Here is a 452,425-nt window from a genome sequence, read left to right as displayed (position 1 = left end):
GGGCGGGCCCGGGGCCGGTGCGGACCGGCCCGTAGCCAGATCAGGCCCCGGAAGCGAGCGCCAGGTAAACGGCGGCGAAATCCGTGACGGCGATCAGTTCCGCGAGGGTCTCCAGTTCGCCGCCCTCCTCGGGTTCCAGTTCGCTGATCGGCGTGTCGTGGCTGAGGGCCAGGTCACGGGCGGTGGGGGCGGCGGAGAGGCCACCGCTCGGGCGGTCGCGCAGCAGCACCACGCGCGCGTGCAGCGCGGGCGCGTCCTCCACGCGGTCGCGGAAGAAGTCGTCCGGGTCGGCGCTCGCGGCGAGGGGGCCGGCCAGCAGGGCGCCGTGCGCGGCGAGCGCCTCGGGGAGTTCGGCGACGACGGCGGGGCGGCCGGCGAGTTCGGCGAGAGCGGCGGCGAAGCGGCGTCCGGCGGGGCCCGCGGAGGCGCCCTCGGTCCACACCACCGGGAGCACGTCGGCGAGTTCGGCGGCGACGGTCTTGGCGGGGTTGCTGTAGGCCACGATGGCGGGGCCGCAACGCTCGGCGATCCGGTCGAGGCGGTCGGCGACCTTCTCCAGGGCCTCGGGCGGTGCGGTGAGCAGGCCGATCCGGTCCAGGAGGGCGAGCAGCGGGGTCAGCAGGGCCCAGAAGACGCCGGGCGAGGACGCGGCGAGCGGTTCCTCATGGTCGTAGGGCGCCGTCGCCATCGGTACGAACAGTGCGTGGCTGGCACCGGCGGCCTCGGCGAGCGGGGTGCCGGCCGGGGCGACGGCGACGACGGTGACGCCGCGGCGGTACGCCTGGTCGGCGAGGAGCGCGAGGCTGGGTTCGGTGCCGTCCGGGGTGGTGATCAGGAGGAGGTCGACCGAGCCGGCCCAGCCGGGGAGTTCCCAGCGCAGGGCGCCCGCGGCGGGGGCGACACCGGACGGGGCGAGGCGGACCACGGGGCTGCCGGGCCCCGCCAGGGTGCCGAGGAGGTCGGCGGTGTGGGTGGCGGCGGCGCCGGGTCCCGCGATCAGTACGGCGCGGGGGCGGCCGTCGGGTTTGAGGTTGCCGACGCCGGCCTCGGCGGCGTGCCGGGCGGCGGTGCGGACGCGGGCGCCGGCCTCGGCGGCACCGCGCAGCAGGCCCCGGCGGTCGGCCTCGGCGAGGCCCTCCGGGCTGTCGAGCAGCGATTCGTCCAACATGGGCGGCAGCCTCCGATGGCCGGGGAGTGGCTACGACTACGACGCTACGGGGTGCGGGGGCCTTCGGCGGTACGGCGGTGTCCTCGCCGGTACGACGGGCCCGGCCGCGTCACTCGGGGCGGCGGGCCTCGTCGACCAGGAGGACCGGGATGCCGTCGCGGACCGGGTAGGCGAGACCGCAGTCCTGGCCGGTGCAGATCAGCTCGGTGTCCTGCTCCTTGAGGGGGGCGTGGCAGGCCGGGCAGGCGAGGATCTCCAGGAGGCCGGCTTCGAGCGGCATGGGGTGTGTCCCTTCGAGGGCGGGGTTTGTCGGACCGCTGGTCAGCGTACCGCTGCGGGGAGGGTGGGGCGGGGGCCGCGGTACGGCGTCACCGGCCCCGCCCGCCATAGCCGCCCGGGGTCAGGCCCTGATGATGGCCAGGGCCTCGTCACGGACCCTGGTCATGGTCGGCTCGTCCTTCGCCTCGGCGTTCAGGCGCAGGAGGGGCTCGGTGTTGGAGGGCCGGACGTTGAACCACCAGTCGGGGGCGGAGACGGTGAGGCCGTCGAGGTCGTCCAGGGTGACATCGGCGCGGCCCTCGTAGGCCGCGCGGATCGCGGCGAGGCGGGCGGACTGGTCGGCGACGGTGGAGTTGATCTCGCCGGAGCCCGTGTAGCGGTCGTACTGGGCGACGAGCGAGGACAGCGGGCCCTCCTGGCCGCCGAGGGCGGCGAGGACGTGCAGGGCGGCCAGCATGCCGGTGTCGGCGTTCCAGAAGTCCTTGAAGTAGTAGTGCGCGGAGTGCTCGCCGCCGAAGATCGCGCCGGTGCGGGCCATCTCGGCCTTGATGAAGGAGTGGCCGACCCGGGTGCGGACCGGGGTGCCGCCGTTCTCGCGGACGACCTCGGGGACCGTGCGGGAGGTGATCAGGTTGTGGATGACCATGCCTTCGCCGCCGTTGCGGGCCAGTTCGCGCGCGGCGACCAGGGCGGTGATCGCGGACGGGGAGACCGGGTCGCCGTTCTCGTCGACGACGAAGCAGCGGTCGGCGTCGCCGTCGAAGGCGATGCCGAGGTCGGCGCCCTCCGCCGGGACCCGCTTCTGGAGGTCCACGAGGTTGGCCGGGTCGAGCGGGTTGGCCTCGTGGTTCGGGAAGGTGCCGTCCAGTTCGAAGTACATCGGCACGAGCGTCAGGGGCAGACCGGCGAAGACCGTGGGCACCGTGTGGCCGCCCATGCCGTTGCCCGCGTCGACCACGACCTTCAGGGGGCGGATCGCGCGCAGGTCGACCAGCGCGCGCAGGTGTGCCGCGTAGTCCTTAAGCGTCTCGCGCGCGGTGAGGGTGCCCGGCTCGGCGGCCGGCTCGGGGGCGCCCGACTCCAGCCACTTCTCGACCAGTTCGCGGATCTGCGTGAGACCGGTGTCCTGGCCGACCGGGGCGGCGCCGGCGCGGCACAGCTTGATGCCGTTGTACTGGGCCGGGTTGTGCGAGGCGGTGAACATCGCGCCGGGCAGGTCCAGCGCTCCCGAGGCGTAGTAGAGCTGGTCGGTGGAGCACAGCCCGATCTCGGTCACGTCCACGCCGCGGTCCGCCGCGCCGCGCGCGAAGGCGCGGGACAGGCCGGGGGACGAGGGCCGCATGTCGTGGCCGACGACGATCGCCGACGCGCCCGTCACCTGCGCGAAGGCGGCACCGAAGAGGGCGGCCAGGGTTTCGTCCCACTGGTCCGGTACCACTCCGCGTACGTCGTACGCCTTCACGATCTGCGACAGATCAGCAGTCACGGCCAGCCCTCCTGAAGTTCTCTGGACCCCCACAAACTACCCGTCCGCGGTAAGGGGGAGGTGTGCGGACACCGGCGGGGCGCGCGCTCGTCACCGGGAGAGGTGGCGGGAGGGCGGACATCCCGGCGGGGGTCTGTCCGTCATCCCCCTACGGGCCGCCGTCAGTTGTCGGGGGAGCGCAGGACCCGCAGATGACCGCGGCGGGCCACCTCCATGGGGTCCGCGGTGCGGGCTCCGCCGCCGGCCTCGGCCGCGCGCTCCTGGGGGCGGGCGGCCTCGCGCACGGCGTTGGCGAGCGCCTCCAGGTCGTCACCGCTGGGGCGGGCGGGGGCGGAACCGTCGAGGAGACGGACGACCTCCCAGCCGCGCGGCGCGGTGAGGCGCTCGGAGTGCTCGGCGCACAGGTCGTAGCAGTGGGGTTCGGCGTAGGTGGCGAGCGGGCCGAGGACCGCGGTCGAGTCGGCGTAGACGTACGTCAGCGTCGCGACGGCGGGTCGGCCGCAGGCGGTGCGCGAACAGCGACGTACAGGGCTCACGACGTTGGACGGTACCGCACTCTTGAGCGGGCCGCGACGACTCTCCACCTGGTCACTCCCCCGTGTCGTGCTGTGAGACGCCCCACATACCCCTGCTAACAAGCCCTGTTGAGCTGCGCGGAGAGGGATGTGCGGGCGGACGGAAGGGACTGTTTCCGGTCATGAGTCGGCACAAAAACGGTCAATTGCCTTGAGTTCTGGGGAGTTGAGGGGTTCGGGAACAGTTGCCGAAATGAGCCGGTCCTTGGCTGGAACGCGCGCGCCGCGACAGGAATTCGCCGATGGCCGGTTGGCGCGTACGGCCGGGCGGGCGGGGTGGCCGAGGACTACGCTTCAGCAGTGATGGACAACCGTGTACCGCCCCGAGCCGCAGGCCCCGGGCCCCGTCGCCGTGATCGCCACGGGCGGGGCATGCGGGGGCCGATCGCACCCCCGCAGGTGCCGCTGGCGGCGAGCAGGGCGGAGATGTTCGCGGATCTCGTGCGGGACTCCGTGGAACGGCTGGAGCGGCGGTGGCCGCAGCTCGCCGAGGTGGAGTTCGCGGTGCTGGAGGTGCCTCACCCGGAGGGGCAGGACCCGGACGCCCTGTGGGGGACGAGGCCGTGCCCCTCGGCGGGGTCGCGCCGGCGCGGGAGGGGCGGCGGGCGCGGGTGGTGGTGTACCGGCGACCGGTGGAGATCCGGTCGAAGGGGCGGGACGAGCGCGCGGCGCTCGTCCACGAGGTGGTCGTGGAGCAGGTCGCGGAGCTGCTCGGGCTGACGCCGGAGACGGTGGATCCGCGGTACGGGGAGGACTAGGGCCTGTCTGGCAGTTCCTGCGGCAGACGGGAATTGCCGGAGAGACCCCAGGGCCTGTCGTTTGGATCACGCCGGGTTCGCGCCTTCCCCGTGAGGGGCGCGTCTAGCGGGCGCTGCCCAGGTCGCGGTCCGCGCTGGAGCCCTGGAGCATCAGGGTGGTCTCCTCGATGCGGGTGAACCGGCCGTCGGCCGCCAGGTCGGCGAAGACGTAGACCTCCATCCGCACGCTCGTGCCGTCCTTCTTCGTGATGTGCGCGGTGTGCCGGTCGGCGTACCGGCTGCCGTCGTACAGCTCCTCGTGAACCTCGACGTGTCCGTCGGCGACGAGGGTGCGCAGGTGGGCGATGTGGTCGAGGAACTCGGCGCGGTCCGCCCACTCCCCGTCCGTGCGCTGGCGGTACTCCGGGGCGAAGTGGCGGTCGGCGGCCTCCTGGAGGGTCAGCTCGCCGTTGAAGAGCAGGTCGGTCAGGGCGGCCTCGATACCGGTACGGGTCATGACAGGTCCTCTCCGAAGAATCCGAGATGCGTGCGCCGCGCACGCTTCGCCCTGACTGTAGCACCGGATGCGTGCGTCGCGCACGCTATTCTTCGGGCATGGAGTCATCGCGTACGGAAAACGAAGTCGGGCAGGAGATCGCGGACGCCCTGGGTGTGCTGCTGCGGCGCACCACCCGCGCACGGCTGCACCAGAAGCTGACCGAGGGCATGGGCGAGGCGGTGGACGAACTGACCTACCCGGTGCTCAGCGCCCTCGCCCGGATCGGCCCGTGCAGCGCGGCCGACCTGGCGCCCGAGGTGGGCCTCGACCGCTCCGGCGTCACGCGCCGGGCCTCCCGGCTCCAGGACGCCGGTCTCGTACGGCGTGAGCCGGACCCCGCCGACCAGCGGGCCCAGCTGCTGGTCCTCACCGAGCCGGGCCGGCGGGCCGTGGCGGAGCTGCGCGCGCGGCTGGCCGCCCACATCATGGCGAGCCTGTCGGCGTGGCCCCCGGGCGAGGCCGAGATCTTCGCCAGGGGGCTGCACCGCTTCACGCTGGAGGGCCCGTTCGCCTGAGGGGCGGGCCAGGGTCGACCAGGCCAGGCCAGGCCAGGGCAGGGCAGGGGGCTCAGGAGCCGACGGGGACCGGGCGCCCCCTGCCTCTGGAGGCGGGTGCCCCCTACTTCTGGAGGATCGACAGATCCTCGCTCGTCCTCGGGACCGAGACCAGGCCCTTGTCGCTCGGCAGGGTCTGGATCGTGAACCCGGAGGGGTCGGTGGAGGTCAGGGTGCGGGAGGCGTAGAGGGGGCTGGTGGTGAGGGGTTCGATCGTCAGGGCGTAGGTGCCCTTGCCGCCGGAGGGGACCGGGGCGTCGATGTTCTCGGTGGTGCCCGCCTTGATCGTGTAGGTCTTGCTGACCGCCGTACCGCCGTCGCCGCCCGCCGAGGCGGTGACCTTGACCTTGGCCGTGGCGGTGGGCGCCGTCAGGGCGAGGGTGGTGCCCTTGGCGCTGTTGTCGGCCGCGGTGGCGCGCGCGCCGACGGGGGCGGTGGCCGGGATGAACGCGGTCTCCTGGCTGCCGCCCTTGCCCCGGACCACGCGCAGCGCGGCGACGACCGGCACCGACTGGTCGGTGGGGGTCAGCACCAGGGAACCGGCCTCGCCGCGGGTGACGGGGCCGAGGTCGACCGAGGTGGTCATGCCGGACTTGACGTGCAGTTCCTCGTTGCCCGCCGGGGTGATCAGGCCGTCGGGCGAGGCGAGGCGGAGCTTGAGGTCGGCGTCGTCGTCACCGGGTGTGAAGGCGATCAGGCGGACGTCGGTGGCGTCCTTGGGGATGCCGGGCAGCACCAGGCTGCCGGCCGGGTCGGCGGCCGCGGCCAGCCAGTCGCCGCCCGCCTTGTCGTCCAGCGCCTGCACCGTCGCGCCGACCCGCCCACTGCGCACGCTGACGTGCACGGTCAGGTCGTCCTGCCGCTCGTCGGTCAGCGTGGACAGCAGGACCGGCTCGCTGCTGTGCGGCTTGACCGTGAGGTTCTCCCCCAGCGGCGACTTGATCGCGCCGTTCTTGCCGTACAGCTCGACGTCCACGACGGCGGCGGAGTCGTCCGGGTTGGTCAGATGGACGTAGTCGGTGCGGCTCGCGGCGGTGCTGGCGCCCGGGAACCAGAACTCGGTGTCCGCGGGCGTGCAGGTGACGCCCTGGAGGCCGCGGCCGGTGCCGGCGGCGATCTCGGTGGTCTCCTGCACGGTCCAGCCGGGCGCCAGCTTCCCGTCCGCGGTGCCGATCAGCGCGGGTGTGTCGGCGCCGGAGGTGTCGCCGGCGACCGGGGTGCCGGGCGCCTTCGGGGTGAGCGCCGGCAGGTCGGCGGTCGACTTCTTCCCGCTCTTGCCCTTGCCTTTGCCCTTGTTCGGCTGGGTGTCGCCGGTGCCGTCCGCCGACTGCTCGGGGGCGGCCTGGAATTGGGCCTTGCCGCTGCTCGGCGCGCCCTGGGTGACGGGCGTGAACGAGGTGTACGTCGTGTCCGCGATGTCCGACACGCTGGGCGCCGGGCACAGCAACCCGGTGCGCTGCACGGGCAGTTGGGCGGCGGCGCCGGGCGCGGGCGCGCCGGACGCGGACGGGGTGGCCAGCGCGGCGACCGCGGTGACGGCGGCCAGCGCGGTGGTGCCGGCGATCAAGGACAGGGTGGTGCGGTTCACTGCTGGCTCCCGTCGGGGCGCTCACTGCCGGTGCCGTGGGGCGGCTGGGCGGGGTCGTAGCCCTGCTGGGCGGGGTCGTACTCCGGGTCGTAGCCCTGCTGCTGGTACGCCGCCGGGTCGTACGGCTGCTGGTGCTGCTCGGCGGTGCCGCCGTAGGCGTACGGGTCGTACGGCGCCGTGCCGTAGGGGTCGGTCTGGTACGCCTGCGGGTCGTAGCCGCCCTGCTGGTAGGCGTCGTCGCCGTAACCGGGGTACGGGGTGTTCGCGTAGGGGGTGGCGTACGACTCGTCGTAGGAGGGGTCGTACGGCTGCTGGTGCGGGATCTGGGGCTCGGCCGGGGCGGGGGGCGCCTGAGGGGCCGCCGGGGCCTCCCCTACGGGCATCTCCCCCATGGGCGTCTCCCCCATGGGCGTCTCCCCCATGGGCGTCTCCCCCATGGGCGTCTCCCCTACGGGCGCTCCCCCCGCGGCCTCCTCCTCGGCCTGGGCGCGCAGCCGGCGGGCGCGGCGGCCCTCGCCCGTGGGGGCCTGCGCGGGCGGCGGCTCCTCCTCGGGGAGGTCGTCGTCCACGTCGCGGCGGCGGCCCGGCAGGGCGAGGACGACCAGCACGATCGCGAGCGCGCCCTGGGCCCACAGCCAGGCGGTGTGGGTGAGGGGCGCGTCGTAGGTGACGTCCAGCCGGCCGCCGGCGGCCGGGAGCCGGAAGCCCTGGGCCCAGCCGTCGACGGTGGTGCGGGTGAGCGGCTTGCCGTCGAGGGTGGCGGTCCAGCCGGGGGCGGCGCTGTCGGCGAGGCGCAGGACACGGCCGTCGGAGCCGGCGGGCACGGTGGTGTGGATGTCCACCGGTCCGGCCTCGACCGGTCGGCTGCTGCCGGAGTCGACGGAGTCCGAGGTACCGGCGGGCAGGATGACCGCGCGGGAGACCTCTTGGTCGACGCGCCACAGGGCGTTGCCGTTCTGCTGGCTGAGCCGGGCCAGGCCGGGGGTGGCGTCCAGGACGCGGGTGATGTCGCGGGGCGCGCCCTTGTGGACGAGGACGTAGCGCACGGCGAAGCCGCCGAGTTCGTCGGCCTGGTCGGCGCCGGAGCCGGCGACCAGGTTGGCGACGACCTTGTCCAGGCGGGCGTTCTGGCCGTCGGCGGCCGCGAATTCGGCGTCTCCCATGCGGGCGCCGGCGCCGCGCACCAGGGTGTAGCCGACGTGCGCGGTGGAGTCGCTGTCCAGGACGAGGGTGCGGGCCCGGTCGCCGGTGGTGGAGTCCTCGGCGACGAACGCGGGCACCTGGGCCGGGTCGCGGCGCTGCACGGGGCCGTCGGCGCCGCGGACCATCCAGGCGGCGGCGAGCAGCAGCGGGCCCACGGCGGCGGCGAGCGCGATCAGGGCGGCCACCGGCTGGCGCCAGCCGAAGCTCTGCTCGGCCACCCGCGCGCGGGCGCCGTCGGCGCCGAGGACGGCGGCGGCCAGCAGGGCGATGCCGTAGACGAGGGTGGCCGGGCCCGCCCAGGCGGACCGGTTGGCGAGGACCGCGAGGACGAGGCCGATCAGGGCGACCACCCAGGCGGTGCGGATGCCCAGCTGCCGCTCGGAGCGCAGCAGCGCGGCGAGGGCGGCGAGCACGACGCCGAGCAGCAGCAGGCCGCTCATGGTGCCGGGGCCGCCGGGGCTGGCGCCGAGCAGGTCGAGCGCGGAGGCGGACGAGGCGCCGTACGCCAGACCCGCCTCCTCGAAGAAGCCGGTCGGCAGCAGGGTCAGCGACCAGGGGGCGAGGAGCAGCAGCGGGGTGCCGAGCTGGACGAGCAGGCGCAGGCCGTGGGCGATCAGGTCGGCGCGGCGCAGCACGAGCACACCGAGGCCGAGGATCAGCGCGACGGGCCACACGATCGGGGTGAAGGCGGTGGTGATGGTCAGCAGCAGTGCGTACGCCCAGGTGGCGCGCCAGCTGCCGCGGGCGCCGGTGCGGCTGGTGAGGCCGCTCGCGGCGATGCCCGCGCGGGCGATCAGCGGCAGCAGTACGGCGAGTACGGCGGCGCCGACGCGGCCGCCGGCCAGGGCGCCGGTGGTGGCGGGCAGGAAGGCGTAGGCGACGGCCGCCCAGGCACGCAGCAGCCGGGAGGTGACCAGGGGCCGGGAGGCGAAGTAGGCGGTGCACCCGGCGAGCGGCACCGAGCAGACCAGCAGCACGGTGACCGCGACTCCGGCGGAGCCGAACAGCAGGGTGGCCAGGGTGGCGACGAGGGCGAGGTACGGCGGTGCGGCGGGGGTGCCGCCGGTGCCGACCGGGTGCCAGGCGTCCGCGAAGCGGGACCACAGTTCGCCGGCGCTCGCCGGGGCGGGCAGCAGGGCGCCGCCGCCGAGCGCGCCGCCGGTGAGCAGGGCGCGGCAGGCGACCAGGGAGATGACCAGCAGGGCGAGGAAGAGCACCGGGCCGGGCCTGCGGGCGATCCGCTTGAGGCGGACGAACTGCTCGACCTCCAGGAAGTCGGCGTCGTCGCCGCCGGGGCCGGACTCCACGGCGCCGCCGTGCCGGCCGGCCGTGGTGTCGGTGTCGGAGGTGCCGGTGAAGTTGCCCGCGAACTGCTCCACGGTGGCGCGGATGGTGGCGCCGGGCGGTGGGAACAGGGCGCGCAGTTCGTCCTTGCCGATCCGCGGGGTGCCGCGGCTGCGCCGGGCGGCGATGATCCGCTCGGGGCGCAGCAGGGTGCCCAGCAGGCCGCGGATCTCGTCGACGGCCTGGCCCGGGACCTTGCCGACCAGGTAGGCGACGGTGCGCAGCAGGGTGCCGAGGACGATCCGCAGCATCACCCAGGGCAGCGCGGCGGTACGGGTGTTGGCGAGCAGGGTGTGGACGGCGCCGGCCTTGTCGACCTTGTGCGGGGAGGCGGCGGTGCGGCCCACGCAGTCCACGACGCGGCGCTCGCGGGAGGCGGCCTCGGCGTGTCGTACGACGGCGTCGGGGGCGATCAGGACGCGGTGGCCGGCGAGATGGGCGCGCCAGCACAGGTCCACGTCGTCGCGCATCAGGGGCAGCCGGCGGTCGAAGCCGCCGAGCTGTTCGAAGACGTCGCGGCGGATCAGCATGCCGGCGGTGGAGACGGACAGGACGGTGCGGACGTGGTCGTGCTGGCCCTGGTCCTGTTCGCGGCGGTCCAGACCGGTCCAGCGGCGGCCGGAGTCGGCGATGGAGACGCCGACCTCCAGCAGCTGCCTGCGGTCGTACCAGCCGCGGAGTTTGGGGCCGACGATCGCCACGTCGTCGCGGCCCAGTTCGAGTTCGTTCTCGACGACCTTCAGCAGCTGGGCGAGGGCGTCGGGTTCGGGGGCGCAGTCGTCGTGCAGCAGCCAGAGCCACTGGACCGGTTCGCCGTAGGGCAGTTCGGGCAGGTCGTAGGCGTCGTCGCGCCAGGTGCGGGTGACCGGGTCCCAGCCGCTGGGGCGCTTGAGGTACGGCAGCTCGTCCGGGGTGAGCACGGGGACGGTGCGGCTCGCCTCCTCGACGGCCTGGCCGAAGCCGGTGCGGCGGGCGAGGTGCAGCACGCCCGCGTCGCCGAGGGCTTCGCCGAGCAGCTGGGCGGAGTTGTCCGCGCTGCCGGTGTCGGCGGCCACCGCGTGCTGGACGGGGCGTTCCTGGCCGAGCAGCCCGGCGATCGCGTCGGGCAGCCAGCGCGCGCCGTCGTGGGAGACGAGGACGGCGGTGACGACGTGACGCGGAAACTCGGGGGGGCGGGCCGGATCGAACGCCGCCTGGTGGGCCGGGTCGTACGGCGCCTGGCGGGCTGGGTCGAACGCTGCTGCGGCGGCCGGGTCTTGGGCTGCCGTATGGCTGTGCACGGACATCGAGGTACGGGCCCCGGTTCGCTGGACTGCGGTGGACACCTGCGGTCCCCCGGCCTCGATGGGCTCGCGGGGACAGCGGGTCGTCTCGGACGAGCGACCACACTATCGGCTGCCCACGACGACGGCCCGCCCCCTGTGGACAACCCACGGGCCACGGGCCGTTCGTGATGTTTTCTCGCGTATGGCGCGGGTATGTACCGGGTGCCCGCGGCGCTGGTGCGCGGTCAGACGGCGGCCTTCTTCAGGCGGCGGCGCTCCCGCTCGGACAGGCCGCCCCAGATGCCGAAGCGCTCGTCGTTGGCGAGGGCGTACTCGAGGCATTCGGAGCGGACCTCGCAGGCGAGGCAGACCTTCTTCGCCTCTCTGGTGGAGCCGCCCTTCTCGGGAAAGAAGGACTCGGGGTCGGTCTGGGCGCACAGCGCGCGCTCCTGCCAGCCGAGTTCCTCGTCCGCGTCGTCGACCAGCAGTTGCTGCACCAGCTCGGTCATGTGCGCCCCTCGTCTGTCTTTCACGTCCCCGTGCGTACGCCGTTACCGATTTCGGCTGAACGACACGAGTGAAATTACAAGTGTGCTGCTCCGGGCGAGTCAAGCCGAGATCTGCTATTGAGCCCGTTATTCACTCTGCGGAACCAAGGCCATGCGGAAAGTGTTCAAATCGCCATAAACTACGACACACGACCGGGCCGCCGCCGGACGCGCGACCGGGGTCCGCCGGACCGCCGCGCTCCGCCGGGGCCTGCACGGCCCCTTGACGCAGAGAAAGACGTTCTGGCGTTCGATCGCGTTGCATGGCCCGACGAGCGCTCGGATGTGCCCCATGTGTCCCGGTGCCCCGAAGAGCAAACCTCATGCACGCCAGATGACCCGGATGGGGTGAAATGTGTCCCACATGGCGGTCATCGAGTTGACAGCACTGGTGTGAACCGTTGTCCTAGTGGGCATGCTCGCGAACTCGGTACCCACCTCGACCCGCACCGCCGGGTCCCACGGTGCTGCCCGGGCCCGCTGTAGCTGTTGTCGCTGTTCCAGCTGTTGAGCCGGCCTCTTCTTCGCTTTTCGCAGGTCTTCGCTCCGGCTGTGGCCGACGCCTCGCCTCCGTGCGGCTCGGTCGTTCTTCCTTCGCAGCCCCTCCTGACGGGCTTTCACTCTTCTCCGCCGAGGAACCAGCACACCCCCATGAACAGCGACAACGACCTCCAGATCGCCGGTGACCTGCTCGAGGTCCCGCACCTGCTCCAGCCGCCGCGCGAGCACCCGGCCACCGTCGCCGAGTTCGCCGGCCTGGCCCGCGCCATCGCCGCCGACCGCGCCCAGTGGGCGGACCTCGTGCGCTACGACGCCACGACCCGCTGGTACCACCGGCTGCGCACCGGCCCCGGTTACGAGGTCTGGCTGCTGTCCTGGGTGCCGGGTCAGGGCACCGGGCGGCACGACCACGGCCGCTCCTCCGGTGTCCTCACCGTCCTGGAGGGCACGCTCACCGAGCACACCCGGCGCGGTGCCAGGACGCTCACGCCCGGCGCACAACACGTGTTCGCGCCGGGGTACGCGCACGAGGTCGTCAACGACGCGCTGGAACCGGCGGTCAGCCTGCACATCTACTACCCGGGTCTTACCGAGATGCCCATGCACCCCGCGGCGCACGCCGGGGCGCACGCCTCCCCCTCCTGCGCAGCGCGTCCGGTGACTGCCTGACGCGTTGTCGGACGCTCCTGCAAGACTGGTTCCCATGCGCATTGTGGTTCTGGCAGGCGGTATCGGTGGTGCACGGTTCCTGCGGGGTCTCCAGCAGGCGGCGCCGGACGCGGACGTCACGGTGATCGGCAACACCGGCGACGACATCCACCTCTTCGGGCTGAAGGTCTGCCCGGACCTCGACACGGTGATGTACACGCTCGGCGGCGGCATCAACGAGGAGCAGGGCTGGGGACGGTCCGAGGAGACCTTCCATCTCAAGGAGGAACTGGCGGCCTACGGGGTGGGCCCCGAGTGGTTCGGGCTCGGCGACCGGGACTTCGCCACGCACATCGTGCGGACGCAGATGCTCGGCGCCGGCTATCCGCTGAGCGCGGTCACCGCGGCACTGTGCGACCGGTGGAAGCCGGGCGTGAAGCTGATCCCGATGACCGACGACCGCGTGGAGACGCATGTGGCCGTCGAGGTCGACGGGGAGCGCAAGGCGGTGCACTTCCAGGAGTACTGGGTGCGGATGCGGGCCGGGGTGCCCGCGCAGGCCGTCGTCCCGGTCGGCGCCGAGCACTCCAAGCCGGCCCCCGGCGTCCTGGAGGCGATCGCCGAGGCGGACGTCATCCTCTTCCCGCCGTCCAACCCGGTCGTGTCCATCGGCACGATCCTCGCGGTCCCCGGCATCAGGGAGGCCATCGCGGACGCGGGCGTGCCCGTGGTCGGCCTGTCCCCCATCGTCGGTGACGCGCCGGTGCGCGGGATGGCGGACAAGGTGCTCGCCGCGGTCGGCGTGGAGTCCACGGCCGCCGCGGTCGCCGAGCACTACGGCTCAGGGCTGCTGGACGGCTGGCTGGTCGACACCGTGGACGCCGCCGTGGTCGAGCGCGTGGAGGCCGACGGCATCCGCTGCCGTGCCGTACCGCTGATGATGACCGATCTGGCCGCGACCGCGCAGATGGCGCGGGAGGCGCTGACGCTGGCCGAGGAGGTGCGGGGCGCGTGAGCGTGGACCGCGCGGAGCGTCCCGCGTTCCAGGTCTGGGCGCCGGCCGGGCTGCCCGAGGTGCAGCGGGGCGACGACCTCGCCAAGCTGATCGCCGTCGCCGAGCCCGGCCTGGCCGACGGGGACGTGGTGGTCGTCACCTCCAAGATCGTGTCCAAGGCGGAGGGCCGGATCGTCCGGGCCACCGACCGGGAGGCCGCGATCGACGCGGAGACCGTGCGGGTGGTGGCCCGCCGGGGTGCCCTGCGGATCGTGGAGAACCGGCAGGGCCTGGTCATGGCCGCGGCCGGGGTCGACGCCTCCAACACCCCCGCCGGGACCGTGCTGTTGCTGCCCGAGGACCCGGACGCGTCCGCCCGGGCGATCCGCGAGGGCCTGCGCGATGCCCTCGGGGTCGAGGTCGGGGTGATCGTCAGCGACACCTTCGGGCGGCCCTGGCGCGCGGGGCTCACGGACGTGGCGATCGGCGCCGCCGGGGTGCGGGTGCTGGACGATCTGCGCGGGGGCACGGACGCGTACGGCAATCCGCTCAGCGCCACCGTGGTGGCCACGGCGGACGAGCTGGCCGCCGCCGGTGACCTGGTGAAGGGCAAGGCCGGGGGACGGCCGGTCGCCGTGGTGCGCGGCCTGTCCCAGGTGGTGGAGCGGGACGGCGAGGCGGACACGGGCGCGCGGGCGCTGGTGCGGGCCGCGGCCGACGACATGTTCCGGCTCGGCACCTCCGAGGCGGTCCGCGAGGCCGTGACCCTCAGGCGCACCGTCAGGGCGTTCACCGAGGAGCCGGTGGACCCGGGTTCGGTACGGCGGGCGGTGGCGGCGGCCGTGACGGCGCCCGCGCCGCACCACACCACGCCCTGGCGGTTCGTGCTGCTGGAGTCGGCCGCGTCGCGGAACCGGCTGCTGGACGCGATGCGGGACGCCTGGATCGCCGACCTGCGCCGGGACGGCAGGAGCGAGGAGTCCGTCGCCAAGCGCGTCCGGCGCGGCGAGGTGCTGCGCGACGCGCCGTACCTCGTGGTGCCGTGCCTCGTCATGGACGGCTCGCACCACTACGGGGACGCGCGGCGCGACGGTGCCGAGCGGGAGATGTTCGTCGTCGCCATGGGCGCGGGCGTGCAGAACTTCCTGGTGGCGCTGGCCGGGGAGCGCCTCGGCTCGGCCTGGGTGTCGTCCACGATGTTCTGCCGGGACGTGGTGCGCGAGACGCTCGGGCTGCCCCCGGAGTGGGACCCGATGGGCGCGGTGGCGATCGGGCATCCGGCCCAGGCGCCGGGCCCGCGAGCGGACCGGGACGCGGGGGCGTTCATCGAGGTGCGGTGAATCGAGGCGCGGTGAGTGGAGGGCCGGGGGCCGGGGGCGGCCCGGGGGCCTGGTCTCGCCTAGTCTCGAAGGGCGGCACCGGCGGCATTCGGCCCCACCGGCCCCACCGGCCCCACCGGCCCCACCGGCAATCGAGGATCTGATCCGTGGCAGGACGTTTCGTTCAGCGGCCCACGCGTACGGCTGTGCGCGGTGGGCAGGCCGGCGTGTCCGCGGACGGTACGGGTCCTACGGCCGGCGCGGGCGGGATACCGCGGCAGGCCGCGGTGCCCGCGCGGGTGCGGCGGTGGGTGCCCGAGGGGCCGCTCGATCTGGGCCTGGTGCTCGGGCCGCTGCGGCGCGGGGCCGGCGATCCGACGTTCCGGGCCACGGCGGACGGGTCCGTGTGGCGGGCGTGCCGCACCCCGGCCGGCCCCGGCACGCTGCGGGTACGGGCGTGCGGCGGTGAGGTGCTCGGCGAGGCGTGGGGGCCGGGGGCACAGTGGCTGCTCGACGGTCTGCCCGCGCTGCTCGGGGCGGCCGACGAGCCGGAGGCGTTCGTGCCCCGGCACCGGGCGGTGGCGCTGGCCCGGCACCGGCGGCCGGGGCTGCGGCTCACGCGGACCGGGCTGGTGCTGGAGTCGTTGATCCCGTCGGTGCTGGAGCAGAAGGTCACGACGGACGAGGCGTACCGGGCGTGGCGGTTGCTGGTACGGCGGTTCGGGGAGCCCGCGCCGGGACCGGCGGGGCTCGGTGAGCGGCCGATGTCCGTCATGCCCGCGGCACGGACCTGGGCGTTGATTCCCTCCTGGGAGTGGCATCGGGCCGGGGTCGACGACAAGCGCGCGTCCACGATCCTGCGGGCGGTCCGGTTGGCCGCGCGGCTGGAGCAGACGGTGGAGATGCCCCCGGGTGAGGCCCGGGCGCGGCTGGAGGTCGTGCCGGGGGTGGGGGTGTGGACGTCGGCGGAGGTGGTGCAGCGCAGCCATGGGGCGGCGGACGAGGTGACGGTCGGGGACCTGCATCTGCCGGGGATCGTGGGGTGGGCGCTGGCCGGTGACCGGCACGCGGACGACTCCGAGATGCTGCGTCTGCTGGAGCCGTACGCCGGGCAGCGGCACCGGGCGGCCCGGCTGATCCTCCTGAGCGGCCTCACCCCGGCCCGGCGCGTCCCGAAGATGCCTCGCGTGGACATCGGACTGCTCTGAGCCGGGTCCCCGACCGTCCCGAAGGGGCGCGGGGAACTGCGCGACCAGCCACCGCGCGGCCGCGCCCGGCGATCCGCCTGCCCCCATCCCCGAGGGAGCCGGGGCACCGCCCCGCACTCACCCCGTCAGGGGCCGGGCCCCCCCCGTGGCCGCACCGGCTCACCGGACTACTGGTCGGAAGAGAACCGCACCGCGCCCGCCGGGATACGCGCGTCGCACCACACCCGCGCCCCCTCGCACAGCTCGTTGTCGGGGCCGATGACCGCGCCGTCGCCGATGACCGTGCCGGTGAGGACCGAGCGGGTGCCGACGCGGGCGCGGGTGCCGATCAGGGAGTCCGTGATGACCGCGCCGGGCTCGATGACCGCGCCCGGCAGGATCGTCGAGCCGAAGACCCGCGCGCCTTCCGCGACGAACGCGCCCTCCCCCACCACCGTGCCCCCGGTCAGCTTCGCGTCCGGCGCCACCTGGGCCGTCGGCAGCACCAGCTGGTCACCGCAGCGCCCCGGCACCGCGGGCGACGGCGCGCGCCCGAGCACCAGGTCGGCCGAGCCGCGCACGAACGCGGCCGGGGTGCCGAGGTCCAGCCAGTACGTCGAGTCGACCATGCCCTGAAGATGCGCCCCGGCCGCGAGCAGCTGGGGGAACGTCTCGCGCTCCACCGACACCGGCCGGCCCGCCGGGATCGCGTCGATGACCGAGCGCCGGAAGACGTACGCCCCCGCGTTGATCTGGTCGGTGACGATCTCCTCGGGCGTCTGCGGCTTCTCCAGGAACGCCAGCACCCGGCCCGTCTCGTCGGTCGGCACCAGGCCGTAGGCGCGCGGGTCGGACACCTTCGTCAGATGCAGCGAGACGTCCGCGCCCGTCGACTCGTGGGTGTCGACGAGGGCCCGGATGTCCAGGCCCGTCAGGATGTCGCCGTTGAAGATCAGCACCGGCTCGTCGGGTCCCGAGCGCAGCCGCGAGGCCACGTTGCGGATCGCCCCGCCGGTGCCGAGGGGCTCCTCCTCGGTGACGTACTCGAGGTGGAGGCCCAGCGCCGAGCCGTCGCCGAAGTACGGCTCGAAGACCTCGGCCAGATAGCTGGTGGCAAGGACGATGTGCTCGACGCCCGCCGCTCTCGCCCTCGCCAGCTGGTGGGTGAGGAACGGCACGCCCGCGGCCCTGACCATGGGCTTGGGCGTGTGCACGGTGAGCGGGCGCAACCGGGTGCCTTTGCCGCCGACCAGGAGGATCGCTTCTGTCACCTGTCGTCTCTGCTTCCTGCCGGGACCGGCCGAACTGACTCGTTCTACTCGTATCGGCCGGTCAGTGTATGCAGACCGTAGCGATGGAGGCCGTGACGGCCACGCGGTTTGCCGTGAGACGGGTGTGAGATCAGTGAGAGACGCGCCCCCGCCGCGCGCCCCCGCGCGCGTACGCTGTGGCGGGTGAACGCCACCGATCGCACCCCCGCCGACCTGCTGACTTCCGCCCTCGCCGCGGATCCCGGCCGCCCGCTGGTGACCTTCTACGACGATGCCACGGGCGAACGCGTCGAACTCTCGGTCGCCACCTTCGCCAACTGGGTGGCCAAGACCGCGAACCTCCTCGAGGGCGACCTCTCCGTGGAACCCGGCGACCGGGTCGCGCTGCTGCTGCCCGCGCACTGGCAGACGGCGGTGTGGCTGCTGGCCTGCGCCTCGGTGGGCGCGGTCGCCGACATGGCCGGGGACCCGGCGGCGGCCGATGTCGTCGTCAGCGGGCCGGACGCGCTGGAGGCGGCGCGGGCCTGCCGGGGCGAGCGGGTCGCGCTGGCCCTGCGGCCGCTCGGCGGACGGTTCCCGCAGCCGCCGCAGGGGTTCCTCGACTACGCCGTGGAGGTGCCGGGCCAGGGCGACCGGTTCACCCCGCGGTACGGCGGGGAGTCGGCGCTGATCGTGGCCGGCGCGGAGTTCAGCGGGGCCGAGGTCGTGCAGAAGGCCCTCGCCGACTCGGCCGGGCTGGACCTGGTGGGGCCCGGTTCGCGGCTGCTGTCCGGGTTGTCGTACGACACCTGGGAAGGGCTCAGCGCGGGCTTGTTCGCGCCGCTGGCCAGTGGGGGGTCCGTGGTGCTCTGCCGGAATCTGGAGCGCCTGGACGAGGGGGCGCTGGCGAAGCGGATCGAGAGCGAGAGGGCGACGGCGGTACGGCGGTGACAGCGGTACGGCGGTGACGGCGGCCGGTTGCCGGGTCCGGGTCCGTCGTGGCTGGTCGCGCGGTTCCCCGCGCCCCTCGGACCGGGAGCCGTACCCCTCGCTGGAGTAGTACAGGGTGCTTCCTCGCCCCGGCCGCCTCATCGTCGTAGGAGTACCACCCCGGAGTACCACCCCTCCCTCACCTCGGGGGCCGACGCCGTGACCCACTCCCCTCCTCCCGCCGACGGTTCGTCCGCGTCCGGGGCCGGGCTCGCGCGGCGGCGCCGGCGGCGGTGGGCCAAGGGGGCGGGGCTCGGGGCGGCGGTCCTGGTGGCGGCGGCCGTCGGGGCGGGGTGGGCGGCGTACGCCCGGCTCAGTGCCAATATCCGGCCCGACGACGCGGCGGCCGCCGAACTCGGCCGGTACGCGCGCGAGCGGCCCGCGGTCGTGGCGCCGGGGGCGCAGAACATCCTGCTGATCGGGTCCGACAGCCGGGCCGGGAGCGGCAACGCCCGCTACGGGCGGGACCTGGGCAGCCGGCGCTCGGACACCACGATCCTGCTGCACCTGGCGGCGGACCGGCGCAGCGCCACCGCCGTGTCCGTCCCCCGGGACCTGATGGTGGACGTCCCCGGCTGCCTGCGGGCCGACGGCACCCGGGGCGAGCCGGTGTTCGCGATGGTCAACCACGCCTTCGAGCTGGGCGGTTCGGCGTGCACGGTCCGAACGGTCGAGAAGCTGACGGACCTCCGCGTCGACCACCACATGGTCGTGGACTTCAGCGGGTTCAAGGACATGGTGGACGCCGTCGACGGGGTGCGGGTCTGCCTGAAGGCGCCCATCGACGACAAGGCGGCGAAGCTCCGGCTGCCCGCGGGCGAGGTCACGCTCGACGGGGAGCGGGCCCTCGGCTACGTACGGGCCCGCGAGTCGCTGGGCGACGGCAGCGACACCGAGCGGATGCGGCGCCAGCAGCGGTTCCTCGGCGCGCTGGCCACCCGGGTGCGCGGCAACGACGTACTGCTGAACCCCTTGCGGCTGTACGCCGTACTGGACGCGGCGACGTCCTCGCTCACCACCGATCCGGGACTGGCGAATCTGGGTGATCTGTACCGGCTGGTGCGGACGCTGCACGGCATTCCCGCCCGGCATATGCAGTTCCTGACGGTGCCGCGGGAGCAGTACGTCTACGACGCCGATCGCGACCAACTCGTGGAGCCCGAGGCCGAGAAGCTCTTCGAGCGGCTGCGCGCGGACCGGCCGGTGGCGGTCACCGGGCAGGCACCACAGAAGCCGACGGCACCGCAAAAGGGCACAAACGGCGGCCCTTCCCCCGCGCCCACCTACACCGGGAACACGGCCGCCGAGCACGGCTGCGCGTAAGGCGTTCGCCGGCGCCGCCGATTTCCGTCCAGAAAATGAGGCGGATTGCCCAGTTGTAGGGACGACGGATTTGTCACGGGCGTCCCTAGACGCTGAACTGGGCGGATAGTGTGAGCGATCCGGTGCACGTGGCCACGAGGTCCGACCTGGGGTCGTGCACTGTTTCACCGAGACCCGAGCGCCTTTGAGGGGGAAGGCGCCGCGTGGCCCCGACGGAGGATTCGGACAACCGTGGACGCGCAAGGCCGTGGGCGGGCGGACAACATCGATCCCGCAGACCAGTGGGTGCTCAATCCGAACACCGGCGAATACGAACTGCGACTGCCTCCTTCCGGAACGCAATCGGTTCCCGGTCCGCGCAAGCCGTCCGCCGAGGACGGCGGCGGTGCCCGGCGCCGCCGGCGCAACGACATGGCGCCCGGTGAGACCCGTGAGATGAGCAAGGTGCCCGCGCAGGACGGCGGGCCCGAGGGGGGCGGCACACGCACCCAGGACGGGACGCGCACCCAGGACGGGGCCCGTACCCGGGACGGCTCCCGCGCCGGGGACAAGGCGCGCGCCGGAGACGTGCCGCCGCCGAGGGCCTCCCGGCGCCGGGGCACCGAGCCCGAGGGCGCGCCGGGGCGGCGTGGCCGCCGGCCGGTGAAGAAGAAGTCGAAGGCGAAGAAGGTGCTGGCGTGGACCGCCGGCGGCACCGCCTTCGCGCTGGTCGCGGCCGGCGCCGCCGGGTATCTGTACCTCAAGCACCTTGAGGGCAACATCAGTTCGACCGATGTCGGGGACGCGGGCTCCAAGGGCTTCAGCAAGGACGAGGCGTTCAACCTGCTGATCATCGGTACCGACAAGCGCACCGGCAAGGGCAACGAGGGCTACGGCGACTCCGGCAGCGTGGGGCACGCGGACACCAACATCCTGCTGCACGTCTCGAAGGACCGGACCAACGCGACCGCGCTGAGCATCCCGCGCGACCTGATCGTCGACGTGCCGGACTGCCCGACCAAGCAGCCGGACGGCACGACCAAGGTGGTCCAGGGCACCGACAGCGTGCGCTTCAACACCAGCCTCGGCCAGGACGGCCGCGACCCGGGCTGCACCATGCGCACCGTCGAAGAGGTCACCGGCATACACGTCGACCACTTCATGATGGCCGACTTCAACGCGGTGAAGACGCTGACCAGCGCGGTCGGCGGGGTCGACGTGTGTGTCGCGCACCCGGTGGACGACAAGGAGTCCCACCTCAAGCTGCCGGCGGGCAAGTCGACGGTGGAGGGCGAACAGGCCCTCGCCTTCGTGCGCACCCGGCACAGCTTCGGCAACCAGGGCGACCTGGACCGCATCAAGGTGCAGCAGCAGTTCCTGGGCTCGCTGATGCGCAAGATGTCCTCCAGCGACACCCTCACCGACCCCTCGAAGCTGATGGACCTCGCGGAGGCGGCCACCAAGGCGCTGACCGTCGACACCGGCATAAAGAGCATCAACACGCTGAAGGACATGGCGCTGGAGCTCAAGAAGGTGCCGCCGAAGAACATCACCTTCACCACGGTGCCGGTGGTGGACAACCCCGCCGAGAAGGTCCACGCGACGGTGGTCCTCAACCAGTCGGCGGCGCCGGCGGTGTTCCAGGCGATACAGAACGACGTCTCCTTCACCGACGTCAAGCGCAAGCAGAAGGCCGCCAAGGACGCGCAGGCCGCCCGGCTGAAGGGCAGCAGGTCGGCGCCCGGCGACGTGCGCGTGCGCATCCTCAACAGCGAGGCGGCACCCGGCAGCGCGCAGGCGGTGCTCGACTGGCTCCAGAACACCGAGGGCGTGCTGAAGTCGGAGAACGCGGGCAACGCCTCGCACGGACTCGAGAAGACCACCCTGGAGTACGCGCCGGACCAGGCCGCGCAGGCCCGGGAGCTGGCCGCGCTGATGGGGCTGCCCGGCTCGGCGCTCAAGCCGGGTTCGAGCGTCGTCAACTCCCAGGGGCTGCCCGCGATGACCCTGACCCTGGGCAAGGACTTCAAGGCCGCGGGCACGCCGATCGCGGGCCCGGACACGGCGCCGAAGGTCGACAAGTCCACGGCCGGCGAGGTTAAGTGCGCCTCATAGGTAACCCTCCGGGCCCGTCGTGCGTCTAACTACTCGGCGCGGGACGGGCCCGTCGCATGGCGCAAAAGGGCGGGGAGGGCAGGGAGAGTGGCGCAGAGCGATGTGCGGGGTGACGCGGCCGGAGTGGAGGACACGATGGCGCTCAACCCGCGGACGGCGGACCCGGAGGCCGGGGCCGGACGGCACGGCGGCGGGCGGCGCAAGGGGGGCTCGGGCACGGGGGGCCCGGACGGTCCCGGGGGCTCCACGACCAAGCGGCGGCGCCGGCGCGCGCTGCGCTGGTCGGCGACGGTCCTCGCGGTGGTCATACTCGGCACGGCGGGCGCCGGTTACCTCTATTACGAGCATCTGAACGCCAACATACGCAAGGGCGAGCGCAGCAGCGGTGACGCCAAGGCGCGGAAGACCGCCCCGAACGCGGCCGGACAGACCCCGCTGAACATCCTGCTGGTCGGCTCGGACAGCCGTAATTCGGCGGAGAACCTGAAGCTCGGCGGCAGCAAGAGCAGTGTCGGCGATCCCCCGCTCGGGGACGTGCAGATGCTCATCCACATCTCCGCCGACCGCAAGAGCGCCGCGATGGTGAGCATCCCGCGCGACACCCGTGTCGACATCCCCAAGTGCACGGATCCGGACACCGGCAAGGTCTATCCGGCGACCAACGACATCATCAACACCACCCTCGGCCGGGGCGGCGCCGGCTGCACGCTGGCCACCTGGGAGAACCTCACCGGGGTCTACATCGACCACTGGATGACGATCGACTTCGCGGGCGTGGTGAAGATGGCGGACGCCATCGGCGGCGTCGACGTCTGTGTGAAGCAGAACGTCTGGGACCGCCCGACCGCGGCCCAGCGCGGCGGCTCCGGGCTGAAGCTGACGGCCGGGACGCACAAGATCAAGGGCGTGCAGGCGCTCCAGTGGCTGCGCACCCGGCACGCCTGGGGCAGCGACCCGTTGCGGGCCCGCGCCCAGCACATGTACCTCAACTCCATGCTGCGCACGCTCAAGTCGCAGGACGTGTTCACCGACACCGGGCGCCTGATGGACCTGGCCGACTCGGCCACCAAGTCCCTCAAGGTCTCCGAGGAGATCGGCACGGTCAAGAAGCTCTACGACCTCGGCATGGAGATGAAGTCCGTGCCGTCGGACCGCATCACGAGCGTGACGATGCCCAACCTCCCGGACCCGCGGGACCCCGACAACCACGTCGTCCCGAACACGGGCGACGCCGGCAAGCTCTGGGAGATGCTCCGGGACGACATCCCGCTCGACAAGAACGGCGGGGCCGGGGACTCCAAGCAGGCCGGGGACAAGCCGCGGCCGGCGAAGTCGCCCTCCACCGATCCGTCCCGGCTCGGCGTCCTCGTCCAGAACGGCACCGGCTCCGCCTCCGAGGCGGCGGTGCCCGGCCGGGCCCGCACCATCGCCGAGGCGCTGGTGGGCCGGGGCTACGGCAGGGCGGCGGCGGACACCGCGCCCCCGCCGCCGCAGGACAAGACGGTCGTCGAGTACCCGAGCGCCGATCTCCAGGGCGACGCCCAGGGCGTGGCCAAGGCGCTGGGCCTGCCGGCCACCGCGGTGAAGCAGACCACCTCGGTCTCCGGCGTCACCCTGCTGCTCGGCGCCGACTGGCGCACCGGCACGACCTTCCCGAAGCAGTCCAAGCCGAAGGCCGGCGACGTCCCGTCCAACGCCGACGCCATCAACGGCGCGGACAAGGGCGGCTGCATGGATGTGTACAAGCCGTACCAGTGGTGAACGCCGTACCGGTACCGGACGAGGCGGGGCCCCTCCTTCCCGGAGGGGCCCCGCCTCGTTCCTCGGTCCGGACGCCCGGGTCCGTCAGGCGCTTGGCACCGCCGGCCGGCGCGACGCGATGACGCGCTTCGCCAGGGACTTCGGGCTGGTCAGGAAGCCCCAGCCCCAGGACATGTGCATGGTGGCGAGGGCCACCGGGATCTGGAGGCGCGCCTTGAGGGGCAGGCCCTTGCCGGCGGGCAGGGAGCCGGCGGCGATCGCGGCGAGGTAGCCGCCGGGGATCACCAGGGCCCAGGGGGTCAGGGCCGCGCCGGCCACCAGGCCCGCGGCTATCGCGCACACCGCCGTCGGCGGGGCGAGGTAGCGCAGGTTGATGGAGCCGGAGTGGTAGCGGGCCACGACATGGCGCCAGCGGCCGTAGTCCTTGTACTGCTTGGCGAGCGCCCGCACCGAGGGCCGGGGGCGGTACGACACCTTCAGCTCCGGCGAGAACCAGATCAGGCCGCCCGCCTCGCGGATGCGGAAGTTCAGCTCCCAGTCCTGGGCGCGGATGAACTCCTCGTTGTAGCCGCCCTGTTGCTCCAGCGCCTCGCGGCGGAAGACACCGAGGTAGACCGTCTCGGCGGGAGCCGCGGCGCCGCCCGTGTGGAAGGCCGCGTTGCCGACACCGATCTTGGAGGTCATCGCGGCGGCGACCGCGTGCTCCCAGTCGTTCTCGCCCTCGGCGTGCATGATGCCGCCGACGTTCTGCGCGCCGGTCTCCGCGAGGAGCCGTACGGCGGTCTCGATGTAGTTCGGCGAGAGGATGCCGTGGCCGTCGACACGGACCACGATCGGATGCCGGGACGCCTTGATCGCCGCGTTCAGCGCGGCGGGGGTGCGGCCGGTCGGGTTCGGGACGGTGTGGACGCGGGGGTCTTCGGCCACGAGCTCGGCGGCGATCTCGTCCGTGCGGTCCGTGGACGGACCGAGGGCGATCACGACCTCCATGTCGCCGCCGTACTCCTGCGCGAGGATCGCTTGGACGGCCCCGCGCAGATGCCGTTCCTCGTTGAGGACGGGCATGATCACGGATACAGCGGGGAACCGCACGTCGGGCTTGGCGTTCATAGGGGCCTCACGTTACCGCGAACGGGGGACACCGGTGCGCGCCGCCGGGGCTCCGACGCGGGATGGAGATCGTATCGGCCTACTGTGCTCATGGATCCCACGTACGGCCTCGTCCGGAGGTGTCCCTTGGCCAGCCCGCCCCGGTCCCCGGCGCGACCCCAGCGCCGCCCGCAGCCGCCCCGCCGGCTGCCGCCCCCGCCCGAGCGCCCGGCACGGCCCGGGCGCCGACGACGGCCGCGCTGGGCCATGCGGGCGATGACCACGCTGTCGGTGGTGGTGCTCGCCTCCGCGGGCATCGGGCACGCGGTGGTCACCAGCCTGGACGCGGGGATCTCCCGGGTCGACGCCTTCAAGGACATGAAGAACCGGCCGCGGGCGGGCCACGGGATGAACATCCTGCTGGTCGGCACCGACGGCCGGGACAAGATCACCGAGAGCCAGCGGCGCGCCTTCCACCTGGGCGGACAGCCCTGCCACTGCACCGACACGATGATGATCGTGCACATCTCGGAGGACCGGGAGCGGGCCACCGTGGTGAGCCTGCCGCGCGACTCCTTCGCCGAGGTCCCCGCCCGCCGGGACCCGGCCACCGGCCGGCAGTACGGCGCGCATCCGCTCAGGCTGAACGCGGCCTACGCCGAGGGCGGCCCGCAGCTGACCGTGCGCACGGTCGAGAGCATGACCCGGGTGAAGATCGACCACTATCTGGAGGTCGACTTCACCAGCTTCATGAAGACCGTGGACGTCCTCGGCGGGGTCCGGATCTGTACGGCGACGCCGCTGAAGGACACCTACAGCGGGCTCGACCTCGCCCCCGGCACGCACACCCTGCTGGGCGGGCAGGCCCTCCAGTACGTGCGCTCGCGGCACCTGGACGGCGCCAGCGACCTGGGCCGGATGAAGCGGCAGCAGCGCTTCCTGGCCGCGCTGATCGAGAAGGCGACGTCCTCGGGCGTGCTGCTGAACCCGATGCGCTTTCGCGATGTGACCCGGGCGGTGCTCGGCTCGGTGCGCGCCGACATCGGCTTCGGCACCGACGAGCTGCTCGACCTCGGGCGCGCGATGCGGAACTTCTCGCCCTCGTCCTCCGAGTTCACGACCGTCCCCATCGGGCGGATGGACTACCCGGTCAAGGGCGTGGGCTCGACCCTGAAATGGGACGCGGCCCGCTCCGCCCAGCTGTTCCAGGCGCTGCGCGACGACAAGCCGCTCAGCGCGGCCCGCCCGCACCGCGGACCCGCCGCGACGCCCGTGGACACGGACCCGCGGAGCATCCGGGTCCAGGTGGCGAACGGCACCGGCGCGGCCGGGCTGGCCAAGCGGATCGACACCGAACTCGCGGCGACCGGCTTCGCCACCACCCATGAGCCGGTGACCGCGCCCGCGCAGCTGCCGACCACCGTCATCACGTACGACCCCCGCTGGGACCGCTCAGCCCGCACCCTGGCCGCGGCCCTGCCGGGCAGCGAGCTGCGCGCGGCGCCGGGCCAGGGGCCGGTGCTGAAGGTGACCGCGGGCGCCGGCTTCAAGAGCGTGCGGGCCGTGCGCTTCGAGGACCCGGGGCGTCAGGATCAGGGCGCCGCGAGCGTGGTGCGCGGCAACGAGGTGGTGTGCGCGGGGGACGCGTGAGCATCCCGCCGGCCCTCGGGCCTCCCGGCTCTCGGTCCGCCGGTCCTCGGTCCGCCGGTCCTCAGTCCGCCAGGCCGTCGGCCGCCCGCTGCTCGCGCAGCTCGCGGATGGCGCGGCGGCGGGCCAGCCGGTGGGTGCGGCGGATCTGCGCCTCCTGGTAGCGGCGGCGGTCCCGGTCGGTCTCCGGCATCACCGGGGGCACCTGGCGGGGCTTGCCGTCGGCGTCCACGGCCGCGAAGACCAGATAGGCCGAGCCGACCTGGGTGGGCGGGTTGGACTCGTTCCAGCGCTCGGCGAGGACCCGTACGCCGACCTCCATGGAGGTCCGGCCGGTCCAGTTGACCTGCGCCTTCACATGGACCAGGTCACCGACGCGGACCGGTTCGAGGAAGGCCATCTCGTCCATGGAGGCGGTGACGGCGGGGCCGCCGGAGTGCCGGCCGGCCACGGCGCCCGCCGCGTCGTCCACCAGCTTCATGATCACCCCGCCGTGCACCGTACCCAGCAGGTTGGTGTCGCTGTGGGTCATGATGTGGCTGAGCGTGGTGCGCGAGGCGGAGGTGGGCTTGCCCGGAATGTCCGATTCCACTGCTTCCGGCTCCGTGGCCTGATCTGTCATGCCCTCTACCTTATGCCGAAGCCGCATTCGCGGAATTTGTGTCAGCTTCGCAACAGCGCCGCCCTGATTTTCCGACAGGTCTTGTAAGCCATACGGCCGCGCCCTGCACACTGGTCCGCATGAATGACTGGCCCGAGGCATGGTCCGACGACAACCGCGGCCCCCGCTATGGACGCGGCAGTGGCGGCGCACAGCCCGAAGGCGCCCGCGCGATGCGCCAGGTACGGCGCGACCCCGCGGCACCGCAGTACGGGGCCGGCGTTCCGCAGCAGCCGTCGTACGCGAACGGCGGCTACGACGACGCGTACGACAGCGGTTACAACACCGGCCAGGTCTACGGGAACCCCGGCGGCCACGGCCCCGGTGGCGCGCCGCCCGGACAGAGACCCGCGCCGAACTGGCGGCGGCGGATCAAGTGGACCGCCATCACGCTGGTGACCGTGATGATCGTCACCTCGGTCGCCACCTACTTCTGGGCCGACTCCAAGCTGCGCCGCGAGGTCGATCTCGCCCAGGTGATCGACCGGCCGCAGTCGGGGTCCGGCACCAACTACCTGATCGTCGGTTCGGACAGCCGCGAGGGCATGTCCAAGGCGGACGAGAAGAAGCTGCACACCGGCGCCGCCGAGGGCAAGCGCACGGACTCGATGATGATCCTGCACGTGGGCGACAACGGCGACACGCTCATCTCGCTGCCGCGTGACTCGAACGTGGAGATCCCCTCGTACAAGGGCTCGACGTCCGGGAAGGTCTACCCCGCCACGGGCCGCCAGGAGAAGCTGAACGCGGCCTACGCCGAGGACGGCCCGACGCTGCTGGTGCGCACCATCGAGTACAACACCGGGCTGCACATCGACCACTACGTGGAGATCGGCTTCCAGGGCTTCGCGAACATCGTGGACGCGGTCGGCGGGGTCCAGATCGACATCGACAAGGGCTTCACGGACAAATGGTCCGGCGCCGACTTCAAGGCCGGCAAGCAGACACTGAACGGCCGGCAGGCGCTCGCCTTCGTGCGCACCCGGCACGCCTTCGCCGCGTCCGACCTCCAGCGGACCAAGAATCAGCAGAAGTTCCTGGCGGCGCTGGCCCACGAGGTGGCGACGCCCTCGACCGTGCTGAACCCCTTCAAGTTCTACCCGACCATGGGCGCGGGCCTGGACTCGCTGATCGTGGACAAGGACATGTCCCTGTGGAACCTGGCCTCGATGTTCTGGGCCATGAAGGGCGTCAACGGTGGTGACGGCACCTCCCTGAACATGCCCATCTCCGGCTCCACCGGCGGCAACCTGGTCTGGGACAAGGCGAAGGTCAAGACCCTGGTGAACGAGCTGAACAACGACCAGAAGGTCACGGTCGCCGGCAGCTGACCGGGGCGGCACGGCAGGGGCGGCCGGACCGCCGCACGGGCGAGCGGCGCCCTGTGCGGCAGGACCGGCCGCCCTTCGCCGTCCGGGAACGGAGGTTGCGACGTGCGGGCGCTCAGGTCACATCCGGGCGCCCGCCATCGCGCGGCACATCTCGGCGCACCTGCGACACGCGTCCGCGCAGCGCATCAGCTGCTGGTCGTCCGGCATGGACATACACGCCTCGGCGGCCATGTCGCACGCCTTGGCGCACATCGCGCACATCTCGCCCGACATGGGCGAGCGGCGCATCATCATGTCGGCGCACATCCGGGTCGTCTCGGAGCAGTCCATGAGCGCGCGCATGATCTGCATCTGCGCCTGCCCGCCCTGCTGCATGCAGGAGCTCATGGTCTCCTCGCAGACGCTGTGGCAGTTCATGCACGCCTCGATGCAGTCCTGCATCTGCTGGGTCATGGCGGGCATCGTCGTTCCGGGCTGGGCCATGGCTCCTCCTCGGAGCAGGGGGACCCGGGATCGGGTCCCGTGTGCTTCCGTCCTACGTCGCCCGGGCCGCCCCCGCATGTGACCGACCGGTCGTAAGGCCCCCGGACGCACGGAAGGCGCCCCGGCGGGCGCCTTCCGGTACCGCGTGCGGGGGTTACGGCAGGTTGCGCGCCATCACGATGCGCTGGACCTGGTTGGTGCCCTCGTAGATCTGGGTGATCTTGGCGTCGCGCATCATGCGCTCGACCGGGTAGTCGCGGGTGTAGCCGTAGCCGCCGAGGAGCTGGACGGCGTCGGTGGTGACCTCCATGGCGACGTCCGAGGCGAAGCACTTGGCGGCGGCGCCCAGGTAGGTCAGGTCGGCGTCGCCGCGCTCGGAGGCGGCGGCGGCCTGGTAGGTGAGGGCGCGGGCGGCGGAGATCTTCATCGCCATGTCCGCGAGCATGAACTGGATGCCCTGGAAGTCGGCGATCGCCTTGCCGAACTGCTTGCGCTCCTGGACGTAGCCCTTGGCGTAGTCGAGGGCGCCCTGCGCGACACCGAGCGCCTGGGCGGCGATGGTGATGCGGGTGTGGTCGAGGGTCTTCATGGCGGTCATGAAGCCCGTGCCCTCCTCGCCGATCATGCGGTCGGCGGGGATGCGGACGTTGTCGAAGTAGACCTCGCGGGTCGGGGAGCCCTTGATGCCGAGCTTCTTCTCGGGGGCGCCGAAGGAGACGCCCTCGTCCGACTTCTCCACCACGAAGGCGGAGATGCCCTTGGAGCGCTTGGCCGGGTCGGTGACGGCCATGACCGTGTAGTACTCGGAGACGCCCGCGTTGGTGATCCAGCGCTTGACGCCGTTGAGGATCCAGTGGTCGCCGTCGCGGACCGCCTTGGTCTTCATGCCGGCCGCGTCCGAGCCCGCGTCCGGCTCGGAGAGGCAGTACGAGAACATCGCGTCGCCCTTGGCCAGCGGGCCCAGGTACTTCTTCTTCAGCTCCTCGGAGCCGGAGAGGATCACCGGGAGGGAGCCCAGCTTGTTCACCGCGGGGATCAGGGAGGAGGAGACGCAGGCGCGGGCCACCTCCTCGATCACGATGACCGTGGCGAGCGCGTCGGCGCCGGCGCCGCCGTACTCCTCGGGGACGTGCACGGCGTGCATGTCGTTGGCCACCAGCGCGTCGAGGGCCTCCTGCGGGAAGCGGGCCTCCTCGTCCACCGCGGCGGCGTACGGCGCGATCTTCGCCTCGACCAGGGAGCGGACGGCGTCGCGGAGCATGTCGTGCTCCTCGGACGGGCGGTACAGGTCGAAGTCAGCCGATCCGGCCAAGGTCTCTCACGCTCCAAAGACGCAGTGATGGTGACGCATCACGGACAGAACAAACGCTAATTACCGTTAAGTAACTCAAATTTTAGAGCCCTGGCCCCCGCTCGCCTACGTGAGGTTGGCGACAGCGGGAAAGTTGCCCCCCGACCGGCCCGGCTATGCTCGGGCCCGCACGAGAGAATCCCCTAGCAGGAGCGCGTCCATGAGCCTGAAGATCACCGTGATCGGCACCGGGTATCTCGGCGCCACCCACGCCGCGGCCATGGCCGAGCTGGGATTCGAGGTGCTGGGCCTGGATGTCGTACCCGAGAAGATCGCCATGCTGGAGCGCGGCGAGACCCCGATGTACGAGCCGGGGCTCGAGGAGCTGCTGCGCCGGCACGTGGCCGGGATCGAGGGGTCGACCGGGCGGCTGCGCTTCACCACCGACTGGGCCGAGATCGGCGCCTTCGGCGATGTGCACTTCGTGTGTGTGAACACCCCGCAGAAGCACGGCGAGTACGCCTGCGACATGTCGTACGTCGACTCCGCGATCGCCTCCCTCGCCCCGCATCTGCGCGGCCCGGCCCTGGTGGTCGGCAAGTCCACGGTGCCGGTGGGCTCGGCCGACCGGCTGGCCGCCTATCTCGCCGAGCACTCCCCCGCGGGCGGCGACGCCGAGCTGGCCTGGAACCCGGAGTTCCTGCGCGAGGGCTTCGCCGTCGAGGACACCCTGCACCCGGACCGGATCGTGGTCGGAGTGCGCGGCGACCGGGCCGAGAAGCTGCTGCGCGAGGTGTACGCGACGCCGGTCGGCGAGGGCACCCCCTTCGTCGTCACCGACTTCCCGACCGCCGAGCTGGTGAAGACCGCCGCCAACTCCTTCCTCGCCACCAAGATCTCCTTCATCAACGCGATGGCGGAGGTCTGCGAGGCCGGCGGCGGTGACGTGGCCAAGCTGGCGGAGGCGATCGGGCACGACGACCGGATCGGCAGCAAGTTCCTGCGCGCCGGGATCGGTTTCGGCGGCGGCTGCCTGCCCAAGGACATCCGCGCGTTCATGGCCCGCGCCGGCGAGCTGGGCGCGGACCAGGCGCTGACCTTCCTGCGGGAGATCGACTCCATCAACATGCGCCGGCGCGGCCAGATGGTGGAGATGGCCCGCGAGGCGCTGGGCGGCGGCTCCTTCCTCGGCAAGCGGGTCGCGGTGCTCGGCGCCACCTTCAAGCCCGACTCGGACGACGTCCGCGACTCGCCCGCGCTGAACGTGGCGGGCCAGATACACCTCCAGGGCGGCCAGGTGACCGTGTACGACCCGAAGGGCATGGACAACGCCCGACGGGTCTTCCCGACGCTCGGATACGCCGACACGGCCCTCGACGCGGTGCGCGGCGCGGACGTCGTGCTGCATCTGACCGAGTGGCGCGAGTTCCGCGAGCTGGACCCGGAGCGGCTGGGCGCGGTCGCGGCGGCCCGGGTGCTGCTCGACGGGCGCAACACCCTCGACCCGGAGCTGTGGCGACGGGCGGGCTGGACGTACCGGGCGATGGGGCGGCCGACCGCCTGACGGGCGGATGCCCGGCGGACGCAGGAAACGGCGCTGGTTCGGCCGAGGCTCAGTCGGCCGAACCGGCGCCGTCTCGCATTTTGCCCCAGCACCCCGCGCCCCCGGGGCCCGGCTTCCCGCGCTTTACGCCCCCTTGGCCCGGTAGCGCCGCATCTTCTCGCGCGCCCCGCAGACCCGCATGGAGCACCAGCGGCCGCGTCCGGCGGGGCTGCGGTCGTAGTACGCCCAGTGGCAGGTGGCGGCCTCGCACGCCTTGAGCCGCATCCAGGTGCCCGCCGCCAGCGCCTCGGCGACGGCGGCGGCGACCCGGGAGAGCAGGGAGGCGTCCGGGGCGGGGGCCAGGGCCGCCGAGCCGTCCCCCTCGTCCACGGTGACGTACAGCGGCGCGCGGGCCAGCAGTTCGCCGAGCGGGGTGACCGCGCGGTGCGGCGGATGCCCGGCGTGCGCGAGCAGGGCGGCCCGCAGCGACTCCCGCAGCTCCCGCGCCCCGGCCAGCTCCTCTTCGGTGATCCCGAGGCGCCCGCGCCCCTCCCCGGTGTCCAGCGAGTCGGCGCCGTCCGCCAGGTCCACGGTGTTGACCAGGGACTCCACCAGGGCCAGAGCCCCGGGAGCGGCCGATCTCTCAGTCATGGTTGCGACGTTACCCCTTGTCCGGGAGTATGAGGTCACCGTTACCGGTTACTCGCCTCTATGGGTAACAGAAGGAGGTCGTCATGGCTCTCGCCGAGCTCGGTGTGGTGGTCCTGGACTGTCCCGATCCCGACGCGCTGGCCGGTTTCTATGCCGAGGTGCTCGGCGGCACGGTGACCCGCGACGAGAGGGGCGACTGGGTGGATCTGGCGCTCCCCGGCGGACAGGCGCTGGCCTTCCAGCGGGCTAAGGGGCACACTGCGCCGCGGTGGCCGCGCGCCGAGAGCGACGGCCAGCAGTTCCACCTGGACCTGACCGTGCCGGACCTGGACGCGGCGCAGGAGGGCGTGCTGAAGCTGGGGGCGAGGCTCCTGGACGCCGGGGAACCCGCCCGCACCTGGCGGGTGTACGCCGACCCGGCCGGGCACCCGTTCTGCCTCTGCGCCTGCTGAGACCGTCCCCCGAGGAGGAAGTACATGGCGTCCGTCGCCCATTTCCGCACCATCGTGCTCGACTGCCCTGACCCGCACGCCCTGGCCGCCTTCTACGCGGCGGTGGGCGGGGGCACGCCGGTGGCCGAGGACGACACCTGGGTCGTGCTCCAGATCCCGGGCGGTCCCCGGATGGCCTTCCAGCGGGCCGCGGGGCACACCCCGCCCGAGTGGCCGCGCGCGGACCACAACGGCCAGCAGCTCCATCTGGACTTCGACGCGGGCAGCACCTGGGCGGAGCTGGACACGGCGCACGAGCGGGTCCTGGCGCTCGGCGCCCGCCCGCTGGACGTGGAGGACCGCGAGAAGAAGGACTTCGTGGTGTACGCCGACCCGGCCGGGCATCCGTTCTGCCTGTGCCGGATCGAGTCCGCGTAGGGGCGCCCGCGGGTACGGCGAAGGGGCGGGACGGCCGGTCGGCCGTCCCGCCCCTTCTCAGGTCACCGCGCGTCAGCCGTCCAGCGACTCGATCGTCGCGTTGGACGGCGCCTGCTTCGCCCGCAGGTCGCGGGCCACGTCCTCCGCCGCGCCCAGCACCCGGACCGAGTTCTGCCAGGTGAGCTTGGCGAGGTCGGCCTTGGACCAGCCGCGGTCCAGCAGCTCCGCGAGGAGGTTCGGGTAACCGGAGACGTCGCCCAGGCCGTCCGGGGTGAAGGCCGTGCCGTCGTAGTCGCCGCCGATGCCGAGGTGGTCGATGCCGGCGACCTCGCGCATGTGGTCCAGGTGGTCGGCGATCACCGGCACCGTGGCGATCGGGCGCGGGGTGCGCTCCTCGAAGGCGCGGTGCACCTTCATCGCCTCGGCGGTGGTGTCCAGGTGGTGCAGGCCGTGGGCGCGCATGTTCTCGTCGGCCTCGGCCGTCCAGTCAACGGCCGCCTGAAGCACGAACTTCGGTACGAACGTCACCATCGCGACGCCGCCGTTGGCGGGCAGCCGCTCCAGGACGTCGTCCGGGATGTTGCGGGGGTGGTCGCAGACCGCGCGGGCCGAGGAGTGCGAGAAGACCACCGGGGCGGTGCTCGCGTCCAGCGCGTCGCGCATCGTGGACGGCGCCACGTGCGAGAGGTCGACCAGCATGCCGAGCCGGTTCATCTCCCGGACCACCTCGCGGCCGAAGGCGGTGAGGCCGTTCGCCCGGGGGATGTCGGTCGCCGAGTCCGCCCAGTCAACGTTCGAGTTGTGGGTGAGCGTCATGTAGCGCACGCCGAGCGCGTACAGACCGCGCAGGGTGCCCAGCGAGTTGGCGATGGAGTGGCCGCCCTCGGCGCCCATCAGGGAGGCGATACGGCCCTCACCGCGGGCCGCCTCCATGTCGGCGGCGGTCAGCGCGGGCGCCAGGTCCGCCTGGTAGCGGTCGAGGAGCTGCCGTACGCAGTCGATCTGCTCCAGCGTCGCGGCGACCGGGTCGGGCTGCTCGGCCGGCACGTACACCGACCAGTACTGGGCGCCGACGCCGCCCGCGCGCAGCCGGGGGATGTCGGTGTGCAGGTGCTCGTGCTGGTGGCCCGCGATGTCCAGGCGGTCCAGGTCGTAGCCCGCCTTCTCGCGCAGCGCCCAGGGCAGGTCGTTGTGGCCGTCGACCACGGGGAACTCGCGCAGCAGGGCGCGGGCCTCGTCCAGATGCGTCACGGCGCTCACTTCCCGAAGCCGAAGCCGCCGGCGCCCTCGACCTTGGAGCGCAGCCGCTTGCCCTTCTCGGTGGCCTGCTCGTTCAGTTCGTGCTGGAAGTCACGCATCCGGTGCAGCAGGTCCTCGTCGTGCGTGGCGAGGATGCGGGCCGCGAGCAGCCCGGCGTTGCGGGCACCGGCGACGGAGACGGTGGCGACGGGGACACCGGCCGGCATCTGCACGATCGACAGCAGGGAGTCCATGCCGTCGAGGTACTTCAGCGGCACCGGCACGCCGATGACCGGCAGCGGGGTGACGGAGGCGAGCATGCCCGGCAGATGGGCGGCGCCGCCCGCGCCGGCGATGATCACCTTGAGCCCGCGGTCGGCGGCCTGCTCGCCGTACGTGATCATCTCGCGGGGCATCCGGTGCGCGGAGACGACGTCGACCTCGTAGGCGATCTCGAACTCGTCCAGGGCCTTGGCGGCGGCTTCCATGACGGGCCAGTCGGAGTCCGACCCCATGACGATGCCAACAACGGGGCTCATTCGGTGATGGTGCCTCTCAGGTAGCCGGCTGCGTGACGGGCGCGCTCCAGCACGTCGTCCAGGTCGTCGCCGTAGGTGTTGACGTGTCCCACCTTGCGGCCGGGCTTCACGTCCTTGCCGTACATGTGGATCTTGAGCTTGGGGTCGCGGGCCATGCAGTGCAGGTACGCGGAGTACATGTCCGGGTAGTCGCCGCCCAGCACATTGACCATCACGGTCCACTTCGCGCGCGGGCGCGGGTCGCCGAGAGGCAGGTCGAGGACCGCGCGGACGTGGTTGGCGAACTGCGAGGTGATCGCGCCGTCCTGGGTCCAGTGGCCGGAGTTGTGCGGGCGCATCGCCAGTTCGTTGACGAGGACGCGGCCGTCGCGGGTCTGGAACAGCTCGACGGCGAGGTGCCCGACGACGTCCAGTTCCTTGGCGATGGTGAGGGCGAGCCGCTCGGCGCCGAGCGCCAGCTCCTCGTCCAGGTCGGGGGCGGGGGCTATGACCGTGTCGCACACGCCGTTCACCTGCCGGGACTCCACCACCGGGTAGGCGACGGCCTGGCCGTGCGGGGAGCGTACGACGTTGGCGGCGAGCTCGCGGACGTAGTCGACCTTCTCCTCGGCGAGGACCGGCACGCCCGCCCGGAACGGCTCGGCGGCCTCCTCGGCGGAGTCGACGACCCACACGCCCTTGCCGTCGTAGCCGCCGCGGACGGTCTTCAGGACGACGGGGAAACCGTCGCCCTCGTCCGCGAACCGCACCACGTCGTCGGGATCGGCGACGATCCGGTGCCGGGGGCACGGGACGCCGATCGCGTCGAGCCGCGCCCGCATCACGCCCTTGTCCTGGGCGTGCACGAGCGCGTCGGGGCCCGGGCGGACGGGGATGCCGTCCGCTTCGAGGGCCCTGAGGTGCTCGGTGGGGACGTGCTCGTGATCGAAGGTGATCACGTCACAACCGCGCGCGAACTCGCGCAGCGTGTCCAGATCGCGATAGTCGCCGATGACGACATCGCTCACGACCTGCGCCGCGGAATCCTGAGGGGTGTCACTGAGGAGCTTGAACCTGATGCCCAGCGGGATGCCCGCCTCGTGCGTCATACGCGCGAGCTGACCACCGCCGACCATGCCGACTACCGGGAACGTCACACCTACAGCGTATCGGCCATCGCGGACCGGCCGGATCGCGTCCCTCCGCACGGGCCCCCCGTACGTCCGTTCCCGGCTCTTACCCACCGCTTTCCGGCCTCTTTCCGACCTGTTTCCCCGCACTGGCCTGGTCCTCAGGCATCGGGCCCCGCGCGCCGCTAGCATGGCCCAGTTGACCAAAACCTACCGACGGGAGCTGCAACGCCATGGAACAGCGTTCCTCGGGGCTGCAACGGCTCGTGGGCGAGATGGCCAAGTTCGGTGCCGTCGGCGGCGCCGGTGTCCTGGTGAATCTGGGCGTGTTCAACCTGGTCCGGCACGTTTCGACGCTGCCGGTGGTGCGCGCCAGCATCATCGCGACCGTGGTCGCCATCGCCTTCAACTACGTCGGCTTCCGTTACTGGACGTACCGGGACCGTGACCGCAGTGGCCGCACCAAGGAACTCACGCTGTTCCTGTTCTTCAGCGCGATCGGCCTGGTGATCGAGAACGGCGTGCTCTTCCTGGCCACCTACGGCCTCGGCTGGGACAGCCCGCTGGAGAGCAACGTCTTCAAGTTCCTCGGCATCGGGATCGCGACCCTGTTCCGCTTCTGGTCGTACCGCACCTGGGTGTTCCGCGCGATGCCCGCGCAGGAGGCCGAGGAGATCCTGGCGGCGGAGTCGCGCCGCTCCCCTAGCGAGCCCGAGCCGAGGACGCAGCGGGTGCCCTGACCGCTGCCCGGCTCAGCGGACCGCAGACAGACCGCACGAGGGCCTGGCGGCCGTACCGCTCAGCGGACGGTCGGCAGGTCCTCGTCCGTCTTGCGGGCCGGGGGCGTGCGGGAGAGGAACAGGCCGAAGACCGGGGGCTGGGCCTGGAGCAGTTCCAGGCGGCCGCCGTCGGCCTCGGCGAGGTCCCGGGCGACGGCGAGGCCGATGCCCGTGGAGTTGCGGCCGCTGATGGTCCGCTCGAAGATCCGCGCCCCGAGGTCGGCCGGCACCCCCGGCCCCTCGTCCGTGACCTCGACCACGGCCTGGTTGCCGGTGACCCGGGTGCGCAGCGCGACGGTGCCGCCGCCGTGCATCAGCGAGTTCTCGATCAGCGCGGCCAGCACCTGGGCGACCGCGCCCGGGGTGCCCACGGCCTGGAGGTGCCGCTTGCCCGAGCTGACGATGGCCCGGCCCACGCCGCGGTAGGCGGGCCGCCACTCGGCGAGCTGCTGCTGGATGACCTCGTCCAGGTCGAAGGTGACGGCGGAGCCGGTGCGCGGGTCGCGGGAGTTCGTCAGCAGCCGCTCGACCACGTCGGTGAGCCGCTCGACCTGCGTCAGCGCGACGTTCGCCTCCTCCTTCACGATGTCCGGATCGTCGGTGAGGGTGATCTCCTCCAGCCGCATGGACAGCGCGGTGAGCGGGGTGCGCAGCTGGTGGGAGGCGTCGGCGGCGAGCCGCCGCTCGGCGGTCAGCATCCGCGCGATCTTCTCGGCGGAGGAGTCCAGCACATCGGCGACCCGGTCCAGCTCGGGGACGCCGTACCGCTTGTGCCGCGGGCGCGGGTCGCCCGAGCCGAGGCGTTCCGCGGTGGAGGCGAGGTCGGTCAGCGGGGAGGCGAGCCGGTTGGCCTGGCGCACCGCGAGCAGCACGGCCGCGACCACCGCGAGCAGCGCCACCAGGCCGATGATCAGCAGGGTGCGGCCGACCTCGCGGGTGACCGCGGAGCGCGGCTCCTGCACGGTGACGGTCTCGCCCTCCTCGCCGTGCTGGGTGGCGTGGATGACGTCGCCGACGGGCCGGGTGCCGATCTCGATCGGCGGCCGGCCGGGCATCTCGATCACCGCGTACTGCTCTTTGCTGACCGGGTTGCGCAGCGCGTCGCCGTTGACGTTCTCCGCGGCCAGGATGCGGCTGTCCACGATGCTGGCCAGCCGCACCGCCTCGGACTCCACCCGCTCCTGGGCACTGTTGGTGATCGTCCGGGTCTCGACGATCACCAGGGAGACGCCGAAGACGGCGATCACCACGAGGACGACGGCGAGGGTGGATTGAATGAGACGTCGACGCATGTTCCGTTACCTGAGGTGACCGCCGGGCCCCGGTGCGGGGCTCAGCTCTTCTCGAAGCGGAAGCCCACGCCCCGGACCGTGGCGATGTAGCGGGGGTTGGCCGCGTCGTCGCCGAGCTTCTTGCGCAGCCAGGAGATGTGCATGTCGAGGGTCTTGGTCGACGACCACCAGGTGGTGTCCCAGACCTCGCGCATCAGCTGGTCGCGCGTCACCACGCGGCCGGCGTCGCGCACCAGCACCCGCAGCAGGTCGAACTCCTTGGCGGTGAGCTGGAGTTCCTCGTCGCCCATCCACGCGCGGTGCGACTCCACGTCGATGCGCACACCATGGGTGGCCGGGGGCTGCTGCGGCTCGGCCGCGCCGCGGCGCAGCAGGGCCCGTACGCGGGCGAGGAGTTCGGCGAGGCGGAAGGGCTTGGTGACGTAGTCGTCGGCGCCCGCGTCCAGGCCGACGACGGTGTCCACCTCGTCGGCCCGCGCGGTCAGGATGAGGATCGGCACGGTGTGGCCGTCGGCGCGCAGCCGGCGGGCGACCTCCAGGCCGTCCATGCCGGGCAGGCCGAGGTCCAGTACGACCAGATCGACGCCCCCCTGCATTCCGGCGTCGAGCGCGGTGGGTCCGTCCTCGCGCACCTCGACCTCGTAACCTTCCCGGCGCAGGGCGCGGGCCAGCGGTTCCGAGATGGACGCGTCGTCCTCGGCGAGCAGTACACGGGTCATGAGGTGATGGTAGACCGCCCGCGTGCGGTGCCGTGGTGTGATCGGTTCCCGGGATTCTTACCCGGGGTGCCCGGCGGTACGAACCATCACCTGTGGGATGCGATCGTAGAAGGGGCCTTCGAATTCCGTCGCGCGGTTCCCTCGACACCTGTGATCCGCGTCTCAAGTCCTTCCATACCGGGCGGTGTCCTGACGTACAGTGACGTGAACGCCTGTAGTACACCCGGGGACCTTTGGCGGGCATTGACGCTGAAGGTCCTTCTTGTGTGCGGGCCGGTCGGGTCCGACCGGCCTTGAAAGGAATGACCTCTGGCCGGGCTCCGGACGCATCGTCGCGTCACGGAGCGTGGATCCCGGTGGTCGCCGTCCACCGTTTCGTGATCCGGAGCGGACTCCCCCGGGCGTTGGGGGCGGACGGCCGACCCCGCCGGTGCCGGCCGCCACCCCCACCGGGCGCGCAACGCTCCACCGCGCGTCCCGACCAGCAAGGAACGACCATGGCGTCCAGCCTGACGAAGGACTCGGTCCACCCGGGCACCCCCGGCACCGAGAAGACCTTCTTCGGCCACCCCCGCGGCCTGGCCACTCTGTTCATGACCGAGATGTGGGAGCGGTTCTCCTACTACGGCATGCGGGCCCTGCTCCCCCTGTACCTGGTGGCCCCGGGCGGCCTGCACATGAGCGCGGGCACGGCGACGGCGATCTACTCCGTCTACCTCTCGCTCGTGTACCTGCTCGCCCTGCCCGGCGGCTGGGTCGCCGACCGGCTCCTCGGCCCCCGTAAGACGGTCGCGGTCGCGGGTCTGATCATCATGCTGGGCCATCTCTGCCTGGCGCTGCCGGTCGCCGCGAGCTTCTTCGTCGGCCTGGTCCTGGTCGCCATCGGTTCCGGTCTGCTGAAGGCCAACATCTCCACGATGGTCGGCCACCTGTACGACGGTCCGAAGGACGCGCGCCGCGACGGTGGCTTCACGCTCTTCTACATCGGCATCAACCTGGGCGCGTTCATCGCTCCGCTGGTCATCGGCACCATCGGTGAGAACGTCAACTGGCACTTCGGCTTCGCGCTGGCCGCGCTCGGCATGGCGCTGGGCCTGGTCCAGTACCTGCTGGGCGGCCGCCACCTGAGCGAGCAGAGCAAGGTCGTCCCGACGCCGATGACGGCCCAGGAGAAGGCCACCACCCTGCGCAAGGGCCTGATCTGGCTGGCCATCGCCGTGATCTTCTACGGCATCGTCGGCTTCACCGGTCACTTCACCCTCAACTGGGCGCTGATCCCGCTGACCCTCATCGGCCTCATCGTGCCGATCCTGGTCATCGGCCGGATCCTGCGCGACAAGGACCTCGACGGCGAGGAGCGCTCGAAGGTCCGCGCCTACATCTGGTTCTTCGTGGCCGCCGCGGTCTTCTGGATGATCTACGACCAGGGCGGTTCGACCCTGTCGCTGTTCGCCGACGCCTCCGCCAAGAACACCATCTTCGGCTGGAACTTCCCGGTCTCCTGGTACCAGTCGGTCAACCCGGTCATGATCATGGCCCTCGCGCCGGTCTTCGCCTGGCTGTGGCTGTGGCTGAACCGGCGCGGCAAGGAGCCGAGCACGATCGTGAAGTTCTCCTCCGGTCTGGTGCTGGTCGGCGCTTCCTTCTTCGTGTTCCTCGCCCCGCTGTCCATCGCGCAGGACGGCCACAAGGCCGCGGCGATGTGGCTGGTCGGCATCTACTTCCTGCAGACCGTCGGTGAGCTGACGCTGTCGCCGGTGGGTCTGTCGGTGACGACGAAGATGGCGCCGAAGAAGTACGCCTCGCAGATGATGGGCGTCTGGTTCCTCGCGGTCACCGCGGGCGACTCCATCACCGCGCTGCTGTCGAACCCGGCGGTCGGCGGGGTGAACCTCGACAAGATGGGCTTCGTGATGCTGGAGGCCGTCCTCGCGGTGCTCGCCGGTGTGGCGGTGTGGATGTACCGCAGCAAGGTGAACAAGCTGATGGGCGACGTGCGCTAGTCGCTGGGACGTGGCCGACGAGGGCCGTCGCACCCCGGGTGGGTGGGGCGGCCCTCGTCGTTTTTGCGCCTCGGCGCCGTGGGGGGCCTTGTGCGTGGGCGGGTGCGGGTGCGTGGTGGTTGTCCGCGCGGTTCCCCGCGCCCCCGGCCACAGACAGGCCGGCTAGCGTCGGCGGGGCCGGGGCATGAAGGTGAAGACCGCGGCGCCCAGGAGGATCGCCGTGCCGGCCACCAGGCCCAGGGCCTTCAGGGTTCCGTGGTCGCTCGCGCCCGTGTCGGCCAGGCCGCCGGAGCCGCTGGTACCGCCGGTGCCGCCGGCTCCGCCCGTCGAGCCGCCGGAGGTGGACGTCCCTCCCGAGGTGCCGCCCGGCCGGCCGCTCGTGTCCAGGGTGAGCGAGACCTGCGTCCTGACCGGGGTGCAGGTGGTCGTCGTGCCCAGGGCGTTGATGGTCAGGACGCCCGGGGAGAGGGTCGAGGAGCCCGTCGCGCCGGGTTTGTAGGTGCCGGTGAGGTCGGGGATCGCGATGGGGTCGCCGGACTTGATGGGGGCGGCGTTGGCGGGGCCCGCCACGGGGACCGTGCCCTTGTCGGCGCCGCCGACGGCCACCTCCATGGACGGCTTCACGGAGCCCGCGGGGATGTCGGCGGGGCTGTCCATCACCGACTTCCCGAACCGCACCGTGAGGGCGTAGTCCCCGCCGCTCTTCTTCGCGTCGATCCGCACCGGCGAGGTGGCGCTCTTGTCGCCGATCGGGGTCTTGCACGCGTAGGGGATCTGTACCTCCTTGCCGGTGAAGTCGGTCTGCCCGGTGCCGCCCGACGTGGACGGCGTGGGGGTGGGGGTGGCGGTGGGGGTCGGCGTCGGGGTTGGTGTCGGGGTCGGAGTCGAAGTGCCGCCCGCCGCCGTGACCTTGATCGTCGCCGACCGCTGAACCGTCTCCTTCGGTGTGCACTTCGTGTCCGTCGACATCGCGTTCACCGTGTACGCGTCCGGCGTCAGTGTCACCTCCCCCGGCGCCGTCAGCTTCACGCTGCCCTTCATGTCGGACAGCACCATCTGGGCGCCCTTGGGGATCGCGGGGTTCTGCCGCGGCCCCCGCATCGCGATGTCGGCGGTCTGCGCGCCCGCCGCCTTCAGCACGCCCGAGGGCTGCACCGAGTTCGCGGGCAGGTCGATGATGTCGGGGTTCTTGGAGGCGGCCTGGACGAACTTCCATCCGACGTCCACCGTGTCGCCCACCTTCGCCGTCGCGGGCGCGGTGATCTCGACCTGCGTCGTGCCGTCGACGGGACTGATGCCCGCGGGCGGCACACAGTGCGTGGCGTACGCCACGGTCGCCGCCTGCGCGGGCGTCGCGGCCAGGCCCAGCAGGGCGCCCGCGCCGCTCAGCACCAGCGCGGCGCCCACCGCCGTACCTCTCCTTCGCATGCTCACGTGGGTCCCTTTCCGGTGGGGGTCGTACCGGGGGTGGTACGACTCGTCGGGCTGTCGTCGTGCGGTGCGGAGCGCGGGCCCGGCGCCGTGCCCGGGGCGAACCACGGGAGGGCGGTGGCCGGGGGCCCGGGGGCGGTGAGGTCCTCGCGCGAGGGGCGGGGTGCGGGAGGCGGAGGCGCGGGGAACGGTGGCGCGGGGAAGAGGGGCGCGGGGTGCGGGGCCCGGCCGGGCGGCGGGGGCGTACCCGGTCCACCACGGCCATCCCGGCGCGGAACAGGGCCGCCGGTACGACCAGGCAGAGCAGGACCCAGAAGAGGGTCACGCCCCAGGGCCGGCCCACGCCCCAGGGCTGTTCGGCGAGGAGCTTGCCGTCGTGCTTCAGGGAGACGGTGTAGTCGCCGTGCGCCCCGGCGGACAGTTCCACCGGCAGCTCGATCTGCGCCTTCTTTCCGGGCGCGAGGGTGCCGTGCCACTGCCGGTCGTCCCACTCGGGGGCGAACACGCCGTGCGCGGTGCCGACTTGGAAGACCGGGTCCTTGACGGGCGTGGTGCCGAGGTTGCCCGCGGTGAAGACCAGGGTGCGGCCCGGCGGGGCGCCGAACCAGGTCAGCGGGGAGCCGGAGCCGGTCAGCCGGGTGTCGGACAGGATCGACAGGGCCCCGCCGGAGGGCTCAGCGGGCAGCGGGGCGACGGGGTGTCCGGCGACGTCGAGGACGGCGTCCGCCTGGGCCGGGGTGCCGGTGACCGTGGCCACGTGCACCACGCAGGGGCAGGGCACGGGTGGCTCGGCGACCGGCAGCTTCTTGGCGAAGGCGCCCCGCGCGTCGGTGGTGACGGCGCGGCCGTCGGCGTTGGCGCAGGAGTTGGTGCCGCCGATGACGCCCCGGGACGGCGTGGCCCGGCCGCAGACCAGCAGCATCAGCAGGGTGCGCGGGCGCCATCCGGTGCCGTGGACGGTGACCGAGCCGCCGGTGCCGGCCTGTGCCGCGGACAGCCGTACGGCCGGTCCGTCCGCCGCCGCCGGATGCGCGAGCGGCAGCAGGAGCAGCGCCGCGAGGACCAGGACCACGAGCCGCCTCACGTTGCCGCTCCCGTCAACTCGGTCTCACGGGAGGGGGTTTCGCTCTCGCCGGTACGACGGCCTCGGCGCCGGACGAGATACGTGGCCGTCGCCGCCGTCGCCGCGGCCCCGGCGAGGGCGCCGAGCGTGCCCCACGGGACGAACGTGGCCGCCGTGTCCGCCGTGGCGTGCGCACCGCCCGGCGCCGTCACCGTCAGCCGTACATCGACGCGGTCCAGGAGCGGGCGGCCGTGCCACGGCTCGGTGAGGGTGCGCCGGATGCCCGGGGCCAGCCGGACGGGCAGGGTGCGCGGGGCCCGGTCGAGGACGCGTCCGAGGACGCCGTCGGCGCGCACCGCGAGGGTCGGTACGAGCACGGTCGTACCCCGGTTGACCAGCTGGTACGTGATGCCGTCCGGGTGGACGGCCACCTGCTCGACGGTCAGCGCGGCGAGCCGGGGCCCGGCGATCCGCAGCCGTACCGGGACGCTCGCCGTACGGCCCGTGCCGTCGCGCGCCTCGATCGCGCCGGAGCGGTCGCCGGGCGCGGAGCCGGACGGCACGGTCACGGTGAAGGGGACCTCGGCGCGGGTGCGGGCCGGGACGGTGAGCGCGGACCTGGCGAGGACCACCGGCAGACCGGTGCCGCGCAGCCGTACCGTCACCGGGGTGCGGGCCGGGTTGGTCACGGCGATGGTGTCCTGGAGGGCGGTGCCGGGGTCACCCTCGGCGTAGAAGGACGGGCGGGGGCCGCCGGCGGGCGCGAGGGACCAGCCGGCCGGGCGTGCGGCGGCGGCGGCGGGTGACGCGGTGCCCAGCAGCGCCAGCGTCATCAGCAGGGGCGGTCCGAGGGCGCGTACGGCGGACGGCATGGGCGGCTCCAGCGCTGGTGACCGGGTTTCGGCGGCGGACGTCGGCGAACGGCGGTGTGCGGCGGCGGAGTCAGCGACGTACGGCGGGGCCGCGCCGGGTCAGCCAGAGGATGCCCGCGGCGCCGGCGAGGAGCACGGTGCCGCCGAGGGTGCCGAGGGCGAGGGCGGAGTCGTCGGGGCCGGTCTGCGGGAGGGTGCCGCCGGGCGCGGAGCCGGAGGAGGAGCCGGTGCCGGAGGAGGAGCCGCCGGTGCTGGAGGAGCCGCCGGTCGAACCGTCGCCCGCCGCGGTCACGTTCAGCGTCAGGGAGGGGCCCGGGTTGTTGGTGGGAGTACAGGTCGTCGTCGTACCGAGCGCCTTGATGGTGAGCGTGCCCGCGGTGAAGGTGACCTTGCCGGACTTCCTGGGCGTGTAGGTGCCGCTCAAGTCGCTGATCTTGATGGGGGTGTTGGCGGGGATCGCGGCGGCGTTGGGCGGCCCGCTCACCGGGAGCGTGCCGCTGTCGGCGCCGCCGAGCCTGATGGTGGCGCTCGGGCTCATCGCGCCCTTGCCCAGTTCGACGGGGCTGGAGGAGACGCCCTTCTGCCAGGACATCGTGACCTTGTAACCCGCGCCGCTCCGGACGCCCTTGATGTCGATCGGCGAGACGGCGCTCTTGACGCCGATCGGCGTCTCACACTTGTAGTTGACGTCGACCACGTCGGCCTGCGCGGCCGGCGCGGTCAGCACCACGGCCGCCCCGGCCAGCGCCGCGGCGGACGCGAACGCGGCGGTTCGTTTCGGGTACGACACGATCGGTCCACCCCAATTCGTTCCCGGCAGTTTCCTGACGGAGCATCAGGTCAGCCGTCAAGGTACGCCCGGGACCCCGAGGAAGGAAGACACGTACCGGCGGGGTTGTGTGGGGGGTGAGGGGTGAAGCGGTGCGGGCGGACGGGGCGACGGGGGTGGTGCGCGGGCGCTCGGGGCGCGAGGGCCCATCAGGAGGAAGGCCGCGCTCCAGACCTCCCGTGAGCCGACCGAAGCGGCGGGCGAGGCGACCGGGGGCGCGCACGAGCGCCCGAAGCGACCGCCAGGCACACGGGAGCCCCGACGAACCACCAGAGCGAAGGCAGCACTGGAAACGCGAGACTCTCCCGGGACGACGACCGCCCGGCCCCGCCGGACACAGGGGCCCACCCCGGGCCGGGAGCAGGCCAGGCCCCAGAACATCACGCGAGCCGACCGAAGCGGCGGACGCGGCGAGCGGGGGCGTCTACGGGCGTCCGGGACGACCGTCGGGCGCGCGGGATCTTTCGGCGTGACGGTCGTGCGCGCGGGCGCGCGAACCGAGAGCGGCAACCGGGCGCCCGCGCATCGCACGGGCCGGCCGACGCAGCGGCCGGGATCACGCAGACCGGTCAGAGCGGCAGGCCGGGATCACGCAGACCGGTCAGAGCGGCAGGCCGGGATCACGCGGGACCGGTCAGAGCAGCACACCGGGATCACGCGGGACCGGCCAAAGCAGCACACCGGGATCACGCGGGCCGGGCGGCGGCCCCTGGGTCGGGGCCGCCTGGTGGGCCGGGCGGCGTCGTCAGGCCGGGGCGGCGCCCAGTTCCGCCCACACCGTCTTGCCGGGGCGGTCCTGGGCGCGCACCACGCCCCAGTCCAGGCACAGGCGCTGGACGATGAACATGCCGTGGCCGCCGGGGCGGCCTGCGCGATGCGGGGTGCGGGGGGTCGGCTGGCCGGCGCCGCGGTCGGTGACCTCCAGGCGGATCACCTTGTTGTCGCAGGCGAGGGCCAGCTCGTCGGGGCCCTCGGCGTGCAGGCAGGCGTTGGTGACGAGCTCGGAGACGACGAGCAGCACGTCCTCCGCCGCGGCCCGCTGGTCCGCGCCCGCGGCGGGCAGCCAGCCCCAGTCGTACAGCGCCTGCCGGGTGAAGTCGCGGGCCATCGGGACGACGCCACTGGCCCCTTCGAGGCCGAGTCTGCGGACCTGCCGGCCCCGCGCCGTCTCCATGCCGCCGGTGTCCGCCAGGGACGGCGGCGCGGCCGAGGCGGCCGCGCCCGTCACGGACGCCATCGCAGCGCCGGCCGGCGCGTCCTCCCCGGAGGACCCGGACACCCCGGAAGCGCCGCTGGGCTCATGGCCGCGGTCGCCCGGCGGGTAGGGCCGGGTGGTGCTCATCAGCGCTTCACCTCACCGAATCACCAAGTTCACGATTAAACAGTCCGGTGCTCCCCAGCACCGGCCGGTCCGTCCTCCGGCGGCAGCACCGCCCCGTCGTACGTCCCGTCATCCACACATCAGCCCCCGTCCGCCCGTCGCGTGACGCCTCGCACTCCTGTTCGCGGCTGTCCCGTCCGGGCAGGTTCCTGCCCGTTCGAGCCTGTCGCACACCCACGGGTATGTCACACCCGGAGTGCGGCGACGCCGCCTTGACGGTGGAGGTTCGTCAGCATCTCTCCTGCCCGACCCGGGCGCCGGAACACCCCCCGTCTTCCGTGGGATGCACGGGACCCCCGGGATCCCCCGAGACTTCGGGGGCCATGAGGGCAGGAGCGAGGGAGCCGTCCCGCACCCGGCCGCGCACGATCGCGGGCTCAGCCGGTGCCGCCGTCCTCCCCGGCCAGCGCGTCCGCGACGGAGCCGTGGACGGTGAAGACCGCCTCGGCTCCGGTGATCTCGAACACGCGAGCGACTACCGGCTGCATTCCCGCCAGATGGACGCCGCCACCGGCGGCCTCCGCCTTCAAGCGGGCTCCGAGCAGGACGTTCAGCCCCGTGGAGTCGCAGAACTCCAGGCGCGAGCAGTCCACCACGAGCCGCGAGAATCCCTTGCCAAGGAGGTCGTCGAGGGGTTCGCGCAGCAGATCGGCGGTGTGGTGGTCAAGCTCACCCGCCGGTGTGACAACCGCGCTGGCGCCCGCTTCACGCACCTCCACCAGAAGCCGGCCCGACTGTGCGCTGCCGACCATCCCGTGGTCCATGCCGTCTCTCTCCCGAGGTCGTGGCTTGCTGATGCCCTCGAACATTACGCCTTCCTGGCGCGGTCTGGCACCCGAACAACCTCACATAATCGGACATACCTGAACAGAACGCACTTGCGATCGCTCATGCAAAGCCGATAGGGCTAGTACGACACGTACTTCTACACGCCGGCTTTGGAGGCGCCGCACTCCGTAGTGCACCTGATGGCTTCGGCAGCCGTATGCCGAGAACGATGGAGGACACCCATGTCAGCCCGGCTCGACGCCTCGCCTACCCCGATCGCGACGTCGACACCCCCACCGGTACCACTGGATCATCCCATCGATCTCCATGACCCCTTCGAGGGACTCCCGGAGATCCCCCCGTACGACGAGGTCGGCCCCGTCGACGCGCGGGCCCTGTCCAAGACCCTCTTCGGGCGCCTGCAGACGCTGGAGGAGGGGACGCACGAGTACGCGTACGTGCGCAACACCCTCGTCGAGCTGAACCTCGCGCTCGTCAAGTTCGCCGCCTCCCGCTTCCGCTCCCGCAGTGAGCCGATGGAGGACATCATCCAGGTCGGCACCATCGGCCTGATCAAGGCGATCGACCGCTTCGAGCTGTCTCGCGGTGTCGAGTTCCCCACTTTCGCGATGCCGACCATCATCGGCGAGATCAAGCGGTTCTTCCGCGACACCTCGTGGTCCGTGCGCGTCCCGCGCCGGCTCCAGGAGCTGCGTCTGGACCTGGCGAAGGCCGGGGACGAGCTGGCCCAGAAGCTGGACCGCTCGCCGACCGTGGCGGAGCTGGCCGAGCGCCTGGGCATCTCGAAGGACGAGGTCGTCGAGGGCATGGCCGCCTCGAACGCGTACACCGCCTCGTCGCTGGACGCCCAGCCCGAGGAGGACGAGACCGAGGGCGCGCTCGCGGACCGCATCGGGTACGAGGACCACGGGATCGAGGGCATCGAGTACATCGAGTCGCTCAAGCCCCTGATCGCCGGGCTGCCCCAGCGCGACCGGCAGATCCTCTCCCTGCGGTTCGTGGCCAACATGACCCAGTCGGAGATCGGCGAGGAGCTGGGCATCTCCCAGATGCACGTGTCCCGTCTCCTGTCCCGCACGCTGGTACGGCTGCGCAAGGGACTCACGGTGGAGGAGTGACCCCGGGGACGACGGTCTCCGGCCGTCCCCCCTCCCCCCGCACCCGCCGAAGCGGCCCGGACTCCCCGTCCGGGCCGCTTCGGCGTGCCTGGGGCCTCACACCACCCGTACGCCGCTCCGCCACACCCCGCTGACCAGGGGCACGCCCGGCCGGTAGGCGAGGTGCACATGGCTGGGGGCGTCGAGCAGGGTCAGGTCGGCGCGGGCGCCGGGGGCGAGGCGGCCGATGTCGGTGCGGCGCAGGGCCGCCGCGCCGCCCGCCGTGGCGGACCAGACCGCCTCGTCGGGGGTCATGCCCATGTCGCGCACGGCCAGGGCGATGCAGAAGGGCACGGAGGAGGTGAACGACGAGCCCGGGTTGCAGTCCGTGGACAGGGCGACGGTGACTCCCGCGTCCAGCAGCCGGCGGGCGTCGGGCCACTCGGCGCGGGTGGAGAACTCGGCGCCGGGCAGCAGCGTGGCGACCGTGGCCCCGCTCGCCAGGGCGTCGACGTCCGCGTCCGTGAGGTGGGTGCAGTGGTCGGCGCTGGCCGCGTCCAGTTCGACGGCCAGCTGCACGCCGGGGCCGTAGGAGAGCTGGTTGGCGTGGATGCGCGGGTGCAGGCCCTTCGCCTTGCCCGCGGTGAGGATCGCGCGGGCCTGGTCGCCGTCGAAGGCGCCCTTCTCGCAGAACACGTCGATCCAGCGGGCGTGCGGCGCGCAGGCGTCCAGCATCTCGCCGGTGACCAGGGCGACGTAGCCGGCCGGGTCGTCGGCGTAGTCCGGGGAGACGATGTGCGCGCCGAGGTACGTCACCTCGTCGGTGTGCTCGGCGGCGATGCGCAGGGCGCGGGCCTCGTCCTCGACGGTCAGGCCGTAGCCCGACTTGGTCTCGAAGGTGGTGGTGCCCTGCCGCAGCGCCTCGGCCAGGTAGCGGGTCAGGTTGGCCGCGAGGTCCGCGTCGCTCGCGGCGCGGGTGGCGGCGACGGTGGTGCGGATGCCGCCCGCCGAGTAGGCGCGGCCGGACATCCGGGCGTTGAACTCCTGGGTGCGGTCCCCCGCGAAGACCAGGTGGGAGTGGGAGTCCACGAACCCCGGCAGCACCGCCCGGCCGCCCGCGTCGACCCGATTGTCAGTGGCGGGTGCTTTGCTTGCCTCACCGGTCCACGTGACGCGGTCGCCCTCGATGACGACGGCCGCGTCCTGGATCAGACCGAGGGGGGAGTTGTCACCGAGGGAGGGATCGTTGGTGACCAGTGCGGCGATGTTGGTGATGACGGTGCTGCTGCTCATGGTGGCGTCCTCGTGGGGGCGATGGGGGTCGGCGCGGTCAGCGCAGGGCTTCGACGGCGTCGGCCAGCGCGCGGGGCACATCCGGTACGAGCGTGTGCGCGCCGTCGCGCACGACCTGCCGGCCGCCCACGACCGTATGCCGTACATCGGCCGCGCCCGCCGCGAATACGGCCGTCTCGGCGCCCAGCCGGGGCTCGGGGCCCGCGGTCCTGACCGAGTCCAGGGCGATCGTCGTCAGGTCGGCGAGCGCGCCCGGTTCGATCCGGCCGGCCTCGTCCCAGCCGAGGGCGGCGTGCCCGTCGGCGGTGGCGGCCCGCAGCAGGGCGGCGGCCGTCCAGTGGCCCCGGGTGCGGCTGCGCAGCCGCTCGTTCAGCTCCATGGCACGCGCCTCTTCGAGCAGGTCGACGACGGCGTGGCTGTCGGAGCCGAGGGAGAGCGGGGAGCCGGCCCGCTGGAGGGCGACGGCCGGGCCGATGCCGTCGGCGAGGTCCCGTTCGGTGGTCGGGCACATGCAGGTGCCGGTGCGCGAGCCGCCGAGCAGGGCGATGTCCTCGTCGGTGAGGTGGGTGTTGTGCACCCCGGTGGTGCGCGGCCCGAGGACGCCGTGGTCGGCGAGCAGCCGGGTGGGGGTGCGGCCGTGCGCGGCGAGGCAGGCGTCGTTCTCGGCGGTCTGCTCCGAGAGGTGGACGTGCAGCGGGGCCCGCCGCTCCTCGGCCCAGCGGGCCACGGTCGCCAGCTGGGCGGCGGGCACGGCCCGTACGGAGTGGATCGCCGCCCCGATCCGTGCGTGATCCCGTTCCTTGAGAACTGCACAGCGTTCGGCCCATGCCTCCGCGCTGCCGTCGGAGAAGCGGACCTGGTGGGCGTTGGGCGCCTGGTCGAAACCGGCCGCGAGATAGCAGGTGTCCAGGAGGGTGATCCGGATGCCCGCCTCGGCGGCGGCCGCGATCAGCGCCTCGCCCATGGCGTTGGGGTCGGCGTAGGGGGTGCCGCCGCGGGCGTGGTGCACGTAGTGGAACTCGCCGACGCAGGTGATGCCGGCCAGCGCCATCTCGGCGTACACCGCGCGGGCGAGCGCGTGGTAGGTGTCCGGGGTCAGCCGGTCGGCGACGGAGTACATCACCTCGCGCCAGGTCCAGAAGGTGCCGGAGCCGACCTGGACGGTGCCGCGCAGGGCCCGGTGGAAGGCGTGGCTGTGGGCGTTCGCCAGCCCCGGGAGGGTGAGTCCGCGCAGTGCCTCGGCACCCGGCGGCGGGACGGGCACCTGGGTGCGCACGGCACCGATCCGCCCGTCCGCGGTCTCGACCAGCACCCCCGGCTCGACACGGTCGCCGAGCCAGGCGTGCTCCAGCCAGTACGTCGCCCTGGTCAACAGGCCAGCCCTTCCAGTACGTCGGCGAGCGCCGCCACCCCGGCCACGCAGTCGTCCTCGGCCGCGGACTCGGCCGGGGAGTGCGAGACGCCGGTGGGGTTGCGCACGAACAGCATGGCGGTGGGGATGCTCCCCGAGAGGATTCCGGCGTCGTGTCCGGCGCCGGTGCCGAGGACGGGCACGGTGAGGCCGGTGTCCCGGCCCAGGATGCGGCCGAGTTCGTCACGCAGCGCGTGGTCGAACTCCACGACGGGCGTGAAGGACTCCCGTACGACGTCGAGGTCCACGCCGTGCGCGTCCGCGTACTCCCGGGCCGCCTTCTCGATGCCGCCGACCACCGTGTCCAGGGTCTCCTGGTCGGCGGCGCGGGAGTCGAGCCAGCCGCGCACCCGCGAGGGGATCGCGTTGACGCCGTTCGGGTCCACCGCGATCTTCCCGAAGGTGGCGACGGCACCGGCGAGTTCGGCCTCACGGCGGGCGGCGAGCACGGTCTCGGCGTAGGACAGCATCGGGTCGTGGCGGTCAGTGAGCCGGGTGGTGCCGGCGTGGTTGGCCTCGCCCCGGAAGTCGAACCGCCAGCGGCCGTGCGGCCAGATGGCGCTGGCGATGCCCATCCGGTCGCCGGACAGGTCCAGCGCGCGGCCCTGTTCGACGTGCAGCTCGACGAAGGCGCCGATCCGGGCCAGCCGCTCGGGGTCGGGCCCGATGGCCTCCGGGTCGTATCCGGCGGCCGCCATGGCGCGGGGCAGGCTGACGCCGTCCCCGTCGGTGAGCCGGTGGGCGTCCGCGACGGTCAGCGCGCCCGAGGTCAGCCGGGAGCCGACGCAGGCGAGGCCGAACCGGGCACCCTCCTCGTCGCCGAAGTTGACGATCGCGAGGGGCTTGGCGAACCGCGCTCCCCTGCGCAGCAGTTCGTCGAGGGCGGCGAAGGAGGACACCACCCCGAGGGGCCCGTCGAAGGCCCCGCCGTCCGGCACCGAGTCCAGGTGCGAGCCGGTGACCACGGCGTCCCCGGCGGCGGGGTCGCCGAGCCAGGCCCACTGGTTCCCGTTGCGGTCGACCTCGTAGGCCAGCCCGCGGCCCTCGGCCTGCTCCTTGAACCACGCCCGGCACTCGGCGTCCGGCCCGCTCCAGGCGAAGCGCCGGTATCCACCGGAGTCCGCGTCGCGGCCGATCGGCAGCAGCTCCCGCCACATCTCCTGGAAGGAGGAGCCGGGCCGGCCCGCGGCCGAGGGCGGACCCTCGGCCGTTGCCGAGGCGTCGCCGCGCCCGCTCAACCCGTGTGTCACGCCTCGTCACCCTCGCGCATCGGCACCCGGACCCCGCGCTCCGCGGCGACGGACTCCGCGATGTCGTACCCGGCGTCCACGTGGCGGATGACACCCATGCCCGGGTCGTTGGTGAGCACGCGGCGGATCTTCTCGCCGCCGAGCTTGGTGCCGTCGGCGACGGTGACCTGGCCGGCGTGGATGGACCGGCCCATGCCCACGCCGCCGCCGTGGTGGAGGGAGACCCAGGACGCGCCCGAGGCCACGTTGACCATGGCGTTCAGCAGCGGCCAGTCGGCGATCGCGTCGGACCCGTCGAGCATGGCCTCGGTCTCGCGGTACGGCGAGGCGACGGAACCGCAGTCGAGGTGGTCGCGGCCGATGGCGAGCGGCGCGGCCAGCTCACCGGAGGCGACCATGTCGTTGAACCGCTCGCCGGCCTTGTCCCGCTCGCCGTAGCCGAGCCAGCAGATGCGCGCGGGCAGGCCCTGGAAGTGCACCCGCTCGCCGGCCATCTTGATCCAGCGGGCCAGGGACTCGTTCTCGGGGAAGAGGTCGAGGAGCGCCTTGTCGGTCTTGGCGATGTCCGCCGCCTCGCCGGACAGCGCGGCCCAGCGGAAGGGGCCCTTGCCCTCGCAGAACAGCGGCCGGATGTAGGCGGGCACGAAGCCGGGGAAGGCGAACGCGCGGTCGTACCCGGCGAGCTGGGCCTCGCCGCGGATGGAGTTGCCGTAGTCGAAGACCTCGGCGCCGGCGTCCATGAAGCCGACCATGGCCTCCACGTGCCTGGCCATCGACTCGCGGGCCCGCGTGGTGAACCCGGCCGGGTCCTTCGCGGCGGCGTCGGCCATGTCCTCGAAGGCGACGCCGACCGGCAGGTAGGCCAGCGGGTCGTGGGCGGAGGTCTGGTCGGTGACGATGTCGATGGGGGCGTTCATCGCGAGCAGCTGCGGGACCAGCTCGGCCGCGTTGCCGAGGACGCCGATGGACAGCGGGCGGCGGGCGTCGCGGGCCTCGGTCGCGAGCTGGAGGGCGTGGTCGACGCTGTCGGCCTTGACGTCCAGGTAGCGGTGCTCGATGCGGCGCTCGATGGCGCGCGGGTCGCAGTCGATGCAGAGGGCGACGCCGTCGTTCATGGTGACGGCGAGCGGCTGGGCGCCGCCCATGCCGCCGAGGCCCGCGGTGAGGGTGATGGTCCCGGCGAGGGTGCCGTTGAACTTCTTCGCGGCGACGGCGGCGAAGGTCTCGTAGGTGCCCTGAAGGATGCCCTGGGTGCCGATGTAGATCCAGGAGCCGGCGGTCATCTGGCCGTACATGGTCAGGCCGAGGGCCTCCAGGCGGCGGAACTCCTCCCAGTTGGCCCAGTCGCCGACCAGGTTGGAGTTGGCGATGAGGACGCGCGGCGCCCACTCGTGGGTCTGCATCACGCCGACCGGGCGGCCGGACTGGACCAGCATGGTCTCGTCCTGCTTGAGGGTGCGCAGGGTGCGCACCATCGCGTCGAAGGAACGCCAGTCGCGGGCGGCCTTGCCGGTGCCGCCGTAGACGACGAGCTTGTCGGGGTGCTCGGCCACCTCGGGGTCGAGGTTGTTCTGGAGCATGCGCAGGGCGGCCTCCTGCTGCCAGCCCAGGGCGCTGAGTTCCGTGCCGCGCGGTGCTCGTACGGGGCGGGGTCCCGACATCGTCTGCCTCCTGCTGTTGCTACGTCTATTCACATCCTGGCTGCATGAATAGAACTAGTCAATACATCGGGGCGGCCCCGTCCGCGCGTCCTGGGTGTTTGGCTGGAAGCAGCTGACGTCCGACAGGAGGGAATCGCGGTGGACCACGAGGTCGAGACCGAGGCGCGGGAGCGGTCCGCGCGCCGGGACGAGGCGGTGCGCGCCGCCGTGGAGCAGGGCCTGCTGGGCCCGGACACGGCGGTGGTGGGGCTGCTCGACGCGCGGGGCATCCGGGAGTCGGCGGCGGCGCTGCGGGCGGCGTTCGAGGCGGTCCTCGCGCCCGGCACCCCGGTGCTGCACGCGTTCGCGGTGAAGGCGTCCCCGCTGGTGCCGGTGGTGCGCCTGCTGCACGAGGAGGGCATCGGCGCCGAGGTGGCGAGCCCGGGCGAGCTGGCGCTGGCGCGCGCGGCCGGCGTACCGGCGGCGCGGACCGTGCTGGACTCGCCCGCCAAGACCCCGGCGGAACTGCGCGAGGCGCTGGCGCTGGGCATCGCGGTGAACGCGGACAACCCGCAGGAGCTGGACCGCCTGGACGCCCTGGTGCGGTCCGCGCCGACCGACTCCCCGGTCGGCATCCGGGTCAACCCGCAGATCGGCGGCGGCAGCATCGGGGCGACGTCGACGGCGACCGAGACCTCGAAGTTCGGGGTGGCGCTGCGCGACGAGGGGGCGCGCGAGTGGGTCGTGGCGGCGTACGCGCGGCGGCCGTGGCTGACCCGGCTGCACGCGCACACCGGCTCGCAGGGCATTCCGCTGGAGCTGCTGGCGCGGGGCGTGGCGGAGACGTACGCGCTGGCGGAGGAGATCAACGCGCGGGTGGGGCGGCGGCAGATCGACACGCTCGACATCGGCGGCGGCCTGCCGGTGAACTTCGCGGGCGAGGCGACGGACCCGTCGTACGGGCGGTACGCCCGGCTGCTGGCCGAGGTGGTGCCGGGGCTGCGCGCGGGGCGGTACGGGCTGGTGACCGAGTTCGGGCGGTCGCTGCTGGCCAAGCACGGCACGGTGGTGGCGCGGGTGGAGTACGCCAAGCGCTCGGGCGGCCGGCGGATCGCGGTGACGCACGCGGGCGTGCAGGTGGCGACGCGGACGGTGTACGCGCCGGCGGCGTGGCCGCTGCGGATCGCCGCGTACGACGCCAAGGGCCGGCCGAAGCCGGGGCCCGAGGTGGTGCAGGACGTGGCGGGCCCGGCCTGCTTCGCGGGCGACCTGCTGGCCGAGGGGCGCGCACTGCCCCCGCTGGAGCAGGGGGACTACGCGGCGGCGCTGGACACGGGCGCGTACTACTTCGCGCACCACTACGCCTACAACTCCCTCACCCGGCCCGGAATTCACGGCTTCGCGCCGGACGGCGCGGGCGGCGTGGCCTTCGCCACCGTGCGGGAGCCGCAGACGGTCGCGGAGGTGGTGGCGGAGTCCGGGGGCGCGCAGGCTTCGGCGCTCACCACCCTGCGTGCACCCGGGAGCCGTTGACGCGCCCCCGCTCCATTCGAACAAATGGATCAACTCCGCTGACACACGGGTCAGTTGACCAACTCTAGTCCGCCGGACGCATGTTCCACTGGAAAATGCCAAACGGCTCACCCCTCCCCCACACGTTGCGTAGTGTCAGGGTCACTCATCCGGAGTCCCAGGCGGGAGGGGAGCCACGCGGTGCCCGGAATCGACGAGTGCCTGCTGGAAGCGATGCGATTGCCCGGTGCCCGGGGTGCCGCGCTGGTGGACTGGACGAGCGGCCTCGCGCTCGGCACGGCCGGTGAGGCGCCCGGCGGCGACCACGAGACGGCCGCCGCCGAGGCCGCCGAACTGGCCCGGCTGGCCGCGGAGCACGGCACGTTCACGGCCCGGCGGCAGGACCGCCCCCCGGTGGAGGACGTGATCGTCAGCAACGCGGACAGCTACCACCTGCTGCGATTCATCGACACGTCCTTCGACAGCAGCGTGTTCCTGCATCTGTGGCTGGGGCGCGAGGAGGGCAATCTCGCGCTCGCCCGCATCCGGCTCGGCGAGATGGCCGCCCGCCTGGTGCTGGGATGACCATGGTCCGTACGCCGCCGCCGCTGCCGGTGCGGGACAAGGCCGCCGCCCGCGCGCTGTCCCCGATGCTGAACCGGCTGGCCGAGGAACGGGCCACCGGCGTCCTGGTCCGCGAGCACGGCACGCTGTACCTCGCCGAGGGCCGGGTGGTGCACGCCGAGAGTCCCCTCGCCCCGGGTCTCGACGTGCTCCTCACGGCCCACGGCACCCTGGCGGCCGCCGCCTGGCAGCGGGCCGCCGCCGCGGCCGAGGGCCCGTTACACGCGGCCGAACTCCTGCTGGAGTCCGGCCTGTTACCCTCCGGCGCGCTGGAACTGTGCCATCTGGACGCGCTGTACGACGCCGGGTACTTCGCCCTGGCACCGAGCAGTACCCCGGGCCGCTTCCACTACGAGGGCGCGCCCCGCACCGGCCCGCTGCCCTCGGTCCCGGTGGTCGCGCTGGAACGCGAGACCCTGCGCCGCCGGCTGCAACTGCACCGCCTGTGGCCGGACCCGGCCGCGGACACCGCGCCCCTGATCCGCGCGGACCCCCTCCCCCACCGGGACACCGGGCCCTGCGTACCGGCGGGTCCCGCCCGCCGCACCCCCGTCGCCCCCCGCCAGCGCGCCGTCCTGGACCGCGTGGACGGCACCCGTACGGCCGCCGACATCGCCCGGGAGCTGGGCCGGCAGGCGTTCCACACCCTGGTCGACGTGCGCAGGCTGGCGGCGGCCGGGCACCTCGGACCCCTGGCGCCGGCCGTACCCGTACCCGTGCCCGCGGCGCCGCCCCCGACCGCACCGGAGCAGGCGCGGAACCTTCCGCCGCCGCTGCCCCCGGTCACCGACCCCGACATCGCGCTGCTGAAGAGGCTCAGGGATGCGCTGGAGGCCCTTTGAACGGCCACGCCCCGCCGAGAGGAGAGAGCTGATGGTGTCCGAGGACGCCCTTGGGACCGTCCTGGAGGAGCTGCACCGGCTGCGCACCCGGGTGCCGCAGCTCACCGGCTCGCTCGCGGCCGGCGTCGACGGACTCGTCGTCGCCCACGACACGCCCGGCGTCGACCCCGACGGGCTCGCGGCGCTCACCGCGGCCGCGCTCGGCGTCTCCGTCCGGGTCTCCGACGCCACCGGCAACGGCGGCCTGCGGGAACTGCTGGTGCGCGGCGAGCGCGGCTACGTCGCCACCTACGCGGCCGGGCGCAGCGCCGTACTGACCCTGCTCGCGCAGGACCGGGTCAACGTCGGCCGGCTGCACCTGGAGGGCCGCCGCTCCGGCGCCCGGATCGGCGAGGTCCTGGACGCCGCCGAGGCCGAGGCCGCCCGGAACGCGCCCGCCCGCCCGGCCGCCGCGCCCCCGCGACCCCGCGCCACGCGGACCCCGCGCACCACCACCGCACGCACCACAACCGACAGTTGAGAGGACCCGACATGGCCAACACCGAGACCGCCCTCAAAGAGGCGCTGACCTCGATCGAGGGCGCCACCGGCGTCGCGCTCGTCGACTACACCAGCGGGATGGCGCTGGGCACGATGGGCGGCGGCACGACCTTCGACCTGAACGTGGCCGCCGCCGGCAACACCGATGTGATCCGGGCCAAGATGCGCACGATGGAGATGCTGGGCATCAAGAGCGAGATCGAGGACATCCTCATCACGCTCTCCGACCAGTACCACCTGATCCGCCTGCTCAAGGGGCGCGGCGGCAACGGCCTGTTCCTCTACCTGGTCCTGGACGCCACCCGGGCCAACCTGGCGATGGCCCGCCACCAGCTCAAGCGGATCGAGGAGGAGCTGGAGGTCTAGGACCTCACCGGTCCGGGACCTCACCGTTCGGACGAGGGCCGCGGTACGGCGGCGGCGGGCCCCGCCCGGGGCCGCGTCGCCGGCCACCGGCACCGCGAAGGCGGAGCCGAGCGCGGGGGCCCGGGCCGCCACCAGCCACCAGCGGTGCCCGCGGCGCCAGTTGCGCACGGTCACCGCGCGGTCCTGGAGCACGTCGTACTTGAAGAGCGCGGCCCCGGCGAGCACCCCGATCCGGTGTCCCGTCCATCCCCCGGGCACGGCGCCGACGCCCGCGGCGACCACCCCGGACCACCACAGCGGGGCGGCTCCCCGCCCGTACGACGACGGCCACCCGGGCCAGTCCCCGGCCGCCGCGCTCCCTGCCTTCGCCACGCTCTCCACGCGCCACGTCACCCTCCCGTGTCACGAGTCCCGCGCGGCCTCTGTCCGGCGGGGACGTCAGCGGGCGAACGTGAGACGGACCTGAGCGGAGCGGGACTCACTCCACGAAGAGGCCCCGGGCGGCGGCCTTGGCGTCGAACTCCTCCAGGCGGGCCTGCGCGTCCGGCAGGTCGTCGCAGACCGCCTCCAGCAGCACCCGGCCCAGCAGCATCGGCGCGCACGCGGTGTCGAAGGCGAGTCCGGTGCCGACGGCGGCGGGCAGCAGCAGGTCGGAGTGCTTGGCGACGGGCGCGAACGCGGAGTCGGCGACGGTGACGACGGTCAGGCCGACGCCCTGCGCGTAGGCGAGGGTGTCGACCACCTCGCGCGGATGCCGGGGCAGCGCGAAGCAGAGCAGGGCACTGGCGCCCGCGCGGACGGCCGCGTCGATGCGGTCCTGGATCATCGTGCCGCCCTCGTCGAGCAGCCGGACGTCCGGGTGGACCTTGGCGGCGAAGTACGCGAAGCCGTACGCCTGGGAGGCGGCGGCGCGCAGGCCGAGCACCGGCAGCGGGCGGGAGGCGGCGAGAATCCGCCCGGCCTGCTGCACCGGACGCGGGTCGGCGAGCAGGTCGGCGAGGTGGCGCAGGTTCTCGATCTCGGCCTCGACGGCGAGCTGGTACTCGTTGTGCACGCCGTTCTCGGGGGCCGGTTCGGCGGGCACCACCTCGCGCAGGTGCCGGCGCAGCGCGGGGTAGCCGTCGAAGCCGAGGGCGACCGCGAACCGGGTCACCGACGGCTGGCTGACCCCGGCCAGTTCGGCCAGCTCCACGCTGGACAGGAAGGGCACGTCGGCGGCGCGCCGCACCATGCTGTGCGCGATGCGGCGCTGGGTCGGTGTGAGCCGGTGGCCCTCGAAGAGCGCCTGCAACCGGTTGGCCGGGCTGTCGGTCACGGTCATCACGTACTCCCCCTCGGTTGTCCTCGACGCCCCGGGAGAGTACAGCGCCGAGGCCGTACCGAACACGGACCGATATTCAGTCAAGGTTTCGCTGTATACCGTTATACAGCGCGGGGGCGGCCCCTCGCACCGTCGCGCCGTCACGCCGGCCGCACCGCGCGGGAAGGCCCCGTACCCGATGGAGACGGGTACGGGGCCTTCGTCAACGCCTCGCATGGTCGGTCCCGGCGGGGGATGGAGTGGACCGATCCCGGTGCGCGGCGCGTTCTCGGGGGGCTCGGCCCGCCCGGTGCCTCACTGGGCTCCGGGGCGGGACGAGGGGAAGGCGTGCTTGCGGGCGGCCAGCACCACGATGAGCACCGGGGCCATCAGGGCGAGGACGCTCCACGGGAAGGACTTGGGGCCGAGGCCCTCCAGCAGGATGCCGCCCACCGCGCCGCCGCCGGCCATGAACGAGTTCCAGGTGGTGACCAGCAGGGCCTGCCCCCGGTCGCCGCCCGCGTCGGTGACCGCGGTCTGCAGGAGGGTGGTGACGCCTCCCCAGCCCAGGCCCCACAGCACCATGGCCGCGTAGACCACGACCACGTTGCCGGCCAGCACCCCCAGCAGGACGGCGGCGATCAGGAACAGGGCGCTGCTGACGATGGTCAGCTGCCGCAGCTTGCGGTCGACCAGGGCGCCGGTGATCCAGATGCTCACCACGGACGCGATGCCGAAGACGAGCAGCACGATGTCGCGGGAGCCGCCCATGTGGTAGGCGTCGAGGAAGGTGGAGATGTAGGTGTACAGGATGTTGTGGGCGAGCACGTAGGCCGCGACCACGAACAGGACGGCCACCACGCCCGGCAGGGACAGCGCCTTCAGGATGGGCTCGCGGACCCCGGGCCGCTGACCCGGGGCGTCCGGCACCGACACCGTGATCCAGCCCAGCAGCGCCACGGAGATCAGCGTCACCAGGCCGAAGGTCAGGCGCCAGCCGAAGAGGCCGCCGAGGAAGGTGCCGAGCGGGATGCCCAGCGACAGGGCGAGCGGGACGCCCGCCATGGTGATGGCGATGGCCCTGCCCTGGAGGTGCGGGGGCGCCAGACGCCGTGCGTAGCCGACGAGTTCCGCCCAGACCGCGGCCGCGGCGACACCGGCGAGGAGCCGGAACGCCATCGTCAGCGGGTAGCTGGCGGAGAGGGCGGTGACCAGGTTGGCCACCGCGATCACGGCCACGGCCAGCAGCAGCAGCTTCTTGCGCCGCCAGGCGCCGGTGGCGACGGACAGGGGGATGGCCGCGACGCCGGTGGCGATGGCGTAGACCGTCAGCGCCTGGCCCATCGCGGACTCGCTCACCGACAGGTCACGGGCCATCTCGGGCAGCACGCCCGCCGGGAGTGCCTCGGTCAGAATCCCCATGAAGGCTGCTGTGGCCAGAGCCAGAAGCGGTGAAAGGGGCAGCTTCCGATTGTCTGCTGCTGGAGCGGAAGCGCTCGGCAGCTCTGTCTGGGATGTCGACATGACTGTATCCTCAAACCCTCACATTGGTGTGAATGTCAAGCTCCTGCGATCGAGGTGGGTCACATGCGGATCGGTGAACTGTCCGAGCGGACCGGAACCCCCCGTCGGCTGCTGCGCTACTACGAGGAGCAGGGCCTGCTCGTCGCCGGTCGCGCGCCGAACGGCTACCGGGACTATCCCGAAGGCTGTGTGAACCGGGTACTGCAGATCAGGGGGCTTCTCGACGCCGGCCTGCCGACGCGGATCATCAAGCAGATCCTGCCGTGCATCAACGACCCCCGGGCCATCCACGTCTCCGACGCGACGCCGGAGACGATCGCCACCCTGGAGACCGAGCGGCAGCGCATGACCGACCGGATCGAGTGCCTGCTGCGCAGCCGGGAGGCCATCTCCGGCTACCTCGACGCCGTCCGCGCCGAGTCGCCGGTGGCCGCCTGACCGTACTGGACGGGGTTGGCCAGCACGACGCCGTGGCTGGCCACGTCGATGACCATCCGGTCGCCGTCCTCGATCCGGAACCCGTCGTGGTACGTGGCCTTGTCGGCGCCGAGCAGCAGGTAGTTGACCAGCCCCGGCCGGCGCAGATGCGGGTACGACAGGATGTACCGCGCCATGTCCTCGACGCGGTGGTAGAGGGAGTCCGCGCCGCAGGAGAACTCGCCCTCCCAGGCCGGGGCGCCGTCCCGCTCGATGGTGACCCGGCCGGTCACCGTCCGCGGCGGTTCGCCGAGGAACAGCCAGGGCGTCAGCGAGGTCTCGCACAGCTTGGCGTACGGCGTCCAGGCCCACGGGTTCTTCAGGTGCAGCCCGATGTCGTTGAAGTCGTTGCCGAAGGTGTAGCCGGCGTAGTGCGGCACCCCGTCCTCGTCGTTGACGTGGACCAGGGCGATCTCCGGCTCCTCGATGAGCCAGACGGGGTCGGCCGGGGTGACCAGGGGCTCGTCCGGCATGCGCAGCCAGGAGCCGAAGCCCTTGATGTAGTAGTTCGGCGGGGTGAACTCCTGGTCGGGGGCCGGGTCGTGGTCGAACTTGGAGCGGTGGGTGCCCATGAAGCCGTTGACCAGGGAGTTGTTGGTGCTGGTGGGCAACAGCGGCGGGAGGAAGCGCAGTTCGGGGTCGCCGGTGGTCACCTCGACCGTCTCGGTGCCCTCGGTCACGGCCGACAGGAGCGCCCCCGGTCCGCCGCCCGCGATGACGGCCGCGCGCAGCCGGTCCTCGGACACCCGGTACAGGACGTGGGTCTCACCGGGGACCGGTATGCCGGTACCGGCGTACCGCTGACCCTTGTACTCGCATTCGAAGAGGATGGACATGGCGGTGTGGGTTCTCCTTGCGGGGCGGGGTGGTCGCGTCGTCAGGGGGTGGGTCGGTCGGAGGCGGCGAGGTCGGTCAGGACCTCGGCGATGCGGTCCAGGGAGGCGCTGATCCAGGGCAGTCGGGTGGGGTCGGCGGCGTCCAGGGCGGCCAGCCGCTCGGCCTCCGTCTCGCCGTAGAGCCGGCTGGTGGCGATCCGGACCCGCAGGCAGTGCGCCGACTCGCCGAAGGCGGTGCCGGGCAGCAGTCCCACCCCGTAGCGGTCGGCGAGCAGGGCGGCGAGGGCGTCCCCGCCGTGCACGCCGTGGACCTCGGCGAGGCGTTCCCGCAGCGGCTGGAAGTCCGGGTAGAGGTAGCAGGTGGCGCGCACCGGGGCGAGCGCGGCGCCCGCGGCGGTAATCCGCCCGGCCGCGGCGCGCACCACCCGCTCGTGCAGCCGCCGGGCGGCGCCGACGTACGCGACCACCTCGGGCGGCTCGGCGAGGGCCCAGGCCGCGGCGGCCTGTACGGGGGCCGCGGTGCTCGACCAGATCTGGCTGGCGATGCCGACCAGCCGGGTGTGCACCTCGCGTCCGAGCGGGCCCTCGGGCAGCCGGGCGACACCGAGCCGCCAGCCGCCGAGTGCCAGGTTCTTGGTGAGGCCGGTGGTGACCACGGTCCGCTCCGGTGCGAAGCGGGCCGGGGAGATGGCGGGGCGGGCGGCGTCGAAGACCAGGTCGCAGTAGATCTCGTCGGAGACGATGACCAGGTCCAGTTCGCGGGCCGCCCGCGCCAGGCGCTCGACCGTGCCCGGGGTGGCGACGGTGCCCGTGGGGTTGTCGGGCAGGGTGACCACCACGCAGCGCGGGTCCCGCCCGGCGGCGCGGGCGAGGAGCACCGCCTCGCGCAGCGCCGCCGGATCGGGCACACCGCCCTCGCCCGGCAGGGTGGCCACCGGGATCGGCCGCGCCCCGGCCAGCCGGGCCTGCGCCGCGTAGCTGACCCAGCTCGGCACCGGCACCACCGCGTCCCCGCCGACGGCCAGCAGCAGGGCGAACAGCAGCGGCTTGCTGCCCGGGCCGCAGACCACCAGGCCGGGATCGACGGCCAGGTCCCGCCGCTCCCAGTAGCCGGCGGCGGCGGACCGCAGTGCCGCGCTCCCGGCCACCGGCCCGTAGGCGTTGCGGTCCGCCGCCGCGGCGAGCCGCTCGCGCAGTCCGGGCAGGACGGGCAGCCCGATCTCGCCGCCGGCCAGGGAGAGGACCTCCTCCCCGGCGCGGCGCCGGCGGGTCAGCGCCTCGTCGGCGGCGAGGGTCGCCGACATGGTGACGGGCACGGTCGCGGACATGGCGGGCTCCAACGGGTCGGGCCGGGCGGGCGGGTGACGGGGTCGCGGCGGGGAGACGGGGACGCGGGGAGGCCGGGAGGCGGTCAGGACCCGGCGAAGCGCTCCCGCAGGGCGACCTTGCGGACCTTCCCGGTGAGGGTCTTGGGCAGGGCCGTGACGACCTCCAGGCGCTCCGGGTAGAAGCGGGGGTCCTGCTCCGCCTCGCGCAGGTAGGAGCGGATCTCCTCCAGCGTCAGGGTGGTGCCGGCGCGCGGGACGACGACGGCGAGGATCGGGTCGTCGACCGTGCCGTTGGGGCCGACCAGCGCGGCCTCGGCCGCCTTCGGGTGCCGGGAGATGATCGCCTCCAGCTCGGCCATCGGTACGACGGTCCCGTCCCGCAGGATGGTGTCCTTGGCGCGCCCCAGGATGCGGATGCCGCCCCGGCCGTCCTCGCGTGCCACGTCACCGGTGTCGAACCAGCCGTCCTCGCTGAGTTCGGCGTCGAAGACGTCCTGCTGCTTGTAGTAGCCGAGCGCCCGGGACGCGCCGCGCACCTGGAGCCGGCCCACCGCGGCCCGCTGGGTGAGGTCGTGGCACAGGCTGATGCGGATCTCCATGGAGTCGATGGGCCGGCCGTGGCTGTGCGCCGCCCAGTCCTGGTTGTAGTCGAGCCGGCTGATGGTGACCGGGCCGAACTCCGACATGCCCCACACCGAGTACGTGCGCGCCCCGAAGGTCTGGCGCAGCTCGTCCACCAGCGGCTGGAGCACCGGGGCCGCGCCGGTGACCGTGTGCCGCAGGCTGGACACGTCGTGCGGGTCGATCCGCTGGGCGCGGGCGACCCCGGAGAGCGTGGGCGGCGGGCCGTACAGCAGCGTGCCGCCGTACCGCTCGACCAGGTCCAGCAGACCGGCGTGGTCGGGTCCGTCCTGGAAGGCGATCGTGCCGCCGAGCATCACCCCGGCGAGGATGCCCTGGCCGAAGCCGGAGTAGTGCACCAGCGGGGTGGTGACGACGACGACCAGGTCGTCGCGGAGCAGGAAGGTGTCCACATAGCCGCGCACGCCCGAGTGGACCGTGTTCTGGCTGTGCACCACGCCCTTGGAGTAGCCGGTCGTGCCGGACGTGAACAGCACCACGAACGGCTCGTCGGGGCGCAGCTGGCGGCCCTCCAGGTCGGCCGAGCGCTGCTTCTCCCAGTGGGTGGCGACGAAGTGGTCGTGGAAGTCGAGGGCGCCCTCGGGGCGTGCCCGTCGACCACCAGCACGTGGTCCAGCGGCAGTTCGCCCTTGAGCGCGGTGACGGTCTCGGCGAGCGGATAGCCCTCCCACTGGGGCACGGTGACGCACACCTTCGCCTCGGTGAGCGCCAGCCGGTGGCGTAACTCGTCCTCCTGGCAGACCGGCGCGATCGGGCAGATCACCGCGCCGACCGCCATGCAGGCGAACATCAGGGGCACCATCTCCCACCGGTTGGGCAGCTGCACGGCGACCACGTCGCCCCGCCGCACGTCCAGTTCGAGCAGCGCTCCGGCGAACCGGTCGGTGAGCCGCGCCAGTTCGGCGTAGTCGAGGGTGTCGGTGCGCGCCTCGGCGAGCCGGCGCCCGGCGATGACCGGCTTGCGCGGCCGCTCCCGTGCCTGGCGGCGCAGGTCGTCGAGGAAGGTCTCGTCCCGCCACCAGCCGCGCCGCCGGTACTCCGCCATGCGGTCCGCGGCCGACGCGGTGGCCAGGATGGCGGTGGTCGTGGAGGTCATCGCCGCTCCTCACGCCGGGTCTTGAGCAGTTCGGGCAGCGGGTCTCCGGCGGTCGCGGCGGCGATCTCCAGCAGGTCCCGGGTGTTGCGGCGGACCCGGTCGCCGATCCAGTCGAAGACCCATTCCTTGCGGGCGTCCGCCGCCAGCTCGAAGGGGACGACGCGGGTGACGGCCAGGGCGGCCGAGCCGGCCCCGCCGATGTTGGCGATGACGCCCGGGACCAGCGTGGCGCCGGAGGCCCGCGCCTTGTCCCGCGCCTCGGCGCTGGAGGCGAGGTTCGCGCCCTCCACCACCAGGCCGGCCCGCAGCCGGTGCGCGTTGCCGTCGTTCAGGGCGTACTTCTGGGCGGCGAGGACCAGCAGATCGGCGTCGACGTCGAGCCAGGCGTCCGGCTCGGTGGAGGCGGTGACGTGCTGCGGCAGCCGGGAGCGGTCGATCAGCCCGAACTCGTCGGTGATGGACAGCAGTTCGGCCACCGGAAGCCGGTCCGCGCTGATGGTGCCCGCCACATCGGCCACGCCGACGATCACATGGCCGCGGTCCTCCAGGAACCGGGCGACCGCCCGGCCCACCGCGCCGAAGCCCTGGACGACGACCCGGGCGGGCCCGGTACGGCCGCTCGCCTCCAGGGCGGTGACCGCCGCCACGCCGACCCCGTGGCCGGTGCAGTCGATCAGGGGCTCGTAGTACGTGCGCCAGTCGATCGGCATGTCCGGCGCGCCCAGCCGGTAGCGGGGGTCGTAGCCGGCCTCGGCGAAGAAGACGGCGCGGTCGGCGGGGGTGACGCCCATGTCGATGCCGAGGTGGATGCCGCCGTGCAGCAGCGGCTTGACGGTGCGGCCGAAGGTGCGGAAGGTCTCCTGCCGGTCCGTGCCGTCGGAGACGATGCCCCCCTTGGCGCCGCCGATGGGCAGCCCGGCGAGGATGAACTTGTGCGTCATGTCGCGGGCGAGACCGGCGACCTCTTCCTCGGTGACCCCGGTGGTCATCCGTACGCCGCCCATGGCCAGGCCGTCGTGGAGGGAGTCGACGACGACCCAGCCCCTGAGCGCGCCGCCGCTGCCGTTCAGGTGGACCGTGAACGCGGGCTGTGGGTTTTCCAGTTCACTCATTGCCAAGTCCTTGCCTGCGTGGAGGTGGTGAGGGGGAGGGACCGTGCGCGGTCACTGGTAGAGCTCGGCGAAGCCCCGCAGGATCTCCAGGCCGTCGCTGCGGAACTCCAGGTGCGCCTGCGAGCCGAGGATCCGGCCGTCGTCGGAGCTCAGGAACTCCACGGGCGCGTGCTCGGAGCGGCCGATGGAGCGGAAGCCGGGGGGTGCTTCCCGGAGGTAGAGGGTGTGCCGGTGGAAGACGGTCACGGTCGGCTTCACATGGGTGAACAGCGGCTCCTCCTTGTCCACCCGCACCTCGTGGCCGCCGACCCGCTGGGGTCCCTCGGCGAGCCGGCCGCCCGCCGCGACCGCGAGGATCTGCATGCCGCCGCAGATCCCGAAGACCGGCACGCCGGCGGTCATGACGAGGTCGACGAGCGGTTTGTAGTGGGCGCGGTCGTAGGCCCGCACCTTGGTGCCGCTCAGGACGATCGCCTGGTAGCGGCCGCCGAGCCGGTCCGGCACGGACGCCGCGTCGACCGCGTCGGTGTCCGAGCCGAGTTCCTCGAACCGCTTGCGGAGCTGTTTCAGCGACAGCGTTCCGTTGTTGACGACGAGTACCCGGGACTGCGCCACGCGCTTGCTCCTCATGGTCGGGTGATGACGGTGCCGGTGCGGGCGGCGAGCAGGTCGGTGACCGGGGCGCTGCCGATGACGACGCGCGCCACGCCCGCTTCCAGTGCCTCGCCGGCGGCGCGCAGCTTCTTGCGCATGCCTCCGGTCGCGCCCTTGTCGCGGAACTCGGCGGCGGCCCGGGCGGTGATCTCGCGGACCGGCTCGCCGTCGATCAGCAGGTGTTCGACGTCGGTGACCAGCACCAGATCGGTGGCGCCGGTCGCGCCGGCGATCGCGGCCGCCGCCCGGTCGGCGTCGGTGTTGACCTCCTGCCCGGCCGCGTTGCGGGCGAGCGGGGTGACGAGACAGGCGTGGCCCGGCTGGAGGTTCTTCAGCGCGGTGGGGTCGACGCCGGTGATCGGGCCGACCAGGTTCTCCAGCTTGACCAGCTGCTTGTCCCGCCACCACCAGCGCTCGCCCTCGCCCGCGCTGACGAGCCCGTCGCTGGCGAGCAGCCGTTCCGCGGTGATCCCGCGCTGTTCGAGCCGGCCGAGGACCGTCTCGCCCAGCTCGGCGCTGACCGCCTTGATGTCCTCGATGACCTCGGGCGTGGTCCAGCGGCTCTGGTTGCCGTACCGGTCGCGCAGGATCGCGGAGGGCTCCCGGTAGCGGGCGCTGAGCTTCTTCAGCGGCTTGGACCAGCCGTGCACCAGGATCAGCGGCCGGCCCTCGGCGTGCCGCGCCAGGTCGTCCCACCAGCCGCCGGCGAGATCGTCGAGGCAGCTGCCGCCGAGCTTGACGACGGTCGGGGTGGCTTCGGGTGCCGTGCCCGGGCCGCTCATGCGGGCATCACCGGCTGCATCGCCAGGCCCGTCTCCTCGGGGAGTGCGAACCGCCGGTTCATGGCCTGGAGCGCCTGGCCCGCCGCGCCCTTGACGAGGTTGTCGAGGGCGGCGAGGACGACGATCCGGCCGCCCTCCTCGTCGTACAGGACGCTCACGTCGCAGAAGTTGGAGCCGAGGACCGCCTGCGGGTCGGGCACCGGGATCAGCGTCTCGGTGTTCCTGCGCACCCGCACGAACCGCTTCCCCTTGTAGAAGCGCAGGTAGGCGCGCTGGAGTTCACGGCCGTCCACCTCGTCGTCGGTGAACGCGTAGATGCTGGCGAGCAGCCCGCGGACATGCGAGACGCCGTACGCCGACATGCTCAGCGAGCCGACGGTGCCGGGCTTGCCGCGCTCCAGGAAGTCGCTCACCTCGGCGGCGTGCCGGTGCCCGGTCGGGGCGTACGGCGCGATGGCCCCGTTGCGCAGCGGGTGCAGGTCCGGCACCCGCAGTTGCAGACCGCCGCCGCTGGAGCCGCTCTTGCCGTCCACGACCACGGTCTTCAGGTGCAGCCCGAGGCCGAGGGTCAGCGGGGCGAGCCCGAGGGTGATCGCGGTGGCGTAGCAGCCGGGTACGGAGATCAGCGGGGCGCCGGCCAGCTGGTCCCCGACGAGTTCCGGTACGCCGTAGACGAAGCGGTCGGCGAGTCCGTCCGACCGCGTGGCCTTGGGGTACCAGCGCTCGTGCAGCCGGGGGGAGCGGATACGGAAGGCGCCGCTCAGGTCGATCACGCACGGGACGCGGTCGGCGAGGAGGGCGGCGAGTTCGGCCGAGACCGGGGCGGGCGTGGCGAGGAACACCACGTCGCACCGCTCGGCGAGGGCGTCCGCCGTGACGCGTTCGACGACCAGCCCCAGATCGAGACGGAGCCCGGGATGCAGCTGGGCGGGGCTCCGCCCGGCGCTGGAGTCGCCGCCGAGGAAGGTCAGTTCGAGCTCGGGATGCTGGCTCACCAGCCTGATCAGTTCACCGCCGGCGAGCCCGGAGGCGCCGATGATTCCCACGCGGATCATGCGAATATCTCCTGGAGGTGACGGGCGATGGCCGCCGGGATGTCCGCTCCGGTGACCGAGGCCACCCCTCGCCAGGCGGGGGCGTGGTTGACCTCGTTGACGAGGTGGCCGGCCGGTGTCCTGAAGAGATCGACGCCGTAGATGCCGTCACCGAGCTGGTCCACGACACCGTCGACCAGCTTCTGCACCTCGGGGTCGTGGGTGAGGGCCCGGCTCTGGTTGCCGAGCGCCGCGTTGCTGCGCCAGTCGGCCCCGGCGCTCTCGAACTCGGCGGCGGCGACGATCTCCCGGCCGACGACCAGGCAGCGGACCGAGCCGCCGCCCAGGTACGGCTCCACCAGGCATGCCTGTTCGAAGGCGTGGCCGAGGTCCTCGACGTAGTCGTAGACGGACTGCGCCAGATCGGCGTCACGGACCAGGGTGACGCGCTTGCCCATGCCGCCGTAGACGGGCTTGAGCACCACGGGCAGGCCCAGGTCGTCCAGGGCCCGGGTGAAGTCCCGGCGGGACAGGGCGAGCCGGAACTCCGGCACCGGCACGCCCGCGGCGCGCAGCAGGGCGCGCAGCACCAGCTTGTTCTCGCAGGCGTGGATGGCGGTGGCGGAGTTGAGGACGGGTACGCCGCTCGACTCGGCCAGGGTGGCGAGGAGTCCGCCCCGGGTGTAGCTGCGGCTGCGGACGAGCAGGGCGTCGTAGCCGTCGATGGAGGCGGTCCGGGACTGCGACTCCCCCAGGCACAGGGACTCGTCGTTGATCCAGTCGACCTGGAGCCCCAGGTCCGGTGCGCGGCGGATGAGTTCGCGCTCCTCCCAGCCGACCCGGTCCGCGACGATGGCGACTCTCAGGGTCATCTCACTGGCCCCAGTCGCGCAGCTGCACCTCGACCATCTGGAGGGACAGCCGGCCGTCCTGTATCTCCTCCACGCGCAGCGTGAGCATGCACTCGGGGCAGGAGAGGGTCTCGCCCTGGACCATCGGCGGCACGGTCAGGTCGGTCTCGCACTCGGGGCAGTCGCCGGTGAGGGTGGCGGTGGACATGGATCAACTCCTGGTTCGTCGTACGGGATCGGGGTGGGGCGGGGTGGGGTGGGGGGAAGCAAGTACTGGCGGGTTCAGACGGGGTCAGAGGGGGCCAGAGGAGGCCAGAGGGGTTCAGACGGCCTGGAAGTCGACGGCGGCCTTGCGGATCGCGTCCGCGTCGAGCAGGGGGGAGCCGTCGCGCTCCTGCCGCTCGGTGAGCCAGGAGGTGAAGGCGTCCAGGTCGACGAGGACGCCCGAGTCGGCCAGCGCCCACTTGACGAGCGCCGTGGTCAGGCGGGTACGGACCCGCAACCCCCGGGCGTTGCCCACGAGTTCGGCGGGCAGCGTCTCGTACGCCTCCGGGTGCGTGAGCTGGCCGGGCAGTTCGTAGGCGAAGGCGTGCGGGGTGGTCGGCCCGGACTGGAAGGCGTCCCCGAGGCCGGCGCCGTGCAGCGCGACGCGCGACAGCTCGGTGAGGTGGGTCAGGTCGAAGCGGGTGTCGCCGTGGATGACGCGCAGGGAGGTGAGCAGTTCGGCGAGCGGGGCGTTGCCGCCGCGTTCCCCGATGCCGCCGACGGTCGCCGAGATCCACCGCGCGCCCGCGCGGACGGCGGCGAGGGAGTTGGCGACGGCCATGCCGAGCATGTTGTGCGAGTGGATCTCGATCTCGGAGCCGTCGATCGCGGTGAGGTTCCCGATGACCTCCTCCATCTGCCAGGGCGAGAGGTACGCGACGGTCTCGGCCAGCCGGAACCGGTCGGCACCCGCCTCGAACCCGGCGGCGACGTAGGGGACGAGCCGCTCCTTGGGCGTGCGGGCGCCGTCCTCGCCGCTGAAGGTGACGTGGAAGCCGCGCTCCTTGGCCTGTGAGATCGCCGAACGGGCCAGCGTGTGCAGGAACTTGGCGCTGGGCGAACCGAGCTTGAGCTGCGCGTGCTGCTCGGAGGTCGGGATGGAGTACATGATGTGCCGCACGCCCAGGCGCTCGGCCTCGTCGAGCGCCCTCGCGACCTGCTGCCGGTCGCGCACCACGACGAGCGTCATGCTGCGCTCGGGGCCGACGGCCTCGTGGGTGGCGAGGACGAGATCGGCGTCCTTGGCGCCCGGGCCGGACACCATGCCGACCTCGACGAGCTCGATCCCGGTCTTCACCAGCAGGTCCGCGATGACCGCGGCGTCCTTGGGGCCGAACTCGACGCCGGCCATGTGCGCGGAGTCCCGCAGGGTCGCGTCGGACAGCCGGGGCGGCGCCGGAAGGCTGCCCCCGTGTTCTTCTCCAGCCATTGCGTTCTCCTCCTTTTGCAGGGCCGCCAACCATGATGGTCGGGGCGATGTGAGGGGACAACGACTCCGATGTCAGAGCATTGTCAAGGACTGTGAGGGAAAGTCAGCGGGGGTCAGTTCTGTGAATTCTCCGGGGACTGGTCGAAAAATCTGCATTCCGCGCCTGGAATTGTTCGAATGGTTGGCTACGGTGACCGAGCCTGTTTCCAGCAGATGGGAGTGGAGAGTTCGATGGAAATTCCGCCTTTCCCCACCGGTGCGTGGGCCCGGGAACTCGCCGGCCGCGTCGCGGCACCCACCACCGCCGACCGCGACCGCGAACGGCGCTGGGACCCGCGGCTCTTCGCCGAACTGGCCACAGCCGGGCCCGCCGGACCGGGTCTCGCCGGCCCCCTGGTCCCCCGGGACCTGGGCGGCGCCGGGCTGTCCGCCGCCCAGACCCTCGATCTCCTGGCCGGGCTCGGCGAGGGCGCCCGGGACCCCGGTCTCGCCCTCGCGGTCGGGGTGCACGCGGTGCTCGCCACCGTTCCGCTGCGCGCCTTCGGCAGCGCCCGGCAGCGGGAGCGGTACCTGCCCCGGATGGCGTCCGGCGAGTGGCTGGGCGCCCTGTCGCTGCACCAGACGCAGGGAGCGTCCGTCACCCCGGCCGTCACCGCACGGGCCGCCACGGACGGCTCGGGCGACTCGGACGGCTCGGGCGACTCGGACGGCTCGGGCGGCTCGGGCGGCTCGGGCGGGTGGGTCCTCACCGGCGAACTGGACCTGGTCGCGGGCGCGCCCGTGGCCCATCACTTCCTGGTCGTCGCCGCGCACGGGGACGGCGGCCGGACGGCGTTCGTCGTGGACCGGTCCACCCCCGGGCTGAGCGTCGGCGAGGCAGGACCGGCCGCGATGCCCACCTGCCCCTGGGGCCGGCTCGTCCTCGCGGACTGCGTGGTCCCGGACTCCGCGGTGCTGGGTACCGCGGGCGGCGCGGCGAGCGAGGTGGAGCCGCTGCTGGCGGTGCTGGACTGGGTCTTCTCCAGCGCGCCCTGGCTCGGTCTGCTGCGCGCGCTGACCCGGGACGCCATCGACGGTGCCCGCGAACGCCTGCTCTTCGGCCGGCCGCTCCACCACGACCAGTCCGTCCGGTTCACCCTCGCGGACCTGGCCGCGCGCTGCGAACTCGCCGAGGGAATGCTCCGCCGGGCCGCCGAGCAGTTCGACTCCGGCGCCCGGCCCGCGCACCAGGACGCGGCGGCCGCCCGGCTCTTCGTGGCGGCCGCCGTGCGCACGGTCACCGACGCGGCGACCCGGCTGTCCGGCCCGCTCGGCCTCACCGGCGACCACCTGAGCGGACGGGCCCACCGCGACGGACTGTTCTTCGCCGGCACCGGAGGCGGCACCGAGGTGCTGCGCCCGGTGATCGCGGCGTCCCTGCTCGAACTCGGCTGACCAGGCTCGACACGAGGAGCGCACAGGACATGAGCGGCATGACCACCACGACGAGTACGTACGACCCGGCCGGCGCCCCCTCCTCCGAGGGCGCCCCCGCGTTCGAGGGCGTTTCCGCCTTCGACGGCGCCGCCGCCTTCGAGGGCATCGCCGCCCGGGCCGCGGAGACGGACGCGACGGGCCGCATACCGGCCCGGAACTGGCAGGACCTCGCCGACAGCGGCTACCTGCGGCTGTTCCACCCGCCGGAGGTCGGCGGCAGCGGCGCCGACGCCCGCACCCAGGCGGACGCCATGGAGGCGCTGGCCCGGGCCTGCTCCGGCACCTACTGGGCGGCGACCGTGTCCGCGCTGCTGTGCGGCAAGCTGATCTCCACCTACGGCGACCTCCGCCACCACGAGCCGCTGCTGCGCTCCCTGCTGTCCGGGGAGAAGCTGGCCGCCTTCGCGGTGGTGGAGCGTACGGCGGGCAGCGACGCCGGCACCTTCCGCACCACGGTCCGGCCCGCCGGGGCGCCCGGCGGCGGCTTCGTCATCAACGGCGAGAAGTCCAGGATCACCAACGCGCCGGTCGCCGACGTCGCCATCGTGCTCGCCCGCCGGGAGCGGCCGCCGGGCGACGACGGCCCCGACTGGTGCCTCGCCTTCGTGGACCTGCACCGACCCGGTGTCGAGCGGTACGAGATCGCGCACATGGGGCTGCGCGGCATGCCGTGGGGCGGGATGGTCTTCACCGATGTCCCCCTCGCCGAGACCGACGTGGTGCCCGTGCCGTTCGAGGAACTCGCCGAGGGCATGGCGTGGGGCTGGCTGAAGAACTCGTTCGCCGCCATCGCCGTAGCCGAGTCCGCCCTGACGGCCTCCGTACGGCACGCCCGCGAGCGCGTCTCGTTCGGCCGGCCGCTGGCGCACATGGAGGGCGTGCAGGCGCAGCTCGCCGAGTCGCGCGCGCAGATCGACGCCGCCCGGCTGCTGGCCCGCCGGGCGATGGGCGAGCGGGCCGCGGGCCGCTCGGCGCGGGACCTGATCGCCATGCTCAAGATCTACGCCACCGAGATGGGCGTCGAGGTCGCCGCGCGGGCCGTGCAGATCCACGGGGCGAGCGGGGTGACCCAGGGGCACGAGGTGGAACGCCTGTACCGGGACGCCCAGATGAACGTCATCGGCGGCTTCACCTCCAACCGGCTGCGCGAGCAGGTCGCCGAGGGCATCGGCCTGGGCCCCGCGGTCTACAGCGCCTTCGACTGGGTGGCACCGGCCGGTCTCGGCCAGGACCCGGCGGGCCTCGACGGACCTCCGCGGCCCGAGGGAACGGCGCCTGAGAAGCCGTAGCGGAATTCGGCTCACGCCGCCGCGGGCCCGCGTCCCTTTCCGGGGCGCGGGCCCGCGGTGACGCTCCCGCGGTATTCGTCAGCCGCGCCCCCCCGTCGGCATTCGTCAGCCGCGCCCCGTGCGGTATTCACCGGCCGCGCCCCGTGCGATATCCGTCAGCCGTGCCCCATGCGATATCCGACCCCGCGGACCGTGATGATCCAGGAAGGGGCGCCGAGTTTCGCCCGGAGGCTGCGCACATGGGTGTCGATGGTGCGACTGGAATCCGCCCAGGTGGTTTCCCAGACCCGCGCCATCAGTTCCTTCCGGGAAATGACGCTTTCGGGCGTCGCGGCCAGAGTGCGCAGTAATTCGAACTCCTTGGCGGTGACATTCAGCGGCCGGCCGTCCAGCCGGACCTCGCGCGTTCTGCTGTCGATGCACAGCGGGCCGAGGGAGAGCGGCCGGGACCGCTCCGACCGGGGGCGGGCCCGGCGCAGTACGGCCTCGATGCGCGCCAGCATCTCGCGCTCCCCGCACGAGGTGACCACGCAGTCGTCCGCCCCGGCCTGGAGGGCGAGGACCCGGTCGAGCTCGGTGTCGCGGGCGGTGACGGAGATGATGGGCTTGTCGCCGGCCTCGCGTATCGACCGGCAGACCTCCAGCCCGTCGATGTCGGGAAGATCGAGGTCGAGCAGGACCAGGTCCGCCTGCTGATGGGCGCTCAGCGCCGCCGCGCCGGTGTCGACGCTCCGCGCCTGGAACCCCTGCCGGCGCAGTCCGCGCACCCTCGCCTCGGCCCCGCCGACGTCGTCGCCGACCACCAGCACGCGAGTCGTGTCCGGTTGCGCAGCGTGCACTGCCATCGCTCCCCCTCGTACGCGTCCTACGCGCCAGTCTTCCCTTGGATAAAAGAACACACGTCCTGTTTTTTGTACAGCCGCACATGCGGAGCGAGGAGGGGTAAATGGGGGCAGAGTGGGCACATTTTCCTGTCACAGTACGCCGAGAGGAGTAACAGATCCGAAATTTGCGCTATATCGGATGCTCGAAAACAGGACGTCTAACACGTACACTCACTCGAAAGCACCCACCCGGGGGGTCCGGGCGGATGGGGCTGCTTCGTCACGCCCCTGTCCGCAGCTGGGTGATGGCTGGCGTTCGACTCATCCGTCACACACGGCACGGGGGTACACGAATGCAAATTGATCGAGGTTTGAACACAACGCGGCCCCGGGTGGGGACCCGGAGCCGCCGATCTGGTCCGGCCACGTCTCACGCGTGGTCGGCAGCCTCCTGTTCGCCGCTCTCCCGCAGGAGCCGCTCCGCCCGGTAGGGCGACAGGTCGAGCTTGGCCAGCACCGCCGGGGTGACGATGCTGGGCAGCAGCAGCTGGTACAGGCCGGCTATCTCCTCGGAGAGGCTCAGCTTCTCCTCCAGGACCTCCGTCACGAGCTGCACACCGGTCCACGCGCCGACGAACACCCGCGATACGGCGGCGGGGTCGGCGTGAGCCAGCAGCTCACCACTCTCCTTGGCCTCGGTGAGCAGTTCCCGCCCGAGTGCCACCCAGTCCGGCCACCGCGTCCCGAACAGCCGTCGCGCCTTGGGGTCGACGGCCAGCCGGATGGCCGCGTGCAGAACCGGCTCCCTGGGCAACCGGTGGGCCAGCAGCAGTCCCAGATCCACCCATTCCTGCAGTTTGAACGACTGCGGGCTGAGCCCTTCGGTGGTCACGGCCTCGTCCAGCACGGCACGGGCCATGTCCTCCTTGGAGGCGAAGTGGAAGTACAGGGCCCCTCGGGTCAGTCCGGTCCGTTCGACCAGCGCGGCGATGGTCGCGGCGTCGTACCCGACCTCATTGAACAAGCTCGCCATGTTCTCCAAGATGAGTTTACGAGTGCGAATCGCGCGATCCTGCCTCACTAGCCGGCACCTTCCAGCAGTCCGTAGATCTGTCGTCTGTCACTCACTGAAGGGCCATCCATGAGTAACCGAATGCCCGTTACTTTATCAGCGCCGCTCACGCGAGCGAACTCCATGTCACGCCTGAGGACGCTGTGCAACAAGCGGGAACCCATGACGGGTGCCGTCGATGTCAGACGTCCCGCGCCCCGCGGCACCGGACCCAGACCGGAGCTGGGCGAGTACATACACCTCAGACACGCCCCGGCGATCCTCGTCGGACAGTGGCGCCAGGAGGGGCCGGACAGCTTCACCGTCACCGCCCGCTGGCCCGGGCACCGCGGCCCCGGCGCGTACGACCCCCGGCTCCTGACGCAGACCATCCGGCAGAGCGGACTGCTCGTCGCGCACGCCGAGTACGGGGTGCCCACGGGGTATCAGACCCTGCTGAGCAACCTCGACATCACGGTACGGCCCGGGTTCCGGGCCCCCGAGGTCTCGGACTTCGAGGTCGACATCGCGGTCACCCGGTCCGCGAGGCACAGCCTGGGCATGGAGTTCCGCATCCGGCGGGACGGCGTCACCGTGTGCCTGGCGAACACGAAGTTCAGCTGGGTGGCCCCCGCGGTCTACCGCCGGGTGCGCGGCCCGCACTCCAGCGCCGGCTGGGGCGAGTGGCCCCTGCCGGAGCCGGTCAGCCGCCGGCTGACCGGCAGGACCGACGACAGGGACGTGCTCCTGGCGCCCGGAACGGCCGGTCACCGGTGGCGGTTGCGCACCGACGTGTCCAACACGCTGCTCTTCGACCACCCCGTGGACCACGTCCCCGGTCTCGTCCTGCTGGAGGCGGCGTACCAGGCGGCGCACGCCGTCGCGGGCCAGGCGCCCCCCGAACTCACGGACATCGCCATCGGCTACCAGCGCTATGTGGAGTTCGACGAGCCGTGCTGGATCGAGGCCGCGTGGCTGCCCAGCCTGATGCCCGACTGGTTCGCCGTCGCCGTCACCGGACACCAGGGCGGAGAGCTGGCCTTCCAGGCGCAGTTGCGGGGGCTGCGGCCATAGCCGCGGGCCGGGGCGGTCGCGGGCGGCGCGTCCCGCCGTCCGCGACCGCCCCGGGGGGACGTCGGCGCCGCCCGGGTCAGTGATGGACGGGTCAGAGACCGGCGGGTCAGTGATTGGCGAACCCTCCGTCCACCGGCAGGACCGTGCCCGTCAGGAAGGGGCAGCGGTCGCTGAGCAGCCAGGCGGCGGCCTCCGCGATCTCCTCCGGCGCCGCGGTACGGCCCTGCGGGGTCAGGGAGTTGACCATCTGCTCCAGGCCGGGGTTGCGCGCGAACCAGTCGACGGTGATCTCGCTGCGCGTGGTGCCCGGGGCGACCGCGTTCACCCTGATGCCCTGCGCCGCGTACTCGTCCGCGGCCGCCCTGGTCAGTCCGACGACCGCGTGCTTGGAGGCGATGTACGGCGCGGCGGCGGGGATGGCCAGCAGGCCGGCCACACTGCTGTTGTTGACGATCGCGCCGCCGCCGCGCGGCAGCATCGCGGCTATCTCGTGCCGCAGGCAGTTCCAGACGCCCCGCACGTTGACGTCCATGATCGTGTCGTACACCTCGTCGGGCATCAGATGCAGCGGTGTACGGTCCCCGCCGATGCCCGCGTTGTTGAACGCCCCGTCCAGGCGCCCGTACCGGGTGACGGCGTACTCCACCGCGCGGCCCGCGTCGGCGGCCACCGACACATCGCCCACCACGTAGGACGCCTCGGCCTTCCCGTCCCGTAATGCGCCCACGAGTGCCGCCAGCCGGTCCTCTCTTCGACCGGTCAGCACCACCACCGCGCCCTCCCCGCTGAACACCTTCGCGGCGGCGGCACCGATGCCGCTGCTCGCTCCGGTGATGAGGACCACCTTGCCCGCCAGAAGTTCGCTCGTCATGGCGCGCAGTCTCTCAAGGAGCCGGACGCCGCCTCAGGAACTTCCGGACGTCGGCCAAGAGGCGGTATCGGGGCGGCGATGATCCGGCGCGGAAACGACCAAGTGTCGTTAAATCGCCACCCAGAGTGATGGCTCGCGTGCCTACGGTGAACACTACTGGCACGAACACCGAGGAAGCGTCATGGCCACCCCCCACCGGGCCTTACGGACGCCGACCGCGCCCGCCCCCCGTCCGCCCTTCCCGTCTCTCGTCCCCCCGTCCGGCACGGACGAGCCACGGCCCACCGCGGCCGCCGTCCTGGACGAACTCCTGGCCGGCAACGCCCGCAGCACCGGTGGCCTCCCCCGGCAGCCGTACGTCCGTCCCACCGGGCGGCGGCCGTGCGCGGTGGTCATCGGCTGCGTGGACGCGCCCGTACCGCCGGAGCTGGTCCTCGACCAGCCGCTCGGAGAGCTGCTGTGCGTGCGTACCGCCGGGCTGGTCCTGGACGAGGCCGTGCTCGGGTCCGTGCAGTACGGCGTGCAGGAGCTCGGCGCGCCGCTCGTGCTGGTCCTCGGACACGAGCGGTGCGCCGCGGTGGCCGCCACACTGGAGCGGCTGCGCACCGGGGCGCCGGTGCCGGGCCATCTGGAGCTGCTGGTGGAGGAGATCGCCCCCGCCGCCCGCCGCACCCGGAACCGGCCCGGCGACTGGGCGGAGCACACCCTGCGGGCCCAGACCACCTGGGTGCGGGACGCGATCCGGGCCGACCCCGCGTTCGGGGCGGCCCGGGTGGTGGCGGCGCTGGCGGACGCCGGGACGGGGCTGGTGTCGCTGCTGCCCTGAGGGGGCTGCCCCGAGGAGGCCGCTCCGAGGGGTTCGCACCACTTCGATTGGGGGGCTTTCCCCAGTGCGGGCGGGGCGTGGCGCTTTCTAGGGTGAGGGCATGAGCGCACGTGACCCGCAGGACGTCGGACTCAAGGCCGACGCCGAGCTGCGGAAGGACCTCGACGCAACCATCCAGGCCCGCCGGGACCTCGGGGAGGAGTACGACTCCGCCCTGGTCGAATCCTTCCTGGAGAAGGTCGAGCAGCGGCTCGACGGCGCGGTGGACCGGCGGGTGCGGCGGCAGGTGGCCGAGCAGCAGATGGCGACCGCGCGCGGCACCGCCGGGCGCCGCAACCCGGTGGACTCCTGGGGCGAGAGGTACGGCTTCGCCCTGCTCACCCTGGTTCTCGCCATCCCGCTGTCCGCGATCGCCGGCGCCCTCGCGGGCTTCGCCGGAATGGTGGCCACCTGGATCGGCATCGTCGGGGTCAACGCGGCGCAGGCGATACGCCAGCACCCCGAGCTGCTGTCGGGGCGCCGCCGGTCCGGCGCGGACGGCTGACGGATTTGCGCGGGGACCGCCGCACCCCCGTTACCGGGGGGCGGGACGACGGCGGTCCCCGCGGGGGACGCGGGCCGGGTCAGGGCCGGGCCGCGCGTCCTTGGCGTCCATGGAGGTCCGGGAGCCGCTCCGGAGGTCCGTGACGCCGACAACCCCTAATCTGCCGGACGCGTGTTAAGCGAGTGCTGCGTCCACGTGACGCCTTCGTACCACTTCCCCGACGATTCGAACGCCCCTGGTCACGAGGGGTTCGCCGCGGTCACGGGCCGGTGGGCGAGGAGGCGGCGGTTCTGGCGTGGATGCGCGGGAGGCGGAGTGGGCGGGGCGGCTCACCCGCTACCCGTGGCAGCTCGCCCGATCTCCGTTTCGCCGAGGAGCGGCCCGATGCACAGCGCCCCTTTCCGTCTCGTCGTCACGGGCGGCGGGACCGGTGGACACACGTATCCCGCGCTGACCGCGGTGCGCACACTGCGGGCGCGCGTCGCCCCGGCCGAGGGCATCGCGTTCACCACGGTGGCGACCGGCAAGATCCGCCGCTCGAAGAACCCGATCAAGCTGGCGTCGCCGGCCAACGTGCGGGACATGGCCCGGGTGCCGCTCGGTGCTGCGGGCGCGGCGGGCCATCGACGGTTCCCGGCCGGATGTCGTCCTCGTCTCCGTCCGTCAGATCGGCAGGTCCCAGCCGGGGCCGTCCTCCGTGCCGAGCCACACCCGCTGACCGGCGGCCGAGACGGTGATTCCGAAGCCCGCCTGATGAGGTTCACCGGCGGCCTGCCAGCGCTGCACGGCCTGCTCGACCCGGTCCCACAGCCGGACGGGCCCACGCTGTACGACGGTCCAACCGCCGTCGGCACCAGGTGCCGTCCGGGCCTGTGAACCGGTGGACACGTCCCAGAGGATCTGTTCCGCTCCCGCCCCCATGCGTTCGGCCGAGGGTGCCGCGAGCTGTGCGACCCAACTGCCGGTCCAGTCGTCGAGCTTCGCGGGGTCGATCCGGCTCGGGCGCTCCTCCCCCGGCAGAAGGACCAGCGACGGGCGGGGCGGCCGGTCGTGCGGCCGGGCGATCATGAAGCTCGTGTAACCGGGCAGGAACCGGCCCGTGGCCTGACCGGGGCCGGCCACGTCCAGCAGCGTGAGGGCGTTGGCGTAACTCCAGCCGGACAGCGTGACCAGGATCTTTCCGCCGGGCTTCACCTGGTGCAGCCACGGCAGCGGGACGTACCGGACCGAACACGTGGCGATGAGCCGGTCGTAGGGGCCTCCGTCCGGGTCGCCACGCAGCCCGTCGCCGATGATCAGTCGGGGTGCGAAGCCGGCTGCCTTGAGCGCCGCGGAGGCTGCCCCGCCCACCACCGGGTCGTACTCGACGCTGGTGAGGGAGGCGTCCCCGAGGCGGTGTGCCCCGAGAGCGGTCGAGTACCCGGTTCCCGTACCGATCTCCAGCACGCGGTGTCCGGTCTCGACGCCGAGCCGCTGCCACATGCGCAACACCAGCGACGGCAGGGTGGACGACGATGACGGGGAACCCGTCACGGCTTCCTCGGTCACGTCGGCGGGCCTGATCCGACCGTCCAGCTGAGTGATCAGCGTCTCGTCGGAGTACACCCCCTCCAGCCATCCGGGATCGCCCTCCCTCACGGGGCGGTAGCTGGTCGGGACGGTGCCCGCGACCGGCCTGAAGTAGGACCCCGTGAACAGCTCACGGGGAACCGCCCCGGCGGCGCTGCGCCACTCGGGTTCCATGAGGGGAGCGTCCTCGATGAGACTGTCCACCAGGGCGGAGCGGAGCTGAGTCGCTGTGCTCACGTGTCGGGGCCTTTCTCCAGCTGGTCCGCGATGGCCTGGGCGATCGCCTCGGTGGTCTCCGCCGGCTGCCAGGCCCACTGACCGTTCGGGTTGCACTCAAGGAAGTACCAGTCACCGGCGGTGGATACGACGAAGTCGAACGCGCCGTAGACCAAACGGAGTTCGGCGAGGTACGCGGCTGTCGCACGGGCGACCGGTTCCGGTACGTCGACCGGGGTACACGTCATCAGGTCCTGCCGGTAGCGCCAGTCGAGGTCGGGGCTGTCGATCCGAACTCCGAACAGTCGGCCGCCTATGACGGTCACCCGCGCGTCGAACGCCTTGTCGACCCTGGCCTGGAACAGGTGCGGGCAGACGGACACGGCGTCGGTGATCTCGGCTCCGCGTACCTCCCGGACCCACACACTGTGTGGCCGGTCGTCCACGCGGTAGGGCGTGTTCCACACCGGCTTGTAGACCACGCCGCCGGGCTGATGGGCGGCGAACGTCCGTGCCTCGTGCGGATCATTGGTGATCAACGTGCTGGGTACCAGGAACCCACAGCGTTGCGCTGTCGACAACTGCGCGGGCTTGAACTCCGCGGCCCGGTTGTTCCAAGGGTGATTGACGTAGTGCGCGTCCGGGAGCGACGCGGCGAGGATGCCCCCCACGCCCCACAGCGCTTGTTCCCCGGCGAACCGGCGGTCCTGGTCGCTCAGCCCCTGCGGCCCCTGGTAGGGCGACGGCCTGCGCACCCAGACGGACCGGACCCGGCCGAGGTCGAGTTCCCGGCTCGCCGTGCGCAGGATGCCCCGCTGGACGCCGGTACGGTACGTGGCGGTCAGCGAGGCATCCGAGTGCAGGTCGGTGCCGGGGTCGAGACGGACCACGGGAATCCGGCGCTCGGCGAGAAGCCGCAACACCACGTCCGTTGTCACGTCGTAGGGGTTGGTCAGCACCAGTACCGACCTGCTGTCACTCATCAGTCGGAACTCTCGTCCTGGTCGTACGACTCGGTGCTGTCCGCGTCGGTCGCGCCGCCCGGTCCGGAGCCGTCACCGGGGGTGGTCGTGGTGGGCGTCAGGCCGTTCGTGCTGGTGCCGTGCTTGCCCAACTCGACCGTCCGGCCGTGTTCGTCCACGATGACGGCGATCTGCGTTTCGGGGTCGATCACGGGTGTGTACCGCGGAACCGTGGTGGTGGCCGCGAACGGCGCCATTCGCCGTGTGCCCCACGGGGCGGGTGTCTGTGGCATCTGTGCTGTGTCTCCGTTTCCTGGCGGTGCTGAGCGGAATGGGCCTCGGACAACGCCCGGGGGCGGGGATCTGGGGCCCGCTCCAGGCACGGAAGCCAGTGGTGCGGCAGGAGTGGGATGCCGGGTCACAGGGTGAGTCGGGCGGCGGCTTCCTGGATGGCCGCGTCCTCGGGGTCGACGTACTGCCAGTCGCAGCGTCCGGGGTGGCCCTTGAAGACGGTGCAGCCCGGGGCCAGGGGGGTCGGCCTGGTCATGCAGCACTCGATGTCCTCCAGCCACTGCTCGGACGCCCCGTCCCGCCAGCGCACGAAGACGTCGGAATCCGGGGCCCGGCGCACGCCGGTGCGGAGGAACGCCGCGTGGTCATCGTGCGGCACGTCCTCGAGCAGGCACCGGAGCGGCGGGGACGGCGCCCAGTCGATGTCCGTACGCGGGGACGGAAGCTGCTTCGCGAGGGCGAGGACGGCGTCGTCCAAGCCGGTCGTGGCCTTGCATCGGAACATCGTGGCCTCCCGGGCGCGGTTGCGGTGAAGGGCGGTCAGGTGGCGGGACGCCGGTCCCACCGCTGGTTGCACTGGTGGATGTAGGTCCGTACGAACGCGCAGCAGTCCTCGCAGGCGTAGGCCGGCGCGCGCTGTCCGTCGTGCTCGACCGGACCGATCCAGAGGACGTACTTGGTGTGGCGGCACAGGAGGCAGAAGCCTCGCGTCAGCGGCCGGGCCCTCACGGGCGGTCGCCGTCGCGGTGCCTCGGGCATCGGCACGGCGGCCAGGCGCTGGAGAATTCGGGCCACTTGAGGGGGGTCACCTCGTGCTCTTTCCGCACCACGTGCCGGTTCCCCTGGCGGTCCACCCGGTACACGGCGAGGGTCATCGTCAAACCTTGATCACCCTGGCCCTGACGCCGGCCTCGACCGTCAGAATCAGCTCGTCCACATGGTCCAGTCCCAGGCCGTTGCGGAACGTGAGGCGCGGGCCCCAGGCCGTCTGGATGACATCCACGTCGACCAGCCAACCGGCCTCGCTGAAGGCGCACTTCAGCCTGGCGAGCATGTCGTCCGGCCGCAGCCCGCACGTCACGGTGACCGCCGTGGCGCTCGCCGGTAACCCGGAAGGGCGCTGCTGCCGCAGGATCAACCCGTCGAGCAGCAGATCGAGCAGGGCGCGTCCCTGCCGGAGGTTGCAGTCGCCCAGGCGGATGACGAAGTCCCGGCATTCGTTCGGGGCCAACCTGGTGTGGAACTGGGGGAGTTTGATGGCGGCCTCGTTCAAGACCGCCGCGAGCGAGTTGGTGATCTCCGCGACCTCGATGGCCATGCTGGTGTGGGGGTGCATCGCCCAGCCTTTCTCAACCACTCCTCTGTGTAGCGGAGTCGCTACCGTGCGCCTTCAGAGTTGCCTAGACTCAGAGATCCTTCAATGGGCCAGATCGGAAGGAGGGGTTGCTTCGACATGGTCAATCGCAGGGAGTTGGACCCGGAGGCCAGCCCCGCAGCAGCATTCGGCGCGCGTATGCGCAGGCTGCGCGAAGAGCAGAAGTGGACTCAGGAGGAGCTGGCGGAGAAACTGGGGTATTCCAGCCAGCACGTGTCGGCTGTTGAAACTGCACGCAAACCGCCAACCCTGCGGTTTTCGAGGAAGCTTGACCAGGTGTTCGGCCTCGCCAGCTCGACCGACACGTTGGAGCGGGAGTGGCGCGAGTTACGGCACAGTGTGCTGCTGGAGGGGTTCCCCGAGTACGTCAAGTACGAGGGGCAGGCAGCAGAGATCCGGCTGTTTCAGATCGGGCTGATCCCTGGACTGCTACAGACACCGGAGTACGCCCGGGCGGTGGCTGAGGGCGATGTGCGGCGCGGGGTCATCACGCCCGAACAAGCCGATGAGCGCGTCGCGTTCCTGGCGAATCGGCAGGCAGCGCTGGTACGCCCCCGGTCGCCCATAGTGCTGGTGGTGATGGACGAGAGCTGCCTCCACCACACGGTCGGCGGCACGGAGGTCATGGATCACCAGCTCCAGCGGCTCGCCGAAGTCGCCTCCCTCCCGAACTGGGTCATCCACGTGTCTCCTTTCGGGATAGGAGCACGGCGATCGTTCGACCTGCCGATGTACCTGTTGACGATGCCGGACCTGTCAGTGGTCGCGTACGCGGAGTCACAGCTGCGGGGGCACGTGGAGCGCGAAACGGCAGCCGTGCTGCCTCTGTTGACGGCCTACCATCAGTTGCAGGCCGAAGCTCTGCCCCAGGCGGCATCGGTGGCCATGATCCATGAGGTACGAAAGGGCACCCCGTGACGACCGACTCCCCCCGCTGGTTCACCTCCTCCTACAGCAGCAACGGCGGCGCCTGCGTCGAGGTCGCCACCAACGTCCCCGGCACCATCCCCGTCCGCGACACCAAGGACCACGACGCGGGCACCCTCACCTTCCGCACCAACTCCTGGTCTGCGTTCATCCAGTTCGCCTCCCAGAAGGACACCCCGTGACGGACTCCCCCCGCTGGTTCACCTCCTCCTACAGCAGCAACGGCGGCGACTGCGTCGAGGTCGCCACCAACATCCCCGGCACCATCCCCGTCCGCGACACCAAGGACCACGACGCCGGCACCCTCACCTTCCGCACCAACTCCTGGTCCACGTTCGTCCAGTTCGCCTCTCACCAGAGCGTCTGAACGCAGCCAGGCACCAGAACGGGCCCCCTCCCACCCGGGAAGGGGCCCGTGTCGTCGGGACTACTTGCTGCCGCCCTTGGCCAGGAAGGACAGCAGGTCCTGGCGGCTGACGACGCCCTTGGGCTTGCCCTCGACCAGGACGATCGCCGCGTCCGCCGTACCGAGCACCTGCATCAGGTCGCCGACCGGCTCACCCGAGCCGACCTGCGGCAGCGGCGCGGACATGTGCTTCTCCAGCGGGTCCGACAGGGACGCCCGCTGGGAGAACAGCGCGTCGAGCAGCTCACGCTCCACGACCGAGCCGACGACCTCCGCGGCCATCACGTCCGGGTGACCCGCGCCCGGCTTGACGACGGGCATCTGCGAGACGCCGTACTCGCGCAGCACCTCGATGGCCTGGCCGACGGTCTCCTCCGGGTGCATGTGCACGAGGGAGGGGATGGTGGCGCCGGACTTGTCGTTCAGGACGTCGGCGACGCGGGCGCTCGGGCCCTCGTCCTCCAGGAAGCCGTAGTCGGCCATCCACTCGTCGTTGAAGATCTTCGAGAGGTAGCCGCGGCCGCTGTCCGGGAGCAGGACCACGACGACGTCGTCCGGGCCGAGCCGCTCGGCGACGCGCAGCGCGGCGACCACGGCCATGCCGCAGGAGCCGCCCACCAGCAGGCCCTCCTCCTTGGCGAGGCGGCGGGTCATCTGGAAGGCGTCCTTGTCGGACACGGCCACGATCTCGTCGGCGACGGTGCGGTCGTAGGCGGTCGGCCAGAAGTCCTCGCCGACGCCCTCGATCAGGTACGGGCGCCCCGAGCCGCCGGAGTAGACGGAGCCCTCCGGGTCGGCGCCGATGACCTGGACCGTGCCGTCGCTGGCGTCCTTCAGGTAGCGGCCGGTGCCGGAGATGGTGCCGCCGGTGCCGACGCCCGCCACGAAGTGGGTGATCTTCCCCTCCGTCTGGTCCCACAGCTCCGGACCGGTGGAGTGATAGTGCGACAGCGGGTTGTTCGGGTTGGAGTACTGGTCGGGCTTCCAGGCACCGGGGGTCTCGCGCACCAGGCGGTCGGAGACGTTGTAGTACGAGTCCGGGTGCTCCGGGTCCACGGCGGTCGGGCAGACGACGACCTCGGCGCCGTAGGCACGCAGCACGTTGATCTTGTCGGTGCTGACCTTGTCAGGGCAGACGAAGATGCACTTGTAGCCCTTCTGCTGGGCCACGATGGCCAGACCCACGCCGGTGTTGCCGCTGGTGGGCTCCACGATGGTGCCGCCGGGCTTCAGCTCCCCGCTCTCCTCGGCGGCCTCGATCATGCGCAGGGCGATGCGGTCCTTCACGGAACCGCCCGGGTTGAAGTACTCCACCTTGGCCAGGACGGTCGCCTGGATGCCCTTGGTCACGTTGTTGAGCTTCACCAGCGGGGTGTCGCCGACGAGGCTGATCATCGAGTCGTGGAATCGCACCGTTGTCTCCGGTCGCTGCAAAAAAAGTGGTCGTAGTGGTGCCGTCAGCCTACGGCCCCCGGCACGGCCCAGGCGGTCGTTCACTCCCCGTCGAGATTGGCGCACGCCCTGTACGGGGCAAGGAGTGGGTGTACGGCTACGAGGAGGTGGCGGCGACGCATGACGAACATGTCGAGGGCACGGGTGGCCCGGCGGATCGCGGCCGGGGCGGCGTACGGCGGGGGCGGGGCCGGGCTGGTCGGAGCGGCCGCGGTCGGACTGCTGCTCGCGGAGATGCGGCTGGCCCGGCGCCAGGTGGGCAACGGCACCGGCGAGCGGGTGCCGGGCGCGGAGGGGACGTACGGCCGGGTGTACGACGTGCCCGGTGAGCCGCCCCTGCGCCTGGTGATGCTCGGCGACTCCACGGCGGCGGGGCAGGGGGTGCACCGGTCGGGGCAGACCCCGGGCGCGCTGCTGGCCTCCGGGCTCGCGGCGGTCGCGGAGCGCCCGGTCCAGCTGCGGAACGTGGCGCTGACCGGGGCGCAGTCCGACGATCTGGACCGCCAGGTCGCGCTGGTGCTGTCGGCCGGGCTGCCCGCCCCGGACATCTGCGTGATCATGATCGGTGCGAACGACGTGACGCACCGGATGCCGCCGACGCGTTCGGTACGGCATCTGTCGGCGGCGGTACGGCGGCTGCGCACGGCCGGCGCGGAGGTGGTGGTCGGCACCTGCCCGGATCTCGGCACCATCGAGCCGGTGCAGCAGCCGCTGCGCTGGCTGGCGCGGCGGGCGTCGCGGCAGCTGGCGGCGGCGCAGACGATCGGGGTGGTGGAGCAGGGCGGGCGCACGGTCTCGCTGGGCGATCTGCTGGGCCCGGAGTTCGCGGCCAATCCCCGGGAGCTGTTCGGCCCGGACAACTACCACCCCTCGGCCGAGGGGTACGCGACGGCGGCGATGGCCGTGCTGCCCACGGTGTGCGCGGCGCTGGAGCTGTGGCCGGCCGAGGAGGACCGTCCGGACCTCACCCGGCGCGAGGGCTTCCTGCCGGTGGCGCGGGCGGCGGCCGAGGCGGCGGCGGAGGCCGGTACGGAGGTCACGGCGGCGATGCCGACGGGGCCGCGCGGCCCCTGGGCGCTGCTCAAGCGGCGCCATCGCCGCCGGGTCCCGGAGCCGGAGACGGCGGCACCGTCCTCCTGAGGGCAGGCGCCGGGCGGGCGAGTGCGCCGTATCCTGGCCTCACCCGCCCGACGCGCCTCCGGACCCCGCCCGGCGCAGGTCCGGCGCCCGCCCGGACGGCCGATGGCGTCCGGGCGGCCCACCGACCGGCACCCCGCCCCGCCCGCCGGAGGCGCCCGGCAGCCAAAGCAAGCGCTTAGAAACTGCGGTCAGTGTCACACCCCGACACCGATGACCTGTCAACTACGGCCGGGTAACTTCCAGACCGGCCCTGCAACAAATCCCGTTCATCTGGAGCCCCGATGCCCGAAGCCGTGATCGTCTCGACCGCCCGCTCCCCCATCGGCCGCGCCGGCAAGGGGTCGCTCAAGGATCTGCGCGCCGACGACCTCGCCGCCACGATCATCCAGGCCGCGCTCGCCAAGGTGCCCGGGCTGGACCCGACGGACATCGACGACCTGATGCTCGGCTGCGGTCTGCCCGGCGGCGAGCAGGGCAACAACCTCGGCCGGATCGTCGCCGTGCAGATGGGCATGGACCACCTGCCCGGCTGCACCATCACCCGCTACTGCTCCTCCTCGCTCCAGACCTCCCGGATGGCCCTGCACGCCATCAAGGCCGGCGAGGGCGACGTCTTCATCTCGGCCGGTGTCGAGACCGTCTCGCGCTTCGCGAAGGGCAGCTCCGACAGCTTCCCGGACACCCGCAACCCGTTCTTCGCCGAGGCCGAGGCCCGGACCGAGGCCGTCGCGCAGCAGGAGGGCACCAGCTGGCACGACCCGCGCGAGGACGGGCTGGTCCCGGACGCGTACATCGCGATGGGCCAGACCGCCGAGAACCTGGCCCGCTGGAAGGGCATCACCCGCCAGGAGATGGACGAGTTCGGCGTCCGCTCGCAGAACCTCGCCGAGCAGGCCATCGCGGCGGGCTTCTGGGAGCGCGAGATCACCCCGGTCACGCTGCCCGACGGCACCGTGGTCGGCAAGGACGACGGCCCGCGCGCCGGCGTCACCCTGGAGGGCGTCTCCGGCCTGAAGCCGGTCTTCCGCCCCGACGGCCTGGTCACCGCCGGCAACTGCTGCCCGCTCAACGACGGCGCCGCCGCCCTCGTGATCATGAGCGACACCAAGGCCCGCGAGCTGGGCCTGACCCCGCTCGCCCGCATCGTGTCCACCGGCGTCTCCGCCCTCTCCCCCGAGATCATGGGCCTCGGCCCGGTCGAGGCCAGCCGGCAGGCGCTGCGCCGGGCCGGTCTGACCTCGGACGACATCGACCTCGTCGAGATCAACGAGGCGTTCGCCGCCCAGGTGATCCCCTCCTACCGCGAGCTGGGCTTCGACCTCGACAAGGTGAACGTCAACGGCGGCGCGATCGCCGTCGGCCACCCCTTCGGCATGACCGGCGCCCGGATCACCGGCACGCTGATCAACTCCCTCCAGTGGCACGACAAGCAGTTCGGCCTGGAGACGATGTGCGTCGGCGGCGGCCAGGGCATGGCGATGGTCATCGAGCGCCTCAGCTGACGCTCCTCGCGCGCACCGGTGACCCGGCTCGCCCGCACCACCTGACCCACCGTCCGTAGCGAATCGGGCACCTTACGTCAGGGATCGGCCCAGAACCCGCGAAACCACCGGGTTCTGGGCCTTTCTGTGATCCAATCTCCCCCAGGATGTGACCTATCTCCCCCGCCCCGGGCATCGGCGCAGGTCAGCACCGGACGGCACCCCGCCGGAGATGACCGCGAGGCCAAAGAGCTGTCCGTTTCGTGACGTTACGCACTGACAGCTGGGTAGTCCGCCCTTCAAGCTGATGTAGGAAGTCGGGGGTCGACTTTTGAACCTGGGAGTACGTCAGTGAGCGCCATGCCGATCGCCCTGCTGCTCACCACGGCCGCCACGGGCGCCGTGGGCGTCGCCGTCCTGCGCACCGTGCTGAAGCTGCGCCGTCAGCTCACGGAGCTTCAGGCACAGCTCGCGGAGAACCGGTCCGCGGCGACGCACGCCCTGCTGCCGCACGCCCGCAGCCACGCCGACACCGAGCGGATACGCGCGGCCGTGGCCGAGGCGCTCGCCGAGGAGCGGGAGCGGGAACTCGCCGAGGCGCGTGCCTTCTGGGCCGCGCAGGAGGCCCGGGACGCCTCCGACGCGCCCTCGGTGCTCGGCCTGCCCGACCACGAGCCCTTCCTGCCCCGGGAGTCCGACTTCGCGGGCCTGGAGCCGGTGGCGGAGTCCGCCGCCGACGCCGACGAGTTCGCCGGGGAGTCCCCGGAGCTGGCCGCGGCGCGCCGCCGGCACCCCTCCCACCCGGACTTCGTCCCGGCCCAGTCGGCCGCGGGCGACCAGGAGCGCACGGCCACCACGCTGGAGCACCTGGCCGACGAGCATGTGGCGCTGTCCGATGTGCGCCCCGGCCCGCTGGGCACCCTGGACGTCTATGTCTTCGCCGACGGCACCACGCTGTGCATGACGCCGGGTCACCGGGAGACGGCCGAGCGCCTCGCGCGGGCCGTGGAGGCGGGCGACGCCCCCTATCTGCTGGGCGGTTCGGGCGTCTCCGGCGCCTACACGCTCACCTTCGCCTGCGGCGAGGACATGATCTACATCCTGGCGGACCGCGTCATCGCGTCCCTGTAGAGCGGAACGGCGCCGGGGCGCGCGGCGCCTTGGTCCCCGGTCCCGTTCACCACCGGACGGCGCGCCCGGAGCCCGACCCCGTCCACCACCCGGGCGGCGCGCTCAGACCCCCGCCCGCCCCCGCGCCTCCTCGACGAGCCGTACCGCCTCGGCGACCTCGTCGTCGCTCCTGAGCACCAGCGCCAAGTCGTGCGCGGCCACCAGGATCTGGTCCGCCACCGCGAACATTCCCGCCTCCGGCATCTCCCGGGGCTCGGTGCCCGGCTCCTCCACCGCCTGCGCCCGCCGGGACAACTCCCGGGCGAGCGCCAGCGCCTCGGCGGCGGCGCTGCGCTGGAGCCTGCTCTGCGGCGCGGCACGCAGCCGGTCGGCGAAGTGATCCACTGCTTGGGTCAGGGGCGTCGTATCAACCACCCGCCGAGCGTAACGCGCCGCACTGTTGCCAAGAGGCGAACCCTCGGGCACGGTGACGTGAAGGACCGGCCCACATCCCCTTTGCGCCCGGAGGTGCCGATGTCCCAAGTCTTCTCCACGGAGACCCACCGCAACATGCTCGCCCGCATCCCGCACTGCACCGGTCGTGAGGTCTCCGACTGGCTGCGCACCGTCGAAGAGGGCCCCGCCCTGTTCCGCTTCGAGGAGAAGGTCAGCTGGCTGAGGCACGAGTACGACCTGGCGTACGGCCACGCCAAGGCCATCGTGCACGAGTACGACCTGCGCAGGGCGGCCCGCAAGCTGCTCTGAGCCACCCGCCCCGGACGGCGAAGGGCCCCGGACGGGAAGCCCGGGGCCCTTGCCTGAACTGCGCGCCGTACGCGCGCTAGTCGTTGTTGGTGAAGATCGCCACCAGTCGCAGCATCTCCAGGTAGATCCACACCAGGGTGACGGTGAGGCCGAACGCGGCGAGCCAGGACTCCTCGCGCGGCGCGCCGTAGGCGATGCCGTCCTGGATCTGCTTGAAGTCGAGCGTCAGGAAGAACGCGCCGAGCAGGATCGCGATGATGCCGACGACCGCGCCGAGCGGGCCGAAGCTGCGCAGGCCGCCGTCCTCGGCGACGCCGAACACGACCAGCAGCAGATTGACCACCATGACGGCCATGAAGGCCATCGCGATGGCGAGCCCGATGCGGGCGTAGCGCGCGGTGACCCGGATCCAGCCCGCCTTGTAGACGAGGAGGGTGGCGCCGGCGACGGCCATGGTGCCGAGCACCGCCTGGAAGGGGGCACCCTGCCAGCGGCTGTTGTACATCTCGCTGATGACGCCCAGGAAGACGCCCTCGAAGGCCGCGTATCCGAGGATCAGCGCGGGCACCGGGGTGCGCTTGAAGTTCTGGACCATCGCGAGGACGAACGCGATCAGCGCGGAGCCGACGGCCAGGCCGTAGCTCGTGGGCGAGACCGGCAGCAGGGCCCAGGCCAGGACGGCGCCCAGGACGACCGTACCGAGCGTCAGGGCCGAGCGGACGACGACGTCGTCCATCGTCATCCGGCCGGTGGCGGCCGGGGCCTGCGGCGGGGCGCCGTACTGCACGCCCGGCTGTCCGTGGCCGCTCTGCGCGTACGGGTTCTGGCCACCTTGCGCGTAGGGGTTCTGCGCGTACGGGTTGCCGCCTGCGTACCCGGCCTGCGGTGCGGCGTTGAAGCCGGCGTAGCCGTTGTCGCGGCTGAAGCCCCGTCGCGAGAAGACCGGGTTACTGCTCCTCATCTCACTCCTCCATGGCTGCCTCGCGCAGCCTTGGCTCCAAGCGTAATGGATTGGCAAAGGATCGATCGTGCTACCTGAGGAGGATCTTTCCCCGGCCGTGTCGACCCACACGCTACGCGGAGGAGTACGCCCCGGCCATGGGTGATCGTCTTCTATGACGAACCCGCTACCTGACCGAGCGTATGGAGTGAGGTGGTGCCCGGAGCCGGACTTGAACCGGCACGCCCGCGAAGGGGCAGCGAGGTTTAAGCTCGCCGTGTCTGCATTCCACCATCCGGGCAGGCCATGGGCTCCGCTTCGAGGGTCCGAGCCTATCGGGACGCATCCCCCGAACAGCGGAACGTCCGACCGATGTTGTCTTATTTTATTGACGTCTGAGGGTGCATCAGACCATGGAACTCGCCATCCGCACTTGCCAGTAGCGTGACGTGACGCATGTGCACCTGTATGTGAAATGACGGAATTTCACCGCCGAAAGAAGGGCGCTCCCCCCGTTCTTGGCGGCGGGGCCCCCACCCCGGCCTCAGGGACCGGGGTCCTCCCCAGGTATGACACGGCACCCGCCCGGTCCGTCCCGAGTCGCCCCCGGGAACCGGAACAGCGGCTGACTTCCCGGGCGCCGGGCACCGGGACGATAGAGAAGTCCCCACGACCTACCGTCCCGAGGAGCACCGTCCCGTGACCACCACACCCACCGCAGGCACGGCCACCGCCGTGGCCGCCCGCGCCACGGAGCTGTCGAAGATCTACGGGCAGGGTGAGACCCGGGTGGTCGCCCTGGACCGGGTCTCCGTCGACTTCCGGCAGGCCGAGTTCACCGCGATCATGGGCCCCTCGGGTTCCGGCAAGTCCACCCTGATGCACTGCGTGGCCGGTCTCGACACCTTCTCCTCCGGCTCCGTGCGCATCGGCGACACCGAGCTGGGCTCGCTGAAGGACAAGCAGCTCACCAAGTTGCGCCGGGACAAGATCGGCTTCATCTTCCAGGCGTTCAACCTGCTGCCGACCCTGACCGCGCTGGAGAACATCACCCTCCCGATGGACATAGCCGGGCGCAAGCCCGACAAGGCGTGGCTGGACCAGGTCATCTCGATGGTGGGGCTGTCCGGGCGGCTGAGCCACCGGCCGTCCCAGCTGTCCGGCGGCCAGCAGCAGCGCGTCGCCGTCGCCCGCGCTCTGGCCTCCAAGCCGGAGATCATCTTCGGCGACGAGCCGACCGGAAACCTCGACTCGCGCTCCGGCGCCGAGGTCCTCGGCTTCCTGCGCAACTCCGTGCGCGAGCTGGGCCAGACGGTGGTCATGGTGACCCACGACCCGGTGGCCGCCGCCTACGCGGACCGCGTGGTCTTCCTGGCCGACGGCCGGGTCGTGGACGAGCTGTACGGCCCGACCGCCGACTCCGTCCTCGACACCATGAAGCAGTTCGACGCGAAGGGCCGGACCAGCTGATGTTCCGCACCGCCCTGCGCAACGTCCTCGCGCACAAGGCCCGGCTGCTGATGACGGTGCTCGCCGTCATGCTCGGCGTGGCCTTCGTCTCCGGGACGCTCGTCTTCACCAACACCATCTCCGACGCCTACCAGAACAGCTCCGCCAAGGGCTTCGACCACGTCGACGTCGCCGTCGCACCGAAGTACCAGGACTCCGAGGGTGACAAGGTCGGCAAGCTGGCGGACCTTCCGCGGGCCACGCTCGACAAGGCCGCCGCGGTGCCCGGCGCCGCCTCCGCCACCGGGGTCGTCAGCGGCTTCACCGCTGTCGCGGACCAGCACGGCAAGCTCGCCGGCGGCGACTGGCAGTCCACCGGCGGGAACTACTGGGGCACCAAGGACGCCCGGTACCCGCTGACCAGCGGCCACGCTCCGCACGGGGCGAACGAGGTGCTGCTCGACGCCAAGACCGCCCAGCGGGCCGGCTACAAGGTCGGCGACACCGTGCGGCTCTCGGTCGACGGACCCGTGCTCACCCCGACCGTCGCGGGCATCTTCACCACCGACGACGGCAACGTGACCGCGGGCGGCAGCCTCGCCCTGTTCGACACCCCGACCGCGCAGAAGCTCTTCCACAAGAAGGGCTACGACGAGATCGACGTCAGGGCGAAGCCGGGCACCACCCAGGCCGCGCTCAAGGACGCGCTCGACAAGGCGCTGCCCGCGCACCTGGTGAAGACCACCACCGGCAAGGAACTCGCCGACGACCAGGCGAGGACGATCGCCGACTCGATGAGCAGCATGAAGCAGAGCCTGCTGGTCTTCGCCGGGATCGCCCTGTTCGTCGGCACGTTCATCATCGCCAACACCTTCACCATGCTGGTCGCCCAGCGCACCAGGGAACTGGCCCTGATGCGGGCGGTCGGCGCCTCCCGCCGCCAGGTCACCCGCTCGGTGCTGATCGAGGCGTTCGTGGTCGGCGCGGTCGCCGGGGTGGCCGGACTGGCCGCCGGTATCGGCATCGGCGCGGGCCTGCGCGCCCTGGTGGGCTCCTTCGGCGCGAGCATGCCCGACGGTCCGCTCGTGATCAGCCCGGGAACCGTGGTGGCCGCCCTCGCGGTCGGCATCCTCATCACCATGCTCGCCGCCTGGCTGCCCGGCCGCCGGGCCGCCAGGATCCCGCCGGTGGCGGCGATGAACAGCGTGCACGCCACGGCGACCACCAAGTCGCTGGTCCTGCGCAACACGATCGGCGCGCTGTTCACGGCGGCCGGTGCCGCGGTGATCGTCGCCGCCACGTCGATGGACGCCTCCTCCGGCGAGGGCCCGATGGGTCTCGGCGCCGTGCTGCTGATCATCGGCGTGTTCGTGCTGACCCCGCTGCTCTCCCGCCCGCTGATCGCGGCCGCCGCCCCGCTGCTGCGCGCGTTCGGCGTCTCGGGCAAGCTGGCCCGCCAGAACTCGGTGCGCAACCCGCGCCGTACGGCCGCCACCGCCTCCGCGCTGATGATCGGCCTGACCCTGATCACCGGTATGACGGTGATGGCGGGCAGCCTCCAGTCGTCCATCGACAAGATGGCCGCCTCCGCGATCCGCGCCGACTACGTGGTCTCCATGGCGAACGGCTCCTCGCTCTCCCCGGACGTGGCGAAGAAGATCGCCGCCACCGACGGCGTGACCGCCAGCAGCCCGCTGCGCAACGCCGAGTCCCGCATCGACGGCAAGACCGAGTTCGTGACCGGCGTCGACGGCGCGTCCATCGCCAAGCTGACGGACCTGAAGGTCGACCGGGGCAGCTTCACGGTCGGCGGCGACCGCGTCGTGGTCGACAAGGAGCGCGCCAAGGAGTACGGCTGGACGCCCGGCTCGCACTTCACCGCCCACTTCGAGGACGGCAAGGCGCAGAACCTGACGGTCGCCGGGATCTACGACGGCAACGAGATGATCCGCGGCATCATGGTCGACAACAAGGTGCTCACCCCGCATCTGGCCGAGCCCACCGACATGCAGGTCATGGTCAAGACGGCGAACGGCGCCTCGAGCGCGACCAAGGACCGGCTGGCGAGCGCCCTGGGCACCAACCCGGCGATCAAGATCCAGGACAAGCAGGACATCTCCGATGGCATCGCGCAGATGTTCACCATGATGCTGAACATGGTCTACGGCCTGCTCGGCATGGCGGTGATCGTCGCGGTCCTCGGCGTCGTCAACACCCTGGCGATGTCGGTGTTCGAGCGCTCCCAGGAGATCGGCATGCTCCGCGCGATCGGCCTGGACCGCAAGTCGGTCAAGCGGATGGTCCGCCTGGAGTCCCTGGTGATCTCGCTCTTCGGCGGTGTGCTCGGCATCGGACTCGGCGTGTTCTTCGGCTGGGCGGCCGGTGAGCTGCTCGGCACCAAGATGCCCACGTACGAACTGGTCCTGCCCTGGGGCCGGCTGGTGCTCTTCCTGGTGCTCGCGGGCCTGGTCGGCATCCTGGCCGCCCTGTGGCCGGCCCGCCGCGCGGCCAGGCTGAACATGCTGACGGCCATCAAGGCCGAGTAGCGGACCCGCCGTACGGCAGCACGCCGTACGACGCGCAAGGGGCCCCGTTCCGTCACTGGAGCGGGGCCCCTTCGCCGTACCGGCCGGGTCAAACCTGCCAGGTGCGGGTGCGCGGCGGCAGCACGGAGGCGCCGGAGGGCGGGGTGCGGACCGCGAGGACCTGGTTGACGCCGATGCGGTTGTGCTCGAAGGCGAGCGCGGAGGCGGCCATGTACAGCAGCCACACGCGCGCCCGGCCGGGGCTGGTCAGCCGGACCGCGCGGTCCCAGCCGGCCTCCAGGTTGGCCACCCACGCGCGCAGGGTGCGGCCGTAGTGCTCGCGCAGCGCCTCCACGTCGCGCACCTCGAACCCGGCGGCCTCCAGCTGGGTGACGGTGGTGCCGATGGGGGCGAGTTCGCCGTCCGGGAAGACGTAGGCGTCGATGAACTCGTCGACGTTGTAGGACGATTCGTCGCTCTGCGGGCGGCGGGCGATCTGGTGGTTCAGCAGCCGCCCGCCGGGCTTCAGCAGCCCGTACAGCTGCCGCGCGTACTCCAGATAGCGTTCGGCGCCGACGTGCTCGGCCATGCCGATGGAGGAGATGGCGTCGAAGGGGCCGTCGGAGACGTCCCGGTAGTCCTGGACCCTGATCTCCACCTTGTCGGTCAGGCCCTCGTCCGCGATGCGCTTGCGGGCGTAGCCGGCCTGTTCCTGGGAGAGGGTGACGCCGACGACGCTCACGCCGTGCTCACGGGCCGCGTGCAGGGCCATGGAGCCCCAGCCGCAGCCGACGTCCAGCAGCCGCTGACCCGCCTTCAGGCCGAGCTTGCGGCAGACCAGTTCGAGCTTGTCGCGCTGGGCGTCCTCCAGGGTGGCGTCCTCGCCGAAGGACTCCCAGTAGGCGCAGGAGTACACCATGGAGGGGCCGAGGACGAGCTCGTAGAAGTCGTTGCCGACGTCGTAGTGGTGGCTGATGGCCCGTCTGTCGCTGTGCCGGGTGTGCAGATGGCGGGGCCTGCGGGCCTCCTCCTGCGGCGGCGCGGGCGGGATGGGCGGCCCGGCGAGCTTCAGCAGCTCGCGGCCCGCCGCCCGCACGGCCGGGTCACGCAGCGCCTGGAGGAGCGTGCGGTCGTCGTCGCGCTCCCAGATCAGTGCCGACATGGCGTCCAGCGTGGTGTACAGGTCGCCCTCGATGGCCAGATCGCCGGAGACCCAGGCGCGGGCCAGGCCCAACTCCCCCGGTTTGAAGAGGATGCGGCGCAGAGCGCGCCGGTTGCGCACGACGAGCGTGGGTGCGCCGGGGGGCCCGGCCTGTGATCCGTCCCAGGCCCGCAGCCGTACCGGGAGCGGGGCTCCCAGTACCTGCTCGGCAAGACTGCTCAGCCGCGACGCGGCGTCTGCCATGACGCACACCTCCAAGACGAGATCCCGGATGCCGGATACCACGTAAACACCGTGGAGCGTCCCGCACAGTCCCGGTAAGGAGTTACGACTGGGCAAAACAGTTGCACTGACCACCTGGATGGCCCGGGGCGCCGGGGAGGCGTCCAAGAACGCCGAAGGACCTCCCGCACCACGGATGGCGGGAGGTCCCTCGGATCGTTCTGCGGCCGGCGGCTGACCTGTGGTCAGGAAGCCTTGGCCTCGGTCTTCGCGGCGGCGACCGGCGCCGGCTTGGCGGCCTCGTAGAACTCCTCGCGGGGGTTCTCCATGGCGCCCAGGGACACGACCTCGCGCTTGAGGAACATGCCCAGCGTCCAGTCGGCGAAGATGCGGATCTTGCGGTTCCAGGTCGGCATGGCCATACCGTGGTAGCCGCGGTGCATGTACCAGGCGAGACGGCCCTTGAGCTTGATCTTGGTCTTGCCCAGGACGATCATCGCCACGCCCTTGTGCAGGCCGAGACCGGCGACGGCGCCCTTGTTGCCGTGCTCGTACTCCTTCTGCGGGAAGCCCCGCATGCCGGAGACCACGTTGTCGCCGAGGACCTTGGCCTGGCGCAGCGCGTGCTGGGCGTTCGGCGGGCACCAGGCGTTCTCGTTGCCCGCCTTGCGGCCGACGAGGTCCGGGACCTGGGCGTTGTCGCCCGCGGCCCAGATGTAGTCGGTGCCCTTGACCTGGAGCGTGGGCTCGCAGTCGACGTGGCCGCGCGGGCCGAGGGGCAGGCCGAAGCGGGACAGGGCCGGGTTCGGCTTGACGCCGGCGGTCCACACGATCGTGTTGGAGTCGACCTCGAGGCCGTTCTTGAGGACCACGTGGCCGTCGACGCAGGAGTCCATGGAGGTGGAGAGGTAGATCTCCACGCCCCGGCTCTCCAGGTGCTCCTTGCCGTACTGGCCGAGCTTCGGGCCGACCTCGGGAAGGATCTTGTCCGCGGCGTCCACGAGGACGAACCGCATGTCCTCGCGGGAGACGTTCTTGTAGTACTTGGCGGCGTCGCGGGCCATGTCCTCGACCTCGCCGATGGTCTCCGCACCCGCGAAGCCACCGCCGATGAAGACGAAGGTGAGCGCCTTGCGGCGGATCTCCTCGTCGGTCGTGGAGTCAGCCTTGTCCAGCTGCTCCAGGACGTGGTTGCGCAGGCCGATGGACTCCTCGATGCCCTTCATGCCGATGCCCTGCTCGGCGAGGCCGGGGATCGGGAAGGTGCGGGAGACCGCGCCCATGGCGATGACCAGGTAGTCGAACGGCAGCTCGTACGCCTCGCCCACGAGGGGGGAGATCGTGGCGACCTTGCGGTCCTGGTCGATGGTGGTGACCCGGCCGGTGAGGACCTCCGCCTTCGGCAGCACGCGTCGCAGCGGGACGACGACGTGGCGAGGGGAGATGCTGCCGGCGGCGGCTTCGGGGAGGAAGGGCTGGTAGGTCATGTACGACCGGGGGTCGACGACCGTGACGGTCGCCTCGCCGTAGCGCATCTTCTTGAGAATGCGCCGAGCTGCGTACAGGCCTACGTACCCACCGCCTACTACGAGGATCCTGGGACGCTCCGTGGTGCTCATGGCATCGAGTATCCACCCGCTGAAGGGGGGTGGCTCGTGCGCCCCTTCACAAGGTTCTGGAGGGGCTGTGCTAAACTCCGCGGCTCGCGTGACGCAGATCATGTCGCCGGGCAGGAACCGCGAGGCGGTTCGTACCGTTGTCAAGGCCGTGTGAGCTGCTGGTCCGGGTCTTCGAGGCGATCGTAGAGACTCCGGGGCGGCCCGTGGAACCCCTCCTTCCGGCCATCTTTGCGCGCCTCATCTGAACATGTTCAAACGGGTTTTGACCCCCCGGAAGGGCCAAGTGGCCCCCTTCGGGGAGGGGTCCGGACCCATTTCCTTGTGAAGAACTTCACGAAGGTTTCCGCCGGGGTGTGAACGAGGGGCCCCTGGGGGCCCCTCGAAGACGCTCAAACGTTATCCGGCCTGCTCAGCCGGACGCTACCGACGGGTAACAAAAGAGAGCTACGCCACCGACCAGGCGATGCCGTCGAGGATGTCGTGCTCGCTGACGACGACCTCCTCGGCGCCCGTGCGCTCCATGATCGCGAGCAGCACCAGGGCGCCCGCGCCGATGACGTCGACCCGGCCCGGGTGCATGGCGGGGATGGTGGCGCGTTCGGCGTGGGTGGAGTGCAGCAGGTGCTCGGTGATCTCGCGGACGCGGGCGCGCGGGACGCGGGAGTGGTGGATGCGCGCGGAGTCGTACTCCGGCAGGTCCTGGGCGATCGCGGAGACCGTGGTGACCGAGCCGGCGAGGCCGACCAGGGTGCGCGCCTCGCGCAGCGGGACGGCCTGCTCGGCCAGGTCCAGCGCGGCCTCGATGTCGGCGCGGATCGCGGCGATCTGCTCCTCGGTGGGCGGATCGGAGACCTCGCCGCCGTGCACCAGGTGCCGCTCGGTCATCCGCACGCAGCCGACGTCCACGGAGCGCGCGGCCCGCACCCGGTCGTCGCCGACGACGAACTCGGTGGAGCCGCCGCCGATGTCCACCACCAGATAGGGCGTGGCGAGATCCGTACGGCCGCTCAGCTCCCGGGTCGCGCCGATGAAGGAGAACTCGGCCTCCTGGTCGCCGGTGATGACCTCCGGCTCCACGCCGAGGATGTCCAGCACCCCGCGCACGAAGTCGTCGCGGTTCTCCGCGTCCCGGGAGGCGGAGGTGGCGACGAAGCGCAGCCGCTCGGCGCCGTGCTCCTTGATGATCGCGGCGTACGCGCGGCACGCGGCGAAGGTGCGCTCCAGCGCCTCGGGGGCGAGCCGGCCGGTGCGGTCGACGCCCTGGCCGAGCCGCACGATCGTCATCCGGCGGTCCAGGTCGACCAGTTCGCCGGTCGCCGGGTCGGCGTCCGCGACCAGCAGCCGGATGGAGTTCGTACCGCAGTCGATCGCGGCGACCCGGGTCACTGCGCCGCCCCCTCGGGCTCCTGCGCGAGCGTCACGCACGCGCCCTTGCGCCACCACTCCGGCAGCATCGCGATCGCCTCGTCGCCGAGCGGGTTGACGCCGGGCCCCGCGGCCAGCGAGTGGCCGACCAGGACGTGCAGGCACTTGACCCGGTCCGGCATGCCGCCCGCGCTCGGGAAGCCCGCCAGGACCTCGATCTCGTCCCGGCGCCGGATGTAGTCCTCGTGCGCGGCCCGGTAGGCGGCGGCCAGCTCCGGGTCGCTCTGCAGGCGCTCGGTCATCTCCTTCATGACGCCGTTGGCCTCCAGCGTGCCGATGGCCGAGGCGGCCTTGGGGCACGTCAGGTAGTACAGCGTCGGGAAGGGGGTGCCGTCGGGCAGGCGCGGCGCCGTCTCCACGACGTCCGGCTGACCGCACGGGCAGCGGTGTGCGATGGCGCGCAGGCCCCGCGGCGGGCGGCCGAGCTGCTGCTTGAACGCCTCGACGTCCGCGTCGGTGGGCTCGGTGCGCGGGGTGGGCGGCGGAGGGGTTTCCATGACTGCTTTCAGAGTGGCTTTCTGTGCGTCACCGGCCGGGGCCGGTCACTGGTCGGAGGCGTCGGACTTGTCGACCCCGTCCCAGATGTTCGTGTACCAGGGCCGGTGGGCGGCCTTGAGATCGGTGCGGGACTGCCGGGCCGCGCCCGGGTCGACCACCACGTACCCGGTTTCGCCGGGCATCACGTAGTGCAGACGTTTGCGGATCTGCTGCTCCGCATAGGCGTCGTCCTGCCAGCGCGCCTTGAGGTCGCGCAGCTGTTCGACGCGCTCGCGGGCGTCGGCCTGCTGCCGCTGGAGGTCGGAGATCTGGGCACGCTGCGAGACGTACTGCCGCATCGGGTAGGCGAGCGCGACCACCAGCGAGCACAGCACCAGCGCGAGCAGCGCGGCGCGGCCGGTCAGCCGGGAGCGGCGTGCCTGCCGCTTGGTCTGCGAGCGGTAGACCCGGGCCGCCGTCTGCTCGCCGAGCAGCCGCAGCCTGGTCGCGGTGGAGAAACGGTCCCGGTCCCTTGCGGCCATGTCGGCTCTCCGCCTCCCCTTTCACGCCCTCTTCGGGCGGTCGCACACGTGCGTACGTCCCCGGACACGGTACGGGACCGGGTACGGGGACGTACGTACGACTGGCCAAGAGGTGGTCCGGGGTGGACCAGCGACTTAGCCCCTGCCGTGGCTACTGGTTCGCGGAGCGGAACCGCGGGAAGGCGCTGCGGCCGGCGTACACCGCGGCGTCGTCGAGGATCTCCTCGATGCGCAGCAGCTGGTTGTACTTGGCGACGCGCTCGGAGCGGGCCGGGGCGCCGGTCTTGATCTGGCCGCAGTTGGTGGCGACGGCCAGGTCGGCGATGGTGACGTCCTCGGTCTCGCCGGAGCGGTGGGACATCATGCACTTGAAGCCGTTGCGCTGGGCCAGCTCGACGGCGTCCAGGGTCTCGGTCAGCGAGCCGATCTGGTTGACCTTGACGAGCAGGGCGTTGGCGGAGCCCTCCTCGATGCCGCGGGCCAGGCGCTCGGGGTTGGTGACGAAGAGGTCGTCGCCGACGATCTGGACCTTGTCGCCGAGGCGGTCGGTGAGGACCTTCCAGCCGCTCCAGTCGTCCTCGAACAGCGGGTCCTCGAGGGAGACCAGCGGGTAGGCCGCCACCAGCTCCTCGTAGTACTCCGTCATCTCGGCGGCGGAGCGCTCCTTGCCCTCGAAGAGGTACGTGCCGTCCTTGTAGAACTCGGAGGCGGCGACGTCGAGGGCGAGGGCGATCTGCTCGCCGGGCGTGTAGCCGGCTTCCTTGATGGCCTCGAGGATCAGGTCCAGGGCCTCGCGGTTGGAGCCGAGGTTCGGGGCGAAGCCGCCCTCGTCGCCGAGACCGGTGGCCAGGCCCTTGTTCTTCAGGACCTTCTTGAGGGTGTGGTAGACCTCGGCACCCCAGCGCAGCGCCTCGGAGAAGGACTCCGCGCCGATCGGGGCGATCATGAACTCCTGGATGTCCACGTTCGAGTCGGCGTGCGAGCCGCCGTTCAGGATGTTCATCATCGGCACCGGCAGCAGGTGCGCGTTGGGGCCGCCCAGGTAGCGGAAGAGCGGCAGGTCCGACGCCTCGGAGGCGGCGTGCGCGACGGCCAGGGAGACGCCGAGGATGGCGTTGGCGCCCAGCGAGCCCTTGTTGTCGGTGGCGTCCAGGTCGAACATGGCCTGGTCGATCAGGCGCTGCTCGGTGGCGTCGTAGCCGACCAGCTCCGGGCCGATCTGCTCGATGACGGCGAGGACGGCCTTCTCGACACCCTTGCCCAGGTAGCGGTTGGGGTCACCGTCGCGAAGCTCGATGGCCTCGAAGGCGCCGGTGGAGGCGCCGGACGGGACGGCGGCACGACCGGTGCTGCCGTCGTCGAGGCCGACCTCGACCTCGACCGTGGGGTTGCCTCGGGAGTCCAGGATTTCCCGGGCTACGACGACGTCGATGGACGGCACGAGCATCTCCTTCTTGGATGTGACGCTGGAAGTGCGGGGCGGCGGCCGTGCGGCTGCGCCTTGCGACTAGAGCCTAACCGTCCCGGGGTCGCCGGCCACCGACCGACCGTCTGGTGGGCGACGGGGACATGCAGACGGTACCCATTGTTCAGCACCGGAACAAAGGGGTTGGCGGATGAGACCCCGCTGAAGTCCGGGAAAACACAAGACCCCACCCCGGCGCGAACGGGGGAAAGCGCGCCGGGGTGGGGTGCTTGGGGGCGGGTGCCCCGGGAGAACCGTGGGGGGATGCGGGCCCCTGGGCCGTTGGGGGCCGGTCGCCGGGGGCCGGGTTCTCGGGGCTCGTCGCGGAGGGGTCCGCGGGCGCCTCGGGGGAGGCTCCCGCACCCGTGGGGACGGGTGGGCCCTTGGGGGGTGGGCCCTTGGGGGCGGGGCGGCCTCTTGGGGACGGGCGGACCCTTGGGGACGGGCGGACCCTTGGGGACGGGCGGACCCTCGGGGACGGGCGGACCCTCGGGGACGGGCGGACCCTCGGGGACGGGCGGACCCTCGGGACGGGCGGACCCTCGGGGACGGGCGGACCCTCGGGGACGGGCGGACCCTCGGGGACGGGCGGACCCTTGGGGTACGGCACCGGAGGCCGTACCCCCTTGGGTCGGACTACTTCAGGTGGAGCTGCTGGCCCGGGTAGATCAGGTCGGCGTTGTCCACGATGTCCTTGTTCAGGTCGAACAGCTTCTTCCAGCCGCCGGCCACGTGGTGCGCGGTCGCGATGGAGCTGAGGGTGTCGCCCTTGACCACCTTGTACTCGCCGTCACCCTTCTTGACCTTCTTGCCGGTCGGGGTGGTGACGGTCTTGCTCGCGGACGAGCCGGAGGAGGTGCTCGTGGACTTGGACGGCGCCGGGGTGGTGCGCTGCGTGGAGCGCGTGGCGGCCTGCTCGTCCGTGGAGCGGGTGGCGGTGCTGTCCGACGGGGTGCTCGCCCCGGCGGAGCCGCCGTTCGGGGTGCTGCTCAGACCCTTGCCGCAGACCGGCCAGGCACCCTTGCCCTGCGCGGCGAGAACCTTCTCGCCGATGGCGATCTGCTGCGACTTGGTGGCCTGGTCGGCGCTCGACGCGTAGGCGGTGCCGCCGTACGCGGCCCAGGTCGAGGCGGAGAACTGGATACCGCCGTAGTAACCGTTGCCGGTGTTGATGGACCAGTTGCCGCCGGACTCGCACTGCGCGACCGCGTCCCACTGGGAGTCGGTGGCGGCGGAGGCGGTGCCGGTGGCCATCAGCGGGGCGGCGACAGCGGCACCGGTGACACCGGCGAGCGTGACGACGCGGACGGCCTTGGACGGACGACGGTGCTTGCCCTTGCCGGAAAACAGCATGGAACGATCCCCTCACCGACGCCTGCGAGGTGAGCTGTCGGGTTCGGGCCGGTTGAGTTGCCCGGCCACCCCTCCCCGTGGAGGCGTGGCTTCACCCCAAGCCGGTCCGGCATCAACTGCCGGGCCCGGCACTTACCTTGGGTCCCCCGCTCCTGCCTGCGGCGCATGACGCGACGACTGTTCCCGGGCAGCCGCTGGCAGGATTCGGCGTTGCGGCCGCCGGGGCTCGTGGTGACGAGCGGCCTCGACCGTAGCCACGTGATCCGCGGAATTTCAAAGACGATCAAGGCTTCTGAGACTCATCCCACACTTTCACCAAATCGGACATTTACCGATCAAGTGGGGCGTCAACTAGCCCTGGTCCGCGCCCGTTTCGTCACTGACTTTCAGGGTCTGACCGGCGGTGATGTGATTCGGGTCGGCGCCCACGACCTTCTTGTTCACGGAGTAGAGCGTGTGCCATCCGCCGTGCACGTCAAGGGAGTCGGCGATGGCGCTCAGCGAGTCGCCCTCGCGGACGGTGTAGCTGCCCGGCTCGCGGGAGGCGTGCCGGCCGGAGGCGGAGTCGTTCTGCCCGTTTGCCGTGCTTTCGTCCGCGTCGCCGCCGCGGTGGCGTCCGCCGGTGAGGGCCCCGGTGTCGACTAGGTTCCAAGAGCCGACGGTCTGCCGGGGGTTGTCCGGGGTGCCGGTGGACGGCGCGGGCGTCGCGGAGCCGTCGGCGGGCGTGGACGGCGTGCCCGGCACGGAGGGATCGGACGAGGCCGGGTCGGACGGGTCCGGGGTGGGCGTGCCGGTGCCGGAGGTGCCGGTGCCGGAGGTGCCGGTGTGCTTGCCCGGCTTCGGGCTCGCGTGCTTGCCGCTCTGCTTGCCGGAGCCGTGGCTCGGCGAGGTGGAGGGGCCGGCGGAGCCGGACGGGTCGGTGGAGCCCTTCCCGGAGCCGGAGTCCTTGCCGGAGCCCGTGCCGGTTGCGGTGCCGTCGCCATTGCCGTTCTGGTCGCCGCTCTGGGTGCCGGCCGGGGTGGAGGAGTCGGGCAGGCCGGACGGGTCGGTCGTGCCGCCGTCCTGGCCGCTGCCGCCGCTGCCGCCGCCGCCGACGCCCGGGTCGACGCTCACGGAACCGGAGTTCGAGGTCAGTCCGGACAGCAGGGCGCAGGTGGCCCAGGGCGAGGTGCCCTTGTCCTTGAGGATCTTCTCGGCCACGGCGATCTGCTGCGAGCGGCTGGCCTGGTCGGCGGAGGAGGCGTACTGCGTGCCGCCGTGGGCGACCCAGTCGTCCTGGGATATCTGGAGGCCGCCGTAGTACCCGTTGCCGGGGTCGGCGCTCCAGGCGCCGCCGCTCTCGCAGTTGGCGACCTTGTCCCAGGTGGTGCCGTCGGCCGCGTGGGCGCTTGCGGCGCCGAGCAGCGGGATGGCGATGGCGGAGCCGGTCACACCGGCCGCGACGAGGAGGGCCGGAGCCTGACGGGGGCGGCGGTGACGACCGTTCCCGGAAATCATGCGGAAGCCTTTCGTGCGACGGCGGGGACCGGCGCGGCGGGTGGTGCCGGTCGCCGCGCTGAGGGGTGAAGGTAGCGGCACACGATCACTTGTCACAAGTTCATGCCGCGCGGATAACGCGAAGATCACAGAACTGAACGTCCGCCCCTCCGCTCCGTCACGTCCCGTTTCACCCGTCGGGCACGGCGGCGCCTCGCCCCCGGGGCGCGGGGCTCACGGAACCATGGAACCGACCCGATTCCGGGGGGCTGTTCACCCAGGAGGACACAAGATGCGGCACACCCGGTTGCACGGTGAGTCCGCGGAGTACCTCGCCGCCCGCGAGGAGCTGCGCCGCGCCGAGATCGAGCTGATGCGCGAGCGCGAACGGGTCGCGGCCCTGCGCCGGTCGCTGCCACCGGGGGCCGAGGTCGACGACTACGTGTTCCTGGAGGGCCCCGCCGACCTCGACGCGGGCGACGCGCCCGTGCGTGAGGTTCGCCTGAGCGAACTGTTCACCGGCGGCCCGGAGCGGCCCCTGCTCGTCTACCACTTCATGTACGGCAAACGGCAGTCCGACCCCTGCCCGATGTGCACCCTGTGGATCGACGGCTTCGACGGCGTCGCCCACCAGGTCGCGCGCAACGCCGACCTGGCGGTGGTGGCCGCCGCCGGCCTGCCCGCCCTGCGCGGGCACGCCCGCGCCCGCGGCTGGTCCCGGCTGCGGCTGCTCGGCGCCGGGGACAGCACCTTCAAGTACGACCTGGGCAGCGAGGACGAGGACGGCGTCCAGGACTCGACCGTCTCGGTCTTCACCCGGGACGCGGACGGCACGGTCCGGCACTTCTACTCGGCGCACCCGCGGATGGCCGAGGACATCGACCAGCGCGGCATCGACCTCCTCAACCCCGTCTGGCATCTGCTCGACCTGACCCCGGGCGGCCGGGGCGACTGGTCCGCGGGCCTGGACTACTGAGCGGGCGGGGCTACCGGTTCGCGGGCCGGGCTACCGAGCGGGCGGGGCTACCGGTTCGCGGGCCGGGCTACCGAGCGGGCGGGGTGAACTCCACCGGCAGGGTGCGCAGGCCCCGCATGATGAGCCCGCCGCGCCAGCGCAGTTCGTCCGGTTCGGCGGCGAGCCGCAGGTCGGGCAGCCGGGTCAGCAGGGTGGCCAGCGCGGTCTGCCCCTCCAGGCGGGCGAGCGGGGCGCCCAGGCAGTAGTGGATGCCGTGTCCGTACCCGAGGTGCTGGTTGTCCCGCCGGCCGAGGTCCAGGGTGTCCGGGTCCTCGAACCGCTCCGGGTCCCGGTCGGCGGCGGCCAGGACGACGAGCACCGGATCGCCGGGCGCGATGTCCTGGCCGCCGACGGTGAGCGGCTCGGTGGCGAAGCGCCAGGTGGCCAGCTCCACCGGGCCGTCGTAGCGCAGCAGCTCCTCCACCCCGGTCGCGAGCAGCTCCTCGTCGCCGCGGGCGAGGGCTTCCTGGAGGCGGTGGCGCTGTTCGGGGTGGGTGAGCAGGGCGTAGGTGCCGTTGCCGATCAGGTTGACGGTGGTCTCGAAGCCGGCGAACAGAAGGATGAAGGCCATCGCCGCGGCCTCGTTCTCGGTGAGGTGCTCGCCGTGGTCGGAGGCGCGGATGAGGCCGGAGATCAGGTCCTCGCCGGGCGCGGGCTCGGCGGGCAGCGCCTCGCGCTTCTTGTGGATCAGCTCGGCGAGGTAGCCGCGCATCTTCTTCACCGACCGGGCGACACCGCCCCGGGGCCCTCCCCCGTGCCGGATCATCATGCCCGCCCAGTCCCGGAAGTCGTCCTGGTCCTCGCGCGGGACGCCGAGCAGGTCGCAGATGGCGTAGATGGGGAGCGGGAAGGCGAACTCGTGGATGAGGTCGGCCGAGCCGCGCTCGGCGAACCGGTCGATGAGGTCGTCGGTCAGCTCCTGCACCCGGTCCGCGAACTCGGCGACCCGGCGAGGGGTGAACGCCTTGCTGACCAGCCGCCGCAGCCGGGTGTGGTCCGGCGGGTCGATGTTCAGCAGGTGCGTCATCAGCTCGGCCTTGCGCTCGCCCGGGATGCCGGTCTTGCCCCTGGCGTGCTCGGGCTCGTCGTGATGCGCCGGGTTCTTGCTGAGCCGCTGGTCGGCGAGCGCCTGGCGGGCGTCCGCGTACCGCGTGACCAGCCATGCCTCCACTCCGCTGGGCAACCGGGTCCGCCGCACGGGCGCGTGCTCACGCAGCCACGCGTACGCCGGGTAGGGGTCGGCGGCGAACTCCCAGGTGAACAGCTCGGGAGCGGCGGGAACGGTGTCATCGGGGGGAAGCTGGTCGGTCACTCCCCGACGGTATCCGGCAACCCCTCCGCCTTCCGTATCGCGTCCCGGTACGTCCGGGCCGCGGCGCGCAGGGCGGTCTCGGGGTCGGTGCCGGCGGCTTCGGTGCGGGCGGCGAGGGCGAGGAGGGTGTAGCCGATGTCGTCGCCCTCGGGGAGGGGGACGTCGAGGCCGGCGACGCGGGCGCGGGAGGCGAGTTTGGCGGCGAGGGCGAGGCCGGGCTGGCCGAGCGGGATGCCCTCGGTGACCGAGGTGCGGCGCTTCTCCTCGGCCTTGGTGCGCAGCCAGTGCGCCTTGACGTCCTCGGGGGTCTCCGCCACCGCGTCGCCGAAGACATGGGGGTGGCGGTGGACGAGCTTGGCGACGATGCCGCCCGCCACGTCGTCGATGGAGAACGGTGTCTCCGGGTGCTCCTCGGCGATCCGGGAGTGGAAGACGACCTGGAGCAGGACGTCGCCCAGCTCCTCGCGCAGCTCCTCGCGGTCGCCGGCCTCGATCGCCTCGACCAGTTCGTACGACTCCTCGATGCCGTACTTGGCCAGGCCCTCGTGGGTCTGCCGGGAGGACCAGGGGCATTCGACGCGGATGCGGTCCATGACCTGGACGAGGTCCAGCAGCCGGGCGCCGGGCAGGTCGTACGAGGCGGGCAGCAGCTCCAGCTCGGGCATCCGGACCCGGCCGGAGCCGGCCAGCCGGGCCAGGCCGTCGGTGAGGGCGGGCTCCCCCTCGCCCGTCGCCACGACCACCACCGTGCGCCCGCCGGCGCAGGCGTCGATCAGCTCCTGCGCCGCGGGCGCCGCCTCGGACACCTCTATACCGGCCTCCCGCAGATACGGCAGCTGCGGATGGGCGCCGTCCGCGCACAGCACGGCGTCGGCGGCGCGCAGCGCCCGCCACGCGGGCCAGGACAGCAGGCCGGGGGCGACGCGGTGGCTGGTGGTGAGGAGGACGATGCGGCCGGGGCCGGCGGTGGGGCTGGATGCGTTCACGATCCGAAAGTAACCCACCGCCGCGACGAGCGGATTCGGTTGTCCACAGGGGCACCCGGGTCGTGTGATCGTACGACTTCCGCCGTCGCCGACCCGCGGCCAGCGGCCCGCGTCGCCCTACGCCGTGACCGGCTGGCCGGACGACACCGAGGTGACCTCCCGCACCCAGGGCGTCTTCGCGTCCGTCCGGCTGCTCTTCTGCACGTCCCAGGTGCCGTAGCGCGGGTTGACGTCGATGTGCAGTTCCCCGGACGCCTTGGCGAGGGCCTTCCAGAAGGCGGGCTGGGTGGTGTCGGTGCCGAGCCGGGCCGCGAGCTTCTGCGCCTCCAGCTGGAGGCGGAGGTTCTCGTCCAGGTGCGCGGGGGCGATGCCGTACTTCTGGAGCCAGGTGGTCCGCAGGCCCTTGGCGCCGCCCGTCTGCTGCTCCAGGCTCGCGCGCAGCTGCTGGACCTCCTTGCGGGTGACCGAGACGCCCTCGTCCCGCGCGGCCCGGTGGATGACCTGGTCCAGGACCATGTTGTGCAGGGTGTCGCGGGTGAGGCTGCTGGTCTGGGCGAGCACCTGCTGGTACTGGCCCTGGTCGGGCACCGCGGCCCGCTGGGCGTCGCGGACCTCGCCGACCCGGTTCTCCAGCTGCGCGACGGTGATCCGCTGTCCTCCGACGACGGCCGCCGCGCCCGGGTGCGCGCCGTTTCCGCAGGCGGTCAGCAGGGGGGCCGCGGCGGCGATCGCGGCGGTGAGGACGAGCGCGGTGCGACGGCGGCGGTGCAAGGAGACCTCCAAGGGGAGATTGCAAGGACAGGTGCGGCGCGCCAGCGCCTCCGCCAGGGGTGGTGGTCGGGCGGCGGGCGGGCGCACAAGGTCTTGCGGTGATCGATGGTAGGCAGTGGCGCTGCTCCGGCCAACCCATTCGACCAACGATTCACCGCGGCTTCGGGCACCGCCGCGCCCCCGCGAGTTCGCCGCTCAGCCCGTGATCGCGACCGGGCCGTCCCACGCGTCGCGGTCCACGGTGAGCGTGACCCCGCCGTGCGTCTCCTTGCTGTTGACCATGTACTGGTGGCCGCGGCTGTGCCCGGTGTACTGCCGGGCGCCCCACGGCCAGTCCGCGGTCGTGGTGTTCTGCTTGTCGTACAGCGCGTACCAGAGGTTGCCCGGCAGGTCCGTCTTGTCGGCGGCGGTGGTGATCGCCCTGGCGCTGGAGCTGGTGAAGCCGTAGAACCCGGCGCGGTACGTCTTGGCGTGCAGCTGCTTGTCGAACGCGCGCACATACGTCAGTACGGCGGTGTCGCACGCCGTGTTCGCGGTGTCGTACCCCTCCATGTCGAGGTAGACGGGGCTGCCCGCCTTCATGCCGAGGGCGGCGGCCTTGGCGACCGCGTCGTCGGCGTCCTGCGTGCCGAGGCTCGCGGCGTTGGCGGCGGTGATCTTCTCCGGGTCGGAGCCGGTCCGGCAGGGCGGCTGGGCGCCGACGTAGAGGGGGACGATCTTCCAGCCGAGGGAGCCGACCGACTTCACCCAGGACGCGGTGAGGTTGGGCTGGGCGCAGCCGCGGTTCTTGCCGCCCACGTAGACGGCGGCGGCGCCGTAGAAGCCGGTGTGCCATGCCTTCATGGCGGACAGCGAGGGCGCGGTGCAGGCGTCGAACGCCCGCCCGGTGAAGGTCTTCTGGGCCGGCCAGGTGGTGGCGGCCATGGAGGTCTGCGCGGCGAGGCCGGCCCCCGCGACGACGGCGGCGCCCACCACCGCCCAGGTGATGTGTCTGCGCTTCCTGGACTGCCGGTGTCCGGCCATGGTGCCCACCTCTGAGGGTTCTCCGCGCGAAGTCCGTGCGGTGTCTGTGCGATGTCTGTGCGATGTCTGTGCGCATGGCCGGATGCGGCCGGATGACTCTAGCCGCGCACCTGGCCCAGCCAGTGCAGGGTGCGGCGGATCTCGACGGCCATCGGGTGGCCGGGGCCGCCGAGGCGTTCCACGTCCAGCACCAGGCGGGCGAGGGTGTCGTGCGCGGCGGGCCGGTCGCCGAGGGCGAGCAGCAGATGGCCGATGCGCCGGCGCACCTCGTGGGCCTGCTGCGGATCACCGGACACGTACTGGTTCTCGTAGTACGGCAGCAGGGCGCGGTACTCGGCGAGCGCCGCCGCCGGTTCACCCAGCTGTTCGAGGCATTGCGCGGCGTCGTAGCGGAAGCGCAGGGACGCCGGGTCGGCCTGGCCGGCCTCGGCGGCGCGTTCGTCGGCGAGCCGGCGCAGTTCGGGCAGGGCGCGCCGGTACTGGCCGTCGTCCATGAGGGTCGCCGCGTACTGCTTGCGCAGGGTGCGCACCACCGGGGAGTGCGCGCCGTGCTGTTCGGCCGCGGCGGGCAGGATCGCGCCCAGGATGTCGACGGCCTGGGTGATCCGGCCCTCCCCCAGCAGGCGTTTGACCTCGTCGACGGCGGCGGCGACATCGGGTTTGCCGGCCGCCGGGGCCACCGGTGCGGCGGGGGCCGGTTGCGGCGCGGGGGTGCGCGCCCGGTCGGGCCAGGGGGCGTGCGGGCGCAGGAAGGGGCGGGTGGGGTCCAGGGGCGCTCCGCTGGGCATGCCGCGGGCGGGCAGCAGCGGTGCCAGGTGCTCGTACACCTCCTGCGCGGAGGCCGGCCGGTGCTGCGGGTCCTTGGCGAGCAGGCGCAGCACCAGGCTCTCCAGCGCCTCCGGGACCTCGGGGCGGATCCGGCGCACCGGCAGCGGCGGCTCGTACAGGTGCCGGTGCAGCACGCCGAGCGCGGTGGCGCCGGTGAACGGCACGTCGCCGCTGAGCAGTTCGTGCAGCAGCACCCCGAGCGCGTACAGGTCGGTGTACGGGCCGACCGCGCCGCCCATCGCCTGCTCGGGCGCCATGTAGGCGGGCGAGCCGATCGGGGAGCCGGTGTGGGTGAGCCGGGTGGTGTCGGTGTCCATGACGGAGGCCACGCCCAGGTCGAGCACGGTGACCAGGCCGTCCTGCTTGACCATCACATTGCGGGGCTTGAGGTCGCGGTGCACGATCGGCACGGCGTGCACCGCGCTGAGCACGGCGCACAGCTGGGCGGCCACCGCGACCGCCCAGGGCCAGGGGTAGGGGTCGTGCTCGGCGAGGTGGTCGGAGAGGTCGGCGCCGTCCACGTACTGCATGACGAGGAACAGCTCCTCGCCCTCGCTGCCCGCGTCGTGCACGGTGACCAGGCCGAGGTGGTCGACCTGGGCGGTCACCCGGCACTCGCGCTCGAAGCGGCGGCGCAGCTCGTCGGCCTCCTGGCCCGCGACCTTGTCGGGGCGCAGCAGCTTCACGGCCACGCGCCGGTCGAGCCGCTGGTCGTACGCCGTCCACACCTGGCCCATGCCGCCCTGGCCGATGAGGGTGGAGAGTTCGTAGCGGCCGGCGACGAGACGTCCTGTCGCCACGGTCACCTTCCGCTTCCGCCCTCGGGCCGGCCGTCGCGCTGTCCGTCCTGCTGCCCGTCGTGCTTGCGCAGGTAGTCGCTGAGTTCGTCCAGCTCGGCCCGCACCTGGTCGATGCGCGCGGGGGCGGGGCGGTGCGGGGGCGGGGCGATGGGCGGCGGGCCGGGCACGGGGGTGTGCGGGGCCGCCGGGGGCGGGGTGTGCGGGCCGGGCAGGGCGGGGGCGGCGGGCATGGCGGACAGGACGGGCGCGGCGTACGACGGGACAGCCGGGCCCGGGTATCCGTACGCCGGTGCCGAGGTGGACCGGGCCTCGAACTCCCGTGCGCGGCGCCCGTAATGGCGTATCTCCGCGATGAGGTAGTACGTGGTCACGGAGACCAGCGTGACGAGCACCAGGAACATGCCCAGGGTGCCGCCGGTGCCCGACGCGTCCTCGGACGGATCGTTCCCCACCAGGACGATGCTGGTGACGTCGATGAACAGCGCGGTCACGAACAGGCCCCAGTCCAGGGGCCGGCGGGTGACGGCGGCCAGCCGCAGCAGCATCGCCCAGGCCAGGAAGCCGATGCTGAGGAAGCCGGCCGCCACGAACAGCACGCGCAGCAGGACCAGCACCGCGAGGTGCGGCGGCCTCTTGGCCGGCTGTCCGTGGCCGTGGCCGTGCATGGCTGCTCCTGTTGCCCGAAGTCCTGGAACCGACGTGTGGATCGAGCATATGGCCCGGCGCCGACAACACCTCCGGGATGTATCAAACCGTTGTCAGGGATCAGCCGGGGGCGACGGTGCCGTCCGTGAGGCCGTCGTACATCCCGCGCACCAGCTGGTCGCCGAGCCGGCTCGCGTGCCGCAGGGCCCGCTCGAACTCGTCCAGGGCCTGGAACCGGGCGCCGTAGCGCCGCTGTTCCGCGAGCGGCAGCCGGGGCAGCTGGAGGCGGCGCACATCGAGCCGGGTGGCGGTGGAGGCGTAGCTGCTGGCCTGCCGGTTGTTGGCGGTGCCGCGCAGGAACCCGGCGAGGAACCAGGGGTCGAGCGCCGTGGGATCGGGGCGCAGGAGGACGAGACTGCGCCCCAGGACGGCGCCCGCCGTCGCCTCCTCGATCACACGCGCCACGGAGCCGCCGCCGAGTACGGGTACGACGACGTCGCCCGGCTCGGTCAGCACGGCCTCCTCGTCGCTCTCGGGCAGCGTGCCCGAGGGCGCGGCCGCCGAGAGGACGTCGGTGTCGGTGAGCACGGGCAGCCGCGCGTGGCCGCCGTTGCCCCCGGTGCGCATCACCAGTGCGCCGGCGCGCGCCAGTTCACCGATGGTGGTGAGCGGCCGGCGCACGGGCGGGGCCGGGGCGGCGGGCGGCGGGGTGAGGTCGGTGGTCAGGCGCAGGGTCTCGCCGAGGCGCTCGCGCACCGCGGCCAGCTGCTCGGCGCCGTCGGCGACGGCGGGCGGCGGCAGATGGCGGGCGGGCGCCAGGTCCACGTCGTCGTCGAGGAGTTCGATGACCGGCACCGAACGGGCGAGGCCCGGCCGCTCGGCCGGCCGGCCCGCGCGGGTGAAGGCGCGCCAGGCGTCCAGGACGGCCTCGCGGACCGCCGCCCAGTCCGGGCCGCCGCGCCCCTCCCCGGCGAACCGCCCGGTGTCCATGAGCAGCACCTCGGGCGAGGCCGGGTTCCGCTCGGGCCTGCGCAGCACCCACACGTGCAGGGGGATGTTGTACGGCGGCGCGGCCCCGACCGGGAGCGCGAGCACCGCCCGCAGCGCGCCCCGGCGCAGCAGATCGGCGCGGATCCGGCGCCCGGAGCGGCGGGAGGCGGCGGCCGGGGGCATCAGCAGGACGGCCGTGCCGCCCTCGGTGAGCCGGGCCAGGGCGTGCTGCACCCAGGCCAGCTCGGACTCGGTGCGCGCCGGGAAGCCGTACTCCCAGCGGGGGTCGTAGGCGAGTTCGTCGTGGCCCCAGTTGCGCTCGTTGAACGGCGGGTGGCACAGCACGGCGTCGGCCCGCAGCTCCGGGAAGGCGTCGGCGCGCAGGGTGTCCCCGGCGGCGGCGCGCACACCGGCGCGCGAGTGCAGCGCGAGCCGCAGCGCGGTGAGCGCGGCCAGGTCGGGGGCGCTGTCCTGGGCGTGCAGCCACTGTTCGGGGCGGGTGTCCACGGCGCGCAGCAGGGCGCCGGTGCCGCAGGCCGGGTCCAGGACGGTGCGGGCGGGGCCGGCCAGGTCGGCCATGAGGGCGGCGAGTTCGGACGGGGTGAGCGTGTACTGGCGGGGGTTGGCGTCCAGATGCCGGCCCAGCAGGAACTCGAACGCCTGCCGCGCCCCCGCCTCGGCGGCGAGTTCGGCGGCACCGCGCAGGAGGGGACGGAGGGGAGGAACGGTGACGGGGGGGACGGGGTGTCCGGGGTGCCGGAGGAATCCGGCACGTCGGGGGCGGCGGAGGTGTCGGGGGTGTCGGCGGTGTCGGGGGTGTCGGGGGTGTTCACACCGGGGGCGGTCGGCGGGGTGTTCACACCCGGGGCGGTCGATCCCCTGTCCGCCGCCCGAGAAGCGTCCGACGTGTTCACATCAGCCGATGCCCCGGTCCCGGGCAGCAGCACCCCCGTCAGCTCCCCGAGCCGCGGGGTCAGCGCCTGCGCCAGCGCGCCCGGCAGCAGCCGGGCGAGGCGCTCGTCGGAGCCCGCGCTCGCCGCCAGCCAGACGGTGGGGCGCTCATGGATCAGCAGCAGCGCGCACCCGGCGTGCACCAGCGCGGTGAGCGGGCCCTCGGGATGCCCGGCGAGCTGCTGCCAGACCCTTTCGCGCAACGGGACTTCGGCGAGTTTCCCCTGCTTGCGCAGCCACGCCTCGACCTCGGCGAGCGCGAAGGAGGGGCTGGTCTCGGTGCCCCCGACCGGCTTGGGGAAATCGGCGTGCCGGCGGCGCCAGTTGCTGACGGCGGCCCGGCCCACTCCGGCGAGCCGCGCGATGCCGGCCGCGGTCACCTCTGTCGCCTGATCCTGCACCGGCCCCGCTCCCCTCGTCCCGTTTGCGCCGAGCATACCGGCGTACACAAGATCCCTGCATTCACGGCGTGTTCGTTGCCGAACCCCGTGAACATGTTGACTCGGTTCACACGCTCTGCTGTTATTGACCCAGCGAACGCTCATCCGTTCGGCCCTCGCGCCGGACGCGGTACGGCACACCGCTCGCCGTACGCACTTCTCCGTTCCACCAGCCCTGAAGGACTGTCATGCGTCTCTCGTCCCGTGCCGCCACGCTGCTCGCCGTCGCCGCGGCTCTGCCCCTGGCCCTCACCGCCTGCTCCACCGGCTCCACGGACGCCTCCGCCCGAGCACCCAGAAGACCAGGGCGAAGGACCCGAACGCCGGTCTGCGCACGGGCACGCAGCTGACGAAGCTGCTCGCCCCCGCCTCCGCCTTCCCGGCCGGGTACACCGTCGAGGGCGACAACACCGCCGACAGCGGCGCCAAGCTGCTCTCCACGTCCGCCCGCAAGACCGCGAAGCCGGACTGCGTCAATCTGGAGAGCACGTCCTGGATCCAGGTGACCGGCTACCAGAACAGCTCCTCGTTCGCGCAGAACGACTATGTGAACGCGCAGAAGACCGAGGAGATCGCCCAGGAGATCGACGAGTTCCCGGTCGCCCAGGCGAAGGACGCGATGCAGCAGATCGAGGCCGTCGCCGCCCGGTGCGCCACGTTCACGGACACCGACGCGCACGCCAGGGTGAAGGTCGCCGGCAAGGCCGTCGCCGGGCTCGGCGACGAGGCGTACACGATGACCCTGACGAGCGGGAAGTGGCAGAACGGCACCACCCTGATCGCGGCCCGCTCCGGCAGCTCCGTGGTCACCGTGCTCTCCACCGCGGGCACCGACGACGGCGCCGCCTCCGCGAAGAAGCTGACGACGACGCTCCTCACCGCTCTGAAGAAGTAGCGGCACCGCCCACCGTCCTCCTCGAAGGGTGCCGATGCCTCCGCGTCCCGCCGGCCCGGGAGCCGCCCTGCGGGCCGCGCTCGCCCTCGGCCTGCTGCTCGGGTTCTACCTGCCGGCCCTGCTGCTCCTCGCCGCCATGGCGGCCCTGGACGTCGTCCTGACCGAGGGCACGTTCACCGTCGTCACCGTCGAGGGCTGCCTCGGCTCGCTGGCCGTCGCCTGGTGCGTGCTGCGGGTCGTCGTGCTCAGCCGGCGGCCCAGGGAGGACCGGGAGGGGCCGCCGGGGCTCTCGCCGACACCGCGGGAGCAGCCGGAGCTGTGGGAGCACGTGCGGCGGCTGGCCGAGCAGGCGCGCACCCGGCCGCCCGCCGAGATCCGGATCGTCCCGGGCGCCGTCGCCATGGTGCGGGAGGACGCGCGGTGGCTCGGGCTGGTCCCGGGCGAGCGGCGGCTCTTCCTCGGCGTGGCCCTGCTGCTGGGCCTGCCCGAGGCCGAGCTGGCCGCCGTGCTCGGCCACGAGCTGGGCCACTACGCCCACCACGACACCCGGTTGGGCACCCTGGTGGCGGCGCTGCGCGGCCGGCTGGCGCACACCACCGGCACGCTGAGGGAGCGGGCCGCGCGCGAGGAGGCCGAGGAACGGACGGAGTTCGCCGCGCGGGCCGCCCGGCGCCGCGCGGAGGGCCGGCCGCCGCCCCTGAAGCGGGGCCGCACGCGGGGCCCGGACCACTATCTGGCTTACGTCTTCACCGCGTACACGAAGCTCTGCCTGCGGCTGACCGAGGCGGTCGGCCGTCGCCAGGAGTACGCGGCCGACCTGGTCGCCGCCCGGATCGCCGGCCCGGCCACCGCGGCCGCCGCCCTGCGCCGCGTCCCCGCGCTGGAGGCGGCCGACGAGCTCTATCTGAACCACTACGCGCTGCTGGGCTGGGACGCCGGACTGCTGCCCCCGGAAGGGCAGTTCTACGGCGGGTTCGCCCTGCTGCTCGCGGACGGCACCCGCCGGGCGCAGGTGACGGCACTGGTGCGCGAACCGCTGCCGGAGCAGCCCGCCGGGGGCCGGTCGCCGTACGCCTCCCACCCGCCCACGGCCGACCGCGTCAGGGCGCTGGAGTCGCTCCCCGGCGACGGCCGGGCCGCCACCGCCGTACGGCGTCCGGCGACCGCCCTGCTCCGGACGCCGGAGCGGCTCCTGGCCGACCTGGAACAGGCCACCCTCAGCACGGAAGCGCTGTCCAGACGCCGGGTCCCCTGGGGCGAACTGCCCGGGCGGGCGCACCGGGAGACGTACGCGCGCCAGGCGGCGCCCCTGCTCGCGGCCATGGCCGGGCTGACCGGTACCCCGGCCACCCCCGGCGCCGCCGCCCTGCACCACCTCCTGGACCTGCTCGACCACGGCCTGCTGCCCGACCTCGCCGCCCGCCTGCCGCGCTCCCCGCAGGCCGCCGACAGCAGCGGCCGCGCGGCCCGCGAGTTCGCCCGTACGGCGTTGCGCTCGGCCCTGCGCCCGCTGGCCCTGCTCACCGCGCTGGAGTCCGGGCTGTGCCGGTGGGAGCTGTGCTGGGCCGGGCCGCCGGTGCGGCAGTCGGCGCCCGCGTGGTTCACCGAGGATCTGCCGAAGGCGCTGGACGGGGCGGTCGCCGAACCGGCCGTGACCGCGCCCCTGCGTACCCTGCTGCTGCGCGGCGGCGCCCGCGGACCGTCCGACGGCACCGGGCCGGCACCCCACCCCCTGGCCCGGCCACCCCACACCCTGGCCCGACGGCCGCTCGCCCCGCTCTCCCCGCCCGCCTTCCCCGGCGGCCCCGATCACCCGAAAGACCCGGTATGAACGTCCTGATCGACATAGCCGGCGTCGGCGTCCTCGCCTACGCGGCCGTCACCATCCCGCGCAACATCCGCAAGGCGCGCGCCCAGAAGGCCGAGGAGAGGGCCAAGGCGCCGGTCACCATCGACGCGGCCGCGTACGGCCTGGTGCCCGCCGCGCGGCTCGACAAGCAATACGCGGGCCCCGACCCGGAGGCCGACGCGGTGGCCGCCGCCGCGCTCGCCGGTGACTGGCGGCGGGCCGCCGGCTACCTGGCCGGCGCGGGCCGCGACTGGGACCTGCGCTGGTACCGCACCGGCATCCTGGCGCACGCCGCCGCCGAGGACGACACCTGGGTGAAGGCATGGCGGGCCGAGTACCCCGACGACCCGTCCGCCGCGCTCGTGCACGCCGACGCGCTCGTCCTGCTCGCGGGCCGGGTACGCGGCGCGAAGCTGGCGAAACACACCACCTCCGAGCAGTTCGACGGCTTCCACCGGCTGCTGGCCGAGGCGCTGCCCGCCTGCCAGGACGCCGCGCGGCGGGCGCCCGAGGACCCCTGCCCCTGGATCGCGCAGATCACCATCGCCCTCGGACTCGGCTGGGGACACGACGACTTCCGGGCCCTGTGGGCCGAGATCGCCGCGCGCGACCCGCACCACTTCGGCGCCCACACCGGCGCCCTTCAGTACTGGTGCGCCAAGTGGCGCGGTTCGCACGAACTGATGTACGCGTTCGCCGAGCAGGCCGCGGCCGGCGCCCCGCCCGGCAGCCTGCTGCCCGTACTGCGGCTGTACGCGCTGTACGAGCACGCCGTCCGCGAGCCCGACGAGCCCGTGTACGCGCAGCCGTTCGTCGAGGCGGCCATCGATGCCACCCTGGACGCCGTGGACCGGGTCCCGGCCGGGCACCACCGGCTGCCGCTGGTACGGCATCTGCTGGCCAAGATGCTGTTCCAGAAGAAGCGGTACGCGGAGGCGGTGGAGCAGTTCCGGGCGGTCGGCGGGTACGTCGGCAGTGTGCCGTGGACGTACTCCGGCGACCCGGTCAAGGCGTTCGTGTACGCCCGCACCAACACCTTCGTCGGCTGGGAGAAGGCGGGCCGCCCGGCCCCGCCGCCCCGCGTCCGCTGACGAACGCCTCCGGGCACGGCGGGGCTCGACGGGTTCTAGCGCGCCTTGAAGCGGGCCGGGGCCTCGGTCGGGTTGCCGCCGGAGGGCAGCTTCTGGTTCGGGCAGGCGGTGAGGACCTTCTCCATCGCCGTCTGCTCGCCGGAGGTGACCCACAGGCCGTACTTCTTCTTCACCGCCACCTGCGTCGCCACGTACGAGCAGCGGTAGTCCTTGTCCGGCGGCAGCCAGGTGGCCGCGTCGCCGTCGCCCTTGCCGCGGTTGGCGCTCGCGTCGACCGCGATGAGGTTGAGCGGGTCGTTGGCCAGCGCGATCCGCTTGTTGGCGTCCCAGTACTTGGCGCCCTTCTGCCAGGCGTCCGAGAGGGCGACGACATGGTCGATGTCGACCTTGCTGGCACCGCGCTTGTAGGTGATGTCCTTGCCGGAGTACGGGTCCGGATCCAGCAGTCCGTAGGTGACCTTGCAGGTGCCGCCGGTGAACTTCACGTCCTTCAGGTCGCGCTTGAGGATGTCGTCCCGGGTGTCGCAGGAGTTGGCGTCCGTGTCCGCCCACGCACTGCCGAACCGCTCCCGGGAGTAACCGGTCTTCGGCGCACGGCCCTTGACGGGCAGTGCCTTCACGGCGGTCAGTACGACACCGCCGCCGCTCTTCGGTTCGGGGCCCGAAGCCCCCTGGTTCTGGCCCGACTTGCAGCCGGTCGCGGCGGCCAGTACCACCACCGCACAGACCGCCCCACTCTTCAGACGCGTCATGCCACGCCCCCCTCGCTCGCCCCTTCGGGTCCGCCCTCGGAAGCGGGGCGGATCGTTCCGCCCCTTACGGTAACTGCCCGTTCCAGAGCGTCAGATGGGTCCCAAAGGGAGGATTCAGGGGTAAGCGGGGCGTGAGGTGGGGCACACGGCGGCCGAGAAACGGCGCACGGACCGTTCGTCCGTGCGCCGGCTCACACCCGGGGTTCGATCGGGGTCAGGGAGAGGGCGGGGAAGGGGCGGGGAGGGATCAGAGCGGGGTCAGGACCCCAGCACCGAGGCCAGGAACTCCCCCACCCAGGCGAGCAGTTCGCGCCCGACCAGCGGCTTGCCGCCCACCTTCGCGGTCTTCGGGCGGGGCACCAGCACCTGGTGCGCGGCCGGCTTGATGACCGTACCGGGGTACAGCCGCTTGAGGCGCAGCTCCTGCGACTCGCGCAGCTCGACCGGAGCGAAGCGGATGTTGGTGCCCTGGAGGACGATCTCGCCGACCCCGCAGGCCCGCGCGAGCATCCGCAGCCCGGCCACCAGCAGCAGGTTCTCCACCGGCTCTGGCAGCTTGCCGTAGCGGTCGGTGAGCTCCTCGCGGACGGCCTTGATGTCCTCCTCCGAGTTGGCGGAGGCGATGGCGCGGTACGCCTGGAGGCGCAGCCGCTCGCCGGGCGCGTAGTCGTGCGGGACATGCGCGTCGACGGGCAGCTCGATCTTGACCTCCAGCGGAGCTTCCTCCTCGATCTCCCCTGTCTCAAGCTGCCGCCGGTAGTCCGCGACCGCCTCGCCCACCATGCGCATGTACAGATCGAAGCCGACGCCCGCGATGTGCCCGGACTGCTCGCCGCCGAGCAGATTGCCGGCGCCGCGGATCTCCAGGTCCTTCATGGCCACGTACATGCCCGCGCCCATCTCGGTGTGCTGGGCGATGGTCGCGAGCCGTTCGTGCGCGGTCTCGGTGAGCGGCTTCTCCGGCGGGTACAGGAAGTACGCGTACCCCCGCTCGCGGCCACGCCCGACCCGGCCGCGCAGCTGGTGCAGCTGGGAGAGGCCGAAGGTGTCGCCGCGCTCCACGATCAGGGTGTTGGCGTTGGAGATGTCGATGCCGGACTCCACGATGGTGGTGGAGACCAGCACGTCGAACTTCTTCTCCCAGAAGTCGACCACGACCTGTTCCAGGGCCGCCTCCGACATCTGCCCGTGCGCGGTGGCGATGCGGGCCTCGGGCACGATGTCGCGCAGCCGGGCCGCCGCGCGGTCGATGGACTCGACCCGGTTGTGGATGTAGAAGACCTGGCCCTCGCGCAGCAGTTCGCGCCGGATGGCGGCGCCGATCTGCTTCTCCTCGTACGGCCCCACGAAGGTGAGCACCGGGTGGCGCTCCTCGGGCGGGGTGGTGATGGTCGACATCTCGCGGATGCCGGTGACCGCCATCTCCAGGGTGCGCGGGATGGGGGTGGCGGACATGGTGAGCACGTCCACGTTGGCGCGCAGCTTCTTCAGCTGCTCCTTGTGCTCGACGCCGAAGCGCTGCTCCTCGTCCACGATGACCAGGCCCAGGTCCTTGAACCTGGTCTCCGAGGAGAACAGCCGGTGGGTGCCGATGACGACGTCCACCGCGCCCTCGCGCAAGCCCTCCAGGACGGCCTTGGACTCGGTGTCGGTCTGGAACCGGGAGAGCGCCTTCACGCTCACCGGGAACTGTCCGTACCGCTCGGAGAACGTCCCGAAGTGCTGCTGCACCAGCAGCGTCGTCGGCACCAGGACCGCGACCTGCTTGCCGTCCTGTACGGCCTTGAAGGCGGCCCGCACCGCGATCTCGGTCTTTCCGTAGCCGACGTCGCCGCAGACCAGGCGGTCCATGGGGACCGTCTTCTCCATGTCGTCCTTGACCTCGGCGATGGTGGTGAGCTGGTCCGGGGTCTCGGCGTACGGGAAGGCGTCCTCCAGCTCGCGCTGCCAGGGCGTGTCACTGCCGAAGGCGTGGCCGGGGGCGGCCATGCGGGCGCTGTAGAGCTTGATCAGGTCGGCCGCGATCTCCTTGACGGCCTTCTTGGCGCGCGCCTTGGTCTTCGTCCAGTCGGCGCCGCCCAGGCGGTGCAGGGTGGGAGCCTCGCCGCCGACGTACTTGGTGATCTGCTCCAGCTGGTCGGTGGGGATGTAGAGGCGGTCACCGGGCTGGCCGCGCTTGGCGGGGGCGTACTCCACGACCAGGTACTCGCGGGTGGCGCCCTGCACGGTGCGCTGCACCATCTCGATGTAGCGGCCCACGCCGTGCTGTTCGTGGACGATGTAGTCGCCCGGCTCCAGGGTGAGCGGGTCGATGGTCTTGCGGCGGCGGGCCGGCATCCGGGCGCCGTCGCGGCTCGCGGTGCGCTGCCCGGACAGGTCGGTCTCGGTGAGCACGGCGAGCTTGAGCCCGGGGTCCACGAGGCCGTACTCGATCGAGCCGCAGGACACGTGCACGACGGAGGGGCTCAGCTCGCCGAGGTCGGTGTCCAGGCGGGCGGCGATGCCCTCGCCGCCGAGCACCTCGACGGTGCGGGAGGCCGGCCCGTGGCCCTCGGTGACGTACACCATGCGCCAGCCGTCGGCGAGCCAGCCCTTGGTGTCGGCGAGCGCCCTGGCGGTGTCGCCGCGGTAGGTGTCGGGCGCGTGCATGCCCAGCTTCAGGGTGCCCGCATCGAGCTCCTCGTCGGCGGCGAAGGGCGAGACGGACCACCACATCATGTCCAGCTCGCGCGCCCGGTCGCGGACGTCGGCGAGGGACCACAGGGAGGCCGCGCCGACATCGATCGGGGCCTCTCCGCCGCCCGCGGTGGCCGCCCAGGACGCCTGGAGGAACTCCTGGCTGGTGGCCACCAGGTCGGCGGCGCGGGTACGCACCCGCTCCGGGTCGCAGACCACGGCCATCGACCCCTGGGGCAGCACGTCGAGGAGCAGCTCCATGTCGTCGACCAGGACGGGGGCGAGGGACTCCATGCCCTCGACCGCGATGCCCTCGGCGATCTTGTTCAGGAGTTCGCCCAGCTCGGGGTGCTCCTCGGCGAGCACCCGGGCGCGCTCGCGGACCACGTCGGTGAGCAGCAGCTCACGGCAGGGCGGCGCCCACAGCCCGTGCTCGGCGACCTCCAGGGAGCGCTGGTCGGCGACCTTGAAGTAGCGGATCTCCTCGACGTCGTCGCCCCAGAACTCGATGCGCAGGGGGTGTTCCTCGGTGGGCGGGAACACGTCCAGGATGCCGCCGCGCACCGCGAACTCGCCGCGCTTCTCCACCAGCTCCACCCGCGCGTACGCCGCGGCGGCGAGGGCCTGCACGACCTCGTTCAGATCGGCGTTCTGACCAGTGCGCAGGGCCACGGGCTCCAGGTCGCCGAGGCCCTTGACCTGCGGCTGGAGCACGGATCGCACGGGCGCGACGACGACGGAGACCGGGCCGGTCTCGGGGTCGTCGGCGCGGGGGTGGGCGAGGCGGCGCAGCACGGCCAGGCGCCGGCCGACGGTGTCGCTGCGGGGGCTGAGGCGTTCGTGCGGCAGCGTCTCCCAGGAGGGGTACTCCACGACGCCCTCGGCGGGCAGCAGCGAGCGCAGCGCCGCGACCAGGTCCTCGGCCTCGCGGCCGGTCGCCGTGACCGCGAGCACGGTACGGCCGCTCTCGCGGGCCAGAGCGGCGAGCGCGAGGGGGCGGGCCGCCGGGGGGCCGACGAGGTCGACGTGCATACGGTTGCCGTCCGCGGCCGCCGTGATCGCTTCCGCGAGGGCGGGGTCCTTGACGATGGCGTCGAGCAGACCGTGCAGGCTCATGGGGCTTTCCGTCCAGGGTGGGGGCAACGCAAGCAGCCCGGCGCGGGGCGCGACCGGGGGGTGTCCAGCGTACGACGCCGTCGGCTCGGCCGTCGGAGCCTGTGGACAAGTGACCCTGCGCAGCCGTCACCGCACCACGTTCCCCACCCGCCCGCCGGAAACCGTCACCCGGGAAGCGGGCCCGCGAACGGCAGAGGCGGCACAACGGCCGAACCCGGTACCGAGAAGTCCCCCAAGACTCCCCGGTACCGGGTGCTCCCCCGCAACCCCCGTATGCGGTGGTCGTCGGCCGATCGCGCGGCAGCTAGTCCGTGGCGATGGCGTTCAGGACGTTCATACGGCCCGCGCGGAAGGCCGGGACAAGGGCGGCGAACAGGCCCACGAAGGCGGAGCCGATGAAGACGGCGATGATCGTCGGCCAGGGGATGTCCAGGACGTTCAGCCCCTGGAGGGCGAGGAGCCGCTGGGCGGTCGCGCCCCAGCCCATGCCCAGGCCCAGACCGAGCAGCGCGCCGAACACGGCGATCACCACGGACTCCAGGCGGATCATGCGCCGCAGCTGGCGGCGGGACATGCCGATGGCCCGCATCAGGCCGATCTCCCGGGTCCGCTCCACCACCGACAGGGCCAGGGTGTTCACCACACCGAGGACCGCGACGATGATCGCCAGGGCCAGCAGGCCGTAGATCATGTTGAGCAGCTGGCCTATCTGGTCCTTGAGCACCTTCTTGTAATCGGTCTGGTCGCGCACCGTCAGCGCCGGGTCGGCGTGCAGCGTCCGCTTCAGCGACGCGTAGGCGGCGGCCTGCTGCCCGTCCTTGGCGGTGGCGAAGACCAGCTGGTCCAGCGGCATCCTGCTCGCCGGCACATACCTCGCGGCGGTCGCGATGGACGCGTACATCGCACCCTTGTCGATCACGACGTCGTCGCTGGTGATGGCGCGGACCGTCAGCCGCGCGGCCCGGCCGTCCCTGAAGCCGACCGTGACCGTGGAGCCGAGCTTGACGCCGTGCGCCTTGGCGAAGCCCTCGAAGACGGACATGGAGTCGGGCCGGTAGGCGTCGGCGAGGTCGCCGGCGACCGTCTTGGTGCGCAGGTCCTTCGCGTACGTGGCGTCGGCGGCGTTGATCGTCTCGTTCCTGGAGACCTTGCCGTCGGGCGTGCGCAGTGTGGCGTCGAGCAGTTTGTACTCGGTGACCCGCTCCAGGCCGGGCGTGGCCTTGATCTGCTGCACCATCTGCGGCTTGACGAAGGTGAACTCCTGGTCGCCCTGGATGATGAAGTCCGCGCCGACGGTCTTGTCCAGCTGGTCGGTGGCCGAGGCCACCATGGAGGAGCCGACCACGGACAGGCAGGCCACCAGGGCGAGGCCGATCATCAGGGCGGCGCCGGTGGCACCGGTGCGGCGCGGGTTGCGCAGCGCGTTGCGCTCCGCCATCCGGCCCACCGGGCCGAAGACCCGCAGGATGATCGCGCCGAGGACGCGCACCACCCCGCCGGCGAGCAGCGGGCCGATCACCACGAAGCCGACCAGGGTGAGCAGCACACCGACGCCCAGCAGGCCCGAGCCGGACGTGGCCCTGTCGGCGGTCGACGCGGCGTACAGACTCCAGCCGCCGGCGCCGGTGAGCACCAGTCCGAGCACGGCGCGGACGGCACCGGCCTTGGCGTCGCCCGGGACGCCGGCGTCGCGCAGGGCGGCCATCGGGGAGACCTTGCCGGCCCGGCGGGCGGGCAGACAGGCCGCAAGGACGGTGACCACGACGCCCAGCAGCAGGCCGAGCGCGGGCGTGGTCCAGGCGATCGTCAGGTCGTCCGTGGACAGGTCCATGCCCATGCCGCTCATGAGCTTCATCAGGCCGACCGCGATGCCGACGCCCGCGCCGACACCGAGCACGGAGCCGATCACCCCGAGCAGCAGCGCCTCGATCAGCACGGAGCGGTTGACCTGCTTGCGGGAGGAGCCGATGGCGCGCATCAGGCCGATCTCGCGGGTGCGCTGGGCGACCAGCATGGAGAAGGTGTTGATGATCAGGAAGATGCCGACCAGGAAGGCGATCCCGGCGAAGCCGAGCATCGCGTACCTCATGACGTGCAGGAAGCTCTCGACGCTCTTCTGGTTGGCGTCGGCGACCTCCTTGGCGGTGCGCACCTTGTAGCCGTGGCCGAGGGCGGCCGTCACGTTCTTCTTCAGCTGGTCGTCCGTCACGCCCTTGGCGGCGGTGACATCGACGTCGGTGTAGACACCGGTGCGCCCGATCAGGGTCTGCTGGGCGGTCTTCGTGTCCAGGTAGAAGATCGCGGCGCCGGGGTTGGTCACCTTGAAGGCGGCGATGCCGGACACCCGGGCGTGGTGCGTGCCCACGACCGAGATCATGCCGATGTCGTCGCCCAGCTTCAGGTGGTGCTTGGCGGCGGTGTCCTTGTCGACCATCACCTGGTCCGGTCCCCTGGGGGCCGTACCGGTGGTGATCTCCATGGTGCGGGCGTCGTTGCCGTTCCAGCCGCCCACGATGGTCGGGGCGCCGCTGGTCGGCGAGAGCTTGTCCTTCCTGGCGTCGATCACGGTCACCGAGGTGGAGAACACCGTGCCCTCGGCCGACCGCACGCCCGGTGTCCGGCGGACGGCCCCGACGACGGAGGCCGGCATGACCGGCGGCTTGCCGGTGCGGGAGGTGGTCTGGCCGGTGTCGGAGGAGCCCTGGGCGCTGACCGTGACGTCCGAGGCGGTCGCCTGGAACAGCTTGTCGAAGGTGGTGTCCATGGTGTCGGTGAACACCAGGGTGCCGCAGACGAAGGCGACGGAGAGCAGGACCGCGACCGCCGAGAGCGCCATGCGGCCCTTGTGCGCGAAGAAGTTGCGCATCGAGGTTCTGAGCACGGTCATGACGTGCGTCCCCGGGCGTCGAAGTCCTTCATGCGGTCCAGGACCTGATCGGCCGTCGGCTGGTGCATCTCGTCCACGATCCGGCCGTCGGCCAGATACAGCACCCGGTCCGCGTACGAGGCGGCGACCGGGTCGTGGGTCACCATGACGATGGTCTGGCCGAGTTCGTCCACCGAGCGGCGCAGGAAGCCCAGCACCTCGGCGCCCGCGCGCGAGTCCAGGTTCCCGGTCGGCTCGTCGCCGAAGATGATCTCCGGGCGGGCGGCGAGCGCGCGGGCCACGGCGACGCGCTGCTGCTGGCCGCCGGACAGCTGGGCCGGCCGGTGCTTGAGCCGCCCGGCGAGGCCGACGGTCTCCACGACCCGGTCCAGCCAGGCGCGGTCGGGCTTGCGGCCGGCTATGTCCATCGGCAGCGTGATGTTCTCCAGGGCGTTCAGCGTCGGCAGCAGGTTGAACGCCTGGAAGATGAAGCCGATCCGGTCCCGGCGCAGCCGGGTGAGCTTCTTGTCCTTCAGGCCGGTGATCTCGGTCTCGTCCAGATAGATCTGACCGCTGGTCACGGTGTCCAGGCCCGCGAGGCAGTGCATCAGCGTGGACTTGCCGGACCCCGAGGGGCCCATGATCGCGGTGAACCGGCCTCTGGCGATGTCCACGTCGACGCGGTCCAGGGCGACGACCCGGGTCTCCCCAAAGCCGTACGCCTTCACGACCTGCCGCGCCCGCGCGGCAACGGCCGTCAGCCCTCCAGTGCCCCCGTGCCTGGGAATGGTCACAGCCGATGTCACGGTATGTCTCCTATATCGGTCGGCAGATGCGTGTGCGGTGCCCCGGTGTTCCGGTGCGCGCGGGTTCCGGCCACGTCCGGACGCGGTGGGCCCGCGTCGAGCGTGGTTCCGGCTGCTTCGATGAGTCTCGCGTCCGGCGAGGGTCCGGCGCGCTGGTGCGCGGCCCCCTCTTCAGCAGGGGGAAAACCCCACCCTCCGGTCGGGACGGCCGCCCCCAGCGGCGTAAAGCCAGATTAAGGAACACCCCGGCCATGACTCGTCCTCCGCCGGAACGAGCCCTCCCCGACCCCTTCTACGGAGATACCCCTAGGCAGTGTCTTCAAATGATCACTGCTGAGGGATCATGGTGTGGTGATACGTCGTCATGAACTGTCTGATGCCGAGTGGGAGTTCGTCCGGCCGTTGTTGCCCGAGTCGTTGCGGGGGCGGAAGCGGCTGGACGACCGCAGGGTCCTGAACGGGATCGTGTGGAAGTTCCGGACCGGAACGGCCTGGCGGGATGTGCCCGAGCGCTATGGTCCGTGGGCCACGCTGCACACACGGTTTCGCAGGTGGGCGGCGGACGGGACGTTCGACCGGATGCTGCAGGCCGCACAGGCGAAGGCGGACGCGGCGGGAGACATCGAGTGGCTGGTGTCGGTCGATTCCACCATCGTCCGCGCTCACCAGCATGCGGCCGGAGCCCGAAAAGGGGGCTCCGCGACCCAGCCCTCGGCCGGTCCAGAGGCGGCCTGACCAGCAAGATCCACCTGGCCTGCGACGGCAGAGGCCGCCCGCTCGCCTTCGTCCTCACGGGCGGCAACACCAACGACTGCACCCGGTTCATCACCGTGATGGAAGCGATCCGGGTGCCCCGCCCGGGACCGGGGCGACCCCGCGTCCGGCCTGATCATGTCCTGGGCGACAAGGGCTACAGCTCAAGAGCCATCCGCAGCTGGCTCCGCCGCCACGGCATCCCGCACACGATCCCCGAGCGGGCCGACCAGGTCGGCAACCGGGCCCGGCGCGGCAGCCGCGGAGGCCGCCCGCCGGCCTTCGACCGCGAGGTCTACAAGCACCGCAACGTCGTGGAGCGGTGCTTCAACCGCCTCAAGCAGTGGCGAGGCATCGCCACCCGCTACGACAAGACCGCCCAGTCCTATCAAGCGGCCGTCACCCTCGCATCACTCCTGATGTGGGCGTGACATTTGACGACAGAACCTAGGGGACCCCCACCCCTGGGTGGTCCCGTTCTCAGGGTTCGCCTCCACCCCCGCCCGGTGGGGACGGGACCGCCCCCGCCGCTACTCCACGACCGCCTGACCGGTCAGCGCCGTCAGCTTGCCGCGCACATGGTCCATGTGGGCCTGCACGTCCTCCCAGGCCGCGCTGTGCTCGCGCAGCACCCGCTCCGTCTCCTGGGCGATGCGGTCGGCGCGGGCGTGGGCCTCGGCGACGATCGTGGCCGCGCGGGCGTGCGCCTCCTCCTCGCACCGGCGGCCGTACTCCTCCGCCTCCGCCAACGCCCGCTCCGCGGCGACCGTCTCCTCTTCCGCACGGGTCACCCGTTCGGCGTCGCGCACATCCAGGGCCGCCGCCTCCCCGGTCTCCGCGCGCTCGGCACCCGCCCAGTACTCGGCCCGTTCCCGGGACCGCTCGGCGAGCAGGTCGGCGGTGCGCCGCCGTACCTCGCGCAGCGCCTCCAGGGACTCCTTGCGGCCCTCCCGCACCGCGCGCCGCGCGCCGACGCGCAGATCGTCGGCCTCCGCGCCGGCGGCGAGCAGGAGGCGGCGGGCGCGTTCGTCGGCCTCCGCGCGTACCGCGTCCGCGTCCGCCTGCGCGGCCAGGCGCACGCCCTCCGCGTCCGACGCCGCCCGCGCGATCTCCGCACGCGCCTCGCACCGCGCGCGCTCCCCCAGTTGCCGCGCCTCCTCCAGTGCGAGCTGGTACAGCCGGCGGGCGCCGTCGTCGAGCGTGTCGTACTCCTGCGGCCGCAGCCGGGCGACCACCTCGCGCAGCCGCGCGGCCTCCGCCGCCATGTTCTTGGCCAGCACGGTCAGCCGCGCGGCACGCTCCCACGCGGCGTCCCGGTCCCCGGACAGCGCCTCCAGGTACGCCTCGACCTGCTCGGGGCGGTAACCACGCCCCCGGCCGGTCGCGAAGCCGTTCGGCGGCATCCATGCGCAGCTCACCTCGGGAACCCCTCTCCGACGGACATGCACGACAGCAAGAGTTCGCGCACATCGTGACGGATCAGGCTTAACTGTTCATAACGCGACACTCCGCAGCCGTGTCACGGGCGGAGTGCCCCGTTCACCGTTCCCAGGGTGTTCCGGCGGCCCGGACTACAGCAGCCCGTCCCACATCTGCTCCAGCAGCACCGACCACCAGCTCTCCGGCGAACCCAGCGCCGCCGGGTCCAACGCGGCCAGCTGCGCCTGGAAGTCGACGGTCCAGCGGCCCGCCTGCTCCTGGTTCAGCCCGTACCGCAGCCGCCACATCCGGCCCAGCAGCGCCAGGCAGCGCACGAACTCCGGCAGCCCGGTGTTCACGAACTGCGGCGGCACCGGCGCCCCACCCGGACCGGCCTCCACCGGCACGGCCACGATGTGCGCCGTCCCGTACTGCACACACAGCGCCTTGCCGAAGTCCGTACCCATCACCAGGTACGACCCCGCGTCCGGCGCGGCCCGCACCCCGCGCTCGGCCGCCAGCTCCGCCAGCGTCGGCACCGCACGGCCCGGCTGCGCCTGCGCCCAGAAGAACGGACCCATGTCCACCGGCAGCCCGGCCACCACCAGGGTGTGCGCCACGACCGGCGGCACCCCCTGCCGGGACACCGCCTGCTGCTCGAACCGGAAGACCCCCGGCCCGAAGGCCGCCGCCAGCTCCTGCCCGGCGACCTCCGGCGGCACCGGCGGCGCGACCTGCACCGGCGGCAACGGCGCACGCACCGGCGCGGGCCGCGCGGGACCGTCCGCCACCTGATGCAACTCACCCTGATGAGCCAGCAGCTGACTCATCCCCTGCTGCCGGCTCGCATGGTCCGTGCCGTACGGCGCGATGCTCGTGATCCGCGCCTGCGGCCACTGCTCCCGGATCATCCGCGCGCAGTAGGCACCCGGCAGCTCGCACGACTCCAGCTCCGTGTGCAGTTCCAGCACCTGGTCCGGCGGCACGTTCATCGAGCGCAGCTCATGGAAGATCTGCCACTCCGGATGCGGCGTACCCGGCGCCGAACGCCGGATCAGCTGCTGCTCCGAACCGTCCTGCGCCCGGTACCGCAGCACGGCCTGGTACCCCGGGCCCACCGTCGGCTGCCCGGCCTGCGGATACCCGTACGCCCCCGGCTGCCCCGGCACGGGGGCGGCCATCCGGGGCGGGGGCATCGGCGGCGCACCGGGCACACCCGCAGGCATGCCCGGAGCACCGGGCGCGGCCGGCGGCGGGGGCACACCGGGACCGCCCACGGGAGGCGCCGCCAGCATCGTCTCCGCCTGGTGTACGGCACCCCGCGCACCCGGAGCCGCGGGGCCACCGGGCATACCGGGAGCGCCGGGAGGCTGCGGGGCACCGGGGGCAGAGGGCGCGCCCGGAGGCACGGGAGGCTGGGGCGCGCCGGGGACGGGGGGCACACCGGGGGCACCCGGAGCACCGGGCGGGGCCGGCATACCGGAAGCACCCTGGGCGCCGGGAGCACCCGGCATCCCCGGGGCCGCCGGAGGCTGCGGGGCACCCGGTCCCATCGGGGCGGGACCGGCCAGCATCGTGGCCGCGTGGTGTACGTCGCCCGCAGGCGTCACGGGCGGCTCGGGGGCGCCCGACGCGCCGGGAGCGCCCGCCGTACCGTCCGACCCCGCCGGGCCATCCAGGCCCTCCGGACCGATCGCGGACACGAGGCGCGTCGGCACGTACCCGCCCGAGGACGCGCCCGGCGCGGGCGGCGGCACACTCCCCGGACGCACGCCCGGCATCCCCGGGGCGCCCGGCGGCGGAGGCGGCGCCCCCACCCCGCCGCGCCCCTTCTCCGGCGGCGGCGCGGCCTTGCTCGTCGCGGCGTCCGCGATGTCCCCGGCGTTCGGCGCGAGCGGCCGCTCGGCCGCATCGGGACCGGCGGCCGGAACACCGGGACCGCCCGGAGCCTGCGACGCGTCCGGACCGACCGGAGCCTGCGGGAAACCCTGCGGCGGGACGGCCGGCGGCGGTGTGCTCCCCATCGGCGCGCTCCCCATCGGCACGCCCGGCGCACCACCCGGCGCGCCCGGCGTACCCGGCGCGTCCGGCAGGTCCAGCGCGGGAGCGACCGCCGTGCGCGGCAACTGGCTGCCGCCCGACATCAGCGCCGTCTTCGCGTCCGGCACCGAGACCGGCGGCCGCGGCCCGTCCGCGTCGGAACCGCTCAGCGGCGGCGCGAACACCGTCGCGGGCAGCGGCACCGAACGGTCGTCGTCCTCACCGGCACCCCCGTTCGTGTCCGTACCGGCCCACGGGGTCGCCCCGGCGGGCACGTCGGCGGGAGGCGCCGCGGGCGCGGGAACCACGGGGGCGGGAAGAGCCGACGGAGGGCCGGCCAGCGTCCGCGCCGGGTCGCCCCCGGCCGAAACCCCGGCCCCCGCCGAAACACCCGGACCCGCCGCCCCGGCCGCCTCCGAAGCACCCGGACCCGCGACCCCGGCGCCCTCCGAAACACCCGCAGCCGCCGCCCCGGCCCCCGCAGAAGAACCGGAATCTGCGGCCGGCTGCCGCCGCTCCCCTATCCCCATCTTGTCCGCCGCCTCCTGCAACCACTCCGGAGGAGTCAGCAGGAACGACGTCTGGTTCAGATCCAGCCGTGCCGCCGCCGGCGCCGGTGCCGGCTCCTCGGGACCGTCCGGACGGCCGTACTCCTCCTCGTACCGGCGGATCACCTCACCCACCGGCAACGCCGGCCACAACGTGGCCTCACCACTGTCCCGGGCGATCACCAGCCGCTGCGCACCCGCGCCCGACCGCGGCCCCTCCGCCCGGTCCTCGCCCCACACCACGAACCCCAGCTCGAACTCCCGCACCCGCACCTCACGGTGCTGATACGCGGGCACCTCGCCGTTGATCCACTCCTCGGCGCGCTCCTGCGCCTGCGCGTACGTCACCATCGCCGTCAGCTCACTCCCCCACCGGGCCGGAAGACACCGGGACGACACGCGCGAAACCGCCGTCCACCATCAGATTCGCCACCGTCTCCAACTCCGGCGGATTACCCGCCAGACGGGACAGGAACGCGTCGAAGTCATCACCGCACGGCAGCAGCAGACGCTCCACCCGCTCCGCCGGCGGCAACGACGGATCCACGTCCCGCACATCGTCGTACGCGCAGAACCACACCGAACCCAGCCGCTCGCCCCGCACCTTCACCGCGAGCAACCCGCCCTGCACGAACGACACCCCGAGATAGTCCTTCGTCAGGTGATCGCGCAGACACTTGTTCACATAGACCAAATCATTGACCGCCGCCTCGTCCCGCACCGTGAAGAACGGCTGGTCCAGCAGCAACCCCAGCTCGGCGACCAGCGCCGTACCCACCGGAGCACAACCGCCCGCCGCCTTCAGGAAGTCACGATAGGCACCCGGCAACCGGTACCCCAGATCCTCCTCGACGCCCTGCACCTGCGCCTCGGTCACCGCCACACCCGACTTCGGCAGACCGAAATGCGCGGGCCGCGTCTCCTGCAACGGCCGCGTGCCCCGCTTGCCGTGGTCCACCGGAGCCGTCGCCACCCCACCGTGATGCCGCAGCAACGCCTTCACATCGACCGGGACCAGCTCCAGACGCCGCGTACCGGCCACGTGATGCCACGTCCAGCCGTGCGGCGTCGCCACATCCGGCACCGTGTCCCACCACTCGTGCCCCGCCGCCGCCAGCGCCGCGTTCGCCGACACATAGTCCGTCAGCCGCAACTCGTCGACGCCGAAACCCTCCGGCGGCTCCGCGATCTCCACCGCCACCCGCGCGTACGGCGAGAAATCCGGAAAACCCCGCTCGTCGACCCGCACCCCACCGGGATGACGCGCCGCCCGCACCGGATCCGGGAAATGCACGATTTGGCCCGCGTACGCCGCGTTCGGCGGCACGGCCTGTCCCCCCTGGCGGCCGGGAGGTGTCCCCAGCCCGAGCCGACCTGTCGTCATGGCGGTTGCCCCCTGAGGAGTTCTCTAAGACCTGAACGGCGGTGTCCATCACGGATGCCGACAGCCTAAGCGGTACCCGAACCCCGGTCACCGGCCCACCGCGTCCCCGCGCCCCCCACCACAACCACCACCCGCCACCCCCACCCCACCTCCGTGACCAGCCGTCACCCCACCGTGACCGACCCCACCCATCACGGGCGTGTCGCACCGCCCCAGCTTCCGCACGACCCACGGCATTTGGCACCCTGTGTCCTTCGGGGGACAGCCCGGGGAGGGAAAGCCAACATGAATACCTTGCAGACCGGAGGTACCGACGTGCGCGCCGGCGACCCGCGCATCGACTGGAGCGGCACCGAAGCACCCGCCGCACCCACCCTGCGGCAACGCCGCGACGGCATCCTGCCCACCGTCGCCGCCGCCCTCTCCGTCCACGGCACCACCCTCACCGGCACCGCCGCCCGCGGCGAGGAACCCCCCACCCTGCACCCCCTCGTCCAAGACTTCCTGGACACCCTCCCCAGCGCCCAACGCGACCGCTTCACCGGCCGCTGCGCCGAGACCATCCTCATCTCCCGGCACCTCGCCGCCGCCGACGCCACCCGCAGCAAACGCGCCTCCCGGCGGCCCATGACCAACGGCGAGGCCCGCAAAGCCCTCAAACACGCCAAGCTCACCGCCCGCCGCATACGCGAGGACGGCGACCCCCTGCACGGCAGCTTCGCCACCCCCTGCCGCGCCTGCAGCGCCCTCACCTCACACTTCGGCGTCCGCGTCGTCGACCCCACCCACGACTGACCACGCGGACCCCCGCGCCACCCCGTCAGCACGACGAACGAAGGGCAGATGCACGCCGACCGCACCTCCACCACGCGCTTCCCCGTCCCCGTCGACGCCGCCCTGCGCGCCGCCGGCTGGCAACCCGGACGCTGGGACATAAAGCAGGCCGAGATCTGGGCCGACACCCTGCGCGAACACACCTCACCCGCCGGACACCGGCACACCGTCTTCCCCGCCGCCGTCGAAGCCTGGGCCGAATTCGGCGGACTGCACATCGCCCCCGGCGGCGGCGGACGCCAGATCGCCCCCGCCACCCTCCACCTCGACCCCCTGCACGGCCGCCACCTCGCCCGCACCCTCGGCGACCTCGGCCGCGCCCTCGGCACCGAACTCTGCCCCCTCGGCAGCGAGACCGACACCGGCGCCGCCCTCGCCATCGACACCGAAGGCCGCGTCTACGCCCTCGACCACACCGGCGACTGGTACCTCGGCCCCGACATCGACCACGCCCTGGCCACCCTCGTCACCGGGATAACACCGGCACGGCTCACCGCAGGGTGACCACAAGGGCCCCCGGACACCACGCCCAGGGGCCCCGGGAACACCACGCACCAGGGGAGCCCCCTAAAAGCGGCCCTACGCCGCCGGAATCACCGCCGACACCCGGAAACCCCCCGCGTCCGTCGGACCCGACACGAACACCCCGCCCAGCGCCAGCACCCGCTCCCGCATCCCCAGCAGCCCGTTGCCCCCCGACGGCAGACCCGCCGCCGACGCCGAGCCCGGCTCCGCCGGCGGCTCGTTCTCCACCTGCATCGCGATCTCCGACACCCGGTGCGCCAGCCGCACCCGCGTCTTCGCCCCCGCCGCGTGCTTGTGCACGTTCGTCAGCGCCTCCTGCACCACCCGGTACGCCGTCTGCTCCACCTCCGCCGCGTACGGCCGCGCCTCCCCCTGCACCGACAGCTCCACGACCATCCCCGCCGCCGCCGACTGCCCCACCAACTCCTCCAGCTCCGACAGACACGGCCCCTCACCGGCCTCCTCGACCACCCGCGAAGCGGCGGCGGCCGCCGCGGCCGCCTCGCCCACCGCCGCCAACGGCACCCCCGCCGGGCGCCGGCCCGCGACCTGATCACCCTCCGCCGCCCGCAGCACCCCGAGCATCTCCCGCAGCTCCGTCAACGCCTGCCGGCCCATGTCCCCCACCAGCGCGGCATTGCGCACCGCCTTCTCCGGATCCTTCCGGGCCACCGCCTGCACCGCCGCCGCGTGCACCACCATCAGACTCACCCGGTGCGCCACCACGTCGTGCATCTCCCGCGCGATCCGCGTCCGCTCCTCGCCCCGCGCCCACTCGGCCCGCTCCTCGGCCCGCTCCGCGAGCAGCTGAAGCTCCCGCTCCAGACTGTCCGCCCGCTCCCGCAGACTCTCCATCAACCGCCGCCGCGCCCCCACGTACAGCCCCAGCAGCACCGGCGGAGCCGTCAGCCCCAGCGCCGTCGCCACCGCGGCGAACGGCACGAACCAGTCACCGAGCGTCAGATCGCCCCGCGCCATGTCCTGCCGCACCCGGACGAACGTCACCACCGCCGTGCCCGCCAGCGACATCCCCGCCAGCGCGCCGATCACCCGGCGCGGCACCTCGGCGGCGGCCAGCGTGTACAGGCCCACGATGCCCAGCAGGAAACCCATCTGCGCCGGGGTCACCGCGATCGCCACCAGCACGACGGCCACCGGCCACTTGCGCCGCACCAGCAGCACGGTGCCGGCCGCCACGCCGAACAGGACACCCGCCCAGACCGGGATCCCCGCGTCCCTGGCGAAACCGATCCCCTCCGCGCCGCACTCCAGCGCGGACGCCAGCGCCAGCGCGCCGTCGAACACGACGCTGCGCCGGCGTGGCCACCACCAAGGGCCGGTCAGCCCCCTGGTGTGCTCTTCCCCCGTCATGGTCATGTGTCCAGCCTACGGGCGACGCGTGCGGCTTTTCCGGTGACTTTCACCTACCTCCACACACCACACTCCGTAACCGAACGGCGTCGAAACCTCCCCCTATCCCTCGAACTGGTGAACCCGCCCCGTTCGACCCCGGAACCCCTCATTCCGCCCGGACGGTATGCCTATGGCACATACACACGGCAAACACACCGACTTCGAGAGCCTGCGGGAACAGGCGGTGGCACTGCGGCGGGCGGGACACAGCCTCCGCCAGATCCGCGACCGGCTGAAGATCTTCAACAACGACCTCCTCCACCAACTGGTCAAGGGCGAGCCCCCGCCCGCCTGGACGAAGCGCCCGAACGCCAAGGACGACCTCCGCGAGCGGGCCAGGGAACTACGGCTCCGGGGCTGGACCTACGACCGGATCGAGGCGGAACTGGGCTGCTCCCGCAGTTCGGTGTCGCTGTGGGTCCGGGACCTGCCGAAGCCCGAACCCCGGTACACGCCGGAGGAGCAGCACGCGCTCATGCGGGAGGGCCTCGCCCGGCACCGCGCCGTCGAGCGCGGAAAACGTGAGGAGTCCAAGATCTCCGCGCTGCGGGAGATCGGGAAACTGAGCGACCGCGAGCTGTTCATGGCGGGGATCGCGCTGTACTGGGCGGAGGGCTCGAAGAGCAAGCCGTACGACCGCCGCGAACGCGCGGTCTTCGTGAACAGTGACGACGGCGTGATCAAGACCTACCTGGCCTGGCTGGACCTGCTCGGTGTGGACCGCGCGCGCCTCACCTTCCGGCTGCTCATCCACGAGTCCGCGGACATCGAGGCGGCCCACCGCCACTGGGCGGGGATCGTCGACGCGGACGCCTCCGTCTTCGCGAAGCCGACGCTCAAGAGACACAACCCCGCGACGGTCCGCAAGAACACCGGAGACGACTACCACGGATGCCTGGTCGTCGTCGTGGCCCGAAGCGCCCATCTGTACAACCGAATCGAGGGCTGGTGGGACGGAATCGTGGCCCAGGCCGAGGTACGTCTCGGGTAAGGTCTGAAGCGCTGTCCCCCGTGGTGTAACTGGCAGCACACTGGTTTTTGGTACCAGCAGGACAAGGTTCGAATCCTTGCGGGGGAGCCACAGCACACAAGACTCACGTTCGGGCCCTGACCGGCAAACCGCCCCGTCAGGGCCCGCCCCCATACCCCCCAAACCCCGCCCCGGTATCCTGCGGCTGTTCCCCACCCTCAGAGCCGAAGGGCAAACCGTGAGTGCCATCCGCCCGGCAGCCGTCGTCGTTCTCGCAGCGGGTGAGGGCACCCGTATGAAGTCGGCCACACCCAAGGTGCTGCACCAGATCTGCGGTCGCTCCCTGGTGGGCCATGTGCTCGCCGCCGCCCGCGAGTTGAAGCCCGCGAACCTGGTCGTCGTCGTCGGCCACGCCCGCGAACAGGTCACCGCGCATCTGACCGAGACCGACCCGGCCGTCCGCACCGCCGTGCAGGAGCAGCAGAACGGCACCGGCCACGCCGTACGGATGGGCCTGGAGGAGCTGGGCGCGGAGGTGACCGGCACCGTCGTCGTGGTCTGCGGCGACACCCCGCTGCTGACCGCCGACACCCTGCGCGCGCTCGCCGAGACCCATCACGCCGACGGCAACGCCGTGACCGTGCTGACCGCCGAGGTCCCGGACGCCACCGGGTACGGCCGGATCGTGCGGGACGCGGCGTCCGGCGCGGTGACCGCGATCGTGGAGCACAAGGACGCGAGCGCGGAGCAGCGGGCGATCCGGGAGATCAACAGCGGGGTGTTCGCGTTCGACGGCCGGCTGCTGGCGGACGCGCTGACGAAGGTGCGCAAGAACAACAGCCAGGGCGAGGAGTACCTGACCGACGTGCTGGGGATCCTGCGCGAGGCGGGGCACCGGGTCGGCGCGTCGGTGGCGGGTGACCACCGGGAGATCGCGGGGATCAACAACCGGGTGCAGCTGGCCGAGGCGCGCCGGATCCTGAACGACCGGCTGCTGACGCTGGCGATGCTGGACGGTGTCACCGTGGTGGACCCGGCGACGACGTGGGTGGACGTGACCGTGACGTTCGAGCGGGACGCGGTGGTGCACCCGGGGACGCAGCTGACGGGTGCCACGCATCTCGCGGAGGGCGCGGAGGTCGGTCCGCACAGCCGGCTGAAGGACACCAAGGTGGGCGCGGGGGCGCGGGTGGAGAACACCGTGTCGGACGGGGCCGTGGTGGGCGCGGAGGCGACGGTGGGTCCGTACGCGTATCTGCGTCCGGGGACGCGGCTCGGCGCGAAGGGCAAGATCGGGACGTACGTCGAGACGAAGAACGCGCGGATCGGCGAGGGTACGAAGGTGCCGCATCTGTCGTACGTGGGTGACGCGACGATCGGTGAGCACACGAACATCGGCGCGGCGAGTGTGTTCGTGAACTACGACGGGCAGGACAAGCACCACACGACGATCGGGTCGCATTGTCGTACGGGTTCGGACAACATGTTTGTGGCGCCTGTCACGGTCGGGGACGGTGCGTACACCGCCGCCGGGTCCGTGATCACGAAGGATGTGCCGCCCGGTTCGCTGGCCGTGGCCCGTGGTCAGCAGCGGAATATCGAGGGTTGGGTGGCTCGGAAGCGGCCGGGGAGTGCGGCGGCGAAGGCTGCCGAGGACGCCTCCCGGCAGGGCGGTGGGGAGGACTGACCGGAAACGGGTGCGTCAAAGTCGGCGTACCGTGATAAGTGCACATCCGCACGTGTGCACCCGCACCTCTACCAGCTGATTCGCACCCCTACCAGCTGATTCGGTCTCTCACGCTCGGACGGGAGGCCGGTCGGGACGTCGGCTGGGTTGAGACAACCTCTGAGGAGACAGTGCTGTGACCGGGATCAAGACGACCGGCGAGAAGAAGATGATGTTCTTCTCCGGCCGCGCCCACCCCGAGCTTGCCGAGGAGGTCGCCCAGCAGCTGGGTGTCGGGGTCGTCCCGACGAAGGCCTTCGATTTCGCCAACGGTGAGATCTATGTTCGTTACCAGGAGTCGGCCCGTGGTGCGGACTGCTTCCTGATCCAGAGCCACACGGCTCCGATCAACAAGTGGATCATGGAGCAGTTGATCATGATCGACGCGCTGAAGCGCGCGTCGGCCCGCTCCATCACGGTGATCGTGCCGTTCTACGGTTACGCGCGTCAGGACAAGAAGCACCGGGGTCGTGAACCGATCTCGGCGCGTCTGATCGCGGATCTGATGAAGACGGCGGGTGCCGACCGGATTCTGACGGTGGATCTGCACACGGATCAGATCCAGGGCTTCTTCGACGGTCCGGTGGACCACCTCTTCGCGCTGCCGCTGCTGGCGGACTACGTGGGCGAGCAGGTGGACCGGAACAAGCTGACGGTGGTGTCGCCGGACGCGGGCCGGGTGCGGGTGGCGGACCGTTGGTGCGACCGCCTGGGTGCGCCGCTGGCGATCGTGCACAAGCGTCGTGACAAGGACGTGGCGAACCAGGTGACCGTCCACGAGGTCGTGGGTGAGGTCGAGGGTCGCGTGTGTGTCCTGGTGGACGACATGATCGACACCGGTGGCACGATCTGCGCGGCCGCGGACGCGCTGTTCGCGCACGGTGCGGAGGACGTCATCGTGACGGCGACGCACGGTGTGCTGTCGGGTCCGGCGGCGGACCGGCTGAAGAACTCCCGGGTGAGCGAGTTCGTGTTCACGAACACGCTGCCGACGCCGGCGGAGCTGGGCCGGGAGCAGGACAAGATCACGGTGCTGTCGATCGCTCCGACGATCGCGCGTGCGGTGCGTGAGGTGTTCGAGGATGGTTCGGTGACCAGCCTCTTCGACGAGCAGTGAGGTTTCTTCAGCCGGCTCTTCCGGGCTGGCTGAAGATCCTTTTGGTACGGCCTCCGGGTCCGGGTAAGCTTCTGGAGTTGCTCGGCGAGGGAGGCCGTACGCGTGCGTACGGCGGTCCGTTATCGACGCGCTCTTCGTAGCAGGCCGTTCGTGGCCGGGTGACCACGTCCGTCCCAGTTACTACGAGGAGTGATCCCTATGTCCGAGGTGAAGATCGCCGCCGAGTCCCGCACCGAGTTCGGCAAGGGTGCGGCCCGCCGCATCCGCCGTGACAACAAGGTCCCGGGTGTGCTGTACGGCCACGGTTCCGACCCGGTGCACCTGACCCTGCCGGGCCACGAGCTGCTGCTGGCGCTGCGTACGCCGAACGTCCTGATCTCCCTGGACATCGACGGCAAGACCAACGAGCTGGCGATCCCGAAGTCGGTCGTGCGCGACCCGCTGAAGGGCTTCCTGGAGCACGTCGACCTGCTGCTGGTCAAGCGCGGCGAGAAGGTCACGGTCGAGGTTCCGGTGCACGCCGAGGGCGAGCTGGCCCCGGGTGGCAACCTGCTCGAGCACGTCCTGTCCGCGCTGCCGGTCGAGGCCGAGGCCACGCACATCCCGGAGTCGGTCACCGTCTCCGTGGAGGGCCTGGAGGCCGGTGCCTCCGTCCACGCCAAGGACATCAAGCTCCCCAGCGGTGTCTCGCTGGCCGTCGAGGAGGACGCCGTCGTTCTCCAGGTCCTCCAGGCCCAGGCCGAGGAGACCGAGGGCGAAGAGGCCGAGGCCGAGGGCGACGAGGCCGCCGAGGTCTGATCCTCGCCCCGTCATCATCTGTTCAGCCGCCGCTCTCCCTCGCGGGGAGCGGCGGCTGGCGCGTATCGAGGAGACATGGACGTGACCACCCCCGCCAATGACCCCTGGCTGGTTGTCGGGCTCGGGAATCCCGGGCCGGAGTACGCGATGAACCGGCACAACGTCGGCTTCATGGTGGTGGATCTGCTCGCGCAGCGGATCGGGGGGAAGTTCAAGCGGGCGGGGAAGGCGCAGGCGCAGGTGCTGGAGGGCCGGATCGGTCCCGCGGGTCCCGCGAACCGCCGGGTGATCCTGGCGAAGCCGATGTCGTACATGAACCTGTCCGGTGGCCCGGTGAACGCGCTGAAGGACTTCTACAAGGTGCCGGTGGCGAACATCGTGGCCGTGCACGACGAGCTGGACATCGACTACGGCACGCTGCGGCTGAAGCTGGGCGGCGGGGACAACGGGCACAACGGTCTGAAGTCGATGACGAAGGCGATGGGCGCGGAGTACCACCGGGTCCGGTTCGGGATCGGGCGTCCGCCGGGCCGTATGCAGGTGGCGGACTTCGTGCTGAAGGACTTCTCCTCCGCCGAGCGCAAGGAGCTGGACTACTTCGTGGACCGCGCGGCGGACGCGGTGGAGGCTCTGGTGACCGAGGGCCTGGAGCGGGCGCAGGGCACGTACAACTCCTGACTTGTACGGCTTTGCCGCCGGGCCGAGTTGACCGGTCGCAGAGGTATGGCCAATGATCCCGGCCATGCCTCCCACCGCGGGTCGTTCCGCTCGTCAGGCGTCCGTGTCCGCGTTGCGGTTCGGGCGGGTCGCGACGATGGGCGCGCTCGCCGCGCTGATCGTGTTCGCGGGGGTGTGGGGTTCCTGGGGGAACGCCCAGCATGTGCTGCTGACCAAGGGCCGCGAGCAGGGCACGGTGAAGGTGTCGGCCTGTTCGGGCGGCAGGTGCAGCGGTGCGTTCACGCCGACGTCGGCGGGGGCGCGGGCCCGGGCGCGGGTGGAGATCGCGGAGGCGGTCGCGGTGCGCAAGGGGCGGACGTACGCGGTGGTGCTGAAGCCGGACGGTTCGCAGGCGCTGCGTTCGGGTACGGCGGGGATTCTGTACGCGTGGGTGCCGCTGGGCGGTGCGCTGTTGCTGGCCTCGGTGGTGGTCGCGGGCGGGATGCGGCTGCGGCGGGTGGCGTGGGGGCTGGGCCTGGCGGGGATCGGGCTGCTGACGGCGGCGTTCGTCGCGGTGCAGTGAGGCGGTGAACAGGGGGGCGCCCCCGGGGTCGTACGACTCCGGGGGCACCTCTGTGTGGCGCGCGGTCAGCCGGTGTTGCGCAGGCCCGCCGCCACGCCGTTGACGGTGAGGAGCAGGGCGCGGGAGAGCAGCGGGTCGGGTTCGGTGTCGGCGGCGGCCTCGTCGCGCTGGCGCTTGAGCAGGGCGACCTGGAGGTAGGAGATGGGGTCGAGGTAGGCGTCGCGGATGGTGAAGGTCTGCTTGAGGGCGGGCTGGGCGTCGAGGAGTTCGGTGCCGCCGGTGATGCGCAGGATCTCGCGGACGGTGAGTTCGTGTTCGGCCTTGATGGTGTCGAACACGTGCTTGAGTTCGTCGGGGACGAGGGTGTCGACGTAGTGCTGGGCGATCCGCAGGTCGGTCTTGGCGAGGGTCATCTCGACGTTGGACACGAAGTTGCGGAAGAAGTGCCACTGTTCGTGCATCTCGTCGAGGACGCCGTCCCCTTCTTGCGGCAGGCCGGCCTCGCGCAGGGCCTTGAGTCCGGAGCCGACGCCGAACCAGCCGGGGACGATCTGCCGGGACTGGGTCCAGCCGAACACCCAGGGGATGGCGCGCAGTCCGTCGAGCGAGACGCCCGAGCCGGGGCGGCGGGAGGGCCGCGAGCCCAGGTGCAGTTCGGCGAGCTGGTCGACCGGCGTGGAGGCGAGGAAGTACGTCGGCAGGTCGGGGTCCTCGACGAGCTCGCGGTAGGCGGCGTGGGCGGCGTCGGAGACGACGTCCATGGCCGCGTCCCAGCGGGCGAGGGCCTCGTCGGACTGGCGGGGCGCGGTGTGCAGGGCGGACGCCTGGAGGGTGGCGGCGACCGTCAGCTCCAGGTTCTCCCGGGCCAGGGACGGGATCAGGTACTTGTCGGAGATGACCTCGCCCTGTTCGGTGACCTTGATCTCGCCCTCCAGGGTGCCCCAGGGCTGGGCGAGGATGGCGTCGTGGGAGGGGCCGCCGCCGCGGCCGACGGTGCCGCCGCGGCCGTGGAAGAGGCGCAGGCGCACGCCGTAGCGGTGGGCGACGTCGCGCAGCCGGCGCTGGGCGCGGTGGATCTCCCACTGGCTGGTGGTGATGCCGCCGAACTTGGAGGAGTCGGAGTAGCCGAGCATGACCTCCTGGACGTCGCCGCGCAGCGCGACCAGGCGCCGGTAGGACGGGTCGGAGAGCATGTCCTCCAGGATGGTGTCGGCGGCGCGCAGCTCGTCGGTGGTCTCCAGGAGGGGCACGATGCCGATCTTGGCCCAGCCGGCGTGCAGGTCGAGGAGTCCGGCCTCGCGGGCGAGGACGGCGGCGGCGAAGACGTCGTCGGCGCCCCGGCACATGGAGATGATGTAGGACTCGATGACCTCGGGTCCGAAGACGTCGAGGGCCTTCTTGACGGTGCCGAAGACGCCGAGGGTCTTGGCGCCGGCGGCGTCGACGGGGGCCGGGGCGGGGGCGAGCGGCCGGCGGGAGCGCAGTTCCCTGGCGAGGAGCTTGGTGCGGTACTCGCGGGGCATGTCGGCGTAGCGCCAGGATTCCTCGCCGAGCCGGTCGAACAGCTGGCCGAGGGCGTGGTGGTGGGCGTCGGCGTGTTCGCGGACGTCCATGGTGGCGAGCTGGAGGCCGAAGGCGGCGAGGGTGCGGATGGTGCGGGCGAGCCGGCCGTCGGCGAACAGGGCGCCGCGGTGGCGGCGCAGGGATTCCTGGATGAGGCGCAGGTCGGCGAGGAGCTCGGCGGTGCCGAGGTAGTCGCGGCCGTCCTCGTGGCCGGTGCTCCTGGCGAGGCGCTGCTTGGTGTTCTCCAGCTTCTGCCGGATGCAGGTGGCCTTGAGGCGGTAGGGCTCCTCGGCGTTGAGGCGCTTGTAGCGGGGGCTGATCTCGGGGAGCAGGTCGAGGTCGGCGCGCAGGGAGTCGAGGAGTTCCTCGGTGGCTCCGGTGTAGCGGATGGAGTTGGAGAGGAGTCCGCGCAGTTCGTCGATCATCTCCAGGGCGTCGTTGATGCCGTGTTCGTGCTGGAGGATCAGGACGTCCCAGGTGACCTGGGGGGTGACGTTGGGGTTGCCGTCGCGGTCGCCGCCGATCCAGGTGCCGAAGGTGAGGGGGCGGGTGTCGTCGGGCAGGTGGACGCCGACGCGCTCCAGTTCGGCGGTGAGGTCCTCCAGGACGTCGCCGACGGCGTCGGCGTGCAGCTCGTCCAGGTAGTAGATGGCGTTGCGGGCCTCGTCGGCGGGTTCGGGGCGGACGACGCGCAGCTCGTCGGTCTGCCACACCAGGTCGATGTTCTCGGCGAGGCGGATGTCGTGGCGGCGGCGGTCGGAGTCCAGGACGGGGGTGTCCAGGAGGGCCGCGATGCGCCGGAGCTTGTTGAGGACGGACCGGCGGGCCGCCTCGGTGGGGTGCGCCGTGAAGACGGGCCGGACGTTGAGGTGGTGGACGGTGGACCGCAGGTGTTCGGGGTCGGCGTCCTTGAGGCGGTCGGCCGTACGGGCGATGAGGCCGCCCTCGGCGGCGCGCCTGGCGCGCAGTTCGCGGCCCCGGTGCACCTGTTCGGTGATGTTGGCGAGGTGGAAGTAGGTGGAGAAGGCGCGTACGAGCTTGGCGGCGGTCTCCAGTTCGGTGCCGCGCAGCAGCTCGGCGGCGGCCTCGCCGTCCTCGCGGGTGAGGCGGCGGACCTTCTCGACCAGTTCGAGGAGCTCGGGGCCCTCCTGCCGTACGAGGGTCTCGCCGAGGAGATCACCCAGGCGGCGGATGTCGGCGCGCAGCTCGGTGCTCGTCGTGGTGGTCTGGTCGTCGGCACTGCTCACAGGTACGGCTCCTTGCAGTGTTGAAGCGTCTCGGGGAGGTACCCGGCCGTCTGCCGCGCGGCCTGTGCCGCATACGGGCCGGAGCGCCCGGGAAGGAAACTTCAGCGGACCGCGCTGTCCGACCGATTCCAAGGATAGGTGTCGATGGGGACGCGCAGGATCTCAGGGCTCTTGCCGCCGCCCGGCACGCTGCCATACTTACGTCGCCGTAGGTTACGGAGCCGTAGGGACGTACGGTCTCCCCGCGTCCGGTTCCGGTGGCCCGGCACACCCACCCCCGACCCTCGACCCCACAGGGGACGCGCATGACCTCACATTCCGATGTGATCGAAGAAGCCCGTAAGGCCACCGACACCTCCCCTCCGCTGGCCACGCTGGGTGGTGAGCGGAAGGGTTCGATCGAGCAGATCACGCTGCTGCTGTTCATCACCGTTCCGTTCCTGGCGCTGGTGGCCGCGGTGCCGCTGGCCTGGGGCTGGGGGGTGAGCTGGCTCGATGTGGGCCTGCTGGTGTTCTTCTACTACCTGGGATGCCACGGCATCACCATCGGCTTCCACCGGTATTTCACCCACGGTTCGTTCAAGGCGAAGCGGCCGCTGCGGATCGCGCTGGCGGTCATGGGGTCGATGGCGGTGGAGGGGCCGCTGGTGCGCTGGGTGGCCGATCACCGCAAGCACCACAAGTTCTCCGACGCCGAGGGCGATCCGCACTCCCCGTGGAAGTACGGCGAGACGGTCCCGGCGCTGCTCAAGGGCCTGTGGTGGGCGCACATCGGCTGGATGTTCGACGAGGAGCAGACCTCGCAGGAGAAGTACGCGCCTGATCTGGTCAAGGACCCGGCGCTGCGGGCGGTCTCCCGGCAGTTCGTGCTGTGGACGGCGCTGTCCCTGGGGCTGCCGGCGCTGATCGGCGGTCTGGTGACGATGTCCTGGTGGGGCGCGTTCACCGCGTTCTTCTGGGGGTCACTCGTGCGGGTGGCGCTGCTGCACCATGTGACGTGGTCGATCAACTCGATCTGTCACGCGGTGGGCAAGCGGCCGTTCAAGTCGCGGGACCGGTCGGGCAATGTGTGGTGGCTGGCGGTGCTGTCCTGCGGCGAGTCCTGGCACAACCTGCACCATGCCGACCCGACGTCGGCGCGGCACGGGGTGATGCGCGGGCAGATCGACTCCTCGGCCCGGTTCATCCGGATCTTCGAGCAACTGGGGTGGGCGTACGACGTGCGCTGGCCGTCACACTCGCGTATCGATTCGCGCCGCAACGACGCGGATGGCGGCTCCCGGCGCCGGAAGGAGGCGGCCGAGGCGGCATGATTGACGCCGTGGCGACCGATTCCAGCAGCAATCCAGGAACTGACAAAGACAAGCAGCGGCGGACCCGCCGGACCCGTATGACCGGTGCCGAGCGCCGCCAGCAGTTGCTGGAAATCGGTCGCACGCTCTTCGCGGCGAAGGGGTTCGAGGGCACCTCGGTGGAGGAGATCGCGGCGAAGGCCGGGGTGTCCAAGCCGGTGGTGTACGAGCACTTCGGCGGCAAGGAGGGGCTGTACGCGGTGGTGGTCGACCGCGAGATGCGGCGCCTGCTCGACATGGTGACCGGTTCGCTGACGGCCGGGCATCCGCGTGAGCTGTGCGAGCAGGCGGCGTTCGCGCTGCTCGACTACATCGAGGAGTACACGGACGGTTTCCGTATTCTCGTGCGCGATTCGCCGATCCCGCAGTCGACGGGGTCCTTCGCGTCGCTGATCTCCGACATCGCCACGCAGGTGGAGGACATCCTGGGCCGCGAGTTCAAGTCCCGCGGCTTCGACCCCAAGCTCGCTCCCCTGTACGCGCAGGCCCTGGTCGGCATGGTCGCCCTGACCGGCCAGTGGTGGCTGGACGTGCGCCGCCCGAAGAAGGCGGAGGTGGCGGCGCATCTGGTGAATCTGGCGTGGCACGGCCTGGACGGGCTGGAGCAGCGACCGCGGCTGATAGGTCATCGGAAGAGCTGAGGTTCACCAGAAGGGGGAGACCGCTGGGGCTGCGCCGGTGACCTGCCGCAGTACCGAGGACCGGGGACCACGAACCAGGCCGCACAGTGATGACCCACCTCGGCCGGACCGCCTGATCGGTTCCAGGAACTCCAGCCGGTTGCCGACCGGGTCTGCCGAGTAGAAGCGGAGATGGCCGGGGAGGTTGTCGTCCCAGGTCACGGACGCGCCGCGGGTGGTGAGCCGGGTGGCGTAGGACTCGATGTCGCGGACCTGGAGGCCCGGGTGGGCCTTCTCGGCGGGGTGGAAGGCGGGGTCGATGCCGAGGTGGAGGCGGACCGGGCCGGCCTCGAACCAGCAGCCGCCGCGGGCCGCGAGCACCGGCGGCTTGGCGGCCTCGGTCATGCCGAGGACATCGACGTAGTACGCGCGCAGCGCGTCCTCCGATCCGGGCGGCGCCGCGAGCTGTACGTGATCGACGGCCACCAGCACGGTCAGGCTCCCTTCACGGCGACGGCGAACAGGCGGCGGAAGGGCAGGAAGGTGCCGTAGGGCGCCCGCGGATAGGCGTCGCGCAGCAGGTCGCGGTATGCGGTGAGGAACGCGTCCCGGGCCTCGGGGTCGTCGGCGAGCACGGTCAGGGCGGGCCGCAGCCCGGTGCCCTTCACCCAGTCGAGGACCGGGTCCTCGCCCTCGAGGACGTGCAGGTACGTGGTCCGCCAGACGTCGGTGGCGCAGCCGAGGCGGGCGAGGCGGTCCAGGTAGGCGCCGGGGGTGTGCACGGAGTCGGTGCGGCGCAGGACCCCGGTGAGCCGGTCCCGCCAGCGCGGGGCGGCGGCGAGTTCGCGCATGAGGACGTGCTGCGGGGCATCGACGTTGTCCGGCATCTGGAAGGCGAAGACGCCGCCGGGCGGAAGGGCCCCGATCCAGTCGGCGAACCGGTCGAGGTGTCCCGGCACCCACTGGAGGGTGGCGTTGGAGACGATCAGGTCGTACGGCTCCCCGGGCGTCCAGGTGCGGGCGTCGGCGCGGGCGAAGTCCAGCCGGCCGCCGCCGGGGGTGGGGCCCTCGTGCCCGGTGTGGGCCGCGTCCAGCATCTCGGGCGAGTTGTCGTAGCCGGTGATGTGCGCGGTGGGCCAGCGTCCGGCGAGGGTGGCGGTGGCATTGCCGGGGCCGCAGCCGAGGTCGGCGATGCGGGGCCGGGTGCCGGGCAGGTCGGGGACGCGGGTGAGAAGGTCGGCGAAGGGGCGGGCGCGGTGGCCGGCGTGCCGGAGGTACTGGCCGGGGTCCCAGGTCGGTGTCGTCATGCCGTCCACCTTCCCGCGCGAGATCTCTCGACGTCAAGATACTTCAACAGGAGATACTCGATTCCAAGAGACTTCATGTCGACACAACCACTACACTGATCTCATGGAGGACGAGGTCGATCGGCTGGTCGCAGCGTGGCGCCGGGAGCGCCCGGACCTCGACGTGGAGCCGCTGGAAGTGCTCAGCCGGGTGAGCCGGCTCGCCCGGCACCTCGACCGTGCCCGCCGGCTCGCGTTCGCGGAACACCAGCTGGAGCCCTGGGAGTTCGACGTGCTGACCGCGCTGCGGCGCGCGGGCACGCCGTACCAGCTCTCCCCCGGACAGCTGCTGACCCAGACCCTGGTCACCTCCGGCACCATGACCAACCGGATCGACCGCCTGGCGAAGAAGGGCCTGGTCGAACGGCTCCCCGACCCGAGCGACCGGCGCGGGGTGCTGGTGCGGCTGACCGACACCGGCCGGGACCGCGCCGACCAGTCCCTCGCGGGGCTGCTGGCCCAGGAGCGGGCCATCCTCGGTGAGCTGTCCCGGGCACAGCGGGGCGAACTGGCGGACCTGCTACGCCAGTTGACCGCCCCGTTCGACAACATTCCCGGCTAGGTCCACCGGGCCCACCCCGGCCCGGCGGGCGAGGGCGACGGCGGCCAGGGTGGAGTGGACGCCGAGTTTGCCGAGGACGTTCTGCATATGGGTGCGGACGGTGTGCGGGGAGAGGTACAGCCGCTCGGCGACCGCCTTGCGGCCCAGACCCGCGACCATGCAGCGCAGCACCTCCCGCTCCCTCGGCGTGAGCGACTCCACCAGGCGTTCGCTCTCGCTGCGGTGTCTGCGGGCGGCGGTCAGCTCCTTGAGCACACCGGTCAGCAGGGCGGGCGGCAGATGCGTCTCGTCGCGCAGCACACCCCGGATCACCGCGAGCAGCCGCGACAGGGAGCAGTCCTTGGCGACCCAGCCGCAGGCACCGGCGCCGAGCGCGAGGGCGGCGCGGCGCGGGTCGTCCTTCCCGGCGAGGACCACGGTACGGACGGCGGGCTGGGCGGCGCGCACCCCCGCGACCAGCGAGATCCCGTCGACCAGCCCCTCTTCGTCCGCGCCCCGCACGGGTACCGGCGAGCGGCCGCCGGTCGGCCTGCCGCCCAGGTCGGCGTCCACGAGCAGGACGTCGTAGCGGCGGCCCTCGGCGACGGCCCGCTCCAGGCAGCGCAGCGCGGCCGGGCCACTGCCGGCGGCGGCGACCTCGACATCGGGCTCGGCGGCCAGCGCGGCGGCGAGCGACTCGGCGAAGATGCGGTGGTCGTCCACGACCAGGACTCGGATACGAACCACAGAACCCCCTGAACGGCACCGGCCCCCGACCGGTCGCTGCGTCTCAGCGTACGGATACCGGCACGCAGCGGAAGGAGATTTACAGAACTGGCCGACGGGCGCGTTTATGGTGTGCCGCATGTTTCGTATCGAGGCGGAAGTCGACAAGGCACGACAGGAACTGCTCCGCAACCGGCTGCTGGACACCAATACGGCGGCCTCCCCGGTCCTCGCGGCGCTGCGCGGCACCCCCGCCGAACGCGAAGTCCCCTTGCACGTCTGGGCCCTCGGTCCCGCCGGTGAGCTCGCGGGCGGTCTGGTGGGCCACACCTGGACCGCCTGGCTGCATGTCACCTACCTCTGGGTGGACGCCGCGTACCGCGGCACGGGCCTCGGCTCCCACCTGCTGGCCCGCGCCGAGCACCACGCCGCCGCCGACCGCGCCTGCGCCGCCGTCCGCCTGGAGACCTGGGACTTCCAGGCCCCGCGCTTCTACCGCAAGCAGGGCTACCAGGTGGTGTGCGAGATCCCCGACTACCCGCCGGGGATCACGGAGTACACGCTGGTGAAGCGGCTGCGCTGACGTCAGACCAGTCGCCGCGCCCCCGCCGACGGCACCGCCTCGAACACCCGGGGAGTCGTGAACCGCGCCGCCGTGAAGGCCGCTTCCAGGGACTCGGTCAGGGAGGGGACCTCGGCCGTATCGGTGAGGATGACGGCCGAGCCGCCGAAGCCGCCGCCGGTCATGCGGGCGCCCAGGGCGCCGTGCGCGAGGGCGGTGTCCACGACGAGGTCCAGTTCCGGGCAGGAGATGCGGAAGTCGTCGCGCAGCGAGGCATGGCCCTCGGTGAGGACCGGGCCGATGGCCCGGGGGTGCCGGCGCGCAGCAGGGCGACCGTGCGTTCGACGCGCTCGTCCTCCGTGACGACATGGCGGACCAGGCGGCGGATCTCCTCCTCCTCGCCCAGCCGGGCCAGCGCCGCGTCCAGGTCGGCGTGGGCGATGTCGCGCAGGGCGCCGACGCCGAGCAGGGCCGCGCCCTTCTCGCAGCCGGCCCGGCGCTTGCCGTACTCGCCGCCGCTGTGCGCGTGCTTGACCTGGGTGTCGACCACGAGCAGGCACAGGCCCTCGGCCGCGAGGTCGAAGGGGATCTGCCGCCGGGACAGGTCGCGGGTGTCGAGGAACAGGGCGTGGCCCGGCTCGCAGCAGGCGGCGGCGGTCTGGTCCATGATGCCGGTCGGCGCGCCGACGTAGACGTTCTCGGCGCGCTGGCACAGCCGGGCGAGCTGCCACCGGGCGAGGTCGAGGCCGTACAGATCGCACAGCGCGAGGGCGATCACGACCTCCAGGGCGGCGGAGGAGGACAGGCCCGCGCCGGTGGGCACGGTCGAGGCGAGGTGGATGTCCGCGCCGGTGACCGGGTGGCCCGCCTCGCGCAGGGCCCAGACGACGCCCGCCGGGTACGCCGTCCACGCGGGGTCGGTGCCCGGCGCGAGCGCGTCGAGGCGCAGTGCGGCGACGCCCCCGTCCATGTCCGCGGAATGCAGGCGCAGCAGGCCGTCGTCCCGGCGGGAGACCGCCGCGAGAGTGTGGTGGGGCAGTGCGAACGGCATGACGAAGCCGTCGTTGTAGTCCGTGTGCTCGCCGATCAGGTTGACCCGTCCCGGCGCCGCCCACACTCCCTGCGGCCGCGCTCCGTACAACTCCGCGAAGCGCTCGGCGACCTGCTGTGCCCCCACTAGTTCTCCTTCGACAGATTCCGCGCGAACTCCCAGGCGTCCGCGACGATGCCCGCGAGGTCCGCGCGGGTCGGGTTCCAGCCCAGCTTCTCGCGGGCGGTGTCCGCGGCGGCGACCAGGACGGCCGGGTCGCCGCCCCGGCGCGGGGCGACGACCTCGGGGACCGGGTGCCCGGTGACCTCGCGGACGGTCTCGATCACCTCGCGGACGGAGAATCCGTTGCCGTTGCCGAGGTTGCAGATCAGGTGCTCGCCGGGGCGCGCGGCCGTCAGCGCCAGCAGGTGCGCGTCGGCGAGGTCGGCCACGTGGATGTAGTCGCGCACGCAGGTGCCGTCGGGGGTCGGGTAGTCGTCGCCGTAGACGGAGATGGCGTCGCGGCGGCCCTGGGCGACCTGGAGGACGAGCGGGATGAGGTGCGACTCGGGGTCGTGGCGCTCGCCGTACGCGCCGTACGCGCCCGCCACGTTGAAGTAGCGCAGCGAGACCGCCGCGAGGCCGTGGGCGTTCGCCTCGCTGGTGATCATGTGGTCGACGGCGAGCTTGGACGCCCCGTAGGGGTTGGTCGGGCGGGTCGGGGCGCTCTCGGTGATCGGGACCTGCTCGGGCTCGCCGTAGGTGGCGGCGGTGGAGGAGAAGACGAGCGTGCGCACGCCCGCCTCGCGCATCGCGCCGAGCAGCGCGAGGGTGCCGGCGACGTTGTTGTCCCAGTACTTCTCGGGCTTCACCACGGACTCGCCGACCTGGGAGAACGCGGCGAAGTGCAGCACACCGTGGTACGAGGCGTCGAGCCACTTGGCGGCGTCGCGGATGTCGCCCTCGACGAAGGCGGCACCGGCCGGGACGCCCGCCCGGAAGCCGGTGGAGAGGTTGTCGAGGACGGTGACCTCGTGTCCGGCCTCCAGCAGATGCTGGGCCACCACGCCGCCGACGTAACCCGCGCCACCCGTCACCAGGTACTTCATGAAGTCGCTACCTCTCGCAGTCGCTCGGCCGCCCGTTCCGGCGGCACGTCGTTGATGAACACGCTCATGCCGGACTCGGAACCCGCGAGAAACTTCAGCTTGCCGGAAGTGCGGCGGATGGTGAAAAGCTCCAGATGGAGCGCGAAGTCCTCCCGCGTCACCCCGTCGAAGCCGGTGAGTGCCCCGAACGGCGCCTGGTGCCAGGCGGAGATGTACGGCGTCGGCGGCTCGCCGGGCCCGAAGATCCGGTCGAAGCGCCTCAAGAGTTCCAGATACACCTGGGGGAACTCTGTGCGCGCCGCCTCGTCCAGGGCGAGCAGATCGGGGACGCGGCGCCGGGGATACAGATGGACCTCGTACGGCCAGTGCGCCGCGTACGGCACGAAGGCCACCCAGTGTTCACCCGCCAGGACGACCCGCCCGCCGGTGAGTTCACGCTCCAGGACGGCGTCGAAGAGGTTCTCCCCGCCGTGGGCCGCCTGGTGGTCGGCGAGTGAGCGGAGCATCAGCGCGGTGCGGGGGGTGGTGAAGGGGTAGGCGTAGATCTGTCCGTGCGGGTGACCGAGGGTCACCCCGATCTCGGCGCCGCGGTTCTCGAAGCAGAACACCTGCTCGACACAGGGCAGCTGCGACAGCTCCGCCGTGCGGTCGGTCCACGCGTCCAGCACCAGGCGCCCCTGCCCGGGGGTCAGATCGGCGAAGGAGGCGTCGTGGTCGGAGGTGAAGCAGACGACCTCGCAGCGCCCGGAGTCGCCGGCGAGCGAGGGGAAGCGGTTCTCGAAGACGACGACGTCGTACGAGGAGTCCGGGATCTCGCTGAGCCGCTCGCCCTCGGTCGGGCACAGCGGGCACTGGTCGGCCGGCGGGTGGTAGGTGCGGCCCTGCCGGTGGGAGGCGACGGCGACCCGGTCCCCGAGCAGCGGATCACGGCGGATCTCGGAGGTGGTGGCCGTACGGTCCAGCGGGCGGCGGTCGGCGGCGTCGCGCACGGTGTCGTCCCGCAGGTCGTAGTAGATCAGCTCGCGACCGTCGGCCAGCAGGGTCGGGGTCTTCTTCACGCCGGACTCCTCTCAACAGAATCAAACATAACAGACCACAACCCGACACAGAATCAGATCATCACAATCGAACAAAGATCACCATCAGAGATGTTCATTTTCTAAACACACAGGCGTAGGTTCCGCTCTGATCAGTTCGCGCAACGAAGCGAGTTCTCATGCAGACCCCCACATACGCGCATACGTATCTGGCGGCGGCCGGGCTACGGCTCCCGACCAACTGGCTGGACTACACGATCCTGGCGATCTATTTCGTCGTCGTGCTCGGTATCGGTTTCGCCGCCCGCCGCTCCGTCAAGACCAGCCTCGACTTCTTCCTGTCCGGACGCTCGCTGCCCGCCTGGATCACCGGCCTCGCCTTCATCTCGGCGAACCTGGCGGCCACCGAGATCCTCGGCATGGCCGCCAACAGCGCCCAGTACGGCGCCTACACCGTGCACTGGTACTGGATCGGCGCCATCCCCGCCATGGTCTTCCTCGGCCTGGTGATGATGCCCTTCTACTACGGCAGCAAGGTCCGCTCGGTCCCCGAGTTCCTGCTGCTGCGCTTCGACAAGGCAGCCCATCTGCTCAGTTCGATCCTGTTCGCCTTCGCCGCGATCCTGATCGCCGGCGTCAACCTGTACGCGCTCGCGATCGTGGTCGAGGCCCTGCTGGGCTGGCCCCAGTGGGTGGCCATCGTGGTCGCCGGCGCCTTCGTCCTCGCGTACATCACCCTGGGCGGCCTGTCCTCGGCGATCTACAACGAGGTGCTCCAGTTCTTCGTGATCCTGGCCGCGCTCATCCCGCTCACCATCCTCGGGCTGCGCAAGGTCGGCGGCTGGGGCGGCCTGACCCACAAGCTCGCCGAGACCCACGGGCACAACTTCACCACCGCGTGGGGCGGCACCGGGATCGGCAGCGCCAACCCGCTCGGCGCGAACTGGCTGACGATCGTGCTCGGCCTCGGGTTCGTGCTCTCCTTCGGCTACTGGACCACCAACTTCGCCGAGGTCCAGCGCGCCCTGTCCGCGAAGAACCTCTCGGCGGGACGGCGCACGCCGCTGATCGCCGCGTACCCGAAGATCTTCATCGTCTTCCTGGTGATGATCCCGGGCCTGGTCGCGGCCGCGCTCGTGCCGAACATCGGCACCAGCGGCTCCGGCCTTCAGTACAACGACGCCATCCCCTACCTGATGCAGGAGCTGCTGCCCAACGGTGTGCTCGGCATCGCGGTCACCGGTCTGCTCGCCGCGTTCATGGCGGGCATGGCGGCCAACGTGTCGTCCTTCAACACCGTGTTCACCACGGACATCTGGGCGAAGTACGTGGTGCGCGGGCGGGAGGACGCGTACTACGTCCGGTTCGGCCGGTGGATCACCGTGATCGGCGTCTGCGCGTCGGTGGGCACGGCGTTCCTCGCGTCGTCGTTCTCGAACATCATGTCCTACCTCCAGACGCTGTTCTCCTTCTTCAACGTGCCGATGTTCGTCGTCTTCATCATCGGCATGTTCTGGAAGCGGGCGTCGGTCAAGTCCGGCTTCTGGGGGCTGCTCGCGGGCACCGTCACCGCGATGGTCAACTACTTCGTCCTCTACAAGAAGGGGATCATCTCCATCCCCTCCGACCAGGGCGCCAACTTCGTCTCGGCGATCGCCGGGTTCGTGGCCGGCGCGGTCGTGATGGTCCTGGTGTCGCTGTTCACCGCGCCGAAGCCGGCGAAGGAGCTCCAGGGCCTGGTCTACGGCACCCGCTCGCCGGGGATGTCCGAGCCGCCGGCGCCCGGTGACGACGCGTGGTACCGCAAGCCGGCGCTGCTGGGCTGGGGTGCGGTCGTGCTGGCCGCCGTCTGCTACATCCCGTTCTCGTTCTGACGCGGGAGGATCGAGGGAACATGTCCGAGAACTCCGAACACCATGACACCGAGGGCGAGCTCGCGCGCGAGGTCACCGAGCTGGAGACCAAGTCGGCGACCGCGTCCCGCATCTTCGATCTGCGGCGCATCATCGGCGGGCTCTTCGTGGTCTACGGCCTGATCGTCACGATCACCGGCATCACGGACTCGCAGTCGGCGATCGACAAGGCGCAGGGGGTCAACATCAACCTGTGGACCGGGATCGGGATGCTGCTGCTGGGTGTCTTCTTCCTGGTGTGGCTCAAGCTCAGGCCGGTGACCGTGCCCGAACAGCGGGAGGACTAGGGGTCTTTCGGGGGCGCGGGCGGTCTGCCGGGTGCGGCTTCGTCGTGACTGATCACGCGGTTCCCCGCGCCCCCACGGGCGCTCGCGGGCGGCGGGGCCGGGGGCTATGACCCCGGCCCCGCCGCCCGGTCCAGCAGCCCCGTGCGCGCGGCCAGCGCCGCCGCCTCCAGGCGCGAGCCCACGCCCAGTTTCATCAGCACCCGCTGCACATGGGTGCGGGCCGTGCTCGGCGCTATGCGCATACCGGAGGCGATGACGCGGGTGTCCTCGCCGTCGGCGACCCGGACGAGGACCTCGACCTCCCGCGGGGTCAGGACGCTCAGCAGGCGCTGGGCCTCGTCGTCGGGCTGCGCGGTGGGGTTCAGCAGTTCCTCGAACGCCTCCTGGAGAAGCACCGGCGCCACCGCCGACTCGCCCGCCCGCGCCTTGAGGATCGCGCGCTCGACACCCTCGATGCGCTCGTCGTGCCGTACGTACCCCGACGCCCCGGCGGCGAACGCCGCGGCGATCCCGCGCGGCGAGGGCACCGGGCCGAGCACCACCACCGCCACCTGCGGCCGCTCCCGCTTGATCTTCGCCACCGGGTCGAAGGCGCCCGGCTCGGCCGGGACGGCCGTGCCCAGCAGGCACACCTCGGGCGCCCGTGCGATCACCAGATCGGCGGCGCCCGCGGCGGGCGCCGCCGAGGCGAGCACCCGGTGCCCGCGCAGTTTCAGCGCCGACGCCAGCGCCTCCGCGAGCAGGCGATGGTCGTCCACGACCATGAGCCGTACTCCCATTGAGAAACCCCCCAGCCCCGCCCATGGATGCCCCACTATGGACGTCCACCGGCCCGATGGACAGAGGGCCCCCCGGCACCCCGCCCCTGTGCATGCCCCCGGAAGCTACTCGCTCGTCCGCCGCCGCGCCGCCCCTGGACAGCAGAAGTGCCCCGGACCGATGACATCCGGGGCACTGCTGACCAAGTCACCCGTTCGGGTGATTGTGTGGCGGCAGGTCAGCCGTCGGTGCCGAAGGCCAGCACCAGGTACGACTTGTCGTCGTTCGAGTCCGCCTTGTCGACGAAGACGTCGGACATGTACAGCCGGCCCCGCCCGAAGAGGATCTCCGCGTAGTCCGGCAGCATGCTGCCCTCCGCCCGCCGGACGCTCTCCGTGGACGGGTTCTCCAGGAGCTTGGTCTGCTTGAAGGTGGAGCCGTCGATGCTGACGATCTGGCCGCCCTTGTCGTACGGCGGCTTCTTGTAGGCGATCAGGTTGGCGCCGTCCATGCGCAGCGGCGACAGCAGATAGCCGTCCCCGGCCTCGGCGCGCTGGCCGGTGGGCTTGCCGGTGGTCAGGTCGAAGGCGACGACCTCGTTGGTGGTGCTGTAGGAGCTTCCGCTGCCGTCGTGCTCCTCGGTCGGCACGAACAGCTTGCCGCCGCCGACGGCGATCTCGTGGCAGTCCTCGATCCGGGTGATGCCGTCGCAGCGGCCGCCGTAGGTCTTGCCGGGCGCGGAGATCCGGGCGAGCAGCTTGCCGGTCTTGTTGTCGATGGAGAAGTAGTCCGAGATGCCGCTGCCGTCGCCCGCGCTGTCGCCGACGTCGGCGGCCACCACCAGCGGATCGGTGGAGACGACCGAGGCATACTCGATGCCCGGGTCCATCTTGTACTCGGAGACGACCTTGCCGGACTTCGGGTCGATGGTCTGGATGGACAGCTGGGTGTTGTCCGAGTCGCCGCAGCTGCGCACCGCGACCAGCTTGGCGCCGCCGCCGTAGCCCGAGTCGTAGCAGTCCTCGCCCGGCTTCGGCTGCCACAGCGGCTTGCCGGAGTCGATGTCGAAGGCCGCGCCGCCGTTGCTGTCGCCGAGCGCGACGGTGCGCTGGGAGACCGTCACGTTCTGGTAATTGACCGGGTAGTCACCGACGTTGACGGTCTTCGTCCACAGCTTCTTGCCCGCGTCGAGGTCGATCGCCGCGATGTCGGAGCAGCCGGAGTACTTCTTGTTCGTCGGCTGGTAGGTGATCGCGGTCCTGTCGTCGTCGGTGTGGTGCCGGCTGGCCGCGCAGACCGGGCCGGGCAGCTGGACCGTCCACAGCTTGGTGCCCTTGACCGGGTCGTAGCCCACGATCTCGTCCACGCCGGTCTTGGCGTACACCTTGTCGGTCAGCCAGGAGCCGGAGGTGCTCACCGTGTCCTTCACCGAGGGCGAGGGGACCTGGAAGAGGACCTTGGCCGCCGCGTTCGCCGGCGCCTTCTCCTTGCCGCCGGTCGAACCGCCGGACCCCTTGTCCCCTCCCCCGCCGCCGTTGCCGCCGCCGGACGAGGCGGTGTCCTGCTTGGTGCCGCCGCCACCGGAGCCCGCGTACCAGATGCCCCCGCCGACGATCAGCGCGATGACGACGACCGCCGCGATGACGATGTACAGCGCGGTGTTGTTCCGCCCGCCGCCACCGCCCTGCTGCCGCATGGGCATGGTCGGGGGCTGGCCCGGATAGCCGTAGCCCGGCTGCCCGGACTGCTGCATCGGCTGGGTGGGCATGGCGTACGGGTTCTGCTGCGGCGCCCCGTAGGGGGCTCCGGGCTGCTGGCCGTACGGGTTCGGGGGCGCGGCGGGGTAGCCGTAGCCGGCCGGCGGGGGCGCCTGCTGGGGGTAGCCGTAACCGGGGGCCGGCTGCTGCGGGTAGCCGTAGCCGGGCGCCGGCTGCGGGGGTCCGGACGGCGGGGCCGGCTGCGGAGGTCCTGACGGCGGCGCCGGCTGGGACGGCGGCGGGGGCTGCTGGCCGGGGGCACCCTGCGGGGGCGGCGGGGCCGCGGGGGGCTGCTTGTCCAGCGAGTGCGGCGGGGTGGGCGGGGTCGGCTCCGACGGGGGCGGCGGGCCGAACCCTCCCTGCTGCGGGGGCTGGTTCGGCGGGGGCGGGGGCGGCTGGGTCATGGCTCGGGTACCTCGGTGACACTCGGACGGCCGGACGGCGGCCAAAACGGGAGGAGGGCGGGGAAGCGGGCCGGGCTCAGTCGCCGAAGGCCATGATCAGCTTCTCCTTCGACTCGTCGTTGCCGTTGAGCCGGCCGGCCGAGATGATGAAGCGCCCGTCGGCCCAGTCGATGACGCCGTTGTAGAAGGTGTCCTCGATCTGCGCGGTGCCCTGCGGATTCTGGAGCAGCTTCGTGGGGGTGTGGGCGGAGCCAGCGGTCGGGATCGAGACCACCTGGCCGCCCGCGTCGTACGACGGCTGCACATACGCGATGAGCTTGCCGCCCTCGGTCTTCATCGGGGCCATCGGCTCGTCCGCCGGGGACTTGACCCGCCACTTCGCGGTGCCGGTGGAGAGGCTGATCGCGACGATCTCGTTGGCGCTGGAGGTCGCGGACGTGGGCAGGTAGAGCGTGTCGGCGTCGGCCGCGACGCCCTGGCAGCCCTGGAGGTTGCGCTCCAGGATCGCCCAGCCGCAGCTCGGGGAGAACTTCTCGTCGACCTTGACCTGGGAGCGGAACTTGCCGGTCGAGGTGAAGGTGGAGATGTTCCACGTCTTCTTGTCCTCGTTGGTCAGATAGACCACGAGCGGGTTCATCGAGTACACCCGGCTGACCTGCCAGCCCTTCTTGAGGGACTGGGTCCACTTCACCTTGCCGGTGGCCGGGTCGAGTTCCCGCAGCTCGTCGTGCTGGGTGCTGGTGGAGGCCGCGCAGGACGCCACCTGGACGAGCCGGCCGGCGCCGCCCGCGTACCCGGCGGGGAAGCAGGCGTTGCCGTAGCGCTTCTTGTCGTACAGCTTCTTGCCGCTGTCGATGTCGTAGGCGGTGCCCGACTCGGAGCGGCCCACCATCAACGTGTGTCCGGCCACGCTGAGTTCGACGTTGAGCGCGCTGTCGAACAGCCCGCCGTCGGCGACCTGGGCGCTCCAGCCCTTCTTGCCGGTGGCGAGGTCGAGCTGGGTGAGCTGGTTGCACTTGGCGTTGTCGCCGGCGCCGTTCATGTACGCCACGACGACCTTGCCGTCGTCCGACTTCTGCGGGGTGACCGCGCAGATCTTCTGCGGGAAGGAGAGGGGCCCCCAGGGGGCGGAGCCGTTGCCGGCGTCGTAGGCGAAGACCTGCTTGTACGCCGCCTTCACCACGGTGTTCCCGGCGATCCACATGCCCGGGGCGTCGGCGCCCGCGCCGGGGGCGTCCGGTGCCGACTTGTACCAGAGCACCTTCGCCTCGCCGGACGCGCGGCCCTTGTTGAGGTCCTCGGGGTCGTCGCCGCCGGTGGCCGACGAGGAGGCCGAGGGGGCGCCGGACGAGGTCGGCGCGGTGCTGCCGCTCTGCTCGGCCACGGGCTTCTTCTTGCCGTCGCCGCCGCTGGTCACGGCGTAGACGGTGCCGGCTATGACGAGCAGCGCGGCCGCCGCGGCGCCCACGATCAGCAGGGTCTTCTTCCTGCCGCCGCCGCTCTGGGGCGGGAAGGGGCCGCCGGGGGCGGTGCCGGGGGCGCCGGGGTACGGCGGCTGCGGCGGGAAGCCGTAACCGGGCTGGGGCTGCTGCCCGTAGGGGCCCGGCTGCTGGGGCTGCTGCGGGTAGCCGTAGGGAGCGGGAGTGCCGGGGGCCGCGGGGGCGCCATAGGGCCCGGGTGCCGCGGGGGCGCCGTAGGGGCCGGGGGCGCCGGGGGTCCCGGAGGCCGTGGGGGCGCCGTAGGGGCCGGGCTGCTGCGGGTAGCCGTAGCCAGGCGCCGGCTGCTGCGGGGGCTGGGGCGGCTGCCCCGGCTGCGGCGGCGGGCCGGACTGGGCCCCGGGCGCGGGCGGGATGGGCGTCGCGGGCGGCACCGGGGTCGCGGGCGGCTTGGAGAGGACCGTCGGCGGCGGGGCGGCCGGGGGCGCGGGCGCGGCGGGCGGCTGGGCCGGGGCGGCGGGAGCCGTCGGCGGCTGGGCCGGGACCGGCGGCTGATTCCCCGTGTCCCTCGGGTCCCCGGAGCCCCGGGGGTCCCGGGGCTCTCTCGGATCCTGCGGTGCTCCGAAGCCGCCGCTGGGCGACTGGTCGGGCGGCTGAGTCATCAGCGCTCTTCCCCCTCGTTCACTGATTTTTAGCCACGCCCTGAGGTTCTTGACGGACCCAAGGTCGTTGTGGAGACAGTTTTCAGACGGCTCTTTCTATCACTCGGTACGGACAGCACAGCGGGCCGGATCCGCCCTGTTCCCAAGGGAGAACCGGCCCGTGATGCCTCCGTTACGCGCCTTCACGCCCCCTTCACGCGGCGCACGCGCGCCCCGGCGTGCACCGGGGAGGGGCCGTTCGCCGCACTGGCTGATTCGCGGCGGCGAAGTCCTACGCGTCCTCCGCCAGTTCCAGCCAGCGCAGCTCCAGTTCCTCGCGCTCACCGGCCAGCTCCCGCAGCTGGGCATCCAGTTCGGCGACCTTCGCGAAGTCCGTCGCGTTGTCGGCGATCCGGGCGTGCAGCTTGGTCTCCTTCTCGGCGACCTTGTCCAACTGCCGCTCGATCTTCTGGAGTTCCTTCTTGGCGGCCCGCTGGTCGGCGGCGCTCTTCTCCTGCGTGGCCGGCTTGGGCGCCGCGGCGGCGGTGCGCTCGGCGACCGCCTCCTCCATGCGCAGGCGCCGCTCCAGGTACTCGTCGATGCCGCGCGGCAGCATCCGCAGCGCGCCGTCGCCGAGCAGGGCGAACACCCGGTCCGTGGTGCGCTCCACGAAGAACCGGTCGTGGGAGATGACGATCATCGAGCCGGGCCAGCCGTCGAGGACGTCCTCCAGCTGGGTGAGGGTCTCGATGTCGAGGTCGTTGGTGGGCTCGTCCAGGAAGAGGACGTTGGGCTCGTCCATCAGCAGCCGCAGCAGTTGGAGGCGGCGGCGCTCACCACCGGAGAGGTCGCCGACCGGCGTCCACTGCTTCTCCTTGGTGAATCCGAAGGTCTCGCAGAGCTGGCCCGCGGTCATCTCGCGGCCCTTGCCGAGGTCGACGCGCTCGCGCACCTGCTGCACGGCCTCCAGGACCCGCCAGGTGGGGTCGAGTTCGGCGACCTCCTGGGAGAGGTAGGCGAGCTTGACCGTCCGGCCGACATTGACCCGGCCGCCGGCCGGCTGCGCCTCGCCCTCGGTGCGGGCGGCCTCGGCCATGGCCCGCAGCAGCGAGGTCTTGCCGGCGCCGTTCACGCCGACCAGGCCGATCCGGTCGCCGGGGCCGAGCTGCCAGGTGACGTGCTTGAGCAGCACCTTCGGGCCGGCCTGGACGGTGACGTCCTCCAGGTCGAAGACCGTCTTGCCGAGCCGGGAGGAGGCGAACTTCATCAGCTCGCTGCTGTCGCGGGGCGGCGGCACGTCCGCGATCAGCTCGTTGGCGGCCTCCACCCGGAAGCGGGGCTTGGAGGTGCGGGCGGGCGCGCCGCGGCGCAGCCAGGCCAGCTCCTTGCGGATCAGGTTCTGCCGCTTGGCCTCTTCGGTGGCGGCGATGCGCTCGCGCTCGGCGCGGGCGAAGACGTAGTCGGAGTAGCCGCCCTCGTACTCGTACACGTCACCGCGCTGCACGTCCCACATGCGGGTGCAGACCTGGTCCAGGAACCAGCGGTCGTGGGTGACGCAGACGAGCGCCGAGCGGCGGTTCCGCAGATGCCGGGCGAGCCAGGAGATGCCCTCGACGTCGAGGTGGTTGGTGGGCTCGTCCAGGACGAGCAGGTCCTGGTCCTCGATCAGCAGCTTGGCCAGCGCGATGCGGCGCCGCTCGCCGCCGGACAGCGGGCCGATGACCGTGTCGAGCCCCTTGGGGAAGCCCGGCAGGTCCAGGCCGCCGAACAGGCCGGTCAGTACGTCCCTGACCTTGGCGTTTCCCGCCCACTCGTGGTCGGCCATGTCACCGATCACCTCATGGCGGACGGTGGCGGCGGGGTCGAGCGAGTCGTGCTGGGTGAGCACGCCGAGGCGCAGCCCGCCCAGGTGGGTGACCCGGCCGGTGTCGGCCTCCTCCTGCTTGGCGAGCATCCGGATCAGGGTGGTCTTCCCGTCACCGTTGCGGCCGACGACCCCGATCCTGTCGCCTTCCTGCACACCGAGCGAGACGCCGTCCAGCAGGGCACGGGTGCCGTACACCTTGCTGACGTTCTCGACATTGACCAGGTTGACGGCCATTTCACTCCTGTGCGCGGGGCGGTATCGACATGCGGCTCCGCCGCGTGGGTCAGCCTTCTAGCGTAGGGCCTCGGGGGTGGGGGGTGACGCGCGAGGGGATGGTCACTCTGTGTGATGACATGGCCGGAAACGGGCCGCTGCATCGGCCTGACCGAGACCGACGCCCTCTGACGTCCTAAAGGACCGTCGCCCCCGCCACCGGCCCCGCCGCCGTCCGTACGGTGCGGCAGGTGCCGGAGGCGGTGAGGGCCGCCGCGACCTTCCGGGCCGTCTCGGCGTCGCGGGCGAGGAAGGCCGTCGTCGGGCCCGAGCCCGAGACGAGCGAGGCGAGGGCGCCCGCGTCGCGGCCCGCCGCCAGGGTGGCCGCCAGTTCCGGGAAGAGGGAGAGCGCGGGCGACTGGAGGTCGTTGGTGACGGCCGCGGCCAGCGCGTCGGTGTCGCCCTTGGCCAGCGCGTCCAGCAGATCCCGCGAGGCCACCGGCTCCGGGATCTCCCGGCCCTCGGCCAGCCGGTCGAACTCGCGGAACACCGCCGGCGTGGACAGCCCGCGCCCGGCCATCGCGAACACCCAGTGGAACGTGCCGCCGACGTCGAGGGCGGTCAGCCGCTCACCGCGGCCGACGCCCAACGCGGCGCCGCCGACCAGGCTGAACGGCACATCACTGCCCAACTCGGCGCAGATCGCGAGGAGTTCGGCCCGGGACGCGCCCGTGCCCCAGAGCCTGTCGCAGGCGAGCAGCGCGCCCGCGCCGTCCGCGCTGCCGCCCGCCATGCCGCCGGCGACGGGGATGTCCTTGTCGATGTGGAGGTGCACGTTCGGCTCGATGCCCCGGCGCGCGGCGAGCGCGAGGGCGGCGCGGGCGGCGAGGTTGGTGCGGTCCAGGGGGACCTGGGCGGCGTCCGGGCCCGCGCAGGTGACGCGCAGTTCGTCGGCGGGGGTGACCGTGACCTCGTCGTACAGGCCGACGGCGAGGAAGACGTTGGCGAGGTCGTGGAACCCGTCGGGGCGGGCGGCGCCCACCGCGAGCTGGACGTTGACCTTGGCGGGGACGCGGACCGTGACGCTCACTGCGCTCCTTGGCTGTGCGGGGTGCCGGCGTCAGGCGCCGGTCTGGGCGTGCTCGGCGATGCGGGCGAACTCCTCGACCGTCAGCGACTCGCCGCGGGCCTGCGGGGAGATCCCGGCGGCGACCAGGGCTTCTTCGGCGGCGGCCGCGGAACCCGCCCACCCGGCGAGCGCGGCCCGCAGGGTCTTGCGGCGCTGCGCGAAGGCCGCGTCGACCACCGCGAACACCTGCCGCTTCGTGGCCGTCGTCGCGACCGGCTCGGTGCGCCGCACCAGGGAGACGAGCCCGCTGTCGACGTTCGGCGCGGGCCAGAAGACAGTGCGGCCGATGGCGCCGGCCCGCTTGACCTCGGCGTACCAGTTGGCCTTCACGGACGGGACGCCGTACACCTTCGAGCCGGGCGCGGCGGCGAGCCGGTCGGCGACCTCGGACTGCACCATCACCAGGGTGCGCTCGATGCTCGGGAAGGTGTCGAGCATGTGGAGCAGCACCGGCACGGCGACGTTGTACGGCAGGTTCGCGACGAGCGCGGTCGGGGCGGGGCCCGGCAGCTCGGTGACGTGCATCGCGTCGGAGTGGACCAGCGCGAAGCGGTCGGCGCGGGCCGGCATCCGGGCGGCGACGGTCGCGGGGAGGGCGGCGGCGAGGACGTCGTCGATCTCCACGGCGGTGACGCGGTCGGCGGCCTCCAGCAGCGCCAGGGTGAGCGAGCCGAGCCCGGGACCGACCTCCACGACCGTGTCGTCGGGGCGGACCCCGGCGGTGCGGACGATACGGCGGACCGTGTTCGCGTCGATCACGAAGTTCTGGCCGCGCTGCTTGGTGGGGCGGACACCGAGCGCGGTCGCGAGCTCGCGGATGTCGGCGGGGCCGAGGAGGGAATCGGGGGCGGGGCTACTCACGGGACAAGGGTACGGGGCGACGAAGGGCGCCCCTGACAAGCACCCCGCGCCACGGCGCCCCGCCCGGTCTCAGCCGTGCAGCCGCTCCCCGCAATGCGGCCAGGGGCTCTCCCCCCGCCGCGCGTACAGCTTCTTCGCCCGGTACGTCTGCTCCGACTCCGAAGCGTCCTGCGGCAGCCCCGTGCCCCCCAGGGAGTGCCACGTCTGCGCGTCGAACTGATACAGGCCCCCGTACGTCCCCGAGGAGTCCACCGCGTGCGGGTCGCCCCCGGACTCGCATGCCGCGAGCCCGTGCCAGTCCAGCGCGTCGGTGCCCGCGACCGAGCGCGGCGCCGTCTTCGTGCCGACCTTCACCACCTGCCGCCGCGGCCTGCGCACCACCTCCGTCCCCGCCCGGCGCGGCTCCTGGCGCACCCCGTCGACCGTGCGCAGCAGATAGGTGATCCGCCGCAGCCCGGGGCGCCCGGGACGGGTGACGACCTCGGTGCCCTTGAGCAGCGTGGGGTCGTACGTCCGCTCGGTGCGGAACGGGATCTCCTCCTCGCGGACCTCCCGCCCCCCGGTCACCCGCGTCACGGTGACGGTCTGCCCGTCGCGCGGGAAGCTGTCGGCGGGGGCGGAGAGCGTGTCGTCGGGGCCCAGGGTGATCCCGGCCTCCGCGACGGCCTCGCCGACCGTCGCCGCGTTGGTGCGGAGGGTGCGGGCCCGCCCGTCGGCCATGACCGTGACCGCCCGTTCGGTGCGGACGTCGAGCGCGAGCCCGGCGCGGCCGATGCTCTGGGAGCGCGAGGCCGACAGATACGCGCCCTCGGCGCGCACCCCCAGTTCCCTGAGCGCCCCGTCCACGGTCTGCGCCGTCGTCCACACCTGGTGCCGCCGGCCGTCCAGGGTGAGCCGCACGGGGCGGCCGTAGCGCACCGCGATCGCGTCGCCGCCGGCCAGCGGGGTGTCGGGGGCGGGCGCGACCAGGTCGTGCTCGCCCACCCGTACGCCCTCCTCGGCGAGCAGCGCGTCCACGTCGTCGGCGAAGGTGTGCAGCGCCCGCGGCCGGCCGTCGACGTCGAGCCGGATCGCCCGGTCCTGGGCGACGAAGGAGGTGGTGCCGCCGGCCAGGAAGGCCACCACCAGTGCCTGCGGCAGCAGCCTGCGCACCACGGAGTCCGGCCGCTTGGCCGCCCGCGTCCCGCGCCCGCGCGCACGCCGGCCACCGCGCCGTTCCGGCGACGCGCCCGTCTCCAACCGCCGTTTACCGCTCACGCCGACACGCTCCACAGGGCCGAAAGGTCCGGATCGGGGGCAGAACCTAGCCGAGCCCCGGTCACTCTCCAAAGCGACGCGACTGCGAAACGTGACGAAAGAGTGATTATGCCGGGTAGTCGAAGGCGCGGGCCGTGTTCGCGTTCAGGGCCGTCGCCAGCGCGTCTTCGTCGATGCCGCGTACGGCGGCCATGGCGCGCACGGTGACCGGAACGAGGTAGGGCGCGTTGGGCCGTCCGCGGTACGGCGCCGGGGTGAGGAAGGGCGCGTCGGTCTCCACGAGGACCAGTTCCAGCGGGGCGACGGCGAGGGCGTCGCGCAGGTTCTGGGCGTTCTTGAAGGTGACGTTCCCGGCGAAGGACATGAAGTAGCCCTCGCGGGCGCAGATTTGTGCCATCTCGGCGTCGCCGGAGTAGCAGTGGAAGACGGTGCGCTCGGGGGCGCCCTCCTCCTTGAGCACGCGCAGCACGTCGGCGTGGGCCTCGCGGTCGTGGATGACGAGCGCCTTGCCGTGCCGCTTGGCGATCTCGATGTGGGCGCGGAAGGACCGCTCCTGGGCGTCCTTGCCCTCGGGGCCCGTGCGGAAGTGGTCGAGGCCGGTCTCGCCGACGCCCTTGACGTGCGGCAGCGCGGCGAGCCGGTCGATCTCGGCGAGCGCCTCGTCCAGCGCGGCCTGCCCGCCCGGCTCCCTGGCCTCCTTGCGGGACCAGCCGTCGGGGTCGCCGTGGACGATGCGCGGGGCCTCGTTGGGGTGGAGGGCGACGGCGGCGTGCACGTCGGCGTACGTCCGCGCGGTCTCGGCGGCCCACCGGGAGCCGTCGATGTCGCAGCCGACCTGGACGACCGTGGTGACCCCGACCGACGCGGCCTTCGCGAGAGCCTCCTCGACCGTGCCGGACTGCATGTCGAGGTGGGTGTGGGAATCGGCGACGGGCACCCGCAGGGGTGCGGGCGGCGGCGGCGCCGCGTTCTTGTCGCCCGGGGAGCCGTTCCGGCCGGTGTTCGAAGGCATGTCCCGATCCTACGAAAGGGACCGGGCCCCGGGCTCCGGCGCCCGGGGCCGGGCGGCGGCCGGCCCGCCCCGGGCGGGAAGGGCCGGCTCGCCTTGCGCCGGATGGGCCGGCCCACCCCTGCTCCGGAAGGGTCAGCTCGCCTTGCGCTGGAAGGGGTGCAGCAGGTCCGACAGGTGCCAGTGGTGCTGCGCCCCGGCCGCGGCCCCCTCGCCCGCGCCGGCGCCGGCGCCCGGCACCTGCGGCACCTCCACCGGTCCGGCGAGCGGCACCCCGTGCCGGCCCGCGCCCGCGCCCCGTACCGACGAGACCTGTCCGGCGCGCATGATCCGCAGCACGTGACCGTCGCAGTTCTGGCAGCTGGGGCTGCGCAGCGGCGACGGCACGACGTGCCCGTCGGCCACGTACCGCACGTACTGCTGCCCGTCGGCGTCCGTGTGGTGCTCTATCTCGTACGACTGCTCCCAGCCGTGCCCGCAGCGCATGCAGGCGAAAGAATACGACTCGTGAACAACGGCTGTGGCCGTACCGCGGAGGCCGGTCTGCCCTGCGATCTCACTCATGCCAGCTCCTCGTTTCCGCTGGACAAGCACCCCCTGATCGGGGTCCCTTCGACCAGTGGACGCCTTCGCCGACGCGAATGCACCAGGGCTGTCGAGTGTTGGAGCCGATTTGAGTCTTCCTTGCCGAAAAGCCCCTCGCGGACCCCTGCGCGCTTTGCCAACGGCGACAGCCTTTTGCCGCCCATTGGCCGATTCGCTCATCCGAGAAGAGCCCTGCTCAGAGGGCGGTTTTTACTCGAGCCACCGGCCGGAGCAGGCCCCTCACTGATCGGCGCGCTTCGCAGCGACAACGGCGTCGAACACGACCCTCTTGGGCAACCCCGCCGCCACCGCCACCGCCGCGATGGCCTCCTTGCGCCGCTCCCCGGCCTCCTCGCGCACCCGCACCCTGCGCACCAGCTCCGCCGCGTCCAGCTCCTCCGGGCCGCTCTCCGGCGCGCCCTCGACCACGACCGTGATCTCGCCGCGCACCCCCTCCGCGGCCCAGCTCGCCAGCTCGGCCAGCGGACCCCGGCGCACCTCCTCGTACGTCTTCGTCAGCTCCCGGCAGACGGCGGCCCGCCGCTCGGCGCCGAAGACCTCGGCCATCGCGGCGAGGGTGTCGTCCAGGCGGTGCGGGGCCTCGAAGTAGACCAGCGTGCGCCGCTCGCCCTCGACCTCGCGCAGCCGGGAGAGCCGCTCGCCCGCCTTGCGCGGCAGGAAGCCCTCGAAGCAGAACCGGTCCACCGGCAGCCCGGACAGGGCGAGCGCGGTGAGCACGGCGGACGGCCCGGGCACGGCGGTGACCCGGATGTCCCGCTCGACGGCCGCCGCGACCAGCCGGTACCCGGGGTCGGACACCGACGGCATGCCCGCGTCCGTGACGAGCAGCACCCGCGCCCCGCCGGCCAGCTCCTCGACCAGCTCGGGCGTGCGCGCCGACTCGTTGCCCTCGAAGTACGACAGCACCCGGCCGCCCGGCGTGACGCCGAGCGCCTGGGTGAGCCGGCGCAGCCGCCGGGTGTCCTCGGCGGCGATGACGTCGGCGGTCTCCAGCTCCCGCACCAGCCGGGGCGGCGCGTCCGCGATGTCGCCGATGGGGGTACCTGCGAGGACAAGGGTTCCAGTCACGCCCCCCATCCTCGCAGGGGTCCGCGAGCCGGAGGAAAACGACCGCTTCGCGGCCCGCGCCGCGCATGCGCGGGACTCGCACAGCACCGTTCCCTACGATGGCGCGGTGACCAGTACCGCGTCCTCCATGGAACTGAGCCAGGGCCAGGCGCCGCACGACCGGCGGCCGCCGTGGCAGCAGCGGCTGCGCCGGTTCGGGTACGCGCCGGCGAAGGACACGCCCGAGGGCGACGTCCGGGACCGGCTGGTGCCGCCGTACACGCGGCCCGGCCCCCGGCTGTGGCGGGCGCTCGGCGCCCCGCCCGTGCTGGCCGACCGGATCAACCGCTGGTCGGGCTGGGCGGGGCCGCTGCTGGTGACGCTGGTCGCGGGCCTGCTGCGGTTCTGGAACCTGGGCAGTCCGCGGGCGGTGATATTCGACGAGACGTACTACGCCAAGGACGCGTGGGCGCTGGTCCACCGCGGCTTCGAGGTCAACTGGGACAAGAACGCCAACGACCTGGTCCTCCAGACGCACGGGCATCTCGCGATCCCGGCGGACGCGGCGTACGTGGTGCATCCGCCGGTCGGGAAGTACGTGATCGGGCTCGGCGAGCTGATGTTCGGGTTCAACCCGTTCGGCTGGCGGTTCATGACCGCGCTGCTGGGCACGCTGAGCGTGCTGATGATCTGCCGGATCGGGCGCCGGATGTTCCGCTCGACGTTCCTGGGCTGCCTGGCGGGCGCCCTGCTCGCGGTGGACGGCCTGCACTTCGTGATGAGCCGCACCTCGCTGCTCGACGGCGTGCTGATGTTCTTCGTGGTGGCCGCGTTCGGCTGTCTGCTCATCGACCGGGACCGGTCACGGGCGAGACTGGCCGCCGCGCTGCCCGTCGGACCGGACGGCCTGGCGCGCCCGGACGCGGAGATCGCGGACTCCGTCCGGCTCGGCCGGCGCCCCTGGCGCTGGGCGGCCGGGCTGATGCTGGGCCTGGCCATCGGCACCAAGTGGAACGGCCTGTACATCCTGGTCGCGTTCTGTGTGATGGCGGTGCTGTGGGACGTGGGCGCCCGCCGGGTGGCCGGCGCCCGCGCTCCGCGCCTGGCGGTCCTGAGGCGCGACCTCGGCATCACCTTCCTGGCGACGGTCCCGGTGGCCGTCGCCGTCTACCTGCTGTCCTGGCTGGGCTGGATCCTCTCCCCCACGGACGGCACCGGCGGCTACTTCCGCAACTGGGCGCTCACCGACGGCCGGGGCGGGACGTGGTCCTTCCTGCCTGACTGGCTGCGCAGCCTGTGGCACTACGAGCACGAGGTGTACGAGTTCCATCTGCACCTGGACTCCCCGCACACCTACCAGTCCAACCCGTGGAGCTGGCTGGTGCTGGGCCGCCCGGTGTCGTACTTCTACGAGTCGCCCAACCCCGGCGCCGACGGCTGCCCGTCGGACGCGGGCCAGAAGTGCGCCCGCGAGGTGCTGGCGCTCGGCACGCCGCTGCTGTGGTGGGCGGCCTGCTTCGCGATCGTGTACATCCTGTGGCGCTGGGCGTTCCGCCGCGACTGGCGGGCCGGCGCCATCGCCTGCGCGATCGCGGCGGGCTATCTGCCGTGGTTCCTGTACCAGGAGCGGACGATCTTCTTCTTCTACGCGGTCGTCTTCGTGCCGTTCCTGTGCCTGGCCGTGGCCATGATGATCGGCGCGATCATCGGCCCACCGGGCTCCGGCGACACCCGCCGCGTGATCGGCGCCACCTCCGCGGGCGTCCTGGTCCTGCTGATCGCCTGGAACTTCATCTACTTCTGGCCCCTGTTCACCGGCACGGCGATCCCGATCGACAGCTGGCGGGCGAGGATGTGGCTGGACACCTGGGTGTAGCCCGGCAGGCGGGCGTCGTGCCCGCGGCCGGTGCCAAGGGGGTGGGCGTGAGCCTCGGCGGGGTGCTCGCGAAGGGTCTGATGGTCAGGTCGGCGCGCGGGTTCCGCTCGCTGGTCGGCTGAACTGCCCTCCGAGCGGGTCCGATTGTCGCAACCGCGCTACGAAATGACCGGGGACGTCACCCGCCCCGCTCAGGACTTTAAGGTGAGTGCCGTCGTTGGGGAGTCGAGGGGCCGCGGGGGACCCTGGGCGAGGGTGGAGGAACAGAGGCTGTGGGCAAGAGAAGACGGGCCGCCGGACGGCGCACGGCCCCTCCCGGCGTGATAGGCGGAGTCGTCGCCCTGGTCGCCTGCGGCGCCGGACTCACCGCGTACGCGCTGTACGACGGCGGTTCGGCGGCCGGCGAGACGAGCGCCACCGCGCACCACCAGCAGGTCAGGACCGGCCCCCTCAGCGCGGCGGAGGTGCACACCGCCGCCACCGCCTTCCTCACCTCCTGGCAGCAGGGCCGGGTCGCCGCCGCCGCGGCCGCGACCGACGACGCCCGTGCCGCCACCACCCTGCTCACCGGCTACACCAAGGACGCCCACCTCGCGGGCGTCACGCTCACCCCGGGCACCGCCACGGGCGCCAAGGTGCCCTTCTCCGTCAAGGCGACGCTGGCGTACAAGGGCGTCTCCAGGCCGCTGGCGTACGGCAGTTCGCTCACCGTCGTCCGGCGGGCGAGCGACGGCAAGCCCCTGGTCGACTGGCACTCCTCCGTCGTACAGCCGGATCTGCGGGACGGCGACACGCTCGTCACCGGCGCCTCCGGCACCCCGCCCGTCAAGGCCCTGGACCGCGACGGCAAAGAGGTGACGGCGGCCAGGTACCCCTCGCTCGGCACCGTGCTGGACGGGCTGCGCGAGAAGTACGGCAAGAAGGCGGGCGGCACGGCGGGCGTGGAGCTGCGCGTGGCGCGCGGCAAGGCGTCGCAGCGGGCGAAGCTGTCCGACAAGACGCTGGTGACGCTGAGCCAGGGCACCCCGGGGACGGTGAGGACCACCCTGGACCCGGCCCTCCAGGCGGAGGCGGAGGCGCAGGTCGGCAAGCGGACGCACGCCTCGGTGGTCGTCCTGCGGCCCTCCACCGGTGAGATCCTCGCGGTCGCCAACAGCGAGCACGGCTTCAACGTCGGCTTCCAGGGCTCGCTGGCGCCGGGCTCCACGATGAAGATCGTGACCTCGACCATGCTGTTCGAGAAGAAGCTGATCACCCCGGACGCCTCGCACCCCTGCCCCAAGACGTACAAGCTCGCGGGCTGGACGTTCCACAACGACGACGATTCCGAGATCAAGAAGGGCACGTTCAAGACCGCCTTCGGCGCCTCCTGCAACAACGCCTTCATCGACTTCGCGCCCAAGCTGTCCCACAGCGATCTGACCGAGGAGGCCCAGCAGGTCTACGGCCTCGGCATGGACAACTGGGCCATCGGCGTGCCCTCCTTCGACGGCTCCGTCCCGGTGCAGAGCGGCGCGCAGATGGGCGCCTCGCTGATCGGCCAGGGTGGGGTGCGCATGAACCCGCTGAACATGGCCTCCGTCGCGGCCACCGTGCGCTCGGGCCGCTTCCGCCAGCCGTACCTGGTCTCCCCCGAAGTGGACCACCGCACCCTGGCGACGGCCGCGCGCACCATGTCCGCGAAGACGCAGTCGCAGCTCAAGGAGGTCATGAAGTTCACGGCCGACTACGGCACCGCCGCCAAGGCGATGGCCGGCCTCGGCCCGGACTACGGCGCGAAGACCGGCTCCGCCGAGGTCGACGGGCAGAAGAAGCCGAACGGCTGGTTCACCGCCTACCGGGGCGACCTGGTGGCCGCGGGCGTGGTGCAGGCCGGCGGGCACGGCGGCGACACGGCGGGCCCGATCGTGGCGGACCTGCTCAGGAAGGGCGGCTGACCGGACCGGTCAGTTGTGCACGGGCACGGCCGTGTAGGTCCGGCGCAGAAAGCGGATCAGCGCCTTGGAGTCGAACTGGAGCACATCGACCCCCTGGTCCGAGTGGAACTCCACGACCGCCTGGACCCGGCCGCACGGCCACACCCGTACGGAGCCGCTCTCGGCCGGTGCCCGCAGCCCGCGCTCCAGCAGGGCGCGGGAGAAGGTCCACTCATGGGTGCCCGGGAGATCGATCCGGACCGAGCGCGGGTCGTCCTCGGGGTCGTACCGCAGTCGTACCGGGACGGCCCCCGGGTCCACGTCATCCGTGACGACATGGGCGCGCGCGTACTGCTCGATCACAGACATGGGAACGCCCTTTCACGCTGAGTGACCTCTAGGGAAGCCGTTTCGTCCGCTTTCATCCGCTTCTCTCCAATGTCGCACATTTCCCCCGGGGCGCCCCGGAGACCGGGGCGAGTACCCAGTACTTGCAAAGCGTTCGCAACAAGTGTCTAAAATCGAACGGTGCATGTACCTGACGGATTCATCGACGCCCCCACCTCCGCCGTCACCGCGGTGGTCGCCGCCGGCGCCCTCGCGGTGAGCCTGCGCGGCGCCCGCAGGGAACTGGACGAGAAGACCGCGCCGCTGGCCGGTCTCGTGGCCGCGTTCATCTTCGCGGTGCAGATGCTGAACTTCCCGGTCGCCGCCGGCACCAGCGGCCATCTCCTGGGCGGAGCGCTCGCCGCGATACTCGTCGGCCCGTATACGGGCGTGCTGTGCGTGTCCGTGGTGCTGCTGATGCAGGGCGTGCTGTTCGCGGACGGCGGCCTGACCGCGCTCGGCGTCAACATCACGGACATGGCGCTGGTCACCACCGTGGTGTCGTACGCCGTCTTCCGGGGTCTGCTCGCCGTGCTGCCCGGGGCCGCCGCTCGGTGACCGCCGCCTCCTTCGTCGCCGCGCTCGTCTCCGTGCCGGCCGCGGCCTGCGCCTTCACCCTGATCTACGCGGTCGGCGGCACCACCGACGTCTCGATCGGCAAGGTCGCGACCGCGATGATCGGCGTCCATGTGCTGATCGGCGTCGGCGAGGCGGTCATCACCGCGCTGACGGTCGGCGCCGTGATCGCCGTACGCCCGGACCTGGTGCACGGCGCGCGCGGGCTGCGGCAGCGGCTCCGGCTGCGGGTGGACGGCGAGCTGGTGGACGCGCCCACCCCGCCCGTCTCGCCCGCGGCGGCGCCCGCCTCGCGGCGCAAGGTGTGGGCGACCGGCCTGGTCGCCTCCCTGGTCCTCGCCGGATTCGTCAGCTTCTACGCCTCCGCGAACCCCGACGGCCTGGAGAAGGTCGCGCACGACAAGGGGATCGACAGCAAGGCGCGGGAACACGCCTCGGCCGGTTCCCCGCTCGCCGACTACGGCGTCAAGGACGTCTCCGACGCGCGCCTGTCCGGCGGGCTCGCGGGCGTGATCGGGGTCGGGGTCACGGTGGTCGCGGGCAGCGCGGTGTTCTGGGCGGTGCGCAGGCGCCGCGACAGGGACGTCTCGCCCGTCGGTCACGGTCTCTGACATGGGTGCGGGCCACGCCCACCGCCTCTACCGGCACGCGGACTCGCCCGTGCACGCGCTGCCGCCGCACACCAAGCTCGCGGCCGCCTTCCTCTTCGTCCTGGTCGTGGTCTCCACCCCGCGCGAGGCGGTGTGGGCGTTCGCGGTGTACGCCGCGCTGCTCGCGGCCGTGGCACGAGGCGCCCGGGTGCCCGCCGGGTTCCTGCTGCGGCGGCTGCTGATCGAGGTGCCCTTCGTGGCGTTCGCGGTGCTGATGCCGTTCGTCGCGGAGGGCGAGCGGGTGCACGTCCTCGGCCTCTCGCTGAGCGTCGACGGCCTGTGGGGCGCCTGGAACGTGCTCGCCAAGGGCACCCTCGGCGTCGCCGCCTCCGTGCTCCTCGCGGCCACCACCGAACTGCGCCAACTCCTGCTGGGGCTCGAACGGTTGAAGCTGCCCCCGCTGCTGGCGCAGATCGCCTCCTTCATGCTCCGCTACGGCGATGTGATCACCGACGAGATGCGCCGGATGCGGATCGCCCGCGCCTCCCGCGGCTTCGAGGCGCGGGGCGTGCGGCACTGGGGGGTGCTCGCCAAGTCCGCCGGCGCGCTGTTCATCCGCTCCTACGAGCGCGGGGAGCGGGTGCATCTGGCCATGGTGAGCCGGGGCTACGCCGGTTCGATGCCGGTCATCGACGAGGTGACCGCGTCCCCGGCGCAGTGGCGCCGCGCCCTCGCGCTCCCCTGCTCGGCCCTCGTCGTCTGCCTGTTGGGATGGACCCTGTGAATACAACCGGCACGACCAGCACGGCCGGCACGCCCGGTACGGCCCCCGCCTCGCTGGAGGTCTCCGGCCTCGCCTTCGCCTACCCCGACGGCCATCAGGCCCTGTTCGGCGTCGACTTCACCATCGGGCGCGGCGAACGGGTCGCGCTGCTCGGTCCCAACGGCGCCGGGAAGACCACGCTGGTGCTGCACCTCAACGGCATCCTCGGCGGCGGCGCCGGGGCGGTCACGGTGGCCGGACTGCCCGTCGGCAAGCGGCACATGGCGGCGATCCGGCAGAAGGTCGGCATCGTCTTCCAGGACCCGGACGACCAGCTGTTCATGCCGACGGTGCGCGAGGACGTGGCGTTCGGCCCGGCGGCGGCCGGGATCAAGGGGGCCGCCCTGGAGGAGCGCGTACGGGGCGCCCTGGACCGGGTCGGCATGGGGGACTTCGCGGACCGGCCCCGCACCATCTCTCCTTCGGGCAGCGGCGGCGCGTCGCGGTGGCCACCGTGCTGGCGATGGAGCCGGAGATCCTGGTCCTGGACGAGCCGTCCTCCAACCTCGACCCGGCCTCCCGCCGCGAACTGGCCGACATCCTGCGCTCGCTCGACGTCACGGTCCTGATGGTCACGCACGACCTGCCGTACGCCCTGGAGCTGTGCCCGCGCGCGCTGATCCTCAGTGACGGCGTGATCGCGGCCGACGGCCCGACGGGGGACCTGCTGGGCGACGAGGAGCTGATGCGGGCGCACCGCCTTGAACTGCCGTGCGGCTTCGACCCGCGAGCGGCAGGCCCCGGGTGGCACAGCCGACGCGGGTGACAAAGGCATCAAAAACGGACGCCTGATCCTGCCGAGGAATCGCAGGCCCACGCCCGCTGTTGCACCCACTGTCGCAGGCGAGTGGAAGGGAACGCGGGACATGGAGGGCGAGGACGTGGTCGTGAACGGCACGGTGGCCGAGGGCTTCGAGCCGGTCAGGGAGGCGTTCGCGGCGAACTTCGCCCGGCTCGGGGAGCGCGGCGCGGCGGTGGCCGTGTACCGCGACGGACGGCGGGTGGTCGACCTGTGGGCGGGCACCAAGGACGTGGACGGTACGGCTCCCTGGGAGCCCGGCACCGCCCAGATCGTGCGCTCGGCCACCAAGGGCGTCGCCGCCGCCGGACTCCTGCTGCTGCACCAGCGCGGGCACCTGGACCTGGACGCGCCGGTCGGCACGTACTGGCCCGAGTACAAGACGGCGGGCAAGGAGCGCACCCTCGTCCGCCATCTGCTCGCGCACCGCGCCGGCGTGCCCGTCCTGGACCGTCCGCTGACCATGGCCGAGGCGGCCGACCCGGACCTCGGCGCGGCGGCCGTCGCGGCCCAGGCCCCGGTGTGGGAGCCGGGCACGGACCACGGGTACCACGCGCAGACGTACAGCTGGCTCGTCGGGGAGCTGGTCCGGCGGGTCACCGGGCGTCCGGTGGGCGAGTGGCTGGCCGACGAGCTCGCCGGGCCGGCCGGCGCCGACTTCCGGCTCGGGCTGCCCGCGGCCGAGCAGGGGCGCGCCGGGCGGGTCGGGGAGATCGAGGCGCCGCAGTCCGCGGGCGCCCTGAAGCTGCGGCCCAAGCGCTCGGTGTCCGCGGCCTACGCCGACCCGGACTCGCTCACCCGCCGTGCCTTCGCCGCGATCACCCCGCTCCCGGACGAGAACGACCCCGCCTACCGCGCCGCCGCCCTGCCCGCCGCCACCGGCATCGCGACGGCCGACGGACTGGCCCGCGTCTACGCCTCGCTGATCGGCGAAGTGGACGGCGGGGTACGGCTGTTCACACCCGAGACGATGGAGCTGGCCCGCGCGGAGCGGTCGGCGGGAGCCGACCGGGTGCTCGTGGTCGGCACCCGCTTCGGCCTCGGCTACATGCTGCACGGCAGCGCGTCCCCGCTCCTGTCCCCCGGCTCCTTCGGGCACCCGGGCCGCGGGGGCGCGCTCGCCTTCGCCGACCCGGAGTCGGGCATCGGCTTCGGCTATGTCACCAACGGCTTCCGCAAGAGCGTGACGTCGGACCCGAGGGCGCAGGCGCTGGTACAGGCGCTGAAGGCGTCGCTGGGGGCGTGAAGCCACCGAGGACGCGCGCCCCGTGGGGGCGTGCCCTCGGTCGCCGGCTCAGACGTGGATCGGGTGCGAGGTGCGCCCGGAATCGGCGTCGATCTCCGTGTGTGCCTTGTTCAGCAGCTCCATGGCGATCTCATTGAGGGCGCGGGCCCCGGCGATCTCCTCGCCGACCCTGGGCTGGTCGTTGTCGATGTGGTGGCGGCTGGCGTGTCCGTGCCCCCGGACCTCGCTGCCGTCGGGCAACCGCACCAGGGCCGCCGCGCGCGTGTGCTGACCGTCCTCCTCGAACTCCAGCTCGACATGCCACCCGACAGCGGTGTGCATCATGGTCTGCGTCTGCTGCATGGTCTGCGTCATGTCGGCCACCTCCGGGCAACGCGCGTTCCGGCTGTCTCCAGGGTGCTCCCGGCCGCCGCGCACGTCATCTCGGCGGCCGGGCTCGGCCCCGCCCGCCCTTCTCCGCCTTCTCCGCCTTACTTCTCCGCCGTCTCCGCCGTCTCCGCCTTCTCCTCGAAGCTGGCGAAGTACGCGGCGGCCATGTCCTCCTGGCCGTGCCCCTGGGCGGCCGCGCGGGCGAACCGTTCGGCGGCGGCCTCGGCCACGTCCAGGCGTACGCCGCTGCCCCGGCCCGCGGCCACGATGAGCCGGGCGTCCTTCTCGGCGGTGGTCACCGCGAACGACGCCGGGGTCAGCCCGCCCTCCAGCAGCAGCTGGGACTTGGCCCGCAGATACCCCATGTCGAGCGGGCCGCCGCCGATCAGCTCGAAGAACTGCCGCGGATCGACGCCGAGGCCCTTGGCGAGGGCCAGCGTCTCGCCGGTGGCCGCGGTGACGGCGAGCACCCAGCTGTTGGCGACCAGCTTCAGCCGGCTGGCGCTGCCCTCGGCACCGTCCGCACCGGTCCACAGGGTCTTGGCGCCCACCGCGTCGAACACCGGCGTGACCGCCGCGCGCCCCTCCTCGGGCCCGGCCGCCAGCACGGTGAGCTTCCCGGCCTCGGCGGGCTCCTTGGTGCCGAGCACGGGGGCGTCGTAGAAGAGCAGTCCGTGCGCGTCGGCGAAGGCCGCCAGGTCGCCGGTCAGCTCGGACCCGGCGGTGGTGGACTGCGCCCAGGCGGCCCCGCGGCGCAGGGCGGGCGCGGCCTCCCGCATGACCTCCAGGACGGTCTCGCCGTCGTAGAGCATCGTCAGGACGACATCGGCGCCCTCGACGGCCTCGGCGGGGGTGTCGGTGATCCGGGCTCCGTCGGCGGCCAGCGGCTCCGCCTTCTCCCGGGTACGGTTCCAGGCGCGCACCTCGAGTCCCGCCCGGCACAGATTGCGGGCCATGGCGGCGCCCATGATGCCGGTACCCAGGACGCCGACGATCGGCTTGTCGCTCATTGACACTCCCTGAAGTCATATCGTGTCGTCTCCAGCTTCCCGTACCACGGGAGGCGCCGCGGGAACCGGAGAACTGATGCGACGGCGCGGACCCCTGGGGCTGCTGACCTGTGTCCTGGCACCGGCGATCCTGCTCACCGCCTGCACCTCGAACGACGCCCCGGCGCCCGTGCCCGCGGCCACGCACCGTGGCGGCGACGGCGCCCAGGCCGAGAAGAAGCTCACCGATCAGGCGCGGTCCGCGCTCGACGCCGTCACCGATCAGGGCGGGTCCATGGTCGAGTCGGGCGTCGAGCGGGTCGCGGACGGTGTGCACACGCGGCCCGGCCTCGCTCACGGCGCGGCCTACGAGCTGGCCGTGGTGTGCGCCGGGAAGGGGGCCGCGGAGCTGGTCGTGGTGCCGTCCGGCGCGGGCGGGAAGAAGGCGGTTCCCTGCGACGGGTCCGTGGTCTTCGGGCGTTTGACGGCCGAAAGCGCGCTCAAGGTCGATGTGCGGGGCGAGCCCGGCGCGGCGGGCATGGTCGCCTGGCGGATCAACAAGGTCGGCTCCTAGCCCGGTCCGGGCGCCTCCTCCAGGCCGGGCTCCCGCGTGCGCCCGCGCGAACCCAGGACGGCGCGAACCCGGGACGGCGAGAAGCCGGTGAGGGTGCAGCCCCGTCCCCACGGGCACCCTCACCGGCCGTTCACCGGCGGCAGCCGTACGTCAGGCGCGTACCAGCTCCCGCTCGCCCTCCTTGCCGTCGGCGGCCAGGGCGCGCAGGCCCTCGCCCTCGACGTCCACGTTGGGCAAAATGCGGTCCAGCCACTTCGGCAGCCACCAGGCGCGCTTGCCCAGCAGGGCGAGGACGGCCGGGACGATCGCCATGCGGACGATGAACGCGTCGAAGAAGACGGCGATGGCGAGGCCGAAGCCGATCATCTTGACCATGGACTCGCTGGAGCCGATGAAGCCGGAGAAGACGGCGATCATGATGACGGCGGCGGCGGTCACGACGCGGGCGCCGTGCCGGAACCCGGTCACCACGGCCTGGGTCGGCTTCTCGCCGTGGACGTACGCCTCCCGCATCCGGGTGACGAGGAAGACCTCGTAGTCCATCGCGAGCCCGAACACCACGCCCACCATGAAGATCGGCATCATCGACATGACCGGGCCGGTCTGCTGGACGTTCATCAGGCCGGACAGCCAGCCCCACTGGAAGACCGCGACGACCGCGCCGAGCGCCGCGAGCACGCTGAGCAGGAAGCCGAGGGCCGCCTTCAGCGGGACGAGGACCGAGCGGAAGACCACGATCAGCAGGAGGAAGGCCAGGCCCACGACCAGGGCGAGGTAGGGCAGGAGCGCGTCGTTCAGACGCTGGGAGACGTCGATGTTCATCGCCGTCGAGCCGGTCACCAGCAGCTTGGCGTCCGTCTTCGCGGTGATGTCCGCGCCCTTGTCGCGGATCGCGTGCACCAGGTCCTCGGTGGACTTCGAGGACGGCTTGGACTTCGGGACGACCGTGATGATCGCCGTGTCGCCCGCCTTGTTGGGCGCGGCCGGGGTGACCGCGACGACGTCCTTGAAGCCCTTGATCTCCTTGCCGACCTCGCTGAAGGCCGTCTTGGGGTGGGCGCTGCCCTTGGCGTCCACGACGACCATCAGGGGGCCGTTGAAGCCGGCGCCGAAGCCCTCGGACAGCAGGTCGTAGGCGCGGCGCTGGGTGGTGGAGGTGGGCTGGGAGCCGTCGTCGGGCAGGCCCAGTTCGAGGGAGGAGACCGGGACGGCCGCGGCGCCGAGGCCGATCACGCCGAGGAGGAGGACCGCGACGGGGCGCCGTACGACGAAACTCGCCCAGCGGGTGCCCATGTTGGGGCGGCCCGGCTTCTTCGCCTGGCGCCCGCCGCCGAGCAGCTTGCTCTTCTCGCCGGCCGGCTTGACCCTGCGGCCGGCGTAGCCGAGCAGCGCGGGGATCATCGTGAGCGCGATCAGGACGGCGATGGCGACCGTGCCCGCCGCCGCGATGCCCATCTTGGTCAGCATCGGGATGTTGACGACGGAGAGGCCGACCAGCGCGATGACGACGGTCAGACCGGCGAACACCACCGCGGAGCCCGCCGTACCGACGGCGCGGCCCGCCGCCTCCTCGCGTTCACGGCCCTCGGCGAGTTCGGCGCGGTAGCGGGAGACGATGAACAGGGCGTAGTCGATGCCGACCGCGAGGCCGATCATCATCGCCAGGGTGGAGGTGGTGGAGCCCAGGTCGAGGGCGGAGGCCAGCGCGGTGATGGAGGAGACGCCGATGCCCACGCCGATGAGCGCGGTCAGCAGCGGCAGTCCGGCCGCGAGCAGGGAGCCGAAGGTGATGACGAGGACGACGGCGGCGATGCCGATGCCGATCAGCTCGCCGGCGCCCTCCTCGGGCATCGCGGTGAGCGCGTCGCCGCCGATCTCGACGGTCAGCCCGGAGTCCCGTGCCTGCTGCGCGGCCTCCTTCAGCGCGTCGCGCGAGGAGTCCTTCAGCTCCATGCCGGAGACCTTGTACTTCACCGAGGCGTAGGCGATGGAGCCGTCCCGGCTGACGGCGTGCCCGGTGTACGGGTCGGCGACCGAGGCGACCTCGGAGCCGTGGCCCAGCTCGCGCACCGTCTTGCCGACGGCGGCCTTGTTGAGCTTGTCGGTCATCTTCTCGCCGGCCGGCGCCTTGAAGACGACCCGCGCGGTGGCGCCGTCGGCGCTCATCCCGGGGAAGCGCTGTTCCAGCAGGTCGAACGCCTTCTGGGCCTCGGTACCGGGGATCGAGAAGGAGGAGTTGCCGGCGGGCGGCGCGGAGGCGGCGCCCACCCCGGCGAGGGTGAGCAGCGCGACCCATATCAGGGCGACGAAGTGGCGTCGCCTAAAGGCGAGCCGGCCGATTCGGTACAGGAATGTGGCCACGGAGGCGTACTCCCGGTCAGGTCGTGGGGTTCATCAGGGCAGGGGTGATCAGCCCGACGACGTGAGCGGTGACGTCAGATGGTGGGCTTGATGGGGAGGTGTGCGAGGAGGGTCAGGCGCCGAGGGCGGGGAGGACCACGGCGTCGATGTACGAGGTGAGGAAGTCCTGGGTGGGCGGCTGGTCCTCCAGGAGGGTCCTGGTGGCGAAGCCGCCGACCATCATGTGCACCATGAAGTCGATCGCCGGGCAGTCCGGGCGGACCTCGCCCCGGTCCACGGCCCGCTGGAGCATCTGCCGGCCGGTGACGATCTCCGCGTCGACGATCTGCGCCCGGAACGTCTCGCGCAGATCCTCGTTGTGGTGCATCGCCATGGCGATCCCCCGCATCAGGGCGGAGTTCTGCGCCATGGTGCAGTCGTCCTCCATCGCCACGAGGGCGTGCAGGTCGCCCCGGAGGGACCCGGTGTCGATGTCGCCGATGTGGCCGCGCTTGTTGTGCCGCAGCGCCTTGACCACCAGTTCGGCCTTGCCGCCCCACTGGCGGTAGAGCGTGGCCTTGCTGGACCGGGTGCGGGCGGCGACGGCGTCCATGGTCAGGGCGTCGTAGCCGACCTCCCGGAGCAGGTCGAGCACGGCCTCGTACAGCTCGGCCTCGCGCTCGGGGGTGATGCGACTGCGACGTGCAGCCGCGACGGCCTCGGTCATGTCGCTCACCCTTCCGCACCGGGACTTGTCTCCGGGCCCAGTTTCCAGGACTTCTTTCCGGAACTTCCTTGCGTACGTCCATCTTCGTACGTCCATGAAGATACCCCCACCCTGGAGCGAAACGAAACCGTTTCGTACGTGGGCTCCGTCACGAACGTGAGGAACGGATAAGAAGGGCACATAAGTTGCCCGCCCCCAGCGGGCGGAAAAGCATGGGAAGGGTGAGCTATCTGCGCTTCCCCCACCTCAGCGGCGATCTGTTGTGCTTCGTGTCCGAGGACGATCTGTGGCTGGCCCCCCTCGACTCCCCCGGCCGCGCCTGGCGGCTCACGGCGGACCGCACCAAGACCGGGCACCCGCGCTTCTCCCCCGACGGCAGCCGGATCGCGTACACGAACTGGCGCAGTCTGGTCCCCGAGATCCAGCTGGTGGACGTCACCGGCGGACCCGCGCGCCAGCTGACGTACTGGGGCAGCGCCGACACCCAGGTGTGCGGCTGGTCCCCGGACGGCGACATCCTGGCGGTCGCCTCGCACGGGCAGCCGTTCTCGTACTTCACCTGGGCCTACAAGGTGACCCCCGACGGCGACCCGGGCGGCCGGCTGCCGTGGGGCCCGGTCACCGAGATCCAGGTCGCCGACCTCGACGGCGAGCGCAGGACACTGCTGCTCACCGGCACCCCGCCGCACGAACCGGCCTCCTGGAAGCGCTACCGGGGCGGCGCCATGGGCCGGCTGTGGCTGCACGGCGAGCGCCTGCTGCCCGATATCGACGGCCATCTCGCCAGCCCCATGTACGTCGCCGGGCGGATCGCCTTCCTCTCCGACCACGAGGGTGTCGGCAACCTCTACTCCTGCGCCTACGACGGCACCGACCTGCGCCGCCACACCGACCACGACGCCTTCTACGCCCGGCACGCGTCCAGCGACGGCACCCGGGTGGTCTACCAGTGCGCGGGCGACCTGTGGCTCGTCGACGACTTCTCCCCGCGCGGCGTCCCGCGCAGGCTCGACATCCGCCTCGCCGGGCCCGCCGCGGGCCGGCGCCGCTACCAGGTGCCGGCCGCGCAGAACGTCGACGGCATCTCCGTGGACGAGACCGGGCGGGCCAGCGCGGTCGTGGTGCGCGGCAGCCTGTACTGGCTCACCCACCGCGACGGCCCCGCCCGCACGATCGCGGACACCCCCGGGGTCCGGGTCCGGCTGCCGGAGATGCTGGGCTCCATGGGGCAGGTGGCCTATGTGACCGACGCCGGGGGCGAGGACGCGGTGGAGATCGCCCAGCTGCCCCGCGCCACCGGCGACCGCCCGCCCCGCCGGCTCGCCCGGGGCGCCCTCGGCCGGGTCCTGGAGATGATCTCCGACCCGGACGGCGAGCGCCTGGCCGTCGCCTCGCACGACGGCCGGCTGTTGCTGATCGACGTGCCCGAGGAGCCCGGCGCCGGGGACCCCGAGTCGCCCGGCACGGGGGTCGGCGCGGAGACCGAGGAGGGCGCGGTCACCGAGCTGATCCGCTCCGTCAACGGCCCCGTGCGCGACCTCGCCTTCTCCCCCGACGGCGGCTGGCTCACCTGGTCCCATCCCGGCATCGGCCGCTCCCTGCGCCAGATCAAGCTGGCCCGCATCAAGGACCGGCTGATCGTGGACGTCACCGACGGCCGCTTCGAGGACGAGACCCCCGTCTTCACCCGCGACGGCCGCTACCTCGCCTTCCTGTCCTGGCGCGGCTTCGACCCGGTGTACGACGTCCACACCGGCGATCTGTCCTTCCCGCTCGGCAGCCGCCCCTACCTGGTCCCGCTGTCTTCGGCGACCCCCTCGCCGTTCGCCCTCAACCCGAGGGGCGCCCGGCGGCGGGCGGGCTCGACCCGCTGGAGGACGAGGGGACCGGGGAGGCGGGCACGGTGATGGTCGAGGTGGAGGGCCTGGCCAGCCGGGTCACCCCGTTCCCGGTGATCGCCTCCAAGTACTCCTCGCTGTACCCGGTCGCGGGCGGCGGCCTGGTCTGGCTGCGCTGGCCGATCTCCGGCGCGCTCGGCGAGACCTTCGCCAACCCGGCCGACACCAGCGGCCGCCCCACGCTGGAGTACTTCAACATCACCAAGGCGAAAAAGTCCGAACTCGTCGGCCATCTCGACTGGTTCGCGGTGAGCGGCGACGGCACCCGGCTGGTCGTGGTGGACGAGGGCGAGCTGCGCGCGGTGCCCTCCACCGAGATGGGCGACGCCGACAGCACGGTCTGGATCGACCTGCGCCGCATCCTGCACGAGGTGGACCCGCCCGCCGAGTGGCGCCAGGCGTACGACGAGGCGGGCCGGATCATCCGCGCCTACTTCTGGGACCCGGGCATGAGCGGTATCGACTGGGACACGGTGCTCGACCAGTACCGTCCGCTCGTCGAACGGGTCGCCTCCCCCGACGAGTTCGCGGATCTGCTGCGCGAGGTCCTCGGCGAACTCGGCACCTCCCACGCCTACGTCACCGCCGCCCGCCGCAACGAGGGCCCGCCGCACTACCAGCGCTGGCAGGGTCTGCTCGGCGCCAACCTGGTGCACCGGGAGGGCGGCTGGACCCTGCGGCGGATCCTGCCCGGCGACTCCTCGGACTCCAAGGCCCGTTCACCGCTGGCCGGCACCGGCATCCGCGAGGGCGCGGTCCTCACCCATGTCGACGGCCGCCCGGTCGACCCCGTCAAGGGCCCCTTCCCGCTGCTGGCCGGCGCGGGCGGTACGACGGTGGAGCTGACCTTCACCCCCGCCGAGGGCACCGGACCGCCCCGCCGGGTCGCCGTCGTCCCGCTGGTCGACGACCGGCCGCTGCGCTACCAGGACTGGGTGGCCAAACGCCGGGACGTGGTGCGGGAGCTGAGCGGCGGCGCCTGCGGCTATCTGCACATCCCCGACATGGGCGGCTCGGGCTGGGCCCAGTTCAACCGCGATCTGCGCCTGGAGGTCTCCCGGCCCGCGCTCATCGTGGACGTGCGCGGCAACGCGGGCGGCCACATCAGCGAGCTGGTCATCGAGAAGCTGACCCGGACCATCCTGGGCTGGGACCTGACGCGCGACGCCCAGCCGGTGTCGTACACCTCGAACGCGCCCAGGGGCCCGGTGGTGGCGCTGGCCGACGAGGCGACCTCCTCCGACGGCGACATGATCACGGCCGCGTTCAGACTCCTCGGCCTCGGACCGGTGGTGGGGCAGCGCACCTGGGGCGGAGTCGTCGGCATGACCGGCCGCCACCGCCTCGGCGACGGCACCGTCATCACCGTGCCCATGAACGCCGCCTGGTTCGACGCCTACGGCTGGTCCATCGAGAACCACGGCGTCGCCCCGGACCTGGAGATCCTGCGCACCCCACTGGACTGGGCCGAGGGCCGCCACGCCCAGATGGACGACGCGATCCAGCTGGCCCTGAAACTCCTCGAATCCCACCCCGCCGCCGTCCCCCCGGACTACTCGGACGCCCCCGACCGCTCCCGCCCCGAGCTGCCACCGAGGCCGGCTTCCTGAAACAACGTGGGGCGCCCTCCGTCAAGAAGGGCGCCCCACGCATCAACTACGCGTCGTAGTCGTGGTCCATCCGGTCCTGCATCTCCGTGTCGTCGATGTCCTGACGACCGCGGTTGGGCTGCTGGCCCTGCTGGGGGCGCTCGCCGCGCTGGGGCTGGCCGGGCTGGGGGCGCTCGCCGCGCTGGGGCTGGCCGGGCTGGCCGGCGCGCTCACGCGCCTGGTCCATCTTGCCCTTGCCCTTCTGCTGCCACTGGCCCTGGTCCTGCCGCTGGCCCTGGTCCTGGCGCTGCTGGTCCTTCATACCCATGTGGGTTCACTCCTGTGGTGAGTGAGAGTGGGGAGTCGGCCCCTCAGCGGGGCCACGACCAGATTCACACGCCCCACCACGCTCCGCATGTGGATCAGTCACGTACCGTGACCCGCGCCGCCTCGTCCGCCGCCCCGCCCGCGCCGACCAGCCCGGACCGCATCCCTTCGAGGCGCGGCCCGAACCGCTTCATCTCCCGCTGCCCCACCGACCCGATGAGCCCCGGGAGATACCCGCGCACGCTCTGCATGCCCCGCAGCCACCACTGCGCGTACACCTGCGAGGAACGCCGCTCGATCCCCGCGACGATCCGGTCCACCGCGGGCCCCAGCGGATACGTCTTGTTCGACGGCCACGGCAGCCGCTGCCGCAACTCCCGCATGACGTCGTCCTGATCGGCCCCGCGCACCATGTCGGTGTCGGTCCAGGACAGATACCCGACGCCGACCCGCACCCCCTGATAGCCGACCTCGGCCCGCAGGCTGTGCGCGTACGCCTCCACGCCGGACTTGGAGGCGCAGTACGCGGTCATCATCGGCGCCGGGGTGATCGCCGCGAGCGAGGCGATCTGGAGCAGATAGCCCCGGCTCTCGACCAGCACCGGCAGGAACGCGCGGGCGGTCACCGCCGAGCCGATGAGGTTGACCTCGATCACCCGCCGCCAGGCGTCCGGGTCGGAGTCGATGAACGGACCGCCCGTCGCCACACCGGCGTTGGCGACCACGATGTCGACCTTCCCGAACCGCGCCTTCACCTCCCGCGCCACCCGGGCCATCGCCTCGTGGTCGGTGACATCGGCGTACCAGTGGGCGCTCTCGCTGTGCAGCCGCCCGGAGACCTCCTTGAGGGCCTCCTCCTCCAGGCCGACCAGCGCCACCTTCGCTCCGCGCGCGGAGAGCTTGCGGGCGAGCAACTCGCCGACGCCGCGCGCCGCTCCGGTGACGACCGCGACCTGTCCCTCCAGATCGACCCTGCTCATGCGCCCTCCTTGATCGGCTGGGGAGCGGGCTCGCCGGCCCCCGTGACATACGTGCTGACGAGGTCCCGGATGCGGCCCGTGACCCGCTCGGGCTCCTCGACCGGGGTCATGTGGCCGGCGCCGGGCAGCTCGGTGAGTCCGGCGCAGCGCGGGAGTTCGGCGACCAGGGCGTGCGCGTGCACCGGCGGCACGAGACGGTCGGCCGTGCCGTGCAGGACCGCGGTGGGCAGGTCCAGCCGCCGTACGCCGTGGTCGAGATCGAGCGAGGCGAGCACCTGGGACCAGGCGTGCCGGGCCCCGGTCGGGCAGCCGTGCACGATCCGCGCGCACGCCTCCACCATCTCCGGTGTCGAACGGGCGCCCATCGTGCCGTACTTGAGAATCCGCCTGGCGAGCGGTGTGACCGGTCCGAGCGGGGCGCGCGAGCCGAGGACGCCCGCGCTGAGCCGGGTGCGCAGCGGTCCCTCGCGCAGCGGCAGCACCCGGGCCTCGGCGACCAGCCGCGAACTGCCGGTGCTGGCCAGCAGGACGGCGGCCGCGTGGGCGCGGAAGCGGGGCCGCCCGGCCGCCGCCATGACCGTCATGCCGCCCATCGAGTGCCCCACGATCAGGGCCTGTTCGCCGTCCGCGAGGGTCGCGGCGAGCACCGCCTCCAGGTCGTCCGCGAGCGCGCGGGTGGTGCACACGGGGCTCACGGGGCTGCGCCCGTGGCCCCGCTGGTCGTAGACGATCACCCGGTGGTCACCGGCCAGTTCCCGGATCTGCGCGGCCCAGAAGGCGGTCGAGCAGGTCCAGCCGTGGGAGAGGACGACTGGGGGCGCGTCCTCGGGCCCGTGCACCTCGGCGTACAGCCGCGCGCCGTCGGTGGAGGGGACGGTGAGTTCCCGGGACGGGACGGGCGGGGCGTAGGCGCCGGAGGTCATGCTGGTGGCGCGGGGGCGGCTCATGCGGCGACCTCGTCGGCCGGGGAAGCCTCCGAAGCCTGCGCGTTCTCGCGGGACTTGGCGTTCTTCGCGCCCTCGGGAGCCTTCGCGTCCCCGGGGGCCTTCGCGCCCTCGGGTGTCTCCCGCGTCCCGGCGGCCCGGATCACCTCGTACTCCCCGAGGTCCACCTGCCGGGTCGCGCGCCGGAACTCGGTCGTCGTACCGGGCCACACGGTGGTGTTGCGGCCACTGGCGTCGAGGTACCAGCTCGTGCAGCCGCCGGTGTTCCACACGGTCCGCCGCATCCGCTCCTGGACCTTGTGGTTCCAGGCCGCGACGGCGCCGGGCCGGGCGTCGAGGGCGGTACGGCCGCCGAGGACGCCGAGCTGGCGCAGATAGTCGGCCATGTAGTTCAGCTGGGACTCGATCATGAGGATCATCGAGGAGTTGCCGAGACCGGTGTTGGGCCCGATGACCGTCATGAAGTTCGGGAACCCGGCGGCGGTGGCGCCGCGCAGCGCCTGCATGCCGCCCTTCCACGACTCGGCGAGCGTGACGCCCTCCGCGCCGACCACCCGCTCGGCGATCGGCATGTCCGTGACGTGGAAGCCCGTGCCGAAGACGATCGCGTCGGCCTCGGTCTCGGTGCCGTCGGCGGCGACCAGGGTCGAGCCCCGCACCTCGCTGAGCCCGCTGGCGACGACGTCCACATTGGGCCGGGCCAGCGCCGGGTAGTAGGTGTTGGAGAGCAGGATCCGCTTGCAGCCGATGCGGTAGTCGGGGGTGAGCCGGGCGCGCAGGGCCGGGTCCTTGACCGCGCGGGCGATGTTGCGCTTGGCGAGCTGCTCGACCAGGCCGAGTTCGTCGGGGCGCTTGGTGAACGCCTGCACCTGGAGCTCCCGGATGCCCCACAGCAGGCCGCGGCGCAGCTGGGTGGTCAGCGGCAGGGCGCGGTGCAGCCAGCGCTCGGCGGGGCTGATCGCGCGGTCCACCCGGGGCATCACCCAGGGCGGGGTGCGCTGGAAGAGGGTGAGCCGGCCGACCTGCGGCTGGATGGCGGGCACGATCTGGATGGCGGAGGCGCCGGTGCCGACCATGGCCACGCGCTTGCCGCGCAGGTCGTAGTCGTGGTCCCAGCGGGCGGAGTGGAACACCTTGCCGGGGAAGGAGTCCAGGCCCGGGATGTCGGGCACCTTCGGGTCGGACAGCGGTCCGGTGGCGGAGACGACGACGTCGGCGGTCAGCGCGCCGCGCGAGGTCTCGATGTGCCAGCGCAGGTTCTCCCGGTCCCAGCTGAGCAGCTTGACCTCGGCGCCGAAGCGGATCTGCGGGCGCAGTCCGAAGACATCGGTGACGTGCTCCAGATAGGCGCGGATGTGTTGCTGCCCGGAGAAGGTGCGCGGCCACTCGGGGTTGGGCGCGAAGGAGAAGGAGTACAGGTGGGAGGGCACGTCGCAGGCGCACCCGGGGTAGCTGTTGTCCCGCCAGGTGCCGCCGACGTCCTCGGCCCGTTCCAGTACGACGAAATCGGTGATCCCCTCGCGGCGCAGCCGCACGGCGGCGCCCAGCCCGCCGAAGCCGGACCCGATCACCGCCACCCTCACATGCTCGTGCTCGGCCATCCCGGAGCCTCCACGCCTCGCCTTGAAATGCCGCCCGTCGATGCTGCCAGTGAACACTGGCACGATGGGACTGTAGAGCAGCTCCGTACCGAGCGGTAGGGGGCGCGGGAAGGAAAGTTACCGGCGGTACACCATAGGCTTCGGGCGTGGCAGCAGACACCGAACACCCGGAGGCAGCCCGTCGGGGCCCGCGCGAGTACCGCACGGAGGAGCTGGCGCGACGGGCCGGCATCACCGTGCGCACCCTGCGCTTCTACCGCGAACGCAAGCTGCTGCCGCCGCCCCGCCGCGAGGGCCGTATCGCCTGGTACGACGACCACCACCTGGCCCGGCTGCGTACCATCGGCGCCCTGCTGGAGCGCGGCCACACCCTGACCGGCATCGCGGAGCTGGCCGAGGCCCTGGACCAGGGCCGGGACGTCGCCGACCTGCTCGGCGTCGGCGCCCCCACCGAGGAGGAGCCGATCCGCCTCACCCCGGAGGAACTGGCCGCCCGCTTCGAGGGCGAGGTCACCCCGGAGAACCTGGCCGCCGCGATGGAGCTGGGCTACCTGGGCACCGACGGCGACAAGATCGTGCACATCAGCCGGCGCCTGCTGGACGTCTCCTCCGCCCTGGTCCGCGAGGGCATCCCGCTCGCCGAGGTCCTGACCGCCGGCGCCCGCGTCCGCGAACACGCCGAGGCCCTGGCCACCCTCTTCTCCGACCTGATCCTCCGGCACGCCCCGGAGGAGGACCTCCACCGCCTGCGCCCCCTCGCCCGCAGCGTGGTGGAAGCGGAACTGTCCCTGGCGATGGACCGGCAGCTCAATAAAGGGGAGTAAGAGGGAGTAAGGGGAGCAAGGGGGGAGTAAACGGCTGAACGGGACTAAGCGCCGTAGGTGACGGTCACCGGCGCGTGGTCGGACCAGCGCTCGGCGTGCGAGGCGGCCCGCTCGACGCGCGCCTTGAGCGCCCGCGCGGCGAGGCCCGGGGTGGCCAGCTGGTAGTCGATGCGCCATCCGGAGTCGTTGTCGAACGCCCGCCCCCGGTACGACCACCACGTGTACGGGCCGTCGACGTCCGGGTGCAGGGCCCGTACGACGTCGACGTAGCCGCCGTCCGCCGGGGCGAGGACCCGGCCCAGCCAGGAGCGTTCCTCGGGCAGGAAGCCGGAGTTCTTGGTGTTGCCGCGCCAGTTCTTGAGGTCGGCCTCGCGGTGGGCGATGTTCCAGTCGCCGCAGACGACCACCTCGCGGCCCCCGGCGGCGGCGCGTTCGCGCAGCGCCTTGAGGTGATCGAGGAACTCCCCCATGAAGCGGATCTTCTCGTCCTGCCGCTCGGTGCCGACCTCGCCGGAGGGAAGGTAGAGGGAGGCGACGGTGACGCCGGGCAGGTCGGCCTCGACATAGCGCCCGCTGCCGTCGAACTCGGCGGACCCGAAGCCGATCCGCACCCGGTCGGGCTCACGCCGGGTGTACAGGGAGACGCCCGCACGCCCCTTGGCGGCCGCCGGGGCGTGCACCACATGCCAGCCCTCGGGCTCGCGCACCTCCTCGGGCAGCTGGTGCGGCTCGGCGCGCACCTCCTGGAGGCAGACGACGTCCGCCTCCGTCCCGGCCAGCCACGGCACGAAGCCCTTCTTGGCGGCGGCCCGCAGCCCATTCACGTTCACCGAGGTCACAGTCAGCACCGGAGCACGATACCGGCACACTGGACGAAGCCCTCACGAGCGAGGGGTCCCACCCGCACGGAAGCGCGATGCCCAGATGAACATTCGCCGCGTAGGTTTCGACCACCCCGACGCCATGAAGCTCAACGACGCGGTGCAGGCCGAATACGCCCTCCGTTACGGCGACGCCGGCGATGAAACCTTCCTCACCCCGCAGGACTTCCTCCCGCCCCGGGGTGTCTACCTGATCGCGTACGACGAGGCCGACCGCCCGGTGGCCACCGGCGGCTGGCGCAGCCAGGAGCGCAACGACGAGGGCTACTCGGACGGCGACGCCGAGCTGAAGCGCATGTATGTGATCGAGGAGGTACGCGGCCGGGGCCTGGCCCGCCGGATCCTGAGCGCCCTGGAGGAGGACGCCCGCACGGCGGGGCGCCGGCGGATGGTCCTGGAGACGGGCACCAAGCAGCCGGAGGCCATCGCCCTGTACACCTCCAGCGGCTACACGCTCTGCCCCAAGTTCGGTTTCTACCGCTTCCACGAGGAGAGCCGCTGCTTCGCGAAGGACCTGTAGCCGAAGAATCTGCGGCCGAGTTTATGGCCCGGGCGGGGCCGGAGCGACGGACACGAAGGCCCCGCCACGGCCACCGGGAAGGCCCCGCCACGGCGTGCCGGGCAACGCGTCCGGCGAAACGGTCGTACAACATGTCAAAGCCCCGGTCGGTTTCCCGACCGGGGCTTTGAGCTGCGTGGACCTGAGGGGATTCGAACCCCTGGCCCCCTCGATGCGAACGAGGTGCGCTACCGGACTGCGCCACAGGCCCTTGCAACGAGTGAAACTCTAGCACCCTGATCGGGGTGCTTGGAAATCCGTTCCCGAACTGGTCAGGGGCGGCTTCCGGATGCGACGGCCGTCACTCGTTGGCGGCACGCGGACGGTCGCCGTCCTCGTACTGGTCGAAGAGCGGCGTACGGCCGCGCTCACGGGAGCGGCGGGCGGAGGCGGCGCGGCGCGCGCCGCCGCGGCCGTCGGCCGGCCGGTCCGCCGCGCCGGCCGCCGGCTCGCGCTCCCCGGCCACGGGCGCCTGGTCCGCCTCCTGCTCCGGGGCGACCGAGCTGGACCGCGCCGAGCTCCAGGTGTCCGGGCCGCCCAGGTCGACGCCGGCGGTGGCCCGCGGCGCGACCGGCGCGGTCACGTACGTGGGCAGGGGCACCGGCACCGGGTCCCAGCTGTCGCCATGTCCGGGCCGCCGCTGCCGCTCGCGCTGCTGGTCGACCCACTCGGCGTGGTCGGTCTGCTCGACCAGGGCACGCCGGTCGGCGGCGAGCGTGGAGAGGCCGGGGTCCGTGTCGGTCCCTGTGACCTCCTCCGGTTCGTCGGCGGCGCGGGCGGCCTCCGGGGTCGCGCGCCGGCGCGGCTGGCGCTCACGCAGTCGCTGGGCGGCGGCCTCGGCGTGGCGGCGGTCCATCTGGAAGGCGAACCGGCGCCGTTCCTGGGACCGCAGATAGGCGATGTACGCGCTGAGGAGCACGGCGGGCGCGGCGGGCGCCCACAGGAAGGCGAGGCCGCCCACGGCGGCGACGACCGCGCCGATGGTGAAGGCGAGGAAGAGCAGCACGGTGGTGCGCCGGCGGCGCGCGAGCACCTTCGTGCGCCGGGCCCGCGCCGCGGCCGCCTGCGCCGAGGGGGACGACGGGGCGCGCCGGGGTGCCGGTACGTGCTTCTGGGCCGGGACCGCGGGGGCGTGGCCCCGGTCGGCGTGGCCCCGGTCGGATTCCGGGTCGCGGGACGCCTCGGGCTCGCCCTCCACCGTGACCTGACGGCGGGTCGGAGGCATGGCGAAGGACCGGACGTCCACCGAATCGGTGACGGCGTCCGGATCGACGGCGCCCTGCTCCCCCTCGTCGGTGGAGCGCGCCCGCAGGTCCTTGGCGTATCGGCGCTCCATCCCCGCCCGTCCGGAAAGCAGCCGGATGGCGGTGCTGAAGCGTTCCGTCGGACGGGCCTCGTTCAGCTCGTCCTGCCTACGGAGCCACATCGGCACCAAGTAGGCGGCCCAGGCCCCGACGATGACTGCGTAGATGAGGCCGCTGCTGCTCACGACTCACACGGTAGAGGGGTTTGACCGAAGGTATCCGCCAATTGAGCCGGTGTGTCGCACGATCTGGCTGATATTTCCAGCATTTTTTGCGACCCTTAGGATCAGAATTTCGAACGCATATTCAATTTCTCGGTCCTTGTGCCGCCGATCGTGCCCTCCGCCACCGTCCGAGCAGCCCGTCCGGCACCTCCTCGGCGGTCATCGCGAAGACCAGATGGTCGCGCCAGGCGCCGTCGATGTGCAGGTAGCGCGGCCGCAGCCCCTCCTCGCGGAATCCGAGCTTCTCCACCACCCGGCGGCTGGGCCGGTTCTCGGGGCGGATGCACACCTCGATGCGGTGCAGTCCGACGGTGCGGAAACAGTGGTCCACCACCAGCGCGACGGCCGTCGGCATCACCCCGCGCCCGGCCACCGACTCGTCCACCCAGTAGCCGATGTGCCCGGAGCACATCGACCCCCAGGTGATCCCGGCGACCGTCAACTGCCCCACCAGGCGCCCCTGGTACTCGATGACGAACGGCAGCATCCGGCCCGCCTGCGCCTCGCGGCGCAGATGCCGGACCATCTGCCGGTACGTCGGCCGGTGCGCGACCGGGCCGCTCGGGGTGGGCGGCGGGATCGTGGCCTCCCAGGGGCGCAGCCAGTCGCGGTTGCGGCGGTTCACCTCGCGCCACTCGCGCTGGTCGCGCAGCTTTATCGGCCGCAGGACGACCTCGCCGTCCACCAGCACGACCGGCCAGGTCGACCCGTTCAGTTCGCACCCCCCGAGCCGGGTCTGGCGTGGTCGCCGCCGCGGAGCTGGTCGACGGCGTGGGCCAGCAGGGGCTCCAGGACGGCCAGTCCGTCCTTCACCCCGCCCGTGGACCCCGGCAGGTTGACGATCAGGGTCCGGCCGGCGACCCCGGCCACCCCGCGGGACAGCGCGGCGGTCGGCACCTTCTCCCTGCCGAACGCCCGGATCGCCTCGGCGATGCCCGGCACCTCGTGGTCGATGACGGCGCGGGTCGCCTCGGGGGTGCGGTCGGTCGGGGTGAGGCCGGTGCCGCCGGTGGTGACGATCGCGTCGTACCCGGCGGCGGCGCCCTCGCGCAGGGCGGCCTCGACCGGCTCCCCGTCGGGCACGACCCGGGGGCCGTCCACGGCGAAGCCGAGGCGCGTGAGGCCGTCCGCGATCAGCGGGCCGCCCCGGTCCTCGTAGACGCCCGCGGCGGCCCGGTTGGAGGCGGTGATCACCAGGGCGCGGTAGCTCATGCCCGGCTCCAGTCGCCCGACTTGCCGCCCGTCTTCTCCAGCACGCGTACGTCCGTGATGACCGCTCCCTTGTCGACCGCCTTGACCATGTCGATCACGGTGAGCGCGGCGACCGTCACCGCGGTGAGGGCCTCCATCTCGACACCCGTGCGGTCCGTGGTCTTCACGGTGGCCAGGATCTCCACGGCGTCGTCCGCGACCGACAGGTCCAGTTTCACACCCGACACCGACAACGGGTGGCAGAGCGGGATCAGGTCCGGGGTGCGCTTGGCGCCCATGATGCCCGCGATCCGCGCGGTGGCCAGCGCGTCTCCCTTGGGCACCCCCTCGCCGCGCAGCAGTTCGATCACGCGGGGCGAGACGAGGACACGGCCGCCGGCGCGTGCGGTGCGCGCGGTGACGTCCTTGCCGGAGACGTCGACCATGCGGGCCGCGCCGGCCGCGTCGAGGTGCGTGAGGTGGTCCTGGGCGGGGGATCCGGGGGTCTGCCCCCGGGACGGTTCGGTCATGCTGTGCGGCGCTCCCGGTCCGGGCCCGCGCCGTGCGGTGCGCGGGCCTGCTGTGCGCGACACGGTACCGCCAAGCAGCCGCGCGCAGCCGCCCAGGACGTGCCTCAGCCGAGCACGACGACCTCCACCTCGGTGCCGGGCTCCACGGACTCCATGTCCTCGGGTACGACGATCAGCGCGTCCGCGTGCGCCAGCGCCGCCACCAGGTGGGAGCCCGCGCCGCCGACCGGGGTGACCTCCCCGTCGGCGTACCGGCCCCGCAGGAACTGCCGGCGGCCCTTCGGGGAGCGGAGCGCCTTGTCGGCGGTGAGCGTGGCCCGCAGCACCGGCCGGTGCAGATCGGTGAGGCCCATCAGGGCGCGGATCGCGGGGCGGGCGAACAGCTCGAAGGAGACGTACGACGACACGGGGTTGCCCGGCAGCGCGAGCAGCGGCGTGTGGTCGGGGCCGATGGAGCCGAAGCCCTGGGGCTTGCCGGGCTGCATGGCCAGCTTGCGGAACTCGATGCCGCTGCCCGGCACGTCCTCGTCGCCGATGTCCGCCAGCGCCTCCTTGACCACGTCGTACGCCCCGACGCTCACCCCGCCCGTGGTGACCAGCAGGTCGGCGCGGATCAGCTGGTCCTCGATGGTCGAGCGCAGGGTGTCGGCGTCGTCGGCGACGGCGCCCACCCGGTAGGCGATGGCGCCCGCGTCCCGCGCGGCGGCGGTGAGGGCGAAGCTGTTGGAGTCGTAGATCCGGCCGCGGCTCAGCTGCTCGCCAGGCTGGACGAGTTCGCTGCCGGTGGAGACGACGACCACGCGCGGGCGCGGGCGCACCTTCACCGTGCCCCGGCCGATCGCGGCGAGCAGCGCGATCTGCGGCGGGCCGAGGATCGTACCGGCCTGGAGGGCGTGGTCGCCCGCCTTCACGTCGCTGCCCTCGGCCCGTACGTGCGCGCGGGCCTCGACGGGCCGGTGCACGCGCACCTGGCCCTCGGCGTCCTCGGGGGCGAGGCTGCGGGCCCGCATGCCGCCGGCCGGGCCCTCGCCGAGTCCGCCGTCGGTCCACTCCACGGGGACGACGGCCTCGGCGCCGGGCGGCAGCGGGGCGCCGGTCATGATGCGGGCGGCCTGGCCCGGTCCGACGCGCACCGGGTCGTCCGCGCCGGCCGCGACGTCCCCGACGACCTCCAGGGCGGCCGGGAACTCCTCGCTGGCGCCCGCGACATCGGCGACCCGCACCGCGTACCCGTCCATCGAGCTGTTGTCGAACGGCGGCAGGGACACCGGCACCGTGACGTCCTCGACCAGGACACAGCCCTGGGCGTCGAGCAGTTGGAGTTCGATGGGCTCCAGGGGCTGGACCGTGGCGAGGATGTCCTCCAGGTGCTGATCCACCGACCACAGGTCGTCTTCGCCGGTCGGGCGGGGCGCGGCGCTGCTCAACTCTGCTGCATCTCCTCGGCTACGTAACTGCGGAGCCAGGTCCGGAAGTCCGGGCCCAGGTCTTCACGTTCGCATGCGAGCCTGACAATGGCACGCAGATAGTCGCCCCGGTCGCCGGTGTCGTAGCGGCGGCCCTGGAAGACGACGCCGTGCACCGGGCCGCCGGCCTTCTCGTCGTCGGCGAGCTGCTGGAGCGCGTCGGTCAGCTGGATCTCGCCGCCGCGGCCCGGTTCCGTCGTGCGCAGTATGTCGAAGACGTGCGGGTCGAGGACATAGCGGCCGATGATCGCGTAGTTGGAGGGGGCGTCGGCGGGGTCGGGCTTCTCGACCAAGCCGGTGATCTTGACGACGTCGCCCTCGGCGGTGGCCTCGACGGCGGCGCAGCCGTAGAGGTGGATCTGCTCGGGCGCGACCTCCATGAGGGCGATCACGCTGCCGCCGTGCCGCTCCTGGACCTCGATCATGCGCTGGAGCAGGGGGTCGCGGGGGTCGATCAGGTCGTCGCCGAGGAGGACCGCGAAGGGCTCGTGGCCGACGTGCGGGGCGGCGCACAGCACGGCGTGGCCGAGGCCCCTGGGGTCGCCCTGGCGGACGTAGTGCATGGTCGCCAGGTCGCTGGACTCCTGCACCTTCGCGAGCCGGCTCGCGTCGCCCTTCTTCTGGAGGGCGGATTCCAGCTCGTAGTTGCGGTCGAAGTGGTCCTCCAGGGGACGCTTGTTGCGACCGGTGATCATGAGAACGTCGTCGAGCCCCGCGGTCACGGCCTCCTCGACCACGTACTGGATCGCGGGCTTGTCGACGACCGGCAGCATCTCCTTGGGAGTGGCCTTGGTCGCCGGCAGGAACCGGGTACCAAGACCCGCCGCCGGAATGACAGCCTTGCTGATCCTGGGGTGCGACTGAGTCATGCCCGCCACCTTAACCGGCGACCCTTGGTGCGACCTGGGGCTGCGCTTGGCCCACCCTTTGACGACGACCGGGACGACATCGACGCCGGCAACGGCGGACGGAAAGGGTGCGGGAACGACCCGTGGAACACGACGGACGCGTGGACGAGCCTGACAAGAGGACCTTGCGGCGGAGCCTCCTCGCGATGAGGAACGGGCTGCCGGAGGACGACGTACGGGAGTCGGGCCGGGCGCTGGCCGCGCGCGCCCTGGAGCTGCCCGAACTGGCGGGGGCGCGCACGGTCGCCGCGTACGTCTCCGTCGGCGCGGAACCCGGCACCGGCGCACTCCTCGACGCGTTGCGGGCGCGGGGCGCGCGTGTCCTGCTCCCCGCGCTGCTCGCGGACAACGACCTGGACTGGGGGGAGTACACCGGGCCCGGCTCGCTGAGGGAGGTCCGGCACGGCTCGAAGATGGCCCTTCTCGAACCCTCGGGCCCGCGGCTCGGCCCGGACGCCGTGACGGGCGCGGACGTGGTCCTGCTGCCCGGACTCGCGGTGGACACGCGCGGGATGCGGCTGGGGCGCGGCGGCGGCTCGTACGACCGGGTCCTGGCCCGGCTGGAGCGCGCGGGCGCGCGGCCCCGTCTCGTGGTGCTGCTCTACGACACGGAGGTCGTCGCGCGGGTCCCGGCGGAGGCGCACGACCGGCCGGTGCACGCGGTGGTGACGCCGTCCGGGGTCCGCCGCTTCGCCTGAAGGCCCGCATTGCGCGGAACGGCCCCCCACGCGCGCGTGGGGGGCCGTTCCGGGTTGCCGGGTGCGGCGGTTACGGCTTGAGGACGAGGGTGTCGCTCGTGCTCTTGTCGACCGCCTTCGAGGAGTACGACCAGGGCAGCAGTTCGCCGTTGGCCCACTTGTCGGTCTGGTCCGTGTAGTGCGCGCTGAACGCGTGCCCGGAGGCGCCGGTCAGGTTGATCCACTTGGACTTGTCGAGGTCGGCGAGGTTGACGACCATCCGCATCGACGGCACCCAGACCACGTTGTAGCCGCCCGCGGCGTTCCAGCCGGTCGCGTCCACGGCCGCCTCACCGCCGTTGAGCTTCCAGGGGCCGCGGTCGAGCAGGTACTGGAGCACCTTGGGACCGTCGGTGCCGAGCGTCTGGTTCTTCAGGAACAGGCGGTGCAGCCGGCCCCAGCTCCAGGTGTCGATGTCCTTGCCGAGCTTGGCGGTCAGCTCCCAGCGGGCGTCGATCATGGCGCGCGCGAAGAGCTGGTCCATGTTCTTGGCCGCCGGGCGGGTGCCCTGCTTGGGCGTCGTCCACCAGTCGCTGTCCGGCTTGTTCATCAGGTTGCGCACGACCTCGAACCAGCGGTCGCCGCCGTCCGGCTGCGCCTGGTCCGCGTCGCGCAGGCCGCACTCGCGCACCTTGGCGTTGTCGTCGTCCACCGGGCCGGTGCTGTCGATCTTGTCGACCCACAGGCACTGGCCCTTGACCCGCAGCTCCTTGGGGAGCTTGTTGCCGAAGGCGAGCTTGAGGACGTTGCGCCAGACGGCGTTGAAGTACGCGGCGGCCGCGGAGTCGGAGTCCTGGGTGTAGTCCCAGCCCTCCAGCAGCTTCTGCGCGTCACGCACGTTCTTGTCCGACAGGTTGATCTTCAGCAGCTTCGGCACCATGAGCTTGGCGATCTCGCTGCTGTCGTCCAGCTGCATCTGCCGCATGTCGTCGGTGGAGATCTTGCCGCCACCCTTGATCTTGGACTCGATCAGGTCGGTGATCCGCTGGCTGCGGGTGCCGTAACCCCAGTCGGTGGTCAGGGTGTACGGGTACTTGTCCTTGTCGACCACGGCCTGGTTGGCGGTGACGATGTAGCCGCGCTTGGGGTCGAACTCGTACGGCAGCTCGTCCTTCTGGATGTAGCCGGTCCAGCGGTACTTGGAGTCCCAGCCGGGGCGGGCACGGAGCCGTCGTCCGCGGCGGAGCGCGTCGGGATCTTGCCCGGCAGGGTGTAGCCGATGTGGTTGTGCGTGTCGGCGTAGACCAGGTTCTGCGAGGGCACGTCGAACTTGGCGGCCGCGGCGCGGAAGTCCTTCCAGTCGCCGGCCTTGTCGAGCGCGAAGACGGCGTCCATGGAGGTGCCGGGGTCGAGCGCGGTCCACTTCAGGGCGATGCCGTAGCCGTCGCCGCGGTCGGGGGCGGCGGAGCCGACGGTGGCCTTCTTGCCGACCTGGACCAGCTCGTCGTCGCGGTCCGACAGGAGCGGCATCCCGTCCTGGGTCTCGCGCACGACGATCGTCTTGGCGGCGCCGCCGGCGACCTTGATGGTCTCCTGGCGAGTCTTGAAGGGCCGCACCTTGCCGTCGTACAGGTAGCCGCCCGCGGTGACCTTCTCCAGGTAGAGATCGCTCACGTCGACCCCGGAGTTGGTCATGCCCCAGGCGATGTCGGCGTTGTGGCCGATGATCACACCGGGCATCCCGGCAAACGTGTAACCCGTGACGTCGTACTGGCACTTGGCCGAGACGGTCCGGCAGTGCAGGCCCATCTGGTACCAGACGCCCGGCAGGGACGCCTCCAGGTGCGGGTCGTTGGCGAGCAGCGGCTTGCCGGTGATGGTGTGCTGGCCGCCGACGACCCAGGAGTTGGAGCCGATGCCCTGGCCGTTCACGCCGACGGCGGTCGGGAGGTCGTCCAGGGAGCTGTAGACGCCGCCCAGTTGGCTCGTGAGGCCCGAACCGGAGGTGCCCGAGGCTCCGGAGCCGGTGGCGCCCGTCGTGCCCGCAGACGAGCCCGTGGCGCCGGTGGTGCCCGTCGTACCGGTGGTGCCCGTGGTCCCCGTCGTGCCGGTACCCGTGCCCGTGCCGGTCGTCGTGCCCGTGCCCGTGCCCACCGGCGTGCCCGGGGCCGCGCTCTGCTGGAAGCTCTTGGTCAGCGCGTTGTACTGACCCTCCTGCACGATCGGCTTGTTACGGCTGTACGGGTACTCCGGGTACAGGTCCTGGATCTGCTGCGGGCCGAGCCGGCTCGTCATCAGGGCGCGGTCGATCTCGTCCTGCATGTTGCCGCGCAGGTCCCAGGCCATCGCCTTCAGCCAGGAGACCGAGTCGACCGGGGTCCACTGCTGGGGCTTGTAGTCGTTGGTCAGGTTGAGGGCGGCGTACTCCAGGGAGATGTCCTTGCCGCTCTTGCCCTTCAGATACGCGTTGACGCCCTTGGAGTAGGCGTCCAGATAGCTCTTGGCGGAGGCCGACAGCTTGGTGTCGTACTCCTGCTTGGCGACCCGCTCCCAGCCGAGGGTGCGCAGGAACTCGTCGTTCTTGACCTGGCTCTTGCCGAACATCTCCGACAGGCGCCCCGCCGTCATGTGCCGGCGCACGTCCATCTCGTAGAACCGGTCCTGCGCCTGGACGTAGCCCTGCGCCATGAACAGGTCCGCGTCGGAGGACGCGTAGATCTGCGGGATGCCGTTGCCGTCCCGCTTGACGTCGACCGGACCGGACAGCCCGTCCAGCGTGATCGAGCCCGTGGTCTGCGGGAGGGAGGCGCGCACGGCGCTGACCGACCAGTAGCCGCCGTAGGCGATGCCCGCGATGACGGCCAGGACCAGCAGCAGGACGAGCAGTCGGGCTTTGCGCCCCTTCTTCCTGCCTGACTTGGCGGGCGCGGCACCGGTGGTGGCGGTGTCACCCGTTGTGGCGGTGGTGTTCGGGGGCATCGCTGTCCTTGCTGTCCTAACGCGAGCGGCAGGTCGGGCCATGACTTTGAATGAGCGCTGGAGCAACCATAGGCGCAGGACCCTGTGCGCCTTGACGCGGAGTCGGGAACCGGCAGGCACGGGCGTTCGATCTTCTCGCCCTAACGTCAAGAAAGCGTCAAGAATTAGGTAAGGTAACGAAGTACCTGGATGCGGTGCGCCGCAGCCTCGGATCTTGTGTTCGCGCGTCCGCGCGCCCCGCGCCCGGGCCAAGGAAGGGAACCGCCGCTGACTGTTCAGCACCTCAACCAGCTTCTGCTCGTCTGCTCCCTCGTCCTGCTGGTCGCCGTCGCGGCCGTGCGGATCTCCTCGCGCAGCGGGCTCCCCAGCCTGCTCGTCTACCTGGGGATCGGCATCGTCATGGGCCAGGACGGCCTGGGCCACATCCACTTCGACAGTGCCGCCATGACGCAGGTCATGGGCTACGCGGCCCTGGTCGTGATCCTCGCCGAGGGCGGCCTCGGCACCAAGTGGAAGGAGGTACGGCCGGTCCTGTCCTCGGCCGCCGTCCTCGCGACGGCGGGTGTCGCGGTCAGCGTGGGGATCACCGCGGCGGGCGCGCACTATCTGGTCGGTCTGGACTGGCGGCAGTCGCTCATCATCGGCGCGGTGGTGTCCTCGACGGACGCGGCGGCGGTCTTCTCCGTGCTGCGCAGGATTCCCCTGCCCGCTCGGGTGACGGGCACCCTGGAGGCGGAATCGGGTTTCAACGACGCCCCGGTCGTCATCCTGGTCGTCGCGTTCTCCACGGCGGGACCGGTCGAGCACTGGTACATGCTGATCGGCGAGATAGCCCTGGAGCTGGCCATCGGCGCGGCCGTGGGACTCGCGGTGGGCCTGGTCGGCTCCTGGGGCCTCAAGCACGTGGCGCTGCCCGCCTCCGGCCTCTACCCGATCGCCGTCCTCGCGATCGCCATCTCGGCGTACGCGGCCGGCGCCCTGGGGCACGGCAGCGGCTTCCTCGCGGTCTATCTGGCCTCCATGGTGCTCGGCAACGCCAAGCTGCCGCACTGGCCGGCCACCCGCGGCTTCGCCGAGGGGCTCGGCTGGATCGCCCAGATCGGCATGTTCGTCCTGCTCGGCCTCCTGGTCACCCCGCACGAGCTGGGCGACGACGTCGTGCCCGCCCTGGTCATCGGCCTGGTGCTGACCATGGTGGCCCGCCCGCTCAGCGTGGTGCTCAGCCTGACCCCGTTCCGGGTGCCCTGGCAGGAGCAGACCCTGATGTCCTGGGCGGGGCTGCGCGGCGCCGTCCCCATCATCCTGGCGACGATCCCCATGGTGAACGGCGTCGACGGCAGCCGGCGGATCTTCAACATCGTCTTCGTCCTGGTCGTCGTCTACACCCTCGTCCAGGGGCCGACGCTTCCGTGGCTGGCGCGCACGCTGCGGCTGGGCGAGAAGGGCGAGGCGGCCGACCTCGGCATCGAGTCGGCGCCCCTGGAGCGGCTGCGCGGGCATCTGCTGTCCGTGACCATCCCCGAGGAGTCGCGGATGCACGGCGTGGAGATCGCCGAGCTGCGGCTGCCGTCCGGGTCCGCCGTGACCCTCGTCGTGCGCGAGGGGAAGTCCTTCGTGCCGCTGCCCAGCACGGTGCTGCGGCGCGGTGACGAACTCCTGGTGGTCGCCACCGACCCGGTCCGCGACTCGGCGGAGGCGCGGCTGCGCGCGGTCGCGCACGGCGGCAAGCTGGCGAGCTGGCTGGGCACGGACGGGGCGGACGCCAGGGGCGCGAAGGCCGGGGGTCCGCGTCAGGAGCGAGGGTCGCGTCAGGAACGGGGCTCACGTCAGGAACGGGACGCGCGTCAAGAGCGGGGCGCACGTTAAGAACGGGTTTCCTACGGTTCACACCTGGCGAACGCGCCGCGGAATCCCAGGTGACCGGCCCGATGGTGCTCGTTTTCACAGCCCGCGCGGGGGTGGCCCCTGTACGATGAAGGGGCACCCTGATCGAACCAACTCTGCCTGACGCAGAGCTGGCGCGACCGTATGGCGGCCGTGACGCCCCCCACCTTGCCGTGGGCGCCGGTATCTACCGCAGTCCGCGCAAGAGGACAGCTCTCGGCGCCCGGACCCCACAACGGGACGCGCGCTACCAGGCGGCAGAAAGGCACGGCCGTGGGATCCACGGTCACCGACGAGTCGGCGAAGACCTCGACGGCCTCCTCCCGCCCCGGATACGGAGCACTGCTGCGCACCCGCGGCGCCTGGACCTTCCTGCTCCCCGGTTTCGCGGCACGCCAGCCGTTCGCGATGCTCACGCTGTCCATCGTGCTGCTGGTGCAGCACACCACCGGCTCGTACGGCGCCGCCGGCGCCGCCGCGGCCGTCACCGGTGTCTCCATGGCGCTGTTCGCGCCCTACAGCGGGCGCCTGGCCGACCGCTACGGCCAGCGCGCCGTACTGCTCCCCGGCGTCCTGGTGCACACCATCGCGGGTCTGTCCCTGACGGCGCTCGCCCTGGCGCACGCTCCGCTGTGGGTGCTGTTCCTGGCGGCCGTGCCGACCGGCGCCTCGGTACCGCAGGTCGGTCCCATGGTGCGGGCGCGCTGGGGCGTGAAGCTCCAGGGCTCGCCCCTGATGGGCACCGCGGCCGCGTTCGAGTCGGTCACGGACGAGCTGACCTTCGTCTTCGGGCCCCTGCTGGCGACCGCCCTGTGCACCGCCGTCACCCCGGCGGCCGGTCTGCTCACCGAGGCCGCGCTCACCCTCGTGGGTGGTCTGCTGTTCGCCGCGCAGAAGAGCACGCAGCCCGCGGTGACGGCCGCGGCCGGGTCCGCGCGCGTGGAGCACGGCTCCGCGCTCCGGATTCCCGGGGTGCGCGTGCTGATCGTGACCTTCCTCGGCATCGGCTCGGTCTTCGGCGGCATGCAGGTCTCCCTGGCCGCCTTCACCCAGTCGATCGGCGAGCCCGGTCTGAACGGCGTCCTGTACGGCGTCTTCGCCGCGGGAAACATGCTGTCCGGCGTCGTCTGCGGCGCCATCGTCTGGAAGACGGCGCCCCAGCGGCGCCTGGTCGTCGGCTACGCGGCGCTCGCGCTGACCGCGTCCGCGCTGTGGACGGCGCACTCGGTGCTGCTGCTCGCCGCGCTCGGCCTGCTGGTCGGCATGTGCATCGCGCCGTCGCTGATCACCGGCTACACGCTGGTCGAGGCCCTGGTCCCGGCCGGGGCCCGCACCGAGGCGTTCACCTGGCTGACCGGCGCGGTCGCGCTCGGCCAGGCGGCCGCGGTCACCGTCGCCGGGCAGCTGGAGGACCGGCTGTGGGACGGCTCCGGATTCCTGGTCCCGATGGGCGGTACGGTGCTCGCGCTGCTGACCCTGCTGGGGCTGCGATCCGCGCTGATCGCACGCCAGGAGACGCAGACCGTGGCACGTGGCGTCGGTCACCGCTCGCCGGTGACGGTGGACTGATCCCCGGGAATACGTCACTATGGAGCGTCGTTAGCACTCAATGAGTGAGAGTGCCAGGAGGAAGACAGTGCCGACCTACCAGTACCAGTGCACCGAGTGCGGCGAGGGCCTCGAGGCGGTGCAGAAGTTCACCGACGACGCCCTGACCGAGTGCCCCCACTGCAACGGGCGCCTGAAGAAGGTGTTCTCCGCGGTCGGCATCGTCTTCAAGGGCTCCGGCTTCTACCGCAACGATTCGCGCGGCTCCACGTCGAGCAGCAGCCCGGCGACGAAGCCGTCCGGCTCCTCGTCGTCCGACGCGAAGCCGTCCTCGGCCCCGGCGTCGTCCGACTCCAAGTCGGCGTCGACGTCCACGTCGAGCTCGGCCGGCACGTCCGCCGCCTGAGGCGCCGCGCCCCGTTTCTCTTGACGTCCGCCCCGCCGTCCCCCGACGGCGGGGCGTTCGGCGTTCTCCGGCCAAGGTCTCCCGCACGACCAAGGTCTCCTGCGCGGCGTCACGGCCAGCTAATGTCTTGGCCATGGCGAACGCAGAGATCGGCGTAATCGGCGGCTCGGGCTTCTACTCGTTCCTCGACGACGTGACCGAGGTACAAGTGGACACCCCCTACGGGCCGCCCAGTGACTCCCTGTTCCTCGGCGAGATCGCCGGCCGGCGGGTCGCCTTCCTGCCCCGGCACGGCCGCGGCCACCATCTGCCGCCGCACCGCATCAACTACCGCGCCAACCTGTGGGCGCTGCGTTCCGTCGGTGTCCGGCAGGTCCTCGGCCCCTCCGCGGTGGGCGGGCTGCGCGCCGAGTACGGCCCCGGCACGCTGCTGGTGCCGGACCAGTTCGTGGACCGTACGAAGTCCCGCGCCCAGTCGTACTTCGACGGGCTGCCGCTGCCCGACGGCACGGTGCCGAACGTCGTGCACGTGTCCCTGGCCGACCCCTACTGCCCCACCGGGCGGGCGGTCGCGCTGAAGGCCGCCCGCGGCCGGGACTGGGAGCCGGTGGACGGCGGCACGCTGGTCGTGGTCGAGGGGCCGCGCTTCTCCACCCGCGCCGAGTCGCTCTGGCACCAGGCGCAGGGCTGGTCGGTGGTGGGCATGACCGGCCACCCCGAGGCGGCGCTCGCCCGCGAACTGGAGCTGTGCTACACCTCCATGACCCTGGTCACGGACCTCGACGCGGGTGCCGAGACCGGCGAGGGCGTCTCCCACGAGGAGGTCCTCCAGGTGTTCGCCGCCAATGTGGAACGGCTGCGCGGTGTGCTCTTCGACGCGGTGGCCACGCTGCCGGCGACCGGCGAGCGGGACTGCCTGTGCGTGAACGCGCTCGGCGGGATGGACCCGGGCTTCGAGCTGCCTTAGCGGGGGCGGACGGAGAGACGAAGGGCGAGAGGCGAGGGGCTGTGGACAAGTCGCCGTAGCCCGGGCGGACCGCCCGCGGAATTGCCCGTTCGAGTGGGCGAGTTGTCCACAACCGGGCAGTGGTCCACCGGCTCCGGCACGATCCGCCGCGAGGCGTCATCGTGGGCATCGCAAGCCGACGTCCCTCGTCCCAGGCGGTGACCCCGATGCCTCTGCCCTTCACCTCCCTGCTCTCGCCCGCTTCCGACGCGGCCGCCCCGCGCGCCGCGTTCCCCCCTCCCCTGCGCCTGCCCCGCCCCCTGGGCACGGACGCGCCCGCGACCTGCGAGGTGCCGCCGTTCCCCCCGGTGCGGGTGCGCGGCGGGCGGTACCGGGTGCAGCGGCTCGTACGGCACCGGGGGCGGGCGGTGGCGGCCGGCCTCGCGGTGACCGCGGCCGCGCTGGTGGCGGCGGGCCCGGGGACCTCGGCGCAGGCGCACCGCACCGACGCGGCGCCGCGGCCCGCCCGGTCCGCGCGCGGACACCCGCCCGCGGCTCCGCTGCCTCCGCCCCGCCCGGCGGGCCTGGTCGCGGCTCCGGTGCGGATCGCCGACGCGGCCACCGTCCGGCTGCTGCGCCCCGGTGACCGGGTCGACGTGGTCGCCGCGCAGGATCCGTCCGCCGGGGGCGGCGCGCGGGTGCTCGCGCGCGGGGTGCGGGTGACGCGGGTGCCGGCGCCGCTGGACGGCGCGGCCGAGACCGGCGCGCTCGTCGTGCTCGCGGTGCCGCGCGCCCTGGCGGCCGGGCTCGTCGGTGCGAGTGCCACGGCGCGGCTGGCGGTGACGCTGTGCTGAACCGTGTCGGACTTTTTCCCGGCGGCGCGCTGTCAAGTCCCTCCTTCAGGGGACTGGATTGGACAGTATGGCCGTATGGTGCCGTAGGTTGCGGAGCGTTTTGTTCCACAACTTGTGCATGCGAGGAGCGTCCCCGAGGTGAGCGCGAAGAAGGAACCGAGCGTCCTGCAAGGCTTCAGGGCCTTCCTGATGCGCGGCAATGTCATCGACCTGGCAGTGGCGGTCGTCATCGGCGCCGCCTTCACGAACATCGTCAACGCGGTGGTGAAGGGGATCATCAACCCGCTGGTCGGCGCGATCGGCACCCAGAACCTGGACAACTACAGCACGTGCCTGAGCGACTCGTGCCACGGAACGCACGGCATCCAGCTGATGTGGGGTTCCGTCCTCGGCGCCGCGCTGTCCTTCCTGATCACCGCCACGGTGGTGTACTTCCTGATGGTCCTGCCGATGTCGAAGTACCTGGCCCGGCAGGCGGCCCGCAAGGCGGCGCGGGAGGGCACCCAGGAGGTCCTCGAGGTGTCCGAGCTGGAGGTGCTCAAGGAGATCCGCGACGCCCTGATCGCCCAGCGCGGCACGGGCCACGACGACCACTGACGGTTCAGATGTGGTGGGGCGGCTTCTCGTCGAGGAAGCGCTTGAGGTCGGCGGCGCTGTCGCCGGACGGCCGCTCGCCCCAGCCGCGGTCGGTGTCGTCCGAGGACTGCTGGTCCAGCGGATCATCGAAGACCAGCGCGGGCTTCGGGTCACGCGGTCCGGGGGCGGGGGCATCGCTCATGCGTCCAGGGTACGGCCCTCCTCCCGGTGGACCGGCGGCCACAGGTGAGCGCCCGCGCAAGCCCCCGGCCCGGTTTTCTGCTGTGCTGAGAGGCATGACGCCGAGTTCCACCCCGGCGCCCGCTGCTCCGGGCGCATCCCACCCCGCATCCCACGCCTCCGGCCCCGTGCGACGGCTCACCGCGCGCGGGCGGGACGAGGCCCACCGGGTCTCCTCCCCGCTGGAGCTCCTCTTCGACCTGTGTTTCGTCGTGGCGGTCTCCCAGGCGGGCGTGCAGCTGGTGCACGCCGTCTCCGCGGGCCACCCCGGCACCGGGGTCCTCAACTACGCGATGGTGTTCTTCGCCATCTGGTGGGCCTGGATGAACTTCTCCTGGTTCGCCTCGGCGTACGACAACGACGACGTGCTCTACCGGGTCGTCACCCTGGTGCAGATCGCCGGCGTCCTGGTGCTGGCCGCCGGTGTCTCCCGGGCCTTCCAGCAGCACGACTACATGACGGTCTGGCTCGGCTACGTGATCATGCGGCTCGCGATGGCCACCCAGTGGCTGAGAGCCGCGCGGACCGCCGAGGGCGGCGAACGCAGGGCCGCGCTGCGCTACGCGGGCGGGGTGCTGCTGTGCCAGGTCGGCTGGGCCGGTCTGGTGGTGCTGCCGCAGCCCGCCCGCCCCTGGGTGTTCCTGGTGATGGCGATCGCGGAGATGTGCGTGCCGCTGTTCGCCGAGCGGGAGTACGAGACCTCCTGGCATCCGCACCACATCGCCGAGCGGTACGGACTGTTCACGATCATCGTGCTCGGCGAGACGATCGCCTCCGCCACGGTCGCCGTGAAGTCGGCCGTGGACGAGCACTCGGCACTGGGCGAGCTGCTGCCGATCGCGGCGGGCGGGCTCCTGATCGTGTTCTCCGCCTGGTGGATCTACTTCGTGGTGCCCATCCACGGTCATCTGCGCTCCGGCGGACGGGCGTTCCTGTGGGGGTACGGCCACTATCTGATCTTCTCCTCGGCGGCGGCGATCGGCGCGGGCCTGGAGGTGGCCGTGGAGGAGACGGTCGGCTCGGCACACCTGTCCACGGCGGCCGCGTCGGCGGCGGTGACCCTGCCGACGGCGCTGTATCTGCTGACCGTCTGGGCCCTGCACGCACGGCACTTCAAGGTGGGCATCGCCCAGCAGCTGGTGCTGCCGGTCACCGCGCTGCTGGTGCTCGGCTGCACCTTCCTGGGCGGCTGGTCGGTGCTCGCGGCGGGCCTGGTCTGCGCGGCGGCGGTGGCGACCGGGGTGACCCTGACGGCCCGCATGGTCCGGAGGGAGCGCACGGCGAACGCCGGGACAGCGACCGGCTGAGCCCTTCGGCGACCGGCCGAGCCCTCGCCGGCCGGCTGACCCGTCGGTGGCCGGGCTGAGCCCTTCGGTGGCCGGCGGGGCTCGGGCAGACTGGCGGTCATGACAGTTGACGCGCTGACAGATGTCGCCGGGGTGCGGGTCGGACACGCCACCCGGACCGGGGACGGGCGGCTCACCGGGACCACCGTCGTACTGGCACCGGAGGGCGGGGCCGTGGCCGCCGTGGACGTGCGCGGGGGCGGGCCCGGCACCAAGGAGACCGACGCGCTCGATCCGCGCAATGTGGTCCAGCGGGTCGACGCGATCGTGCTCACCGGGGGCAGCGCCTACGGGCTCGACGCGGCATCCGGGGTGATGGCCTGGCTGGAGGAGCGGGGCCGGGGCGTGCGAGTGGGTCTTGATCCGGCGCATGTTGTGCCGGTGGTGCCCGCCGCCTGCGTCTTCGACCTGGGGCGCGGCGGTGACTTCCGGGCCCGCCCGGACGCCTCGACGGGCCGCGCGGCGGTGGAGGCGGCGGCCGCGACCGAGGCGGGCGCCCCGGTGGCGCAGGGCTGTGTGGGGGCCGGGACCGGCGCGGCGACCGGCTGGCTCAAGGGCGGCATCGGCACGGCGAGCACGGTCCTGGACTCGGGGATCACGGTCGCCGCCCTGGTGGTCGCGAACGCGGCGGGTTCGGTGATGGATCCGGAGACGGGGGTGCTGTACGGGGAGTTGTACGACGGCCGGGTCGCGTACCCGCAGCGGCAGGTGCACGAGGCCGCGCTGCGGCGGCTGGAGGAGTCCGGGGCGGGCCGTACGCCGCCGCCGCTGAACACGACGCTGGCGGTCGTCGCCACCGACGCCGACCTGACCAAGGCCCAGGCCCAGAAGCTGGCCGGCACCGCGCACGACGGCATCGCCCGCGCCGTCCGCCCGGTCCACCTGCTGCACGACGGGGACACGGTCTTCACCCTGGCCACCGGCGCCCGGCCGCTCGCCGCCCACCCGCTCGCCCTCAACGAGCTGCTCGCGGCGGGCGCGGACCTGGTGACCCGGGCGATCGTGCGGGCGGTGCGCGCGGCCGAGCCGGTCGACGGACCGGGCGGAGCGTGGCCGTCGTACGGGGAGTTGTACGGCCTCCCGTAGCGGGAGCGCGTCGCCACCGGACGCGGATTGTCGCGGTTCTGTCACGTCGTGGCCTTACGCGGACTTGGGGGGAACCTCAGGGACTGTTTACACACTCTTTCTCGGCGCATGGGAACGGACCACGCACACCACACGAACCTGGAGCAGCCCGTGACAACGCCGGACATTGCAGCGCGGCGCGCACTGGGGGCCTGTGCCGCCCTGATGGTCGGCGCCCTCACCCTGACCGCCTGCGGCGGCGACGCCAACGCCTCGAACAAGGGCGGCGGCAAGGACTCCCCGAAGACCTCGACGGCGAAGATAGCGATCTCGGCGAAGGACGGCGCGACGGACGCGTCCGTCAACGCGACCGGGGTGAAGGTCAGCGACGGCACGCTGACCGACGTGAAGATGACCCTGTCGGGCTCGGCGCAGGCCGTGCCGGGGGCGATATCGGCGGACGGCCACAGCTGGAAGCCGAAGCAGCGCCTCGAACTCGGCACGAAGTACCAGATAGCCGCGCGGGCGAAGGACGCCGACGGGCGCCCGGCGGCGGCCAACGCCATCTTCAGCACCGTGAGTTCGGCGAGCAGCTTCATCGGCACCTACACGCCGGACGACGGCAGCACGGTCGGTGTGGGCATGCCGGTGTCGTTCACCTTCAACAAGTCGATCAGCGACAAGAAGGCCGTGCAGTCGCACATCGCGGTCAACTCCAGCAGCGGCCAGGAGGTGGTCGGGCACTGGTTCGGCGACCGGCGCCTGGACTTCCGGCCGAAGGACTACTGGAAGGCCGGCTCCAAGGTCACGATGAAGATCGACCTGGACCATGTGCAGGGCGCCCAGGGCATCTACGGCGTGCAGAAGAAGACCGTCTCCTTCACGGTGGGGCGCTCGCAGGTCTCCACGGTCGACGTCGGCACGCAGACGATGACCGTGGTGCGCGACGGCCGGACGCTCAAGTCGGTGCCGATCTCCGGGGGCAGCGCGGAACACACCACGTACAACGGTCAGATGGTGATCTCCGAGAAGTTCACCCAGACCCGGATGAACGGCTCGACGGTCGGCTTCGGCGGGGAGTACGACATCCCGGACGTGCCGCACGCGATGCGCCTGACGTCCTCGGGCACCTTCCTCCACGGCAACTACTGGTACAACCGGGGCAATCCGCCGTTCGGCCGGCAGGGCACCAGCCACGGCTGCGTGGGCCTCGCGGACGTGCAGGGCGCGCAGGGCGACACCCCGGCGAAGTGGTTCTTCGACAACTCGCTCGTCGGCGACGTGGTGATCGTGAAGAACTCCCCCGACACCACCGTGTCCCCGGACAACGGCCTCAATGGCTGGAACATGTCCTGGAGCGCCTGGACCGCCGGAAGTGCCGCCTGACCGACGGGTTTTGACGGTTTTTGGGGCCGCGCGGGAACATCTCGCGCGGCCCGCGCGTTTTTCCGGTGTTCCATTTCCCCATTCCCGGACATGATGTCCGATCGAGGGGCTACGGTATGCACCCACAAGGTGACATGCAGCAACGCCGGGAGATGCCTTGAGCGTTCCGTACGAGACGGCAGCGCCCGAACCAGCCGAGTCGCCCGAGTCGCCCGAGGATCACCTCGCGCGACTCCTCGGCCGCGCCCTGAACTCCTTCGAACTGCCCGACGAGGTGATCCTGCGGCTCGACTGCGCTTTGGCGTACGACAGTTCGCTGCACTCCGCGCACCACAGCGCCGGGCTGCACCGGGAGACGTACCGGCACACCTGGCTGCTCGCCGACGGTTCGGCGGTCACGCTGTGGGAGCTGGCGCACAACACCACTCCGGGCAGCGCCCCGGACCATGAGGTGTACACCGACGAGGAGGAGCTGCATACGGCCACCTCGCGCCTCGGATTACCCCCGGACGCGCCCGAACTGGAGCTGCCCGCGCCGACCTGGCTGTGGGCGGTCCCCGCGCCCCGGCATGTGTTCGCCTGCGGCGACTCCGCCGACCACGCCCGCCGGCTGCTGCGCCGCGCGGAGAACGCGGACCATCCCGGCGACCGCACGGCGGACCTGCTGGCCACGGCGACGGCGCACGAGATCACCCAGGCTTTCGGCCGTCCGGGCCGGGCGGGCCGCTCGGGGCTGAGTTATGTGCTGTACGAGCACGCGTTCCTGCTGCCGGACGACAGCGAGATCTCCCTGTGGGAGGTCGAGCACACGGCGACGCCGGACGGCCGCCATATGTGCGAGGTGTACATGTCGGAGGACGCGGCCCGTTCCGCGATGGAGCGGCGCGCGGCACGACTGGGGTGACGGCCGGACCGACGGTGAGGCGGGCGGGGCGACAGGCAGCGGGGCGGGCGGCCCGGCCGGGCCGGTCAGCGGTGGCCGAGCTGTCGTATCAGCCCGGCGAAGGCGTCCTGTTCGGCCGGGGTCAGCTCCACCGACTCCCGCGGCGGGCCGGTCCGCTGGGCGGGGAGGAACGGCAGGCGGGCGGCCGCGAGTTCGCGCAGCGCCTGTGCGCGGAACCGGCGCAGCAGACGCAGTACGCCGATCGCCCAGACCACGCCGGCCAGGGTGAGGAAGACCGCGGCGACCAGCTGGAGGGTCGACAGATGCTCGGGCATACCCACCAGTACACACCACTGCGGGGCACTTCGACCCCGGACCGTGACGTATCTCGCAGGTGCCGTGAACAACACACACGGGATCAACCGGACCAAAAGGTCAGGTGAGCGGGGGCGAACGCCCGCCGGGATCAGGTCAGGGACCGACCTGGTCTTACGGCATTCTCGTACGCATGACGACCGCCACCCCGGCACGGCTGCTCCAGTTGCTCTCCCTCCTCCAGACGCCCCGTGAGTGGCCCGGCGGTGAGCTGGCCGAACGGCTCGCGGTGTCGCGCCGTACCGTGCGGCGGGACATCGACCGGCTGCGCGAGCTGGGTTATCCGGTGGAGGCGACGAAGGGTGCGGACGGCGGGTACCGGCTGGTCGCGGGCAAGGCGATGCCGCCGCTGGTGCTGGACGACGAGGAGGCCGTCGCCATCGCGGTCGGGCTGCGGGCCGGTGCCGGGCACGCGGTGGCGGGCGTGGACGAGGCGTCGGTGCGGGCCCTCGCCAAGCTGGAGCAGGTCCTGCCGGCCCGGCTGCGGCACCGGGTGTCCACCCTCCAGGCCGCGACCACCCCGCTGACCGCCGGGGACGGCGCGAGCATCCCCGCACAGACGCTGACGCTGCTGGCCTCGGCCGTGGCGGGCCGGGAGCGGCTGCGGTTCGCCTATCGCGACAAGGAGGGCGGCGCGTCCCGCCGGCTGGCCGAGCCGCACCGGCTGGTGTCGACGGGGCGGCGCTGGTACCTGGTCGCGTACGACCTCGACCGAGCGGACTGGCGCACGTTCCGGGTGGACCGGGTGAGCGAGCCGTTCGCCACCGGAGTCCGGTTCGAGCAGCGGGAGTTGCCGGCGGGCGGCGCGGCGGAGTATCTGCGGCAGTCGATCCAGCAGTGGCAGGAGGCGTACGGGTTCGAGGTGCGGTTCGCCGCGTCCCCGGCGGAGGTCGCCGAACGGCTCCCGGCGGCGCTCGGGACGCTCACGGACGACGGCGAGGGCGGCTGTGTCCTGACGGGCGGCACCGGCGACCCCGTGGAGTGGCTGACCGTCCGGCTGGCGCTGACGGGGTACGAGTTCGCCGTCCGGGCACCGGATGAACTGGTCGCGTGCGTCAGGGAGTTGGGGGGACGGCTGAGCCGGGCCGGGGGCGTCTGAGCCCGCTCGGGGAAGCCCTCAGCGCGCGCCGTCCCAGTCGAAGCCGCCCAGGGCCTTGAGGTTGCGCAGGGCCAGCGCCGCGGGGCCGTCCGGGCCGGCGGGCGGGGAGGCGGTGGCGGCCCAGGACTGCACGGCGACGCGTACGGCGCTCCCGGCGACGGCGGCGGCGAAGCGCAGCCCGGGGGTGATCACGGGGACGGCGAGCGGCGCCTCGTCCGGCCCGGCGCCGGGAACGGGCTCCGCACCGGGACCGGGTTCCGCACCGGCCGGTGCGCCGAGCGGACCGGAGGCGCCTCCCGGCTTCCCGGCACTCGAAGCACGGACGGCGCCCGGAGTGCGGCCCGCTCCCGGAGCACGGCCGGCTCCCGGCTCCCCGCGTACGGCTCCCCCGCGTACGGCTCCCCCGCGAACGCCCCGCTCCCGTACGGCTCCCCCGCAGGCGTCTCCCCCGCAGCCACCCCTTCTCCCACCGCGCCCGCCGCCACCGCGCCCGTCCCCTCCGTGGACGCCGCTCCCCATCCCGGCGTCGTCAGCCGCCGCGCGAGGATCTCCGCGAGCGCCTCCTCCGACGTCTGGCCCACCTCGGCCCAGACCTTGCGCAGGCCGGGGCTGGTGTCGCTCAGGCGGATCAGGGTGCGGACCCATTCCCAGGAGGCCGCGGAGACCCCGGCGCCGGGGGTGAGGGTGTGCTCGGCGGCGTGTTCCAGGGCCTGCGGGACGGTGAGCCCGGCCGGGGCGGCGCGGACGGCCTCGGCCCAGCGCTGGGCGCCGGCGGCGTAGAGGGGCGCGACCGCCTCTTCCTTGGTGGCGAAGTAGCGGTAGAAGGTGCGCGGTGCGATGCCCGCCTGCTGGGCGATGTCCTCGGCACGGGTGGCCCGCAGTCCCTGGTGGACGAACAGCGCGGCCGCGGCCCGGGCGATCTCCATCCGGGTCTCGGCCTTGCGGCGCTCGGTGAGCGAGGGCGCCGGCCCGGCGCCGGGAGGTGACTGCGGGGTGGAGCCGGAGGTGGAGCGGGGGGTAGGACTGGGGGTGGTGCTCATCTCGGCAGGCTATGCCCGTGTGGCAGAATCTGCCATCCGGCGGTTCACCCCGGGGTTCAGGTACGGGGTGGGCCGCCCCTTGCCTTTTCCGCCGCCGCCGCACCGCTTCCCAGCGTCGCACGGCCGGGCCGCTCCCGCAGGCGGAGACCGCATACGGGTCCGCACCAAGCCGCCAACTTCTCCACAGGGAGCGGATGATGGCTCTTTCCACCCTCAAGGGCCGTGTAAAGGCGTGGAGTTGGGGCCAAGTGGCGCGGAAGTGCCGTTTCGAACCACGCCGTCGCGAGAGCTGAGGCCCGGACCACCGCCCGGCCCGTGGCGAAAGAAGCCGGGCTCCGGCGCCCGGGGGGTGGGCGCCGAAGCCCGGCTCTGGGAAGTCCCGGCGCCGGGGGGGATGTGCGCAGGGACCTGGCTCACGTGGGGTCGGCCGAAGGTGCGTGGGGCGGCCGGGTGCGGATCGGCGGTGTCGGCTGTGACGCGCTGGTGCGGCTGGTCCGTTGCTGACTCGGTGTGGGGAGTGCGGCGTTCACCGGGCCCCGCTGGCGGGCCCGGAGAGGTTGTTCCCTCGGGCCCTGCGGTTGAAGCGGTCCCGGGGCGCCATGTTTGCGCCGTCTTTCGCCACCCGGCGTACGCGGCCCCGCCCCCCCTTACGCCGCCGCGTCGAACCCGGTGTCCCGCGCCAGCTTCTTCAGCTCCAGCAGGGCGTGCTTCTCGATCTGCCGGATGCGCTCACGGGTCAGACCGTGCTCCTTGCCGACCTCGGTCAGGGTGCGCTCGCGGCCGTCCTCGATGCCGTACCGCATCTTGATGATGGAGGCCGTGCGCTGGTCCAGGCGGCCGATCAGGTCGTCCAGCTCCTCGCTGCGCAGCAGGGTCATCACGGACTGCTCGGGGCTGACCGCGGAGGTGTCCTCCAGCAGGTCGCCGAACTGGGTCTCGCCCTGGTCGTCCACCGCCATGTTCAGCGAGACCGGGTCACGGGCCCAGTCGAGGACGTCGGTGACGCGCTCCGGCGTGGAGCCCAGCTCCGCCGCGATCTCCGTCGGCTCCGGCTCGCGGCCGTGCTCCCGGTTGAACTCGCGCTGCACCCGGCGGATGCGGCCCAGCTCCTCCACCAGGTGGACGGGGAGGCGGATGGTGCGCGACTGGTCGGCGATGGAGCGGGTGATGGCCTGGCGGATCCACCAGGTGGCGTACGTGGAGAACTTGAAGCCCTTGCGGTAGTCGAACTTCTCGACGGCGCGCACCAGGCCCGCGTTGCCCTCCTGGATCAGGTCGAGCAGGGGCAGACCGCTGCGCGGGTAGCGCCGCGCGACCGCGACGACCAGGCGCAGGTTGGAGCGGATGAAGACGTCCTTGGCCCGCTCACTCGCGGCGACCAGGGTTTCCAGCTCCTCACGGGTGGCGTCCGAGGTGGTGTCCTCGAACCCGTCGAGAACCTGTCGCGCGAACACACCCGCCTCGATGGTCTGGGACAGCTCGACCTCCTTGGCGGCGTCGAGCAGCGGTGTGCGCGCTATCTCGTCGAGGTACATGCCGACCAGGTCGCGGTCCGCGATCTCGCCGCCATGAGCGCGAACACTGCTTGCCGAGTCGGCCGTCTCGCCGGAGGCGGCGGACTTACGACGGGCGACGGCACGGGTTGCCATGCGTGCTCCCTTGCGATGGTGGGCTGGCGGGTGGTCCTGAACGCTGCGGGTCTCCAGAGGCTGTCCTTGGGGACTCTCCTCTGAGTGCCCTGCATCCGATGGAAACAACGACTGGAATCAGGACAGAATTCCCAACCCGCCCCTCAATTTTTCTGATCATGCAGTACCCTGTTCCGCCGCATGGGAGACCAGATGGTGTCCGATCCCACAGAGGCGCAGGTCAGACCAGGAGTCGAGGGGGATCTCGATGTCCTCACGGAGATCTACGACCACTCTGCGCGCGGGACGGCCATCACGTTCGACACCGTCCCTCTCACCCCGCCTCACCCCGCGTGCGCGCCTGCCCCGGCCGCTCTCCCCGCCTCTCCCACCCGGAAGACGGCCCGCACCGCCTGATGGTTGCCACGCGGACCGATCCGGACACCGCCGGCGCCGAGACCCCCCGAGCCGCTACCCGAACTGCACCGACCGCTTCGCCAGCCCCAGCCAGAACCCGTCGATCACCGACTTCTGCGCGTCCAGCTCGCCGGCGGCCTCCGCCGCGCCCATGGTGACGAAGAGCGGGGCGAAGTGTTCGGTGCGCGGGTGGGCGTACCGGCCGGCCGGGGCCTTGCCCAGGAAGTCGAGGAGGGCGTCCCAGTCGCGGTCCGCCAGGGCGCGCCGGCCCCAGTCGTCGAACTCGGCGGACCAGCTCGGCACGGACCCGCCCGGCTGACGCAGGGCGGCCAGGTTGTGGGTGAAGAAGCCGGAGCCGATGATCAGCACGCCCTCGTCGCGCAGCGGGGCGAGCCTGCGGCCGACCTCCATGAGCCGCCTCGGGTCGAGGGTGGGCATGGAGACCTGGAGCACCGGGATGTCGGCCCGCGGGAACATCTCGACGAGGGGGACGTAGGCACCGTGGTCGAGGCCGCGGTCGGGCATGTCCTGGACGGGTGTACCGGGGGCGCGCAGCAGCTTGCGGACCGACGCGGCCAGCTCCGGCGCGCCGGGGGCGTCGTACCGGACCCGGTAGTAGTGCTCCGGGAAGCCCCAGAAGTCGTAGACCAGCGGGACGGTCTCGATCGCGCCGAGGGCGAGCGGGGCCTCCTCCCAGTGGGCGGAGACGATGAGGATGGCCTTGGGGCGGGGCAGCGCCGCGGCCCAGGCGGCGAGCTGGCCGGGCCACACCGGGTCGTCGGCGAGCGGCGGGGCGCCGTGGCTGAGGTACAGGGCGGGCATGCGCTCCTCGGCGGCGCGCTCCGTGGCGGCGACGGACATGACGGCGACTCCCTCTCGTCCCGGCGGGACCGGACGCGTCCGGTCATTTGCTTGAACTCTCAAGCTCTACCGAAACACCGTACGTCAACTAGTTCAAGTTTCAAAGAGACCTTTCGTAAAGTGGACCCATGAACACGGCACCGGACTCCGCCGCATCGCACCGCTGGCTCACCCCCGAGGAACAGCGCGTCTGGCGCGCCTACCTGCACGCGACCACCCTGCTGGAGGACCACCTCGACCGGCAGCTGCAACGCGACGCGGGCATGCCGCACATCTACTACGGCCTGCTCGTCACGCTCGCCGAGGCGCCCAGGCGCCGGCTGCGGATGACCGAACTGGCGATGAAGTCGAAGATCACCCGCTCCCGGCTCTCGCACGCGATCAGCCGGCTGGAGAAGAACGGCTGGGTGCGCCGCGAGAACTGCCCCTCCGACAAGCGCGGCCAGTTCGCGGTGCTCACCGAGGAGGGCGCGGACGTGCTCGGCCGTACCGCCCCGGGCCATGTGACCGCCGTACGCCAGGCCCTGTTCGACCGGCTCAGCCCAAAACAGCAGAAGGCCCTCGGCGAGATCATGGAGATCGTCGCCGAGGGCCTGCAGCCGGACGAGGAGGGTGCGGACCTCCCCTGGCTCCGCTAACTCACCTGACTCACCGAGTGCACGAGGGTCAGTGGGCTCAGTGGGCCACCACCGGCACCTCGTCCTCGGCGCCCGCGCCGGCGGCCACCTGGGTGGAGCCCGGACGGCCGGCGTTGACGAAGGTGAAGGCGATCAGCGAGGCGACGGCCAGGATGCCGACGGCGAAGGCGATCGCCGTGCTGTAGCCGTGCACCATGCTCTGCAGGCCCACCAGCTGCTGCTGCGGCCTGGTGGCGGCACCCGCGATGTGGTCCTTGAGGTACGACGTCTTCGCGGACGCGGCGATGGTGTTCAGCAGCGCCGTGCCGATCGCGCCGCCGACCTGCTGCGAGGTGTTGACCATCGCGGAGGCGACACCGGCGTCCCGGGGCTCGACGCCGGTGGTGGCCAGGGACATGGCCGGCATGAACGCCGTACCCATGCCGAGGCCCAGCAGCACCATCGCGGGCAGCAGCAGGGTGGTGTACGACGAACCGATCTCCAGCTGGGTCAGCAGCAGCATGCCGAGACCCGCGACCAGGAAGCCGGGGCCCATCAGGAACCGGGCCCGCACCCGGGTCATCAGCCGGGCGCCGATCTGGGTGGAGCCGGTGATCATGCCGGCCACCATCGGCAGGAACGCGAAGCCGGTCTTGACCGGGGAGTACCCCTGCACGATCTGGAGGTAGTAGGTCAGGAAGAGGAACAGGCCGAACATGCCGATGATGGCGAGGCCGAGCGAGAGGTAGATGCCACCGCGGTTGCGGTCGCGGACCACGCGCAGCGGCAGCAGCGGGGCCTTGACCCGGGACTCGACCAGCACGAACGACAGCAGCAGCACCGCGGACGCCACGAACATCGAGACGGTCAGGGTGTCGCTCCAGCCGTCGGACTCGGCGCGCGTGAAGCCGTACACCAGCGCGACCAGGCCGAGGGTGGACAGCAGGACGCCGGGGATGTCGAGCGGGGCGCGGTTGCGGCCGCCCTCCGGCTCGCGGATGACCAGGGTGGCGCCGAGCGCGGCGACGATGGCGAACGGCACGTTCACGAAGAACGTCCAGCGCCAGTCCAGGTACTCGGTCAGGAAGCCGCCGAGGATCAGGCCGACCGCGCCGCCGCCGCCCGCGATGGCGCCGTAGATGCCGAACGCCTTGGCGCGCTCCCTGGCGTCCGTGAACATCACGGCCAGCAGGGACAGCGCGGCGGGCGCGAGCAGCGCGCCGAACACGCCCTGGAGGGCGCGGGCGCCGAACATCATCGGGCCCGAGACGGCCAGGCCGCCGAGCGCGGAGGCCAGCGCGAAGCCGATCAGACCGGTGAGGAAGGCACGCCGGCGGCCCCACTTGTCGGCGATCCGGCCGCCGAACAGCAGCAGACCGCCGAAGGCGAGGGCGTAGGCCGTGACGACCCACTGCCGGTTGCCGTCGGATATGCCGAGGTCCTTCTGGGCCGAGGGCAGGGCGATGTTCACGATGGTCGAGTCGAGGACCACCATCAGCTGGGCGAGCGCGATGAAGACGAGCGCTTTCCAGCGGTTGGCGTCACCGGACAGACCGGCGACGCGAGGAGCCTTGAGGGCTTCGGACATGGGTGTACCCACTTCGGGACTTCGGGAGTTCACGAGTGCGGAGCTTCGTGACCAGGTGACGGAAAAATGACGAGAAAACGGCAGTGAACGGAACGCGTCAGCAAAACGGACGACATCGGGAAAACGGACGGCAAGGACGGCAAGGACGACAGGAGCGGGAACGGCGACGGAGGCGGCTGGCGTGGAGGGCGGGAGCGGTTCGGGCTATGCGGCCGTACCGCACTGGCGGAGTTCCCCGACGGTGACGGCGGTGCCCGGCAGCACGGAGCGCGCGGGGGCCCGCAGGCCGTCGAGGAGAAGCTGGAGGTGGCGGTGGACGAACCGGTCGCCCTGCGGGCAGCCGGTGCCGGCCGGGGGCCGGCTCAGCTGGGCCACGGCGATCATCAGGTCGCCCACCCCGACGTCGGACCGCAGCTGACCGGCCGCCACGGCCCGTCCCATGACCTCCGCCACGAGGCTCTCGACCCGCTCGCGGGCGGCCTCCAGCTCGGGGTGGTGCCGGTCGAAGGTGCTGGAGACCATCGGGCACAGCGCGCTGATCCGCTCGTCGGCGCAGGCGTGCACGAAGTGCTCCAGCGCGGCGAAGGCGTCCCCGGTCTCCGCGAGGGCGCCTTCGGCCGCCTCGGCCGTACGGTCCATCACGGAGCAGACGACCTCGCGGACGAGGGCGTCGCGGTCGGGGAAGTTGCGGTACAGCGTGGCATTGCCGACGCCGGCCCGGCGGGCGATCTCGTCCAGCGGCACGTCCGGGCCGTGCTCGGTGAACATCTCGCGGGCGGCGGTGACGATCCGCTCCCGGTTGCGCAGGGCGTCGGCGCGGGGCCGGGTCACCTTGCGCGGCGCGGGGTGGGTGGCGGTCGTCACTGGGCGCTCCTCGGGTACGACGTGAGTAAGTGCGATGTCGGTGTTGCGTTGTCGGTGATGCGATGCCGACGGGCCCGGTGATCCGGGGACTCGATCCCCGTTTCAGGCGGACACCCTTCCAAACGGGGAGAGGGTCCCCACTTATTTCCCGTCCGCGGAAAGAGAAGCTGTGAGCTGAGCCACATTGAGCCACATGCGCCGCGGCCCGGATTCACCCTCCCGCGCCCGCGCTTCCCACGTTCGGTCCCGCCCTTCCCACGATCGGTCTCACCCAGCGCGCGCCCGCCCGGGCCCCGGCACAGGGTGATCGCAAGGGCGCAGCCAGGAGTCCGGCGGCTGCCGTGGAGCGAAGGGTCCGTGCATGCAGCCGCAGCCGCAGTCGCCCCGCCGCATATCCTCGGGCCGCATATCCCCCGGTCAGGACCCCGACCCCAGCGGTATATCCGGGCGCCGCATACCCTCGCGCCGGATGGCTCTCACCGTGGTGACCGCGCTGACCCTGGCGATCAGCACCTCCGCGGGGACCGCCCGTCTCACGGCGCCCTCCACCGCCGGGCCGACCGGACTGGCCCGCGCCGCCGCCCTCTCGCCCTGCATGATCCACGGCGGCCCCGACGTCCAGATGACCGAGGGCGTGCCCACCCCGCACGGCTACGCCCGCTCCACCGGCACCGTGCACGCCCTGACCCTGATGGTCGACTTCTCCGACGCCCCCGGCGAGGGCAGCGCGATGGACCGCTTCCACGAGTTCTTCCCGCGCACCCAGGACTGGTTCCGCACCTCGTCGTACGGCCGCCTGGACTACCGGCCCGAGACGCCGGTGACCGACTGGCTGCGGATGCCGAAACCCTTCAAGGCGTACGGCATAGAACGCGGGGCGCCCTTCGACCCCGGGTACCGGCAGCTGGTCCAGGACATCGTGGCCGCGGCCGATCCCCACGTCGACTTCCGCTCGTACGACCTGCTGAACATACTGGTCACCCCGAACGCCGGTCCGTCCGCGCTGGACACGGTCCTCTCGGTGACCTTCGCGGGGAACGCGGACGCGCCGGTGGCCGACGGGGTGCCGGTCTCCAACGCCTCCTTCATCTACTCCCGCCAGGACGACGGCTCCGGCTCCTTCCCGCACACCGGCTACCGAGTGCTGCCGCACGAGAACGGCCACACCTTCGGCCTGCCCGACCTCTACACCCAGGACGGCGGCGGCACGGTCGGGCACTGGGACATCATGAGCGAGGACTGGGGCGCCAACAACGACATGCTCGCCTGGGACAAGTGGAAACTGGGCTGGCTGGACGGCTCCCAGGTGGGCTGCGCGGCGAAGAGCGGCAGCGTCGAGTACGCGCTGACCCCGCTGTACGAGTCGGGCGGCGGCAAGCTGGTGATCATCCCGGTCGACGGCCACACCGCGTACGCCCTGGAGGTCCGCGCGCAGGGCGGCAACGACGAGGCGATCTGCTGCCCCGGCGTCCTCATCTACAAGGTGGACGCCACCGTCGACACCGGCCGGGGCCCCATCACCGTCTACGACGCGCACCGCGACAGCGGCGGCTGCACCCGCAGCCCCAACGTCCAGGCCGAACTCTCCGACGCCCCCTTCACCCCGGGCCAGAGTTTCAAGGACCCGCGGCACGGGATCGTGGTGCGGGTGACGGGGGAGGACGACGGGACGTACCGGGTGCGGGTGACACGGACCTGAACCGTTCTCCCGGACCGGGCCCGCCGTTCCCCGGGGCCGGTCCGGCGCTGTAGGGTCCAGCGGCTCGCACGCGGCGGGCCGGAGCAGGAGGACCCCATGGCGTTCGCCGACTACCAGAACGAGATCTACCTCGACGGCCTGCGCGGGGTGGTGCCGCGGCTGCCGATGACCTTCGCCGAGCTGGAGCCGCCCGCGCTGGCCGCGCTGACGCCCTCGGTACGGTCGTACGTCGCGGGCGGCGCCGGGGACGAGCACACCCAGCGCGCCAATGTCACCGCGTTCGAGGACTGGGGTCTGATCCCGCGCATGCTGGTGGGGGCGAAGGACCGTGATCTGTCCGTCGACCTGTTCGGGATGCGCCTGCCCTCCCCCCTGTTCATGGCCCCGGTCGGGGTGATCGGCCTGTGCGCCCAGGACGGGCACGGCGATCTGGCCACCGCCCGCGCCGCTGCCCGTACCGGGGTGCCGATGATCGCCTCCACCCTGACCGTGGACCCGATGGAGGAGGTGGCCGCGGAGTTCGGCGACACCCCGGGCTTCTTCCAGCTCTACACCCCCACCGACCGGGAGTTGGCGGAGAGCCTCGTCCGCCGGGCCGAGGCGGCCGGGTTCAAGGGCATCGTGGTCACCCTGGACACCTGGATCACCGGCTGGCGCCCCCGCGACCTGGCCGCGAGCAACTTCCCCCAGCTGCGCGGGCATTGCCTGGCCAACTACACCAGCGACCCGGTGTTCCGCTCCCGCCTCGCCAAGTCCCCCGAGGACGACCCCTCGGCCGCCGTCCTGCACTGGGCACTGACCTTCGGCAACCCCCTCACCTGGGACGACCTGCCGTGGCTGCGCTCGCTCACCGATCTCCCGCTGATCCTCAAGGGCATCTGCCACCCGGACGACGCCCGCCGCGCCAGGGACGCGGGCGTCGACGGCATCTACTGCTCCAACCACGGCGGCCGCCAGGCCAACGGCGGCCTGCCGGCCCTGCACTGCCTGCCCGGCGTGGTCGAGGCCGCCGGCGACCTGCCCGTCCTCTTCGACTCCGGGGTCCGCTCCGGCTCCGACGCCGTCAAGGCCCTCGCCCTGGGCGCGCGGGCCGTCGGCATCGGCCGCCCCTACGCCTACGGCCTCGCCCTGGACGGCGCCGACGGCATCGTGCACGTCCTGCGCACCCTGCTCGCCGAGGCCGACCTCCTGATGGCCGTCGACGGCTACCCCACCCTGGCCGACCTGACCCCGGACGCGCTGCGCCGCCTGCGCTGAACGTCCGCCACCGGGCTCGAAGCCACGCCTGAACGGAATCGCGCCTCCCCCTCCCCCTCCGACCACCCCATCCCGGCATCCGCCCGACCCTCGATCCGGTACCCTGTGGGTCGAGCCCCGCCTTCGTAGCTCAGGGGATAGAGCACCGCTCTCCTAAAGCGGGTGTCGCAGGTTCGAATCCTGCCGGGGGCACAACGCATTACCGCTCTGACCTGGGGTTTCTTCCCCGGGGAGGGGTCCTATTCGGCCTCGGACTCCTTGTCCGGGGCCGTTTGCGTGAGCGGACGGTGTGCAAGGCCCGAGTTTTCTCCGGGCGCACCAGCACCGTCCGGCACGTTCGCCTCCACCGCGTCGGCCTCGTCCTGGGCTTCCGGAGCATCGTTTTTGTAGGCGGCGCGGGCGCGCGGTACGAGCCGGGCTGTGGTCTCGGCGATCGCGAGATCCGCCTCGGTAAGCAGGCTCGTGTACGTGTCGTCCGTGACGGTGATCGAGGAGCGGTCGAGCATCCCCTGAATGGCCTTCAGCTCAGCACCGGCCGCGTGGGCAAGCGTCGCGGCACCGTGGCAGGTGGCGCGGCGTCGCATCACTGCTACGGTCGCATCCATGGCGCTCTCCGTCTCCACGGGTCAGGCTGTTGATCTACGCGTGCAGCAGGTCGGCGAGGTCCTTGCTTGTGTCGGGCGGTCTCTCCAAGTGCGCTTGCTCCCGGACACGATGGTGCGAAAGCGCCGATCCGTGGGGGCCAGGACGAGCCGTGATACCTGGGTCCGGATCGAGCGGCGCTCGCTCGACAAGATCCCCGATCAGGGATGGAACGGCACCGAGAGTGCCGCGCGCCTGGAAGGTATCGCCCAGCCCAAATGGCACGGATGCGTGGTCTGGCGGGACACCGACGAACCAGCGATGTGGCGGGCCGACGAAACCGAGCTCCTGCCGGGCAATCCCGTCGGGAGCGCCATCTTGAGTGAGGCCCCGGAGCTGCCGGACGGCTGGTGGGAGGCGTTGAACGCCTCGCTGGACGCTCTGGCGACACAGCACACCGGGCGGACCGCGACACCTGACACCGTCACCATCACCCAAGCCCTTGTCACCGAGTCCATCCGCGGTGTTTTCTCCAGCGGCTTCGATACGACTGTGGGGCGGTGGGTGCCGGCCCACGCGGACCTGAACTGGGCGAACATGACCGCGCCGGCATTCAGCCTCTTCGACTGGGAGGACTGGGGTAGCGCACCGCTGGGGCTGGACTCCGCCTCGCTGTGGGCGAGTTCCCTTGCCGTTCCGGCTCTGGCTGATCGCGTATGGCACGAGCGCCGGTCGGACTTCGAGAGCCGGGACGGCAAGTTGATGACATTGTTCGCCTGTTCGAAGATCCTCGGGCCGTATGCGCATCCGGAGGACCCTCGACTGGAACCCGCCCGACGCATAGCCGCGCGGACGATCGAGGAGCTTCAGGCGGGCTGACCAAGTGAGCAGTCTCGGAGAAGAGGAATTCGCGTGGGTCGATCCTGTCCCAGGCAGGAGTACTGGTACTGCCCCCGAAAGGGCTCATCCCCCACGCCTCGCCGCTGCCCAAGCCCCACACCTTGGCGAGGACGTCCGCTGAACAGACTCACCAGCGGTGACGGGTCCCAGGATGCGATGCCCCAGGTGCGCAGAGCCCCTTTGCGGCGGCGTCGTCGAGGTTGGCGCACGCCTGTACCAGCGCATCCTGGTTGTGAGGGGTGGCTTCACGGAGCGAGTGTTCCGGGTTGTGCAGGAACACCAGGCCCGGCTCCCGCCCGAGGTCCTCGGCCGCCAGTTCCACCGCCGTGTGCCAGCGCATGGGGTCCAGGGAATGCTCCGCCCCGTCCGGCCCCGAAAAATAGCCGACCTTCGTGGAGACCGTGAATTCCGGCAACAGGTCACCGGCCGTCCGCGCCAGAATCTGATGCGAGCGGAAGCCAAGGGCAACCCCATGGCCGGCCCGAACGCGTCCGGCCACACCGGACGATGGGGCTCACTCGGCTTCGCCGACCCGGAACACGGCATCGCCTTCGGCTATGCGATGAACCACATCATCGGAGGGGCCGAGGATGGACGTGCGGCGTCGTTGGTGGACGCTCTGCGGAGGTCGCTGGCGTAGCTGGCTGTTGTCCAGGAGAACTCGATACGGCAAGAGGCCCCGCCGTTCGACGCGGGGCCTCTTGGGCGCCCCTTCGACCACCACCAAGAACGTCATGGCCAGGGGCTACCAGACATCCGTGACACAGCACCGATCGGCCCGTCTCCTGAAGTTGGAATGGGCTTGAAGCGGGACCCTGCAACGCGCTGAGGCCAGTGCGGGTGCAGCGAAACGTACACGCGCATGATCGGCTCGGCTGCCGTCGAAACTGACTGTCCGCGGCTGATCTTGTGCGCTCAGACGCATGCCGCCGAATAAGCCGAGATCGTGGCAGTCCAGCTGATGTACTCGTTGAAACCGGTGACGCCTCCCATCATATAAGAGCAGACTTACTTGGCACCACGATCGGTAAGCAGGGGGGTCTCATGGGCTTCAGCTACAGGAAGAGCTTCAAAGCAGGACCTATCCGCATCACGGCATCCAAGGCAGGCATCAGCTACTCAGCAGGAGTCAAGGGAGCGCGTATCACCAGACGCGCTGATGGAAAAGTGCAGACCACTCTCTCAGTGCCAAAAACTGGCCTTCGCTACACCGGGACTTCCGGCAGGAGTAGGACCAAAGCAACGGTCAACGTCCCGACCTCAGCCGGTGCTCCAACTGTGACCGGGTCCTCCGCCAGGGACCTTACGGCGGCCTACCAGGAGACCTACGTGCTGGCTCTCCAGTCGCTACGCGACGGTGTAAGCGGCGCCGAGCTCCGAGGGCGGCTTTACAACCAGGGGTTGAACCACCCTCGAATTCTCAGGGCCGTCACCGATGCCGAGAAGTATCTCGCCGGTGAAGCGAAGCGTCTGGTGAGGCAACAAGCCCAGCAGCAGGCCCTGGAGGCCAAGCAGGAGGGTACGAAGGCGGAGAACGCCCGCTTGGACGGCCTCGCCGCAGAGGCCGCGGAACAGCTTCGCGCCGGTACCGCGGTGCACCTCGTCAACAGGTGGCTGAAGGACGAACGCGGTATTGGGTTCATCGATCGCAGCCACGTCATGGGGCGCGCCAAGAAGATCAGCAAGCAAGGCATGGAACGGTAGAGACCCCGGGCCCCACCCGTGCCCGAGCCGTGCGGCACGGGGCAATCCAGCGGCCCCCGACCGATTCCCCCGGTCAGGGGCCGTTAATCTACGCACCCAAACCGCCGCCAAAGGCTCGCAGCTTCCCGAGCTCGGGTACCAAGTGCCCCGCGCAGCCGAAGCACGTAGCGTGCCGTCCATGGTGACCGCGACCGTCCGTGAGTGGAGCGATGAGGAGGGGTGGGGTGTTCTCGATTCCCCCGAGACTCCCGGTGGCTGCTTCGGCCACTATTCCGACATCCAGAGGCCCGGCTTCCGCACGCTGTCGCCCGGACAGCGGGTGGACCTCACATGGGAAGCCCCCGGTTTCAAGCAGGACGGGTACGACTACCGCGCGGTGAGCATCGTGCCTCGGCCTGCCTGACGTGCTCGGTTCTCGCGCTCGGCCCGGGTGGATGTCAGAGGCGGGGGGAGCCGGTGCGCGCGGCCGTGATCGTGGCCAAGGCCGTGCTCGCGGTGAGGGGCGCCTGGCTCGCCCTCGTTATGGTGATCATGCTGCCCACCCTGCTTCCGGCGCGGTGGGAGTACTACCTGGTCTCCCCTGCCCGTGCTCGTGGGGCCCGTCGTGGTCTGCCGGAGGTTTTGGTCCTGGACAGGGACGGTGCCCGGTGATCCGCCGGGGACGGGCGACTGACCGGACGGCTCAGGTGGCCGGGCGGGTGGGGGCGCCGACGACGTCGTAGGCGCGGTCGGCGAGGGTGAACTCGCCCAGCGGGGTCATGCCGAAGCCGTCCACGTGGACGCGCCAGGAGGTCTGGTTGGCCCGTTCGATGAAGGCGATCAGCAGCTCGGCCCGGCCCGCGGCCGACCGGAGGGCCGCGGTGAACAGGCCCCGGGCCACTCCCCTTCCCCGGTAGGCGGCGGCGACCACCACGGGGCCGTAGAGGAGGAAGGAAGCGGAGCGGAGCGAGCGCCCCTGCCACTCGAGGGAATCCTGGGCGGCCAGCAGTGCCTGGACCGGTGGGGGTGGGGTGGGGATGCCGTCCGGGGCGGCCAGGCCGAGGAGGCCGGCGAGGTGGCCGTCGTCGTCCGCGACGAGCAGGCTCCCGTTCCCGGCCATCGAGCGGAGCGTGCCGGCGTCGAAGGCTCCCTGCACGAAGCCCTGCCGCGCACGTTCCCGCTCGGTCAGCGCGTCGTGGTGGTTGGCCGCGAGGAGTGCGGCCATGGCCGGGGCGTCGGCCGCGGTGGCATGTCGGTAGTCCATGACGCCGATCCTGCACCCCCCTGCCTGATGCCGGCCCCTCGGTACCGACCCTCAGCACCCCTTGGTACCGCCCCCCTCAGTACCGCTCCGCCTTCGCCACCTCCGGCTTGAGGATCGGCTGCGGCGGCTGGTGGCTGATGGCGTAGGGGTGGACCGTCTGGCCGGGGCGGACGTTCTGCGCGCCGACGTAGCGGGTCTCGACGACCTTGCCGTCCGGGTCGCGGAAGTCCACCTGGACAGCGAAGTTGGCCGTCTTGCCCGTGGAGTTGTGGATGTTGACGTGGGCGGCCTGGAGGTCGTTCACCTGGGCGCGGGGGATGCCGCTCAGGGAGACGTCGGAGGCGGCGTTGCCCCGGCCCTGTACGTTCGCCAGCCGCTGGTGGGCTTCCTGGTTCGCCCGTTCGGCCTCCGCCGAGACCGATGCCTCGAACTCGTCGGCCCGTGCGGACGCGGAGGAGGCCGCGGCGGAGGCGGAGGCGCGGGCCGAGGCGACGGCGGAGGACGCGGCCGAGGAGAGCGGGGAGGGCGGGGTGCCCGTGAAGGACTCCGTCGCGGGGGGTGTGGGGCGCGGGCTGACGGTCGTACCGCCGCCGTTGTTGTTGCCGCCGCCGCAGGCCGTGAGGGTCAGGGTGCCCGCGGTGGCCAGTACCGCGACGGCCACGCTCGCGCTCCGCAACCGCGGGGAACGCCGGAACCGCAGCCGCCGTCCGCCCCTCGACACGCCGCTACCCATGGCATCCGTTCCCTTCCGGCCGACCCGTCGATGTCCGGTTGATCCGTGATCATCCGGTTACGGCCTCATGCTGCCCCACGGGGGACGCGCACGCGACCGGGGCGTGGGGCGCGGGGGAAAGCGGCCGGCGGGCCTTCCCCCCGTCGGCCGAGCCTGTATTTGCACGCCGGCCACCCCCGCGTTGGAATCGAATGTGAGGCTTTTCGGGAGCAGGGGTGTGTCCGGGGGCGGCCCGCTCCGGGTTCCGGCGTGGGCCGGAAGGGGCTTCGCGGCAACGCCCTGGGGATGTTCTCCTCCCTCGTCATGGCGCTGGCGTCGACCGGACCGGCGTACAGCCTGGCCGCCACGCTGGGGATCATCGTGGCGGGGGTCGGGCTCCAGGCGCCGATCGTGACCATGCTGGCGTTCGTGCCGATGCTGCTGATCGCGTACGCCTTCCGGGAGCTGAACGCGAGCGACGCGGACTGCGGTACGACCTTCACCTGGGCGACCCGGGCGTTCGGGCCCAGGACCGGGTGGATGGGCGGCTGGGGGCTGATCGTCGCCAACATCATCGTCATGGCGAACCTCGCCACCGTCGCCGGTGCCTACGGGTTCCGGCTGGTGGGTCTCGACGCGCTGAGCCAGAGCCGGTTCTGGGTCACGGTGGCCGGGGTGGTCTGGATCGGGCTGCTCACCGCCGTCTGCTACGTCGGGATCACGGTCTCCGCGGTCGTACAGCGCTGGCTGCTGTGTCTGGAGGTCGCCGTCCTGCTGCTGTTCGCCGTCGCCGCGCTGGTCCGCGTCCACACCGATCCGCCGGCGACCGCGATCCATGTCTCCGCGTCCTGGTTCAACCCCTTCGAGGTGTCCTCCGTACGGGCCCTGACCTCGGGCATCCTCGCGGGTGTCTTCATCTACTGGGGCTGGGACACCGCCGTGTCCGTCAACGAGGAGACCGTCGACAGCGCCCGTATCCCCGGGCGGGCCGCCGTCCTCTCCCCCGTGCTGCTGCTGGTCATGTACGGGCTGGTCGCCACCGCGGCGCAGTCCTTCGCGGGCGTCGGCGGCACCGGCATCGGGCTCGGCAACGCCGATCACCACGACGACGTGTTCTCGGGGCTCGGCGAGGCGGTCTTCGGCGGTCACGGCGCGGGGCTGTTCCTGTCCCGGCTGCTGATCCTGATGGTGCTGACCTCGGCGCTGGCCTCCGCCCAGACCACCATCCTGCCGCTGGCCAGGACCGTCTTCTCGATGGCCGTGCACAAGGCGGTGCCCGCCCGGTTCGCCCGGGTGCACCGCAGGTTCCTCACCCCGACCTGGGCCACGCTCGGCATGGGCGTGGCCTCCGTCGCGCTGCTCGTCCTGCTGTCGTCGTTCAGCCGCAACGTCCTCGCCGACTCGGTCGACTCCGTCGGCCTCGCGATCGCCTTCCAGTACGGCCTGACCGGCTTCGCCTGCCTCTGGTACCACCGCAAGGTCCTCACCCGCAGCCCCCGCGACCTGATCTGCAAGGGCCTGATGCCGGGGCTCGGGGGGCTGCTCATGGCGCTGCTGTTCGGGTACGCCGCCTTCGTCGTCTACGCCGAACCGGGGTACGGCGCCAGCACCGTCGACCTCCCGGTGGTCGGGCGGGTCGGCGGGGTGACCGTGCTCGGGCTCGGCACCCTCGCGATCGGCTTTTTGCTGCTGCCGGTCGTCACCCGGGGGCACAGCACGGCGCTCAAGCTCCAGCGCAGCCTGCTGCCGGGCCGGCTGCCCCCGCAGACCGCGTGCGAGACGGCGAGCCGCTATCTGCCCGCCGACAACGGGTCCGGGGTGGGCGGCGACTGGTACGACGTGATCCCGCTGTCCGGCACCCGGGTGGGCCTGGTCGTCGGGGACGTGCTCGGGCACGGGCTGCCCGCCGCGGCGACCATGGGGCGGCTGCGCACCGGGCTGCGGGTCCTCGCCCGCCTCGATCTGGCCCCCGACGAGGTCCTCACCCGGCTCGACGACCTCGCCGAGCAGACCGCCCAGGAGCGCGCGCCCGCCCCGAGCGACGCCGCCGCCGTCCCGGACCATGCCCCGCCCCCCGTCGACGAGGCGATGGTGACGTGCCTGTACGCGGTGTACGACCCGGTCTCCGGCTGGTGCAGCATGGCGCGCGCGGGCGGTCCGCCGCCGGTGCTGGTGGCCGGGGACACGGGTGTGGCCCGGAGCCTCGACGTGCCGCCGGGGCCGCCCCTGGGGGTCGGCGGCCTGCCGTATCAGAGCACCGAGCTGCGGCTCGCCCCGGGCAGCGTCCTCGCGCTGTTCACCTCCGGTCTGCTCCAGGCCGCCGAGCGGCAGGACGCGGGGCTGCGCCGGCTCGCCGATTCCCTCACCGGCCCCCGGGCTTCGCTGACCAAGCTGTGCGAGCAGACGGTGTCCACGATGCTGACCGGCGCGGTGGACGAGGACGCCACCCTGCTGCTGGCCCGCACCCGGCTGCTCGACCGGACCCGGCTCGCGCAGTGGGAGCCGGCCGCCGATCCGGCCGCGGTCGCCGCCCTGCGCAGCAGCGTCGGCAAGCAGCTGGACGACTGGGGGCTGGACGAGCTGGCGTTCACCACCGAGGTCATCGTCAGCGAGCTCGTCACCAACGCCATCCGCTATGTCGGCGGACCCATCCAGGTGCGCCTGATCCGGGACCGCACCCTGACCTGCGAGGTCTCCGACACCGGGCACACCACCCCGAATCTGCGGCACGCGGCGAGCGACGACGAGGGCGGCCGGGGGCTGTTCATCGTCGCCCAGATGACCCAGCGCTGGGGCACCCGCTACACCCCCACCGGCAAGGTCATCTGGACCGAGCAGACCCTTCCGCCGCCGCCGGTGCGGGGGTGAGCGGCGGGCGGGGGGTACGGCGGCCCGCCGCGGCCAGGACGAGGGTCACCGCGATGGAGCCGGCCGCCATCAGGGCCATCCCCGCGGCCGGGGTGGTCAGTTGGGCCACCGCGCCCGCGGCCGCCGCGCTCACGCCCTGCATGGTCAGCATGCCGGAGGAGTGCAACCCGAGGGCCTGGCCCGCGAGTTCGTCCGGGGTGAGGTCCATCAGCCGTTCCTGCTGGACGAGGCTCGCGCCGAAGCCGACGGAGGCGAGGGCGACGCAGAGCGCGGCGAGCGGCAGCGGCGGATGCGCGGCGAACGCCAGGTAGGGCGCGGCGAGCAGGAGCAGCAGGGGGGTCGCCAGCCGCCGTCGCACCCGGGGCGGCAGCAGCCGGCCCACCGTGACGTCCCCGGCGAACATCCCGAGCGCCCCGCAGGCGAAGAGAGTGCCGGCCGCGTGCGGGGCGTACGACACGTACAGGGACTCGCAGCCGACGACCATGCCGTTGGGGAGCCACAGGCCCAGGTAGGTGAGGCGGCGCGAACGGTGCGACCAGAGGCGGGAGTTGGCGCGCCAGGTGGCCGCTGCGGAGGGGCGGCCCGCGCTGCGGGGCGGGCGGGCGGACAGGCCGAGGCGCAGTGCGAGGGCGGCCGCCAGGTACAGGGCCGCCGACAGGACCAGGCAGACCCGGGGCGCCAGCGCGGCCAGCAGGGCGCCGCCGGTGGCGAAACCGGCGATCTGGGTCAGCCCGCTCATCATGTTGAACACCGAACGCCCGGGCAGATAGCCGTCCCTGGGGAGGATCTCGTTCAGCAGGCCCCAGCGGACCCCGCCGCCGAGCGAGGCCACCAGGCCCATCGCGAGCAGTACGGCGAAGAGCGCGCCGACCGGCAGCCCGGGCAGCGCCTGGAGCGCGGTGCCGGCCGCGAAGACCAGCGCGATCGCCGTCAGGGCCGTACGAGGCGGCAGCCGGTCGGCGCCGGACAACAGGACGGTGGCGCCGAGGACTTGGGCGAGGGAGGGGCCGAACATGCTGACCGCCGACAGCAGCGGGGAGCCGGTGGCCCGGTAGACGAGAGTGCCGAGGGCGAGGCTCCCGACGGTGCCGGCCGCCGTCTGCGCGGCCGAGCCGAGGAAGAGCGGGGTGAACCCGGGGGTGCAGAAGAGGGATCGGTAGCTGGTCACACCGGGAGTCTCGGCCGGGACCCGCCGGGCCGTTATTGTTTCGCGGCGGCGCGAAAGGTCGTACGGCGGGACGTGGCTCGGGGGGCGGTGGACGGTGGGCTGCTGGGAACTCAACGCGGACACGCTGGCGCGCAGCCGGTTCGTGATCTCGCCGCTCGCGGAGACGTTCGCGCGGCTGAAGCTGCTGCACGCGGGCGAGGCGGCGCATCCCGGCGAGCGGGACTGGCTGCGGGCCCATCTGCCCTCGTACCGAGCGCTGTTGGCCGCCGATCCGGTGACGGGCCGGCTGGTGCGGGCGGGCCTCGGCCGGGAGTGGATCGCCGACTTCTTCACCCCGACGCCCCGCGACGGGGAGGAGTTCGCGGCGGAGGTCGCCCGGGTGCGCTCGGTCGCGCCGGACCTCGCCCGCGCGCATCTGCGCACCGCCCTCGCCGGTCCGCTGCCGGCCGTGCTGGACCGCGCGGACCTGCCCGAGCGGGCGGCCGCGCTCCTGGAGTGGGTGTGGCGGGAGGCCGTACGGCCGTACTGGGAGCGGCAGCGGCGGGTGCTGGAGGCCGACGTGGTCGCGCGGACCGCGCAGGCCGGGCGGGGCGGCTGGGTGAGCGTGCTGGACTCGCTGCGGCCCGGCCGCACCCGGTGGCTGGGCCGGAACCGGCTCCAGGTCAATCTGCACGCGTACCCGCCGCGCGAGATCTCCGGCGCCGAGATGCTCTTCGTGCCGGTCACCCCGCAGCGGCACGGCTGGGTGTCCTGGGACGACGGGGAGCGGTACGCCCTGGTCTACCCCTGTGCGGGCGTCCTCGCCGACGCCGGGGCCCGCGCGGTCCCGGCCGCCCTCGCCGCCCTGCTCGGGCCGGCCCGCGCGGGTGTCCTGGCCCTCCTCGGCTCCCCCATGAGCACCAGCCAGCTGACGGCGGTGACCGGGCAGGGGCTGGGCTCGGTCGGGCGGCATCTGAAGGTGCTGCGGGAGGCGGGGCTGGTGGCGGGGCGCAGGACCGGGCGGTCGGTGCTGTACGGCAGGACGGCGGCCGGGGACGCGGTGGTGGCGGCGGCCGCGCCCTGTGCGCCGGGGTGAGGGGCGCCGCCCCGGGGACACCTCGGCCGCATACCATCGCGCCCATGACCACTGTGCTGAACACCGAGATCGGCGCCCTCACCGGCGGCGCCGCAGACCTGTCGCAGTACGCAGGCAAGGCCGTCCTCATCGTGAACGTGGCCTCCAAGTGCGGCCTGACCCCGCAGTACGCGGGCCTGGAGAAGCTCCAGGAGCGCTACGCCGGGCGCGGTTTCACCGTGCTGGGCGTGCCGTGCAACCAGTTCCTCGGGCAGGAGCCGGGCAGCGCCGAGGAGATCGCCGAGTTCTGCTCGGCGACGTACGGCGTGACCTTCCCGCTGACCGAGAAGGTGGAGGTGAACGGCGACGACCGGCACCCCCTGTACGAGCGCCTGGTGGGCTTCGCGGACGCGGAGGGCCACAGCGGCGACATCCGCTGGAACTTCGAGAAGTTCCTGATCGGCCGGGACGGCAGCGTCGTCGCCCGGTTCTCGCCGCAGGCCGAGCCGGAGTCGGCGGAGGTCGTCGCGGCGATCGAGGCCCAGCTCGGCTGACCACGCTCGACCTTGCCCCTGGGGCAGGGCGGAGCGTCGCTGTCGCCGGGCGGGAAGGGACCGCCCGGCGACGGAGGACGACATCGGTGCACGAGGATCTGCTCACCATCGGGGCGTTCGCCGCCCGGGCCCGGCTGTCCGCCAAGGCCCTGCGGCTGTACGACCGCCTCGGCCTGCTCGCCCCGGCGTACGTCGACGGGTCGAGCGGCTACCGCTACTACCGTGCCGCCCAGGTCGAGCGCGCCCGGCTGGTGGCCCTGCTGCGGCAGCTGGACATGCCGCTGGCCCGGATCGCCGAGGTGACCGGGGCCGAGGGCGCGGAGGCGGCCGGGCTGCTGGCCGCCTACTGGGCGGACGTGGAGGCCCGGATCGCCGGGCAGCGGACCCTCGCCGAGTACCTCCGTGGACGGCTGTCCGGGAGGAGTGACGAGATGTACCAGAAGTTCGCGGTCGAGACGGTGGACGTGCCGGCGCGGGTGGTGATCACCGAGTCGCGGCACACGCTGGCGGACGAGCTGCCGGCCTGGATCGGCGCCGCGCTGGACCGGCTGGAGACGGCGGCGCGGGAGTGCGGGGGTGTGGCGGCGGCGCCGTTCGTCGTCTACCACGCCGAGGTGTCGATGGAGAGCGACGGGCCCGCCGAGGCGTGTGTGCCGGTGGCCGACGAGGCGGCGGCACGGGCCTGGGCCGGGCGGCAGGGGCGGGGCCGGCAGACGGGGGTGCGGCTGGAGCCGGCGGCCCGGCTGGCGTACGTCCGGATCACCAAGGCGCAGGTGGCGCACCCGCAGATCCTCGCCGCGTTCGAGGCGGTGGAGGACTGGCTGGGCCGGCAGGGGCTGGAGCCGGCCGGGCCGTGCCGGGAGATCTACTTCGCCGACTGGGCGTCGGCGGGCCCCGGGGACCCGGTGTGCGACGTGGCCTTCCCGGTGCGCTCCGGCTGAGGCGGCCCGGCCCCGCCGGGGCCGGGCACGGCCGAGCCCTCTCGGCGAGGACGGCGTCTGGTCGAGAGGGCTCTTGGGTGGTGCGTGTGCGGTTGTGTTCGTCGGAACGAGGGTCAGGGACGAGCCCCTTACGCCTTGACCGAGTCCACGAAGGCGTTCCACGCGGTGGCGGGGAAGGCCAGGATCGGGCCCTCGGCGACCTTGGAGTCACGGACGGCCAGTTCGGCGGTGACGGGCGACTTGACCTCCACGCAGGCGCCGTTGCCCGCGGAGTAGGAGGACTTCAGCCACGTCTCCGAAGCGCCCTGAATCAGTGCCATGTCCACTCCTGTGTGCGAGTTGCGATAGTGCGGGTTCACGCCAACCCGATGTCCGATTGGCGTGATCGACGCTACCGGGCAACTGCCGTGGCCGGAGCGGGCGTTCACTCGACCGGATGGCATATTCCAACGTACCTTCCACGGGAGCGCGCCCACCCTGTAGGATCACGCGCCCACCGCGGCCGGGGCCTCAGTCCGTGTACCTCTGGGCCGTCTCGTCGATCAGCTGCCGGGACGCTTCCACGCTGAGGGACTGGGCCCGCAGATGCTCGTACATCACGGCGTACTTCTGCACGTCCTGGGCCTTCTCCAGGTACAGGTCGCTGGTGACGCCCTCCAGGTAGACCACGCTGGAGTCGGCCGCGTCGGCGAACTCCAGGATGGCGTACTGGCCGTTGAGCCCCGGATGCGCGCCCACCTCGAACGGCATGACCTGCACGGTGACATGGGGCAGCTCGGACAGCTTGAGGAGATGCTCCAGCTGCTCGCGCATCACGCGCTTGCCGCCGACGACCCGGTGCAGCGCGGCCTCGTCCAGGACGATCCAGAGCCGCAGCGGGTCCTTCTCGGTGGTGATCCGCTCCTGGCGGCGCATGCGTACGCCCACCCGCTTCTCGATCTCCGCGGCCGAGGTCTCGGGCAGCGCGCCGCGCACCAGTGCCTCGGCGTACGCCGGGGTCTGGAGCAGGCCGGTGACGATCTGGGGCTCGTAGACCCGCAGCGACTCGGCGTCCGTCTCCAGACCGATGTACACGCTGTAGGGGATGTCCCCGAAGGTGTGCCACCACCCCTGCTGTCTGGAGTCCCGGGCCATCTCCATCAGCGAGTCCACGACCCGCTGGTCCTCGACCTCGTAGACACCGCACAGATCGCGCACATCGCGCTGGCTGATGCTGCGGCGGCCGTTCTCCAGACGGCTGATCTTCGACTGGGACACGAGCAGGCGCTCGGCGACCTCTTCGGCCGTCATGTTCTTCTGCTCACGGAGTTTTCGAAGCTCCTGGCCCAGCCGGCGCCGCCTTACGGTGGGATTGACATTGGACGCCACGGGACGCGCACCTCCGGCTGCTGCCTGTACTGACACTTTCCGTATCTGCTGCTGAGCAGATTGCCACCAAGGCGCGCGCCAGCGCTGGGAAATGCTCGATATGCGGCCCGGATACGCGTCTGTTCGGGCGCCAGTTCGCGCGCAGCGGCCCGGACGGGCGTCGTTCCGGATACGGCCGAGCGGGGTGGCGGGACCCGGAGGTCCCGCCACCCCGCTCGGCCCGCGGCTCCCGAACCGGGCCGGTGGGGACGGTCGTTGCGGCGCACTGGATCAGTGGGCCACGGCGCGGACCATGGCCCCGTGGCGCGACTGCATCGGCACCCCGTGCGCGGGTTCGGCCGCGGGCCGGGGTCCTGGCGCCGGCCGGCCCGTGACCGCCGGACCGCGGCGCGGCTGTGCGGCCGCGCCGTTCTGCACGTCCATCACGGCGTGCGCGACGAGCCCGCCCATCGGATCGTGCCGGATCAGATCCCGCAGCCGGGAACGGGACGATCGGCCCTCGTTGCCCGGATACAGATGCTTGCCGAGCCCGACGGCGTGCGCCAGGGCGGCGAGTGCCGCGGTCCGCGGGTCCGGCGGTACGCCGGTGCGGATCGCGGAGTCCAGCCGGCCACGGATCTCCCGGCTGATGGCCGTCTCCGTCGCCTGGTAGCGCGTCGTCGGCAGCACCCCGCACATCTGGCCCGGCACCGCGGCGACCATGCCGCACCGCTCCAGATGCGAAAGGTACGTCTGGCGCAGCCCCAGCCGGGGCCCGCCGATCCAGTGGACGGCTCGCACCGGAGCGCCGCGCCTTCGCAGCAACTCCAACGCGCAGTCCAGAGTTGGATCTCCTGTCGGCCGTGGCACCACCACGGCGATACGATCCCCGTCTGGGGCTATCCGTCCGGCCAGCGCCAGCTCCACTAGCTGTGCACCGGCCAGACCGAGGTCGAGCGACTGCGGCTGCGCAGTGGTACCCGTGGTCGGGTCCAGTGCCAGCAGCAGAAGCTCCTCCGGAAGTGTTCTGCGGCTCCTGCCCATCCATGCCTCCCCGCGTGGATGAATGACAGGGTGACCCCTCTCACATTGGTCTGTCGAGGGCGCGTGACCGGTTCGTGAGGGAACCGGTAGGTATGTCGTTCTCGTCTACCGCAGGGGCCAAGCCCTCACACAGGACACTGGTACATGGTTCGGACAGGGCGCGCGCGTGGGCGTGCGGCGCATGAGGAGGCATCGGTGGCGGGCGAGTCCCCCGACAGGTCGAAGCAGCGCGAGTCGTCGGCAGGAGCGACGTCGGGGCGGGCGGACGCGGTTCCCGAGGCCCGTGATCCCCGCATCGCGGTGGCCCGGGGCGGGTCCGGCGGGAGCGCCGGTGCCGGTGCCGGGCAAAAGGATTCCTCGAACGGCGGCACGGACACCGCGACGAAGGTGTTCCGCACCCCCGCGGTCGAGGAGGACACCGACCTGCGCGACGCGGTCTCCTCGTGGGTCCGCGACGCGGACGAGCCGGAGGCGCCGACGGACGCTCCCGCGAAGGACGCCGAGGGCGCCGGGGCCGCAGAGGCCGACGCGAGCGCCGAGGGCGACGCGGACCCGAAGGGCGACGCGAAGGGAGCGACGGGCGCGATAAGCGACGGCGCTTCCGGGAGCGGCGCGGGTTCGGAGGCGGCCGACGACGAGGCCGGCGCGGACGCGGACGCGAAGGCGACCGCCGAGGACGGCGACGCGGAGCCGGACGCCGGTTCCGGTGCGAAGGGCGACGCGGGGACGAAGGACGACGGCGCGGACGCCGGGGCCGAGGCGGGTGACGCGGAGGCCGAGGGCGCGCGGAAGACCCCGGAGACCGGCACCGGGGACGCCGAGGCGAAGGACGACGCCGACGCGAAGGCTTCCACCGGTGAGGCCGCCGCTGCCGCCGCCGCCCGTGCCAAGGCCGCCGCCGAGACGGCCGGCGCCGAGGCGGAGGCCCTGGCGGACGACGCGGCCGCGAAGGCGGGTGCCGGTGCGGAGGCCGCCGCGGCGAAGAACGCTGCGAATGCGAAGAGCGGCGCTCAGCCGAAGGCGGACGCCGGGGCGAAGGCCGCCACCGCCGCGGAAGCCGACGCCAAGGACGGCGCCGACGCCGAGGCGAAGGCCGACGCCGGCCCGAAGAGCGACGCCAAGGCCGGGCGCGGCGTCGAGGCCGGAGCCGAGGCGAAGGCCGACGACGGCGGAGCCGAGGCCGGGGAGACCGACGACGGGCCCGCTGCCGGAGGCGAAGCCGAGGCCACGGCCGAAGCCGGCGCCGCCGCCGTCGACCAGCCGACCGCCATCTTCAAGGCCGTACACCCCAAGGACCAGGTCGACCAGCCCACGACCATGCTCAAGGTCGGCGAGGGGGGCACGAAGCAGACCGAGTCCGAGGCCGAGCGCACCAGCAAGTTCGTCGCGCTCAAGGACGACGTCCGGCACAAGCCCAAGCCCAAGGCGACGCCGGCTCCCGCGCCGGCCGACGAGACCACCGCCGTCCCCCAGGTCGGCCCCGAGCGCACCACCCAGCAGCCGCTGCCCCCCAAGCCCCCGCTCGACCTCCTCGCGGAGCTGACCAACACCCCGCCGCCCCCGGAGACCCCGGTCCGCACGGCCGTGCGGCGGGTCAAGATCTGGACCCCGCTGGTCCTCCTGCTGGTGATCGTCTTCGCGGTCGTACAGACTCTGCGCCCCCTGCCGTCCCCCACCCTCGCGCTGACCGCGAAGGACAGCTACACCTTCGACGGCGGCCGGGTGAACCTGCCGTGGCCGGGCGAGGGCCAGGGCTGGATGGACGGCGACGGCATCGGCACGATGGGGAACTTCGGCAAGCAGACCCCCGTCGCCATCGGCTCCGTCGCCAAGACGATGACCGCGTACATCATCCTGCGCGACCACCCGCTGAAGCCGGGCCAGGAGGGCCGGAAGATCAAGGTGGACGCCACGGCGGAGAAGGAGGGCGGCTACAACAAGAGCGGTGAGTCCACCCTCAACACCGTCCACGCCGGCGACTCCCTCACGGAGAAGCAGGCCCTGTCGGCCGTCATGATCCCCTCGGCCAACAACATCGCCCGGCTGCTGGCCCGCTGGGACGCGGGCTCGGAGGCGGCGTTCGTGAAGAAGATGAACGCCACCGCCCAGGAGCTGGGGATGACCGGTACGACGTACACCGACCCCTCGGGCCTGAAGGAGACCACCGTCTCCACCGCCCAGGACCAGGTGAAGCTCGGCCGCGCGGTCGTCAAGATCCCCGCCCTGGTCGCCATCACCAGCGCCGCCAGCTGGACCGACCCCACCGGCCAGAACTGGCCGAACTACAACTCGCTCCCCTACTGGATCGGCGCCATCGGCATCAAGACCGGCACCACCACCGCGGCCGGCGGCAACCTCCTGTTCGCCGCCCGCAAGAAGGTCGGCGGCCAGACGGTGACCGTCGTCGGCGCGATCCTCGGCCAGCACAAGCCGTCGATCCTGGACACGGTCAACGAGGTCAGCAAGACCGCGCTGCTCGGTGCCGAGCACGCGCTGACCTCGGCGAAGATCCTGAAGAAGGGCGACGTGGTCGGCTACGTGGACGACCAGCTCGGCGGCCAGACCCCGATCGTGGTCACCGAGGACGTCACCGCGGTCGGCTGGTCGGGCCTGAAGGTCAAGCTGTCCTTCGCCTCCGACACCGTCCCGCACACCGCGAAGGCCGGCACCCGGGTCGGCACCCTCACGGTGGGCGACGGCACCACGGCCGGCGTCAAGGTCCCGGTGGCCCTCCAGCGGGATCTGGCCGAGCCCGGGTTCGGCGCGAAGCTCACCCGCGTCGGCTGACGCACGCCCCGCACACCCCCGCGCACCCCGTCACGGCGCCCCACCCGGGAGCCCCGTGGCGGGGTGCGTGCTAGCGTCACGAATCGGGGCAGGTCGCCGGTTCCCGGGACACGGCCGCGAACTGGACGGGAAGCGGCCGGGAACATCGAAGAAAACGGCCGAGAACAGAAGACGGGACACGGGGAGTGCCTTCAGGTGGCCACTGCGGAGCCGACACGCGCCGACGACGCCGGACCGGGTCCGGAAAACGGCCCACGAATACGCCTGTCCACGCCTGACGCGGACACCGGCGCGAAGGGCCGTACAAGCGTCCCTGCGCGCACCCGTACGGACGCACCCGGCAGCCGCCTCGCGCGTCTCCTCGCGCCCCTCGAACCCCTGCGCGTCCGCATGCTGCGCCACCCCGTCCTGTGGGTCACGGTGCTCGCGGGCGTGCTGCACATCGTCTGGTTCTTCACGTTCGCGAACAGCGGCGGCGATCTCGCGGCGCAGGACGCCTGGGCGGAGTTCGTCGGCCGGCACCCGGACTCGGCGTACAACCTCGCCTGGTACGGGGGCATGCACCCGGTGTCGTACAGCGTGGTGTCGCCGTATCTGATGGCCGTCCTCGGCGTCCGTACGACGATGATGATCGCCGGGACCGTCTCGGCGGGCCTGCTGACGCTGATCCTCATCCGCAGCCGGGCCGTGAAGAACCCCCTGTGGGCCTCGATGGCCGGGGTCTTCGCGCTGCTGTGCAACGCGATGTCGGGCCGGGTGACCTTCGGGCTCGGCACGATGATCGCGCTCGGCGCGGTGGCCGCGGTGTTCTGCTGGCCGTACCGCTGGCGGCGCAGACGCTGGGCGAAGGCGGCGGTGGCGGCCCCGCTGGCCGGGCTCTCCACCATGGCCTCGCCGGTCTCCGGGCTGTTCGTCGGCCTGGTCGCGGTCGCGCTGTTCCTTCAGAAGCGGCGGCCGGGCGCGTGGGCGCTCGGGATCGCTCCCGCGGCGGTGGTGGCCGCGTCGTACTTCCTCTTCCCCTTCTCCGGCACCCAGCCGATGACGATCGGCTCGGTGAGCCTGCCGCTGGTGTACGGCCTGCTCTGCCTGTTCCTGGTGCCGAAACAGTGGATCACGGTCCGGCTGACGGCGGCCGTCTACACCGCCATGGTGGTGGCGGTGTGGGTGGTCAGCTCCCAGATCGGTTCGAACATCTCGCGGCTGCCGATGCTGTTCGCGGGCGCGACGCTGGTCGCGGCGCTGCCGTTCACCGTGCCGAAGTCGCGGAAGTGGTACGCGACGGTGGTGGCGTTCCTGGGGTTCGTCGGGTGGATCGGCTACAAGTCGGTCGACGACATCGTGCACACGACCCCGACCGCGTCCTGGGCGCACGAGCTGGCCCCGCTGGTCAACCAGTTGCAGAAGGTCGGCGCGGAGCGGGGGCGCGTGGAGGTCGTACCGGCGCGTTCGCACCGCGAGGCGTCCGCGCTCGCGCCGTACGTCAACCTGGCGCGGGGCTGGAACCGGCAGGCCGACATGGAGCGCAACCCGCTCTTCTACGACGACACGCTCAACTCGGCGAACTACCACGAGTGGCTCCAGCGGTGGGCCGTGCACTTCGTGGTGCTGCCCAAGGACAACCCGGACGGGGACGGCGGCGAGCGCGAGCGGCAGCTGCTGCGGCGCGGGATGCCGTACCTGACGCAGATCTGGGGCGACGCCAACTGGCAGCTGTTCCAGGTGACCGACCCGACGCCGCTGGCCGAGCCGAACGCGCGGGTGGACCGTGCCGAGCAGGGCGAGATGACCCTGGACGTGCGCAAGGCCGGCCGCATCCTGATCCGTATCCCCTACTCCCCCTGGCTGAGCGTGGTCGACGCCCACGGCAAGAGCCTGAAGGGCCCGCAGGTGATCCCCTCGCCGCCGGGCACGGAGAAGAAGTACCGCAATGTCAACGGCTGCCTCATGGAGACGCCCGAGGACGCGAACGGCGACAAGTGGACGATGCTGATCGCGCCGCACGCGGGCACCTACCGGCTGGCCGCCCCCTACCAGCTGCCCCGGGGCACGCCCTGCCCCGACGCCCTGAAGTAGGGGCCTGGGGTCCGGACGGGAGGCCCTACCTCGGATACCGGGCCAGCCAGCCCGGGGCCGAGCCCGCCGGGCCGTGCAGGGCGGGGCCCTGGGTCATCTCCATGGCGAAGTCGTCGGCGAGTTCGAGGAGGGTGGGGCGGCCCTCCAGTTCGGCGAGCCAGGCCGGGGGGAGGGCGGTCTCGCCGTGGAGGGCGCCCAGGAGCGCGCCGGTGAGGGCGCCGGCCGCGGCGGAGGGCCCGCTCTGGTTGACGGCGAGACACAGTCCGTGCCGTACGTCCTCGCCGACCAGTGCGCAGTAGACGGCGGCCGCGAGCAGCCCGTCGGCGAGGCCGTCGCCGGTCAGTTCCGCCACCCGTGCCGGGCTCGGCATGCCCTGCCGTACCGCGCCGAGCGCGTGCTGGAGGGCCTCGGAGACCGGCTGGTGGCCGGGGCGGGCCGCGAGCAGGGCGAGGGCCTGCTGCACGGCGCCGTCCAGGCTCTCCCCGCGGGCGAGTCCGTGCACGATCACGGCGTACGCGCCCGCCGACAGATAGCCGACCGGGTGGCCGTGGGTCTGCGCCGCGCACTCCACCGCGAGCTGGACGACGAGTCGGGGCTCCCAGCCGACCAGCAGCCCGAAGGGCGCGGAGCGGGCGACCGCCTCCGGCCCCTGTTCGGCCGGGTTCTTGGGCTTGTCCAGCGTGCCCATGCGCTCGTCGCCGAACCCGATGAGCAGCGACTTGCTCGGCTCCCGGCGGGCGTACAGCCACTCCTCGCGGGCCAGCCAGCCGTCCTCCGCGCGGCGCTCGTCCGGCCCCCAGTCCCGCTGGGTGGCGGCCCAGCGCAGATACGCCCGGTGCAGATCGGTCGGCGGATGCCAGGCGCCGGTGTCGCGGCGCACCTGGGCGCGGATCAGTCCGTCCACGCTGAACAGGGTGAGCTGGGTGTGGTGGGTGATGGTGCCGCGCCGCCCGTGCCCGGCGGTGAGGTCGAGCAGGCCCTCGGGCCCGTGGGCCGCGCGGATCTCCTCCAGGGTGAGCCGGTCGACGGGCCCGCCGAGCGCGTCGCCCACGGCGGCCCCCAGCAGGGTGCCGCGCACCCTGCTGCGAAAGTCCTGCTGCTCGGCACGGCCCCAGACGGCACCGGTCGTCGTCGCCACCCAGACCCTCCTCAGGCACCGTCCGCCCGCACGACGGTCCGCACTCTAATCGACCGCGGAGACGGCCCTCGGCGAGCCAGGTCGACCCACACGGGTCATTCACGTCCACCGATGACCGATTCGACACCATCGAGAATGCGATCCAGCCCGAATTCGAGCGGATCGATACCGTCCGGCTGAAATGCGCCGTCCGCGATGGCTCTGGTGAGCGCGGGGAAGCGTGCGGTGTGCCGGGTGAGGAGGTCGGCGGCGAGCCGGTCCCACTCGGCCGACCGCTCCTCCTCGTGGTCCGCCCGCTGCTGGGCGATGTTGCGGACGAGCCCGATCAGCAGCAGGAAGACGCGGTGCCGCTGGGCGCCGTCGAGGCCGGTGGGTTCGAGGGCGGCGAGCGCCGCGTCCAGCCAGCGCAGCTGCCGGGGGCCGAGGATGCGGCGGCGCAGGGCGGTGGCGGTGAGCAGCCAGGGGTGGGCGGCGTACACCTGCGCGCACTGCCGGGTCCACGCGCGTACGGCGCCCCGCCAGTCCCCGTCCGCGTCTTCCGGCATCTCGGGCCCCTCCCCCATCACCTCCTCCACCATCAGCTCGACCAGTTCGGTCTTGCCGGGCACGTAGCGGTACAGGGCCATCGCCGACACCCCGAACCCGCCGGCGACCTTGCTCATGGAGACGGCGTCGAGCCCTTCCCGGTCGGCCAGTTCGGCGGCGGCCGCGGCGATGCGCCGGGGGGTCAGCTTCGGCTTGGGCCCCCGGGTGGGCTGCTCCTGCTCGCCCCAGAGCAGGGCGAGGGTGGCGCGGGGGTCGCGTGGCTCGTCCTGCTGCCCCTTGTTCCGTACGCCGTTCCGCTCGGTCACGCCTGCCCCCAACCCGGCTGTGGCACCGGCCCCTTGACCGGCACCCCGCCAACTGTATATACCGTAAACCGCCGCCTTACAGCTGACGGCGTAAACAGTTTAGGGGGAACACCATGCTGCTGACCCACCGCGCCCTGAAACGCCGCGCCCTCGCCAAGTCCCTGCGGATCACCACCCCGAACGGCGTCGACGAGGCGTCGTACGTCCCTATCGGCGGCCTCGACCAGTGGGTCTCCGTCCGGGGCGAGGACCGGTCGAACCCCGTGCTCCTGGAACTCCACGGCGGTCCCGGCGCCTCGAACTCGATCTTCACCCCGCGCACCCGCGCCTGGGAGCGGCACTTCACGATCGTCCGCTGGGACATGCGCGGCGCGGGCCGCACCTTCGCGGCGGCCGGTCCGGACGGACAGGGCGAGCTGACCCTCGACCGTCTCCACGCCGACGCGCTGGAGGTCACCGACCACGTCCGCGCCCGCCTCGGCGTGCCGAAGGTCGTCCTGCTCGCCAACAGCTTCGGCACCGTCACCGGGCTGCGCCTGGCCCGCGACCATCCCGAGCGCTACTCGGCGTACGTCGGCACGGACCAGAACATCGTCGCGGGCGGCACGGACACCTCCGCGTACGACGCCCTGCTCGGCCGCCTGCGCCGTGCCGGCAAGCGGCGCCAGCTGTCCCGGCTGACCGCGATGGGCCCGGACCACACGGCCTGGTCCGCCGAGGAGTGGTCCTTCTACGCCAGGACGGTGACCACGACCGACCCCCTGACCTACGACACCATGAAGACGGTCGTCATCCGCTCCCTCTGGTTCTCCCCCCTCCACACCCTGCGCGACCTGCGCTCCTACCTGAAGGCCATGGCCTTCTCCGAACGACTGGGCCCGCAGGCCATGTCCCTGGACGAGTACGCGGAGGGCACCGTCTTCCGTCTCCCGGTCTTCCTCTTCCAGGGCGCCTGCGACGTCCTGACCCCACCGGGACCCGCCCGCCACTTCCACGACCACCTGACCGCTCCGCTCAAGGACTTCGCCCTCATCCCGGACACCTCCCACTTCGCCGCCTTCCGGCGCCCGGACGTGTTCCTGGATCTGCTGATGGAGAGGGTGAGGCCGGTGGTGACGGGGGCGGGGGTGGGTGATTGAGCCCGGCGGGGTGGGACCGGATCAGGGCGGGACGACGGTGACCCGGCGCTCGTCGTCGGTTCCGCTTCCGCCCTCAAGCCACCGCCACGGACGTACGGCAGTCGCGGCAGCGGCCCGGTTCGGGTGCGCGGAAGGCCCGGTCGCAGCCGTCGCAGGTCTGGAGGGGGGTCGGGCGGGGTGCCATGGCGGCGCGAGGGGGTGGGGCGGGGAGGTGCGGGGGGAGTCGGGTGGCGAGGCGGTGGGAGAGGAGGGCCGCCGGGTGTTTGATCGGGTCCTGGGGCAGTCCGGACGTCAGCAGGTGGGTGATCGCCGTCGGCGGCACGCCACGCTCCAGCCATTCGGTGACGGCCGGAACCAGTCTGTGCACGTCTCGTTCCGCCAGCAGAAGCCGTGGGTCGTGGGCGCGCAGGCCCGCGAGGAGGTCGGCCGCCGGCGTGCGCCGATCCGGTGCCGGAGGCGGCTCGGGCACGGACGCCGGTACGGACACGGGGATGGGCGGGGGCGCGGGCGCCGACCCGGGGCCGGGCTCAGGATCGGCGAGGGGCGGCGCCGCCGCTCGCAGCGCGCTGCGGGGCTTGTTGTACGAGATCGCCCGGGTCCTCACTTGTCCCGATTGAAGACGCTCCCGGGGACGCGCGAGGTATCCGTGTTCTTCCAGCTCCCGCAGCGCCGCCGCGATCCGGATCTCGCCCTCGCGGAACTTCGCCGCCAGCGCCTTGATGCCGATCGGGGTGCCCTCGGGCAACGACTGGATGTGCGTGGCCAGGCCGATCGCCGTCAGCGACAGTTCCGGGTGCTGAGCCAGGTGATTGCCGACGACGGTGAAGTTGTCCTGATGCGGCTCGTTCACATGGGTGACGCCCGACGAATGCCGGGACGTGGGGCGCGAGGGCGCGTTACGCTGCTTGTCAGTCACGGGGAAGGGTCTTCTTCCTTGGTGATCAGGCCCTCGCATTGGGATGCCAGTCCCGGCGAGGGCCGATGCATGTCTGCGGGTTGTCATCGCTGACGCTGCACCACAAATGCCCCGCCGCGCCAGTTTCGTCCGGCATATTCACTCCGCCGAGTGAGTGACGGGGGCGGTGGGGGCGGGTTCGGTTCTTTCCCCGGTTCTTTGGTCCTTTGGGATCGCGCCCCACCGGGTCATGGACCACCGCGTCCCGGCACGAGCCACATCAAAAGGCGACCCCGACTGCCGCCTCCCTGTCCACCGGGTCGCAGAGCCCGAGGTCCCGGTCAAATGGGGGTGGTCCCCTCGAAGGTGACTTCTTCCGATCCAGCCATCTGGCGTGCGGACTCTCCCTAGCCTGGGCGTGACATGGGACACACGGAGGGTGAGCATGGAGGACGAGGAGGCCGCGGCCGTACTCAAGACGGTCGGGCGGCAGATCAGGTTGTGGCGTGAGGCGGCCGGGCTGAAGCAGGGGGAGTTGGGCGCACTCATCGGGTACAGCGAGGAGATGGTCTCGTCCGTGGAACGCGGACGGCGGGCTCCCAAACCCGAGTTCCTGGACGCGACCGACGAAGCGGTCGGCGCGGGCGGGAAGTTGTCCGCGACGAAGGAGGACGTGGAGAAGGCCCGGTACCCGAAGAGCGTCCGGGACCTGAAGAAACTGGAGGACGAGTCGGTCGAGCTGAGTGCCTATGCAGACCGCTATGTTCACGGCCTGTTGCAGACCCCCGAGTATGCGAGGGCTCTGTACAACATCCGGCGCCCGTCGTACACAGAGGAAGAGATCGACAGCCTCGTCGGCGCTCGCCTGGCACGACAGGTGGTCTTCGAGCGGGCGCCGAGGCCGTCGATCACCTTCGTACAAGAAGAGGTGACCCTGCGGCGCCCCATCGGTGGGCGGGCTGTACTGCGACAGCAATTGGAACGTCTGCTGCACATCGCCGAGTTGAGGCACGTCGAGATCCAGGTGATGCCGACCGCCCAAGAGGATCACGCGGGGATGGGCGGGTCCTTCCGTCTGTTGATGCTCCGGGACGACAAGACGGTGGCCCACGAGGAAGGACAGACCTACAGTCGGCTGATCAGCGATCCCAAGGAAGTCCAGCTACTTGAGATCCGCTATGGGATCATCCGAGCGCAAGCTCTCCCGCCCCGGGAGTCGTTGGCGTTCATCGAGAAGGTACTGGGAGAAGAGACGTGAGCACCCACACTCTGACGTGGTTCAAGAGCAGCTACAGCAGCAACGAGGGTCCCGACTGCGTCGAGGTGGCTGTCGCCCCCGCCACCGTTCACGTCCGCGACTCCAAGGACAAGGATCGCGCCCGGCTCACCGTCGGCGAGGCCAGCTGGACGGAGTTCGTGGCGTTCGCGGCTCACTCCGCGTAACTCGCCTGGATCGCGGCCCGGGCCGACTCGACCGCGGCCAGGCGGGGGGCCAGGCGGAGACGGTCGGCTCCGGGGACGGTCAGGAGTTCGACGAGGAATGTGACCGGCGAGGAGAGGGCCTCCCAGTCCGGGCCGGCCGCCAGGACGCGGGTCAGTGCCGCGTCGGCGGTGGGCCAGTCGCCGAGGGCGCAGGCCGCCACGCAGCGGGGGAAGTCCTGGACGACGCCCCGCAGTTCGGTCCCGGGCAGGAGCCGCAGCAGCTCCTGCCACCAGGGGCGGGCCGCTTCCCGGCCGTCCGAGCCGCCGATCGCCAGGGCGAGATGGAGCACGCCCACGAACGGATCGCGCGCACGGATGCGTTCGGCCTCCGCCCTGGCCGCCGCCCACCGGCGCATGTGCCGATAGGCGCTCGCGCGTGTCGTCGCCAGTCCGGGGACGCCCAGGCGCTCGGCCCGGTCGAGCCGTTCGCACGCCTCCCGCCAGCGGCCCGAGCGCATCAGCAGTTGCACGGCCTGGACACGGGACCAGTGGGCCGACGCGTCCAGCGCGAGGCATCGGTCCAGGTCGGCCAGGGCCCTCTCGGTGCGGCCGACCGCCAGGGCGGCCCGGGCGCGCTCGCTCAGTGCCCAGCCGTAGTCGGGGTCCGCGGCGATCGCCCGGTCCAGGTACCCGAATGCCTGCCGGTACTCCTGCCGGGCGCTGTGGACGGCACCCAGGAGGGCCGCGGCCGTGGTGGTGCCGGGAGACAGTTCCAGCGCCCGGCGCAGCTGCGGCACGGCCTCGTCGTACAGCTCGGCCTGCCGGCAGGCGGCGCCCAGCTCCACCCGGATCAGCGGCTCGTCCGGTGCCGCCGCGACGGCGCGCCGCAAGCGGGACAACGCCTCTTCCGTCCGCCCGAGTCGGCCCATGCATCTGGCCTGGTGCACCAGCGGCCAGACATCGTCGGGCACCAGCTCCACGGCGCGGTCCAGATCGGCGAGTGCCTCCTCGTACCGGCCCAGTCGGCAGAGGGCCGCGCCACGGCTCGCCAGCGGCCAGGCGTAGTCCGGGCTCAGCTCCAGGGCACGGCTCAGCTCGCCGACAGCGTCCTCGTACCGGCCCGCGTCCCGGTACAGGTCACCGCACTCCGCCGCCACCCACGCGTCCCGCGGTGCGAGGGACGCGATCCGGTCCAGGTCCCTGAGCGCCGGATCCCACTCCTCCCGGTCGGCATGGATCCGCGCCCGCTGGACCAGGGCCCAGAGGGTGTCCTCCTCGCGGGCGAGCACGTGATCGGCATCGGCGAGTGCCTCGTCCGCGCGCCCGAGCGCGTAGAGGCAGAGCGCCCTCGACGAGAGGGCGGGGATGTCACCCGGGTCCAGCGCGAGGGCGCGGTCCAGATCGGCGAGGGCCTCCTGCAACCGGCCGGCCGTCCGACGGGTCTCCCCGCGCTCCCGGAGGGTCGACACGTCGTCGGGGGACAGGGCGTCCGCCCGGTCCAGGTCCGCCAGCGCGGCCGGGTAGTCCGCCAGCAGGCGATGGGCGCGAGCACGGCCGAGGTACAGGACGGACAGGGCCGTACCGGGCAGTGACAGGTGTGCGGCGAGCGCGATGCACCGGTCCTGTTCCGCCAGCCCTCGCCGGTACTCCCCGTCGGCCATCAGCTGGATTCCGCGCACCCCGTGGGCCATCGCGCGGCCGAGGTCGTCGAGCCCGGGGCGGGCCAGCAGCAGGTCGACGGCGGCTCGCGTCCCGCGTTCGTCGTCCGCGAGGGCCTCCCGCAGGCGCCGCCCCCACTCCCGCAGCTCCGCGTCGTCCGCCGCCGTGCCCGCCTCCTCCAGCATGCGGGCCCAGTGACGGCTCTCCGCCTCCTCCGCGAGACAGTTCTCGGCCACCCGCGCCAGCGCCTCGGCCAGTTCCGCGCGCGGCCGGGCGCACAGCAGGTGGTACGTCTGCTCCAGCCGCAGCTCACGCCAGCGTTTCAGGGTCCACGCCGCGTCCAGGTGCAGGCCCTCGGCCGCCGACTCGCACCAGGTGCCGTACACCGCCGCCAGCGCCTCATGGCGCCGGCGCCACTCCTGCGGGGAGCGGTGGCGCAGCAGGCGCAGCATCGTCTCCCGCACCAGGTCGTGGTACCGCAGCCGGCCCCGGCGGTCGTCCACGAAGGGCAGGCCGCTCAGCCAGCCGAAGAGGTCGTCGGACCCCGGGTCGTCCACGGCCGCCCGGAACACGTCCAGGTCCAGGCTCCTCGGCAGCGCGCACGCCAGGGCCACCGCACGGCGGGCCGGGTCCTGCTCCCACTTCAGGAAGCGTTCGACCGCCGTGGCGCTCGGGTCGCCGACGTCGTCCAGGTCGGCGGGCCGCTGCCCGGCCAGGGTCGAGACCAGCAGCGGGAGTCCGCCGGTCAGCCGCAGTACCTCCGCCACCACCGGCTCGGCGACCACACCGCGGTCCGCCAGCAGTCCCCGGGTCTCCGCCTCCGTGAAGGGGCCCAGCTCGGTCTCCGTCATGAAATCGGCGAAGCCGCCCCAGCGGGCCCGGTCGAGCGGCTGCTGCCCCGCGGTGACCACGACGACGTCGGCGGGCAGGGAGCCGTACCGGTCGGTGGTCATCATCTCGTGCAGCCAGTGGTCGAGGAAGGGGCCCGTGCGCTCGTACGTGTCGAAGAAGAGGACGATCCAGGGGGCCGTCGCGGCGGCGGACTCCAGCTCCTCCAGCAGCTTCGGGGTCAGGGTCCGTTCCGGTGAGAGCACCAGTTGCACGTCGTCCTGGCTGCCGAACCGCGCGCTCAGTCCGCGCCTCAACCGCTCGGCCGCCTGGGCGACTTGGGCCGGGTCGACCGCTCCCACGAAAGGGCCCGCGCCGGGTATCAGCCCCAGGCCCGCCAGCCCCGCCCGCACCGCCGTGGCCGTCACCGGGGACGGCCCCTCCGGGGGCGCGGAGTCCAGGCCCGCCGCCACCGCCTCCGCCTCGTGGCGGCGTTCCCGGTACGAGGCCAGCGCCCGGTCGAGCTTCTTGAACTCCACTTCCTGGCGGGCGAATTCACGGCTGAGGACGGACAGCGCCTCGGGGACGCTGCCCACGCCCTCGTCCACGTACGCGGTCAGCGCGCCGCGTTCCCGTGCCGTCTGCTCCAGCTCCCTCAGGAGGAAGGTCTTCCCGACGCCCGCCTGACCGTGGACGTGGAAGAGGAAGCGGTGCCGTTCGTCCTCCGGCGGGAGGTCCAGGTTCTCGCGGAACGCCGCCCGTTCGCCGCCGCGGCCGATGAAGCCCGCCCGTCTGCGCCGTCCGATCAGCTCCTGCATCGACGGCCGTGCCCGCACCATCCGAACGCCCGTCCTTCCCCCGCAGACCCCGTTCCATGATGGCGCAATGGCAGCGCGTCAAGCGGTCTTCCGCCAGGGGAGAATCCAGCCATGACCACCACCGACCCCACGCGGCGCTCCAGACTCTCCAGTCACGGGCTGGCCGCCGGTGTACTCACCGGGATACTCGCGCTGTACATCGCCCTCGTCGCGTTCGGCAACATCACGGACTTCGGGACGAACCAGCAGTTCGTACGGCATGTGCTGGCGATGGACAGCACCTTCAAGGACCACGATCTGATGTGGCGCGCGATCACCAGCACCGCGCTCCAGGACACCGCCTACGTCCTGATCATCGCGTGGGAGACGGTGGCCGCGCTGGTCCTGGTCTGGGGCACGTACCTGTGGGTGGCGCGCCGGGACGACGCGTTCGCACGGCGCGTTTCCACCTATGGGCTGCTGATGCTCCTGCTGCTGTTCGGCGCCGGATTCATCGCGATCGGCGGTGAGTGGTTCGCGATGTGGCAGGCGAAGGCGTGGAACGGCGAGGACTCCGCCACCCGCGTCTTCCTGCTCAGCGGGGTGGCGTTGATCGTCAATCACCTGCCGGGCAGCGGCAGGGAAGCCCCTACTACTTGATCACCGTCACGTTCGTGCCCTGATCACCGAAGGCCCACAGGGCGGCGCCGTCCTGCTTGCGCATGCGGATGCCGCCCAGTTTCTTGCCCTCGGCCGGGGGCGGCGAGGCGCCGTCCAGGGCGTTGGAGAAGGCCACGTTCACGCCGTCCACCTTCGTGAAGTACATGACGTGTTCGATCTCCACGCCGTCCGAGCCCTTGAGGGACTGGGTGCGCAGCGTGATCGAGTAGCGGCCGGGCGCCGGCGGCACCGTGCCCGGCCACACCTCGAACGTCCTGACCTCCTTGCCGGTCGCGTCGACCAGCCACAGCCGCTTCGCCGCGAGCGAGTACACGACCCTGCGGCCGTCCCCGGAGCCCGCCGGCAGCGCGGGCGGCCCCGCCGGCGGCTTCGGCTCGGCCGAGCCATGGGTGCTCGCCGACGCCGATGTGCTCGGCTTCACGCTCGCGGCCGTGGGATGCGGCCCGTGCTCCGCCTGCACGGCGAGGGCGACGACGGCCACGGTCGCCCCCACCGTCAGACCGGAGACCCAGGCCCAGGAGGGCAGTCGGGCAGCCACGGGTACGCATCTCCTCCGCTATGGGTCCCCCACACGGTCCGGGGGTCGGATCATCGTACTCAGTCGTCCCCGTGGCGCGTACCGCTCGGTCCCGCCCCGTACCCGGTGCTCAGTCGAGCACCGGCAGCAGCTCGGGGAGGTGGCCGTCGGAGGCCGTCGCCGCGTGCTGCCGCTCGTCCGGCACCTCGCCGTAGAGCGTCGTCCGCGGTTTCGCCGGGCGGCCGGCCGCCTCCGCGACGGCCACCAGATCGCGCACGGACTTGTACGAGCCGTACGACGAGCCCGCCATCCGGGAGATCGTCTCCTCCATCAGGGTGCCGCCCAGGTCGTTCGCGCCGGAGCGGAGCATCTCCGCCGCGCCCTCGGTGCCGAGTTTGACCCAGCTCGTCTGGATGTTGGGGATCCAGGGGTGCAGGAGGAGGCGGGCCATGGCCGTCACCGCGCGGTTGTCGCGGGTGGTCGGGCCGGGGCGGGCGATGCCGGCGAGGTAGACCGGCGCGTTGGTGTGGATGAAGGGGAGGGTGACGAACTCCGTGAAGCCGCCGGTCTCCCGCTGGATGCCGGCCAGCGTGCGCAGGTGGCCCAGCCAGTGGCGGGGCTGGTCGACATGGCCGTACATCATCGTGGAGGAGGAGCGGATGCCCAGTTCGTGGGCCGTCTTCACGACCTCGATCCAGGTGGCCGCGGGCAGCTTGCCCTTGGTGAGGATCCAGCGGACCTCGTCGTCCAGGATCTCCGCGGCCGTGCCGGGGATGGTGTCGAGGCCCGCCTCCCGCGCGGCCGTCAGCCACTCCCGGATGGACATGCCGGTGCGGGTGGCGCCGTTCACGACCTCCATCGGGGAGAAGGCGTGCACATGCATGCCGGGGACGCGTTCCTTGACCGCCTTCGCGATGTCGAAGTAGGCGGTGCCGGGCAGGTCGGGGTGGATGCCGCCCTGCATGCAGACCTCGACCGCGCCGACGTCCCACGCCTGCTGGGCGCGGTCGGCGACCTGGGTCAGGGACAGGGTGTAGGCGTCGGCGTCGGTACGGCGCTGGGCGAAGGCGCAGAAGCGGCAGCCGGTGTAGCAGACATTGGTGAAGTTGATGTTCCGGGTGACGATGTACGTCACGTCGTCGCCCACCACCGACCTGCGCACGTCGTCGGCGATCCGGCACAGCGCGTCCAGCGCCGGGCCGTCCGCGTGGAAGAGGGCGAGGGCCTCGGCGTCGGTCAGCCGGGTGGGGTCGTCGGCGGCGGTGCGCAGCGCCTCGCGCACATCGGTGTCGATGCGCTGCGGCGCCATCCCGGGGGCGGCCGCCTCGCGCAGGGCGTCCCAGTCGCCGTACACCTCGTCGTAGTCGTCACGGCGGTCGGTCGTACGGCCCTGGGTGTCGATGGTGCGGTGCAGATCGGTGCGGCCGGTGGGCGTGAAGGTGTCCTCCGGTTCCTGCCAGGGCAGACCGGCGGGGAGGGCGCCGGGGCGGGCCAGGCCGGTCTCCGGGTCGGCGAGCGCGGCGACGTGCGGGCGCAGCCGGGGGTCCAGCCAGGGCTCGCCGCGCCGGACGAACTCCGGGTAGACGCAGAGGCGTTCGCGCAGCTCGAAGCCGGCCGCGCGGGACCGCTCCGTCAGTTCCTCGATCTGCGGCCAGGGGCGTTCGGGGTTGACGTGGTCGATGGTCAGGGGCGACACCCCGCCCCAGTCGTCGATGCCGGCGCCGATCAGCCGCTCGTACTCGCCCTCGACCAGGTTCGGCGGGGCCTGGAGGCAGGCGGCGGGGCCCATGATGTGCCGGGCGACGGCGACGGTGGCGACCAGTTCGTCCAGTTCCGCGTCCGGCATGCCGCGCATCGCGGTGTCCGGCTTGGCGCGGAAGTTCTGGATGATCAGTTCCTGGATGCCGTGGTAGGCGCGGGAGACCTTGCGCAGCGCGAAGAGGGACTCGGCGCGCTCCTCGTAGGTCTCGCCGATGCCGATCAACAGCCCGGAGGTGAAGGGGACGGAGGAGCGGCCGGCGTCCTCGAGCACCCGCAGCCGTACGGCGGGTTCCTTGTCCGGGGAGCCGTGGTGCGGGCCGCCGGGCTCGGACCACAGGCGGGTGGCCGTGGTCTCCAGCATCATGCCCATGCTGGGCGCGACCGGCTTCAGGCGCTGGAAGTCGGTCCAGCTCATGACGCCCGGGTTGAGGTGGGGCAGCAGGCCGGTCTCCTCCAGGATGCGGATGGAGATGGCGCGGACGTAGGCGATGGTGTCGTCGTAGCCGTGCGCGTCGAGCCACTCGCGGGCCTCGGGCCAGCGGTCCTCGGGCTTGTCGCCGAGGGTGATCAGGGCTTCCTTGCAGCCGAGCGCGGCGCCCTTGCGGGCGATGTCGAGCACCTCGTCCGGGGACATGAACATGCCGTGCCCGGCGCGGCGGAGCTTGCCGGGGACGGTGACGAAGGTGCAGTAGTGGCACTTGTCCCGGCACAGCCGGGTCAGCGGGACGAAGACGCTCTTGGAGTAGGTGATGACGCCGGGACGGCCCGCCTGTTCGAGGCCCGCGTCGCGCACCCGGGCGGCGGAGGCGGCGAGGCCGGTCAGGTCCTCGCCCCGGGCCTGGAGCAGCACCGCGGCCTCGGCGGTGTCGAGGGCGACGCCGTCACGGGCGCGTTTGAGGGCGCGACGCATGGAGTTCTCGGTGGGCCGGCCGGGTCCGGGAGTCGCGGGAGTCGTCATGCCTCCACGATACGTAGGGGATGATCAGGACGGACGGGGACGAGGGACGGCCGTGCGACGGCGGGGAGCCCGTCTCCTTTTCTTCTGGGGGAGTTCACGTCCGGCCCGCACAATGAGGGCCATGTGTGACGACACGCACGATCACGCCGGGGGAATCGCCAGGCGCGCGCTGTTCGTGACCGGCGCCGCCGCTGCCCTTACGTTGGGAACCGTGAACTTCGCGGCGGCGGACGGCCAGGGCCGAGGCCAGGGCCAGGAACAGGGCCAGGAGACGCAGACGGTGCGGGGCACCCTGCCGCCCGGCGCCCCCGACTTCGTGTACGTACCCGTCGAAGTGCCGCCCGGTGTACGGGAGTTCAAGGTCTCCTACAGCTACGACCGGCCCTCGGTCCCGGCCGGCACCCAGGGCAACGCGCTCGACATCGGCCTCTTCGACCAGCACGGCACCGAGCTGGGCGGCAGGGGCTTCAGGGGCTGGTCGGGCGGCGCCCGCACGGAGTTCTTCGTACGGGCCGACGACGCGACCCCGGGCTATGTGCCGGGGCCGGTGCGGGCGGGCACCTGGCACATCGCGCTGGGCCCCTACACGGTGGCTCCGCAGGGACTGTCGTACGAGCTGACGATCACCCTGACCTATGGCGAACCCGGCGAGACCCCCCGCCCGGTGTACCCGCCCTCCCGGGCCAGGGGCCGGGGCCGGGCCTGGTACCGGGGCGACTGCCATCTGCACTCCTGGTACTCCGACGGCCGCCGCACCCCCGCCGAGATCGCGGCCCTCGCGCGGGCGGCGGGCCTGGACTTCATCAACTCCTCGGACCACAACACCCATACGTCCCACGGGCACTGGGCGGACGAGGCCGGCGACGATCTGCTGATCATGCTCGGCGAGGAGATCACCACCCGCAACGGGCATGTGGTGGCGCTCGGCACCGAGCCCGGCACCTTCGTGGACTGGCGCTACCGTGCCCGCGACAACCGCTGGGCCCGCTTCGCCCGTGACATCCGGCGCGCCGGGGGTCTGGTCGTACCGGCCCATCCGCACGCCACCTGCGTCGGCTGCGGCTGGAAGTTCGGCTTCGCCGAGGCGGACGCCGTGGAGGTGTGGAACGGCCCCTACACGCCCGACGACGAGGTCACCCTCGCCGAGTGGGACAACCTCCTGGTCGCCGCCGTACGGCAGGGCCGCCCCTGGCTCCCGGCGATGGGCAACAGCGACGCCCACCGCGACCCGGACGCGGTCGGCCTCCCCCAGACCGTCGTCCTCGCCGACGAGCTGAGCCGACGGGCCATCCAGGAGGGCATCCGCGCGGGCCGCTCCTACGTCGCCGAGTCCCAGCACGTCACCGTCTCCCTCACCGCCACGGGCGGGCGGGGGCGGCAGGCGGGCATCGGGGAGCGGCTGGCGCTGCCCGCGGACGCCCCGGTGACCGTCCGCCTCGCCGTCACCGGCGCGCCCCGCTGCACCCTCCGCCTCGTCACCGACGAGGGCACCCTGTACACGAGCGACCCGCTGCCGGTGTCGGGCGCGGGCACGGTCGAATGGCGTACGACCCCCTCCTACGCGGCGTACGTACGCGCCGAGGTCCGCCACGAGACGGCGGCGGGGCCGGTACCGGGGGCGCTGGCGGCGTTCACCAACCCGGTCTTCCTCGGGGCTTCCTGACACGGCGCTTCCGGCGCCGGCGGGGCGGCCGGTTGCGGCATCCTGGGCTGGGCGATGGCCGTCCCGCAGGATTCCGCAGGAGGTTCAGGAGCCATGACCGGCCGAGCAGACCGCAAGCACCGCATCGTGACCGGTATCCAGCGCCGGCTCAATCCGCTGATGCGGCGGCTCCCGTTGCAGACCGTGCTGGAGACGACCGGGCGGGTGTCCGGGGTGCCGCGGCGGACCCCGGTGGGCGGACGGCGGGTCGGCGGGGCGTTCTGGCTGGTGTCGGAGTTCGGGCACAGGTCGCAGTACGTGCGCAACATCGAGGCCGACCCCAGGGTGCGGGTGCGGATCGCCGGGCGGTGGCACCAGGGCACCGCCCATCTGCTGCCGGACGACGACCCGCGGGCCCGGCTGCGGGGGCTGCCCCGGCTCAACAGCACGGCGGTACAGGCCCTCGGCACGGATCTGCTGACGATCCGGGTGGACCTGACGGACTGACGACGGCGCTCCCCGGGACTGGCGGCCAAGTCTTCCCGGACCGGCGGGCCGGCCCGACGGCACCCGCGCGGACCCGGCCGAACCGGCGGACGTGCCGGGCACCGCTGGAGCTGTTCCTCCAGTTCGACACGGCCGAGTGGTCGCTGGGCTCGTGGGGGCCAGACGGTGCGCCGCACCGGTTTTGCCCGCTGGAGGAACGCGGGCGGGAGTTGGCGGACGGGGCCGAGGACCCGGCCCGTGAGCCGGTCGGGATGACCGTGGGCCGGGGCGGTCACGGGAGCCTGTTCGTCTGCGCCGCCGATCTCCGGCACCCGGCCTCCTTCTTCACCCAGTGACCGCCCCGCCTCACCCCGGCCAGACGATCGACTGCACCTCGCTGTACGCGTGCAGGGCGTACACCCCCACGTCGCGGCCGACCCCGCTCCGTTTGAAGCCGCCGAAGGGGGCCTCCATGTTGCGGGCGACGGTGTTGATGCCGACCCCTCCGGCGCGCAGCCGGCGGGCGACGCGGAAGGCGCGGGCGACATCGGCGGACCAGACGTAGTCGATGAGCCCGTAGTCGGAGTCGTCGGCCAGGGCGATGCCCTCCTCCTCGTCGTCGAAGGGGAGCACGCAGACCACCGGGCCGAAGATCTCCTCCCGGGCCACCCGCATGTCGCTCGTGCAGTCCGTGAGGAGGGCCGGGGAGACGTAGAACCCCCGCTCCAGGGACGGGCGTTCGCCGCCGGTGACGAGCGTCGCGCCCTCCTTCCGGCCCAGTTCGACGTACGACTCCACGCGCGCCCGGTGCTCGGCGGAGATGAGCGGGCCGACGACCGTGGCCGGGTCGCGGGGGTCGCCGACCGTCAAGCGGCGGGCGTAGGCGCCCAGTTGCTCGACCAGCCGGTCGTACACCGGGCGCTGGGCCAGTACCCGGGTGGGGGCCGTACAGATCTGGCCGCTGTAGAAGGAGAAGGTGCTGCCGATGCCCGCGACGGCGGCGGAGAGGTCGGCGTCGGCGAACACCAGCGCGGCCCCCTTGCCGCCCAGTTCCATCAGCTGGCGCTTCATGTCCCGGCCGCACACCTCGGCGATGCGCCGGCCGACGGCGGTGGAGCCGGTGAAGCTGACCATGTCGACGTCGGGCGAGGCCACCGCCGCCTCGCCGACCGCGGTGGCACGGCCGGAGACGACGTTCACCACCCCGCGCGGCACCCCGGCCTCCGCCAGCGCCTCGGCCATCCGGTAGACGGACAGCGGGTCCTGCGGGGCGGGTTTGACCACGACCGTGTTGCCCATGGCCAGGGCGGGCGCGATCTTGCCCGCCGGGTTGGCCCAGGGGTTGTTGTAGGAGGTGACGCAGGTGACGACGCCCACGGGCTGCCGTACCGCCAGCGCGCTCATGACGGCCGCCCCGCCCATCGGCCCGGCCGCGTTGAGCTGCGGCGGGACGGGCCACTCGGCGGGCTCCACCCGGGCGTAGCGGCAGAAGCGAGCGGCGGCCACCCCTACCTGGAGGGCGCGGGCGGTGGCCGTGGTGGCCCCCGTCTCGGCGCGGGCCAGGTCGGCGTACGGCACCAGGCGTGCCCGGATGATCTCCGCCGCCCGCCCGAGCAGCGCCGCCCGCTCCTCGGGGCGCATCCGCGACCAGGGCCCGAACGCCGTCCGGGCCGCCGCGCAGGCCGCCAGGACCTGCGCGGGCGAGGCTTCGGGGGCGAGGCCGACGGTCTCCTCGGTGGCGGGGTCGGTGACCGGGTAGTGGCCCAGGTCCGGCTCGGTCCACTCCCCCGCGATGAAGAGCGCCTGGCCGCCCGTGAAGGGCCCCTGGCCGGTGCCGGGCCGCGCGCTCACCGGGTGCTCACCGTCCGGGTGTCCCGCCCCGAGCGCAGCACCCTGCCCGGTACGGCCCCGCTCACCACGTCGTCCCGGATCGTCTCCACCCCGCCGACCCATACGGCCCGCACCCCGATCGCCCGCGCGTCCAGGCGGGGGCTGTCCCCCGGCAGGTCGTGCACCAGCCGGGCCTGCCCCGCGTCGATCCGCTCGGGGTCGAACAGGACGAGGTCGGCGTGCCAGCCCCGCTGGATCCGCCCGCGCTCGCGCAGCCCGAACAGCCGCGCCGGGTCGTCGGTCAGCATCTTCACCGCCTGCTCCAGCCCGACCAGTCTCCGGCCGCGCAGGCAGTCCCCGAGGAAGCGGGTGGTGTACGGCGCCCCGCACATCCGGTCCAGATGGGCGCCCGCGTCGGAGCCGCCGAGGAGGACGTCCTCGTGCCGCCAGGTCTCGGCGCGCAGGGCCCAGGAGGCGGGGTCGTTGTCGGTGGGCATCGGCCACAGGACCGTACGCAGCCGGTCGGCGGCGCAGATCTCCACCAGGCAGTGGAAGGGGTCCTGCCCGCGCTCCTCCGCGATGTCGCGGACGACCCGGCCGCCGAGCCCCTGGTTGGCCTCGCTGTAGGTGTCGCCGATGACGTAGCGCCCGAAGTCCGCCAGCCGCCGGAAGACGCCCGCCTCCTTGGAGCGGGCCCGGCGCAGCAGTTCGGCCCGGACGCCGGGGTCCCGCAGCCGCCCGATGCGTTCGGGGACCGGGAGCCCGAGGATCTCGCCCCAGCCGGGGATGAGGTTGAGGGCGCAGAAGGTGCCGAGGGACATGTTCATCGGGGTGAGGATCGGCATGGTGAGGGCGACGATCCGGCCGCCCGCCTTCCGGGCCCGTTCGCTCGCGCCGAGCTGCCGGGGCACGCGTTCGGGCACGGCGGCGTCGACGGTGAGGACGTTCCAGTTCAGGGGGCGTCCGGCGGCCGCGCTCATCTCGGTCAGCAGGTCGATCTCGGCGTCGCTGAACTGGTCGAGGCAGCCGGCGACGATCGCCTCGATCTGGGTGCCCTCGTGCTCGCCCACGGCCCGGGAGAGCGCGAGCAGTTCCGCGGGCCGCGCGTGCCGGGAGGCGACCGGACGGCCGTCCCCGTCGGAGTGCGTACGGGACTGCGTGGTCGAGAGCCCCCAGGCGCCGGCGTCCATGGCCTCGCGCAGCAGCCGTACCATCGCGGCCAGTTGCTCCTCGTCCGGCTGCCCGCCCACGGCGTCCGGGCCCATCACGTACCGGCGCAGGGCGCAATGCCCCACCATGAAACCGACGTTGACGGCCGTCCGTCCCTCCAGGGCGTCGAGGTAGTCCCGAAGGTGTGCCAGTTCCAGGGCGCGCCCTGCTCCAGCGCGACCAGGGACATGCCCTCCACCCTGGACAGCATCCGCCGGGTGTAGTCGGCGTCCTCGGGGCGGCCGGGGTGCAGCGGCGCGAGCGTGAACCCGCAGTTCCCGGCGGCCACGGTCGTCACCCCGTGGCTGAGGGAGGGCGTCGCGTACGGGTCCCAGAACAGCTGGGCGTCGTAGTGGGTGTGCGGATCGACGAACCCCGGGGTGAGTACGAGCCCCCGGGCGTCCTCGCCGGTGCGGGCCTCGGCGTCGATCCGGCCGAGGGCGGCGATCCGGCCGTCGCGGATGCCGACGTCGGCCACGTAGGCGGGGCCGCCGGTGCCGTCGACGACGGTGACGTCCTTGATGAGGTGATCGAGCATGCTTCCGGGCCCCCTCAGACCGCCTGCCGGAACCGCGACGTCCGGTGCACCGGGTCCGTGTCGATCTCCGGGATCACGTGCTCGCCGATCAGCCTGATCGTCTGGAGCGTCTCCTCCTTCGGCACCCCCACCGGCAGCCCGAAGCTGAGCTGGTCCGCGCCCGCCTGCCGCCACCGCTCGCACTGCCGCCGCACCTCCGAGGGGTCGCCGCAGATCAGCAGCTCCTCCTCGATCAGCAGCTCCACGAACTCCGGGGTGTACGGGGGCAGCGTCTCGGGCCACACGGGGAAGCCCTCAGGGCGCGGGAACGTGTCGTGGTAGCGGAAGACCAGCGAGGGCAGATAGTGCAGCCCGCCGTTCACCGCGATCTCGATGGCCTCCGCGTGGGTCGGCGCGCAGATCGCCGTCGTCGTCACCATCACGTTGTCGTTGACGAACTCCCCCACCGGCTCGGCGTCCACGACCGCCGTCTTGTACTGCTCCAGCACCCACTCCATGTCGGCGACCTTCTGGATGCTGAAGCCGAGCACGCCGAGGCCCTTCTTCGCGGCCATGGCGTACGACGCCGGGGACCCGGCCGCGTACCACATCGCCGGGTGCGACGTCCCGTACGGCTTCGGCAGGATCTTGCGCGGCGGGAGCTGCCAGTGCTTGCCCTGGAAGCCCTCGTACTCGTCCTGGAGCCACATCTTCGGGAACTCGGCGATCGTCTCCTCCCAGATCTCCTTGGTGTGGTTCATGTCGGTGATGCCGGGCAGGAAGCCGAGGATCTCGTGGCTGCCGGCGCCCCGCCCGCTACCGAACTCGAAGCGCCCCTCGGTGAGATGGTCGAGCATGGCGACCTTCTCGGCGACCTTCACCGGGTGGTTGACCGGCGCGAGCGGGTTGAAGATCCCGGAGCCGAGGTGGATGCGGTCGGTGGCGTGCGCCAGGTAGCCCAGGAACACGTCATTGGCGGAGAGGTGGGAGTACTCCTCCAGGAAGTGGTGCTCGGAGGCCCACGCGTACTTGAAGCCGGACCGGTCCGCCTGGATGACGTACTCGGTCTCCTCCATCAGCGCCTTGTGCTCGGCGAGCGGGTCGGTCTCGGCGCGCTTGCCGACGTATCCCTGTACAAAGAGCCCGAATTCCACGGCGGTTCACCGTCCCAGGGGTGAGGTGATGTGCGATCTGACGCTCCGTCAGATCGAGGCCGACTGTCGCACCGGCCATCGCGGCCGTCAATAGACGACGGCTCATCGGGCAGGTCGGTCAGGCGAGGCCGACGCCCGCCAGCCAGCCCCCGTCGATCACGAAGGGCTGTCCGGTGATGTACGAGGAGTCGTCCGAGGTGAGGAAGAGCGCGAGGCGGGCCACCTCCTCGGGCCGGCCCACCCGGCCGAGCGGCACCAGCTTGCGGTACAGCTCGTCCAGCGCCCGGTTCAGCTCCTCCGGGTCGGCGTCCGGGTCCAGGCGGGCCGGGTTGGACATGGGGGTGTCGATGGCGCCCGGGCAGATGGCGTTGACCCGTATCCGCCGGCCGGCCAGCTCCAGCGCGGCCACCCGGGTCAGCCCCAGGATGGCGTGCTTGGTCGCGGCGTACGTGCCCACGGCCGCCATGCCGGTCAGCGCCGTGTAGGACGCGGTGTTGACGATGGTGCCGCCCTCCGCCAGCTCCGGCGCCACCGTCTTGATGCCCAGGAAGCAGCCCACCTGGTTGACCTGGACCACCTGCATGAACTCGTCCAGCGGGGTGTCCACGAGGGCGTTGAAACGCAGGATGCCCGCGTTGTTGACCAGCCCGTCGATCCTCCCGTACGCCTCCTTGGCCGCCGCGACGGCCGCCCGCCAGCCGTCCTCGGAGCCGACGTCCAGGTGGACGTAGCGCGCCCCGATCTCCTCGGCCAGCGCCTCCCCCTGGCCGTCCAGCACATCCGCGACGACCACCCGCGCGCCCTCGGCCCGGAAGAGCCGCGCCTCCTGCTCGCCCTGCCCGCGCGCCGCGCCGGTGACGACGACGACCCGCCCGTCCAGTTTGCCCATGACGCTCCTCGTCAGCCGGTGAGCAGCGGCGCGACGGTGTCCCCGAACGCGCCGATCTGGTCGATGAGTTCGGCGCGGCTCCGGCCGCGGAACCGCACCTGGATCTGGTCCACGCCCAGCGCCGGGTACGCCCGCAGCGACCCGGCGATCTCCTCGGGCGCCCCGGTGAGGGTGCGCGGGCCGACGTCCCAGCCGGGCTCGCCCACGTACAGCGCCTCGGTGATCGCGCCGATGGTGAAGCCACCGTCCAGTCCGGCCTCCTCGCGCAGCCGGCGGATGCGGTCGAGCTGTCCGGGCAGCCGGCCGCGCGGGTCCCCCTGCGGCAGCCAGCCGTCCGCCTTCAGCGCGGCCCGGCGTACGGCGGCGGGGGACGAGCCGCCGACCCAGAGGGGCACCCGGCGCTGGGCCGGGCGGGGGCGCTGGCCGAGATCGGCGAAGTCGTAGCGTTTGCCGTGGTGTTCGGGGTACTCCTCGGGTCCGAGCGCGGCCCGCAGCGCGTCGATCGTCTCGTCCAGGACCGCCCCGCGCCGCTCGAACTCCGCGCCCACGGCGTCGAATTCCTCCCGCACGTGCCCGGCGCCCACCCCGAGGATCAGCCGGCCGCCGCTGAGGTGGTCGAGGGTGGCGTACTGCTTGGCGGTGAGCAGGGGGTGGCGCAGGCCCACCACGGCGACATGGCTGAGCAGCCGGACGCGTTCGGTGACGGCGGCGAGGTGGGCGAGGGTGGCGACGGGGTCGTACCAGACCGTGCCCATGGCCGGGGCGAGGCGGCGCGGGACGGCCACATGGTCGCAGCAGGCCAGGTAGGCGAAGCCGGCGCGGTCGGCGGCCCGGGCGACCGCCACCAGATCGGCGGGCCCGGCCCCGGCCTCCCACGCCTCCGCGTACAGGGTGCTCTGCGACTGCACCGGCAGCTGGATGCCGTAGGCGAGGCTCACGCGGGCCCCTGCCACAGGCCGTCCGGGGTCAGCTCCAGCAGCTCGATCGCGTTGCCCCGCACGATCCGTTCCACCACCTTTGCCGGGAGGTGCCCCATCTGGGCCTCGCCGACCTCGCGGGACTTGGGCCAGGTGGAGTCGGAGTGCGGGTAGTCGGTCTCGTACAGGACGTTGCCGAGGCCGATGGACTCCAGGTTGCGCAGCCCGAAGGCGTCGTCGAAGAAGCAGCCGTACACATGCCCGGCGAACAGCTCGGACGGCGGCCGGGTGACCTTGTCGGCGACCCCGCCCCAGCCGCGGTTCTCCTCCCACACCACGTCGGCGCGCTCCAGGATGTACGGAATCCAGCCGATCTGGCCCTCGGCGTACATCACCCTCAGATTCGGGAAGCGCTCGAACTTGCCGCTCATCAGCCAGTCCACCATGGAGAAGCAGCAGTTGGCGAAGGTGATGACGGAGCCGACGGCGGGCGGGGCGTCGGCGGAGGTGGACGGCATCCGGCTGCTGGAACCGATGTGCATGGCCACGACCGTGCCGGTCTCGTCGCAGGCGGCGAGGAAGGGGTCCCAGGCGTCGGTGTGCACGGAGGGCAGGCCGAGGTGCGGGGGGATCTCGGAGAAGGCGACGGCCCGCACCCCGCGCGCCGCGTTGCGCCGCACCTCGGCGGCGGCCAGCTCCGGGTCCCACAGGGGGATGAGCGTGAGCGGTATCAGCCGGCCGCGCGCGGCGGGCCCGCACCACTCCTCCACCATCCAGTCGTTGTAGGCGCGCACGCAGAGCAGGGCGAGTTCGCGGTCGCGGGCCTCGGTGAAGGTCTGGCCGCAGAAGCGGGGGAAGGTGGGGAAACACAGCGCGGACTGGACGTGGTTGACGTCCATGTCGGCGAGGCGCGCGGGGACGTCGTACGAGCCCGGGCGCATCTGCTCGTAGGTGATGACCTCCAGCCTGACCTCGTCGCGGTCCACCCCGACGGCGGTGTCGAGACGGGTGAGGGGGCGGCGCAGGTCCTCGTAGACCCACCAGTCGCCGAGCGGCCCCTCGTCGCCGGGCTCGCCCATGACCGGCCGGAAGCGGCCGCCGAGGAAGGTCATCTCCTTGAGCGGGGCGCGCACGATACGGGGGGCCGCGTCCCGGTGGCGCGCCGGCAGCCGGTCCCGCCAGACGCCCGCGGGCTCCACGGTGTGGTCGTCCACGGAGATGATCAGCGGAAACGTGCTCGCGTGGGTGTCCATGACGCCCACGGTAGCGCTGATCTGACGGACCGTCAGCTCATAGGAGGGCCCCTGTGTGTGCGAAGAGCGTGTGTGGGGTTTGTGGACTGCCGCCCGGCGGTCTGTGATCGGCGTCTCGCACGGCTGACGCAACCACCCGGAACAAGGCAAACTGACGGGGTTGTCTGTGATGCCTAGGGGGCGAACGCATGGACGGTCGGCCGCGAGTGCCTGAGCAGCGGCGTCCCGGCTCCGCGAGAAACGCGGAACCGGAGGCGCTGCGGTTCGGCGTGCTCGGTCCGGTGCGGGCCTGGCGCGGCGAGGAAGTCCTGAACACGGGCTCCCCCCAGCAGCGGGCCCTGCTGGCCGCCCTGCTGCTGCGCGAGGGCCGTACGGCCACGGCGGCGGAGCTGATCGACGCGCTGTGGGGGCCCGAACCGCCGTCGCAGGCGCTGGCGGCCGTGCGCACGTACGCGTCCCGGCTGCGCAAGGTCCTGGACTTCGGTGTGCTGGTGAGCGAGTCCGGCGGGTACGCGGTGCGCGGGCTCGGGGAGGGCGCGCTGGACCTCGTACAGGCGCAGGACCTCGGCGCGGAGGCGGAGAAGGCGCGCGGCACCGGGGATCTGACCCGGGCCCGCGCGCTGCTCAACGAGGCGCTGGACCTGTGGGACGGCGAGCCCCTGGCCGGGGTGCCCGGACCCTACGCGGAGACGCAGCGGGTGCGCCTGGAGGAGTGGCGGCTCGGCCTGCTGGAGTCCCGTCTGGACATGGACCTGGAGCAGGGCTGCCACGCGGAGGCGGTGTCCGAGCTGACGGCGCTCACCGCCGCGCACCCCCTGCGGGAGCGGCTGCGCGAGCTGCTGATGCTGGCGCTGTACCGCAGCGGACGGCAGGCGGAGGCGCTGGCCGTGTACGCGGACACCCGCCGGCTGCTCGCCGAGGAACTGGGCGTCGACCCGCGCTCCGGGCTGCGCGAGCTCCAGCAGCGCATCCTGCGGGCCGACCCGGCCCTCGCGGAGCCCTCCGCGCCGGTCGCGGAGCCGCCCGCGGCGCCGGTGCGCCCGGCCCAGCTGCCCGCGTCCGTACCGGACTTCACCGGCCGCTCCGCCTTCGTGGACGAGCTCAGCGCGGTGCTGGCGTCGGCCGTGGAGACCGAGGGCAGCGTGATGGCGGTCTCCGCGATGGCGGGGATCGGGGGCGTCGGCAAGACGACCCTCGCGGTGCATGTGGCGCACCGGGCCCGGACCTCCTTCCCGGACGGGCAGCTCTACGTCGACCTCCAGGGCGCGGGACCCCGCCCCGCCGAACCGGAGACCGTCCTCGGCTCCTTCCTGCGCGCCCTCGGCACCGCGGACTCGGCGATCCCGGACTCCCTGGAGGAGCGGGCGGCGCTGTACCGCTCCGTCCTCGACGGCCGCCGGGTCCTCGTCCTGCTCGACAACGCGAAGGACGCGGCGCAGGTCCGGCCGCTGCTGCCGGGCACCGAGGGGTGCGCGGCGCTGGTCACGTCCCGGGTGCGGATGGTGGGGCTGGCCGGGGCGCATCTGGTGGACCTCGACGTGATGTCCCCCGACGAGGCGCTCGCGCTGTTCACCCGGATCGTCGGCGCGGACCGGGTGACCCCCGAGCGGGACGCCGCGCTCGATGTCGTCGCCGCGTGCGGCTTCCTGCCGCTCGCCATCCGCATCGCCGCGTCCCGCCTCGCGGCGCGGCGCACCTGGACGGTCTCGGTGCTCGCCGCGAAGCTCGCCGACGAGCGGCGCCGCCTGGACGAACTCCAGGCCGGGGACCTCGCGGTGAAGGCGACCTTCGAGCTCGGCTACGGCCAGCTCGACCGCGCCCAGGCCCGTGCCTTCCGCCTCCTCGGCCTCGCCGACGGCCCGGACATCTCCGTGGCCGCCGCGGCCGCGGTCCTCGATCTCCCCCTGGAGGCCGCGGAGGACCTCCTCGAATCCCTCGTCGACACCTCCCTCCTGGAGTCCGCCGCCCCCGGCCGCTACCGCTTCCACGACCTGGTCCGCCTCTACGCCCGCGCCTGCGCGGAACGCGACGAGCAGCCGCCGAGCGAGCGGGGGTCGGCCATGTCGCGGCTGCTGGACTTCTATCTGGCGACGGCGGCGCAGGTGTACGCCATGGAGCGGCCCGGGGACCGGGTGGTGGACCATCTGCGGCCGACCGTCTACCCCGGACTCCGCTTCGAGGACCGGCACCAGGCGCAGGACTGGCTGTACGCGGAGGCGGTCTCGCTGCTCGCGTGCGTGCGCCAGTTCGCGGGCGCGGGCACGCTGCCGCGCGCCATCGACCTGCTGTGGACCGCCGTCGACCTGACCGAGTCCGGTGCCAACTCCCGGGAGTACGACGCCGCCGCGCTCGCCCTGCTGGACGCGGCCCGCTCCAGCGGGGACGGTCCCGCGCAGGTGCGGGCGTCGGTCGTGCTGGCCAACGCCCACCAGTTGTCGGGCCGGTTCACGGAGGCCGACGAGTCGGCGCAGGAGTCGCTGCGGCTCGGGGCCTCGTGCAGCGATCCGCTGGCCCGCTGCTGGGCGGCCAACATCCGGGGCGCCATGGCCTTCTACCAGCGCCGGTACGAGGACGCCGAGGAGCACCTCAAGCAGGCGCTCGCGGACTTCCGGGACTGCGCGGACCGGGCCGGGGAGGCGAGCGTGCTGTGCAACCTCTCCCGCATCCATGTGGTGACCGGCCGGCCGCACAGCGCGGTGGAACTGGCGCAGCAGGGCGTCGACATGTACGAGACCCTGGGGCACGCGGTGAAGAACGCCAACGGCCGCTACGCGCTCGGCATGGCCCTGACCCAGAACGGCCGCCATCAGGAGGCCGCCGAACGGCTGCGGGAGGCGCTGCGGGTCTTCCGGGAGAGCCGTCAGCGGCTGTGGGAGGGCATGACACTGTTCCGGCTCGCCGAGCTCGATCTCACGGCCGAGCGGCCCGCCCAGGCGTCGGCGAACGCGGAGGCCGCGCTCACGGTGCTGCGCGGGATCGGCGGCGAGTGGCGGCGCGGCAATGTGCTCACCGTGCTCGGCCGGGCGCTGGACGGCATAGGGCAGTCGGGGCGGGCGCGGGTGTGCTGGCAGGAGGCGCTGTCCATCTACGAGTCGCTCGGTTCCCCGGAGGCCGACTCGGTCCGGACGCTGCTGGAGGGCGCGGCGGTGGCCTGAGGCGGGGCCGCCGGGCCGCGCGGCCCGGGGCGTTCATCGTTCGTTTATCGCGGCACGGCATTCTTTTGTTTGTCGATCCGTCGTGTCGGGGGGCAGACGGACCGCCGGTGAGGTCGCCCGGACCACCGATCTAAGGTGGGGCGATCAGTGAGCTCGTCCGGCCGTTCATCGGGGGAATGGCCGGGCGGGCCTCACGAATCGAGTCCAGCACCACTGGGGAGGAAGCACCATGAGCGACGCCAAGAAGGACCCGAAGACGGTCGAGCCGGCCAACGTCCACATCACGGACGCCAAGGACGCCGCGACGATGTCGCCGGCCGGCAACGTCCACATCACGGACACGAAGGACGCCGCCAAGATGTCCCCGGCGGGCAACGTCCACATCACGGACGCCCAGGACAACGGCACCTTCAGCCCGGACAACGTGCACATCACTTCCGAGCCCGCCTGACCGCCTGACCGCCTGACGACGGGGAACGGCCAGGACGGCAACGCACGGGGGAACGGCCGCGGCGGCGCGGAGGGGGAGCCGCCGCGGCCGACGTGTGTCCGGGGGCGCCGGGGTCCGGCGCATGGTCCGGCGCGGGGGACGGGCGTCGGGTCATCGCCCGGACGGATCGTCGGGGGCACGCCCCCGCAGCACCCCCTTCACCACCTTTCCGCTCGCGTTCCTCGGCAGTTCCCGGACGAACCGGACCTCTCGCGGGACCTTGTAGTTCGCCATCTCGAGGCGGGACCAGGTGATCAGGGCGGTGGCGGTGAGGCGGGAGGCCGGGCGGCGGACGATGTACGCCTTGGCGACCTCGCCGAGGCGGGGGTGGGGGACGCCCACCACGGCGGCGTCGGCGACCTCGGGGTGGGCACAGAGCAGGCGCTCTATCTCGGCGGGGTAGGCGTTGAAGCCGCCGACGGTGAACATGTCCTTCAGGCGGTCCGTCACCCGCAGGTTGCCCGCCCCGTCCAGCACGCCGACGTCGCCCGTGCGCAGCCAGCCCTCCGGGGTGACGGCCTCCGCCGTGGCCGGCCCGTCCGCGTCGTAGCCGCGCATGACGTTGAAGCCGCGGACCCAGATCTCGCCCGGCGATCCGGCCGGCAGGGGCGCGCCCGCCGGTGACACCACCCGCACCTCCACCCCCGGGATCGCCCGCCCCGACGTCGCCGCGATCACCGACGGGTCGTCGCCGCGCCGGCACATCGTGACCATCCCGCTCGCCTCCGAGAGGCCGTACGCGGTGAGGACCGTCTCGACGCCCAGTTCCGCGCGCAGGCGTTCCACCAGGCTCAGCGGGATCATCGCCGCGCCGGTCACCACCAGCCGCAGGGCACCGAGGTCGTGGGCGGCGAGGGCGGGGTGGTCCAGGAGGGACTGGTGCAGGGTCGGCGGGCCGGGGAGGACGGAGACGCGTTCCGCCGCCATGTGGGCCAGCGTGGTGTCCACGTCGAACACCGGCTGCGGGATCATCGTCGCCCCGCGCATCAGGCACGCGAGCACCCCGGCCTTGTAACCGAACGTGTGGAAGAAGGGGTTGACGATCAGATAGCGGTCCGCCGGCCGCAGCCCCGCGAGATCCGCCCAGGTCTCGTACGCCCGCAGCGTCTGGCCGTGCGTGATCACCACACCCCTGGGACGGCCCGTCGTACCCGAGGTGAAGACGATGTCCGACACCGAGTCCCCGGCCAAGGAGGAGGCCCGGCGGGCGACTTCGGCCGCCCCGACGCCCTCCCCCGCCTCCAGGAACTCCCGCCACGTCCTGAACTCCGGCGGCGCCTCCCCCGACAGCACCACCACCTCCCGCAGCGCCGGCACCCCCGGCAACGGACCCGGCCCGGCGCCGGAACCCGCCGCGCGGCGCAGCGCCGCCACGTACGAGGTGCCCAGGAAGGGCCCCGTCACGAACAGCAGCCGCGCCCCGCTCCGGCGCAGCACGTCCACCGCCTCGCCGCCCTTGAAGCGGGTGTTCAGCGGCACCAGGACCCCGCCCGCCGACACCGCGCCCAGCGCCGCGACGATCCAGTCGAGGGAGTTGGGGGCCCACACGGCCACCCGGTCGCCCGCCGCCACCCCGCTCGCCAGACAGGCGGCGGCCGCGCGTTCGATCCGGGCGCCCAGCGCGGCGTAGGTGATCCGGGTACGGCCCTCCACCACCGCCTCGCGGTCCGCGTGCCGCGCGGCCGACCACCGCACCAGGGCCCCGATGGTGTGCCACTCGCCCATGATCGGCCTCCCGACCGCGCGGTCCCGGCAGCCGGCGAGCCGCCGTAGCTGACGAGGCATCAGATTAGCTGTAATCTGACGGACTGTCAGCCAGGGGAAGGGGGCCGCAGCCATGGGCGGGACGGGACTCAAGGACGCCACGGCCATCGTCGGGATCGGGCAGACCGCGTTCGCACGGCACCTCCCGGAGGACGAGAAGACGCTCGCCTGCCGGGCCGTGCTCGCCGCGCTGGACGACGCCGGGATCACGCCCGGCGAGGTCGACGCCGTGGCCTCCTACACGATGGAGGAGACGGACGAGGTGGAACTGGCGAAGGCGGTGGGGTTCGGTGACCTCACCTACTTCGGCAAGGTCGGTTACGGCGGCGGGGGTTCGTGCGCCACCGTCGCGCACCTCGCCACCGCCGTCGCCGCCGGGCAGGCCACCGTGGGCGTCGCCTGGCGCTCCCGCAAGCGCGGCAGCGGACCCCGGCCGTGGACCGGCACCACCGGCCAACTACCCACCCCCGCCCAGTGGACCCGGCCCTTCGGACTGCTGCGGCCCGCGGACGAGACGGCCATGCTGGCGCGCCGGTACATGCACGAGTACGGCGCCACCCGCGACCACCTCTTCAACGTCGCCCTCGCCTGCCGCAACCGGGCCAACCAGAACCCGGCCGCCGTGATGTACGACCGCCCGCTCACCCGCGAGATGTACATGACCTCCCGCTGGATCAGCGAGCCCCTCTGCCTCTTCGACAACTGCCTGGAGACGGACGGGGCAGCGGCCTGTGTCGTGGTCGGCCGCGAGCGCGCCCGGGACTGCCGCCGCAGACCCGTGTACGTCCACGCCGCCGCCCAGGGCCTGCCCGCCCAGCACCACGGCATGGTCAACTACTGGAACGACGACCCGCTCACCGGCCCCGCCTGGACCACCGCCCGGCAGCTGTGGAAGCACGCCGACCTCACCCCCGACGACGTGGACGTGGCCCAGATCTACGACGGCTTCAGCGTCCTCGTCCCGCTCTCCCTGGAGGGCTACGGCTTCTGCGGGCGCGGCGAGGGCGGCGCCTTCACCGAGCAGGGCGCCCTGGAGATCGGCGGGCGGCTGCCCCTCAACACCGGGGGCGGCGGGCTCTCCGAGGGCTATGTGCATGGCTTCAACCTCGTCACCGAAGGGGTGAGGCAACTGCGCGGCACCAGCACCGCGCAGGTCCCCGGCGCCGCCACCTGCCTGGTCACCGCGGGCGAGAGCGTGCCCACCTCCGCACTGCTGCTGAGGAGTTGAGCCCATGACGCTGAAGCCGGTCACCGACGCCGACGGCGCGCCCTTCTGGGAGTACGCGGCCCGCGGCGAACTGCGCGTGCAGACCTGCGCCGAGTGCGGCGAGCCCCGCTTCCCGCCCCGGCCCTGCTGCCCGCACTGCCGGTCGTTCGCGAGCGGGTGGCGGCTGATGTCGGGGCGCGGGCGCGTGTGGTCGTACGTCGTCCCGCACCCGCCGCTGCTGCCCGGCTACGCGGAACAGGCGCCGTACAACGTGGTCGTGGTGGAGCTGGCGGAGGCGCCGCGGATACGGCTGGTCGGCAATCTGGTCACCGAGGCGGGCGCGCCGCTCGGCTCCCTCGACCCGGGGCGTATCCGGATCGGCGCCCGGGTGCGGGCGGTCTTCCACGAGGGGCTGCCGCAGTGGGTGCTCGCGTGAACACCGTGCGCCTGGCGGCCGGCGAGGGCACCGGGGTCGCCGTCGTCACCCTGGACCGGCCCGGGCGGCTCAACGCCGTCGACGCGGAGATGGCCGGTGAACTGCGGCGGATCTGGCGCCGGTTGAGCTTCGACGACACCGTGCGGGCCGTCGTGCTCACCGGGGCCGGGGAGCGGGCGTTCTGCACGGGGATCGACCGGGACACCGTCGTACCGCAGCCGTCCTCGCCGTACGCGCAGGACGATCCGCTGCTGGACGTCGGGCCGAAGGCGAACGGGCTGTGGAAGCCGGTCGTCGCGGCGGTGCGCGGGATGGCCTGCGGCGGGGCCTTCTACCTGCTGGGCGAGTGCGAGTTCGTGGTCGCGGACCGCACGGCGCAGTTCTTCGACCCGCACACGACGTACGGCATGGTCAGCGCGTACGAGTCCGTGCTCATGACCGAGCGGATGCCGTACGGGGAGGCGGCCCGGATGATGCTGATGGGGACGGCCGAGCGGATCTCCGCCGAGCGGGCCCACGCGATCGGGCTCGTCTCCGAACTCACTTGCGAGGGAGAGGCGTTGGCCGGGGCGGTGCGTTGTGCGGAGGTGATCGCGGGGTATCCGCCGGCGGCGGTGCAGGGGACCGTGCGGGCCCTGTGGGCGGCGCGCGAGGCCACCCGCGCGCAGGCGTTCGCCCAGGCCCCGCACCTCATCGCCCTCGGCAACCTCCCGTCCGCCCGGCAGGCGGAGCTGTTCGCGGCGCGGCGGCGGGGGTTCCGGGTGCGGTGAGCGCGGCCCGCACCGCGTGGCGGGGTGCCGGACCGCCGGGTGGCGTCGGGCCCGGGACGGCCGCCGTCCGGAGCCTTTGCACCGGTACGACGGCCGTCACGTCACGCGCGTCAGGCCGTGCGCGCCGTCCCCGTGCCCTTCTCCGCGTCCAGCGCGTACACACAGCGGTCCTTGCTGCACGCGTACACCACCCCGTCCCTGACCACCGGCGAGCCGGTGATCTCGCCGCCGGTGGCCAGCTTCCAGCGCAGCCGGCCGTCGTCGGCCTTGAGGGTGTAGAGCAGATGGTCGGTGGAGCCGAAGTGGATACGGCCCTCCGCGACCGCCGGGGCGCCCACCACGTCCCCGCCCGCCTGGAAGCGCCACTTGGGGGTGCCGGTGACCGCGTCCAGGGTGTACAGGCCCTTGCCGCTGCCCACATGGACGTGCCCGCCGGCCACCAGGACCGGCTCGACGGAGGAGCGGGCCTCGGTGGCGATGCGCCAGCGGTCGCGGCCGTCGGTGGCGTCGAGGGCGTAGACCGTGCCGAGGTAGTCGGCGAGGTAGACACCGCCGCCGGTGACGGCGGGTCCCGGCGCGAAGGCGGGCGGCCCGAGGAAGACCGCGGGCGCCTCGAAGTGCCAGCGCACCATCCCGCTGACCGCCTCGACGGCGAGGACGCGGCTGCCGGCACAGATGTACACATAGCCGTCGGGGGCCGGGGTGATCCGGACCGGGACCCCGCCGCAGGAGGCCGCGTCGCCGATCGGGTACGCCCAGCGCTCGTCGCCGGTGCGGGCGTCCAGCGCGCGCAGCCGGGCGTCCTGCCAGACGTAGACCGTGCCGTCGTGGACGTGCGGGCCCGCCTCCGGGGTCTCGAAGTCGGTCTGGCAGCCGCTGATCTCCCACAGCCGCTGCCCGCTCGACGCCTCCCACGCCTGGACGCCGCCGCCCCGGGTGCCGGTGACGACGGTGCCGCGGTCGGCCTGGAGGGAGTACACCCAGGCGTCCGTGGACAGCCGCCACAGATCGGTGCCCTCGCGGGCGTCCAGGGCGAACAGGGTGGGGCCGTCGGAGGCGTGCACCCGGCCGTCCGCGACCGCCATGGACCAGGCCACGTCCCGCGTCTTGAAGCGGCGCCGGCCGGTGCCCACATCGAGGGCGTGCACCTCGAAGGAGGTGACGTAGACGAGGTCGCCGTCGACGGAGGGGGTGCCCCAGACGTCGTTCGACATGCGGAAGCGCCAGGGGCGCCAGCCGCCCGTCTGCTCCGGGGGACCGGGCGGGGCCGCGGGTACGGCGGGGTCGGCGCCGGCCACTCCGGGGCGCGGGCGGGACCAGTTGGCGACCAGTCCGGCCTCCGGCGGGGGCGCCTTGACGGCGGCGGCGCGGGCGTCCGCGACCCGCGGTCCCGGGCCGATCGGGACCGGGGCGCCGGCGAGCCGGACCGGGCCGGTGTCGGGGGCGGCGGCCGGGGCCGCGAAGGAGGCCGACGGGCGGGGCGGGTCGTACCCGGGCGGCGGCGGGATGACCGGACCCGCCGTGGGGCGCGGCCCGGGGCCGGTCGGGCGCGGGCCGTGGCCGGTCGTCGCCGGGGCCGGCTTGGGGGCCGGGCGGCCGCCGCGGCGGGACTCGATCAGGGCCACGGCCTTCTCGGGCAGCCAGGCGGAGGCGGTGCCGCTGTCGTCGGAGCCGGAGCCGAAGAGATGCGGCGCGAGCTGGGCCTGGAGATCGGCGGGCGACGGACGGCCGGGGGCCTCCATCTGCATGCAGACCTCGATGAGCGGGCGCAGCTCGTCCGGCAGGCCGGTGAGGTCGGGGCCCTCGCGCAGCAGCATGAACACGGTCTCGACCGGGTTGGCGCCGTGGAAGGGCGGGTGCCCGGTGGCCGCGAAGACCAGCATGGAGCCGAGCGAGAAGACATCGCTGGCGCCGGTGACGCTGCGGGAGTCCTTGGCCTGCTCCGGGGACATGTAGGCGGGGGTGCCGACGGCGACGTTCGTCATCGTCAAACGGGTGTTCGAGACGCCGGACGCGATGCCGAAGTCGATCACCCGGGGGCCGTCCTCGACCACGAGCACGTTGGACGGCTTGAGGTCGCGGTGGACCAGGCCCGCGCCGTGGATGGACTGGAGGGCCTCGGCGACACCCGCGGCGAGCCAGCGCACGGCCTGCGCCGGCAGCGGCCCGCACTCGTTCACTATCTCCTCGAGCGAGGGCGCGGGCACATAGGCGGTGGCCAGCCACGGCACGGCGGCGCGCGGGTCGGCGTCGACCACGGCGGCCGTGTAGAAGCCGGAGACCGCGCGGGCCGCCTCCACCTCGCGGGTGAAGCGGACGCGGAAGAGCTGGTCCTCGGCCAGTTCCGTGCGCACCGTCTTGATCGCGACCCGCCGGCCGGACGCCGAGCGCGCGAGATAGACCAGCCCCATGCCGCCGGCACCCAGCCGGCCCAGCACCTCGAACGGCCCGATCCGCCGCGGATCGTGCTGCGTCAGCTGATCCACTTGCCTGCCACCTCCCCGTACCGGCCGCGCCGGCCCTTTTTACGCGACCCACGTGCAGCGTCTCACCACCGCACCGCCATGGCGGCACGGACCCCGATTCTTCCTGGCCGGGCGGCCGGTTGCGAACCCGGGGACAAATCGGGATGTCCTACCGCTCCAGCAGGGCGAACGACGCCCCTTGATTGTCGGTGACGACGGCCACCCGTCCGTACGACGCCTCGAACGGGGGCACCTGCACGCGCCCGCCGAGCCGCTGGACGGTGCCGAGCGTCTCGTCGAGGGCGCTGACGCGGAAGTGGGCGAGGATGTGCGGGGGCATCTCGGCGGGGAAGACGTCGGTGACGTCGGCGCGGCCGAAGTCGGGGTCGGCGCCGGGGGCGAACAGGGCGTGGTGGAACAGGCCGCCGTAGAAGGTGTTCGCGCCGGTGGTGTCGCGGGTGTACAGCTCGGCCCAGACGAAGGTGCCGGGCTCGTGGCGCCGCCCGAACCCGGGGTGCCGGCGCGCCTGCCACAGCCCGAACACCGCGCCCTCGGGATCGGCGGCGAGGGCGGCCCGGCCGAGTTCGGCGACCGGGTACGGGGGCACGACCAGCCGGCCGCCGGCCGCGGTGAGCCGCCGGGCGAGCGTCTGGATGTCCGGCGTCGCGAAGTACACCGTCCAGACGGTGGGCATCCGCCCGTCCGCCTTCCGCCCCAGCTGGGCCACCGGCCGGCCGTCCAGCCCGGCCCACACCGACCCGGCCTCCCCCTCCCGAAAGCTCCAGCCGAAGAGGTCCCCGTAGAACCGCTTGCCGCCCTCGACGTCGGGCAGCTGGGCGTCGAGCCAGCAGGGGGTGCCCTCGGGGTAGGGGCCCGGCACGTCGGCGGGGGCCTCGGCAGGGGCTTCGGCAGGAACCTTGGCGGAAGCCTCGGTGGGGGTCTCGGCTGGGGTCTCGGCGGGGGTCTCGGCGGGGGCTGATCGCGGGGCCGAGGCCGGTTTGCCACCCTCGTGTGGCTCTTCGTTCGTGGATGCCCTGTTTTCGGCCATGTCGTCAAAGTAACCGGGTGTAGCGCAGCGCGCAGACCAGGCACACCAGGCTCGATGGACCCCCGCACCCCATTTGCAGTCGGCCGAATCGCGCTCCCATCACCCCTCGGTAAGCTGACGGCATGACAGGACAAGTGCGTACCGTCGACGGCCGCGTGGCCGGTAGGCGTGGGCAGGCGACCCGGCAGAAGCTGCTCGACTGCCTCAGCGAGATGCTCAGCTCCTCCCCGTACCGGGACGTCAAGGTCATCGATGTCGCCCGGAAGGCGGGCACTTCGCCCGCGACCTTCTACCAGTACTTCCCGGACGTCGAGGGTGCCGTCCTGGAGATCGCCGACCAAATGGCCGCCGAGGGCGCCGGATTGACCGAGCTGGTCGCGGGCCGCTCCTGGGCCGGCAAGTCCGGCTGGCAGACCTCGCAGGAACTCGTGGACGGCTTCCTGGACTTCTGGAAGAGGCACGACGCGATCCTGCGCGTGGTCGACCTCGGCGCCGCCGAAGGGGACAAACGGTTCTACAAGATCCGTATGAAGATCCTGAACTCGGTGAACAACTCGCTCGCCGACTCGATCGCCGAACTCCAGTCCAAGGGCCGCGTGGACAAGGACGTGAACCCCGCCGCGGTGGCCGGCTCGCTCGTCGCCATGCTGGCCGCGGTCGCCGCTCATCAGAAGGGCTTCTCCTCCTGGGGCGTCAAGCAGGCCGAACTCAAGCCCAATCTGGCCCTGTTGATCCACCTGGGCGTCACGGGGCGCAAGCCGTCCAAATAGCACCGATAGGGATGAGTGCGTCCCGTTAACAGCCAAGTCCTGTCTTGCAGGCGGTGGTTCACCGACGTGAGCCGCCGCCTGCCGTGCTGTCCGGGGCGGTGAGGGGGCCGAGGGGCGGCACGCCGCTCACGCCGGGAGCGGCCGGTCCCGTACGACGTGCTTCATCACCAGGGTCGACGTCAGCCGCTGCACCCCCGGCAGCGTCGCGAGCCGCTCGTCGTACAGCCGCTGGAAGGCCGCGAGGTCGGCCGTGGCCACCCGCAGCAGGTAGTCCGGCTCCCCGAACAGCCGCTGCGCGTCCAGCACATGGTCCAGCTCGCCGACCGCCCGCTCGAACTCGGCCACCGTGTCCCGGTCCTCCTGCCGCATGGACACGAAGACCAGCGCCTCGAAGTTCAGCCCGAGCGCGGTCGCGTCCACCACCGCCCGGTAACCCTGGATCGCGCCGGAACGCTCCAGCTCACGCAGCCGGCGGTGGCAGGGCGAGACGCTGAGCCGCACCCGCGCGGCCAGCTCGGTCACGGTCAGCCGCCCGTCCTGCTGAAGCTCGGCAAGGATTTTCCGGTCCACGTCGTCCATGGAGCAGATCTTTGCGCAGAGTTACGGATCATGGGCAAACTTCGGGAACACTTTCGGGCCGATCGCGCCTAATGTCCCCTTCATGGACTCGGGACTGCTCTTCTCCTTCCTCGTCGTGGACCTGCTGCTGGTGTGCGTGCCGGGCGCCGACTGGGCGTACGTCATCGCAACCGCCCTGCGCGGTGCCCGGGTCCCGCGCGCGGTGGCGGGCCTGGTCTGCGGATACGCCCTGCACACGGCCCTGGCGACGGCCGGCCTCGCGGTCCTGGTCGCGGGCTCGCCCCGGCTGCTGACGGCGCTGACCGTGGTGGGCGCCGGCTATCTGCTGTGGCTGGGCTGGGGCGTCCTGCGCCGCCCGGCCGCCCCGCGGGCGGGCACGGCCGGCACCGCCGAGGGGCGTCCCTTCCTGCGCGGGGCCACGATCAGCGGCCTGAATCCCAAGGGCCTGCTGCTCTACCTCTCCGTGCTCCCCCAGTTCCTCACCCTGCGCGGCGCCCATCTGCCCGTCCCCGCGCAGACCGCGGCGCTCGGCCTGCTGCACATGGCGTGCTGCGCGGCCGTCTACCTCACCGTCGGCGTCCTCGCCCGCGCCCTGCTCGCCGCCCGCCCGGCCGCGGCCCGCGCGGTGACCCGCACCTCGGGCGCGGCCATGCTCGGCATCGGCGCGTTCCTGCTGGTGGAGCGGCTGGCGACGCTCTAGCCGGGGGAACGCTCCGGTGACGGAGGGGCACTCGGCGACCGGAGGGATACCCGGCGGCCGGGCGGGCGCTCAACGGCCGGAGGGATGCCCAGCGGCCGGGCGGGCGCTCAACGGCCGGAGGGATGCCCAGCGGCCGGGCGGGCGCTCAACGGCCGGAGGGATACCCAGCGGCCGGGCGGGCGCTCAGTGGCCGGGCGGGCGCTCACCGGGCGGTCGCTCGGTCAGCCGGAAGAGCCTGATCTCCCGGCTGATCCGCTTCTGGTACGCGGCGTACGGCGGCCAGAACGCCAGGGCCGCCGCCCACACCGCCGCCCGCTCCTCCCCCTCCAGCAGCACCGCGGTGACGGTCACGTCCGTGCCCCGCCAGCTGACCGAGGCCCGCGGGCGGGCGAGCAGATTGTGGGTCCAGGCGGGATGCCCGGGCCGCCCGAAGTTGGACCCGACCAGGATCCAGCTCCGCCCGCCCGCGTTCCCCCCTTCCGGCATGCACGCCAGCGGGGTCCTGCGCGGCAGCCCGCTGCGGGCGCCCGTGGAGGTGAGGACCACCCCGGGCAGCATCGCCGTGCTGAGCAGCCTGCGCCCCCGGGTGAGCCGGTGCACGCCCCGGTCCAGCGCCGGGATCACGTACGGGGCGACCCGGGCGAACCCCCGGCTGGCCGACACCTTCCGCACCACCCGCACCCCGACCGGGACCCGCGTCCCCGCTCCGGGCCCCGCCCCGCGCCCGGTACCTCCAGCGCCCCTCACGCCCGCACCTCCCCCGCCGCCCGGACAACCCCGCCGCCCCGAACAGCCCCGCCCGCTCCGCCGCCCGCCCCCGCAAGCGATGCCCCGGCCCGAACAGCAGCTCGTCCCCGGCCGCCCGCTTGAAGTACAGATGCGCGTCGTGCTCCCAGGTGAACCCGATCCCCCCGTGCAACTGGATTCCCTCGGCCGCCGCCGTCCGCAGCGCCTCCAGCGCCTGGGCGAGCGCCGGTCCCCCGAACCCCTCGCCCGCTCCCCCCGCCGTCACCCAGGCGGCGTAGTACGCGGCCGACCGTGCCGCCTGCACCCCCACATAGACCTCCGCCAGCCGGTGCTTGACCGCCTGGAAGGACCCCACGGGCCGCCCGAACTGCTCGCGCTCACCGACGTACTCCACCGTCCGCTCCAGCACCCGGTCCGCCGCCCCCACGGCCTCCGCCGCGAGGACGGCGGCGACCCGGTCCCCGAGCGCCGCGAACGCCGCCCGCACGTCCGCGCCTTCGGCGTCCTCCGCCCCAAGCGGCTCCCCCCGCGCCTCCCGCAGCTGCACCCGCCCCTGCGGCCGCGTCGCGTCCAGCGCCGTCCGCCGTGTCCGTACGACCCCTTCGGCCTCCCCCTCGACCAGGAACAGCCGCGTCCGCGCGCGGGCGTACCCCCCGGTGTGCGCGGCGACCAGCAGCAGCCCGGCGCTGTGCCCGTCGAGGACCTGGTCCACCTGTCCGTACAGCCGCCACCCGGCCGAGCCGTGCCTGGCCTGCACCCCGCCCGCCCGGCCGCCGCCGGCGGTGTACCCGGTGTTCTCACCGGTCAGGGCCAGTGCGGTGGCGAGGTCGGGGCCCGGTACGGCGAGCGCCGCGGTGAGGGTGCCCGCGGCGATCCGGGGCAGCAGCCGCGCGCGCTGGGCCTCGGTGCCGAGGGCGAGGACCAGCGGGGCGACGAGGACGCAGGTGGCGAGCAGCGGGGAGGGGGCGAGGGCGCGGCCCGTCTCCTCGCAGGCGAGGGCGAGTTCGGTGACCTGGCAGCCGACCCCGCCGTACCGCTCGGGCAGCGCGAGGCCCGGCAGCCCGAGCCGCTCGGCCAGCTCGGCCCACAACAGGGGGTCGTACCCGGCCGGGGTGCCGACGGCGGCGCGCAACTCCAAGGCCCCGCACCGGACATGGAGCAGCTCGCGCAGGGACCGGCGGATCTCGTCCTGCTCGGCGGTGAGACGGGTGTCCATGGGCGGCCCTTCCCGATCCGGCTCTTCCCACCGGATCTGACGGACCGTCATATTAGGAGGGCCGAAGCGATATGCCCAGGGGCAGGAGGTCTCCCATGACGCGTGTGAGCCGGAACGTCGCCGTGGCCGGCGTGGCACTCTCCGACTGCGGCCGGGTCGCCGACGCGACGCCGTACGCGCTGGGCGCCCAGGCGGCCCGGCGCGCGCTCGCGGACGCCGGTCTCGACCGGTCCGTGGTGGACGGCTTCGCCTCCGCGGGACTCGGGACGCTGGCCCCGGTGGAGGTCGCCGAATACCTGGGACTGCGCCCCACCTGGGTGGACTCCACCTCCGTGGGCGGCGCCACCTGGGAGGTGATGGCGGCCCACGCGGCGGACGCGATCGCCGCGGGACACGCGAAGGCGGTGCTCCTGGTCTACGGCTCGACCGCGCGCGCGGACATCAAGGCGGGCCGGCGCACCGGGGAGTTGTCCTTCGGCACCCGCGGCCCGCTCCAGTTCGAGGCGCCGTACGGGCACACGCTGATCGCCAAGTACGCGATGGCGGCCCGCCGGCACATGATCGAGTACGGCACGACGATCGAGCAGCTGGCCGAGGTCGCGGTGCAGGCGCGGGCGAACGCGGCCCTGAACCCGGAGGCGATGTTCCGGGCGCCGGTCACCGTGGACGAGGTGCTGGCGGGCCCGCTGATCGCCGACCCCTTCACCAAGCTGCACTGCTGCCTGCGCTCGGACGGCGGCGCGGCGGTGCTGCTGGCCGCCGAGGACGTCGTACGGGACTGCCGTACGGCCCCCGTCTGGGTGCTCGGCACCGGCGAGCACGTCTCGCACGCGGCGATGTCCGAGTGGCCCGACTTCACCGTCTCCCCGGCGGCGGTCAGCGGCCGGCTCGCCTTCGCCCGGGCCGGGGTGCGCCCCGCCGAGATCGACCTCGCCGAGATCTACGACGCCTTCACCTATATGACCCTGGTGACGCTGGAGGACCTGGGCTTCTGCGCCAAGGGCGAGGGCGGCGCGTTCGTGGCGAAGGGCCGGTTGCTGGTGCGCGGCGGCGCGCTGCCGGTGAACACGGACGGCGGCGGGCTGTCCGCCCAACACCCGGGAATGCGGGGCCTGTTCCTGCTGGTGGAGGCCGTACGGCAGCTGCGCGGCGAGGCCGGGGAGCGCCAGGTGCGGCGCGCGGACGCGACGCTGCCCGCCCTCGCGGTCGCCTCCGGCACCGGGGGCTGGTTCTGCTCCTCCGGCACGGTGGTGCTCGGCCGCTGAGCCCGCCGGGGCCCCTTCAGTCCTCGTCCCGCAGCCGCCGCCAGATCCGGGTGCGGTGCAGGACGTAGAACGCGCCGCCGAGCACGCCCATCTGGAGCCCGATCGCGAGCAGCCAGAAGATGGCGCGGCTCTCCAGCTCGTCCGTCAGGAAGGCGAAGTTCATGCCGAAGAAGCCGGTCAGGAAGGACAGCGGCAGGAAGATCACGGACACGATGGCCAGCCGGTTGATCACGTTGTTCTGCTCGCCCGCGACGAGCGAGGAGTAGCTGCCGAACGCCCGGCGGGTGGCCTCCTGGAGGGTCTCGATGTCGGTGAGGACCATGCGGGCCACATGCTGGAACTCGCGGGCGAGCCGCTGCCGTTCGACGGGGAAGTCGGGGCTCATCAGGCGGCGGGTGATGACCTCGTCGATCACCTGGAGGTAGGGCAGCAGCGTGTGGTGCAGCAGGGCGGAGCGGCGGCGCAGCCGGGACAGCCGGTAGACCTGCTCGGGGCGCCGCTCCCGGAACATGTCGTCCTCCAGCTCCTCCACCTCCAGCAGCGCGGCCACCGCGGCCCGGCGGAAGGTGGTCAGCGCGGACTGGAGCAGCAGGAAGAGCAGGGCCACGGCGTCGCGGGGCCGCTCCCTGCGTACGTGCGCGGTGATCTCCGGGGCCAGGAAGGCGGGGCCCCGGTGCGCGGTGACCAGGTAGCGGTCCCCGGCCACGGCGTGGGCGTAGGTGACGTGCTCGCCCTGGACGACGGGGAGCACCAGGCCGACGGTGTCGCCGAGGAAGTCGGCACGGGCGGGTTCGCCGGGGCGTCCGAACCAGTCCAGGTCCGCGCCGCCGAGCCCGAGCCGCCGGGCGAGCGGCTCACCGTCCTCCCCCGCGCCTTCCCCCGTCTCCGGTTCCGCCTCCGCCTCCGGTCCCGCCTCCGTCTGCGCCTCCGGGCCCGTCTCCGGCAGCTCCACGTCCACCAGGAGGTAGCGGGTGGCGGCGAGCCTGCGCCGGGCCTCCGCCAGGTCGGTGCGCGCGATGGTGCCCTGCGGCATCGCCACCACCGTTACGATCATCGCCCTCCCTCTCGGTCCGCTCGTCCCGCCCCCAGCCTGGGCGGACCCCGGCGCCCGCGCACCCGGATGCCCTCCTGTGCGCCGCCGGGCGGCCCGAACGGGTGAGCGCGAGCGCAGGCCGGGGGCGGGCCCGCTCCGGCGGCCTTGGATACTCGGCCCCATGGCACAGAACGATCTCCACGCCCTGCTCCTGACCCAGCGCGTCTGGTCCCCCGAGGTGACGCGGCTGCCGCCGTTCGATCCGGACACGGCCCCGCCGACCCCGCTGCCGCTGTTCACGAGCTGGTTCGCGGAGGCGGTGGACGCCGGGCAGCCGGAGCCGCACACCATGACGCTGGCCACGGCGGACGAGGAGGGGCGGCCGGACGCCCGGATCGTGATGCTGCACGGCGCCGACCCCGACGGCTGGTCCTTCGCCACCCACACCACGAGCCGCAAGGGCCGCGCCCTCGACGCCCGCCCGTACGCCGCCCTGACCTTCTACTGGCCGGTGCTGGGCCGCCAGGTGCGGGTGCGCGGGCCGGTCGCGGCGGCGCCGGAGGAGGAGAGCCAGGCGGATCTGCACGCCCGCTCCACGGGCGCCCTCGCGGCGGCGCTGACCGGGCACCAGAGCGAGGAACTGGCCTCGGCACAGGAGCTGCGCCGGGCCTCGGAAGCCGCGTGGGACAGGGCTCGCGAGAACCCCGCCCTGCCCGCCCCCACCTGGACGCTGTACCGGCTGCGCCCGGACACGGTCGAGTTCTTCCAGGGCGCCGCCGACCGGGCGCATGTCCGGCTGGAGTACCGCAGCACGGGGTTCGGGTGGAGCCGGGGGCTGCTGTGGCCGTGAGCCGGCGGTGCGGTCAGGCGCCGCACTCCCACACGGTGAAGTCCGCGACCCCCGCGTAACCGAGCCGCTGGTACAGCCCGTTGCTCGTGGGGTTGGCCAGGTCGGTGAAGAGGAGGACCTCGTCCGCCCCGGCGGCGCGCGCGGCCCGGCTCACCTCGGCGGTGACCGCGCCGGCGTATCCCCGGCCGCGCAGTGCGGCCGGGGTGTACACGGGGGCGACGCGGACCTGTCCCGCGATCTCCTTGGTCGCCCCGGCCATGGCCAGCGGCGTGCCGTCGGCGGCCTCCCACAGGGTGATGCCGCCGTAGGAGATCCGGGCGTCGGCCCAGGGCTCCGCGTCCCGCCCGGCGGTCTCGCCCATCGCCTCGGCGAACTCCCCGAACCACCGCACCAGCAGCGCCCGGTCGGCCGGTCCCGCGACCCTCGGGCGGCCCGCGGGGGCCGGCTCGGGTGCGGTCAGCTCGCCGAGCCGGTAGAGGCGTTGGCGCCGGCGCACCGTCGCCTCCCGGCCGGTCCGCCGCGTCCAGGCCGCCACGAAGGCCGCCGCCGTATCCTCCTCGGCGGTCACCTCCGTGAACCGGTGGCCGAGACCGGCCAGCCGCCCGGCCAGCGCCTCGGCCCGCTGCGGGGTGACGGGGGTGAGGTAGAGGCCGTGGGGCGGCGTATGGGTCAGCGCCGCGAGCACCGTGCCGTCCGCCGCCGCGAGGGTGCCGAAGAGGGGGGCGTCGCGGCCGTAGTAGTGGAGTCCGTGCCTGCGGAGCGTGTCGGTCACCGTCAGCGGCACGGTGTGCGCGGCCGGGCGGGAGCGCAGGAAGCCCCCCGCGCGGGCGAGGAAGTCGTCGAGGTCGTCGGTCAGCTGCCAGGACTCGGGATGCATGCCCTCATGATCGGTTCAACTCCCGGGCCGGAAAACCGGTTTACCGTCCGCGAACGCCACCCGCAGCGGCATCCCCGCCGTCGGCTCCGCCGCCCCCATGTCCACCAGCTGCGTCATCATCCTGGGCCCCTCGGCGAGGTCGACCACGGCGGCGATGTACGGGGTGCGGGCGGCGAACGGGGGCAGGTCGTTGCGGTGGACCGTGGACCAGGTGTAGAGGGTGGCGCGGCCGGTGGCCTGCTCCCAGGCGACGTCCTCGCTCCAGCAGTGGGGGCAGAACTCGCGCGGATAGTGGTGCGCCCGGCCGCAGGCGGCGCACCGGCGGATCAGCAGGCGGCCGTCGGCGGCGGCCGCCCAGTAGGGACGGGTGAAGGCGTCGGCCTCGGGGAGGTCGCGCGACGGACCGTCGCTCATCGAATCCATGGATCTGACGCTACGTCAGAACTGCCGCGCCGCCGACCCTTTCGACCGCCCTCCGCGCGCACACCGCGCACATCCGTGATCAATCCGGAACCAATTCCGGTCTTGACCGAGACCCATCAAGCAGGTGGATGATTACGCTCCCGCTCATGGCTGTCTCCCGCCCCACCCCCACGCCCCCCTCACCGACCCCCGCCGAGCACCCGGTGTACGTCATCGGCGCAGGTCCCGGCGGTCTCGCCGCCGCGTACGCGCTGCGGGCGCAGGGCATACGGGCGGTGGTGCTGGAGAAGTCCGACGCGGTCGGCGCGTCCTGGCGGCGCCACTACGACCGGCTCCATCTGCACACCACCCGGCGGCTGTCCGCGCTGCCCGGCCTGAAGATCCCGCGCCGCTTCGGCCGCTGGGTCTCCCGCGACGACCTGGTGCGCTATCTGGAGAAGTACGCCGAGCACCACGAGCTGGAGCTCGTCACCGGCGTCGAGGTGCACCGCGTCGAGCGGACCGAGGACGGCACCGGCTGGCTGCTGCGCGCGTCCGGCGGCCGGGAGCTGACCGGCAGCGCGGTGGTCGTCGCCACCGGCTACAACCACACCCCGCGCGTCCCCGACTGGCCGGGCCGCACGGCGTACGACGGCGAGTTGCTGCACGCGGGCGCGTACCGCAACGCGGAGCCCTACGCCGGGCGGGACGTGCTGGTGGTCGGGGCCGGCAACACGGGTGCCGAGATAGCCGTGGACCTGGTGGAGGGCGGGGCCGCGCGGGTCCGGCTCGCGGTGCGCACCGTCCCGCACATCGTGCGCCGCTCCACCCTCGGCTGGCCCGCGCAGTACACGGGCGTGCTGGTACGGCGGCTGCCGGTGCGCCTGGTGGACCTGCTGTCCCGGCAGCAGGCCAGGCTGGCCCTGCCCGACCTGTCCGCGCAGGGGCTGCCCCGGCCCGGCACCGGCCTGTACAGCAGGGTGCGGCAGGGCGCGATCCCGGTGCAGGACGTGGGCCTGCTGGACGCGGTGCGGCGCGGGAAGGTGGAGATCGTCGCGGCCGTGGAGTCCTTCGAGGCCCGGAAGGTGGTCCTGGCGGACGGCTCCCGGATAGAGCCGGAGGCGGTGATCGCGGCGACGGGGTACGCGCGCGGCCTGGACGGCCTGGTCGGGCACCTGGAGGTGCTCGGCGCGGACGGGAAGCCGGTGGTGCGGGGCGGCAGGACCCCGAAGGCGGCGCCCGGTCTGTACTTCACCGGGTACACCAACCCGATCAGCGGGATGCTGCGGGAGCTGGCGCGGGACGCGGGACGGATCGCGAAGGGGGTCGCGCGGCACGCGGCGCGTTCGCGTCCCACCCGTCGGTAACTTTCCCTCTCCGCCCCATTCCTGACATCCCTCCGGTTCGTTAATCTGACAGAGCGTCAGTTCACACGTGCTGTCTCATGCTGTCTCACAGGAGCGGGGCGGACCGATGCTTGGATCAACCCACGGGACACTCACCACCGACTCCCGCCGCGCCCGGATCATCGCCTGCGGTGAGCGGCGGCCCGGGCCCGCCGTGCACGGCCGGGTGGACGACCTCGACGTCGGCGGGCGCCCGCTGCACGCGGACGTCCCGGACCTGAGCCTGTTCTTCCGCCCGCGGTCCGTCGCCGTGATCGGCGCCTCCGACGCGGAGGGCCGCCCGCACACGGGGATGACCCGGCAGCTGCTGGCCTGGGCCGAGCGGGTCGGCGCCCGGGTGCACCCCGTGCACCCGGCCCGCCCCTCCGTCTTCGGCGTCCCCTGTGTCCCCTGCGTCGCCGAACTGCCCGAACAGGTCGATCTGGCCGTCCTGTTGATCGCCGACCCGCTCCCGGTGATCGGGGAACTCGCCGAGGCCAAGGTGAAGTTCGCCGTCGCCTTCGCCTCCGGCTTCGCGGAGACCGGCGAGGCGGGCGCCGCGGCCCAGCGGCGGCTTGCGGAGGCCGTGCGCCGCTCCGGGCTGCGCCTGCTCGGCCCGAACACCAACCTGAACGCCTTCGAGCGCTTCCGGGACGACCTCACCGGACCGGCGATCGCGCTGATCACCCAGTCCGGCCACCAGGGCCGGCCCGTCTTCGCCCTCCAGGAACTGGGCATCCGCCTGACCCACTGGGCCCCGACCGGCAACGAGGCCGATCTGGAGAGCGCCGACTTCATCTCCTGGTTCGCCGAACAGCCCGAGGTCGGCGCCATCGCCGCGTACCTGGAGGGCCTCAAGGACGGCCGCGCCTTCCTGCTGGCCGCCGACCGCGCCGCCCGCCGGGGCGTGCCGGTGGTCGCGGTGAAGGTCGGCCGCACCGAGACCGGCGCCCGTACGGCCGCCTCGCACACCGGCAAGCTCACCGGCGCCGACGACGTGGTGGACGCGGCGATGCGCCAGTACGGCGTGATCCGCGTCGACGGCCTGGACGAACTCCAGGACACCGCGGCCCTGTTGGCGCGGGCCGGCGCCCCGCTCGCCGAGGGCGTCGCCGTCTACTCCATCTCCGGCGGCACCGGCGCCCATGTGGCCGACCTCGCCGCGGCGGCCGGGCTGCCCCTGCCGGCCCTCTCGGCGGCGAAGCAGGCCGAGCTGCACCAGTGGATACCGGAGTACCTCGGCGTCGCCAACCCCGTGGACAACGGCGGCCACCCGGTCGGCGACGCGCGCGGCCGGAAGATCATCGACGCGCTGCTCGCCGACCCCTCGATCGGCGTGCTGGTCTGCCCGGTCACCGGCCCCTTCCCGCCGCTCAGCGACAGGCTGGTGCGCGACCTGGTGGACGCGGCGGAGGAGACGGACAAGCTGGTCTGCGTGGTCTGGGGGTCGCCGGTCGGCACCGAGCCGGCGTACCGGGACGTCCTCCTCGGCTCCTCCCGCGTCGCCACCTTCCGCACCACCGGCAACTGCCTGCGGGCGGTGCGCGCCTGGCTCGACCACCACCGCTTCACCGCCCGCTACCGCTCCCCCTTCGACGAGGCCCCGCGCTTCCCCTCCCCCTCCTTCCGCAAGGCCGCCGCGCTGATGAGCCCCGGGCGGCAGCTCAGCGAGCACGCGGCCAAGCAGCTGCTGCGCGCCTACGGCATCCGGGTGCCGCGCGAGCAGCTGGTGACCAGCGCCGCGGCGGCCGTCCGCGCGGCGGCCCAGATCGGCTACCCGGTGGTGATGAAGGCGTCCGGCGACCGGCTCGCCCACAAGACCGAGCTGGGCCTGGTGCGGATCGGCCTCACCTCGGCCAGCCAGGTGCGCGACGCGTACCGCGAGCTGAACGACATCGCGCGCTACGAGGGCATCCCGCTGGACGGCGTCCTGGTGTGCCAGATGGTCGAGCGGGGCGTGGAGATGGTCGTCGGGGTCACCCATGACGAGCTGTTCGGGCCGACCGTGACCGCGGGACTCGGGGGCGTCCTGGTGGAGGTGCTGCGCGACACCGCCGTACGCGTCCCCCCGTTCGGCGAGGACCAGGCCCACGCCCTGCTCGGGGACCTGCGCGGCCGGGCCCTGCTGGACGGCGTGCGCGGGCGGCCGCCCGCCGATGTGGACGCCCTGGTGGAGGTGATCCTGCGCGTCCAGCGGATGGCCATGGAACTGGGCGACCACATCGCCGAGCTGGACATCAACCCGCTGATGGTGCTGCCCCGGGGGCAGGGCGCGGTGGCGCTGGACGCGCTGGTGGTGTGCCGATGACCGGGCTCGGCCACGAGGTGCGCGACCACGTCTCGTACCTCACCCTGAACCGTCCCGAGACCCTGAACGCCCTCACCCCCGCGCTGCGCGACCGCCTCGTCGAGCTGCTGGCCGAGGCGTCCGCCGACCCGTCCGTGCGGGCGGTGGTGCTCACCGGCACGGGCCGGGGCTTCTGCGCGGGCGCCGACCTGCGCTCCGGGACGGACGGCCCGCCCGCCACCCGGATACCGGGCGACGTGGCCCGCACCCTGCGCACCGGCGCCCAGCGCCTGATCGCCGCCGTCCTCGACTGCGAGAAGCCGGTGATCGCGGCGGTCAACGGCACGGCGGCGGGCCTCGGCGCGCATCTCGCCCTCGCCTGCGATCTGGTCCTGGCCGCCGAGCCGGCCCGTTTCATCGAGGTCTTCGTACGGCGCGGGCTCGTACCGGACGCGGGCGGGGCCTACCTCCTGCCCCGGCTGACCGGCCTCCAGCGGGCGAAGGAGCTGATGTTCTTCGGCGACGCGCTGTCCGCGCCGGAGGCGGAGCGGCTCGGCCTCGTCAACCGGGTCGTCCCGGAGGGGGAGCTGGCGAAGACGGCCCGCGATTGGGCCGGCCGTCTCGCCGCCGGCCCGACCCGTGCCCTCGCCCTGACCAAGCACCTCCTCAACTCCTCCCTCGACAGCGACCGCCCCTCCGCCTTCGCGGCGGAGGCGTGGGCGCAGGAGATCAACCTGGCCACGGAGGACGCCGGGGAGGGCCTGCGGGCGTTCACGGAGCGAAGAGGCCCGCGATTCCAGGGGCGTTGAGACCTCCCACGGCGAGGACACCGCCGAGGTCCGGGTCAACGGCCGTATCAGCGAGGCCGCTTCGGCGTCCCGGCGCACCGCGGACCGGCCGCGCCCGCCCTCGGGCGTTCGTACGCGCGCGCCTACGCCGTCCTCGTCCACCCGGCCTGACCCTCCGCGCTCCCGCGCGACCCTCCGCACCCCTTCCCGCCTGACGCCCTGTCAGCTTCAATGGAGGGGTGATGGGACACGCAGGAGCCGCCGCCGCAGCCGTCCGCTATCTGGGCCTGAACCCGGTGGACCCGCTGCCGCGCCCGGAGCTGCGCTGCGTGCGGGCGGACGAGCGGGCGCCGGTGGACCAGGCCGAGTTCCGCCGCGTCCTCGGCACCTTCGCGAGCGGGGTCACGGTCATCACGGCACCGGCCGCCGAGGGCGAGCGCGGCCCGGCCGGATTCGCCTGCCAGTCCTTCTCCTCGCTCTCCCTCGACCCGCCCCTGGTCTGCTTCATGGTGGCCCGTACGTCCACCACCTGGCCCCGCATCGCCCGCGCCGGCGTCTTCTGCGTCAACATCCTCGGCGCCGGCCAGGCCGAGCTGTGCCGGGCCTTCGCGGTGCGCGGCGCCGACAAGTTCGCGGGCGTCCCGCACACCCCCGCGCCCCGTACGGGGTCCCCCAGACTCCTGGGCGCGGCCGCCTGGATCGACTGCACCGTCCACGCGGTCCATCCCGGCGGCGACCACCTGATCGTGACCGGCCGCGTCGACGCCCTCGGCACCACCGAGGACCCCCCGGCCCCGCTCCTCTTCCACCGCGGCCGGTTCGGACGGCTCGCCGACTAGCCTGGCCCGGCGGACCTCGCGGTGGCCCTGGGCCTCGGCGCTCCCGTCGACGGACTCGCCGCCGCCACAAGGCCGGAGCCCGCCTGACCGCCGTTCCACACCGACGGGACCCGCTACCGGACCACTTGGCCGGAACCAGCCGCGTACACGCCGCATTACCCGCCATGTAATCGACGCGATGCGGGACCTCTGACAGGGTCGGGATCATGACGACTTCCGAAGCCCATGACCCCCGCCAGGACAGCCTCGACGCGGCCGTCTCCCGGCTGAAGGCCGAGGCGGGCGGACGCCTCGCGGCCCGGCACCGCGTCGACCTGGACCCGGCCGGGCTGGCCCGCGCGGCCGGCGTCGACCCGGCCCTGATCGAGGAGCGGTTCCCGGACCGGGACGCCCTGTTGACCGACCTGGTGCTGGCCGCCTACAACGCGATGGGCGACAGCGCGGAGCGGGCCGCGGCCGAGGCCCAGAAGGCCGGGGCCGAGCCGCTGGGCCGCTGGGTCGCGTGCTGCGAGGGCGTCCGCGCGTGGGCGCTCGCCCACCCCGAGGAGTACGTGCTGATCTGGGGCCGCCCGGTGCCCGGTTACGACGCCCCGCCGGAGACGATGGCCGCGGGCGCCCGCACGGTCCTGGTCCTGCTCGGCCTGGTCCGCGAGGCGTTGGCGGCCGGCGAACTCGCCGTGGACCATGTGCCCGCGCCCGAGCTGTCCGAGGGCATGGCCCGCACGATCGAGCCGCTGGCCCAGGGCATGCTGAGCGGCCTGCCCACCCCGGTCATCACCCGCATGCTGATCGTCTGGACCCAGCTGCACGGCATGGTCGGCTTCGAGGTCAACGGCCATATCGCGGGTGTCGCCGCCGACCCGGCCGCCTTCTTCACCCACGCGGCCACCGCCATGGGCCAGTACATCGGCCTGCCCCACTGACCCCGTGATCCCCGGCCGCGCTCCGACCCGCGGCCCAGGGGGCGCACGACGACCTGACCGGCCCCACCGTCAGCCCATGGCGGGGACCGGCTCGGGCGGGCGGACCCTGCGGATCACCAGGGACATCAGCGCCGCCGCCGCGCACAGCGTGCCCGAGGCGTACCAGACGAGGTCGTAGGAGCCGAAGACATCACGGGCGAGGCCGCCGAGGTAGGCCACGAGCGCGGCGCCGATCTGGTGGGAGGCCAGCACCCAGCCGAAGACGATCGCGCTGTCCTCGCCGAACCGCTCACGGCACAGGGCGAGGGTGGGCGGGACGGTGGCCACCCAGTCGAGGCCGTAGAAGACGATGAAGAACAGCATCGGCGGGTGGACCGAGGGGGCCAGCAGCATCGGCAGGAAGACCAGGGACAGGCCGCGCAGGGCGTAGTAGACCGCCAGCAGGCGGCGGGGCTCGAAGCGGTCGGTGAACCATCCGGAGGCGATGGTGCCGACGACGTCGAACACCCCGATCACCGCGAGCAGCGAGGCCGCCGTCGTCACCGGCATGCCGTGGTCGTGCTCGGCGGGCACGAAGTGGGTCTGGATCAGGCCGTTGGTGGAGGCGCCGCAGATCGCGAAGGTGCCGGCGAGGAGCCAGAAGGTGCCGGTGCGCACGGAGACCGACAGAACCTTGAGGGTGCGCCGGGCGGCGCCCGTCGCCGGGGGCGGCTTCGGTAGGAACTCCTGCGACCCGTAGGGGTTCTGCCCGATATCGGCCGGGTGGTCGCGCAGCAGCAGCCAGACGAAGGGCACCACGGCCAGGGCGGCGAGCGCGACGGTCACGGCGGCGGGCCGCCAGCCGTGGTGCTCGACCACCCAGGACAGCAGCGGCAGGAAGACCAGCTGCCCGGAGGCGGACGCGGCGGTCAGGATGCCGGTGACCAGTCCCCGGCGCTCGGTGAACCAGCGGTTGGTGACCGTCGCCGCGAAGGCCAGCGCCATCGAGCCGGTGCCGAGCCCGACGAGCAGCCCCCAGCACAGCCACAGCTGCCACGCCGCCGTCATCCACACGGTCAGCCCGGAGCCGAGCGCGATCACGGTCAGCGCCGCCGCGACCACCCGCCGGATGCCGAAGCGGTCCATCAGCGCGGCGGCGAACGGCGCGGTCACGCCGTAGAGCGCGAGATTGAGGGAGACGGCCGCGCCGATCGTGCCGCGCGACCAGCCGAACTCCTGGTGCAGGGGGTCGATCAGCAGGCTGGGCAGGGAGCGGAAGGCGGCCGCACCGGTGATCGTGACGAAGGTGACGGCCGCGACGAACCAGGCGCGGTGCGGGCGAGTGCGCGTCGGGCGCGGATCGGGCGGGGCGGCCGGGGCGGGGACGGCGGCGGGGTTTGTCTGAGTCACGTCCTCCAGCGTCCGCATTTCCTTCCCGTGCATCGAGTGGCCCGAAGGACAGCGTTCGCTAGGATCGGGCCATGCGTGTCGATCGGGCCATGAATGCCGACCGGGCCGTGGAGGCCGCCGAGGAGTTCCGTCCGCACCGGGTCGCCGTCCTCGCCCTGGACGGGCTGCTCCCCTTCGAACTGGGCATCCCGCACCGTGTCTTCGGCCGCCCCAGGGACGCCCGGGGCCGGTCGCTGTACGAGGTCTTCACCTGCTCGGTACGGCCCCCGGGCCCGGTGGAGACGGACGCCGACTTCGCCGTGCACGTGCCCCACGGCCCGGAGGCGCTGGCCCGCGCCGACACGGTGATCGTCCCGGCGTCGTACGAGCTGGGCCCGGTCTTCGAGGAGGGCCGGCTGACCGGGGAGCTGGCCGCCGCGCTCGCCCTGGTCCGGCCCGGCACCCGGCTCGCCTCCATCTGCACCGGGGTGTACGTCCTCGCCGCCGCCGGATATCTCGACGGCCGCCCGGCGACCACCCACTGGGCCGAGGCGGACCACTTCCAGCGGCTGTTCCCGCGCGTCCGGATGGACGCGGACGTGCTGTTCATCGACGACGGGGACGTGCTGACCTCGGCCGGGGTGGCCGCCGGGATCGATCTGTGCCTGCACATGGTCCGCCGCGACCACGGCACGGCCGTCGCCAACGACGTGGCCCGGCGCATGGTCGTCCCCCCGCACCGCGACGGCGGCCAGGCCCAGTACATAGAGCGCCCGGTGCCCGACCCCCAGCTCGCCACCACCACCGGCGCCCGCGCCTGGGCGCTGGCCCGGCTGCACGAGCCGATCCAGCTGCGCGACCTGGCCGAGCAGGAGGCCATGTCGGTACGCACCTTCACCCGCCGCTTCCGCGAGGAGGTCGGCGTCAGCCCCGGCCAGTGGCTCACCCGGCAACGGATCGAACGGGCCCGGCAGTTGCTGGAGTCCACCGACCTCTCCATGGACCGGGTGGCCCGGACCTCGGGCTTCGGCACGGCACAGTCGATGCGGCAGCACATGCAGCAGGCGCTGGGGGTGACACCGACGACGTACCGGCGGACGTTCAGGGCGCTGGCCGCGGACGCCTGAGGGCGCCGCCCGGGACAGGGCGCGCGTTCGTGTCGGAAGCGTTCGTGTCAGAGGCGTTCGTGTCAGAGGCGTTCGTGTCAGAACGTGAGCACCGCCCGTGCCACCCGTCCCGCCTCCGCGTCCGCCCGGGCCTTCTCGAAGTCCTCCACCGGGTACACCGCCGACACCAACTCGTCCAGCAGCAGGCGCCCTTGGCGGTACAGGTCGGCGTACAGGGCGATGTCGTGCTGGGGGCGGGCGGAGCCGTAGCGGCAGCCCAGGACCGACTTGTCCAGGTAGAGGGTGGAGACCCGGAAGGACGCCTCGGCGGCGGCCGGGGGCACGCCGAGGAGGATCGCCTGGCCGTGCCGGTCGAGGAGGTCGACGGCCTGCCGGATCAGCTCCACCCGGCCGACGCACTCGAAGACGTGGTCCGCCCCCGTCGGCAGCAGCTCCCGCACCGCGTCCGCCGAGGTGAGGAAGTCGGTCGCGCCGAACTCCCGGGCCATCGCCGCCTTCGCCGGGTTGGTGTCCACGGCCACGATCCGCAGGGCGCCCGCGAGCCGCGCCCCCTGGAGCACGTTCAGGCCGATGCCGCCGGTGCCGAGGACGACGACGCTGTCCCCGCACCGCACCCGGGCCCGGTTCAGCACGGCGCCCACCCCGGTGAGCACCCCGCAGCCGATCAGCGCGGCGGACTCCAGCGGGAGGTCACGGGGGACACGGACCGCCTGGACGGCCCGGACGACGGTGCGTTCCGCGAAGGCGGAGCTGGCGGCGAACTGGTGGACGGGCTCCGCCCCGGCCAGGGTGAACGGCCGCTGCGGGCGCCCGATCGCCTGCCGGCACATGGTCGGGCGGCCCCGGTCGCACTCCGGGCAGGTGCCGCAGCTGGCGAGCGTGGACAGGGCCACATGGTCGCCGGGCGCGACATGGGTGACCCCCGCGCCGACCGCCTCCACCACCCCGGCGCCCTCGTGCCCGAGCACCACCGGGACCGGGAACGGGATGGTGCCGTCCACCACCGACAGATCGCTGTGGCACAGTCCCGCCGCCGCGATCGCGACCAGGACCTCGCCCGGCCCCGGCTCCCGTACCGCCAGGTCGTCCACCACCCGTACCCGCCGGCCGTCGAACACCACACCCCGCATCACCGGACCCCCTTCGGCTCCCTGGGCAGGCCGAGCACGCGCTCGGCGATGATCGTGCGCTGGATCTGGTCCGAGCCGCCGTAGATCGTGTCGGCCCGGGAGAAGAGGAACAGGTGCTGGTCCGCGTCGATCCGGTACGGCTCCTCGGCCGACCACTCCCGGGGCCCCACCCCCGCCTGTGCGCCCCGCACCTGTACGGCCAACTCGCCGAGGCGCTGGTGCCAGTTGCCCCACAGCAGCTTGGCGACGCTGGGCGCGGCGGGCTCGTCCGCGCCGCCCAGGGTGCGCAGCGCGTGCCAGCGCATGGTGCGCAGCTCGGCCCACTGGCGGACCAGGCGGTCCCGCAGGAGGGGGTCGCGCGCGGCGCCGGTGCGTACGGCCGTCTCGACGATTCTCCGCAACTCCTGGCCGAATCCGATCTGCTGGGCCAGCGTGGACACCCCCCGCTCGAAGCCGAGCAGGCTCATCGCCACGCGCCACCCGTCGCCCTCCGCGCCGACGACGTGCTCCGCCCTGGCACCGTCGAAGAAGACCTCGTTGAAGTCGCTGGTCCCGGTCAGCTGCCGGATCGGCCGTACCTCGATCCGGCCCGGCTGGTCCATCGGCACGAGCAGGAAACTCAGCCCGTGATGCCGCCGCGCCCCCTCCTCGGTCCGCGCCAGCACGAAGCACCAGTCGGCCTCGTGGGCGAGGGAGGTCCAGATCTTCTGCCCGGTGACCCGGTGGTGCGCGCCCTCGCGTACGGCCTTCGTCCGCACCGCCGCGAGATCGGACCCGGCACCGGGCTCGCTGTACCCCTGGCACCAGAGTTCTTCCCCGGCCGCGACGGGCGGCAGGAAGCGCCGCTTCTGCTCCTCGGTCCCGTGCCTGATCAGCGTGGGCGCGAACAGGTTCTCCCCGATGTGCCCCGATCTGGCCGGCGCTCCGGAACGCGCGTACTCCTCGGCCCAGACGACCTGCCCGGTGAGCGTCCCGGTCCGGTTCCCGTAACCGTCCTCCGCCCAGCCGAGCCCGATCCAGCCGTCCTTGCCGAGGGTCCGTTCCCAGTCCCTGCGGCCGGCCGCCGGATCGGCGTGAGCCGCGAGCCACGCCCTCACCTCACCTCGAAAGTCTTCGTCCTCGTCACTGAACCCGAAATCCATACTCCCCGCCTCCATCCAGCCCGCGGTACCGGCAGCGCCCCGTCAGGGGCGCGGGGAACCGCGCGATCAACCACCACTCACCCGCAGCCGCCAACGATCAACTCCCCACGATCTATGAGGCGTTCGGACGGGCCCCCGACCTCGCCGCCTCCTCCATCGCCGCCAGCCGGGACAGCATCGGCATCGGATCCACCCCCACCGCCCCCGGCAGGAACTCCGCTATCCGCTCCGGCGTCCACGACCCGCCCTCGGCATAGACCGAGCGCAGCTCGACCGGCTGCGCCCACACCGCGATCCGCGCCCCCGCCACCGAGTACACCTGCCCGGTGATCCGCTCCCGCGCCGCCCGGTCCGAGAGCAGGTACACCACCAGCGCCGCCACGTCCTCCGCCGACCCCATCCCGGCCAGCTCCATGGGCACGTCCGCCGACATCCGCGTCCGCGCCACCGGCGCCACCGCGTTCGCCGTCACCCCGTACTTGTGCAGCCCCAGCGCCGCGCTGCGCACCAGCGAGATGATCCCGCCCTTGGCCGCGCTGTAGTTCGCCTGGGACACGGAGCCCTGGTGGTTCCCGCTGGTGAACCCGATCAGCGTGCCGGACCGCTGCCGCCGCATCACCGCGGCGGCCGCCCGGAAGACCGTGAACGTGCCCTTGAGGTGGGTCGCGATGACCGGGTCCCACTCCTCCTCGGTCATGTTGAACAGCATCCGCTCGCGCAGGATGCCGGCGACGCAGACCACCCCGTCGAGCCGTCCGAACGCGCCCACCGCCGTGTCCACGACCCGCTGCCCGCCCGCCATCGTGGAGATGTCGTCGGCGACCGCGACCGCCTCCCCGCCCGCCGCCTCGATCTCTTTCACGACCGCCGCGGCGACCTCGCTGCTCGGCGCGGTGCCGTCCGTCGCGACGCCGTAGTCGTTGACGACGACCCGCGCCCCCTCCCGCGCCGCCGCCAGCGCGACCGCCCGTCCGATGCCCCGCCCCGCGCCCGTGACGGCGATGACCTTGCCTGCCAAGAAGTTCCCCACGCCCGGCCCCTTCCCGCGGTTTCTGACGGTCCGTTAGATTTTATGGCCCGGCTCAGGCGCGGACACAAGCCCCGGGGAGGCACCGGATGACACTGCCCAAGGAGTTCCACGAGATCGCCGGGCGCGTGAACAACTGGGGGCGCTGGGGCGCCGAGGACGAGATCGGCACGCTCAACCTGATCACCGACGCGGTGGTGCGCGGCGCCGTCGCCGAGGTGCGCACGGGCCGTCGTATCCCGCTCGCGCTGCCCCTCACCCACGACGGCGTGCAGACGGGCGTGATCCCGGGCCGGGTCGATCCGCTGCACGCGATGACCCAGCTCAACCAGGAGTTGTTCGGGCCCGGCACGGTGGCGTGCAGCGACGATGTGGTGACCCTGGGGCTCCAGGCGGGCACGCACTGGGACGCGCTGCCGCACGTCTCGCACGGCGGGCGGCTCTACAACGGGCGCCCGGCGGCCACGGTGACCGCGCACGGCGGCGCCGCGTACTCCGGGATCGACAGGGCGGGGCCGGTCCTCTCGCGCGGGGTGCTGCTGGACGTGGCCGCGGCGCTGGGCGTGGAGCGGCTGGCCGGGGGGCACGCGGTCACGCCGCAGGAGCTGGAGCGGGCGGAGGAGTTCGGCGGGGTGCGGGTGCGGGCCGGTGACATCGTGCTGGTGCGCACCGGCCAGGTGCGGGTGCTGCTCGGCGGGGACCGGCACGGGTACGGCTATCCGTCGCCCGGTCTCTCGGTCCGTACGCCGGAGTGGTTCCACGCCCGCGATGTCGCCGCCGTCGCCAACGACACGCTCACCTTCGAGATCTTCCCGCCCGAGATCGACGATCTGTGGCTGCCGGTGCACGCCCTGCATCTGGTGGAGATGGGGATGCTCCAGGGCCAGAACTGGAATCTGGAAGAGTTGTCCACAGCCTGTGGAGAGTGCGGGCGGTACGCGTTCCTGCTGTCGGCGGCGCCCGAGCCGTTCGCGGGCGCGACGGGATCGCCGGTGGCCCCGGTGGCACTCCTGTGAGAGTCGAGACACGATGAGCAACGCGCGCCGGCGGCGGGCCGGTTGGCGGCGCGGTCGCCCCCCTGCGCCGCACGCCCGCGCCGCCCTCCGGTGCGACCCGCTCTCGGCGAGGACCCCTGGCCGCGGCCCGGCCCTCGCCGTCCCCTCGCGGCGAATCGACGCACACCAGCGTGTTCAGCCGGGCGGGGATCGTCAATGCCGGGGCGGTAATTCAGGACATGCGGCCGGTTCACGACGCCCGCGCACGGAGGCATCCCCCGGCGCACCGCGGCCCTCCCCGGGGCTACACCGCTTCGAAGGCGAAATCCTCGTACGCGGACGGACCGCCTCCGTACGCCACCGCCGCGCTCCTCTCGTGGCGCGCGCCGCCGTCCACCTCGCACCAGATGCTCTTGCCGGCGCCCTCGCGGCTCCAGCCCCAGCGGTCGGCGAGGCAGTCCACGAGGGCGAGGCCCCGGCCGCCGGTGGCGTCACCGCCGACGCAGCGCGGCACAGGGGCCCGGGAGCAGGTGTCGGTGACCTCGACCCGCACCGTGGGCGTGGGGGCGGCGGGGCCCGGGTGCCCGGCAGGGAGAGCCGCAGGACGGCCGGGCGGCCGGTGTGCACCACGGCGTTGGTCACCAGCTCGGAGACGAGCAGGACCAGCGTCTCGGCCACCGGCTCGTCGGCCGCTATGCCCAGCCCGTCGAGCCGCGAGCGGGCCCACTTCCTGGCGCGCCCCACTTCCGCGGGGTCGGGCCGGATCTCCAGCTGCACTTGAAGCACCTGCACCGCTCACACCATCCGAACCGGCGAGACCGCGACCCCGCGCCACCGAGCCGCCCCGGCGCGAGCCGTGACGACGATCACGAGGGCCACGATCGTAGCCATTTCCTGCATGGCCTGGACAACAGCCAGAGCAAGGGTCACGGAACGTGATCTCCTTGCTGCACAGCATGGTTGACGTACAGTCACCCCAACAAGCGCTTCGGGCATATTCCCTCGCGAAGGAGTACGCGTGGGGCATACTGTGCGACGCTTACGCCGGGGAGTCGAACACCCGGGGGCCTCGCCCCGGTCCACCCCGCGAGCAGCGGCACGCATCGCATGTCCCGGCGCCGCCCCAGGGGCACCGCCGGCATCGCCCGCGTTCGCAGCCACTCGCATCCCACACAAGGTACCGGAGCGGCCGCCGACTCCGGGCCGTGACGAGCCCCCGCGAAGGACACAACCCGGTATCAACGCTCTGTGATTCCAGGGCGCCACGATCCGCGACATCTTGGGCCATGGCTTTACTCCGGCGCAGCACAGCAGCGCTCAGGAGACCAAGCCTGCGGCGAGCAATTCCTCACTCTCCGTCACTTCTCCATTGCGCTGTGCACGCACCCACGCCCTTTTCAGATGCAGATGCACATCCGCCTCCCAGGTGAAGCCCATGCCGCCGTGCACCTGGAGGCAGTCGCGGGCGCCGCGCACGGCGGCCTCGTCGGCGAGCAGCCGGGCGGCCGCGATGTCGCCCGGGTCCCCGGTGACGGCGGCCGCGTAGACGGCGGCCCGCGCGGTCTCGGCACGCACCAGGAGGTCCGCGCACAGATGCTGCACGGCCTGGAACGACCCGATCGGCCGCCCGAACTGCTCGCGGGTCCGGGCGTGTTGCGCCGCCAGTTCGCTCAGCCGTACCGCACCGCCCAGTTGTTCGGCCGCCGTGAGGAGTACGGCGAGCGGGTCGGCGGCGGCCGCGCGCGGGACCCGGTGCAGGGGGGTCAACGGGTCGACCGACCGCAGCGGTACGGCTCCGCAGGCGTCCCCCCGTACGACGTCCGCCGCGTCCAGCCACTCCACCAGCTCCCCGCCGACGGCGGCCACCACCGTCTCCCCCGCCGCCGCGCCCGGTACGGCGCCCGCCGCGAGGTGCGTGGCCACCAGCGGGCCCGGCAGCAGCGCCCGCCCGGCCTCCTCGAAGGCGAGCACGGCCTCGGGGACCCCGAGCCCCACCCCGCCCGCCGCCTCCGGCAGCCGGAGCGCGAAGAACCCGGCCGCCCCCAGCGCCCGCCACAGCTCCCGGTCGATCCGCCCGGGGGCGTCGACGGCCGCGCGCAGCGCCTCCCGGGGAAACCGCCGCTCCAGCAGCCCGCGTACCCCCCGCTGCAACTCCCGCTGGTCCTCGGTCAGTCGGAACCGCACGCTCATCTCCCCTTCGGCAGCCCCAGCATCCGCTCGGCCACGATGTTGCGCTGGATCTGCGAGGTGCCGGCCGCGATCGTGTACGACAGCGAGGACAGCCGGTCGAGCACCCACGGCCGGTCCAGGTCGAGGGCGTCCGGGCCGAGGACGTCGGCGGCGGTGTCGTACAACTCCTGGCGGGCTCCCGAGTACCGGAGTTTGAAGACGGACCCGCCGACCCCCGGCACCCCTCCGGCGGCCGTCGCCGCGCTGACGTTCCACTGGGTCAGCCGCCACAGCGCGCGGAACTCGGCGTCGAGGCGGCCGAGCCGGCGCCGCAGCGCGGAGTCTTCCCACCGCCCGTTCTCCCTTGCCGTCGCGGCGAGTTGGCGCAGCACCCGGCGGCAGGCGACGACCTCCCCCACGAAGGCGGTGCCGCGCTCGAAGGAGAGGGTGACCATGGTGACCCGCCAGCCGTCGTGCTCCGCGCCGACCCGGTTGGCGGCCGGCACCCGCACCTCGTCCAGGAACACCTCGGCGAACTCGGTGGACCCGGCGAGCGTGCGCAGCGGCCGTACGGTGACCCCCTCGGCGCGCATCGGCAGCGCGAGCCAGGTGATGCCGCGGTGGCGGGGCGCGTCCGGGTCGGTGCGGACGAGGAGCTCGCACCAGTCGGCGACCTCCGCGTGCGAGGTCCAGATCTTGCTGCCGGTGACCACGTAGGCGTCGCCGTCCCGGCGGGCGCGGGTGCGCAGCGCCGCGAGGTCGGAGCCGGCGTCCGGCTCGCTGAACCCCTGGCACCACACCTCCTCGCCGCGCAGGATCGGCCCCAGCCAGCGCGCCCGCTGGGCGTCGGTGCCCTCGGCGGCGATGGTCGGCCCCGCGTGCAGCAGCCCGACGAAGTTCGCCCCGACATAGGGCGCGCCCGCCTTCTCGGACTCCTCCAGGAAGATCATCCGCAGCGCCGGGGAGGCGTCCCAGTGGACCTCGGCGTACCCGGCGTCGTACAGCGTCCGCTGCCAGCCGAGGTCGTAGGCGCGCCGACCGGGCCAGTCGGCCGGGTCCGGTGCGGGCCCGACGGAGGGCAGCGCCTTGGCGAGCCACTCCCGCAGCCGCCCCCGGAACTCCGCCTCCTGCGGGGTGTCGGAGAGGTCCATCACCGGTCCAGGTCGAGGCCGAGCATGCGGATGGCGTTGCCGCGCATCAGCTTGTACACGGTCTCCTCGTCCAGGCCCCGCACATGGTCGAGGGCGATCTCCTCGGTGTGCGGGAAGGTGGAGTCGACGTGCGGGTAGTCGGTCTCGAAGGTGGCGTTGTCGCGGCCGACGACGTCGAGCGAGGCGACGCCGTGCTTGTCGCGGAAGAAGCAGCAGTAGATCTGGCGGTAGTAGTACGTCGACGGCGGCTCGGGCACCAGATCCCGCACCCCGCCCCAGGCGCGGTGCTCGGCCCACACGTCGTCGGCGCGCTCCAGGGCGTACGGCACCCACCCCATCTGCCCTTCGGAGTACGCCAGTTTGAGCCGCGGGAAGCGCACCAGGACCCCGCTGAAGAGGTAGTCCATCATCGAGGCCATCGCGTTGTTGAAGCTGAGCGAGGCTTGGACGGCGGGCGGGGCGTCCGGGGAGGCGGCGGGCATCTGGGAGCTGCTGCCGATGTGCATGTTGACGACCGTGCCGGTGTCCTGGCAGACGGCGAAGAACGGGTCCCAGTAGCCGGTGTGGATGGACGGCAGCCCGAGGTGCGTCGGGATCTCCGAGAAGGTGACGGCCCGCACCCCGCGCGCCGCGTTCCGCCGTATCTCCTCGACGGCCAGCCCCACGTCCCACAACGGGATCAGGCACAGCGGGATGAGCCGGCCCCCGCTGTCGCCGCACCACTCCTCCACCATCCAGTCGTTGTAGGCGCGCACACAGGCGAGGGCGACCTCCTTGTCGTGCGCCTCGGCGAAGGTCTGCCCGCAGAAGCGGGGAAAGGTGGGGAAGCACAGGCTCCCCTCGACATGGTTGAGGTCCATGTCCGCCAGCCGCGCCCCGGGGTCCCAGCACCCCCGCCGCATCTGCTCCCGGGTGATCCCCTCCAGCGTCATCTCGTCGCGGTCGAAGCCGACGGCGGCGATGTTGCGCTTGTACGGGAACTTCAGGTCCTCGTAGATCCACCAGTCCGTCGGGGTCCCCTCGGGGTCCATGGTGATCTGGTACTTCCCGCCCACGTACGCGAGTTCACCGATCCCTGCGGTGAGCGGCCGCGGTCCCCGCTCCCGGTACTTCGCCGGCAGCCAGGTCTCGAAGAGGTGGGCGGGCTCGATCACGTGGTCGTCGACGCTGATGATGCGGGGCAGTTCGATCGCCATGGTTCCCCTCCGCCGGACCGGTCCGATCTGATGGCGCGTCAGTTAGCATGCCATACACCTGACGATCCGTCAGCAGAGCTTCCCGGGCGGCAAAAGGCAGGTGGCGACCATGGCCCCGTCCCCTCTGGCATCCGTGAACGAGACCGCGCGTTCCCTGAGTTGTTCCCGCACCCTGTGGGAACTGGCCGCCCGCCGCGCCGCCCTCACCCCCGGCCGCCCGGTCTTCCTCCAGTCCTCCCGCTCGCTGACCTTCGGCGAGCTGTGCGGATGGGCGGAGCGGGTGGCGGCGGGCCTGTACGGCATGGGGGTGCGCCCCGGCACGGTGGTGGCCTGGCAGCTGCCGACCCGTATCGAAACGGCCGTCCTGTCCCTGGCCCTGGCCCGCCTCGGCGCCGTCCAGTCCCCCCTGATCCCCTTCTACCGGGACCGGGAGGTGGCCTTCGCGCTGCGGCGGTCGCAGGCGTCGTTCCTCGCGGTCCCGGGCGTGTGGCGCGGCCACGACCACACGGCGATGGCCCACCGCCTGGGCGCCCCCGGCGTCTTCCCGGCCTACGACGCCCTCCCCACCGGCGACCCCGCCGTCCTCCCCGCCCCGCCCTCCTCCGGCACCCCGGTCCGCTGGATCTACTGGACCTCGGGCACCACCTCCACCCCCAAGGGCGTCCTGCACTGCGACCGCTCCCTGATCGCGGCGGGCTCCTGCCTGGCCCACGCGCTGCGGCTGCGCCCGGACGACGTCGGCTCGATCGCCTTCCCCTACGCGCACGTGGGCGGCGCGGACTACCTGGTGATGCTGCTGCTGTACGGCGTCCCGGCCCTGCTCCTGGAGCACTTCGCGCTCCCGGACTCCCTGCCGGAGTACCGCCGCCACGGTGTGACGGTGGCCGGCGGCTCGACGGCCTTCTACTCCCTCTTCCTCACCGAACAGCGCAAGCGGCCCGGCACCCGGCTGATCCCCACCCTGCGCCTCCTGGCGGGCGGCGGCGCCCCCAAGCCGCCCGAGCTGTACCACCAGGTGGTCCGCGAACTGGGCGTCCAGCTCACCCACGGCTACGGCATGACCGAGGCCCCGATGATCACCATGGGCGACCCCACGGACACCCCGGCCAACCTGGCCACGACGGAGGGCCGCCCACCCGAGGGCATGGACATCCGCATCGTGGACGGCGAGATCCACCTGCGCGGCGAGGCCGTCTGCCAGGGCTACCTCGGCGCCTCCCACCCGCCCTTCACCCCCGACGGCTACCTCCCGACCGGCGACCTGGGCCACCTCACCCCCACCGGCCACCTCGTCCTCACCGGCCGCCGCAAGGACGTGATCATCCGCAAGGGCGAGAACATCTCCGCGAAGGAGATCGAGGACCTGCTGCACGGGCATCCGGCGGTGGGGGACGTGGCGGTGATAGGTCTGCCGGACGCGGAACGGGGGGAGTTGGTGTGCGCGGTGGTGGAACGGCGTCCGGATGCTGCGGAGTTGACCTTGCCAGAGGTCGTGTCGTATCTCCGCACGCACGGCTTGGCCACGCATAAGCTCCCCGAACGACTGGAAACAATCGCGGAGTTGCCACGTAACGAGACACTGCGGAAGGTACTCAAGCACAAGCTGCGCGAGCGGTTCGGACCGTCGTAGGTCAGGGTGCCGATCTGCGACAGCTCCAGGTCAAGGCCACCAGGGGGTCTTCGACCGAAGAGCGCTCGGCGGTCACGTCACCGACTTCTCGATGGCTTCAAACACATCCGCGTCGGTCTCCTGCTGCCAGCCGGGCAGTTCGGCCCAGTCGGCGACATACCCCGGCTTCGGGTCCTCGAAGTGCCGGAACATCTGGGCCGTCCAGCACGTCGCGACGAAGCGGCTCTTCTGCTCGCGTGACAACCGGGCCGTGCTCCCGCCACTGACCTCGAAGAAGTGCCGGACCTGCTCATACACCGCCCCCGCGGCCTCACGCTCCCACTGCGGGGTGTCCTCCCACGGCGTGACGTAACCGGCCTTCGGCTCACCGGGGAAGTGCTGGCGGACTCCGGCGATCCAGGCTTCCCGGAACAGTCGCGCGCCCTCGGTATTCGACATGCCCATCCCCTCTCACCACGGTGTTCAGGAACCGATCTCCACCCTCAGCTCGGCCGCGCGGTGAGGACTTCCGTGACCTGGAGTACTCCACACGCGGCACACGGCCTCGGTACCGTCGATGGTAGAAGCCTCGACGGATGGAGCACGATGCCTCGCCGCCCGCTGGACCGCCGGCGCCCCACCCATAGGGGGGCGCACTGATGCTGGAAGAAGCCGAAGAGATCGGCCGTCGCGCACGCCGTGCGAGGCTTCGCCTCGGCATGACGCAGGCCGACCTCGCTGCCGCCCTGGGCAAGACGCAGGGCTGGGTGTCCAAGATGGAACGCGGGCTCATCGAACTGGACCGCGTCAGTCTGCTCAACCGGCTGGCGTCGGAGCTGCACATTCATCCGAACGACCTGATCGGGCGGCCGTACAGCAGCTCCCCGGCCGAGAACCAATGGCAGGTCGTGGCCGCTGCGATCACGCGCGAACTGCGTCGCTACGACCTCGCCCCCGTCTTCGACGGAACCCCCCGGCCCGCCCGCCGACTCTGGCAGGAGACCGCCCGGCTGCATCGGCTGCGTGACGCCGCCGCCAACGTGGCGATCATGGAAGTGCTTCCCGACCTGTTCCGCGAGGCGCGTGCCCTCGCCGAGGTCGCCACGGGACACGAGCGGGAAGAGGCGTTCGCGATCTACGCCGTGTGCTGCAAGTTCGCCCACACCGCCGCGCACGCTCTTGGACACCCTGAGCTGGTCGCCATGGCATGTGAGCGGGCCGCTTGGTCCGCCCGGCAGTCCGCCGACCCCGTCCTGCCCGCCGTCGCCGACTGGATGCGTGTCTGGGACATGTGGGCCACAGCGGACTGGGACGACGCCATCGCGCTGTCGGACAAGGCCATTCGCTCCGTGCAGCAGGCATACGACCAGGGTGAGCCTCTCGCCCTCCGCGCCTGGGGCTCCCTCCAGCTTCGCGCGGCTGTCTCCGCCGCACGAGCGGGCCACAGCGCGGAAGCCGAGGACCGCGTCTCTCACGCACGTACCGCAGCCGACCGGCTGGCGGAGTACGACGGCCCTCCTGTGTACGACCGCCACAGCCTGACGTTCTCCCCCGGCAACGTGCAGATTCACGCGATCAGCGTGGCGCTGGAGATGCACGAGCAGCACAAGGCGCTGACGATAAACCGCCGTACGAACCCGTCTCTGGTCGGCTCGCTCCCCAACTCCCGGCGTGGCCATCACCACATGGACCTGGCGCGTGCCTGGCTGTGGGACGGGAACCGCGGCAAGGCACTGGCCGAACTGGAGACGGCCGAGCGCATCGCGCCCCAGCTCGTCCGCAACCATCCCATCGCCCGGTCAACCCTGCGCAGCATCGTGTACGCCGAGCGGGCGACGACCCGGGAGAAGCTGCGTCGCATGTCGGACCGCTTCCACCTCGACGGATAGGGGTCGTATTCCTACGATTCATATTGCCTCCCGGAGACTTTCCTAGCTTCGAGGCATGACGGAACAGAACTCCCATCAACAGACCTTCCCAAAGCCGGAGTTAGCCTTCGGCACCTCGTTCCATCCCCGCCTCGGCGACCTCGCCCTCGACCTCGCGAAGGCGGGCAGGATCGGCGCGGTCGTCGCCCTGCCGAGCGACTCGTCAGCGTCGTACCAGCTGCGCCCGCCCGGCGGTGGTGAGGACTGGCGGGCACGGTCCGACGGCCGCACCCTGCGCCCGGTGCCGGTCTCGGTCACGCATGTCACGCCCCTGAAGCGGGATGCCGTCTACGACCACCGCGCACGACAGGCCGCTCTGCCGGTGACCGTGCACTACGAGGACGGCGACACCTGCGAGACGATGCTCGTGCTCACCGCCATGCAAGTCGAGCTGTACTACCTCCAGTTCGACCAGCTTATCGAGGCTGCGGAAGCGGCCCACGAGCATGAGTTGCGATCTGGGCCGTGCTGACGCTCACGCCGCCGGCTTCCGTACGCACCTCGGTGCGGTCACCCATCGCCTTCCGCTGTGAGGCGAGCGCCCAGGACCTCGGCGGCTCGCGCGCTCACCGGCACTGGCGCAGGTCCGCCACCTGCCCCGGGCCATACCGTCCGATCAAGGGAAGTGAGCCCATGGAGCAGTTCGAGCGTGCCCGGCTCGACTCGTACTTCGCCCGTATCGCCCACGCCTTCGTCCCGGCGGAGAAACCGTCGGCGTTCCTGATCACACACCTGCTGCCCGAGCGCCCCTCGTTCGTGCGGGCCGTGGGCATCGGCGCCGATCTGCGCGCCGTGCTGCCCAAGCCGAAGTCCGTCGACCCCGCCGCTCGCCGCGAGATCGAGAGGACGACTCAGTGTGACGTCCTCTCGCGGGAACTGTTCGAGGACCCTGACAGCGCGGTCGACTACATCGAGTCCCGAGCCGGTGGTGAGGCTGTCGTGCTGCTCGACGTCGGCGGGTACTTCGCGCCGGCCCTCGACGCTCTGTGCGAACGGTTCTCGGGCCGGATTCTGGGCGTGGTCGAGGACACCGAGAACGGGCACAAGCGGTACGCGAGCGCCGGGAAACTGCCCTGCCCCGTCGTCTCCGTCGCCCGCTCTCCGCTGAAGGACCCCGAGGACTTCCTCGTGGGCCAGTCGGTCGTGTTCTCGACCGAGGCACTGATGCGTGGCCGCGGTGACATCCTGCACGGCCGCCCGGCCCTGGTGATCGGCTTCGGCAAGCTCGGATCGAGCATCGCCCGGCTGCTGCACGCCAAGGGCGTACAGGTCACCGTCCACGACGTCGACCCGGTCCGGCGCACACAGGCTCTCGCGCAGGGCTTCACCGTCGCCAGGGACCGCGACGCCGCATTACAGGGGGCAGGTCTCGTCCTGTGCGCGACCGGTGCCGTGTCACTGCGGGGCGAAGACTTCTCCGCCCTGCGGAACGGCGCGTACGTCGCCACGGTCACCAGCAGCGAGGACGAACTCGACCTGGCCGGTCTCCCTGCCGTGTACCACCGGACCCCGAACGGGGAGCACGTCACCCGGTACCAGACGGTGGGCCACTACTTCTACCTGCTCAACAGCGGCAACGCCGTCAACTTCCTGCACGGTGCCAGCGTGGGCCCGTTCATCCACCTCGTGCAGGCAGAAATCCTCGCGGGCATCCGAGTCCTCACGCGCGGGGACCTCGGACCCGGTATGCACGAGGTCGACGCCACGGATCGCGCGGCCATCGCCGGAACGTGGCTGAAGTACTTCAACCGTTAGGAGAACCGTCGCATGCCGATCACCGCACAGCACGTGCGCGACACCGTCGACGCCTACCTCGCCGATCACCCGGACGAGACGGATGCCCTGGCACCTCTGCGGGAGGGCATCGAGAAGACCGGCGACTCGATCGCCTCGCGCAAGGAGTTCCTCGGACACGTCACCGCCGGAGCGGCCCTGGTCCGGCCCGACGGCCGCGTTCTCACCATCGAACACCGCGCCCTGCGCAAATGGCTGCTGCCCGGCGGGCACGTCGAGAGCGGTGACGCGAGCCTGCGGGATGCCGCCCTGCGCGAGTTGGCCGAGGAGACCGGTATCAGCCGCGATCAGGTGGAGCCGGACGGTGAGACGCCCCTGCACATCGACGTCCACACCATCCCGGCGAACGACGCGAAGGGCGAACCGGAACACCCGCACTTCGACTTCCGCTTCCTGTTCCGCACCACCGCGGACGCGGCCGAGTTGCAGGAGGAAGAGGTCACGAACTACTCGTGGCAGTTCACCGACATGCTGACGACCGAGCCTCTGCGGTCCCGCGTCATGGCCGCCGCGGGAGCGTAAGGCCACTGCTCAAGTCCGGGCTGCTCCTCCGCCTGATCGGCGTCCGGGGCAGTCCGGCTGTCAGCGCCCGACCGGATTCATGAGGGGCGACGCAGGGGCAGACGCGCCGGCTTTGAACATCGATATGCGCCAATCCCTTCCGAAAGAGATACGTGCGCTCGCTACTGCTGTTATCCAACTGGAAGTTGATGCGGATTCCGGTCCGCCTACTGTCGACACCCAGGAAGGCCCGCGATGCCGCAGAACGTGCCCAGCTTTGACGAACTGATGGAGGCCGCCCAGCACTCCGCGGTCCACCTCGAAATGCGTGACCAGTACGCGGTCGGCGACGAGGCCGACGACTTCAACGCGTGGCTCGAGACGGGCCACAGGGACCTTGACCCCGCCTCGGAGTACTGGTCGCCTTGGGTGGACCTGATCTCCCGTGCAGTCGCCCGGGGCGTCGTCGTACGACGTGCACGCGTCGTCTCCGAGCCGGTCACCGACTACATCCGCTACGAGCACGCGGCCACGGTCATCAATGTCACGGCCGGCGAGCAGGTCCGGTGGTTGCCGCGCCCGCGCGCGGTCGACCTGATGCTGCCCGGCGCGGATCTGTGGATCTTCGACGGGACGCAGGTCCTCTTCAATCACTTCACCGGCGTGGGCGAATGGGCCGACCCGCCATTGGAGTTGCGTTCCGAGCCGGGTATCGTCAAGCAGTGTTCGGACGCCTTCGAGGCAGTCTGGGAACGCGCCGTCCCCCACGAGATCTACGAGATCCACTGACAGAAGTGTCGTTGGCCAGTTCATGACCACGTCTCCATCCTCCTCCGCACAAGCCGCCCGCCAGAACGTGGCGCGGCGACTGCGTGACCTGAGGAGAAGCGCGGGACTGACGGTCACCGAGCTGGCCAACGAGTGCGGTTGGCACCACGCCAAGACGTCGCGCATCGAAAACGCCCGCACGCCTCCCTCACCGACCGATATCCGCCTGTGGTGTCGTGCGAGCGGCGCCACGGACCAAGCGGCCGATCTGATCGCCGCCTCACAGCACGCGGAGTCCCTGTACCGCGAGTGGCAGCAGCGGGTGCGGGCGGGACTGGCCAGGCTTCAGGACAGCTACGTCGAGCTGTACCGGGCAACCGAGTTGCTGCGTGTGTACTCCCCCGTCCTCGTCCCGGGACTGCTCCAGACCGCGGGCTACGCGCAGGCCCTGCTGAGCATCGACGCCCGCTTCCGTGACGTGCCCGACGACGCCGTGGAAGCTGCCGCTGCACGTGTGCGCCGGTCGCAGGTGATCCATGAGCCCGGCCACCGGTTCGTGTTCCTCGTCGAGGAAGCGGTTCTCTACTACCAGCTCGGTGATGCCGAGGCGATGGCCGCTCAGCTCGGCTATCTCCTCACCGCCGGCGCGCTCCCGCAGGTGTCGTTCGGCATCATTCCGACAGCCACCCGTGAGCGTGTGATGTGGCCGAAGGAGACATTCGATGTGCACGACGACACCCTCGTGTCCGTCGAGCTGGTCTCCGCCGAGGTGAACATCACCCAGCCCTCCGAGATCGCGCTCTACGTGAAGGCGTTCGAGCAGCTCCGGAGCATGGCCGTCTACGGCGCCGAGGCACGTGCCCTGATCGTGAAGGCGATCGACGCGCTGGGCTGACGCCGGTGCCGTCCGGTCGGCGGTTTCCCGAAGGGGTCGGTGGGGATGCGTGGTGCTCTGCCAGCATGCTTCGTCGCACAGCATCGGCACCCGGTGGCCGGCCGCGCGGTTGCGTTCGGTCCAGCGGCGCCAGCGGGCGTCGTACGGATTCGGCAGGCGCCAGACGTACGGGTCCGGGGTCCGCAGCTCCCGCGCGATCTCCAGGTCCGCCGCCTCGGTGTTACGGCGGCGGGACCTGGAAAACGGCCGCGCGAGGGCGTCATAAAGCCGTCGGAACACCGGCGTTCTCCGCGAGTGTGAACGTGGCCCATACGCACTTCGTGTACGGCCCCCGTTGGTAGCCCCATGTCTCGGCCAGTGCCGCCACGAGTGCGAGTCCGCGTCCGCCCTCCTCGTCCAGCGCGGGATCACGGGGCTGGGGGAACCGGTCGCGTTCCGGGTCCGAGACCTCCAGCCGAAGTTCCCCCTCCCGGAGCGTGAGCGTGACCTCGACCAAGGCGCAGGTGACCCGGCAGTGCCGCACCGCGTTGGTGACAAGTTCGCTGACCAACAGGACCACTGTGTCTGCCAGTTCATCAGTGATACCCCAGTCCGCGAGGGACTTGGCGACGTTCCGGCGGGCCGTTGACACGTGCCGTCTGTGCTTGGGGATGCGGAAGGTAGTCGTTTTGGGCATGGGTGCCATTCCTCCTGACGTTGCGTCGAGGCAGGCGTCGATGTGGCGCCGGTCGAGAAGCTAGCGCTGGATTCAGCATCTCTGCAATGAGAATCGATGAATACATGCATTGATGTCCCTCAATCGCGTGATGCACTCTTGGAGTTGGCATCTGGTGTGGGATGGTTTCCGATGGAGAGGGGAGGCCCCATTGCCCACAGGTGGACGGCCGACGGTGCGCAGCAGGCGTCTGGGTGCGGCGCTCAGGCAGTACCGACAGGCCGCGAAGCTGGATCAACCGCAGGCCGCCGAGATCATCGCGTCGAGCCAGGCCCGGATCAGTCGTATCGAGTCCGGTCAGGCCACGCCCCGCGTGATCGAGGTGCGATTGCTGCTCGATTCTTACGGCGTCATGGATACCGACGTGCGCGCGAAGCTGGAGGAGTTGGCCAAGCACTCGAAGAACCGTGGCTGGTGGCTCGAGCATGCCGAACATCTGCGGCCGGACTACGTCGACCACATCGCGTTGGAGGACGACGCGACCTATATCCGCCAGTGGCAGCCCGCACTCGTTCCCGGCCTGCTGCAAACTCCGGCCTACGCACAGGCGGTCATCACGGAAGGGCCCGACTACATCGCGCCCGATGAGATCAGTCGGCTGGTCGAAGTGCGGGAAGGTCGGCAGGCGAAGATCAAGGAAGGCGGCGCGACGTATGCCGCCATCCTCTGGGAAGTGGTGGTGGCGCAGCCCTTGGTGAGCGTCGACATCCACCGGGAGCAGCTGACCGCGATCCTCGATGCGGCGAAGCGCAAGAACGTCACGATTCAGGTTCTCCCGTTCGGCGCGGGTGCGCTGGCGGTCACGACCGCCGGCTTCTCTTCCTTCAGCTTCGATTCCGAACCCACGGTGGATGCCGTGGCCATCGAGAATCTTCGGGGGACGTCTGTTCTGGAAGCCCCGGAGGATCTCGCCGCTTACGGCAACATGTTCGACGTACTACGATCGGCAGCATTGGCGCCGGAGGCGAGCGTGAAGCTCATCCGGGACATACTGCGGAGCATCAAGGAAGACTGATCGTGACCGAGGTTGAGGGCCCCTTCTGGAAGTCGTCCTACTCAGGTCAGCACGGCGACTGCGTCGAGGTCGCCGACACGGCCCCCTTCGGCCGGGCCGTCCGTGACAGCAAGCAGGACAACGGCCCCCTCCTCACCGTCTCCCGCGAGACCTGGATGGCCTTCCTGCGCCAGTTCTCGTAGGACACGCAGAACAGCGAAGGGCGCCCGGCGGTACTCCGCCGGGCGCCCCTTCATGTGTCACATCCTGCTCAACGACGCCGTCGCGTACAGCACATCCCTGATCGCCTCCCTGTCGCCGAGCTGGCCCGCCGCCGCTTCCTCCGGGAGGAGATGGCCCGCGGCCAGGTGGCAGAACTCGACGGAGTCCAGGGCGACGTGGGCGACCTCCAGGTCGGTGGAGGGGGTGGCGGACGGGGAGTCGAGGGGGATCAGCCAGTTGCCGCCGGCGGGGCCCTCGATCTCCAGGCGGAGGGTGCGGCCGGGGCGGCCGGCCGGGGCCAGGTGGCGGATGGTGCGGGGCGGGGTGGACAGGCCCGAGCGGCGGCGGGCGGCCAGGGCGCTCGGGAGCAGGCGGACGGCCAGCTCGATCATCTTGTTCAGATGGCGCGAAGACGGCGGCCGGTAGGGGTAGTCGACCGCGTCCGCGATGTCCTCCGCGTGCACCCAGCAGCCGAACGCGCGGTCCAGCATCGCGTCGTGCAGCGGGAGTTCGAAACCGCCGTAGGGGACGGCGAGTCCGCGCGCGCTGCTTCCGGTGAAGGACACCGTCCGCACCAGGGCGTGGGTCTGCTCGCGCCAGGGCGCGTGGACCGCGCGGGTCTGCGGGAACGGGGTGGACCGCCAGTACGCCTCCGTGCGGGCCGACGGGCCCGTCGCCCCGGGCGCGCTGCCGAGCGGGTCGTCCAGGCCGAGTGCCGTCGCGATCACTCCGTCGACCGCCAGGAGGTGCGCGATCACGCCCGCGACGGTCGTACGGCGGGTCGTCTGGGCATCCTCCTCGAACCACCGCAGCCGCACCGGCGCATGCCACTCCGCGTCCCCGAAGTCCTGGAGCAGCGCGTCCAGGCGGGCGGTCTCCGCGTCGTAGGGCGCGGCCCACTCCGGTACCGGGATGCGCGGCGGCCGGCGGTCCAGGCAGGTGTCCAGGACACGGGTGCGCAGCGCCGGGTCCAGGTCGAGGGTCTCGGGCTGGTGCAGCAGGCCGACCGCCTCGCGCAGCCGGCGGGCCTCGTCCGCGCAGCCGCCGCAGTCGCCCAGGTGGTGCTCCACCGCGTCCGTCTCCGCCGTCGAGCACGCGGCCAGCGCCCACGCGCCGAGCAGCGACTTCAGCACGTCGTGCGGCAGGTCGAGCGGCACCGGCACCTCCTCGCCCCGGCCGACGGGATCGGGCAGCGGGCCGCCGCCGTCCTCCACGGAGACGCGAGGCGCCGGTATCCGCCGCTCGCGGGGTTCCCCGTACTCCGCCCGGAACTCCTCCGCCCCGCTCATGCCGCACCGCCGTAGCCCGGGGGTGCCCCCACGTCGTGGGCGGTGGACAGCAGTTGCAGGCCGAGGCGGAGCCGGCGGCGGGCCTCGTCCTCGGTGACGCCCAGGTCGGCGGCGGTCTGGCGGTAGTCGCGGCGCTGGAAGTACGCCAGTTCGAGGGCGCGGCGCAGCGGGAGGGGCATGGAGTGCACGATGTAGTCGGCGCGGGCGGCCACGGAGGCGCGGCGCACCTTGCTCTCCAGGCCCTCCTCGCCGCTCACCAGGTCCTCCGTGTCGTCCCGCTCCCGTTCCTCCCGGTCCCGCAGGCGCTGGACGGCCACCCGGTGTGTCACCGCCGCGATCCAGGTGCGCAAGGGGCCCTGCTTCGGGTCGTACGTCTCGGGGTGTTCCCAGATGTGCGCGAAGACCTCGCGGGTGACGGCGTCGGCGGCCTTCTCCTCGCCGAGGACGCGGTGGGCCAGGCTGTGCACCAGGGAGGCGAACCGGTCGTACGCCTCGCCCAGGGCGGCCGCCTCACCGCGGGCGAGCCGCTGCTGCATCTTGCGGTCCCAGCGTGGTGGCGCGTCCTTCTTGGCCATGGGGTCCCCTCCCCTCGCCCGTCGTCCGGCCCGCCGGTGTCCGTGCGACCGTTGTCCCGAATGTAGTCGGCACCGCCGACAGGACACGTCTCTTTGTGCCAAAGCCCGCCGCGGAAGCGCCGCAGGTGATAGTGCCCCCTTCACACTTTCCCCACAGACGCCACGTGTATATCTGATCAAACCAGATCGCCCGTGACCGAAAAAAGCTCCTAAACGATCGTGTGCTGTTTGCCGCATCGAGTTTCAGGGAAACGCGGCTGGGCAGCCGCGCGGAATGAAACGTAGGAACGGCTTCCGGTTCCGGGCGGATCCGGGAGAACCCGCGAGCGGAGGGGCTGGGCCGTGGCATTCAATGTGACCGGCGTCGAAAGAGGCGAATGGGCCGTGCTCCAGGTGCGCGGCGAGCTGGACCTCATCACCTCGCCGATGCTCCGCCAGCGCGTGCACGACGTCGTGGCCGAGGGCCACCACAGCCTGGTCGTGGACCTCTCCGACGTCTTCTTCTGCGACTCCAGCGGCGTCGGCGTGCTCATCGCCTCCCGCCGGCTGATCCGCTCCTGTCAGGGGCAGCTGCGGCTGATCCTGCCCGACCGGGGCGCCGACGACGGCTCACACGTCAACCGGGTGCTCGGCGCGCTCGGCGTGCGCCGCCTCTTCGACTGCCACCCGGACCTGGACGCCGCCACGACCGACGAAGCGGGCCCCCTGTCGGCCTGAGCCGCCGTGCCCGCGGCGCCCGGACACGTCCTTGTCGTCCGTGTCGCGGAATTCCCCCGGTCTTGGCACAACCCTCTGTTTTCCGTCACTTTGCCGTCACCCACGCCGTACGCTCCGTGCGAGCAACACGAGATCACCCCCCACGCACGTAAGGCGGCACGAACAGACATGGTCAGCACCGAGTACGAGCGCAGGATCGCCGCCCGGTTCGCCACCTTCGACCAGGACGGCAACGGATTCATCGCCCGCGAGGACTTCAACTCGGTGGCCAAGGCGCTGCTCACCGAGTTCGCCGTGACCGCGCGCTCCGACAAGGGCCAGGCGCTGTACGCCGGGGCCGAGGCGTTCTGGCAGGGCATGGCCGGGATCGCGGACCGCGACGGCGACCAGCGCATCACGCGTCAGGAGTTCGTCGGCGGCGCGGTCAAGCGGCTGCGCGACAACCCCGACCGGTTCGCCGAGATCGCCCGCCCCTTCCTGCACGCGGCGCTGGCCGTCGCGGACGCCGACGGCGACGGCCGGGTCGGCGTCGAGGACACCGCGCGGCTGCTGCGGGTGTGCCAGGTGCCCCAGGAGATCGCCGGGCCCATCGCCGCGGCCCTGGACACCGACGGCGACGGCGAGATCGACGAGCGGGACGTCGTACCGGCGTTCGCGCGCTACTTCACCATCGCCGAGCAGTGAGACCACGGACAGCGGCCCGGTACCGGTAGGACGAAGAGCGGCCCGCTGACCGGCAAGAGGTCAGGCGAAGACGACCGTACGGCGTCCGTTCAGCAGGATGCGGCGCTCCGCGTGCCACTTCACCGCGCGCGCGAGCGCCTGGCACTCCACGTCCCGGCCGATGGCCACCAGCTGGTCCGGGGTCACGCCGTGCCCGACCCGCTCGACCTCCTGCTCGATGATCGGCCCCTCGTCGAGGTCGGCCGTCACATAGTGCGCCGTGGCGCCGATCAGCTTGACGCCCCGGGCGTGCGCCTGGTGGTACGGCTTGGCGCCCTTGAAGCTCGGCAGGAAGGAGTGGTGGATGTTGATGATCCGGCCGCTGAGCTGCTTGCACAGGTCGTCCGAGAGGACCTGCATGTAGCGCGCGAGCACGACCAGCTCGACCCGCTCCTCGCGGACGAGGTCGAGCAGCCGGGCCTCGCCCTCCGCCTTGGTGTCCTTGGTGACCGGGATGTGGTGGAACGGAACGCCGTAGGAGCCGACCAGCTCCTCGAACTCCGTGTGGTTGGAGACCACGCCGGCGATCTCCACCGGCAGCGCGCCGGTCCGGGCCCGGAACAGCAGGTCGTTCAGGCAGTGCCCGAACTTGCTGACCATCAGCAGGATGCGCATCTTCTCGTCGCCCCGGTTGATCTGCCAGTCCATGTGGAAGGAGTCACCGATCGCGGCGAAGCTCGCGCGCAGCTTGTCCACGGTGACCGGCTCCTCGGCCGTGAAGTGGACGCGCATGAAGAACAGGCCCGTGTCGTGGTCGCCGAACTGCTGGCTGTCCTCGATGTTGCAGCCGGTCATGAACAGATAGCTGGACACGGCGTGCACGATCCCCTTCTTGTCCGGGCAGGACAGGGTGAGGACGTACTGGTCGGCCGGGGCGGCGGCGGGCGCGGACTGCTCGTTCATGCGACTCAGGGTCCCATACGCGGCCCCCGCGACGGGCCGCCGTCCGCTCCCCGGACCGGGTCACGATCACGCGAGCCGGGCCGGGATCACACGGACCGGCCCAGGATCACGCGGACCGGGTCACGATCCGCAGGACCTCCAGGCTCTTCGGCGGCGTGTCCGGCTCCTCGCCGTCGCTCGCCGCCATCCGCACATGCGCGTCCCGCGCCGCGCGCACGGCCTCCGGCCAGCCCGGGTGGTCGACATAGGCGGAGACCGGCGCGTCCGGGCCGACCTGGTGCATGATCCGCAGCACCCGCAGCACGGCGGTGTCGACGAGCGCCGCCTCCTGCGAGTCGCGGAAGATCGTGCCGACGTATTTCTCCGCCGACCAGTTGTCCAGCCAGGTGTCCTCCACCAGCCGGTACACGGCGTCGGTGACGTCGCCGTAGCCGTCGACGCCGGCCAGCCAGACGTCCCGCTGGAAGACGGGGTCGGAGAGCATGTGCAGAGCCGACCGCACCTGTGTGCGCCAGCGCCACCACGGCATGTCGTTCAAAGGCATGCCGCCCATGGTGGAGGAGCGACGGCCGCGACGGGAAGAGTTCTCCGAACCTTGCACGGTCACCGATCGTACGTTCATCGGCCCGCGCGCCGCATCGACCCCCGCAATTCACCCCGGAGTCGCCTCCCGTCGACCGTGGATCACTCGGCGGTTAGCGGTGTGAGGGAATCGTGCGGCTCCATGACCGGCAGGCCCCGCACCACCCGCACGTCCCCCCTCCCCTCCGCCTCCCCCACGGCCCGTTCCGGCCGCCCCGGCAGGGCGCGCGCCCTGACCCTGGGCGCGCTCGCCGTGTGCGCCGCGCTCACCGCCGGCTGCGGGGCCCTCCCGTCCGTCACGGGTTCCGCGGACCCCGTCAAGGTCATGACCTGGGCGCCGCAGGACACCGGTGCCACCAACAAGCCGGGCATGCCGGCGATGGCCCTCGCCTACGCCAAGTGGATCAACTCCCAGGGCGGCATCGGCGGCCGCAAGCTCCAGGTCCTGACCTGCAACGACCACAACAACAGCGTGGACGCCGCCAAGTGCGCCCGGCGCGCGGCCGACGAGGACGTGGTCGCCGTGGTCGGCTCCTACAGCCAGTTCGGCGACTCCTTCCTCGCCCCGCTGGAGAGCGCCGGCATCCCCTACATCGGGGGCTACGGCGTCACCACCGACGAGTTCACCGGGATGATGTCCTACCCGGTCAACGGCGGCCAGCCCGCGCTGCTCGCCGGTCTCGGCCGGGCGCTGTCGGGAAGCTGCGGCCCCGTCTCGCTGGTCCGTCCCGACAGCATCGCGGGCGACGAGCTGCCCGCCCTGCTCGACTCCGGTCTGAAGGCGGGCGGCCACCCGCAGGCGCGGGACCAGCTGGTGGCGGAGGACCTCACCGCGTACGGCACCCCGTCCGACGCGGCGCTCCGGTACGCGGCCGGCGACGCGCTGAAGAAGGGCTGCGTGGTGCCCGCGCTCGGCGACCGCACGGACACCTTCATGGACTCCTTCCGGCGCGAGCGCGCGGACTATCCGGCGGTGCGGCTCGGCACGGTGCTGGGCAGCGTCGACCAGACGATGATCAACGCGACCGGCGGCTCCTCGGGGCCGTACGAGGGGGCGTACGTCACCGGCTGGTACCCGCCGGCGAACGACGCCCGCTGGAAGCGGATGAAGCAGGTGATCAACGAGGAGGCGTTCGGCGACAACCGGATCGACCCCGCGGACGCCGGGGTGCAGACCACCTGGATCGCCTACACCGTGCTGAAGGCCGTTCTGGAGAAGATCGGCGGCGACGACGTGAGCGCCGACTCCGTGCGCAAGACGCTGGACGGCGGCCTCGCGGTCTCCACGGGGGGCCTCACTCCCACCCTGCGCTGGCCCTACGAGGGCAGGCTGGCCTCGGTCGGCTTCCCGCGGATGGTGAACGCCGACGTCACCCTCCAGGTGGTGCAGGACGGCGAACTGGTCGCGGCCCGCAGGGGTGTCGGCGGGATCGACGGCACCACCGACATGACCGGCACGCTGGCGGACGCGGACGTGGAGTAGTTCCACGCCCGCGTGCCCCGGGGCCGGTAGGGCTCAGAGCTGGGTGGGCTGGCGCTGGGTCAGGCCGTACTTCGTGGCGACGGCGTTCCACAGCGCCGCCGCCTTGGCCTTCTGCTGGCTCGCGGTGCCGCTCTCGCGGTTGCCGGCCTGCGCCTCGCCGGTGCCCCTCGCGTGGCCCTTGTGGCAGGTCTTCTTGCCGCCGGCCTTGACCTGGTCGGCCCAGGCCGCGTAGTGGTTGTCGGCCGCGGCCGACGCCTGCCACGCCTTGGTCAGGGCGTCCGTCAGGGCGGCGTTGTCGGGCAGCTTGTCCACGCTGAGCTTGCCGAGCCGGGTGACCAGCTGACCGCGCTGGCCGGCCGCGTCGCGCAGATCGGCGGCGGCGCCGTCCAGGCTCGCGCACTGCTTGACGTCGGCCACCGACTTGATCACCGTGGCCCGGCTGCTGCCGCTGTCGGCGAGCAGCTTGTCCAGCTCGACCGCCTGGGCGCGGGCCGGGTCGGCGGCGGGCCCGGAGCTCTGCGGGTTTGCGGAGGAGGAGGCCACGGTCTTGTTGTCGTCCGTGCTGTCCGAGGAGGGGCCGCCCTTGCTGAGCAGCGCGCCCGCGCCCACGCCGACCACGACGATGCCGACGCCGACGGCCGCGATCAGGGGCACCTTCGAGGGGCGGCGCCGGGGCCGCTCGTCCTGCCCGTCGTCGTGCCGGCTGTACGGCGACGAGGGGCCGTCGTACGACGGCTGATAGGCGGCCGGCGGATAGGCGTCCTGCTGATCGACGCGCGGGAGCTGCTGGGTGGAGCCGGCCGGGGCGTCACCGGCCGGGCCGCCGCGGAAGAGGTTGTCGAACTCGGCGGGCGGCTGGCGGTCCCCCTCCTGTCCCTGCGCCGGGCCCTGTCCCTGCGCCGGACCCTGCCCCTGGGCCTGGTACGGCGGGATGTACTGGGTGGCGTCGGCGTCGGAGGACGCGGGCGGGGTCTGCTTGCCGGTCCCCAGGTACCGGGTCTCCTCGCCGGGCGACTCGGGCGGCAGCGCCCCGGCGGTCACCGGCGGTATGTACTGCGTGGCGCCCTCGTCGGCGGGGGCGGCGGAGACCGGCGGCAGATAGTGGGTGGCCTGGTCCGCGGCCGGGGGCAGCGGGGCCGCCTGGCCGGGGGCCGGGTACTGCGGCTGCTGGTGCTGCGGCTGGTGCGCCTGGTGCTGCGGCGGCTGGTGCTGCTGGTGGCCCTGCTGCTGGTACGGGTCCTGCGCCCCGTAGCCCGGCTGCTGACCGCCGTACGACGCCTGGTGCCGGCCGCCGCCGTACGGGTCCTGCTGCCGGCCGCCGTACGCCGGGGCCGGTGCGCCCTCCGGGGGCAGCGGGCCCGCGCCGGTCGGGGCCTGGCCTCCCTGGGCGCCGTGGTCGCCCCACTGCTGGGCGGCCGCCGGGGGCCAGCCCTGGCCCTGCGCTCCGGGCTGCGGCGCCTGCTGCTCGGGACCCCAGGTTCCGCCCCATGCCTGCCCGCCGGCGGGCGTGACGTTCATGCCCGGCAGCAGCGGCTCTCCTCCGTCGGAGGGCAGCACGATGCCTTCGTGCGCGGGTTGCGCCGAGAGCTCCTCGCCCTGTCCACTCTGCGTCACCGGGACTCCTACCAATGGGGGACCTTGTGAATCGTCGGGCCACGCTACCGGGTACCCGGAGCCCGCTGCCACGCACCTCGGTCCGCTGCCCGTCCGCCCGTGACGGCAGTAACGGAACGGCCCCGCACGACGCTGTATATGGCATCCGGCGGGTGCCGGGGTGGTGTTCGCCACATGTTCACGTCCGCGCGGGGCCGGTGTTCACGCGGCCTGCTGGAGGTCCAGCCGGGCCCCGAACTCCCTGACGACCGCCTCCTCCCGGAAGGGTTCGAGCCGCTGCTGGAGGTCGTCCAGATACTCCGCGCCCCGGTTGGAGCGCAGCGTCTCCAGCAGTTCCACCGCCTTCATGCCGGTGGCGCAGGCTTGTTCGACCTCGCGCTGCTGCACCTGGGCGGTGGCGAGCAGCACATAGCCGATCGCGCGCCGGCGGGCCCGGGACGCGGGATGTCCGGCGAGGGACTGCTCGGCGTAGCGCGCGGACTGCTCGGGCTGGCCGAGGTCCCGGTGGCAGTGCGCCAACTCGTCGGCCAGGTAGGCCCCGTCGAAGTGCCGGATCCACACCGGGTCGTCCCCGGAGTCGTCGTCGCACTGCTCCATCGCGGAGACCGCCCGGGCGGTCGCGGCGCCCGCCGCGCGCGCGTCGCCGAGCAGCGCGTGCCCGCGCGCCTCGGCCGCGTGGAACATCGCCTCCACCCGGGGGGTCGCATGGCCGCGTGCGCCCTCCTGCGCGGCGCGCGCCAACTGGGCGATCTCGCGCGGGTTTCCGAGCTGCGCGGCGAGATGGCTCATGGACGCGGCCAGGACGTACCCGCCGTAGCCGCGGTCCCCGGCGGCCTGGGCCAGGCGCAGCGACTGGATGTAGTACCGCTGGGCCAGGCCGGGTTGGCCGGTGTCCACGGCCATGTATCCGGCGAGCTCGGTCAACCGGGCAACAGCTGCGAAGAGTTCGCGGCCGGTCGACTCGCGGTAGGAACCCGCGAGCAGTCCGGAGACGACGCTGTTGAGGTAGTGCACCAGGACCGGGCGCACATGTCCGCTGCCGAACTGGTGGTCCAGGTCGGTGAGCGCCTGGGTCATGGACCGTACGGCCGCCACGTCGGACTGGCCCACGCGCGGGCCCGCCTGCCGGGCCACCTGGGCGTCCGGCGCGGAGATCAGCCAGTCGCGGCTGGGCTCGACCAGCGCGGACGCGGCGACCGAGGAGCCGGAGAGGAAGTCCCGGCGCCCCACGTCGCTGCGCCACAGCTCGCAGACCTGCTCGATGGCGCCCAGCACCGTCGGCGAGAACTGGAGACCGACCCCGGAGGCGAGGTTCTTGCCGTTGGCCATGCCGATCTCGTCGATCGTGACCGTGCGCCCCAGCTTGCGGCCGAGGGCCTCCGCGATGATCGCGGGCGCCCGGCCCCGCGGCTGCTGGCCGCGCAGCCAGCGGGCCACGGATGTCTTGTCGTAGCGCAGATCGAGGCCGTGCTCGGCGCCGCACATGTTGACCCGCCGGGCAAGTCCGGCGTTGGAGCACCCCGCTTCCTGGATGAGTGCTTGCAGCCGTTCGTTCGGCTGCCTGGCGACGAGAGGCCGTGCGGCCATGTGCTACCCCCTGGGAACCCCTGGAGCGTGACGTTTCGGAAAGATCAGTGCCCAGCTGACATGCCGTCAATGCGTGACATATGCGGTTTGCCGGGTACCGGCTGATGCCAACCCCACTCCTGGCTACCCAACTCACGCCCCGCCCCCTACCGCGCGCCCCCGCAGGTGCACCCATGCGCCCCGGGCGGGCGGGCGATGCTCCTCCCCGCGCGGGGCAAGGGCCGTAACTCCAGGTGGGTGCGGGAGTTGAGTGGGGCGTGGAAGAGACGATCGCGGCCGCCGAAGACAGTCAGATTGCCGGGCAGATTCCGCAGCAGCGCGGGGATTCGCCGCAGGAGACCGCCGTGCGCTACGCCGAGGAACGGCACTGGGACGTGTTCCCGGGGACCTGGCTGGAAGCCGACCGCGGTATGCCGCGCTGCTCGTGCGGCGAGGCGTCCTGCCCTGCGCCGGGTGCGCACCCCGCGCGCCCCGACTGGGCGACCCAGGCGACCGGGAGCGCGACGGTGGTACGGCGGCTGTGGCAGAAGCAGCCGACGGCGGCGGTGCTGCTGCCGACGGGGCGCACGTTCGACGCGCTGTCCGTGCCGGAGACCGCGGGGTTCCTGGCGCTGGCCCGGCTGGAGCGGATGTCGCTGACGCTCGGGCCGGTCGCGCTCTCTCCCGACCGGCGCATGCAGTTCTTCGTGCTGCCGGGCGGTTCGGCGAAGGTGCCGGAGCTGGTGCGGAAGTTGGGGTGGGTGCCGGCGTCGCTCGATCTGGTGGCGCTGGGCGAGGGGGCGTACGTGGCGGCGCCGCCGACCCGGTTCGGGGGCGGGGGGCGGTGCAGTGGGCGCGGCGGCCGACGCCGGCGAACCGCTGGCTGCCGGATGTGGAGGAACTGGTCTCGGCGTTGGCGTACGCCTGCGGCCGGGACCGCTGACGTACGCGGCTCTCCGTGCCCCTGCCGGCCCGGAACGCCCCCCGTAACCTTCATGGCATGACCAACACCGCGGTGTGTATACGGGGGCTCTGGAAGCGGTTCGGGGAGCAGGTGGCCGTCGGGGGGATCGATCTGGAGCTGCCCGCGGGGAAGTTCATCGGGCTGGTGGGGCCGAACGGAGCCGGGAAGACGACCACGCTGTCCATGGTGACCGGGCTGCTGCGGCCGGACGAGGGCACCGTGGAGGTGGTCGGGCACGACGTCTGGCGGGACCCGGTGGCCGTGAAGGCGCGGATCGGGGTGCTGCCCGAGGGGCTGCGGCTGTTCGAGCGGCTGTCGGGACGCGAACTGCTCGGCTACACCGGCAGGTTGCGCGGGCTGCCCGGGGCCGAGGTGGACAAGCGGGCCACCCAGCTGCTGGACGTGCTCGACCTGGCCGGCTCCCAGCACAAGCTGGTCGTCGACTACTCGACCGGCATGCGCAAGAAGATCGGCCTGGCCGCGGCCCTGCTGCACAACCCGGAAGTGCTGTTCCTGGACGAGCCGTTCGAGGGCGTGGACCCGGTGTCCGCGCAGACCATCCGGGGCGTCCTGGAGCGGTACACCGGCTCCGGCGCCACGGTCGTCTTCTCCTCCCACGTCATGGAGCTGGTCGAGTCGCTGTGCGACTGGGTCGCGGTGCTGGCGGCCGGCCGCATCCGCGCGGCCGGGCCGCTCGCCGAGGTGCGCGGTGCGCACCCCACGCTCCAGCACGCGTTCCTGGAGCTGGTCGGGGCGAACGGCCGGGCCGCCGGGTCCGATCTCGACTGGCTGGGCGGCGGGGCGCCCCGATGACGCACCTCACCGGCACCGTCGTACGCCTGAAGCTGTCCCTGCTGCGGGGCGGGCTGCGGCAGTCGCGGGGGCGGCGGGACGCGTTCATCGTCTCCAGCGTCCTCGCGCTGCTGTTCGCGCTCGTGCAGCTGCCGGGCATGATCCTGCTCGGCCGGCAGCCGCACGGCGAGGTGGTCTCCGTGACCGCCACGGCCGTACTGGCGCTGGGCTGGGCCTTCCTGCCGCTGTTCTTCCCGACCGGGGACGAGACGCTGGACCCGACGCGGCTGGTGATGCTGCCGCTGCGGCCCCTGCCGCTGATGCGCGCCCTGCTGGTGTCCTCCCTGGTCGGGGTCGGCCCGCTGGTGACCCTGCTGTTGCTGCTCGGCTGTGTGCTGGTGCCGGCGCGGGGCGCGGCGGGCTGGCTCACCGCGCTTGTCGCCCTGGTGCTCGCGCTGCTGGTGTGCGTGGCGCTCGCGCGGGCCGTGGCCGCCGCCAACGTACGGCTGCTCACCAGCCGCAGGGGCCGCGATCTGGCCGTGCTCAGCGGGCTGGTGATCGCCGTCGGCAGCCAGCTGGTCAACTTCACGGCGCGGCGCCTGGGTTCGGGCGGACTCGGGCAGCTGCGGCCGGTGGCGGACGTACTGTCCTGGGTCCCGCCCGCGTCGGCGGTGGCGGCGGTGCGCTCGGCGAGCGAGGGGTCGTACGGCGTCGCGCTCGCGCAACTCGCGCTCACGGCGGCCGCGTTGGTGGCGCTGGTGGCCGGCTGGGCGCGGAGCATGATCAAGCTGGTGACCGCGCCGGACGGGTCCACGCTCCAGGCCGCGGACGGCGGGCGCGCGGAACGCCGGCGCACGGGCGGGCGCGCGCGGCTGCTGCCCGACGGGCGCACCGGCGCGGTCATGGAGCGCACCCTGCGCTATGTGTGGCGGGATCCGAAGACCAAGGCCGGCTGGGTGTCCTCGCTGGCGATCGGGCTGCTCATCCCGGTGTTCTACGCGCTCCAGCACACCGGTTCGGTCTACTTCGCGTGCTTCGCCGCGGGGATGCTCGGCCTGCAGATGTACAACCAGTTCGGGCAGGACACCTCCGCCTTCTGGATGGTGGCCCTGACCATCTCCTCGCCCCGGGACGCGTACGAGGAGCTGCGCGGCCGGGCCCTCGCACTGCTGCTGATCACCCTCCCGTACGCCGCGCTCGTCACCGTCCTGAACGTCGCCCTGCTGGACGCCTGGCCGATGCTGCCCCGGGTCCTCGGGATGTCCCTGGCGCTGCTCGGGGCGCTGCTGGCGGCCGGGGCGTGGGCGTCGGCGCGGTACCCGTACTCCGTCCCGCAGGAGGGCCTCAAGAGCGTCGTGCCCGGGCAGGCGGGCCTCGCCTGGATCGGCCTCTTCGGCGGGATGCTCACCGCCGCCGTCCTGTGCGCCCCCTACATCGCCCTCACCGTGTGGCTGGCCCAGGGCACGGACGGCGTCGGACGCACCTGGCTGCTGCTGCCCGCCGGGGCGCTCTACGGCGCCGGGATCGCGCTGCTGGGACTGCGCCTGGCGGCCCCGCGCGCGGCGGGACGGCTGCCGGAGATCCTGGCGGCGGTCAGCAAGGGCTGAGCGCCACCGGCCGGTTCACGGGCGGCCGTCCCGCGCCCGCGGCCCCGGCTTCCCGGGGTCCCGGGATCGCGGGGTCGCGGGGTCGCGGACGACTTGGCCCCGGGACACCAGGCCGCCGGTGAGCGCGAACGAGGCGACGGTCGGCACGGCCCCGGCGCGCCGGGCCAGCAGGCCCGGAGGGCCGTCGACCGACCACTCCAGGCGTTCGAGGCCCGGGGCCCGGTCGGCGATCGTGGCCTTGTACCGCATGATGCGCGCGCCGCCCGCGACGGTGCGCGGCGCGGCCCCGGCCGGGCCGCCGGAGCCGGGGCCCGGTCCGCCGCGGTCTCGCCCCGCGCGGGCGGGGTGCGTAAGGTACGGGCGGCCCGGAGCCGCGTGGGCGGCAGGGGTGGGAACCGGGACGGGGGTGTCGGGGATGACGGACGCGGCGGTCGCGAGGCCGGCGGGCGGCGGAGGGGACACCGACGACGGGCGGCCCGCGCCGCCGGACCGGCGGGTGTACGCGGTCGCGGCGGCGGTGTTCGCGCTGCTGATGGCGTTCTCCGCGCGCTACGGCTTCCACCGGGACGAGCTGTACTTCCTCGACTGCGCCCGGCACCTCCAGGCGAGCTATGTGGACCAGCCGGTGCTGGCGCCGCTGCTGGCCAGGGTCTCGCTGGAGCTGTTCGGGGTGTCGGCGACGGGCCTGCGGCTGTTCCCCGCGCTGGCCGCGGCGGGCACGGTGGTGGTGGGCGCCCTGACCGCGCGGGAGTTCGGCGGCGGGCGGCGCCCGCAGCTGCTCGCGGCGGTCGCGACGGGCACCATGCCGGTGCTGCTGGGCAGCGCGCACATCGCCAACACCACGTCGTACGAGACCCTGGCCTGGGCGGCGATCGCGCTGGTGGTGGCGCGGATCGGCCGCACCGGCGACACCCGGTGGTGGCTCGCGGCGGGCGCGCTGGTCGGTGTCGGGGCGGAGTTCAACCACCTCGCGGCGGTCTTCGGGGCGGTCCTGCTGGCGGCGGTGCTGCTCGGCCCGGCCCGGCGGACCGCGGCCGACCGCCGGCTGCTCGGGGGCGCGCTGATCGCCGTCCTGCCGGTGCTGCCCGATCTGTGGTGGCAGTCGCGGCACGGCTGGGCCGTGTTCGCGATGACCCGGGTGCTGAACGCCGAGCACGGCGGCCCGGGGAACATCGTCACCTGGGTCGTGGGCCAGCTCGGCATGTCCTGCCTGGCGCTGATCGCGGTGTGGGTGGCCGGGCTGCGGTTCCTGTGGCGGTCCGAGCGGCCGCTGTGGCGGAGCCTGGCCATCGCGTACGGCGTGCTGTTCGTGCTGTTCGCGGTGACGACCGGGGCGCAGGTGTACTACCTGGCCGGGCTGTACGTGTGCCTGCTCGCGGCCGGGGCGGTGGCGCTCGACGGGACGCTGTACGCCGGCCGGGAGCGGCGGCGCGGCCTGGTGCTCGGCACGGCCGTGGCGACCGCGGTGTCCGCCGTGATCGTGCTGCCGGTGCTGCCGCCCGCCGACGTGGCCTGGACGTACGGCATCAGCCCGATCTCCGGGGAGACCCAGGGCTGGCCCCGGCTGGTGGGGACCGTGCGGCAGGTGTGGACCGGGCTGCCGGCCGGGCGGCGCGCGCACGCGGTGATCTTCGCGGCGGACTACGGGGAGGCGGGCGCCGTGAACGAGCTGGGGCGCGGCACCGGGCTGCCGGCCGCCGCGGGCGCGCAGAACACCGACTGGTGGTGGGGCCCCGGCGACCCGGGCGCCACGACGGTGGTGGCGATCGCGCCCGACCCCCGGTATCTCCCGGGGTACGAGGCGAAGCTGCGCCGCTACTTCCGTCACGTGCGGGAGGCGGCGACGCTCTCCGACCCCGGGGGCGCGCCGAACATCGAGCGCGGCGGGCATGTGTACGTGTGCGAGGGGCCGCGGCGGGCGTGGGGGGAGATCTGGCCGGAGCTGCGGATGTACGCGTGAGGCCACGGCCCGTCCGGACGGGCCGTTTTTGCGAACCTGCGTTCGAAAATACTGCCCCTGCGGACAACACCGCTCATTCGAGTGACACCGCGTCAGGAATGATCGCCGTCTCGGAGGGGATCTTTCTGGCGGGAGGCGGACCGCTCGGGGAAAAACGGTCCGAAGGGGACTGACCCTGGGAGCTCGGGGCTCCGGGTCAGCGCAGGGGAGGACAGGCCCCGGTGCCGCGAGGCGCCGGGGCCCTCTGTCGTACCCGTACCGGGCCGGTGCGGCTCAGCGCTTGGCGACGAACACGTGGGAGGCGATGTCGGCCTCCAGCTCGGCGGCCTCACCGCCGCTGCCGACCAGCACCCCGCCGGCCGACTCGGTCACGCTCACCACGGAACCGGGCTGCACACCGGCCCGGCGCAGGGTGTACATCAGCTGCGCGTCCATCTGGATGGGCTCGCCGATCCGGCGTACGACGACGGTCTTGCCGTCCGTGCCCGCGTCCAGGTCGGCCAGGGAGACCATGCCCTCGTCCAGGAACGGATCGGCGCCGTCCTTCTCGCCCAGCTCCTCGAGCCCGGGGATCGGGTTGCCGTACGGCGACTCGGTCGGGTGGCGCAGCAGCTCCATGACGCGGCGCTCGACGGCCTCGCTCATCACGTGCTCCCAGCGGCACGCCTCCGCGTGCACCTGCTCCCACTCCAGGCCGATCACATCGACCAGCAGGCACTCGGCGAGGCGGTGCTTGCGCATCACCCGGGTGGCGAGCCTGCGGCCCTCGCCGGTCAGCTCCAGATGGCGGTCGCTGGCGACGGCGACCAGGCCGTCCCGCTCCATCCGCGCCACCGTCTGGCTCACCGTCGGCCCGCTCTGGTCGAGCCGCTCCGCGATCCGGGCGCGCATGGGGACGACGCCTTCCTCCTCCAGTTCGAGGATGGTGCGGAGATACATCTCCGTGGTGTCGATCAGTCCGGACATACGTGCCCCTCGATTACCTCTGCCGGCACCTGGCGCGTGCGCTGGCCTCAACCCAATTCTGCCGGATGCCACCGACAAGCGGGTGGCACCGGTGGGAACGAGGCGGATCGGGGGACGGGAGCGGCCCCCGCGCCGGAAGCGGAGCGGGCTCCGTGCCGGAACGGCGGCGGCCCCCGTGCCGGAACGGCGGCGGCCGTATTGACACCGCACTGGTCCAGACCGCACCGTGATCCGCGACACAGACGCTGCGAAGGGGCACCGCATGAGCGACGGCACGCCTGCCGACCTGTTCTTGGACGCCGCCATCACCCTCCTGCGACGGCTCAAGGAGGAGGAGGCGGAGGCGATCGAGGCCGCCGGCACCCTGCTCGCCGACACCGTCGTGAGCGGCGGCCGGCTGTTCGCCTTCGGTGCCGGGCACTCCTCGCTCGCCGCGCAGGACGTCGTCTACCGCGCGGGCGGGCTCGCCCTGATGAATCTGCTCACCGTCCCCGGCGTGGTGGGCGTGGACGTCACCCCCGCCACCCTCGGCTCCGCGCTCGAACGCGTCGACGGGCTCGCGAGCGCCGTGCTCGACACCTCGCCGCTGCGCTCCGGCGACGCCCTCGTGATCATCTCCCTGTCGGGACGCAACGCGCTGCCCGTCGAGATGGCCCAGCGGGCCCGCGCCCTCGGCATCACGGTGATCGGCGTGACCTCGGTGGCCTACGCGGCGCAGACGACGTCCCGGCACTCCTCCGGCACGTTCCTGAAGGACCACTGCGACCTCGTCCTCGACTCGAAGATCGCGGTCGGCGACGCGGAACTGACCCTCGACACCATCCCGGCCCCCTTCGCCCCCGCCTCCACGGTGGTCACCACGGCGCTGATGCAGGCCGTCCTCGCCACCACCGCCGCCACCCTCGCCGACCGCGGCGTCGAACCCCCGCTGCTGCGCTCGGGGAACGTGGACGGCGGCCACGACTGGAACAACCGGGTGATGGACGAGTACGGCGACCGGATCTTCTACCGCCGCTGACCCCTTCGGCCGCCCGGTCTCAGCGCTCCCGCACCGCCCCCGCGAGGTCCAGCGACGCCGCTATCCGCAGCGCCACGTCCTCGGCGTACGACGCGTCGGAGCGCTCGAAGGGGGTGCGGGCGGCGCCGCGCAGGAAGGTCACGACGCCGAGCGTGCGGCCCCGGCTGCGCAGCACCGCGCACAGGGCGTGCACCGCGTCCCCGGGCCACTGCCGGCGCAGCGCCCACTCCCGGGCCAGCTCCGGCGGCACCGAACCGGCCTCCGCGCGCACGCACCCGGTGCGCTCCACGCAGCTCAGCGCCGGATGCCCCGGCTCGTAGCGCACGGGCAGCCCGGCGGCCCCGGTGAGCACGCTCGGGCCCGGCGCCCCGGCGGGGGTGGCGGCGAGCCGTACGAGTCGTACCGCGCCCGCCCCCTCGGCGCCCGGGGTGCGCGGCGCGTCCGCGACCCGGTCGATCAGGGCGTGGTCGGCGAACCCGGCGAGGGCGTAGTCGAGGTGGACGGTGGCCGCCTCCAGCGGGTCCTCGCACTCGGCGGCGGCACGGGCCGCGCGGTGCAGCTGCTTGGTGCGGAAGCGCAGCAGCGCGGCCTCCTGCTCGCCCCGCTTGGCCTCGGTGACGTCCGTGAAGAGCCAGCCGACGCCGAGCGGCACGGGCTCCTCGGCGAGCGGGGAGGCGAGCGGCAGGAAGGCGTTGCGCCAGCAGCGGCGCTGCTCGCCCTCGGCGGGGTTCCGCAGGGTCACCCACACCTCGGCGGGCGCGGGCGGCGCGCCCTCGGCGAGGACATGGGTCAGCGCGGCCTCCAGCTCCTCCACGCCCTGGGCGAGCAGTTCGCCGAGCGGCCGCCCCAGCGCGGAGGCGCGCCCGATGCCGAGGGCGCGCGAGGCGTGCGCGTTGACGACGGCGGGGCGCAGATCGGCGTCGACCAGGACGACACCCCACTCGGCGTCCTCGAACAGGGCCTCGCTCAGGGCGATGGACCGCTCCAGGTCGATCTGGGCGTGCACCTCGCTGAAGGCGCAGTACACGCCCGCGGGCTCGCCGTCGGCGCCCCGTACGGCGGCGGACTGGGTGCGCACGAGGACCCGGCCGCCGTCCTTGGTCAGCAGCGCGAACTCGTGCACCTGCCGTCCCTGCGCCCGCATCGCGGAGAGCAGGCGGGCCTGCACCTCCCCGGCGTCCGCGCTGCGCACGGCCCAGCCGGCGAACCCCTGCCGCCCGACCGCGTCCTTGGCGCTCCAGCCGAGGATGCGCTCGGCCTCGCGGTTCCAGTGCGTGACGACGCCGTCCGCGTCGAAGGCGCACAGGGCCGCGTCCATGCCGTCCAGCAGCGCGGCCAGCAGATCCGACCCGCCGGGCCGCTCCGACGCGCCGGGCTCGTCGGGCCCGAGCTCATCGGTGGCCCCACTCCGCCGGGAAGCACTCACCTGGACCCCCTGCACGCTGCGTCGGCGCACGTAAGGCGCCCGTTCCGCTCACTGCCCCTCATTCAACTCGAACGTGACGCAGCCCACATCCTGTTCCCTCAAGATGAAGGGAATCAATCCCCGGCTCCCGTCCCCAGAAGTCGCAGGTCGACCCATTCGTCCCGCTCACCGTCCGGCATGTGGCGCTCGACCTCCTCGAATCCCCGTCGTACGGCGAACCGCGGCCCGTCCCCGTCGGCCGCCGGCACGCGGGTCTCGACGACGCCGGCGCCCCGTGCGCGGGCCCGGTCCAGCGCGTTCCCGTAGATCACCGTCCCGAATCCCCGGCGCCGGAATTCGGGCGGCGTCCGCGTGATCACGGTCGCCACCACCGCGTCGCGCACGGGCCGCCACCGCTTCGGCAGGTCGCCGCCCACGACCGGGGCCGTCCGAAGATCGTTCACAGGGAGCAGTCCTCCCCACCGACGCGGCTGGTCCATTCGGGCGATCCGGGAGCGCCGGCGGACGCCCCGGAAAAAACAGTTGAGCCCGCCCCGGCCGGTTCCTAGGCTGTAGGCACACAGAAGGGAGGTGGTTCGGCGAATGTATGGATACCGGACGCGTGAGGTGGCTGCGGGCTAGCGGCCCGTCACCACGCTCAGTGCGGTGCCGGACCGGCACGTGAGAGATGCGTGCAGCCGGCCCAATCCCAAGCAGTCACCCGACCCGCGAGCTGCCGGTACGTCCGGCCGGCTCCTCCCCGGAGGAACCCAGCTCGCGGGTCGTCTGCGTTCCGGGGGCCCTTTTCGGACGTTTCCGGGGGCCCTCAGGGGCTGAGGCGGTCGACCTCCCAGCCGCCGTCCGGGCGGGCGGTGTAGCGCAGCCGGTCGTGCAGCCGGTTCTCGCGGCCCTGCCAGAACTCCACACGCGTGGGTACGACACGGAAGCCGCCCCAGTGCGGGGGCACCGGGACCCGCTCGCCCTCGGGGTAGCGCTCCGCCAACTCGGCGTAGGCGGCGTCCAGTTCGGCGCGCGTGCCGATCACCGTGGACTGCGTGCTGGCCCAGGCGCCCAGCTGGGAGCCGTGCGGCCGGGTGCGGAAGTAGGCCGCGGTCTCGTCCCGCCCGGTGCGCCGGACGCCGCCCGTGACGATGACCTGCCGGGCCAGCGGATGCCAGGGGAAGAGCAGCGAGACGTACGGGTTCGCGGTGAGGTCCCGGCCCTTGCGGGAGTCGTAGTTCGTGTAGAAGACGAAGCCCTCGGTGTCGAACTGTTTCATCAGCACGGTGCGTGAGCTGGGCCGCCCCTCGGCGTCCGCCGTGGCGACGACCATGGCGTTCGGCTCGTAGAGCGTGCCGTGAAGGGCCGCCCGGGCCGCATCCTCGAACCAGCGTGCGAACTGGTCCATCGGGTGCGTGGCGAGGTCCTGTTCGGCGAGTCCGTCGGCCCGGTACTGCTTGCGCATCGCGGCGGGGTCGAGGACGGGATCCAGGAGTGGTTCGCGGTCGGTCACGCGGTCATCTTGCCGTATCTAATGGGCCTGCTGGCACTCAGTGTCGTCAAGTCTCTCCAAGAGCGGGATAGGCAGCTATCGTGCTGATCCCAGGCCCGTTCAGAGCCGCGCCGCCCGCCCAGCACGAGGAGCCGCCTGATGTCCGACTTCGTACCCGGGCTCGAAGGAGTCGTAGCGTTCGAGACGGAGATCGCCGAACCGGACAAGGAGGGCGGTGCCCTGCGCTACCGGGGCGTCGACATCGAGGACCTGGTCGGCCATGTCTCCTTCGGCAATGTGTGGGGCCTGCTGGTCGACGGCTCCTTCAACCCGGGACTGCCGCCCGCCGAGCCCTTCCCCATCCCGGTCCACTCCGGTGACATCCGCGTGGACGTCCAGTCCGCGCTCGCCATGCTGGCCCCCGTCTGGGGGTTGCAGCCCCTGCTCGACATCGACGAGCGGCAGGCGCGCGAGGACCTGGCGCGGGCCGCCGTGATGGCCCTGTCGTACGTCGCCCAGTCCGCGCGCGGGCAGGGCCTGGCGATGGTGCCGCAGCGGGAGATCGACAAGGCCAGGTCGGTCGTGGAACGGTTCATGATCCGCTGGCGCGGGGAGCCGGACCCCCGGCATGTCGCGGCGGTCGACGCGTACTGGACGTCGGCCGCGGAGCACGGCATGAACGCGTCCACGTTCACCGCCCGGGTCATCGCCTCCACCGGCGCGGACGTCGCCGCCGCGCTCTCCGGCGCCGTCGGCGCGATGTCCGGCCCGCTGCACGGCGGGGCGCCCTCCCGGGTGCTCGGGATGATCGAGGAGATCGAGCGCACCGGGGACGCGGAGGGCTATGTGAAGCGGGCCCTGGACCGGGGCGAGCGGCTCATGGGGTTCGGGCACCGGGTGTACCGGGCCGAGGACCCGCGGGCGCGGGTGCTGCGGCGTACGGCGCGGGAGTTGGGCGCGCCGCGCTTCGAGGTCGCGGAGGCGCTGGAGAAGGCGGCCCTGGAGGAACTGCACAACCGCAGGCCGGACCGGGTGCTGGCCACGAACGTGGAGTTCTGGGCGGCGATCATGCTGGACTTCGCGGAGGTGCCGGCGCACATGTTCACGTCGATGTTCACGTGTGCGCGCACGGCGGGGTGGTCGGCCCACATCCTGGAGCAGAAGCGGACGGGCCGGCTGGTGCGGCCGACCGCGAGGTATGTGGGCCCGGGGTCGCGCCGGCCGCAGGACATCGAGGGGTACGCGGATATCGCCCAGTAGGGGGGTGGCGCCCCCTGGGGGCGCCGCCTAGGCCGGTGTCAGCAGGTCGCCGTGGTGCCGCTCCGCCACCAGCGGGTGCGCCCGCAGCTTGCCCTTCAGCTCGTTGTAGCCGTACTCGGCGAACAGGGGGTTCGTCGGGTCGGTGGTGATGCCCGGGGCCCGGGTGGCGCCCGGGAAGGGGAGCGGGGCGACCTTGCCGTCCAGGCGGGGGTTGTAGAAGAACGGGATCGAGAAGCGTTCCGTCGCCCCCGCCGGGCTGACCACCCGGTGGTTGGTGGCGAGGAGGTAGCCGTTGGTGGCGACCTCCAGGAGTTCGCCGAGGTTGACGACGAAGGCGTTCTCCAGCGGCGGCACGTCGTGGAAGCGGCCGTCCTCGCGCTGGACCTGGAGGCCGCCGACGGTGTCCTGAAGCAGCAGGGTGAGGAAGCCGTAGTCCTTGTGCGCGCCGACGCCCTGGTCCGCGCCGTCGCCCGCGCTGCCGGGGTAGCGCACCAGCTTGAGGTGCGGGTGGGCCCGGTCGCCGAAGATCGGGTCGTAGAAGTCGGCGGGGGCGCCGATGGCGGTCAGCAGCTCGTGCAGCAGGCGCTGGGCGACCGCGCTGAGCCGGTCGATCCAGGCGAGGGCGGCGGTGCGCAGCTCGGGCAGGGCGGCCGGCCACTGGTTGGGGCCCTGAAGCCACCAGTACGGCGGCTCGCCGGGGCCGGGCACCCGGGCGGGCCGCTCGGCGCCGATGTCGAGCTGGTCGCGCCAGTCGCGGGCGCCGCCGGTGCGCTCGTCGCCGGTGCGCGTATAGCCCCGGAAGTGCGGGGAGTTGACGTTGTCCAGCGCCAGCCGGTCGGCCTCGGGGAGCTCGAAGAAGGCGCGCATGGCGGTGATCAGCGCGTCGGTCTCGGCCCTGGTCACGCCGTGCCCGACCAGCTGGAAGAAGCCGACGTCGTGCGCGGCGCCGTGCAGCTGGGCGTGCAGCAGGTCCCGGCTGCGGGGGCCGCGGTCGGCGGCGGAGAGGTCGATGACGGGCAGCTGGTCGTACGACGACGTCGTCGCGGTGTGCGAAGTCATGGTGTGTCCGCAGGGTGTACGGGGCACGGGCGGCCGCAGGGGTACACGGCCCCCGGGTGCCGGAAAGAGGAAGCGCGCAGAATGTGGCGCGAGTTGGGGGCTGGATCAGGCGACGTGGCGCCGACAGCCCATGCTCGTGACGCGCACGTAGTCCACGTGGCGGCGTCGGACGAGCATCAGAAGCATGCGCCCAGCGTACTGCGCGCACCGCGATAGGGATGTGGCGCGCGTCACGCCGCCGGAGCCCGGCGAAGCCCCCGGCTCAGCCGAGTGACGTCTCCACCAGGGCCGCCCACTGCGCCACGACCCGTTCGCGGCGGACCGTGTCGTCGGTGAGGACGTTGGCGAGGCCGAGGCCGCGGGCCATGTCGAGGAGGCCCTGGACGGTCTCGCGGACACCGGGCCGGGATTCGTCGGCGCACAGCAGATCGACGGCGATGCGATGGGTCTCGCGGCCGACGCGGGCCTCCAGTTCGGTGACCCGGCCGCGCAGTTGCTCCTCGTTGGAGGCGGCCACCCACAGCTGGAGGGCGGCCCGGAAGAGCGGGCCGGTGTAGAGGTCGACCAGGGCGGTGACGACGGCCCGGCGGTCGCCCTCGGCGCCGTCCGGGAAGAGTTCGCGCAGCGCGCTGGAGCGCTCCTCGGCGACGTACTCGACGGCCGCCGTGAACAGGTCCTCGCGGGTCGGGAAGTGGTGCTGGGCCGCGCCCCGGGAGACCCCGGCGCGCTCGGCGACGACGGCGACCGTGGAGCCCGCCCAGCCGTGTTCGGCGAGACAGGCGACGGCGGCCTCCAGGAGCCGCTGCCGGGTGGCCCGGCTGCGGTCCTGCTTGGGCTGCCGGTCCCGGTCCGTCCGTGGCCCGCGGGCGCGGTCCGCCGTCGTACTCATCTGCTCACACCACCCATGCCGAATCCCGCTTCTCCAGGAAGGCCGTCATCCCCTCCCGGGCCTGGTCGGAGGCGAACAGGCGGGCCGAGAGCGCGGTCAGGTCGGCCGCGTCCCGGTCGAATGTCTCCAGCACCCTAGCCGTGAGCAGCCGTTTCGTCTCCGTCAGGGCCTCGGGCGCGGAGCGGCGCAGCCCGTCCAGGGCGGGTGCCAGGGCCTCGTCCACATCGTCGGCCGCGGCCGTGAGCAGCCCGGTGCGCACGGCCTCCCCGGGGCCGAAGCGCTCCCCGGTGAGGTAGTAGCGGGCCAGGGCGCGCGGATCGGCGCGCGGCAGCAGCGGCAGCGAGATCACCGCGGGGGCCACCCCGATGCGCACCTCGGTGAAGGCGAAGGTGGCCGCGGCGCCCGCGAAGGCCAGGTCGCAGGCGGCGAGCAGGCCGAGGCCGCCCGCGCGGACATGCCCGGTGACCCGGGCGAGGACCGGCTTGGGCAGGGCGACGAGCTGCCGCAGCAGGGCGACCAGCGCGTCCGGGTGCGGCGGTTCGCGCAGGTCGGCGCCGGCCGAGAAGGTGGTGCCGGTGTGGGTGAGGACGACGGCCCGTACGTCCGGGTCCCCGCCGCACTCGGCCAGCGCGTCGGCGAGGGCGGCGACGAGGCTCGCGGACAGGGCGTTGCGGGTGCCGGTGGCGTCCAGGCTGAGGGTCTCGACGCCGCGGGTGCGCGAGCGTCCGATGGTGGTGGTCATATGCGCTCCCTGAGCTCGCGCCGCAGGATCTTCCCGGAGGCGGCGCGCGGCACGCTGTGGGTGAAGGTGACCTCGCGGACGCGTTTGTACGGTGCGACGCGCTCGGCCACGTAGAGCAGCACGTCGTTCTCGGTGGGTTCGCCGCCGTCGGAGCGGCGGACGACGAAGGCGTGCGGCACCTCGTTGCCGTCCTCGTCGTAGTGGCCGACGACCGCCGCGTCGGCGATGCCGGGATGGGTGAGCAGCAGGGCCTCCAGTTCGGCGGGGGCCACCTGGAAGCCCTTGTACTTGATGAGTTCCTTCACCCGGTCCACCACGAACAGCCAGCCGTCGCCGTCGACTCGGCCCACGTCGCCGGTGTGCAGCCAGCCGTCCGCGTCGATCAGCTCGGCGGTGGCCTCGGGCCGGCCCAGGTAGCCCTTCATCACCTGGGGTCCCCGGATCAGGATCTCGCCCGTCTCGCCCGCGCCGAGGTCGCGGGCGGGGTCGTCCAGGGCGGTGATCCGCATCTCGGTGTCCGCGATCAGCTTGCCGACGGTCCCGGCGGGCGCGTCGTGCAGCCGGTCGAGCGGGACGACATGGCTGCCCGGGGACAGTTCGGTCATGCCGTACGCCTGGCCGATCGGGGGCAGTCCGAGGCGGTGCGCGCAGGCGCGGGCGAGCGCGGCGTCCAGCGGGGCGGCGGCGCACAGGACGTACCGGAGGCAGGAGAGGTCGTAGCGGGTGACCGCGGGGTGCTTGGCGAGGGCGAGGACGATCGGCGGGGCGACGTAGAGGCCGGTGATGCGGTGCTTCTCGATCGCGGCGAGGAAGGTCTCCAGGTCGAAGCGGGGCAGCACGACGACCGTGCTGCCCAGGCGCAGGGGCGCGTTCATCAGCGCGGTCAGGCCGTAGATGTGGAAGAACGGCAGGACGGCGAGGATGCGTTCACCGGGTCCGGTGGGCGCGGCGGACTGCAGCTGCGCCAGGTTGGTGGCGATCTGCCGGTGGGTGAGCATCACCCCCTTGGGCACGCCGGTGGTGCCGGAGGAGTACGGCAGCACCGCGACGTCCTCCGCCACGTCGAAGGTGATCTCCGGTTCGGGCGCCGCCGTGCCGAGCAGGTCGATCAGCGAGCGGTGCCCGGGGGCGCTGTCGCACACGAAGATCTCCCGTACGCCGCCCGCCAGTTCGGCGGCGCGGCGGGCGGTGGCCAGCAGCGGGGAGACGGTGACCAGCCAGCGGGCCCCGCTGTCCCGCAGCTGCTTGGCCAGCTCCTCGGCGGTGGCGAGCGGATGGGCCGTGGTGACGGTGGCGCCCGCGCGGGTGGCGGCGTAGAAGGCGGTCGGGAAGGCGATGGTGTTGGGGCTGTGCAGGGCGAGGACATCGCCCTTGCGAACGCCCGCCTCGGCGAACGCGGCGGCGAGCCGCCGGTGGAACCGGTCCAGCTGCTCGTACGTGAGCGTGGTCCCGTCCGTGCCGTCGACCAGCGCGGGCCGCTCACCGAAGCCGGCCGCGTGGCCCAGCACGGCGTCATGGACGGGGAGTTCGACGGGCGGGACGGGCGCGTACGCGCTGCGGAACACGGTTCCTCCAAGCGGCTGCGGCTCAGTACGACTTGGGCAGGCCCAGACTCTGGTGGGAGACGTAGTTGAGGATCATCTCCCGGCTCACCGGCGCGATACGGGCCACCCGCGCGGCCGTGATCAGCGAGGCGAGCCCGTACTCGCGGGTGAGGCCGTTGCCGCCGAGGGTGTGCACGGCCTGGTCGACGGCCTTCACGCATGCCTCGCCGGCCGCGTACTTGGCCATGTTGGCGGCCTCGCCCGCGCCGATGTCGTCGCCCGCGTCGTAGAGCCGGGCCGCCTTCTGCATCATCAGCCGGGCCAGCTCCAGGTCGATGTGCGCCTGCGCCAGGGGGTGCGCGATCGCCTGGTGCGCGCCGATGGGCGTCTTCCAGACGGTGCGGTCCCGGGCGTACTCGATGGCCCGGCCGAGCGCGTAGCGGCCCATCCCGATGGCGAACGCGGCCGTCATGACGCGCTCCGGGTTGAGCCCGGCGAACAGCTGGAGCAGGCCCGCGTCCTCGTCGCCGACGAGCGCGTCGGCGGGCAGCCGCACATCGTCCAGGACCAGCTCGAACTGCTTCTCCGCGGCCTTGAGTTCCATGTCGATCGGGTGCTTCCGGAAGCCGGGTGCGTCGGTCGGCACGATGAACAGGCAGGGCTTGAGGCGGCCGGTGCGGGCGTCCTCGGTGCGGCCGACGATCAGTACCGCGTCGGCCATGTCCACGCCGGAGATGAACACCTTTCGGCCGGTGAGCAGCCAGTCCGCGCCGTCGCGGCGGGCGGTGGTGGTGATGCGGTGGCTGTTGGAACCGGCGTCGGGTTCGGTGATGCCGAAGGCCATCAGCTTCGTGCCGTCGGCGAGGCCGGGCAGCCAGTCGCGCTTCTGCGCCTCGGTGCCGAAGCGGGCGATCACGGTGCCGCAGATGGCGGGGGACACGACGAGCATGAGCAGGGGGGAGCCGGCGGCACCCAACTCCTCCAGGACGATGGAGAGTTCGGTGATACCGCCGCCGCCACCGCCGTACGCCTCCGGCAGGTTGACGCCGAGATAGCCCAGCTTCCCGGCCTCCGACCAGAGTTCGGTGAGGGGTTTGCCCTCGGCGAGGGTGCGGGTGAGGTAGTCGCGGCCGTAACGGTTGCCGAGGGCGGATACGGCCGACCGCAGGGCCGTGTGTTCTTCGGATTCGATGTGGGTGGTCATGCGAGTCCTCCGGGTGCGGCTTCGATGTGGTTGATCGCGCGGTTCCCGCGGCCCTCAGGCCGGCTGCACCACCGCCAGCAGCAGACCGGGCTCCACCTGCTGTCCCGGCTCGGCGTGCAGAGAGGTCAGGGTGCCCGCGGTCGGGGCCGAGATCTGGTGCTGCATCTTCATCGCCTCCAGCCAGATCAGGGGCTGGCCGGCGGTGACCGTCGCGCCCTCCGTCAGGCCCTCGGCGACACGTACGACCGTGCCGGGCATCGGCGCCACCAGGGAGCCCGGGGCGAGCTGGGCGGTGGGATCGGGAAAGCGGGGCAGCGCGAGAAGCCGCTCGGTGTTCACGTACACCTCGTCGCCGTACCGCGCCACCGCGAACGTCCGTCGTACGCCGTCCGCTTCGAGTACGACCGTGCCCGCGTCGGCGCGGACGATCCGTACCCCGTCCGCCGCCAGGCCCGCGCGGGTGTGCCGGTAGCGGACCTCGGTCTCCTCCCCCGCCGCCGCGTACCGCTTGACCTGGTCCTGGGACGGCACGTTGCGCCAGCCGCCGAAGCGGGAGCGGCCGTGGGCGTCGGCGAGGGCGGCGGCCAGCGGGGCGAGCGGGTCGGGGGCGGGCGCGGTGAGGGCGGCCAAGTGGCGGTCGTAGAAGCCGGTGTCCATCCGGCCGGAGGTGAACTCCTCGTGGCGCAGGGAGCGGACGAGCAGGTCGCGGTTGGTGACGGGGCCGTGCAGCACCGCCGACTCCAGGGCGCCCGCGAGCCGCCGGACCGCCTCCGCCCGGGTCGGGGCGTGGGCGACGAGCTTGGCGAGCATCGGGTCGTAGTGGACGCCGATGGGATCGCCGTCGCCGTAGCCGGTGTCCAGGCGGACCCCGGGCGGTACGGCGAGCCGGTGCAGGGTGCCGGTCTGCGGGGCCCAGTCGCGGGCCGGGTCCTCGGCGTAGAGGCGGACCTCGATCGCGTGGCCGCGCGGGCCCGGCGGGTCCTGCTCCAGGGCGTGGCCCTCGGCGATCCGGAGCTGCTCGGCGACCAGGTCGAGCCCGAACACCGCCTCCGTCACCGGGTGTTCGACCTGGAGCCGGGTGTTCATCTCCAGGAAGTGCGCGCGGCCGTCGGCGACCAGGAACTCGACGGTGCCCGCGCCGACGTAGGAGACGGCGCGCGCGGCCCGCACCGCCAGCGTCCGCAGCTCCCGCGCCAGGCGCTCGGGCAGGCCGGGTGCCGGGGCCTCCTCGATCACCTTCTGGTGACGGCGCTGGAGGGAGCAGTCGCGGGTGCCCAGCGGCCAGACGGTGCCGTGGGTGTCGGCGAGGATCTGCACCTCGATGTGGCGGCCGTTCTCCAGGTACGGCTCGACGAACACCTCGCCGTCCCCGAAGGCGCTCGCCGCTTCCGCGCGCGCCCCTTCCAGGGCGTCCCGGAGCTCGTCCAGGCGGCGCACGATCCGCATTCCGCGCCCCCCGCCGCCGGCCGCCGCCTTCACCAGGACCGGCAGGTCCCCCTGGGTGACCTCCCCCAGGGGTTCGAGGCCCATCAGCCGCTTGGCGCGCGTCTTGGAGGCCATGGCCTCGATGGCCTCGGGGGGCGGCCCGATCCAGGTCAGACCGGCGTCCAGGACCGCGCGGGCGAAGTCCGGATTCTCGGAGAGGAAGCCGTAACCGGGGTGCACGGCGTCCGCGCCGGTCGCGAGGGCGGCCTTCACGACCAGGTCGCCGCGCAGATAGGTGTCGGCGGGCGCCGCGCCCGGCAGCCGTACCGCCGCGTCCGCCCGGCGCGTGTGCAGGGCGCGCTCATCGGCGTCCGAGTACACGGCGACCGTACGGATGCCGAGGTCGGCGCAGGTGCGGAAGATACGGCAGGCGATCTCGCCGCGGTTGGCGACCAGCAGTGTCTGGATCATGGGCCTCACATCCGGAAGACGCCGAAGCCGCCGCGCGCGCCCTCGTAGGGGGCGGTGTGGATCGCGGAGAGGCACAGGCCGAGGACGGTACGGGTGTCGCGCGGGTCGATGACGCCGTCGTCGTACAGCCGCCCCGACAGGAACATCGGCAGCGACTCGGACTCGATCTGCTGCTCCACCATGGCGCGCAGGGCGGCGTCCGCGTCCTCGTCGTACGGCCGGCCCTTCGCCGCCGCCGACTGCCGGGCGACGATCGACAGCACCCCCGCGAGCTGCTGGGGGCCCATGACGGCGGACTTGGCGCTGGGCCAGGCGAACAGGAAGCGGGGGTCGTAGGCCCGGCCGCACATGCCGTAGTGCCCGGCGCCGTAGGAGGCGCCCATGAGGACGGAGAGGTGCGGGACCCGGGAGTTGGACACCGCGTTGATCATCATCGCGCCGTGCTTGATGATCCCGCCCTGCTCGTACTCCTTGCCGACCATGTAGCCGGTGGTGTTGTGCAGGAAGAGCAGCGGGATGTCGCGCTGGTTGGCGAGCTGGATGAACTGGGCGGCCTTCTGCGACTCCGCGCTGAACAGCACCCCTTGGGCGTTGGCGAGGATGCCGACGGGGTAGCCGTGCAGCGCCGCCCAGCCGGTCACCAGGCTGGTGCCGTACAGCGGCTTGAACTCGTCGAAGTCGGAGCCGTCCACGATCCGGGCGACGACCTCGCGCGGATCGAAGGGGATCTTCAGGTCCCCGGGGACGATGCCCAGCAGTTCCTCCGGGTCGTACTCGGGCGGCTCGGCCGGGCCCGGATCGGCGCCCGCCTTGCGGTGGTTGAGCCGCGCGACCACCCGGCGCGCCTGGCGCAGGGCGTCCCGCTCGTCCACGGCGAAGTAGTCGGCGAGCCCGGAGACGCGGGCGTGCATCTCGGCGCCGCCCAGGGACTCGTCGTCGCTCTCCTCGCCGGTGGCCATCTTCACCAGCGGCGGGCCGCCGAGGAACACCTTGGCCCGTTCCTTGACCATGATCACGTGGTCGGACATGCCGGGGACGTAGGCGCCGCCCGCCGTGGAGTTGCCGAAGACGACGGCCACGGTCGGGATTCCGGCGGCCGAAAGCCGGGTGAGATCACGGAAGATGGCGCCGCCGGGGATGAAGATCTCTTTCTGCGAGGGCAGATCGGCGCCGCCCGACTCCACCAGGCTGATGCAGGGCAGCCGGTTGGCGAGCGCGATGTCGTTGGCGCGCAGGGCCTTCCTCAGGCTCCAGGGATTGCTGGCGCCGCCGCGCACGGTCGGGTCGTTGGCGGTGATCAGGCACTCCACGCCCTCGACCACGCCGATGCCGGTGACGAGCGAGGCGCCGACGGCGTACTCGCTGCCCCAGGCGGCGAGCGGGGACAGCTCCAGGAACGGGGTGTCCGGGTCGAGGAGCAGCTCGATACGCTCCCGGGCGAGCAACTTGCCACGCTCGCGGTGCCGTTGGACGTACTTCTCGCCGCCGCCCGCGAGCGCCTTGGTGTGTTCGCCGTCCAGTGCGGCGAGTTTGCCGAGCATGGCCTCGCGACGGGCCGTGTAGTCGGGGTGGTGGGTGTCCAGGGCCGTGTCGAGGACGGTCACAGGAGGGCCTCCGGGATGTCCAGGTGGCGGGAGCGCAGCCATTCGCCGAGGGCCTTGGCCTGCGGGTCGAAGCGGTGCCGGGAGGCGACGCCGGCGCCGAGGATGCCGGTGACGACGAAGTTCAGGGCGCGCAGCCCGGGGAGCGGGTGACGGGTGACGGGCAGGTCGCGGCTCTCGGGGAGCAGCTCCCGGAAGCGGTCCACGGTCAGCTCGTGCGCGAGCCACCGCCACGCCTCGTCGGTGCGGGCCCACACCCCCACGTTGGCGTTCCCGCCCTTGTCCCCGCTGCGGGCGCCGGCGACGAGGCCGAGGGGGGCGCGGCGGGTGGCACCGGGCGGGAGCGGGTCGGGCAGGTCCGGGGAGGGGGCCTCCTCCAGGGGCCGCGTCCGCGGCGGCGGGGGGACCCGTACGGGCCGCCCGTCGGGGAGGACGGCCGTGTGGGGCACCTCCCCCTGGGGCACGTACGCGTCCTCGAAGATCCCGTAGGGGTCGCCCTTGCCGGGCGGGGCGAGCACATGGAATCCGGGGTAACTGGCGAGCGCCAGCTCGATGGCCGCTCCGCTGAGCGCCCGCCCCACGACCCGCTGGTCCGGATCCCGTACGACGAGACGCAGCAGGGCGCTCGCGGTCTCCTCGGTGCCGGCGTCGGGGCGGTCGGTGCGGACGAGTTCCCAGCGGACGTCGGCCGGCGGCGACGTCGCGATCTCCGCCGCCAGCTGGTCCTGGACGAGTTCCGCCTTGGCCTCGATGTCGAGCCCGGTGAGCACGAAGACGACCTCGTTGCGAAAGCCCCCGAGCCGGTTGAGCCCGGCCTTGAGCGTCGGCGGGGGCGCCTCCCCGCGCACCCCCTCGACGCGCACCCGGTCGGGTCCGTCCTGGCTGAGCCGGACGCTGTCGAGCCGGGCGGTGACATCGGGTCCGGCGTACCGGGCGCCCCCGGTCTCGTACAGCAGCTGCGCGGTGACCGTGCCGATGTCCACGAACCCGCCGGTGCCGGGGTGCTTGGTGATGACGCTGCTGCCGTCGGCGTGGATCTCGGCGAGCGGGAAGCCGGGCCGCCGTACGTCGCCCTCCCGGAAGAAGGCGTAGTTCCCGCCGGTGGCCTGCGTCCCGCACTCCAGCACGTGCCCGGCGACGACGGCCCCGGCCAGCTTGTCGAACTCCCCCGGCTCCCAGCCGAAATGGGCCGCGGCGGGCCCGGTGACGAGGGCCGCGTCGGTCACCCGCCCGGTGACCACGATGTCCGCGCCCGCCCGCAGGCACTCGGCGATGCCGAACCCGCCGAGGTAGGCGTGGGCGGCGAGGGTGCCGGGGTGGGCGGCGGTCAGGTCGTCGCCCTCGACGTGCGCGACGCGCAGGGGTATGCCCAGCCGGTCGGCCAACTCGCGTGTCTTTGCCGCTAGTCCGGCGGGGTTGAGCCCGCCCGCGTTGGTGACGATCCGCACCCCGCGCTCCTGGATCAGGCCGAGGCACTCCTCCAGCTGGCGCAGGAAGGTGCGGGCGTATCCGGCGCCGGGGTCCTTCAGCCGGTCGCGGGCGAGGATCAGCATGGTGAGTTCGGCGAGGTAGTCGCCGGTGAGGACGTCGAGTTCGCCGCCGGTGAGCATCTCGCGCAGGGCGTCGGCGCGGTCGCCGTAGAAGCCGGAGAAGTTGCCTATCCGCAGCGGGTTCACCGGCCGGTTCCCGCCGCCGGGCCGGTCGTCCCGTCCGTCGGCTCCTGCGGCAGCCTCGCCTTCCGGCCGCTTCCCGGTGGGCCCGCGAACGCCTGGGCGATGTCCAGCCAGCGGTCCGCGTCGGGGCCCACGGCGGTCAGGGCGAGGTCGTCGCGGTGGGCGCGCTGGGTGACGAGGAGGCAGAAGTCGAGGGCCGGTCCGGTGACGCGCTGCGGGGCGTCGTCGGGACCGTACCCCCACACGGCGCCGCTGGGCGCGGTGAGCCGGACGCGGAACTCCTCGGCGGGCGGGGTGAGTCCGTGCACCGTGTACGCGAAGTCCCGGGTGCGCACGCCGAGTCGGACGATGTGGGCGAGGCGGCCGGTGGGGGCGCGGGTGACACCGAGCGCGTCGGCGATGTCCAGGCCGTGGGCCCAGGTCTCCATGAGACGGGCGGTGGCCATGGAGGCGATAGCCATCTGCGGCCCGAACCAGGGGAAACGGGCGCCGGGTTCGGCCGCGCGCAGGGCCGCGTCGAGGGCGTCGCGGCCGGACCGCCAGCGCGCGAGGAGCTCCGCGGGCGGCAGCCCGGCGTCCTCCTCCGCGCCCTCGTCCACGAAGGAATCGCCCTGGGCGAGGGCCTTCTCGACCAGCGCGCGGAACCCGTCCGCGTCGGTGACGGCGGCCAGCGCCGCGCGGTCGGTCCAGGCGAGATGGGCGATCTGGTGGGCGAGGGTCCAGCCGGGCGCCGGGGTGGCGAGCGCCCACCGCTCGGGCGTCAACCGGGCGACGAGCCGGTCCAGTTCTTCGCTCTCGGCACGCAGATCGTCGATGACGGGCGTCGGGTCGGCCATGAGGGGAGCATGGCAGCGGGGGTGGAAACAATCAAGCGTGCTTGCATGATTTATTCGGCCGACGTTGGGATTGGGTTCCGGGGGGGGCCAGTGGGGTCGGTGGGACTGGCGGGGCCGCCTGGATCGGTGGGACCGAGTGGTGCCACTGGACCGGCGGCTCCGGTGGGGTTGGTGTGGTTGGTGGAGTTGGTGGGGCCGGTGGGGCCGGTGGGGCCGACCGGACTGGAGGGACCGACTGGGCTGGCAGGTCCGACCGGACCGGTGAGGCCGACTGGATCGGTGGGGGCCCGTGGGGCCCGTGGGGCCCGTGGGGCCGGCAGGTCCGGCCCGACCGGCAGGTCCGACTGGACCAGTGGGGCCGGTGGGGTCGGTGGGGCCGGTGCGGGCTCTTTTCCGGGGTGGGCCCGGGTTCATCCCAGGAGTGAGCCGAGGGTCTTCGTGAAGGAGTCGGCCGAGTGGTCGGCGTGCTCGCGGATCCGCTCGGCCACGGCGGCCGCTCCTCCGCCCTCCACGAGACGGACGATCCGCTCGGCCCGCCGCTCGTGCCCCTCGGGGCTGTTGTCGACGGTGGGCAGGTAGAAGTCGGCCGCGTCGTACGCCATGTGCAGGACGTGCTTCTTCACATCGCTGAGCGTCAGGTAGTCGCGGTCGGTCGTCGGCACCGGCTCGGGCGCGCCGACGCAGACCACCGGGGTGCCGGCGCCCCAGGCGTTGACGCACAGGTGGTAGGTGTCGGTGATGACGAGGCGGTAGCGGGGCAGGACGCCGAGCAGGTCGCCGACGGTGGGATCACCGGGGCGGGTGGGAAGGTGCCCGGCCTGCCGCGGGACGTCCCCGTCGAACCAGGGGATCCACTCCAGGGGCGCGTCCAGCCGCTCCGCGAGCCCCTGGCAGAACCCGGGGAGCCAGTCGGGGATCTTCGTACGGGCACCGAGGAACACCCCGATCGCGCCGCCCTCCGGGAGGTCCTGGGACCACGGCGTGACCGGCAGACAGTCCAGGTCGCCGGGGCGGTTGAGCAGGGCCGCGTCGGAGCCGAAGTGGTCGGTCGCACGGTCCCCGCGCAGATGCCCCAGCTTGGCCGCCGACAGCGGATCACGCAGCCAGATCCGGTGGCTGCGCGTCATCAGCCGCGTGAACAGGGGGCCGTACTCCTTGTCCTCGTGGTCCGACTGCGTGTTGTGCAGGATCGTGCCGCCGTAGCTGAGGGTGCGGTCGAGCAGTTCGTCCGGCTGGTCGGCGAGCAGCAGCGTCCGGTTGAGCAGGGCGCGGGCGGCGGCCCGGTCCTTCACCAGCCCGTAGTCGAGGAGCCGGTTGGAGGCGTCCTGGACGAGGTAGTGCCGGGCGTGCAGGAAGTCGCCCCAGAAGACGACCGCGTCGTGCTCGCGCAGGGTGTCGACCTCGTCGATCAACGAACGGAACCGGAAGGGGAGTTCCGCGCCGCGCACACCCTCCCGCAACCCCCGCAGCGGCACGGTCTGCGGCAGATGCAGCGTGTACCAGCTCGCCTCGACCGCGTCCCCCATCCGCCGCCGCATCGCCTCGAAGGCCAGGTCGACGGTCAGCATCCCGGTGTTGCGGTAGCCGATGTTGGGCGCGGTGATGACGGCGACACGTGCCATGCGTTCCTGTTCCCCTGCCTGTTGCCGGCGCCCCCGAGGACGCCGTGGACCCCTTTCCGCCAACGTACACATCGCCCCCGCCCCCGGCCCGGTCCACCCCTGCCCATTCGGCCAACCCGCCACGGGAAAGCCCGGGCGCCGCACGCCTGCGTGACCCCTAGGCGTCCAGGACCGGTGTCCTGGAGCGGCCCACCTGGGTGCGTACCGCGCCGATGCTCGCCGCGACGACCAGGGCGATCGCGGCGATCTCCGGGGCGGAGAGGGACTGGCCGAGGATGAGGAAGCCGGCGGTGGCGGCGAGGGCCGGGTCCAGGCTCATCAGGATGGCGAAGGTCGCGGCGGGCAGGTTGCGCAGGGCCAGGAGTTCGAGGGTGTAGGGCAGGACCGAGGAGAGCACGGCCACCGCCGAGCCGAGGCCGAGGGTGGTCGGATCGAGGAGGCGGTCGCCGGAGGAGGCGATGCCGAGCGGCAGGACGAGCAGCGCCGCGACCGTCATGGCCATCGCCAGCCCGTCCGCCTGCGGGAAGCGCCGTCCGGTACGCGCGCTGAAGACTATGTACGCCGCCCACATCACGCCCGCGCCCAGCGCGAAGGCCACCCCCGCGGGGTCCACCCCGCTGAAGCCCCCGCCGCCGAGCAGGAACACTCCGCCCAGGGCGAGCGCCGCCCACACCACGTTGACCAGACGGCGGGAGGTCACGACCGAGAGGGCGAGCGGGCCGAGCACTTCGAGGGTGACGGCGGGGCCGAGCGGGATACGGGCCACGGCCTCGTAGAACAGGCTGTTCATACCGCCCACCGCGAAACCGAAGGCGATCACCGTGCCCCAGTCGGCGCGCGAGTGGCCGCGCAGCCGGGGGCGGCAGAACAGCAGCAGCACCACGGCCGCCGCGACGAGCCGGAGCGTCACCACGCCCAGCGCGCCCGCCCTCGGCATCAGCGTCACCGCGAGCGCCCCGCCGAACTGCACCGACACCCCGCCGGCCAGCACCAGCCCCACCGGGCCGAGCGCGCCGAGACGGCCCGGAGTACCCGGGGAACCGGGCGTCGTCACGGACGACCCGGAAGTGGCGCGGGGGGTGTTGACGGTACTCACGGCGGTCCCGGTGCTCGGCTCAGATCATGTACAGCTCCCTGTACTACCCGGTCCAGGGTAGTAGACCCCGTCAGGAGTGTGAACCTCTTATGCCACTGTCCTGGATGCTGAGATACGCCCCTCTCGCATGACGGGCACCCGGCCCGCCGGCCCCCTCAGCGGCGCGCCATATACATGTCGAACGCCTTGTGCAGCAGGCGGTTCAGCGGGAAGTCCCACTCGCCCACGTACTCCGCCGCCCCGCCGCCCGCGCCCACCTTGAAGCGGAGCAGACCGAGGAGGTGGTTGGACTCCTCCAGGGTGTCGGTGATGCCCCGGAAGTCGTAGACCTCGGCGCCCAGCTCATGGGCGTCGCACATCATCCGCCACTGCATCGCGTTGTTGGGCTGCACCTCCCGCTTGCGGCTCGTGGAGGCGCCGTAGGAGTACCAGACATGGCCGCCGACGATCAGCATCGTGGCCGCGGCGAGCACCTCGCCGTCGTGCTGTGCGAGGTACAGCCGCATCCGGTCCGGGTCCTCGGCGGTGAGCGCCGTCCACATCCGCTGGAAGTACGACAGCGGGCGCGGGATGAAACGGTCCCGCTCCGCCGTCTCCGCGTGCAGCTCGTAGAACGCCGGCAGGTCCTCCTGGTCCCCCCGTACGACCTTCACCCCCGCCTTCTCGGCCTTCTTGATGTTGCGCCGCCACTGCTGGTTGAGCCCGCGCTGGATGTCCTCCAGGGACCGTCCGGCGTACGGCACCTGGCAGACGTACCGGGGCTGCCCCGCGGCGAAGCCGTCCTCGCCGCCGGGCTCGGTCTGCCGCCAGCCCATCCGGCGCAGCCGCTCGACGAGGGCGAGCGCCCCCGGCTCCTCGGAGGTCGGCGGCGCGTCCCGCAGCCGGTGCGCGTCCGGGTCGGCGATGGCGGCCTTGACCGCCTCGGGGCTCCACCGCCGCACCACCACGGGCGGCCCCATCTTCACCGAGAAGGCGCCGAGCCCCTTGAGATGGGCCAGCATCGGGTCCAGCCAGCGCTCCAGGCCGGACGCGTCCCAGTCGATGACCGGGCCCTCGGGCAGATACGCCAGATACCGCTTGACCTTGGGCAACGGCCGCAGCAGCACCAGGCCCACCCCGACGAGCCGCCCGTCCGCCTCGAACCACCCCAGGCTCTCCGCCCGCCAGTCCGGCTTCACGTCCCCCCAGGACGGCAGCTGGAGATGGCTGGCCGAGGGGCGGCCCGCCACGAAGGCGAGGTGTTCGGCGCGGGTGACCGGACGGACGGTGAGGCTCATACGCGTTGCTCCTTCACGGCTCGCTGATCACCTCAGCCTAGGGAAACGACCGTCCGCCGGCGGCCCGCCGTCCCCCTCTCCCGCGCCCGTGTCCCGGTCCGGCGCGCCCGTGTCCCGGTCCAGCGCCTCGGCCAGCACCTCCGCCAGGTGCCGCCCCTTCACCCCGCCCAGTTGCTCCAGCTGGGTGCGGCAGGAGTAGCCGTCGGCCAGGACCACGGTGTCCGGGGCCGCCTCCCGTATGGAGGGCAGCAGCCGCTCCTCCGCGCAGGCCCGGGAGACCTCGAAGTGGCCCTTCTCGAAGCCGAAGTTGCCGGCCAGGCCACAGCAGCCGCCGGAAAGTTCCCCGGTGAGGCCGGCCGACTCGCGCAGCCGGCGGTCCGGGTCGTCGCCGAGCACCGCGTGCTGATGGCAGTGGGTCTGGCCCGCGACGGGGCGGTCCACGGCGGGCGGGGTCCAGTGCGGGGCGTGCCGCTCCAGGGTCTCGGCGAAGGTGCGGACGGCGGCGGCGAGCCGGGCCGCGCGCGGGTCGTCGTGCAGGAGTTCCGGGAGATCGGTGCGCAGGGCGGCCGCGCAGCTCGGTTCCAGCACGACGACCGGGGCGCCCGCGCGCAGCACCGGCTCCAGCAGATCGAGCGTGCGGCGCAGCACCGTACGGGCCCGGTCCAGCTGGCCGGTGGAGACGTAGGTCAGCCCGCAGCAGACCCGGGCGTGGCGGGCCGGGAGGAGGGAGGGGGCCGGGGCGGCGTCGCCGGGCCGCGCGAGGGGGCTCCGACGGGGCAGCCGGGCCGGAGGGAGGGTCACCCGCAGCCCGGCGGCCTCCAGGACGCGGACGGCCGCCCGGCCGACCGAGGGGGACAGGTGTTCGGTGAAGGTGTCCGGCCAGAGGACGACCAGGTCCCCTGCGCCCGGGGCCGGCGCGGGCTTCCGGCGCCGCCACCAGCCGGTGAAGGTTCTCGGGGCGAGCCGGGGCAGCCGCCGCTCGGGCGCGATCCCGCCGAGGCGCTTCGCGGCGGCCGCCAGGGGCGGGACGGCGGCGAGCGCGTTCAGCAGGGGAGCCGTGCGGGTGCGGGCGATCCCGCGCAGCCACTCCGGCAGGCGGCCCATGCTGTGGTGGGCGGCGGGGCGGCGGCGGTCCGCGTAGTGGTGGTGCAGGAACTCGGCCTTGTAGGTGGCCATGTCGACGCCGACCGGGCAGTCCGTGCGGCAGCCCTTGCAGGCGAGGCAGAGATCGAGGGCGTCGCGGACCTCGGTGGAGCGCCAGCCGTCGGTGATCAGCTCCCCCGCCAGCATCTCGTGCAGCAGCCGGGCCCGGCCCCGGGTGGAGTGCTCCTCCTCGCCGGTGGCCCGGAACGACGGGCACATCACAGCGGGTCCCGCCGCCGTGGTCGTACGGCACTTGGCCACGCCGACGCAGCGGCGGACGGCCGCACGGAAGTCGCCGCCGTCGGCCGGGTAGCCGAAGGCCACGTCCACGGCCCCGGCCGGGAGCACGGAGAAGCGGAGGTTGCCGTCGAGCGGGGCGGGGCGGACCAGCATGCCGGGGTTGAGCAGGTCGTCCGGGTCCCACAGGGCCTTGGCGCGCTCGAACAGGCGCACCGTCTCGGCGCCGTACATCCGGGGCAGCAGTTCCGCGCGGGCCTGGCCGTCGCCGTGCTCCCCGGACAGCGAGCCGCCGTGGGCCACCACCAGGCCGGCCAGTTCCTCCGAGAAGCGCCGGAAGCGGCCGATGCCGTCCCGGGTGAGCAGGTCGAAGTCGATGCGGACGTGGATACAGCCGTCGCCGAAGTGGCCGTACGGGGTGCCGCGCAGGGCGTGCGAGGAGAGCAGGGCGCGGAAGTCGCGCAGATAGGCGCCGAGCCGGGCGGGGGGCACCGCGCAGTCCTCCCAGCCGGGCCATGCCTTGGAGCCGTCCGGCATCCGCGTCGCCGTGCCGCTCGCGTCCTCGCGGATGCGCCACAGGGTGAGCTGGGCGGCGGGCTCGGTCACCACGAGGGCGTCCACGACATCGGCGGCCCGGACGATCTCCTCCGCGCGCGCACGGGCCTCCGCCGGCGACTCCCCGCCGGTCTCCACGAACAGCCAGGCGCCGCCCTCGGGCAGTCCCGCCCCCGGGGGCACCAGGTCGGCGGCCATGCCCTCCACCGTCAGCGGGCGGTGCGGCAGGAGGCCGGCGGCGGCCTCGGCGGCGGCGCTCTCGTCGCCGTACCCCAGCACCGCGAGAGCGCGGGCGGGCGGGGCCTCGACCAGGCGGACGACCGCCTCGGTGAGGATGCCGAGGGTGCCCTCGGAGCCGCAGAAGGAGCGGGCCACGTCGGCGCCCTTCTCCGGCAGCAGCGCGTCCAGTGCGTACCCGGAGATGCGGCGGGGCAGGTCCGGGAAGCCGGTGCGCAGCCGGGCCAGCTCGCCCTCCGCCAGCTCCCGCAGCCCCTCGGGCGCGCCGGCCCACCCCGGCCCGAGCCGCAGCCGCTCACCGCGCGCGGTGAGCACGTCCAGCCCCGCGATGTTGTCGGCGGTCGTCCCCCAGGCCACCGAGTGGGAGCCGCAGGAGTTGTTGCCGACCATCCCGCCGAGGGTGCAGCGGCCGTGCGTGGACGGATCGGGGCCGAAGCGCAGGCCGTGCGGGGCGGCGGCGCGCTGGAGGCTGTCGAGGACCAGGCCGGGCTGTACGACGGCCGTGCGCGTGCCGGGGTCCAGCTCCACCAGACGGTTCATGTGGCGCGTGAAATCCAGTACGACCCCTGTTCCCGTGGCCTGCCCGGCGATGGACGTCCCCCCGCCGCGGGCGACCACCGGCACCCCGCGGGCTCGGCACACCTCCAGCGCCGCCGCCACGTCCTCGGCGTCCCGGGGGGCGACCACTCCGGCGGGGACGCGCCGGTAGTTGGAGGCGTCCATGGTCATGAGCGCGCGGGCGGTGGCGTCGAAGCGGACCTCGCCGCGGAGGCGGGCGCGCAGCTCTGCTTCGAGGGCCGAGAGGGCCGGGGCATCCGGGAGACCTGGGCCGCCCGGGAGACCCGAGGCGGCCGAAGGCCCGGGGAGATCCGTCCGATCCGTGTGATCCGTCATGCGTTCAGGATGCATCCGATCACCGACCGTCACCGAAAGTTATCCACAGCACCACCTTGATCCTCATACAAACCCACCCGTGATCGTCGTACGACATGACAAGTCCGCGCCCTGGCGTCCTTGTCTCATCCGACGGACACGGTTCCGTCCCGTTTCGCCCACCCGATACCCTCCGAGTCGTGGCCGACATCCAGATTCCCGCTGACATCAAGCCCGCCGACGGACGTTTCGGCGCGGGCCCCTCCAAGGTGCGGACCGAGGCGCTCGACGCGCTCGCCGCCACCGGAAGCTCCCTGCTCGGTACCTCCCACCGCCAGGCGCCCGTCAAGAACCTGGTCGGTAAGGTCCGCGAGGGGATCTCCGAGCTGTTCTCCCTCCCGAGGGCTACGAGGTCGTCCTCGGCAACGGCGGCTCCACCGCCTTCTGGGACATCGCCACCCACGGACTGATCGAGAACAAGTCCCAGCACCTCAACTTCGGCGAGTTCTCCTCCAAGTTCGCCAAGGCCGCCAAGCTGGCGCCGTGGCTGGCCGAGCCGACGGTGATCGCATCCGACCCGGGCACCCACCCGGAGACGCGGGCCGAGGCGGGCGTCGATGTGTACGCCCTCACCCACAACGAGACGTCCACCGGTGTCGCCATGCCCATCCAGCGGGTGGCCGGCGCCGACGAGGGTTCCCTCGTCGTGGTGGACGCGACCTCCGGCGCGGGCGGCCTGCCGGTCGACATCGCCGAGACCGACGTCTACTACTTCGCCCCGCAGAAGTCCTTCGCCTCCGACGGCGGCCTGTGGATCGGCGTCTTCTCCCCCGCCGCGATCGAGCGCGCGGAGCGGATCCACGCGTCCGGCCGGCACATCCCGGAGTTCTTCTCGCTGCCCACGGCGATCGACAACTCCCGCAAGAACCAGACGTACAACACCCCGGCGCTCGCCACGCTCTTCCTGCTCAACCAGCAGCTGGAGTGGCTCAACGGCCAGGGCGGCCTGGACTTCGCGGTCCGCCGCACCGCCACCTCGGCGCGCACGCTGTACAACTGGGCCGAGGACGTCAAGTTCGCCAGCCCCTTCGTCACCGACCCGGCGAAGCGGTCCGCGGTCATCGGCACCATCGACTTCTCCGACGACATCGACGCCGCCGCCATCGCCAAGGTCCTGCGCGCCAACGGCATCGTGGACACCGAGCCCTACCGCAAGCTCGGCCGCAACCAGCTGCGTGTCGCCATGTTCCCGGCGATCGACCCGGCCGACGTCGAGGCGCTGACCAAGTGCATCGACTACGTCATCGAGAAGCTCTGACCTCTCGGGTACGACGGTGAGGGGCGCCCGGCGATCGTGCCGGGCGCCCTTCGCCGTCAGCCGCACCCGCCGGGGTGCGACCCACGGGGCTCAGGTGACGGCCTCGCGTTCGAACGGCCGGTCGATGATCGCGGCCCCGAGGCAGCCGAGCGCGATCACGCAGAAGGCGGTCCGGACGGCGTGCGCGATCTGCCAGCGGTCCCGGACGCCCGCCCAGTCGGCCGGGGGCGCCTGCGCGTTCCACTCGAACTGGTCCAGGTTGATGGGGGCGTTGACCACGAACGTGACGACCAGGGACAGCACGAGCAGTACGAGTGCGGCGGCCACGGGCCGCAGCGCCGGGCTGTCGGCCTTGCGCGCGAGGTACACCAGCGCCACCACGGCGATGAACGTGGGCACGAAGACGACACCGATGAACCACGGGAAGTAGTCGTGCTCCGCCTGCCGCACCTGGATGCAGGCCGTCGCGCCCAGCCTCCGCAGGGCGAGTTCCAGCACGAACGTGGTCAGCGCGCCCCCGGTGAGCACGCCCCCGCCCAGCAGGCACACGTAGCGCGTGATCTTGACAAGCTGTGCGTTCGTCATCGCGGCACACTCCCGTCGGGCTCCGGCTGTCACCTCCCGGCATACCTCACGGCCCGCCGGTCCGGCGGCGACAGAGATCGTTTCGCGCGGTTTCTTAGCCCTGGTGGGCGGTCCCCAGCCGGGGGTGGGGATCAGTCCCTGATGCTCCGGCGGACGCGGGCGATCACCTGCTGGGCCTCGGCGCCGTAGACGGCCGATTCCGCGAAGGTGTCCCAGACGCGCCGGTAGAGGGCCATCGTTTCGGCGTCGTCCAGCCAGAGTTCGGCGTGCCAGTCCTCGGCCACGACGAGGCGTTCGTCCATGATCCAGAAGCTGTTCCCGGGAAGCAGCCTCAGTCCGGCATCGAGAGGCACGATCCCCAGATGGACGGTGTCCATGCCCACTACGCCCAGTACGCGGTCAAGTTGAGCCGCCAGCACCTCCGGGGGACACACTCGGGAATGCAGTGCGCCCTCCCACATGACCAGGTCCAACCGTTTGCCCGGCTGGTACAGCCACTCCTGCCGTTTCATGCGGGCACGCACCGCCTCCTCCGTGTCCCGCGGGGACCTCTGGAGTTCGGCATGGCCCTCGAAGACGTACCGGGCGTAGTCGGCGGTCTGGAGCAGACCGCAGATGACTTGGCTGTCCCATACGTGCAAGGTCCGAGAATTGGCGACGATGCTGTTCCAGGTCTCCTGGACGGGGCGATGGCCCGCCGCCAGCTGTCGCCGCCAGGAACGGATCTGGCTTTCGAAGCCCTTGAGCCGGGCGCGTAGTTCATCGAAGGTGTCGGGCTGCCCGGTGGCTTCGGCCCAAGCCCGCAGGTCTTCGTCGGTGGGCGTCTGCCGGCCGTTCTCCAGCTTGCTGACCTTCGATTGCTGCCACCCGAGCCGTTGTGCGAGCTGGATACCGGTGAGCCGGCCGTCAGGGCACTCGACGCGTAGCTCGCGGAGCCTGCGGCCGAGTTCCTCGCGCGCCCTTTGATAATCCGTGCTCACCGGTACCCGTTCGTGTCCTTACGCGCCTTCGCGCAGCTCCGCCGTGAACTTCCGCCACGGTACGGCGTGATGCCAAGCAGCATCCCGCACCATGGAGCAGCGCACCACCTCCGCGGGCTCGGTGATCAGGTCCACGTGCGTGAGCTGGTCGTCGTCATCGAAGCGCAGGAGTGCGATGAGACGACTGTCGAACAGCCAGAAGTCCTCGGCGGGGAGACGGAGTCGGTCGGCGTCGCCGCGCCAGAGGGTACGGATGTCTCCCAGCGATCGCTGGCCTCGTCGATCGCGTAGCGCCGACGCGTCTCCAACCGCCAAGCGGTGTGCTCGAACTTCGCGAACAGATCATTGAACTCGTCCAGTCCGATGGTCCGCACCTGCCGTGTGCGCTCCTTCGGCGTCCAGTCCACCAGCAGCTCACGCGGGACCGCCACCGCGACCTCACCCTCGGAAAGGTGCTGAAGCTGCGCGATGTCCTCGGAGTCGGTGAGCGGAGAGCCATGCACGATCACCTCCCCGCTGTCCAAGTCCTCGTGCACGGACGGACAGCCACCCACGTCGCTACCAGTCCCGTTGAAGCGCAACCTGCGTGCCATCTACGACCCACCCCTTGAGGTTTGGCGATCTCGGTAGGCACAGCATCCTGGCGCCTCTGAGTGAATGTCCATGCATCCAGAGTCACCGCATGAGAATAGTTGAGAATATTCGCTGCCTTGCTTCCCTTCGTCCGTCTACGGTCCTGCCCAGACCAGCCACCGGCCTCAACAGGCAGAACAGGAAGGCACACCCATGCCGAACGGAAGCGACCTCTACGCACTCGACATCACCTCCGCCGCCTTCGTCCAGGCATGCAGCGGTCCCTGCACCGAGGGGTGCGTCACCCTCGCCCGCATCGACGTGGACGCCTGGGCGCTCGGGGACAGCAAGCGGCCCGACGTGGCGCCGCTGCGGTTCACCACGGAGGAGCTGAGCGTGGCCGGGATCGATCCGGCGCGGTTCGGGCTCGCCAACTGATCGTCCCGGCACTCACCTTCGGTCCTGGCGGCGCGTCGAACCCGCCAGGACCGGCCGAGCCCTCACGAACAGGACCCCCGGTGCACCACCACGGCTACCTGTGGACCGGCCCCAAGGCGCGCTTCGATCAAGAGGCGTTACGGCGGCCCCCGCATCCCGAGCCGCCCCCACCCGGCAGCCGGCCCGAGCTGATCGCGCGGTACCGCGAGGTGACCGCCGAGTTCCCGGTCTCGGACCTGCCCCCGCTGGAGACCGCCTACTGGCTGCTCAAGCCGGGCTCGCTCGTACGTGGCACCTGGCACTCCGCGCAGGAGTCCGCAGCCTGGGTACGGCGGCAACTGGACGCGTTTGCGCGGCGGTTCGCCGGTGAAGCACAGAGTGGACAGCGAGCACGGGACGCCCTCGTCGCCTCCGTGGTCGAGCGGCTCGCCGCAGGCGGTGACGTGTCGCTCGGCTTCTACCTCGAACGGCCCGCCTACCTGTCCCTCTCCCTCGTCACCTGCTCCCCGAACCGGGCGAGACCCGAACTCCCCTGTCCGCTGCCCGAGTCAACCATTGCGGCGCCGCCGCCGTCCCCAACCGAACACCCCCACCACCACGACCATCAACGCCACCGCCCCCCATGTGACGCTCGACCCGCCGGTCAACGAACCGCTGGCCGACCACGGCCCGAAGGAGGTCACACGCGTGCCCCACCTGATCGACCTGGAGGAGTTCGGACGGCTCTTCGAGACCTTCGAGCACTCGGCATGGCACCTCGAGACGCGGCGCGGTTACGCGTCGGACCGGGAGGACCCGTCCTACGCGGCGTTCATCGCAATGCGGCCACAGGCGAGGATGTGCGCAACCTGTGGCGCGCGGAGGCGATGCGGGCACGGCTGCCCGGCGAGGATTTCTGGATCTTCGACAGCAGGCTGGTGGCCGTACTCGACTTCGATGACGACGACACCTTGCTCGGCATCGAGGCCATCACAGAACCTGGGGAGGTGCTGCGATACTGCCAGGTGCGTGATGCCGCGATGCATCACGCCATCGCCTACGACGAGTTCGCGGCACAGGTGGCCCGCACGGACGAACCGGCGGTACGTCCACCCTCACCGGCCGGCCCGTTGCTCACCGTCGACGTCGCAGCCGTCCCACCCCGAACAGCCCCACCACCACGGCCACCAGCGCCGCCGCCCCCCACTTGACGCGTGCACCGCCGGTCATCGAGCCGCTCGATGAGCCGGTCCCGGGGGTCGGGGAGGGCTTCGGGCTGTCCGGGGCGTCCTTGGCGACGACCTCGCTGCCGGCGCCCTCGCTGCTGTAGAGGAGTTTCGTGCCGTCGGCCGAGTAGGTGATGCCCTCGCCCTGGCCCTGGAGGGGGACGTCGAGCATCTCGGTGCGCTTGGGGTGGCCGTCGTTCCAGGAGTAGTAGATGCCGCCGATGTAGCCGCGCACGGCGAGGTGGTCGCCGTCGGGCGAGAAGGTGGCGTCCGTGGCCCACAGGTCGACGGGGGCGATCGGCTTGAAGAGGTTGGCGCCGGTGGTGGAGAGGGTGGCGGGGCCCTCGTAGAGGTGGCCGCCGTCCTCCTTCTTGTCGATGATGTAGACCCGGCCGGTCCTGGGGTGGACCAGCAGCGACTCCGCGTTGCGGGGGCCGTTCGCGTACTTCACCACGTACTGGGTGGCCGTGATCGTCTGGTCCTCGAGGACCTTCGGCTCCGGGAGGCGGTAGATCCACACATAGGGCCAGCGGCCGTCGAAGTTGTCCCCGATGTCGCCGACGTAGATCTCGTTGTGCGGCCCGATCGAGATCGCCTCGACGTCGCGCGGGCTGCCGACGCCCCGCAGCGTCACCCGGGCCACCGTCTTGCCGGTCGCGCCGTCCACGGCGTAGATGTACGGGCCGTCGCCGCTGTCGTTGTGCGTCCAGTAGACGCCGGGGTGGAGGTGGGACGCGGCCAGGCCGCTGGACTCCGTGATCCTCGGGTCCTTCAGCGTGAACCCCTTGTCACCCGCGCTCACGGTGCTCCCCGTGCCCTCCGCGGCGGAGGCGGGCAGCGTGCAGGCGCCGGCGAGCAGGACGGCGGCAAGGACGGCGAACGGTCGGCGCATCCCCCAAGCCTGCCATCACCGCCTGTGGTTCACCCTCGTGGCCACCGCCCGGGCATCCCCACGTGGCGGGCCTCACACCCCACCCGTCGCGGTGATCGTCCATGATGATCGGATGCTCAGGTTCATGCCCGTGGGCGACTCCATGACGATCGGGAGCGCGGGCGAACACACATGGCGTCACCGGCTGTGGCAGCTCCTTCGCGGTACGTACGACCCCGCCGTCACGCTCGTCGGCCCGCGCGAGACGCTGTACGACAAGGAGACCGGCGCCCCGACGTCCCTCGCCTACGCCGACCCGGACCCCGATTTCCCCCGCGCCCATCTCGCGGGCTGGGGCGAGGGCTGGCTGCACATGGCCCCGCTGATCGGTGACGCGATACGCACCTGCCGGCCGGACGTCCTGCTCGTCTCCCTCGGCCTCATCGACCTCGGCTTCTACACCAACGCCGAGCAGACCGCCGAGAACGTCCGCGCCTTCGTCGGCGCCGCCCGCGCGGCCGACCCGGGCGTCCGCATGGTCCTGCTGCCGGTGATCCCCAACGTCCGTGCCGAGTCCGACGCCCCCTTCGCCGACCAGGTCGCCCTCTTCAACGTCCTCCTCGCCAAGGCGGTCGCCGACCTCGACGAGCCCCGGTCGCCGCTCCTGCTGGCGTCACCCCCGCGGTCGTACGACATCCACACCGACACGTACGACGGCACCCACCCCAACGCGAGCGGCGAGCAGCGGATCGCGGAGGCGTTCGCGGGGGCGATGCGGCAGGCGTGGGGAATCGGACGGGCGTGCGTGGCTAGAACAGCCTGAGCAGTTTGGCTGGATTTCGGCGTCACTTCGTCACCGTGCGTAGCGTTGTACCGTGTGGTCGCCCTCGCCCGTGAGGGGGCCGGGGAGGAGCGCCATGGACGACGGGCCGGCTCTGGACGACCTGTTCGCGTCTTTCGAGCGGATCGCCCCCGAGGGATACAGGACCGAGGTCGTCGAGGGGGCCGTCTTCGTGTCACCGCAGCGGGACACGTCCTGGGAGATCACCCTGGACATCGTGGAGCAGTTGCGCGCCAAGTACCCGCGCAGATGCGTCAAGTCGGCCGTCCGCGTCGATTACCCGGGCCACCACAACGGCTTCGCCTCCGATGTCACCCTCGTGGCCGAAGGCGCCGGGAGATCACCCCGAGGTCTTTGGAGCTGCGAGGACGTCGAGTTCGTCGCCGAGGTCATCTCGGAGGGCACCGCGCACCACGACTACGGGCCGAAGAGGACGGCGTACGCCACCGCCGGGGTGGCCGCCTTCCTCATCGCCGATCCCCACCAGGGCAAGTGCCGTCTGCACTCCGAGCCGGTGGACGGCGAGTACCTCCGCGAACTGACGGTCGCCTTCGGCATGGACATCGACCTGACCACGCCGCTCGGGCTCGTCCTCAGGACCGGCGACTTCCCCCGCGACTGACCCGCCCTTGCCTTGAGCCCACTCCAAGCCGTTGGCTGGTGGCCATGAAGTACACGCAGCTTGGACGCACGGGGCTCAAGGTCAGCCGGCTGGTTCTCGGGACGATGAACTTCGGGCCGCAGACGGACGAAGCCGGCAGTCACGCGATCATGGACGCGGCGCTGGACGCGGGCATCAACTTCTTCGACACCGCCAATGTGTACGGGTGGGGGGAGAACAAGGGCCGGACCGAGAGCATCATCGGGAACTGGTTCGCCAAGGGCGGCGACCGCCGGGACAAGGTCGTGCTCGCCACCAAGGTCTACGCCAACATGGCCGCCGAGGGCGACGCCTGGCCGAACCACGACAAGCTCTCCGCGCTGAACATCCGGCGCGCGGTGGACGCCAGCCTGAAGCGGCTCCAGACCGATCACATCGACCTCTACCAGTTCCACCACGTCGACCGGAACACCCCCTTCGAGGAGATCTGGCAGGCGGTCGACACCCTGGTCCAGCAGGGCAAGATCCTCTACGTCGGCTCCTCCAACTTCCCCGGCTACAAGATCGCCCAGGCCAACGGGGCCGCCGCCCGCCGCGGGGGCACCATCGGCCTGGTCAGCGAGCAGTGCCTCTACAACCTCGCCGAGCGCCGCGCCGAGATGGAGGTCATCCCGGCCGCGCGGGAGTACGGCCTCGGGGTCATCCCCTGGTCCCCGCTGCACGGCGGGCTGCTCGGCGGTGTGATCAAGAAGGAGGTGCAGGGCGGACGCCGTGCCTCCGGGCGCGCCGCGGACACCCTCGCCGACCCGGCCGCCCGCGCGCGCATCCAGTCGTACGAGGACCTGCTCGACAAGCACGGCCTGGAACCCGGCGAGACCGCCCTGGCCTGGCTGCTCACTCGTCCCGGTGTCACGGGTCCGATCGTCGGCCCGCGTACGGCGGAGCAGCTCCGGTCGGCGCTGCGGGCCGTGGAGCTGGAGCTGAGCGAGGAGCTGCTGACCGCTCTGGACGAGATCTTCCCGGGCCCGGGCCCCTCCCCGGAAGCCTTCGCCTGGTAGCCACCCTGCGGGCCGAGCGCCCCGAGGGGCGGGGGCCGTGTCCGGCCTGCGGCCGCGCCGCGCGGGCGCGCTCACCCGATGACGGCCGGCAGCCGCCGTCGACGCCGCGTCCCTCGGGCGCCCGTCGGCCGGCCGCTACCGCATGGCAGCAGCCACGGCGACGACCACCAGCATGAGAACAAGCGCACCGGCCATGATCCGGTTCCGGGTTTTCGGGTCCACGCATCGAGCCTAACCGGACGCCCCGCACGCCCAGCGCCCGACCGCCTCGTACCGCGGCCGCTGCCCCCGCACCCCCGACGTCGGCAGGTTGCTCCGCACCAGCGCCAGCTCGGTCACCCGCCAGCTCCGGCCGGCGAACGGGCGCAGCAGCTCCACGTACGGCCGTACGTCCACCGCCTCCCGGCCGCGCGCCAGCGTGAGGTGGGCCTGGTAGCGGCGGTGCTCCGCCATCCGCAGCCCCGCCTTGCGGCCCGCCGCCTCCGCCCGCCCGGCCAGCAGGCGCAGCGCGTCCACGTCGCCCGCCGCGCCGGTCCACAGCGCGCGGCCGTGGCCGAACTGGCCGCCACCGCCAAGAGCCAGCTCGAAGGGGTCGGTGTGCCGGGCGGCGCGGGCCAGGCGGGCCGACAGGTCGGGTACGACGTCCTCCGCGACCTCGCCGTAGAAGGCGAGGGTGAAGTGCCAGCCGGGGCGGTCCGTCCAGCGCAGCCCGTCGGCGCCCGGCAGCCGCCGCAACCGGTCGACCTCCAGGGCCAGTTCGGCGGTGACGTCCTCCGGCGGCAGCACAGCGGCGAAGAGTCTCATGCCTTCACGATCCCAGAGTCACCCGGGCATGATGCCGCCATGACGATCACGATCCGCGCGGGCGGCCCCGGCGACACTCCGCTGATCCTGGCCATGCTGGACAGCAGCGTGGAGTGGCTGGTGGCCCAGGGCCGCACCGGGCAGTGGGGCACCGAGCCCTGGTCGGCGAGTCCCAAGGCGGTGGAGGTGGTGCGGCGGTACGCCACCACGGGCACCCCGTACTTCGCCGAGATAGCCGGCGTACCGGCCGCCACCCTCACCCTCAGCGACGCGCCCGGCGCCTATCTGGAGCCCGCCGGCGAGCCCGAGCGGTACATCCATCTGCTGGCCTCGGACCGCCGCTTCAAGGGGCGGGGCGCCGGTGCCGCGCTGCTCGCGCACGCGGCCGAGGTGACCCGGCGGGCCGGGGTCTCGCTGCTGCGGGTGGACTGCTACGCGGGCGACGACGGCAAGCTGGTCGCCTTCTACGAGGGCAACGGCTTCGTCCGGACCGAGGCGTTCACCCACGGTCCGGACGCGTGGCCGGGACAGGTGCTGGCCCAGCGGGTGCGGTAGTTCACGCCGCCGCGGCGAGCTCCTTGCGCTGCCGCGGTACGAACCGCAGCCGCGGTGTGCCCCGCTCCCAGCCCACCGCGAGCCGCAGACCGCCGACGCGGGCGAGGACCAGGCCGATGACACCGGCCGCGAGCGCGGAGACGACACCGCCGAGGGCGAAGCCGACGCGGGCGCCGTAGGTGTCGGTGATCCAGCCGATGACCGGGGCGCCGAGCGGGGTGCCGCCCATGAAGACCATCATGAACAGCGACATCACCCGGCCGCGCATGGCCGGGTCGGTGGCCATCTGCACGGTGGTGTTCGCGGTCACGTTGACCGTGAGGCCGAAGATCCCGATCGGCACCATGAGCAGGGCGAACAGCCAGTACGACGGTGCCAGCGAGGCCACGATCTCCAGCGCGCCGAAGGTGAGCGCGGCGAGGATCAGCAGCCGCATCCGGGCCGAGCCGCGGCGGGCGGCCAGCAGCGCGCCGCCGAGGGAGCCCAGGGCCATCAGGGTGTTGAGGAGGCTGTAGCCGCCGGCGCCGACATGGAAGACGTTGTCGGCGAAGGCGGACAGCCACACCGGGAAGTTGAAGCCGAAGGTCCCGATGAAGCCGACGAGGACGACGGACCAGATCAGTTCCGGGCGCCCGGCCACGTACTGGAGGCCCTCCCGCAGCTGTCCCTTGCCGCGCGGGGTCCGCTTGACCGGGTACAGCTCACGGGCGCGCATCAGGAGCAGGCCGGCGATCGGCGCGGCGAAGGACAGGCCGTTGGCGAGGAACGCCCAGCCGGTGCCCACTCCGGTGATCATGAGACCGGCGACGGCCGGGCCGACGAGGCGCGCGGACTGGAAGTTCGCGGAGTTCAGGCTGACCGCGTTGTGCAGCTGGTCGGGGCCGACCATCTCGGAGACGAAGGACTGCCGGGCGGGGTTGTCGACCACCGTGGCGAGGCCGACGAAGAACGCGGCGAGATAGACGTGCCAGACCTGCACCTGGCCGGTGAGGGTCAGCGCGGCGAGCGCGAGACCGCTGAGGGCCATCGCGGACTGGGTGACCAGCAGCGCGGGGCGCTTGGGCAGCCGGTCGACGAGGACACCGCCGTAGAGACCGAACAGGAGCATCGGCAGGAACTGCAGGGCCGTCGTGATGCCGACGGCCGCGGAGGAGCCGGTGAGGCTCAGGACGAGCCAGTCCTGGGCGATGCGCTGCATCCAGGTGCCCGTGTTGGAGACGACCTGGCCGATGAAGAAGAGGCGGTAGTTCCTGACCTTCAGCGAGCTGAACATCGAGGACGTGCGGGCGGGGGTAGTAGGGGCGGTCGGTGCGGGGGCGGAAGGTGTTCCGGATCCCGTACTCAAACGGATTCGCCTCCTCAGGCTGCTGCTTTACAGGTGTGCGAGTTTTTCCAGCACGGGGGCGGCGGCGCGCAGCTTCGCCCACTCGTCCTCGTCGAGACCGTCGGCGAGGTTCGCCAGGAACGCGTTGCGCTTGCGGCGGCTCTCCTCGAGCATCGTCTCGGCCTGCTCGGTCTGGGTGACGACCTTCTGGCGCCGGTCCTCCGGGTGCGGTTCGAGACGCACCAGTCCCTTGGCTTCGAGCAGCGCGACGATGCGGGTCATCGAAGGCGGCTGGACGTGCTCCTTGCGGGCCAGCTCGCCCGGCGTGGCCGAGCCGCAGCGGAACAGGGTGCCGAGCACCGACATCTCGGTGGGGCTCAGCGACTCGTCCACCCGCTGGTGCTTGAGCCGACGGGACAGCCGCATCACGGCGGAGCGAAGGGAGTTCACGGCGGCAGCATCGTCGCCATGGTTGAGGTCCGGCATGTCCTTAGCGTAACTCATTACTCTAACTAAAGACCACCCGGGCGCGCGGGGGTGTCCGTGATGCCCGCCACTGAGGCGCCACTGGCACTCCACCGGGGCTCTCCTGGGGCGCCACCGGGGCTCCTCCCACACGTTCCATCACCCATATGAGTGAGTAGTCGCCGGAAAATGACGCATCCACGGGACGGCGGTGGCGACCCTCTTACCCATGGGGACCACTGTGCTCAGCCTGCGGATAGACGAGGAGCTGCTCGAACGGCTCCGGCAGCACGCGGCGAAAAGAGGAATGAGCGTGCAGGACTATGTGGTCCGCACGCTCATTCGTGACGACTTCGACCAGCGGTTCCGGACCGCCGTCGAGGAGACGGAGAGGTTCTACGGCGTCACCTGAGGACGCCGCGGAACGGACCGGCTCAGGTCAGGCCCAGGGCCGGCATCAGGTAGTAGAAGGCGAAGACGGCCGAGACGGCGTACATCGCCACCGGGATCTCGCGGTAGCGGCCCGCGGCCAGGCGCAGGACGGTGAAGGTGATGAAGCCCATGCCGATGCCGTTCGTGATCGAGTAGGTGAACGGCATCATCAGCATGGTCACGAACGCCGGGATCGCGATCGTGTAGTCGGCCCAGTCGATCTCCTTGACGGAGTGCGACAGGATCAGGAAGCCGACCGCGATCAGTGCCGGGGTGGCCGCCTGGGACGGCACCATCGTGGCGATCGGGGTGAGGAAGAGCGAGATGGCGAACAGGCCGCCGGTGACGATGTTCGCGAAACCGGTGCGGGCGCCCTCGCCGACGCCGGCGGTGGACTCCACGAAGGCGGTGGTGGCCGAGGCGGAGCCGGCGCCGCCGGCCGCGACCGAGAGGCCGTCCACGAACAGCACCCGGTTGATGCCCGGCATGTAGCCCTCGGCGTCGGTCAGCTTGGCCTCGTCGCTGATGCCCATGATCGTGCCCATCGCGTCGAAGAAGCACGACAGCAGGACCGTGAAGACGAAGAGGATGCCGGTCAGCACGCCGACCTTGGAGAAGCCGCCGAACAGGCTGACCTGGCCGACCAGGCCGAAGTCCGGGGTGGAGACCGGGTTGCCGGGCCACTTCGGGACCGTCAGGCCCCAGGAGGGGATCGTGGCGACGGCGTTGATGATCATCGCGAGGACGGTCATGCCGACGATGGAGATCAGGATGGCGCCCGGCACCTTGCGCACCATCAGGGCGAAGGTGAGCAGCGCGCCCAGGATGAAGATCAGCACCGGCCAGCCGGTGAGGTGACCGCCGGTGCCCAGCTGGAGCGGGACGGTGGTCTGGGCGGCGTCCGGGATGCGGCTGACGAAGCCGGAGTCCACCAGGCCGATCAGCATGATGAACAGACCGATACCGATCGCGATCGCCTTGCGCAGGCCGAACGGCACCGCGTTCATCACGCGCTCCCGCAGACCCGTGGCGACCAGCAGCATGACCACGAAACCGGCCAGGACGACCATGCCCATCGCGTCCGGCCAGGTCATCCGGGGCGCCAGCTGGAGGGCGACGACCGAGTTCACACCGAGTCCCGCGGCCATGGCGATCGGCACATTGCCGATGACACCCATCAGCAGGGTGCTGAAGGCGGCCGTCAGCGCGGTCGCCGTCACCAGCTGGGCGTTGTCCAGGTGGTGCCCGTACATGTCCTTCGCGCTGCCCAGAATGATCGGGTTCAGCACGATGATGTAGGCCATCGCGAAGAAGGTGGCGAGACCGCCCCGGACCTCCCGCGCGACGGTGCTGCCGCGCTCGGAGATCTTGAAGTAGCGGTCGAGGGGGCCGCCGGCGAACGCGCCGCCCGGCTTTTCGGGGGTGGGGACCTTGGCAGGCGCCGAGGTGGACATGCGGGACCTCATCACCAGAGGGTTCCCCGAGCCCTCTTGGAGTTTCCTACGATTAGAAGCGGTCAAAGACAAACGGTTTCAGTATGAAGGTATGACTACTAGATCGCTATCTCCGCGCGTAGAACGTATGCAGTCCTTGTGCGGATCGGGCCGTCCTCCGATCGCCTCGTAAGCTGTCGGGCATGGCCAAGTGGATCCCCCAGCACGAGGCGCCCGAGCCCCTTGAGGGGCCCGTGGTCGCCACCATCACCGGCGGCACGATCGTCTGGTTCGTCCTGTTCCTCGTCCAGCTCCCCTTCTACGGCTGGTTCCACGACCACGGCCATCTGTGGTGGCTGTGGACCTGTCTGGCCGGGGGCGGGCTCGGCCTGATCGGCATCTGGTACGTGCGGGGGCGGGACGCGGCGCTCAAGCGGGCGGCGCGGGAGCGGCCGGAATCCACCCCTGTGGAGTAGTCCCGGAGACTCCCGTGGAGCGGCCCCCGGGTCCGGACGGCCCCACGCCGTCACCGGAAGGCCGGGTGGGCGGCCACGCAAAGGCCACGTAACGTCGGATACATGAGCCATATAGACGCCGGCGCCGAACTCGATCCGGTGCACCCGGTGGCCCTGCCCAGAACCCGGGCAACGGGGCTGACCGGCGCGGAGGTCGCGGAGCGCCGGGCGCGTGGCCAGGTCAACGACGTCCCCGTGCGCAGCAGCCGCTCGCTCGGGGAGATCGTCCGGGCGAACGTGTTCACCCGGTTCAACGCGATCATCGGCGTGCTGTGGGTGATCACCCTGTTCGTCGCGCCGATCCAGGACAGTCTGTTCGGGTTCGTGATCCTCGCCAACACCGGCATCGGCATCGTCCAGGAGTGGCGGGCCAAGCAGACCCTGGACTCGCTCGCGGTGATCGGGGAGGCCCGGCCGACGGTGCGCCGGGACGGCGAGGCCGTGGAGATCGGCACCGACGAGATCGTCCTGGACGACCTGATCGAGATCGGGCCGGGCGACAAGATCGTCGTGGACGGGGCGTGCGCGGAGGCCGACGGGCTGGAGATCGACGAGTCGCTGCTCACCGGCGAGGCCGACCCGGTGGTCAAGCGGCCGGGCGATCCGGTGATGTCCGGCAGCTTCGTGGTCGCGGGCGGCGGGGCCTTCGCCGCGACCAAGGTGGGCCGGGGGGCGTACGCCGTCAAGCTCGCCGAGGAGGCGTCGCGCTTCACCCTCGTCCACTCCGAGCTGCGCACCGGTATCTCCACGATCCTCAAGTACGTCACCTGGATGATGGTCCCGGCCGCGATCGGCCTGGTCGTCACCCAGCTCGTGGTCAAGAACGACGACCTCAAGGGCGCGGTCGCCCGCACCATCGGCGGCATCGTGCCGATGGTCCCGGAGGGCCTGGTGCTGCTCACGTCGGTGGCCTTCGCGATCGGGGTCATCCGGCTCGGCCGCAAGCAGTGCCTGGTGCAGGAGCTGCCCGCGATCGAGGGCCTCGCCCGTGTGGACACCGTCTGCCTGGACAAGACCGGCACGCTCACCGAGGGCGGCATGGACGTCACCGAGCTGCGCACGCTCGACGGCGCGCAGGAGTCGTACGTGCGCAAGGTGCTCGGCGCGCTCGGCGAGTCCGATCCCCGGCCCAACGCCTCGCTCCAGGCGATCATCGACGCCTACCCGGACAACGAGGAGTGGCGCTGCGTCGAGTCGCTCCCCTTCTCCTCGGCCCGCAAGTACAGCGGGGCCGCGTTCAGCGAGGGCGACGGGGAGACCAGCACCTGGCTGCTGGGCGCCCCGGACGTGCTGCTCGGCGCCGACGACCCGGCGCTCGCGGAGACCGAGCGGCTCAACGAGCAGGGGCTGCGGGTGCTGCTGCTGGCGCGGGCCCGCCGGGACCTGGACGACGCCGCGCCGGCCAAGGGCGCCCGCCCGACCGCCCTGGTCGTCCTCGAACAGCGGCTGCGCCCGGACGCGGCCGACACCCTGCGCTACTTCGCCGACCAGCGGGTTTCGGCCAAGGTCATCTCCGGGGACAACGCGGTCTCGGTCGGCGCGGTCGCGGCCAAGCTGGGCCTGGACGGGACGGCGACGGACGCGCGGCGGCTGCCCGAGGACACGGCGGAGATGGCCCAGGTGCTGGACGAGGGCACGGTCTTCGGGCGGGTCACCCCGCAGCAGAAGCGGGACATGGTGGGCGCGCTCCAGTCGCGCGGGCACACGGTGGCGATGACCGGCGACGGCGTGAACGACGTGCTCGCCCTCAAGGACGCCGACATCGGGGTGGCCATGGGCTCGGGCTCGGAGGCGACCCGGGCGGTGGCGCAGATCGTGCTGCTGGACAACAGCTTCGCGAGCCTGCCGTCGGTGGTCGGCGAGGGCCGCCGGGTGATCGGCAACATCACGCGGGTGGCGACGCTGTTCCTGGTGAAGACGGTCTACTCGGTCCTGCTGGCGGTGCTGGTGGTCTGCTGGCAGGTGGAGTACCCGTTCCTGCCGCGCCATCTGACCCTGCTGTCCACGCTCACCATCGGCGTCCCGGCCTTCTTCCTGGCGCTGGCGCCCAACAACGAGCGGGCCAGACCGCACTTCGTGCACCAGGTGATGCGGTACTCGATCCCGGGCGGCGTGGTGGCGGGGGTGGCGACCTTCGTGACGTACCTGATCGCCCGGCACTACTACACGGGGCCCGGCCAGCTGGCGGCGGAGACCAGCGCGGCCACGCTGACCCTGTTCCTGATCTCCATGTGGGTGCTGTCGATCGTCGCCCGGCCCTACACCTGGTGGCGGGTGGTGCTGGTGGCCTCGATGGCGCTGGCGTTCCTGCTGGTGCTGGTCGTCCCGGCGCTCCAGGACTTCTTCGCGGTACGCCTGGTGGGGCTCGCCATGCCGTGGACGGCGGTGGCGGTGTCGGTGGTGGCGGCGGCCGCCCTGGAGTTCCTGTGGAAGTGGGTCGACCGCCGCTTCCCCGCCTAGCGGGGCCCGCGTCACCGGCTTGCCGCGACGCTTACTTCACGTCGACGTAGTCACCCGTGGCGGTGGTCGCCGGGGTGGTCGTGGTGCCCGCGAAGGCGTAGCGGAAGTAGCCGTCGACCGTGGCGGTGGTCGTGGTCTTCAGAGCGCCCGTGGAGTTCGTCTTGACGGTCTTCAGCGTGGTGTACGTGCTGGAGCCGCTCTTGCGGAACTGGAGCTTGACGGACTGGCCGGCGTAGCCGTGGTACTTGCCGTCCTCCCAGTCCGCGCGGGCCAGCTTGCCGGAGACCGTGACGGTCTTGCCCTTCTTCACCGGCTCCGGGGCGGCGTCGGTGTTCAGGGTCGCCCAGCGCTGGAGGCTGTAGGAGTTGGTCGGGTCCTTGACGGCCACGCCCACCTTGGTCATGTCGGCCGGCTTGCTGGGGTTCTGGCCGTTGAACGCGACGGCGTAGGCGGCGGCCTTCCAGGCGCCGGCGTCCTCGCTGAGCAGCTCGGTCGGGTCGATGGCCACGGTGGCCTTGCAGGAGGCCACCGTCTTGGAGGTGTCCGTGCAGGCCGAGACCGTGCTGTCGAAGTAGAAGATCGAGTCGTCGAAGGAGGTGCCGCGGTACAGCTCGATGGCCGCGACGAAGTCCTTGGCGTGGATGTTGACCTCGGTGCCGTGCGTCAGCGTGAAGGAGACGGGCACCTTGACGACGTTGGTGGTGCCGGCGGCGATGTTCTTGCCGTTGTTCACCTTCACGGCGGAGAAGGTGGCGTTCAGCTGGTAGGGCGTGCCCGAGGCGGCGACGGCGAAGGCCGCGCGGCCCGGGTGGGCGGCGTGGGCGGCCTTGCTCGCGGAGTTCCCCGCGGGCACCCGCTCCTGCCCGGCGGCGTGCGCCGCGGGCAGGGCGAGGGCGGAGAGGGCCAGGGCGCCGGAGACGGCGGCCACGGTGGCACGAATACGCATGTGCGGTTCCCCTGCGTACGAAGTAGACGGGAGCCGGACGACTCCTGAAGATCAGACAACGCGGGCAGGGCAACGGTTGTACGGGACGTGTGAATTTCGTGAGAGACCTCTGGAGGTCAGTCGAACCAGCGGTCCCGGGCCAGCTCCTCCGTCCGGGACGGGTCCTCCAGGAGGGCGGCGACCTCGAAGCGGCGCGGCCACTGCCGGGCCGCCCAGGCGAGTCCGGCGGCCACGCCCTCCAGGGTGGCCGCGTGCAGCACCCCGTCGTCGGTGAGCCGCCAGTCGATCTCCACGCCGTCCACGACCAGTTCGTCGTGCTCGACGTACGTCTCGGGGGTGCGCGGGCCGAGGAGCACCCGCACCGGGTCCGGTACGTCGTGCTCGGCGCCCTCGGAGTGCACCTCGCCGGTGACGGACTCGCTGAGCCGGCGCACCTGGAACAGTTCGGCCAACTCGGCGGCGCGCGCGGGCCGTACGGGCAGCAGGGGCACGCCGGAGGTGAAGGGCAGCAGGTCCGGGGAGTCGACGACCACGGCGTCGGCGGCGTCCACCACCGTCACCCGCCCGTCCCTCACGGCCCGCACCTCGTCCGGCAGGGTGACCTGTTCCGGATCGGTGTCGGCCAACGCACCGTACAGGCCGTGCAGTTGGGTGCCGGTGACCGGGCGGTCCGGGTCGGCGAGCCGGCCCAGGAGTTCGGCGGCGCCGCCGGGCTCGTCCAGCAGGGCGCCCACCGAGGTCCGTACGCCGAGGGCGCGCAGTACCTGTTCGTCCTCGAACCCGGTGGCGTCGGCCTCGTCGTACAGGCCGCGCAGCAGCGGATCGCCGCCGGCGGCGAGGAGGCCCGCGGGGCGCCGGCCGTCCAGCACCGGGTGCCCGCGCAGCCACCAGGCGGTGTACGGCCGTACGACCTCGTGGGTGCCGTCGGGCAGCAGGACGCGCACCGGCTGGGTGAGGGCGTCGCGCAGCGGCGGGCGGGCGAGCAGGGCGAGGGCCTCGGGCCAGTGGTCGTCGTCCACGAGGTCGAGGTCGCGGACGGCGACGAGTTCGGTGGCGACCGGGGGGACGGGGCTGTCCGGGAAGCGGTCGAGGATGTCCTCGCACCACACGTCCACGGCGTCCAGCAGTCCGGCGTCGTCCGGTTCGGCGAAGTCGCCCTCGCGGGGCTCCAGTTCGTCCGGGTCGAGGACGACGTCGGTGGCGCGCACCAGGGCGAAGGTGGCGAGCACCCCGCAGGCGGTCAGCGGCTGTTCGCCCCACTTGTCCGCCAACTCCTGCTCGACGGCCGCCAGTTCGTCCTCGCGGATCACCCGGGCGAAGGGGCTGCCGGGGAACACCAGCTCGCCGGCGGGGGCGAGTTCGCCGTCCTCGTCGGGCAGCGCGAGGGCGCCGAGCCAGGGCTCGTCACCGGGTGCCAGGCCCGCGTCCCGCACCAAGGCGAGGACGGTGTCGGCGAGTTCCTCCGCGTCCAGGGCGTCCTCCTCCCAGCCGAGGGCGCCCCCGTCGTCCAGGGAGGCGGCGACGGCGGCCCGCACCTGGGGGGTGGTGAGCACCGCGCGCGGGGTGGCGGGCAGCGCGCCGAGCTTCTCCAGCAGCGGATGGGCGGCGTCCTCGTGGGCGACCTTCAGGCCGAGCCGGGCGAGCACGTCCGCGTCGAGCCGGGCGCCGTCGGGGGTGGGCAGCAGCACCTGGCGCGGGCCGATGGCCGTACGGCCTGCTCCGGAGCCGAAAGCCTGGGAGGCGCCCCCGGCGAGCGGTACCGGCAGGCCCGAGAGCCGCTCCACGTCCACGCCCGCGAGGCTGTCGTAGAGCCGCCACCACCAGTCGGGGTCCTTCTCCAGGCCCGCGAGCCGGTCGACGGCGTCGGCGAGCGGGAGCCGGGCGACGCCGAGGGCGCGCAGCTCGGCGCGGCGCTCCAGACCGGCGGGCAGCAGGGTGGGCAGCACCTCGGCGAGCACCCGCACGGTCTCGGCGCCCGCGCCCTCCACGATCTCCGCGTCCCGGGGCCGAAGCGCCTCGGGCAGCTCGTCCTCGCCGCCGTCGCCGGGCAGCGCGGGCGGCAGGAACGCGGTGCGCGGCAGCCGCTCCAGGAGGGCCTGGCGCAGCGCGCCGTCCAGTTCGCCCTTGCCCAGCGGGCCGGGCACGAGATCGACGGCGGCCTCGGTCACCGGGCGCCAGCCGGCGAGCAGTTCGGTGTACACGTCGGCCGCGCGGCGCACCAGGAAGTCGGTCAGCGGGCCGGGCGCGGTGTGCCGGCGGGTGGTGTCGAGCGGGAAGGAGGCGATGAGGAGGGCGGGCACGCCGAGGGGTTCGTCGCTGGGCGTGGGGGCGTGCACGACGGGGGACGTGCGGGGCCGCGCCGGGCGCCCCTGCTCGTCGGTGGGGACGGCCCAGGTCACCGACCAGTGGGGCCGCAGCCGCTCCTCCACCGGCCGGTCGGCGAGCAGCTCCGGGGTGAGCGGCCCGTGCGCGGAGGCGGTGCGCCAGCGGGTGGTGCCCTCCCGGGAATCCGCTACGACGGTGACGGCGCCCTCGGTGCCGCGGCGCAGGGTGCGGGGCGCGTCGTCGCCGATCTCGATGACGACCTCCGCCAGACCCGGGAGGGTGAGGAGGAGCGCGTCGTCCACGGCGTCGAGCAGGCGCTCGGCGAGGCCGGCGGCGGCCGCGTCGCGCAGCGGCAGGATGACGGCGGTGTCGTACGGGTCGGGGGCGGTGCCCTCGGCGGCGAAGGGCAGCCGGAGCAGCGGGACATGGCCCGCGCGGCGCCGGACCTCGTCACCGAGTCCGGGGCTGTGCCGGGCGGCGTCGGCGGCCAGCTCGCGCGACTCGGCGAGGGACCAGCGGACGCCGCCGTGCCGGCCGACGACGGCGGGCTCGTCGGTGACCGAGAGGACGGCGGCGAAACCGACGCCGAAGCGGCCGACGGAGCCGTGCGTGGAGTCGGCGTCGCGCTTGGCGGAGGCGCGCAGCGTGGACAGCGACTCGACGCCGGTCGCGTCCAGCGGGGCGCCGGTGTTGGCCGCGATCAGCACGCCGTCGCGCAGGGTGAGGCGCAGCCGGCCCGGCACGCGGGCGCGGGCGGCGGCGTCGGCGGCGTTCTGCGCCAGCTCGATCACCAGGCGGTCCCGGTAGCCGCCCAGGACGAGGTCCTCCTCGGCGTTGGCGTCCTCGCGGAAGCGGGCGGGGCTGGTGGCCCAGGCGTCGATGACACCGCGACGCAGCCGGGCCGTCCCGAAGGGATCGGCACCCTCGGCCGCCGGCCGCACGTACTTGCTGCTCACGTTCACACTCCTCGTCGACGTGAGGAAGAAGGTACAGCGCCTCGCCGACATCCCGGTTTCCCGCCTACCCGCGCAATCCACTTGGCGGGGCGGGGGTGGTGGTGAGTGGGGTGTGGGGCGGGTGGGTGAGGGGGCGGGCGGCGGTGAGCGGGGTGCGCGTGGCCCGTCGGACCGTCCCGCGCCCCACCCGTCGGCACGCCTCGCCCGTCAGGCCAGCGTCCGGCGGTACACCTGGCGGGAACCGCCCTCCGGGCCCGGGGCGGCCGCTTCGGCCGGGGTGAAGGCGAGGGTCTCGTAGAAGGCACGGGCGCCGCTCGCCGCCGCGCCGGGGTGGTCCGGGCCGAAGGTGACCACCTCGATGGTGGCCGGGGGCCGGACGAAGCGGTGGATCGCGTCGGCCAGCAGGGCGCGGCCCACGCCCTCGCCCCGGGCCCGTTCCGTGACGACCAGCCAGTGCACCTGGTGCACCGGGGGGTTGCCGCCGAAGAGGAGGGCGCCCAGGAGCTCCCCGGACGCGGCCTGGGCCACCAGCGCCGCGCCGCGGCCGATGCTCCGCTCCACGGCCTCGGTGAAACCGGGATCGTCCACCATCGGGCCGAACCAGTGCTCCACCTCTGCCGCCAGGGCGAGGAACCCGGGGAGATCCGAGTCCCGCGCGAGGCGGACCGGGGTCACGAGTGGCCCAGTTCCGCCGTCTCCTCGTCCGCCGTCTCCGGCACCGAGCCGGAGTCGCGGGCGGGGTGCAGCGGGAAGGGCTCCACCCGGGTCTCGTCGATGACCGGCGCGGCCGGCTGCGGGGGCTTGGGCATGACCGCCGCCTCGGAGTGGCCGCCGCAGCCGTAGGCGAGGGAGACCACCCGGCCGTCCGCCGGGGCGAACTCGTTGGCGCACACCCCGAACGCCTGGCCCAGCGAGCCGCCGATGGGCGCGAGGAAGCCACAGGTCAGACAGGTGGCCGGCGCCGCCTGGGCCATCGGCGTCTTCGGTCCGAACGACTCCTCCCAGCGGTCGGCGGCGCTGTGCAGGCCGTAACGGGACAGAACGCGTGCTCTGCGCATGCCCAGTTCCTCGGCGACCGAGGCGATGGAGCCCCGCATGGGCACCGTCGGCTGGACGGCCGGCGCGCCCGGACTCACGTCCGCGTCCTCGGCCTCCGCCAGCTCCGCCATCTCCTCCGACACCGCGGAGTCGGCCGGCGGCTGGTCGTCGCCGGCGTAGCCCGGTTCCAGACGCAGGTCGTCCTGGTCGGTGGGGAGCAGATCGCCGGGTCCGAGGTCGCCGGGCCGCAGCCGCTCGCTCCACGGCACCCACTCCGGCGCCAGCAGCGCGTCCCGGCCGGGGAGCAGCACCACCTCGTCCAGTGTGACGATCTTGGCGCGGGAGGCGCGGGCCACGGTCACGGCCCAGCGCCAGCCCCGGTAGCCCGGTTCCTTGCACGCGAAGAAGTGCGTGACAACACGGTCGCCTTCGGAGACGCACCCGGAGTGCTCGCCGACCACACCGGGTGCGGCAGCCTCCTCGGCTGCAGCACGGGCGAGGTCGACCGCCTCGGCGCACAGGCGGTCGGGGGTGCGGCTTCGCGTTGTCGCTGCGCTCACAGGTATCGCTTCTCTCCTACGCCGTCTCGTCCAGGCGGCTGCCTTAGGCGGGTTGGCCGACGGAGCGGACCTCAGGACCGCATCGACGTCTGCATCATCCGCGCGCTCGGGCGCACCTCTGCCATCCATTCTGCGTTATGGCTGAGATACGCACGCTACACCGAACAGGATTCATTGCCGCTCGGCGGCATTCTCCCCCACTTCACCCGCTCCTTCCGCCCCCTCGGCGGGCGCGGTTCGCCGCCATACGTGCCCTATCCGCACTATCCGGCGGCATCTCGGGGCACTATGAACCTCGTGGCAACCGCGGACAGGCGTGGCGTTCGGGGGGCGGTGCGCGCCGGGTGGGCGGTGCCGCCCGGTCCGTCGGGCGTGCCCTGCACCTGCCCGTCACCGGCGCCGCGCGCGGTATCCGCCGGGTCACACACGCGCACGGCGCGGGCGAGTCGGGCCTCGGCAAGCTGATCGAACTGCACGCGGTGAACGGCGCCGGGGACGTCATGATCACCGTGGCGCTCGCCTCCACGGTCTTCTTCTCCGTGCCGACCGACGAGGCGCGCGGGCGGGTCGCGCTGTACCTGGCGATCACCATGGCGCCGTTCACCGTCCTCGCCCCGGTCATCGGCCCGCTCCTCGACCGGCTCCCGCACGGGCGCCGGGCCGCGATGGCGGCGGCCATGCTGGCGCGGGTGCTGCTCGCCCTGCTGATCTCGGGCGCGGTGGCGACCGGGAGCCTGGAGCTGTATCCCGCCGCGCTCGGCGTGCTGGTGGCCTCCAAGGCGTACGGCGTGGTGCGCAGCGCCGTCGTACCGCGGCTGCTGCCACCGCTGTTCTCGCTGGTGAAGGCCAACTCCCGGGTCACCCTGGCCGGGCTGCTGGCCACCGGGGTGGCCGCGCCGATCGCCGCGGGACTGCACCGGCTCGGCGATCCCTGGCCGCTGTACGGCGCCTCCGTGATCTTCGCCGCGGGCACGGCGCTGTCCTTCTCGCTGCCGCCCAAGGTGGACTCCGCCCGCGGCGAGGCGCCGGCGCTGCTCGCCGCCGAGGAGACGCGGCTGCCGAGGACCAAGGTGAAGCGGCCCGGGCTGCGCACGGTCGGGCCCGCCGTGACCCACGCCCTCGGCGCCAACGCGGCCCTGCGCTGCCTGTCCGGCTTCCTGATCTTCTTCCTCGCCTTCCTGCTGCGCGAGCATCCGCTCGGCGGCCGGAGCGCGGTGGTCTCGCTGGGGCTGGTGGGCGTCGCGGCCGGCGCGGGAAACGCGCTGGGCACGGCGGTGGGCGCGTGGCTCAGATCACGGGCGCCGGAGATCATCATCGTGACCGTCGTCGCGGCGGCGCTGGGCATGGCGCTCGTGGCCGCGGCGTTCTTCGGGGCGGTCCTGGTGACCTGTCTGGCGGCGGTCGCCGGGTTCGCGCAGGCGCTGGCCAAGCTGGCGCTGGACGCGCTGATCCAGCGGGACGTGCCGGAACTGGTGCGCAGCTCCGCCTTCGCCCGCTCCGAGACGCTGCTCCAGATGGCGTGGGTGTTCGGCGGCGCGGTGGGCATCGTGATGCCGCTCAACGGCACGGTGGGGCTGCTGGCCGGCGCCGCGTTCGTGGCGGTGGGCTGGCTGAGCACCCTGCGCGGTCTGATCGCCTCCGCGCGGTACGGCGGCCGGCCCCGCGCCCGGGTGGCGTGAGCGGGCGCTCCGGAGCGGGCGCTCCGGAGTGGCGGGGCGGTGTGGCGGGGCGGTGTCGTAAAGGGGCAGGTGGCGTGACGAACCGGGACACGCTTCGGTTGTCGCGGACACGACTGGCGTAACGAACCGGGCACGCCGCACCCCGCGTGGGCGGACGGCTCCGGGCGACCGATAATCTTTCGACCATGACCACGCTGCCCCGCGGCGAAGCCGCTGAAGTACACCGCGTCGCGCGGCGCCGCCGCGCCGTCGCCGCCGCCGGCGCCGTTGCCGCCGGACTGCTCGTCCTGTCCGCCTGCGACAAGCCGACGCCCACCGCGACGATCACCGTCGGCAAGGACTCGGTGCACTCCGAGGCGGTCTGCTACAACGACGGCAAGGCGCTCGACGCCAAGGCCCTGGCCGACTGCGCCAAGAAGACCGGCGACGCGAAGGCGATCTCGGTCGGCGAGGACTCGACGATCCGGATCGGTGTCGACCCGAAGATCGCGGACGCCGGCTGGGCCGTGCTGGTCAACGGCCGCCCCTTCACCAGCCTGAGCAAGGAGACGTACCGCACCCTGCCGGGCAACGCGTTCTTCAACGAGCAGTACGGCACCGGCGGCGCGTCCAACACGCTGGTGATCCAGATGGGCTCCAACCCGACCAAGGGCGTGTGGTCCTTCAAGCTGAAGAAGGACTGATCACGGCCCCCGCACGCGTCCTCGTGGCCACCGCGGTCCCCGCCGAACGGGACGCGGTGGCACGGGCGTTCCCCGGCTCCGGGGAAGAGGTACGGCTGCCGGGCGCGGCGCTGTTCCGCACGACCGCCGGCGCCGTCCCGTCCGGTACGACCGCCGGTGCCGCCCCGTCCACCGGGGCCGCTCCCCCTCGTACCGCCGCCGTGATCGATCTGCTGGCCGCCGGGGTCGGGCCCGCGCGGGCCGCCGCCTCCACCGGTGCCGCGCTCACCGCGGCCGCGCTCGCCGGCGCCCCCTACGACCTGGTCGTCTCGGCCGGGATCGGCGGCGGGTTCGCGCCCGGGGCGCCGCTCGGCTCGCTCGTCGTCGCCGACGCGATCACCGTCGCCGACCTGGGCGCCGAGACCGCCGACGGCTTTGTGCCGGTCACCGAACTGGGCTTCGGGACCGTCACCCATCGCCCGCCTCAATCACTCGTACGGGCCGTGGCCGAGGCCACCGGTGCCCGCACCGGCACGGTCCTGACCGTGTCCACCGTGACCGGGACCGCCGCCCGCGCCGCCGCGCTGGGCGCCCGGCACCCCCGCGCGCTCGCCGAGGGCATGGAGGGCTTCGGGGTCGCCGAGGCCGCCGGGGCCCAGGGCGTGCCGGTGCTGGAGATCCGCGCGGTCTCCAACCCGGTCGGCCCGCGCGACCGCGCCGCCTGGCGCATCGGCGACGCCCTCGCCGCCCTCACCGCGGCCTTCGGGAAGTTCGCGCCCGCATTGGAGAGTTGGAAATCCGTATGACCAGTGAGCCCTTGCAGATCGCGTACTCGCCCTGCCCGAACGACACCTTCGTCTTCGACGCCCTGGCCCACGGCCGCGTCCCCGGCGCCCCCGCGCTGGACGTGACCTTCGCCGACATCGACCTCACCAACGGCATGGCCGAGCGCGGCGAGTTCGATGTGCTGAAGGTGTCGTACGCCGTCCTGCCGTACGTCCTCGACGAGTACGCGCTGCTGCCCTGCGGCGGCGCGCTCGGCCGGGGCTGCGGGCCGCTGGTGCTCACGCGGGAGGCCGGCGTCGACCTGACGGGCCGTACGGTCGCGGTGCCCAGCGAGAAGTCGACGGCCTACCTGCTGTTCCGGCTGTGGGCCGCGGACGTGGTGCCCGGCGGGGTCGGCGAGATCGTGGTCATGCCGTTCCACGAGATCATGCCGGCCGTGCGGGACGGCACGGTGGACGCGGGCCTGGTGATCCACGAGGCCCGCTTCACCTACCGGAACTACGGGCTGCACAAGCTCGCCGACATGGGCGAGCACTGGGAGCTGACGACCGGGCTGCCGATCCCGCTGGGCGCGATCGTGGCCAAGCGGTCGCTGGGCGCCGGGACGCTGAAGGGGCTCGCCGAGTCCGTGCGCGCCTCCGTGCGGGCCGCGTGGGACGCGCCCGAGGTCTCCCGGCCGTACGTCATGGCGCACGCCCAGGAGATGGACCCGGCCGTGGCCGACCAGCACATCGGGCTGTACGTCAACGAGTTCACCGCCGACCTCGGCGAGGACGGCTACGCGGCGGTCCGCGGGCTGCTCACCCGGGCCGCGGCCGAGGGACTGGTGCCGCCCCTCGGCCCGGACGCGCTCGCGTTTCCCTGAGGGAGCCCTGAGGAGCGGGCGCGGTCAGACGTCCAGCTGGTCGGCGACCGCGCGGAGCAGCCCGGCGATCTTCTTGCCGGATGCCTTCTCCGGGTAGCGGCCCTTCTCCAGCATCGGGGTGATGTTCTCGAGGAGGGTCGTCAGGTCCTGCACGATCGAGGCCAGCTCGTCGGGCTTCTTGCGCTGGGCGGCGGCCACGGACGGCGTCGGGTCGAGCACGACCACCGAGAGCGCCTGGTCGCCGCGCTGGCCGGCGACCACGCCGAACTCCACCCGCTGTCCCGGCTTGAGCACATCGACTCCGGCGGGGAGAACCGAGGAATGGACGAAGACGTCACCGCCGTCGTCGCGGGAGAGAAAGCCGAAGCCCTTCTCGCTGTTGAACCACTTGACCTTGCCGGTAGGCACGTCTGTCCTCGTCCTCGTACTCGTCGGGAAAACTGCTCGGAAACGGCTCTTGATAGCACTGCAGCGGGTCGCCGTGACCCGCTGTCATCAAGGCTAATGGTCCTGGACCCGGTGACAAGACGTCCCCGGTCGTTCTCTCGCGCAGGAACTACCCTGGTCCGGTGCGTGACAAAACCCAAGCGAATTCCGCCGGGCCCGGCGACGGACTGATCCGTGCCGGCGCCATCGTGTTCTTCGTCGGAGCCCTGGCCACCCTGGTCACGATGGTCCCGTTGTTCCTCGGCACCAAACCGTTTCCGACCTACATGTACGGACTGTGCATGCTCATGGGCGTCGGCTTCCTCGTGGCCGGCGCGGGGGTGCTGCGGTCGATCGCGGCCGGCCGGCGCCGGGCGAGGAGCGCCGCGGCGTCCCGGTAGCGGACGGGACCGGGCCGTCCTCGGGCCGCCGGACCCGGTTTCGTCAGGGGCGGTAATCGGCCAGCCACGCCGGGAAGGCGGACAGATCGTCCAGGACGACGTCCGCCCCGGCCGCGCGCAGCTCGTCCGCGGGGCAGGGTCCGGTCGCCACCGCGACCGACAGCGCGCCCGCGGTACGCGCCCCGCGCACATCGCCGGTGTGGTCGCCGACGTACACCCCCGCGCCGTGCTCGCGCAGCGCCCGTGCCTTCTGCTCGGCCCACAGGTCGCCCACGACCACGTCCGGCTCGATGCCCAGATGGGACAGGTGCAGCTTCGCGTTCGGCTCGTACTTGGCGGTGACCACCATGGTCCGGCCGCCGGCCGCGCGCACCGCCGCCATGGCCTCGCGGGCGCCCGCCATGGCGGGGGTCGCGGCGATGGCTATGGACGGGTACATCTCCCGGTACAGCTCGGCCATCGCGGGCACGCGCTCGGCCGGGAACCAGTTCACCAGCTCGTCCGCGAGCGGCGGCCCGAGCCGGGTGACCGCCAGGTCGGCGTCGATGTACGCCCCCGTACGCTCCGCCAGCGCGATGTAGCACGCGCGGATGCCCGGCCGGGAGTCGATGAGGGTCATGTCGAGGTCGAAGCCGACGGTGAGGGAGGCCATGGGGGACATGGTGCCAGGCCGCTACGACGGCGCACCGGCCCCCATCCGGCCTTCGGGCCACGGGCGTCGGCCTTCGTACGGGGGCCCCGGCCTTCGCCGCCACGTGCGTCGGCCTTCGCCCGGCGGGCATCGACCTTCGTACGGCGGGCGTCGGCCTCAGCGCCGCTGACGCCACCCTTCACTCGGCGAGCGTCAGCCTCCGCGGCCACGGGCGTCGGCCTTCGTGCGGCAGGCGCCGAGCTTCGGGCCACGTGCGCCGGCCCTCGCCCGGCGGGCGTCGGCCTTTGTCCGGCGGGCGCCAGCCTCAGCGCCGCTGGCGCCACTCTTCACGCGGCGGCGAGCGTCAGCCTTCGCGGCCACGGGCATCGGCCTTCGTGCGGCAGGCGCCAGACTTCGGACCACGTGCGCCGGGCCTTCGCGCCACTGACGCCACCCTTCACACGGCGGCGAGCGTCAGCCTCCGCGGCCACGGGCATCAACCTTCGTGCGGCAGGCGCCAGACTTCGGACCACGTGCGCCGGGCCTTCGCACCGCTGACGCCACCCTCCACAAGGCGAGCGTCAGCCTCCGCAGCCACGGGCATCAGCCTTCGTGCGGCAGGCGCCAGACTTCGGACCACGTGCGCCGGGCCTTCGCACCGCTGACGCCACCTCCACAAGGCGAGCGTCAGCCTCCGCGGCCACGTGCATCAGCCTTCGTCCAGCGGGCGCCAGCCTTCGGACCACCTGCGTCGGCCTTCGCCCGGCGGGCATCGGCCTCAGCGCCGCTGGCGCCACCCTTCACGCGGTGGGCGTCAGCCTTCGCGCGGTGGGCGCCGCCCTTCGCGCGGTGGGGCGTCGGCCTTCGCGCGGTGAGCGTCAGCCTTCGCGCGGTGAGCGTCAGCCCCTGCGTTGTGAGCGCCACAGGACGTAGAGCGCCGAGGCGACGGCCGCGCCCCGCACCACCCAGGGCCAGGTCTGGGCGAGGGCGTCGCCCATCTGCCCCTGGGCGATCGGGTCGCCCCAGCGGCCGTTCTGCCGGCCCCAGAGCCACACCAGGCCCGCCACGGCCGCGCCGCCGGGCAGCACGAGCACGGCCCACTTGCTCTCGGAGGGGCTCAGCCGCCGGGAGGTGTAGGCCATCGCCCAGCCCGCGAGCAGCACGAACCAGTTGCCGAGCACCGCCCCGGCGACCAGCGCGGCGGCGGCCAGCAGCAGGAACGGGTTGGACCAGCCGGCCGCGGGACCGGGCAGGAGGCGGCGGGCGGGGGCGGCGGCACCGGCGTCCGGGGCGAGCTCGGGGGCCGGGTCCGGGTCCAAGGCGGCCGCCGGGGTACGGCGCGGGAACAGTCCGAAGCGCCGGGCGGGGGCGGGAGCGGGTGCCCGCGCCGCCTTCTCCCTCTCCTCCCGCTCCTCCTTCTCCTCCTTCTCCTTCTCGATCTCGTGCGGCGGGCGGCGGAGCAGATCCGGGATCTCCACCCCGCCGACGAAGCCCGGCACCGGGTCGGTGTCCAGGAAGGGGCTGTTCCCGGCGCCGCCGAAGGGGCCGCCGGCGGTGCGCCACCAGTCGGGCGCCGGCGCGGCCTCCCACAGTTCGTGCGAGGCGGCGGGCGGCCCGTCCCTGGGCACGGACGGCTCGGGCCGGGGCTCGGTGGGCCGCGGCCGGGGGACGACCCGGCGCAGCCCCTTCGGCCGCTCGTCGCCCGGCGAGACACGCTCGGGCTCCCGCTCGCGCGGCACGGGCTGCGCCGGTACGGCGGCGGACGGGCGGCCCGCGCCGCCGGCGGGCCCGGTGCCGCCCGCGGCCTCGACCACCTCGTCGGGCGTGCCCAGGCGGTCCAGGATGCGGCGGACCGCGGCGGGACTGTCCACCGTCGCCCTGGCCCGGTCCCGGTCGATCTCGTTGCGCAGCTCCGAGACCAGCCGCATGCGCGTGGACGACGGCAACTGCCGTCGCGACGCGATGTCCCCGACGCGGCTCAGGTACTCGTAGACGACCTTGTCGCTCTCGATGCCCACGGAATCCCTCCGGGGTGACGCCGACTGAAACCCCGTGAGGACGGTAGCGCAGAGCGGGGCCCCGCCCGCCACGGCTGAACCGGCCGGGGTAACCCGCTACCGTTGGCCGGATGAGCCAAGAGGCCAACCCAGCTCCTCGGTCCCTCGCGGAGGCGCTCCGCGCCAGGGACGACGCCTCCCTGGCCGCGCTGCTGCGCAGCCGCCCGGACCTCATCACGCCCGTCCCCACCGACCTGACCCAGCTGGCCACCCGGGCCGGCACCCGGGCCTCGGTGCTGCGGGCCCTGGAACGGCTGGACCGCTTCGCGCTCCAGACCGCCGAGGCGCTGGCCGTGGCCCCGGACCCGGCCTCCAAGGCCGCGCTGCTCGGGCTGATGGCCGGGGACGCCGGGGACGAGACGGTGGCCGCCGCGCTCCCCCGCGCCCTCGCCACCCTGCGCGAACAGGCGCTGGTGTGGGGCGACGACGAGCGGCTGCGCCTGGTGCGCACCGCCCGCGAACTGCTCGCGCCGTCCCCGCAACACCCCTCGCCGACCGGGCTCGGACCCACCGTGCACGAGGCCACCTCGGGCATGTCCCCGGGGCGGATCCAGGAGATCGTGATCACGGCGGGGCTGGCCTCGACCCATGACTCGGTGTCGGCGGTGACCGCGCTGGCCGCGCTGTTCACCCACCGGAAGAAGATGGCCAAGCTGCTCTCCGGGGCGCCGGAGGGCTCCCTGGAGGTGCTGTCCCGGCTGGTGTGGGGGCCGCCGTACGGACAGGTCACCGCGGAACCGGCCGCCCATCTGCGCTGGCTGCTGGACCGGGGCCTGCTGCTGCCGACGGCTCCGGGCACCGTCGTACTGCCCCGCGAGGTCGCCCTGCACCTGCGCGCGGGCCGTGCCCACCGGGAGCCCGAGCCGCTGCCGCCCGCGGTGGAGCCGGCCGCGACCCACCGTCCACAGGGTGTGGACGCGACGGCGGCCGGCCAGGCGCACACCGCGCTCGCCACCGTCGAGGAGCTGCTGAAGGACTGGGACGAGGGCGGGCCCGCGGTGCTGCGGGCCGGCGGGCTCAGCGTGCGCGACCTCAAGCGGACCGCCGTCGCCCTGGACGCGCCGGAGCCGGTCGCCGCGTTCTGGGTCGAACTGGCCTATGCGGCGGGCCTGTTGGCCTCCGACGGTGAGGCCGACGAGCGGTACGCCGCCACCCCCTTCTACGACGAGTGGATGGAGCGCCCCCCGGCCGAGCGCTGGGCGCTGCTCGCCGGGGCCTGGCTGACGGCGACCCGGGCGCCGGGCCTGGTCGGCGGGCGGGACGCGAAGGACCGCACCCTCTCCACGCTCGGCCCGGGCCTGGACCGCTCGGCCGCGCCCGAGGTACGGCACCGGGTCCTGACCCTGCTGTCCGGCCTCCCGGCGGGCGCCGCGCCCGCCCCGGAGTCGGTCCTGACCCGCCTGTACTGGGAACGCCCCCTGCGGGGCACCGCGGGCACCCCCCGCCCCGGCAAGGACACCCCCGCCGAGGACCTCCGCACCCGCCTCGCCCGCTGGACCCTCATGGAGGCGGAACTCCTGGGCGTGACGGGGCGCGGCGCGCTGTCCACGCACGGCAGGGCGCTGCTGGGGGCACCGGGGGCGGGGACCTCGGGCGCCGGCCCGAACGGGGTGGCAGGCGCGACCGGAGGTGTCGGCGCGGGCGGTACCGGCGGCCCGGCCGGCGATCTGGGTGCGAGCGGCCTGTCCGGTGCGGGCGAGCCCGGCGGTCCCGGGGACAAGCTCCCCGTCCACCACCACCGCGCCGCCACCCCCACAGCCCCGAGCACCGCCGTGCCCCTCGCCCCCCTCGTGCCCCTCGTCCCCCTCTCCCCCGCCGCGCAGGCCGTCGCCGTCGCCACCGCTGCCCGGCTCCTCGCCCCGCTCCTGCCCGAGCCCCTCGACCACGTCCTCCTCCAGGCCGATCTGACGGCGGTCGCGCCGGGGCCGTTGGAGCGGCCGCTCGCGGAGATGCTCGGGGTGCTCGCGGACGTGGAGTCGAAGGGCGGCGCGACGGTGTACCGGTTCACGCCGGGGTCGGTGCGCCGGGCCCTGGACGCCGGGCGGACCGCCGCCGATCTGCACGACTTCCTCGCCCGGCACTCGCGCACCCCGATCCCGCAGCCGCTCGCCTACCTGATCGACGACGTGGCCCGTAAGCACGGCCATCTGCGGATCGGCGCCGCCTCGGCGTACGTCCGCTGCGACGACGACGCCCTGCTGAGCGAGATCCTCGCCGACAAGCGCGCCACCGCCCTGCGCCTGCGCCGCCTCGCCCCGACCGTGCTGGCCGCCCAGAGCGACCCGGCCGCCCTGCTGGAGGGCCTGCGCGCGATGGGCTTCGCGCCCGCCGCCGAGTCCGCCGAGGGCGATGTGCTGATCACCCGCGCGCACGCCCACCGCACCCCGCCCCGGACCGCGCCCGAGCCGGTGCCCGACGGCCCGCCGCCGCCCGACGCCACGCTGCTGTCCGCCGCGATCCGCGCGATCCGGGCCGGTGACCTGGCCGCCACGGCCCCCCGCAAGCCCTCCGGCACCGACCCGGCGGCCGGTGAGCTGCCCCGCACCTCCGCCGCCGAGACCCTGGCGACCGTGCAGGCCGCCGTGCTCACCGGCGACTCCCTGTGGATCGGCTACGTCAACGCCGAGGGCGCCGCCAGCCAGCGCGTCATCGCCCCGATCCGCGTGGAGGGCGGCTTCGTGACGGCCTACGACCACACCGCGGACGAGGTCCGCACCTACCCGCTGCACCGCGTCACCGGGGTCGCCGAACTCGCCGAGGAGTGAGCGGGGACACTCACGGCGGCCCACGACCTGCCGCGACCGTCCCCGGATGGGGCACACTGGACGTTTGGTCCCGGTGAAGGCCGTAGTGGAAAGGGTGTGCCGCGCGTGAACGGTCCACTGATCGTGCAGTCCGACAAGACCCTGCTCCTGGAGGTCGACCACGAGCGGGCCGACGACTGCCGGCGGGCCATCGCGCCGTTCGCCGAGCTGGAGCGGGCGCCCGAGCACATCCACACCTACCGGGTGACGCCCCTCGGCCTGTGGAACGCGCGGGCCGCGGGGCACGACGCGGAGCAGGTCGTGGACGCGCTGGTGGAGTACAGCCGGTACCCGGTGCCGCACGCGCTGCTCGTGGACATCGCCGAGACGATGGACCGCTACGGCCGCCTCACCCTCTCCAAGCACCCCGCGCACGGACTGGTCCTGACGACCACCGACCGGCCGGTGCTCGAGGAGGTCCTGAAGTCCAAGCGGATCAGCCCGCTGGTCGGCGCGCGGATCGACCCGGACACCGTGGTGGTGCACCCCTCCGAGCGCGGGCAGATCAAGCAGACGCTGCTCAAGCTGGGCTGGCCGGCCGAGGACCTCGCGGGCTACGTGGACGGCGAGGCGCACCCCATCGACCTGCGCGAGGACGGCTGGACCCTGCGGCCGTACCAGCGGCAGGCCGTGGAGAACTTCTGGCACGGCGGCAGCGGTGTCGTCGTACTGCCCTGTGGCGCGGGCAAGACGCTGGTGGGCGCCGCGTCCATGGCGGAGGCGAAGTCGACCACGCTGATTCTCGTGACCAACACCGTCTCCGCCCGGCAGTGGAAGCACGAGCTGGTGAAGCGGACCTCGCTGACCGAGGACGAGATCGGCGAGTACAGCGGGACGCGCAAGGAGATCCGCCCGGTCACCATCGCCACCTACCAGGTGCTGACGACCAAGCGGAAGGGCGTCTATCCGCACCTGGAGCTGTTCGACTCCCGGGACTGGGGACTGATCGTCTACGACGAGGTGCATCTGCTGCCGGCTCCCGTCTTCAAGTTCACCGCCGATCTCCAGGCTCGGCGGCGGCTGGGGCTGACCGCCACGCTGGTGCGCGAGGACGGCCGTGAGTCGGATGTGTTCTCCCTGATCGGGCCCAAGCGGTTCGACGCGCCCTGGAAGGAGATCGAGGCGCAGGGCTATATCGCGCCCGCCGACTGCGTCGAGGTCCGGGTGAACCTGACGGAGTCCGAGCGGCTGGCGTACGCGACGGCCGAGACGGAGGAGAAGTACCGCTTCTGTGCCACCACGGACACCAAGCGGAAGGTGACGGAGGCGATCGTCCGCCGGTTCACGGGCCAGCAGATCCTGGTGATCGGCCAGTACATCGACCAACTCGACGAGCTGGGCGAGCACTTGAACGCGCCGGTCATCAAGGGCGAGACCTCCAACGCCCAGCGTGAGAAGCTCTTCGACGCCTTCCGTGAGGGCGAGATCAACGTGCTGGTGGTGTCCAAGGTCGCGAACTTCTCCATCGACCTGCCCGAGGCCACGGTCGCCATCCAGGTGTCCGGCACCTTCGGCTCCCGCCAGGAGGAGGCCCAGCGGCTCGGCCGGGTGCTGCGGCCCAAGGCCGACGGCCACCAGGCCCACTTCTACTCGGTCGTGGCCCGCGACACCATCGACCAGGACTTCGCCGCCCACCGCCAGCGCTTCCTGGCCGAACAGGGCTATGCCTACCGGATCATGGACGCGGACGAGATCCTCGCGGAGGCGGAGGGCCGGGGCCGGTCCGAGACGGAGGGCTGACGGGGCGGGGCGGGTGTGACGGGCGGTGCCGTCACACCCGGCGTATGCCCGCTTCCTCGCCGTACTCGCCGAGGACGACGACGCCGAACGCCGCCTGCGCGAACACCTTGAGCGCGCGCAGGGCGCTGCCCAGGAGGTGACGCGGGGCGCCGTCCACCGCCGTGGCTCCGGTCGGGGGCGGGGAATGGTGGGGGAAACGGTTGCTGCGCTCATGACTCCATGGTGGAACTCCGAGCGGCTTCGCGGTATCGGTCCACGGGTCCAGTTCCGGCGCCCCCGTCTGCACCCCGGGGTGGAGCCGACCCGGCCCGCCCCCTGCACCGGCCCCGCCCGCACCCCCTAGGGGATTTGCGGGGCAAGAGCGCCGGGAGCCGGGCGGAGCAAGGGGGCGACTTCGCCGGCCACTGCGTGCGCCTTCGGCGATCTCCCCCCCCTGTGGGCGGCCGGGCCGCTGCGCCGGCCCTCCCCGGCGAATATCCATTGGCGTTCCCCCACCCCCCTCACTAAGATCCCCTCTCTTGCCCGCCTCCCTCGCGGAGAGCTGCCGTCCGGACGGAAACCGGGTGGCGCCGTCGTACCGCCCGCAGCAGGTCCACCGGAGGCACCCCCTTGTCCACGCACGCCCAGGAACAGGCCATCGACCCCGCGGGGGACCCGCTCTCCCGGGAGCGTTCGCACCTCGCCGACTCGCGGGCCGCGCTGCGCGCCATGCGGGAGGACGCGGAGGCGCTGGACATCCGGGACGTCACCGCGAACTGGGTCAACGCGGCGGTGCTCAGCCGCCAGATCGACGACCGCATCAAGGCGCTGGCCGACCTCAGTGACACCCCGCTGTTCTTCGGCCGGCTCGACTACCTGCACGCCCCGGGCGAGGACCGGGCGGAGGGCGCGTCGGGCGAGCAGTTCTACATCGGGCGCCGGCATGTGCACGACGCCGACGGCGACCCCATGGTCATCGACTGGCGCGCGCCGGTCTCCCAGCCGTTCTACCGGGCGTCCAAGAAGGACCCGATGGACATCGGGCTGCGCCGCCGCTTCGGCTACACCGGCGGGGACCTGACCGCGTACGAGGACGAGCGGCTGTCCGACCCGGACGAGGCGGCCACCACCAGCAAGCTGCTCCAGCGGGAGATCGAGCGGCCGCGCGTCGGCCCGATGCGGGACATCGTCGCCACCATCCAGCCGGAGCAGGACGAGATCGTCCGCAGCGGGCTCGGCGGCACCGTCTGCGTCCAGGGCGGCCCCGGCACCGGGAAGACCGCCGTCGGCCTGCACCGGGTGGCGTATCTGCTGTACGCGCACCGCGAGCGCCTCGCCCGCACCGGCACCCTCGTCATCGGCCCGAACAAGTCCTTCCTGCACTACATCGAGCAGGTGCTGCCCGCGCTGGGCGAGCTGTCCGTGCAGCAGGCCACCGTGGACGACCTGGTGGCGCGGGTGGAGGTGCGCGGCACGGACGAGGCGCCCGCCGCCGTGATCAAGGGCGACGCCCGGATGGCCGAGGTGCTGCGCCGGGCCCTGTACGCGTACGTGTCCCTGCCGACGGAACCGGTGGTGGTCGTGCGCGGCTCCCGGCGCTGGCGGGTACCGGCGTACGAACTGGAGGAGCTGGTACGACAGTTGCTCGACCGGGAGATCCGGTACGGCGCCGCCCGCGAGGCCCTGCCGCAGCGGATCGCGCACGCGGTGCTGGTGCAGATGGAGCGGGCCGGGGAGGCGCCGGACGACCGGGTGCAGGACGCGGTCGCGCGCAACAGCGCGGTGAAGGCGGCCGTGAAGGCCGTCTGGCCCGTCGTCGACCCGGCGAAACTGGTGCTGCGGCTGCTCACCGAGCCGGAGTTCCTCGACGAGCACGCGGCCGGGCTCCTCGACGAGGACGAGCGCAGGACGATCCTGTGGGCGAAGCCGGTCCGCAGCGTGAAGTCGGCCAAGTGGTCCGCCGCGGACGCGGTGTTGATCGACGAGGCCGCCGACCTGATCCAGCGCACCCACTCGCTCGGCCATGTGGTCCTGGACGAGGCGCAGGACCTCTCCCCCATGCAGTACCGGGCGGTGGGCCGCCGCTGCACCACGGGCAGCGCGACCGTCCTCGGCGACCTGGCACAGGGCACGACGCCCTGGGCGACGCGGAGTTGGGACGAGGCGCTGAGCCACCTGGGCAAACAGGAGGGCGTGATCGAGGAGTTGACGGCCGGTTTCCGGGTGCCGACCGATGTCATCACGTACGCCTCCCGGCTGCTCCCGCACATCGCGCCGGGCCTGACCCCGGTCGCCTCCGTCCGGGAGAACCCGGGCTTCTTCGAGGTCCGCGCGATCGAGGACGCGGACGAAGTCGTGGCCGCCTGCGAGGAGTTGCTGGCCCACGAGGGCTCGACCGGCCTGATCGCCGCCGACGCCCGCATCCCCGCGCTGGCCGGGGCGCTGACCGCGGCCGGGATCGGATTCCTCGCGCCGGGCGAGGAGACGACCCGCGAGACCCGGCTGACCCTGGTACCGGCCTCGCTCGCCAAGGGCCTGGAGTACGACTACGTGGTCCTGGACGAGCCGCAGGCGGTCGTCGACGGCGAACCGGACGAGCGGACCGGCCTGCGACGGCTGTACGTGGCCCTCACCCGTGCCGTCTCCGGCCTCCTGGTGACCCACACGGCACCCCTGCCCGGGCAGCTGGCGGAGTCCGTGCACGTGCTGTGACCTCCTGCCCGTTGGTGCACGGGCCGAGGAGGGCTATCGTCGGAATCCTGAGGCCAGCGCGAGGAGGACGGCCGGTGATGACGCAGGACGAGGCCGTGATCGGCTGTACGGGGAAGGTCCTCATCGGAACACGTGGATCCGCGGGACCCGGCGAGGTACTGGTCCGGGTCCGGGGTGGCTCCGAGACGTTTCTCGCCTGGTCGGAGGATCCCCTGCCGCCGGGTTCGACGGTCCTCGTGATCGAATCACGGGGATGCCGCGAGGTCGGCGTCATCGAGTGGGCAGATCCATTGGACGCGCTCGGCGGCGACGCCGTCGACGCCTGCTGAGGAGTACAAGAAAATGTTCGGATACCGCGTACCCGCGCCGGACGAGGCGATGTTGATCTCGGGCGGCCGACGGGGACTGGGGGGCGCGCCGTTCCGAGTGGTGACGGGCCACGGCAAGTTCGTGGTGCCGTTCTTCCGCAAGACCCGCTTCCTCTCGCTCGCCATGTGCGAGTCGGAGGTCACCGAGACCTGTGTGACCAAGCAGGGCATCGCCCTGCATGTGCGGGCCGTCATCGCCTTCAAGGTCGGCAATGACGCCGAGAGCATCATCAACGCCGGTCAGCGCTTCCTGTCCGACCAGGACCAGATGTCGGTGCTGACCGGGCGGATCTTCGCCGGTCACCTGCGGGCCATCATCGGCTCGATGACGGTCGAGGAGATCGTCACCGAGCGGCAGAAGCTGGCCGCCGAGGTGCTGGACACCTCCAAGATGGAGATGGCCAAGATCGGTCTGATCGTGGACTCGCTCCAGATCCAGTCGATCGACGACGGGAACACCGGTTACATCGACGCGATGTCCGCCCCGCACAAGGCGGCCATCCAGCGCCAGGCGCAGATCGCCCAGGCACAGGCCACGCAGGCCGCGGTGGAGGCGGAGCAGGAGGCGGCCCGCCGGCAGGCGGAGTTCGCCCGGCAGACCGCCGTCGTCAAGGCCGAGTACTCGGCCGAGGTGGACCGGGCGCAGGCCCAGGCAGCGCAGGCCGGTCCGCTGGCACAGGCGCACGCGCAGCAGGAAGTGCTGCACGCGCAGACGGAGTTGGCCGAGCGTCAGGCCCTGCTGCGGCAGAAGCAGCTGGTGTCCGAGGTCGTCAAGCCCGCGGAGGCGGAGGCCGAGCGGGTCCGGATTCTCGCGGCGGCCGAGGCCCAGCGGATGAAGATCCAGGCGGAGGCGGCGGCGTCGTACGACCGTGTCGCGCTGGACCGGATGCTGATCGACCAGCTGCCGCAGATCGTGAAGGAGGCGGCCGGCGGTCTGGCGGGCGCCAACGTCAACGTCCTGAACGGCGCGGACGGCCTCGGCGAGATCGCGGCCGGCCTGGTCTCCCAGGGTCTGACCATCCTGGACTCGGTCCGCCAGAACCTCGGCGGCCAGGACTCCGAGGGCGACCGCTCCGAGCAGCAGTCCCGGGACAACGGGCTGCTCCAGCTCAGCGCCCGCCGCGAGAAGAAGTCGGACGACGGCCCGGTGGACGTCGACTAGTCACCACCCGGCACCACCACCCGACCGCCCCGCCCCCGGCCGATCTCTCGGCGCGGGGGCGGGGCGGTTCGCGCCTGCCCGCACGCTGCGGCCGCCCGCGCGGTCCGTGCCGTACGGCGACCCGTCCGGTCCGTGCCGTACGACGGCTCAGGCGTCGCCCTCCGGTCGCTCGGGCGTCGCCTCCGGCGCGCCGGTGCCGTCCCCCGGCGCTCCGGCGCGCGCCCTGCGTCGGTCGAGGACGGCGAGGAGGTTGTCGACCAGCCGTTCCGCGTCGGCGTCGGCGCGCAGCGGGTAGTCCAGCAGGGCGTGGGTGTAGGCGGGGGCGAGGATCAGTTCCAGGACGTCCTGGACGTCCAGTTCGCTCGTGCCTGCGGCGGTGAGCATCGCCTCGATCTGGCGCGAGCGGGGTTCGACGAACCGGTTCATGCTGTCGGCGTCGAGCAGCCCGGAGCGGGCCGCGGCGGCGACGGACCTGGCCAGCACCAGGTTCTTGTCCTCGCGCAGGTCCGCGAGCAGCCGCCGGGTGTAGACCAGCGCGTCGGCCCGCAGGTCCCCGGTGACGGGGAGCGGCGAGCGCCGGCTCAGCTCCTCGAAGAGGGTGTCGAGGACGAGCCCCTCGGGGGTGCGCCAGCGCCGGTAGATGGTCGCGGGGTGCACCCCGGAGCGCTCGGCCACCTCCGCCACCGTGACCGTGCCGTCCGGGGAGGCGTCGAGCAGCGCCCGGACCGCCGCGTGCACCGCGTCCCGCGTCTTCGCGGATCTGCCGCCCGGACGGATCGTCCCTGCTGCCTGTGTCATGCCTCCATGCTACCGCGACTCACTCGCGTTAGCGGCCGGTTCTCGACCCTCTAATGCGAGTGACTCGCGTTAGGGACTTTTTCGGCGTACGCTCAAACGCAAGTCATTCGCATTAGGAAGGTGGGGGCTCATGCCTCGGGTACTTGTGGTGGGCGCGGGGATCGCGGGCGACACCGTCGCGCTCATGCTGGGCCGGGCCGGCTGGGAGGTCACCGTCGCGGAGATCGCCCCGCAGCTGCGCGGCGGCGGCCAGTCCGTCGATCTGCGCGGCGACTGCCGTGCGGTGCTCGCCCGCCTCGGGCTGCTCGACGAGGTCCTCGCCCGGCTGGTGGACCAGCGCGGCGCGGCCTGGGTGGACGGCGACGGGCGGCGGCTCGCGGAGATGCCCGTCGAGGCGTTCGGCGGCAACGGCTACGTCTCCAAGGAGGAGTTGCTCCGCTCGGACCTCGCCCGTGTCCTGCACGACGCGGCCGGCGCGCAGGTCACGCATCTCTTCGGGGAGACCGTGGAGGCGCTGGAGGACGCCCCGAACGGAGTGTCCGCACGGTTCCGCAACGCGCCGCCCGCCGAGTTCGACCTGGTCATCGGCGCGGACGGGGCGCACTCACGGGTGCGGCGGCTGCGCTTCGGGCCCGAAGAGGTGTTCCGCCGCCAACTGGGCCTCGCGCACGCCTGGTTCACCATGGACGAGACGCCGGGGACGCCTCCGGTCGACGGCTGGTTCATCACCCACAACGCGCCGGGCAGCCGCTCCGTCGAGGCGCGTCCGGGGCATCCGGGCCAGCAGGAGATCGGGTTCACCTTCGCGGCGACGACGCTGCCGCCGCGGCGCGACCGGGAGGCCCAGTTCGCCCTGCTGGACCAGGTGTTCGCGGATGTGGGCTGGCGCACCCGGGAGCTGCTCGCCGCCGCGCGGCAGGCGCCCGACTTCGCCCTCGACACCTTCGACCAGATCCAGCTGCCGAAGTGGTCCGACGGCCGGGTGGTGCTGCTCGGGGACAGCGCCTGGTGCGCGAGCCCCCTCAGCGGTCTCGGCACCGCTCTGGCGCTGCGCGGCGCGGCGGCGCTGGCGGACGCCATCGAGGCGGCCGACGCCCAGCGGCTGCCGCACCGCCTCTCGGACGCGCTCACCGCGTACGAGACCGCGATGCGCCCGCGCGTCCAGGACGCGCAGCGGCTGTTCCCGGGCCGGGTACGGCAGGCGGCGCCCCGCACGGAGCTCGGCATCCACACCGTCGCCTGGCTGATCCGCCAGATCCAGAAGCCCCCACTGGCGAAGACCTTCACCCGCCTGGCAGCCGAACGCGGCCAGGGCCAACCGGCCTGACGACGCCCCGGAACGGCCGGCCCGGAACGACGGCCGGTAACGACGAGCCGGACCCACGGACCGGCCGGGCGGGCCGTGACCGGCCCAGGCATCACCCGGGCCGGGCCAATTCCCCATCGGCCCCGGTCGGGGCGTGCCCGGGAAAGAGTCCTAGCCGGCCGCGCCGTCCAGTACCCGGCGCCACTCCTTCACCGCGCCTTCCGAGACCGGTCCGTGCCAGCCCTGGGGGCGGGCCGCGCCGCCGATGTGGAAGGCGTCGAGGCCCGCGGCGAGCAGCGGCGGGACATGGTCGAGGCGCAGGCCGCCGCCGACCAGGAGGGTCTGGCCGTAGCCCGGCTCACCGCGGCGGCCGTACTCGGCCAGCAGGGTCGGCAGCCCCTCCTCGACGCCGGTCGCGGCGCCCGCGGTGAGGTAGGTGTCGAGGCCGGGCAGGTCGGCGAGCTGCTTGCGCAGGGCGTCGCGGTCGGCGGCACGGTCGATCGCCCGGTGGAAGGTCCACCGGCAGCCCTCCAGCGCGGCGGCCACCCGCTCCACGGCGGCCAGGTCCACGCCCCCGTCCGCGTCGAGGAACCCCAGCACGAACTGGTCGGCGCCGGCCGCCCGCATCTCCTCCACCACCCGCAGCAGCCGCGCCATGTCACCGGCCGCGAACCCGTCCGCCAGGCGGAGCATCACGCGCAGGTCGATGTCGACGGCGGCACGGATGCCGGCGACGGTGGCGGCGGACGGGGTGAGCCCGTCGGCGGCCATCTCGGTGACCAGCTCCAGGCGATCCGCGCCTCCGGCCTGGGCGGCGACCGCGTCCTCGATGTCGAGGGCGATCACCTCCAGGACTGCACGCTTGCTCATGGCACCCCATTCGTCGCGGCCAAAGATCCAGTAGAGGTCTAGTCCAATTTAAGGGTACGCGGCCGGGCGCGCGCCAGTACGCCACCCGGCACACGCCCTCGTACGGCCGCGCCGGTACGCCCGCACGGGCACCCGGGCACCGCCCCGCCCACCACGTCGCCACGCGCACCACGCCGCCCTGCCCCGCCCACCACGTCGCCACGCACACCACGCCGCCCCACCCACCACGTCGCCCCCACCGCTACCGCGCCGAGCGGCCCCCCACGAGAATGGCCCCATGGCCGACCTCGACGCCCTCCGTCTCCGATTCGCCCGCGCCCTGGACGCCGTCCGTGCCCCCCGGGGCGGCCCGGGGCCCGCGGCCTACGCGGACCGTCTCCTCGCCCGCTGGCAGGAACCCCAGCGCCGCTACCACACGCTGACCCACCTCACCGCGGTCCTCGACCACATCGACGTGCTGGAGACGCACGCGGCCGACCCGGACGTCGTACGCCTGGCCGCGTGGTTCCACGACGCCGTCTATCTGCCGGAGCGTTCCGAGAACGAGGAGCGCTCCGCGCGGCTGGCCGAGCGCGCGCTGCCCGAGGCCGGGGTGGAGCGGGCGCGGGTCGCGGAGGTGGCCCGGCTCGTGCGGCTGACCGTCACGCACGACCCGGCCGGGGACGACCGCGACGGCCAGGTGCTGTGCGACGCCGACCTCGCGATCCTGGCCGCGTCCCCGTCGGCGTACGCGGGCTACGCGGCCGAGGTCCGCCAGGAGTACCACTTCGTCCCCGACGACGCCTTCCGGCAGGGGCGTTCCGGCGTACTGCGCCAACTCCTCGCGCTGCCCAGGCTGTTCCACACCCCCTACGGCCAAGAGCACTGGGAGGCCACCGCCCGCTGGAACCTCGCCGCCGAACTGGAAATGCTGTCGCCGTGACGCGGCCCCACACCTAAGGTGCCGCCCATGCGAGCGATGAGCGGGGAACAGGTGACCGAGGCCGTGGCCGGGTGCGTGGCGGTGCTGCGCGAGGCGGTGGGCCGGGACTGGCGGGGCGTCCGCGCCGGGCGGGTGGAGTGGGACTGCCACACCACCGCCGTGCATGTCGCGGACGACCTCGTGGCGTACGCCGCGAATCTGGCCGGGCGCGCGCGGGACGCCTACATACCCTTCGAGCTGAAGCTGGACGAGGGCACCGACAACGCGGGGCTGCTCCAGGTCCTGGAGACCACCGGCGCGCTGCTCGCCGCCGCCGTGGCCACCGCGCCGCCGGACGCCCGCGCCTTCCACCCCTACCCGTTCCGCGACGCCGACCGCGAGGGCTTCGCCGCGATGGGCGTCGCCGAGGTCCTGCTGCACACCCACGACATGGCCGCGGGCCTCGGCCTGCCCTACGAGCCGCCCGCCGCACTCGCCGAGGCCGTCCTGGCCACGATCTTCCCGCACGTCCAGCCCGGCCCGGAGCCCTGGCCGACCCTGCTGTGGGCGACCGGCCGCGGCGAGCTGACCGGCCGGGCCCCGGTCACCCGGTGGCGCTGGTCCAACAACCTCGTCCTGCGGACCGAGCGCCTCACCCTCACCGGCGTCCGCCCGGCCGCCGCCCGCGATCTCGCCCTCGGCGGCGACGGCGGCTTCGACTGGATCGGCGACGGCCCCGAGGAGGGCACGCGCGACGCCGCCAGGATGCTGCTGAAGGCGTACGAAGCGGGCGTGCACCGGCCCGAGTTCACCTCCTTCACCTTGGTGCGCGCCGAGGACGGCCGCGCGGTCGGCGCCCTCGGCTTCCACGGCGCCCCGGACGAGGACGGGCGGGTGGAGATCGGCTACAACCTGGTCGAGGACGTCCGCGGCCGGGGGTACGCCACGGAGGCGCTGCGCGCGCTGGCGAACTGGGCGCTGGCCCGCGACGACGTACGGGCCCTGTACGCGCGGGCGCAGCGGACCAACACCGCCTCCCAGGGGGTCCTCATCCGCGCCGGGTTCGCACCGGCGGGCGCGATCGACGACCGGCTCCTGGCCTACGAGCTGCGCGCGTGACCGCACCCCCCTGAGCGACGGGACCTACGAAATCCCGCGCCGCACCAGCCCCTTGGGCCGCCGCAGCCCCGACTCCCGCAGCAGCCGCACCAGTTCACGGCTGCCGGCCTCCACCGCGCCGGCCGCCACCGCGTCGGCGTACCGGTGCGCGGGAAGGTCGTAGTGGTCGCGCTCGAAGGCCCGCCGGGGCACCCCCAGCGCGTCGGCGAACAGCTGGAGTTCGCCGTACGACACATCGCTGACCAGGTGCGACCACAGGCGCCCGTGCCCGGGCCAGGTAGGCGGGTCGATGTACACGGTCACGGGCGCCTCACGAGGACGGGTCCGTGCCGATGGCGGAGCCAAGCCGGCCGACCGCCGCGACCTTGACGCCCGCCTGGTGGCACACCCAGTGCGGGTCGGGTCCCAGTTCGGGCGCCACCTCCAGCGCGTGCGGATCGCCGGTGCCGCAGACCGGGCACAACGGCCAGCGGCCGTACCGCTCCAGCAGCGCGTCCTGCACGTCCTGGGCGACCAGACCGGCCACGAAGTGCACGCCGTCCGGCCACTGCTCGACCCACCAGCGCCGCTGCGCCACCGAGTCCTCGACCAGCGAGACCACGTCCGCCTCCGCGACCCGGCCGGCGACGAGATCGGCGAGGACCAGGGCACGGGCCGCGTGCAGGGCCTGTTCAAGGGGACTGAGGGGCTCCATGCAACCCATTGTGCGCACTCTTGACCCGGAGACCGAACCGAAAATATCTTTCAGAGGTGACCCAGGACGTGAAGGAAAGTTTCGGCAGTCCGGTGGGCTCGCTCGCCGCCAAGGTGCGCACCCTCGCGCCGTCGATGACCCGGTCCATGCAGCGCGTCGCCGAGGCCGTCGCGAGCGACCCGGCCGGCTGCGCCGCCCTCACGGTCACCGGCCTCGCCGAACTGACCGGCACCAGCGAGGCCACCGTCGTCCGCACCGCGCGGCTGCTCGGCTACCCCGGCTACCGGGATCTGCGGCTCGCCCTCGCGGGCCTGGCCGCCCAGCAGCAGTCCGGGCGGGCACCCGCCATCACCACCGACATCGCCGTGGACGACCCGATCGCCGACGTCGTCGCCAAACTGGCCTACGAGGAGCAGCAGACCCTCGCCGACACCGCCGCCGGACTCGACACCGGCCAGCTCGACGCGGCCGTCACCGCGCTGGCCGGCGCCCGCCGCACCGATGTGTACGGCATCGGGGCGTCCGGGCTGGTCGCCCAGGACCTCACCCAGAAGCTGCTGCGCATAGGGCTCATAGCGCACGCGCACAGCGATCCGCATCTCGCCGTGACCAACGCCGTCCAGCTCCGCTCGGGCGACGTGGCGATCGCGATCACCCACTCCGGCTCGACGGGGGACGTCATCGAGCCGCTGCGGGCCGCCTTCGAGCGCGGGGCGACCACCGTGGCCATCACCGGCCGCCCCGACTCACCGGTCACCCAGTACGCCGACCACGTGCTGACCACGTCCACCTCACGGGAGACCGAGCTGCGCCCGGCCGCGATGTCCTCGCGGACGAGCCAACTGCTCGTGGTGGACTGCCTGTTCGTGGGAGTGGCCCAGCGCACGTACGAGACGGCGGCGCCCTCGCTCGCCGCCTCGTACGAGGCACTGGCGCACCGGCATCGCAGCAAGTCCAGGTGAGCACCTGCGCCGACACCAGGTGAGCACCGGCACCGGGGGAACACCAACCGGCATTCGAGACCGAGAGAGCCGCTCCCATGACCGCCCATGACCTGCGCAGCCAGCTGGCCTCGCTGACCACCGAAGCCTTCCGACCCGAACTCGCCGACATCGACCGCCTGCCCACCCTCGACATCGCCCGTCTGATGAACGGCGAGGACGCGGCCGTGCCCGCCGCCGTCGCCGGCCAGCTCCCCCGCATCTGCGCCGCCATCGACGCGGTGGCCGCGCGGATGACCCGGGGCGGCCGGCTGATCTACGCCGGCGCGGGCACCGCGGGACGCCTCGGCGTCCTGGACGCCTCCGAGTGCCCGCCCACCTTCAACACCGATCCCGCCCAGGTCGTCGGCCTGATCGCGGGCGGTCCCGAGGCGATGGTCTCCTCCGTGGAGGGCGCGGAGGACTCGGACGAGCTGGCCCGCGCCGACCTCGACGCGCTCAAGCTCACCGCCGAGGACAGCGTGGTCGGCGTCTCCGCCTCGGGCCGCACCCCCTACGCCATCGGCGCGGTCGAGCACGCCCGCGCCCAGGGCGCCCTGACCATCGGGCTCTCCTGCAACGAGCACAGCGCCCTCGCGGCCGCCGCCGAGCACGGCATCGAGATCGTCGTGGGACCGGAGCTGATCACCGGCTCGACCCGGCTCAAGGCGGGCACCGCCCAGAAGCTCGTCCTCAACATGCTGTCGACCATCACGATGATCCGGCTCGGCAAGACGTACGGGAACCTGATGGTCGACGTGCGCGCCTCCAACGCCAAGCTGCGGGCGCGCTCACGCCGGATCGTCGCGCTGGCCACCGGCGCGGCCGACCCGGACATCGAGCGGGCGCTGACCGAGTCCGGCGGCGAGGTGAAGACCGCGATCCTCGTCCTGCTGGCCGATGTCGACGGCCCGGCGGCCGGCCGCCTTCTGGAGGACTCGGGGGGCCATCTGCGCGCCGCGCTGGCCCGCGCGTCCGGCTGACCGCACGCTCGAGGGGTGCACACGGACCCCGCCTCCACCGCGACCGCCGTCCTGACCCACCTCGGCGGCCCCGCCAACGTCACCTCCGTGACCCACTGCATGACCCGGCTGCGGCTCACCCTCCGGGACCAGGACGCGGCGGACGGCACCGGGCTGCGGGCGGTGCCGGGGGTGCTGGGGGTGGTGGCGGACGGGGCCGCGTGGCAGATCGTGCTGGGGCCGGGCGTGGTGGACGCGGTGACGGACCAGGTGCGGGCGCGGGTGGAGGCATCCGCCCAGGCACGCGTCCAGGCACGGCCCCAGAGCCGGGGGGAAGCGCCGCCGTCCGCCGGAGCGGCCCTGAAGGAGGACCTGCGCCGCCGTCACTCCACCCCCTTCAGGACCGCCCTGCGGCGCGTCGCGAACGTCTTCGTCCCGCTCATCCCCGCCCTGATCGGCTGCGGAATCCTCGCGGGCCTCAACGGCGTGCTCCTGAACTCCGGCCTGCTGCCCGGCCTCACCCCCGCGCTCAGCGCGATCGCCTCGGCCTTCATGGCGCTGCTCGCGGTGTTCGTCGGCTACAACACGGCCCAGGAGTTCGGCGGCACCCCGGTGCTGGGCGCGGCGGTGGCGGCGGTGGTCGTGTACCCGGGCGTGGCCAAGGTGACGGCGTTCGCGACGCAGCTCGCCCCCGGCCAGGGCGGAGTCCTCGGCGCGCTGGCGGCGGCCTTCCTCGCCACCCGGGTGGAACGCTTCTGCCGGGGCCGCGTCCCGGAGACCCTGGACGTCCTGCTCACCCCGACGGTGACCGTCCTCGTCCCCGGCCTGGTCACGCTCTACGGCCTGATGTACGCGGCCGGTACGGTCGCCACCGCGATCGGCGCCGCCGCGAACTGGCTCCTGACCACGACGGGCGCGCTGGCCGGGCTCCTGCTGGGCGGCCTCTTCCTCCCCCTGGTCATGCTGGGCCTGCACCAGGCCCTGATCCCCATCCACGCCACCCTCATCCAGCAGCAGGGCTACACCGTCCTGCTGCCCCTGCTGTCCATGGCGGGCGCGGGCCAGGTGGGCGCGGCCCTCGCGGTGTACGTCCGGCTGCGCCACGACCGCTCACTGCGGACGACGATCCGCTCGGCCCTGCCCGCCGGGCTGCTCGGCGTCGGCGAGCCGCTGATCTACGGCGTCTCCCTCCCCCTCGGCCGCCCCTTCCTGACCGCCTGCGCGGGCGGCGCGGCGGGCGGCGCGTTCATCGGCGCCTTCGCGATGCTCGGCACGAAGGTCGGCGCGACGGCCATCGGCCCCTCGGGCTGGGCCCTCTTCCCCCTGCTGGCCGGCAACCGGAGCCTCGCGGCCACCGCGGCGATCTACGCGGGCGGCCTCCTCACCGGCTACACGGTCGGCTTCCTGGCCACCTGGCTCACCCTCTCCAGGAGCGCGCCACACCAGGGTGTACCGCCAGAAGAACCCCCGCCGCAGCCGGACCCCGGGCAGCAGCCGACGGGCCTGTCCGGCGATCTCTGAGAAGTCCATCTCGGGCCCCGTGACGGGCGCGGTCATGCCCACGGGCCGTTCCGTGACGGCCCGCCCCCGGTTCTTCACCCAGCCGAACAGGGCGTTGAGCGGCACGGAGAGCACCCCGCGCACATCCTCGTCCCGGGCGCATCCCACGACGACCAGCGTCCCGCCGGGCGCCAGCTCGGCCCGGAACCGGGTGAGGGTCTCGGCGAAGGGGAGGTGGTGCAGTACGGCGACACAGGTGATGACGTCGTAGGGGCCGGGCGGCAGCCCGCCGGGCGCGGCGGCGAGGATGTACCGGACGTTCGCGACGGCCCCGCCGTGTTCGCGCGCCCGCTCCAGGATGCCCGGGTCGCAGTCGACCGCGTCCACCCGCTCCGCCCGCCCGGCCAGCAGCCGCGCGAGTTCCCCGGCACCGCACCCCACGTCCAGCGCCCGGCCGGACCGCCGGGGCAACCGCCGTAACAGCCAGGGGTGGTAGTGGGCGTTGTGGTCCCAGGGGTGGGCGTCGTTGAACCGCCCGAGCCGCTCGATCAGCCGCCGCGTCGAGATCGCCATGGCCCAAGCCCACCACACCCTCCCGCGGGGGAGCACCGGTGAAGCCGTGCCGGTTCCCCGGCGGCATCCTGGACACTGGGAGCAGCGAACGCGCCAGAGATCCGCCTACCGACCGGAATCCACCACCATGAATCACGCCCAGCTGACCGCCCTCGGCCGAGCGCTCCGGCTGCTCGGGGAGCACGGGGAGGCGTTGGCCGCCGACACTCCGGACGGGCGGCTCCAGGAGATCAGGACGGATCTGCGCAGGGCGCTGGACCTGCTGGAGGAGAGCGTCGGGGCGAACGCGCCGGCCACCCGGTGCGCCGAGCATCCGCACGGACCGGTGGACGAGAGCGCCCCCGATCTGTGCCTGCTGTGCGAGACCCGGCGCCGGGCCGCCCGCCGCTCGGAGTACGGGGGCCGGCCGAACCCGGCCGAGCCGGTGGCCTCCGCGCCCTCGCGCTACGGCGTCCGGGCCGACCGCCCGCAGCCCCAGCAGCGCTGGCTGCCGGAGCTGTGGAACGGCCAGGAGTGGCAGCTGTGCGGCACCCCGCGGCGCGACCGCCGGGAGGCCGAGGCGTATCTCGCCGCCCAGCGGCGCGGGGCGCGGCCCGCGATGGCGTACCGGCTGGTGCACGAGTTCACCGACTACGAGGTGCTCCGGGTGTGGGGCACCCCGGTCCGCGTCGACATCGAGCCGCTGAACGGCAACATCGGCGGGATCTGAGTCCCGGCCGGGTGTTCTCAGCTGAGGGTCTTCAGCGACGCCGCGTCGTACGGCGCCAGCTCCGAGACCCGGCCCGCGAGCACCTTCGCGGCCCACTCGGGGTCCTGGAGCAGGGCGCGACCGACCGCGATCATGTCGAACTCGTCGGCCTCCAGGCGGTCGAGCAGGTCGTCGATGCCCTGCACCGGGGAGCCCTCGCCGGCGAACGCGCCGGTGAAGTCGCCGTCGAGGCCGACCGAGCCGACGGTGATGACCGGCTTGCCGGTGAGCTTCTTCGTCCAGCCCGCGAGGTTCAGGTCAAAGCCGTCGAACTCGGGCTGCCAGTAGCGGCGGGTGGAGGCGTGGAAGGCGTCGACGCCGGCCGCGGCGAGCGGGGCCAGGATCGCCTCCAGCTCCTGCGGGGTCTCGGCGAGCCGGGCGGTGTAGTCCTGCTGCTTCCACTGCGAGTAGCGGAACAGGACCGGGAAGGTGGCCGAGACCCGCTCGCGGACCGCCGCGACGATCTCCGCGGCGAACCGGGCGCGGGCCACCGGGTCGCCGCCGTAGGCGTCGGTGCGGCGGTTGGTGCCCTCCCACAGGAACTGGTCGAGGAGGTAGCCGTGGGCGCCGTGGAGCTCCACGCCGTCGAAGCCGATGCGCTCGGCGTCCGCGGCCGCCTGGGCGAACGCGGCGATGACGTCGTCGAGGTCCTGCTGCGTCATGGCCTTGCCGGTGGGCTCGGCGCCGGCGGTGACCAGACCGGAGGGGCCCATCGCGGGGGCGGCCGGGAAGGGGGCGTCGCCGTCCTTGCGGACCATGCCGATGTGCCACAGCTGCGGGACGATCGTGCCGCCCGCGGCGTGCACGTCCTCGGCCACCTTCGCCCAGCCCGCGAGCTGCTCCTCGCCGTGGAACCGCGGCACCCGGTCGCTCTGGCCGGCCGAGTCGTGGCCGACGTAGGTGCCCTCGGTGACGATCAGGCCGACGCCCGCGGCGGCGCGGCGGGAGTAGTACGAGCGCACGTCCTCGCCGGGGATGCCGCCCGGGGAGAACATCCGGGTCATCGGCGCCATCACGATCCGGTTGGGGACCGTGAGGCCGTTGAGGGCGATCGGGCGGGCGAGTATCTGGGCCGCGCGGGAGGCGGGCTGCGTGTCGACGGTCACGTGGGGGCTCCTCGAAAGACTGCTGACCGGGCGGTATGTGAATGTGCATTGTTGTAGCTGCTTAAGTAAGCCGCTGTACAGAGGCAGGCATTCCCGGACCCGGAAGCGGGCACCTGTGACGCCGGACACGCCCGGCGCGGAGGAAGGCCGGGAAAAGCCCGAGGGCGGCACCCCCTGTCCCTGACAGGAAGTGCCGCCCTCGGTAAGGACGTTGATCAACCGGAGGTCGATCAGAAGTCCATGTCACCGCCCGGCATGCCGCCCGGAGCGGCCGCGGCGGCCTTCTCCGGCTTGTCGGCGATGACGGCCTCGGTGGTGAGGAACAGCGCGGCGATGGAGGCGGCGTTCTGCAGCGCGGAACGGGTCACCTTCGCCGGGTCGATGATGCCCTCGGCGACCAGGTCGACGTACTCGCCGGTCGCGGCGTTCAGGCCGTGGCCCGGGGTCAGGTTGCGCACCTTCTCCACCACGACACCGCCCTCGAGGCCGGCGTTGACGGCGATCTGCTTCAGCGGGGCCTCGAGCGCGATGCGCACGGCGTTGGCGCCGGTCGCCTCGTCACCGTCGAGCTCCAGCTTCTCGAAGACCTGGGAAGCCTGGAGCAGGGCCACGCCACCACCGGCGACGATGCCCTCCTCGACGGCCGCCTTGGCGTTGCGCACGGCGTCCTCGATGCGGTGCTTGCGCTCCTTGAGCTCCACCTCGGTGGCGGCACCGGCCTTGATGACCGCGACGCCGCCCGCGAGCTTGGCCAGGCGCTCCTGGAGCTTCTCGCGGTCGTAGTCCGAGTCGCTGTTCTCGATCTCGGCGCGGATCTGGTTCACCCGGCCGTTGACCTGCTCGGAGGAGCCGGCACCGTCGACGATGGTGGTCTCGTCCTTGGTGATGACGACCTTGCGGGCGCGGCCCAGGAGGTCCAGGGTCGCGTTCTCCAGCTTGAGGCCGACCTCCTCGGAGATGACCTCGCCGCCCGTGAGGATGGCGATGTCGCCGAGCATGGCCTTGCGGCGGTCGCCGAAGCCCGGGGCCTTGACGGCGACGGACTTGAAGGTGCCGCGGATCTTGTTGACGACCAGGGTCGACAGGGCCTCGCCCTCGACGTCCTCGGCGATGATCAGCAGCGGCTTACCCGACTGCATGACCTTCTCCAGGAGCGGGAGCAGGTCCTTGACGGAGCCGATCTTGGAGTTCGCGATGAGGATGTACGGGTCCTCGAGCGACGCCTCCATGCGCTCCATGTCGGTGGCGAAGTAGGCGGAGATGTAGCCCTTGTCGAAGCGCATGCCCTCGGTGAGCTCGAGCTCCAGACCGAAGGTGTTGCTCTCCTCGACGGTGATGACGCCTTCCTTGCCGACCTTGTCCATCGCCTCGGCGATGAGCTCGCCGATCTGGGTGTCGGCGGCGGAGATGGACGCGGTGGAGGCGATCTGCTCCTTGGTCTCGACGTCCTTCGCCTGCTCGAGCAGGGCGGCGGAGACGGCCTCGACGGCCTTCTCGATACCCCGCTTGAGGGCCATCGGGTTGGCGCCGGCGGCTACGTTGCGCAGGCCCTCCTTGACCAGGGCCTGGGCGAGCACGGTCGCGGTGGTCGTACCGTCACCGGCGACGTCGTCCGTCTTCTTGGCGACTTCCTTGACCAGCTCGGCGCCGATCTTCTCGTACGGGTCCTCGAGCTCGATCTCCTTGGCGATGGAGACACCATCGTTGGTGATCGTGGGGGCGCCCCACTTCTTCTCGAGGACGACGTTGCGACCCTTGGGGCCGAGCGTCACCTTGACGGCGTCCGCGAGCTGGTTCATGCCGCGCTCGAGGCCGCGCCGCGCCTCCTCGTCGAACGCGATGATCTTGGCCATGTGAAGTGGTCCCTCCAGGACTGGGGGTGATTCCTTCGGACCGCGCCCGCGCCCGCGACGGACGGTTCGCCGGCCTGTGGTTCCTTGCCCCACGTGGCCTGCGGACCTCACCGACCCGGTCCTTCTTTGTCACTCTCACCTTCAGAGTGCTAACGCAATGATTAGCACTCGGCATGCCCGAGTGCAAGGTGCGCCCGCGCAGCGGGCTCGTTCAGGGGTGGTGGTCGGGTGACGGGCGGGCGCGAGCGCCCCGGCCCTCCCCGGGCACACCGAAGGGCCCGCACCCTGTGCGAGGTGCGGGCCCTTCGGTAGAGAAACGTTTCAGACGGCGACGCGAACCATGTCGGCCTGCGGACCCTTCTGGCCCTGCGAGATCTCGAACTCCACTCGCTGGCCCTCCTCCAGGGTGCGGTAGCCGTCCATCTGAATGGCGCTGTAATGGACGAAGACGTCCGCACCACCGTCGACCGCGATGAAGCCGTACCCCTTCTCCGCGTTGAACCACTTGACGGTGCCCTGAGCCATGCCTAACTCCCCTATTACTGGCCCTTGCACAGATCCACACTTCGCGGACCCGGGTCAGACCTCGCCCCCCAATGCGTCGGGGGCGTGCGCCGGAACGCGTCGACCGCGGCTGAATGTATCTGTCCAACTGCCGTCTGCAACAGGTCAATTGGACGAGAATTCTGGACGCGAACGATCCGGAATGTGGGGAGAATTCACCCGAATTCAGGGCAAGTCGGGCCCCGTAAAAGACACAAAAGCCGCGGAAAGGCCGTGCATTTTGGCTACTTCTTATCGGGACCGCGGAAGAGAACCGAGGGCTTACCCTCGATCACCGGAGGGCGCGTTCCCCAACTGTACCGCGCTCAATCACACAGAATTGCCCCCTCCGCTTCTCTCACGGAGAGGGCAATCCGATGTACTTTTGGTGACCGTCATTACCTAAGGTAATGATCGATCATTCGGTCAGCAGCCGCCGGCCACCGCCGGGATGATGGAGACGCCCGCGCCGTCCGGGGTGGAGGTCGCGAGGCCCTGCTCGAAACGGACGTCGTCGTCGTTGACGTAGACGTTCACGAACCGGCGCAGCTTGCCCTGGTCGTCCAGGACGCGGGCGGCGATGCCGGTGTGGTTCTTCTCCAGGTTCTCGATGACCTCGCCGAGGGTCGTGCCCTCGGCGGCGACCTCGGCCTGTCCGCCGGTGTAGGTGCGCAGGATGGTGGGGATGCGAACGGTCACGCTCATGCGAGGCCAGCCTCTCGGAAGGAGTCCAGGTTCGGGCGGATGGTGGCGGTCAGGCCGGTGCCGGCCACCGCGTCGAGGGTCTTCAGGCCGTCGCCGGTGTTGAGGACGACGGTGGTCTTCGCCGGGTCGAGCGCCCCGCTCTCGATCAGCTTGCGGGTGACGCCGACGGTCACCCCGCCGGCCGTCTCGGCGAAGATGCCCTCGGTGCGGGCCAGCAGCTTGATCGCGTCCACCACCTGCTCGTCCGTCACGTCCTCCACCGCGCCGCCGGTGCGCCGGGCGATGTCCAGGACGTAGGGACCGTCGGCCGGGTTGCCGATGGCGAGGGACTTGGCGATGGTGTCCGGCTTCTGCGGCCGCACCACGTCGTGGCCCGCCTTGTAGGCGGTCGAGACCGGCGAGCAGCCCTCGGCCTGGGCGCCGAAGATCTTGTACGGCCGGTCCTCGACCAGACCGAGCTCGATCAGCTCCCGCAGCCCCTTGTCGATCTTGGTGAGCTGGGAGCCGGAGGCGATCGGGACCACGATCTGGTCGGGCAGCCGCCAGCCGAGCTGCTCGCAGATCTCGTACGCCAGGGTCTTGGAGCCCTCGGCGTAGTACGGCCGCAGGTTCACGTTGACGAAACCCCAGCCCTCGCCGGCCGGGTCGCCGATCAGCTCGGAGCAGAAGCGGTTCACGTCGTCGTAGTTGCCCTCGATGCCGACCAGCTCACCGCCGTAGACCGCGGCCATGACGACCTTGCCCTGCTCCAGGTCGTGCGGGATGAACACGCAGGAGCGCAGTCCGGCGCGGGCGGCGGCGGCGCCGACGGCGCCGGCCAGGTTGCCGGTGGAGGAGCAGGACAGGGTGGTGAAGCCGAAGGCGCGGGCCGCCTCCAGGGCCTGGGCGACGACCCGGTCCTTGAAGGAGTGGGTCGGGTTGCCGGAGTCGTCCTTGACGTACAGACCGCCGGTGACGCCGAGCTCGCGGGCCAGGTTGTCGGCCTTGACCAGCTTGGTCCAGCCGGGGTTGATGTTCGGCTTGTCCGCGACATCGGCCGGGACCGGCAGCAGCGGGGCGTAGCGCCAGATGTTGGCGGGGCCGTCCTCGATCCGCTTGCGCAGCTCTTCGGTGTCGTAGGCGGAGAAGTCGTAGGCGATCTCCAGCGGGCCGAAACACTCCTCGCAGGCGAAGACCGGGCCGAGCGGGACGCGGTGGCCGCATTCGCGGCAGCTGAGGGCGGCGGCGGGGCCGAGATCGACGGTGGAGGTACCGGAGGTGGCAACTGTCTGCACAGCCATGGGAGGCGAGGCCCTTTCTCCTCATCTTCCTCACGACGCACTTCGCCGTGAGACGGATTTGGCACCTTCCCTAGCCGGGAGCCTCGCCGCTTTGCGCACGAGAACCGACTGGAGGGTTGCCGGGGCTTCATCGGGCCGTGTCCCTCTGCCCCTCTGGATGAGCGGTATTCGATTGTGTCCGCAGTGCTGCGGTGTGTCCGCGCGCGACCCCCGACATGCGATGGTCATCGGCGTTGCTCAAGACTGTAACCGAAGGCCGGGAGAGTTGAGATAGTCGTCCGTACCGCGAGACGAGCCGCGAGACGAGCGTGAGGAGCCGGGGACCGTGCTGGAAGAAGTCGAGCGCTGGATGGGCAACCGTTCCTGGTCCGTGCGCGATCGGCCGTCGCACCAGGTCCTGGCGGCGAAAGCGCGCACCGGCCAGACCATCAGCGTGGTGCTGCCCGCGCTCGACGAGGAGGAGACCGTCGGCGAGATCGTCGCGGTGATCCGGCGCGATCTGATGGAGCGGGTGCCGCTCGTCGACGAGGTCCTCGTGATCGACTCCGGCTCCACCGACCGCACCTCCGAGGTCGCCGCCGCGGCGGGCGCGCGGGTGGTGCACCGGGACGCGATCCTGCCCCGGATACCCGCGGTGCCGGGCAAGGGCGAGGTGCTGTGGCGCTCGCTGCTCGTCGCCACCGGGGACATCATCTGCTTCATCGACGCGGACCTGCGGGAGTTCTCCTCCGACTTCGTCCTCGGCATCGTCGGACCGCTGCTCACCGAGCCGGACGTCCAGCTGGTCAAGGCGATGTACGACCGGCCGCTCGCCGGTACGGCGGGGCAGGGCGGCCGGGTCACCGAGCTGATGGCGCGTCCGCTGCTGAACATGCACTGGCCCCGGCTGGCGGGCTTCGTGCAGCCGCTGGGCGGGGAGTACGCGGCCCGGCGCTCGCTGCTCGAACAGCTGCCGTTCCCGGTCGGGTACGGGGTGGAGCTCGGCATGCTGGTGGACGCGCTGCACCTGGTGGGCCTGGACGCGCTGGCCCAGGTGGACGTGGGGGTGCGCAAGCACCGGCACCAGGACGGGCAGGCGCTCGGCCGGATGGCGGCGGCCATCTACCGCACGGCCCAGCTGCGGCTGGCCCGCGGCCATCTCGTGCGCCCCGCGCTCACCCAGTTCGAGCGGGGTGTCTCCGGCTTCGAGCCGCGGACGTACCGGGTGGACACCGAGGAGCGGCCGCCGATGACCGAGATCGCGGAGTACGCCCGGCGCCGGGTGGCGTGAAAGCGCAGGTGCGGCCCGGTGCGGCCGGGTTTTGGGCCGGTCCGCGGGTTTGAGTGTTCGGGAGCCGGGCTAGGTTCTGGACCATGGCTTCCACGCATGGTGCTGACGTGCTGGTCGCGTCCAATCGCGGCCCGGTTTCGTACGAGACGGGCGAGGACGGCTCGCTGCGCGCCAGGCGGGGCGGCGGCGGGCTGGTCTCGGGCCTGTCGGCGATCGGCCCGGAGACGAACGCGGTCTGGGTGTGCGCCGCGCTGGGCGACGGCGACCGCGAGGCCGTGCGCCGCGCCGAGGGCGGGCTGCTGCCCGAGGCGGACACCGGCGGTCAGCGGGTGCGGATGCTGGACATCGACCCGGAGGTCTTCGCCGACGCGTACAACGGGATCGCCAACTCGGTGCTCTGGTTCGTGCACCACATGCTGTACCAGACCCCGCTGGAGCCCGTCTTCGACGCGGAGTTCCGGCGGCGGTGGGGGGCGTACGAGGCGTACAACCGGGCGTTCGCCGAGGCGCTGGCCGAGGAGGCGGGCGAGGGCGCGGCGGTGCTGATCCAGGACTACCACCTGGCGCTCGCCCCGCGGATGCTCCGCAGGCTGCGGCCCGATCTGCGCATCGGCCACTTCTCGCACACGCCGTGGGCGCCGGCGGAGTACTTCCGGCTGCTGCCGGACGACATCGCGGCCCAGCTGCTGACCGGCATCCTCGGCGCGGACCGGGCGGCGTTCCTCACCCGGCGCTGGGCGGACGCGTTCACCGCGTGCTGCCACGCGGTGCTGGGGCCCGGCATCCCCGCCGGTACGCGGATCGGGGTGCACGGCCTGGGCGCGGACGCCGACTTCCTGCGCGAGCGGTCCCACCGGCCGGACGTGGACGAGCGGATGGCGGCGCTGCGCGCGGAGATCGGCGAGGGCCGCCGGACCATCGTCCGGGTGGACCGCACCGAGCTGTCCAAGAACATCGTGCGCGGGCTGCTGGCGTACCGGCACCTGCTGGACGAGCGCCCCGAGTGGCGGGAGAAGGTCGTGCACGTCGCGTTCGCGTACCCCTCCCGGCAGGACCTCGCCGTGTACCGGGACTACACCGCCGAGGTGCGCCGGGTCGCCGAGGAGATCAACTCGACGTACGGGACGCCGGGTTGGATTCCGGTGGTGCTGCATGTGAAGGACGACTTCGCCCGCTCGCTCGCCGCGTACCGGCTGGCCGACGTGGCGCTGGTCAACCCGATCCGGGACGGCATGAACCTGGTCGCCAAGGAGGTGCCGGTCGTCTCCGACGAGGGCTGCGCGCTGGTGCTCTCGCGGGAGGCGGGGGCGCACGAGGAGCTGGGCGAGGACGCGCTCACGGTCAACCCGTACGACATCACGGGCACGGCCGAGGCGCTGCACACGGCGCTGACCATGCCGGCCGAGGAGCGGGCCGGGCGTTCGAAGCGGCTGGCCGCGGCGGCCACGGCGCTGCCGCCGGCCCGGTGGTTCCTGGACCAGCTGCACGCCCTGGACGATCAGACCAGCTGAGCCGCCAGTGCGGTGAGGAGGCCCACGACGCCCTCGGGGCCGTCGACCACCAGGTCGGCCCGCTCGGCCAGTTCGGTGACCTCCGTGCTGCCGCTGCACACGAGGAGCCCCGGGGTGCCCTCGGCGCGGAGTTTGTCGACGGCGGCGTAGGCGGGGAGGTCGCCGAGGTCGTCGCCGGCGTAGAGGACGGAGCCGGCGCCGGTCTCGCGGAGGTACGCGCCGAGGGCGACGCCCTTGTCCATGCCGGGCGGGCGCAGTTCGAGGACCATCCGGCCGGGTTCGACGATCAGTCCGTGCCGGGTGGCGAGGTCGGTGAGGGGCGCGCGCAGCGCCTCGTACGCCGCCTGCGGGTCCTGCGCGCGGCGCGTGTGCACGGCGACGGCGCGGCCCTTCTCCTCGATCCAGGTGCCCCGCCAGGCGCCGACCCGGTCCAGCAGGCCCGGCAGTTCGGCGCGCACGGCGGCGACGCCGGGGTGCGGGGCGGGGGCGGTGACGGTGCCGGTGGTGGCGTCCCAGCGTTCGGCGCCGTAGTGGCCGAGGACGGTGAGGTGGTCGAGGCCGGGGACACCGGCGAAGCCGCCGTAGCGGACCGCGACGCCGGCGGGCCGGCCGGTGATCACGGCGACATGGGCGACCCTGGGCGCGAGGGCGGTGAGCGCGGCGACGGCGGCGGGATGGGCCCGGGCCTGCTCGGGGTCGTCGACGATGGGGGCGAGGGTGCCGTCGAAGTCCAGGCCGATCACCGCGGCGGTCGGGTTCTCCAGCAGCGCGGCGAGTCCGTCCCGGCCGGCCTGGGTGGCGGGGGTCGGCAGAGGATGCATGTACCGACACTATCCAGCGGGGGCCGCTCTCACGCCTGGGACTCCTCCCGGGCGCCGCTTCTCCTCAGCGCTCCGAGCGCCGTGTCTCCCTGATCCTGCGCAGGCGGTTCACCGTGAGCGGGTCGTGGGAGAGGGCGCGTTCGTCGTCGAGGAGGGCGTTCAGGAGCTGGTAGTAGCGGACCGGGGAGAGGTGGAGGTCCTCGCGGATGGCGCGTTCCTTCGCGCCGGGCCCGGGGAAGGACCGGCGTTCCAGTGCGAGGATCTCCTGCTCGCGCTCACCCAGTTCCATGGGGAAACCGTAGCGCTCAGTCGGCGCTGGCCGCGCTGTCCGCCGCCGTGGCCGTGGCCTGGAGGCGGGTGAGGACGCCCGCCGGGTCGCCGCCGGGCGCGACGGCCTGGCCGATGTTCTGCTTCACGGCCGCGCTGACCCGCGCCCAGGAGGTCTTGCCCACCGGATACAGCTCGCTGGTGGCCAGCTGGTCCAGGAAGGGGTGCAGGGCCTTGTCGGGCGCCGCGTCCGAGGCGCTCATGGCGTTGGAGGCGGAGCTGGTGACCGGGAGGAGCCCGTAGGCGCGGGAGAAGTCGAGGACGTTCTTCTCGCTGTACACGTAGTTCAGGAAGTCGCCGATCTGGTCGGCGTGGCCGTTCTGCTTGAACGCCATCATCCAGTCGGACACGCCCATCGAGGACCGCGCCCGCCCGGTCCGGCTCGGCGTCGGCACCATGCCGAAGCGCACGCCCTTCGCCTCGGCCTGCTGGATCAGCGTGGGGTGCCCGTCGACCATGCCGACCTGCCCGTCGGCGAACGCCGCGAACGCCTGCGCCCGGTTCAGCCTGCCCGGCGCCACCGGCCCGGTCAGCCCCTTGGCGACCAGGTCGTCCTTGAGCCAGGAGAAGGTCCGCACGTTCTGTTCGGAGTCGATGGTGTAGGTGCCGATGTCGTCGGTGAAGCCGGTGCCGCCGGAACCGCCGTCGCCGCCGCTGAGCAGCCACTGCATCGTCTCGGCCTGTGCCTCCTCGGGGCCCAGCGGCAGCGCGAAGGGGTACTTCACGCCCTTCGCCTTGAGCGCCTTGGCGTCCGTGGCCAGATCGTCCCAGCTGGTGGGCGGGGTGGTGATCCCGGCGCTCGCGAAGAGCGTCTTGTTGTAGAAGAGCACCCGCGTGGACGCGGCGAAGGGTATGCCGTACTGCGTATGGCTCCACTGGCCGGCGTCGGACAGCTGGGAGAGGAAGTCCGCCTGGGTGCGGATGGAGAGCAGGTCGGAGGCCGCGTAGAGCTTCCCGGCCGCCGCGTAGTCCGCGTACGCGCCGATCTGCGCCAGGTCCGGCGCGTGCCCGGCGTCGACCATCTCCTTGACCTTGCGGTCGACGTCGTTCCAGGAGTACACGCTGACCTGGACCTTCACGCCCGGGTGCGTCTTCTCGTACTCCTTGACCAGCGAGTCCCAGTACTTCTGCGAGCTGTTCCCCGCCGAGTCGCCGTAGTCCGCGGCCACGAGTCTGAGGGTCACATCGGAGGAGCCCGTGCTCCCGCAGCCGCCGAGGAACGCGGTCATGCCCATGGCGGACACCGTCGCGATCATTCCTGCTGTACGCCGACGCACCGTCAAAACCCCAACCCCGCTGTCCGAACAAAAATCAGATGAACGCCTAAGGTCTACACCACGCGAGTGGACTAGACCTCTCGTGGGTCAGCGGGCCACACTGTCCCCGTGAGACATGTCATCGCCCTGGACGTGGGCGGTACCGGGATGAAGGCCGCCCTCGTCGGGGACGACGGCGCCCTCCTGCACCGCGCCCGCCGCGCCACCGGCCGCGAACGCGGCCCCGACGCGGTGGTCGCGGGCATCCTCGACTTCGCCGCCGAGCTGTACGCGTACGGCACCGAGCACCACGGCCCGCCGGCCGCCGCCGGCATAGCGGTGCCCGGCATCGTCGACGAGGAGCACGGCACCGCCGTCTACGCCGCCAACCTCGGCTGGAAGGACGTACCGCTGCGCGAGCTGCTCGCGCAGCGGCTCGGGGTGCCCGTCGCGCTCGGCCACGACGTGCGCACCGGCGGGCTCGCCGAGGGCCGGATCGGCGCGGGCCGGGGCGCCGACCGCTTTCTCTTCGTGCCGCTCGGCACCGGCATCGCGGGCGCGATCGGGATCGACGGCCGGGTGGAGTCCGGGGCGCACGGCTTCGCGGGCGAGATCGGCCATGTCGTCGTACGGCCCGGGGGCACCCTCTGCCCCTGCGGACAGCGCGGCTGCCTGGAGCGGTACGCCTCCGCGGCCGCCGTCAGCGAGGCATGGGCGGCGGCCGGCGGCGGCCCGGACGCGGACGCGGCCGACTGCGCGCGGGCCGTCGCGGCGGGCGACCCGGACGCCCAAAAGGTCTGGCAGGAGGCGGTGGACGCGCTCGCCGACGGCCTGGTCACCGCGCTCACCCTGCTGGACCCGCGCACGCTGATCATCGGTGGCGGTCTCGCCGAGGCGGGGGAAGTGTTGTTCCAGCCGCTGCGGGACGCCGTCCGGCGCCGGGTCACCTTCCAGAAACTGCCGTCCATCGTCCCCGCCGCCCTCGGCGACACCGCCGGCTGCCTGGGCGCGGGCCTGCTCGCGCGGGATCTGCTGACGACCACTCCTACTCCGGAGGTAGACACCTGATGGCCAGTCCAAGAGGAGCCGCGACGAACCCGCGGGTGCTCTCCGGCGCGAACGTGGTGCTTCCCACGGGCACGGTGAAGAACGGCACCGTGGCCGTCGACGGCGAGCGGATCACCGGCACGCCCCCGGCCGGCGCCCCGGTCCTCGACGTGTCCGGCCACTGGCTGGTCCCCGGCTTCGTCGACCTCCACAACCACGGCGGCGGCGGTGCCTCCTTCTCCGGCACCGCCGAGCAGATCCTCACCGCGATCCGCACCCACCGCGCGCACGGCACCACCACCCTGGTCGCCTCCACCGTGACCGACGAGATGGACCTGCTGGTCCGCCAGGCCGGGCTGCTCAGCGAGCTGGCCGAGCAGGGCGACATCGCGGGCATCCACTTCGAGGGGCCGTTCATCTCGCCGTGCCGCAAGGGCGCCCACTCCGAGGCGCTGCTGCGCGACCCGGAGCCGGCCGAGGTGCGCAAGCTGATCGACGCGGCGCGCGGGCAGGCCCGGATGCTCACCCTCGCCGCCGAACTGCCGGGCGGCATCGACTCGGTACGGCTGCTCGCCGAGCACGGGGTGATCGCGGCGATCGGGCACACGGACGCGACGTACGAGCAGACGGTGGACGCCATCGAGGCGGGCGCCACGGTCGCCACGCACCTGTTCAACGCGATGCCCGCCCTCGGCCACCGCACCCCGGGCCCGGTCGCCGCCCTCCTGGAGGACGAGCGGGTGACGGTCGAGCTGATCAACGACGGCACGCATCTGCACCCGGCCGCCCTGGAGCTGGCGTTCCATCACGCGGGCCCGGACCGGGTGGCGTTCATCACCGACGCGATGGACGCGGCCGGGTCCGGCGACGGCCGCTACATGCTGGGCCCGCTGGAGGTGGAGGTCAGCGAGGGGGTGGCCCGGCTGGTGGAGGGCGGTTCGATCGCGGGCTCCACGCTGACGCTGGACCGCGCGTTCAAGCGGGCGGTGACCGTGGACCGGCTGCCGGTCGAGGACGCGGTCAAGGCGCTGTCCGCCAACCCGGCCCGGCTGCTGGGCCTCTCCGAGCGGGTCGGCTCGCTGGAGCCCGGCAAGGACGCGGACCTGGTGCTGCTGGACGCGGACTTCGACGTGAAGGGCGTCATGCGGCGCGGTGCGTGGGTGGTCGCTCCGCAACTGGGCTGATACGCCCGGCTTTTCCCCGCGACGGGGGCCGACCCGCATCTGGGTCGGCCCCCGTGTCTTTGGCATGATCGGGGCCCCGGAACGACGGCTTCGAGGGAGGCAGCCCGGGTGATCCTCACGGTCACACTGAACACCGCTCTCGACATCACCTATCGGGTGCGGTCACTGCGTCCGCACGCCTCGCACCGGATCTCGGAGGTCATCGAGCGGCCGGGCGGCAAGGGCGTGAACGTGGCCCGGGTGCTCGCCGCGCTCGGGCACGAGGTGACGGTCACCGGGTTCGCGGGCGGTTCCACGGGCCGGGCGGTGCGGGACGGGCTCGCCGGGACCGGGGGGCCGGCGGACGCGCTGGTGCCGGTGGCGGGGGCGACCCGGCGCACGATCGCGGTCGTGGACGAACTCTCCGGCGACACGACGCAGTTGAACGAGCCGGGCCCGCAGATCGCGCCCGCGGAGTGGGCCGCGTTCCTGGACCGCTACGCGGAGCTGCTCTCCGGCGCCTCGGCGGTGGCCCTGTGCGGCAGCCTGCCGCCGGGGGTTCCGGTGGGGGCGTACGCGGGCCTGATACGCACCGCGCGCTCCCTGGGCGTACCGGTTCTGCTGGACACCAGCGGCGAGCCGCTGCGCCGCGGGGTGGCGGCGCGCCCCGACCTCATCAAGCCGAACGCCGACGAACTGGCCGAGCTCACCGGCTCCCACGACCCCTTGCGCGCCACCGAGGACGCCCGCCGCCGCGGCGCCCGCACGGTCATCGCCTCCCTGGGCCCGAACGGCCTCCTGGCCACGACCCCCGAGGGCCGCTGGCGCGCCACCCCGCCGGGCCGGGTGCACGGCAACCCGACCGGCGCGGGCGACTCGGCGGTCGCCGCGCTCCTGTCCGGCCTGGTGACCCGCCTCCCCTGGCCGACCCGCCTCGCCCACGCCATCGCCCTGTCGGCCGCCACCGTCCGGGCACCCGCGGCGGGCGAGTTCGACCGGCGGACGTACGAGGAGCTGCTGGGCCGGGTCACGGTCACGGGCCAGGCCGGCGTGGCGTGACGCGCGGTGCTCCGGCGCCCCGGGCGACGGGCCCGGACAGCGGAATGCCACCGGCCGTCCGACGACCGGTGGCACCGTTTCCTCGCGGACGGCTCAGCTGGTGACCCGGCCCGCCTTGATCCACAGCTGGTCCAGCAGGACGTTGCACTTGTCGCCCGGCTGGCAGGAGATCGAGATGGTGTTGTTGCCCTTCTTGAGCGCGGGCCACACGTAGGAGCGGGTCCAGCCCTGGGCGAAGTCGTTGTCGGCGGCGTGCCGCCAGTTCTTCAGCCCGAGCTTGCTGCCGTACGCCTTGCCATTGATGGTGACCGTCATCGACTGGTCGTCGCCGGCCGCGCTGTACCCGGTGAAGAGGGTGTAGTCGCCGTCCGAGGGGATGTCCACGCTCCAGGTGGCGGAGGCGCCGACCTGGTTCAGGCCGCCCACGTACTTGCCGCCCGCGGCCCGCGAGCCCTTGACGTCCGTGGCCGGCGCCGCGCCGCCCGACAGCTGCACCGAGCCGTCCACGGCATCGGCCTTCGGCAGGGCGCCGCCCGTCGAGCCGCTGCTCGTCGGGGTCGGGTCCGTGGACTGGGAGTGGGTCGGGGTGGTGCCGGCCTGGTGGTCGGACTTGTCGTCGGAGTTGCCGTTGAGCATGGCGACGCCGATGCCGATGACCACCGCGGCGACCACCGCGATCGCGCCGATCAGCAGGCCCTTGGTGTTGGGGCCGCGGCGGCCGGGGCCGGGCGCGGGGGCGTGGCCTGCGGGCGGGGCGCCGCCGGGGAGCGTCTCCGGCGCCTGGTAGTGCGCGTTCGGCTGCCCGTAGGCACCCTGCTGCGGGGCGTAGGGCGCCTGCTGCTGGCCGTACTGACGCTCGCCGACCGCGCGCACCCTGCTCACCGAGTTCGGGTAGCCGTACCCGCCGGACGGCGGCTGCGCTCCCCTGGCCTGGCCGTCCGCGTACAGATAGCCGAACGGGTCGTCTTCCTCGGGCGTGCTCGCGCCGTTGTCGCCGGGCGTCATCCCTAGGTACTCCTCAACAGGTGCGGACGGATACGGTCATGGCTGGAAAGGCGAGCCTACCCGTTCCGCTTAGGCCAAACAGGTGACGCAGACCGCATCAACTCGCTGACCTGGGACTCATCCCGCGCGGCGATGTTGTTTGGGACGAGATCGTTTCTCTACGTACATCCGCTCGTCGGCGGACTTCAGCACTTCGTCGGCCGTCGTCCCGCAGTGTGCCCATCCGATGCCGAAGCTCGCCCCCACCCGGACCGCCCGGCCCTCGGCCCGGATCGGCTGGATGATCTCGTTGCGCAGCCGGACCGCGAGGTCCTGGGCGTCCGCGCGGCCGAGCCCGTCGGCGAGGATCACGAACTCGTCGCCGCCGAGCCGGGCCACCGTGTCACCGTCGCGCACCCCCTGGGACAGCCGCCGGGCGACCTCGATCAGCACGGCGTCGCCCGCGTTGTGCCCGAACCGGTCGTTGATCGACTTGAAGCCGTCCAGGTCGCAGAAGAGCACCGCGAGCCCCTTGGTGCCGTCGTCCTGCTCGCCCTCGGGGGCGACGGTGTGCACATGGTGGTCGTAGCCGTCGTACGACTCCGTGCCCGGCGCGAAGTCGAAGCCGTGCCCGCCGGGGCCGTCGAAGGCGGGGTGGTGGCCGTAGGCCGCGTCCAGCGACTCCAGGGCGTGCGCCGGGCGGCGGCAGAGCCGGGCGGCGAGCCGTGAGCGCAGCTCGGCGGAGTTCGGCAGGCCGGTCAGCGAGTCGTGCGAGGCGCGGTGGGCGAGCTGAAGCTCGCGGCGCTTGCGCTCCTCGATGTCCTCGACGTGGGTGAGCAGGAAGCGGGGCCCGTCGGCGGCGTCCGCGACGACGCTGTTGCGCAGCGACACCCAGACATAGCTGCCGTCGCGGCGGCCGAGGCGCAGCTCGGCGCGCCCGCCCTCCGCCGAGGTGCGCAGCAGGGTTCCGATGTCCTCGGGGTGCACGAGGTCGGAGAAGGCGTAGCGGCGCATCGCGGAGGCCGGACGGCCGAGCAGCCGGCACAGGGCGTCGTTGGTGCGCAGGATGCGGCCGTGCTGCTCGCCGCCCATCTCGGCGATGGCCATGCCGGACGGCGCGTACTCGAACGCCTGCCGGAAGCTCTCCTCGCTGGCCCGCAGCGCCTGCTGCTCGCGCTCCAGCCGGACCAGGGCGCGCTGCATGTTCGAGCGCAGCCGGGCGTTGCTGATCGCGATGGCGGCCTGGAAGGCGTACATCTGGAGGGCCTCGCGGCCCCAGGCGCCGGGCAGCCGGCCGTTGCGCGGGCGGTCGACGGATATGACGCCGAGCAGCTCACCGCAGGAGCCGCCCGGGGCGCCCGGTGTGTACATGGGGGCGAAGAGGCGGTCGGAGGGGTGCCACTCGTCCTCGAAGCGGGGCGCGGGACCGTCCGTGAACCACTGGGGCACATCGTCGTCGTCCAGCACCCAGCCCTCGGTGTGCGGTATGAAGACGAGGTCCCCCCAGCGCTCCCCCATGCCCAGCCGCCGGTCCCATGCCTCGCGGGAGCCCACCCGGCCGGTGATCAGGGCCTCGGCGGCGGAGTTGCCGGAGAAGGCGGCGACGACGAGATCGCCGTCGGGCCGTACGAGGTTCACGCCCGCCATCTCGTACCCGAGGGCGTTGACCACGCCGTCGGCGACGGTCTGCAGGGTGTCCGCCAGGCTGCGCGCCGTGTTCATGTCCGCCATGACCTGGTGCAGCTGCCGCAGGGACGCAAGACGGACATACGGCTCCGACTCGGTCTCCATGCTCGCCCTCCCCCCGAGACCTCGCAGCGAATCAAGGGTCGTCGTCTTCGGCGCCTCGTGGTTGCTCCAGCAGTTTCACCGCCACTGAATCACAGCGCGCTGCTCACCCGGTACACAGGGTCAACAATTCCTGCCCCTTGTGACTCAAGTCACAGCAAAACGTGAACAATTGGGCGGAGTTTCGGCGTTTTCCAAGCGTTCACCGAATGCCTGCTTTCCGGTTTCCCTCCGCCGCTGGTCCTAGGTCCCGGCTCGGGCGGAGGCCCGATGCGACGGGAGTAGAGCGCAGACTAGCGTTTCCGGCGTGCTGAAGACGCCTTCCCCCACCGCCCTCGCCGCTTCCGGGCATGCTGAGGGGGTGAGCAACGACGAGTTCCGGGCCGCGATGTCCCGGCTGACCGCGGGCGTGGTCCTGGTCACCGCGCAGGAACCGCCGCTCGACCCCGACGATCCGGACGCCCCGGGCGTGGAGGACGTCGGCATGACGGCCACGGCCTTCCTGTCGGTCTCCCTCGATCCGCCGCTGGTGCTGGTCAGCCTGCGCGAGGGCTCGCGCATGGACGACCTGCTCGCCGAACAGCCGCTGTGGGCGGTGTCGGTGCTCGCCGAGAGCCAGCGGCACATCGCGGGCCGCTTCGCCATGAAGGGCCGCATCAGCGACCGGCTCCTGTTCGAGGACATCGCGTACACCCGCGGCGAGGTCACGCACGCCCCGCTGGTCGGCGGCGCGCTCGCGACGCTGGAGTGCCGCACGGAGCAGCGGGTGCCGGCGGGCGATCACACCCTGGTCGTCGGACGGGTGCTCACGGCCCGGGTGCCGAGCGCGGAGGGCGGCCCGCTGGCGTATTTCCGGGGCCGTTACCGGCAGTTGGGCTGAGCCTCCCTTTTATTTCCTTGGTGGCGCGGTGAATTCGCCGCCTAAGGTGCGCGGATGACACGGCACCTGGAAGAGATCACGCCCCGCAATTTCGAGGCGGCGATCGGCATTCGCGTCCGGCCCGGCCAGGAACACGCGGTCGAGCCGGTGGAACGCTCCCTCGCCGAGGCGTACGCGCACCCCCCGGGTGTGGCCTGGCCGCGGCTGATCCTCGACGGCGCGCGGCCGGTCGGGTTCCTGATGGCCTTCCTCGACATCGACTGGTACGGCGACGGAAGCGTCCGCCGGTCGGGGCTGTGGCGGCTGAACATCGCGGCGGACGAGCAGGGCCGCGGCCACGGGCGTTTCGCGGTCGCCTCGGTGGCCGCGGAGATCCGGCGCCGGGGCGGCTCCGAACTGTACGTCACCTGGCACCCGGGGGCGGACGGTCCCGAGGAGTTCTATCTCCGGCTGGGCTTTCAAAAGACCGGGGAGACGAGCGGGGACCAGACGGTGGGGGTGCTGGCGCTGGGGGACGCGGCCGCCTGAGGCCGCACCGGCGCGGCCGCTACCCCCAGTCGCGCCCCGAACGGCCCCGCTTGGTATCGGCGCGCTGCTTCTTCTCCCGCAGCCGGCGCTCGTTGATGCCGCGCGGAATCCGGGTGGGCCTGCGCGGCTTGGGCGGGGGCGCGCTGGCCTCCGCGAGGAGGGCCGCGAGGCGTACGGCGGCGGTCTCGCGGTTGCGCCACTGGGAGCGGTGCTCGGACGCCCGCACGGTCACCACGCCGTCGACGAGCCGGGCGGCCAGCCGCTCCAGCGCTCGCTCCTTCCACACCGGCGGCAGCGCGTCGGTGGCGGCGAGGTCGAAGCGCAGCTCCACCTGGGAGTCGCTGGTGTTGACATGCTGGCCGCCCGGGCCGGACGACCTGGAGAAACGCCACATCAGCTCGGCCTCGGGGAGCGAGACGGAGCCGCGGATGACGTGAGGACCGGACATGCCCTCCATGTTCCCGGTCCGGGGCCGTCCACGTCACCCGGATTTCCCGAACCGCGCGGCCGGCCGGGCGGGGAAGAGCGGGTAAAAAAGGTAAAGGGGTGCGGAACCATGGGCACCCCCCTCGACGTTGTCCCGGGTGACGGTAGCTTCGTCGGCACGCACAGGAAAACTAGGAAGGGACTCCCAACATGGCTGTAAGCCTGTCCAAGGGTGGCAACGTCTCGCTCTCCAAGGAGGCTCCGGGCCTGACGGCCGTCACCGTGGGCCTCGGCTGGGACGTCCGCACCACCACGGGCACGGACTTCGACCTGGACGCCTCCGCCATCGCGGTCAACGCGGAGGGCAAGGTCTACTCGGACGCCCACTTCGTCTTCTTCAACAACAAGCAGACCCCGGACAGCACCATCGTGCACACCGGTGACAACCGCACGGGCGAGGGCGCGGGCGACGACGAGTCGATCAACGTCAACCTGGCCGGCCTCCCGGCCGACATCGACAAGATCGTCTTCCCGGTCTCCATCTACGACGCGGAGAACCGCGGCCAGAACTTCGGCCAGGTACGCAACGCCTACATCCGCATCGTCAACCAGGCCGGCGGCGCGGAGATCGCCCGCTACGACCTGTCCGAGGACGCCGCCACCGAGACCGCCATGGTCTTCGGCGAGCTGTACCGCAACGGCGCGGAGTGGAAGTTCCGCGCGGTGGGCCAGGGCTACGCCTCCGGCCTGGTCGGCATCGCCCAGGACTTCGGCGTGAACGTCTGACGGACCGCCGTATCCGCTCCTCCTCGGCCGAGGGCCCGGGGAGGGGCGGAGACCCCGCACGGGCACGGACCACGCACCCGCGCCCGCCGCACCTCACGGATGTGCCGGTTTGCCCTCTCCGTAGAGCCAGTCCTTCCAGATCTCCCCGAAGTCCTGGTCCGGGAAGCGGTGTTCGACCCACGCCGTGAAGTCCGCGGTGCTCGCGTTGCCGTACCGGTGCGAGGCCGGCCAGGCGCGCAGGAGGGCGAAGAACGCCTTGTCGCCGACCTTCTGCCGGATCTTGTGGAGGACCATCGCGCCGCGCTCGTAGACCGGCGAGGCGGAGATGTGGGCCGCGCCGGAGGGGGTCGCGGGCGGGAAGGCCCACAGGGCGCTGTCGTGCTCGTCGTAGTAGTACTGGAAGGTCTTCTCGGCCGAGTCCCCGCCGTGGTCCTCGTCCCACAGCCACTGCGCGTACGTGGCGAACCCCTCGTTGAGCCACATGTCCCGCCAGGACTTGGGCGTGACGCAGTCGCCGTACCACTGGTGGGCGAGCTCGTGGACGAGGGTGGTCAGCTCGGGGGCGCCGGGGAAGACCGGCCGGTTCTGGGTCTCCAGCGCGTACCCCGCGTCGTCCGGCCGGTCGACGATGGCGCCGACGGAGGAGAAGGGGTACGGCCCGAACGTGTTTTCCTCCCACTTGACGACCTCGGGGAGCTTCGCGAGGACCGCCGCGCTCGACCCGGCCTGCGTCGGGTCGACCGCGGTGAGCACGGGCAGCCCGCCGGGCCCCTTGGACCGGGTGATGTCGAAGTGGCCGATCGCGACGGTGGCGACGTAGCTGGCCATGGGCTGGGCGGTGTGCCAGTGGTAGGAGGTGCGCCCCGCGCGGGTGGACTGGTCCGCCAACTCGCCGTTGGACACCGCCTGGAGGCCCTGCGGGACGGTGACGGTGATGTCGTAGGTGGCCTTGTCGGACGGGTGGTCGTTGCCGGGGAACCACGCCATGGACCCGACCGGCTCGCCGAGCCCGAGCGCGCCGTCCGCCGTGCGCAGCCAGCCCTCTTCGGAGCCGTCGGGGTCGGTGAGGGTGCCGGGGACGCCGGAGTAGCGGACGGTCGTACGGAAGGCGCGGCCCCCGCGCAGATCGTCGTGCGGGCGGACGGTGAGTTCCTGCCCGGCCCGGTTGTAGCGGGCGTCCTTGCCGTCGACGTCGACCGAGTCCACGTGCAGCCCGGCGAGGTCGAGGTCGAACGCGGACAGGTTCTTGGTGGCGCGCGCCGTGATGACGGCCGTACCGACGAGGCGGTGGGTGGCCGGGGTGTAGTCCAGGGTGAGGGCGTAGTGGCCGACGTCGTACCCGCCGTTGCCCGCCTTCGGGAAGTACGGGTCCCGCACGCCCGGGCCCCCCGGCGTGCCGCGCACCCCGCCCCCGCACCCGGTGCCGGCGAGAACGAGCGCCAACGCGACCGAGGCGGCCGGTACCAGGCGTACGGATCTGGACATGTCAGCGATCTTAGGCGGAAGCGGATCACCGGGGGGAGATGTCTCCTGGGGCGGGTCGATCACGCCGGGAAAGCCGTCCGCCTGCGGAAACAGCGCCCGGACACAGCCCGCTCACAGGAAGGGCGGCGCCCGCGGACCGGCACCGGCCCCGGCGTCCCCGCGCCACCGTGACACCATCGGTCCGTGCTCGATATCGGCTACGCCCTCTCCAACCGGTTCCCGGACCCCCCGCAGACCGACTACCGCCGCGCGGACGTCCGCGCGCTGCGGCACGATCTGTTCTGCGGGGACGTGTACCTCGCGGACACCGCGTCGGACCGGGAGCTGTCCACAGCCTGGGGATGGGTGCCGGTACTGGACTTCGCGTGGGCGCTGTGCGACATCGTGGAGCGGCTGGACCGGGATCCGATGGGTTCCCGCGCCGCCCGGCCGCAGCGGGCGGAGCTGGACTTCACCGAGTCCAGCGACCGGATGCTGTTCGAGCGCCGCTTCGGCTGGGTCGACATCACGGCCGACTGGCAGCCGCTGGACGAGGCCCCGCTCTCCTTCGCGCACGCCGAACTGCGCCGCGAGGCACGGGACTTCCTCCAGGACCTGGTCGCCGACCTCGTCGACCTGCACGAGGACCTGGGCGAGAACCCGGCGATCTGGACCCTCCAGGCCCGCTTCCCCCGCGTCGCGTAAGGGCCCCGCCCGCTCCCGCCCGCGCCCCCTGTTCCGCTGTTCCGCTACTCCACGCGTATCCCGAGCGCGGCCGCCAGCGCCGGTGCCAGGTCGAGCAGCTGGCCGGTGCCGATCACCGCGCCGGACAGCCGGTCGAGGCCCCGGGCGATCTCCAGCGGGGCGGCGCCGCGCAGATCGACGTCCTTCAGCGTGGCCCCGGTGAAGTCCGCCCCCTTCAGTGCGCAGTCCACGAACTCCACCCGCTCCAGGCGCGCGCTGCCGAAGTCCGGCTCGACCAGGACGCAGGACTCGAAGACCACGTCCCGCAGCCGGGCCATGCGCAGATTCAGATAGTCGATCTTGCCGCCGCGCACCACGACCCGCTCCAGCACGGCGCCGTGCAACTGGGTGCCGCCGAGACGCGGCTCGGTCAGTTCGACATCGCGCAGGGTGGCCTCGGACAGATCCGTGCCGACCCCGCGCGGAGCGGTGAGCGCGGTGTCCAGCACGCGGGCGTGCCGCAGCTTGGTGCCGTCGATCGCGCAGCCGCGCAGCGCGCAGTCCATGAACCGGGCGCCCGCCGCGTCCTGCTCCCTGAGGTCCGCGTCCGCGAACTCCAGCCCGTCGTAGTCCCCGTCGGGTTCCAGTCCGTCGCCGGCCCACGGCACCAGCGGCGGCAGTCGCAGCTCCGGGCGCCGTGCGCCCCGTCCCACCCGGCTCCCGCCGGTCGTTCCCCTCGCCATGGGTCCCATGCTGCACCCCGCCACTGACAATCGCCGAAAGCGCGACTCGGGCGCCGGAAGATCGCCGCGCCGCCGGAAAGGCCGTACCGGAACTCCGTCGGAAAGGCCGGACCGGAACCCTGAGAAAACCCTGAGAATCAGGGCGAAGTCACCCAGATGCGGCCCCTCCCGATCCATGGTGTTCTGGCCAGATGAGCATCGGCCGAACGGGTGAGTCCCGGGCCGCCGCGGAGAGCACGGATCCGCACCGCTGGTGGGGGCTGGTCGTCATCGCCCTGGCCCAGCTGATGGTGGTCCTGGACGCCACGATCGTGAACATCGCGCTCCCCTCCGCGCAGCGCGCCCTGCACATGTCCGACGGCAACCGGCAATGGGTGATCACCGCGTACACCCTCGCCTTCGGCGGGCTGCTCCTGCTGGGCGGCCGGATCGCCGACCTGGTGGGGCGAAAACGCACCTTCGTGACCGGCCTGGCCGGCTTCGCGCTCGCCTCCGCGCTCGGCGGCGCCGCGACCGGCTCCGGGATGCTCTTCGGCGCCCGCGCGCTGCAAGGGGTCTTCGCCGCCCTGCTCGCGCCCTCCGCGCTGTCCCTGCTGACCACGATGTTCACCGACCCCCGCGAGCGCGGCAAGGCGTTCGGCGTCTACAGCGCGCTCGCGGGCAGCGGTTCGGCGATCGGGCTGATCGTCGGCGGGGTGCTCACCGAGTACCTGACCTGGCGCTGGTGCCTGTACGTCAACGTGCCCATCGCGGCGCTCGCGGTCTTCGGCGCGTTCACGCTGCTGCACGACCGGCCGGGCCACCGGGACGTCCGGCTCGACGTGCCCGGCGTGCTGCTGGGCTGCGGGGGCCTGGTCGCGATCGTCTACGGCTTCGCCGAGGCCCAGCCGCGCGGCTGGTCGGACCCGCTGGTGCTCGCGCTGCTGGCGGCCGGGGTGCTGCTGCTCACGGCGTTCGTGTGGTGGCAGGCGCGGGCGCCGAGCCCGCTGCTGCCGCTGCGCATCCTGCGCAGCCGGGACCGGGCGGGCTGCCTGCTGACGATGACGTTCGCGGTGGTCGGCATGTTCGGGGTGTTCCTGTTCATGACCTACTACCTCCAGGTCGTCCTCGGCTACTCGCCGGTCCGCACGGGCCTGGCCTTCCTGCCGATGACCGCCGCGATCGTCGCCGGGTCCACGCAGATCTCCGCGCGGCTGCTGCCCCATGTGCCGCCGCGGCGGCTGCTGGTGCCCGGCATGCTGCTGGCGGCGGTCGGGCTGCTGCTGCTCACCCGGCTGACCCCGCACTCCTCCTACCCGGGGGAGATCCTGCCCTCCCTGATCCTGCTGGGGCTCGGTCTCGGGCTGACCTTCATGCCGGTGTTCGCGACGGCGACGGCGGGGGTCGCGCCGCGCGACGCCGGGATCACCTCCGCGACCGTCAACACGGCCCAGCAGGTCGGCGGTTCGATCGGTACGGCGCTGCTGAACACGATCGCCACCACCAGCGCCGCCGCCTACATCGCCGCCCGCCCGCACCGGCCCGGCACGGTCCCGGCGGGCGTCGTGCACGGCTACACCGTGGCCATCGCCTGGGCCGCCGCGATCATGCTCGTCTCCGCCCTGACCGCGGGCCTGATGGTGACCGCGCCCGCCCCCAAGCACGGCGCCCCGGCCGGCAGCGCGGTGCGGGAGCAGGTGGGCTGAGACGGGGACGCGCCCCGTTCCGCGGCTGTCAGTCGAGCGGGACGTCGAAGTTCTTCGCGGTGATGTTCGTCCCGTCGGACGCCTTGGCCGCCAGGCGCTTGTAGCGCAGCACGAGCTTGCCGGCGTCCTTGGTGGGCGTGAAGACGACCCAGCCGGTCGAGGTCTTGCCGGTCTCGGCGTCCTTCAGCGGCGGGTAGCCGGCCGCCTTGATCTCGTCGTCGAGGATGGTGGTGCTCGCCTGGTCGATGCCGTTGGGCATGCCGGTGAGGTAGAAGGACGTGGCGCCGAAGCTGTCGTAGTACTTCGAGCTCGCGGTGACCGTGACGTCGACCAGGACGACCTTCTCGTCCGCCAGCGCCGAGAACTTGGCCTTCGCGGCCGCCGACGGCTGGAAGTCCTTGATGTACTTGACGACGGTGGCCTTCTCGCCCATCACGTCGTCGTCGATCTTCTTGTTCACCGGCACGGCGGTGCCGCCGGCCGCGCCCCCGCCCTGGGCGGCCGACCGCGAGGGCGACGCCGCCGGGGAGGAGCCCCCGGCCGGGGCCGACGCGGCCGGCGTGGGCGAGGACGCGGAGTCGGCGCCCGAGCCGGAATCGTCGTTGCACCCGGTGAGCAGCAGGGCGCAGGCGGCCATCGCGGCGACGGCAGGAACGCTGGTGGCGACCCGTATACGCATGAAAAGAGAACCTCTCCCCGTAGAAGAAAGACAGGCCCGCCGCACGGTTGCCGTGGCAAAGCGGACCCGGTCGTTCATCTGGTTGATGTGCGGCGGTGATCATACTGGCCGCCCCAGGTCGCGTTTTTGTCATGGTCCCGTCCCGCTTTCGTCCGGGGGCCAACGCCCGGCGCCTCAGTGCCGTCCGGCCACCCGGTCCGCCACCCTGGCCAGCCGCGAGGACTCGCTCGCCGGGTGGCGGCGCTCGCGGTGGTCGGCCGTGTGGTACGTCGCGTACATGCCGTGGACGCCGAGCCAGCGCAGCGGCTCGGGCTCCCACTTGCGCACCTTGTGGCCGACCCAGGGCAGTTCGGTGAGTTCGGTGCGGCCCCCCTGCCCGGAGTCCTGCTGGACGAGGTCGCGCAGGGTGCGGGCGGCGAGGTTGGTGGTGGCGACGCCGGAGCCGACGTAACCGCCCGCCCAGCCGAGGCCGGTGGCGCGGTCGAGGGTGACGGTGGCGCACCAGTCGCGCGGCACCCCGAGCACGCCGGACCAGGCGTGGGTGACGGCGACGCCGGCCAGGGAGGGGAAGAAGCGCACCAGGATGTCCCGCAGCGCCTCGACGGTCGCCCGCTGGGTGCGCCCGTCGTTGTCCGTGCGCGAGCCGAAGCGGTACGGCACCCCGCGCCCGCCGAGCGCGATCCGGCCGTCGGCGGTGCGCTGCGCGTACATGTAGGCGTGCGCCATGTCGCCCAGCGTCTCCCGGCCCGCCCAGCCGATCGCCGCCCACTGGTCCTCGGTCAGCGGCTCGGTGGCGATCATCGAGGAGTTCATCGGCAGCCAGGTCCGCTTCTGGCCCTTGAGGGAGGCGGTGAAGCCCTCGGTGCAGCGCAGCACGTAGGGGGCGCGGACGGTGCCGTAGGGGGTGACGGCGTGCTTGGGGCGGATCTCGGTCACCGGGGTCATCTCGTGGATCACCACGCCCAGTGCCTCGACCGCCGCCGCCAGGCCCTTCACCAGCTTCGCCGGGTTCAGCCGGGCGCCGTGCGGGGTCCAGGCGGAGCCGACGGCGTCCGCGACCCGGATGCGCTCGGCCGTCTCCCGGGCGCCGTACAGCTCCCGGTCCTTCTCGCCGTACGACAGCTCGTGCTCATGGAACGCCCGCAGCCGGGCCAGCTGCGCGGGGGTGGTGGCCACCTCCAGGACGCCGCCCTTGTGCAGGTCGGCGTCGATGCCCTCGGCCCCGGCGACCGCGATCACCTCGTCCACGGTGTCGTTCATCGCCTGCTGGAGGCGGACCGCGGCCTCCCGGCCGTGCAGCCTGGCGTAGCGGTCGCGGCCCGCGACGCCGTTGTACAGCCAGCCGCCGTTGCGGCCGGAGGCGCCGTATCCGCAGAACTTCTGCTCCAGGACGGTGATCCGCAGGAAGGGCGCGGCCTTCTTCAGGTAGTACGCGGTCCACAGGCCGGTGTACCCGCCGCCGACGATGACGACGTCCGCCGCGGCGTCGCCGGGCAGCGGTTCGCGTACCGGCGGGAGGCCGCCGTCCGCGTACCAGAAGGAGATGCCACCGTTCACGACCCTGCTCGCCGAGCTGCTCATGGCCGGGAACCTAACCCCTGAGCGCGGTCAGTGTCTCCTTCGGATTCCATGCTTTTCCGCGGCCTCTGGTCAGCGGATAGCAGGCCAGACCGATCAGCAGCGCGAGGAAATGTCCGGTGTCGGTGAAAGTGGGCGTCTCGGTCAGGGGCAGCGCGAAGACGAGGGCGGCGACGGCGAGGTAGGCGTAGCGCCAGGGGGCCGCGATGCGGTAGGTGAGCACGCCGACGACGCCGGCCAGGGCGTAACTGACGCCGATGTCAAGGGTGTTGACCGCCGCGTGGGGCGCGATGCCGTCCCGGATCGCCTTCAGCAGCAGCCCCTCGCTGACCAGGGACGCGAGCACATGGGCCGCCGCGCACACCACGAGCCAGCGGGCGGTGCCGAGCCAGCGCTCGGCCGGGGCGTGGAAGACCGTGTACAGGAAGGCGTACGGCAGCCAGCGGCCGCCGTCGATCCACATCGCGCTGGTGACCAGCACCCGCAGCGGGGTGCGGGACAGCTCGTGGATGTTGGTGGACCTGCGGCGCAGGAAGTGCTGCTCGAACCCGGGCGACATGTGGTGCACCGCGACGGTGGTGACGAACAGGACCGCCAGCCAGACGTAGGTGCCCGGGGCGCTGCGGACATAGCCCGCGACCGCCCCGAGTCCACGGCGGAGGGGGTTGACCCGGGTCACGTCGCCAGTATGCGTCCCCGCGCCCGGACACGCCGCCGATTGGCCTATCCACACATCTACGGATTATTCGGTCATAACGTACCCAGTATGAAGAGATGTCACATCGCTTACGCCGCGAGTGCTGTCGCGGCCCTCGTCGGTTCGGGAATCGGCCTGGGCGCCTCCCCCGCGGCCGCCCTCCACCAGACCCTCGTGGTCCACCGGGGTGAATCGATCCAGAAGGCCGTGAACAGCGCGCGGCCCGGCGACACCGTGCTCGTGCTCCCCGGCACCTACAAGGAGAGCGTCACCATCAGCACGCCCCGGGTCACCCTACGCGGGCTGGGCCCGGCCACGGTGCTCGAACCCGCCAAGAAGACGACGGGCGCGGCCCCCGGCAAGAACACCAAGGCCACCAAGAGCTGTGCCGAGGGCGGCAACGGCATCTGCGTGATCGGCACCAAGACGACGAACGTCGAGGGCGTCACCGTCGCCGACCTGAAGGTGACCGGCTTCAGCCGCGCCGGGGTGTTCGGCATGGCGACCGACACCATGACCGTACGGGGCGTCCAGGCCGTCAAGAACGCCGTCTGGGGCATCGCCCAGGAGCGGTCCGTGCACGGGCACATCATGGGCAACTACGCGCAGGGCAACGGCGACGCGGGGGTCTTCCTCGCCAACACCATCACCGAGGAGGCCGGCGCCCTCGACACCCGGCGGACGGTGATCGACCACAACCGGCTGGAGGGCAACCGCATCGGCGTCACCGTGCGGCGGCTGCGCAACCTCTCGGTGGCCGAGAACTACATCGCGGGCAACTGCGCCGGCGTGTTCGTGGTCGGCGACGAGAACAAGCCGAAGGCCGGTGACCTGGAGGTCGCCTACAACGACGTCACCGGGAACAACAAGTCCTGCCCCAAGACCGACCGGCTGCCCGCCATCCAGGGCTCCGGCATCGTGCTGACCGGCGCCGAGAAGACCGTGGTGGACGGCAACCGGGTCACCAACAACGCGGGCAGCTCCCCGCTGTCGGGCGGCATCGTGCTGTTCAAGAGCTTCGTGGGCGTCACCAACGACCACAACCGCATCAGCGGCAACGCGCTGGCCCGCAACGCCCCCGCGGACCTGGTCAACACCGAGACCAAGGGCATCGGCAACACCTTCGACCACAACGCCTGCCGGGTCTCCAAGCCCGCCGGCCTGTGCTGACCGCCCCTCCCCCGACCCGCTGGACCGACGCACGCCGAGAACGAAGGAAGGCGGCAGATGACCACCGCTGAGACGGCACCGCCGAACCCGGACACCTCCCAGGCCCCGACCGCCCCGCCCCGCCGATGCGGCTGCGCGAACTCGTCTTCGGGGCGGCCCTGTCCGCCGCCGTGCGGGCCGCCGCCCGCCTCGGCGTGCCGGACGCCCTCGGGGACACCCCGCTGAGCGCCGAGGCCCTCGCGGCCGAGGTGCGCACCGAACCCAAGCCGCTGCGCCGCATGCTGCGGGCCCTGGCCTGCTACGGCGTCTTCACCGAGCGGCCCGACGGCACCTTCGCGCACACCGACATGTCCCGGCTGCTGCGCGAGGACGACCCGAACAGCCTGCGCGCGATCGCCCTGTGGTGCACCGAGCCGTGGACCTGGGCCGCCTGGCCCAAGCTGGACGAGGCGGTGCGCAGCGGCCGCAACGTGGTGGAGGGCCTGTTCGGCAAGGAGTTCTTCACCTATCTGAACGAGGACGCGCCGCAGTCCGCGGACGTCTTCAACCAGGCCATGACCCGCTCCAGCGAGCAGTCGGCGCGGGAGGTCGCGGCCCTGCTCGACCTGTCGGGGTCCGCGTCCGTCGCCGACCTCGGCGGCGGCCAGGGCCATGTGGTGGCCTGCCTGCTGGACAAGTACCCGCAGATGCACGGCAGTCTGCTGGACCTGCCCCGGGTGGTGGAGAACGCGCTGCCGCGGCTGCGCGAGGGCGGCGACCTGGCCGGCCGCGCGCAGATCGTGCCGGGCGACGTCCGCGAGGCGATCCCGGTCAAGGCCGACGTCTACGTCATCAAGAACATCCTGGAGTGGGACGACGAGAGCACGGCCCGGCTGCTGCACAACGTCGTCCAGGCGGGCGGGCCCGGGGCCCGGGTGATCGTCATCGAGAACCTGGTCGACGACACCCCGTCGATGCGGTTCAGCACCGCGATGGACCTGCTGCTGCTCCTCAACGTCGGCGGGGCCAAGCACACCACCGACAGCATGGTGAGCCGGCTCACCGCGGCCGGGCTCGCGGTGGACACCGTGCGGCCGGTCAACCCGTACCTGCACGCGTTCGAGTGCCGGGTGAGTGCCTGAGCGGCGACGCCGTACGAGAACGCCGGTCGCCGGGCCCGTTGCACCACGGGCCCGGCGACCGGCTTCTCCTGTGCCGCGAACGCGCGTATCAGGAGCGCTCCCAGAGGTAGAAGCGTTGCGCCATCGCGTCCTTGGGCGAGCGCCAGGTCTCCGGGTCGTACGCGCTGACGTATGCCTCCAGCCGTTCGCTGACGCCCCGGAACTCGGGGTGTTCGGTGACCTTGGCGATGGCCGGGCCCGGTTCGCGCTCGGACTCGATGAGGTGCATGTACACATCGCCGAACTGGAAGAGGCTGCGCCGGGTGACGCCCACGAGGCGGGGCAGCTCCCCCCGGTCGGACTCCTCGAAGACCTTCGCGATGTCGGGGGCCGAGCCCGGGGCCATCCGGGCGACGATCAGGGCCTGGTGCACGGTGGTGCCTCCCTTCCGGTGCGGTGGCGCTCAGTCGGCGAGCGCCGGGGCGGGCCGGTGTCCGGCGGCGGCCTTCTCGATCTTGTCGCGGATCAGGGCCATCTGGACCTTGGAGTTCTTGTTGATGTTGTCGGTCATCCAGTCGTCGTCGACCGGGGCCTCCGGCTTCATCGCGAAGTCCTGCGTCCACACCATGCGGGTGCCGGCCGGGACCTCCTCGTAGGCCCAGTGGATGTCCATGTGGGCGAACGGACCGGTCTCCACCCGGCGCGCCGTGACGGTGCGGGTGGCACGGTCGGGCTCGCGCTCGGAGACCCAGCTCCAGACGGTGCCGTTCTCGTCCGGGTGCATGGTGAGCCGGAAGGTGGTCTTCTCGCCCTCCCGCTTGAGCACCTCGACGGCCGCGTACTCGCTGAACAGCTGGGGCCAGCGCTCCAGGTCGTTGGTCATGTCCCAGACCAGGTCGAGCGGGGCCGCGACGGTGATCTCGTTCTGGGTGTGTCCTGCCATGTCAGGCTCCTGCCATCAGCGTGTTGTTGACGAGGTTGAGGAACTGCTGCGGGGTCTTGCAGCGCTCGGCGTCCACCGGCATCGGGGTGCCGTGCTCGTTCTCCAGCTCGCCGACGATGCCGAGCAGGCCGAGCGAGTCGACGCCGAGGACGTCGAAGCCGGTGTCCGGCTTGTCGTTGAGCTGCTCGGGGCTGACGGTGACCCCGGCCGCCTTCTTCATGAGGGCTGCGAGTTCTTCGACGGTGATCTTGGACATTGCTCTCCTCCTTTGCTGTTCACCGCGCGCTGGGGTGCCGCAGCACCAGCGCCGAGTTCGACCCCATGAGGCCGCGGCTGAGGACCAGCGCCGTGCGCGGTTGGGCGACACGGGCGCGGCCGGTGACGAGGTCGAGGTCGTGGCAGACGTCGTGGACGTTCGGGGTCGGCGGGATCAGTCCGTGCTCCATCGCGAGCACGGCCGCCGCGGTGTCCAGCACGGGGGCCGCGCAGTAGCCGCGGCCGGTGCCGGTCTTGGGCGCGGTGACCGGCACCCGGGTGCCGTGGGCACCGAGGGCGTCGGCGATGGCCAGCGCCTCGGCCCGGTCGGCCGCCGGCACCCCGAGGGCGTCGGCGAAGACGACGTCGACCTCCTCGGGCGCGCACTCCGCCTCGGCCAGCGCCTGCCGGATGGCCTGGGCGAGACCCGCGCGGGACTCGGCCCAGCGGGAGGCGCCGGTGAAGGTGGCCGCGTGCCCGGCGACGAAGGCCCGGATGTCGGCACCGCGCGCCCGGGCGGCACCGGCGGCCTCCACCACCAGCATCGCGCCGCCCTCGGCGGGCACGAAACCGCACGCGTCCTTCGTGAACGGCCGGTAGGCGCGCCCCGGTTCGCTCTCGCGGCTCAGCTCCTCGTAGCCGAGCTGGCAGACCACCGAGTACGGCGCGAGCGGCGCCTCGGTGGAGCCGGCCACGATCGCGTCGGTGCCGCGCCGCACCGCCCGGGCCGCGTGCGCGAGGGCGTCCAGACCGCCGGCCTCGTCGGAGGCGACGACCGAGCAGGGGCCCTTGAAGCCGCGGCGGATGGAGACCTGGCCGGTGCTCGCGGCGTAGAACCAGGCGATGGACTGGTACGGCCCCACGAACCGGCTGCCCTTGCCCCACAGCCGCTGGAGCTCGCGCTGGCCGAACTCGCCGCCGCCGGAGCCCGCGGCGGTGACCACGCCGATGGAGTACGGCGACTGGTCGGTGTCGGCCTGGCCGAGGCGGGCGTCGGTGAGCGCGAAGTCGGCCGCGGCCATGGCGTAGTGGGTGAAGCGGTCGGTCTGGACGAGGAAGCGCTCCTCGATGGTGTCCGCCGCGTCGAAGGCGCGGACCTCGCCGGCCACCTTCAGCGGCAGGCGCTCACACCCCTCGCGGGTCACCCGGTCCAGGACGCTGAGTCCCTCGTGGGTGGACTTCCAGAAGGTGTCGGTGCTGATGCCGTTGGGCGCGACCACGCCGATGCCGGTGACGGCCGCGCGCCGGTCCTGGGGTTCGCTCATCTCGTCCTCACTCCCTCGGCCGGGTCAGGATCACCGCGGACTGGAAGCCGCCGAACCCGCTGCCCACGGAGAGCACGCTGGTCAGCTTCCGCTCGCGGGCGGTACGCGGCACGTAGTCGAGGTCGCACTCGGGGTCGGGGGTCTCGTAGTTCGCGGTCGGCGGTACGGCCTGCTCGGCCAGGGACAGCACGCAGGCGACCAGTTCGATGGCGCCGATCGCCCCGAGGGAGTGGCCCACCATGGATTTGATGGAGCTCATCGGGGTGTCGTACGCGTGCTGCCCGAGCGCCCGCTTGACGGCCGCCGTCTCATGGCGGTCGTTCTGCCGGGTGCCGGAGCCGTGCGCGTTGACGTAGTCGATCGCCGTGGGGTCGAGCCGGGCCTGGTCGAGGGCGGTCGAGATGGCCCGCGCCATCTCCAGGCCCTCCTTGGTCAGACCGGTCATGTGGTAGGCGTTGCCGAAGGTCGCGTAGCCGCCCAGCTCGCAGTAGACGTGCGCGCCGCGGGCCCGTGCGTGCTCCAGCTCCTCCAGGACGAGCACCGCGCCGCCCTCGCCCATGACGAAGCCGTCACGGTTGTTGTCGAAGGGCTTGGAGGCGTGCGCGGGGTCGTCGTTGTTCGGTGACGTGGCCTTGATCGCGTCGAAGCACGCCATGGTGATGGGGGATATGGGCGAGTCCGACGCACCGGCTATGCAGATGTCGGCCCGGCCCTCCTGGACGGTGTGGAAGGCGTATCCGACGGCGTCCAGGCCCGAGGTGCAGCCGGTGGAGACGGTCTGCACCGGACCCTGGGCGCCGAATCGCTCCGCCACCGCGGAGGCCGCGGTGCTCGGGGAGAACGCCCGGTGCAGCTGGGGCCGCGCCCGCTCGTGGTCCACGTCCCAGCGCTCGCCGCCGTGGCTGACCAGCACGTAGTCGTTCTCCAGGCGGGTGGTGCCGCCGACCGCGGTGCCCACCGACACCGCGATCCGCCAGGGGTCCTCCCGCGCCAGGTCGAGGCCGGAGTCGGCGACCGCCTCGTCGCCCGCGACCAGGGCGAACTGGATGTAGCGGTCCGCCCGTTCCGCCTGCTCGGCGTCCAGGCCGTGCGCCGCCGGGTCGAAGTCGCACTCGGCGGCGATCCGCGAGCGCAGCTGGGAGGGGTCGAAGAAGGTGATGCCCCGCGTCGCGGTCCGGCCGTGCGCGAGCAGATCCCAGAACGCGGGGGCGCCGATGCCGCCCGGGGCGACGATGCCTATGCCGGTGACCGCCACGCGCCGGGTCATGACCTGACCCCTCCGTCGGCGCCCGCCCCGGCCGGCTCGGTCAGCACCGCGGCCGCCCCGATCACGGACGTCTCCTCGGTGTCGACGTGCCCGAGCTGCGGGCGGGGCGCCAGCGGGCCGAGGTGGAAGACCATCCGGGCCTCCACCGTGCCGACGTTGCGGAACCGGTGGCGCATGTCGATGGGGATCATCAGCCCCTGCTCCGGACGCAGCACGTGCGGCTCGCCGTCCAGGTCGACCTCCAGCTCGCCGCAGACGACGTAGACGAACTCCTCGGAGTAGGGGTGGTAGTGCTCACCGATGCGGTCGCCGGGCTGCACGATGGCCACACCCATGAAGCCGCTGGTGGAACCGACCGTGGCCGGGGTGAGCATGGCGCGCAGATCTCCGCCGCGCCGCGTGTTGGGCTCGGTCTCGCTGAGGTCCACGATTCTCGGACGGGGTTTGATCACGACGTTCCTCCGGTGGATGTGATCGGGCTTCTGGGTGTGGCTCTCGGGAGCGGAGGGAGTGGGGGGCCGCTCAGACGGCGGGCGAGCGGCGGTCGGTGACCAGTTCCATGCGGGCGGCGTCGCCGGCCAGCAGCTCGCGCAGCCCGGCGACGCGCGCGGGGTCCCCGGGCAGCGGGTCCACGTCCGCGCCCTCGGCGGCGAGATCCACCAGCCGCACCACGACGTCCTCGCGCTCGAAGACCGTGCTGCGCAGCACCTGGCTCGACGGGTCGTCGGCCGCCGCCGAGTCCGCCTCGGCGAGCAGCTCCGCGAGCTTCATCCCGTGGCCCGCCTTGGCCGGGTAGTACAGGGCCCGCCGGGTGCCCTCGGGCCGGTCGTCCGCCATCACGTGGTGCACGGCGGGCAGCGCCGCCCGGGTGAAGAACATCCGGGCCGACTCCTGGTCGTTCAGGTCCCGGTCCTGCTCCAGGTAGGGGTTGATGGCCTCCTCCACGGCCCGCACCTCGGGCGAGCGCGACACATGGCGCAGGGCCGCCAGCAGGTCGCCGCGCACCTCGATGGCCCGCACCACCCGGTTGCCGTGCATGAACAGCGAGGTGCGCAGAAGCCGCGTGGAGTCGTCCACCCGCGGCTCGGGCGCCGCGTAGTCCGCGAGCAGCTTGGCGACCTTGTCCTCGGTGCCGGGCTTCACGGTGAAGGTCAGCGCGTGCCGGATCACTCCGTCACCGATGCGCACCTCCGTCTGGAGCCGGCCCCGGGCGGCCGCGTCCGTCTCGTAGGCGCGGCCCGTCTCCCGGACGATGTGGAAGCGCAGCGAGCGGGTGTTGCGCACGCAGGAGTGCAGCGGCTCCACCATCCGCACGTGATCCTCGCTGTTCACCCAGGTGAGGAACGGCGGAGCGCTCTCCCACTCGCTGGTGATGAGCCATTGGGATGGATTCTCGATGGACTGGCAGAGTTGGTCGCTGACATGGCCGGGAACCGACGCAACCTGGTTGCAGAGCTGCTCGTACGCCTCCAGGAACTGCTGCTGCGCGCCGTCGAAGACGTCGACCAGCAGGACGACCCGGAGCCGCGAGCCGTCGAACACGGACTGGGAGACACGCTTCGACGCGTCGCGCGCCGGTGCTTCTGACAGACGTTCAGAGGTGGTGGTCATGGTGCGGACATCTCCTTGGCGGGGGATCTCGGGTGCGCCGGTCACCGCCGTGACGCGACGTCAGCGCTTCTTGATCCTGTGCCGCTGGCCGTAAGCCCGCGACTCGTAGGAACCACGTGGGTGATCCCGCGCGCAAATGGCCCCAACAACGGTGATACCGGGCATGAGACTCACAGGCGCCTTGTGCGCACCCCTGCATCTGGAGGCTCGATGCATCACACAGCCGACCACCGGGTTCCCGTCCTCATCGTGGGCGGCTCTCTGGTGGGCCTGTCCACGTCCCTGTTCCTCGGCCGCCTCGGCGTGCGCCACATGCTGGTGGAGCGGCACTCCGGGACCTCGCACCACCCGCGCGGACGCGGCAACAACGTCCGCACGATGGAACTCTTCCGGGTGGCCGGCATCGAGCCGGACATCAAGGCGGCGGCCTCACTGCTCGCCGACAACCACGGCATCCTGCAGACCCCGGCGCTGGCCGGCGAGGCCGGCGAGTGGCTGTTCAAGGAGATCGACCCCGGCGGCGGCCTCAGGAAGTTCAGCCCCACCTCCTGGTGCCTGTGCAGCCAGAACGACCTCGAACCCGTCCTCGTGGACAGCGCCCGCGAACTCGGCGGCGACCTGCGCTACCACCACGAGATGGAGTCCTTCGCCCAGGACGCCGACGGCGTGACCGCGACCGTCCGCGACCGTTCCACCGACGAGCGCTACACCGTCCGGGCCGACTACCTCGTCGCCGCCGACGGCCCGCGCAGCCCCGTCCGCCGCGCCCTCGGCATCGGCCAGAGCGGCCCCGGCGAGCTGTTCGCCAACGTCAGCGTCACCTTCCGCTCCACCCGCCTGGCCGACGTGGTCGGCGACCGCCGCTTCATCTGCTGCTACCTCACCCACCCGGACGCCGACGGCGCCCTGCTGCCCGTCGACAACAAGGAGCGCTGGGTCTTCCACGCCCCCTGGCACCCCGAACTCGGCGAATCCCTGGACGAGTTCACCGAGGAGCGCCTCCAGCGGCACATCGCCGCCGCGGTCGGCGTGGCGGGCCTCGACGTGAAGATCACCGGAATGGCGTCCTGGCGCGCCGCCGAACGGGTCGCCGACTCCTACGCGGCGGGCCGGGTCCTCCTCGCCGGCGACTCCGCCCACGAGATGTCCCCCACCGGCGCGTTCGGCTCCAACACCGGTATCCAGGACGCGCACAACCTGGCCTGGAAGCTCGCCGCCGTCCTCGACGGCTGGGCCGGCCCCGCGCTGCTCGACAGCTACGGCGCCGAGCGCCGCCCGGTCGCCGTCGCCACCAGCGCCCGCGCCTCCGCCCGCTCCGTCGAGCACAGCCACCCCGGCTTCGCCCCGGCCCCCGGCGTCGGCGGCGCCCGGCGCGGCGGCATCCTCAACGTCGTCCTCGGCTACCACTACCCCCAGGGCGCCGCCGTCGGCACCGACCCCAAGGCGCCGGTCGTCCCCGACGCCCTCTCCCTCACCGGTCGCCCCGGCACCCGCGCCCCGCACCTGTGGCTGCGCCAGGCCGCCCGCCGGCTGTCCACCCTCGACCTCTACGAGCGCTCCATGGTGCTGCTCACCGACGCCCCGGACGACGCGGGCTGGTACGACGCCGCCCGGCGCATCGCCGCCCTGGACGGGGTACGGCTCGACGCCTACCGGATCGGCCCCGGCGGCGACGCCGACCTGATGTACGACACCGAGGGCGACGACTGGGCCGAGCTGCACGGCGTCGGCACCGACGGCGCGGTCCTGGTCCGCCCCGACGGCTTCGTCGCCTGGCGCTCCGAGGGCGCCTCCCCCGACCCGCTGACCACCCTGCGGGACGCCCTGAAGGCCGTACTGCACCGGGCCTGACCTGCACGGACAACGCCACAGGGCCGCCCATCGGGCGGCCCTGTGCCATGCGGAGCCCCCTGTCGGATTCGAACCGACGACCTTCGCTTTACAAGAGCGGCGCTCTGACCAGCTGAGCTAAGGAGGCCCGTCGCGCGCTGCGCGGACGTGCCTGTGCAGTGTACCCACGTCACCTGGTGGGCCCGTCGAAAATTTCCGCGAAGTTCACCGCCGGCCATGTACTGACAGATCGCGTGAACGCCGGGTACCGTCTCGAAACGGTTCACTCGCGTGGACTACACCAACCACCTTCCTACAACGGATCGTCCGGCACGTTCCTGCCGGTAGAAGGGGGCCCATTCACCATGGCCACTGTCACGTTCGACAAGGCGACCCGGATCTACCCGGGTTCCACCAAGCCCGCCGTCGACGCGCTCGACATCGCGATCGAGGACGGCGAGTTCCTCGTCCTGGTCGGCCCGTCGGGCTGCGGCAAGTCCACCTCGCTGCGGATGCTCGCGGGTCTGGAGGACGTCAACGGCGGCGCCATCCGCATCGGCGAGCGCGACGTCACCCACCTGCCGCCCAAGGACCGGGACATCGCCATGGTGTTCCAGAACTACGCGCTCTACCCGCACATGACGGTCGCCGACAACATGGGCTTCGCGCTCAAGATCGCCGGTGTCAACAAGGCGGAGATCCGGCAGAAGGTCGAGGAGGCCGCGAAGATCCTCGACCTCACCGAGTACCTCGACCGCAAGCCGAAGGCCCTGTCCGGCGGCCAGCGCCAGCGTGTCGCGATGGGCCGCGCGATCGTGCGCGAGCCCCAGGTCTTCCTCATGGACGAGCCGCTGTCCAACCTGGACGCCAAGCTCCGCGTCTCCACCCGCACCCAGATCGCCTCGCTCCAGCGCCGGCTCGGCATCACCACCGTCTACGTCACCCACGACCAGGTCGAGGCCATGACGATGGGCGACCGCGTGGCGGTCCTCAAGGACGGTCTGCTCCAGCAGATCGACACCCCGCGCAACATGTACGACAAGCCCGCCAACCTCTTCGTCGCCGGCTTCATCGGCTCCCCGGCCATGAACCTGGTCGAGGTCCCGATCACCGACGGCGGCGTGAAGTTCGGCAACAGCGTGGTGCCCGTCAACCGCGAGGCCCTCAAGGCCGCCACCGACAAGGGTGACCGCACGGTGACCGTGGGCGTGCGCCCCGAGCACTTCGACGTCGTGGAGCACGGCGGCGCCGCCGCGGCCGCCCTCACCAAGGACGCCGCCGACGCCCCGGCCGGCCTCGCCGTCTCGGTGAACGTCGTCGAGGAGCTGGGCGCGGACGGCTACGTCTACGGCAGCGCCGACATCGACGGCGGCCTGAAGGACCTGGTCGTGCGCGTGAACGGCCGCCAGGTGCCGGAGAAGGGCGCCACCCTGCACGTCGTGCCGCGCCCCGGCGAGACCCACGTGTTCTCCACGTCCACCGGCGAGCGCCTGTCCGACTGAGCACCGCCCGGACACCGTTCCGGCACAGGGCCCCGCGGGAACTCCGCGGGGCCCTCTTCGCATGATCGTTCCGGGCCCGGCGTCAACCCCTTACCCCGAAAACCGCCCTTTCTCATCCCCCGTAAGAGTGACGGAATGTCCGCGCGCCATTACCGGCCGCTACCCTCACACGCGTGAAGCACTCCCTCACCACTCAGACGCGACGCAGCCACCGGGGCCCTGCCCGCCGGGTCGGCCGCTCCCTCGCCCTCGTCCTGCCCGTCGTCCTGGTGCTCTCGGGAACCCTCGCGGTCACCCGGGTCAACTGGACCGGAAGCCCCGCCGGCTCGGTGCTCACCGCTTCCGACGTCACGTCGGTGCAGTCCGCGCCCAAGACGGTCGCCCACGCCCCCGAGGACGTGCTGCGCGACCGCCTGCTGAGCGAGCTGCGCGAGAAGAACCCGGGCGTGGTCCTCACCCACCTCCAGGAGGCGGTCAACGGCCACCCCTCGCTCGCCCGGCACTGCACCTCCATCGCCCGCTCCCTCGGCCGGGCCGCGGTGCGCATCTACGGCGCCTCGCGCGCCCAGTCGTACGCCCGCCCGGTGTGCGACACCTCCTTCGCGACCGGGGTGCTGGCCGCACGCGGCTGAACCCGTCGTGGGGCGCCACGTACAGTGCGGGTCATGACCCATCCGAACGCCGCGTCGCGCCCCACTCAAGCCGTGATCCTGGCCGGCGGCCAGGGCTCCCGGCTGCGTCCGTACACCGACGACCGGCCCAAGCCGATGGTCGAGATCCCCGGCACGGGCACCCCGATCATCGGCCACCAGCTCACCTGGCTCGCCGAGGAGGGTGTGACGGACGTGGTGGTCTCCTGCGGCCACCTCGCCGAGGTCCTCCAGGACTGGCTGGACTCGGCCCGGCTGCCGGTCTCCGTACGCACCGTCGTGGAGACCGAGCCCCTCGGCCGCGGCGGCGGCCTCAAGTTCGCCGCCGCGCATCTCCCCCACCCGGACCGGCCCTGGTACGCCACCAACGGCGACATCTGGACCCGCTTCTCGCTGCGGGACATGGCCGACTTCCACACCGAGCGGGACGCCGTGGCGACGCTGGCGCTGGCCCGGCCGCGCATCCCCTGGGGCGCGGTGCGGACCGACGGCTTCGGGCACATCACCGACTTCATCGAGGCGCCGCCGTCCACGTTCGAGATCAACGCCGGTGTGTACGTCTTCTCGCCGGAGTTCACCACCCTGCTGCCCGAGCGCGGCGACCATGAGCGCACGACGTTCCCCGGGCTCGCCCGCGAACGGAAGCTCGCGGGCTACTCGCTGCCGCAGGGCGCGTACTGGCGGGCCATCGACACGGCGAAGGATCTGACGGAAGCGGCCAAGGAGCTGGCCGGCTCGGGCCGGTAGCCGGGGGCACGGCGTCGAGACGAGGCGTCGAGAAGGGGCCCGGTACCTTTCGCGGTACCGGGCCCCTTCCCTGTCGTCGTGTCGTCGCCGTCAGCCCAACAGGCCGCCCAGCACGCCCGGTTGGCCCGTGGAGGCGCCGCCGCTCGACGTGGAGGAGCCGCCCGGGGCGGAGCCGCCGGAGGTGGTGGAGGTGCCGCCGGTGCCGGTCGGGCCCGCCGTGGTGCTGGGGGCGCCGCCGGTGGGGGCGGACTGGCGGGACGGAATCCGGCCCGTGGTGCCCTGCGTCGCGCTCGGCGTGGTGGTCGTACCGCCCGCCGTGCGGCTCGCGCCCGGGGTGGCCGAGCCGGAGGGGCTCGCGCCGGCCGTGGCGCCGCCCGAGGGCGAGGTGGGCGCGGACGGGGCGCTCTTGTGCCGGGTGCCGGGCTCACCGGGGAGCGGGGAGCCGGGGACGTTGTTGCGGGGGGCCTCGCCGGGCCCGGGGACGACCACGCGGCTGGAGTCGCGGACCGCGCCGCCGAGCAGCGAGCCCACCAGCAGGGTGACGCCGACGGTCAGCGCGGTGATCAGGGCGCCGCGGCGCAGCACATAGCGGCGCAGCTCCCAGATGTCGGAGCGGGGGCCGAGCCGCCGCCAGGCACTGCCCGCGAGGCGGCCGTCCACCGAGTAGACGGGGGCACCGGCGATGATCAGCGGGGACCAGGCGGCCAGGTAGATGATGTCCGGGGCGTCGTACGCCGGGACCGTCTTCCAGCTGACCGTGACGATCAGCGCGGCCGACAGCAGCACGCCGACCACCGCGGCCACCCGCTGCCAGCAGCCGAGGACCGTCAGCACGCCCACCACGACCTGGAGGAAGGCGATCACCAGGCCGGAGCCGACCGGGTGGTGCAGCGCGAACTGGCGCAGCGGCTCGGCGACCTCCCACGGGTGCAGGGTGTCGAGCCAGGTGACCATGGAGCCGCGCTTGCCGCCGTCGAAGTAGACGGGGTCGCACAGCTTGCCCATGCCGGCGTAGATCGAGATGAAGCCCAGGAAGATGCGCAGCGGGAGCAGCACCACGCCGAGGTTCATCCGGCGGCCGGGATAGTAGGCGTGCCGGCCCGGGTCGTCGGTGGCGCGCCGGGCGGGGCGCTGTGCGTCGAGGTCGTGGAGGTCGTCCTCGTCGTACTCGTCGTCCTCGGAGTACGGCCGGAACGACTCCGTGGGCTCGTCGTCGTACTCGTCGTACCCGCCATGGCGCCCGAAGTCCGGCTGGGGGTACGGCGGTTGGTCGTACGAGCCGCTGCGCATGTGCGGCAGCAGACGGGTGCCGCCGTCGTCGTCGGCGGAGGTGCGCTGGTGGCCGACGACGGGGGTCTCGACGGTCTGGTCCAGCGCGTCGTACGTCTCGTCGTAGCCGGTGCTGCCGACGCGCGGGATGACGCGGGTGGCGCCGGCGTCGGGCTCCTCGGCATGGCGGACGATGCTGCCCCGCACGGCCTGGAGGAGCCGGTGGGCGCCGGTGTCGTCGGGGGCGGAGCGGCCGCTCCACACGACGGGCCGGCGGCGGCCGGCGCCGGCCCGGGCCGCCGGGCCCGCGGCGGGCATCCGGGCGGTGTCCTGGGCGGCGCTGAGATGGCGGGCGATCCGGGCGGACCGGGTGCGCCCGGCCGTCCCGCCCAGCTGCACGCGGAAGCTGGCGTGGTTGACGATGATCTGCGCCGGGTCGCTCGGCACCTTCACCATGCTCAGCGCGGGAGCGTCGTCGAATCCCGACGAGCGGTCCCCCGTGGGTGTGCGGGGTGTTCTGGTGTCCACACTCATCTAACCGAGTGACGTGGGGATAGGACACTGCTTTGACCGGCCGGATGTGTCCGGGCCCCGTCAAAGCAGCGTCGAACGCCATATGGACGCCGGAATTCCCGCGTAAGGGTGAAGTTCCGGACGGGTGTTCCACCCTGTCGGCGTGGCGCCTTCGGCGGCCACGCCGACCGGGTCAGCTCCGCCTGCGAGCGGCCTCGTAGAGCACGATGCCCGCGGCCACACCGGCGTTGAGGGACTCGGTGCCGCCCGGCATCGGGATGCGCACCCGGAAGTCGCAGGTCTCGCCGACGAGCCGGGACAGGCCCTTGCCCTCGCTGCCGACCACGATGACGACCGGACCCGACAGGGCCTCCAGCTCGCCGATCTCGGCCTCGCCGTCCGCGGCCAGACCGACGACCGCGACGCCCGCCTTCTTGTACTGCTCCAGGACGCGGGTGAGGTTGGTGGCGCGGGCCACCGGGGTACGGGCGGCCGCACCGGCGGAGGTCTTCCAGGCACCGGCGGTCATACCGGCCGAGCGGCGCTCGGGCACGACCACGCCGTGGCCGCCGAACGCGGAGACCGAGCGGACGACCGCGCCGAGGTTGCGCGGGTCGGTGACCCCGTCGAGCGCGACGACCAGCGGGTCCGCGCCCTCGTCGGCGGCGGCGTCGAGCAGGTCCTCGGGGTGCGCGTACTCGTACGGCGGGACCTGGAGGACCAGACCCTGGTGGTTCAGGCCGTTGGTCATGCGGTCCAGCTCGGGACGCGGGGCCTCCATGAGGTTGATGCCACCGCGCTCGGCGGCGAGCTGGAGGGCCTCGCGGACGCGCTCGTCGTTGTCGATGAACTGCTGCACGTAGAGGGTCGACGCGGGGACGCCCTCGCGCAGCGCCTCGACCACCGGGTTACGGCCGACGACCAGTTCGGACGCCGACTTGCCGCCGCCCCGGCGCGGCTGCGGGCGGCCGCCCTGCGCGCGGCGGACCTTGGCGGCGGCGGCGCGCTGCTTGACGTGCCCCTTGCGCATCTCGGCGGGCGGGGTCGGGCCCTTGCCCTCCAGTCCCCGGCGCCGCTGGCCGCCACTGCCGACCTGCGCGCCCTTCTTGCCGGACATGCGGCGGTTGTTCGCGGCCATGAGTCACCTGTTCCGTGAGCTTTGTTCGTACGTACGTCTTATGCAGTGTGCCGCCCGGGGGGCCGGGCGGCACAATCGATCAAGGGGCGCCGGCGGCGGGCTAGCGCGCGCCGAGGGTCCAGCGCGGGCCCTGCGGGCCGTCCTCGATGGCCAGGCCCGCCTGGGCGAGCTGGTCGCGGATGGCGTCGGCGGTGGCCCAGTCCTTGCGGGCGCGGGCGGACTCGCGCTGGTCGAGGACGAGCCGTACGAGGCTGTCGACGACGCCGTGCAGGTCCTCGCCCTGGTCGGACTCGCCGGCCCACCGCGCGTCCAGCGGGTCCAGGCCGAGGACGCCGAGCATGGCGCGGACCTCGGCGAAGCGGGCGACCGCGGCGTCCTTGTCGTCGGCGGCGAGCGCGCTGTTGCCCTGGCGGACGGTGGTGTGCACCACGGCGAGGGCGCCGGGGACGCCCAGGTCGTCGTCCATCGCCTCGGCGAAGGCGGGCGGGACCTCGGCGGCGGGCTCGACGGCCTTGCCGGCCAGCTCGGTCACGCGCTGGAGGAAGCCCTCGATCCGGCCGAAGGCGGCCTCCGCCTCGCGCAGGGCCTCCTCGCTGTACTCGATGGTCGAGCGGTAGTGCGGGGTGCCCAGGTAGTAGCGGAGCACGATGGGGCGCCACTGCTTGACCATCTCCGCGACCAGCACGCTGTTGCCCAGCGACTTGGACATCTTCTCGCCGCTCATGGTGACCCAGGCGTTGTGCACCCAGTACCGGGCGAACTCGTCGCCGAACGCCTTGGCCTGCGCGATCTCGTTCTCGTGGTGCGGGAAGATCAGGTCCAGGCCGCCGCCGTGCACGTCGAAGACGGAGCCCAGGTACTTGTGCGCCATGGCCGAGCACTCCAGGTGCCAGCCGGGGCGGCCGCGGCCCCAGGGGGTCTCCCAGTCGGGCTCGCCGGGCTTGGTGGCCTTCCACATGGCGAAGTCGCGGGGGTCGCGCTTGCCGGTGATGCCCTCCTCGGTGGGCTGGCGCATCTCGTCCAGGTCCTGCTTGGACAGCTCCAGGTAGCCGGGCCAGGAGCGGACGTCGAAGTAGACGCTGCCGTCGGCCTCGTAGGCGTGCCCGCGCTCGACGAGGGTGCGCATCATCTCGACCATCTCGGTGACATGGCCGGTGGCGCGGGGCTCGTAGGTCGGGGGCAGGCAGCCGAGGGCGGTGTAGCCATCGTTGAACGCCCGCTCGTTCTCGTAGCCGATGGACCACCACGGGCGGCCCTGTTCCCGGGCCTTGGTGATGATCTTGTCGTCGATGTCGGTCACGTTCCGGACGAACGTCACCTCGTAGCCGCGGTACTCGAACCAGCGGCGCATGATGTCGAAGTTGAGGCCCGAGCGGATGTGCCCGATGTGCGGGGCCGCCTGCACGGTGGCGCCACAGAGGTAGATCGAGACACAGCCCGGCTTGACCGGGTCGAAGTCACGGATCTGCCGGGCGCTGGTGTCGTACAGGCGAATAGTCACCACTCCAGAGTAGTGGGCGCGACCGGGTGCCTCACGCCCCTTCCCCCCTTTACGGCGGCCTCCCCCACCGGCGTGCGCGGCTTCGCCCTCTCCGCCCGGCTCTCCCCGGCCCTCAGAGCCGCCCGACCACCTTGCGCGGGGTGATGCGGACGACGACCCGTTCGGCGTCCTGGGCGGATTCCGGGTTGAACTCGGCGTACTTCTTGCCCGTGTATTTGAGGCTCAGTTCGTCGATGAGGGACCGGCCGCCGTCGGTGGTCAGTTCGGCGGTGCCGCGGATCTCGGCGTACGCGTAGGGCTCGTCGGGGTTCATGACGACGACGGTGACGCGAGGGTCGCGGTCGAGATTCAGCTTCTTGCGGCGGTCGACCGTGGTGGAGAAGAGGAGGTGCTCGCCGTCGCGCTTCACCCAGACCGGGGACATCTGCGGGCTGCCGTCGGGCTGGACGGTGCCGACGACGATGAACACCTTGCCGTCGAGCAGGGACTTGAGCCGGTCGGACAGGGCGGCGGACATGGGTACCTCCGAAAGGCCGCGGACGGTGACTCTCCGGGTACCCTCGCACGCCCTCGGCTCACCCGCACCAGGAGATCGCGGGGTTCAGGCCGCCCGCACCACCAGCGCCGTCGCCACCGCCATCAGCCCCTCGTCGCGCCCCGGGAAGCCGAGGCCGTCCGTCGTGGCACCGGAGACGGACACCGGCGCGCCGGCCGCCTCGGAGAGGATCTTCTGGGCCTCGTCCCGCCGCTTGCCGATCTTCGGGCGCGGGCCGATCACCTGCACCGCGACATTGCCGATGACGAAGCCCGCCGCGCGCACGATCCGCGCGGCCTCGGTGAGCAGCGTGACGCCCGACGCGCCGGACCACTCGGGCCGCCCGGTGCCGAAGTGCTGCCCGAGGTCACCGAGCCCGGCCGCGGAGAACAGCGCGTTGCAGGCGGCGTGCGCGACCACGTCCGCGTCGGAGTGCCCGGCCAGGCCCGGTCCCTCGCCGTCCCACTTCAGGCCGGCGCACCACAGCTCGCGGCCCTCCTCGAAGGCGTGGATGTCGGTGCCGATGCCGACCTGGGGCAGCACCATCCCCGGAGCCCCGGTCTCAGTAGCCATCGTTGAGCCTCCTGCGGGCCAGGACCGCCTCGGCGAGGACCAGGTCCAGCGGGCGGGTCACCTTGAACGCCTCCTCGTGACCGGGGACGGTCACCACCGGCAGGCCGAGCCGCTCCACCATGCTCGCGTCGTCCGTGACGTCCTCGGTCACGGTCTCGTGCGCGCGCACCAGCGTCGCCCGGTCGAATCCCTGCGGCGTCTGCACGGCCCGCAGCCGGGCCCGCTCCGGGGTGGCCACGACCGGCTCGGGCGCGCCGGGCTCGGCGGCCGGCTCGACCTCCTTGACGGTGTCGGCCAGCGGCACCGCGGGGACGACCGCCGGGGCGCCGTCGCGTACGGCCTCGATCACCGCGTCCACGGTGTCGACCGGGACCAGCGGGCGGGCCGCGTCATGGACGAGGACGACGCCGTACTCGGGGGGTACGGCCGCGAGGCCGAGCGCCACCGACTCCTGGCGGGTGTCGCCGCCGGGCACCACCACGAAGTCGGTCCGCTCGGGCAGCGCGTGCGCGTCGAGCAGCGACTTCACCTCGCCGGGGCCGTCCGCGGGGGCGACCACGACGACGAGCGAGACATGGCGGGAGGCGGCCAGGGAGTGGACCGCGTGGATCAGCATCGGCGTGCCGTTGAGCGCCCGCAGCGCCTTGGGCGCGCCCGGCCCGAGCCGTACGCCGCGGCCGGCGGCGGGAATCACGGCGGCGACGGGGGCCTGCGCGGGCGCCGGGGGCGGTCCGGCGGGCGAGGGACGCGATTCGTCAGACATCGGTTCCTGTCAGGTTTGTGTGCTCGACCTAGTTGGGTATGGCCTTCAGGAGTGCCGGGCGTGACGCCTTGACCGGACCCTTTCCGTGACCCTGGTCGAGCCGTCCCGGGCCCGGCACCTCGAGTATCGGGGGCCCGCTTCGTTTTCAGGGGCTTTCCGGGGCAGTCCGTTTCCGGGGGTGGTCCGGGGGTACGCCACAGAGAGCGTTGCGGGGACGAAGATGCCGCAGCGCCCGGCGACAGAATCGACTGTCATCGGGCACCGCGGCATTTTCGCTGTGCTGAGAATGTGCGAGAGCACTGAGCTGAGCGTGTGCGGGGAGTGGGAGCGAGGGGCAGGACCGATCAGAACATCAGCCGTTGACCGGGGATCGCCGCCCACGGCACGGGCACGTCAGGAGGCGAGCACCTCGTCGAGCAGGGCCTCGGCCTTGTCCTCGTTCGTGTTCTCCGCGAGAGCGAGCTCGCTCACCAGGATCTGGCGGGCCTTGGCGAGCATGCGCTTCTCACCGGCGGACAGTCCGCGCTCGCGCTCGCGACGCCACAGGTCACGCACGACTTCCGCGACCTTGATGACATCGCCGGAGGCGAGCTTCTCCAGGTTTGCCTTGTAGCGACGGGACCAGTTCGTGGGCTCCTCGGCGTACGGCGCGCGCAGCACCTCGAAGACCCGGTCCAGTCCGTCCTGACCGACCACATCACGCACACCGACGAACTCCGCATTGTCCGCTGGCACACGCACCGTGAGGTCACCCTGGGCGACCTTCAGCACCAAGTAGGTCTTGTCCACGCCTTTGATCTGGCGAGTTTCGATAGCCTCGATCAGCGCGGCCCCGTGATGGGGATAGACCACGGTGTCGCCAACCTTGAACGTCATGTGACAGGTACCCCTTCCGTGGCTATCAAGAGTAACACGGATACGGCGTCTTCTGAATGGCGTTTTCGCAGGTCAGGGCATATCTCGGGGCTTGACAACAGCAACCGGAACGTGCTTCGAGGGCCCTCCGGAAGCGGGAATTCGCAGGTGGGAGGGGCTGTCCGGACGGGGTGAAACGCGTACCGTACACACCTCGGGCGCACACTCCAAGTGGATGAACGTCCCGATTTGTCCGGTTCCTAGCGTACGACTTCCGCTACTCCGTTCGGAGGCCCCGGGCGCATGCGCGCCGATTCCAGAATTGATCAGTGAGGGCCGGACGGGTGAACCGGTGATCAATTTCGGGGCGGCCGTACATTCCTTCACGGAAATTTTGCGCGCGGTTATGCGAATGGCACACCGCGACCTCGGCAAAGTGGCGGAAGAGGCCGCTGTGCCCACTGAGGTGGGTGAGCTGGTGTCCGGGCCGCGTACCCCCACCTGGCGGGAAGCCCCGCGCGAGGGGGAGGGTCGGGTGCGATCACGCGGGAACGGCTCGGTAACCTGAAGCCGCTGACAGACACTTAGGGCGGCTTTACAAGGAAGCCGCCCCTGCGTTAGGAGTTGCCGCCGCCGTGAGCAGCAGCCTTCGACGCGGCGCCCTCGCCGCTTCCGCCATCGTCTTCTCGATCGCGTCGCTCGCCGCCTGCGGCGCCGGCAACGACTCGCAGACGCTTGAGGTCAAGCCGGACAACGCGGCGACCAGCGTCGGCGACATCAAGGTCCAGAACGCCCTGGTCATCACCCAGCCCGACCCGAAGGCGACCGGCCCGGCCGTGGTCTCCGCGACGCTGTTCAACTCGGGCGCCGACGACGAGACCCTCCAGTCGATCAGCGTCCCGGGCACCAGCGACACCGTGAAGCTGACCCCGGCCAAGGGCGGCAGCCTGACCGTCCCGGCGCACGGCTCCCTGGTCCTGGGCGGCCCGGACAACGCCTCCGCCGAGATCCCCGGCGGCCACCAGAGCGTGCAGGACGGCAACGCCCAGCCGGTCACCTTCACCTTCAGCAAGGCCGGCGCGGTGAGCCTGCGCGCCTTCGTGGTCCCGGCCACCAGCTACTTCGACAAGTGGGGCCCGTCCAAGGTCCCGGCCGCCCCGACCGGCTCCCCGGCCGCCGGCGCCACCGCCTCGGGCGGCGCCAAGCCGGGCAAGCACGACAAGGTGAACCCCTCGTCGAGCGCGAGCACGGGCGCGGGCGGCACCGCCACCGCGGGCACCACGGGCACCAACCCGACCCCGAGCGACTCGTCCTCGGCGTCGACCGGCGCGGGCCACTGAGCGGTCGTACCGTCGGCCGCCGAGCGGTCGGCCGCACCGTCGGCCGCTGACCGGGTCGCTCGTACCGTCGGCCGCCCAGCGTTCGCTCGTACCGTCGGTCGCTGACCGGCTGGTCGTACGATCATCCGCTGAGCGGCCGTGGGACCGGCCGCCGAGCCGTCGTACGGACCCCCGCACAGCGCGAAGGGCGGCACCCCCACCGGGGTGCCGCCCTTTCGTCGTCGTCCGGGGCCTTCGGTCTACGGCTCGAACTTGTAGCCCAGGCCGCGCACCGTCACCAGGTAGCGCGGGGCGCCCGGGTCCGGCTCGATCTTGGCGCGCAGGCGCTTGACGTGGACGTCCAGGGTCTTGGTGTCGCCCACGTAGTCGGCGCCCCAGACCCGGTCGATCAGCTGCATCCGGGTCAGCACCCGGCCGGCGTTGCGCAGCAGCATCTCCAGCAGGTCGAACTCCTTGAGCGGGAGGTCGACCTTGGCGCCGGCGACCGTCACCACGTGCCGGTCGACGTCCATGCGGACCGGACCGGCCTCCAACGCGGCCGGGGTGACCTCCTCCGGCTCGCCGCGGCGGCGCAGCACGGCGCGGATGCGGGCGACCAGCTCACGGGAGGAGAAGGGCTTGGTGACGTAGTCGTCGGCTCCTATCTCCAGACCGACGACCTTGTCGATCTCGCTGTCCTTCGCGGTCACCATGATCACGGGGACGTTCGAGCGGCCGCGCAGCTGGCGGCACACCTCGGTGCCGGGCAGGCCCGGCAGCATCAGGTCGAGCAGGACGAGGTCGGCGCCGTTGCGCTCGAACTCGTCGAGGCCGTCGGGGCCGGTGGCCGCCACGGCGACCTCGAAGCCCTCCTTGCGCAGCATGTAGGACAGAGCGTCGGAGAAGGACTCCTCGTCCTCGACGACGAGCACTCGGGTCACGGAAGGACCTCCGGGGAGGGAAGCGGTTCGTACGGGGATGACTCGGTGGGACCGGTCTCGTCGTCGAGGCCGGGGTCCGGGTGCTGCAGCGCGCGGTCGCGGGCCGCGCCCGCCTCCGGCAGCCTGAGGGTGAACGTGGAGCCCTGGCCTTCGGCGCTCCAGACCGTGACCTCCCCGCCGTGCGAGGCGACCACGTGCTTGACGATGGCGAGCCCCAGACCGGTGCCGCCGGTGGCCCGGGAGCGGGCCGGGTCGACGCGGTAGAAGCGCTCGAAGATGCGCTCCTTGTCCTTGTCCGAGATGCCGATGCCCTGGTCGGTCACGGCCAGCTCGATCATGTCACCCCCGGGGGCGCTGACCCGCCGGGCGGCGATGCCCACCCGGGTGCGGGCCGGGGAGTAGTTCACCGCGTTCTCGACCAGGTTGCCGAGGGCGGCGGCCAGCTGGCCCCGGTTTCCCCAGACGTGCAGGTCGGCGGTGCCGCCCGCCCGTCGCCCGCCACCACCCTGATCGAGCCCTTCGGGCACACCCACATTCGTGGCCATGGTGATCTGCTTGGTGCCCGCCTGGTGGCGGCAGCGGTCCACGGCCTCGGCGACCAGCTCGTCCACCTGGACGGACTCGGCGTCCTCCAGGGGGTCGTCGTTCTGCACCCGGGACAGGTCGATGAGTTCCTGCACCAGGTTGGTCAGCCGGGTCGCCTCGATCTGCATCCGGCCCGCGAAGCGCTCCACGGCCTCGGGGTCGTCGGAGGCGTCCATGACGGCCTCGGACAGCAGGGAGAGGGCGCCGACCGGGGTCTTCAGCTCATGGCTGACGTTCGCCACGAAGTCCCGTCGTACGGCTTCGATCCGGCGGGCCTCGGTCAGATCCTCGACCAGCAGCAGGACCAGGCGGGAGCCGAGCGGCGCGACCCGCGCGGAGACGGCGAGGGCCTCGCCGCGTCCGCTGCCGCGCCGGGGCAGGTCCAGCTCGACCTGGCGTATCTCGCCGTCGCGCCGGGTGTCGCGGGCCATCTGGAGCATGGGCTCGATGGAGAGTTTGCCGCCGCGCACCAGGCCGAGGGCGTAGGCGGCGGAGCTGGCCTTGACGACGGCGTCGGCCTCGTCGAGGACCACTGCGGAGGAGCGGAGCACCGAGAGAACGGTGTCCACGCCGGGCGGGAGTACGGGATCGGTGTGCAAGGAAGTCCTGGTCGGTCGCTTCTGGTCGCGTTCGCTCCAGCGGAACGCCAGCATGGCGATGACACCGGTGAGCACTCCGGCGATCGCTGCCGCTGCGGCGACCGCCGCGTTCACGTCCATGCCTCCAGGTTAGGCATGGGGTAGGACATGCCCACAGCCGATCGGGTGCGACCTCGAACACTCGTCGCCCAGAGTTCACCTAGGGGCCAGTACCGGTTCATTTGGGGAGCCGGAAACGGACGCGTACAGGCCACACCGTGGGAGCGTGGGGGTCGCACCGCCGGTTCTGCCGCCGGGCCCCCGGACAACGACCCCCGAAGAGCACGTATAAGAGAGGGAACCCTGATGCGGGACGCGTACCACGAGGAACTGGACTCGATCGGCGACGGTCTGGTGGAGATGGCCCGGCTGGTCGGCTCGGCGATCGGACGCGCCACGACCGCCATGCTGGACGCCGATCTCAAGCTCGCCGAGAGCGTGATCGAGGCGGACAAGAAGGTCGACCAGCTCCAGCACGACCTGGAGGCCCGGGCGATAGCCCTGCTGGCACGGCAGCAGCCGGTGGCGACGGACCTGCGCATCGTCGTCACGTCGCTGCGCATGTCGGCCGACCTGGAGCGCTCCGGCGACCTCGCCCAGCACGTGGCGAAGCTGACCCGGCTGCGTTTCCCGCAGCGTGCCGTCCCGCAGGACCTGCACGCGACCATCCTGGAGATGGGCCAGCTCGCGCAGCGCCTGATGGCGAAGGCCGCCGAGGTCATCGTGACCAAGGACGTCGACCTCGCGCTCCAGCTGGAGCAGGACGACGACGAGATGGACCTGCTGCACCGCACCCTCTTCCAGCACCTCATCGACGACCGCTGGAAGCACGGCATCGAGACGGCCGTCGACGTCACCCTGCTCGGCCGCTACTACGAGCGCTACGCCGACCACGCGGTCGCCGTCGCGAAGCGGGTGGTGTACCTGGTGACCGGTGAGCACGCGGACGAGATCCAGTCGGACATCCAGCCGGCGACGGGGGTGGAGGGGGCGTAGCCCTGGCGGGGCGGGGCGACGTCTCAAGTACGGCGCCTCCGTGCGCCGTTGATGCGCCCGCTCGGTTGGGCATGACATGGGTGAGGGCATGCCTGCCCCGGCAACTAGGCCCCGGCGTCTAGGAGGGACCCATGACCGACTCCCCCAGCACCACCCCCGACCCCACGCAGGAGCGCGAGACCGAGCAGCCCGCCAAGACCAGGGGGCTGCCACTGATCGCCGCGTGCGGCTGTGGTTCCGGCTGCGGCTGCGGCTGCCAGTCGGGCGCGCCCTGCCAGTGCGGCTGACGGCGAACCCGTCGTACGACCGTCACCGGGGCCGGTGCGAACTCCTTTCGCACCGGCCCCGCTTGTATACCGGCGAACGCCGGCGTCCACGGTGCCCCGGTGCACATCCGGCCCGCCACTTCCCCGCCGCCCGGCCGCCGCGACCGTGTGAGCCCCGTGGCCGCGCTCTCGCCGCGCCCACCCCGCCCTCGGTCGGGACCGCGGTGAACACGGCGACGTAGCAGGGGGTTCGAAGGCGTCGACGGGCGCGACAGCCGCTTCCGACCGATCACTCATGACGTCACTGTGCGTCGGGCCGTCGGGCGTCCTCAGAAACTGGACAAGAAAGCGGAGGGTGCGTTCGGTGGCCACGCCACCGCGGGCGATGCCGCGAACGCACCACGGGGCGGGTCGGGCCGCGCGCCGCCATAGCCCTGGTCCGCCACCCACGGACTCCGCGTCGACGCCGGCGCCGGTCGTCCTCGATCTCGAACCGGGAGCGCGCCTTCGCGTACGGACCTCGGGGTCGGGGCCACTCCGGTGCACCGGCCGCGCGGTCTCCGGGCCGGCCTGGCCCGTCGCCGCCACGAGACCGACCGCCGCCCTCGGCCCGCCGGGCGGTTCTTCGGACCGTAGTCTCTCGGGCCGTCGGCCCGCGCCCGAATTCTCAGCCGGAGCCGGAACCGGAACCGCCCGCCGCCTTGGCCGCAGAGCGGCGGTACTCGGCGTTGATGCGCTGTGCTTCCTCAAGCTGATCCTCAAGGATGACGATGCGGCACGCGGCCTCGATCGGGGTTCCCTTGTCGACGAGTTCGCGAGCGCGAGCGGCGATCCGCAGCTGGTAGCGGGAGTAACGGCGGTGTCCTCCCTCCGAGCGGAGGGGAGTGATCAGCCGGGCCTCGCCGATGGCTCGGAGGAAGGCCGGGGTGGTACCGAGCATCTCGGCTGCCCGGCCCATCGTGTATGCGGGGTAGTCGTCGTCGTCCAGACGATCATTCAGTGGATTGTCCGATGTCATGTCACCTCGCTGTGCAACGCGTCAAGGGGCCCTGGTGCCATACGGCACCAGGGCCCCGAAGGAAATTCAACACCATCCGCCGGCACTACTGCTGTGCCGACCTTCTTTTTTTCCGCTGCCCGGCCTTGCAGGGCGGAGCGGGGGATCGCAGCTGCGTGACCGGGGACCACCATCCATTCCGGGGTCTTGCGGTACCCGGGCCGAGCGCCTCTCGGTCCGGGCGATCCTGATGGTGTCTGCTCCTCCTTTTCTTTCCGAACCAACCACTGTGCGTGAACCGGTACTGCTGCCGGCAGCTCCTTGACGCGCGAGCCACCCAGCGCAGCTCCCAGCCCCGTCGCCGCTCTGGCAACACCTTGGCTTCGAGGCTCCGGAGCCGCACCGACCTGCGTACTTCGTCTTCAGCCACCCGCCAGTTCATGTCTGGCCGGTCTCGTTCGACCCTCTCTACGAGAAGAAGGCTACCCACGCCTGGCAAAAAATGTCTAGTGACAACTAGAGATTTCACTCTTCGGGTGGAGGAAGACTTCTGCGATCAGCCCTCGCTTCCGGGCCGCAGCCGCCTCCTGGCACACCTCCGGCGGGCGATCGGGCGAATGGGTGAACAGGCTCCACGGGTGGGCACATAAGCTCTGCTGCATGTCGAACCCTGATGAGCTGCTCGTCGCCATCTCCGCCGCTGTGGAGTCCGAGCGAAGCAATCAGATGTCGCTGACCGTGGTCGTCGGCGGCGCCGTCCTCACCGGCCGGCTGGCCCCGGAGGCGGTGTGGAGGGAGCGGGTGGCGGAGGTCCTGAAGGACTCGGATCGTCTCGGCGTGTTCTCCGACGTCTTCGCCCGCGGCCCGCGGGGCTACCGGCCCGGTCGCGGCGAGTCGCCCACGCATCTGCACTTCCATCTCGCCCGAATCCTGCAAGGCAGCCTCGGGCTCCCGGAGACGGGCGGGATGTACCGGGTCGCGATCAAGGACGTCAGCGCGTGGACCGTGGGCGATCTCAGCTACTCCGAACACTGAGACGCCGCCCGCGCCTCCTCTTCCGGCCGGCGTTTCCCGAGCGGACGACGACACGACGGTGGGGGCCCTGCCGACGCGTGTCGACAGGGCCCCCACCGGGGT

Annotated in this window: 396 protein-coding genes, 5 tRNA genes, 25 pseudogenes and 2 riboswitches; of the genes and pseudogenes, 186 read left to right on the top strand and 240 right to left on the bottom strand. The window is 72.5% G+C overall.

The genetic code is table 11. From position 1 onward, the window contains the following. Window positions 1–40 precede the first annotated feature (40 nt). From GHR20_RS22000 to GHR20_RS21985, 4 genes are all read right to left on the bottom strand, one after another. The gene (locus tag GHR20_RS22000; RefSeq protein WP_153814146.1) at window positions 41–1,168 is read right to left on the bottom strand and encodes an SIS domain-containing protein; all 1,128 of its coding nucleotides are present in this window, start codon (window positions 1,166–1,168) and stop codon (window positions 41–43) included. Window positions 1,169–1,277: 109 nt separating this feature from the next. Further along, complete coding sequence (locus GHR20_RS21995; RefSeq protein WP_014673093.1) at window positions 1,278–1,448, bottom strand: Trm112 family protein; 171 nt, start codon at window positions 1,446–1,448, stop codon at window positions 1,278–1,280. 120 nt (window positions 1,449–1,568) lie between these two features. Further along, entirely contained in the window at window positions 1,569–2,933 is a 1,365-nt protein-coding gene (locus tag GHR20_RS21990; protein ID WP_153814145.1) for a phosphomannomutase/phosphoglucomutase, read from the bottom strand. A 161-nt stretch (window positions 2,934–3,094) separates the two neighbouring features. After that, complete coding sequence (locus GHR20_RS21985; protein WP_078967596.1) at window positions 3,095–3,517, bottom strand: DUF3499 domain-containing protein; 423 nt, start codon at window positions 3,515–3,517, stop codon at window positions 3,095–3,097. Window positions 3,518–3,880: 363 nt separating this feature from the next. Between GHR20_RS21985 and GHR20_RS21980 the strand changes: the two are divergent. Further along, window positions 3,881–4,266, top strand: a pseudogene (locus tag GHR20_RS21980) (metallopeptidase family protein). A gap of 103 nt (window positions 4,267–4,369) precedes the next feature. On the opposite strand, the gene GHR20_RS21975 reads toward GHR20_RS21980, so the two are convergent. Beyond that, complete coding sequence (locus tag GHR20_RS21975) at window positions 4,370–4,762, bottom strand: nuclear transport factor 2 family protein (protein WP_111585861.1); 393 nt, start codon at window positions 4,760–4,762, stop codon at window positions 4,370–4,372. Window positions 4,763–4,860: 98 nt separating this feature from the next. On the opposite strand from GHR20_RS21975, the gene GHR20_RS21970 reads away from it, so the two are divergent. Next, a complete protein-coding gene (locus GHR20_RS21970; protein ID WP_111585862.1) occupies window positions 4,861–5,319 on the top strand; it encodes a MarR family transcriptional regulator in 459 nt (152 codons plus the stop codon). Between the two features lie 103 nt (window positions 5,320–5,422). Here GHR20_RS21970 and GHR20_RS21965 read toward each other — a convergent pair whose 3' ends face one another. From GHR20_RS21965 to GHR20_RS21955, 3 genes are all read right to left on the bottom strand, one after another. Further along, the gene (locus tag GHR20_RS21965) at window positions 5,423–6,946 is read right to left on the bottom strand and encodes a DUF5719 family protein (RefSeq protein WP_153814144.1); all 1,524 of its coding nucleotides are present in this window, start codon (window positions 6,944–6,946) and stop codon (window positions 5,423–5,425) included. After that, window positions 6,943–10,779 (bottom strand): glycosyltransferase family 2 protein, encoded by a 3,837-nt coding sequence (locus GHR20_RS21960; RefSeq protein ID WP_153816088.1) that lies wholly within the window; start codon window positions 10,777–10,779, stop codon window positions 6,943–6,945. The genes GHR20_RS21965 and GHR20_RS21960 overlap by 4 nt, the downstream gene beginning before the upstream one ends. 224 nt (window positions 10,780–11,003) lie before the next feature. Next, entirely contained in the window at window positions 11,004–11,267 is a 264-nt protein-coding gene (locus GHR20_RS21955; protein ID WP_003975777.1) for a WhiB family transcriptional regulator, read from the bottom strand. 690 nt (window positions 11,268–11,957) lie between these two features. On the opposite strand from GHR20_RS21955, the gene GHR20_RS21950 reads away from it, so the two are divergent. The 4 genes from GHR20_RS21950 (at window position 11,958) to GHR20_RS21935 (ending at window position 15,976) form a co-directional block, all read left to right on the top strand. Then, a complete protein-coding gene (locus GHR20_RS21950; protein ID WP_148027101.1) occupies window positions 11,958–12,476 on the top strand; it encodes a cysteine dioxygenase family protein in 519 nt (172 codons plus the stop codon). A gap of 34 nt (window positions 12,477–12,510) precedes the next feature. Further along, on the top strand, window positions 12,511–13,470 hold the full coding sequence (gene cofD / locus GHR20_RS21945) for a 2-phospho-L-lactate transferase (protein WP_153814143.1): 960 nt from the start codon (window positions 12,511–12,513) through the stop codon (window positions 13,468–13,470). Then, a complete protein-coding gene (locus GHR20_RS21940) occupies window positions 13,467–14,789 on the top strand; it encodes a coenzyme F420-0:L-glutamate ligase (RefSeq protein WP_153814142.1) in 1,323 nt (440 codons plus the stop codon). Before cofD ends, GHR20_RS21940 begins: the two co-directional genes overlap by 4 nt. Before the next feature lie 146 nt (window positions 14,790–14,935). Further along, entirely contained in the window at window positions 14,936–15,976 is a 1,041-nt protein-coding gene (locus GHR20_RS21935; RefSeq protein WP_194858953.1) for a DNA-3-methyladenine glycosylase 2 family protein, read from the top strand. A gap of 167 nt (window positions 15,977–16,143) precedes the next feature. Here the strand turns inward: GHR20_RS21935 and GHR20_RS21930 are convergent, their stop codons facing one another. Continuing rightward, complete coding sequence (locus GHR20_RS21930; protein WP_153814141.1) at window positions 16,144–17,226, bottom strand: NDP-sugar synthase; 1,083 nt, start codon at window positions 17,224–17,226, stop codon at window positions 16,144–16,146. 183 nt (window positions 17,227–17,409) lie between these two features. Here GHR20_RS21930 and GHR20_RS21925 point away from each other — a divergent pair, with 183 nt between their 5' ends. The 4 genes from GHR20_RS21925 to GHR20_RS21910 all read left to right on the top strand — a co-directional run bounded on the left by GHR20_RS21925 (window position 17,410) and on the right by GHR20_RS21910 (window position 23,373). Continuing rightward, the gene (locus tag GHR20_RS21925; RefSeq protein WP_111585870.1) at window positions 17,410–18,156 is read left to right on the top strand and encodes a TIGR03089 family protein; all 747 of its coding nucleotides are present in this window, start codon (window positions 17,410–17,412) and stop codon (window positions 18,154–18,156) included. Between the two features lie 198 nt (window positions 18,157–18,354). Then, window positions 18,355–19,518: an LCP family protein gene (locus GHR20_RS21920; RefSeq protein ID WP_153814140.1), complete on the top strand. Its 1,164-nt coding sequence runs from the start codon at window positions 18,355–18,357 to the stop codon at window positions 19,516–19,518. A gap of 231 nt (window positions 19,519–19,749) precedes the next feature. Then, window positions 19,750–21,612, top strand: a complete 1,863-nt coding sequence (locus GHR20_RS21915) for an LCP family protein (RefSeq protein ID WP_153814139.1) — start codon at window positions 19,750–19,752, stop codon at window positions 21,610–21,612. Between the two features lie 135 nt (window positions 21,613–21,747). Next, on the top strand, window positions 21,748–23,373 hold the full coding sequence (locus tag GHR20_RS21910) for an LCP family protein (RefSeq protein ID WP_111586016.1): 1,626 nt from the start codon (window positions 21,748–21,750) through the stop codon (window positions 23,371–23,373). 84 nt (window positions 23,374–23,457) lie between these two features. Here GHR20_RS21910 and GHR20_RS21905 read toward each other — a convergent pair whose 3' ends face one another. Then, on the bottom strand, window positions 23,458–24,483 hold the full coding sequence (locus tag GHR20_RS21905; RefSeq protein ID WP_153814138.1) for a glycosyltransferase family 2 protein: 1,026 nt from the start codon (window positions 24,481–24,483) through the stop codon (window positions 23,458–23,460). Between the two features lie 246 nt (window positions 24,484–24,729). On the opposite strand from GHR20_RS21905, the gene GHR20_RS21900 reads away from it, so the two are divergent. Continuing rightward, window positions 24,730–26,112, top strand: coding sequence for an LCP family protein (locus tag GHR20_RS21900; RefSeq protein ID WP_153816086.1), 1,383 nt, complete (start codon window positions 24,730–24,732; stop codon window positions 26,110–26,112). A gap of 61 nt (window positions 26,113–26,173) precedes the next feature. Here the strand turns inward: GHR20_RS21900 and GHR20_RS21895 are convergent, their stop codons facing one another. Next, on the bottom strand, window positions 26,174–26,731 hold the full coding sequence (locus GHR20_RS21895; protein WP_243878105.1) for an acyl-CoA thioesterase: 558 nt from the start codon (window positions 26,729–26,731) through the stop codon (window positions 26,174–26,176). A 119-nt stretch (window positions 26,732–26,850) separates the two neighbouring features. Here GHR20_RS21895 and GHR20_RS21890 point away from each other — a divergent pair, with 119 nt between their 5' ends. Then, on the top strand, window positions 26,851–28,101 hold the full coding sequence (locus GHR20_RS21890) for an LCP family protein (protein WP_153814136.1): 1,251 nt from the start codon (window positions 26,851–26,853) through the stop codon (window positions 28,099–28,101). Window positions 28,102–28,218: 117 nt separating this feature from the next. On the opposite strand, the gene GHR20_RS21885 is transcribed toward GHR20_RS21890, so the two are convergent. Together GHR20_RS21885 and GHR20_RS21880 are read right to left on the bottom strand one after the other, a co-directional pair. Then, a complete protein-coding gene (locus GHR20_RS21885) occupies window positions 28,219–28,584 on the bottom strand; it encodes a four-helix bundle copper-binding protein (RefSeq protein ID WP_111585877.1) in 366 nt (121 codons plus the stop codon). Between the two features lie 154 nt (window positions 28,585–28,738). Beyond that, the gene (locus GHR20_RS21880) at window positions 28,739–29,896 is read right to left on the bottom strand and encodes an acyl-CoA dehydrogenase family protein (protein ID WP_153814135.1); all 1,158 of its coding nucleotides are present in this window, start codon (window positions 29,894–29,896) and stop codon (window positions 28,739–28,741) included. Window positions 29,897–30,095: 199 nt separating this feature from the next. Here GHR20_RS21880 and GHR20_RS21875 point away from each other — a divergent pair, with 199 nt between their 5' ends. Further along, the gene (locus tag GHR20_RS21875) at window positions 30,096–31,439 is read left to right on the top strand and encodes a UDP-glucose/GDP-mannose dehydrogenase family protein (RefSeq protein WP_111585878.1); all 1,344 of its coding nucleotides are present in this window, start codon (window positions 30,096–30,098) and stop codon (window positions 31,437–31,439) included. Window positions 31,440–31,562: 123 nt separating this feature from the next. On the opposite strand, the gene GHR20_RS21870 is transcribed toward GHR20_RS21875, so the two are convergent. Next, complete coding sequence (locus tag GHR20_RS21870; RefSeq protein WP_111585879.1) at window positions 31,563–32,069, bottom strand: CGNR zinc finger domain-containing protein; 507 nt, start codon at window positions 32,067–32,069, stop codon at window positions 31,563–31,565. Between the two features lie 83 nt (window positions 32,070–32,152). On the opposite strand from GHR20_RS21870, the gene GHR20_RS21865 reads away from it, so the two are divergent. Together GHR20_RS21865 and GHR20_RS21860 are read left to right on the top strand one after the other, a co-directional pair. After that, window positions 32,153–32,521: a VOC family protein gene (locus tag GHR20_RS21865; protein WP_153814134.1), complete on the top strand. Its 369-nt coding sequence runs from the start codon at window positions 32,153–32,155 to the stop codon at window positions 32,519–32,521. Between the two features lie 24 nt (window positions 32,522–32,545). Further along, entirely contained in the window at window positions 32,546–32,938 is a 393-nt protein-coding gene (locus tag GHR20_RS21860; protein WP_153814133.1) for a VOC family protein, read from the top strand. A gap of 72 nt (window positions 32,939–33,010) precedes the next feature. Here the strand turns inward: GHR20_RS21860 and GHR20_RS21855 are convergent, their stop codons facing one another. The 3 genes from GHR20_RS21855 to GHR20_RS21845 are packed head-to-tail and all read right to left on the bottom strand — an operon-like array spanning window position 33,011 to window position 35,852. Then, window positions 33,011–34,189 carry a dipeptidase gene (locus GHR20_RS21855; protein WP_153816085.1) on the bottom strand — a complete coding sequence of 393 codons (1,179 nt, stop codon included), beginning with the start codon at window positions 34,187–34,189 and terminating at the stop codon, window positions 33,011–33,013. Window positions 34,190–34,194: 5 nt separating this feature from the next. After that, window positions 34,195–34,716: a 5-(carboxyamino)imidazole ribonucleotide mutase gene (gene purE / locus GHR20_RS21850; RefSeq protein ID WP_111585883.1), complete on the bottom strand. Its 522-nt coding sequence runs from the start codon at window positions 34,714–34,716 to the stop codon at window positions 34,195–34,197. Beyond that, the gene (locus tag GHR20_RS21845) at window positions 34,713–35,852 is read right to left on the bottom strand and encodes a 5-(carboxyamino)imidazole ribonucleotide synthase (protein ID WP_148027089.1); all 1,140 of its coding nucleotides are present in this window, start codon (window positions 35,850–35,852) and stop codon (window positions 34,713–34,715) included. Before GHR20_RS21845 ends, purE begins: the two co-directional genes overlap by 4 nt. A 206-nt stretch (window positions 35,853–36,058) precedes the next feature. Between GHR20_RS21845 and GHR20_RS21840 the strand changes: the two genes are divergently transcribed. Then, a complete protein-coding gene (locus GHR20_RS21840) occupies window positions 36,059–36,565 on the top strand; it encodes a GtrA family protein (protein ID WP_111585885.1) in 507 nt (168 codons plus the stop codon). Window positions 36,566–36,624: 59 nt separating this feature from the next. Here the strand turns inward: GHR20_RS21840 and GHR20_RS21835 are convergent, their stop codons facing one another. Together GHR20_RS21835 and GHR20_RS21830 are read right to left on the bottom strand one after the other, a co-directional pair. Beyond that, window positions 36,625–37,896: an ATP-binding protein gene (locus GHR20_RS21835; RefSeq protein ID WP_111585886.1), complete on the bottom strand. Its 1,272-nt coding sequence runs from the start codon at window positions 37,894–37,896 to the stop codon at window positions 36,625–36,627. A 41-nt stretch (window positions 37,897–37,937) separates the two neighbouring features. Beyond that, window positions 37,938–38,615, bottom strand: a complete 678-nt coding sequence (locus GHR20_RS21830; RefSeq protein WP_020940464.1) for a response regulator transcription factor — start codon at window positions 38,613–38,615, stop codon at window positions 37,938–37,940. Between the two features lie 497 nt (window positions 38,616–39,112). On the opposite strand from GHR20_RS21830, the gene GHR20_RS21825 reads away from it, so the two are divergent. Beyond that, the gene (locus tag GHR20_RS21825) at window positions 39,113–40,618 is read left to right on the top strand and encodes an oligopeptide:H+ symporter (protein WP_148027088.1); all 1,506 of its coding nucleotides are present in this window, start codon (window positions 39,113–39,115) and stop codon (window positions 40,616–40,618) included. Between the two features lie 162 nt (window positions 40,619–40,780). On the opposite strand, the gene GHR20_RS21820 is transcribed toward GHR20_RS21825, so the two are convergent. The 6 genes and pseudogenes from GHR20_RS21820 to GHR20_RS21800 form a co-directional block, all read right to left on the bottom strand. Continuing rightward, the gene (locus GHR20_RS21820; RefSeq protein WP_194858951.1) at window positions 40,781–42,046 is read right to left on the bottom strand and encodes a hypothetical protein; all 1,266 of its coding nucleotides are present in this window, start codon (window positions 42,044–42,046) and stop codon (window positions 40,781–40,783) included. Between the two features lie 2 nt (window positions 42,047–42,048). Continuing rightward, window positions 42,049–43,133: pseudogene (locus GHR20_RS37650) on the bottom strand (hypothetical protein). Continuing rightward, window positions 43,130–43,984 (bottom strand): hypothetical protein, encoded by an 855-nt coding sequence (locus tag GHR20_RS21815; protein ID WP_153814131.1) that lies wholly within the window; start codon window positions 43,982–43,984, stop codon window positions 43,130–43,132. Before GHR20_RS21815 ends, GHR20_RS37650 begins: the two are co-directional and overlap by 4 nt. A gap of 70 nt (window positions 43,985–44,054) precedes the next feature. Further along, window positions 44,055–44,774 (bottom strand): LPXTG cell wall anchor domain-containing protein, encoded by a 720-nt coding sequence (locus tag GHR20_RS21810; RefSeq protein WP_153814130.1) that lies wholly within the window; start codon window positions 44,772–44,774, stop codon window positions 44,055–44,057. Window positions 44,775–45,558: 784 nt separating this feature from the next. Continuing rightward, on the bottom strand, window positions 45,559–46,155 hold the full coding sequence (locus GHR20_RS21805) for an ATP-binding protein (RefSeq protein ID WP_148027084.1): 597 nt from the start codon (window positions 46,153–46,155) through the stop codon (window positions 45,559–45,561). 416 nt (window positions 46,156–46,571) lie between these two features. After that, window positions 46,572–46,958, bottom strand: a complete 387-nt coding sequence (locus GHR20_RS21800; RefSeq protein ID WP_111585893.1) for an STAS domain-containing protein — start codon at window positions 46,956–46,958, stop codon at window positions 46,572–46,574. 246 nt (window positions 46,959–47,204) lie between these two features. On the opposite strand from GHR20_RS21800, the gene GHR20_RS21795 reads away from it, so the two are divergent. Further along, entirely contained in the window at window positions 47,205–48,101 is an 897-nt protein-coding gene (locus tag GHR20_RS21795; RefSeq protein ID WP_153814129.1) for an RNA polymerase sigma factor SigF, read from the top strand. A 96-nt stretch (window positions 48,102–48,197) separates the two neighbouring features. Here the strand turns inward: GHR20_RS21795 and hutI are convergent, their stop codons facing one another. From hutI to hutU, 4 genes and pseudogenes are all read right to left on the bottom strand, one after another. Beyond that, window positions 48,198–49,373 (bottom strand): imidazolonepropionase, encoded by a 1,176-nt coding sequence (gene hutI, locus GHR20_RS21790; protein WP_153814128.1) that lies wholly within the window; start codon window positions 49,371–49,373, stop codon window positions 48,198–48,200. 37 nt (window positions 49,374–49,410) lie between these two features. Further along, the gene (locus tag GHR20_RS21785; protein WP_153814127.1) at window positions 49,411–50,745 is read right to left on the bottom strand and encodes a formimidoylglutamate deiminase; all 1,335 of its coding nucleotides are present in this window, start codon (window positions 50,743–50,745) and stop codon (window positions 49,411–49,413) included. Then, the gene (locus GHR20_RS21780; RefSeq protein ID WP_243878389.1) at window positions 50,742–51,941 is read right to left on the bottom strand and encodes an allantoate amidohydrolase; all 1,200 of its coding nucleotides are present in this window, start codon (window positions 51,939–51,941) and stop codon (window positions 50,742–50,744) included. Before GHR20_RS21780 ends, GHR20_RS21785 begins: the two co-directional genes overlap by 4 nt. Before the next feature lie 92 nt (window positions 51,942–52,033). After that, window positions 52,034–53,695 (bottom strand): annotated as a pseudogene (gene hutU, locus GHR20_RS21775) (urocanate hydratase); the annotation flags it as partial. Between the two features lie 138 nt (window positions 53,696–53,833). Here hutU and GHR20_RS21770 point away from each other — a divergent pair. The 5 genes from GHR20_RS21770 (at window position 53,834) to GHR20_RS21750 (ending at window position 57,558) form a co-directional block, all read left to right on the top strand. Further along, window positions 53,834–55,207, top strand: coding sequence for a diaminopimelate decarboxylase (locus tag GHR20_RS21770; protein WP_243878104.1), 1,374 nt, complete (start codon window positions 53,834–53,836; stop codon window positions 55,205–55,207). A 180-nt stretch (window positions 55,208–55,387) separates the two neighbouring features. Next, a complete protein-coding gene (locus GHR20_RS21765; protein WP_111585900.1) occupies window positions 55,388–55,771 on the top strand; it encodes a hypothetical protein in 384 nt (127 codons plus the stop codon). Then, window positions 55,768–56,652 (top strand): transcriptional regulator, encoded by an 885-nt coding sequence (locus GHR20_RS21760; protein ID WP_153814125.1) that lies wholly within the window; start codon window positions 55,768–55,770, stop codon window positions 56,650–56,652. Before GHR20_RS21765 ends, GHR20_RS21760 begins: the two co-directional genes overlap by 4 nt. 31 nt (window positions 56,653–56,683) lie before the next feature. Next, complete coding sequence (locus GHR20_RS21755) at window positions 56,684–57,172, top strand: roadblock/LC7 domain-containing protein (protein ID WP_111585902.1); 489 nt, start codon at window positions 56,684–56,686, stop codon at window positions 57,170–57,172. Window positions 57,173–57,183: 11 nt separating this feature from the next. Then, window positions 57,184–57,558 carry a hypothetical protein gene (locus GHR20_RS21750; protein ID WP_111585903.1) on the top strand — a complete coding sequence of 125 codons (375 nt, stop codon included), beginning with the start codon at window positions 57,184–57,186 and terminating at the stop codon, window positions 57,556–57,558. Between the two features lie 78 nt (window positions 57,559–57,636). Here the strand turns inward: GHR20_RS21750 and GHR20_RS37645 are convergent. The 3 genes and pseudogenes from GHR20_RS37645 to GHR20_RS21735 all read right to left on the bottom strand — a co-directional run. Further along, window positions 57,637–57,889: pseudogene (locus GHR20_RS37645) on the bottom strand (hypothetical protein); the annotation flags it as partial. A gap of 147 nt (window positions 57,890–58,036) precedes the next feature. Further along, the gene (locus tag GHR20_RS21740; protein WP_181516601.1) at window positions 58,037–58,879 is read right to left on the bottom strand and encodes a MurR/RpiR family transcriptional regulator; all 843 of its coding nucleotides are present in this window, start codon (window positions 58,877–58,879) and stop codon (window positions 58,037–58,039) included. 294 nt (window positions 58,880–59,173) lie between these two features. Next, window positions 59,174–60,382, bottom strand: coding sequence for an MFS transporter (locus tag GHR20_RS21735; RefSeq protein WP_111585905.1), 1,209 nt, complete (start codon window positions 60,380–60,382; stop codon window positions 59,174–59,176). 63 nt (window positions 60,383–60,445) lie between these two features. Here GHR20_RS21735 and GHR20_RS21730 point away from each other — a divergent pair, with 63 nt between their 5' ends. After that, complete coding sequence (locus GHR20_RS21730; RefSeq protein WP_148027079.1) at window positions 60,446–60,820, top strand: MerR family transcriptional regulator; 375 nt, start codon at window positions 60,446–60,448, stop codon at window positions 60,818–60,820. On the opposite strand, the gene GHR20_RS21725 is transcribed toward GHR20_RS21730, so the two are convergent. The 11 genes and pseudogenes from GHR20_RS21725 to GHR20_RS21680 all read right to left on the bottom strand — a co-directional run bounded on the left by GHR20_RS21725 (window position 60,778) and on the right by GHR20_RS21680 (window position 70,668). Next, window positions 60,778–61,695, bottom strand: a complete 918-nt coding sequence (locus tag GHR20_RS21725; RefSeq protein ID WP_153814124.1) for a fumarylacetoacetate (FAA) hydrolase — start codon at window positions 61,693–61,695, stop codon at window positions 60,778–60,780. The genes GHR20_RS21730 and GHR20_RS21725 overlap by 43 nt on opposite strands. A 41-nt stretch (window positions 61,696–61,736) precedes the next feature. Next, window positions 61,737–63,023 carry a pyridoxal phosphate-dependent aminotransferase gene (locus GHR20_RS21720; protein WP_243878103.1) on the bottom strand — a complete coding sequence of 429 codons (1,287 nt, stop codon included), beginning with the start codon at window positions 63,021–63,023 and terminating at the stop codon, window positions 61,737–61,739. An 83-nt stretch (window positions 63,024–63,106) separates the two neighbouring features. After that, entirely contained in the window at window positions 63,107–64,144 is a 1,038-nt protein-coding gene (locus tag GHR20_RS38165; protein ID WP_275549765.1) for an AMP-binding protein, read from the bottom strand. A gap of 122 nt (window positions 64,145–64,266) precedes the next feature. Next, window positions 64,267–64,710: pseudogene (locus tag GHR20_RS38160) on the bottom strand (AMP-binding protein); the annotation flags it as partial. A 47-nt stretch (window positions 64,711–64,757) separates the two neighbouring features. Further along, window positions 64,758–65,873 (bottom strand): Glu/Leu/Phe/Val dehydrogenase dimerization domain-containing protein, encoded by a 1,116-nt coding sequence (locus GHR20_RS21710; RefSeq protein ID WP_111585909.1) that lies wholly within the window; start codon window positions 65,871–65,873, stop codon window positions 64,758–64,760. Window positions 65,874–65,924: 51 nt separating this feature from the next. After that, window positions 65,925–66,503, bottom strand: coding sequence for a gamma-glutamyl-gamma-aminobutyrate hydrolase family protein (locus tag GHR20_RS21705; protein WP_243878102.1), 579 nt, complete (start codon window positions 66,501–66,503; stop codon window positions 65,925–65,927). Beyond that, window positions 66,500–67,309, bottom strand: a complete 810-nt coding sequence (locus GHR20_RS21700; protein WP_111585911.1) for an acetylglutamate kinase — start codon at window positions 67,307–67,309, stop codon at window positions 66,500–66,502. The genes GHR20_RS21705 and GHR20_RS21700 overlap by 4 nt, the downstream gene beginning before the upstream one ends. Continuing rightward, window positions 67,306–68,364: an N-acetyl-gamma-glutamyl-phosphate reductase gene (gene argC / locus GHR20_RS21695; RefSeq protein ID WP_111585912.1), complete on the bottom strand. Its 1,059-nt coding sequence runs from the start codon at window positions 68,362–68,364 to the stop codon at window positions 67,306–67,308. Before argC ends, GHR20_RS21700 begins: the two co-directional genes overlap by 4 nt. Next, the gene (locus tag GHR20_RS21690) at window positions 68,361–69,215 is read right to left on the bottom strand and encodes a RimK family alpha-L-glutamate ligase (RefSeq protein ID WP_111585913.1); all 855 of its coding nucleotides are present in this window, start codon (window positions 69,213–69,215) and stop codon (window positions 68,361–68,363) included. Before GHR20_RS21690 ends, argC begins: the two co-directional genes overlap by 4 nt. A gap of 1 nt (window position 69,216) precedes the next feature. After that, entirely contained in the window at window positions 69,217–69,402 is a 186-nt protein-coding gene (locus GHR20_RS21685) for a lysine biosynthesis protein LysW (protein WP_111585914.1), read from the bottom strand. Between the two features lie 114 nt (window positions 69,403–69,516). Beyond that, the gene (locus GHR20_RS21680; RefSeq protein ID WP_148027076.1) at window positions 69,517–70,668 is read right to left on the bottom strand and encodes an isopropylmalate synthase; all 1,152 of its coding nucleotides are present in this window, start codon (window positions 70,666–70,668) and stop codon (window positions 69,517–69,519) included. 231 nt (window positions 70,669–70,899) lie between these two features. On the opposite strand from GHR20_RS21680, the gene GHR20_RS21675 reads away from it, so the two are divergent. Both GHR20_RS21675 and GHR20_RS21670 read left to right on the top strand, forming a co-directional pair. Next, entirely contained in the window at window positions 70,900–72,102 is a 1,203-nt protein-coding gene (locus GHR20_RS21675; RefSeq protein WP_194858949.1) for an acyl-CoA dehydrogenase family protein, read from the top strand. 29 nt (window positions 72,103–72,131) lie between these two features. Beyond that, window positions 72,132–73,433 carry an acyl-CoA dehydrogenase family protein gene (locus GHR20_RS21670; protein ID WP_153814122.1) on the top strand — a complete coding sequence of 434 codons (1,302 nt, stop codon included), beginning with the start codon at window positions 72,132–72,134 and terminating at the stop codon, window positions 73,431–73,433. Window positions 73,434–73,588: 155 nt separating this feature from the next. On the opposite strand, the gene GHR20_RS21665 is transcribed toward GHR20_RS21670, so the two are convergent. Together GHR20_RS21665 and GHR20_RS21660 are read right to left on the bottom strand one after the other, a co-directional pair. Beyond that, complete coding sequence (locus GHR20_RS21665) at window positions 73,589–74,278, bottom strand: response regulator transcription factor (protein ID WP_111585918.1); 690 nt, start codon at window positions 74,276–74,278, stop codon at window positions 73,589–73,591. A 409-nt stretch (window positions 74,279–74,687) separates the two neighbouring features. Continuing rightward, window positions 74,688–75,338, bottom strand: a complete 651-nt coding sequence (locus GHR20_RS21660; RefSeq protein ID WP_275549021.1) for a ScbR family autoregulator-binding transcription factor — start codon at window positions 75,336–75,338, stop codon at window positions 74,688–74,690. A 114-nt stretch (window positions 75,339–75,452) separates the two neighbouring features. On the opposite strand from GHR20_RS21660, the gene GHR20_RS21655 reads away from it, so the two are divergent. Next, window positions 75,453–76,382: a ScbA/BarX family gamma-butyrolactone biosynthesis protein gene (locus GHR20_RS21655; protein WP_243878101.1), complete on the top strand. Its 930-nt coding sequence runs from the start codon at window positions 75,453–75,455 to the stop codon at window positions 76,380–76,382. 106 nt (window positions 76,383–76,488) lie between these two features. Here GHR20_RS21655 and GHR20_RS21650 read toward each other — a convergent pair whose 3' ends face one another. Continuing rightward, window positions 76,489–77,253 carry a glucose 1-dehydrogenase gene (locus tag GHR20_RS21650; RefSeq protein ID WP_111585920.1) on the bottom strand — a complete coding sequence of 255 codons (765 nt, stop codon included), beginning with the start codon at window positions 77,251–77,253 and terminating at the stop codon, window positions 76,489–76,491. 181 nt (window positions 77,254–77,434) lie between these two features. Between GHR20_RS21650 and GHR20_RS21645 the strand changes: the two genes are divergently transcribed. The 3 genes and pseudogenes from GHR20_RS21645 to GHR20_RS37635 form a co-directional block, all read left to right on the top strand. Then, window positions 77,435–78,079: a carbonic anhydrase gene (locus GHR20_RS21645; protein ID WP_153814121.1), complete on the top strand. Its 645-nt coding sequence runs from the start codon at window positions 77,435–77,437 to the stop codon at window positions 78,077–78,079. 100 nt (window positions 78,080–78,179) lie between these two features. Next, complete coding sequence (locus GHR20_RS21640; protein WP_111585922.1) at window positions 78,180–78,623, top strand: hypothetical protein; 444 nt, start codon at window positions 78,180–78,182, stop codon at window positions 78,621–78,623. Between the two features lie 384 nt (window positions 78,624–79,007). Next, window positions 79,008–79,238, top strand: a pseudogene (locus GHR20_RS37635) (UDP-N-acetylglucosamine--N-acetylmuramyl-(pentapeptide) pyrophosphoryl-undecaprenol N-acetylglucosamine transferase); the annotation flags it as partial. A gap of 48 nt (window positions 79,239–79,286) precedes the next feature. Here GHR20_RS37635 and tgmC read toward each other — a convergent pair. From tgmC to GHR20_RS21605, 6 genes are all read right to left on the bottom strand, one after another. Beyond that, a complete protein-coding gene (tgmC, locus tag GHR20_RS21630) occupies window positions 79,287–80,429 on the bottom strand; it encodes an ATP-grasp peptide maturase system methyltransferase (RefSeq protein WP_153814120.1) in 1,143 nt (380 codons plus the stop codon). Continuing rightward, window positions 80,426–81,391 carry an ATP-grasp ribosomal peptide maturase gene (tgmB, locus tag GHR20_RS21625; protein ID WP_153814119.1) on the bottom strand — a complete coding sequence of 322 codons (966 nt, stop codon included), beginning with the start codon at window positions 81,389–81,391 and terminating at the stop codon, window positions 80,426–80,428. Before tgmB ends, tgmC begins: the two co-directional genes overlap by 4 nt. Beyond that, on the bottom strand, window positions 81,391–81,663 hold the full coding sequence (gene tgmA, locus GHR20_RS21620) for a putative ATP-grasp-modified RiPP (RefSeq protein ID WP_153814118.1): 273 nt from the start codon (window positions 81,661–81,663) through the stop codon (window positions 81,391–81,393). The genes tgmB and tgmA overlap by 1 nt, the downstream gene beginning before the upstream one ends. A 125-nt stretch (window positions 81,664–81,788) precedes the next feature. Then, window positions 81,789–82,166, bottom strand: a complete 378-nt coding sequence (locus GHR20_RS21615) for a hypothetical protein (protein ID WP_111585923.1) — start codon at window positions 82,164–82,166, stop codon at window positions 81,789–81,791. A 35-nt stretch (window positions 82,167–82,201) separates the two neighbouring features. Beyond that, window positions 82,202–82,456 (bottom strand): hypothetical protein, encoded by a 255-nt coding sequence (locus GHR20_RS21610; RefSeq protein ID WP_153814117.1) that lies wholly within the window; start codon window positions 82,454–82,456, stop codon window positions 82,202–82,204. 82 nt (window positions 82,457–82,538) lie between these two features. Further along, a complete protein-coding gene (locus GHR20_RS21605) occupies window positions 82,539–82,979 on the bottom strand; it encodes a hypothetical protein (protein WP_146609819.1) in 441 nt (146 codons plus the stop codon). Between the two features lie 135 nt (window positions 82,980–83,114). Between GHR20_RS21605 and GHR20_RS21600 the strand changes: the two genes are divergently transcribed. The 3 genes from GHR20_RS21600 to GHR20_RS21590 are packed head-to-tail and all read left to right on the top strand — an operon-like array spanning window position 83,115 to window position 84,330. Then, a complete protein-coding gene (locus GHR20_RS21600; protein WP_153814116.1) occupies window positions 83,115–83,954 on the top strand; it encodes a helix-turn-helix transcriptional regulator in 840 nt (279 codons plus the stop codon). Next, window positions 83,951–84,145: a DUF397 domain-containing protein gene (locus GHR20_RS21595; RefSeq protein WP_153814115.1), complete on the top strand. Its 195-nt coding sequence runs from the start codon at window positions 83,951–83,953 to the stop codon at window positions 84,143–84,145. The genes GHR20_RS21600 and GHR20_RS21595 overlap by 4 nt, the downstream gene beginning before the upstream one ends. Then, on the top strand, window positions 84,142–84,330 hold the full coding sequence (locus tag GHR20_RS21590) for a DUF397 domain-containing protein (RefSeq protein WP_153814114.1): 189 nt from the start codon (window positions 84,142–84,144) through the stop codon (window positions 84,328–84,330). The genes GHR20_RS21595 and GHR20_RS21590 overlap by 4 nt, the downstream gene beginning before the upstream one ends. Window positions 84,331–84,390: 60 nt before the next feature. On the opposite strand, the gene GHR20_RS21585 is transcribed toward GHR20_RS21590, so the two are convergent. Continuing rightward, window positions 84,391–85,782, bottom strand: coding sequence for a cystathionine beta-synthase (locus tag GHR20_RS21585; RefSeq protein WP_153814113.1), 1,392 nt, complete (start codon window positions 85,780–85,782; stop codon window positions 84,391–84,393). Window positions 85,783–85,941: 159 nt separating this feature from the next. On the opposite strand from GHR20_RS21585, the gene GHR20_RS21580 reads away from it, so the two are divergent. The 3 genes from GHR20_RS21580 (at window position 85,942) to GHR20_RS21570 (ending at window position 89,573) form a co-directional block, all read left to right on the top strand. Then, complete coding sequence (locus GHR20_RS21580) at window positions 85,942–86,961, top strand: SGNH/GDSL hydrolase family protein (protein ID WP_187279346.1); 1,020 nt, start codon at window positions 85,942–85,944, stop codon at window positions 86,959–86,961. Between the two features lie 281 nt (window positions 86,962–87,242). Beyond that, complete coding sequence (locus tag GHR20_RS21575; protein WP_111585929.1) at window positions 87,243–88,463, top strand: acetyl-CoA C-acetyltransferase; 1,221 nt, start codon at window positions 87,243–87,245, stop codon at window positions 88,461–88,463. 330 nt (window positions 88,464–88,793) lie between these two features. Continuing rightward, window positions 88,794–89,573: a hypothetical protein gene (locus tag GHR20_RS21570; RefSeq protein ID WP_111585930.1), complete on the top strand. Its 780-nt coding sequence runs from the start codon at window positions 88,794–88,796 to the stop codon at window positions 89,571–89,573. 102 nt (window positions 89,574–89,675) lie between these two features. Here GHR20_RS21570 and GHR20_RS21565 read toward each other — a convergent pair whose 3' ends face one another. Further along, a complete protein-coding gene (locus GHR20_RS21565; RefSeq protein ID WP_243878100.1) occupies window positions 89,676–89,987 on the bottom strand; it encodes a hypothetical protein in 312 nt (103 codons plus the stop codon). 99 nt (window positions 89,988–90,086) lie between these two features. Here GHR20_RS21565 and GHR20_RS21560 point away from each other — a divergent pair, with 99 nt between their 5' ends. Then, on the top strand, window positions 90,087–90,317 hold the full coding sequence (locus tag GHR20_RS21560) for a DUF4287 domain-containing protein (protein WP_111585932.1): 231 nt from the start codon (window positions 90,087–90,089) through the stop codon (window positions 90,315–90,317). 76 nt (window positions 90,318–90,393) lie between these two features. Here the strand turns inward: GHR20_RS21560 and GHR20_RS21555 are convergent, their stop codons facing one another. Next, window positions 90,394–91,278 carry a Bax inhibitor-1/YccA family protein gene (locus tag GHR20_RS21555; protein ID WP_111585933.1) on the bottom strand — a complete coding sequence of 295 codons (885 nt, stop codon included), beginning with the start codon at window positions 91,276–91,278 and terminating at the stop codon, window positions 90,394–90,396. Window positions 91,279–91,471: 193 nt separating this feature from the next. Then, a tRNA-Leu gene (locus GHR20_RS21550) sits at window positions 91,472–91,558 on the bottom strand. 398 nt (window positions 91,559–91,956) lie between these two features. Here GHR20_RS21550 and GHR20_RS21545 point away from each other — a divergent pair. Further along, a complete protein-coding gene (locus GHR20_RS21545; protein ID WP_148027060.1) occupies window positions 91,957–92,727 on the top strand; it encodes an ABC transporter ATP-binding protein in 771 nt (256 codons plus the stop codon). After that, window positions 92,727–95,252, top strand: coding sequence for an ABC transporter permease (locus GHR20_RS21540; protein WP_153814112.1), 2,526 nt, complete (start codon window positions 92,727–92,729; stop codon window positions 95,250–95,252). The genes GHR20_RS21545 and GHR20_RS21540 overlap by 1 nt, the downstream gene beginning before the upstream one ends. Before the next feature lie 88 nt (window positions 95,253–95,340). Here the strand turns inward: GHR20_RS21540 and GHR20_RS21535 are convergent, their stop codons facing one another. The 8 genes from GHR20_RS21535 to GHR20_RS21500 all read right to left on the bottom strand — a co-directional run bounded on the left by GHR20_RS21535 (window position 95,341) and on the right by GHR20_RS21500 (window position 104,993). Continuing rightward, window positions 95,341–96,636, bottom strand: coding sequence for a cyclopropane-fatty-acyl-phospholipid synthase family protein (locus tag GHR20_RS21535; protein ID WP_148027058.1), 1,296 nt, complete (start codon window positions 96,634–96,636; stop codon window positions 95,341–95,343). 224 nt (window positions 96,637–96,860) lie between these two features. Continuing rightward, entirely contained in the window at window positions 96,861–98,234 is a 1,374-nt protein-coding gene (locus GHR20_RS21530; RefSeq protein ID WP_111585937.1) for an NAD(P)/FAD-dependent oxidoreductase, read from the bottom strand. A 444-nt stretch (window positions 98,235–98,678) separates the two neighbouring features. Next, window positions 98,679–99,620 (bottom strand): Ppx/GppA phosphatase family protein, encoded by a 942-nt coding sequence (locus GHR20_RS21525; protein WP_111585938.1) that lies wholly within the window; start codon window positions 99,618–99,620, stop codon window positions 98,679–98,681. Further along, a complete protein-coding gene (locus GHR20_RS21520; protein WP_148027056.1) occupies window positions 99,617–100,156 on the bottom strand; it encodes a DUF501 domain-containing protein in 540 nt (179 codons plus the stop codon). The genes GHR20_RS21525 and GHR20_RS21520 overlap by 4 nt, the downstream gene beginning before the upstream one ends. 45 nt (window positions 100,157–100,201) lie before the next feature. Beyond that, window positions 100,202–100,678 (bottom strand): septum formation initiator family protein, encoded by a 477-nt coding sequence (locus tag GHR20_RS21515; protein ID WP_111585940.1) that lies wholly within the window; start codon window positions 100,676–100,678, stop codon window positions 100,202–100,204. Window positions 100,679–100,829: 151 nt separating this feature from the next. Continuing rightward, window positions 100,830–102,119 carry a phosphopyruvate hydratase gene (eno, locus tag GHR20_RS21510; protein WP_148027055.1) on the bottom strand — a complete coding sequence of 430 codons (1,290 nt, stop codon included), beginning with the start codon at window positions 102,117–102,119 and terminating at the stop codon, window positions 100,830–100,832. Window positions 102,120–102,779: 660 nt separating this feature from the next. Then, window positions 102,780–103,496 carry a transglycosylase family protein gene (locus GHR20_RS21505; protein ID WP_111585941.1) on the bottom strand — a complete coding sequence of 239 codons (717 nt, stop codon included), beginning with the start codon at window positions 103,494–103,496 and terminating at the stop codon, window positions 102,780–102,782. 4 nt (window positions 103,497–103,500) lie between these two features. Further along, window positions 103,501–103,670, bottom strand: a riboswitch (cyclic di-AMP (ydaO/yuaA leader). Between the two features lie 177 nt (window positions 103,671–103,847). Further along, on the bottom strand, window positions 103,848–104,993 hold the full coding sequence (locus GHR20_RS21500) for a transglycosylase family protein (protein WP_153814111.1): 1,146 nt from the start codon (window positions 104,991–104,993) through the stop codon (window positions 103,848–103,850). A gap of 271 nt (window positions 104,994–105,264) precedes the next feature. Between GHR20_RS21500 and GHR20_RS21495 the strand changes: the two genes are divergently transcribed. After that, a complete protein-coding gene (locus GHR20_RS21495; RefSeq protein ID WP_153814110.1) occupies window positions 105,265–105,948 on the top strand; it encodes a DUF899 family protein in 684 nt (227 codons plus the stop codon). Window positions 105,949–106,015: 67 nt separating this feature from the next. Here the strand turns inward: GHR20_RS21495 and GHR20_RS21490 are convergent, their stop codons facing one another. The 7 genes and pseudogenes from GHR20_RS21490 to GHR20_RS21460 all read right to left on the bottom strand — a co-directional run bounded on the left by GHR20_RS21490 (window position 106,016) and on the right by GHR20_RS21460 (window position 114,694). Further along, complete coding sequence (locus GHR20_RS21490) at window positions 106,016–107,299, bottom strand: cytochrome P450 (RefSeq protein ID WP_153814109.1); 1,284 nt, start codon at window positions 107,297–107,299, stop codon at window positions 106,016–106,018. Continuing rightward, the gene (locus tag GHR20_RS21485) at window positions 107,296–108,285 is read right to left on the bottom strand and encodes a nucleoside triphosphate pyrophosphohydrolase (RefSeq protein ID WP_153814108.1); all 990 of its coding nucleotides are present in this window, start codon (window positions 108,283–108,285) and stop codon (window positions 107,296–107,298) included. Before GHR20_RS21485 ends, GHR20_RS21490 begins: the two co-directional genes overlap by 4 nt. A 117-nt stretch (window positions 108,286–108,402) precedes the next feature. Beyond that, the gene (locus GHR20_RS21480) at window positions 108,403–109,056 is read right to left on the bottom strand and encodes a SurA N-terminal domain-containing protein (protein WP_148027128.1); all 654 of its coding nucleotides are present in this window, start codon (window positions 109,054–109,056) and stop codon (window positions 108,403–108,405) included. 195 nt (window positions 109,057–109,251) lie between these two features. Next, on the bottom strand, window positions 109,252–110,079 hold the full coding sequence (locus GHR20_RS21475) for a glycoside hydrolase domain-containing protein (RefSeq protein ID WP_153814107.1): 828 nt from the start codon (window positions 110,077–110,079) through the stop codon (window positions 109,252–109,254). 98 nt (window positions 110,080–110,177) lie between these two features. Further along, window positions 110,178–111,713, bottom strand: a complete 1,536-nt coding sequence (locus GHR20_RS21470) for a serine/threonine-protein kinase (RefSeq protein WP_153814106.1) — start codon at window positions 111,711–111,713, stop codon at window positions 110,178–110,180. Continuing rightward, window positions 111,710–112,372, bottom strand: a complete 663-nt coding sequence (locus tag GHR20_RS21465; protein ID WP_153814105.1) for a hypothetical protein — start codon at window positions 112,370–112,372, stop codon at window positions 111,710–111,712. Before GHR20_RS21465 ends, GHR20_RS21470 begins: the two co-directional genes overlap by 4 nt. Before the next feature lie 100 nt (window positions 112,373–112,472). Continuing rightward, a pseudogene (locus GHR20_RS21460) lies at window positions 112,473–114,694 on the bottom strand (N-6 DNA methylase). 124 nt (window positions 114,695–114,818) lie between these two features. On the opposite strand from GHR20_RS21460, the gene GHR20_RS21455 reads away from it, so the two are divergent. The 3 genes from GHR20_RS21455 to GHR20_RS21445 are packed head-to-tail and all read left to right on the top strand — an operon-like array spanning window position 114,819 to window position 118,568. Continuing rightward, complete coding sequence (locus GHR20_RS21455) at window positions 114,819–115,628, top strand: hypothetical protein (RefSeq protein WP_243878099.1); 810 nt, start codon at window positions 114,819–114,821, stop codon at window positions 115,626–115,628. 34 nt (window positions 115,629–115,662) lie between these two features. Continuing rightward, on the top strand, window positions 115,663–117,459 hold the full coding sequence (locus GHR20_RS21450) for a M48 family metallopeptidase (RefSeq protein ID WP_153814104.1): 1,797 nt from the start codon (window positions 115,663–115,665) through the stop codon (window positions 117,457–117,459). Continuing rightward, window positions 117,456–118,568, top strand: coding sequence for a hypothetical protein (locus GHR20_RS21445; protein WP_153814103.1), 1,113 nt, complete (start codon window positions 117,456–117,458; stop codon window positions 118,566–118,568). The genes GHR20_RS21450 and GHR20_RS21445 overlap by 4 nt, the downstream gene beginning before the upstream one ends. 35 nt (window positions 118,569–118,603) lie before the next feature. On the opposite strand, the gene GHR20_RS21440 is transcribed toward GHR20_RS21445, so the two are convergent. From GHR20_RS21440 to GHR20_RS21425, 4 genes are all read right to left on the bottom strand, one after another. Continuing rightward, the gene (locus GHR20_RS21440; protein WP_148027045.1) at window positions 118,604–119,320 is read right to left on the bottom strand and encodes an HNH endonuclease family protein; all 717 of its coding nucleotides are present in this window, start codon (window positions 119,318–119,320) and stop codon (window positions 118,604–118,606) included. Window positions 119,321–119,578: 258 nt separating this feature from the next. Beyond that, window positions 119,579–123,112 (bottom strand): transcription-repair coupling factor, encoded by a 3,534-nt coding sequence (mfd, locus tag GHR20_RS21435; protein WP_153814102.1) that lies wholly within the window; start codon window positions 123,110–123,112, stop codon window positions 119,579–119,581. Window positions 123,113–123,416: 304 nt separating this feature from the next. Next, window positions 123,417–125,999, bottom strand: coding sequence for an ABC transporter permease (locus GHR20_RS21430; RefSeq protein WP_153814101.1), 2,583 nt, complete (start codon window positions 125,997–125,999; stop codon window positions 123,417–123,419). Continuing rightward, window positions 125,996–126,784 carry an ABC transporter ATP-binding protein gene (locus GHR20_RS21425; RefSeq protein WP_153814100.1) on the bottom strand — a complete coding sequence of 263 codons (789 nt, stop codon included), beginning with the start codon at window positions 126,782–126,784 and terminating at the stop codon, window positions 125,996–125,998. Before GHR20_RS21425 ends, GHR20_RS21430 begins: the two co-directional genes overlap by 4 nt. A 354-nt stretch (window positions 126,785–127,138) precedes the next feature. Here GHR20_RS21425 and GHR20_RS21420 point away from each other — a divergent pair. Further along, a protein-coding gene (locus GHR20_RS21420; protein WP_243878351.1) for an IS5 family transposase occupies window positions 127,139–127,968 on the top strand; the annotation gives its coding sequence in 2 pieces (ribosomal slippage) (window positions 127,139–127,480 and window positions 127,483–127,968; 828 coding nt in all). A gap of 99 nt (window positions 127,969–128,067) precedes the next feature. Here GHR20_RS21420 and GHR20_RS21415 read toward each other — a convergent pair. The 3 genes from GHR20_RS21415 to GHR20_RS21405 all read right to left on the bottom strand — a co-directional run bounded on the left by GHR20_RS21415 (window position 128,068) and on the right by GHR20_RS21405 (window position 132,928). After that, window positions 128,068–128,940 (bottom strand): cellulose-binding protein, encoded by an 873-nt coding sequence (locus GHR20_RS21415; protein ID WP_153816079.1) that lies wholly within the window; start codon window positions 128,938–128,940, stop codon window positions 128,068–128,070. Between the two features lie 168 nt (window positions 128,941–129,108). Further along, the gene (locus GHR20_RS21410) at window positions 129,109–131,895 is read right to left on the bottom strand and encodes an SUKH-4 family immunity protein (RefSeq protein WP_153814099.1); all 2,787 of its coding nucleotides are present in this window, start codon (window positions 131,893–131,895) and stop codon (window positions 129,109–129,111) included. Window positions 131,896–131,905: 10 nt separating this feature from the next. Further along, on the bottom strand, window positions 131,906–132,928 hold the full coding sequence (locus tag GHR20_RS21405) for an SMI1/KNR4 family protein (RefSeq protein WP_148027041.1): 1,023 nt from the start codon (window positions 132,926–132,928) through the stop codon (window positions 131,906–131,908). 285 nt (window positions 132,929–133,213) lie between these two features. Between GHR20_RS21405 and GHR20_RS21400 the strand changes: the two genes are divergently transcribed. Both GHR20_RS21400 and GHR20_RS21395 read left to right on the top strand, forming a co-directional pair. Then, window positions 133,214–133,723, top strand: a complete 510-nt coding sequence (locus GHR20_RS21400; RefSeq protein WP_111585960.1) for a YwqJ-related putative deaminase — start codon at window positions 133,214–133,216, stop codon at window positions 133,721–133,723. Window positions 133,724–133,771: 48 nt separating this feature from the next. Next, complete coding sequence (locus tag GHR20_RS21395) at window positions 133,772–134,266, top strand: SUKH-3 domain-containing protein (protein ID WP_111585961.1); 495 nt, start codon at window positions 133,772–133,774, stop codon at window positions 134,264–134,266. 75 nt (window positions 134,267–134,341) lie between these two features. Here the strand turns inward: GHR20_RS21395 and GHR20_RS21390 are convergent, their stop codons facing one another. After that, complete coding sequence (locus GHR20_RS21390; RefSeq protein ID WP_153814098.1) at window positions 134,342–135,664, bottom strand: histidine kinase; 1,323 nt, start codon at window positions 135,662–135,664, stop codon at window positions 134,342–134,344. A 166-nt stretch (window positions 135,665–135,830) separates the two neighbouring features. On the opposite strand from GHR20_RS21390, the gene GHR20_RS21385 reads away from it, so the two are divergent. The 7 genes from GHR20_RS21385 to GHR20_RS21355 all read left to right on the top strand — a co-directional run bounded on the left by GHR20_RS21385 (window position 135,831) and on the right by GHR20_RS21355 (window position 141,551). Beyond that, complete coding sequence (locus GHR20_RS21385; RefSeq protein WP_153814097.1) at window positions 135,831–136,691, top strand: hypothetical protein; 861 nt, start codon at window positions 135,831–135,833, stop codon at window positions 136,689–136,691. 14 nt (window positions 136,692–136,705) lie between these two features. Continuing rightward, window positions 136,706–136,781 (top strand) — tRNA-Gln (locus tag GHR20_RS21380). Between the two features lie 127 nt (window positions 136,782–136,908). Further along, a complete protein-coding gene (gene glmU, locus GHR20_RS21375) occupies window positions 136,909–138,357 on the top strand; it encodes a bifunctional UDP-N-acetylglucosamine diphosphorylase/glucosamine-1-phosphate N-acetyltransferase GlmU (protein ID WP_111585964.1) in 1,449 nt (482 codons plus the stop codon). Window positions 138,358–138,532: 175 nt separating this feature from the next. Continuing rightward, a complete protein-coding gene (locus GHR20_RS21370; protein WP_046427674.1) occupies window positions 138,533–139,513 on the top strand; it encodes a ribose-phosphate diphosphokinase in 981 nt (326 codons plus the stop codon). A gap of 198 nt (window positions 139,514–139,711) precedes the next feature. Next, the gene (locus GHR20_RS21365; RefSeq protein WP_111585965.1) at window positions 139,712–140,311 is read left to right on the top strand and encodes a 50S ribosomal protein L25/general stress protein Ctc; all 600 of its coding nucleotides are present in this window, start codon (window positions 139,712–139,714) and stop codon (window positions 140,309–140,311) included. 75 nt (window positions 140,312–140,386) lie between these two features. Next, the gene (pth, locus tag GHR20_RS21360) at window positions 140,387–140,989 is read left to right on the top strand and encodes an aminoacyl-tRNA hydrolase (protein WP_111585966.1); all 603 of its coding nucleotides are present in this window, start codon (window positions 140,387–140,389) and stop codon (window positions 140,987–140,989) included. Window positions 140,990–141,041: 52 nt separating this feature from the next. Next, window positions 141,042–141,551 carry a hypothetical protein gene (locus GHR20_RS21355; RefSeq protein ID WP_181516605.1) on the top strand — a complete coding sequence of 170 codons (510 nt, stop codon included), beginning with the start codon at window positions 141,042–141,044 and terminating at the stop codon, window positions 141,549–141,551. A 65-nt stretch (window positions 141,552–141,616) separates the two neighbouring features. Here GHR20_RS21355 and ppc read toward each other — a convergent pair whose 3' ends face one another. Further along, on the bottom strand, window positions 141,617–144,361 hold the full coding sequence (gene ppc, locus GHR20_RS21350; RefSeq protein WP_148027036.1) for a phosphoenolpyruvate carboxylase: 2,745 nt from the start codon (window positions 144,359–144,361) through the stop codon (window positions 141,617–141,619). Between the two features lie 305 nt (window positions 144,362–144,666). On the opposite strand from ppc, the gene GHR20_RS21345 reads away from it, so the two are divergent. Together GHR20_RS21345 and GHR20_RS21340 are read left to right on the top strand one after the other, a co-directional pair. After that, entirely contained in the window at window positions 144,667–145,674 is a 1,008-nt protein-coding gene (locus GHR20_RS21345) for a fatty acid desaturase (RefSeq protein ID WP_148027035.1), read from the top strand. Next, entirely contained in the window at window positions 145,671–146,354 is a 684-nt protein-coding gene (locus GHR20_RS21340; RefSeq protein ID WP_111585970.1) for a TetR/AcrR family transcriptional regulator, read from the top strand. Before GHR20_RS21345 ends, GHR20_RS21340 begins: the two co-directional genes overlap by 4 nt. Window positions 146,355–146,357: 3 nt before the next feature. Here the strand turns inward: GHR20_RS21340 and GHR20_RS21335 are convergent, their stop codons facing one another. Together GHR20_RS21335 and GHR20_RS21330 are read right to left on the bottom strand one after the other, a co-directional pair. Next, window positions 146,358–146,825: a VOC family protein gene (locus tag GHR20_RS21335; RefSeq protein WP_194858948.1), complete on the bottom strand. Its 468-nt coding sequence runs from the start codon at window positions 146,823–146,825 to the stop codon at window positions 146,358–146,360. 2 nt (window positions 146,826–146,827) lie between these two features. Beyond that, on the bottom strand, window positions 146,828–147,640 hold the full coding sequence (locus GHR20_RS21330) for a trans-aconitate 2-methyltransferase (RefSeq protein ID WP_153814096.1): 813 nt from the start codon (window positions 147,638–147,640) through the stop codon (window positions 146,828–146,830). A gap of 103 nt (window positions 147,641–147,743) precedes the next feature. Here GHR20_RS21330 and tamR point away from each other — a divergent pair, with 103 nt between their 5' ends. Further along, on the top strand, window positions 147,744–148,241 hold the full coding sequence (tamR, locus tag GHR20_RS21325; RefSeq protein ID WP_111585972.1) for a MarR family transcriptional regulator TamR: 498 nt from the start codon (window positions 147,744–147,746) through the stop codon (window positions 148,239–148,241). Here the strand turns inward: tamR and GHR20_RS21320 are convergent. Continuing rightward, window positions 148,200–148,967 (bottom strand): response regulator transcription factor, encoded by a 768-nt coding sequence (locus tag GHR20_RS21320; RefSeq protein ID WP_111585973.1) that lies wholly within the window; start codon window positions 148,965–148,967, stop codon window positions 148,200–148,202. The genes tamR and GHR20_RS21320 overlap by 42 nt on opposite strands. 106 nt (window positions 148,968–149,073) lie before the next feature. Between GHR20_RS21320 and GHR20_RS21315 the strand changes: the two genes are divergently transcribed. Beyond that, the gene (locus tag GHR20_RS21315; protein ID WP_194858947.1) at window positions 149,074–149,529 is read left to right on the top strand and encodes an N-acetyltransferase; all 456 of its coding nucleotides are present in this window, start codon (window positions 149,074–149,076) and stop codon (window positions 149,527–149,529) included. Window positions 149,530–149,531: 2 nt separating this feature from the next. Here GHR20_RS21315 and galK read toward each other — a convergent pair. From galK to galT, 3 genes and pseudogenes are all read right to left on the bottom strand, one after another. Then, window positions 149,532–150,685, bottom strand: a pseudogene (gene galK, locus GHR20_RS21310) (galactokinase). Continuing rightward, window positions 150,685–151,647, bottom strand: coding sequence for a UDP-glucose 4-epimerase GalE (gene galE / locus GHR20_RS21305; RefSeq protein ID WP_111585975.1), 963 nt, complete (start codon window positions 151,645–151,647; stop codon window positions 150,685–150,687). Before galE ends, galK begins: the two are co-directional and overlap by 1 nt. Next, window positions 151,644–152,705, bottom strand: coding sequence for a galactose-1-phosphate uridylyltransferase (gene galT, locus GHR20_RS21300; protein WP_153814094.1), 1,062 nt, complete (start codon window positions 152,703–152,705; stop codon window positions 151,644–151,646). The genes galE and galT overlap by 4 nt, the downstream gene beginning before the upstream one ends. A 158-nt stretch (window positions 152,706–152,863) precedes the next feature. Between galT and GHR20_RS21295 the strand changes: the two genes are divergently transcribed. Both GHR20_RS21295 and GHR20_RS21290 read left to right on the top strand, forming a co-directional pair. Further along, window positions 152,864–154,558 (top strand): sodium:solute symporter family protein, encoded by a 1,695-nt coding sequence (locus GHR20_RS21295; RefSeq protein WP_153814093.1) that lies wholly within the window; start codon window positions 152,864–152,866, stop codon window positions 154,556–154,558. 20 nt (window positions 154,559–154,578) lie between these two features. Beyond that, window positions 154,579–154,884 carry a hypothetical protein gene (locus GHR20_RS21290; RefSeq protein ID WP_148027030.1) on the top strand — a complete coding sequence of 102 codons (306 nt, stop codon included), beginning with the start codon at window positions 154,579–154,581 and terminating at the stop codon, window positions 154,882–154,884. A gap of 104 nt (window positions 154,885–154,988) precedes the next feature. Here the strand turns inward: GHR20_RS21290 and GHR20_RS21285 are convergent, their stop codons facing one another. From GHR20_RS21285 to rsmI, 10 genes are all read right to left on the bottom strand, one after another. After that, window positions 154,989–155,663 carry a response regulator transcription factor gene (locus GHR20_RS21285; protein WP_111585979.1) on the bottom strand — a complete coding sequence of 225 codons (675 nt, stop codon included), beginning with the start codon at window positions 155,661–155,663 and terminating at the stop codon, window positions 154,989–154,991. Between the two features lie 218 nt (window positions 155,664–155,881). Beyond that, complete coding sequence (locus GHR20_RS21280) at window positions 155,882–157,804, bottom strand: PQQ-binding-like beta-propeller repeat protein (protein WP_153814092.1); 1,923 nt, start codon at window positions 157,802–157,804, stop codon at window positions 155,882–155,884. 76 nt (window positions 157,805–157,880) lie between these two features. Continuing rightward, a complete protein-coding gene (locus GHR20_RS21275) occupies window positions 157,881–159,902 on the bottom strand; it encodes a PQQ-binding-like beta-propeller repeat protein (RefSeq protein ID WP_153814091.1) in 2,022 nt (673 codons plus the stop codon). A gap of 271 nt (window positions 159,903–160,173) precedes the next feature. Continuing rightward, window positions 160,174–161,982: an ABC-F family ATP-binding cassette domain-containing protein gene (locus GHR20_RS21270; protein ID WP_153814090.1), complete on the bottom strand. Its 1,809-nt coding sequence runs from the start codon at window positions 161,980–161,982 to the stop codon at window positions 160,174–160,176. Window positions 161,983–162,157: 175 nt separating this feature from the next. Then, entirely contained in the window at window positions 162,158–163,051 is an 894-nt protein-coding gene (locus tag GHR20_RS21265; RefSeq protein WP_153814089.1) for a 4-(cytidine 5'-diphospho)-2-C-methyl-D-erythritol kinase, read from the bottom strand. A gap of 30 nt (window positions 163,052–163,081) precedes the next feature. Then, window positions 163,082–163,951 (bottom strand): 16S rRNA (adenine(1518)-N(6)/adenine(1519)-N(6))-dimethyltransferase RsmA, encoded by an 870-nt coding sequence (gene rsmA, locus GHR20_RS21260; RefSeq protein WP_153814088.1) that lies wholly within the window; start codon window positions 163,949–163,951, stop codon window positions 163,082–163,084. A 69-nt stretch (window positions 163,952–164,020) separates the two neighbouring features. Then, the gene (locus tag GHR20_RS21255) at window positions 164,021–165,280 is read right to left on the bottom strand and encodes a resuscitation-promoting factor (RefSeq protein ID WP_153814087.1); all 1,260 of its coding nucleotides are present in this window, start codon (window positions 165,278–165,280) and stop codon (window positions 164,021–164,023) included. 34 nt (window positions 165,281–165,314) lie between these two features. Continuing rightward, window positions 165,315–166,220 carry a TatD family hydrolase gene (locus GHR20_RS21250; protein ID WP_111585986.1) on the bottom strand — a complete coding sequence of 302 codons (906 nt, stop codon included), beginning with the start codon at window positions 166,218–166,220 and terminating at the stop codon, window positions 165,315–165,317. Between the two features lie 132 nt (window positions 166,221–166,352). Continuing rightward, the gene (locus GHR20_RS21245; protein ID WP_153814086.1) at window positions 166,353–166,781 is read right to left on the bottom strand and encodes a hypothetical protein; all 429 of its coding nucleotides are present in this window, start codon (window positions 166,779–166,781) and stop codon (window positions 166,353–166,355) included. A gap of 261 nt (window positions 166,782–167,042) precedes the next feature. Next, window positions 167,043–167,891 carry a 16S rRNA (cytidine(1402)-2'-O)-methyltransferase gene (gene rsmI / locus GHR20_RS21240; protein WP_153814085.1) on the bottom strand — a complete coding sequence of 283 codons (849 nt, stop codon included), beginning with the start codon at window positions 167,889–167,891 and terminating at the stop codon, window positions 167,043–167,045. Between the two features lie 106 nt (window positions 167,892–167,997). Between rsmI and GHR20_RS21235 the strand changes: the two genes are divergently transcribed. Beyond that, complete coding sequence (locus GHR20_RS21235; protein ID WP_194858946.1) at window positions 167,998–169,746, top strand: phospholipid carrier-dependent glycosyltransferase; 1,749 nt, start codon at window positions 167,998–168,000, stop codon at window positions 169,744–169,746. Window positions 169,747–170,018: 272 nt separating this feature from the next. Then, window positions 170,019–171,683: a penicillin-binding transpeptidase domain-containing protein gene (locus tag GHR20_RS21230; protein ID WP_153814084.1), complete on the top strand. Its 1,665-nt coding sequence runs from the start codon at window positions 170,019–170,021 to the stop codon at window positions 171,681–171,683. A 9-nt stretch (window positions 171,684–171,692) separates the two neighbouring features. On the opposite strand, the gene GHR20_RS21225 is transcribed toward GHR20_RS21230, so the two are convergent. After that, a complete protein-coding gene (locus tag GHR20_RS21225; RefSeq protein WP_111585995.1) occupies window positions 171,693–172,031 on the bottom strand; it encodes an SsgA family sporulation/cell division regulator in 339 nt (112 codons plus the stop codon). A gap of 159 nt (window positions 172,032–172,190) precedes the next feature. Here GHR20_RS21225 and GHR20_RS21220 point away from each other — a divergent pair. The 4 genes and pseudogenes from GHR20_RS21220 to GHR20_RS21205 all read left to right on the top strand — a co-directional run bounded on the left by GHR20_RS21220 (window position 172,191) and on the right by GHR20_RS21205 (window position 176,083). Further along, window positions 172,191–173,236, top strand: a pseudogene (locus GHR20_RS21220) (energy-coupling factor ABC transporter permease). Window position 173,237: 1 nt separating this feature from the next. Beyond that, window positions 173,238–173,999, top strand: a complete 762-nt coding sequence (gene cbiQ, locus GHR20_RS21215) for a cobalt ECF transporter T component CbiQ (RefSeq protein WP_153814083.1) — start codon at window positions 173,238–173,240, stop codon at window positions 173,997–173,999. Then, window positions 173,987–174,804, top strand: a pseudogene (locus GHR20_RS21210) (ABC transporter ATP-binding protein). The gene cbiQ and the pseudogene GHR20_RS21210 overlap by 13 nt, the downstream one beginning before the upstream one ends. Window positions 174,805–174,904: 100 nt before the next feature. Further along, the gene (locus tag GHR20_RS21205) at window positions 174,905–176,083 is read left to right on the top strand and encodes a serine hydrolase domain-containing protein (protein WP_153814082.1); all 1,179 of its coding nucleotides are present in this window, start codon (window positions 174,905–174,907) and stop codon (window positions 176,081–176,083) included. A 48-nt stretch (window positions 176,084–176,131) separates the two neighbouring features. Here GHR20_RS21205 and GHR20_RS21200 read toward each other — a convergent pair whose 3' ends face one another. Continuing rightward, the gene (locus GHR20_RS21200) at window positions 176,132–176,407 is read right to left on the bottom strand and encodes a DUF1876 domain-containing protein (RefSeq protein ID WP_111586026.1); all 276 of its coding nucleotides are present in this window, start codon (window positions 176,405–176,407) and stop codon (window positions 176,132–176,134) included. 146 nt (window positions 176,408–176,553) lie between these two features. After that, complete coding sequence (locus GHR20_RS21195) at window positions 176,554–177,462, bottom strand: NAD(P)-dependent oxidoreductase (protein WP_153814081.1); 909 nt, start codon at window positions 177,460–177,462, stop codon at window positions 176,554–176,556. Window positions 177,463–177,538: 76 nt separating this feature from the next. Here GHR20_RS21195 and GHR20_RS37630 point away from each other — a divergent pair, with 76 nt between their 5' ends. After that, complete coding sequence (locus GHR20_RS37630; protein ID WP_153814080.1) at window positions 177,539–178,015, top strand: hypothetical protein; 477 nt, start codon at window positions 177,539–177,541, stop codon at window positions 178,013–178,015. A gap of 150 nt (window positions 178,016–178,165) precedes the next feature. On the opposite strand, the gene GHR20_RS21185 is transcribed toward GHR20_RS37630, so the two are convergent. Next, window positions 178,166–180,376 (bottom strand): MMPL family transporter, encoded by a 2,211-nt coding sequence (locus tag GHR20_RS21185; protein WP_153814079.1) that lies wholly within the window; start codon window positions 180,374–180,376, stop codon window positions 178,166–178,168. Between the two features lie 112 nt (window positions 180,377–180,488). Continuing rightward, a complete protein-coding gene (locus GHR20_RS21180) occupies window positions 180,489–181,082 on the bottom strand; it encodes a TetR/AcrR family transcriptional regulator (protein WP_111586001.1) in 594 nt (197 codons plus the stop codon). A 221-nt stretch (window positions 181,083–181,303) separates the two neighbouring features. Here GHR20_RS21180 and GHR20_RS21175 point away from each other — a divergent pair. Beyond that, window positions 181,304–184,590 (top strand): annotated as a pseudogene (locus GHR20_RS21175) (S41 family peptidase). 46 nt (window positions 184,591–184,636) lie between these two features. Here GHR20_RS21175 and GHR20_RS21170 read toward each other — a convergent pair. From GHR20_RS21170 to GHR20_RS21155, 4 genes are all read right to left on the bottom strand, one after another. Then, a complete protein-coding gene (locus GHR20_RS21170; protein ID WP_243878098.1) occupies window positions 184,637–184,897 on the bottom strand; it encodes a hypothetical protein in 261 nt (86 codons plus the stop codon). Window positions 184,898–184,991: 94 nt separating this feature from the next. Then, complete coding sequence (locus GHR20_RS21165) at window positions 184,992–185,876, bottom strand: SDR family oxidoreductase (protein ID WP_111586004.1); 885 nt, start codon at window positions 185,874–185,876, stop codon at window positions 184,992–184,994. Further along, a complete protein-coding gene (locus tag GHR20_RS21160) occupies window positions 185,873–186,823 on the bottom strand; it encodes an alpha/beta hydrolase (RefSeq protein WP_153814078.1) in 951 nt (316 codons plus the stop codon). Before GHR20_RS21160 ends, GHR20_RS21165 begins: the two co-directional genes overlap by 4 nt. Beyond that, window positions 186,820–188,421, bottom strand: coding sequence for an NAD(P)/FAD-dependent oxidoreductase (locus GHR20_RS21155; RefSeq protein ID WP_153816076.1), 1,602 nt, complete (start codon window positions 188,419–188,421; stop codon window positions 186,820–186,822). Before GHR20_RS21155 ends, GHR20_RS21160 begins: the two co-directional genes overlap by 4 nt. 146 nt (window positions 188,422–188,567) lie before the next feature. Between GHR20_RS21155 and GHR20_RS21150 the strand changes: the two genes are divergently transcribed. Then, entirely contained in the window at window positions 188,568–189,245 is a 678-nt protein-coding gene (locus GHR20_RS21150; protein ID WP_125211178.1) for a MerR family transcriptional regulator, read from the top strand. A 44-nt stretch (window positions 189,246–189,289) separates the two neighbouring features. On the opposite strand, the gene GHR20_RS21145 is transcribed toward GHR20_RS21150, so the two are convergent. Then, window positions 189,290–190,084 (bottom strand): exodeoxyribonuclease III, encoded by a 795-nt coding sequence (locus tag GHR20_RS21145; protein WP_243878382.1) that lies wholly within the window; start codon window positions 190,082–190,084, stop codon window positions 189,290–189,292. Between the two features lie 85 nt (window positions 190,085–190,169). Here GHR20_RS21145 and GHR20_RS21140 point away from each other — a divergent pair, with 85 nt between their 5' ends. Then, a complete protein-coding gene (locus tag GHR20_RS21140) occupies window positions 190,170–190,646 on the top strand; it encodes a GNAT family N-acetyltransferase (RefSeq protein ID WP_153814076.1) in 477 nt (158 codons plus the stop codon). A gap of 176 nt (window positions 190,647–190,822) precedes the next feature. Here GHR20_RS21140 and GHR20_RS21135 read toward each other — a convergent pair. The 7 genes from GHR20_RS21135 to galU form a co-directional block, all read right to left on the bottom strand. Then, window positions 190,823–190,896, bottom strand: a tRNA-Ala gene (locus GHR20_RS21135). Window positions 190,897–190,986: 90 nt separating this feature from the next. Continuing rightward, window positions 190,987–192,174 carry a gephyrin-like molybdotransferase receptor GlpR gene (gene glpR / locus GHR20_RS21130; RefSeq protein ID WP_194858945.1) on the bottom strand — a complete coding sequence of 396 codons (1,188 nt, stop codon included), beginning with the start codon at window positions 192,172–192,174 and terminating at the stop codon, window positions 190,987–190,989. A gap of 121 nt (window positions 192,175–192,295) precedes the next feature. Further along, complete coding sequence (locus tag GHR20_RS21125; RefSeq protein WP_194858944.1) at window positions 192,296–192,904, bottom strand: GNAT family protein; 609 nt, start codon at window positions 192,902–192,904, stop codon at window positions 192,296–192,298. A gap of 20 nt (window positions 192,905–192,924) precedes the next feature. After that, window positions 192,925–193,425: a molybdenum cofactor synthesis domain-containing protein gene (locus GHR20_RS21120; RefSeq protein ID WP_153814075.1), complete on the bottom strand. Its 501-nt coding sequence runs from the start codon at window positions 193,423–193,425 to the stop codon at window positions 192,925–192,927. Continuing rightward, entirely contained in the window at window positions 193,422–193,934 is a 513-nt protein-coding gene (moaC, locus tag GHR20_RS21115; RefSeq protein WP_111586011.1) for a cyclic pyranopterin monophosphate synthase MoaC, read from the bottom strand. Before moaC ends, GHR20_RS21120 begins: the two co-directional genes overlap by 4 nt. Window positions 193,935–194,038: 104 nt before the next feature. Then, window positions 194,039–195,361, bottom strand: coding sequence for a gephyrin-like molybdotransferase Glp (glp, locus tag GHR20_RS21110; RefSeq protein ID WP_153814074.1), 1,323 nt, complete (start codon window positions 195,359–195,361; stop codon window positions 194,039–194,041). Continuing rightward, on the bottom strand, window positions 195,358–196,269 hold the full coding sequence (galU, locus tag GHR20_RS21105; protein ID WP_153814073.1) for a UTP--glucose-1-phosphate uridylyltransferase GalU: 912 nt from the start codon (window positions 196,267–196,269) through the stop codon (window positions 195,358–195,360). Before galU ends, glp begins: the two co-directional genes overlap by 4 nt. 122 nt (window positions 196,270–196,391) lie before the next feature. On the opposite strand from galU, the gene GHR20_RS21100 reads away from it, so the two are divergent. Beyond that, window positions 196,392–197,006, top strand: coding sequence for a 5-formyltetrahydrofolate cyclo-ligase (locus tag GHR20_RS21100; protein ID WP_153814072.1), 615 nt, complete (start codon window positions 196,392–196,394; stop codon window positions 197,004–197,006). A 70-nt stretch (window positions 197,007–197,076) separates the two neighbouring features. On the opposite strand, the pseudogene GHR20_RS21095 reads toward GHR20_RS21100, so the two are convergent. Then, window positions 197,077–199,964: pseudogene (locus GHR20_RS21095) on the bottom strand (penicillin acylase family protein). A gap of 216 nt (window positions 199,965–200,180) precedes the next feature. On the opposite strand from GHR20_RS21095, the gene GHR20_RS21090 reads away from it, so the two are divergent. The 6 genes from GHR20_RS21090 (at window position 200,181) to mscL (ending at window position 206,199) form a co-directional block, all read left to right on the top strand. Next, a complete protein-coding gene (locus GHR20_RS21090) occupies window positions 200,181–201,830 on the top strand; it encodes a potassium/proton antiporter (protein ID WP_243878096.1) in 1,650 nt (549 codons plus the stop codon). A gap of 291 nt (window positions 201,831–202,121) precedes the next feature. Beyond that, window positions 202,122–203,417 (top strand): MFS transporter, encoded by a 1,296-nt coding sequence (locus GHR20_RS21080; protein ID WP_153814069.1) that lies wholly within the window; start codon window positions 202,122–202,124, stop codon window positions 203,415–203,417. Between the two features lie 67 nt (window positions 203,418–203,484). Beyond that, the gene (locus GHR20_RS21075; RefSeq protein WP_153814068.1) at window positions 203,485–203,802 is read left to right on the top strand and encodes an FmdB family zinc ribbon protein; all 318 of its coding nucleotides are present in this window, start codon (window positions 203,485–203,487) and stop codon (window positions 203,800–203,802) included. A 133-nt stretch (window positions 203,803–203,935) separates the two neighbouring features. Next, a complete protein-coding gene (locus tag GHR20_RS21070; protein WP_111583740.1) occupies window positions 203,936–204,769 on the top strand; it encodes an S-methyl-5'-thioadenosine phosphorylase in 834 nt (277 codons plus the stop codon). Between the two features lie 206 nt (window positions 204,770–204,975). Continuing rightward, entirely contained in the window at window positions 204,976–205,602 is a 627-nt protein-coding gene (locus tag GHR20_RS21065) for a hypothetical protein (RefSeq protein WP_243878095.1), read from the top strand. Between the two features lie 138 nt (window positions 205,603–205,740). Beyond that, window positions 205,741–206,199: a large conductance mechanosensitive channel protein MscL gene (gene mscL, locus GHR20_RS21060; protein WP_153814067.1), complete on the top strand. Its 459-nt coding sequence runs from the start codon at window positions 205,741–205,743 to the stop codon at window positions 206,197–206,199. A 4-nt stretch (window positions 206,200–206,203) separates the two neighbouring features. On the opposite strand, the gene GHR20_RS36850 is transcribed toward mscL, so the two are convergent. Beyond that, window positions 206,204–206,380 carry a hypothetical protein gene (locus tag GHR20_RS36850; protein ID WP_181516324.1) on the bottom strand — a complete coding sequence of 59 codons (177 nt, stop codon included), beginning with the start codon at window positions 206,378–206,380 and terminating at the stop codon, window positions 206,204–206,206. A gap of 94 nt (window positions 206,381–206,474) precedes the next feature. Between GHR20_RS36850 and GHR20_RS21055 the strand changes: the two genes are divergently transcribed. The 4 genes from GHR20_RS21055 (at window position 206,475) to GHR20_RS21040 (ending at window position 211,119) form a co-directional block, all read left to right on the top strand. Then, the gene (locus GHR20_RS21055; RefSeq protein WP_153814066.1) at window positions 206,475–207,725 is read left to right on the top strand and encodes a low temperature requirement protein A; all 1,251 of its coding nucleotides are present in this window, start codon (window positions 206,475–206,477) and stop codon (window positions 207,723–207,725) included. Window positions 207,726–207,824: 99 nt separating this feature from the next. Then, window positions 207,825–208,850 carry a P1 family peptidase gene (locus GHR20_RS21050; RefSeq protein ID WP_153814065.1) on the top strand — a complete coding sequence of 342 codons (1,026 nt, stop codon included), beginning with the start codon at window positions 207,825–207,827 and terminating at the stop codon, window positions 208,848–208,850. Between the two features lie 150 nt (window positions 208,851–209,000). After that, window positions 209,001–210,215, top strand: a complete 1,215-nt coding sequence (locus tag GHR20_RS21045; RefSeq protein ID WP_148026973.1) for an Ig-like domain-containing protein — start codon at window positions 209,001–209,003, stop codon at window positions 210,213–210,215. A 157-nt stretch (window positions 210,216–210,372) separates the two neighbouring features. Beyond that, entirely contained in the window at window positions 210,373–211,119 is a 747-nt protein-coding gene (locus tag GHR20_RS21040; RefSeq protein WP_111583744.1) for a DUF6227 family protein, read from the top strand. A 65-nt stretch (window positions 211,120–211,184) separates the two neighbouring features. Here GHR20_RS21040 and GHR20_RS21035 read toward each other — a convergent pair whose 3' ends face one another. Beyond that, entirely contained in the window at window positions 211,185–211,433 is a 249-nt protein-coding gene (locus GHR20_RS21035) for a hypothetical protein (protein WP_086808321.1), read from the bottom strand. Window positions 211,434–211,606: 173 nt separating this feature from the next. Here GHR20_RS21035 and GHR20_RS21030 point away from each other — a divergent pair, with 173 nt between their 5' ends. Beyond that, complete coding sequence (locus GHR20_RS21030) at window positions 211,607–212,572, top strand: YafY family protein (RefSeq protein ID WP_194858943.1); 966 nt, start codon at window positions 211,607–211,609, stop codon at window positions 212,570–212,572. An 18-nt stretch (window positions 212,573–212,590) separates the two neighbouring features. Here the strand turns inward: GHR20_RS21030 and GHR20_RS21025 are convergent, their stop codons facing one another. The 3 genes from GHR20_RS21025 to GHR20_RS21015 form a co-directional block, all read right to left on the bottom strand. Then, on the bottom strand, window positions 212,591–212,764 hold the full coding sequence (locus GHR20_RS21025; RefSeq protein ID WP_243878094.1) for a hypothetical protein: 174 nt from the start codon (window positions 212,762–212,764) through the stop codon (window positions 212,591–212,593). Next, entirely contained in the window at window positions 212,761–213,612 is an 852-nt protein-coding gene (locus GHR20_RS21020; RefSeq protein ID WP_343336014.1) for a TetR family transcriptional regulator, read from the bottom strand. Before GHR20_RS21020 ends, GHR20_RS21025 begins: the two co-directional genes overlap by 4 nt. A 647-nt stretch (window positions 213,613–214,259) precedes the next feature. After that, window positions 214,260–215,261: a sigma-70 family RNA polymerase sigma factor gene (locus GHR20_RS21015; RefSeq protein ID WP_111583746.1), complete on the bottom strand. Its 1,002-nt coding sequence runs from the start codon at window positions 215,259–215,261 to the stop codon at window positions 214,260–214,262. 192 nt (window positions 215,262–215,453) lie between these two features. Here GHR20_RS21015 and GHR20_RS37625 point away from each other — a divergent pair. Next, a pseudogene (locus GHR20_RS37625) lies at window positions 215,454–215,668 on the top strand (GNAT family N-acetyltransferase); the annotation flags it as partial. A gap of 43 nt (window positions 215,669–215,711) precedes the next feature. On the opposite strand, the gene GHR20_RS21010 reads toward GHR20_RS37625, so the two are convergent. Then, a complete protein-coding gene (locus GHR20_RS21010; protein ID WP_241670940.1) occupies window positions 215,712–216,518 on the bottom strand; it encodes a class III extradiol ring-cleavage dioxygenase in 807 nt (268 codons plus the stop codon). Between the two features lie 128 nt (window positions 216,519–216,646). On the opposite strand from GHR20_RS21010, the gene GHR20_RS21005 reads away from it, so the two are divergent. After that, window positions 216,647–217,156 carry a MarR family transcriptional regulator gene (locus GHR20_RS21005; RefSeq protein ID WP_153814064.1) on the top strand — a complete coding sequence of 170 codons (510 nt, stop codon included), beginning with the start codon at window positions 216,647–216,649 and terminating at the stop codon, window positions 217,154–217,156. A 37-nt stretch (window positions 217,157–217,193) separates the two neighbouring features. On the opposite strand, the gene GHR20_RS21000 is transcribed toward GHR20_RS21005, so the two are convergent. Beyond that, entirely contained in the window at window positions 217,194–218,723 is a 1,530-nt protein-coding gene (locus tag GHR20_RS21000) for an MFS transporter (protein ID WP_194858942.1), read from the bottom strand. A gap of 204 nt (window positions 218,724–218,927) precedes the next feature. After that, a complete protein-coding gene (locus tag GHR20_RS20995) occupies window positions 218,928–219,587 on the bottom strand; it encodes a TetR/AcrR family transcriptional regulator (RefSeq protein WP_153814062.1) in 660 nt (219 codons plus the stop codon). Window positions 219,588–220,056: 469 nt separating this feature from the next. Between GHR20_RS20995 and GHR20_RS20990 the strand changes: the two genes are divergently transcribed. The 3 genes from GHR20_RS20990 (at window position 220,057) to GHR20_RS20980 (ending at window position 222,735) form a co-directional block, all read left to right on the top strand. Further along, a complete protein-coding gene (locus tag GHR20_RS20990) occupies window positions 220,057–221,286 on the top strand; it encodes a M6 family metalloprotease domain-containing protein (protein WP_243878093.1) in 1,230 nt (409 codons plus the stop codon). Window positions 221,287–221,382: 96 nt separating this feature from the next. Further along, on the top strand, window positions 221,383–222,543 hold the full coding sequence (locus GHR20_RS20985) for a lactate 2-monooxygenase (protein WP_153814060.1): 1,161 nt from the start codon (window positions 221,383–221,385) through the stop codon (window positions 222,541–222,543). Window positions 222,544–222,662: 119 nt separating this feature from the next. Further along, window positions 222,663–222,735, top strand: a tRNA-Arg gene (locus GHR20_RS20980). Between the two features lie 47 nt (window positions 222,736–222,782). Here GHR20_RS20980 and GHR20_RS20975 read toward each other — a convergent pair. Continuing rightward, window positions 222,783–223,148, bottom strand: a complete 366-nt coding sequence (locus GHR20_RS20975) for a hypothetical protein (protein ID WP_243878092.1) — start codon at window positions 223,146–223,148, stop codon at window positions 222,783–222,785. On the opposite strand from GHR20_RS20975, the gene GHR20_RS20970 reads away from it, so the two are divergent. Further along, window positions 223,147–224,004, top strand: a complete 858-nt coding sequence (locus GHR20_RS20970) for a hypothetical protein (protein ID WP_153814059.1) — start codon at window positions 223,147–223,149, stop codon at window positions 224,002–224,004. The genes GHR20_RS20975 and GHR20_RS20970 overlap by 2 nt on opposite strands. Window positions 224,005–224,152: 148 nt before the next feature. On the opposite strand, the gene GHR20_RS36845 is transcribed toward GHR20_RS20970, so the two are convergent. After that, a complete protein-coding gene (locus tag GHR20_RS36845; RefSeq protein WP_343336045.1) occupies window positions 224,153–224,524 on the bottom strand; it encodes a hypothetical protein in 372 nt (123 codons plus the stop codon). Here GHR20_RS36845 and GHR20_RS37620 point away from each other — a divergent pair. From GHR20_RS37620 to GHR20_RS20950, 4 genes and pseudogenes are all read left to right on the top strand, one after another. Then, a pseudogene (locus GHR20_RS37620) lies at window positions 224,486–224,665 on the top strand (esterase); the annotation flags it as partial. The gene GHR20_RS36845 and the pseudogene GHR20_RS37620 sit on opposite strands and share 39 nt — an antisense overlap. Window positions 224,666–225,354: 689 nt before the next feature. Next, window positions 225,355–225,729, top strand: coding sequence for a hypothetical protein (locus GHR20_RS37615; protein ID WP_243878091.1), 375 nt, complete (start codon window positions 225,355–225,357; stop codon window positions 225,727–225,729). A gap of 178 nt (window positions 225,730–225,907) precedes the next feature. After that, window positions 225,908–226,132, top strand: coding sequence for a cold shock domain-containing protein (locus GHR20_RS20955; RefSeq protein ID WP_148026967.1), 225 nt, complete (start codon window positions 225,908–225,910; stop codon window positions 226,130–226,132). Window positions 226,133–226,185: 53 nt separating this feature from the next. Continuing rightward, on the top strand, window positions 226,186–226,380 hold the full coding sequence (locus tag GHR20_RS20950) for a hypothetical protein (RefSeq protein WP_153814057.1): 195 nt from the start codon (window positions 226,186–226,188) through the stop codon (window positions 226,378–226,380). Window positions 226,381–226,411: 31 nt separating this feature from the next. Here GHR20_RS20950 and GHR20_RS20945 read toward each other — a convergent pair whose 3' ends face one another. Then, a complete protein-coding gene (locus GHR20_RS20945) occupies window positions 226,412–226,972 on the bottom strand; it encodes a GNAT family N-acetyltransferase (protein WP_153814056.1) in 561 nt (186 codons plus the stop codon). A gap of 76 nt (window positions 226,973–227,048) precedes the next feature. After that, window positions 227,049–227,633, bottom strand: coding sequence for a hypothetical protein (locus tag GHR20_RS20940; RefSeq protein ID WP_161215303.1), 585 nt, complete (start codon window positions 227,631–227,633; stop codon window positions 227,049–227,051). Window positions 227,634–227,990: 357 nt separating this feature from the next. On the opposite strand from GHR20_RS20940, the gene GHR20_RS37610 reads away from it, so the two are divergent. Further along, window positions 227,991–230,552, top strand: coding sequence for an amino acid permease (locus GHR20_RS37610; RefSeq protein WP_243878090.1), 2,562 nt, complete (start codon window positions 227,991–227,993; stop codon window positions 230,550–230,552). Here the strand turns inward: GHR20_RS37610 and GHR20_RS20930 are convergent. Further along, window positions 230,506–231,720, bottom strand: coding sequence for an MFS transporter (locus tag GHR20_RS20930; RefSeq protein WP_153814054.1), 1,215 nt, complete (start codon window positions 231,718–231,720; stop codon window positions 230,506–230,508). The genes GHR20_RS37610 and GHR20_RS20930 overlap by 47 nt on opposite strands. Window positions 231,721–231,814: 94 nt before the next feature. Here GHR20_RS20930 and GHR20_RS20925 point away from each other — a divergent pair, with 94 nt between their 5' ends. From GHR20_RS20925 to GHR20_RS20915, 3 genes are all read left to right on the top strand, one after another. Further along, window positions 231,815–232,795, top strand: a complete 981-nt coding sequence (locus GHR20_RS20925) for a helix-turn-helix domain-containing protein (protein ID WP_111583761.1) — start codon at window positions 231,815–231,817, stop codon at window positions 232,793–232,795. A gap of 44 nt (window positions 232,796–232,839) precedes the next feature. Then, window positions 232,840–233,328 carry a glutathione peroxidase gene (locus GHR20_RS20920; protein WP_148026962.1) on the top strand — a complete coding sequence of 163 codons (489 nt, stop codon included), beginning with the start codon at window positions 232,840–232,842 and terminating at the stop codon, window positions 233,326–233,328. 86 nt (window positions 233,329–233,414) lie between these two features. Then, entirely contained in the window at window positions 233,415–234,269 is an 855-nt protein-coding gene (locus GHR20_RS20915; RefSeq protein WP_153814053.1) for a MerR family transcriptional regulator, read from the top strand. A 128-nt stretch (window positions 234,270–234,397) separates the two neighbouring features. Here the strand turns inward: GHR20_RS20915 and GHR20_RS20910 are convergent, their stop codons facing one another. The 3 genes from GHR20_RS20910 to GHR20_RS20900 all read right to left on the bottom strand — a co-directional run bounded on the left by GHR20_RS20910 (window position 234,398) and on the right by GHR20_RS20900 (window position 236,660). Then, the gene (locus GHR20_RS20910; protein WP_111583764.1) at window positions 234,398–234,589 is read right to left on the bottom strand and encodes a DUF397 domain-containing protein; all 192 of its coding nucleotides are present in this window, start codon (window positions 234,587–234,589) and stop codon (window positions 234,398–234,400) included. 190 nt (window positions 234,590–234,779) lie between these two features. Then, window positions 234,780–235,637 carry a helix-turn-helix transcriptional regulator gene (locus GHR20_RS20905; RefSeq protein WP_111583765.1) on the bottom strand — a complete coding sequence of 286 codons (858 nt, stop codon included), beginning with the start codon at window positions 235,635–235,637 and terminating at the stop codon, window positions 234,780–234,782. A gap of 270 nt (window positions 235,638–235,907) precedes the next feature. Next, window positions 235,908–236,660 carry a GPP34 family phosphoprotein gene (locus GHR20_RS20900; protein ID WP_111583766.1) on the bottom strand — a complete coding sequence of 251 codons (753 nt, stop codon included), beginning with the start codon at window positions 236,658–236,660 and terminating at the stop codon, window positions 235,908–235,910. A 195-nt stretch (window positions 236,661–236,855) separates the two neighbouring features. Between GHR20_RS20900 and GHR20_RS20895 the strand changes: the two genes are divergently transcribed. Beyond that, complete coding sequence (locus GHR20_RS20895) at window positions 236,856–239,447, top strand: D-alanyl-D-alanine carboxypeptidase (RefSeq protein ID WP_243878089.1); 2,592 nt, start codon at window positions 236,856–236,858, stop codon at window positions 239,445–239,447. A 195-nt stretch (window positions 239,448–239,642) separates the two neighbouring features. Then, window positions 239,643–241,520 (top strand): MFS transporter, encoded by a 1,878-nt coding sequence (locus tag GHR20_RS20890; protein WP_194858940.1) that lies wholly within the window; start codon window positions 239,643–239,645, stop codon window positions 241,518–241,520. A 25-nt stretch (window positions 241,521–241,545) separates the two neighbouring features. On the opposite strand, the gene GHR20_RS20885 is transcribed toward GHR20_RS20890, so the two are convergent. Both GHR20_RS20885 and GHR20_RS20880 read right to left on the bottom strand, forming a co-directional pair. Continuing rightward, entirely contained in the window at window positions 241,546–242,658 is a 1,113-nt protein-coding gene (locus GHR20_RS20885; protein WP_148026959.1) for an ADP-ribosylglycohydrolase family protein, read from the bottom strand. Between the two features lie 95 nt (window positions 242,659–242,753). After that, window positions 242,754–243,509, bottom strand: coding sequence for a TetR/AcrR family transcriptional regulator (locus tag GHR20_RS20880; protein ID WP_153814051.1), 756 nt, complete (start codon window positions 243,507–243,509; stop codon window positions 242,754–242,756). Window positions 243,510–243,622: 113 nt separating this feature from the next. On the opposite strand from GHR20_RS20880, the gene GHR20_RS20875 reads away from it, so the two are divergent. Beyond that, a complete protein-coding gene (locus GHR20_RS20875) occupies window positions 243,623–244,648 on the top strand; it encodes an alpha/beta hydrolase (protein WP_153814050.1) in 1,026 nt (341 codons plus the stop codon). Window positions 244,649–244,721: 73 nt separating this feature from the next. Here the strand turns inward: GHR20_RS20875 and GHR20_RS20870 are convergent, their stop codons facing one another. Continuing rightward, entirely contained in the window at window positions 244,722–245,564 is an 843-nt protein-coding gene (locus GHR20_RS20870) for a helix-turn-helix domain-containing protein (RefSeq protein WP_243878088.1), read from the bottom strand. Between the two features lie 424 nt (window positions 245,565–245,988). Here GHR20_RS20870 and GHR20_RS20865 point away from each other — a divergent pair, with 424 nt between their 5' ends. Together GHR20_RS20865 and GHR20_RS20860 are read left to right on the top strand one after the other, a co-directional pair. Beyond that, a complete protein-coding gene (locus tag GHR20_RS20865) occupies window positions 245,989–246,801 on the top strand; it encodes a helix-turn-helix transcriptional regulator (protein WP_153814049.1) in 813 nt (270 codons plus the stop codon). Beyond that, window positions 246,798–246,986: a DUF397 domain-containing protein gene (locus GHR20_RS20860; RefSeq protein ID WP_148026954.1), complete on the top strand. Its 189-nt coding sequence runs from the start codon at window positions 246,798–246,800 to the stop codon at window positions 246,984–246,986. The genes GHR20_RS20865 and GHR20_RS20860 overlap by 4 nt, the downstream gene beginning before the upstream one ends. Here the strand turns inward: GHR20_RS20860 and GHR20_RS20855 are convergent. Further along, window positions 246,974–250,291: a tetratricopeptide repeat protein gene (locus tag GHR20_RS20855; RefSeq protein WP_153814048.1), complete on the bottom strand. Its 3,318-nt coding sequence runs from the start codon at window positions 250,289–250,291 to the stop codon at window positions 246,974–246,976. The genes GHR20_RS20860 and GHR20_RS20855 overlap by 13 nt on opposite strands. 90 nt (window positions 250,292–250,381) lie before the next feature. Here GHR20_RS20855 and GHR20_RS20850 point away from each other — a divergent pair, with 90 nt between their 5' ends. Next, entirely contained in the window at window positions 250,382–250,909 is a 528-nt protein-coding gene (locus GHR20_RS20850; protein WP_111583773.1) for a DUF2165 domain-containing protein, read from the top strand. Here GHR20_RS20850 and GHR20_RS20845 read toward each other — a convergent pair. Together GHR20_RS20845 and GHR20_RS20840 are read right to left on the bottom strand one after the other, a co-directional pair. Then, on the bottom strand, window positions 250,902–251,468 hold the full coding sequence (locus GHR20_RS20845) for a hypothetical protein (protein WP_111583774.1): 567 nt from the start codon (window positions 251,466–251,468) through the stop codon (window positions 250,902–250,904). The genes GHR20_RS20850 and GHR20_RS20845 overlap by 8 nt on opposite strands. Before the next feature lie 109 nt (window positions 251,469–251,577). Next, the gene (locus GHR20_RS20840; protein ID WP_153814047.1) at window positions 251,578–254,166 is read right to left on the bottom strand and encodes a bifunctional FO biosynthesis protein CofGH; all 2,589 of its coding nucleotides are present in this window, start codon (window positions 254,164–254,166) and stop codon (window positions 251,578–251,580) included. Window positions 254,167–254,287: 121 nt separating this feature from the next. On the opposite strand from GHR20_RS20840, the gene GHR20_RS20835 reads away from it, so the two are divergent. The 3 genes from GHR20_RS20835 to GHR20_RS38155 all read left to right on the top strand — a co-directional run bounded on the left by GHR20_RS20835 (window position 254,288) and on the right by GHR20_RS38155 (window position 256,650). Continuing rightward, window positions 254,288–255,829 carry a CehA/McbA family metallohydrolase gene (locus GHR20_RS20835; RefSeq protein WP_153814046.1) on the top strand — a complete coding sequence of 514 codons (1,542 nt, stop codon included), beginning with the start codon at window positions 254,288–254,290 and terminating at the stop codon, window positions 255,827–255,829. A gap of 93 nt (window positions 255,830–255,922) precedes the next feature. Then, a complete protein-coding gene (locus GHR20_RS20830) occupies window positions 255,923–256,315 on the top strand; it encodes a nitroreductase/quinone reductase family protein (RefSeq protein ID WP_153814045.1) in 393 nt (130 codons plus the stop codon). A 209-nt stretch (window positions 256,316–256,524) separates the two neighbouring features. Further along, the gene (locus GHR20_RS38155) at window positions 256,525–256,650 is read left to right on the top strand and encodes a hypothetical protein (RefSeq protein WP_275549745.1); all 126 of its coding nucleotides are present in this window, start codon (window positions 256,525–256,527) and stop codon (window positions 256,648–256,650) included. 10 nt (window positions 256,651–256,660) lie between these two features. Here the strand turns inward: GHR20_RS38155 and GHR20_RS20825 are convergent, their stop codons facing one another. From GHR20_RS20825 to GHR20_RS20800, 6 genes and pseudogenes are all read right to left on the bottom strand, one after another. Beyond that, window positions 256,661–258,145: an aldehyde dehydrogenase family protein gene (locus tag GHR20_RS20825; RefSeq protein WP_243878087.1), complete on the bottom strand. Its 1,485-nt coding sequence runs from the start codon at window positions 258,143–258,145 to the stop codon at window positions 256,661–256,663. Continuing rightward, window positions 258,142–259,871, bottom strand: a pseudogene (locus GHR20_RS20820) (D-aminoacylase). The gene GHR20_RS20825 and the pseudogene GHR20_RS20820 overlap by 4 nt, the downstream one beginning before the upstream one ends. A 14-nt stretch (window positions 259,872–259,885) precedes the next feature. Beyond that, window positions 259,886–261,004, bottom strand: coding sequence for an LLM class flavin-dependent oxidoreductase (locus tag GHR20_RS20815; RefSeq protein WP_111583780.1), 1,119 nt, complete (start codon window positions 261,002–261,004; stop codon window positions 259,886–259,888). A gap of 118 nt (window positions 261,005–261,122) precedes the next feature. Next, the gene (locus GHR20_RS20810; RefSeq protein WP_111583781.1) at window positions 261,123–261,893 is read right to left on the bottom strand and encodes an SDR family oxidoreductase; all 771 of its coding nucleotides are present in this window, start codon (window positions 261,891–261,893) and stop codon (window positions 261,123–261,125) included. An 11-nt stretch (window positions 261,894–261,904) separates the two neighbouring features. Continuing rightward, window positions 261,905–262,831: a TIGR03619 family F420-dependent LLM class oxidoreductase gene (locus GHR20_RS20805; RefSeq protein ID WP_243878086.1), complete on the bottom strand. Its 927-nt coding sequence runs from the start codon at window positions 262,829–262,831 to the stop codon at window positions 261,905–261,907. Beyond that, on the bottom strand, window positions 262,828–264,063 hold the full coding sequence (locus GHR20_RS20800; protein ID WP_111583783.1) for an amidohydrolase family protein: 1,236 nt from the start codon (window positions 264,061–264,063) through the stop codon (window positions 262,828–262,830). Before GHR20_RS20800 ends, GHR20_RS20805 begins: the two co-directional genes overlap by 4 nt. A 188-nt stretch (window positions 264,064–264,251) precedes the next feature. Between GHR20_RS20800 and GHR20_RS20795 the strand changes: the two genes are divergently transcribed. Together GHR20_RS20795 and GHR20_RS20790 are read left to right on the top strand one after the other, a co-directional pair. Beyond that, window positions 264,252–267,218 (top strand): BTAD domain-containing putative transcriptional regulator, encoded by a 2,967-nt coding sequence (locus GHR20_RS20795; protein ID WP_153814042.1) that lies wholly within the window; start codon window positions 264,252–264,254, stop codon window positions 267,216–267,218. Window positions 267,219–267,447: 229 nt separating this feature from the next. Then, entirely contained in the window at window positions 267,448–267,669 is a 222-nt protein-coding gene (locus GHR20_RS20790) for a hypothetical protein (RefSeq protein ID WP_111583785.1), read from the top strand. A gap of 150 nt (window positions 267,670–267,819) precedes the next feature. Here the strand turns inward: GHR20_RS20790 and GHR20_RS20785 are convergent, their stop codons facing one another. Next, window positions 267,820–269,433, bottom strand: a complete 1,614-nt coding sequence (locus GHR20_RS20785; protein WP_153814041.1) for a FadD3 family acyl-CoA ligase — start codon at window positions 269,431–269,433, stop codon at window positions 267,820–267,822. Window positions 269,434–269,545: 112 nt separating this feature from the next. Here GHR20_RS20785 and GHR20_RS20780 point away from each other — a divergent pair, with 112 nt between their 5' ends. Genes GHR20_RS20780 through GHR20_RS20770 form a run of 3 tightly spaced genes read left to right on the top strand, consistent with a single transcriptional unit; the run spans window position 269,546 to window position 271,885 of the window. Beyond that, a complete protein-coding gene (locus GHR20_RS20780) occupies window positions 269,546–270,700 on the top strand; it encodes a lipid-transfer protein (protein ID WP_111583787.1) in 1,155 nt (384 codons plus the stop codon). A 4-nt stretch (window positions 270,701–270,704) separates the two neighbouring features. Beyond that, the gene (locus GHR20_RS20775) at window positions 270,705–271,115 is read left to right on the top strand and encodes an OB-fold domain-containing protein (protein ID WP_111583788.1); all 411 of its coding nucleotides are present in this window, start codon (window positions 270,705–270,707) and stop codon (window positions 271,113–271,115) included. Continuing rightward, window positions 271,100–271,885 carry an enoyl-CoA hydratase/isomerase family protein gene (locus GHR20_RS20770; protein ID WP_153814040.1) on the top strand — a complete coding sequence of 262 codons (786 nt, stop codon included), beginning with the start codon at window positions 271,100–271,102 and terminating at the stop codon, window positions 271,883–271,885. Before GHR20_RS20775 ends, GHR20_RS20770 begins: the two co-directional genes overlap by 16 nt. A 110-nt stretch (window positions 271,886–271,995) precedes the next feature. Here the strand turns inward: GHR20_RS20770 and GHR20_RS20765 are convergent, their stop codons facing one another. Both GHR20_RS20765 and GHR20_RS20755 read right to left on the bottom strand, forming a co-directional pair. Further along, on the bottom strand, window positions 271,996–274,371 hold the full coding sequence (locus GHR20_RS20765) for a serine/threonine-protein kinase (protein ID WP_153814039.1): 2,376 nt from the start codon (window positions 274,369–274,371) through the stop codon (window positions 271,996–271,998). Between the two features lie 148 nt (window positions 274,372–274,519). Next, window positions 274,520–275,230 (bottom strand): VOC family protein, encoded by a 711-nt coding sequence (locus tag GHR20_RS20755; protein WP_153816067.1) that lies wholly within the window; start codon window positions 275,228–275,230, stop codon window positions 274,520–274,522. Window positions 275,231–275,520: 290 nt separating this feature from the next. Here GHR20_RS20755 and GHR20_RS20750 point away from each other — a divergent pair, with 290 nt between their 5' ends. Beyond that, window positions 275,521–276,168 (top strand): TetR family transcriptional regulator, encoded by a 648-nt coding sequence (locus GHR20_RS20750; RefSeq protein ID WP_148026937.1) that lies wholly within the window; start codon window positions 275,521–275,523, stop codon window positions 276,166–276,168. Window positions 276,169–276,294: 126 nt separating this feature from the next. Here GHR20_RS20750 and GHR20_RS20745 read toward each other — a convergent pair whose 3' ends face one another. Further along, window positions 276,295–276,747 carry an Lrp/AsnC family transcriptional regulator gene (locus GHR20_RS20745; protein ID WP_037657809.1) on the bottom strand — a complete coding sequence of 151 codons (453 nt, stop codon included), beginning with the start codon at window positions 276,745–276,747 and terminating at the stop codon, window positions 276,295–276,297. An 82-nt stretch (window positions 276,748–276,829) separates the two neighbouring features. On the opposite strand from GHR20_RS20745, the gene GHR20_RS20740 reads away from it, so the two are divergent. Then, a complete protein-coding gene (locus GHR20_RS20740; protein WP_153814038.1) occupies window positions 276,830–277,447 on the top strand; it encodes a LysE family translocator in 618 nt (205 codons plus the stop codon). A gap of 183 nt (window positions 277,448–277,630) precedes the next feature. Here GHR20_RS20740 and GHR20_RS37600 read toward each other — a convergent pair whose 3' ends face one another. After that, the gene (locus tag GHR20_RS37600) at window positions 277,631–278,128 is read right to left on the bottom strand and encodes a nitroreductase family deazaflavin-dependent oxidoreductase (RefSeq protein ID WP_243878380.1); all 498 of its coding nucleotides are present in this window, start codon (window positions 278,126–278,128) and stop codon (window positions 277,631–277,633) included. A gap of 106 nt (window positions 278,129–278,234) precedes the next feature. Next, window positions 278,235–279,410 (bottom strand): annotated as a pseudogene (locus GHR20_RS20735) (acyl-CoA dehydrogenase family protein); the annotation flags it as partial. Between the two features lie 95 nt (window positions 279,411–279,505). Here GHR20_RS20735 and GHR20_RS20730 point away from each other — a divergent pair. Further along, the gene (locus GHR20_RS20730; protein ID WP_153814036.1) at window positions 279,506–280,675 is read left to right on the top strand and encodes an acetyl-CoA acetyltransferase; all 1,170 of its coding nucleotides are present in this window, start codon (window positions 279,506–279,508) and stop codon (window positions 280,673–280,675) included. A gap of 16 nt (window positions 280,676–280,691) precedes the next feature. Here the strand turns inward: GHR20_RS20730 and GHR20_RS20725 are convergent, their stop codons facing one another. Beyond that, the gene (locus tag GHR20_RS20725; protein WP_275549742.1) at window positions 280,692–281,729 is read right to left on the bottom strand and encodes a CorA family divalent cation transporter; all 1,038 of its coding nucleotides are present in this window, start codon (window positions 281,727–281,729) and stop codon (window positions 280,692–280,694) included. Between the two features lie 160 nt (window positions 281,730–281,889). Between GHR20_RS20725 and GHR20_RS20720 the strand changes: the two genes are divergently transcribed. Then, window positions 281,890–282,558 (top strand): pyridoxal 5'-phosphate synthase, encoded by a 669-nt coding sequence (locus GHR20_RS20720; RefSeq protein WP_153814035.1) that lies wholly within the window; start codon window positions 281,890–281,892, stop codon window positions 282,556–282,558. A gap of 13 nt (window positions 282,559–282,571) precedes the next feature. On the opposite strand, the gene GHR20_RS20715 is transcribed toward GHR20_RS20720, so the two are convergent. Then, window positions 282,572–283,435 carry a GNAT family N-acetyltransferase gene (locus tag GHR20_RS20715; protein ID WP_153814034.1) on the bottom strand — a complete coding sequence of 288 codons (864 nt, stop codon included), beginning with the start codon at window positions 283,433–283,435 and terminating at the stop codon, window positions 282,572–282,574. A 15-nt stretch (window positions 283,436–283,450) separates the two neighbouring features. Beyond that, complete coding sequence (locus tag GHR20_RS20710) at window positions 283,451–283,858, bottom strand: Zn-ribbon domain-containing OB-fold protein (protein WP_153814033.1); 408 nt, start codon at window positions 283,856–283,858, stop codon at window positions 283,451–283,453. Between the two features lie 146 nt (window positions 283,859–284,004). On the opposite strand from GHR20_RS20710, the gene GHR20_RS20705 reads away from it, so the two are divergent. The 5 genes from GHR20_RS20705 (at window position 284,005) to GHR20_RS20685 (ending at window position 290,059) form a co-directional block, all read left to right on the top strand. Beyond that, window positions 284,005–285,204, top strand: a complete 1,200-nt coding sequence (locus tag GHR20_RS20705; RefSeq protein WP_153814032.1) for an NAD(P)/FAD-dependent oxidoreductase — start codon at window positions 284,005–284,007, stop codon at window positions 285,202–285,204. Between the two features lie 106 nt (window positions 285,205–285,310). Next, entirely contained in the window at window positions 285,311–287,530 is a 2,220-nt protein-coding gene (locus tag GHR20_RS20700; RefSeq protein ID WP_153814031.1) for an acetate--CoA ligase family protein, read from the top strand. Beyond that, the gene (locus tag GHR20_RS20695; RefSeq protein WP_194858939.1) at window positions 287,527–288,318 is read left to right on the top strand and encodes an enoyl-CoA hydratase-related protein; all 792 of its coding nucleotides are present in this window, start codon (window positions 287,527–287,529) and stop codon (window positions 288,316–288,318) included. The genes GHR20_RS20700 and GHR20_RS20695 overlap by 4 nt, the downstream gene beginning before the upstream one ends. Before the next feature lie 221 nt (window positions 288,319–288,539). Beyond that, complete coding sequence (locus tag GHR20_RS20690) at window positions 288,540–289,136, top strand: flavin reductase family protein (RefSeq protein ID WP_111583803.1); 597 nt, start codon at window positions 288,540–288,542, stop codon at window positions 289,134–289,136. 206 nt (window positions 289,137–289,342) lie between these two features. Continuing rightward, window positions 289,343–290,059 carry a TetR-like C-terminal domain-containing protein gene (locus GHR20_RS20685; protein ID WP_194858938.1) on the top strand — a complete coding sequence of 239 codons (717 nt, stop codon included), beginning with the start codon at window positions 289,343–289,345 and terminating at the stop codon, window positions 290,057–290,059. 69 nt (window positions 290,060–290,128) lie between these two features. Here GHR20_RS20685 and GHR20_RS20680 read toward each other — a convergent pair whose 3' ends face one another. Beyond that, a complete protein-coding gene (locus GHR20_RS20680; RefSeq protein ID WP_153814029.1) occupies window positions 290,129–291,448 on the bottom strand; it encodes an MFS transporter in 1,320 nt (439 codons plus the stop codon). A gap of 71 nt (window positions 291,449–291,519) precedes the next feature. Here GHR20_RS20680 and GHR20_RS20675 point away from each other — a divergent pair, with 71 nt between their 5' ends. After that, window positions 291,520–292,554, top strand: coding sequence for a helix-turn-helix domain-containing protein (locus GHR20_RS20675; RefSeq protein WP_243878085.1), 1,035 nt, complete (start codon window positions 291,520–291,522; stop codon window positions 292,552–292,554). 77 nt (window positions 292,555–292,631) lie between these two features. On the opposite strand, the gene GHR20_RS20670 is transcribed toward GHR20_RS20675, so the two are convergent. The 3 genes from GHR20_RS20670 to GHR20_RS20660 all read right to left on the bottom strand — a co-directional run bounded on the left by GHR20_RS20670 (window position 292,632) and on the right by GHR20_RS20660 (window position 295,856). Next, entirely contained in the window at window positions 292,632–293,684 is a 1,053-nt protein-coding gene (locus GHR20_RS20670) for a Zn-dependent alcohol dehydrogenase (protein ID WP_111583805.1), read from the bottom strand. Then, window positions 293,684–294,826: an acyl-CoA dehydrogenase family protein gene (locus tag GHR20_RS20665; RefSeq protein WP_153814028.1), complete on the bottom strand. Its 1,143-nt coding sequence runs from the start codon at window positions 294,824–294,826 to the stop codon at window positions 293,684–293,686. Before GHR20_RS20665 ends, GHR20_RS20670 begins: the two co-directional genes overlap by 1 nt. A 112-nt stretch (window positions 294,827–294,938) precedes the next feature. Beyond that, window positions 294,939–295,856, bottom strand: a complete 918-nt coding sequence (locus GHR20_RS20660) for an SDR family NAD(P)-dependent oxidoreductase (protein ID WP_153814027.1) — start codon at window positions 295,854–295,856, stop codon at window positions 294,939–294,941. An 86-nt stretch (window positions 295,857–295,942) separates the two neighbouring features. On the opposite strand from GHR20_RS20660, the gene GHR20_RS20655 reads away from it, so the two are divergent. Beyond that, window positions 295,943–296,869 (top strand): cyclase family protein, encoded by a 927-nt coding sequence (locus GHR20_RS20655; protein WP_153814026.1) that lies wholly within the window; start codon window positions 295,943–295,945, stop codon window positions 296,867–296,869. Window positions 296,870–297,152: 283 nt separating this feature from the next. Here the strand turns inward: GHR20_RS20655 and GHR20_RS20650 are convergent. From GHR20_RS20650 to GHR20_RS20635, 4 genes and pseudogenes are all read right to left on the bottom strand, one after another. After that, window positions 297,153–297,625 (bottom strand): annotated as a pseudogene (locus GHR20_RS20650) (ATP-binding protein). Between the two features lie 540 nt (window positions 297,626–298,165). Beyond that, window positions 298,166–299,032: an acyl-CoA dehydrogenase family protein gene (locus GHR20_RS20645; RefSeq protein WP_153814025.1), complete on the bottom strand. Its 867-nt coding sequence runs from the start codon at window positions 299,030–299,032 to the stop codon at window positions 298,166–298,168. A gap of 2 nt (window positions 299,033–299,034) precedes the next feature. Further along, window positions 299,035–300,168: an acyl-CoA dehydrogenase family protein gene (locus tag GHR20_RS20640; RefSeq protein ID WP_153814024.1), complete on the bottom strand. Its 1,134-nt coding sequence runs from the start codon at window positions 300,166–300,168 to the stop codon at window positions 299,035–299,037. Beyond that, window positions 300,168–301,364 (bottom strand): amidohydrolase family protein, encoded by a 1,197-nt coding sequence (locus tag GHR20_RS20635; RefSeq protein ID WP_153814023.1) that lies wholly within the window; start codon window positions 301,362–301,364, stop codon window positions 300,168–300,170. Before GHR20_RS20635 ends, GHR20_RS20640 begins: the two co-directional genes overlap by 1 nt. Before the next feature lie 133 nt (window positions 301,365–301,497). On the opposite strand from GHR20_RS20635, the gene GHR20_RS20630 reads away from it, so the two are divergent. Beyond that, on the top strand, window positions 301,498–302,994 hold the full coding sequence (locus GHR20_RS20630) for an AMP-binding protein (protein ID WP_153814022.1): 1,497 nt from the start codon (window positions 301,498–301,500) through the stop codon (window positions 302,992–302,994). Between the two features lie 72 nt (window positions 302,995–303,066). On the opposite strand, the gene GHR20_RS20625 is transcribed toward GHR20_RS20630, so the two are convergent. Then, window positions 303,067–303,432 carry a hypothetical protein gene (locus GHR20_RS20625; RefSeq protein WP_153814021.1) on the bottom strand — a complete coding sequence of 122 codons (366 nt, stop codon included), beginning with the start codon at window positions 303,430–303,432 and terminating at the stop codon, window positions 303,067–303,069. Window positions 303,433–303,632: 200 nt separating this feature from the next. On the opposite strand from GHR20_RS20625, the gene GHR20_RS20620 reads away from it, so the two are divergent. The 6 genes from GHR20_RS20620 to GHR20_RS20595 all read left to right on the top strand — a co-directional run bounded on the left by GHR20_RS20620 (window position 303,633) and on the right by GHR20_RS20595 (window position 308,859). After that, window positions 303,633–304,862, top strand: a complete 1,230-nt coding sequence (locus GHR20_RS20620) for a helix-turn-helix transcriptional regulator (protein ID WP_153814020.1) — start codon at window positions 303,633–303,635, stop codon at window positions 304,860–304,862. A 55-nt stretch (window positions 304,863–304,917) separates the two neighbouring features. Continuing rightward, window positions 304,918–305,373, top strand: coding sequence for a hypothetical protein (locus GHR20_RS36835; RefSeq protein WP_194858937.1), 456 nt, complete (start codon window positions 304,918–304,920; stop codon window positions 305,371–305,373). 161 nt (window positions 305,374–305,534) lie between these two features. Then, complete coding sequence (locus GHR20_RS20610; protein ID WP_153814019.1) at window positions 305,535–306,656, top strand: adenosylhomocysteinase; 1,122 nt, start codon at window positions 305,535–305,537, stop codon at window positions 306,654–306,656. A 12-nt stretch (window positions 306,657–306,668) separates the two neighbouring features. After that, window positions 306,669–307,217 (top strand): NUDIX domain-containing protein, encoded by a 549-nt coding sequence (locus tag GHR20_RS20605; protein ID WP_153814018.1) that lies wholly within the window; start codon window positions 306,669–306,671, stop codon window positions 307,215–307,217. Between the two features lie 234 nt (window positions 307,218–307,451). Continuing rightward, window positions 307,452–307,985 carry a DUF6879 family protein gene (locus tag GHR20_RS20600; RefSeq protein WP_148024959.1) on the top strand — a complete coding sequence of 178 codons (534 nt, stop codon included), beginning with the start codon at window positions 307,452–307,454 and terminating at the stop codon, window positions 307,983–307,985. A 22-nt stretch (window positions 307,986–308,007) separates the two neighbouring features. Next, a complete protein-coding gene (locus GHR20_RS20595) occupies window positions 308,008–308,859 on the top strand; it encodes a helix-turn-helix transcriptional regulator (RefSeq protein ID WP_148024960.1) in 852 nt (283 codons plus the stop codon). Between the two features lie 259 nt (window positions 308,860–309,118). Here the strand turns inward: GHR20_RS20595 and GHR20_RS20590 are convergent, their stop codons facing one another. After that, window positions 309,119–309,535, bottom strand: coding sequence for an ATP-binding protein (locus GHR20_RS20590; protein ID WP_153814017.1), 417 nt, complete (start codon window positions 309,533–309,535; stop codon window positions 309,119–309,121). A gap of 214 nt (window positions 309,536–309,749) precedes the next feature. On the opposite strand from GHR20_RS20590, the gene GHR20_RS20585 reads away from it, so the two are divergent. Further along, the gene (locus GHR20_RS20585; RefSeq protein WP_181516335.1) at window positions 309,750–310,589 is read left to right on the top strand and encodes a helix-turn-helix transcriptional regulator; all 840 of its coding nucleotides are present in this window, start codon (window positions 309,750–309,752) and stop codon (window positions 310,587–310,589) included. Between the two features lie 2 nt (window positions 310,590–310,591). Next, window positions 310,592–310,771 (top strand): DUF397 domain-containing protein, encoded by a 180-nt coding sequence (locus tag GHR20_RS20580; RefSeq protein WP_153814016.1) that lies wholly within the window; start codon window positions 310,592–310,594, stop codon window positions 310,769–310,771. 57 nt (window positions 310,772–310,828) lie between these two features. Here GHR20_RS20580 and GHR20_RS20575 read toward each other — a convergent pair whose 3' ends face one another. Continuing rightward, complete coding sequence (locus GHR20_RS20575) at window positions 310,829–312,079, bottom strand: MDMPI N domain containing protein (RefSeq protein WP_243878084.1); 1,251 nt, start codon at window positions 312,077–312,079, stop codon at window positions 310,829–310,831. Next, window positions 312,076–312,654: a sigma-70 family RNA polymerase sigma factor gene (locus GHR20_RS20570; RefSeq protein ID WP_153814015.1), complete on the bottom strand. Its 579-nt coding sequence runs from the start codon at window positions 312,652–312,654 to the stop codon at window positions 312,076–312,078. Before GHR20_RS20570 ends, GHR20_RS20575 begins: the two co-directional genes overlap by 4 nt. A 342-nt stretch (window positions 312,655–312,996) precedes the next feature. Here GHR20_RS20570 and GHR20_RS20565 point away from each other — a divergent pair, with 342 nt between their 5' ends. Both GHR20_RS20565 and GHR20_RS20560 read left to right on the top strand, forming a co-directional pair. After that, the gene (locus GHR20_RS20565) at window positions 312,997–313,371 is read left to right on the top strand and encodes an STAS domain-containing protein (protein WP_111583825.1); all 375 of its coding nucleotides are present in this window, start codon (window positions 312,997–312,999) and stop codon (window positions 313,369–313,371) included. A gap of 168 nt (window positions 313,372–313,539) precedes the next feature. Beyond that, on the top strand, window positions 313,540–314,055 hold the full coding sequence (locus GHR20_RS20560) for an EF-hand domain-containing protein (RefSeq protein ID WP_148024966.1): 516 nt from the start codon (window positions 313,540–313,542) through the stop codon (window positions 314,053–314,055). A 60-nt stretch (window positions 314,056–314,115) separates the two neighbouring features. On the opposite strand, the gene purU is transcribed toward GHR20_RS20560, so the two are convergent. Both purU and GHR20_RS20550 read right to left on the bottom strand, forming a co-directional pair. Next, window positions 314,116–314,997, bottom strand: a complete 882-nt coding sequence (gene purU, locus GHR20_RS20555; protein WP_111583827.1) for a formyltetrahydrofolate deformylase — start codon at window positions 314,995–314,997, stop codon at window positions 314,116–314,118. 106 nt (window positions 314,998–315,103) lie between these two features. Next, window positions 315,104–315,604 (bottom strand): hypothetical protein, encoded by a 501-nt coding sequence (locus GHR20_RS20550; RefSeq protein ID WP_111583828.1) that lies wholly within the window; start codon window positions 315,602–315,604, stop codon window positions 315,104–315,106. 117 nt (window positions 315,605–315,721) lie between these two features. Between GHR20_RS20550 and GHR20_RS20545 the strand changes: the two genes are divergently transcribed. Beyond that, window positions 315,722–317,062 carry an ABC transporter substrate-binding protein gene (locus GHR20_RS20545; RefSeq protein WP_187279143.1) on the top strand — a complete coding sequence of 447 codons (1,341 nt, stop codon included), beginning with the start codon at window positions 315,722–315,724 and terminating at the stop codon, window positions 317,060–317,062. Between the two features lie 33 nt (window positions 317,063–317,095). Here the strand turns inward: GHR20_RS20545 and GHR20_RS20540 are convergent, their stop codons facing one another. Together GHR20_RS20540 and GHR20_RS20535 are read right to left on the bottom strand one after the other, a co-directional pair. Further along, window positions 317,096–318,676 carry a hypothetical protein gene (locus GHR20_RS20540; RefSeq protein WP_153814014.1) on the bottom strand — a complete coding sequence of 527 codons (1,581 nt, stop codon included), beginning with the start codon at window positions 318,674–318,676 and terminating at the stop codon, window positions 317,096–317,098. 201 nt (window positions 318,677–318,877) lie between these two features. After that, window positions 318,878–320,263 (bottom strand): transcriptional regulator, encoded by a 1,386-nt coding sequence (locus GHR20_RS20535; RefSeq protein WP_111583830.1) that lies wholly within the window; start codon window positions 320,261–320,263, stop codon window positions 318,878–318,880. A 257-nt stretch (window positions 320,264–320,520) separates the two neighbouring features. Here GHR20_RS20535 and GHR20_RS20530 point away from each other — a divergent pair. The 3 genes and pseudogenes from GHR20_RS20530 (at window position 320,521) to GHR20_RS20520 (ending at window position 323,605) form a co-directional block, all read left to right on the top strand. Beyond that, a pseudogene (locus GHR20_RS20530) lies at window positions 320,521–321,185 on the top strand (bifunctional DNA primase/polymerase). Window positions 321,186–321,242: 57 nt separating this feature from the next. Further along, window positions 321,243–322,019: an ABC transporter ATP-binding protein gene (locus GHR20_RS20525; protein ID WP_111583832.1), complete on the top strand. Its 777-nt coding sequence runs from the start codon at window positions 321,243–321,245 to the stop codon at window positions 322,017–322,019. Next, window positions 322,016–323,605, top strand: a complete 1,590-nt coding sequence (locus tag GHR20_RS20520; RefSeq protein ID WP_153814013.1) for a transporter — start codon at window positions 322,016–322,018, stop codon at window positions 323,603–323,605. Before GHR20_RS20525 ends, GHR20_RS20520 begins: the two co-directional genes overlap by 4 nt. A 15-nt stretch (window positions 323,606–323,620) precedes the next feature. Here the strand turns inward: GHR20_RS20520 and GHR20_RS20515 are convergent, their stop codons facing one another. Next, on the bottom strand, window positions 323,621–323,854 hold the full coding sequence (locus tag GHR20_RS20515) for an RNA polymerase subunit sigma (RefSeq protein WP_194858936.1): 234 nt from the start codon (window positions 323,852–323,854) through the stop codon (window positions 323,621–323,623). Window positions 323,855–324,020: 166 nt separating this feature from the next. On the opposite strand from GHR20_RS20515, the gene GHR20_RS20510 reads away from it, so the two are divergent. Further along, window positions 324,021–325,565 carry a glycosyltransferase family 39 protein gene (locus GHR20_RS20510; protein ID WP_153814012.1) on the top strand — a complete coding sequence of 515 codons (1,545 nt, stop codon included), beginning with the start codon at window positions 324,021–324,023 and terminating at the stop codon, window positions 325,563–325,565. Window positions 325,566–325,838: 273 nt separating this feature from the next. Here GHR20_RS20510 and GHR20_RS20505 read toward each other — a convergent pair whose 3' ends face one another. Continuing rightward, the gene (locus GHR20_RS20505; RefSeq protein WP_037662230.1) at window positions 325,839–326,531 is read right to left on the bottom strand and encodes a metal-dependent transcriptional regulator; all 693 of its coding nucleotides are present in this window, start codon (window positions 326,529–326,531) and stop codon (window positions 325,839–325,841) included. A 262-nt stretch (window positions 326,532–326,793) separates the two neighbouring features. On the opposite strand from GHR20_RS20505, the gene GHR20_RS20500 reads away from it, so the two are divergent. Continuing rightward, the gene (locus GHR20_RS20500) at window positions 326,794–327,549 is read left to right on the top strand and encodes an SIS domain-containing protein (RefSeq protein ID WP_148024971.1); all 756 of its coding nucleotides are present in this window, start codon (window positions 326,794–326,796) and stop codon (window positions 327,547–327,549) included. 19 nt (window positions 327,550–327,568) lie between these two features. On the opposite strand, the gene GHR20_RS20495 is transcribed toward GHR20_RS20500, so the two are convergent. The 3 genes from GHR20_RS20495 to pdxH all read right to left on the bottom strand — a co-directional run bounded on the left by GHR20_RS20495 (window position 327,569) and on the right by pdxH (window position 330,467). Continuing rightward, window positions 327,569–328,975, bottom strand: coding sequence for a PAS domain-containing protein (locus GHR20_RS20495; RefSeq protein WP_111584032.1), 1,407 nt, complete (start codon window positions 328,973–328,975; stop codon window positions 327,569–327,571). A 113-nt stretch (window positions 328,976–329,088) separates the two neighbouring features. Beyond that, window positions 329,089–329,418: a GNAT family N-acetyltransferase gene (locus GHR20_RS20490; RefSeq protein ID WP_243878083.1), complete on the bottom strand. Its 330-nt coding sequence runs from the start codon at window positions 329,416–329,418 to the stop codon at window positions 329,089–329,091. A gap of 362 nt (window positions 329,419–329,780) precedes the next feature. Further along, entirely contained in the window at window positions 329,781–330,467 is a 687-nt protein-coding gene (gene pdxH / locus GHR20_RS20485; RefSeq protein ID WP_153814010.1) for a pyridoxamine 5'-phosphate oxidase, read from the bottom strand. A gap of 138 nt (window positions 330,468–330,605) precedes the next feature. Between pdxH and GHR20_RS20480 the strand changes: the two genes are divergently transcribed. Beyond that, window positions 330,606–331,706 carry a citrate synthase 2 gene (locus tag GHR20_RS20480; protein ID WP_181516339.1) on the top strand — a complete coding sequence of 367 codons (1,101 nt, stop codon included), beginning with the start codon at window positions 330,606–330,608 and terminating at the stop codon, window positions 331,704–331,706. A gap of 27 nt (window positions 331,707–331,733) precedes the next feature. Here the strand turns inward: GHR20_RS20480 and GHR20_RS20475 are convergent, their stop codons facing one another. From GHR20_RS20475 to GHR20_RS20415, 13 genes are all read right to left on the bottom strand, one after another. Next, on the bottom strand, window positions 331,734–332,765 hold the full coding sequence (locus GHR20_RS20475) for a 2-oxoglutarate and iron-dependent oxygenase domain-containing protein (protein ID WP_153814009.1): 1,032 nt from the start codon (window positions 332,763–332,765) through the stop codon (window positions 331,734–331,736). Window positions 332,766–333,027: 262 nt separating this feature from the next. Next, window positions 333,028–333,654, bottom strand: a complete 627-nt coding sequence (locus GHR20_RS20470) for a TetR/AcrR family transcriptional regulator (RefSeq protein WP_153814008.1) — start codon at window positions 333,652–333,654, stop codon at window positions 333,028–333,030. Window positions 333,655–333,658: 4 nt separating this feature from the next. After that, window positions 333,659–334,396: an enoyl-CoA hydratase family protein gene (locus tag GHR20_RS20465; RefSeq protein WP_153814007.1), complete on the bottom strand. Its 738-nt coding sequence runs from the start codon at window positions 334,394–334,396 to the stop codon at window positions 333,659–333,661. Continuing rightward, window positions 334,393–335,961: a 4-coumarate--CoA ligase family protein gene (locus tag GHR20_RS20460; RefSeq protein WP_153814006.1), complete on the bottom strand. Its 1,569-nt coding sequence runs from the start codon at window positions 335,959–335,961 to the stop codon at window positions 334,393–334,395. Before GHR20_RS20460 ends, GHR20_RS20465 begins: the two co-directional genes overlap by 4 nt. 22 nt (window positions 335,962–335,983) lie before the next feature. Beyond that, window positions 335,984–337,144 carry an acyl-CoA dehydrogenase family protein gene (locus tag GHR20_RS20455; protein WP_153814005.1) on the bottom strand — a complete coding sequence of 387 codons (1,161 nt, stop codon included), beginning with the start codon at window positions 337,142–337,144 and terminating at the stop codon, window positions 335,984–335,986. Between the two features lie 54 nt (window positions 337,145–337,198). Further along, complete coding sequence (locus GHR20_RS20450; protein WP_153814004.1) at window positions 337,199–339,040, bottom strand: biotin carboxylase N-terminal domain-containing protein; 1,842 nt, start codon at window positions 339,038–339,040, stop codon at window positions 337,199–337,201. Window positions 339,041–339,045: 5 nt separating this feature from the next. Continuing rightward, complete coding sequence (locus GHR20_RS20445; RefSeq protein ID WP_153814003.1) at window positions 339,046–340,644, bottom strand: carboxyl transferase domain-containing protein; 1,599 nt, start codon at window positions 340,642–340,644, stop codon at window positions 339,046–339,048. Then, the gene (locus GHR20_RS20440; protein WP_153814002.1) at window positions 340,641–342,317 is read right to left on the bottom strand and encodes an acyclic terpene utilization AtuA family protein; all 1,677 of its coding nucleotides are present in this window, start codon (window positions 342,315–342,317) and stop codon (window positions 340,641–340,643) included. Before GHR20_RS20440 ends, GHR20_RS20445 begins: the two co-directional genes overlap by 4 nt. Continuing rightward, a complete protein-coding gene (locus tag GHR20_RS20435; protein ID WP_153814001.1) occupies window positions 342,314–343,150 on the bottom strand; it encodes a TIGR03084 family metal-binding protein in 837 nt (278 codons plus the stop codon). The genes GHR20_RS20440 and GHR20_RS20435 overlap by 4 nt, the downstream gene beginning before the upstream one ends. Window positions 343,151–343,560: 410 nt before the next feature. Beyond that, on the bottom strand, window positions 343,561–344,772 hold the full coding sequence (locus GHR20_RS20430) for a hypothetical protein (RefSeq protein WP_153814000.1): 1,212 nt from the start codon (window positions 344,770–344,772) through the stop codon (window positions 343,561–343,563). Window positions 344,773–344,929: 157 nt separating this feature from the next. Next, window positions 344,930–345,826 (bottom strand): EamA family transporter, encoded by an 897-nt coding sequence (locus GHR20_RS20425; RefSeq protein ID WP_243878378.1) that lies wholly within the window; start codon window positions 345,824–345,826, stop codon window positions 344,930–344,932. Window positions 345,827–346,023: 197 nt separating this feature from the next. After that, on the bottom strand, window positions 346,024–347,145 hold the full coding sequence (locus tag GHR20_RS20420) for a peptidoglycan bridge formation glycyltransferase FemA/FemB family protein (protein ID WP_153813998.1): 1,122 nt from the start codon (window positions 347,143–347,145) through the stop codon (window positions 346,024–346,026). Window positions 347,146–347,172: 27 nt separating this feature from the next. Further along, window positions 347,173–350,046 carry an FAD-binding and (Fe-S)-binding domain-containing protein gene (locus GHR20_RS20415; protein WP_243878377.1) on the bottom strand — a complete coding sequence of 958 codons (2,874 nt, stop codon included), beginning with the start codon at window positions 350,044–350,046 and terminating at the stop codon, window positions 347,173–347,175. Window positions 350,047–350,390: 344 nt separating this feature from the next. On the opposite strand from GHR20_RS20415, the pseudogene serC reads away from it, so the two are divergent. Further along, window positions 350,391–351,508, top strand: a pseudogene (gene serC, locus GHR20_RS20410) (phosphoserine transaminase). Between the two features lie 90 nt (window positions 351,509–351,598). Here serC and GHR20_RS20405 read toward each other — a convergent pair. The 3 genes and pseudogenes from GHR20_RS20405 to GHR20_RS20395 all read right to left on the bottom strand — a co-directional run bounded on the left by GHR20_RS20405 (window position 351,599) and on the right by GHR20_RS20395 (window position 353,666). Beyond that, the gene (locus tag GHR20_RS20405; protein ID WP_153813996.1) at window positions 351,599–352,093 is read right to left on the bottom strand and encodes an anthrone oxygenase family protein; all 495 of its coding nucleotides are present in this window, start codon (window positions 352,091–352,093) and stop codon (window positions 351,599–351,601) included. 131 nt (window positions 352,094–352,224) lie between these two features. Then, complete coding sequence (locus tag GHR20_RS20400) at window positions 352,225–353,073, bottom strand: helix-turn-helix transcriptional regulator (protein ID WP_153813995.1); 849 nt, start codon at window positions 353,071–353,073, stop codon at window positions 352,225–352,227. Between the two features lie 18 nt (window positions 353,074–353,091). Continuing rightward, a pseudogene (locus GHR20_RS20395) lies at window positions 353,092–353,666 on the bottom strand (DUF6879 family protein). Window positions 353,667–353,859: 193 nt separating this feature from the next. Between GHR20_RS20395 and GHR20_RS20390 the strand changes: the two are divergent. The 3 genes and pseudogenes from GHR20_RS20390 to GHR20_RS37585 all read left to right on the top strand — a co-directional run. Next, window positions 353,860–354,084 carry a DUF397 domain-containing protein gene (locus tag GHR20_RS20390; RefSeq protein ID WP_153813994.1) on the top strand — a complete coding sequence of 75 codons (225 nt, stop codon included), beginning with the start codon at window positions 353,860–353,862 and terminating at the stop codon, window positions 354,082–354,084. An 80-nt stretch (window positions 354,085–354,164) separates the two neighbouring features. Continuing rightward, window positions 354,165–354,626: pseudogene (locus GHR20_RS37590) on the top strand (hypothetical protein); the annotation flags it as partial. Between the two features lie 112 nt (window positions 354,627–354,738). Next, window positions 354,739–355,148 (top strand): annotated as a pseudogene (locus tag GHR20_RS37585) (DUF6879 family protein); the annotation flags it as partial. 49 nt (window positions 355,149–355,197) lie between these two features. On the opposite strand, the gene GHR20_RS20380 reads toward GHR20_RS37585, so the two are convergent. After that, on the bottom strand, window positions 355,198–356,181 hold the full coding sequence (locus tag GHR20_RS20380) for a PD40 domain-containing protein (protein WP_153813992.1): 984 nt from the start codon (window positions 356,179–356,181) through the stop codon (window positions 355,198–355,200). A gap of 112 nt (window positions 356,182–356,293) precedes the next feature. On the opposite strand from GHR20_RS20380, the gene GHR20_RS20375 reads away from it, so the two are divergent. From GHR20_RS20375 to GHR20_RS20365, 3 genes are all read left to right on the top strand, one after another. After that, window positions 356,294–356,983 (top strand): SGNH/GDSL hydrolase family protein, encoded by a 690-nt coding sequence (locus GHR20_RS20375; RefSeq protein WP_111583858.1) that lies wholly within the window; start codon window positions 356,294–356,296, stop codon window positions 356,981–356,983. A 94-nt stretch (window positions 356,984–357,077) separates the two neighbouring features. Continuing rightward, window positions 357,078–357,623: a Uma2 family endonuclease gene (locus GHR20_RS20370; protein ID WP_153813991.1), complete on the top strand. Its 546-nt coding sequence runs from the start codon at window positions 357,078–357,080 to the stop codon at window positions 357,621–357,623. A gap of 44 nt (window positions 357,624–357,667) precedes the next feature. Beyond that, window positions 357,668–358,660 (top strand): aldo/keto reductase, encoded by a 993-nt coding sequence (locus tag GHR20_RS20365; RefSeq protein ID WP_153813990.1) that lies wholly within the window; start codon window positions 357,668–357,670, stop codon window positions 358,658–358,660. A gap of 231 nt (window positions 358,661–358,891) precedes the next feature. On the opposite strand, the gene thpR is transcribed toward GHR20_RS20365, so the two are convergent. Beyond that, window positions 358,892–359,464: an RNA 2',3'-cyclic phosphodiesterase gene (thpR, locus tag GHR20_RS20360; protein WP_153813989.1), complete on the bottom strand. Its 573-nt coding sequence runs from the start codon at window positions 359,462–359,464 to the stop codon at window positions 358,892–358,894. A gap of 39 nt (window positions 359,465–359,503) precedes the next feature. Here thpR and GHR20_RS20355 point away from each other — a divergent pair, with 39 nt between their 5' ends. Further along, window positions 359,504–360,019: a GNAT family N-acetyltransferase gene (locus tag GHR20_RS20355; RefSeq protein WP_153813988.1), complete on the top strand. Its 516-nt coding sequence runs from the start codon at window positions 359,504–359,506 to the stop codon at window positions 360,017–360,019. Window position 360,020: 1 nt separating this feature from the next. Here the strand turns inward: GHR20_RS20355 and GHR20_RS20350 are convergent, their stop codons facing one another. Continuing rightward, the gene (locus tag GHR20_RS20350) at window positions 360,021–361,364 is read right to left on the bottom strand and encodes an MFS transporter (RefSeq protein WP_111583862.1); all 1,344 of its coding nucleotides are present in this window, start codon (window positions 361,362–361,364) and stop codon (window positions 360,021–360,023) included. Window positions 361,365–361,391: 27 nt separating this feature from the next. Further along, window positions 361,392–361,829, bottom strand: coding sequence for a MarR family transcriptional regulator (locus GHR20_RS20345; RefSeq protein ID WP_111583863.1), 438 nt, complete (start codon window positions 361,827–361,829; stop codon window positions 361,392–361,394). Window positions 361,830–362,037: 208 nt separating this feature from the next. Here GHR20_RS20345 and GHR20_RS20340 point away from each other — a divergent pair, with 208 nt between their 5' ends. Then, entirely contained in the window at window positions 362,038–362,220 is a 183-nt protein-coding gene (locus tag GHR20_RS20340) for a CopG family antitoxin (RefSeq protein ID WP_111584034.1), read from the top strand. Window positions 362,221–362,242: 22 nt separating this feature from the next. Here GHR20_RS20340 and GHR20_RS20335 read toward each other — a convergent pair whose 3' ends face one another. Further along, entirely contained in the window at window positions 362,243–363,694 is a 1,452-nt protein-coding gene (locus GHR20_RS20335; RefSeq protein ID WP_153813987.1) for an NCS2 family permease, read from the bottom strand. Window positions 363,695–363,876: 182 nt separating this feature from the next. On the opposite strand from GHR20_RS20335, the gene GHR20_RS20330 reads away from it, so the two are divergent. Together GHR20_RS20330 and GHR20_RS20325 are read left to right on the top strand one after the other, a co-directional pair. After that, window positions 363,877–364,149 carry a DUF2530 domain-containing protein gene (locus GHR20_RS20330; RefSeq protein ID WP_111583865.1) on the top strand — a complete coding sequence of 91 codons (273 nt, stop codon included), beginning with the start codon at window positions 363,877–363,879 and terminating at the stop codon, window positions 364,147–364,149. 102 nt (window positions 364,150–364,251) lie between these two features. Further along, window positions 364,252–366,648, top strand: a complete 2,397-nt coding sequence (locus tag GHR20_RS20325) for an HAD-IC family P-type ATPase (RefSeq protein ID WP_153813986.1) — start codon at window positions 364,252–364,254, stop codon at window positions 366,646–366,648. Between the two features lie 31 nt (window positions 366,649–366,679). On the opposite strand, the gene GHR20_RS20320 is transcribed toward GHR20_RS20325, so the two are convergent. The 4 genes from GHR20_RS20320 to GHR20_RS20305 form a co-directional block, all read right to left on the bottom strand. After that, entirely contained in the window at window positions 366,680–367,594 is a 915-nt protein-coding gene (locus tag GHR20_RS20320) for a hypothetical protein (protein ID WP_153813985.1), read from the bottom strand. 116 nt (window positions 367,595–367,710) lie between these two features. Next, window positions 367,711–370,926, bottom strand: a complete 3,216-nt coding sequence (locus GHR20_RS20315) for a molecular chaperone Hsp90 (protein WP_194858935.1) — start codon at window positions 370,924–370,926, stop codon at window positions 367,711–367,713. A 156-nt stretch (window positions 370,927–371,082) separates the two neighbouring features. Further along, the gene (locus GHR20_RS20310) at window positions 371,083–371,550 is read right to left on the bottom strand and encodes a GNAT family N-acetyltransferase (protein WP_241670718.1); all 468 of its coding nucleotides are present in this window, start codon (window positions 371,548–371,550) and stop codon (window positions 371,083–371,085) included. Then, window positions 371,547–372,473, bottom strand: coding sequence for a DUF3027 domain-containing protein (locus GHR20_RS20305; RefSeq protein ID WP_148024999.1), 927 nt, complete (start codon window positions 372,471–372,473; stop codon window positions 371,547–371,549). Before GHR20_RS20305 ends, GHR20_RS20310 begins: the two co-directional genes overlap by 4 nt. A 344-nt stretch (window positions 372,474–372,817) precedes the next feature. Between GHR20_RS20305 and GHR20_RS20300 the strand changes: the two genes are divergently transcribed. From GHR20_RS20300 to GHR20_RS20285, 4 genes are all read left to right on the top strand, one after another. Next, the gene (locus GHR20_RS20300) at window positions 372,818–374,152 is read left to right on the top strand and encodes an MFS transporter (RefSeq protein ID WP_153813983.1); all 1,335 of its coding nucleotides are present in this window, start codon (window positions 372,818–372,820) and stop codon (window positions 374,150–374,152) included. A 185-nt stretch (window positions 374,153–374,337) separates the two neighbouring features. Further along, on the top strand, window positions 374,338–374,835 hold the full coding sequence (locus GHR20_RS20295) for a DUF2771 domain-containing protein (protein WP_111583871.1): 498 nt from the start codon (window positions 374,338–374,340) through the stop codon (window positions 374,833–374,835). A gap of 23 nt (window positions 374,836–374,858) precedes the next feature. Beyond that, entirely contained in the window at window positions 374,859–375,620 is a 762-nt protein-coding gene (locus tag GHR20_RS20290) for a futalosine hydrolase (protein ID WP_153816060.1), read from the top strand. Beyond that, window positions 375,617–376,465: a 1,4-dihydroxy-6-naphthoate synthase gene (locus GHR20_RS20285; RefSeq protein WP_111583873.1), complete on the top strand. Its 849-nt coding sequence runs from the start codon at window positions 375,617–375,619 to the stop codon at window positions 376,463–376,465. The genes GHR20_RS20290 and GHR20_RS20285 overlap by 4 nt, the downstream gene beginning before the upstream one ends. A gap of 24 nt (window positions 376,466–376,489) precedes the next feature. Here GHR20_RS20285 and GHR20_RS38150 read toward each other — a convergent pair whose 3' ends face one another. Next, a complete protein-coding gene (locus GHR20_RS38150) occupies window positions 376,490–376,873 on the bottom strand; it encodes a cold-shock protein (RefSeq protein WP_037653330.1) in 384 nt (127 codons plus the stop codon). Between the two features lie 161 nt (window positions 376,874–377,034). Between GHR20_RS38150 and GHR20_RS20275 the strand changes: the two genes are divergently transcribed. After that, on the top strand, window positions 377,035–377,292 hold the full coding sequence (locus GHR20_RS20275) for a hypothetical protein (protein WP_148025001.1): 258 nt from the start codon (window positions 377,035–377,037) through the stop codon (window positions 377,290–377,292). Between the two features lie 43 nt (window positions 377,293–377,335). Here the strand turns inward: GHR20_RS20275 and GHR20_RS20270 are convergent, their stop codons facing one another. Together GHR20_RS20270 and GHR20_RS20265 are read right to left on the bottom strand one after the other, a co-directional pair. Next, window positions 377,336–377,953 (bottom strand): HAD family hydrolase, encoded by a 618-nt coding sequence (locus GHR20_RS20270; protein WP_148025002.1) that lies wholly within the window; start codon window positions 377,951–377,953, stop codon window positions 377,336–377,338. Between the two features lie 869 nt (window positions 377,954–378,822). Continuing rightward, window positions 378,823–379,941: a hypothetical protein gene (locus GHR20_RS20265; protein WP_153813982.1), complete on the bottom strand. Its 1,119-nt coding sequence runs from the start codon at window positions 379,939–379,941 to the stop codon at window positions 378,823–378,825. A gap of 110 nt (window positions 379,942–380,051) precedes the next feature. Between GHR20_RS20265 and GHR20_RS20260 the strand changes: the two genes are divergently transcribed. Both GHR20_RS20260 and GHR20_RS20255 read left to right on the top strand, forming a co-directional pair. Further along, the gene (locus GHR20_RS20260) at window positions 380,052–382,745 is read left to right on the top strand and encodes a helicase C-terminal domain-containing protein (protein WP_153813981.1); all 2,694 of its coding nucleotides are present in this window, start codon (window positions 380,052–380,054) and stop codon (window positions 382,743–382,745) included. 105 nt (window positions 382,746–382,850) lie between these two features. Further along, complete coding sequence (locus GHR20_RS20255) at window positions 382,851–384,524, top strand: DNA repair helicase XPB (protein WP_153813980.1); 1,674 nt, start codon at window positions 382,851–382,853, stop codon at window positions 384,522–384,524. A 31-nt stretch (window positions 384,525–384,555) separates the two neighbouring features. On the opposite strand, the pseudogene GHR20_RS38145 reads toward GHR20_RS20255, so the two are convergent. Next, window positions 384,556–384,737, bottom strand: a pseudogene (locus GHR20_RS38145) (hypothetical protein). A gap of 495 nt (window positions 384,738–385,232) precedes the next feature. Between GHR20_RS38145 and GHR20_RS20245 the strand changes: the two are divergent. The 3 genes from GHR20_RS20245 to GHR20_RS20235 all read left to right on the top strand — a co-directional run bounded on the left by GHR20_RS20245 (window position 385,233) and on the right by GHR20_RS20235 (window position 388,745). Beyond that, on the top strand, window positions 385,233–387,215 hold the full coding sequence (locus GHR20_RS20245) for a UvrD-helicase domain-containing protein (RefSeq protein ID WP_243878375.1): 1,983 nt from the start codon (window positions 385,233–385,235) through the stop codon (window positions 387,213–387,215). A gap of 77 nt (window positions 387,216–387,292) precedes the next feature. Then, on the top strand, window positions 387,293–387,544 hold the full coding sequence (locus tag GHR20_RS20240) for a hypothetical protein (RefSeq protein ID WP_085565325.1): 252 nt from the start codon (window positions 387,293–387,295) through the stop codon (window positions 387,542–387,544). Window positions 387,545–387,557: 13 nt separating this feature from the next. Continuing rightward, a complete protein-coding gene (locus GHR20_RS20235) occupies window positions 387,558–388,745 on the top strand; it encodes a flotillin family protein (protein ID WP_111583879.1) in 1,188 nt (395 codons plus the stop codon). 147 nt (window positions 388,746–388,892) lie between these two features. Here GHR20_RS20235 and GHR20_RS20230 read toward each other — a convergent pair whose 3' ends face one another. Beyond that, entirely contained in the window at window positions 388,893–389,543 is a 651-nt protein-coding gene (locus GHR20_RS20230) for a TetR/AcrR family transcriptional regulator (RefSeq protein ID WP_153813979.1), read from the bottom strand. A 130-nt stretch (window positions 389,544–389,673) separates the two neighbouring features. On the opposite strand from GHR20_RS20230, the gene GHR20_RS20225 reads away from it, so the two are divergent. Further along, complete coding sequence (locus tag GHR20_RS20225; protein ID WP_153813978.1) at window positions 389,674–390,870, top strand: FAD-dependent monooxygenase; 1,197 nt, start codon at window positions 389,674–389,676, stop codon at window positions 390,868–390,870. A 150-nt stretch (window positions 390,871–391,020) separates the two neighbouring features. Here the strand turns inward: GHR20_RS20225 and GHR20_RS20220 are convergent, their stop codons facing one another. Then, window positions 391,021–391,719 (bottom strand): copper homeostasis protein CutC, encoded by a 699-nt coding sequence (locus GHR20_RS20220; RefSeq protein ID WP_111583882.1) that lies wholly within the window; start codon window positions 391,717–391,719, stop codon window positions 391,021–391,023. A 277-nt stretch (window positions 391,720–391,996) separates the two neighbouring features. Between GHR20_RS20220 and GHR20_RS20215 the strand changes: the two genes are divergently transcribed. Then, window positions 391,997–392,641, top strand: a complete 645-nt coding sequence (locus GHR20_RS20215) for a hypothetical protein (RefSeq protein ID WP_153813977.1) — start codon at window positions 391,997–391,999, stop codon at window positions 392,639–392,641. A 27-nt stretch (window positions 392,642–392,668) separates the two neighbouring features. Next, a complete protein-coding gene (locus GHR20_RS20210) occupies window positions 392,669–393,739 on the top strand; it encodes a GNAT family N-acetyltransferase (protein ID WP_194858934.1) in 1,071 nt (356 codons plus the stop codon). Between the two features lie 24 nt (window positions 393,740–393,763). Here GHR20_RS20210 and GHR20_RS20205 read toward each other — a convergent pair whose 3' ends face one another. Further along, a complete protein-coding gene (locus GHR20_RS20205; protein ID WP_153813976.1) occupies window positions 393,764–394,042 on the bottom strand; it encodes a DUF4031 domain-containing protein in 279 nt (92 codons plus the stop codon). A 7-nt stretch (window positions 394,043–394,049) separates the two neighbouring features. Then, entirely contained in the window at window positions 394,050–394,433 is a 384-nt protein-coding gene (locus tag GHR20_RS20200; RefSeq protein WP_148025008.1) for a hypothetical protein, read from the bottom strand. Between the two features lie 56 nt (window positions 394,434–394,489). On the opposite strand from GHR20_RS20200, the gene GHR20_RS20195 reads away from it, so the two are divergent. From GHR20_RS20195 to GHR20_RS20185, 3 genes are all read left to right on the top strand, one after another. Beyond that, window positions 394,490–395,395 (top strand): MurR/RpiR family transcriptional regulator, encoded by a 906-nt coding sequence (locus GHR20_RS20195; protein WP_111583886.1) that lies wholly within the window; start codon window positions 394,490–394,492, stop codon window positions 395,393–395,395. 77 nt (window positions 395,396–395,472) lie between these two features. Continuing rightward, on the top strand, window positions 395,473–396,396 hold the full coding sequence (murQ, locus tag GHR20_RS20190; protein WP_153813975.1) for an N-acetylmuramic acid 6-phosphate etherase: 924 nt from the start codon (window positions 395,473–395,475) through the stop codon (window positions 396,394–396,396). A 15-nt stretch (window positions 396,397–396,411) separates the two neighbouring features. Then, window positions 396,412–397,896: a PTS transporter subunit EIIC gene (locus tag GHR20_RS20185; protein ID WP_153813974.1), complete on the top strand. Its 1,485-nt coding sequence runs from the start codon at window positions 396,412–396,414 to the stop codon at window positions 397,894–397,896. Between the two features lie 147 nt (window positions 397,897–398,043). On the opposite strand, the pseudogene GHR20_RS38365 reads toward GHR20_RS20185, so the two are convergent. Next, a pseudogene (locus tag GHR20_RS38365) lies at window positions 398,044–398,448 on the bottom strand (class I SAM-dependent methyltransferase); the annotation flags it as partial. 127 nt (window positions 398,449–398,575) lie between these two features. On the opposite strand from GHR20_RS38365, the gene GHR20_RS20175 reads away from it, so the two are divergent. Further along, a complete protein-coding gene (locus GHR20_RS20175) occupies window positions 398,576–399,157 on the top strand; it encodes a hypothetical protein (protein WP_111583889.1) in 582 nt (193 codons plus the stop codon). A gap of 17 nt (window positions 399,158–399,174) precedes the next feature. Here GHR20_RS20175 and GHR20_RS20170 read toward each other — a convergent pair whose 3' ends face one another. The 5 genes from GHR20_RS20170 to thrC all read right to left on the bottom strand — a co-directional run bounded on the left by GHR20_RS20170 (window position 399,175) and on the right by thrC (window position 404,683). Continuing rightward, the gene (locus GHR20_RS20170) at window positions 399,175–400,302 is read right to left on the bottom strand and encodes an NADH:flavin oxidoreductase (RefSeq protein WP_153813972.1); all 1,128 of its coding nucleotides are present in this window, start codon (window positions 400,300–400,302) and stop codon (window positions 399,175–399,177) included. Window positions 400,303–400,532: 230 nt separating this feature from the next. After that, on the bottom strand, window positions 400,533–402,155 hold the full coding sequence (groL, locus tag GHR20_RS20165; RefSeq protein WP_111583891.1) for a chaperonin GroEL: 1,623 nt from the start codon (window positions 402,153–402,155) through the stop codon (window positions 400,533–400,535). Between the two features lie 321 nt (window positions 402,156–402,476). Further along, window positions 402,477–402,680, bottom strand: coding sequence for a cold-shock protein (locus GHR20_RS20160; RefSeq protein WP_037653356.1), 204 nt, complete (start codon window positions 402,678–402,680; stop codon window positions 402,477–402,479). Between the two features lie 444 nt (window positions 402,681–403,124). Continuing rightward, window positions 403,125–403,403, bottom strand: coding sequence for a MoaD/ThiS family protein (locus GHR20_RS20155; protein WP_111583892.1), 279 nt, complete (start codon window positions 403,401–403,403; stop codon window positions 403,125–403,127). Next, the gene (gene thrC, locus GHR20_RS20150) at window positions 403,400–404,683 is read right to left on the bottom strand and encodes a threonine synthase (RefSeq protein ID WP_153813971.1); all 1,284 of its coding nucleotides are present in this window, start codon (window positions 404,681–404,683) and stop codon (window positions 403,400–403,402) included. The genes GHR20_RS20155 and thrC overlap by 4 nt, the downstream gene beginning before the upstream one ends. An 18-nt stretch (window positions 404,684–404,701) precedes the next feature. Continuing rightward, window positions 404,702–404,847, bottom strand: a riboswitch (SAM riboswitch). Window positions 404,848–405,008: 161 nt separating this feature from the next. Between thrC and GHR20_RS20145 the strand changes: the two genes are divergently transcribed. Together GHR20_RS20145 and GHR20_RS20140 are read left to right on the top strand one after the other, a co-directional pair. Continuing rightward, on the top strand, window positions 405,009–405,953 hold the full coding sequence (locus GHR20_RS20145; RefSeq protein ID WP_148025013.1) for a glucosyl-3-phosphoglycerate synthase: 945 nt from the start codon (window positions 405,009–405,011) through the stop codon (window positions 405,951–405,953). Window positions 405,954–406,036: 83 nt separating this feature from the next. Then, window positions 406,037–407,464 (top strand): trehalose-6-phosphate synthase, encoded by a 1,428-nt coding sequence (locus GHR20_RS20140; protein ID WP_194858933.1) that lies wholly within the window; start codon window positions 406,037–406,039, stop codon window positions 407,462–407,464. Here the strand turns inward: GHR20_RS20140 and otsB are convergent. The 3 genes from otsB to GHR20_RS20125 form a co-directional block, all read right to left on the bottom strand. Then, the gene (gene otsB, locus GHR20_RS20135; protein ID WP_153813970.1) at window positions 407,452–408,285 is read right to left on the bottom strand and encodes a trehalose-phosphatase; all 834 of its coding nucleotides are present in this window, start codon (window positions 408,283–408,285) and stop codon (window positions 407,452–407,454) included. The two genes, GHR20_RS20140 and otsB, sit on opposite strands and share 13 nt — an antisense overlap. Before the next feature lie 64 nt (window positions 408,286–408,349). After that, window positions 408,350–408,574: a DUF3263 domain-containing protein gene (locus GHR20_RS20130; protein WP_111583897.1), complete on the bottom strand. Its 225-nt coding sequence runs from the start codon at window positions 408,572–408,574 to the stop codon at window positions 408,350–408,352. Between the two features lie 16 nt (window positions 408,575–408,590). Then, the gene (locus tag GHR20_RS20125; protein WP_243878082.1) at window positions 408,591–409,847 is read right to left on the bottom strand and encodes an extracellular solute-binding protein; all 1,257 of its coding nucleotides are present in this window, start codon (window positions 409,845–409,847) and stop codon (window positions 408,591–408,593) included. Window positions 409,848–409,997: 150 nt separating this feature from the next. Here GHR20_RS20125 and GHR20_RS20120 point away from each other — a divergent pair, with 150 nt between their 5' ends. The 3 genes from GHR20_RS20120 (at window position 409,998) to GHR20_RS20110 (ending at window position 413,137) form a co-directional block, all read left to right on the top strand. Then, window positions 409,998–410,936, top strand: a complete 939-nt coding sequence (locus GHR20_RS20120; protein WP_153813968.1) for an ROK family protein — start codon at window positions 409,998–410,000, stop codon at window positions 410,934–410,936. Continuing rightward, window positions 410,936–412,099 (top strand): N-acetylglucosamine-6-phosphate deacetylase, encoded by a 1,164-nt coding sequence (nagA, locus tag GHR20_RS20115; protein WP_194858932.1) that lies wholly within the window; start codon window positions 410,936–410,938, stop codon window positions 412,097–412,099. Before GHR20_RS20120 ends, nagA begins: the two co-directional genes overlap by 1 nt. A gap of 108 nt (window positions 412,100–412,207) precedes the next feature. Next, window positions 412,208–413,137, top strand: coding sequence for a 1-phosphofructokinase family hexose kinase (locus GHR20_RS20110; protein WP_153813967.1), 930 nt, complete (start codon window positions 412,208–412,210; stop codon window positions 413,135–413,137). Window positions 413,138–413,230: 93 nt separating this feature from the next. Here the strand turns inward: GHR20_RS20110 and GHR20_RS20105 are convergent, their stop codons facing one another. Next, entirely contained in the window at window positions 413,231–414,142 is a 912-nt protein-coding gene (locus tag GHR20_RS20105; RefSeq protein WP_153813966.1) for a carbohydrate-binding protein, read from the bottom strand. A gap of 117 nt (window positions 414,143–414,259) precedes the next feature. After that, window positions 414,260–415,912, bottom strand: coding sequence for a diguanylate cyclase CdgB (cdgB, locus tag GHR20_RS20100; protein WP_148025018.1), 1,653 nt, complete (start codon window positions 415,910–415,912; stop codon window positions 414,260–414,262). 304 nt (window positions 415,913–416,216) lie between these two features. Between cdgB and GHR20_RS20095 the strand changes: the two genes are divergently transcribed. Together GHR20_RS20095 and GHR20_RS20090 are read left to right on the top strand one after the other, a co-directional pair. Further along, window positions 416,217–416,789, top strand: coding sequence for a flavin reductase family protein (locus GHR20_RS20095; protein ID WP_111583904.1), 573 nt, complete (start codon window positions 416,217–416,219; stop codon window positions 416,787–416,789). Window positions 416,790–416,843: 54 nt separating this feature from the next. Next, the gene (locus tag GHR20_RS20090) at window positions 416,844–417,317 is read left to right on the top strand and encodes a GNAT family N-acetyltransferase (protein ID WP_153813965.1); all 474 of its coding nucleotides are present in this window, start codon (window positions 416,844–416,846) and stop codon (window positions 417,315–417,317) included. A 19-nt stretch (window positions 417,318–417,336) separates the two neighbouring features. Here the strand turns inward: GHR20_RS20090 and arfB are convergent, their stop codons facing one another. Next, window positions 417,337–417,765: an alternative ribosome rescue aminoacyl-tRNA hydrolase ArfB gene (gene arfB / locus GHR20_RS20085; RefSeq protein ID WP_111584040.1), complete on the bottom strand. Its 429-nt coding sequence runs from the start codon at window positions 417,763–417,765 to the stop codon at window positions 417,337–417,339. Window positions 417,766–417,953: 188 nt separating this feature from the next. On the opposite strand from arfB, the gene GHR20_RS20080 reads away from it, so the two are divergent. Next, entirely contained in the window at window positions 417,954–418,529 is a 576-nt protein-coding gene (locus GHR20_RS20080; RefSeq protein ID WP_111583906.1) for a TerD family protein, read from the top strand. A gap of 93 nt (window positions 418,530–418,622) precedes the next feature. Here GHR20_RS20080 and GHR20_RS20075 read toward each other — a convergent pair whose 3' ends face one another. Continuing rightward, window positions 418,623–420,014: a M1 family metallopeptidase gene (locus tag GHR20_RS20075; protein ID WP_194858931.1), complete on the bottom strand. Its 1,392-nt coding sequence runs from the start codon at window positions 420,012–420,014 to the stop codon at window positions 418,623–418,625. Between the two features lie 183 nt (window positions 420,015–420,197). Here GHR20_RS20075 and GHR20_RS20070 point away from each other — a divergent pair, with 183 nt between their 5' ends. After that, window positions 420,198–420,698, top strand: coding sequence for a hypothetical protein (locus tag GHR20_RS20070; protein ID WP_153813964.1), 501 nt, complete (start codon window positions 420,198–420,200; stop codon window positions 420,696–420,698). 44 nt (window positions 420,699–420,742) lie between these two features. Here the strand turns inward: GHR20_RS20070 and GHR20_RS20065 are convergent, their stop codons facing one another. Continuing rightward, complete coding sequence (locus GHR20_RS20065; protein ID WP_153813963.1) at window positions 420,743–421,429, bottom strand: pentapeptide repeat-containing protein; 687 nt, start codon at window positions 421,427–421,429, stop codon at window positions 420,743–420,745. A 182-nt stretch (window positions 421,430–421,611) separates the two neighbouring features. Between GHR20_RS20065 and GHR20_RS20060 the strand changes: the two genes are divergently transcribed. Next, window positions 421,612–423,105 carry an MFS transporter gene (locus GHR20_RS20060; protein ID WP_153813962.1) on the top strand — a complete coding sequence of 498 codons (1,494 nt, stop codon included), beginning with the start codon at window positions 421,612–421,614 and terminating at the stop codon, window positions 423,103–423,105. A gap of 28 nt (window positions 423,106–423,133) precedes the next feature. On the opposite strand, the gene GHR20_RS20055 is transcribed toward GHR20_RS20060, so the two are convergent. The 3 genes from GHR20_RS20055 to GHR20_RS20045 form a co-directional block, all read right to left on the bottom strand. Then, a complete protein-coding gene (locus GHR20_RS20055) occupies window positions 423,134–423,784 on the bottom strand; it encodes a hypothetical protein (RefSeq protein ID WP_111583910.1) in 651 nt (216 codons plus the stop codon). A 174-nt stretch (window positions 423,785–423,958) separates the two neighbouring features. After that, complete coding sequence (locus GHR20_RS20050) at window positions 423,959–425,365, bottom strand: FAD-binding oxidoreductase (protein ID WP_194858930.1); 1,407 nt, start codon at window positions 425,363–425,365, stop codon at window positions 423,959–423,961. Window positions 425,366–425,375: 10 nt separating this feature from the next. Continuing rightward, window positions 425,376–426,041, bottom strand: a complete 666-nt coding sequence (locus tag GHR20_RS20045) for a rhomboid-like protein (protein ID WP_187279151.1) — start codon at window positions 426,039–426,041, stop codon at window positions 425,376–425,378. An 87-nt stretch (window positions 426,042–426,128) separates the two neighbouring features. Between GHR20_RS20045 and GHR20_RS20040 the strand changes: the two genes are divergently transcribed. Both GHR20_RS20040 and GHR20_RS20035 read left to right on the top strand, forming a co-directional pair. Next, window positions 426,129–427,229 carry a right-handed parallel beta-helix repeat-containing protein gene (locus GHR20_RS20040; protein ID WP_153813961.1) on the top strand — a complete coding sequence of 367 codons (1,101 nt, stop codon included), beginning with the start codon at window positions 426,129–426,131 and terminating at the stop codon, window positions 427,227–427,229. Window positions 427,230–427,286: 57 nt separating this feature from the next. Then, window positions 427,287–428,350, top strand: a pseudogene (locus GHR20_RS20035) (methyltransferase). Window positions 428,351–428,438: 88 nt separating this feature from the next. Here GHR20_RS20035 and GHR20_RS20030 read toward each other — a convergent pair. From GHR20_RS20030 to GHR20_RS20000, 7 genes are all read right to left on the bottom strand, one after another. Next, window positions 428,439–428,762, bottom strand: coding sequence for a TcmI family type II polyketide cyclase (locus GHR20_RS20030; RefSeq protein ID WP_153813959.1), 324 nt, complete (start codon window positions 428,760–428,762; stop codon window positions 428,439–428,441). Window positions 428,763–428,792: 30 nt separating this feature from the next. Further along, window positions 428,793–429,272, bottom strand: coding sequence for an SRPBCC family protein (locus GHR20_RS20025; RefSeq protein WP_148025025.1), 480 nt, complete (start codon window positions 429,270–429,272; stop codon window positions 428,793–428,795). 1 nt (window position 429,273) lies between these two features. Continuing rightward, window positions 429,274–429,528 (bottom strand): acyl carrier protein, encoded by a 255-nt coding sequence (locus GHR20_RS20020; protein ID WP_111583914.1) that lies wholly within the window; start codon window positions 429,526–429,528, stop codon window positions 429,274–429,276. Between the two features lie 19 nt (window positions 429,529–429,547). Then, complete coding sequence (locus GHR20_RS20015) at window positions 429,548–430,792, bottom strand: ketosynthase chain-length factor (protein ID WP_148025026.1); 1,245 nt, start codon at window positions 430,790–430,792, stop codon at window positions 429,548–429,550. A 7-nt stretch (window positions 430,793–430,799) separates the two neighbouring features. After that, entirely contained in the window at window positions 430,800–432,059 is a 1,260-nt protein-coding gene (locus GHR20_RS20010) for a beta-ketoacyl-[acyl-carrier-protein] synthase family protein (protein ID WP_153813958.1), read from the bottom strand. Further along, a complete protein-coding gene (locus GHR20_RS20005; RefSeq protein ID WP_111583917.1) occupies window positions 432,056–432,511 on the bottom strand; it encodes a cupin domain-containing protein in 456 nt (151 codons plus the stop codon). Before GHR20_RS20005 ends, GHR20_RS20010 begins: the two co-directional genes overlap by 4 nt. A 70-nt stretch (window positions 432,512–432,581) precedes the next feature. Further along, window positions 432,582–433,670 carry a SchA/CurD-like domain-containing protein gene (locus tag GHR20_RS20000; RefSeq protein WP_148025027.1) on the bottom strand — a complete coding sequence of 363 codons (1,089 nt, stop codon included), beginning with the start codon at window positions 433,668–433,670 and terminating at the stop codon, window positions 432,582–432,584. Between the two features lie 210 nt (window positions 433,671–433,880). On the opposite strand from GHR20_RS20000, the gene GHR20_RS19995 reads away from it, so the two are divergent. Then, the gene (locus GHR20_RS19995) at window positions 433,881–435,521 is read left to right on the top strand and encodes an FAD-dependent monooxygenase (protein WP_153813957.1); all 1,641 of its coding nucleotides are present in this window, start codon (window positions 433,881–433,883) and stop codon (window positions 435,519–435,521) included. A gap of 53 nt (window positions 435,522–435,574) precedes the next feature. Here the strand turns inward: GHR20_RS19995 and GHR20_RS19990 are convergent. Continuing rightward, window positions 435,575–435,648, bottom strand: a tRNA-Thr gene (locus tag GHR20_RS19990). Between the two features lie 217 nt (window positions 435,649–435,865). Here GHR20_RS19990 and ugpC point away from each other — a divergent pair. The 3 genes from ugpC to GHR20_RS19975 all read left to right on the top strand — a co-directional run bounded on the left by ugpC (window position 435,866) and on the right by GHR20_RS19975 (window position 438,399). Beyond that, window positions 435,866–437,002 (top strand): sn-glycerol-3-phosphate ABC transporter ATP-binding protein UgpC, encoded by a 1,137-nt coding sequence (gene ugpC, locus GHR20_RS19985; protein ID WP_111583920.1) that lies wholly within the window; start codon window positions 435,866–435,868, stop codon window positions 437,000–437,002. 173 nt (window positions 437,003–437,175) lie between these two features. Then, window positions 437,176–437,634 carry a hypothetical protein gene (locus GHR20_RS19980; RefSeq protein ID WP_153813956.1) on the top strand — a complete coding sequence of 153 codons (459 nt, stop codon included), beginning with the start codon at window positions 437,176–437,178 and terminating at the stop codon, window positions 437,632–437,634. Window positions 437,635–437,667: 33 nt separating this feature from the next. Continuing rightward, a complete protein-coding gene (locus tag GHR20_RS19975) occupies window positions 437,668–438,399 on the top strand; it encodes a nucleotidyltransferase family protein (protein ID WP_111583922.1) in 732 nt (243 codons plus the stop codon). A gap of 90 nt (window positions 438,400–438,489) precedes the next feature. Here the strand turns inward: GHR20_RS19975 and GHR20_RS19970 are convergent, their stop codons facing one another. The 7 genes from GHR20_RS19970 to GHR20_RS19940 form a co-directional block, all read right to left on the bottom strand. Beyond that, window positions 438,490–440,202 (bottom strand): DoxX family membrane protein, encoded by a 1,713-nt coding sequence (locus tag GHR20_RS19970; protein ID WP_194858929.1) that lies wholly within the window; start codon window positions 440,200–440,202, stop codon window positions 438,490–438,492. A 172-nt stretch (window positions 440,203–440,374) separates the two neighbouring features. After that, a complete protein-coding gene (gene rlmB / locus GHR20_RS19965) occupies window positions 440,375–441,319 on the bottom strand; it encodes a 23S rRNA (guanosine(2251)-2'-O)-methyltransferase RlmB (RefSeq protein WP_111583924.1) in 945 nt (314 codons plus the stop codon). Window positions 441,320–441,419: 100 nt separating this feature from the next. Then, window positions 441,420–442,820, bottom strand: coding sequence for a cysteine--tRNA ligase (gene cysS / locus GHR20_RS19960; RefSeq protein WP_153813955.1), 1,401 nt, complete (start codon window positions 442,818–442,820; stop codon window positions 441,420–441,422). A 112-nt stretch (window positions 442,821–442,932) separates the two neighbouring features. Further along, entirely contained in the window at window positions 442,933–443,337 is a 405-nt protein-coding gene (locus GHR20_RS19955) for a PPOX class F420-dependent oxidoreductase (protein WP_111583926.1), read from the bottom strand. A gap of 84 nt (window positions 443,338–443,421) precedes the next feature. Beyond that, on the bottom strand, window positions 443,422–443,928 hold the full coding sequence (gene ispF / locus GHR20_RS19950) for a 2-C-methyl-D-erythritol 2,4-cyclodiphosphate synthase (RefSeq protein WP_111583927.1): 507 nt from the start codon (window positions 443,926–443,928) through the stop codon (window positions 443,422–443,424). Then, window positions 443,918–444,691, bottom strand: a complete 774-nt coding sequence (ispD, locus tag GHR20_RS19945) for a 2-C-methyl-D-erythritol 4-phosphate cytidylyltransferase (protein WP_153813954.1) — start codon at window positions 444,689–444,691, stop codon at window positions 443,918–443,920. Before ispD ends, ispF begins: the two co-directional genes overlap by 11 nt. A 393-nt stretch (window positions 444,692–445,084) precedes the next feature. Continuing rightward, window positions 445,085–445,567 (bottom strand): CarD family transcriptional regulator, encoded by a 483-nt coding sequence (locus tag GHR20_RS19940; protein WP_003953493.1) that lies wholly within the window; start codon window positions 445,565–445,567, stop codon window positions 445,085–445,087. A 614-nt stretch (window positions 445,568–446,181) separates the two neighbouring features. Here GHR20_RS19940 and GHR20_RS19930 point away from each other — a divergent pair. Then, window positions 446,182–446,886 carry a copper chaperone PCu(A)C gene (locus GHR20_RS19930; RefSeq protein ID WP_111583930.1) on the top strand — a complete coding sequence of 235 codons (705 nt, stop codon included), beginning with the start codon at window positions 446,182–446,184 and terminating at the stop codon, window positions 446,884–446,886. 239 nt (window positions 446,887–447,125) lie between these two features. Here the strand turns inward: GHR20_RS19930 and GHR20_RS19925 are convergent, their stop codons facing one another. Together GHR20_RS19925 and GHR20_RS19920 are read right to left on the bottom strand one after the other, a co-directional pair. Beyond that, window positions 447,126–447,806: a response regulator transcription factor gene (locus GHR20_RS19925; RefSeq protein WP_046419660.1), complete on the bottom strand. Its 681-nt coding sequence runs from the start codon at window positions 447,804–447,806 to the stop codon at window positions 447,126–447,128. Further along, complete coding sequence (locus tag GHR20_RS19920) at window positions 447,803–449,110, bottom strand: ATP-binding protein (protein ID WP_153813952.1); 1,308 nt, start codon at window positions 449,108–449,110, stop codon at window positions 447,803–447,805. Before GHR20_RS19920 ends, GHR20_RS19925 begins: the two co-directional genes overlap by 4 nt. Before the next feature lie 225 nt (window positions 449,111–449,335). Between GHR20_RS19920 and phoU the strand changes: the two genes are divergently transcribed. After that, window positions 449,336–450,025: a phosphate signaling complex protein PhoU gene (gene phoU, locus GHR20_RS19915; RefSeq protein ID WP_111583932.1), complete on the top strand. Its 690-nt coding sequence runs from the start codon at window positions 449,336–449,338 to the stop codon at window positions 450,023–450,025. A 131-nt stretch (window positions 450,026–450,156) separates the two neighbouring features. Continuing rightward, window positions 450,157–450,312: a hypothetical protein gene (locus tag GHR20_RS36830; protein WP_181516357.1), complete on the top strand. Its 156-nt coding sequence runs from the start codon at window positions 450,157–450,159 to the stop codon at window positions 450,310–450,312. A 646-nt stretch (window positions 450,313–450,958) separates the two neighbouring features. On the opposite strand, the gene GHR20_RS19910 is transcribed toward GHR20_RS36830, so the two are convergent. After that, window positions 450,959–451,309, bottom strand: a complete 351-nt coding sequence (locus tag GHR20_RS19910; protein ID WP_148025033.1) for a MerR family transcriptional regulator — start codon at window positions 451,307–451,309, stop codon at window positions 450,959–450,961. Between the two features lie 639 nt (window positions 451,310–451,948). Here GHR20_RS19910 and GHR20_RS19905 point away from each other — a divergent pair. Then, the gene (locus GHR20_RS19905; protein ID WP_148025034.1) at window positions 451,949–452,323 is read left to right on the top strand and encodes a hypothetical protein; all 375 of its coding nucleotides are present in this window, start codon (window positions 451,949–451,951) and stop codon (window positions 452,321–452,323) included. Window positions 452,324–452,425 lie beyond the last annotated feature (102 nt).

It is taken from the genome of Streptomyces sp. SUK 48 (assembly GCF_009650765.1).
Classification (GTDB): Bacteria; Actinomycetota; Actinomycetes; order Streptomycetales; family Streptomycetaceae; genus Streptomyces.
The sequence above is the reverse complement of the archived record's forward strand: the minus strand, read 5'-3'. Positions and strand labels throughout refer to the sequence as shown.

Excerpts from the sequence above, each read along its gene's own strand:
- GHR20_RS20975 (WP_243878092.1), bottom strand. The coding sequence starts at position 223,148 with ATGGATGCGACCGTAGCAGTGATGCGACGCCGCGCCACCTGCCACGGT.
- GHR20_RS20330 (WP_111583865.1), top strand. The coding sequence starts at position 363,877 with ATGGCCAAGTGGATCCCCCAGCACGAGGCGCCCGAGCCCCTTGAGGGG.
- GHR20_RS20230 (WP_153813979.1), bottom strand. The coding sequence starts at position 389,543 with ATGACACAGGCAGCAGGGACGATCCGTCCGGGCGGCAGATCCGCGAAG.
- GHR20_RS21020 (WP_343336014.1), bottom strand. The coding sequence starts at position 213,612 with ATGAGCACCACCCCCAGTCCTACCCCCCGCTCCACCTCCGGCTCCACC.
- GHR20_RS20855 (WP_153814048.1), bottom strand. The coding sequence starts at position 250,291 with ATGGTGCGGGCACGGCCGTCGATGCAGGAGCTGATCGGACGGCGCAGA.
- galU (WP_153814073.1), bottom strand. The coding sequence starts at position 196,269 with ATGACTCAGTCGCACCCCAGGATCAGCAAGGCTGTCATTCCGGCGGCG.
- thpR (WP_153813989.1), bottom strand. The coding sequence starts at position 359,464 with ATGAGACTCTTCGCCGCTGTGCTGCCGCCGGAGGACGTCACCGCCGAA.
- GHR20_RS20745 (WP_037657809.1), bottom strand. The coding sequence starts at position 276,747 with ATGGACGACGTGGACCGGAAAATCCTTGCCGAGCTTCAGCAGGACGGG.
- GHR20_RS21760 (WP_153814125.1), top strand. The coding sequence starts at position 55,768 with ATGACCATGGTCCGTACGCCGCCGCCGCTGCCGGTGCGGGACAAGGCC.
- cofD (WP_153814143.1), top strand. The coding sequence starts at position 12,511 with ATGCGCATTGTGGTTCTGGCAGGCGGTATCGGTGGTGCACGGTTCCTG.
- moaC (WP_111586011.1), bottom strand. The coding sequence starts at position 193,934 with ATGACCGAACCGTCCCGGGGGCAGACCCCCGGATCCCCCGCCCAGGAC.
- GHR20_RS20520 (WP_153814013.1), top strand. The coding sequence starts at position 322,016 with ATGACGCACCTCACCGGCACCGTCGTACGCCTGAAGCTGTCCCTGCTG.
- GHR20_RS21270 (WP_153814090.1), bottom strand. The coding sequence starts at position 161,982 with ATGGCCGTCAACCTGGTCAATGTCGAGAACGTCAGCAAGGTGTACGGC.
- GHR20_RS20370 (WP_153813991.1), top strand. The coding sequence starts at position 357,078 with ATGGACGACGGGCCGGCTCTGGACGACCTGTTCGCGTCTTTCGAGCGG.
- GHR20_RS20075 (WP_194858931.1), bottom strand. The coding sequence starts at position 420,014 with ATGTCCAGATCCGTACGCCTGGTACCGGCCGCCTCGGTCGCGTTGGCG.
- galE (WP_111585975.1), bottom strand. The coding sequence starts at position 151,647 with ATGAAGTACCTGGTGACGGGTGGCGCGGGTTACGTCGGCGGCGTGGTG.
- GHR20_RS21330 (WP_153814096.1), bottom strand. The coding sequence starts at position 147,640 with ATGACGACACCGACCTGGGACCCCGGCCAGTACCTCCGGCACGCCGGC.
- GHR20_RS20780 (WP_111583787.1), top strand. The coding sequence starts at position 269,546 with ATGGGCGGGACGGGACTCAAGGACGCCACGGCCATCGTCGGGATCGGG.
- GHR20_RS20405 (WP_153813996.1), bottom strand. The coding sequence starts at position 352,093 with ATGACGAACGCACAGCTTGTCAAGATCACGCGCTACGTGTGCCTGCTG.
- ispF (WP_111583927.1), bottom strand. The coding sequence starts at position 443,928 with ATGGCTACTGAGACCGGGGCTCCGGGGATGGTGCTGCCCCAGGTCGGC.
- GHR20_RS21995 (WP_014673093.1), bottom strand. The coding sequence starts at position 1,448 with ATGCCGCTCGAAGCCGGCCTCCTGGAGATCCTCGCCTGCCCGGCCTGC.
- GHR20_RS20050 (WP_194858930.1), bottom strand. The coding sequence starts at position 425,365 with ATGAGCAGCTCGGCGAGCAGGGTCGTGAACGGTGGCATCTCCTTCTGG.
- purE (WP_111585883.1), bottom strand. The coding sequence starts at position 34,716 with ATGAGCCCCGTTGTTGGCATCGTCATGGGGTCGGACTCCGACTGGCCC.
- GHR20_RS21910 (WP_111586016.1), top strand. The coding sequence starts at position 21,748 with ATGGCGCTCAACCCGCGGACGGCGGACCCGGAGGCCGGGGCCGGACGG.
- cdgB (WP_148025018.1), bottom strand. The coding sequence starts at position 415,912 with ATGGAGACCGAGTCGGAGCCGTATGTCCGTCTTGCGTCCCTGCGGCAG.
- GHR20_RS20160 (WP_037653356.1), bottom strand. The coding sequence starts at position 402,680 with ATGGCTCAGGGCACCGTCAAGTGGTTCAACGCGGAGAAGGGGTACGGC.
- GHR20_RS20125 (WP_243878082.1), bottom strand. The coding sequence starts at position 409,847 with ATGGGCATGACCGCGTTCCTCGGCGGCTGCGGGAGCACGGGCTCCTCC.
- GHR20_RS21035 (WP_086808321.1), bottom strand. The coding sequence starts at position 211,433 with ATGCCCGAGCATCTGTCGACCCTCCAGCTGGTCGCCGCGGTCTTCCTC.
- GHR20_RS21440 (WP_148027045.1), bottom strand. The coding sequence starts at position 119,320 with ATGACGCGTCTGAAGAGTGGGGCGGTCTGTGCGGTGGTGGTACTGGCC.
- GHR20_RS21140 (WP_153814076.1), top strand. The coding sequence starts at position 190,170 with ATGAACATTCGCCGCGTAGGTTTCGACCACCCCGACGCCATGAAGCTC.
- GHR20_RS20055 (WP_111583910.1), bottom strand. The coding sequence starts at position 423,784 with ATGCGTATACGGGTCGCCACCAGCGTTCCTGCCGTCGCCGCGATGGCC.
- GHR20_RS20625 (WP_153814021.1), bottom strand. The coding sequence starts at position 303,432 with ATGTCGAATACCGAGGGCGCGCGACTGTTCCGGGAAGCCTGGATCGCC.
- GHR20_RS20800 (WP_111583783.1), bottom strand. The coding sequence starts at position 264,063 with ATGGACACCCACGCGAGCACGTTTCCGCTGATCATCTCCGTGGACGAC.
- GHR20_RS21950 (WP_148027101.1), top strand. The coding sequence starts at position 11,958 with ATGAACAGCGACAACGACCTCCAGATCGCCGGTGACCTGCTCGAGGTC.
- GHR20_RS20575 (WP_243878084.1), bottom strand. The coding sequence starts at position 312,079 with ATGAGCGGGGCGGAGGAGTTCCGGGCGGAGTACGGGGAACCCCGCGAG.
- cbiQ (WP_153814083.1), top strand. The coding sequence starts at position 173,238 with ATGGGTGCGGGCCACGCCCACCGCCTCTACCGGCACGCGGACTCGCCC.
- GHR20_RS21710 (WP_111585909.1), bottom strand. The coding sequence starts at position 65,873 with ATGAGTGAACTGGAAAACCCACAGCCCGCGTTCACGGTCCACCTGAAC.
- GHR20_RS21575 (WP_111585929.1), top strand. The coding sequence starts at position 87,243 with ATGCCCGAAGCCGTGATCGTCTCGACCGCCCGCTCCCCCATCGGCCGC.
- GHR20_RS20465 (WP_153814007.1), bottom strand. The coding sequence starts at position 334,396 with ATGACCACCACCATCGGACGCTCGCGCACCCGCGGCGTCGAGACCCTC.
- GHR20_RS21960 (WP_153816088.1), bottom strand. The coding sequence starts at position 10,779 with ATGTCCGTGCACAGCCATACGGCAGCCCAAGACCCGGCCGCCGCAGCA.
- GHR20_RS21000 (WP_194858942.1), bottom strand. The coding sequence starts at position 218,723 with ATGTCCGAAGCCCTCAAGGCTCCTCGCGTCGCCGGTCTGTCCGGTGAC.
- otsB (WP_153813970.1), bottom strand. The coding sequence starts at position 408,285 with ATGCATCCTCTGCCGACCCCCGCCACCCAGGCCGGCCGGGACGGACTC.
- GHR20_RS21885 (WP_111585877.1), bottom strand. The coding sequence starts at position 28,584 with ATGGCCCAGCCCGGAACGACGATGCCCGCCATGACCCAGCAGATGCAG.
- GHR20_RS20920 (WP_148026962.1), top strand. The coding sequence starts at position 232,840 with ATGACCACTGTGCTGAACACCGAGATCGGCGCCCTCACCGGCGGCGCC.
- GHR20_RS20850 (WP_111583773.1), top strand. The coding sequence starts at position 250,382 with ATGACCACCACCGACCCCACGCGGCGCTCCAGACTCTCCAGTCACGGG.
- murQ (WP_153813975.1), top strand. The coding sequence starts at position 395,473 with ATGACCGCCCATGACCTGCGCAGCCAGCTGGCCTCGCTGACCACCGAA.
- GHR20_RS20415 (WP_243878377.1), bottom strand. The coding sequence starts at position 350,046 with ATGACCATGGACGCCTCCAACTACCGGCGCGTCCCCGCCGGAGTGGTC.
- GHR20_RS21520 (WP_148027056.1), bottom strand. The coding sequence starts at position 100,156 with ATGGAAACCCCTCCGCCGCCCACCCCGCGCACCGAGCCCACCGACGCG.
- pth (WP_111585966.1), top strand. The coding sequence starts at position 140,387 with ATGGACGTGACCACCCCCGCCAATGACCCCTGGCTGGTTGTCGGGCTC.
- GHR20_RS20810 (WP_111583781.1), bottom strand. The coding sequence starts at position 261,893 with ATGGGCAAACTGGACGGGCGGGTCGTCGTCGTCACCGGCGCGGCGCGC.
- GHR20_RS19920 (WP_153813952.1), bottom strand. The coding sequence starts at position 449,110 with ATGGACGTGAACGCGGCGGTCGCCGCAGCGGCAGCGATCGCCGGAGTG.
- GHR20_RS20010 (WP_153813958.1), bottom strand. The coding sequence starts at position 432,059 with ATGACCCGGCGCGTGGCGGTCACCGGCATAGGCATCGTCGCCCCGGGC.
- GHR20_RS21165 (WP_111586004.1), bottom strand. The coding sequence starts at position 185,876 with ATGAGCAGGGTCGATCTGGAGGGACAGGTCGCGGTCGTCACCGGAGCG.
- GHR20_RS20140 (WP_194858933.1), top strand. The coding sequence starts at position 406,037 with ATGGCTTCCACGCATGGTGCTGACGTGCTGGTCGCGTCCAATCGCGGC.
- GHR20_RS21030 (WP_194858943.1), top strand. The coding sequence starts at position 211,607 with ATGACGACCGCCACCCCGGCACGGCTGCTCCAGTTGCTCTCCCTCCTC.
- GHR20_RS21800 (WP_111585893.1), bottom strand. The coding sequence starts at position 46,958 with ATGGACCACGGGATGGTCGGCAGCGCACAGTCGGGCCGGCTTCTGGTG.
- GHR20_RS20215 (WP_153813977.1), top strand. The coding sequence starts at position 391,997 with ATGGCCGACCTCGACGCCCTCCGTCTCCGATTCGCCCGCGCCCTGGAC.
- GHR20_RS21500 (WP_153814111.1), bottom strand. The coding sequence starts at position 104,993 with ATGATTTCCGGGAACGGTCGTCACCGCCGCCCCCGTCAGGCTCCGGCC.
- GHR20_RS20270 (WP_148025002.1), bottom strand. The coding sequence starts at position 377,953 with ATGTCCCCCATGGCCTCCCTCACCGTCGGCTTCGACCTCGACATGACC.
- GHR20_RS21535 (WP_148027058.1), bottom strand. The coding sequence starts at position 96,636 with ATGGCAGACGCCGCGTCGCGGCTGAGCAGTCTTGCCGAGCAGGTACTG.
- GHR20_RS21605 (WP_146609819.1), bottom strand. The coding sequence starts at position 82,979 with ATGGCCATCGAGGTCGCGGAGATCACCAACTCGCTCGCGGCGGTCTTG.
- argC (WP_111585912.1), bottom strand. The coding sequence starts at position 68,364 with ATGATCCGCGTGGGAATCATCGGCGCCTCCGGGCTCGCCGGCGGTGAA.
- GHR20_RS19970 (WP_194858929.1), bottom strand. The coding sequence starts at position 440,202 with ATGAGTGTGGACACCAGAACACCCCGCACACCCACGGGGGACCGCTCG.
- GHR20_RS21405 (WP_148027041.1), bottom strand. The coding sequence starts at position 132,928 with ATGACGACAGGTCGGCTCGGGCTGGGGACACCTCCCGGCCGCCAGGGG.
- GHR20_RS21495 (WP_153814110.1), top strand. The coding sequence starts at position 105,265 with ATGCGGCACACCCGGTTGCACGGTGAGTCCGCGGAGTACCTCGCCGCC.
- nagA (WP_194858932.1), top strand. The coding sequence starts at position 410,936 with ATGGCCAGTCCAAGAGGAGCCGCGACGAACCCGCGGGTGCTCTCCGGC.
- GHR20_RS21225 (WP_111585995.1), bottom strand. The coding sequence starts at position 172,031 with ATGTCTGTGATCGAGCAGTACGCGCGCGCCCATGTCGTCACGGATGAC.
- GHR20_RS20655 (WP_153814026.1), top strand. The coding sequence starts at position 295,943 with ATGACACTGCCCAAGGAGTTCCACGAGATCGCCGGGCGCGTGAACAAC.
- GHR20_RS21675 (WP_194858949.1), top strand. The coding sequence starts at position 70,900 with ATGGAAATTCCGCCTTTCCCCACCGGTGCGTGGGCCCGGGAACTCGCC.
- GHR20_RS21735 (WP_111585905.1), bottom strand. The coding sequence starts at position 60,382 with ATGTCGACATCCCAGACAGAGCTGCCGAGCGCTTCCGCTCCAGCAGCA.
- GHR20_RS21865 (WP_153814134.1), top strand. The coding sequence starts at position 32,153 with ATGGCTCTCGCCGAGCTCGGTGTGGTGGTCCTGGACTGTCCCGATCCC.
- tamR (WP_111585972.1), top strand. The coding sequence starts at position 147,744 with ATGGAGGACGAGGTCGATCGGCTGGTCGCAGCGTGGCGCCGGGAGCGC.
- GHR20_RS21700 (WP_111585911.1), bottom strand. The coding sequence starts at position 67,309 with ATGAGCGGCCCGGGCACGGCACCCGAAGCCACCCCGACCGTCGTCAAG.
- GHR20_RS20590 (WP_153814017.1), bottom strand. The coding sequence starts at position 309,535 with ATGCCCAAAACGACTACCTTCCGCATCCCCAAGCACAGACGGCACGTG.
- GHR20_RS21870 (WP_111585879.1), bottom strand. The coding sequence starts at position 32,069 with ATGACTGAGAGATCGGCCGCTCCCGGGGCTCTGGCCCTGGTGGAGTCC.
- GHR20_RS20420 (WP_153813998.1), bottom strand. The coding sequence starts at position 347,145 with ATGAGCCTCACCGTCCGTCCGGTCACCCGCGCCGAACACCTCGCCTTC.
- GHR20_RS20910 (WP_111583764.1), bottom strand. The coding sequence starts at position 234,589 with ATGGCACTGATTCAGGGCGCTTCGGAGACGTGGCTGAAGTCCTCCTAC.
- GHR20_RS21970 (WP_111585862.1), top strand. The coding sequence starts at position 4,861 with ATGGAGTCATCGCGTACGGAAAACGAAGTCGGGCAGGAGATCGCGGAC.
- GHR20_RS20685 (WP_194858938.1), top strand. The coding sequence starts at position 289,343 with ATGACGACTTCCGAAGCCCATGACCCCCGCCAGGACAGCCTCGACGCG.
- GHR20_RS19905 (WP_148025034.1), top strand. The coding sequence starts at position 451,949 with ATGTCGAACCCTGATGAGCTGCTCGTCGCCATCTCCGCCGCTGTGGAG.
- GHR20_RS20795 (WP_153814042.1), top strand. The coding sequence starts at position 264,252 with ATGGACGGTCGGCCGCGAGTGCCTGAGCAGCGGCGTCCCGGCTCCGCG.
- GHR20_RS21830 (WP_020940464.1), bottom strand. The coding sequence starts at position 38,615 with ATGACCCGTGTACTGCTCGCCGAGGACGACGCGTCCATCTCGGAACCG.
- GHR20_RS20570 (WP_153814015.1), bottom strand. The coding sequence starts at position 312,654 with ATGGCCAAGAAGGACGCGCCACCACGCTGGGACCGCAAGATGCAGCAG.
- GHR20_RS20245 (WP_243878375.1), top strand. The coding sequence starts at position 385,233 with ATGCGGGAGGACGCGGAGGCGCTGGACATCCGGGACGTCACCGCGAAC.
- GHR20_RS21285 (WP_111585979.1), bottom strand. The coding sequence starts at position 155,663 with ATGGGAGTACGGCTCATGGTCGTGGACGACCATCGCCTGCTCGCGGAG.
- GHR20_RS20210 (WP_194858934.1), top strand. The coding sequence starts at position 392,669 with ATGCGAGCGATGAGCGGGGAACAGGTGACCGAGGCCGTGGCCGGGTGC.
- GHR20_RS20260 (WP_153813981.1), top strand. The coding sequence starts at position 380,052 with ATGAGCCAAGAGGCCAACCCAGCTCCTCGGTCCCTCGCGGAGGCGCTC.
- GHR20_RS21650 (WP_111585920.1), bottom strand. The coding sequence starts at position 77,253 with ATGACGAGCGAACTTCTGGCGGGCAAGGTGGTCCTCATCACCGGAGCG.
- GHR20_RS21005 (WP_153814064.1), top strand. The coding sequence starts at position 216,647 with ATGAACACGGCACCGGACTCCGCCGCATCGCACCGCTGGCTCACCCCC.
- GHR20_RS21515 (WP_111585940.1), bottom strand. The coding sequence starts at position 100,678 with ATGGCCGCAAGGGACCGGGACCGTTTCTCCACCGCGACCAGGCTGCGG.
- GHR20_RS22000 (WP_153814146.1), bottom strand. The coding sequence starts at position 1,168 with ATGTTGGACGAATCGCTGCTCGACAGCCCGGAGGGCCTCGCCGAGGCC.
- GHR20_RS21065 (WP_243878095.1), top strand. The coding sequence starts at position 204,976 with ATGCCTCTGCCCTTCACCTCCCTGCTCTCGCCCGCTTCCGACGCGGCC.
- GHR20_RS21410 (WP_153814099.1), bottom strand. The coding sequence starts at position 131,895 with ATGGTGACGTACGCGCAGGCGCAGGAGCGCGCCGAGGAGTGGATCAAC.
- GHR20_RS21280 (WP_153814092.1), bottom strand. The coding sequence starts at position 157,804 with ATGACCCAGCCGCCCCCGCCCCCGCCGAACCAGCCCCCGCAGCAGGGA.
- GHR20_RS21685 (WP_111585914.1), bottom strand. The coding sequence starts at position 69,402 with ATGTCCACCGCCACCCTCACCGGCGACTGCCCCGAGTGCGAGACCGAC.
- GHR20_RS21445 (WP_153814103.1), top strand. The coding sequence starts at position 117,456 with ATGAACGTCCTGATCGACATAGCCGGCGTCGGCGTCCTCGCCTACGCG.
- GHR20_RS20365 (WP_153813990.1), top strand. The coding sequence starts at position 357,668 with ATGAAGTACACGCAGCTTGGACGCACGGGGCTCAAGGTCAGCCGGCTG.
- GHR20_RS21160 (WP_153814078.1), bottom strand. The coding sequence starts at position 186,823 with ATGAGCCGCCCCCGCGCCACCAGCATGACCTCCGGCGCCTACGCCCCG.
- GHR20_RS20345 (WP_111583863.1), bottom strand. The coding sequence starts at position 361,829 with ATGCCGGACCTCAACCATGGCGACGATGCTGCCGCCGTGAACTCCCTT.
- GHR20_RS21640 (WP_111585922.1), top strand. The coding sequence starts at position 78,180 with ATGAGCGCACGTGACCCGCAGGACGTCGGACTCAAGGCCGACGCCGAG.
- GHR20_RS19940 (WP_003953493.1), bottom strand. The coding sequence starts at position 445,567 with ATGACGTTCAAGGTTGGCGACACCGTGGTCTATCCCCATCACGGGGCC.
- GHR20_RS20435 (WP_153814001.1), bottom strand. The coding sequence starts at position 343,150 with ATGGCCGACCCGACGCCCGTCATCGACGATCTGCGTGCCGAGAGCGAA.
- GHR20_RS21050 (WP_153814065.1), top strand. The coding sequence starts at position 207,825 with ATGACAGTTGACGCGCTGACAGATGTCGCCGGGGTGCGGGTCGGACAC.
- GHR20_RS20750 (WP_148026937.1), top strand. The coding sequence starts at position 275,521 with ATGACAGGACAAGTGCGTACCGTCGACGGCCGCGTGGCCGGTAGGCGT.
- GHR20_RS21580 (WP_187279346.1), top strand. The coding sequence starts at position 85,942 with ATGACGAACATGTCGAGGGCACGGGTGGCCCGGCGGATCGCGGCCGGG.
- ugpC (WP_111583920.1), top strand. The coding sequence starts at position 435,866 with ATGGCCACTGTCACGTTCGACAAGGCGACCCGGATCTACCCGGGTTCC.
- GHR20_RS37630 (WP_153814080.1), top strand. The coding sequence starts at position 177,539 with ATGCGACGGCGCGGACCCCTGGGGCTGCTGACCTGTGTCCTGGCACCG.
- GHR20_RS21820 (WP_194858951.1), bottom strand. The coding sequence starts at position 42,046 with ATGCGAAGGAGAGGTACGGCGGTGGGCGCCGCGCTGGTGCTGAGCGGC.
- GHR20_RS21900 (WP_153816086.1), top strand. The coding sequence starts at position 24,730 with ATGCGGGCGATGACCACGCTGTCGGTGGTGGTGCTCGCCTCCGCGGGC.
- GHR20_RS20710 (WP_153814033.1), bottom strand. The coding sequence starts at position 283,858 with ATGGATTCGATGAGCGACGGTCCGTCGCGCGACCTCCCCGAGGCCGAC.
- GHR20_RS20060 (WP_153813962.1), top strand. The coding sequence starts at position 421,612 with ATGAGCATCGGCCGAACGGGTGAGTCCCGGGCCGCCGCGGAGAGCACG.
- GHR20_RS20200 (WP_148025008.1), bottom strand. The coding sequence starts at position 394,433 with ATGGAGCCCCTCAGTCCCCTTGAACAGGCCCTGCACGCGGCCCGTGCC.
- tgmB (WP_153814119.1), bottom strand. The coding sequence starts at position 81,391 with ATGAGTGACAGCAGGTCGGTACTGGTGCTGACCAACCCCTACGACGTG.
- GHR20_RS21465 (WP_153814105.1), bottom strand. The coding sequence starts at position 112,372 with ATGCACGGCCACGGCCACGGACAGCCGGCCAAGAGGCCGCCGCACCTC.
- GHR20_RS20720 (WP_153814035.1), top strand. The coding sequence starts at position 281,890 with ATGGCACAGAACGATCTCCACGCCCTGCTCCTGACCCAGCGCGTCTGG.
- GHR20_RS21315 (WP_194858947.1), top strand. The coding sequence starts at position 149,074 with ATGGTGTGCCGCATGTTTCGTATCGAGGCGGAAGTCGACAAGGCACGA.
- GHR20_RS20715 (WP_153814034.1), bottom strand. The coding sequence starts at position 283,435 with ATGCATCCCGAGTCCTGGCAGCTGACCGACGACCTCGACGACTTCCTC.
- GHR20_RS20390 (WP_153813994.1), top strand. The coding sequence starts at position 353,860 with ATGCCGAACGGAAGCGACCTCTACGCACTCGACATCACCTCCGCCGCC.
- arfB (WP_111584040.1), bottom strand. The coding sequence starts at position 417,765 with ATGTCCGGTCCTCACGTCATCCGCGGCTCCGTCTCGCTCCCCGAGGCC.
- GHR20_RS20605 (WP_153814018.1), top strand. The coding sequence starts at position 306,669 with ATGCCGATCACCGCACAGCACGTGCGCGACACCGTCGACGCCTACCTC.
- GHR20_RS21540 (WP_153814112.1), top strand. The coding sequence starts at position 92,727 with ATGTTCCGCACCGCCCTGCGCAACGTCCTCGCGCACAAGGCCCGGCTG.
- GHR20_RS20240 (WP_085565325.1), top strand. The coding sequence starts at position 387,293 with ATGACGCAGGACGAGGCCGTGATCGGCTGTACGGGGAAGGTCCTCATC.
- GHR20_RS20525 (WP_111583832.1), top strand. The coding sequence starts at position 321,243 with ATGACCAACACCGCGGTGTGTATACGGGGGCTCTGGAAGCGGTTCGGG.
- GHR20_RS21600 (WP_153814116.1), top strand. The coding sequence starts at position 83,115 with ATGGTCAATCGCAGGGAGTTGGACCCGGAGGCCAGCCCCGCAGCAGCA.
- GHR20_RS20945 (WP_153814056.1), bottom strand. The coding sequence starts at position 226,972 with ATGGACTACCGACATGCCACCGCGGCCGACGCCCCGGCCATGGCCGCA.
- GHR20_RS20670 (WP_111583805.1), bottom strand. The coding sequence starts at position 293,684 with ATGCGGGGTGTGGTGTTCGACGGCCGGCGGGTACGGGTGGTGGACGAC.
- GHR20_RS20475 (WP_153814009.1), bottom strand. The coding sequence starts at position 332,765 with ATGACTTCGCACACCGCGACGACGTCGTCGTACGACCAGCTGCCCGTC.
- hutI (WP_153814128.1), bottom strand. The coding sequence starts at position 49,373 with ATGAGCAGCAGCACCGTCATCACCAACATCGCCGCACTGGTCACCAAC.
- GHR20_RS21645 (WP_153814121.1), top strand. The coding sequence starts at position 77,435 with ATGGCCACCCCCCACCGGGCCTTACGGACGCCGACCGCGCCCGCCCCC.
- GHR20_RS21555 (WP_111585933.1), bottom strand. The coding sequence starts at position 91,278 with ATGAGGAGCAGTAACCCGGTCTTCTCGCGACGGGGCTTCAGCCGCGAC.
- GHR20_RS20155 (WP_111583892.1), bottom strand. The coding sequence starts at position 403,403 with ATGAGCGTGACCGTTCGCATCCCCACCATCCTGCGCACCTACACCGGC.
- GHR20_RS20080 (WP_111583906.1), top strand. The coding sequence starts at position 417,954 with ATGGCTGTAAGCCTGTCCAAGGGTGGCAACGTCTCGCTCTCCAAGGAG.
- GHR20_RS20990 (WP_243878093.1), top strand. The coding sequence starts at position 220,057 with ATGGCTCTCACCGTGGTGACCGCGCTGACCCTGGCGATCAGCACCTCC.
- GHR20_RS21815 (WP_153814131.1), bottom strand. The coding sequence starts at position 43,984 with ATGCCGTCCGCCGTACGCGCCCTCGGACCGCCCCTGCTGATGACGCTG.
- GHR20_RS20325 (WP_153813986.1), top strand. The coding sequence starts at position 364,252 with ATGAGCCATATAGACGCCGGCGCCGAACTCGATCCGGTGCACCCGGTG.
- GHR20_RS20510 (WP_153814012.1), top strand. The coding sequence starts at position 324,021 with ATGACGGACGCGGCGGTCGCGAGGCCGGCGGGCGGCGGAGGGGACACC.
- GHR20_RS21340 (WP_111585970.1), top strand. The coding sequence starts at position 145,671 with ATGATTGACGCCGTGGCGACCGATTCCAGCAGCAATCCAGGAACTGAC.
- GHR20_RS20505 (WP_037662230.1), bottom strand. The coding sequence starts at position 326,531 with ATGTCCGGACTGATCGACACCACGGAGATGTATCTCCGCACCATCCTC.
- GHR20_RS21015 (WP_111583746.1), bottom strand. The coding sequence starts at position 215,261 with ATGGCAACCCGTGCCGTCGCCCGTCGTAAGTCCGCCGCCTCCGGCGAG.
- GHR20_RS20985 (WP_153814060.1), top strand. The coding sequence starts at position 221,383 with ATGGCGTTCGCCGACTACCAGAACGAGATCTACCTCGACGGCCTGCGC.
- GHR20_RS21395 (WP_111585961.1), top strand. The coding sequence starts at position 133,772 with ATGCACGCCGACCGCACCTCCACCACGCGCTTCCCCGTCCCCGTCGAC.
- GHR20_RS19975 (WP_111583922.1), top strand. The coding sequence starts at position 437,668 with ATGACCCATCCGAACGCCGCGTCGCGCCCCACTCAAGCCGTGATCCTG.
- GHR20_RS37610 (WP_243878090.1), top strand. The coding sequence starts at position 227,991 with ATGTTCTCCTCCCTCGTCATGGCGCTGGCGTCGACCGGACCGGCGTAC.
- GHR20_RS20295 (WP_111583871.1), top strand. The coding sequence starts at position 374,338 with ATGACCACGCTGCCCCGCGGCGAAGCCGCTGAAGTACACCGCGTCGCG.
- GHR20_RS21290 (WP_148027030.1), top strand. The coding sequence starts at position 154,579 with ATGTCCGAGAACTCCGAACACCATGACACCGAGGGCGAGCTCGCGCGC.
- GHR20_RS21295 (WP_153814093.1), top strand. The coding sequence starts at position 152,864 with ATGCAGACCCCCACATACGCGCATACGTATCTGGCGGCGGCCGGGCTA.
- GHR20_RS21615 (WP_111585923.1), bottom strand. The coding sequence starts at position 82,166 with ATGTTCCGATGCAAGGCCACGACCGGCTTGGACGACGCCGTCCTCGCC.
- GHR20_RS21795 (WP_153814129.1), top strand. The coding sequence starts at position 47,205 with ATGTCAGCCCGGCTCGACGCCTCGCCTACCCCGATCGCGACGTCGACA.
- GHR20_RS20675 (WP_243878085.1), top strand. The coding sequence starts at position 291,520 with ATGCGTGTCGATCGGGCCATGAATGCCGACCGGGCCGTGGAGGCCGCC.
- GHR20_RS21875 (WP_111585878.1), top strand. The coding sequence starts at position 30,096 with ATGAGCCTGAAGATCACCGTGATCGGCACCGGGTATCTCGGCGCCACC.
- ispD (WP_153813954.1), bottom strand. The coding sequence starts at position 444,691 with ATGTCTGACGAATCGCGTCCCTCGCCCGCCGGACCGCCCCCGGCGCCC.
- GHR20_RS20105 (WP_153813966.1), bottom strand. The coding sequence starts at position 414,142 with ATGACGCCCGGCGACAACGGCGCGAGCACGCCCGAGGAAGACGACCCG.
- GHR20_RS21505 (WP_111585941.1), bottom strand. The coding sequence starts at position 103,496 with ATGCTGTTTTCCGGCAAGGGCAAGCACCGTCGTCCGTCCAAGGCCGTC.
- GHR20_RS21840 (WP_111585885.1), top strand. The coding sequence starts at position 36,059 with ATGGAACAGCGTTCCTCGGGGCTGCAACGGCTCGTGGGCGAGATGGCC.
- GHR20_RS20315 (WP_194858935.1), bottom strand. The coding sequence starts at position 370,926 with ATGTCGGCGAGGCGCTGTACCTTCTTCCTCACGTCGACGAGGAGTGTG.
- GHR20_RS20595 (WP_148024960.1), top strand. The coding sequence starts at position 308,008 with ATGACCACGTCTCCATCCTCCTCCGCACAAGCCGCCCGCCAGAACGTG.
- GHR20_RS21195 (WP_153814081.1), bottom strand. The coding sequence starts at position 177,462 with ATGAGCGACAAGCCGATCGTCGGCGTCCTGGGTACCGGCATCATGGGC.
- GHR20_RS20025 (WP_148025025.1), bottom strand. The coding sequence starts at position 429,272 with ATGGCAGGACACACCCAGAACGAGATCACCGTCGCGGCCCCGCTCGAC.
- GHR20_RS21390 (WP_153814098.1), bottom strand. The coding sequence starts at position 135,664 with ATGACCATGACGGGGGAAGAGCACACCAGGGGGCTGACCGGCCCTTGG.
- GHR20_RS21055 (WP_153814066.1), top strand. The coding sequence starts at position 206,475 with ATGACGCCGAGTTCCACCCCGGCGCCCGCTGCTCCGGGCGCATCCCAC.
- tgmA (WP_153814118.1), bottom strand. The coding sequence starts at position 81,663 with ATGCCACAGACACCCGCCCCGTGGGGCACACGGCGAATGGCGCCGTTC.
- GHR20_RS20790 (WP_111583785.1), top strand. The coding sequence starts at position 267,448 with ATGAGCGACGCCAAGAAGGACCCGAAGACGGTCGAGCCGGCCAACGTC.
- GHR20_RS20740 (WP_153814038.1), top strand. The coding sequence starts at position 276,830 with ATGGACTCGGGACTGCTCTTCTCCTTCCTCGTCGTGGACCTGCTGCTG.
- GHR20_RS19910 (WP_148025033.1), bottom strand. The coding sequence starts at position 451,309 with ATGACATCGGACAATCCACTGAATGATCGTCTGGACGACGACGACTAC.
- GHR20_RS36850 (WP_181516324.1), bottom strand. The coding sequence starts at position 206,380 with ATGAGCGATGCCCCCGCCCCCGGACCGCGTGACCCGAAGCCCGCGCTG.
- GHR20_RS36830 (WP_181516357.1), top strand. The coding sequence starts at position 450,157 with ATGACCGACTCCCCCAGCACCACCCCCGACCCCACGCAGGAGCGCGAG.
- GHR20_RS21825 (WP_148027088.1), top strand. The coding sequence starts at position 39,113 with ATGGCGTCCAGCCTGACGAAGGACTCGGTCCACCCGGGCACCCCCGGC.
- GHR20_RS20900 (WP_111583766.1), bottom strand. The coding sequence starts at position 236,660 with ATGGGCAGGAGCCGCAGAACACTTCCGGAGGAGCTTCTGCTGCTGGCA.
- GHR20_RS20700 (WP_153814031.1), top strand. The coding sequence starts at position 285,311 with ATGCTTGGATCAACCCACGGGACACTCACCACCGACTCCCGCCGCGCC.
- GHR20_RS20635 (WP_153814023.1), bottom strand. The coding sequence starts at position 301,364 with ATGGCGATCGAACTGCCCCGCATCATCAGCGTCGACGACCACGTGATC.
- GHR20_RS21805 (WP_148027084.1), bottom strand. The coding sequence starts at position 46,155 with ATGAGCACCACCCGGCCCTACCCGCCGGGCGACCGCGGCCATGAGCCC.
- GHR20_RS19955 (WP_111583926.1), bottom strand. The coding sequence starts at position 443,337 with ATGTCCGCCGCCCTGTCCGACCGGCTCAAGTCCCTGCTCGACGGCAAG.
- GHR20_RS20130 (WP_111583897.1), bottom strand. The coding sequence starts at position 408,574 with ATGGAACTGGGTGAGCGCGAGCAGGAGATCCTCGCACTGGAACGCCGG.
- GHR20_RS20970 (WP_153814059.1), top strand. The coding sequence starts at position 223,147 with ATGGCGCTCTCCGTCTCCACGGGTCAGGCTGTTGATCTACGCGTGCAG.
- GHR20_RS20470 (WP_153814008.1), bottom strand. The coding sequence starts at position 333,654 with ATGAGTACGACGGCGGACCGCGCCCGCGGGCCACGGACGGACCGGGAC.
- GHR20_RS21250 (WP_111585986.1), bottom strand. The coding sequence starts at position 166,220 with ATGCCTTCGAACACCGGCCGGAACGGCTCCCCGGGCGACAAGAACGCG.
- GHR20_RS21155 (WP_153816076.1), bottom strand. The coding sequence starts at position 188,421 with ATGGCCGAGCACGAGCATGTGAGGGTGGCGGTGATCGGGTCCGGCTTC.
- GHR20_RS21730 (WP_148027079.1), top strand. The coding sequence starts at position 60,446 with ATGCGGATCGGTGAACTGTCCGAGCGGACCGGAACCCCCCGTCGGCTG.
- GHR20_RS20535 (WP_111583830.1), bottom strand. The coding sequence starts at position 320,263 with ATGGCCGCACGGCCTCTCGTCGCCAGGCAGCCGAACGAACGGCTGCAA.
- GHR20_RS21720 (WP_243878103.1), bottom strand. The coding sequence starts at position 63,023 with ATGTCCGCGACCGTGCCCGTCACCATGTCGGCGACCCTCGCCGCCGAC.
- GHR20_RS21665 (WP_111585918.1), bottom strand. The coding sequence starts at position 74,278 with ATGGCAGTGCACGCTGCGCAACCGGACACGACTCGCGTGCTGGTGGTC.
- GHR20_RS21430 (WP_153814101.1), bottom strand. The coding sequence starts at position 125,999 with ATGACCGTGCTCAGAACCTCGATGCGCAACTTCTTCGCGCACAAGGGC.
- GHR20_RS20695 (WP_194858939.1), top strand. The coding sequence starts at position 287,527 with ATGACCGGGCTCGGCCACGAGGTGCGCGACCACGTCTCGTACCTCACC.
- GHR20_RS21205 (WP_153814082.1), top strand. The coding sequence starts at position 174,905 with ATGGAGGGCGAGGACGTGGTCGTGAACGGCACGGTGGCCGAGGGCTTC.
- GHR20_RS21955 (WP_003975777.1), bottom strand. The coding sequence starts at position 11,267 with ATGACCGAGCTGGTGCAGCAACTGCTGGTCGACGACGCGGACGAGGAA.
- GHR20_RS20830 (WP_153814045.1), top strand. The coding sequence starts at position 255,923 with ATGACCGGCCGAGCAGACCGCAAGCACCGCATCGTGACCGGTATCCAG.
- GHR20_RS20600 (WP_148024959.1), top strand. The coding sequence starts at position 307,452 with ATGCCGCAGAACGTGCCCAGCTTTGACGAACTGATGGAGGCCGCCCAG.
- GHR20_RS20640 (WP_153814024.1), bottom strand. The coding sequence starts at position 300,168 with ATGGACCTCTCCGACACCCCGCAGGAGGCGGAGTTCCGGGGGCGGCTG.
- GHR20_RS21355 (WP_181516605.1), top strand. The coding sequence starts at position 141,042 with ATGATCCCGGCCATGCCTCCCACCGCGGGTCGTTCCGCTCGTCAGGCG.
- GHR20_RS21475 (WP_153814107.1), bottom strand. The coding sequence starts at position 110,079 with ATGGCCGGACACCGGCAGTCCAGGAAGCGCAGACACATCACCTGGGCG.
- GHR20_RS20875 (WP_153814050.1), top strand. The coding sequence starts at position 243,623 with ATGCTGCTGACCCACCGCGCCCTGAAACGCCGCGCCCTCGCCAAGTCC.
- GHR20_RS20500 (WP_148024971.1), top strand. The coding sequence starts at position 326,794 with ATGAGCGACGGCACGCCTGCCGACCTGTTCTTGGACGCCGCCATCACC.
- GHR20_RS20610 (WP_153814019.1), top strand. The coding sequence starts at position 305,535 with ATGGAGCAGTTCGAGCGTGCCCGGCTCGACTCGTACTTCGCCCGTATC.
- GHR20_RS20840 (WP_153814047.1), bottom strand. The coding sequence starts at position 254,166 with ATGACGACTCCCGCGACTCCCGGACCCGGCCGGCCCACCGAGAACTCC.
- GHR20_RS20430 (WP_153814000.1), bottom strand. The coding sequence starts at position 344,772 with ATGGCACGTGTCGCCGTCATCACCGCGCCCAACATCGGCTACCGCAAC.
- GHR20_RS21975 (WP_111585861.1), bottom strand. The coding sequence starts at position 4,762 with ATGACCCGTACCGGTATCGAGGCCGCCCTGACCGACCTGCTCTTCAAC.
- GHR20_RS21400 (WP_111585960.1), top strand. The coding sequence starts at position 133,214 with ATGAATACCTTGCAGACCGGAGGTACCGACGTGCGCGCCGGCGACCCG.
- GHR20_RS20545 (WP_187279143.1), top strand. The coding sequence starts at position 315,722 with ATGACCGGCAGGCCCCGCACCACCCGCACGTCCCCCCTCCCCTCCGCC.
- GHR20_RS21725 (WP_153814124.1), bottom strand. The coding sequence starts at position 61,695 with ATGTCCATCCTCTTCGAATGCGAGTACAAGGGTCAGCGGTACGCCGGT.
- GHR20_RS20865 (WP_153814049.1), top strand. The coding sequence starts at position 245,989 with ATGGAGGACGAGGAGGCCGCGGCCGTACTCAAGACGGTCGGGCGGCAG.
- GHR20_RS21780 (WP_243878389.1), bottom strand. The coding sequence starts at position 51,941 with ATGTGGCGGGAGCTGCTGCCGATCGGCCGCGACGCGGACTCCGGTGGA.
- GHR20_RS19995 (WP_153813957.1), top strand. The coding sequence starts at position 433,881 with ATGCATCACACAGCCGACCACCGGGTTCCCGTCCTCATCGTGGGCGGC.
- GHR20_RS20835 (WP_153814046.1), top strand. The coding sequence starts at position 254,288 with ATGTGTGACGACACGCACGATCACGCCGGGGGAATCGCCAGGCGCGCG.
- GHR20_RS20065 (WP_153813963.1), bottom strand. The coding sequence starts at position 421,429 with ATGGGACCCATGGCGAGGGGAACGACCGGCGGGAGCCGGGTGGGACGG.
- GHR20_RS20620 (WP_153814020.1), top strand. The coding sequence starts at position 303,633 with ATGCTGGAAGAAGCCGAAGAGATCGGCCGTCGCGCACGCCGTGCGAGG.
- GHR20_RS21180 (WP_111586001.1), bottom strand. The coding sequence starts at position 181,082 with ATGACCGAGGCCGTCGCGGCTGCACGTCGCAGTCGCATCACCCCCGAG.
- purU (WP_111583827.1), bottom strand. The coding sequence starts at position 314,997 with ATGAACGAGCAGTCCGCGCCCGCCGCCGCCCCGGCCGACCAGTACGTC.
- GHR20_RS21895 (WP_243878105.1), bottom strand. The coding sequence starts at position 26,731 with ATGACAGATCAGGCCACGGAGCCGGAAGCAGTGGAATCGGACATTCCG.
- GHR20_RS21200 (WP_111586026.1), bottom strand. The coding sequence starts at position 176,407 with ATGATGCACACCGCTGTCGGGTGGCATGTCGAGCTGGAGTTCGAGGAG.
- GHR20_RS20380 (WP_153813992.1), bottom strand. The coding sequence starts at position 356,181 with ATGCGCCGACCGTTCGCCGTCCTTGCCGCCGTCCTGCTCGCCGGCGCC.
- groL (WP_111583891.1), bottom strand. The coding sequence starts at position 402,155 with ATGGCCAAGATCATCGCGTTCGACGAGGAGGCGCGGCGCGGCCTCGAG.
- GHR20_RS36835 (WP_194858937.1), top strand. The coding sequence starts at position 304,918 with ATGACGGAACAGAACTCCCATCAACAGACCTTCCCAAAGCCGGAGTTA.
- GHR20_RS20335 (WP_153813987.1), bottom strand. The coding sequence starts at position 363,694 with ATGTCCACCTCGGCGCCTGCCAAGGTCCCCACCCCCGAAAAGCCGGGC.
- GHR20_RS21690 (WP_111585913.1), bottom strand. The coding sequence starts at position 69,215 with ATGACCCTGAGAGTCGCCATCGTCGCGGACCGGGTCGGCTGGGAGGAG.
- GHR20_RS21530 (WP_111585937.1), bottom strand. The coding sequence starts at position 98,234 with ATGAGCACCACGGAGCGTCCCAGGATCCTCGTAGTAGGCGGTGGGTAC.
- GHR20_RS20775 (WP_111583788.1), top strand. The coding sequence starts at position 270,705 with ATGACGCTGAAGCCGGTCACCGACGCCGACGGCGCGCCCTTCTGGGAG.
- GHR20_RS20725 (WP_275549742.1), bottom strand. The coding sequence starts at position 281,729 with ATGATCGTAACGGTGGTGGCGATGCCGCAGGGCACCATCGCGCGCACC.
- mfd (WP_153814102.1), bottom strand. The coding sequence starts at position 123,112 with ATGAGCCTGCACGGTCTGCTCGACGCCATCGTCAAGGACCCCGCCCTC.
- thrC (WP_153813971.1), bottom strand. The coding sequence starts at position 404,683 with ATGGCTGTGCAGACAGTTGCCACCTCCGGTACCTCCACCGTCGATCTC.
- GHR20_RS20560 (WP_148024966.1), top strand. The coding sequence starts at position 313,540 with ATGGTCAGCACCGAGTACGAGCGCAGGATCGCCGCCCGGTTCGCCACC.
- GHR20_RS20320 (WP_153813985.1), bottom strand. The coding sequence starts at position 367,594 with ATGCGTATTCGTGCCACCGTGGCCGCCGTCTCCGGCGCCCTGGCCCTC.
- GHR20_RS20040 (WP_153813961.1), top strand. The coding sequence starts at position 426,129 with ATGAAGAGATGTCACATCGCTTACGCCGCGAGTGCTGTCGCGGCCCTC.
- GHR20_RS20480 (WP_181516339.1), top strand. The coding sequence starts at position 330,606 with ATGTCCGACTTCGTACCCGGGCTCGAAGGAGTCGTAGCGTTCGAGACG.
- GHR20_RS20455 (WP_153814005.1), bottom strand. The coding sequence starts at position 337,144 with ATGACCACCCACATCGAATCCGAAGAACACACGGCCCTGCGGTCGGCC.
- GHR20_RS20220 (WP_111583882.1), bottom strand. The coding sequence starts at position 391,719 with ATGAGCAAGCGTGCAGTCCTGGAGGTGATCGCCCTCGACATCGAGGAC.
- GHR20_RS20175 (WP_111583889.1), top strand. The coding sequence starts at position 398,576 with ATGAATCACGCCCAGCTGACCGCCCTCGGCCGAGCGCTCCGGCTGCTC.
- GHR20_RS21010 (WP_241670940.1), bottom strand. The coding sequence starts at position 216,518 with ATGTCCGTCGCCGCCACGGAGCGCGCCGCCGAGGAGCGCATGCCCGCC.
- GHR20_RS21750 (WP_111585903.1), top strand. The coding sequence starts at position 57,184 with ATGGCCAACACCGAGACCGCCCTCAAAGAGGCGCTGACCTCGATCGAG.
- GHR20_RS20515 (WP_194858936.1), bottom strand. The coding sequence starts at position 323,854 with ATGCGGTACAAGGCCACGATCGCCGACCGGGCCCCGGGCCTCGAACGC.
- GHR20_RS20340 (WP_111584034.1), top strand. The coding sequence starts at position 362,038 with ATGGGGACCACTGTGCTCAGCCTGCGGATAGACGAGGAGCTGCTCGAA.
- GHR20_RS20090 (WP_153813965.1), top strand. The coding sequence starts at position 416,844 with ATGACACGGCACCTGGAAGAGATCACGCCCCGCAATTTCGAGGCGGCG.
- phoU (WP_111583932.1), top strand. The coding sequence starts at position 449,336 with ATGCGGGACGCGTACCACGAGGAACTGGACTCGATCGGCGACGGTCTG.
- GHR20_RS20665 (WP_153814028.1), bottom strand. The coding sequence starts at position 294,826 with ATGGATTTCGGGTTCAGTGACGAGGACGAAGACTTTCGAGGTGAGGTG.
- GHR20_RS21275 (WP_153814091.1), bottom strand. The coding sequence starts at position 159,902 with ATGACTCAGCCGCCCGACCAGTCGCCCAGCGGCGGCTTCGGAGCACCG.
- rlmB (WP_111583924.1), bottom strand. The coding sequence starts at position 441,319 with ATGGCCGCGAACAACCGCCGCATGTCCGGCAAGAAGGGCGCGCAGGTC.
- GHR20_RS21680 (WP_148027076.1), bottom strand. The coding sequence starts at position 70,668 with ATGGCTGGAGAAGAACACGGGGGCAGCCTTCCGGCGCCGCCCCGGCTG.
- GHR20_RS20785 (WP_153814041.1), bottom strand. The coding sequence starts at position 269,433 with ATGGGCGAGTGGCACACCATCGGGGCCCTGGTGCGGTGGTCGGCCGCG.
- GHR20_RS21415 (WP_153816079.1), bottom strand. The coding sequence starts at position 128,940 with ATGCCGCCGAACGGCTTCGCGACCGGCCGGGGGCGTGGTTACCGCCCC.
- GHR20_RS20015 (WP_148025026.1), bottom strand. The coding sequence starts at position 430,792 with ATGAGCGAACCCCAGGACCGGCGCGCGGCCGTCACCGGCATCGGCGTG.
- GHR20_RS21345 (WP_148027035.1), top strand. The coding sequence starts at position 144,667 with ATGACCTCACATTCCGATGTGATCGAAGAAGCCCGTAAGGCCACCGAC.
- GHR20_RS20955 (WP_148026967.1), top strand. The coding sequence starts at position 225,908 with ATGGTGACCGCGACCGTCCGTGAGTGGAGCGATGAGGAGGGGTGGGGT.
- GHR20_RS21655 (WP_243878101.1), top strand. The coding sequence starts at position 75,453 with ATGTCACGCCTGAGGACGCTGTGCAACAAGCGGGAACCCATGACGGGT.
- GHR20_RS20705 (WP_153814032.1), top strand. The coding sequence starts at position 284,005 with ATGGCTGTCTCCCGCCCCACCCCCACGCCCCCCTCACCGACCCCCGCC.
- GHR20_RS21450 (WP_153814104.1), top strand. The coding sequence starts at position 115,663 with ATGCCTCCGCGTCCCGCCGGCCCGGGAGCCGCCCTGCGGGCCGCGCTC.
- GHR20_RS20375 (WP_111583858.1), top strand. The coding sequence starts at position 356,294 with ATGCTCAGGTTCATGCCCGTGGGCGACTCCATGACGATCGGGAGCGCG.
- GHR20_RS21170 (WP_243878098.1), bottom strand. The coding sequence starts at position 184,897 with ATGGGTATGAAGGACCAGCAGCGCCAGGACCAGGGCCAGCGGCAGGAC.
- GHR20_RS21560 (WP_111585932.1), top strand. The coding sequence starts at position 90,087 with ATGTCCCAAGTCTTCTCCACGGAGACCCACCGCAACATGCTCGCCCGC.
- GHR20_RS21905 (WP_153814138.1), bottom strand. The coding sequence starts at position 24,483 with ATGAACGCCAAGCCCGACGTGCGGTTCCCCGCTGTATCCGTGATCATG.
- GHR20_RS20690 (WP_111583803.1), top strand. The coding sequence starts at position 288,540 with ATGGGACACGCAGGAGCCGCCGCCGCAGCCGTCCGCTATCTGGGCCTG.
- GHR20_RS20000 (WP_148025027.1), bottom strand. The coding sequence starts at position 433,670 with ATGACCACCACCTCTGAACGTCTGTCAGAAGCACCGGCGCGCGACGCG.
- GHR20_RS21755 (WP_111585902.1), top strand. The coding sequence starts at position 56,684 with ATGGTGTCCGAGGACGCCCTTGGGACCGTCCTGGAGGAGCTGCACCGG.
- GHR20_RS20285 (WP_111583873.1), top strand. The coding sequence starts at position 375,617 with ATGACCAGTGAGCCCTTGCAGATCGCGTACTCGCCCTGCCCGAACGAC.
- GHR20_RS21385 (WP_153814097.1), top strand. The coding sequence starts at position 135,831 with ATGGCACATACACACGGCAAACACACCGACTTCGAGAGCCTGCGGGAA.
- GHR20_RS21670 (WP_153814122.1), top strand. The coding sequence starts at position 72,132 with ATGAGCGGCATGACCACCACGACGAGTACGTACGACCCGGCCGGCGCC.
- GHR20_RS21890 (WP_153814136.1), top strand. The coding sequence starts at position 26,851 with ATGAATGACTGGCCCGAGGCATGGTCCGACGACAACCGCGGCCCCCGC.
- GHR20_RS20020 (WP_111583914.1), bottom strand. The coding sequence starts at position 429,528 with ATGTCCAAGATCACCGTCGAAGAACTCGCAGCCCTCATGAAGAAGGCG.
- GHR20_RS20450 (WP_153814004.1), bottom strand. The coding sequence starts at position 339,040 with ATGATCCAGACACTGCTGGTCGCCAACCGCGGCGAGATCGCCTGCCGT.
- GHR20_RS20730 (WP_153814036.1), top strand. The coding sequence starts at position 279,506 with ATGACGCGTGTGAGCCGGAACGTCGCCGTGGCCGGCGTGGCACTCTCC.
- GHR20_RS20355 (WP_153813988.1), top strand. The coding sequence starts at position 359,504 with ATGACGATCACGATCCGCGCGGGCGGCCCCGGCGACACTCCGCTGATC.
- GHR20_RS21120 (WP_153814075.1), bottom strand. The coding sequence starts at position 193,425 with ATGAGCTACCGCGCCCTGGTGATCACCGCCTCCAACCGGGCCGCCGCG.
- GHR20_RS21245 (WP_153814086.1), bottom strand. The coding sequence starts at position 166,781 with ATGAGTGAGATCGCAGGGCAGACCGGCCTCCGCGGTACGGCCACAGCC.
- GHR20_RS20235 (WP_111583879.1), top strand. The coding sequence starts at position 387,558 with ATGTTCGGATACCGCGTACCCGCGCCGGACGAGGCGATGTTGATCTCG.
- GHR20_RS21070 (WP_111583740.1), top strand. The coding sequence starts at position 203,936 with ATGGCGAACGCAGAGATCGGCGTAATCGGCGGCTCGGGCTTCTACTCG.
- GHR20_RS21740 (WP_181516601.1), bottom strand. The coding sequence starts at position 58,879 with ATGACCGTGACCGACAGCCCGGCCAACCGGTTGCAGGCGCTCTTCGAG.
- GHR20_RS21835 (WP_111585886.1), bottom strand. The coding sequence starts at position 37,896 with ATGCGTCGACGTCTCATTCAATCCACCCTCGCCGTCGTCCTCGTGGTG.
- GHR20_RS21365 (WP_111585965.1), top strand. The coding sequence starts at position 139,712 with ATGTCCGAGGTGAAGATCGCCGCCGAGTCCCGCACCGAGTTCGGCAAG.
- GHR20_RS21860 (WP_153814133.1), top strand. The coding sequence starts at position 32,546 with ATGGCGTCCGTCGCCCATTTCCGCACCATCGTGCTCGACTGCCCTGAC.
- GHR20_RS21705 (WP_243878102.1), bottom strand. The coding sequence starts at position 66,503 with ATGAGGAGCAAGCGCGTGGCGCAGTCCCGGGTACTCGTCGTCAACAAC.
- GHR20_RS20225 (WP_153813978.1), top strand. The coding sequence starts at position 389,674 with ATGCCTCGGGTACTTGTGGTGGGCGCGGGGATCGCGGGCGACACCGTC.